Origin of the sequence: Parafrigoribacterium mesophilum (assembly GCF_039652555.1) — a bacterium.
GTDB classification, from domain to species: domain Bacteria; phylum Actinomycetota; class Actinomycetes; order Actinomycetales; family Microbacteriaceae; genus Parafrigoribacterium; species Parafrigoribacterium mesophilum.
On sequence record NZ_JBDJAF010000001.1, the window covers coordinates 1 to 455,129 of the forward strand.

Annotated in this window: 449 protein-coding genes, 8 tRNA genes, 1 other RNA gene, 1 pseudogene and 1 riboswitch (1 of these 460 running past the window's edge); of the genes and pseudogenes, 166 read left to right on the forward strand and 293 right to left on the reverse strand. The window is 65.0% G+C overall.

Going from position 1 to position 455,129, the window contains the following annotated elements:
• The first annotated feature begins 111 nt into the window (after positions 1-111).
• From ABFX56_RS00005 to ABFX56_RS00015, 3 genes are all read left to right on the forward strand, one after another.
• Positions 112-927, forward strand: coding sequence for an HNH endonuclease signature motif containing protein (locus ABFX56_RS00005; protein ID WP_428834416.1), 816 nt, complete (start codon positions 112-114; stop codon positions 925-927).
• 125 nt (positions 928-1,052) lie between these two features.
• Positions 1,053-1,469 (forward strand): VOC family protein, encoded by a 417-nt coding sequence (locus ABFX56_RS00010; RefSeq protein ID WP_346231232.1) that lies wholly within the window; start codon positions 1,053-1,055, stop codon positions 1,467-1,469.
• Between the two features lie 66 nt (positions 1,470-1,535).
• On the forward strand, positions 1,536-1,736 hold the full coding sequence (locus ABFX56_RS00015; RefSeq protein WP_346231233.1) for a DUF1918 domain-containing protein: 201 nt from the start codon (positions 1,536-1,538) through the stop codon (positions 1,734-1,736).
• Positions 1,737-1,857: 121 nt separating this feature from the next.
• Here the strand turns inward: ABFX56_RS00015 and ABFX56_RS00020 are convergent, their stop codons facing one another.
• Positions 1,858-2,304: a nitroreductase/quinone reductase family protein gene (locus tag ABFX56_RS00020; RefSeq protein ID WP_346231234.1), complete on the reverse strand. Its 447-nt coding sequence runs from the start codon at positions 2,302-2,304 to the stop codon at positions 1,858-1,860.
• Between the two features lie 85 nt (positions 2,305-2,389).
• Between ABFX56_RS00020 and ABFX56_RS00025 the strand changes: the two genes are divergently transcribed.
• The 3 genes from ABFX56_RS00025 (at position 2,390) to ABFX56_RS00035 (ending at position 4,241) form a co-directional block, all read left to right on the forward strand.
• Complete coding sequence (locus ABFX56_RS00025; protein WP_346231235.1) at positions 2,390-3,010, forward strand: hypothetical protein; 621 nt, start codon at positions 2,390-2,392, stop codon at positions 3,008-3,010.
• A 125-nt stretch (positions 3,011-3,135) separates the two neighbouring features.
• Positions 3,136-3,357 carry a PLDc N-terminal domain-containing protein gene (locus tag ABFX56_RS00030; protein WP_346231236.1) on the forward strand — a complete coding sequence of 74 codons (222 nt, stop codon included), beginning with the start codon at positions 3,136-3,138 and terminating at the stop codon, positions 3,355-3,357.
• A gap of 2 nt (positions 3,358-3,359) precedes the next feature.
• Positions 3,360-4,241 carry a hypothetical protein gene (locus ABFX56_RS00035; RefSeq protein WP_346231237.1) on the forward strand — a complete coding sequence of 294 codons (882 nt, stop codon included), beginning with the start codon at positions 3,360-3,362 and terminating at the stop codon, positions 4,239-4,241.
• Between the two features lie 3 nt (positions 4,242-4,244).
• Here the strand turns inward: ABFX56_RS00035 and ABFX56_RS00040 are convergent, their stop codons facing one another.
• The 5 genes from ABFX56_RS00040 to ABFX56_RS00060 form a co-directional block, all read right to left on the reverse strand.
• Positions 4,245-4,589: an ArsR/SmtB family transcription factor gene (locus ABFX56_RS00040; RefSeq protein WP_346231238.1), complete on the reverse strand. Its 345-nt coding sequence runs from the start codon at positions 4,587-4,589 to the stop codon at positions 4,245-4,247.
• A gap of 56 nt (positions 4,590-4,645) precedes the next feature.
• A complete protein-coding gene (locus tag ABFX56_RS00045; RefSeq protein WP_428834375.1) occupies positions 4,646-5,605 on the reverse strand; it encodes an ABC transporter permease in 960 nt (319 codons plus the stop codon).
• A gap of 1 nt (position 5,606) precedes the next feature.
• Positions 5,607-6,611 (reverse strand): ABC transporter ATP-binding protein, encoded by a 1,005-nt coding sequence (locus ABFX56_RS00050; protein ID WP_346231239.1) that lies wholly within the window; start codon positions 6,609-6,611, stop codon positions 5,607-5,609.
• Positions 6,608-7,738 carry a LolA family protein gene (locus ABFX56_RS00055; RefSeq protein WP_346231240.1) on the reverse strand — a complete coding sequence of 377 codons (1,131 nt, stop codon included), beginning with the start codon at positions 7,736-7,738 and terminating at the stop codon, positions 6,608-6,610. The genes ABFX56_RS00050 and ABFX56_RS00055 overlap by 4 nt, the downstream gene beginning before the upstream one ends.
• 64 nt (positions 7,739-7,802) lie before the next feature.
• Positions 7,803-9,161 carry an NAD(P)/FAD-dependent oxidoreductase gene (locus tag ABFX56_RS00060; protein ID WP_346231241.1) on the reverse strand — a complete coding sequence of 453 codons (1,359 nt, stop codon included), beginning with the start codon at positions 9,159-9,161 and terminating at the stop codon, positions 7,803-7,805.
• Between the two features lie 127 nt (positions 9,162-9,288).
• On the opposite strand from ABFX56_RS00060, the gene ABFX56_RS00065 reads away from it, so the two are divergent.
• From ABFX56_RS00065 to ABFX56_RS00075, 3 genes are read left to right on the forward strand one after another with little or no spacing between them, the layout of a single operon-like run.
• Positions 9,289-9,741 carry an arsenate reductase ArsC gene (locus ABFX56_RS00065; protein ID WP_346231242.1) on the forward strand — a complete coding sequence of 151 codons (453 nt, stop codon included), beginning with the start codon at positions 9,289-9,291 and terminating at the stop codon, positions 9,739-9,741.
• A complete protein-coding gene (gene arsM, locus ABFX56_RS00070; protein WP_346231243.1) occupies positions 9,738-10,520 on the forward strand; it encodes an arsenite methyltransferase in 783 nt (260 codons plus the stop codon). The genes ABFX56_RS00065 and arsM overlap by 4 nt, the downstream gene beginning before the upstream one ends.
• 31 nt (positions 10,521-10,551) lie before the next feature.
• Entirely contained in the window at positions 10,552-11,796 is a 1,245-nt protein-coding gene (locus ABFX56_RS00075; RefSeq protein ID WP_346231244.1) for an NAD(P)/FAD-dependent oxidoreductase, read from the forward strand.
• Between the two features lie 69 nt (positions 11,797-11,865).
• Here ABFX56_RS00075 and ABFX56_RS00080 read toward each other — a convergent pair whose 3' ends face one another.
• The 3 genes from ABFX56_RS00080 to ABFX56_RS00090 all read right to left on the reverse strand — a co-directional run bounded on the left by ABFX56_RS00080 (position 11,866) and on the right by ABFX56_RS00090 (position 13,712).
• Entirely contained in the window at positions 11,866-12,111 is a 246-nt protein-coding gene (locus ABFX56_RS00080) for a DUF1653 domain-containing protein (protein WP_346231245.1), read from the reverse strand.
• A gap of 36 nt (positions 12,112-12,147) precedes the next feature.
• Complete coding sequence (locus ABFX56_RS00085) at positions 12,148-12,972, reverse strand: phosphatase PAP2 family protein (RefSeq protein ID WP_346231246.1); 825 nt, start codon at positions 12,970-12,972, stop codon at positions 12,148-12,150.
• 65 nt (positions 12,973-13,037) lie between these two features.
• The gene (locus ABFX56_RS00090; RefSeq protein ID WP_346231247.1) at positions 13,038-13,712 is read right to left on the reverse strand and encodes a UdgX family uracil-DNA binding protein; all 675 of its coding nucleotides are present in this window, start codon (positions 13,710-13,712) and stop codon (positions 13,038-13,040) included.
• Positions 13,713-13,792: 80 nt separating this feature from the next.
• On the opposite strand from ABFX56_RS00090, the gene ABFX56_RS00095 reads away from it, so the two are divergent.
• Complete coding sequence (locus tag ABFX56_RS00095; protein WP_346231248.1) at positions 13,793-14,632, forward strand: metallophosphoesterase; 840 nt, start codon at positions 13,793-13,795, stop codon at positions 14,630-14,632.
• Between the two features lie 14 nt (positions 14,633-14,646).
• On the opposite strand, the gene ABFX56_RS00100 is transcribed toward ABFX56_RS00095, so the two are convergent.
• Complete coding sequence (locus ABFX56_RS00100; RefSeq protein WP_346231249.1) at positions 14,647-15,060, reverse strand: DUF5997 family protein; 414 nt, start codon at positions 15,058-15,060, stop codon at positions 14,647-14,649.
• A gap of 72 nt (positions 15,061-15,132) precedes the next feature.
• Between ABFX56_RS00100 and ABFX56_RS00105 the strand changes: the two genes are divergently transcribed.
• From ABFX56_RS00105 to ABFX56_RS00125, 5 genes are all read left to right on the forward strand, one after another.
• Positions 15,133-15,819: a LysR substrate-binding domain-containing protein gene (locus ABFX56_RS00105; protein ID WP_346231250.1), complete on the forward strand. Its 687-nt coding sequence runs from the start codon at positions 15,133-15,135 to the stop codon at positions 15,817-15,819.
• Positions 15,820-16,722, forward strand: coding sequence for a hypothetical protein (locus tag ABFX56_RS00110; protein ID WP_346231251.1), 903 nt, complete (start codon positions 15,820-15,822; stop codon positions 16,720-16,722).
• A gap of 92 nt (positions 16,723-16,814) precedes the next feature.
• Positions 16,815-17,555 (forward strand): hypothetical protein, encoded by a 741-nt coding sequence (locus ABFX56_RS00115; RefSeq protein WP_346231252.1) that lies wholly within the window; start codon positions 16,815-16,817, stop codon positions 17,553-17,555.
• A complete protein-coding gene (locus tag ABFX56_RS00120; RefSeq protein WP_346231253.1) occupies positions 17,552-19,183 on the forward strand; it encodes a DNA polymerase Y family protein in 1,632 nt (543 codons plus the stop codon). The genes ABFX56_RS00115 and ABFX56_RS00120 overlap by 4 nt, the downstream gene beginning before the upstream one ends.
• Positions 19,183-22,647 carry an error-prone DNA polymerase gene (locus tag ABFX56_RS00125; protein WP_346231254.1) on the forward strand — a complete coding sequence of 1,155 codons (3,465 nt, stop codon included), beginning with the start codon at positions 19,183-19,185 and terminating at the stop codon, positions 22,645-22,647. Before ABFX56_RS00120 ends, ABFX56_RS00125 begins: the two co-directional genes overlap by 1 nt.
• Before the next feature lie 93 nt (positions 22,648-22,740).
• Here the strand turns inward: ABFX56_RS00125 and ABFX56_RS00130 are convergent, their stop codons facing one another.
• Both ABFX56_RS00130 and ABFX56_RS00135 read right to left on the reverse strand, forming a co-directional pair.
• Positions 22,741-24,528 (reverse strand): DEAD/DEAH box helicase, encoded by a 1,788-nt coding sequence (locus tag ABFX56_RS00130; RefSeq protein ID WP_346231255.1) that lies wholly within the window; start codon positions 24,526-24,528, stop codon positions 22,741-22,743.
• 68 nt (positions 24,529-24,596) lie between these two features.
• Positions 24,597-24,863 carry a GlsB/YeaQ/YmgE family stress response membrane protein gene (locus ABFX56_RS00135; protein WP_346231256.1) on the reverse strand — a complete coding sequence of 89 codons (267 nt, stop codon included), beginning with the start codon at positions 24,861-24,863 and terminating at the stop codon, positions 24,597-24,599.
• Positions 24,864-25,004: 141 nt separating this feature from the next.
• Between ABFX56_RS00135 and ABFX56_RS00140 the strand changes: the two genes are divergently transcribed.
• Genes ABFX56_RS00140 through ABFX56_RS00150 form a run of 3 tightly spaced genes read left to right on the forward strand, consistent with a single transcriptional unit; the run spans position 25,005 to position 26,710 of the window.
• Entirely contained in the window at positions 25,005-25,508 is a 504-nt protein-coding gene (locus ABFX56_RS00140; RefSeq protein WP_346231257.1) for a CinA family protein, read from the forward strand.
• A 45-nt stretch (positions 25,509-25,553) separates the two neighbouring features.
• Positions 25,554-26,336 carry an SGNH/GDSL hydrolase family protein gene (locus ABFX56_RS00145; RefSeq protein ID WP_346231258.1) on the forward strand — a complete coding sequence of 261 codons (783 nt, stop codon included), beginning with the start codon at positions 25,554-25,556 and terminating at the stop codon, positions 26,334-26,336.
• A gap of 44 nt (positions 26,337-26,380) precedes the next feature.
• A complete protein-coding gene (locus ABFX56_RS00150; protein ID WP_346231259.1) occupies positions 26,381-26,710 on the forward strand; it encodes a metal-sulfur cluster assembly factor in 330 nt (109 codons plus the stop codon).
• 220 nt (positions 26,711-26,930) lie between these two features.
• On the opposite strand, the gene ABFX56_RS00155 is transcribed toward ABFX56_RS00150, so the two are convergent.
• Both ABFX56_RS00155 and ABFX56_RS00160 read right to left on the reverse strand, forming a co-directional pair.
• Positions 26,931-28,049 (reverse strand): fatty acid desaturase family protein, encoded by a 1,119-nt coding sequence (locus ABFX56_RS00155; protein ID WP_346231260.1) that lies wholly within the window; start codon positions 28,047-28,049, stop codon positions 26,931-26,933.
• 55 nt (positions 28,050-28,104) lie between these two features.
• Positions 28,105-28,965 (reverse strand): TrmH family RNA methyltransferase, encoded by an 861-nt coding sequence (locus ABFX56_RS00160; RefSeq protein WP_346231261.1) that lies wholly within the window; start codon positions 28,963-28,965, stop codon positions 28,105-28,107.
• A 15-nt stretch (positions 28,966-28,980) separates the two neighbouring features.
• Between ABFX56_RS00160 and ABFX56_RS00165 the strand changes: the two genes are divergently transcribed.
• From ABFX56_RS00165 to ABFX56_RS00175, 3 genes are read left to right on the forward strand one after another with little or no spacing between them, the layout of a single operon-like run.
• A complete protein-coding gene (locus ABFX56_RS00165; protein ID WP_346231262.1) occupies positions 28,981-29,829 on the forward strand; it encodes an NAD-dependent protein deacetylase in 849 nt (282 codons plus the stop codon).
• A complete protein-coding gene (locus ABFX56_RS00170) occupies positions 29,826-30,461 on the forward strand; it encodes a histidine phosphatase family protein (protein WP_346231263.1) in 636 nt (211 codons plus the stop codon). Before ABFX56_RS00165 ends, ABFX56_RS00170 begins: the two co-directional genes overlap by 4 nt.
• Positions 30,461-30,916, forward strand: coding sequence for a YbaK/EbsC family protein (locus ABFX56_RS00175; protein ID WP_346231264.1), 456 nt, complete (start codon positions 30,461-30,463; stop codon positions 30,914-30,916). Before ABFX56_RS00170 ends, ABFX56_RS00175 begins: the two co-directional genes overlap by 1 nt.
• A 7-nt stretch (positions 30,917-30,923) precedes the next feature.
• On the opposite strand, the gene ABFX56_RS00180 is transcribed toward ABFX56_RS00175, so the two are convergent.
• Entirely contained in the window at positions 30,924-31,988 is a 1,065-nt protein-coding gene (locus ABFX56_RS00180; RefSeq protein WP_346231265.1) for a glycosyltransferase family 4 protein, read from the reverse strand.
• Entirely contained in the window at positions 31,985-32,881 is an 897-nt protein-coding gene (locus ABFX56_RS00185; protein ID WP_346233105.1) for an alpha/beta fold hydrolase, read from the reverse strand. The genes ABFX56_RS00180 and ABFX56_RS00185 overlap by 4 nt, the downstream gene beginning before the upstream one ends.
• Positions 32,882-32,989: 108 nt before the next feature.
• Between ABFX56_RS00185 and treS the strand changes: the two genes are divergently transcribed.
• Both treS and ABFX56_RS00195 read left to right on the forward strand, forming a co-directional pair.
• Positions 32,990-34,714, forward strand: coding sequence for a maltose alpha-D-glucosyltransferase (gene treS / locus ABFX56_RS00190; RefSeq protein WP_346231266.1), 1,725 nt, complete (start codon positions 32,990-32,992; stop codon positions 34,712-34,714).
• Positions 34,715-34,744: 30 nt separating this feature from the next.
• Positions 34,745-35,449, forward strand: coding sequence for a 3'-5' exonuclease (locus ABFX56_RS00195; protein WP_428834417.1), 705 nt, complete (start codon positions 34,745-34,747; stop codon positions 35,447-35,449).
• Between the two features lie 24 nt (positions 35,450-35,473).
• On the opposite strand, the gene ABFX56_RS00200 is transcribed toward ABFX56_RS00195, so the two are convergent.
• The 3 genes from ABFX56_RS00200 to glgA form a co-directional block, all read right to left on the reverse strand.
• Complete coding sequence (locus tag ABFX56_RS00200) at positions 35,474-35,734, reverse strand: type B 50S ribosomal protein L31 (RefSeq protein ID WP_346231268.1); 261 nt, start codon at positions 35,732-35,734, stop codon at positions 35,474-35,476.
• A gap of 104 nt (positions 35,735-35,838) precedes the next feature.
• Positions 35,839-36,630 (reverse strand): ABC transporter ATP-binding protein, encoded by a 792-nt coding sequence (locus tag ABFX56_RS00205; RefSeq protein WP_346231269.1) that lies wholly within the window; start codon positions 36,628-36,630, stop codon positions 35,839-35,841.
• Positions 36,631-36,874: 244 nt separating this feature from the next.
• Positions 36,875-38,059: a glycogen synthase gene (gene glgA / locus ABFX56_RS00210; RefSeq protein WP_346231270.1), complete on the reverse strand. Its 1,185-nt coding sequence runs from the start codon at positions 38,057-38,059 to the stop codon at positions 36,875-36,877.
• 46 nt (positions 38,060-38,105) lie between these two features.
• Here glgA and ABFX56_RS00215 point away from each other — a divergent pair, with 46 nt between their 5' ends.
• Entirely contained in the window at positions 38,106-39,344 is a 1,239-nt protein-coding gene (locus ABFX56_RS00215; protein WP_346231271.1) for a glucose-1-phosphate adenylyltransferase, read from the forward strand.
• 25 nt (positions 39,345-39,369) lie between these two features.
• On the forward strand, positions 39,370-40,023 hold the full coding sequence (serB, locus tag ABFX56_RS00220; protein ID WP_346231272.1) for a phosphoserine phosphatase SerB: 654 nt from the start codon (positions 39,370-39,372) through the stop codon (positions 40,021-40,023).
• Between the two features lie 10 nt (positions 40,024-40,033).
• Here serB and fabG read toward each other — a convergent pair whose 3' ends face one another.
• Positions 40,034-40,744 carry a 3-oxoacyl-ACP reductase FabG gene (gene fabG, locus ABFX56_RS00225; RefSeq protein ID WP_346231273.1) on the reverse strand — a complete coding sequence of 237 codons (711 nt, stop codon included), beginning with the start codon at positions 40,742-40,744 and terminating at the stop codon, positions 40,034-40,036.
• Positions 40,745-40,837: 93 nt separating this feature from the next.
• Here fabG and ABFX56_RS00230 point away from each other — a divergent pair, with 93 nt between their 5' ends.
• The 3 genes from ABFX56_RS00230 to ABFX56_RS00240 are packed head-to-tail and all read left to right on the forward strand — an operon-like array spanning position 40,838 to position 42,239.
• Positions 40,838-41,152, forward strand: coding sequence for a DUF3099 domain-containing protein (locus ABFX56_RS00230; protein ID WP_346231274.1), 315 nt, complete (start codon positions 40,838-40,840; stop codon positions 41,150-41,152).
• Positions 41,149-41,403, forward strand: a complete 255-nt coding sequence (locus ABFX56_RS00235) for a hypothetical protein (RefSeq protein WP_346231275.1) — start codon at positions 41,149-41,151, stop codon at positions 41,401-41,403. Before ABFX56_RS00230 ends, ABFX56_RS00235 begins: the two co-directional genes overlap by 4 nt.
• The gene (locus ABFX56_RS00240; RefSeq protein WP_346231276.1) at positions 41,400-42,239 is read left to right on the forward strand and encodes an SURF1 family cytochrome oxidase biogenesis protein; all 840 of its coding nucleotides are present in this window, start codon (positions 41,400-41,402) and stop codon (positions 42,237-42,239) included. Before ABFX56_RS00235 ends, ABFX56_RS00240 begins: the two co-directional genes overlap by 4 nt.
• A gap of 15 nt (positions 42,240-42,254) precedes the next feature.
• On the opposite strand, the gene ABFX56_RS00245 is transcribed toward ABFX56_RS00240, so the two are convergent.
• Positions 42,255-43,853, reverse strand: coding sequence for an ABC-F family ATP-binding cassette domain-containing protein (locus ABFX56_RS00245; RefSeq protein ID WP_346231277.1), 1,599 nt, complete (start codon positions 43,851-43,853; stop codon positions 42,255-42,257).
• Positions 43,854-43,951: 98 nt separating this feature from the next.
• Between ABFX56_RS00245 and ABFX56_RS00250 the strand changes: the two genes are divergently transcribed.
• A complete protein-coding gene (locus ABFX56_RS00250; protein ID WP_346231278.1) occupies positions 43,952-44,596 on the forward strand; it encodes a biotin transporter BioY in 645 nt (214 codons plus the stop codon).
• A gap of 13 nt (positions 44,597-44,609) precedes the next feature.
• Here the strand turns inward: ABFX56_RS00250 and ABFX56_RS00255 are convergent, their stop codons facing one another.
• The 5 genes from ABFX56_RS00255 to sufB are packed head-to-tail and all read right to left on the reverse strand — an operon-like array spanning position 44,610 to position 48,691.
• Positions 44,610-44,939, reverse strand: a complete 330-nt coding sequence (locus tag ABFX56_RS00255) for a metal-sulfur cluster assembly factor (protein ID WP_346231279.1) — start codon at positions 44,937-44,939, stop codon at positions 44,610-44,612.
• Between the two features lie 2 nt (positions 44,940-44,941).
• A complete protein-coding gene (sufC, locus tag ABFX56_RS00260; protein ID WP_346231280.1) occupies positions 44,942-45,706 on the reverse strand; it encodes a Fe-S cluster assembly ATPase SufC in 765 nt (254 codons plus the stop codon).
• A 12-nt stretch (positions 45,707-45,718) separates the two neighbouring features.
• Entirely contained in the window at positions 45,719-46,042 is a 324-nt protein-coding gene (locus ABFX56_RS00265) for a non-heme iron oxygenase ferredoxin subunit (protein WP_346231281.1), read from the reverse strand.
• Between the two features lie 3 nt (positions 46,043-46,045).
• Positions 46,046-47,272, reverse strand: coding sequence for a Fe-S cluster assembly protein SufD (sufD, locus tag ABFX56_RS00270; protein ID WP_346231282.1), 1,227 nt, complete (start codon positions 47,270-47,272; stop codon positions 46,046-46,048).
• Positions 47,273-48,691, reverse strand: a complete 1,419-nt coding sequence (gene sufB / locus ABFX56_RS00275; protein WP_346231283.1) for a Fe-S cluster assembly protein SufB — start codon at positions 48,689-48,691, stop codon at positions 47,273-47,275.
• A gap of 318 nt (positions 48,692-49,009) precedes the next feature.
• Between sufB and ABFX56_RS00280 the strand changes: the two genes are divergently transcribed.
• Positions 49,010-49,948: a COX15/CtaA family protein gene (locus ABFX56_RS00280; RefSeq protein ID WP_346231284.1), complete on the forward strand. Its 939-nt coding sequence runs from the start codon at positions 49,010-49,012 to the stop codon at positions 49,946-49,948.
• On the opposite strand, the gene ABFX56_RS00285 is transcribed toward ABFX56_RS00280, so the two are convergent.
• Entirely contained in the window at positions 49,894-50,817 is a 924-nt protein-coding gene (locus ABFX56_RS00285; protein ID WP_346231285.1) for a heme o synthase, read from the reverse strand. The two genes, ABFX56_RS00280 and ABFX56_RS00285, sit on opposite strands and share 55 nt — an antisense overlap.
• A 258-nt stretch (positions 50,818-51,075) precedes the next feature.
• On the opposite strand from ABFX56_RS00285, the gene tkt reads away from it, so the two are divergent.
• The 6 genes from tkt to pgl are packed head-to-tail and all read left to right on the forward strand — an operon-like array spanning position 51,076 to position 59,200.
• Complete coding sequence (tkt, locus tag ABFX56_RS00290) at positions 51,076-53,178, forward strand: transketolase (protein WP_346231286.1); 2,103 nt, start codon at positions 51,076-51,078, stop codon at positions 53,176-53,178.
• Between the two features lie 6 nt (positions 53,179-53,184).
• On the forward strand, positions 53,185-54,318 hold the full coding sequence (gene tal / locus ABFX56_RS00295; RefSeq protein ID WP_346231287.1) for a transaldolase: 1,134 nt from the start codon (positions 53,185-53,187) through the stop codon (positions 54,316-54,318).
• Positions 54,315-55,922 (forward strand): glucose-6-phosphate isomerase, encoded by a 1,608-nt coding sequence (locus ABFX56_RS00300; RefSeq protein WP_346231288.1) that lies wholly within the window; start codon positions 54,315-54,317, stop codon positions 55,920-55,922. Before tal ends, ABFX56_RS00300 begins: the two co-directional genes overlap by 4 nt.
• 7 nt (positions 55,923-55,929) lie before the next feature.
• Positions 55,930-57,471, forward strand: coding sequence for a glucose-6-phosphate dehydrogenase (gene zwf / locus ABFX56_RS00305; RefSeq protein WP_346231289.1), 1,542 nt, complete (start codon positions 55,930-55,932; stop codon positions 57,469-57,471).
• Positions 57,468-58,436, forward strand: a complete 969-nt coding sequence (locus ABFX56_RS00310; RefSeq protein ID WP_346231290.1) for a glucose-6-phosphate dehydrogenase assembly protein OpcA — start codon at positions 57,468-57,470, stop codon at positions 58,434-58,436. Before zwf ends, ABFX56_RS00310 begins: the two co-directional genes overlap by 4 nt.
• A complete protein-coding gene (gene pgl, locus ABFX56_RS00315; RefSeq protein WP_346231291.1) occupies positions 58,433-59,200 on the forward strand; it encodes a 6-phosphogluconolactonase in 768 nt (255 codons plus the stop codon). The genes ABFX56_RS00310 and pgl overlap by 4 nt, the downstream gene beginning before the upstream one ends.
• A 122-nt stretch (positions 59,201-59,322) precedes the next feature.
• On the opposite strand, the gene ABFX56_RS00320 is transcribed toward pgl, so the two are convergent.
• From ABFX56_RS00320 to uvrA, 10 genes are all read right to left on the reverse strand, one after another.
• Positions 59,323-59,688 (reverse strand): RNA polymerase-binding protein RbpA, encoded by a 366-nt coding sequence (locus tag ABFX56_RS00320; RefSeq protein WP_346231292.1) that lies wholly within the window; start codon positions 59,686-59,688, stop codon positions 59,323-59,325.
• 8 nt (positions 59,689-59,696) lie between these two features.
• Entirely contained in the window at positions 59,697-59,948 is a 252-nt protein-coding gene (gene secG / locus ABFX56_RS00325) for a preprotein translocase subunit SecG (protein WP_346231293.1), read from the reverse strand.
• 64 nt (positions 59,949-60,012) lie between these two features.
• Entirely contained in the window at positions 60,013-60,816 is an 804-nt protein-coding gene (tpiA, locus tag ABFX56_RS00330) for a triose-phosphate isomerase (RefSeq protein ID WP_346231294.1), read from the reverse strand.
• Positions 60,807-62,021, reverse strand: a complete 1,215-nt coding sequence (locus ABFX56_RS00335) for a phosphoglycerate kinase (RefSeq protein WP_346231295.1) — start codon at positions 62,019-62,021, stop codon at positions 60,807-60,809. Before ABFX56_RS00335 ends, tpiA begins: the two co-directional genes overlap by 10 nt.
• A 22-nt stretch (positions 62,022-62,043) precedes the next feature.
• Positions 62,044-63,051 (reverse strand): type I glyceraldehyde-3-phosphate dehydrogenase, encoded by a 1,008-nt coding sequence (gap, locus tag ABFX56_RS00340; RefSeq protein ID WP_346231296.1) that lies wholly within the window; start codon positions 63,049-63,051, stop codon positions 62,044-62,046.
• A 95-nt stretch (positions 63,052-63,146) separates the two neighbouring features.
• On the reverse strand, positions 63,147-63,767 hold the full coding sequence (locus tag ABFX56_RS00345; protein WP_346231297.1) for a superoxide dismutase: 621 nt from the start codon (positions 63,765-63,767) through the stop codon (positions 63,147-63,149).
• A gap of 123 nt (positions 63,768-63,890) precedes the next feature.
• Entirely contained in the window at positions 63,891-64,871 is a 981-nt protein-coding gene (whiA, locus tag ABFX56_RS00350; RefSeq protein WP_346231298.1) for a DNA-binding protein WhiA, read from the reverse strand.
• 54 nt (positions 64,872-64,925) lie between these two features.
• Positions 64,926-65,801 carry an RNase adapter RapZ gene (gene rapZ / locus ABFX56_RS00355; RefSeq protein ID WP_346231299.1) on the reverse strand — a complete coding sequence of 292 codons (876 nt, stop codon included), beginning with the start codon at positions 65,799-65,801 and terminating at the stop codon, positions 64,926-64,928.
• 78 nt (positions 65,802-65,879) lie between these two features.
• Positions 65,880-67,769 (reverse strand): excinuclease ABC subunit UvrC, encoded by a 1,890-nt coding sequence (uvrC, locus tag ABFX56_RS00360; RefSeq protein ID WP_346231300.1) that lies wholly within the window; start codon positions 67,767-67,769, stop codon positions 65,880-65,882.
• Positions 67,770-67,778: 9 nt separating this feature from the next.
• Positions 67,779-70,652, reverse strand: coding sequence for an excinuclease ABC subunit UvrA (gene uvrA / locus ABFX56_RS00365; protein ID WP_346233106.1), 2,874 nt, complete (start codon positions 70,650-70,652; stop codon positions 67,779-67,781).
• Positions 70,653-70,836: 184 nt separating this feature from the next.
• Between uvrA and ABFX56_RS00370 the strand changes: the two genes are divergently transcribed.
• Both ABFX56_RS00370 and ABFX56_RS00375 read left to right on the forward strand, forming a co-directional pair.
• On the forward strand, positions 70,837-73,341 hold the full coding sequence (locus tag ABFX56_RS00370; RefSeq protein ID WP_346231301.1) for a PEP/pyruvate-binding domain-containing protein: 2,505 nt from the start codon (positions 70,837-70,839) through the stop codon (positions 73,339-73,341).
• Positions 73,342-73,382: 41 nt separating this feature from the next.
• On the forward strand, positions 73,383-73,958 hold the full coding sequence (locus ABFX56_RS00375; RefSeq protein WP_346231302.1) for a TetR/AcrR family transcriptional regulator: 576 nt from the start codon (positions 73,383-73,385) through the stop codon (positions 73,956-73,958).
• Here the strand turns inward: ABFX56_RS00375 and uvrB are convergent.
• From uvrB to rpsA, 3 genes are all read right to left on the reverse strand, one after another.
• Entirely contained in the window at positions 73,912-75,978 is a 2,067-nt protein-coding gene (gene uvrB / locus ABFX56_RS00380) for an excinuclease ABC subunit UvrB (protein ID WP_346231303.1), read from the reverse strand. The two genes, ABFX56_RS00375 and uvrB, sit on opposite strands and share 47 nt — an antisense overlap.
• Before the next feature lie 9 nt (positions 75,979-75,987).
• A complete protein-coding gene (gene coaE, locus ABFX56_RS00385) occupies positions 75,988-76,599 on the reverse strand; it encodes a dephospho-CoA kinase (RefSeq protein ID WP_346231304.1) in 612 nt (203 codons plus the stop codon).
• 103 nt (positions 76,600-76,702) lie between these two features.
• A complete protein-coding gene (gene rpsA / locus ABFX56_RS00390; protein ID WP_346231305.1) occupies positions 76,703-78,196 on the reverse strand; it encodes a 30S ribosomal protein S1 in 1,494 nt (497 codons plus the stop codon).
• Between the two features lie 839 nt (positions 78,197-79,035).
• On the opposite strand from rpsA, the gene ABFX56_RS00395 reads away from it, so the two are divergent.
• A complete protein-coding gene (locus ABFX56_RS00395; protein WP_346231306.1) occupies positions 79,036-79,959 on the forward strand; it encodes a S1C family serine protease in 924 nt (307 codons plus the stop codon).
• A gap of 23 nt (positions 79,960-79,982) precedes the next feature.
• Here ABFX56_RS00395 and ABFX56_RS00400 read toward each other — a convergent pair whose 3' ends face one another.
• Genes ABFX56_RS00400 through polA form a run of 3 tightly spaced genes read right to left on the reverse strand, consistent with a single transcriptional unit; the run spans position 79,983 to position 84,672 of the window.
• Positions 79,983-81,653: a DUF885 domain-containing protein gene (locus tag ABFX56_RS00400; protein WP_346231307.1), complete on the reverse strand. Its 1,671-nt coding sequence runs from the start codon at positions 81,651-81,653 to the stop codon at positions 79,983-79,985.
• Positions 81,654-81,673: 20 nt separating this feature from the next.
• A complete protein-coding gene (locus tag ABFX56_RS00405; RefSeq protein WP_346231308.1) occupies positions 81,674-81,970 on the reverse strand; it encodes an HPr family phosphocarrier protein in 297 nt (98 codons plus the stop codon).
• Positions 81,970-84,672 (reverse strand): DNA polymerase I, encoded by a 2,703-nt coding sequence (gene polA, locus ABFX56_RS00410; RefSeq protein WP_346231309.1) that lies wholly within the window; start codon positions 84,670-84,672, stop codon positions 81,970-81,972. Before polA ends, ABFX56_RS00405 begins: the two co-directional genes overlap by 1 nt.
• Positions 84,673-84,726: 54 nt before the next feature.
• Between polA and ABFX56_RS00415 the strand changes: the two genes are divergently transcribed.
• Positions 84,727-85,203 carry a hotdog fold thioesterase gene (locus ABFX56_RS00415; protein ID WP_346231310.1) on the forward strand — a complete coding sequence of 159 codons (477 nt, stop codon included), beginning with the start codon at positions 84,727-84,729 and terminating at the stop codon, positions 85,201-85,203.
• On the opposite strand, the gene ABFX56_RS00420 is transcribed toward ABFX56_RS00415, so the two are convergent.
• Positions 85,175-85,780, reverse strand: a complete 606-nt coding sequence (locus tag ABFX56_RS00420) for an ANTAR domain-containing response regulator (protein WP_346231311.1) — start codon at positions 85,778-85,780, stop codon at positions 85,175-85,177. The genes ABFX56_RS00415 and ABFX56_RS00420 overlap by 29 nt on opposite strands.
• A gap of 39 nt (positions 85,781-85,819) precedes the next feature.
• On the opposite strand from ABFX56_RS00420, the gene ABFX56_RS00425 reads away from it, so the two are divergent.
• Positions 85,820-85,902 (forward strand) — tRNA-Leu (locus ABFX56_RS00425).
• A 464-nt stretch (positions 85,903-86,366) separates the two neighbouring features.
• Here ABFX56_RS00425 and ABFX56_RS16255 read toward each other — a convergent pair.
• The 9 genes from ABFX56_RS16255 to ABFX56_RS00465 form a co-directional block, all read right to left on the reverse strand.
• Entirely contained in the window at positions 86,367-86,672 is a 306-nt protein-coding gene (locus ABFX56_RS16255; protein ID WP_428834376.1) for a PadR family transcriptional regulator, read from the reverse strand.
• Positions 86,673-86,906 (reverse strand): hypothetical protein, encoded by a 234-nt coding sequence (locus tag ABFX56_RS00430; RefSeq protein ID WP_346231312.1) that lies wholly within the window; start codon positions 86,904-86,906, stop codon positions 86,673-86,675. It abuts the gene before it with no gap.
• 42 nt (positions 86,907-86,948) lie between these two features.
• Positions 86,949-87,746: an SDR family oxidoreductase gene (locus ABFX56_RS00435; protein ID WP_346231313.1), complete on the reverse strand. Its 798-nt coding sequence runs from the start codon at positions 87,744-87,746 to the stop codon at positions 86,949-86,951.
• Positions 87,747-87,888: 142 nt separating this feature from the next.
• Positions 87,889-89,121, reverse strand: a complete 1,233-nt coding sequence (locus ABFX56_RS00440) for a vWA domain-containing protein (protein ID WP_346231314.1) — start codon at positions 89,119-89,121, stop codon at positions 87,889-87,891.
• On the reverse strand, positions 89,114-90,034 hold the full coding sequence (locus tag ABFX56_RS00445) for an AAA family ATPase (protein ID WP_346231315.1): 921 nt from the start codon (positions 90,032-90,034) through the stop codon (positions 89,114-89,116). The genes ABFX56_RS00440 and ABFX56_RS00445 overlap by 8 nt, the downstream gene beginning before the upstream one ends.
• 69 nt (positions 90,035-90,103) lie before the next feature.
• On the reverse strand, positions 90,104-91,024 hold the full coding sequence (locus ABFX56_RS00450) for an XdhC family protein (RefSeq protein ID WP_346231316.1): 921 nt from the start codon (positions 91,022-91,024) through the stop codon (positions 90,104-90,106).
• Position 91,025: 1 nt separating this feature from the next.
• Positions 91,026-93,419 (reverse strand): aerobic carbon-monoxide dehydrogenase large subunit, encoded by a 2,394-nt coding sequence (locus ABFX56_RS00455; protein ID WP_346231317.1) that lies wholly within the window; start codon positions 93,417-93,419, stop codon positions 91,026-91,028.
• Complete coding sequence (locus ABFX56_RS00460) at positions 93,416-93,913, reverse strand: (2Fe-2S)-binding protein (protein WP_346231318.1); 498 nt, start codon at positions 93,911-93,913, stop codon at positions 93,416-93,418. The genes ABFX56_RS00455 and ABFX56_RS00460 overlap by 4 nt, the downstream gene beginning before the upstream one ends.
• 5 nt (positions 93,914-93,918) lie before the next feature.
• On the reverse strand, positions 93,919-94,797 hold the full coding sequence (locus tag ABFX56_RS00465) for an FAD binding domain-containing protein (protein ID WP_346231319.1): 879 nt from the start codon (positions 94,795-94,797) through the stop codon (positions 93,919-93,921).
• Positions 94,798-94,905: 108 nt separating this feature from the next.
• On the opposite strand from ABFX56_RS00465, the gene ABFX56_RS00470 reads away from it, so the two are divergent.
• On the forward strand, positions 94,906-95,448 hold the full coding sequence (locus ABFX56_RS00470) for a hypothetical protein (protein ID WP_346231320.1): 543 nt from the start codon (positions 94,906-94,908) through the stop codon (positions 95,446-95,448).
• On the opposite strand, the gene ABFX56_RS00475 is transcribed toward ABFX56_RS00470, so the two are convergent.
• The 35 genes and pseudogenes from ABFX56_RS00475 to ABFX56_RS00645 all read right to left on the reverse strand — a co-directional run bounded on the left by ABFX56_RS00475 (position 95,441) and on the right by ABFX56_RS00645 (position 133,432).
• The gene (locus tag ABFX56_RS00475) at positions 95,441-96,145 is read right to left on the reverse strand and encodes an SRPBCC family protein (RefSeq protein WP_346231321.1); all 705 of its coding nucleotides are present in this window, start codon (positions 96,143-96,145) and stop codon (positions 95,441-95,443) included. The two genes, ABFX56_RS00470 and ABFX56_RS00475, sit on opposite strands and share 8 nt — an antisense overlap.
• Positions 96,146-96,154: 9 nt before the next feature.
• Complete coding sequence (locus tag ABFX56_RS00480; RefSeq protein WP_346231322.1) at positions 96,155-97,291, reverse strand: XdhC family protein; 1,137 nt, start codon at positions 97,289-97,291, stop codon at positions 96,155-96,157.
• Positions 97,292-97,495: 204 nt separating this feature from the next.
• Positions 97,496-98,950: a pyruvate kinase gene (gene pyk, locus ABFX56_RS00485; protein WP_346231323.1), complete on the reverse strand. Its 1,455-nt coding sequence runs from the start codon at positions 98,948-98,950 to the stop codon at positions 97,496-97,498.
• A 40-nt stretch (positions 98,951-98,990) separates the two neighbouring features.
• Positions 98,991-100,445, reverse strand: coding sequence for a glutamate synthase subunit beta (locus ABFX56_RS00490; RefSeq protein WP_346231324.1), 1,455 nt, complete (start codon positions 100,443-100,445; stop codon positions 98,991-98,993).
• The gene (gltB, locus tag ABFX56_RS00495; RefSeq protein WP_346231325.1) at positions 100,438-105,039 is read right to left on the reverse strand and encodes a glutamate synthase large subunit; all 4,602 of its coding nucleotides are present in this window, start codon (positions 105,037-105,039) and stop codon (positions 100,438-100,440) included. The genes ABFX56_RS00490 and gltB overlap by 8 nt, the downstream gene beginning before the upstream one ends.
• A gap of 130 nt (positions 105,040-105,169) precedes the next feature.
• A complete protein-coding gene (gene lgt, locus ABFX56_RS00500) occupies positions 105,170-106,249 on the reverse strand; it encodes a prolipoprotein diacylglyceryl transferase (RefSeq protein WP_346231326.1) in 1,080 nt (359 codons plus the stop codon).
• 37 nt (positions 106,250-106,286) lie between these two features.
• Entirely contained in the window at positions 106,287-107,084 is a 798-nt protein-coding gene (gene trpA, locus ABFX56_RS00505; protein WP_346231327.1) for a tryptophan synthase subunit alpha, read from the reverse strand.
• Positions 107,081-108,304 carry a tryptophan synthase subunit beta gene (gene trpB / locus ABFX56_RS00510; RefSeq protein ID WP_346231328.1) on the reverse strand — a complete coding sequence of 408 codons (1,224 nt, stop codon included), beginning with the start codon at positions 108,302-108,304 and terminating at the stop codon, positions 107,081-107,083. The genes trpA and trpB overlap by 4 nt, the downstream gene beginning before the upstream one ends.
• Positions 108,301-109,071: an indole-3-glycerol phosphate synthase TrpC gene (gene trpC / locus ABFX56_RS00515; RefSeq protein WP_346231329.1), complete on the reverse strand. Its 771-nt coding sequence runs from the start codon at positions 109,069-109,071 to the stop codon at positions 108,301-108,303. Before trpC ends, trpB begins: the two co-directional genes overlap by 4 nt.
• Before the next feature lie 3 nt (positions 109,072-109,074).
• Positions 109,075-109,308, reverse strand: coding sequence for a DUF6704 family protein (locus ABFX56_RS00520; RefSeq protein ID WP_346231330.1), 234 nt, complete (start codon positions 109,306-109,308; stop codon positions 109,075-109,077).
• 37 nt (positions 109,309-109,345) lie between these two features.
• Positions 109,346-109,933, reverse strand: a complete 588-nt coding sequence (locus ABFX56_RS00525) for a Trp biosynthesis-associated membrane protein (protein WP_346231331.1) — start codon at positions 109,931-109,933, stop codon at positions 109,346-109,348.
• On the reverse strand, positions 109,933-111,456 hold the full coding sequence (locus ABFX56_RS00530; protein ID WP_346231332.1) for an anthranilate synthase component I: 1,524 nt from the start codon (positions 111,454-111,456) through the stop codon (positions 109,933-109,935). Before ABFX56_RS00530 ends, ABFX56_RS00525 begins: the two co-directional genes overlap by 1 nt.
• The gene (gene hisI, locus ABFX56_RS00535) at positions 111,453-111,818 is read right to left on the reverse strand and encodes a phosphoribosyl-AMP cyclohydrolase (RefSeq protein WP_346231333.1); all 366 of its coding nucleotides are present in this window, start codon (positions 111,816-111,818) and stop codon (positions 111,453-111,455) included. The genes ABFX56_RS00530 and hisI overlap by 4 nt, the downstream gene beginning before the upstream one ends.
• A 6-nt stretch (positions 111,819-111,824) precedes the next feature.
• Positions 111,825-112,589, reverse strand: coding sequence for an imidazole glycerol phosphate synthase subunit HisF (gene hisF, locus ABFX56_RS00540; RefSeq protein WP_346231334.1), 765 nt, complete (start codon positions 112,587-112,589; stop codon positions 111,825-111,827).
• A gap of 2 nt (positions 112,590-112,591) precedes the next feature.
• Entirely contained in the window at positions 112,592-113,431 is an 840-nt protein-coding gene (gene hisG / locus ABFX56_RS00545) for an ATP phosphoribosyltransferase (RefSeq protein ID WP_346231335.1), read from the reverse strand.
• Positions 113,432-113,473: 42 nt separating this feature from the next.
• Positions 113,474-113,737 carry a phosphoribosyl-ATP diphosphatase gene (locus ABFX56_RS00550; protein WP_346231336.1) on the reverse strand — a complete coding sequence of 88 codons (264 nt, stop codon included), beginning with the start codon at positions 113,735-113,737 and terminating at the stop codon, positions 113,474-113,476.
• Between the two features lie 51 nt (positions 113,738-113,788).
• Entirely contained in the window at positions 113,789-114,163 is a 375-nt protein-coding gene (locus ABFX56_RS00555; protein ID WP_346231337.1) for an FKBP-type peptidyl-prolyl cis-trans isomerase, read from the reverse strand.
• Positions 114,164-114,190: 27 nt separating this feature from the next.
• Positions 114,191-114,856: a ribulose-phosphate 3-epimerase gene (gene rpe, locus ABFX56_RS00560; RefSeq protein ID WP_346231338.1), complete on the reverse strand. Its 666-nt coding sequence runs from the start codon at positions 114,854-114,856 to the stop codon at positions 114,191-114,193.
• A 97-nt stretch (positions 114,857-114,953) separates the two neighbouring features.
• Positions 114,954-116,339, reverse strand: a complete 1,386-nt coding sequence (locus tag ABFX56_RS00565; protein WP_346231339.1) for an RsmB/NOP family class I SAM-dependent RNA methyltransferase — start codon at positions 116,337-116,339, stop codon at positions 114,954-114,956.
• Positions 116,336-117,253 (reverse strand): methionyl-tRNA formyltransferase, encoded by a 918-nt coding sequence (fmt, locus tag ABFX56_RS00570; RefSeq protein WP_346233107.1) that lies wholly within the window; start codon positions 117,251-117,253, stop codon positions 116,336-116,338. The genes ABFX56_RS00565 and fmt overlap by 4 nt, the downstream gene beginning before the upstream one ends.
• A gap of 38 nt (positions 117,254-117,291) precedes the next feature.
• Entirely contained in the window at positions 117,292-119,247 is a 1,956-nt protein-coding gene (locus tag ABFX56_RS00575; protein ID WP_346231340.1) for a primosomal protein N' family DNA-binding protein, read from the reverse strand.
• 1 nt (position 119,248) lies between these two features.
• Positions 119,249-120,445 (reverse strand): methionine adenosyltransferase, encoded by a 1,197-nt coding sequence (gene metK, locus ABFX56_RS00580; RefSeq protein ID WP_346231341.1) that lies wholly within the window; start codon positions 120,443-120,445, stop codon positions 119,249-119,251.
• Between the two features lie 28 nt (positions 120,446-120,473).
• Entirely contained in the window at positions 120,474-121,652 is a 1,179-nt protein-coding gene (gene coaBC / locus ABFX56_RS00585; protein WP_346231342.1) for a bifunctional phosphopantothenoylcysteine decarboxylase/phosphopantothenate--cysteine ligase CoaBC, read from the reverse strand.
• A gap of 20 nt (positions 121,653-121,672) precedes the next feature.
• The gene (gene rpoZ, locus ABFX56_RS00590) at positions 121,673-121,945 is read right to left on the reverse strand and encodes a DNA-directed RNA polymerase subunit omega (RefSeq protein ID WP_346231343.1); all 273 of its coding nucleotides are present in this window, start codon (positions 121,943-121,945) and stop codon (positions 121,673-121,675) included.
• A gap of 17 nt (positions 121,946-121,962) precedes the next feature.
• Positions 121,963-122,874 carry a guanylate kinase gene (gmk, locus tag ABFX56_RS00595; protein WP_346231344.1) on the reverse strand — a complete coding sequence of 304 codons (912 nt, stop codon included), beginning with the start codon at positions 122,872-122,874 and terminating at the stop codon, positions 121,963-121,965.
• On the reverse strand, positions 122,862-123,728 hold the full coding sequence (gene pyrF, locus ABFX56_RS00600; RefSeq protein WP_346231345.1) for an orotidine-5'-phosphate decarboxylase: 867 nt from the start codon (positions 123,726-123,728) through the stop codon (positions 122,862-122,864). Before pyrF ends, gmk begins: the two co-directional genes overlap by 13 nt.
• Before the next feature lie 158 nt (positions 123,729-123,886).
• Positions 123,887-127,171, reverse strand: a pseudogene (carB, locus tag ABFX56_RS00605) (carbamoyl-phosphate synthase large subunit); the annotation flags it as partial.
• The gene (gene carA / locus ABFX56_RS00610; RefSeq protein ID WP_428834377.1) at positions 127,171-128,358 is read right to left on the reverse strand and encodes a glutamine-hydrolyzing carbamoyl-phosphate synthase small subunit; all 1,188 of its coding nucleotides are present in this window, start codon (positions 128,356-128,358) and stop codon (positions 127,171-127,173) included. The gene carA and the pseudogene carB, both read right to left, overlap by 1 nt.
• A complete protein-coding gene (locus ABFX56_RS00615; protein ID WP_346231346.1) occupies positions 128,355-128,873 on the reverse strand; it encodes a PH-like domain-containing protein in 519 nt (172 codons plus the stop codon). Before ABFX56_RS00615 ends, carA begins: the two co-directional genes overlap by 4 nt.
• On the reverse strand, positions 128,866-130,227 hold the full coding sequence (locus tag ABFX56_RS00620; protein ID WP_346231347.1) for a dihydroorotase: 1,362 nt from the start codon (positions 130,225-130,227) through the stop codon (positions 128,866-128,868). Before ABFX56_RS00620 ends, ABFX56_RS00615 begins: the two co-directional genes overlap by 8 nt.
• Positions 130,224-131,177, reverse strand: coding sequence for an aspartate carbamoyltransferase catalytic subunit (locus tag ABFX56_RS00625; RefSeq protein ID WP_346231348.1), 954 nt, complete (start codon positions 131,175-131,177; stop codon positions 130,224-130,226). The genes ABFX56_RS00620 and ABFX56_RS00625 overlap by 4 nt, the downstream gene beginning before the upstream one ends.
• Positions 131,174-131,701, reverse strand: coding sequence for a bifunctional pyr operon transcriptional regulator/uracil phosphoribosyltransferase PyrR (gene pyrR, locus ABFX56_RS00630; protein WP_346231349.1), 528 nt, complete (start codon positions 131,699-131,701; stop codon positions 131,174-131,176). The genes ABFX56_RS00625 and pyrR overlap by 4 nt, the downstream gene beginning before the upstream one ends.
• A gap of 218 nt (positions 131,702-131,919) precedes the next feature.
• On the reverse strand, positions 131,920-132,342 hold the full coding sequence (gene nusB / locus ABFX56_RS00635; protein WP_346231350.1) for a transcription antitermination factor NusB: 423 nt from the start codon (positions 132,340-132,342) through the stop codon (positions 131,920-131,922).
• A gap of 18 nt (positions 132,343-132,360) precedes the next feature.
• Positions 132,361-132,924, reverse strand: coding sequence for an elongation factor P (gene efp / locus ABFX56_RS00640; protein ID WP_346231351.1), 564 nt, complete (start codon positions 132,922-132,924; stop codon positions 132,361-132,363).
• A gap of 67 nt (positions 132,925-132,991) precedes the next feature.
• Entirely contained in the window at positions 132,992-133,432 is a 441-nt protein-coding gene (locus ABFX56_RS00645) for a type II 3-dehydroquinate dehydratase (RefSeq protein ID WP_346231352.1), read from the reverse strand.
• A gap of 166 nt (positions 133,433-133,598) precedes the next feature.
• On the opposite strand from ABFX56_RS00645, the gene ABFX56_RS00650 reads away from it, so the two are divergent.
• Positions 133,599-134,036 (forward strand): Hsp20/alpha crystallin family protein, encoded by a 438-nt coding sequence (locus tag ABFX56_RS00650; RefSeq protein ID WP_346231353.1) that lies wholly within the window; start codon positions 133,599-133,601, stop codon positions 134,034-134,036.
• A gap of 69 nt (positions 134,037-134,105) precedes the next feature.
• Here the strand turns inward: ABFX56_RS00650 and aroB are convergent, their stop codons facing one another.
• The 10 genes from aroB to ABFX56_RS00700 form a co-directional block, all read right to left on the reverse strand.
• Positions 134,106-135,224 carry a 3-dehydroquinate synthase gene (gene aroB, locus ABFX56_RS00655; RefSeq protein ID WP_346231354.1) on the reverse strand — a complete coding sequence of 373 codons (1,119 nt, stop codon included), beginning with the start codon at positions 135,222-135,224 and terminating at the stop codon, positions 134,106-134,108.
• 10 nt (positions 135,225-135,234) lie between these two features.
• Entirely contained in the window at positions 135,235-135,795 is a 561-nt protein-coding gene (locus tag ABFX56_RS00660; RefSeq protein WP_346231355.1) for a shikimate kinase, read from the reverse strand.
• Positions 135,792-137,000: a chorismate synthase gene (aroC, locus tag ABFX56_RS00665; RefSeq protein ID WP_346231356.1), complete on the reverse strand. Its 1,209-nt coding sequence runs from the start codon at positions 136,998-137,000 to the stop codon at positions 135,792-135,794. The genes ABFX56_RS00660 and aroC overlap by 4 nt, the downstream gene beginning before the upstream one ends.
• 28 nt (positions 137,001-137,028) lie before the next feature.
• The gene (locus ABFX56_RS00670; RefSeq protein ID WP_346231357.1) at positions 137,029-137,892 is read right to left on the reverse strand and encodes a shikimate dehydrogenase; all 864 of its coding nucleotides are present in this window, start codon (positions 137,890-137,892) and stop codon (positions 137,029-137,031) included.
• Positions 137,889-139,079, reverse strand: a complete 1,191-nt coding sequence (mltG, locus tag ABFX56_RS00675; protein ID WP_346231358.1) for an endolytic transglycosylase MltG — start codon at positions 139,077-139,079, stop codon at positions 137,889-137,891. The genes ABFX56_RS00670 and mltG overlap by 4 nt, the downstream gene beginning before the upstream one ends.
• Positions 139,080-139,081: 2 nt before the next feature.
• Complete coding sequence (gene ruvX / locus ABFX56_RS00680) at positions 139,082-139,525, reverse strand: Holliday junction resolvase RuvX (protein WP_346231359.1); 444 nt, start codon at positions 139,523-139,525, stop codon at positions 139,082-139,084.
• 21 nt (positions 139,526-139,546) lie between these two features.
• Complete coding sequence (alaS, locus tag ABFX56_RS00685) at positions 139,547-142,201, reverse strand: alanine--tRNA ligase (RefSeq protein ID WP_346231360.1); 2,655 nt, start codon at positions 142,199-142,201, stop codon at positions 139,547-139,549.
• The gene (locus tag ABFX56_RS00690; protein WP_346231361.1) at positions 142,188-142,397 is read right to left on the reverse strand and encodes a hypothetical protein; all 210 of its coding nucleotides are present in this window, start codon (positions 142,395-142,397) and stop codon (positions 142,188-142,190) included. Before ABFX56_RS00690 ends, alaS begins: the two co-directional genes overlap by 14 nt.
• Before the next feature lie 139 nt (positions 142,398-142,536).
• On the reverse strand, positions 142,537-143,190 hold the full coding sequence (gene rpsD, locus ABFX56_RS00695) for a 30S ribosomal protein S4 (RefSeq protein WP_346231362.1): 654 nt from the start codon (positions 143,188-143,190) through the stop codon (positions 142,537-142,539).
• A gap of 174 nt (positions 143,191-143,364) precedes the next feature.
• A complete protein-coding gene (locus ABFX56_RS00700) occupies positions 143,365-144,714 on the reverse strand; it encodes a replication-associated recombination protein A (RefSeq protein ID WP_346231363.1) in 1,350 nt (449 codons plus the stop codon).
• 57 nt (positions 144,715-144,771) lie between these two features.
• Between ABFX56_RS00700 and ABFX56_RS00705 the strand changes: the two genes are divergently transcribed.
• The 3 genes from ABFX56_RS00705 (at position 144,772) to ABFX56_RS00715 (ending at position 147,685) form a co-directional block, all read left to right on the forward strand.
• Positions 144,772-145,566 carry a peptidylprolyl isomerase gene (locus ABFX56_RS00705; RefSeq protein ID WP_346231364.1) on the forward strand — a complete coding sequence of 265 codons (795 nt, stop codon included), beginning with the start codon at positions 144,772-144,774 and terminating at the stop codon, positions 145,564-145,566.
• Between the two features lie 93 nt (positions 145,567-145,659).
• On the forward strand, positions 145,660-146,889 hold the full coding sequence (locus ABFX56_RS00710; RefSeq protein WP_346231365.1) for a DUF349 domain-containing protein: 1,230 nt from the start codon (positions 145,660-145,662) through the stop codon (positions 146,887-146,889).
• A 226-nt stretch (positions 146,890-147,115) separates the two neighbouring features.
• Positions 147,116-147,685 (forward strand): type IV toxin-antitoxin system AbiEi family antitoxin, encoded by a 570-nt coding sequence (locus ABFX56_RS00715; RefSeq protein WP_346231366.1) that lies wholly within the window; start codon positions 147,116-147,118, stop codon positions 147,683-147,685.
• Here ABFX56_RS00715 and ABFX56_RS00720 read toward each other — a convergent pair.
• From ABFX56_RS00720 to ABFX56_RS00785, 14 genes are all read right to left on the reverse strand, one after another.
• A complete protein-coding gene (locus ABFX56_RS00720; protein WP_346231367.1) occupies positions 147,672-149,936 on the reverse strand; it encodes a RelA/SpoT family protein in 2,265 nt (754 codons plus the stop codon). The two genes, ABFX56_RS00715 and ABFX56_RS00720, sit on opposite strands and share 14 nt — an antisense overlap.
• 99 nt (positions 149,937-150,035) lie before the next feature.
• Positions 150,036-151,025 carry a protein translocase subunit SecF gene (gene secF / locus ABFX56_RS00725; RefSeq protein ID WP_346231368.1) on the reverse strand — a complete coding sequence of 330 codons (990 nt, stop codon included), beginning with the start codon at positions 151,023-151,025 and terminating at the stop codon, positions 150,036-150,038.
• Positions 151,025-152,848 carry a protein translocase subunit SecD gene (gene secD / locus ABFX56_RS00730; protein WP_346231369.1) on the reverse strand — a complete coding sequence of 608 codons (1,824 nt, stop codon included), beginning with the start codon at positions 152,846-152,848 and terminating at the stop codon, positions 151,025-151,027. Before secD ends, secF begins: the two co-directional genes overlap by 1 nt.
• 98 nt (positions 152,849-152,946) lie before the next feature.
• The gene (gene yajC, locus ABFX56_RS00735; protein WP_346231370.1) at positions 152,947-153,351 is read right to left on the reverse strand and encodes a preprotein translocase subunit YajC; all 405 of its coding nucleotides are present in this window, start codon (positions 153,349-153,351) and stop codon (positions 152,947-152,949) included.
• Positions 153,352-153,449: 98 nt separating this feature from the next.
• The gene (ruvB, locus tag ABFX56_RS00740) at positions 153,450-154,484 is read right to left on the reverse strand and encodes a Holliday junction branch migration DNA helicase RuvB (RefSeq protein ID WP_346231371.1); all 1,035 of its coding nucleotides are present in this window, start codon (positions 154,482-154,484) and stop codon (positions 153,450-153,452) included.
• Between the two features lie 26 nt (positions 154,485-154,510).
• Positions 154,511-155,128 (reverse strand): Holliday junction branch migration protein RuvA, encoded by a 618-nt coding sequence (gene ruvA / locus ABFX56_RS00745; protein WP_346231372.1) that lies wholly within the window; start codon positions 155,126-155,128, stop codon positions 154,511-154,513.
• Positions 155,125-155,706, reverse strand: a complete 582-nt coding sequence (gene ruvC / locus ABFX56_RS00750; protein ID WP_346231373.1) for a crossover junction endodeoxyribonuclease RuvC — start codon at positions 155,704-155,706, stop codon at positions 155,125-155,127. The genes ruvA and ruvC overlap by 4 nt, the downstream gene beginning before the upstream one ends.
• Positions 155,707-155,715: 9 nt before the next feature.
• Complete coding sequence (locus tag ABFX56_RS00755; protein WP_346231374.1) at positions 155,716-156,474, reverse strand: YebC/PmpR family DNA-binding transcriptional regulator; 759 nt, start codon at positions 156,472-156,474, stop codon at positions 155,716-155,718.
• Between the two features lie 48 nt (positions 156,475-156,522).
• Positions 156,523-157,134, reverse strand: coding sequence for a pyridoxal 5'-phosphate synthase glutaminase subunit PdxT (pdxT, locus tag ABFX56_RS00760; RefSeq protein ID WP_346231375.1), 612 nt, complete (start codon positions 157,132-157,134; stop codon positions 156,523-156,525).
• On the reverse strand, positions 157,124-158,056 hold the full coding sequence (pdxS, locus tag ABFX56_RS00765; RefSeq protein ID WP_346231376.1) for a pyridoxal 5'-phosphate synthase lyase subunit PdxS: 933 nt from the start codon (positions 158,054-158,056) through the stop codon (positions 157,124-157,126). Before pdxS ends, pdxT begins: the two co-directional genes overlap by 11 nt.
• Positions 158,057-158,092: 36 nt before the next feature.
• Entirely contained in the window at positions 158,093-158,629 is a 537-nt protein-coding gene (locus ABFX56_RS00770) for an HIT family protein (RefSeq protein WP_346233109.1), read from the reverse strand.
• Positions 158,630-158,678: 49 nt separating this feature from the next.
• Positions 158,679-160,649: a threonine--tRNA ligase gene (gene thrS / locus ABFX56_RS00775; protein WP_346231377.1), complete on the reverse strand. Its 1,971-nt coding sequence runs from the start codon at positions 160,647-160,649 to the stop codon at positions 158,679-158,681.
• Positions 160,650-160,680: 31 nt separating this feature from the next.
• Entirely contained in the window at positions 160,681-161,865 is a 1,185-nt protein-coding gene (locus tag ABFX56_RS00780) for a hypothetical protein (RefSeq protein ID WP_346231378.1), read from the reverse strand.
• Positions 161,852-163,774 carry a glycosyltransferase gene (locus ABFX56_RS00785; RefSeq protein ID WP_346231379.1) on the reverse strand — a complete coding sequence of 641 codons (1,923 nt, stop codon included), beginning with the start codon at positions 163,772-163,774 and terminating at the stop codon, positions 161,852-161,854. Before ABFX56_RS00785 ends, ABFX56_RS00780 begins: the two co-directional genes overlap by 14 nt.
• A 65-nt stretch (positions 163,775-163,839) precedes the next feature.
• Between ABFX56_RS00785 and ABFX56_RS00790 the strand changes: the two genes are divergently transcribed.
• Complete coding sequence (locus ABFX56_RS00790; protein WP_346231380.1) at positions 163,840-164,550, forward strand: VIT1/CCC1 transporter family protein; 711 nt, start codon at positions 163,840-163,842, stop codon at positions 164,548-164,550.
• A gap of 44 nt (positions 164,551-164,594) precedes the next feature.
• Here the strand turns inward: ABFX56_RS00790 and ABFX56_RS00795 are convergent.
• The 3 genes from ABFX56_RS00795 to ABFX56_RS00805 all read right to left on the reverse strand — a co-directional run bounded on the left by ABFX56_RS00795 (position 164,595) and on the right by ABFX56_RS00805 (position 164,864).
• Positions 164,595-164,666 (reverse strand) — tRNA-Val (locus ABFX56_RS00795).
• A gap of 12 nt (positions 164,667-164,678) precedes the next feature.
• Positions 164,679-164,752, reverse strand: a tRNA-Cys gene (locus tag ABFX56_RS00800).
• Positions 164,753-164,792: 40 nt separating this feature from the next.
• Positions 164,793-164,864, reverse strand: a tRNA-Gly gene (locus tag ABFX56_RS00805).
• 117 nt (positions 164,865-164,981) lie between these two features.
• Here ABFX56_RS00805 and ABFX56_RS00810 point away from each other — a divergent pair.
• A tRNA-Val gene (locus ABFX56_RS00810) sits at positions 164,982-165,054 on the forward strand.
• A gap of 244 nt (positions 165,055-165,298) precedes the next feature.
• On the opposite strand, the gene ABFX56_RS00815 is transcribed toward ABFX56_RS00810, so the two are convergent.
• Positions 165,299-165,610 carry a hypothetical protein gene (locus tag ABFX56_RS00815; protein WP_346231381.1) on the reverse strand — a complete coding sequence of 104 codons (312 nt, stop codon included), beginning with the start codon at positions 165,608-165,610 and terminating at the stop codon, positions 165,299-165,301.
• A gap of 166 nt (positions 165,611-165,776) precedes the next feature.
• On the reverse strand, positions 165,777-166,916 hold the full coding sequence (locus ABFX56_RS00820; RefSeq protein WP_346231382.1) for an ammonium transporter: 1,140 nt from the start codon (positions 166,914-166,916) through the stop codon (positions 165,777-165,779).
• 57 nt (positions 166,917-166,973) lie between these two features.
• Between ABFX56_RS00820 and ABFX56_RS00825 the strand changes: the two genes are divergently transcribed.
• Positions 166,974-167,786: an amidohydrolase family protein gene (locus ABFX56_RS00825; protein WP_346231383.1), complete on the forward strand. Its 813-nt coding sequence runs from the start codon at positions 166,974-166,976 to the stop codon at positions 167,784-167,786.
• Here ABFX56_RS00825 and ABFX56_RS00830 read toward each other — a convergent pair.
• Complete coding sequence (locus tag ABFX56_RS00830; protein WP_346231384.1) at positions 167,768-169,012, reverse strand: ammonium transporter; 1,245 nt, start codon at positions 169,010-169,012, stop codon at positions 167,768-167,770. The genes ABFX56_RS00825 and ABFX56_RS00830 overlap by 19 nt on opposite strands.
• A 141-nt stretch (positions 169,013-169,153) precedes the next feature.
• Positions 169,154-170,221: a cell division protein ZapE gene (zapE, locus tag ABFX56_RS00835; protein WP_346231385.1), complete on the reverse strand. Its 1,068-nt coding sequence runs from the start codon at positions 170,219-170,221 to the stop codon at positions 169,154-169,156.
• 162 nt (positions 170,222-170,383) lie between these two features.
• Between zapE and ABFX56_RS00840 the strand changes: the two genes are divergently transcribed.
• The 3 genes from ABFX56_RS00840 (at position 170,384) to ABFX56_RS00850 (ending at position 172,526) form a co-directional block, all read left to right on the forward strand.
• Positions 170,384-171,283, forward strand: a complete 900-nt coding sequence (locus ABFX56_RS00840) for a sulfurtransferase (RefSeq protein ID WP_346231386.1) — start codon at positions 170,384-170,386, stop codon at positions 171,281-171,283.
• Positions 171,284-171,345: 62 nt separating this feature from the next.
• Positions 171,346-171,786, forward strand: coding sequence for a SufE family protein (locus tag ABFX56_RS00845; RefSeq protein WP_346231387.1), 441 nt, complete (start codon positions 171,346-171,348; stop codon positions 171,784-171,786).
• Positions 171,783-172,526 (forward strand): dihydrofolate reductase family protein, encoded by a 744-nt coding sequence (locus ABFX56_RS00850; RefSeq protein WP_346231388.1) that lies wholly within the window; start codon positions 171,783-171,785, stop codon positions 172,524-172,526. The genes ABFX56_RS00845 and ABFX56_RS00850 overlap by 4 nt, the downstream gene beginning before the upstream one ends.
• Here ABFX56_RS00850 and ABFX56_RS00855 read toward each other — a convergent pair.
• Complete coding sequence (locus tag ABFX56_RS00855; protein WP_346231389.1) at positions 172,444-173,664, reverse strand: alpha/beta hydrolase family protein; 1,221 nt, start codon at positions 173,662-173,664, stop codon at positions 172,444-172,446. The genes ABFX56_RS00850 and ABFX56_RS00855 overlap by 83 nt on opposite strands.
• 22 nt (positions 173,665-173,686) lie before the next feature.
• Between ABFX56_RS00855 and ABFX56_RS00860 the strand changes: the two genes are divergently transcribed.
• From ABFX56_RS00860 to ABFX56_RS00880, 5 genes are all read left to right on the forward strand, one after another.
• Complete coding sequence (locus tag ABFX56_RS00860; protein WP_346231390.1) at positions 173,687-174,301, forward strand: DUF3000 domain-containing protein; 615 nt, start codon at positions 173,687-173,689, stop codon at positions 174,299-174,301.
• Positions 174,302-174,383: 82 nt separating this feature from the next.
• Positions 174,384-175,577 carry an HRDC domain-containing protein gene (locus ABFX56_RS00865; protein ID WP_346233110.1) on the forward strand — a complete coding sequence of 398 codons (1,194 nt, stop codon included), beginning with the start codon at positions 174,384-174,386 and terminating at the stop codon, positions 175,575-175,577.
• A gap of 75 nt (positions 175,578-175,652) precedes the next feature.
• A complete protein-coding gene (locus ABFX56_RS00870) occupies positions 175,653-176,849 on the forward strand; it encodes a thiolase family protein (protein ID WP_346231391.1) in 1,197 nt (398 codons plus the stop codon).
• Between the two features lie 2 nt (positions 176,850-176,851).
• Complete coding sequence (locus tag ABFX56_RS00875; protein ID WP_346231392.1) at positions 176,852-178,975, forward strand: 3-hydroxyacyl-CoA dehydrogenase NAD-binding domain-containing protein; 2,124 nt, start codon at positions 176,852-176,854, stop codon at positions 178,973-178,975.
• Positions 178,976-179,147: 172 nt separating this feature from the next.
• Positions 179,148-179,684: a dihydrofolate reductase family protein gene (locus ABFX56_RS00880; protein ID WP_346231393.1), complete on the forward strand. Its 537-nt coding sequence runs from the start codon at positions 179,148-179,150 to the stop codon at positions 179,682-179,684.
• A 77-nt stretch (positions 179,685-179,761) separates the two neighbouring features.
• Here ABFX56_RS00880 and ABFX56_RS00885 read toward each other — a convergent pair whose 3' ends face one another.
• The 4 genes from ABFX56_RS00885 to dut form a co-directional block, all read right to left on the reverse strand.
• Positions 179,762-182,599 carry an aconitate hydratase gene (locus tag ABFX56_RS00885; RefSeq protein WP_346231394.1) on the reverse strand — a complete coding sequence of 946 codons (2,838 nt, stop codon included), beginning with the start codon at positions 182,597-182,599 and terminating at the stop codon, positions 179,762-179,764.
• A gap of 94 nt (positions 182,600-182,693) precedes the next feature.
• Positions 182,694-183,428: a DUF3159 domain-containing protein gene (locus ABFX56_RS00890; RefSeq protein ID WP_346231395.1), complete on the reverse strand. Its 735-nt coding sequence runs from the start codon at positions 183,426-183,428 to the stop codon at positions 182,694-182,696.
• Between the two features lie 3 nt (positions 183,429-183,431).
• A complete protein-coding gene (locus ABFX56_RS00895) occupies positions 183,432-184,088 on the reverse strand; it encodes a DUF3710 domain-containing protein (protein WP_428834378.1) in 657 nt (218 codons plus the stop codon).
• Positions 184,085-184,543, reverse strand: coding sequence for a dUTP diphosphatase (gene dut, locus ABFX56_RS00900; RefSeq protein ID WP_346231396.1), 459 nt, complete (start codon positions 184,541-184,543; stop codon positions 184,085-184,087). The genes ABFX56_RS00895 and dut overlap by 4 nt, the downstream gene beginning before the upstream one ends.
• A gap of 66 nt (positions 184,544-184,609) precedes the next feature.
• Here dut and ABFX56_RS00905 point away from each other — a divergent pair, with 66 nt between their 5' ends.
• Positions 184,610-185,089, forward strand: coding sequence for a DUF3093 domain-containing protein (locus ABFX56_RS00905; RefSeq protein WP_346231397.1), 480 nt, complete (start codon positions 184,610-184,612; stop codon positions 185,087-185,089).
• 13 nt (positions 185,090-185,102) lie between these two features.
• Here the strand turns inward: ABFX56_RS00905 and ABFX56_RS00910 are convergent, their stop codons facing one another.
• Positions 185,103-185,396: a DUF4193 domain-containing protein gene (locus ABFX56_RS00910; protein ID WP_346231398.1), complete on the reverse strand. Its 294-nt coding sequence runs from the start codon at positions 185,394-185,396 to the stop codon at positions 185,103-185,105.
• A 201-nt stretch (positions 185,397-185,597) separates the two neighbouring features.
• On the opposite strand from ABFX56_RS00910, the gene sepH reads away from it, so the two are divergent.
• Entirely contained in the window at positions 185,598-186,638 is a 1,041-nt protein-coding gene (gene sepH / locus ABFX56_RS00915) for a septation protein SepH (RefSeq protein ID WP_346231399.1), read from the forward strand.
• Here the strand turns inward: sepH and ABFX56_RS00920 are convergent.
• The gene (locus ABFX56_RS00920; RefSeq protein WP_346231400.1) at positions 186,635-187,771 is read right to left on the reverse strand and encodes an alkaline phosphatase family protein; all 1,137 of its coding nucleotides are present in this window, start codon (positions 187,769-187,771) and stop codon (positions 186,635-186,637) included. The two genes, sepH and ABFX56_RS00920, sit on opposite strands and share 4 nt — an antisense overlap.
• Positions 187,772-187,783: 12 nt before the next feature.
• Between ABFX56_RS00920 and ABFX56_RS00925 the strand changes: the two genes are divergently transcribed.
• Entirely contained in the window at positions 187,784-190,267 is a 2,484-nt protein-coding gene (locus ABFX56_RS00925) for a DNA gyrase/topoisomerase IV subunit A (RefSeq protein ID WP_346231401.1), read from the forward strand.
• 51 nt (positions 190,268-190,318) lie between these two features.
• Here the strand turns inward: ABFX56_RS00925 and ABFX56_RS00930 are convergent, their stop codons facing one another.
• The gene (locus tag ABFX56_RS00930; protein ID WP_346231402.1) at positions 190,319-192,400 is read right to left on the reverse strand and encodes a DNA gyrase/topoisomerase IV subunit B; all 2,082 of its coding nucleotides are present in this window, start codon (positions 192,398-192,400) and stop codon (positions 190,319-190,321) included.
• A gap of 197 nt (positions 192,401-192,597) precedes the next feature.
• On the opposite strand from ABFX56_RS00930, the gene ABFX56_RS00935 reads away from it, so the two are divergent.
• A complete protein-coding gene (locus ABFX56_RS00935; RefSeq protein ID WP_346231403.1) occupies positions 192,598-192,831 on the forward strand; it encodes a DUF7455 domain-containing protein in 234 nt (77 codons plus the stop codon).
• 112 nt (positions 192,832-192,943) lie between these two features.
• On the opposite strand, the gene alr is transcribed toward ABFX56_RS00935, so the two are convergent.
• Entirely contained in the window at positions 192,944-195,142 is a 2,199-nt protein-coding gene (gene alr, locus ABFX56_RS00940) for an alanine racemase (RefSeq protein ID WP_346231404.1), read from the reverse strand.
• A 236-nt stretch (positions 195,143-195,378) separates the two neighbouring features.
• Between alr and ABFX56_RS00945 the strand changes: the two genes are divergently transcribed.
• On the forward strand, positions 195,379-196,401 hold the full coding sequence (locus ABFX56_RS00945; protein ID WP_346231405.1) for a sugar-transfer associated ATP-grasp domain-containing protein: 1,023 nt from the start codon (positions 195,379-195,381) through the stop codon (positions 196,399-196,401).
• A gap of 9 nt (positions 196,402-196,410) precedes the next feature.
• Here the strand turns inward: ABFX56_RS00945 and ABFX56_RS00950 are convergent, their stop codons facing one another.
• From ABFX56_RS00950 to ABFX56_RS00965, 4 genes are all read right to left on the reverse strand, one after another.
• The gene (locus ABFX56_RS00950; protein WP_346231406.1) at positions 196,411-197,112 is read right to left on the reverse strand and encodes a coenzyme F420-0:L-glutamate ligase; all 702 of its coding nucleotides are present in this window, start codon (positions 197,110-197,112) and stop codon (positions 196,411-196,413) included.
• Positions 197,113-197,158: 46 nt separating this feature from the next.
• Positions 197,159-198,490 (reverse strand): RNA polymerase sigma factor, encoded by a 1,332-nt coding sequence (locus ABFX56_RS00955; protein ID WP_346231407.1) that lies wholly within the window; start codon positions 198,488-198,490, stop codon positions 197,159-197,161.
• A gap of 221 nt (positions 198,491-198,711) precedes the next feature.
• A complete protein-coding gene (locus ABFX56_RS00960; protein WP_346231408.1) occupies positions 198,712-200,040 on the reverse strand; it encodes an MFS transporter in 1,329 nt (442 codons plus the stop codon).
• Between the two features lie 33 nt (positions 200,041-200,073).
• A complete protein-coding gene (locus ABFX56_RS00965; RefSeq protein WP_346231409.1) occupies positions 200,074-201,000 on the reverse strand; it encodes a proteasome assembly chaperone family protein in 927 nt (308 codons plus the stop codon).
• A 177-nt stretch (positions 201,001-201,177) separates the two neighbouring features.
• Here ABFX56_RS00965 and lpdA point away from each other — a divergent pair, with 177 nt between their 5' ends.
• Entirely contained in the window at positions 201,178-202,554 is a 1,377-nt protein-coding gene (gene lpdA, locus ABFX56_RS00970; RefSeq protein WP_346231410.1) for a dihydrolipoyl dehydrogenase, read from the forward strand.
• Positions 202,555-202,610: 56 nt separating this feature from the next.
• Positions 202,611-204,062, forward strand: coding sequence for a 2-oxo acid dehydrogenase subunit E2 (locus ABFX56_RS00975; protein WP_346231411.1), 1,452 nt, complete (start codon positions 202,611-202,613; stop codon positions 204,060-204,062).
• Positions 204,063-204,089: 27 nt separating this feature from the next.
• Here the strand turns inward: ABFX56_RS00975 and ABFX56_RS00980 are convergent, their stop codons facing one another.
• The gene (locus tag ABFX56_RS00980) at positions 204,090-205,643 is read right to left on the reverse strand and encodes a protein kinase domain-containing protein (protein ID WP_346231412.1); all 1,554 of its coding nucleotides are present in this window, start codon (positions 205,641-205,643) and stop codon (positions 204,090-204,092) included.
• Between the two features lie 111 nt (positions 205,644-205,754).
• On the opposite strand from ABFX56_RS00980, the gene ABFX56_RS00985 reads away from it, so the two are divergent.
• Positions 205,755-206,477 carry a DUF4191 domain-containing protein gene (locus ABFX56_RS00985; protein ID WP_346231413.1) on the forward strand — a complete coding sequence of 241 codons (723 nt, stop codon included), beginning with the start codon at positions 205,755-205,757 and terminating at the stop codon, positions 206,475-206,477.
• 43 nt (positions 206,478-206,520) lie between these two features.
• On the opposite strand, the gene ABFX56_RS00990 is transcribed toward ABFX56_RS00985, so the two are convergent.
• Positions 206,521-206,937 carry an RDD family protein gene (locus tag ABFX56_RS00990; protein WP_346231414.1) on the reverse strand — a complete coding sequence of 139 codons (417 nt, stop codon included), beginning with the start codon at positions 206,935-206,937 and terminating at the stop codon, positions 206,521-206,523.
• Positions 206,938-207,075: 138 nt separating this feature from the next.
• Between ABFX56_RS00990 and glnA the strand changes: the two genes are divergently transcribed.
• On the forward strand, positions 207,076-208,500 hold the full coding sequence (glnA, locus tag ABFX56_RS00995) for a type I glutamate--ammonia ligase (RefSeq protein ID WP_346231415.1): 1,425 nt from the start codon (positions 207,076-207,078) through the stop codon (positions 208,498-208,500).
• Positions 208,501-208,578: 78 nt separating this feature from the next.
• Here the strand turns inward: glnA and ABFX56_RS01000 are convergent, their stop codons facing one another.
• Positions 208,579-211,521 carry a bifunctional [glutamine synthetase] adenylyltransferase/[glutamine synthetase]-adenylyl-L-tyrosine phosphorylase gene (locus ABFX56_RS01000; protein ID WP_346231416.1) on the reverse strand — a complete coding sequence of 981 codons (2,943 nt, stop codon included), beginning with the start codon at positions 211,519-211,521 and terminating at the stop codon, positions 208,579-208,581.
• A gap of 12 nt (positions 211,522-211,533) precedes the next feature.
• Complete coding sequence (locus tag ABFX56_RS01005; RefSeq protein ID WP_346231417.1) at positions 211,534-212,871, reverse strand: glutamine synthetase family protein; 1,338 nt, start codon at positions 212,869-212,871, stop codon at positions 211,534-211,536.
• A gap of 77 nt (positions 212,872-212,948) precedes the next feature.
• On the opposite strand from ABFX56_RS01005, the gene panB reads away from it, so the two are divergent.
• Both panB and gdhA read left to right on the forward strand, forming a co-directional pair.
• On the forward strand, positions 212,949-213,785 hold the full coding sequence (panB, locus tag ABFX56_RS01010; protein ID WP_346233112.1) for a 3-methyl-2-oxobutanoate hydroxymethyltransferase: 837 nt from the start codon (positions 212,949-212,951) through the stop codon (positions 213,783-213,785).
• Positions 213,786-213,958: 173 nt separating this feature from the next.
• On the forward strand, positions 213,959-215,308 hold the full coding sequence (gdhA, locus tag ABFX56_RS01015) for an NADP-specific glutamate dehydrogenase (RefSeq protein ID WP_346231418.1): 1,350 nt from the start codon (positions 213,959-213,961) through the stop codon (positions 215,306-215,308).
• 109 nt (positions 215,309-215,417) lie between these two features.
• On the opposite strand, the gene ABFX56_RS01020 is transcribed toward gdhA, so the two are convergent.
• Positions 215,418-215,591, reverse strand: coding sequence for an SPOR domain-containing protein (locus tag ABFX56_RS01020; protein ID WP_346231419.1), 174 nt, complete (start codon positions 215,589-215,591; stop codon positions 215,418-215,420).
• Between the two features lie 70 nt (positions 215,592-215,661).
• Here ABFX56_RS01020 and ppgK point away from each other — a divergent pair, with 70 nt between their 5' ends.
• Positions 215,662-216,411, forward strand: coding sequence for a polyphosphate--glucose phosphotransferase (ppgK, locus tag ABFX56_RS01025; protein ID WP_346231420.1), 750 nt, complete (start codon positions 215,662-215,664; stop codon positions 216,409-216,411).
• A gap of 81 nt (positions 216,412-216,492) precedes the next feature.
• On the opposite strand, the gene ABFX56_RS01030 is transcribed toward ppgK, so the two are convergent.
• The 37 genes from ABFX56_RS01030 to ABFX56_RS01210 form a co-directional block, all read right to left on the reverse strand.
• Entirely contained in the window at positions 216,493-217,308 is an 816-nt protein-coding gene (locus tag ABFX56_RS01030; protein ID WP_346231421.1) for a family 1 encapsulin nanocompartment shell protein, read from the reverse strand.
• On the reverse strand, positions 217,305-217,703 hold the full coding sequence (locus ABFX56_RS01035; protein WP_346231422.1) for a ferritin family protein: 399 nt from the start codon (positions 217,701-217,703) through the stop codon (positions 217,305-217,307). Before ABFX56_RS01035 ends, ABFX56_RS01030 begins: the two co-directional genes overlap by 4 nt.
• 64 nt (positions 217,704-217,767) lie before the next feature.
• Positions 217,768-218,826: a glycosyltransferase gene (locus ABFX56_RS01040; protein WP_346231423.1), complete on the reverse strand. Its 1,059-nt coding sequence runs from the start codon at positions 218,824-218,826 to the stop codon at positions 217,768-217,770.
• A gap of 1 nt (position 218,827) precedes the next feature.
• Entirely contained in the window at positions 218,828-220,972 is a 2,145-nt protein-coding gene (locus tag ABFX56_RS01045) for an amylo-alpha-1,6-glucosidase (protein WP_346231424.1), read from the reverse strand.
• Between the two features lie 87 nt (positions 220,973-221,059).
• An RNA gene (gene rnpB, locus ABFX56_RS01050) (RNase P RNA component class A) lies at positions 221,060-221,456 on the reverse strand.
• Positions 221,457-221,559: 103 nt separating this feature from the next.
• A complete protein-coding gene (locus tag ABFX56_RS01055) occupies positions 221,560-222,372 on the reverse strand; it encodes a reverse transcriptase-like protein (protein ID WP_346231425.1) in 813 nt (270 codons plus the stop codon).
• A complete protein-coding gene (locus tag ABFX56_RS01060; protein WP_346231426.1) occupies positions 222,372-223,112 on the reverse strand; it encodes a zinc ribbon domain-containing protein in 741 nt (246 codons plus the stop codon). The genes ABFX56_RS01055 and ABFX56_RS01060 overlap by 1 nt, the downstream gene beginning before the upstream one ends.
• Positions 223,113-223,160: 48 nt before the next feature.
• The gene (locus ABFX56_RS01065; protein WP_346231427.1) at positions 223,161-223,979 is read right to left on the reverse strand and encodes a Nif3-like dinuclear metal center hexameric protein; all 819 of its coding nucleotides are present in this window, start codon (positions 223,977-223,979) and stop codon (positions 223,161-223,163) included.
• Between the two features lie 183 nt (positions 223,980-224,162).
• The gene (csrA, locus tag ABFX56_RS01070) at positions 224,163-224,399 is read right to left on the reverse strand and encodes a carbon storage regulator CsrA (RefSeq protein ID WP_346231428.1); all 237 of its coding nucleotides are present in this window, start codon (positions 224,397-224,399) and stop codon (positions 224,163-224,165) included.
• 9 nt (positions 224,400-224,408) lie between these two features.
• Positions 224,409-225,356, reverse strand: a complete 948-nt coding sequence (locus ABFX56_RS01075; protein ID WP_346231429.1) for a hypothetical protein — start codon at positions 225,354-225,356, stop codon at positions 224,409-224,411.
• Positions 225,340-227,355 (reverse strand): flagellar biosynthesis protein FlhA, encoded by a 2,016-nt coding sequence (locus tag ABFX56_RS01080; protein WP_346233113.1) that lies wholly within the window; start codon positions 227,353-227,355, stop codon positions 225,340-225,342. Before ABFX56_RS01080 ends, ABFX56_RS01075 begins: the two co-directional genes overlap by 17 nt.
• Positions 227,356-227,389: 34 nt before the next feature.
• A complete protein-coding gene (locus ABFX56_RS01085) occupies positions 227,390-228,484 on the reverse strand; it encodes an EscU/YscU/HrcU family type III secretion system export apparatus switch protein (protein ID WP_346231430.1) in 1,095 nt (364 codons plus the stop codon).
• Positions 228,485-229,243 (reverse strand): flagellar biosynthetic protein FliR, encoded by a 759-nt coding sequence (locus tag ABFX56_RS01090; protein WP_346231431.1) that lies wholly within the window; start codon positions 229,241-229,243, stop codon positions 228,485-228,487.
• A 1-nt stretch (position 229,244) separates the two neighbouring features.
• Positions 229,245-229,520, reverse strand: coding sequence for a flagellar biosynthesis protein FliQ (gene fliQ, locus ABFX56_RS01095; protein WP_346231432.1), 276 nt, complete (start codon positions 229,518-229,520; stop codon positions 229,245-229,247).
• On the reverse strand, positions 229,520-230,365 hold the full coding sequence (gene fliP / locus ABFX56_RS01100) for a flagellar type III secretion system pore protein FliP (RefSeq protein ID WP_428834379.1): 846 nt from the start codon (positions 230,363-230,365) through the stop codon (positions 229,520-229,522). Before fliP ends, fliQ begins: the two co-directional genes overlap by 1 nt.
• Positions 230,362-230,820 carry a FliO/MopB family protein gene (locus ABFX56_RS01105; RefSeq protein ID WP_346231433.1) on the reverse strand — a complete coding sequence of 153 codons (459 nt, stop codon included), beginning with the start codon at positions 230,818-230,820 and terminating at the stop codon, positions 230,362-230,364. The genes fliP and ABFX56_RS01105 overlap by 4 nt, the downstream gene beginning before the upstream one ends.
• On the reverse strand, positions 230,821-231,534 hold the full coding sequence (gene fliN / locus ABFX56_RS01110) for a flagellar motor switch protein FliN (RefSeq protein ID WP_346231434.1): 714 nt from the start codon (positions 231,532-231,534) through the stop codon (positions 230,821-230,823). It abuts the gene before it with no gap.
• Positions 231,531-232,439, reverse strand: a complete 909-nt coding sequence (locus ABFX56_RS01115; RefSeq protein ID WP_346231435.1) for a flagellar motor switch protein FliM — start codon at positions 232,437-232,439, stop codon at positions 231,531-231,533. Before ABFX56_RS01115 ends, fliN begins: the two co-directional genes overlap by 4 nt.
• Before the next feature lie 55 nt (positions 232,440-232,494).
• Complete coding sequence (locus ABFX56_RS01120) at positions 232,495-233,349, reverse strand: flagellar motor protein MotB (protein ID WP_346231436.1); 855 nt, start codon at positions 233,347-233,349, stop codon at positions 232,495-232,497.
• The gene (locus ABFX56_RS01125) at positions 233,346-234,110 is read right to left on the reverse strand and encodes a motility protein A (RefSeq protein WP_346231437.1); all 765 of its coding nucleotides are present in this window, start codon (positions 234,108-234,110) and stop codon (positions 233,346-233,348) included. Before ABFX56_RS01125 ends, ABFX56_RS01120 begins: the two co-directional genes overlap by 4 nt.
• Positions 234,110-234,427 carry a flagellar FlbD family protein gene (locus tag ABFX56_RS01130; protein ID WP_346231438.1) on the reverse strand — a complete coding sequence of 106 codons (318 nt, stop codon included), beginning with the start codon at positions 234,425-234,427 and terminating at the stop codon, positions 234,110-234,112. Before ABFX56_RS01130 ends, ABFX56_RS01125 begins: the two co-directional genes overlap by 1 nt.
• 95 nt (positions 234,428-234,522) lie before the next feature.
• Positions 234,523-235,695: a flagellar hook protein FlgE gene (locus ABFX56_RS01135; RefSeq protein ID WP_346231439.1), complete on the reverse strand. Its 1,173-nt coding sequence runs from the start codon at positions 235,693-235,695 to the stop codon at positions 234,523-234,525.
• 33 nt (positions 235,696-235,728) lie between these two features.
• Complete coding sequence (locus tag ABFX56_RS01140) at positions 235,729-236,148, reverse strand: flagellar hook assembly protein FlgD (protein WP_346231440.1); 420 nt, start codon at positions 236,146-236,148, stop codon at positions 235,729-235,731.
• A 33-nt stretch (positions 236,149-236,181) separates the two neighbouring features.
• Complete coding sequence (locus ABFX56_RS01145) at positions 236,182-237,651, reverse strand: flagellar hook-length control protein FliK (protein ID WP_346231441.1); 1,470 nt, start codon at positions 237,649-237,651, stop codon at positions 236,182-236,184.
• On the reverse strand, positions 237,648-238,082 hold the full coding sequence (locus ABFX56_RS01150) for a hypothetical protein (RefSeq protein ID WP_346231442.1): 435 nt from the start codon (positions 238,080-238,082) through the stop codon (positions 237,648-237,650). The genes ABFX56_RS01145 and ABFX56_RS01150 overlap by 4 nt, the downstream gene beginning before the upstream one ends.
• The gene (locus ABFX56_RS01155) at positions 238,082-239,407 is read right to left on the reverse strand and encodes a FliI/YscN family ATPase (protein WP_346231443.1); all 1,326 of its coding nucleotides are present in this window, start codon (positions 239,405-239,407) and stop codon (positions 238,082-238,084) included. Before ABFX56_RS01155 ends, ABFX56_RS01150 begins: the two co-directional genes overlap by 1 nt.
• Positions 239,404-240,003, reverse strand: coding sequence for a FliH/SctL family protein (locus tag ABFX56_RS01160; protein ID WP_346231444.1), 600 nt, complete (start codon positions 240,001-240,003; stop codon positions 239,404-239,406). Before ABFX56_RS01160 ends, ABFX56_RS01155 begins: the two co-directional genes overlap by 4 nt.
• The gene (gene fliG, locus ABFX56_RS01165) at positions 239,993-241,012 is read right to left on the reverse strand and encodes a flagellar motor switch protein FliG (protein ID WP_346231445.1); all 1,020 of its coding nucleotides are present in this window, start codon (positions 241,010-241,012) and stop codon (positions 239,993-239,995) included. Before fliG ends, ABFX56_RS01160 begins: the two co-directional genes overlap by 11 nt.
• Entirely contained in the window at positions 241,012-242,631 is a 1,620-nt protein-coding gene (gene fliF, locus ABFX56_RS01170; protein ID WP_346231446.1) for a flagellar basal-body MS-ring/collar protein FliF, read from the reverse strand. Before fliF ends, fliG begins: the two co-directional genes overlap by 1 nt.
• Positions 242,631-242,939, reverse strand: coding sequence for a flagellar hook-basal body complex protein FliE (gene fliE, locus ABFX56_RS01175; RefSeq protein WP_428834380.1), 309 nt, complete (start codon positions 242,937-242,939; stop codon positions 242,631-242,633). Before fliE ends, fliF begins: the two co-directional genes overlap by 1 nt.
• Positions 242,936-243,328: a flagellar basal body rod protein FlgC gene (gene flgC / locus ABFX56_RS01180; RefSeq protein ID WP_346231447.1), complete on the reverse strand. Its 393-nt coding sequence runs from the start codon at positions 243,326-243,328 to the stop codon at positions 242,936-242,938. The genes fliE and flgC overlap by 4 nt, the downstream gene beginning before the upstream one ends.
• On the reverse strand, positions 243,328-243,669 hold the full coding sequence (locus ABFX56_RS01185) for a flagellar basal body rod protein FlgB (protein WP_346231448.1): 342 nt from the start codon (positions 243,667-243,669) through the stop codon (positions 243,328-243,330). Before ABFX56_RS01185 ends, flgC begins: the two co-directional genes overlap by 1 nt.
• Before the next feature lie 222 nt (positions 243,670-243,891).
• Entirely contained in the window at positions 243,892-244,194 is a 303-nt protein-coding gene (locus ABFX56_RS01190) for a hypothetical protein (RefSeq protein ID WP_346231449.1), read from the reverse strand.
• Positions 244,187-244,618, reverse strand: a complete 432-nt coding sequence (locus ABFX56_RS01195) for a flagellar export chaperone FliS (RefSeq protein WP_346231450.1) — start codon at positions 244,616-244,618, stop codon at positions 244,187-244,189. Before ABFX56_RS01195 ends, ABFX56_RS01190 begins: the two co-directional genes overlap by 8 nt.
• A gap of 3 nt (positions 244,619-244,621) precedes the next feature.
• Positions 244,622-245,944 carry a flagellar filament capping protein FliD gene (fliD, locus tag ABFX56_RS01200; protein WP_346231451.1) on the reverse strand — a complete coding sequence of 441 codons (1,323 nt, stop codon included), beginning with the start codon at positions 245,942-245,944 and terminating at the stop codon, positions 244,622-244,624.
• Positions 245,945-246,077: 133 nt separating this feature from the next.
• Positions 246,078-246,905: a flagellin N-terminal helical domain-containing protein gene (locus ABFX56_RS01205; protein WP_346231452.1), complete on the reverse strand. Its 828-nt coding sequence runs from the start codon at positions 246,903-246,905 to the stop codon at positions 246,078-246,080.
• Positions 246,906-247,029: 124 nt separating this feature from the next.
• Entirely contained in the window at positions 247,030-247,851 is an 822-nt protein-coding gene (locus tag ABFX56_RS01210; RefSeq protein ID WP_346231453.1) for a sigma-70 family RNA polymerase sigma factor, read from the reverse strand.
• Positions 247,852-248,241: 390 nt separating this feature from the next.
• Here ABFX56_RS01210 and ABFX56_RS01215 point away from each other — a divergent pair, with 390 nt between their 5' ends.
• The 5 genes from ABFX56_RS01215 to ABFX56_RS01235 all read left to right on the forward strand — a co-directional run bounded on the left by ABFX56_RS01215 (position 248,242) and on the right by ABFX56_RS01235 (position 252,055).
• Positions 248,242-248,730 carry a flagellar protein FlgN gene (locus tag ABFX56_RS01215; RefSeq protein WP_346231454.1) on the forward strand — a complete coding sequence of 163 codons (489 nt, stop codon included), beginning with the start codon at positions 248,242-248,244 and terminating at the stop codon, positions 248,728-248,730.
• Positions 248,731-248,737: 7 nt separating this feature from the next.
• Positions 248,738-250,165, forward strand: a complete 1,428-nt coding sequence (gene flgK, locus ABFX56_RS01220; protein WP_346231455.1) for a flagellar hook-associated protein FlgK — start codon at positions 248,738-248,740, stop codon at positions 250,163-250,165.
• A gap of 3 nt (positions 250,166-250,168) precedes the next feature.
• Positions 250,169-251,071: a flagellar hook-associated protein FlgL gene (gene flgL, locus ABFX56_RS01225; RefSeq protein ID WP_346231456.1), complete on the forward strand. Its 903-nt coding sequence runs from the start codon at positions 250,169-250,171 to the stop codon at positions 251,069-251,071.
• Positions 251,068-251,451 carry a flagellar assembly protein FliW gene (locus tag ABFX56_RS01230; protein WP_346231457.1) on the forward strand — a complete coding sequence of 128 codons (384 nt, stop codon included), beginning with the start codon at positions 251,068-251,070 and terminating at the stop codon, positions 251,449-251,451. The genes flgL and ABFX56_RS01230 overlap by 4 nt, the downstream gene beginning before the upstream one ends.
• Positions 251,452-251,689: 238 nt before the next feature.
• Entirely contained in the window at positions 251,690-252,055 is a 366-nt protein-coding gene (locus ABFX56_RS01235; protein WP_346231458.1) for a VOC family protein, read from the forward strand.
• A gap of 57 nt (positions 252,056-252,112) precedes the next feature.
• Here ABFX56_RS01235 and ABFX56_RS01240 read toward each other — a convergent pair whose 3' ends face one another.
• Genes ABFX56_RS01240 through ABFX56_RS01255 form a run of 4 tightly spaced genes read right to left on the reverse strand, consistent with a single transcriptional unit; the run spans position 252,113 to position 255,413 of the window.
• Positions 252,113-252,682, reverse strand: coding sequence for a peroxiredoxin (locus ABFX56_RS01240; RefSeq protein WP_346231459.1), 570 nt, complete (start codon positions 252,680-252,682; stop codon positions 252,113-252,115).
• A gap of 54 nt (positions 252,683-252,736) precedes the next feature.
• Complete coding sequence (locus ABFX56_RS01245) at positions 252,737-253,396, reverse strand: methionine ABC transporter permease (RefSeq protein WP_346231460.1); 660 nt, start codon at positions 253,394-253,396, stop codon at positions 252,737-252,739.
• Between the two features lies 1 nt (position 253,397).
• Positions 253,398-254,432, reverse strand: coding sequence for a methionine ABC transporter ATP-binding protein (locus ABFX56_RS01250; RefSeq protein ID WP_346231461.1), 1,035 nt, complete (start codon positions 254,430-254,432; stop codon positions 253,398-253,400).
• Between the two features lie 12 nt (positions 254,433-254,444).
• The gene (locus tag ABFX56_RS01255; RefSeq protein ID WP_346231462.1) at positions 254,445-255,413 is read right to left on the reverse strand and encodes a MetQ/NlpA family ABC transporter substrate-binding protein; all 969 of its coding nucleotides are present in this window, start codon (positions 255,411-255,413) and stop codon (positions 254,445-254,447) included.
• Between the two features lie 183 nt (positions 255,414-255,596).
• Here ABFX56_RS01255 and ABFX56_RS01260 point away from each other — a divergent pair, with 183 nt between their 5' ends.
• From ABFX56_RS01260 to ABFX56_RS01270, 3 genes are read left to right on the forward strand one after another with little or no spacing between them, the layout of a single operon-like run.
• On the forward strand, positions 255,597-256,676 hold the full coding sequence (locus tag ABFX56_RS01260; RefSeq protein ID WP_346231463.1) for an FAD-dependent oxidoreductase: 1,080 nt from the start codon (positions 255,597-255,599) through the stop codon (positions 256,674-256,676).
• A complete protein-coding gene (locus ABFX56_RS01265; protein ID WP_346231464.1) occupies positions 256,676-257,224 on the forward strand; it encodes a hypothetical protein in 549 nt (182 codons plus the stop codon). The genes ABFX56_RS01260 and ABFX56_RS01265 overlap by 1 nt, the downstream gene beginning before the upstream one ends.
• Before the next feature lie 46 nt (positions 257,225-257,270).
• A complete protein-coding gene (locus ABFX56_RS01270; RefSeq protein WP_346231465.1) occupies positions 257,271-257,837 on the forward strand; it encodes an NADPH-dependent FMN reductase in 567 nt (188 codons plus the stop codon).
• Between the two features lie 29 nt (positions 257,838-257,866).
• Here ABFX56_RS01270 and ABFX56_RS01275 read toward each other — a convergent pair whose 3' ends face one another.
• Positions 257,867-258,796 (reverse strand): aldo/keto reductase, encoded by a 930-nt coding sequence (locus ABFX56_RS01275; protein ID WP_346231466.1) that lies wholly within the window; start codon positions 258,794-258,796, stop codon positions 257,867-257,869.
• Between the two features lie 155 nt (positions 258,797-258,951).
• On the opposite strand from ABFX56_RS01275, the gene ABFX56_RS01280 reads away from it, so the two are divergent.
• The 3 genes from ABFX56_RS01280 to ABFX56_RS01290 are packed head-to-tail and all read left to right on the forward strand — an operon-like array spanning position 258,952 to position 260,701.
• Entirely contained in the window at positions 258,952-259,548 is a 597-nt protein-coding gene (locus ABFX56_RS01280) for a DUF6230 family protein (protein WP_346231467.1), read from the forward strand.
• The gene (locus tag ABFX56_RS01285) at positions 259,548-259,955 is read left to right on the forward strand and encodes a DUF6114 domain-containing protein (RefSeq protein ID WP_346231468.1); all 408 of its coding nucleotides are present in this window, start codon (positions 259,548-259,550) and stop codon (positions 259,953-259,955) included. The genes ABFX56_RS01280 and ABFX56_RS01285 overlap by 1 nt, the downstream gene beginning before the upstream one ends.
• Positions 259,956-260,011: 56 nt before the next feature.
• The gene (locus ABFX56_RS01290; protein WP_346231469.1) at positions 260,012-260,701 is read left to right on the forward strand and encodes a RodZ family helix-turn-helix domain-containing protein; all 690 of its coding nucleotides are present in this window, start codon (positions 260,012-260,014) and stop codon (positions 260,699-260,701) included.
• A 101-nt stretch (positions 260,702-260,802) separates the two neighbouring features.
• Here the strand turns inward: ABFX56_RS01290 and ABFX56_RS01295 are convergent, their stop codons facing one another.
• The gene (locus ABFX56_RS01295) at positions 260,803-261,366 is read right to left on the reverse strand and encodes a hypothetical protein (protein WP_346231470.1); all 564 of its coding nucleotides are present in this window, start codon (positions 261,364-261,366) and stop codon (positions 260,803-260,805) included.
• On the opposite strand from ABFX56_RS01295, the gene ABFX56_RS01300 reads away from it, so the two are divergent.
• The 4 genes from ABFX56_RS01300 (at position 261,346) to ABFX56_RS01315 (ending at position 264,756) form a co-directional block, all read left to right on the forward strand.
• A complete protein-coding gene (locus tag ABFX56_RS01300) occupies positions 261,346-261,873 on the forward strand; it encodes a hypothetical protein (protein ID WP_346231471.1) in 528 nt (175 codons plus the stop codon). The genes ABFX56_RS01295 and ABFX56_RS01300 overlap by 21 nt on opposite strands.
• 321 nt (positions 261,874-262,194) lie before the next feature.
• Entirely contained in the window at positions 262,195-262,545 is a 351-nt protein-coding gene (locus tag ABFX56_RS01305; protein ID WP_346231472.1) for an SPW repeat protein, read from the forward strand.
• A gap of 115 nt (positions 262,546-262,660) precedes the next feature.
• Positions 262,661-263,281 carry a TetR/AcrR family transcriptional regulator gene (locus tag ABFX56_RS01310; RefSeq protein WP_346231473.1) on the forward strand — a complete coding sequence of 207 codons (621 nt, stop codon included), beginning with the start codon at positions 262,661-262,663 and terminating at the stop codon, positions 263,279-263,281.
• Between the two features lie 62 nt (positions 263,282-263,343).
• A complete protein-coding gene (locus ABFX56_RS01315; RefSeq protein WP_346231474.1) occupies positions 263,344-264,756 on the forward strand; it encodes an HNH endonuclease signature motif containing protein in 1,413 nt (470 codons plus the stop codon).
• 62 nt (positions 264,757-264,818) lie between these two features.
• On the opposite strand, the gene ABFX56_RS01320 is transcribed toward ABFX56_RS01315, so the two are convergent.
• Positions 264,819-265,655 (reverse strand): universal stress protein, encoded by an 837-nt coding sequence (locus ABFX56_RS01320; RefSeq protein ID WP_346231475.1) that lies wholly within the window; start codon positions 265,653-265,655, stop codon positions 264,819-264,821.
• Positions 265,656-265,833: 178 nt separating this feature from the next.
• Here ABFX56_RS01320 and ABFX56_RS01325 point away from each other — a divergent pair, with 178 nt between their 5' ends.
• The 6 genes from ABFX56_RS01325 (at position 265,834) to ABFX56_RS01350 (ending at position 270,919) form a co-directional block, all read left to right on the forward strand.
• Positions 265,834-266,259: a pyridoxamine 5'-phosphate oxidase family protein gene (locus ABFX56_RS01325; RefSeq protein ID WP_346231476.1), complete on the forward strand. Its 426-nt coding sequence runs from the start codon at positions 265,834-265,836 to the stop codon at positions 266,257-266,259.
• A 20-nt stretch (positions 266,260-266,279) separates the two neighbouring features.
• Positions 266,280-266,771 carry a hemerythrin domain-containing protein gene (locus tag ABFX56_RS01330; protein WP_346231477.1) on the forward strand — a complete coding sequence of 164 codons (492 nt, stop codon included), beginning with the start codon at positions 266,280-266,282 and terminating at the stop codon, positions 266,769-266,771.
• Positions 266,772-266,851: 80 nt separating this feature from the next.
• Entirely contained in the window at positions 266,852-268,522 is a 1,671-nt protein-coding gene (locus ABFX56_RS01335) for a sensor histidine kinase (RefSeq protein ID WP_346231478.1), read from the forward strand.
• Entirely contained in the window at positions 268,519-269,169 is a 651-nt protein-coding gene (locus ABFX56_RS01340; RefSeq protein ID WP_346231479.1) for a response regulator, read from the forward strand. The genes ABFX56_RS01335 and ABFX56_RS01340 overlap by 4 nt, the downstream gene beginning before the upstream one ends.
• Before the next feature lie 93 nt (positions 269,170-269,262).
• On the forward strand, positions 269,263-270,315 hold the full coding sequence (locus tag ABFX56_RS01345; protein WP_346231480.1) for a zinc-dependent alcohol dehydrogenase family protein: 1,053 nt from the start codon (positions 269,263-269,265) through the stop codon (positions 270,313-270,315).
• 79 nt (positions 270,316-270,394) lie between these two features.
• Positions 270,395-270,919, forward strand: a complete 525-nt coding sequence (locus ABFX56_RS01350) for a flavodoxin family protein (RefSeq protein ID WP_346231481.1) — start codon at positions 270,395-270,397, stop codon at positions 270,917-270,919.
• 1 nt (position 270,920) lies between these two features.
• Here ABFX56_RS01350 and ABFX56_RS01355 read toward each other — a convergent pair whose 3' ends face one another.
• On the reverse strand, positions 270,921-271,196 hold the full coding sequence (locus tag ABFX56_RS01355) for a hypothetical protein (RefSeq protein ID WP_346231482.1): 276 nt from the start codon (positions 271,194-271,196) through the stop codon (positions 270,921-270,923).
• Between the two features lie 215 nt (positions 271,197-271,411).
• Between ABFX56_RS01355 and ABFX56_RS01360 the strand changes: the two genes are divergently transcribed.
• Entirely contained in the window at positions 271,412-272,245 is an 834-nt protein-coding gene (locus ABFX56_RS01360) for a CoA transferase (RefSeq protein WP_346231483.1), read from the forward strand.
• An 82-nt stretch (positions 272,246-272,327) separates the two neighbouring features.
• Here the strand turns inward: ABFX56_RS01360 and ABFX56_RS01365 are convergent, their stop codons facing one another.
• Positions 272,328-272,831 (reverse strand): hypothetical protein, encoded by a 504-nt coding sequence (locus ABFX56_RS01365; protein WP_346231484.1) that lies wholly within the window; start codon positions 272,829-272,831, stop codon positions 272,328-272,330.
• Between the two features lie 142 nt (positions 272,832-272,973).
• Here ABFX56_RS01365 and ABFX56_RS01370 point away from each other — a divergent pair, with 142 nt between their 5' ends.
• Both ABFX56_RS01370 and ABFX56_RS01375 read left to right on the forward strand, forming a co-directional pair.
• Positions 272,974-273,159, forward strand: a complete 186-nt coding sequence (locus ABFX56_RS01370; protein WP_346231485.1) for a hypothetical protein — start codon at positions 272,974-272,976, stop codon at positions 273,157-273,159.
• 2 nt (positions 273,160-273,161) lie between these two features.
• Positions 273,162-273,602 carry a VOC family protein gene (locus ABFX56_RS01375; protein ID WP_346231486.1) on the forward strand — a complete coding sequence of 147 codons (441 nt, stop codon included), beginning with the start codon at positions 273,162-273,164 and terminating at the stop codon, positions 273,600-273,602.
• Between the two features lie 32 nt (positions 273,603-273,634).
• On the opposite strand, the gene ABFX56_RS01380 is transcribed toward ABFX56_RS01375, so the two are convergent.
• The 4 genes from ABFX56_RS01380 to ABFX56_RS01395 all read right to left on the reverse strand — a co-directional run bounded on the left by ABFX56_RS01380 (position 273,635) and on the right by ABFX56_RS01395 (position 277,733).
• Positions 273,635-273,853: a hypothetical protein gene (locus ABFX56_RS01380; RefSeq protein WP_346231487.1), complete on the reverse strand. Its 219-nt coding sequence runs from the start codon at positions 273,851-273,853 to the stop codon at positions 273,635-273,637.
• Between the two features lie 60 nt (positions 273,854-273,913).
• Entirely contained in the window at positions 273,914-274,519 is a 606-nt protein-coding gene (locus tag ABFX56_RS01385; protein WP_346231488.1) for a DinB family protein, read from the reverse strand.
• Between the two features lie 60 nt (positions 274,520-274,579).
• Positions 274,580-274,652 (reverse strand) — tRNA-Val (locus ABFX56_RS01390).
• 54 nt (positions 274,653-274,706) lie between these two features.
• Positions 274,707-277,733 (reverse strand): alpha-mannosidase, encoded by a 3,027-nt coding sequence (locus tag ABFX56_RS01395; protein WP_346231489.1) that lies wholly within the window; start codon positions 277,731-277,733, stop codon positions 274,707-274,709.
• 211 nt (positions 277,734-277,944) lie between these two features.
• Here ABFX56_RS01395 and aceE point away from each other — a divergent pair, with 211 nt between their 5' ends.
• From aceE to ABFX56_RS01430, 7 genes are all read left to right on the forward strand, one after another.
• Positions 277,945-280,734 (forward strand): pyruvate dehydrogenase (acetyl-transferring), homodimeric type, encoded by a 2,790-nt coding sequence (gene aceE / locus ABFX56_RS01400; RefSeq protein WP_346231490.1) that lies wholly within the window; start codon positions 277,945-277,947, stop codon positions 280,732-280,734.
• A 22-nt stretch (positions 280,735-280,756) separates the two neighbouring features.
• The gene (locus ABFX56_RS01405; RefSeq protein WP_346231491.1) at positions 280,757-281,953 is read left to right on the forward strand and encodes a PucR family transcriptional regulator; all 1,197 of its coding nucleotides are present in this window, start codon (positions 280,757-280,759) and stop codon (positions 281,951-281,953) included.
• Positions 281,954-282,112: 159 nt separating this feature from the next.
• Positions 282,113-283,030, forward strand: coding sequence for an ACP S-malonyltransferase (locus tag ABFX56_RS01410; RefSeq protein ID WP_346231492.1), 918 nt, complete (start codon positions 282,113-282,115; stop codon positions 283,028-283,030).
• Positions 283,030-284,034, forward strand: a complete 1,005-nt coding sequence (locus tag ABFX56_RS01415) for a beta-ketoacyl-ACP synthase III (protein WP_346231493.1) — start codon at positions 283,030-283,032, stop codon at positions 284,032-284,034. Before ABFX56_RS01410 ends, ABFX56_RS01415 begins: the two co-directional genes overlap by 1 nt.
• A gap of 40 nt (positions 284,035-284,074) precedes the next feature.
• Entirely contained in the window at positions 284,075-284,323 is a 249-nt protein-coding gene (locus ABFX56_RS01420; protein WP_346231494.1) for an acyl carrier protein, read from the forward strand.
• Between the two features lie 87 nt (positions 284,324-284,410).
• On the forward strand, positions 284,411-285,646 hold the full coding sequence (locus ABFX56_RS01425; protein WP_346231495.1) for a beta-ketoacyl-[acyl-carrier-protein] synthase family protein: 1,236 nt from the start codon (positions 284,411-284,413) through the stop codon (positions 285,644-285,646).
• A gap of 11 nt (positions 285,647-285,657) precedes the next feature.
• Positions 285,658-286,866 carry a glycosyltransferase family 4 protein gene (locus ABFX56_RS01430; protein ID WP_346231496.1) on the forward strand — a complete coding sequence of 403 codons (1,209 nt, stop codon included), beginning with the start codon at positions 285,658-285,660 and terminating at the stop codon, positions 286,864-286,866.
• A 76-nt stretch (positions 286,867-286,942) separates the two neighbouring features.
• Here ABFX56_RS01430 and ABFX56_RS01435 read toward each other — a convergent pair whose 3' ends face one another.
• Positions 286,943-287,446: a DUF3145 domain-containing protein gene (locus tag ABFX56_RS01435; RefSeq protein ID WP_346231497.1), complete on the reverse strand. Its 504-nt coding sequence runs from the start codon at positions 287,444-287,446 to the stop codon at positions 286,943-286,945.
• 222 nt (positions 287,447-287,668) lie between these two features.
• On the opposite strand from ABFX56_RS01435, the gene ABFX56_RS01440 reads away from it, so the two are divergent.
• The 3 genes from ABFX56_RS01440 to ABFX56_RS01450 all read left to right on the forward strand — a co-directional run bounded on the left by ABFX56_RS01440 (position 287,669) and on the right by ABFX56_RS01450 (position 292,202).
• Positions 287,669-288,271 carry a PadR family transcriptional regulator gene (locus ABFX56_RS01440; RefSeq protein ID WP_346231498.1) on the forward strand — a complete coding sequence of 201 codons (603 nt, stop codon included), beginning with the start codon at positions 287,669-287,671 and terminating at the stop codon, positions 288,269-288,271.
• A 101-nt stretch (positions 288,272-288,372) separates the two neighbouring features.
• Positions 288,373-289,062 (forward strand): ABC transporter ATP-binding protein, encoded by a 690-nt coding sequence (locus tag ABFX56_RS01445; RefSeq protein ID WP_346233116.1) that lies wholly within the window; start codon positions 288,373-288,375, stop codon positions 289,060-289,062.
• Between the two features lie 254 nt (positions 289,063-289,316).
• The gene (locus ABFX56_RS01450) at positions 289,317-292,202 is read left to right on the forward strand and encodes an FtsX-like permease family protein (RefSeq protein WP_346231499.1); all 2,886 of its coding nucleotides are present in this window, start codon (positions 289,317-289,319) and stop codon (positions 292,200-292,202) included.
• Between the two features lie 49 nt (positions 292,203-292,251).
• On the opposite strand, the gene ABFX56_RS01455 is transcribed toward ABFX56_RS01450, so the two are convergent.
• From ABFX56_RS01455 to ABFX56_RS01475, 5 genes are all read right to left on the reverse strand, one after another.
• Positions 292,252-292,857, reverse strand: a complete 606-nt coding sequence (locus ABFX56_RS01455; RefSeq protein WP_346231500.1) for a class I SAM-dependent methyltransferase — start codon at positions 292,855-292,857, stop codon at positions 292,252-292,254.
• A gap of 107 nt (positions 292,858-292,964) precedes the next feature.
• Positions 292,965-294,644 carry a bifunctional 3'-5' exonuclease/DNA polymerase gene (locus ABFX56_RS01460; RefSeq protein ID WP_428834381.1) on the reverse strand — a complete coding sequence of 560 codons (1,680 nt, stop codon included), beginning with the start codon at positions 294,642-294,644 and terminating at the stop codon, positions 292,965-292,967.
• A gap of 197 nt (positions 294,645-294,841) precedes the next feature.
• Positions 294,842-295,672: a DUF1684 domain-containing protein gene (locus tag ABFX56_RS01465; protein WP_346231502.1), complete on the reverse strand. Its 831-nt coding sequence runs from the start codon at positions 295,670-295,672 to the stop codon at positions 294,842-294,844.
• 261 nt (positions 295,673-295,933) lie between these two features.
• On the reverse strand, positions 295,934-296,137 hold the full coding sequence (locus ABFX56_RS01470) for a cold-shock protein (RefSeq protein WP_346231503.1): 204 nt from the start codon (positions 296,135-296,137) through the stop codon (positions 295,934-295,936).
• 239 nt (positions 296,138-296,376) lie between these two features.
• Complete coding sequence (locus ABFX56_RS01475; RefSeq protein WP_346231504.1) at positions 296,377-298,878, reverse strand: ATP-dependent DNA ligase; 2,502 nt, start codon at positions 298,876-298,878, stop codon at positions 296,377-296,379.
• 68 nt (positions 298,879-298,946) lie between these two features.
• Here ABFX56_RS01475 and ku point away from each other — a divergent pair, with 68 nt between their 5' ends.
• A complete protein-coding gene (gene ku, locus ABFX56_RS01480; RefSeq protein ID WP_346231505.1) occupies positions 298,947-299,981 on the forward strand; it encodes a non-homologous end joining protein Ku in 1,035 nt (344 codons plus the stop codon).
• 15 nt (positions 299,982-299,996) lie between these two features.
• On the opposite strand, the gene ABFX56_RS01485 is transcribed toward ku, so the two are convergent.
• Entirely contained in the window at positions 299,997-300,950 is a 954-nt protein-coding gene (locus ABFX56_RS01485; RefSeq protein ID WP_346231506.1) for a DNA topoisomerase IB, read from the reverse strand.
• Between the two features lie 129 nt (positions 300,951-301,079).
• Here ABFX56_RS01485 and ABFX56_RS01490 point away from each other — a divergent pair, with 129 nt between their 5' ends.
• Positions 301,080-301,997, forward strand: a complete 918-nt coding sequence (locus ABFX56_RS01490; RefSeq protein WP_346231507.1) for an SDR family oxidoreductase — start codon at positions 301,080-301,082, stop codon at positions 301,995-301,997.
• 14 nt (positions 301,998-302,011) lie between these two features.
• Positions 302,012-302,497 (forward strand): DUF6328 family protein, encoded by a 486-nt coding sequence (locus tag ABFX56_RS01495; protein WP_346231508.1) that lies wholly within the window; start codon positions 302,012-302,014, stop codon positions 302,495-302,497.
• A 178-nt stretch (positions 302,498-302,675) separates the two neighbouring features.
• Here ABFX56_RS01495 and ABFX56_RS01500 read toward each other — a convergent pair whose 3' ends face one another.
• From ABFX56_RS01500 to ABFX56_RS01515, 4 genes are all read right to left on the reverse strand, one after another.
• Entirely contained in the window at positions 302,676-302,852 is a 177-nt protein-coding gene (locus ABFX56_RS01500) for a CsbD family protein (protein ID WP_346231509.1), read from the reverse strand.
• A 128-nt stretch (positions 302,853-302,980) separates the two neighbouring features.
• Positions 302,981-303,054 (reverse strand) — tRNA-Ile (locus ABFX56_RS01505).
• A 16-nt stretch (positions 303,055-303,070) separates the two neighbouring features.
• The gene (locus ABFX56_RS01510; protein WP_346231510.1) at positions 303,071-304,297 is read right to left on the reverse strand and encodes a glycosyltransferase; all 1,227 of its coding nucleotides are present in this window, start codon (positions 304,295-304,297) and stop codon (positions 303,071-303,073) included.
• Between the two features lie 53 nt (positions 304,298-304,350).
• Positions 304,351-305,295: a DMT family transporter gene (locus ABFX56_RS01515; RefSeq protein ID WP_346231511.1), complete on the reverse strand. Its 945-nt coding sequence runs from the start codon at positions 305,293-305,295 to the stop codon at positions 304,351-304,353.
• A 40-nt stretch (positions 305,296-305,335) separates the two neighbouring features.
• Here ABFX56_RS01515 and def point away from each other — a divergent pair, with 40 nt between their 5' ends.
• Entirely contained in the window at positions 305,336-305,902 is a 567-nt protein-coding gene (gene def, locus ABFX56_RS01520; RefSeq protein WP_346231512.1) for a peptide deformylase, read from the forward strand.
• Here def and ABFX56_RS01525 read toward each other — a convergent pair.
• The 11 genes from ABFX56_RS01525 to ABFX56_RS01575 form a co-directional block, all read right to left on the reverse strand.
• The gene (locus ABFX56_RS01525; RefSeq protein ID WP_346231513.1) at positions 305,899-306,204 is read right to left on the reverse strand and encodes an AzlD domain-containing protein; all 306 of its coding nucleotides are present in this window, start codon (positions 306,202-306,204) and stop codon (positions 305,899-305,901) included. The genes def and ABFX56_RS01525 overlap by 4 nt on opposite strands.
• Entirely contained in the window at positions 306,201-306,974 is a 774-nt protein-coding gene (locus ABFX56_RS01530) for an AzlC family ABC transporter permease (protein WP_346231514.1), read from the reverse strand. The genes ABFX56_RS01525 and ABFX56_RS01530 overlap by 4 nt, the downstream gene beginning before the upstream one ends.
• A gap of 75 nt (positions 306,975-307,049) precedes the next feature.
• Positions 307,050-307,769, reverse strand: a complete 720-nt coding sequence (locus tag ABFX56_RS01535; RefSeq protein ID WP_346231515.1) for a L,D-transpeptidase family protein — start codon at positions 307,767-307,769, stop codon at positions 307,050-307,052.
• 137 nt (positions 307,770-307,906) lie between these two features.
• Positions 307,907-308,746 carry a plastocyanin/azurin family copper-binding protein gene (locus ABFX56_RS01540; RefSeq protein WP_346231516.1) on the reverse strand — a complete coding sequence of 280 codons (840 nt, stop codon included), beginning with the start codon at positions 308,744-308,746 and terminating at the stop codon, positions 307,907-307,909.
• 353 nt (positions 308,747-309,099) lie between these two features.
• Complete coding sequence (locus ABFX56_RS01545; RefSeq protein ID WP_346231517.1) at positions 309,100-309,420, reverse strand: SHOCT domain-containing protein; 321 nt, start codon at positions 309,418-309,420, stop codon at positions 309,100-309,102.
• 129 nt (positions 309,421-309,549) lie between these two features.
• Positions 309,550-310,215: a response regulator gene (locus ABFX56_RS01550; protein ID WP_346231518.1), complete on the reverse strand. Its 666-nt coding sequence runs from the start codon at positions 310,213-310,215 to the stop codon at positions 309,550-309,552.
• Positions 310,212-311,444, reverse strand: coding sequence for a sensor histidine kinase (locus ABFX56_RS01555; RefSeq protein WP_346231519.1), 1,233 nt, complete (start codon positions 311,442-311,444; stop codon positions 310,212-310,214). The genes ABFX56_RS01550 and ABFX56_RS01555 overlap by 4 nt, the downstream gene beginning before the upstream one ends.
• Before the next feature lie 188 nt (positions 311,445-311,632).
• Positions 311,633-312,391, reverse strand: a complete 759-nt coding sequence (locus ABFX56_RS01560; protein WP_346231520.1) for an SDR family NAD(P)-dependent oxidoreductase — start codon at positions 312,389-312,391, stop codon at positions 311,633-311,635.
• Between the two features lie 96 nt (positions 312,392-312,487).
• A complete protein-coding gene (locus ABFX56_RS01565) occupies positions 312,488-313,006 on the reverse strand; it encodes an OsmC family protein (RefSeq protein ID WP_346231521.1) in 519 nt (172 codons plus the stop codon).
• A gap of 455 nt (positions 313,007-313,461) precedes the next feature.
• A complete protein-coding gene (gene ctlX, locus ABFX56_RS01570; RefSeq protein WP_346231522.1) occupies positions 313,462-314,388 on the reverse strand; it encodes a citrulline utilization hydrolase CtlX in 927 nt (308 codons plus the stop codon).
• An 8-nt stretch (positions 314,389-314,396) separates the two neighbouring features.
• A complete protein-coding gene (locus ABFX56_RS01575; protein ID WP_346231523.1) occupies positions 314,397-315,434 on the reverse strand; it encodes an ornithine cyclodeaminase in 1,038 nt (345 codons plus the stop codon).
• 133 nt (positions 315,435-315,567) lie between these two features.
• On the opposite strand from ABFX56_RS01575, the gene ABFX56_RS01580 reads away from it, so the two are divergent.
• Positions 315,568-315,999 (forward strand): Lrp/AsnC family transcriptional regulator, encoded by a 432-nt coding sequence (locus tag ABFX56_RS01580; protein ID WP_346231524.1) that lies wholly within the window; start codon positions 315,568-315,570, stop codon positions 315,997-315,999.
• A gap of 13 nt (positions 316,000-316,012) precedes the next feature.
• Here the strand turns inward: ABFX56_RS01580 and ABFX56_RS01585 are convergent, their stop codons facing one another.
• The 5 genes from ABFX56_RS01585 to ABFX56_RS01605 all read right to left on the reverse strand — a co-directional run bounded on the left by ABFX56_RS01585 (position 316,013) and on the right by ABFX56_RS01605 (position 321,434).
• Positions 316,013-316,669, reverse strand: a complete 657-nt coding sequence (locus tag ABFX56_RS01585; RefSeq protein WP_346231525.1) for a hypothetical protein — start codon at positions 316,667-316,669, stop codon at positions 316,013-316,015.
• Positions 316,666-317,217, reverse strand: a complete 552-nt coding sequence (locus tag ABFX56_RS01590; protein ID WP_346231526.1) for a MarR family winged helix-turn-helix transcriptional regulator — start codon at positions 317,215-317,217, stop codon at positions 316,666-316,668. The genes ABFX56_RS01585 and ABFX56_RS01590 overlap by 4 nt, the downstream gene beginning before the upstream one ends.
• Before the next feature lie 58 nt (positions 317,218-317,275).
• Positions 317,276-318,634 (reverse strand): MFS transporter, encoded by a 1,359-nt coding sequence (locus ABFX56_RS01595; RefSeq protein ID WP_346231527.1) that lies wholly within the window; start codon positions 318,632-318,634, stop codon positions 317,276-317,278.
• Between the two features lie 85 nt (positions 318,635-318,719).
• On the reverse strand, positions 318,720-319,619 hold the full coding sequence (locus ABFX56_RS01600) for a universal stress protein (RefSeq protein ID WP_346231528.1): 900 nt from the start codon (positions 319,617-319,619) through the stop codon (positions 318,720-318,722).
• 33 nt (positions 319,620-319,652) lie between these two features.
• Complete coding sequence (locus ABFX56_RS01605) at positions 319,653-321,434, reverse strand: molybdopterin-dependent oxidoreductase (RefSeq protein WP_346231529.1); 1,782 nt, start codon at positions 321,432-321,434, stop codon at positions 319,653-319,655.
• A gap of 209 nt (positions 321,435-321,643) precedes the next feature.
• Here ABFX56_RS01605 and ABFX56_RS01610 point away from each other — a divergent pair, with 209 nt between their 5' ends.
• The 4 genes from ABFX56_RS01610 to ABFX56_RS01625 are packed head-to-tail and all read left to right on the forward strand — an operon-like array spanning position 321,644 to position 324,733.
• Entirely contained in the window at positions 321,644-322,048 is a 405-nt protein-coding gene (locus ABFX56_RS01610) for a TOBE domain-containing protein (protein WP_346231530.1), read from the forward strand.
• Positions 322,045-322,845, forward strand: a complete 801-nt coding sequence (gene modA, locus ABFX56_RS01615) for a molybdate ABC transporter substrate-binding protein (protein WP_346231531.1) — start codon at positions 322,045-322,047, stop codon at positions 322,843-322,845. Before ABFX56_RS01610 ends, modA begins: the two co-directional genes overlap by 4 nt.
• Complete coding sequence (locus tag ABFX56_RS01620) at positions 322,842-323,645, forward strand: ABC transporter permease (RefSeq protein WP_346231532.1); 804 nt, start codon at positions 322,842-322,844, stop codon at positions 323,643-323,645. Before modA ends, ABFX56_RS01620 begins: the two co-directional genes overlap by 4 nt.
• Positions 323,642-324,733, forward strand: a complete 1,092-nt coding sequence (locus ABFX56_RS01625; RefSeq protein WP_346231533.1) for a sulfate/molybdate ABC transporter ATP-binding protein — start codon at positions 323,642-323,644, stop codon at positions 324,731-324,733. Before ABFX56_RS01620 ends, ABFX56_RS01625 begins: the two co-directional genes overlap by 4 nt.
• A 62-nt stretch (positions 324,734-324,795) precedes the next feature.
• Here the strand turns inward: ABFX56_RS01625 and ABFX56_RS01630 are convergent, their stop codons facing one another.
• Entirely contained in the window at positions 324,796-325,557 is a 762-nt protein-coding gene (locus ABFX56_RS01630) for an SDR family NAD(P)-dependent oxidoreductase (protein ID WP_346231534.1), read from the reverse strand.
• Between the two features lie 252 nt (positions 325,558-325,809).
• Positions 325,810-327,288, reverse strand: a complete 1,479-nt coding sequence (locus ABFX56_RS01635) for a DUF4389 domain-containing protein (RefSeq protein ID WP_346231535.1) — start codon at positions 327,286-327,288, stop codon at positions 325,810-325,812.
• A gap of 254 nt (positions 327,289-327,542) precedes the next feature.
• On the opposite strand from ABFX56_RS01635, the gene ABFX56_RS01640 reads away from it, so the two are divergent.
• The 3 genes from ABFX56_RS01640 to ABFX56_RS01650 are packed head-to-tail and all read left to right on the forward strand — an operon-like array spanning position 327,543 to position 331,545.
• Positions 327,543-330,092 carry an AMP-binding protein gene (locus tag ABFX56_RS01640; RefSeq protein WP_346231536.1) on the forward strand — a complete coding sequence of 850 codons (2,550 nt, stop codon included), beginning with the start codon at positions 327,543-327,545 and terminating at the stop codon, positions 330,090-330,092.
• Positions 330,093-330,151: 59 nt separating this feature from the next.
• Complete coding sequence (locus ABFX56_RS01645; protein ID WP_346231537.1) at positions 330,152-330,526, forward strand: ArsR/SmtB family transcription factor; 375 nt, start codon at positions 330,152-330,154, stop codon at positions 330,524-330,526.
• Positions 330,523-331,545, forward strand: coding sequence for a cation diffusion facilitator family transporter (locus ABFX56_RS01650; RefSeq protein WP_346231538.1), 1,023 nt, complete (start codon positions 330,523-330,525; stop codon positions 331,543-331,545). The genes ABFX56_RS01645 and ABFX56_RS01650 overlap by 4 nt, the downstream gene beginning before the upstream one ends.
• A gap of 22 nt (positions 331,546-331,567) precedes the next feature.
• Here ABFX56_RS01650 and ABFX56_RS01655 read toward each other — a convergent pair whose 3' ends face one another.
• On the reverse strand, positions 331,568-332,869 hold the full coding sequence (locus tag ABFX56_RS01655) for a permease (protein ID WP_346231539.1): 1,302 nt from the start codon (positions 332,867-332,869) through the stop codon (positions 331,568-331,570).
• A 64-nt stretch (positions 332,870-332,933) separates the two neighbouring features.
• The gene (locus ABFX56_RS01660) at positions 332,934-333,323 is read right to left on the reverse strand and encodes a heavy metal-responsive transcriptional regulator (protein ID WP_346231540.1); all 390 of its coding nucleotides are present in this window, start codon (positions 333,321-333,323) and stop codon (positions 332,934-332,936) included.
• A gap of 142 nt (positions 333,324-333,465) precedes the next feature.
• Between ABFX56_RS01660 and merA the strand changes: the two genes are divergently transcribed.
• From merA to ABFX56_RS01675, 3 genes are read left to right on the forward strand one after another with little or no spacing between them, the layout of a single operon-like run.
• Positions 333,466-334,908, forward strand: coding sequence for a mercury(II) reductase (gene merA, locus ABFX56_RS01665; protein WP_346231541.1), 1,443 nt, complete (start codon positions 333,466-333,468; stop codon positions 334,906-334,908).
• A 45-nt stretch (positions 334,909-334,953) separates the two neighbouring features.
• Positions 334,954-335,634 (forward strand): organomercurial lyase MerB, encoded by a 681-nt coding sequence (gene merB, locus ABFX56_RS01670; RefSeq protein ID WP_346231542.1) that lies wholly within the window; start codon positions 334,954-334,956, stop codon positions 335,632-335,634.
• Positions 335,635-335,648: 14 nt separating this feature from the next.
• Positions 335,649-336,332, forward strand: coding sequence for a haloacid dehalogenase type II (locus ABFX56_RS01675; RefSeq protein WP_346231543.1), 684 nt, complete (start codon positions 335,649-335,651; stop codon positions 336,330-336,332).
• A gap of 48 nt (positions 336,333-336,380) precedes the next feature.
• Here ABFX56_RS01675 and ABFX56_RS01680 read toward each other — a convergent pair whose 3' ends face one another.
• Both ABFX56_RS01680 and ABFX56_RS01685 read right to left on the reverse strand, forming a co-directional pair.
• A complete protein-coding gene (locus ABFX56_RS01680; protein WP_346231544.1) occupies positions 336,381-337,583 on the reverse strand; it encodes an MFS transporter in 1,203 nt (400 codons plus the stop codon).
• Positions 337,580-338,098, reverse strand: coding sequence for a DUF2127 domain-containing protein (locus ABFX56_RS01685; protein WP_346231545.1), 519 nt, complete (start codon positions 338,096-338,098; stop codon positions 337,580-337,582). The genes ABFX56_RS01680 and ABFX56_RS01685 overlap by 4 nt, the downstream gene beginning before the upstream one ends.
• 157 nt (positions 338,099-338,255) lie before the next feature.
• Between ABFX56_RS01685 and ABFX56_RS01690 the strand changes: the two genes are divergently transcribed.
• Positions 338,256-339,260 carry an SDR family oxidoreductase gene (locus ABFX56_RS01690; RefSeq protein ID WP_346231546.1) on the forward strand — a complete coding sequence of 335 codons (1,005 nt, stop codon included), beginning with the start codon at positions 338,256-338,258 and terminating at the stop codon, positions 339,258-339,260.
• The gene (locus ABFX56_RS01695; RefSeq protein WP_346231547.1) at positions 339,257-341,392 is read left to right on the forward strand and encodes a glycogen debranching N-terminal domain-containing protein; all 2,136 of its coding nucleotides are present in this window, start codon (positions 339,257-339,259) and stop codon (positions 341,390-341,392) included. The genes ABFX56_RS01690 and ABFX56_RS01695 overlap by 4 nt, the downstream gene beginning before the upstream one ends.
• Positions 341,393-341,440: 48 nt before the next feature.
• Here ABFX56_RS01695 and ABFX56_RS01700 read toward each other — a convergent pair whose 3' ends face one another.
• On the reverse strand, positions 341,441-342,355 hold the full coding sequence (locus ABFX56_RS01700; RefSeq protein ID WP_346231548.1) for a LysR family transcriptional regulator: 915 nt from the start codon (positions 342,353-342,355) through the stop codon (positions 341,441-341,443).
• A gap of 71 nt (positions 342,356-342,426) precedes the next feature.
• Between ABFX56_RS01700 and ABFX56_RS01705 the strand changes: the two genes are divergently transcribed.
• Positions 342,427-343,338: a DMT family transporter gene (locus ABFX56_RS01705; RefSeq protein WP_346231549.1), complete on the forward strand. Its 912-nt coding sequence runs from the start codon at positions 342,427-342,429 to the stop codon at positions 343,336-343,338.
• A gap of 265 nt (positions 343,339-343,603) precedes the next feature.
• Here the strand turns inward: ABFX56_RS01705 and ABFX56_RS01710 are convergent, their stop codons facing one another.
• The 12 genes from ABFX56_RS01710 to ABFX56_RS01765 all read right to left on the reverse strand — a co-directional run bounded on the left by ABFX56_RS01710 (position 343,604) and on the right by ABFX56_RS01765 (position 354,686).
• Positions 343,604-344,530, reverse strand: coding sequence for a cytochrome b/b6 domain-containing protein (locus ABFX56_RS01710; RefSeq protein ID WP_428834382.1), 927 nt, complete (start codon positions 344,528-344,530; stop codon positions 343,604-343,606).
• Positions 344,527-345,501, reverse strand: coding sequence for an electron transfer flavoprotein subunit alpha/FixB family protein (locus ABFX56_RS01715; protein ID WP_346231550.1), 975 nt, complete (start codon positions 345,499-345,501; stop codon positions 344,527-344,529). Before ABFX56_RS01715 ends, ABFX56_RS01710 begins: the two co-directional genes overlap by 4 nt.
• Positions 345,502-345,543: 42 nt before the next feature.
• Entirely contained in the window at positions 345,544-346,323 is a 780-nt protein-coding gene (locus ABFX56_RS01720) for an electron transfer flavoprotein subunit beta/FixA family protein (protein ID WP_346231551.1), read from the reverse strand.
• Positions 346,324-346,354: 31 nt separating this feature from the next.
• Positions 346,355-347,746: an FAD-binding oxidoreductase gene (locus tag ABFX56_RS01725; RefSeq protein ID WP_346231552.1), complete on the reverse strand. Its 1,392-nt coding sequence runs from the start codon at positions 347,744-347,746 to the stop codon at positions 346,355-346,357.
• 105 nt (positions 347,747-347,851) lie between these two features.
• Positions 347,852-348,715, reverse strand: coding sequence for a DUF6282 family protein (locus ABFX56_RS01730; protein WP_346231553.1), 864 nt, complete (start codon positions 348,713-348,715; stop codon positions 347,852-347,854).
• A complete protein-coding gene (locus ABFX56_RS01735; protein WP_346231554.1) occupies positions 348,678-349,535 on the reverse strand; it encodes a carbon-nitrogen hydrolase family protein in 858 nt (285 codons plus the stop codon). The genes ABFX56_RS01730 and ABFX56_RS01735 overlap by 38 nt, the downstream gene beginning before the upstream one ends.
• On the reverse strand, positions 349,532-350,488 hold the full coding sequence (locus ABFX56_RS01740) for a glycine betaine ABC transporter substrate-binding protein (protein ID WP_346231555.1): 957 nt from the start codon (positions 350,486-350,488) through the stop codon (positions 349,532-349,534). Before ABFX56_RS01740 ends, ABFX56_RS01735 begins: the two co-directional genes overlap by 4 nt.
• Before the next feature lie 47 nt (positions 350,489-350,535).
• Positions 350,536-351,291 carry an ABC transporter permease gene (locus ABFX56_RS01745; protein ID WP_346231556.1) on the reverse strand — a complete coding sequence of 252 codons (756 nt, stop codon included), beginning with the start codon at positions 351,289-351,291 and terminating at the stop codon, positions 350,536-350,538.
• A complete protein-coding gene (locus tag ABFX56_RS01750) occupies positions 351,288-352,271 on the reverse strand; it encodes an ABC transporter ATP-binding protein (protein WP_346231557.1) in 984 nt (327 codons plus the stop codon). The genes ABFX56_RS01745 and ABFX56_RS01750 overlap by 4 nt, the downstream gene beginning before the upstream one ends.
• Positions 352,272-352,296: 25 nt before the next feature.
• Entirely contained in the window at positions 352,297-352,944 is a 648-nt protein-coding gene (locus tag ABFX56_RS01755; protein WP_346231558.1) for an ABC transporter permease, read from the reverse strand.
• A 12-nt stretch (positions 352,945-352,956) separates the two neighbouring features.
• Complete coding sequence (locus tag ABFX56_RS01760) at positions 352,957-353,871, reverse strand: alpha/beta hydrolase (RefSeq protein ID WP_346231559.1); 915 nt, start codon at positions 353,869-353,871, stop codon at positions 352,957-352,959.
• Between the two features lie 65 nt (positions 353,872-353,936).
• Positions 353,937-354,686, reverse strand: coding sequence for an IclR family transcriptional regulator (locus tag ABFX56_RS01765; protein ID WP_346231560.1), 750 nt, complete (start codon positions 354,684-354,686; stop codon positions 353,937-353,939).
• A gap of 369 nt (positions 354,687-355,055) precedes the next feature.
• Between ABFX56_RS01765 and ABFX56_RS01770 the strand changes: the two genes are divergently transcribed.
• Both ABFX56_RS01770 and ABFX56_RS01775 read left to right on the forward strand, forming a co-directional pair.
• Positions 355,056-355,403: an ArsR/SmtB family transcription factor gene (locus tag ABFX56_RS01770; protein WP_346233118.1), complete on the forward strand. Its 348-nt coding sequence runs from the start codon at positions 355,056-355,058 to the stop codon at positions 355,401-355,403.
• The gene (locus tag ABFX56_RS01775) at positions 355,400-355,882 is read left to right on the forward strand and encodes an SRPBCC family protein (protein WP_346231561.1); all 483 of its coding nucleotides are present in this window, start codon (positions 355,400-355,402) and stop codon (positions 355,880-355,882) included. Before ABFX56_RS01770 ends, ABFX56_RS01775 begins: the two co-directional genes overlap by 4 nt.
• An 876-nt stretch (positions 355,883-356,758) precedes the next feature.
• Here ABFX56_RS01775 and ABFX56_RS01780 read toward each other — a convergent pair.
• The 6 genes from ABFX56_RS01780 to ABFX56_RS01805 form a co-directional block, all read right to left on the reverse strand.
• Complete coding sequence (locus ABFX56_RS01780; RefSeq protein WP_346231562.1) at positions 356,759-357,382, reverse strand: hypothetical protein; 624 nt, start codon at positions 357,380-357,382, stop codon at positions 356,759-356,761.
• A 996-nt stretch (positions 357,383-358,378) separates the two neighbouring features.
• Complete coding sequence (locus ABFX56_RS01785; protein ID WP_346231563.1) at positions 358,379-359,065, reverse strand: hypothetical protein; 687 nt, start codon at positions 359,063-359,065, stop codon at positions 358,379-358,381.
• A gap of 519 nt (positions 359,066-359,584) precedes the next feature.
• Positions 359,585-360,283, reverse strand: a complete 699-nt coding sequence (locus ABFX56_RS01790; protein ID WP_346231564.1) for an ABC transporter ATP-binding protein — start codon at positions 360,281-360,283, stop codon at positions 359,585-359,587.
• Positions 360,280-363,198: an FtsX-like permease family protein gene (locus ABFX56_RS01795; protein WP_346231565.1), complete on the reverse strand. Its 2,919-nt coding sequence runs from the start codon at positions 363,196-363,198 to the stop codon at positions 360,280-360,282. Before ABFX56_RS01795 ends, ABFX56_RS01790 begins: the two co-directional genes overlap by 4 nt.
• A gap of 431 nt (positions 363,199-363,629) precedes the next feature.
• Complete coding sequence (locus ABFX56_RS01800) at positions 363,630-364,985, reverse strand: ATP-binding protein (RefSeq protein ID WP_346231566.1); 1,356 nt, start codon at positions 364,983-364,985, stop codon at positions 363,630-363,632.
• Between the two features lie 141 nt (positions 364,986-365,126).
• The gene (locus ABFX56_RS01805) at positions 365,127-365,519 is read right to left on the reverse strand and encodes a hypothetical protein (RefSeq protein ID WP_346231567.1); all 393 of its coding nucleotides are present in this window, start codon (positions 365,517-365,519) and stop codon (positions 365,127-365,129) included.
• A 226-nt stretch (positions 365,520-365,745) separates the two neighbouring features.
• Here ABFX56_RS01805 and ABFX56_RS01810 point away from each other — a divergent pair, with 226 nt between their 5' ends.
• Positions 365,746-366,036: a hypothetical protein gene (locus ABFX56_RS01810; protein WP_346231568.1), complete on the forward strand. Its 291-nt coding sequence runs from the start codon at positions 365,746-365,748 to the stop codon at positions 366,034-366,036.
• Here ABFX56_RS01810 and ABFX56_RS01815 read toward each other — a convergent pair.
• The 3 genes from ABFX56_RS01815 to ABFX56_RS01825 form a co-directional block, all read right to left on the reverse strand.
• Positions 366,011-367,246 (reverse strand): tyrosine-type recombinase/integrase, encoded by a 1,236-nt coding sequence (locus tag ABFX56_RS01815; protein WP_346231569.1) that lies wholly within the window; start codon positions 367,244-367,246, stop codon positions 366,011-366,013. The two genes, ABFX56_RS01810 and ABFX56_RS01815, sit on opposite strands and share 26 nt — an antisense overlap.
• Positions 367,239-367,439: a helix-turn-helix transcriptional regulator gene (locus ABFX56_RS01820; RefSeq protein WP_346231570.1), complete on the reverse strand. Its 201-nt coding sequence runs from the start codon at positions 367,437-367,439 to the stop codon at positions 367,239-367,241. The genes ABFX56_RS01815 and ABFX56_RS01820 overlap by 8 nt, the downstream gene beginning before the upstream one ends.
• Before the next feature lie 261 nt (positions 367,440-367,700).
• Complete coding sequence (locus ABFX56_RS01825; RefSeq protein WP_346231571.1) at positions 367,701-368,720, reverse strand: hypothetical protein; 1,020 nt, start codon at positions 368,718-368,720, stop codon at positions 367,701-367,703.
• A gap of 69 nt (positions 368,721-368,789) precedes the next feature.
• Here ABFX56_RS01825 and ABFX56_RS01830 point away from each other — a divergent pair, with 69 nt between their 5' ends.
• A complete protein-coding gene (locus ABFX56_RS01830; RefSeq protein ID WP_346233119.1) occupies positions 368,790-368,918 on the forward strand; it encodes a hypothetical protein in 129 nt (42 codons plus the stop codon).
• A 14-nt stretch (positions 368,919-368,932) separates the two neighbouring features.
• Here the strand turns inward: ABFX56_RS01830 and ABFX56_RS01835 are convergent, their stop codons facing one another.
• From ABFX56_RS01835 to ABFX56_RS01905, 15 genes are all read right to left on the reverse strand, one after another.
• A complete protein-coding gene (locus ABFX56_RS01835; protein WP_346231572.1) occupies positions 368,933-369,241 on the reverse strand; it encodes a hypothetical protein in 309 nt (102 codons plus the stop codon).
• Positions 369,231-369,920, reverse strand: a complete 690-nt coding sequence (locus tag ABFX56_RS01840) for a cation efflux transmembrane domain-containing protein (protein WP_346231573.1) — start codon at positions 369,918-369,920, stop codon at positions 369,231-369,233. The genes ABFX56_RS01835 and ABFX56_RS01840 overlap by 11 nt, the downstream gene beginning before the upstream one ends.
• Positions 369,913-370,269: a Cd(II)/Pb(II)-sensing metalloregulatory transcriptional regulator CmtR gene (gene cmtR / locus ABFX56_RS01845; protein ID WP_346231574.1), complete on the reverse strand. Its 357-nt coding sequence runs from the start codon at positions 370,267-370,269 to the stop codon at positions 369,913-369,915. Before cmtR ends, ABFX56_RS01840 begins: the two co-directional genes overlap by 8 nt.
• A gap of 33 nt (positions 370,270-370,302) precedes the next feature.
• Positions 370,303-371,046, reverse strand: coding sequence for a cytochrome c biogenesis CcdA family protein (locus ABFX56_RS01850; protein ID WP_346231575.1), 744 nt, complete (start codon positions 371,044-371,046; stop codon positions 370,303-370,305).
• Positions 371,047-371,082: 36 nt separating this feature from the next.
• On the reverse strand, positions 371,083-371,697 hold the full coding sequence (locus ABFX56_RS01855) for a TlpA family protein disulfide reductase (RefSeq protein ID WP_346231576.1): 615 nt from the start codon (positions 371,695-371,697) through the stop codon (positions 371,083-371,085).
• Complete coding sequence (locus ABFX56_RS01860; RefSeq protein WP_346231577.1) at positions 371,694-373,994, reverse strand: heavy metal translocating P-type ATPase; 2,301 nt, start codon at positions 373,992-373,994, stop codon at positions 371,694-371,696. Before ABFX56_RS01860 ends, ABFX56_RS01855 begins: the two co-directional genes overlap by 4 nt.
• Positions 373,991-374,230: a heavy-metal-associated domain-containing protein gene (locus ABFX56_RS01865; protein WP_346231578.1), complete on the reverse strand. Its 240-nt coding sequence runs from the start codon at positions 374,228-374,230 to the stop codon at positions 373,991-373,993. Before ABFX56_RS01865 ends, ABFX56_RS01860 begins: the two co-directional genes overlap by 4 nt.
• A gap of 68 nt (positions 374,231-374,298) precedes the next feature.
• Positions 374,299-376,299: a copper resistance CopC/CopD family protein gene (locus ABFX56_RS01870; protein WP_346231579.1), complete on the reverse strand. Its 2,001-nt coding sequence runs from the start codon at positions 376,297-376,299 to the stop codon at positions 374,299-374,301.
• A complete protein-coding gene (locus ABFX56_RS01875) occupies positions 376,296-376,502 on the reverse strand; it encodes a hypothetical protein (protein WP_346231580.1) in 207 nt (68 codons plus the stop codon). Before ABFX56_RS01875 ends, ABFX56_RS01870 begins: the two co-directional genes overlap by 4 nt.
• Entirely contained in the window at positions 376,499-376,723 is a 225-nt protein-coding gene (locus ABFX56_RS01880; RefSeq protein WP_346231581.1) for a hypothetical protein, read from the reverse strand. The genes ABFX56_RS01875 and ABFX56_RS01880 overlap by 4 nt, the downstream gene beginning before the upstream one ends.
• Before the next feature lie 19 nt (positions 376,724-376,742).
• Positions 376,743-377,003, reverse strand: coding sequence for a hypothetical protein (locus ABFX56_RS01885; protein WP_346231582.1), 261 nt, complete (start codon positions 377,001-377,003; stop codon positions 376,743-376,745).
• Positions 377,000-377,659 (reverse strand): peroxiredoxin family protein, encoded by a 660-nt coding sequence (locus ABFX56_RS01890; protein ID WP_346231583.1) that lies wholly within the window; start codon positions 377,657-377,659, stop codon positions 377,000-377,002. Before ABFX56_RS01890 ends, ABFX56_RS01885 begins: the two co-directional genes overlap by 4 nt.
• Positions 377,656-378,612, reverse strand: coding sequence for a cytochrome c biogenesis CcdA family protein (locus tag ABFX56_RS01895; RefSeq protein WP_346231584.1), 957 nt, complete (start codon positions 378,610-378,612; stop codon positions 377,656-377,658). Before ABFX56_RS01895 ends, ABFX56_RS01890 begins: the two co-directional genes overlap by 4 nt.
• Positions 378,613-378,709: 97 nt before the next feature.
• A complete protein-coding gene (locus ABFX56_RS01900) occupies positions 378,710-379,690 on the reverse strand; it encodes a M56 family metallopeptidase (protein ID WP_346231585.1) in 981 nt (326 codons plus the stop codon).
• On the reverse strand, positions 379,687-380,052 hold the full coding sequence (locus ABFX56_RS01905; protein WP_346231586.1) for a BlaI/MecI/CopY family transcriptional regulator: 366 nt from the start codon (positions 380,050-380,052) through the stop codon (positions 379,687-379,689). Before ABFX56_RS01905 ends, ABFX56_RS01900 begins: the two co-directional genes overlap by 4 nt.
• A 123-nt stretch (positions 380,053-380,175) precedes the next feature.
• Here ABFX56_RS01905 and ABFX56_RS01910 point away from each other — a divergent pair, with 123 nt between their 5' ends.
• From ABFX56_RS01910 to ABFX56_RS01955, 11 genes are all read left to right on the forward strand, one after another.
• Positions 380,176-380,874: a thioredoxin-like domain-containing protein gene (locus ABFX56_RS01910; protein WP_346231587.1), complete on the forward strand. Its 699-nt coding sequence runs from the start codon at positions 380,176-380,178 to the stop codon at positions 380,872-380,874.
• Positions 380,875-380,914: 40 nt separating this feature from the next.
• Positions 380,915-381,160, forward strand: a complete 246-nt coding sequence (locus ABFX56_RS01915; protein WP_346233120.1) for an SHOCT domain-containing protein — start codon at positions 380,915-380,917, stop codon at positions 381,158-381,160.
• A gap of 690 nt (positions 381,161-381,850) precedes the next feature.
• Positions 381,851-383,542: a site-specific DNA-methyltransferase gene (locus ABFX56_RS01920; RefSeq protein WP_346231588.1), complete on the forward strand. Its 1,692-nt coding sequence runs from the start codon at positions 381,851-381,853 to the stop codon at positions 383,540-383,542.
• Entirely contained in the window at positions 383,542-386,043 is a 2,502-nt protein-coding gene (locus tag ABFX56_RS01925; protein WP_346231589.1) for a DEAD/DEAH box helicase, read from the forward strand. The genes ABFX56_RS01920 and ABFX56_RS01925 overlap by 1 nt, the downstream gene beginning before the upstream one ends.
• A 672-nt stretch (positions 386,044-386,715) precedes the next feature.
• A complete protein-coding gene (locus tag ABFX56_RS01930; RefSeq protein ID WP_346231590.1) occupies positions 386,716-386,976 on the forward strand; it encodes a hypothetical protein in 261 nt (86 codons plus the stop codon).
• Positions 386,977-386,978: 2 nt separating this feature from the next.
• Positions 386,979-388,073, forward strand: a complete 1,095-nt coding sequence (locus ABFX56_RS01935) for a hypothetical protein (protein ID WP_346231591.1) — start codon at positions 386,979-386,981, stop codon at positions 388,071-388,073.
• A gap of 163 nt (positions 388,074-388,236) precedes the next feature.
• Positions 388,237-388,313: riboswitch (Fluoride riboswitch) on the forward strand.
• Positions 388,314-388,336: 23 nt separating this feature from the next.
• Positions 388,337-388,876: a fluoride efflux transporter CrcB gene (gene crcB, locus ABFX56_RS01940; protein ID WP_346231592.1), complete on the forward strand. Its 540-nt coding sequence runs from the start codon at positions 388,337-388,339 to the stop codon at positions 388,874-388,876.
• Positions 388,873-389,253 (forward strand): fluoride efflux transporter CrcB, encoded by a 381-nt coding sequence (crcB, locus tag ABFX56_RS01945; protein WP_346231593.1) that lies wholly within the window; start codon positions 388,873-388,875, stop codon positions 389,251-389,253. Before crcB (ABFX56_RS01940) ends, crcB (ABFX56_RS01945) begins: the two co-directional genes overlap by 4 nt.
• A gap of 42 nt (positions 389,254-389,295) precedes the next feature.
• Positions 389,296-389,814 (forward strand): universal stress protein, encoded by a 519-nt coding sequence (locus ABFX56_RS01950; RefSeq protein ID WP_346231594.1) that lies wholly within the window; start codon positions 389,296-389,298, stop codon positions 389,812-389,814.
• Positions 389,815-389,816: 2 nt separating this feature from the next.
• Positions 389,817-389,963 carry a Chromate resistance protein ChrB gene (locus tag ABFX56_RS16260; RefSeq protein WP_428834383.1) on the forward strand — a complete coding sequence of 49 codons (147 nt, stop codon included), beginning with the start codon at positions 389,817-389,819 and terminating at the stop codon, positions 389,961-389,963.
• Positions 389,964-389,967: 4 nt separating this feature from the next.
• Positions 389,968-390,387, forward strand: coding sequence for a YkvA family protein (locus ABFX56_RS01955; RefSeq protein WP_428834384.1), 420 nt, complete (start codon positions 389,968-389,970; stop codon positions 390,385-390,387).
• Positions 390,388-390,491: 104 nt separating this feature from the next.
• Here ABFX56_RS01955 and ABFX56_RS01960 read toward each other — a convergent pair whose 3' ends face one another.
• Positions 390,492-392,015 carry a MutS-related protein gene (locus ABFX56_RS01960; RefSeq protein ID WP_346231595.1) on the reverse strand — a complete coding sequence of 508 codons (1,524 nt, stop codon included), beginning with the start codon at positions 392,013-392,015 and terminating at the stop codon, positions 390,492-390,494.
• The gene (locus tag ABFX56_RS01965) at positions 392,012-393,550 is read right to left on the reverse strand and encodes a MutS-related protein (RefSeq protein ID WP_346231596.1); all 1,539 of its coding nucleotides are present in this window, start codon (positions 393,548-393,550) and stop codon (positions 392,012-392,014) included. Before ABFX56_RS01965 ends, ABFX56_RS01960 begins: the two co-directional genes overlap by 4 nt.
• 261 nt (positions 393,551-393,811) lie before the next feature.
• Here ABFX56_RS01965 and eno point away from each other — a divergent pair, with 261 nt between their 5' ends.
• Genes eno through ABFX56_RS01980 form a run of 3 tightly spaced genes read left to right on the forward strand, consistent with a single transcriptional unit; the run spans position 393,812 to position 397,481 of the window.
• Positions 393,812-395,083, forward strand: a complete 1,272-nt coding sequence (gene eno, locus ABFX56_RS01970; RefSeq protein WP_346231597.1) for a phosphopyruvate hydratase — start codon at positions 393,812-393,814, stop codon at positions 395,081-395,083.
• A 53-nt stretch (positions 395,084-395,136) separates the two neighbouring features.
• Entirely contained in the window at positions 395,137-395,631 is a 495-nt protein-coding gene (locus ABFX56_RS01975; protein ID WP_346231598.1) for an inorganic diphosphatase, read from the forward strand.
• Positions 395,628-397,481: an MFS transporter gene (locus ABFX56_RS01980; RefSeq protein WP_346231599.1), complete on the forward strand. Its 1,854-nt coding sequence runs from the start codon at positions 395,628-395,630 to the stop codon at positions 397,479-397,481. Before ABFX56_RS01975 ends, ABFX56_RS01980 begins: the two co-directional genes overlap by 4 nt.
• 94 nt (positions 397,482-397,575) lie before the next feature.
• Here the strand turns inward: ABFX56_RS01980 and ABFX56_RS01985 are convergent, their stop codons facing one another.
• From ABFX56_RS01985 to ABFX56_RS02045, 13 genes are all read right to left on the reverse strand, one after another.
• On the reverse strand, positions 397,576-398,163 hold the full coding sequence (locus ABFX56_RS01985; RefSeq protein ID WP_346231600.1) for a prepilin peptidase: 588 nt from the start codon (positions 398,161-398,163) through the stop codon (positions 397,576-397,578).
• A complete protein-coding gene (locus ABFX56_RS01990) occupies positions 398,160-400,973 on the reverse strand; it encodes an AfsR/SARP family transcriptional regulator (protein WP_346231601.1) in 2,814 nt (937 codons plus the stop codon). The genes ABFX56_RS01985 and ABFX56_RS01990 overlap by 4 nt, the downstream gene beginning before the upstream one ends.
• A gap of 55 nt (positions 400,974-401,028) precedes the next feature.
• Positions 401,029-401,481, reverse strand: coding sequence for a hypothetical protein (locus ABFX56_RS01995; RefSeq protein WP_346231602.1), 453 nt, complete (start codon positions 401,479-401,481; stop codon positions 401,029-401,031).
• 548 nt (positions 401,482-402,029) lie between these two features.
• Positions 402,030-402,593, reverse strand: coding sequence for a hypothetical protein (locus ABFX56_RS02000; RefSeq protein WP_346231603.1), 564 nt, complete (start codon positions 402,591-402,593; stop codon positions 402,030-402,032).
• 69 nt (positions 402,594-402,662) lie between these two features.
• Positions 402,663-403,040, reverse strand: coding sequence for a hypothetical protein (locus ABFX56_RS02005; RefSeq protein ID WP_346231604.1), 378 nt, complete (start codon positions 403,038-403,040; stop codon positions 402,663-402,665).
• A 4-nt stretch (positions 403,041-403,044) separates the two neighbouring features.
• Positions 403,045-403,479 carry a hypothetical protein gene (locus tag ABFX56_RS02010; protein WP_346231605.1) on the reverse strand — a complete coding sequence of 145 codons (435 nt, stop codon included), beginning with the start codon at positions 403,477-403,479 and terminating at the stop codon, positions 403,045-403,047.
• A 5-nt stretch (positions 403,480-403,484) separates the two neighbouring features.
• Complete coding sequence (locus ABFX56_RS02015; RefSeq protein ID WP_346231606.1) at positions 403,485-403,889, reverse strand: hypothetical protein; 405 nt, start codon at positions 403,887-403,889, stop codon at positions 403,485-403,487.
• A gap of 19 nt (positions 403,890-403,908) precedes the next feature.
• Positions 403,909-404,124: a hypothetical protein gene (locus tag ABFX56_RS02020; protein WP_346231607.1), complete on the reverse strand. Its 216-nt coding sequence runs from the start codon at positions 404,122-404,124 to the stop codon at positions 403,909-403,911.
• 19 nt (positions 404,125-404,143) lie between these two features.
• Positions 404,144-405,031 carry a hypothetical protein gene (locus ABFX56_RS02025; protein WP_346231608.1) on the reverse strand — a complete coding sequence of 296 codons (888 nt, stop codon included), beginning with the start codon at positions 405,029-405,031 and terminating at the stop codon, positions 404,144-404,146.
• Complete coding sequence (locus ABFX56_RS02030) at positions 405,028-405,906, reverse strand: type II secretion system F family protein (RefSeq protein ID WP_346231609.1); 879 nt, start codon at positions 405,904-405,906, stop codon at positions 405,028-405,030. The genes ABFX56_RS02025 and ABFX56_RS02030 overlap by 4 nt, the downstream gene beginning before the upstream one ends.
• Positions 405,903-407,543: an ATPase, T2SS/T4P/T4SS family gene (locus tag ABFX56_RS02035; RefSeq protein WP_346231610.1), complete on the reverse strand. Its 1,641-nt coding sequence runs from the start codon at positions 407,541-407,543 to the stop codon at positions 405,903-405,905. Before ABFX56_RS02035 ends, ABFX56_RS02030 begins: the two co-directional genes overlap by 4 nt.
• The gene (locus ABFX56_RS02040; RefSeq protein WP_346231611.1) at positions 407,540-408,379 is read right to left on the reverse strand and encodes a hypothetical protein; all 840 of its coding nucleotides are present in this window, start codon (positions 408,377-408,379) and stop codon (positions 407,540-407,542) included. The genes ABFX56_RS02035 and ABFX56_RS02040 overlap by 4 nt, the downstream gene beginning before the upstream one ends.
• Position 408,380: 1 nt before the next feature.
• On the reverse strand, positions 408,381-408,935 hold the full coding sequence (locus ABFX56_RS02045) for an SAF domain-containing protein (RefSeq protein ID WP_346231612.1): 555 nt from the start codon (positions 408,933-408,935) through the stop codon (positions 408,381-408,383).
• A gap of 588 nt (positions 408,936-409,523) precedes the next feature.
• Here ABFX56_RS02045 and ABFX56_RS02050 point away from each other — a divergent pair.
• The 3 genes from ABFX56_RS02050 to ABFX56_RS02060 all read left to right on the forward strand — a co-directional run bounded on the left by ABFX56_RS02050 (position 409,524) and on the right by ABFX56_RS02060 (position 411,916).
• Complete coding sequence (locus ABFX56_RS02050; protein ID WP_346231613.1) at positions 409,524-410,327, forward strand: hypothetical protein; 804 nt, start codon at positions 409,524-409,526, stop codon at positions 410,325-410,327.
• The gene (locus ABFX56_RS02055) at positions 410,327-411,439 is read left to right on the forward strand and encodes a ParB/RepB/Spo0J family partition protein (protein WP_346231614.1); all 1,113 of its coding nucleotides are present in this window, start codon (positions 410,327-410,329) and stop codon (positions 411,437-411,439) included. Before ABFX56_RS02050 ends, ABFX56_RS02055 begins: the two co-directional genes overlap by 1 nt.
• 252 nt (positions 411,440-411,691) lie before the next feature.
• Complete coding sequence (locus ABFX56_RS02060; RefSeq protein ID WP_346231615.1) at positions 411,692-411,916, forward strand: DUF2188 domain-containing protein; 225 nt, start codon at positions 411,692-411,694, stop codon at positions 411,914-411,916.
• Positions 411,917-412,451: 535 nt separating this feature from the next.
• Here the strand turns inward: ABFX56_RS02060 and mobF are convergent.
• Complete coding sequence (gene mobF, locus ABFX56_RS02065) at positions 412,452-415,994, reverse strand: MobF family relaxase (RefSeq protein ID WP_346233122.1); 3,543 nt, start codon at positions 415,992-415,994, stop codon at positions 412,452-412,454.
• A 124-nt stretch (positions 415,995-416,118) separates the two neighbouring features.
• Here mobF and ABFX56_RS02070 point away from each other — a divergent pair, with 124 nt between their 5' ends.
• The 6 genes from ABFX56_RS02070 to ABFX56_RS02095 all read left to right on the forward strand — a co-directional run bounded on the left by ABFX56_RS02070 (position 416,119) and on the right by ABFX56_RS02095 (position 421,818).
• The gene (locus tag ABFX56_RS02070; RefSeq protein WP_346231617.1) at positions 416,119-416,367 is read left to right on the forward strand and encodes a hypothetical protein; all 249 of its coding nucleotides are present in this window, start codon (positions 416,119-416,121) and stop codon (positions 416,365-416,367) included.
• 363 nt (positions 416,368-416,730) lie between these two features.
• Positions 416,731-417,816 carry an ArdC-like ssDNA-binding domain-containing protein gene (locus ABFX56_RS02075; protein ID WP_346231619.1) on the forward strand — a complete coding sequence of 362 codons (1,086 nt, stop codon included), beginning with the start codon at positions 416,731-416,733 and terminating at the stop codon, positions 417,814-417,816.
• Positions 417,816-418,688: a bifunctional DNA primase/polymerase gene (locus ABFX56_RS02080; RefSeq protein WP_346231620.1), complete on the forward strand. Its 873-nt coding sequence runs from the start codon at positions 417,816-417,818 to the stop codon at positions 418,686-418,688. Before ABFX56_RS02075 ends, ABFX56_RS02080 begins: the two co-directional genes overlap by 1 nt.
• Positions 418,689-418,853: 165 nt before the next feature.
• Positions 418,854-419,705, forward strand: coding sequence for a hypothetical protein (locus ABFX56_RS02085; RefSeq protein WP_346231621.1), 852 nt, complete (start codon positions 418,854-418,856; stop codon positions 419,703-419,705).
• Positions 419,698-420,648: a ParB N-terminal domain-containing protein gene (locus ABFX56_RS02090; RefSeq protein ID WP_346231622.1), complete on the forward strand. Its 951-nt coding sequence runs from the start codon at positions 419,698-419,700 to the stop codon at positions 420,646-420,648. Before ABFX56_RS02085 ends, ABFX56_RS02090 begins: the two co-directional genes overlap by 8 nt.
• Before the next feature lie 513 nt (positions 420,649-421,161).
• Positions 421,162-421,818, forward strand: coding sequence for a histidine phosphatase family protein (locus ABFX56_RS02095; protein WP_346231623.1), 657 nt, complete (start codon positions 421,162-421,164; stop codon positions 421,816-421,818).
• Between the two features lie 234 nt (positions 421,819-422,052).
• Here ABFX56_RS02095 and ABFX56_RS02100 read toward each other — a convergent pair whose 3' ends face one another.
• On the reverse strand, positions 422,053-422,367 hold the full coding sequence (locus ABFX56_RS02100; RefSeq protein ID WP_346231624.1) for a hypothetical protein: 315 nt from the start codon (positions 422,365-422,367) through the stop codon (positions 422,053-422,055).
• A gap of 117 nt (positions 422,368-422,484) precedes the next feature.
• Between ABFX56_RS02100 and ABFX56_RS02105 the strand changes: the two genes are divergently transcribed.
• Together ABFX56_RS02105 and ABFX56_RS02110 are read left to right on the forward strand one after the other, a co-directional pair.
• On the forward strand, positions 422,485-422,967 hold the full coding sequence (locus ABFX56_RS02105; RefSeq protein WP_346231625.1) for a DUF2975 domain-containing protein: 483 nt from the start codon (positions 422,485-422,487) through the stop codon (positions 422,965-422,967).
• A complete protein-coding gene (locus ABFX56_RS02110) occupies positions 422,967-423,188 on the forward strand; it encodes a helix-turn-helix domain-containing protein (RefSeq protein WP_346231626.1) in 222 nt (73 codons plus the stop codon). Before ABFX56_RS02105 ends, ABFX56_RS02110 begins: the two co-directional genes overlap by 1 nt.
• Before the next feature lie 160 nt (positions 423,189-423,348).
• Here the strand turns inward: ABFX56_RS02110 and ABFX56_RS02115 are convergent, their stop codons facing one another.
• From ABFX56_RS02115 to ABFX56_RS02125, 3 genes are read right to left on the reverse strand one after another with little or no spacing between them, the layout of a single operon-like run.
• Positions 423,349-423,750 (reverse strand): ubiquitination-like system serine protease family protein, encoded by a 402-nt coding sequence (locus tag ABFX56_RS02115; RefSeq protein ID WP_346231627.1) that lies wholly within the window; start codon positions 423,748-423,750, stop codon positions 423,349-423,351.
• Positions 423,747-424,907: a ThiF family adenylyltransferase gene (locus ABFX56_RS02120; RefSeq protein ID WP_346231628.1), complete on the reverse strand. Its 1,161-nt coding sequence runs from the start codon at positions 424,905-424,907 to the stop codon at positions 423,747-423,749. Before ABFX56_RS02120 ends, ABFX56_RS02115 begins: the two co-directional genes overlap by 4 nt.
• The gene (locus ABFX56_RS02125) at positions 424,882-425,139 is read right to left on the reverse strand and encodes a multiubiquitin domain-containing protein (RefSeq protein WP_346231629.1); all 258 of its coding nucleotides are present in this window, start codon (positions 425,137-425,139) and stop codon (positions 424,882-424,884) included. Before ABFX56_RS02125 ends, ABFX56_RS02120 begins: the two co-directional genes overlap by 26 nt.
• A gap of 103 nt (positions 425,140-425,242) precedes the next feature.
• Here ABFX56_RS02125 and ABFX56_RS02130 point away from each other — a divergent pair, with 103 nt between their 5' ends.
• Positions 425,243-425,827, forward strand: coding sequence for a helix-turn-helix domain-containing protein (locus ABFX56_RS02130; RefSeq protein WP_346231630.1), 585 nt, complete (start codon positions 425,243-425,245; stop codon positions 425,825-425,827).
• A 65-nt stretch (positions 425,828-425,892) separates the two neighbouring features.
• On the opposite strand, the gene ABFX56_RS02135 is transcribed toward ABFX56_RS02130, so the two are convergent.
• A complete protein-coding gene (locus ABFX56_RS02135) occupies positions 425,893-426,123 on the reverse strand; it encodes a hypothetical protein (protein ID WP_346231631.1) in 231 nt (76 codons plus the stop codon).
• Between ABFX56_RS02135 and ABFX56_RS16265 the strand changes: the two genes are divergently transcribed.
• The 3 genes from ABFX56_RS16265 to ABFX56_RS02145 all read left to right on the forward strand — a co-directional run bounded on the left by ABFX56_RS16265 (position 426,082) and on the right by ABFX56_RS02145 (position 428,350).
• Positions 426,082-426,372 carry an ImmA/IrrE family metallo-endopeptidase gene (locus tag ABFX56_RS16265; protein WP_487047306.1) on the forward strand — a complete coding sequence of 97 codons (291 nt, stop codon included), beginning with the start codon at positions 426,082-426,084 and terminating at the stop codon, positions 426,370-426,372. The two genes, ABFX56_RS02135 and ABFX56_RS16265, sit on opposite strands and share 42 nt — an antisense overlap.
• Before the next feature lie 139 nt (positions 426,373-426,511).
• Positions 426,512-427,096, forward strand: a complete 585-nt coding sequence (locus ABFX56_RS02140) for a DinB family protein (protein ID WP_346231632.1) — start codon at positions 426,512-426,514, stop codon at positions 427,094-427,096.
• 279 nt (positions 427,097-427,375) lie between these two features.
• Entirely contained in the window at positions 427,376-428,350 is a 975-nt protein-coding gene (locus tag ABFX56_RS02145; protein WP_346231634.1) for an NAD-dependent epimerase/dehydratase family protein, read from the forward strand.
• Positions 428,351-428,419: 69 nt separating this feature from the next.
• On the opposite strand, the gene ABFX56_RS02150 is transcribed toward ABFX56_RS02145, so the two are convergent.
• Positions 428,420-429,109: an alpha/beta fold hydrolase gene (locus tag ABFX56_RS02150; RefSeq protein ID WP_346231635.1), complete on the reverse strand. Its 690-nt coding sequence runs from the start codon at positions 429,107-429,109 to the stop codon at positions 428,420-428,422.
• 197 nt (positions 429,110-429,306) lie between these two features.
• Positions 429,307-429,720 (reverse strand): GNAT family acetyltransferase, encoded by a 414-nt coding sequence (locus ABFX56_RS02155; RefSeq protein ID WP_346231636.1) that lies wholly within the window; start codon positions 429,718-429,720, stop codon positions 429,307-429,309.
• A gap of 226 nt (positions 429,721-429,946) precedes the next feature.
• On the opposite strand from ABFX56_RS02155, the gene ABFX56_RS02160 reads away from it, so the two are divergent.
• From ABFX56_RS02160 to ABFX56_RS02215, 12 genes are all read left to right on the forward strand, one after another.
• On the forward strand, positions 429,947-430,624 hold the full coding sequence (locus tag ABFX56_RS02160) for a hypothetical protein (protein WP_346231637.1): 678 nt from the start codon (positions 429,947-429,949) through the stop codon (positions 430,622-430,624).
• A gap of 6 nt (positions 430,625-430,630) precedes the next feature.
• Entirely contained in the window at positions 430,631-431,803 is a 1,173-nt protein-coding gene (locus tag ABFX56_RS02165; RefSeq protein WP_346231638.1) for a M23 family metallopeptidase, read from the forward strand.
• Positions 431,804-431,858: 55 nt separating this feature from the next.
• On the forward strand, positions 431,859-432,167 hold the full coding sequence (locus ABFX56_RS02170; protein WP_346231639.1) for a DUF6112 family protein: 309 nt from the start codon (positions 431,859-431,861) through the stop codon (positions 432,165-432,167).
• 130 nt (positions 432,168-432,297) lie between these two features.
• Positions 432,298-432,582 (forward strand): DUF6112 family protein, encoded by a 285-nt coding sequence (locus ABFX56_RS02175; RefSeq protein WP_428834419.1) that lies wholly within the window; start codon positions 432,298-432,300, stop codon positions 432,580-432,582.
• Between the two features lie 30 nt (positions 432,583-432,612).
• On the forward strand, positions 432,613-434,001 hold the full coding sequence (locus ABFX56_RS02180; RefSeq protein WP_346231641.1) for a TrbL/VirB6 family protein: 1,389 nt from the start codon (positions 432,613-432,615) through the stop codon (positions 433,999-434,001).
• A gap of 15 nt (positions 434,002-434,016) precedes the next feature.
• Complete coding sequence (locus tag ABFX56_RS02185; protein WP_346231642.1) at positions 434,017-435,477, forward strand: SCO6880 family protein; 1,461 nt, start codon at positions 434,017-434,019, stop codon at positions 435,475-435,477.
• 21 nt (positions 435,478-435,498) lie between these two features.
• Positions 435,499-435,942: a hypothetical protein gene (locus ABFX56_RS02190; protein WP_346231643.1), complete on the forward strand. Its 444-nt coding sequence runs from the start codon at positions 435,499-435,501 to the stop codon at positions 435,940-435,942.
• Positions 435,943-435,982: 40 nt separating this feature from the next.
• Positions 435,983-437,485: a VirB4 family type IV secretion system protein gene (locus ABFX56_RS02195; RefSeq protein WP_346231644.1), complete on the forward strand. Its 1,503-nt coding sequence runs from the start codon at positions 435,983-435,985 to the stop codon at positions 437,483-437,485.
• Positions 437,486-437,525: 40 nt separating this feature from the next.
• Entirely contained in the window at positions 437,526-437,690 is a 165-nt protein-coding gene (locus ABFX56_RS02200) for a hypothetical protein (protein WP_346231645.1), read from the forward strand.
• Entirely contained in the window at positions 437,687-439,456 is a 1,770-nt protein-coding gene (locus ABFX56_RS02205; RefSeq protein ID WP_346231646.1) for a type IV secretory system conjugative DNA transfer family protein, read from the forward strand. Before ABFX56_RS02200 ends, ABFX56_RS02205 begins: the two co-directional genes overlap by 4 nt.
• Before the next feature lie 71 nt (positions 439,457-439,527).
• Entirely contained in the window at positions 439,528-440,067 is a 540-nt protein-coding gene (locus ABFX56_RS02210; protein WP_346231647.1) for a single-stranded DNA-binding protein, read from the forward strand.
• A gap of 7 nt (positions 440,068-440,074) precedes the next feature.
• On the forward strand, positions 440,075-440,659 hold the full coding sequence (locus ABFX56_RS02215) for a hypothetical protein (protein ID WP_346231648.1): 585 nt from the start codon (positions 440,075-440,077) through the stop codon (positions 440,657-440,659).
• A gap of 61 nt (positions 440,660-440,720) precedes the next feature.
• On the opposite strand, the gene ABFX56_RS02220 is transcribed toward ABFX56_RS02215, so the two are convergent.
• The 13 genes from ABFX56_RS02220 to dusB all read right to left on the reverse strand — a co-directional run.
• Positions 440,721-441,932, reverse strand: coding sequence for a tyrosine-type recombinase/integrase (locus tag ABFX56_RS02220; protein ID WP_346231649.1), 1,212 nt, complete (start codon positions 441,930-441,932; stop codon positions 440,721-440,723).
• Entirely contained in the window at positions 441,925-442,125 is a 201-nt protein-coding gene (locus ABFX56_RS02225; RefSeq protein WP_346231650.1) for a helix-turn-helix transcriptional regulator, read from the reverse strand. Before ABFX56_RS02225 ends, ABFX56_RS02220 begins: the two co-directional genes overlap by 8 nt.
• Before the next feature lie 193 nt (positions 442,126-442,318).
• Positions 442,319-442,391, reverse strand: a tRNA-Asn gene (locus tag ABFX56_RS02230).
• A gap of 84 nt (positions 442,392-442,475) precedes the next feature.
• Positions 442,476-443,474, reverse strand: a complete 999-nt coding sequence (locus ABFX56_RS02235) for a lactonase family protein (RefSeq protein WP_346231651.1) — start codon at positions 443,472-443,474, stop codon at positions 442,476-442,478.
• A gap of 2 nt (positions 443,475-443,476) precedes the next feature.
• Positions 443,477-444,388 (reverse strand): D-isomer specific 2-hydroxyacid dehydrogenase family protein, encoded by a 912-nt coding sequence (locus ABFX56_RS02240; RefSeq protein WP_428834420.1) that lies wholly within the window; start codon positions 444,386-444,388, stop codon positions 443,477-443,479.
• Between the two features lie 132 nt (positions 444,389-444,520).
• Entirely contained in the window at positions 444,521-445,321 is an 801-nt protein-coding gene (locus ABFX56_RS02245) for an ATP-binding cassette domain-containing protein (protein WP_346231653.1), read from the reverse strand.
• Positions 445,321-447,012, reverse strand: a complete 1,692-nt coding sequence (locus tag ABFX56_RS02250; protein ID WP_346231654.1) for a dipeptide ABC transporter ATP-binding protein — start codon at positions 447,010-447,012, stop codon at positions 445,321-445,323. The genes ABFX56_RS02245 and ABFX56_RS02250 overlap by 1 nt, the downstream gene beginning before the upstream one ends.
• Positions 447,005-448,051 (reverse strand): ABC transporter permease, encoded by a 1,047-nt coding sequence (locus ABFX56_RS02255; RefSeq protein WP_346231655.1) that lies wholly within the window; start codon positions 448,049-448,051, stop codon positions 447,005-447,007. The genes ABFX56_RS02250 and ABFX56_RS02255 overlap by 8 nt, the downstream gene beginning before the upstream one ends.
• Position 448,052: 1 nt before the next feature.
• Complete coding sequence (locus ABFX56_RS02260) at positions 448,053-449,150, reverse strand: ABC transporter permease (protein ID WP_346231656.1); 1,098 nt, start codon at positions 449,148-449,150, stop codon at positions 448,053-448,055.
• Between the two features lie 108 nt (positions 449,151-449,258).
• The gene (locus ABFX56_RS02265; protein WP_346231657.1) at positions 449,259-450,905 is read right to left on the reverse strand and encodes an ABC transporter substrate-binding protein; all 1,647 of its coding nucleotides are present in this window, start codon (positions 450,903-450,905) and stop codon (positions 449,259-449,261) included.
• A 165-nt stretch (positions 450,906-451,070) separates the two neighbouring features.
• Positions 451,071-452,981 (reverse strand): DNA primase, encoded by a 1,911-nt coding sequence (gene dnaG, locus ABFX56_RS02270; protein WP_346231658.1) that lies wholly within the window; start codon positions 452,979-452,981, stop codon positions 451,071-451,073.
• Positions 452,982-453,312: 331 nt separating this feature from the next.
• Positions 453,313-454,578, reverse strand: coding sequence for a deoxyguanosinetriphosphate triphosphohydrolase (locus tag ABFX56_RS02275; RefSeq protein ID WP_346231659.1), 1,266 nt, complete (start codon positions 454,576-454,578; stop codon positions 453,313-453,315).
• On the reverse strand, positions 454,571-455,129 hold the 3' end of the coding sequence (gene dusB / locus ABFX56_RS02280; RefSeq protein WP_346231660.1) for a tRNA dihydrouridine synthase DusB. Its footprint extends 611 nt past the window's final position; only the last 559 of its 1,170 coding nucleotides appear in the window; the start codon falls outside the window, past its right edge; its stop codon occupies positions 454,571-454,573. Before dusB ends, ABFX56_RS02275 begins: the two co-directional genes overlap by 8 nt.

The following is a 455,129-nucleotide window of genomic DNA, read 5'->3' on the forward strand; positions in this document are numbered from 1 at the left end:
GAACTGGAAACAAGCCCTCGCCCAACTCAGCCTGGCCTACCCCGAAAGAATCAACCGCTACCTATAAACCGACACTTACACAGACAACTTGACAAGCTCGGATCCCAGCCCCTGGAGGAACAGGCGATGCGGCAACGCTACCTGCACCTCTCCCGCGAACGCGACGGCCTAGTCGGCATCCGCGGGGCGCTGTTGCCGGATGTGGCGGCGAAACTTGGCACCATCATGGACGCCTGCCTGTCCCCGAAAACCGCCCCCACGTTCCTGAGCCTGGAGGAAGCCATGGCCGCCGGACGCGACGCCGATCCACGGTCCCGCGATCAGCAACGCCACGACGTGTTCGCCGCAGTAGTGGATGTTGCCGCCCGCAGCCTGGACATGCCACAGCTGGGTGGTGCCGCCCCCGTGGTGGCGGTGGCGGTCACCCTGGACAACCTACAAACCGGTACCGGCTGTGGTTACATCGGCGAGGTACCCATCTCGATGCGGGCGGTGAACCAGTTCACCTGCACCGGCGGCGTACAGAAGATCGTTTTCGATCACAACGGCCGCATCCTGGAACTAGGCTCCCCGGAACGCATCTTCACCGCCCAACAACGCCGCGCCATCATCCTCCGAGACGGGCAATGCTGCACCCCCGGCTGCCACACGCCCGGCGCCCTATCCGAAATCCACCACGTCGACCCCGCCGCAAACGGTGGACCCACCCACACCGACAACGGCATGATCCTGTGCTGGTTCCACCACCGCACCCTCGACACCTCCGGCTGGCAATTCCGCATAGTCAACGGCCTCCCCGAAGTGAAATACCCACCCTGGCTCGACAACACCGGAAACTGGTACCCCACCAACCGATCCGCCACCCTCACACAAACCAAAGCAAACCACAAACGACGACGACACGGCGGCACGGCGAAATCCTCTTAAAGCGATCACCCGGGCGGTGAATGGGGAGCGTAATCACAGGGAATGCGTCGTCGTCAAGCCTCTCGTGTTGTTCCTGTGCGTAGTTGATAATCAAACGATCGACACGACGAATCGGGAGATCAGCCATGAACACGCTTCTTAATCCCTATCTCAGCTTCCGCGACAATGCTCGGGAGGCGATGGACTTCTACCACTCGGTATTCGGCGGCGAACTGGATCAGAGCACGTTCGGTGAATCGCAGGGCAGTGATGATCCTGCGGACAAAGACAAGATCATGCACGCGATGCTGAAGACCGATGGCGGCATGGTGCTGATGGGTGCCGATACCCCCAATGGCATGGAGTACCGGACCGGAGGCAACTACTCGGTCTCGTTGAGTGGAGACGATGACGCGGAATTGCGTGGCTACTGGGAGAAGCTCTCAGAGGGTGGTCAGGTGACGATGCCGCTGGAAACCGCACCGTGGGGCGATAGCTTCGGGATGTGTACCGACAAGTTCGGCGTGAGTTGGCTGGTGAACATCGCCGCACCGAAGGAATAACCCCTCGCCGATCACGCCGCATCCGGCGTAAAATTCCTGCAAGTGACCAGAGGCGGGTGACCGACTATGCGCGCCACAGTGGGCGAACGGATTACTGTTCGCGGCATGACCGTGGGCTCCACGGATCGGCACGGCGAGATACTCGAGGTACGCGGTGTCAATGGCGACCCGCCGTATCTCGTCCGATTCGATGACGGCCACGAGGCCCTCACCTATCCGGGCGCGGACTGCGTGATAGAGCGTCCCGACCAAGCCGGGAACGGCTAGAAGCCGTTAGAGCTAGAAGCTCGAAATAGCGTAGGTCCCGATCAGCCCGAGCAGGGCGAAGACGGCGACACCGAGTGTCATCACTTTTCTTGTCTTCGGACTCATCATCATCGTGACGGCTTCACTCCTGTTTCGGTTCGCAAATGACCACGGGGATGTCGCGGCGGGTCTTCCGCTGGTACTGCTCATAACCACGGTAGGCCGCGATGATCTCCGGCCATAATCGCGCCTTTTCCTCTGCGCTGGCGGTGCGCGCTCGCATCGGCACGGTTCGGCCCCGAATCGTCAGTTCCACATCTGGATGGGCGACGAGGTTCTGGTACCACTGCGGGTTTCGGTCGTCGCCTCCTTTCGATGCGATCAGCACATAACGCTTGTTGTCGTGGACCGGCGAGGTGAGCATCGTCGACCGGCGCTTGCCTGTTGAGCGGCCGATGGTGTGGAGTTCGACGGCGGCCAGCGAGCCCACCGACCAGCCGACTCGGCCTCTCGACAGTGTCAGCACAGCGTGATGCGCTCGACTCATCGACCTCATGAGCAGGTCGATCCAGGCGTTGCGCAGGTTCATGATCGAAGCCTATGTCGGGAAACCATGCTAAATTTCTGGGAAACCGGAGCTAAGGTCGGTTATTACCGCCAAGGGGGCGATTCCCGTGGATCAGCAGGCGCGGGAGCGACTCAGTCAGCTCGAGAGAGTCGCCGATACGCCTTTTGCACTTGAGGTGCCACCGAGTCCGCCGCAGAAGGTGGTGCGCCGCATCCATCCGGCCTGGCTGGCCCCCGTCATTGCCGGCGCCATGGCCGCCGGGTACTTCGGCGCGACAATTGCCGTCGCCGGCCCTCCACCACCGACACCGGCCACCCCTTCCCCGGTTGTGTCCTCCCCGGTGTTCCTGTCTCCGGAACCGCCGTCGAGCGGCACGTCTCCGGTCGACGAGTCATCGAGCGTGAGGGAAGCGGATGCGTGGTTCGATACCGTGCGCCGCGACACCGGCCCAATCTTGGATCCCAGAGTGCTGCACGATCTGAAAATCGATCCTGCGGCTATTCGTTTCGTGCAAGTCAACGCGGACGGATTGCAGGTGTGGGTCGCAAAGGGGACCAACGGTGATTATTGTGTTGTGGCGGTCGACGGCTCCGGCCCGTTTGCCGCTTGCACTCCCGTACGAATTTTTGGGACGGCGGGCCTGACGCTTTCGGTGAACAACTACTCGGTGACGTGGGGCGGAAGCAGCGTGACAGTGTCCAGTTCGCGGCCGCTCGCGGCGCCATAACCTCGATCGTCCGCTCGCGGATGTTGCCGCATACCGCGAATTGCTCGCAAGATCGGGGCGGAGCATGCTAGCTTCTGGAGAAACCAGAGTGAATGTCGGTTCTTCCGCTGAACGAGGAGGTTTCCATGGACGTGACTGCTGTAGTCGTGTTGTCTGTCCTCGGTTTCGCGGCCGCTGCGGTGATCGTTGGCCTGGTTATCGTTGCCCTCCTGCAGATCGCTAAAACCGACACACTGGACAACACCGGGCGCGCGGTGTGGATTCTCATCGTGATCATCGCGCCGGTGTTCGGCGCCGCCATCTGGTTCTGGATCGGGACGCGCACGCCGACGTTGACGGGCCGATAGTCGTGGAGGAGCACACCGACGACTCGCTCAGCGTCACCAATGCGCCTGCGGCCAGAATGCAACGAGCGGAACTGCAAAGAATTGCATTCGGTCGAACGCATGGGCGCGAGGACGAGGAAGCCGCAGCAGCGGCACGCCAACAGCTGGCGGACGCGGACGGCGAGGCAACGGCAGCTGTGGGGTACGTCGCCAGCTCTTCGGAAGTCGCCACAGACCGCCGGAATGCGGTGTCCCCTGCCGCGGACGGTGAGGAATGGGCCGCCGCCCGGGGCGTCCCGGCTGCGATGACCACGGCCCCGAACGACGACGCGCCCCCGCCGCCAGAGCCGCCACAGCGCGGTAGGAGGAGCAGGCACATCCGCGCCGCCTGGCTCATCCCGATCATCGCGGGCTCGCTCGCCGTCGGGTACATCGCCGCTCCGAATGTGGCAGTGCAATCGCTGGTAGGACCATCAGCATCGACCCCACCGAGGGTCGCGCCAAGTGCTGCACCTGGCGTGCCGTCCGCGTTTCCGATTCCGAACGGCGAATTGGCGACAGGCGGACCGTCAAGCTTGAAAGAAGCGGATGCCTGGTTCGAGACTGTGCCGACAGAACGCGATGGTTTCGGCGACCCGCAGTTGCTGGAGACGCTCAAGATCGCCCCATCGGCGGTCCGTTTCGTGCAAATCAACGCCGCGGGCTTCCAGGTGTGGGTGGCCAAGACGCTCAATGACGATCTGTGCGTGCTCAGTACGAACGGCACGAGTGAGATCTCCTCCGCCTGCACCCCTCGGGCCGCTTTTTCTGGAGCGGGCGTGATGTTGACGCAAAGCGACTACTCGATCGGTTGGAGCGGTAGCCGAGTCACAGTCTCCACTCCGCGGTTGCAACTCACCCGGTGACCGCTAGGTGGTGACCAGCAGGCGCGCCACCGAGTCGAGTGCACCAGGAACCAGTCGGTAGTACGCCCAAGTGCCCCGCTTCGACCGCGTCAGCATGCCGGCATCCACGAGCACCTTCAGGTGGTGCGACACGGTGGGCTGCGAAAGCCCGAGCGGCTCGGTGAGGTCGCACACGCACGCCTCGGCGCCGTCGTGGGCCGCGACCATCGAGATCAGCCGCAGGCGTGCCGGATCTGCCAGCGCCTTCAGTGAACGCGCCAGGTCGTCGGCGCTGCGCGGGTCGATGGCTTCCTGGGTCAGCGGCGCGCGGCACGCTGTGACATCCATCACGGAAAGCGATTCGGCCATGTGGCCATTATCGCAGCTATATCGACAGCGGTCGATGTCCGGAAGGAGCCGGTGAGTCAGGACAGGATGTCTTTGGTCACAAACCGGCCATAGGCCAGGGCCCCGAACACGACCAGGTACCCGAGCTGCAACAGCGCGTTGTTGCCGAAGGACTCCCAGGAGATCGGCGACCGCAGCAGGTCGGCAAAATCTAGCCAGTAGTTGCTGAACAGCCACGGATGCAACCACTCCAGCTGCGGCAGCGAGCCGAGCACCTGCGACGCGACCGCGAGCACCACCGTTGCCGCCATGGCGCCGACCGGCACGTCGGTCATCGTGGAGAAGAAGAGGCCGATGGCCGATAGGCCGAGGAGCGACACGGCGATGTAGCCGGCCACCAGCGCCAGCCGCATCAGAGACTCCCCAATGTCGATCGTGTCGCCCGAGAGCAGCGTCACCGGCCCCACCGGGAACAACACCAGACCGACGATTGTCCCGCTGAGCGCGATCGCCAGCGTCGCCGCGGCACAGAACACCGCGGCGGCCACGTATTTGACCACGAGCAACCGCACCCGCCCGACCGGGGCGACCAACAGATAGCGCAGCGTGCCGTGGCTGGCCTCGCCCGCGATCGTGTCGCCGGCGACCACTCCCACGGTGAGCGGCAAGAACAACGGGATGCACAGCAGCAGCCCGACCACGCCCACGAACAGGCCGTTGTTGGAAATGCGGTCCAGGAACGCGGGTCCGCGACCCGGCGACGGCGACGACGTCAGCCGGACCGCTACGGCGACGAGGACCGGAATCGCCGCCAGCGCCAGCAGCATCGCCCAGGTGCGCCGCCGACGGAACAGCAACCCCAACTCCGAGGCCAGGAATGCGGCGCCCGACGCGGCCCGCGGCACGGTTCCGGATGCGAGATCGGCTGTCTTACTGCGCTGGGTCTTCTCACTGCGCTCAGCCATCTCACTGCGCTCAGCCATCTCACTGCGCTCAGCCATCTCACTGCGCTCAGCCATCTCACTGCGCTCAGCCATCTCACTGCTCAATGTCGAACCCCTCCCCCGTGAGCGCCACGAACCGGTCCTCCAGGCTCGCGGATTCGACGGCGAAACCCCGCACCCGCACGCCGCCGGCGACCAGCGCCGCGACGATCGATTCCGGTGGTACTGGGTCGCTACGGTAGGAGGGGTCGTGGAGCAGCGCACCGGGGAAAAGAGCACTGACCAGCGCGTCGGATTCCGTCGACTGCGCCACGGAGTCGATCGCGGCGAGGCCCAGACCCGCCAGCACCGTGCGGGCCTGCGCGGCATCCGGGGTGCGCACCCGCACCGTCGCCTCGCCGGAACTCCGCAACTCGTCCAACGTGCCTTGGGCCACCAGGGTGCCATTGCTCAGCACCGCCGCGTGAGTGCACATCTGCTCGATCTCCGCTAACAGATGGCTGGAGACGAACACGGTGGTGCCTTCGCCGGCCAGCGAACGCACAAGGCTGCGCACCTCGCGGGTGCCCTGGGGGTCGAGCCCATTGGTCGGCTCGTCCAACACCAGCAACTCGCGTGGCGCCAACAGGGCGTTCGCCAGACCCAGGCGTTGTTTCATCCCCAATGAGTAGGCATGCACCTTTTTCGCCGCCACGTGCTCGAGCCCGACCTTGTCCAGCGCCGCGCCGATCCGCGCGGTACGGGTCGCGGCGGGCGCGAACCGGTCGGCCGCGTCCAACCGGCGCAAGTTTGCGGTACCGGACAGGAACGGTGCGAACGCCGGACCCTCGACCAACGCTCCGACGCGCGGCAGCACCTCGGAGAGCTCGTGGGGCATGTCCCGCCCGAGGACCTGAATCTCGCCGCCGGTCGCCTCGGCCAGGCCCAGCATCATCCGGATCGTCGTGGTCTTACCGGAGCCGTTCGGGCCGAGGAATCCGAACACCGCGCCGCGTGGGACGGCCAGATCGACGTCGTTCACCGCGACGTGTGTGCCGAACCGCTTGGTCAGCCCGCGTGTCTGAATTGCCAGTTCACCAGACGGGATGCTGCCGCTCACCGGGACTGCGCTGCGGCCAACAGCCGTGACGCCGGAACCGCTCCGGCGAACACCCGTCCGTCCTTCGTGACGAGCACATTCACCAGCGAGGTGTGCACCATTCTGCCGCCGGCGACCGGGGTGGTCAGTTGCGCGACAAGTGGCGAGGCCATCAATTCCTTGGGAATCCTGCCGGCGGGAAGCTCCACGATCGCGCTCCAGCCTGTGCCGAGGACCGTCGGCTTCACACTGACGGCATCCTCACCCGACCGCTTCGGGTGATGTGCCTTGGCGGGGCCTTTCATATCCGGCAGCGTGTGCTCTTTCATCGTGGAGCCGGGCGGTGGCGTAAAGGTGAAGAGGTTAGCGCTTGGTGTCGTCAGGCTCAACTGGGTGAATCCGAGTTGGAATGCCGGCTTCTCCTGGCCGCGGGCCCGTACCTGCACGCCGAGCGGCAGGCCCGTCTCGGAGTCCACCGCCACCGACACCGAGCGGACCAGCGTCTCGGTGGTGCGCGGTGTGAGCACGAGGTTGTAGGCGGTGCGGCCGGCCACAGTGGTGTCATCCCCGATGGTGACCCGGGTGCTGGCATCCAGCGCCGCGACGATCTTCTCACCAAGCGCCGCCGGGGTCAGGCTGTCCGGGGTCTGCGTCCCAGGGCTGCGGGTTTCGGTGCCGTGCCTGGCACCCTTCGCGGGAAGAGTGAGGTGGGCTGAGGTGTTGTCCTCGGAACTGTACAGCCACAGATCAGAGCCGTTTCGGATGACGTCTCGTTCGGCCAGCCTGTCCAGCACCTGCAGACGCGCCTTGGTCGGGCCGTCGACGTAAACCCTGGCGGTGTGCGATCCGCCGAGCAGTTCAAGGACGCTGGGCAGGTCAAGCACCGAATCGGCTGGCGACTTCTGGAACTTCTCCCCCGCCGGCAACTGCGGCAGGCCGAGTTCGGACGACTGCTTCACCGTGCCCGAGAACGCGTGCACCTGATTACCGGCCACCATGGCCAGCACCTGTTGCGGTGTCTTGGTGGGAAGCTTCTGTGCTGCGGAGGCCTGGAACGGGGCCACCACGGCGACTCCGGCAATCAGCGCGGGCACGAGCACTGCCGGCAACCAGCGTGACAGGGTTTTCGGCATCCGGTGGTTCTTCATGGCGACCTACCTCGACTGTGGCGATGCGTGGCTTAACGCTACGTCACACAGGCTGAGAGTGTACCTACTGTGCCGGCCGGCCGGCATCCGCTTTCGCGCTCGCCCGCATGCTGCCGACGAAGCTGCGCCGCGGATGCTCCGTCACCGTCATCGGCGTGATGTCGCGTGGCGTGAACAGGTTGACGATCCAGCCGGAGAAGATTCGGAACTTGCGTGAATAAGTGGGCATTGACATGCCGTGATAAACCCGGTCGACCAGCCACGCCGGAAGGCCCTTCAGCGGAATCCCGAAGACCACTGCGGCGCCCTTGCCGACACCGTAGCTGGCCAAGGTGCCCAGCGACTTGTGGCGGTACTCGGCGATCGGCTCGCCGTGCAGCGCGGCGACGATGTTCCCCGCGAGCAGCTTCGCCTGCCGCACCGCGTTCTGAGCGTTGGGTGGGTAGTACGCCGGCTGGTGGTCCGCCGTGAGGTCGGGCACCTGCGCATTGTCGCCGGCTGCCCAGGCGCCGTCGACGACGGAGCCGTCATCCCGAATCACCTGAAGCCTGGCGTTTGCCACGGCGTGGCCCTTAGGGCCGCGCGGCACGTTCGTGGACTCCAGCACCGGATTCGGCTTCATTCCGGCCGTCCAGACGATCGTGTCGGCGGCGAAGCTGTCACCGTCGCTGAGCACCACCTGCCCGTCGATGCAGGACTTCATCGTGGTGTTCAGTCGCACGTCGATGCCGCGCCGGCGAAGGTGTGAGAGGGTCCAGGCCGACAGTTTCGGACCCACCTCCGCGGCCACCCGGTCGACCGCCTCCAGCAGCACCCAGTGCAGGTCGGCGCGGCGCAGGTCGGGATAGTTGCGCAGCGCGATCTTGGACAGGTCGCTCAGCTCCGCAACAGCCTCCACTCCGGTGTAGCCACCACCGATGAACACGAACGTGAGTGCTTTCCGTCGCTCGGCCGGGTCGCGGGTCGCCGAGGCCAGGGCGATGCTGTCGAGCACTCGGTTGCGCAGGTACAGCGACTCCTCGATCGTCTTGAAGCCGATCCCCTCCTCCTCCAGCCCGGGCGTGGGGAAGGTGCGTGTGACGGCACCGAGGGCGAGCACCACATGGTCGTAACTCAGCTGCCGCGCCTCGCCGTCGACACCCTCGATCGTGGCGGTTTTCAGATCACAGTCCAGGGCGGTCAGTCGCCCTTGGATCACGTCGACGTGCGGCAGAGCCCTTCTCAGCTGGACGGTGACGTTCCGCGGCTCGATCTCGCCGCCGGCCACCTCGGGCAGCAGCGGCTGATAGGTCATGTACGGGCTCGGTTCGACCAGGGAAATCGCCATCGGAGCCGCGGTACGCCGCTTCTGCAATCCCCACGCGGTATAGAGTCCGACGTACCCGCCGCCGAGGATGAGCACGCGCGCCTGTGACGTTGACATGCGACACAGTGAACCCCTCGCCATCAGCAGCGCCAAGGGGTCTGCCGCGAGAATCCACGACGGCGACGAAATAGCTCCATATATCGATGGACGTCGATGTATTATGGCAGCGAGGAAAGGATCGCGGATGCCAGACAACGCCACCGGCACGCCAGCCGTGTTGTTCGTCTGCGTGCACAACGCCGGCCGATCCCAGATGGCCGCCGGTTACCTCGCCGCGCTGGCCGGCGACCAAGTGGAGGTGTTTTCCGCGGGCTCCGAGCCGGCCGCATCCGTCAACCACGCGGCAGTCAGGGTCATGGCCGAGGATGGCATCGATATCGCCGCCGGAAGGCCGAAAATCCTCACGGTCGATTCGGTGCGGCATGCGGATGTCGTCATCACCATGGGCTGCGGCGACGCCTGCCCCGTCTTTCCCGGAAAACGTTATGAGGACTGGGACCTCGACGATCCGGCGGGAGCGGACCTCGACGTCGTCCGCCGCATCCGCGATGACATCAAGGCCCGCGTGCAGCGCCTGATCGCGGAACTCGACCTCACCTTCATCGGCAGAAGCACCGTAGGCAGGGAGCCACAATGATCGACGACAACACAATGACCACCGACAATACTGAATCGGTACGTGAACAGGTGCGCGAACGCTACGCGAGAGCCGCACTCAGCATCACCGACATCAGCGGCAACGCTGCCCTCACGAGTGATTGCTGCGGCGGGGGCGGCTGCGACGCCGATTTTGGGGCAGCGCTCTACGCGTCAGGCGAGACCACTGGGCTGCCGGACGAGGCGGTGCTGGCCAGTTTGGGCTGCGGCAATCCCACCGCGGTCGCCGACCTGCGTGAGGGAGAAACCGTGCTCGACCTCGGCTCCGGCGGTGGTATCGACGTGCTGCTCTCGGCCAGGCGGGTCGGAGACAGCGGCTTCGCCTACGGTCTGGACATGACCGACGAGATGCTCGAACTCGCACGCGCCAACGCCACGAAGGCCGGCGCGACGAACGTCGAATTTCTCAAGGGACAGATCGAGAAGATCCCGTTGGAGGATGCGAGTGTCGACGTGGTCATCTCGAATTGTGTGATCAACCTGTCCACCGACAAACCAGCGGTGCTACGGGAGACCTTCCGGGTGCTGAAGCCGGGAGGCCGCATCGGCGTGTCGGACGTGGTGGCGGAAAACCACCTCAGCGCGACCCAACGCGCCGACCGAGGCAGCTACGTCGGATGCATCGCCGGAGCGTTGTCCGTCGACGAATACCGAGCCGGGCTCACCGCGGTCGGATTCACCGACGTCGACGTTCGGTTCACCCACGAAGTGGCGCCGGGGATGCACGGTGCCATCGTCCGGGCGGTCAAGACGCGCTGAACCGGCGGCATCCGCGGATATGGTGGGCAGTATGAGCGTTGACCATGTCGTCATTGTCGGAGCGGGCATGGTCGGCCTTTCGACGGCCTATTTCCTTCAGGAACGCGGCGTTCAGGTCACGGTGGTGGACCGCATCGGCGTGGCGGCGGGAGCGTCCTGGGGCAACGCCGGCTGGATCGCTCCGGCGCTGACCCTTCCGCTGCCGGAGCCGGCCGTGCTGGCGTACGGGGTGAGCGCGATGCTGCGGCCGTCCTCGCCGCTCTACATTCCGTTCACCATGAACCCGCGCCTGATCCGGTTCCTGATCGGTTTCGCCAGGGCCTGCCTGCCCGGAACCTGGCGCTCCTCCCTCGCGGTGTATTCCGAGGTCAGCAGCATTGCCATGGCGGCCTTCGATGAACTCACCGACGGCGCAGTGGCCGAACCGACCCATCTGGCCGAACCCTTCCTGGCCGGTTTCTCCACCACCAAGGAGCGCGAAGGCCTGGTTCAGGAGTTCAAACTCTCCGGATCGGGCGGTGCCGGCCCCGACTACGACCTGATCACCGGCGACGAGATGCGCGCCATTGAGCCGACCCTGGGTGGCGGCGTCGCTGCCGGCGTGCGGCTGCGCGGGCAGCACTTCATCAATCCGCCGAAGTTCGTCGAAGCCCTCGCCGATGCCGTGCGATCCCGCGGCGGCACCATCGTGACCGGGTTCAACGTCACCGGCGTGCACGACCACGGTGCCTCGGGCGTGGAGGTGGTACCGGCATCCGGCGACCCATTGCGGGCGGACGCCGTAGTACTGGCCTCCGGCACCTGGCTGGGCGCCCTGGCCAGGCCCTTCGGCGTGCGTCAGCTGGTGCAGGCCGGCCGCGGTTACAGCTTCACGGTGGTGCCAGCGGTGATGCCGAGCCGGCCGATCTACTTCCCCGCCGCGCGCGTGGCCTGCACCCCGCTCGGGGATCGGTTCCGGATCAGCGGGATGATGGAGTTCCGCTCCGCCGAGGCGCCGCTCGACCCCCGCCGCATCCATGCCGTCGTCGAGGCCGCCCGGCCGATGTTCACCGGCATCGACTGGGAGGACCGCAAGGAGGAGTGGGTGGGGCCCCGGCCCTGCACTCCCGACGGTCTGCCGCTGATCGGGGCGACGAAGTCGCCGAGAGTGTTCGTCGGCGGTGGCCACGGCATGTGGGGCATCACCCTGGGCCCGCTCACCGGCAAGTTCCTCGCCGACTCGATCACCGGCCACGAGGTACCCGCGCTGATGCAGGGTTTCAACCCGCTACGCTGATCGCACCCCGCCGAGCGATACCTTTCCGGACGAGGCACCCCGCCGCGGCGGGCCTTCTGGTCCGGAAGCCTATCGCTCGGGGGCGATGCCGCCGTGGGCCGTCGCGCTACCCGGGTCACCGATCCTGGTAAAACGCTGCACCTGGTTGCCGTCGACAATCGCCGTGCCCAGGAACATGTCCTTGGGTCGCACCCACAAATCGCCGGCCGGCGAGCGGTACACCACGAGCTCCTCCTCGGTCTCGCTGTGCCGGGCGACGCCGATCGCCTCGTAGATGCCGCCCTTGAAGTGCCGATACACGCCTGCCAGGTCCATAACCACCATTGTTGTGGATGTCAGCGGTGCCCGATGTCAGCGGAAGGTGCGAAAGCTTCGGGAGGCCGCCACCGCGAGGAGGAAGCCCACCGCGCAGATACTGGCCACTCCGCCGATGTACGCCAGGGGCAGGCTGATCATCGGCAATGGCAGTCCGGTCACCGATCCGGCGACGGCGAGACCCGCCACGACGACGCAGAGCACGGCGGTCCAGTCCAGTGCGCTGTTCCACGGCGATCGGGCCGGTGGGTCGAGGTGGGGTCGCACGCTGGTCAAGATCGCTCCGGCAATGCATCCGAAGAACGCCACGACCAGCAGCGCCGCCATGACGTCGCTCGGCCGGTGCCACTGGTTCGCCAGGGTGGACACCCCCGTGGCAATGGTGAACATCGCGCCGACGGCTGCGGCCATGGGCCGCAGGTTGGGGCTGACCGCCAGGAAGAACACCAGGGCGGCCGACGCCGCCAGCGTGGTGTGTCCCGAGGGGAACGAGTTGAACGCGTAGCCGTGCACGCCGAAATCCGGCCGGTTCAAGATGAGTTCCTTGAGCACCTGGGTGGCGAGATTCGCCAGCGCCGCCGCGACCATGGCGACGAAAAAGCTCACCCAGTTGCGACGCACCGCGGTGACGACCACCGCGACGAGAAACGCGATCACCACGGCGATGACCGGCAACGCATCCAACAGACTGAGGGTGACCGGGGCGATGCTGCGCTGTCCGAGACGGGCACCGTCGAAGGCCCGCTCGTCGAGCACCTGTCCGGCGTGGGTGCGCACGGCGAAGAGATAGACCAGGGTGAAGACCACGGCCAGGCCGAACGCGGCCATCACGAAGACCCCCGGCCTCGTCCCCTGATTCATGCGCATGTCTAGTCCACAATCTCATATCCGACTGGATGACGAAGACTGACGCTCTCAGGCCGCGACTAACGCTCGCCGGCGGCGGCCCGGGCGACCGCGAGGTCATGCACCAACTGGTCGAACGCCTCGTCCCAGCCATCGCGGCCGCGCAGCCGCAGCACCGCGGACGGATGCGCCGTGACCAGCACACCACCGATGTTCGGCGCGATCTGGTTCAGCGCGGTCTCGTGCAGCACCGTGCCGCGCTCGGCGCCGATGCGCACCGGCCGGCCCAGCACCGAGCGCCCCGCGGTCGCACCCAGGCAGACGATGACATCCGGCGCCACCGCCGCCAGCTCGGCTTCCAACCAGGGATGGCAGGCGGCAATGTGGCCGACCTCGGGGGTGGCGTGGATGCGTCGTTTGCCTCGTTCCACGAAGTGGAAGTGCTTGACGGCATTGGTGAGGTAGACATCCGCCTGTGCGATGTCGGCTGCCTCGAGGGCGTCGGCGAGTACCCGGCCGGCAGGGCCGACGAACGGCTCGCCCACGCGGTCCTCGCGATCCCCCGGCTGCTCCCCGACGAGCATCAAGGGCGCCGATGCGACGCCGGCGGAGAAGACCAGCTGGGTGGCATCGCGCCACAGTTCGCAGCCGCGACACCGCTGGGCGGCCTTGTGCAGCTCTTCGATGCCGGTGCCGCCGGCGGGCACCCGCTCCGGTAGCCACCGCTGCGCGCCGGGGCGCTGAACGTCCACCATGTCGCCACCTCGTCGCTGGTTGGTGCCTACTAGGGTGGCACAATGGACCCCGCCGTGAACCCCCCATGTGGACGGACAACATGAACACGGACCGGCCGCTGCGCATCCTGCACCTCTCGGACAGCCACCTGTTCGGTGACGACAGGCTGCAGTACGACCGAGTGGACACCCTCGGGGCGCTGACCCGGGTGCTGGCCAGGGCCGGGGCCGTGGACCGAGTAGATGCCGTGGTGCTGTCCGGGGACCTCTCCAACGACGGCAGCGCCGAGTCGTACCGGCGACTGCGATCCCTGGTGGAACCGTGGGCAGCCGCACGCGGGGCGGTGGTGGTCTACGCGATGGGCAATCACGACCTGCCTGCCGGATTTCAGGAGGTGCTCGGGGCACAGGAAAACGTGAGCACCGTCCGTGGCTTCCGCATCGTCGTGCTGGACAGCTCGGTGCCGGGTGCGGGCTTCGGCGAGCTTCGCCCAGACCAATTGGAGCGGCTCCGCGCCGTACTGCAGGCCCCCGCGCCGAACGGCACCGTGCTCGTGGTGCATCACCCGCCGGTACCCGCGGCCACCGCCCTGCTGGCTGCCCTCGAACTGCGGCAGCCGGATCAGTTGCTGCGGCTGTGCCGGAACACCGACGTGCGACTCATCCTTTGCGGGCACTACCACCATCCGATGGTCGCGCACGCCGACGGCATCCCGGTCGTGGTCGCGCCGGGGATCGCGAACACCTCGGATGCGTTGGCGCCGGCCGGGACGGAGCGTGCGACCGAAGGATCCGGGTTCGCGGTGGTTGACCTGCCCGTGGCCGGTGCCCCCCGCGCGATCTTCGTGGCGGCGCCCGGGCCGAACGACGGCGCGGAGATCTTCAATCTCACGCCGGAGGAAGTTCAGCGCATCGCGCGCGAGGCCGGCGGCGGGAAGTGACCCCGCCAGTCCGGTCAGTGTTCGGTGTTCTCCAGAAGGGCGGTGTCCTCCGCCAGCGCGGCATCACGCGCCTTCACCCGGTTCTTCTCCTGACGCACCTTCGCCTGCGTGGCCCGCTCCCGCACCAGCCACTGCGGCGGATCCGCCAGCAGCGCCCGGATCTCGGCGGTGGTCAGCGGCTCGGTCACGCCGCTTCTGGCCAGCCCGGCGATGGACACTCCGAGCTTGCCGGCCACCACTTGGCGGGGGTGCGGACCGTTCGCACGCAACTCGGTGAGCCATGCCGGTGGCGCGGCGTTCAGCGCCGCCAATTCGGTACGCGACACCTCGGAGTTCTGGAACTGCGCCGGGGTCGCCGGCAGGTGAATGCCGAGTTTCTTCGCCGCGGTGGCGGCCTTCATGGTTTGCGGTGCGCGTTCTGCGGTCATCCGCTCAGCGTAACCTGAGACGACCCCCGACCGGAGCCGCCCAACCACCACCTGCACGAGAAAGGAGTCCCAGTGCTGTCGATCGCCTTCGTGCCCGGGGTCACCCTGACCAAGTGGAGCAGAGCCTGGGACGAGCGCCACCGGGGCGACCGGCTCCAGGTCACGCCCACCGACGATGCAGTCGCCGCCGTGCGGGAAGGGCGCGCCGACGTCGCCTTCGTCCGGTTGCCGGTCCCGCAGGAGGCACCCCCTGTTCTGGAGACGAACACAGCGCTGCCGGAATTCAACGTCATCCGGCTGTATCAAGAGGTTCCAGTCGCCGTACTGCCGAAGGAGCATCCGCTCGGGCAGGCGAACGGCATCCGTCGTGCCGAATTGGACGGCGACATCGTGCTCGAGGTGACGACAACGGTGAAAGACGCCGTCGAGTTGGTGGCCGCGGGCGCCGGCGTGCTGCTGGTACCGCAGTCGGTCGCGCGGCTCTACAACCGCAAGGATGTCGTGGCGGTGCCGATCACGGATGCGCCGGAGACCACAATCGCGCTCGTCTGGCTCGCGGAGGGCACCAGCGGGCCGACGAGCTCCGCCATCGACGAATTCGTCGGTATCGTGCGCGGGCGCGGCGTCAGGAGTTCCCGCGGCACGCCGACTCCGCCCGCTCCCCGGCCAACACAGTCGGCCACCAAGCAGAAGCCCGGCGCGCCCAGAAAGCGTCGTCCGCCCAGGCCCATGAGCGGCAAACGACGGCGTACCTGGTAAATGGGACAATGGCGGGTGCCCACCTCCGCCCCACTCGCGCCACCGCTGCTCGGCCTGTTACTCGATGTCGACGGACCCATCGCCAGCCCCATCACGCGCACCATCGCCATCCCCAGCATCGTCACCGATCTGGTGACACTCGCGGCAGCCGGCGTGCCGATCGCCTTCATCACCGGCCGCAGCGACACTTTCCTGCGGGACCAGGTGGTGGCGCCGCTGTTGAACGCGGGGCTGTCACCGACGGCAGGGATGTTCGGGGTGTGTGAGAAGGGCGGCGTCTGGTTCCCGATCACCGCATCCGGGATGGGCGCGATCAGCATCGACGACAGCATCGCCGTGCCGCAGGATTACACCGACGACCTGCGCAACCTGGTCGCGAACGGCTTCTCCGACACGATGTTCTTCGATGACACCAAACACGTCATGATCTCCATCGAGCAGCGCCGGGACGTGCCGCACGCCCGCTACGTCGCCGCGCAGCCGGCGATGAACGAGGCGGCCTTCGAACTGCTCGTGCGGCACGGCCTTGGCGCCCGGCTGGGCGATCGCGAGAGGGCGGATGCGGCGGGGCGGGTGCCGTTCCGGGTCGATCCGACCATCATCTCGACGGACGTGGAATCGGTGACCCTGGACAAAGACCGCGGCGCCGAACGTGCCCTGGCGTTCTTCTCCCAGGTGGGGCCGCTGCCGAAACGGTGGCGCTCGATGGGCGACTCGCGCAGCGACTATCTGATGGCCGACCACCTGTATGCGGCAGGCTTCGAAGTGGCGCACGTGGACGTGCGCCCGTCGGACGGCATCCTGGATCGACCGTATCGGGTGGTCGTGGAAGGCGACGCGATTCACGACGAAGCCGGGGCGGCGTTCCTGTCTCATTGGGTGGAGAAACTGGGCCTGCGGTAGCCATTCCGGGGCGAACACTCCTCGTCTGAGTGTGCGCTTGGAGTGTGTCAGTGGCAATTGACATACTCGAAGCCGTGTTCGATCATAGACAGATGTCTTCTCTCGCTACTGCTCCCGCCGGGGATGCCGTGCGCGAGCTGCAGGCGCGCATCCGGCAGATGCAATCCACGAAGCTGGACAGCCGCAGCATCCCGACTCCGCCGGCGATCGGCGCGCTGCTGCCCGACGGTGCACTGCGGCAGGGTGCGGTGTATTCGCTCGGTCCTTCGGCGGCGTTGCTGATGGCTCTTCTCGCCGCGCCCTCCGTCGCCGGCTCCTGGTGCGGCATCGTGGGCATCCCGGAGTTCGGGATCGAGGCGGCGGAAGGGTTCGGCATTGATCTCGACCGGCTCGTGTTGATCCCGCATCCCGGCGAGCACTGGCTCGGAGTCACCGCGGCCATCGCCGATGTGATGGGGGTGGTCGCCACCCGCCCGCCGGGCAGAACGAACGGTGCGGCCGCCGCCCGGCTGTCGGCTCGGCTGCGGCAGCGTGGCTGCACGCTGCTTGTGCTTGGTCCTTGGCCGCAGAGCGAGGCGATGCTCACCCTTTCGGACAGCGACTGGACCGGGATCGGTTCCGGCTTCGGACACCTGACGGCCAGGCAGGCGACGGTGACGGTGACCGGCCGGGCCGCGCGGCCGCGCAGCGCCAGGGTGTGGCTGCCCGACCGGGACTTCAGGGTCGGTGCGGCGGTACCTCAGACGGTGCCGCCCGAGACGATGCCGCCCGAAGCTGGCGCAGTGCTGTCAGATGCCGGGCATCCGCGCTGGCCGCAGGAGGTGGCGGGATGATCACCAGGACCATGGTGCTGTGGTGCCCGGATTGGCCTATCATCGCTGCGGTTCGCGCGCACGACGTTCCCCAGGATGCCCCGATCGCGGTGATCGACCGCGGGCTGGTGTTCGCCTGCTCCGCCGCCGCCCGGCGGGAGGGGGTGAAGCGTGGGCTGCGGCTGCGGGAGGCACAGGCGCGCTGCCCGCAGTTGCTCGTGTTCGACTACGAGGCATCCGTAGACCATCGGTCGTTCGAGCCCATCGTGTCCGCCATTGAGGAGGTGGTGCCGTCCGTGCAACTGCTGCGCCCCGGCACCTGCGCCCTTCGCGCCAGGGGGCCGAGCCGCTATTACGGCTCGGAGGAGGAGGCCGCCCTGTGGTTGCTCGACGTGCTCGACGCGCAGCGGGTCCCCGGCGCCAGAGTCGGGGTGGCAGACGGGCCGTTCACCGCGGAGCGGGCCGCCCGCAGCACGCACGGCGTGCTGGGGGCGGGCACGAGAATCCGGATCGTTCCTGAGGGCCAGTCTGCGCAGTTTCTCGGCCCACTGCCCATCGGGTTGCTGGAGGATGGCCCCGGCGGGGTCGGATCGGGCAGGGACGGATCGGGCGGGCGCGGGCCACGTGGGCAACGGCGCGGTGACCAGGCTCCCGAGCTCGTCCCGCTGCTGCGCCGGCTGGGCGTGCATACCCTGGCCGACTTCGCCGCGCTGCCTGCCGGCGATGTGCTCGGCCGGTTCGGGGCGACGGGAGCACAACTGCACGCCCTCGCCGCCGGGTTGGACAGCCGGGCAGTGGTGCCGCGGGAACCGCCGGAGGAACTGGACTGCGTTGTCGAGTTCGAACCGGCCCTGGACCGCGTCGATCAGGTGACCTTCGGCATCCGCGCGCCGGCCGGCCGGTTTCTCGAGAAGCTCACGGCGGCGAAGCTGGTCTGCACCGGCATCGCCGTGGAGATCGTGTCGCAGTCCGGGCGGGTCTCCCAGCGCAGCTGGTTGCATCCGCGGTCCTTCACCGCCGCCGACGTCGTCGACCGGGTGCGCTGGCAGTTGCAGGGCGCCGACCGCTCCGACAGCCCGTTGGACTGTGCGGTGATCCGGGTGCGGGTGACTCCTGAGAGCGTCGATGCCATCGGCAACCACGAGGAAGGGCTGTGGGGCGCCGGGCCGGATGAGCGCATCCACCACGCACTCTCACGGGTGCAGAGCATGCTCGGCCACGACGGGGTGCTCACCGCGGCGGTCGGCGGCGGCCGCACCGTCGCCGACCGCCAGAACCTGGTGCCCTGGGGCGATCGGGGGCAGCTGACCCGGCCGGCGCCCCGGCCGTGGCCCGGCCATCTGCCCGCTCCTGCCCCGTCAACCGTGTTCGATGTGCCCCGCCCGGTGCACGTGCTCACCGCGGAGGGAACCGCGGTTCGGGTAGATGAGCGCGGAATCCTGTCCGCTCCACCGGCGCAGTTCTCGGATGCCGGACGACGGGCCAGGCAGGTGAGCGCGTGGGCGGGACCGTGGCCGGTCGACGAGCGGTGGTGGGATGCCGCCTCGGCACGCCGGGTGAACCGGTTCCAGCTCGTGGACGAGGAGGGCACCGGCTGGCTGCTCGTGCTCCAGGGCGAGAGCTGGTGGGCCGAAGCGAGGTACGACTAATGGGCTGGAACAATCCGCCGGTGCCCTGGGCGGAGTTCGAACGCAAGTTGTCCGGCGGCCGCCGCGCATCGGATGCGGCAGCGGAACATACGGCGGAACATACGGCACCGGAGCGCGTGCCGGCACCGAAGGTCGCCCGGATCCGTCAAGGCACCCCGGGGTCCGGCGCCGAGTCCGCCACGCGGCCGATGCCCTACGCCGAACTGCACGCGCACTCCAATTTCAGCTTCCTGGACGGTGCCTCCTCCCCCGAGGAACTGCTGCACGAATCGGCCCGGCTCGGCTTGCACGCCCTTGCGCTGACCGACCACGACGGCCTGTACGGCATCGTGCGGATGGCCGAAGCCGCCGAAAAATACGACATCGCCACGGTGTTCGGTGCCGAACTGTCGCTCGGCCTCGGTGCCCCGCAGAACGGTATCCCCGATCCGGAGGGCAGCCACCTCGTGGTGCTCGCCCGCGGTGAGGACGGCTACCACCGGCTCGCCGCCGCCCTCACCGCTGCGCAACTGGCCGGCGGCGAGAAGGGCCGCCCGCGTTACGACCTGGCGGAGCTGGCCGAACGCGCGGCCGGCCGGTGGAGTGTGCTGACCGGATGCCGCAAGGGCAGGGTGCGCCAGGCGCTCGGCGGCGGCCCGGATGGCGTCGGCTCCGCGGATGCCACCGGTTGCCAGCGGGCCGCCGAGCGTGAGGTGAGTCTGCTCGTCGACCTGTTCGGCGCCGACCGGGTGCTCGTCGAGTTGATCGACCAGGGGTACCCGCTGGATTCCGCCCACAACGACGCGCTGGCCGCTATCGCCGCCCGGCTGTCGCTGCCGACCGTCGCGACCGGCAACGTGCACTATGCCACTCCACGGGAACATCGCTTGGCGGGCGCGCTGTCCGCGGTGCGCGCCCGCCGCAGTCTGGACGACATGGACGGCTGGCTACCGGCATCCGGCTCCGCGCACCTGCGAAGCGGCGCGGAGATGGCCGCCAGGTTCGCGCGTTACCCCGGCGCCGTCGAGCGCACCGTGGAGGTGGCCGACGATCTCAGCTTCGGGTTGCGCGCCGCCCGCCCCGGGCTGCCCAAGCAGGAGGTGCCTGCCGGGCACACCCCGATGAGCTGGCTGCGCGAGTTGGTCTGGCGCGGCGCCGCGCTCAAGTACCCGAACCTGCCGGAGGCGGACCGAGCCCGCATTGAGCGGGAGCTTGAGGTGATCGAGGCGAAAGACTTCCCCGGCTACTTCCTCATCGTGTACGACATCGTGCGGTTCGCGCGGAGCCGCGGCATCCTCTGCCAGGGCCGCGGGTCGGCGGCGAACTCGGCGGTGTGTTACCTGCTGGACATCACCGCCGTCGACTCGATCTTCTATCAGTTGCCGTTCGAGCGGTTCCTCTCCAGCATGCGTGAGGAGGAGCCGGACATCGACGTGGACTTTGACTCGGACCGCCGGGAGGAGGTCATCCAGTACGTCTACACGAAGTACGGCAGGCAGAACGCCGCCCAGGTGGCCAACGTGATCACCTACCGGCCCAAGTTCGCCGTGCGGGACATGGCCAAGGCGCTCGGCTATTCCCCCGGCGCTCAGGATGCCTGGTCGAAACAGATCGAGCGCTGGGGCGCGCTCGGTGCGAACGCCGACCACGACATCCCGCAGCCGGTGCTCGAGCTGGCCGATGAGGTGCTGAAGTTCCCCCGGCACCTGGGCATCCACTCCGGCGGCATGGTGCTCACCGACCGGCCCGTCGGCGAAGTATGCCCGATCGAGCATGCACGGATGGACGGCCGCACCGTGTTGCAATGGGACAAGGAAGACTGCGCCTGGATGGGGCTGGTCAAGTTCGACCTGCTCGGCCTCGGCATGCTCGCCGCTCTGCAGTATTGCTTCGACCTGGTGCGCGAGCAGGTCGGCGAGACCTGGACCCTGGACACCCTGCCGCGCGAGGAGGCCGGCGTGTACGACATGCTCTGCCGAGCGGATTCGATCGGCGTGTTCCAGGTGGAGTCCCGCGCGCAGATGGGGGTGCTGCCCCGGCTGCAACCCCGCCGCTTCTACGACCTGGTGATCGAGATCGCGCTGGTGCGACCGGGGCCGATCCAGGGCGGGGCGGTGCATCCGTACGTGCGGCGCAAGCTGGGCAAGGAACCGGTCACCTACTTGCATCCTCTCCTGGAGCCGGTGCTGGAGCGCACCCTGGGGGTGCCGCTGTTCCAGGAGCAGCTCATGCAGGTGGCGATGGCGGTCGGCGGTTGCAGCGCCGAGGACGCCGACCTGCTGCGTCGGGCGATGGGGTCCAAGCGCGGTATCGAGCGGATCTCCTCACTGAAGGCGAAGCTCTACGCTGGCATGGCGGACAACGGCATCGTCGGGGATGTGGCCGATGAGATTTACGAGAAGATCGAGGCGTTCGCGAACTTCGGTTTCGCCGAGAGCCACTCGCTGAGCTTCGCGCTGCTGGTCTACGCCAGCTCCTGGCTGAAGCTGCACTACCCCGGCGCATTCCTGGCCGCGCTGCTGCGCGCCCAGCCGATGGGCTTCTACTCGCCGCAGTCGCTGGTGGCGGATGCCCGCAGGCACGGCGTCGAGGTGCGGCGCCCCGACATCCTCCACTCCGGCGTGGCCGCCGATCTTGAGCCGCTGGATGGGACGACCGCCTCCCGCACCGGCGCCTCCCCCACCGGTGCGGCGCGCTGCGTCGCCTTCGAGCAGCCTCCGGTGCCGCCGTTCGACCGCAGCATCCCACCCGACACGGCAGAGCACCGCCGCGACGGCGCGTTCGCAGTGCGACTCGGCCTGGACGCGGTGACCGGCATTGGCACCCCGCTGGCGCAGCGCATCGTCGCCGAGCGGGAGGCCGCCGGGGCCTTCCGCGACATGTCGGACCTGGTACGCCGCACCCTGCTGACCACGGCACAACTGGAGGCGTTGGCGACCGCGGGCGCGTTCAACTCGTTCGGACTGTCCCGCCGGGAGGCGCTTTGGAACGCCGGCAACGCGGCTCAGGACCGGCCGGAGTACCTTCCGCACTCGTTTGTCGCCGTGCAGCCGCCGTTGTTTTCAATGCCGACCGAGTTGGAGGAGGTCGCCTCCGACCTGTGGGCGACGGGGATCTCGCCCACCGACCATCCGATCCGGCATGCCAGGGCTGCCCTGGCCGAGCGCGGGGTGCTCTCCTCGGCGCAGCTGGCCACCGCGGAGTCCGGTCGGCGCGTCGAGGTCGGTGGGATCGTCACCCACCGGCAGCGGCCGGCCACCGCCAGCGGGATCACGTTCCTGAACCTTGAAGATGAAACCGGCCTCACCAACGTGATCTGCTCGGTCGGGGTGTGGAACCGGTACCGCAGGGTGGCCAGGGATGCGCCGGCGCTGATCGTGCGCGGCAAACTCGAGCGGTCGACCGAGGGGGTCACGAACATCCTGGCCGACCGGTTCGAACCGCTGCCGCTCGTCACGCCGCACCGCTCCCGCGACTTCCGCTGACCCTCGACCTGCATTAGTTCCCGTTGCGGCTAGTTGTTCCCCGCGCACCGGGCACAACTAGCCGGAACGGGAACAATTGCCCGGATAGGAATGCTACGGATGCTTGCGCAGCAGATCGATGCGTGCCTGCAGTTGCGCCACGCTGGCCTGCGGCACCGCGGGGCCGCCGACCTTGCGGCGCAACTCTGCATGAATGAGCGCGTGCGGCTCGCCCGTGGCCCGGGCCCGGATGCGCACCAGCGAGTTGAGCAAGCTGCGCTGCTCCTTCAAGGTGCGGTACAACGGCACCGGTTCCGGCGCCGGCGTCTCCCCGCGCGCCTGCGCCAGACGGGCGCGTTCCGCGGCCCGGCGACTCTGCCGGCTCTGCCGCGCCTGCAACAGCTCTCGCACCTGATCCGGCTCCAGCAGGCCGGGAATCCCGATGAAATCGAGCTCCTCCAGGCTGCCCACCTCCGCGCCGGCGCCGAACTCGGCCCCGTCGAACAGCACGCGCTCGAACGTCGCGGACGACTCGATCGCCTTGAAATCAAACTCGTACACACCCGGCGACGACGGCTCCGGCTTGTTCGCCTCCACGACCAGCGCGTCGTCCAGCAGGTCAACCTGGCTCACTCGGTCCAGGGCGTGGTCGCGTTCGAGTTCGAGCGCCGACGCCAGCGCCGTCAGCGACGGCACGCTGGGCAGGAAGACGGATGCTGTTTCGCCACGGCGCCGAGCCCGCACATACCGGCCGATCGCCTGGGCGAAGAACAGCGGTGTGGACGCCGAGGTCGCGTAGACGCCCACGCCCAGCCGGGGAATATCGACGCCCTCGGACACCATCCGCACGGCGACCATCCAGCGTCGCTCGCTCTTCGCGAACGATTCGATCCGGCCGCTCGCCGCCTTCTCATCCGAGAGCACCAGAGTGGCCTGCTGTCCGGTGATCGACTGCAGCAGTTTTGCGTAGGCGCGCGCCGCGAAGTGGTCGGTCGCGATGACGAGACCCCCGGCATCCGGCACCGCACGCCGCACCTCGGTGAGACGCTGGTCGGCGGCCCGCAGCACCGCCGGCATCCAGTCCCCCTCCGGGTCCAGCGCGGTGCGCCAGGCCTGCGCCGTCACGTCTTTGGTGTCGCCCTCGCCCAGCCGTGCCTCCATTTCGTCGCCGGTGCGGGTGCGCCAGCGCATGGTACCCGCGTAAGTCATGAAGATGACCGGGCGCACGACGCCATCTCGCAAGGCCCGCCCGTAGCCGTAACTGTAGTCGGGGCGAGAGGTGCGGATGCCGTCCGCATCCTCCAGGTAGGTCACGAACGGGATGGGCGACGCATCGGAGCGGAACGGGGTTCCGGTGAGAGAGAGCCGGCGTTTCGCTGAGCCAAACGCCTCCCGGATGCCGTCGCCCCAGCTGAGTGCATCGCCGCCGTGGTGCACTTCGTCCAGGATGACCAGGGTGCGGGCGTCCTCCGACAGCCTCCGGTGCAGAGCCGGACGCATGGCCACCTGCGCGTAGGTGACCGCGATGCCGTGGAAATGTCGTCCGTGTCGGACGTCGCTGTTCTTGAAGTTCGGATCGAGCCTCACGCCGACCCGGTGCGCGGCATCCGCCCACTGCCGCTTGAGATGCTCCGTCGGCGCGACCACCGTGATCCGGTCGATCGTGCGTCGCGCCAGCAGCTCGGTGACCAGCCGCAACGCGAACGTGGTCTTGCCGCTACCGGGAGTCGCGGCCACCAGAAAGTCGCGAGGCTCGTGTTCGAAATATGCCTCGAGTGCCTCTTTTTGCCAGGCCCGCAGCTTGTCCGCAGTGCCGCGTGCGGCGCGCTCCGGAAATGCAGGCGACAGGTGTTCCGCTGCCGCCGTGCCCACCGACGGACCGAACGACAAGGGACTGCTCACTTGAACAGACCCTACCGTGACCCGCCGACCCCATCTGACAGGGCCGGCGGGCACGGGTTAGGCCGCGATCAAGCTGTGCGGCGGTTGCGGGTGAACAAACCCCAGATCAGCAGCACGACGATGGAACCCAGGATCGCAATGATCCAGGTCTGCCACGACCAGAAGTTTTCCAATCCGATGCCGAAGATCGCCGATCCGATCCAACCTCCGAGGAGAGCGCCGACGACTCCCAGCAGGAGCGTCATGAGCCAGCCGCCGCCCTGCCTGCCAGGCAGGATGGCCTTGGCGATGGCTCCGGCTATGAGTCCCAAAATGATCCAACCGATGATGCTCATGGTTTCCACCTTCACATGTGGTTTGCCGCGTCCGGGTGGACGACGACCCCAGTGTGCCAGACCCCTAAATGGGGGGCAACCCCGGGGCCATTTCTGGTCCAGGGGTAACAATTGCGGGCAAAACAGGGCACACTGTGGGAGATGTCCGAGCCCGGAGCAGTGACCGAGGAGTCCCTCGCACTGGCGGAATCCATCGCCCAGGCCATGCTGAAGGATCACCGCACCGTCGCCGTTGCCGAATCGCTGACGAGCGGAAGCCTCGGATGTCATCTGGGCGCGGCCGCAGAGTCGTCGCAGTGGTTCCAGGGCGGAGTCATCGCGTACGCACCGGAAGTAAAGTTCTCCGTGCTCGGAGTCGACCCGGGACCCGTCGTCACCGCCGCCTGCGCACGACAAATGGCCATCGGTGTCGCGCGTTTGATGGATGCGGCGATCGGCGTCGCACTCACCGGAGTGGGTGGGCCCGGGGCGGAAGAGGGCAAACCGGCAGGCACGGTTTTCATTGCGGTTTCCGCTGGCGATGACAGTCGCGTGGAGGAGCATAGGTTCGACGGTGATCCGGCGGCGGTGGTACGGGCGGCGACGCATCGAGCACTGGCCATGCTGCTCGAATCCAGCGTTCGGACTGGAAGCTACCCACATTGATGGCAGGCGGTTTGATCGGGCTCGAATTTGATGCAGGCTTGAGCCATGACTGCGCAGCATCCCTGGTCCCGTTTTGTCGCTTTAGGTGATTCGTTCACCGAAGGCATCGGAGACCCTGACCCGACGAGTCCGGGAGGCAACCGCGGGTGGGCAGACCGGGTTGCCGAGGTGTTGAGCGAGAAGACCGATGATTTCGCCTACGCGAACCTCGCCATCCGGGGCCGCCTGCTACAGCAGATCATGGATGAACAACTTGAGCCGGCGCTGGCACTGCGCCCGGATCTCGTCACGATTTCCGCCGGCGGGAACGACATCATCCGTCCGAACACGGATCCGGACGACATCGCCAGCCGTCTGGAGATTGCAGTAACCAAACTCGGTTCACATGGCGCCACGGTGGTGTTGTTCAACGGCCCGGACATCGGAATGACCCCTGTCTTGCGCCGGGCCAGGGGCAAGGTCGCGATTTACAACGAGAATCTCCGGGCGGTCGCCCAAAGACACGACGCGATCATCGCCGATATGTGGGTGTTGCGCGAACTTCAGGATCCGCGCATGTGGGCGCCGGATCGCCTGCATTTCTCTCCGATCGGACACGGCGTCATCGCTCGCATGGTGTTGGAAACGCTGAACGTCGATAACGACCTACAGCCGTACTCCCCGGAGCCACTGACGGCCATCTCCTGGCGGCAAGCGAGGGTCGAGGATATGGGGTGGGCGCGGGATTATCTGCTGCCGTGGGTGTTGCGGCGTATTCGGCACCAGTCCTCCGGTGACGGCGTCAGCGCCAAGCGGCCGGATGCCGGGAGTGTCACGCGTCTTGGCTGACCGGCTCTCATGGAATCTGCGGTGAGAATCCGTATGATTGACGCATGGTTGAGACACTCGAGCCGGAACTGTATGACCAGGTCGAAGAGGCGCTGAAAGACGTCGTCGACCCAGAAATCGGGGTCAATGTCGTTGACCTCGGTCTGATCTACGACTTCGGTTGGGATTCCGAGAACTCGGCACTCGTGCTGCAGATGACGTTGACCTCCGCCGAATGCCCGCTGCAAGACGACATCTCCGACCAGGTAGCAGAAGCTTTGGACGGTATCGTCGATTCCTTCCGGATCAATTGGGTGTGGATGCCCGCCTGGGGTCCCGACAAGATCACCGACGACGGCCGCGACATGATGCGCGCGCTCGGCTTCAACGTCTAACCCCTCCTTCCCCTCCCTTCACGCCTCCGGTCGTCAAGCCCGTCGAGACCCGCGTACGGTGTCTCGGGTTCTCCGGTGGTCGAGCAACGTCGAGACCCCAGCGTGTAACTTCTGTGATTTCGACAGGCTCAATCACCGGGGGTGGCGGGAAGCGGGTTACGGGAATACCGCTAGATGTGCGCGAAGAGCACGGGAGTTGTCCACCGGGGTGGACTTGTGGTTAGCGACCGTACTGCGTGGCCATCGGGCACTCGAAGGGGTCTCCGCCCGCCGCCAGGCCGACCCGGTTCAGGTACTGGATGACGATGCCGTAAGACTCGGTCAGCGTCGTCTCGGTGTACATGATGCTGTGGGTGTCGCAGTATTCCTTGGCGATGGCCCGTGCCTTGTGCAGGTGCGGCCTGGCCATGTTGGGGAACAGGTGGTGCTCGATCTGATAGTTGAGGCCGCCCATGAACGTGTCCATGATCCAGTTGCCCTTGATGTTGCGCGAGGTGAGCACCTGGCGGCGCAAGAAGTCAACCTTGCTGTCTCGTGGCAGCAGCGGCATACCCTTGTGGTTCGGCGCGAACGTGGATCCCATGTACAGACCGAACACCGCCAATTGCACGCCGATGAAGGCGAAACCGAGCCCCACCGGTAGGACGAGGAAGATCACCGTGCAGTACGCCCCGAGACGCAGCACGATCATGCTGATCTCGAGCCAGCGCTTTTCCATCTTCTCGCGGCTGAAAACCCGCTTGAATCCGAGGATGTGAAGGTTGAGCCCCTCCAGCAGCAGGGCAGGGAAGAACAGGTAGCCCTGGCGCCGGGTCATCCACCGGTAGAGTCCCCGTGCCTTCGCGGCATCCACTTCTTGGAACGACACGAAGTCACGCTCAATGTCCGGGTCTTTGCCGACGATGTTCGGGTTGGCGTGATGGCGGCTGTGCTTGGTCATCCACCAGGCGTAGCTGATGCCGACGAAGAGGTTGGCCAGTGCCCGTCCCGCGATGTCATTGGCCGGCCCCGATTCGAACACCTGCCGGTGCGAGGCCTCGTGTGCCAGGAACGCGTATTGGGTGAGGATGACTCCCAGCGCGGCGGCCATGAGCAACTGCAGCCACGAGTCGCCGAGCAGAATGAATCCGGTGACCACACCGCCGAGAGCGGCGGTTACGAGGGAGAACATCAGGTAGTAAAAACCGGTGCGCTTTCGCAGCAGCCCGGCGTCACGCACCGTGCGCAGCAGCGCAGAATACTCAGTAGTCGGATTCTTTCCTGAGCCGCCCGGGCGGGTCTTGGTGAAAGTGACGACGGATGCAGTTGCCTGCGATTCTGACACGGTACCTCGGTTCATTCTGGATGGCTTCCCAGCCTGAAAACGAGCGGGTACCTCATTAGATGCGTCGACTCTATTCCTTCCTGCTGGGAGACGTGTGAGAAAGTCCTCCGGCGTCGGCGCGTCGGCGCCGACCGTTGCGCAGCGCCCACAGCGCCACTGCGCTGGCCGCGGCCACGTTGAGTGAGTCGACCCCGTGCTCCATGGGCACGGTCACCGCCGCGTCCGCATGGCGCAGCGCGGCACGGCTGAGCCCATCGCCCTCGGTACCGAGCAGGAGCGCCACTTTCTCCGGAGCGTGTGCGACGTAGTCGGCGAGGCTGACTGAGTGCTCCGCCAGTGTGAGGGCGGCCAGTTCGAATCCCGACTCGTGCAGGAGGTCTGCGGCCTGCGGCCAGTCGGGTAGTCGGGTCCACGGCACCTGCAGCACGGTGCCCATACTCACCCGCACACTGCGCCGGTACAGCGGGTCGGCGCAGCGCGGCGTTACGAGCACCGCATCCGCGCCAAGCGCAGCCGCCGAGCGGAAAATCGCACCCACATTGGTGTGGTCCACGATGTCTTCCAGCACGACCACCAGGTGTGCGTCGGCGATCAACTCCTCGGCCGGAGCCAGCGCCGGCCGGTGCATCGCCGCCAGGGCTCCGCGGTGCACGTTGAACCCGGTCAGCGACTCGAGAAGACCGGATTCTCCGACGTAGATCGGCACATCGTAACCTTCGAACAGCCGCAGCACGTCATCCAGCCACTTGTCGAGTACCAAGACGGATCGGGGCTGATGGCCGGCGGCCAAGGCCCGCGCGATCACCTTGCTCGATTCGGCGATGTAGAGGCCGCCGGCGGGTTCACTGAGCCGACGGAGGGCAACATCCGTCAATCCGGAGTAGTCGCGAAGGCCCGGTTCGCGAAGGTCAGGAATGCGAATGACTGGCACGCTGTTCAGTCTGACATGGTGAATGGTGGCGGTGCTGACCTCGACACCGCTGCCCGAGTTCTCGCCGGCCGACGGATCGCGGTGCTCACTGGAGCCGGCATCAGCACCGATTCCGGCATCCCGGACTACCGGGGGCCGAATTCGGTTCCGCGTACCCCCATGACTTTTCAGGCCTTTCTCGCCGACACGGATGCGCGCAAACGCTACTGGGCCGGCAGTCACCTGGGCTGGCAGCGGTTCGCGCGGGCGGCACCGAATGCCGGACACTTCGCCTTAGCCCAGCTGGAATCAGCCGGGATTCTGGCCGGCATCTTGACTCAGAACGTTGACGCCCTGCATGAGAGGGCCGGGTCGGCTCGCGTGGTGGATCTGCACGGCAGGCTCGACCGGGTGCGGTGCCTCGCCTGCGGCCAGGTCTACGCCAGGGATGCGATCAGCCGACAGATCTCCGAACTGAACCCATGGCTCAGCGAAACCGACTCCGCTGTGCTGCGACCCGACGGCGATGCGGATGTCACCGGTGTCCGTGATTTCGTCGTCCCGGCCTGCGAGCTCTGCGGCGGCATGCTGAAACCCGACATCGTGTTCTTCGGCGAATTCATTCCGACCACGAAATTCTTCGCAGCCAGCGCGCTGGTGCGCAACGCCGATGCGCTGCTGGTGGCCGGTTCGTCGCTGGTGGTGAATTCTGGCATCCGCTTTCTCGATCAAGCCGCCAAGCGCCAGCTCCCCGTGGTGATCGTCAATCGTGGCAAGACCAGAGGGGACTCCAGGGCCGCCGTTAAGATTGATGCCGGGACCTCCGAAACCCTGACGGCCCTGGCGGACCGTCTGGGCGGCGGATACCGGAAAAAGACGCTATGACCCTGCTCTATCTCGTGCGCCACGGCGAAACGGACTGGAACCTGCAGCGGCGCATCCAGGGCAGCACCGATATCCCCCTCAACGAGACCGGCAGGCTGCAGGCCCGACGTACCGGCTCGCTGCTGGCAAGGCGAAGCTGGGATGCGATCATCTCGAGCCCGCTGGTGCGCGCCGTCGAAACCGCCACGATCATCGCCGATGAGCTGGACCTTGGCGCGCCAGAGATCGTTGACGCCATCGTGGAACGCGCGTACGGCGAGGCGGAGGGACTCGATGATCGGGAGCTGGCACGCCGGTTCCCCGGCAACACGCCGGTAGCGGGACGCGAGTCGCGCCAGGACGTCAGTGCCAGGGTGATGCCGGCTCTCGCTGCGATCGCCGAGAACCGGCCAGGCCAGCACCTGATCCTCACCACCCACGGCGGCGTGATCCGCACCGTGCTGGAGACGGTGGCCCCGGCATCCGAGGTGCACCGCGGTGTGCGCATCACCAACGGCTCCATCCACAGCTTCCGCTACTACGACGGCGTGTTCAAACTCCTGAGATTCAACGACCCGATCGAGGTTGCCTCCGTTGAGCCGGGCGCCGAGGACCTCGTCGAACAAAACGCCCTGGAAGGACGGGAACACTGATGTCGTTGGCACGATTCCGGCAGCACAGCGCCGAGCTGGGAATCACCGTCGATGTGCGCGAAATGGACCACACTACCCACACCGCCGAGGATGCGGCGGCGGCGGTGGGCTGCGCGGTCGGTGCCATCGTGAAAAGCCTAGTGTTCCTGGTCGATTCGCTGCCGTGTCTGGTGCTGGTCTCCGGAAGCAATCGGGTGGATACGGCCATGCTCAGCGCCGCGCTCGGTGGCCCGGCGCGCATGGCGGACGCCAAAACCGTGAAGTCGGCCAGTGGATACAGCATCGGCGGTGTGCCGCCGTTCGGGCACCCCGTCCCGATGCGCACGGTGATGGACCAGGACCTTCTGACTCACCGTGAGGTGTGGGCGGCCGCCGGGGCAGCCACGACCGTCTTCGCGATGGATTCGGCTCGATTGGCCGAGATCACCTCTGCCGAAGTCGTGCAACTGGCCTGACTCGCGCTCAGCGTCGTTCGGTCAACGATCGCGCCAAATCCAGCAGGGTCTGCGCCGAACTTTCCCAGGTGAACTCGGTGGCGCGGTCGTAGGCGAGCGCCGAGCGTCGTTGCCACTCGCCCGGCTCCTCCAGCTCGCGCACCGCTTGCGCGAGACGGCGCGGATCGTCGTGGCCGAAGTAGAGTGCGACCTCCCCGCCGACTTCGTGAAACACCGGGATGTCGCTGAGGACCACCGGCGTACCGGCTCCCATCGCCTCGATTACGGGAATGCCGAATCCCTCGCCACGGGACGCCGAGACCAATGCGGTGGCTCCGCGCAGCAGTTCCTGGTATCGCTCGTCGCTGACACCGCCCTCGAACACCACGGCATCCGCCGGTGCCAGAGCGGAGAGCCGTGCTTGTTCGCGTTCGGAGATGCTGCTGAGCAGATGCAGCCGGTACCCGGGCAGCAGCTTCATCGCGGCCAGCAGCGTTTCGACCCGTTTGTAGGGCATGAACGAGCCCATATAGACCAGATTCGGCTGCTGCGGCGGCGTGCGTTGCACACGCTCCTGCGGGGCGACGGCATCCCGCACCACGGTGATCGGCCGCCTCGCGAGCCGGTGTTCGATGATCTGCCGCCGAGCCGTCTCGGAGACGGTGACGATGGCGTCGCCGCGCCCGAGCACGATCCGCTGCGGCCAGTACGCCAGATGGTAGGCCCGCCAGAGCAGCTTGATCGGCCAGGGAAACTCCCGTGGCGGTGTGCGATGGGTGTAGTAGATCAAATCGTGCAGAGTGAGGATGAGCCGATAACGTCGACCCAGCGACCCCATGGTCTGCATCGGGCTGAACACGACATCCGGTTCGACGCGGTTGACGGTGTGGGCAATCCACGGTTCGTGCACGCTCGTCACTCCACTCCCGAGAATCCAGGGCAGGTCGGGGAGCATGCGCAGCTGCCGTTCGTCGCTGATCAGCATGGTGACCGGATGCAACTGCGCCAGCGCGGTGACCAATCCCGTGGTGTAGCGGCTGATGCCGTCGTGCCTGTCAAACCGCGTGTACCGGCAATCGAAGAGGATTTTCACCGCTGCGGCAGTGACGCGACGAACTCGGTGATCGCCCGCGCGGCATCCGCCGGCACCTCGTAGTGGATGAGGTGGCCGACGCCCGACAGCACCCGCAGCGTGGCATGCGGGAACGTGGCCTGCAGCTCGTGCTGGGCCGCGACCGGGGTGATGTCGTCGAGTTCTGCGGCCACAAGGAGGGTGGGCACGTCGATTCTGGAGGCGAAGGCGCTGACGTCAGTGCTGATGGAGGCCAGGAATGCTTCGACCACCACATCCCGGCTGGCGAAGCGGTTGAAGTAGGTGTGGTGCTCGGCGTGGATCCACCTGCGCCGCATCTTGTCTTTGGTCTTCGCCAGCGATGAACTCATGAACTGCACAATCAGCCAGTTCTTCAGAAGCGCGAAACCGATCTTTGCGGGCAGTAGCTCCGCCAGCCGGTAGTACGCCACGGTGATGCGGGTCACGATCGGGTGCGGTCCCTTCAGCCCGGAGATCGCAATCGGGTTGATCAGGATCAGGGCCCGCGTCTTCAGTCCGGAGACCAGCGCGGCCGCACTGACGATGGTGCCGAAGGAGTGTCCGAGGATCAACGCGTGCGGTGCGTCGACCGCGGCGACGAACGCCGTGAGCCAAGCGGCGTATCCGTTGATGTCGTGGCTCGTGCCTACCAGCGGTGTGGACTCGCCGAAACCGGGCAGATCGGGGCTGATGAACCGCACCTGCGGCAGCTGAGCGATCACCGGCTCCAGCCCGTGATGCTCGCCGCGGTACCCGTGCGAGACGACGACCGTCGTCGCGGAGTTAGGGTCGCCGTAGACCCAGTACCTGGTGGTGCTGCCGAGCACCACGACCTCCCGCTTCTCGACGGGAATATCGTTCAATTGCGCGGCAAAGGGCGATTCGACAGTCATCATCCACCAGTGTATGCAGGGGACGGAGGGCAAGAGCCAGGCACGTCGCGCCTAGACTCATACACCAAGGCGCTTCACGATGACAGGGCATTCCAAAGGGGGCACTAGTTGAGTTTCACCGCACCGATCCAGTTGCCGGGATTGACCTTGGATCCTCAGTGGTACCGCCGTTCGGTGTTCTACGAGGTTTTCGTCCGGTCGTTCGTTGACAGCAACGGCGACGGAGCCGGCGACATCCAGGGCGTCATTTCCAGGCTCGACTACCTCCAGTGGCTCGGTGTCGATGTGCTCTGGCTGCCTCCGTTTTTCAGTTCACCCCTGCGGGACGGCGGATACGACGTGTCTGACTTCCGGTCCATCCTGCCGGAGTTCGGCACACTGGACGAGTTCAAGGACCTGGTCACCAAGGCACACGAACGCAACATGCGCATCGTCATCGACCTGCCGGTGAACCACACCTCGGATGCCCACGAGTGGTTTCAACAGTCCAGAGAAGACCCCGACGGCCCGTACGGGGACTACTACGTCTGGCACGACACCGACGACAAGTACGCGCACTACCGCATCATCTTCGTCGACACCGAAGAGTCCAACTGGGCGTTCGACTCGGTGCGCCGGCAGTTCTACTTCCATCGCTTCTTCTCCCATCAGCCGGACCTCAACTATGAGAACCCGGCGGTGCGCGACGCGATGTTCGACGTGGTGCGATTCTGGCTCGACCTCGGCGTTGACGGATTCCGGCTGGATGCGGTGCCCTACCTGTACGAATCAGAAGAGGGCAACGGCGAGGGCGAGCCGCCAACGCACGAGTTTGTGAAGAAGCTGCGCGCCATGGTCGACCGGGACTATCCGGGGCGGATCATGATCGCGGAAGCGAACCAGTGGCCGCGCGAAGTCGCCGCGTTCTTCGGCACCGATGAGGAGCCGGAGTGCCACATGGCCTTCGATTTCCCGGTGATGCCCCGCATTTTTTACGCGCTGCGTTCCCAGCAGGCCCAGGAACTGGTGCGGGTGCTGTCGGAAACCACGGATGTGCCCGAGTCCGCAGGCTGGGGCATCTTCCTGCGCAACCACGATGAATTGACCCTGGAGATGGTTTCCGAGGAGTATCGCCAGGCGATGTACGGCTGGTACGCCTACGATCCGCGGATGCGTGCCAACATCGGCATCCGTCGGAGGCTGGCGCCGCTGTTGGACAACTCGCGCGCGGAGTTGGAACTCGCCCACGCCCTGTTGTTCTCTCTGGCAGGCAGCCCGTTCCTGTACTACGGCGACGAAATCGGCATGGGCGACAATATCTGGCTACCCGATCGGGACTCCTCCCGTACCCCGATGCAGTGGACTCCCGACCGCAACGCCGGGTTCTCCTCCGCCGACCCCGGCAAGCTGCACCTGCCGGTCGTGCAGTCTCTGGTGTACAACTTCACGCTGGTCAATGTGGAATCTCAGCTGGCGCAGTCGCGCTCCCTGCTGCACTGGGTGCGCAACGTGATTCACGTGCGCAAGGGGCATCCGGCCTTCGGCCTGGGCTCCATCACCGTTCTAGAGACGAATCACGAGTCGGTGCTCGCCTTCGTGCGCTCGTATGCGGGTTCGGCGACAAAGTTCGGTGACCCGGCGGAAGACATCCTGTGCGTGTTCAGCTTTTCGATCAATCCGGTGAGTGCCACGATTCAGGCCAGCGAATTCGCCGGCTCGGCGCTGTACGACCTTTTCGGGGGCGCCGAGTTCCCGTCCTTTGATGAGGATGGGAGTTTGACCCTCACCCTCGGAACGCAAAGTTTTTATTGGTTGCACGTGGGTACTCCCAGCGTTGTCGGTGGTCGGCCATAGTCTGGCAGCGTGACTAACCAATGGTGCGAAATGCTCGGAGTGTTCGATCTGGAAACGACGGGAGTCGACGTCGAGACGGCGAGGATCGTCTCAGCCACGGTCGGGGTGCTCGACGGATCGGGAACGTGCGTGGAGCGCTGGGACTGGTTGGCCGACCCCGGAGTGGAGATTCCCGCGCAGGCCAGTGCGGTGCACGGCATCACCACCGAACGTGCCCGCGCGGACGGCAGGCCGGCCCCAGAGGTTGTCGGCGAGATCGTCGAGGTACTGTCCGGCCTCTTCGATCGCGGAATGGCGGTCACCATCTACAACGCACCGTACGACCTGACGCTGCTCGCCCGCGAAGCGGCCCGCTATGGATTAGAGCCGCTATCGGTTCCTGCGCCGATCATTGATCCGTTGGTGATCGACAAGGCACTCGACCGGTACCGCAAAGGTAAGCGCACGCTCACGGCGGCGGCGTCACACTACGGCGTGGTCCTGACCGACGCGCACGATGCGGGCGCCGACGCGGTCGCCGCTGGGCGGATTGCCCAGGCAATTGCGCGCCTCTACGGCGAACAATTGGGTATCGACGTGGACGCGCTGCATCAGCTTCAGATCGGCTGGTGCCAGGACCAAGCGGCGAGCTTCCAGGAATACATGCGCCGGGTCAAAGACCCGGAGTTCCTGACCAGCGGGGCGTGGCCCCAGCGGCCTGTCAGACAAGCCGTGTTGCAGCCCGCTGCGGTGTAGCGAACGCGGTGTAGCAAAGAAGAACTACTTGGCGGTGCTTCCGAAGTTCTTGTACCGCGAGTTGAACTTCTCGACGCGGCCCGCGGAGTCCATGATGCGCTGCTTGCCGGTGTAGAACGGGTGAGAGGCGGAGGAGATCTCCACGTCGATCACAGGGTAGGTGTTTCCGTCTTCCCACTCGATCGTCTTGGCGCTGCTGACCGTCGACCGCGTCAGGAACGTGGCGCCGGATGCGAGATCGCGGAAGACCACTGGTGCATATGACGGGTGGATGTCTGACTTCATAAGTGTTTCCTTGCAGCTGGAGAAGAGTGATAGCGTCACGGAGAATTTCACGACCGTGTCATGCGCCAGCTAGCTACGATACCAGACTGAGCTGGCGGACCGGACTACTGCGGCGCGGCGGCGCGAGCGGTGAACCGGCCGTTCTCCGAAGTCACCGTCAGCTCCAGGCCGAACGCCGCGCTCAGGTTTTCGGCGGTGATCACTTCGTCGATGGGGCCGGCTGCTGCAACTTCGCCGTCGCTGAGCAAGAGCGCGTGGCTGAATCCGGTGGGAATCTCCTCCACGTGGTGGGTCACCATGACGATGGCGGGCGAGGACTCGGAGGAGGCGTAGCCACCGAGCAGCTGCAGAAGTTCCTCCCGGGCACCGAGGTCCAGGCTGGCTGCCGGCTCGTCGAGCAACAGCAGTTCTGGGTCGGTCATCACTGCCCGGGCAATCTGCACCCGCTTCTGCTCGCCGTCACTGAGAGCCCCGAACTTGCGGTTCTCCAAGGCGCTGAGTTTCCATTCTGCGAGCACTCGCTGCGCCCGGCGAACGTCGAGTTCCTCGTAGTCTTCCCGCCAGCGGCCGGTGACCGAATAGGCGGCGGTCATGACGACATCCAGCACGCTCTCGGTCTGAGGGAGTCGCTTTGCCAGCGCGGTGGAAGCGAAGCCGATCCGGGGCCGTAGTTCGAAGACGTCGACACTGCCCAGCGTGTTGTCCAGGATGTTCGCGCGACCCGAGGTGGGGTGGATGAGCGCCGCAGCGATCTGGAGCAGCGTGGTCTTGCCCGCTCCATTCGGTCCGAGGATCACCCAGCGCTGGTCGCCGTCGACCATCCAGTTGAGGGATTTGAGGATCGGATTGCCATCACGTACGACGGACACGTCGGAAAGCTGAAGAACGGTGGCCATTTATCCAGCGTAGCGTGCGCCGCCGCAGGATCACGGCGCCCGATCCGGCCTCGAGTCACCCGAAACTTCGGGTATCCCACCCTCCCCGCCGCTCCGGTGATTGAGCTTGTCGAAATCACAGAGGTCATCTGGGGAGGTCTCGACGGGCTCGACCACCGGGAGCGGGTCATCTGTGGAGGTCTCGACGGCTCGACCACCGGGGGCCGGCTCGACCAGCGGGGCGGGATCGACCAGCGGGGAGGGCTCAGCGCAGGAGGCCGTCGTAGATTTCGCGAGTGCGGGCCGAAACGGCGTCCCAGCTGAAGTGCGCCTCGGCGCGTTGCCGGCCGGCTCGTCCCATCCGGGCGGCCCGGTCAGGATCTTTCAGCACATCGTTCAAGGTGCCAGCGAGGTCGCTGACGAACTTGTCGGGGTTCAGCGGTCTGCCGGTGCCGTCATCGGATTGTTCAATGGGCACCAGGCGTCCGGTGACACCGTCCTGGACGACCTCCGGGATTCCCCCCGTCGCTGTGCCGACCACCGGTGCACCGCACGCCATGGCTTCCAGATTCACGATGCCGAGCGGTTCATAGATCGAGGGGCAGACGAAGGTGGTGGCGGCGGTGAGCACCGCCGTCAGCTCCTCGTGGCCGAGCAGCGTGTCGAGCCAGATCACGCCACTGCGAGTTTGTTTCAGCTCTGCCACCGCGGCGCGCACTTCCTCGAAGATCTCCGGAGTGTCGGCCGCGCCTGCGCACAGCACCAGCTGCACGTCGGCCGGCAGCTGTCGTGCCGCACGCAACAGGTAGGTCAAGCCCTTCTGCCGAGTGATGCGGCCAACGAAAACTACGGCGGGCCGATCGGGATCGATACCGAGCGTGCGGAGCACGGCCTGGTCAGCGTTCGGACGCCAACGCTGCAGGTCCACGCCGTTGTGCACGACGTGGATCCGTCGTTCGTCGATGGTTGGGTACGACCTGAGGATGTCGCGCCGCATGCCGTCGCTCACGGCGATCACTGCGTCAGCGGTGGTCATGGCGCCCGCTTCGATCCAGCTCGAGACGCGATAACCGCCGCCGAGCTGTTCCGCCTTCCAGGGGCGCAACGGCTCGAGGCTATGCGCCGTGACGACGTGCGGGATGCCGTGCAGCATGGCCGCCAATTGACCGGCGGCACCCGCGTACCAGGTGTGCGAGTGGACTATGTCCGCGCCGGCCACGTCCTGGGCGATCAGCAGGTCCACGCCGAGGGTGGTCAGCGCAGGGTTCGCGCCCACCAGCTCCGCGGGCACCGCGTACGCGAAGACATCCGCCTCACTTCTAGGCCGACCAAAGCACCGCACCATCACCTCGATGTCGCGGCGCAGGGCTCGGGTGAGCTCGGCAACATGAACACCGGCTCCCCCATAAACTTCCGGCGGATACTCGCGGGAGATTAAATCGACTCTCACATCCCGAACGCTAGTACAGAGCAGAGCTTGCCTCTACTGTGGAGGCATGGCGACCAAGAAGATCTTCGGCATTGTGCTGGCGGGCGGTGAGGGCAAGCGGCTCATGCCGTTGACCGCCGACCGTGCCAAGCCGGCCGTTCCGTTCGCCGGAAACTATCGTCTCATTGACTTCGCGTTGTCCAACCTGATCAACTCGGGCCTGCGGCAAATCGTGGTGCTCACCCAGTACAAGTCGCACAGCCTGGACCGGCACGTGTCACAAACCTGGCGGCTGTCGGCCCTGACCAATTCCTATGTGGCCTCGGTACCTGCACAGCAGCGCCTGGGTAAACGCTGGTTCGCCGGCTCGGCGGATGCCATCCTGCAGAGCCTGAACCTGCTCAGAGACGAGAAGCCCGACATCGTCGTCGTTGTCGGTGCCGACCACGTCTATCGGATGGACTTCAGCCAGATGATCGACGCCCACATCGCCTCGGGCGCTGGCGTGACGGTGGCCGCCATCCGGCAGCCGATTGCGCTGGCCAATCAATTCGGGGTGATCGAGGTGAGCGAGGAGGACCCGACGCGCATCCAGGCCTTCCTGGAAAAGCCTCAATCGGCCGTCGGCTTGTCCGACTCCCCCAACGAGGTGTTCGCCTCGATGGGGAACTATGTGTTCGACACCGACGTGCTGATCGACGCAGTCCTGCGTGATGGCGAGGTCGCCGATTCGAATCACGACATGGGCGGCGACATCGTTCCTGAATTCGTCGCCCGCCAGGACGCGGCGGTGTACGACCTGAACCGCAACCAGGTACCAGGGGCGACGGAACGCGATAGGTTCTACTGGCGCGACGTGGGGACCATCGAGTCGTTCTTCGACGCGCACCAGGATCTGGTGTCGGCCCTGCCCATCTTCAACCTCTACAACAACAAATGGCCGATATTCAGCGAGCAGTTGAACTCGCCGCCTGCGAAGTTCGTGCGCGACGCCCACGGCAACCTCGGAACCACCATCGATTCCATCGTGTCGCTCGGATGCCTGTTGTCCGGCGCGCACGTGGAGCGCAGCGTTCTCGGTCCATGGGCCACGATCGGCTCCGGGGCCATGGTGGTGAACTCTGTGCTGTTCGACCGAGTGCGCATCGGCGAGAATGCCACCGTGCGCAGGGCTATCCTGGACAAAGAAGTAGTGGTCTCGGACGGCGCGACCGTCGGCGTCGACAGCGACGCCGATCGGCTCCGCGGTTTCACTGTGACCGATTCCGGCATCACGGTTGTGGGCAAGGGTGTTCACGTCGCGTGAACCTCCGACCCCCCAGGAATGATCGATGGCACAACTGCCCACCACCCGTTTTCTCGTCGTGCTTGACGTCGACTCCACGCTGATTGAAAACGAGGTCATCGAGTTGCTCGCCGCGGCGGCGGGATCTCACGACAAGGTGGCGGAGATCACCTACCGCGCCATGAACGGTGAGCTCGACTTCGAAGCCAGCCTTCGGGCCCGGGTCGCCACGTTGGCCGGATTGCCGGTGAGTGTGTTCGATACCGTGGCAGAACAGATCCGCTACACCGGCGGCGTGCGACAGATGATCGCGGGTGTGCAGGCCGCAGGCGGCAAGGTCGGAGTCGTTTCCGGCGGTTTCCACGAACTGGTTGACCCGCTCGCTCAGGACCTTGGTCTTGACTTCTGGTGCGCCAACCGGCTCGCCGTCGAGGGCGGCAAACTCACTGGTGGTCTCACCGGACCGATCATCGACTCGGTGGCCAAGGCACGCGTGCTCCGCGGCTGGGCTCAAGATTGCGGGGTGCCGCTGGCCAAGACGGTGGCGGTGGGCGATGGCGCCAACGACCTGACCATGATGGCGATCACCGGGCTTTCTGTGGCGTTCGACGCGAAGGCGCCGGTGCGGGACGAAGCGGACCTGATCATGGACATCCGGGATCTCGCGCAACTGCTCCCGCTACTGGGCCTTCGGGGTTAGCGGTTCGGGGCTAGTGGCCCATCCCCAGTCCGCCGTCCACCGGGATCACGGCGCCGGAGATGTATCCGGCATCGTCACCGGCCAGCCAGGCGATGACCTTGGCCACCTCGGTCGCGCTGCCGTAACGGCCAGCCGGGATCGATTTTTTGTACTGTGCCTGCTGCTCCTCGGGCAACTGCGCGGTCATGTCTGTCTCGATGAAGCCCGGAGCGACCACGTTGGCTGTGATTCCCCTCGACCCGAGTTCTCGGGTCAGAGAGCGGGCCAGGCCGATGAGCCCGCTCTTGGAGGCCGCGTAATTGACCTGTCCGGCCGAACCCAGCAACCCGACGACGCTGGAGACCAGCACGACCCTGCCGTATTTCGCCTTCAGCATGCCGCGCATGGCACGCTTGACGACCCGGAACGCGCCGCCCAGGTTCGTGTCGACCACCGAGTCGAAATCCTCGTCGCTCATCCGCAATAGCAGGGTGTCCTTAGTGATTCCGGCGTTCGCCACCACCACCTCAACCGGGCCGTACTCGGCTTCCACGGCAGAGAACGCTTCGTCGACGGAAGCGGCGTCGGTCACATCAGCGCGCACAGTGAGGCTGCCCTGCGGCCCTTGGCCGGAGCGTGCGGTGACGGCGACGCGGTGCCCTCTGGCGAGGAATTCCTCGGCGATCGCGAATCCGATGCCGCGATTGCCGCCCGTGATCAGTACAGTTCGGGCGCTGCCCATCGGTCAGTCTCGCTTCCTTCGTCGGTGGCGGGCACAATGGAAATGAGCACCCGGCAAACTCCCGCAATCTTAGTCTTAGGCTTGGGTGAGCTCATGGCCAAGCAACAATCGATCACCTCCCTCCCCCGATCGCCAGACGACGATCGGCGGGGTCGCATGATCAAGTACTCGCTTACCATGGGTATCCGGTTAGTCTGCGTGGTGCTGTGCGTGTTCGCGCGCGGCTGGTGGCTCGCGGTCTGTGCCACTGGTGCGATCTTCCTGCCCTACTTCGCCGTCGTAATCGCCAACGTGTCCCAGTCGAGGCCGTCATCGGTGCAGCGTCCGGGCATCATTGTGCCGCTGGCTCCCCCGCAGCCCGGCTCAGCCACGTCGTCGCAACCCCCAGAATCGGAGCGACCGGCATGATCGGCTTCGGCGACGAGGACAACCTGCCGCCCACCTGCTCACGCGCCGGATGCACGGTCGCGGCACAATGGAAGGTGAACTGGCGCAACCCGAGAATCCACCAGAAGGACCGGGTGAAAATCTGGCTCGCCTGCGACGAGCACCGCGACTACCTGCGCGACTATCTGTCCAGCCGCGGATTCCCGGTAATCGTCACCTCGATGGTCGAATCGGTCGACCGGGTACCCGACACGCCCGCGGAAATGCCATGACCCGCTGGAAGACGCTGTTCTCTCGCCGCTGGCTGGGCTATCTCGCCTTTGCGGTAGCCTTCGCGATTGCGTGCGGCTTTCTCTCCTCCTGGCAACTGAGCCGCGGCAACGAGGCCGCGGCCGCCAACCGGCTCATCGAGGCCAACTTTCACGCGGCTCCGGTTCCGCTGTCCGAGGCACTGCCCACTCTCGATTCGTTCGACGCCGGTCGCGAGTGGCTCAGAGTGACCGTGACCGGAACCTACCTGCCAGAGGAGGAACTTCTCGTGCGTAACCGGCCCACCTCGGCCGGACCGGGGTTCGAGGTGCTCACCCCCCTGCGCTTGGCCGACGGCAGGGTATTCATCGTCGATCGCGGCTGGGTGCCGACCGGTGAAACCCGGGACGCGCCAGACTCGGTTCCGGCACCACCCGGCGGCGAGGTCACGGTGGTGGCGCGGTTGAAGCCCAGCGAACCGCACCTTCAGTCGCGAACCGCCACCGGCAACCAGGTGGCCACGATTGAGTTGCCCGTCGTGAAGCAGAAGGTCGGTGGCGACGTGTACACAGGGGCCTACGGAGTGCTCGACACGCAGACGCCCGCCCCGGCCAACGATCTGACTCCGGTGGTCACCTCGGAACCGACCCAAGACGAGGGGCTGCACTGGTCGTACATGATCCAGTGGATCATCTTCGCCCTGATCGCGTTCTTCGGCCTCGGCTACGCCGTGCGGCAGGAACTGCGGATGCGCGCGCAGGATGCGGAGGAAGATCCGGCAGCGGTGCCGCAGCGGGCGCGCACGGCGAAGAAGACCGACGCTGAAATCGAGGACGAACTGCTGGATGCCGCCCGCTGAGACGGCAGCACGGCATCAGGCCAGCGAGATCAGCTCGGCGTACTCGTGGTTCCAATAGTCTTCGAGGCCGTCCGGCAACACCAGCACCCGCTCCGGGTTCAACGCCTCGACGGCGCCCTCGTCATGGCTGACCAGCACCACGGCGCCGGTGTAGTGCGCCAGGGCGTCGAGGATCTCGTCCCGGGATGCAGGGTCCAGGTTGTTCGTCGGTTCGTCCAGCAGCAGCACGTTGGCACCGGACACCACGATCATGGCCAACGCCAGCCTGGTCTTCTCCCCGCCGGAGAGAACCCCAGCCGGCTTGTGGGAGTCGTCACCGGTGAAGAGGAACGATCCGAGCACGCGCCGCGCCTCCGTCTCGGTGAGGTTCGGCGACGACGACACCATGTTCTGCAACACAGTGCGCTTCACGTCGATCGTCTCGTGTTCCTGCGCATAGTAGCCGATCTTGAGGCCGTAGCCGGGCTCGACTGCTCCGGTGTCGGAGTGGTCGATGCCGGCCAGGATGCGCAGCAGTGTTGTTTTGCCCGCACCGTTGAGGCCGAGCACGACCACCTTCGACCCGCGGTCGATGGCCAGGTCGACGGCGGTGAAAATCTCCAGCGACCCGTAGCTCTTACTCAGGTTGGTGGCCGCCAGGGGCGTTCGACCGCTCGGAGCCGGCTCGGGGAACCTCAGCTTGGCGACCCGATCGGCCACGCGCACGTCCTCGAGCCCGGACATCATCTTGTCGGCACGACGCACCATCTGGTGGGCTGCGGCGGCCTTGGTCGCCTTCGCACCGAACTTCGCGGCCTGCAGCCGCAGCACCGACGCCTTCTTCTCGATGTTGGACCGTTCTTTCCTTCGGCGTTCCTCATCGGCCTCACGCTGGCGCAGGTAGTTCTTCCAGCCCATGTTGTAGATGTCGATCACCGTGCGGTTGGCATCCAGGTAGAACACCCGGTTGACGGTTTCCTCGACCAGCGCGACGTCGTGGCTGATGACGACCAGTCCGCCGTTGAAGGACTTGAGGTACTCTCGCAGCCAGACCACCGAGTCAGCGTCCAAATGGTTCGTCGGTTCGTCCAGCAGCATCGTGTCGGCGCCAGCGAACAGGATGCGGGCCAGCTCGATCCGACGCCGCTGCCCTCCGGACAGCGTCGAAACCTGTTGTTCCAGGATGCGATCGGGCAGACCGAGGTTGCTCGCGATCGACGCGGCTTCCGCCTCCGCGGCGTAGCCGCCGAGCGCCAGGAACCGGTCCTCAAGTTTGGCGTACCGTTCCATGGCGTTCGCGCTCACCGACGGGTCGCTGCTGCCCATCTCCTGCCCGCACTTCTGCATGCCAAGCACGATCTGCCCCAGCCCACGCGCATCGAGGATGCGGGTGCGGCCGAGGCTGGTCGGATCACCGCTGCGCGGGTCTTGCGGCAGGTAACCGACCTCCCCGGATCGGTCGATGACGCCGTGGGTCGGCGGGTTCTCCCCCGCCAGGGTTTTCGCGAGCGTCGTTTTGCCGGCACCGTTGCGCCCGACCAGCCCGATTTTGTCTCCCTTGTCCACGCGGAACGTCACACCCTCCATCAGGGTGCGCGCACCGACACGCAGTTCAAGATCACGCACGCTGAGCACAGGCAAAGTCCAATGTCTTTGGTCTTGCAGACCGGTAGGAGGGGGAAGAGTCCTAGTATATTTGCGGATAGGACCGGAGTCGGCCCCGAGGAGCGCCGATGACCAGTCTGAGCCTCGCCGTAGGCCATCCCACGCTCGCCGATCGACTGGTGAACCGGTCGCTGCCCGTCGACCTGGTACTCATCGCCGCCGGTGCGGCATTCACCGCGATCGTCTCCCAGTTCCAGATTTTGTCTTGGCCAGTGGCACTCACCGCGCAGACACTGGCGGTATTTCTGGTCGGGTCCTTCCTCGGCTGCCTGCGGGGCGCGTTGTCGATGACGCTCTACGTGCTGATCGGAGCGCTCGGTCTCCCAGTGTTCGGGCGCGACTTGTTCGGAATCGAGGTCCTTCTGGGGCCCTCCGGCGGGTACATCCTCGCGTTCATACTGGCCGCGGCGTTCACCGGGTGGGTGGCACAGCGATCCTGGGACCATACGCTGGCCGGGGCGGCACTGTCGTTCTTCTCCGCTACCGTCGTTGTGTTCGCTCTCGCCCTACCGTGGTGCGCCGTCGTCACCGACCGGAGTCTGCTCGACACAGTGGAAACGGGTCTCTACCCGTTCTTCGGCGGCGCCGTGGTGAAGGCGGCGGCCGCCGCGCTGATCGTGACCTTCGCGTGGCGGAAGGTGGCCAGCAGCGACTTGCGGGCCGCCGAACGCGACTTCGCCTCCGACACCCTCGAGACGACCGACGGGCGCTAAATCGAGAATCCCGCTAAATCGAGAATCCCAAGGCCCGCATCGCGTCGCGGCCGTCGTCGTTGATCTTGTCAGGACCCCACGGCGGCATCCACACCCAGTTGATCCTGAACGCCTCCACGACGCCGTCGAGCGACTCAGAGATCTGCTCCTCGATCATGTCCGTGAGCGGGCATGCCGCCGAGGTGAGCGTCATGCTGATCACGAGCGCGTCGTTGTCCTCATCCCAGGCGACGTCGTACACCAGCCCGAGGTCGATGATGTTGACTCCAAGCTCGGGGTCCATCACGTCCTTGAGCGCCTCTTCGACCTGGTCGAAGAGCGCGGGCGCCAGCGCGACCGCCATGACTAGCTGAGCGCCGCGCCGGCGAGGAAGCGGTCGTAGCCCTCTTCCTCCAGCCGATCGGCCAGTTCCGAGCCACCCTCTTCCGCGACCCGTCCGTTCACGAAGACGTGCACGAAATCGGGACGGATGTATCGCAGGATGCGCGTGTAGTGGGTGATCAGGAGTACCCCGAGGTCAGAATGCTCCTTCACCCGGTTCACGCCCTCTGCCACGATTTTGAGCGCGTCCACGTCGAGGCCGGAATCCGTCTCGTCGAGGATGGCAAACTTCGGGCCAAGCAGTTCCAGCTGCAGGATCTCATTGCGCTTCTTCTCTCCGCCCGAGAAGCCCTCGTTGACGTTGCGGTCGGCGAACGCCGGATCCATGCGGAGGTTCTTCATGGATTCGCGCATCGCCTTGATCCAGCCGCGGATCGCGGGTGCTTCGCCGTCGATCGCGGTCTTGGCGGTACGCAGGAAGTTCGTGACGCTGACGCCGGGGATCTCCACCGGGTACTGCATCGCCAGGAACAGCCCGGCGCGAGCCCTGGCGTCAACGGTGAGCTTGAGCATTTCGACGCCGTCCAGCATGATCGAGCCGCTGTCCACGTGGTACTTGGGGTGACCGGCGATCGTGTAGGCGAGGGTTGACTTTCCCGAGCCGTTCGGACCCATAATGGCGTGGGTCTCACCCTCCGCCACCGTCAGGTCGACACCTTTCAAGATGTTTTTGGTGCCCTGTTCGGTTTCGACACTGACGTGCAGATCTTTGATTTCCAGTACTGACATACGTGTTTCTTTCTAGGAGACGAAAATCGGGGTGGGGTCGATGTAGATGTCCCCGTCCACGATGCTGACGGTGAAGATGGGGACCGGTTCATACGCCGGAAGATTGAGCGCCGCGCCGGTGGTGAGGGAGAACCTCGAGCCATGCGCCCAGCACTCGAGAGTGTCGTCCTCCACGAACCCTTCGGACAACGAGATATCGCCGTGAGTGCAGGTGTCGCCGATCGCATGCACGACACCCGCGGAGTCACGCACCAGCGCGATTGGCACATCATCGATCACGACGCGCACCGCGCTGCCGAGTTCGACCTCATCTTGAGAGCACACCCTGACGGCCATGGATCAGTCTGCCCCGATGGAGCGGAGCTCAGCCTCGATGACGCCCTCGAGCCGGCTTTGAAGCTGGGGGTTCCCGATCTTCTGCAGGATCCCGAAGAGGAAACCCTGCACCACGAGACGCCGTGCGTCTTCTTCGGGGATGCCGCGGGACTCGAGGTAGAACAGCTGTTCGTCGTCGAATCGTCCGCTCGCGCTGGCGTGTCCGGCTCCGAGGATGTCGCCGGTTTCGATCTCCAGGTTCGGCACCGAATCGGCTCTGGCACCGTCGGTCAGCAGCAGGTTCCGGTTCTCCTCGTAGCTGTCCGCGCCGCTGGCGGTGGGACGGATCAACACGTCGCCGACCCACACCGTGCGCGCGCCGGCGCCTTGGAGGGCACCCTTGTAGCTGACACGGGACTTGGTGTGCGGGGCGTCATGGTTGACGAACACCTGCTGTTCGAGGTGCTGAGACGGATCAGCGTAGTAGACGCCGAATAGCTCAGCCTCCCCGCCCTCGTCTGACAGGTGCGCGGTCGGGTTGACCCGCACGAGTGACCCGCCGAGCGTCACCGCGACGTGGCGGAACTTGGCCGCCCTGCCGATCTTGCTGAAGTGGCTGGCCAGATGAACCGCGCCATCCTCCCACTCCTGCACCGTGACGACGGTGAGGTTCGCCCCGTCCTCGATCACGAACTCGACGTTCTCGGTGAGAGCCGCCTGGCCGCTGTTCTGCAGAATGACCAGCCCGTGGCTGTGTTTCTTCGCAATGACCACGGTGTGAGCGGCGCGCCCGGCGATACCCATGCTGTTGCGGCTGATGGTCGCCTCTTCAGCGTCCTCGCCGCCGACCGTGATGATGAGCGCGTGCTCGAAGTTGCTCCAGGCGTTGGCTGAGGCCCGCTCCTCCGGCTTGCCGGCCAGGCCGATGCGCTGGTCGGTGCGGTCGGCCCATTCGATGTGCACCCCCGCGGAACTCGTCGAGACGTACTCGTACTCGCTTCCGTCGAGCGCGTCGGTGGCCAGTGGACGAACCTTCGCCAGCGGCGTGTACTTCCACTCGATGTCCTGCGCGCTGACCGCTTCGAAGTCATTCACGTCGACAGACCTGAACCGTCCGGCTCTGGCTTGGATGGGGACGAGTCCCCAGCCGCCTTCGCTGTGCTGCTTGGAGCGGATCTTGGAATAGTCCAGCGCTGCCGCGGATTGTCCCTTCACTGTCGACGATCGATCTGTATCAATGACTGCAGACATCTAGCCGACAGATCCTTCCATGCCCATTTCGATGAGTTTGTTCAGTTCCAGCGCGTACTCCATCGGGAGTTCCCGCGCAATCGGTTCGATGAACCCGCGGACGATCATGGCCATGGCCTCGTCCTCGGGCATCCCGCGGGACATCAGGTAGAACAACTGCTCCGCGCTGACGCGCGTCACCGTCGCCTCGTGGCCCATCTGGATTTCGTCTTCACGGATGTCCACGGTTGGGTACGTGTCCGACCTCGACTGCGTGTCCACCAGGAGCGCATCGCAGCGGACCGTGTTGGCGGAGTGGTGGGCGCCGGCAGCGATGCGCACTTCGCCGCGATAACCGCTGCGTCCGCCGCCGCGCGCGATCGACTTCGAGACGATCGACGACTGCGTGTGCGGTGCCATGTGCACCATCTTGGCGCCGGCATCCTGGTGCTGCCCCGGGCCGGCGAACGCGACGGAAAGGGTCTCGCCCTTGGCGTGCTCTCCGACCAGATACACCGACGGGTACTTCATGGTGACTTTGGAGCCGATGTTGCCGTCGACCCACTCCATGGTCGCGCCTTCGTGCGCCATGGCCCGCTTGGTGACCAGGTTGTAGACGTTGTTCGACCAGTTCTGGATGGTGGTGTACCGCACCCTGGCGTTCTTCTTCACCACGATCTCCACCACCGCGGAGTGCAGCGAGTCTGAACTGTAGGTCGGGGCCGTGCAACCTTCGATGTAGTGCACGTAGCTGTCCTCGTCGGCGATGATCAGCGTGCGCTCGAACTGGCCCATGTTCTCGGTGTTGATCCGGAAGTAGGCCTGCAGCGGGATCTCGACGTGAACGCCCTTGGGGATGTAGACGAAGGAACCACCGGACCAGGTCGCGGTGTTCAGCGCCGCGAACTTGTTGTCGCCCGGCGGGATGATGGTGCCGAAGTATTCTTCGAAGAACTCCGGGTGTTCGCGCAGTCCGGTGTCGGTGTCGGTGAAGAGGACACCCTGCGAAGACAGGTCCTCCCGAATCTGGCGGTAGACCACTTCAGACTCGTACTGGGCTGTCACGCCGGCGATCAGATTCTTCCGCTCGGCCTCCGGAATGCCCAGCTTCTCGTAGGTTTTCTTGATGTCCTCCGGCAGGTCCTCCCATTTCTGGGCCTGTCCTGCGGTGGAGCGCACAAAGTACTTGATGTTGTCGAAGTCGAGCCCGGAAAGGTCGGCGCCCCACGCGGGCAGCGGCTTCTTGAGGAACACTTCGAGGCCCTTGAGGCGTTTCTTCAGCATCCACTCCGGCTCGTTCTTCAGAGCCGAGATGTTCCTGACGACCTCCGGGGAGATTCCACGCTCGGCGGCAGCACCCGCTGCGTCGGGGTCTGACCATCCGAATTCGTACGTTCCCAGGCTTGCGAGCTCGGGCCGGTCAATCAGGATGTCTGACATGTACTACCTCATTTCCTACTGGTGCAAACCGCGGTGGCCACACCATCATTCCCTCTCCTGCAAGGCGGACGCCCGACATCACGGGATTTCGTATGGGCACCTGGATTGCTGAGTTACCCGGTTTGTTCGGGTACGTGAGGGCGCTTGCCTAGACTGAACCACAGACTCGGGTCAAGCGACCCGGCGTCCACATCGACTCCCGGCAAGGGCTGCGGTTTGGAATACCTCAATTCTACCGACAGTCATCTCCGGAAAGATAGGGAAAGGACCCCCATGCCCCTGGGAACTCCGGGAACGAACTCCGTGTTTCCTGTCGCAGTGACGAGGCCCATTCGCGTTTTCGCCTGGATCTCCGTGCTGGTGCAGCTGCTGAACGTGCTCTCGGGCGCCGCGGTACGCCTCACCGGTTCGGGACTGGGGTGCCCCTCCTTTCCGGAGTGCACGCCCGGTTCCCTGGTGGTCACGCCGGAAATGGGCATCCACGGACTCATCGAGTTCGGCAATCGGATGGTTGCGGTGGTGCTCACCCTGGTCTGCATCGTCACCTTCCTTCTCGTCGTGCGATTGCGCCGCACCCGTCCTGAACTGTTCTGGCTGGCCTTCGCCATCGGCCTGGGTATCCCCGCCGAAGCCATTATCGGTGGGATGAGTGTGCTCACCGGGCTGAACCCGTATGTCGTCGGACTGCACTTCGTGGTCTCCGTCGTACTCATCGCGCTGTCGACGGTGCTGCTGTACCGCGTCTATGACAGCGCCGGGCCGTACCGCGTGTCCTCCACGCCTCTGCTCTGGCGATTGGCGTTGGGGACAGCGGTCGCGGCCGCGGTCACGATCGTGGTCGGAATTGTGACGACCGGATCCGGCCCGCACGCCGGGGATGCCACAGCACCGCGCAATGGACTGGACCCGGCCGTTCTTGAGCATCTGCACAGTTACCCGGCGTACGCGATGTTGGCGCTGTCACTGGTGGTGCTCTACGTCGCCTGGCGGGAACGCGGCGAGTCCGTCGCGTTCCGGTTTGCGGTCCTGCTGCTGGGCATCGAACTGGTGCAGATTCTCGTCGGCATCGTCCAAGTCCGACTGGCGGTGCCGGCGATCCTGGTGGGGGTGCACATGATCCTCGCCTGCCTACTGGCGATCGCGGTGACCGCGATGGTGCTGTCACTCACGACAAGCGCAGTACCGACGGGGTCGGCCCCGGCTCAGAACGGCAGCAGGGGATCGATTCCGACCGCGACAAACAGCACGGTCAAGTAGCTGATCGAAGTGTGGAAGACCCGCATCGGGTTACCTTCCGCATGCCGGATCGCCTTGGCGTACAACCGGTGCGCGTCCCCGATGAACCAGGCGCCGGCGAGCACGGCGACAACCGTGTACAGGATGCCCATGGAACCGACCGGAATAAGCAGCAACGAGCACGCGACCGTGGCCCAGGCGAACAACACCACCTGCAGACCCACCTGGGTGCGGCCGCGGACGACCGCCAGCATGGGGACGTTCACCGAGGCGTAGTCCTCGCGGTAGCGCATCGACAACGGCCAGTAGTGCGGCGGGGTCCAGAGGAAGATCACCCAGAACAAGATGAACGGGGCCCAATCCAGGGTACCGGTGACGGCGGCCCAGGCGACCAGAACCGGGAAGCATCCGGCCAAACCGCCCCAGACGATGTTCTGAGGGGTGCGGCGCTTGAGGATCAAACTGTAGCCGACCACGTAGATCACCACGGCGAGGCTGGACAGCGCTGCGGCCAGCCAGTTCACCAGCAGCCCCAACCAGAGCGCAGAGGCGATACCGGTCACCCAGGAGAAGACGAGAGCTTCCCGGTCGGTGAGCTCCCCCGTGACCAGAGGGCGATGACTGGTGCGTTTCATCACTCGATCGATGTCGCGGTCGATGTAGCAGTTGAAGGCGCCGGCTGACCCGGAACTGAGGGTGCCGCCGATGATCGTGGCGAAGAACAGCCAGAGATCCGGGATGCCCCGTGCCGCGAGGATCATCACCGGCGCCGTGGTCACGAGCAGCAACTCGATGATCCGTGGTTTGGTCAATGCTACGTAGGCTTTCGCCTTGCGAAGCACCGGTCGGGCTCTGCCGCTGTCAACACGGGTACTTACTGCTAGGTTCATTGCTCCTCGTACCGACTGCTTAACGGGCCGGTTGATTGCCCCGCCGGACGCGATGTGGGCTCCAGTCGAGTCTAGATTATCCGTCCGCGCACCACATCTGAGGCACCTCCCTATAATTAGAGATGCTCGCCGACCGTGGTATGCGTTTCCCGCTTTTTCGGGGCTGCCCGCGGTAGTGCCGATGGAGTCTGGAGCGAGTGACACCTGACAGCGTAACGACCATTGTGGCCGTGATACCGCAGAAGAAGGGCTATCACCATGGCAGAACTTTCCTGGGACTCAGTTGACAGCAGGGCGGTCGATACGGCGAGGGTGCTCGCCGCGGACGCCGTCCAGAAAGTCGGGAATGGGCATCCCGGGACGGCCATGAGCCTGGCGCCGGCCGCGTACCTGCTGTACCAGAAGGTGATGGTCTCCGACCCCGCCGACCCACACTGGGTGGGCCGCGACCGGTTCGTTCTCTCGTGCGGGCACAGCTCGCTGACCCAATACATCCAGTTGTACCTGGGCGGCTACGGACTGGAACTCGACGACCTGAAGGCGTACCGCACCTGGGGGTCCAAGACCCCTGGCCATCCCGAGTACGGGCACACCGCCGGGATCGAGGTCACCACCGGCCCGCTCGGACAGGGACTGTCCACCGCCGTCGGATTCGCCTACGCGGCCCGCTATGAGCGCGGTCTGTTCGACCCGGACGCCGACACCGGAACCAGCCCGTTCGACCACTTCATCTACGTGATCGCCAGCGACGGCGACCTTCAGGAAGGTGTCACCAGCGAAGCGTCCTCACTGGCAGGCCACCAGAAGCTCGGCAATCTGGTCGTGATTTACGACAGCAACCAGATCTCGATCGAGGGCGACACCGACATCGCGTTCACCGAAGACGTGCGCGCGAGGTACGAGGCGTACCACTGGCACACACAGGTGGTCGACTGGAAGAAAACCGGCGTCTACCACGAAGACCTCGCAGAGCTGAACCGGGCCGTCGACGCGGCCAAGGCCGTCACCGACCAGCCGTCGCTCATCGTGCTGCGCACCATCATCGGCTGGCCGTCCCCCGGCAAGCAGAACTCCGGCAAGGCGCACGGTTCGGCCCTCGGGGACGATGAGGTGGCGGCGGTGAAAGAGGTGCTCCACTTCGCCCCTGAGCAGTCCTTCGTGGTCGAAGCTGAGGTGCTCGAGCGCACCCGCGGCGCCCTCGAGCGCGGCAAGGCCCAGCGCGCTGAGTGGGAGCAGCGCTTCCAAGCCTGGTCAGATGCCCATCCGGACAAGCGAAAGCTGTTCGACCGCATCGCCTCCGGCGCGCTTCCCGACGGTGTCGAGGCCGCGCTGCCCGAGTTCGAAGCCGGCAAGGACGTTTCCACCCGGTCCGCATCCGGGCGGGTACTCTCCGCTCTGGGCACGGTGGTCCCGGAATTGTGGGGAGGCTCGGCCGACCTGGCGGAGTCGAACAACACCACCATCGAAAACGCGCAGTCGTTCGTACCCCAGATGCACTCCACCCACGAGTGGTCGGGTGACCGTTACGGCCGGGTATTGCACTTCGGCATCCGCGAGCACGCCATGGCCGCCATCGTCAACGGCATCGTGCTGCATGGCAACACCCGCGCCTTCGGCGGCACCTTCCTGATCTTCAGCGACTACATGCGCCCCGCGGTGCGGCTTGCTGCACTGATGAAGGCGCCGGCCGTCTACGTCTGGACCCACGATTCCGTGGCACTCGGCGAAGATGGCCCCACCCACCAGCCGATCGAGCAGCTCGCCGCCCTCCGGGCGATTCCCGGCCTGGATGTCGTTCGGCCGGCCGACGCGAACGAGGTCGCCTGGGCGTGGAAGACGATCCTCGAGCGCCGGGTCGGACCGGCCGGCATCGCACTCAGTAGGCAAAACCTGCCCGTGTTCGCACGCGGCGATGGCGACGCCAGCGGTGACACCCTCGCCTCAGCCGACCACGTGGCTCGCGGCGCCTATGTGCTCGCGGAGGCTCCAGGTGGGACCCCTGACGTGATCTTCATCGCCACCGGCTCCGAGGTGCAAATCGGCCTCGCCGCCCGTGAACAACTGAAGTCCGAAGGGATCAACGCCCGCGTGGTCTCCGTCCCCTGCCTCGAGTGGTTCGAGGAACAGGACGCTGCATACCGCGAGTCGGTACTCCCCGCCGCGGTCACCGCCAGGGTGTCGATCGAGGCCGGAGTCGACCTAACCTGGCAACGCTACCTCGGTACCACCGGACGCAGCGTCTCCATCGAGCACTTCGGAGCATCAGCCGATTACAAAACACTGTTCCGCGAATTCGGGATGACGAGCGAGCATGCCGTCTCCGCCGCGAAAGAATCAGTGTCAGCAGCAGAAGGAAGATAGGGAATCATGACCGACACCACCAGCAACCCCCTTGCGCAGCTTTCCGCGGCGGGAGTGAGCGTTTGGCTCGACGATCTGTCCAGGGAACGCATTGTCTCCGGTGGACTGAAGAAGCTGATCGACGAGCGCCATGTCGTCGGCGTGACGACCAATCCCACCATCTTCGCGAGCGCCCTGGCGAAGGGCTCGGACTACGACGCCCAGGTGGCTGACCTCGCCGCCTCGGGAGTCAGCGTGGGTGACGCCGTCATCGCCATCACGACGCACGACGTGGCCAGCGGATGCGACACCTTCCGACCCGTTTTTGATGCCACAGACGGGGTGGACGGCCGAGTCTCCATCGAGGTCGAGCCTGCCGTCGCCCACGACACGGCGGGCACCATCGAGGAGGGCAAGCTGCTCTGGGCCAAGGTCGACCGCCCCAACGTCATGATCAAGGTTCCGGCGACCCAGGAAGGCCTCGAGGCCATCACCGAGCTGACCGCGCTGGGCATCAGCGTCAACGTCACTCTCATTTTCAGCCTCGAGCGGCACCGCGAGGTTATCAACGCCTACCTCGCCGGACTGGAGAAGGCGAAGGCTGCCGGAATCGACCTGGGCGGCATCCGTTCGGTCGCGTCGTTCTTCGTGTCGCGGGTCGACACCGAGGTAGACAAGCGGCTCACCGCCATCGGCACCCCCGAAGCCCTGGCCTTGAAGGGCAAGGCCGGCATCGCCAACGCGCGGCTCGCCTACCAGGTGTACGAGCAGGCGTTCTCCAGCGAGCGGGCAAAACTGCTGCTCGCGGCGGGCGCACACAAACAGCGTCCGCTGTGGGCATCCACCGGTGTGAAGGACCCCAGCTACCCGGACACGATGTACGTCGTCGAGCTCGTCGCCCCCGACGTGGTGAACACCATGCCGCAGAAGACGATGGAAGCCACCTTCGATCACGCGGAGGTGCGCGGCGACACGGTGACCGGCTCCTACGCGGCAGCCAACGAGGTCCTCGACGCGCTGGCCGCACAGGGGATCTCCTACGACGACGTGACCGGTCTTCTCGAAAGGGAAGGCGTGGAGAAGTTCACGGTGTCCTGGAATGAGCTGCTCGACACGATCACCGCGGCGCTGGAATCGGCTCGGGGTGGGGCGCAGCGGTGAGCTTCGACATCAAGACCAGCGGCGAGGCCGCCGAGGCGGTACGCCGGCTGGTCCCCGGACTGGTCGACGATCTCATCGCCTCCCGCATCACCGCCGGTGACGTCACCCTGTGGGGCGATGACGCGCAGGAGGAGGCCGAAAAGCGCCTGGGTTGGACCGAAGCCGCCGCAGTCTCACAGGAACTCGTGCCGCAGATCGTGTCACTGCGGGAATCGTTGCATCGCGACGGCGTCAACCACGTGTTGCTTGCGGGGATGGGTGGATCGTCGCTCGCCCCGGAAGTCATCACCCGCACCAGCGGTGTGGAGTTAACCATCCTGGACTCGACCGCCCCCGGCCAAGTGCTCGCCGCCCTGGCCGACCGGCTCGCCACCAGCGTGCTCGTCGTCTCATCGAAGTCGGGCTCCACCGTGGAGACGGACAGCCAACTGCGGGTGTTCGTCGCCGCCTTCCGGGAGGCGGGCGTCGACCCGGTACGTCGCATCGTCGTCGTCACCGACCCCGGTTCCCCGCTGGACGCCGCGGCCCGGCAGGCCGGGTACCGTGTCTTCAACGCCGACCCGAATGTCGGAGGCCGATACTCGGCACTCACCGCGTTCGGACTGGTCCCGTCCGGGCTGGCGGGAGCGGACATCCAGACGCTGCTCGACGAAGCCTCGTCCATCGCGGGGCAACTCGCCGTGGATCAGGCCGAGAATCCGGCTCTGATCCTCGCCGCGGCGATGGCTGGCACTCCGGGGCGCGACAAGCTCGGTCTGGTTCCCGATGGAACCTACATCGTCGGCTTCGCGGACTGGGCGGAACAGCTGATCGCCGAGTCCACCGGAAAACTGGGCAAGGGCATCCTCCCGGTGGTGCTCAGCACTGACTCCCCCGAGCTGGCCGACCGGCTGCTCGACGTGCAGATCGTGCGCCTGGTCGAGAGCGCCCGCGCCACCGAGCACGTCGAGGAGGGTGAGATCGAGATCAGCGGTACCCTCGGCGCACAAATCCTGGTCTGGGAATACGCCGTGGCCATTGCCGGTCGCATTCTTGGCATCAATCCCTTCGATCAGCCGGACGTGGAGTCCGCGAAGGCGGCCACGCGCGGACTTCTCGAGTCACGGCCGGAGCCCGCCGCGCCCGCGTTCGTCATCGACGGAATCGAGGTGCGCGGCAGTGACGACGTCGTGGACCGCCTCGATGAATCCCGGGGCCTGGCGTCGGTGCTGGACACGCTGCTGTCGACGGTGGGCGACGACGGCTACATCGCCGTGCAGGCCTATGCCGACCGGGTCGCACACCCGGAGTACGCGCGGCTGCGGGACCTGATCGCCGCGAAGGCGGCGCGCCCGGTCACCTTCGGCTGGGGTCCTCGGTTCCTGCACTCGACCGGCCAGTTCCACAAGGGCGGCCCGGCTGTCGGGGTGTTCCTTCAGCTGACCGAGACCGCGCCAACCGACCTGCCCATCCCGGATCGGCCCTTCAGCTTCGCCCAGCTGATCGCCGCCCAGGCAGCCGGTGACGCAAGCGTGCTGGCGGACCACGGGCGACCGGTGCTCACGCTCACCCTCACCAACCCGGAACGCGACCTCGCGGCGATCGCCGCGGCGCTGTCAGCCTAGGAGCGGCATGCCACCGGTGGAGATCACGCCGGAGTTCAACCCGTTACGGGTGGCCTCCGACCGCAGGCTGAACCGCATCGCAGGCCCGAGCGCCCTCATCATCTTCGGGGTGACCGGTGACCTGTCACGCAAGAAGCTCATGCCTGCGGTGTACGACCTGGCCAACCGCGGCCTGCTCCCACCCGGCTTCGGTCTCGTCGGGTTCGCCCGTCGCGACTGGGCCGACCAGGACTTCGCCGCCGTGGTGCACGACGCGGTGAAGAAATACGCCCGCACCCCGTTCGATGAGGACGTCTGGGCGCAGCTGGCGCTCGGCATCCGCTTCGTGCAGGGCCAGTTCGACGACGACGCCGCCTTCGACAGGCTCAAGCACACTCTGACCGAGCTCGACCGCGACCGCGGCACGATGGGCAACCACGCGTTCTACCTCTCCATCCCACCCAAGTCGTTCCCGCAGGTCACAGAGCAATTGCGCCGGTCCGGCCTCGCCGAGCAGCGGAAGGGACACTGGCGCCGGGTCGTCATCGAGAAGCCGTTCGGCAGCGACCTGATCTCGGCCCGCCAACTGAACAACGTCGTGGAATCGGTGTTCCCGCAGGACTCGGTGTTCCGCATCGATCATTATCTGGGCAAGGAGACGGTTCAGAACATCCTGGCGCTACGCTTCGCCAACCAGCTCTACGAGCCGATCTGGAACGAGCGGTACGTCGATCATGTGCAGATCACCATGGCCGAAGACATCGGTGTCGGCGGACGCGCCGGTTACTACGACGGCATCGGCGCCGCGCGAGACGTGATCCAGAACCATCTGCTGCAGTTGCTGGCGCTGACCGCGATGGAGGAACCGGTCTCGTTCAACGCGGCGGATCTGCGGGCTGAAAAGGAGAAGATCCTGTCCGCAGTGCGGCTCCCGTCCAATCTCGCGACGGCCACGGCGGTCGGGCAGTATTCCAGCGGCTGGCAGGGCGGTGAGAAGGTGGTCGGATTCCTCGAAGAAGAAGGCATGAACCCCAGATCGCTCACGGAGACTTACGCCGCCATCCGCCTCGACATCGGCACCCGGCGCTGGGCATCGGTGCCGTTCTACCTGAGGGCGGGAAAACGCCTCGGCCGTCGGGTGACCGAAATCGCTGTCGTGTTCAAGCGTGCCCCCCAATACCTGTTCGCGGAGAGCCAGACCTCGGCACTCGGACAGAACGCGCTGGTGATCCGGGTGCAGCCCGACGAGGGCGTCACGATCCGGTTCGGCTCCAAGGTGCCGGGCGCCGGAATGCAGGTGCGCGACGTCACCATGGACTTCGGATACGGCCACGCGTTCACCGAGGCGAGCCCCGAAGCCTACGAGCGGCTGCTGCTGGATGTGCTTCTGGGCGACCCGCCACTGTTCCCTCGGCACGCCGAGGTAGAGTCCAGTTGGAAAATTCTGGACCCGATCGAGGAGTTCTGGGCGACCCAGGGGCAGCCGGAACAATACCGTCCAGGCACCTGGGGCCCCCGTTCCGCCGATGCGCTGATGGCCAGAGACGGCAGAGTCTGGAGACGACCGTGATCGTAGATCTGCCTGGCACCACAACCAGCAAAATTTCCAAGGCGTTGGTGCGCATTCGCGAGGAAGGCGGTGCGGTCGCGCTCGGCCGGGTGTTGACGCTCGTCATCGCTACGGAGCTGGGACACGAAGAAGAGGCGATCGAGGCGGCCAACGATGCCTCTCGCGAGCATCCGATGCGGGTCATCGTGCTCTCCGGTGCGGCAGGGGCCGCCCGCGAGCAGGCCGACGCCCGACTCGACGCCCAGATCCGGGTAGGCGGAGATGCCGGGGCCAGCGAGGTCATCGTACTCAAGGCCTACGGCGCCATGGTCGCCGAGGAAGAGGGCCTGGTCACCGGGCTGCTGCTGCCGGACGCCCCCGTCGTGGCGTGGTGGCCCGGCGCCGCGCCTGCCAGCGCCTCCCGGTCCGCGCTGGGCGCAATGGCAGCCCGCCGGATCACCGATGCCGCGACTCAGAGCAATCCGCGCGAGTTCCTCAACCATTTGGCTGACAGCTACGCGCCCGGCGACACCGACTTCTCCTGGACCAGGCTGACCCTGTGGCGGGCCCAATTGGCCGCCGTTCTGGACCAACCCCCGTACGAGCCGATCACCTCCATCGAGGTGCGCGGCGCGTCGGATTCGCCATCAACCACCCTGCTCGCGGCCTGGCTGCAGTTGCAGCTGCAGGTGCCGACAACCTGCCTGCGCGCCCCGGCCAGCATCGGCGGGCCCGGGATCCACGGCGTCACCCTGGTCCGCGCCAGCGGTGTGGTCGACCTCAGTCGGCCTGCCGGCACCATCGCAACCCTGCAGCAGCCGAATCAGCCGGTCCACGATATCTCGTTGCCTCGGCGGAATCTGCGCGACTGCCTCGCCGAGGAGTTGCGCAGATTGGATCCCGACGATCTTTACGGTGAGGTGATCCAGAATGGGGTTACACAGCTCGACGACGAGCCGGACATGATGGAACGGAACGCACTATGACGATCGAACGACGCGTGTTGGTGCACCAGGACCGGTCGGTGCTGGCGCTGGCGGTCGCCACCCGGTTTCTCGCCACCATCGGCGGCATTGTGGCCGCCAAGGGCCACGCGAATGTCGCACTCACCGGCGGCGGCCTCGGTACCGACATCCTGGCGGCGATCAACGGGTCACCACGCCGGGACAGCATCGACTGGTCGAAGGTGGCCGTGTGGTGGGGCGACGAGCGCTGGGTCCCAGCGGGAGACCGTGAACGCAACGACACCGGCGCCCGAGCCGCGCTGCTGGACCACGTGGGCCTCGATCCACGCTGCATCCACCCGTTCCCGGCAGCAGACGGAGACGATGACCTCGACTCGGCCGCGCGCCACTACGCCGCCGATCTCGCAGCCGCCGCACCGGCAGGTCACGCCACCGTCGACTTCGACGTCACATTCCTCGGCGTCGGCCCGGACGGGCACGTGGCGTCGCTGTTTCCCGGACGCGAGGGCATCCGAGTCACCGAATCCGGCGTGGTCGCGGTTCGGAACTCACCCAAACCGCCGCCGGAACGCCTCAGCCTGACCCTGGCCGCCATCAACGCGTCACACCGGGTCTGGTTGTGTCTTGCCGGCGCCGAAAAGGCGTCGGCATTGGGACTTGCACTGGCCGACGCGAGCACGGTCGAAGTGCCGGTGGCAGGTGTCGAGGGTCGTCTGGAAACGCTTTTCTTCGTCGATCAGGAGGCGGCCGTCGGTGTGCCCAGTGGACTGATCGTCCAGGAGTAGCGCGGCGCATTGTTGGGCGAGCTGTATTGGGCGCGGCCGGCTCTGTTGGGCGCAGGCTTTATTGGGCGCAGGCTTTATTGGGCGCACGCGTTATTGGGCGCACGCGTTATTGGGCGCACGCGTTATTGGGCGCTCAGACGTCCCCGTCTGGCGCGCAGTTGGTCGAGTGCCTCGGCGAGCAGAGTCGCCGCTTCCTCTTCGGTGCGGCGCTCCTTCACGTAGGCGAGGTGCGTCTTGTACGGCTCGAGCTTCGCCTCCAGCGGAGGGTGTTCCTTATCGCGCCCAGCCGGAGCGCCACAGTTCGGGCAGTCCAGTTGATTCGGAATCTCTTCGGGGTCGATCGACGCTAGGAAGTACGGGGCCTGCTCATGCCCGTTGGCGCACCAGTAGAAGATCTGGATGCGTTCCGCGTGATAGCCGCGGTCTTGCTCGCCCATTGGGCCGGCGCCGACGCGCGAGCCGCGGATGGCGCTTCCACCTGAAGCCATCGTGTCTCCTAGCTTGCTGCGCTGAACTTGGTGATGAGGCCCAGGACGAGGATGCACGCCACCCAGACCAGGCCGAGAATGACCGTAAAGCGGTTGAGGTTGCGTTCGGCCACGCCCGAGGCGCCGAGGTTGGACGTTGTGCCACCGCCGAACATGTCGGACAGGCCACCGCCTCGACCTTTGTGCAAGAGGATGAGCAGGGTCAGCAGCAGACTCACCAAACCGAGGATGACCTGAAGGACCACTTCGAGGATTTGCACAAAAAACCTTTCACAACTGCAAGGGACCGCGCTCCAGTATAACTTGGCCTGCCGATGGTCGCGATCAGACCCCGACGTGCTTGCGGTACTGCACGATGCTGGAGAACTCGGCGATGTCGAGACTGGCCCCACCGACCAAAGCGCCGTCGAGATTCGGCATCCGCATGAACCCGGCGATGTTCCCCGACTTCACCGAACCGCCGTAGAGGATCCGGGTGGTTTCCGCGGCGTCAGTGCCGATCGCTTCGACCAGCACACCGCGCAACGCTGCGGCGACCTGCTCGGCCTGTTCGGGCGTGGCCGGCTGCCCTGAGCCGATCGCCCAGACCGGCTCGTAGGCGACCACCAGCCGGGAACCCGCCGCCGTGGCGGCCAAAGCGGCCCGCAGTTGCGCCACCGGCACCGCGCTCGGCCCGTGGGCCTCACGGTCTTCGGCGGTCTCCCCCACGCAAATGACCGGGGTGAGGCCGTGCGCGAGTGCCGCGACCACCTTGGTGGACACCTGCTCATTGGTCTCGCCGTGCAGCGCGCGACGTTCTGAATGTCCGATGATCACGTAACGGCACTCAAGCGCTGCCAGGAACGACGCGGAGATTTCACCGGTGAATGCTCCCGATTCGTGGGCGGAAACGTCCTGGGCACCGAACGCGATCTCCAGCTTGTCGGCAGAGACCAGGGTTTGTACCGACCTCAGGTCGGTGAAGGGCGGGAACACCGCAACTTCGACGTCGGTAAAGTCGTGGTGCGCGTCTTTCAGGCTCCAGGCGAGCTTCTGCACGAACGCGATCGCCTGGAGATGGTCGAGGTTCATCTTCCAGTTGCCTGCGATGAGCGGGATGCGGCCTGTCGCCGGTGTGGTTACTGCCATCCGAGTACCTCCAGACCCGGAAGTCGCTTGCCCTCGAGGAATTCGAGGCTCGCTCCTCCCCCGGTCGATATGTGGCCGAATTGATTGTCATGGAAGCCCAGGGCGCGTACGGCGGCCGCCGAGTCTCCTCCGCCGACCACCGAGAGGCCGGAAACCTCGGTGACGGCCTGTGCAATGGCTTTCGTGCCGGCCGCGAATTCCGGGAACTCGAACACGCCCATCGGCCCGTTCCAGAACACCGTCGCGGACGACCCGATGATGTCCGCGAAGTGCGCTGCCGTGGCCGGGCCGATGTCCAGGCCGACCCCGGCCTCGCCCCAGTCGGTGTCTTCGATCGACTCCGTCGGACGGACCACGTGTTCGGCGTCGGCACCGAACCGAGACGCCACCACCACATCCGTGGGGAGCAAGAGTTTCACCCCAAGCCGCTCGGCTTCCGCCAGGTAGCCCCGCACGGTGTCCAGCTGGTCGGCTTCGAGCAGGCTCGACCCGACACTGTGACCCTGCGCGGCGAGGAAGGTGAACAGCATCCCGCCGCCGATGAGCAGAGAATTCACTCGCGGCAGCAGATGTGCGATCACGCCCAACTTGTCTGAGACCTTGGAACCTCCCAGGACAACGGTGTAGGGGGCGGTCGGCGAGGCGGTGAGCCGGTCGAGCACCTCCAACTCCGCGGCAATCAGCAGTCCCGCAGCACTCGGGAGCATGCTCGCCAGCTCGTACACACTGGCTTGCTTGCGGTGCGCGACACCGAAACCGTCCGAGACCACGACGTCGCCCAGCGCGGCCAGCTTGCCGGCGAACTTCGCCCGCTCTTTGTCATCCTTGGCGGTCTCGCCGGCGTTGAAGCGCAGGTTTTCCAGCATCGCCACGTCGCCGTCGGTCAGCGCATCGACCGCTTCGGTCGCCGCTGCACCGATGGTGTCGCTCGCGAAGGTCACCGGCTGGCCGAGAAGTTCCGACAACCGTTGCGCGACGGGACCGAGTGAGTACTGCGCATCCGGGCTGCCGCCGGGGCGTCCCAGATGCGAAAGTACCACCACCCTGGCACCGGCGTGAATGAGCCGGTTGAGGGTCGGCACCGACGCGCGGATGCGGCCGTCATCGGTGATCACGCCGTCCCGCAGAGGGACATTCAGGTCGCAACGGACCAGAACGCGCTTGCCGGACAGCGCACCGAGGGAGTCAATCGTGCGTAACGTCATGCGCCGTGAGTTCCTTCGCGCCCTAAAGGCGCGCGGCGACGTATTCGGTGAGGTCCACCAAGCGGTTCGAGTATCCCCACTCGTTGTCGTACCAGCCAGCCACCTTTACCTGGGTGCCGATGACCTTGGTCAGCCCGGAGTCGAAGATGCACGAGTGCGGGTCGCCGACGATGTCAGACGAGACCAACGGGTCGTCGGTGTAGCTGAGGTAACCGGCGAGCGAACCTTCCTGAGCGGCCGCCTGATAGGCAGCGTTCACGTCTGCCACGGTGAGCCCGGAGCGGGTCTCTATCGTCAGGTCCGTGATCGAGCCGGTGGGTACCGGCACCCGCAGGGCATAGCCATCCAGTTTGCCGACCAGTTCCGGGAGCACGAGGCCGATGGCCTTGGCCGCCCCGGTGCTGGTGGGGATGATGTTAATGGCGGCGGCACGGGCACGACGGGGGTCCTTGTGGGGTCCGTCCTGCAGGCTCTGGTCGGCCGTGTACGCGTGCACCGTGGTCATCAAACCGCGCTCGATGCCGAAGTTGTCGATAAACACCTTGGCCAACGGAGCAAGGCAGTTGGTGGTGCAGGAGGCGTTCGAGATGATGTTGTGCGTGGCCGGGTCGTAAGTCTGCTCGTTGACACCCATCACGAAGGTGCCGTCCTCGCCCTTGGCAGGGGCGGAGATGATGACCTTCTTCGCGCCCGCGGTCAGGTGTTTCCTGGCGTCATCCGCGTTGGTGAAACGGCCCGTGGACTCCACGGCGATGTCAACGCCAAGGTCGCCCCAGCCGAGGTCTGCCGGGTCACGCTCGGCGAGCACCTTGATGGGCTTGCCGTTGACGACGATGTTGTCTCCGTCCAACTCAACGGTGGCGTCCAACCGCCCCTTGATCGAGTCGTACTTGAGCAGCAGCGCGAGGGCTTTGTTGTCGGTGAGGTCATTGACGGCGACGATCTCCAGATCGCTGCCCTTGGCCAGAGCGGCGCGGAAATAGTTACGGCCAATCCGGCCGAAGCCGTTGATTCCGATCCTGACGGACACGTAGAACTCCTCAGTTTGTGCGCCGGCTGGCGCGGGTGGGTAATCGGGATGGTAAGCCGGACGTGCCCGGAACAGCGGTCCGGGCACGTGAGGACTTACGCGATGAGTCCCTGGGTCTTTTGGCGAGCGGCGTCGAAGCGCTGCTGCACGTTCTCCCAGTTGGCGATCTTCCAGAATCCCTTGATGTAGTCGGCCTTGACATTGAGGTAATCGAGGTAGAAAGCGTGCTCCCACATGTCCAGCAGCAGCAGCGGGACGGATCCGGTCGTGAAGTTGTTCTGGTGGTCGTAATACTGCTGCACGAGCAGCTTGCCGCCCAGCGAGTCCCACACCAGTGCGCCCCAACCGGAGCCCTGGATGCCTGCGGAGGCGGCGGTGAAGTGGCCGACGAACTTGTCGAAGGAGCCGAAGTTGTCGTCGATGGCAGCCGCCAGTTCGCCGGTGGGCTTGTCGCCGCCGTTCGGAGACAGGTTGGTCCAGAAGATCGTGTGGTTGATGTGTCCGCTCAAGTTGAACGCGAGATCCTTCTCGAGTTTGTTCACGTTGGCGAAGTCGCCGGCGTCGCGGGCCTCGGCCAGTTTGGCCAGAGCCGTGTTTGCTCCTGTCACGTAACCCTGGTGGTGCTTGTCGTGATGAAGCTGCATGATCTTGCCGCTGATGCTCGGTTCGAGCGCCGCGTAGTCGTACCCCAGTTCGGGGAGAGTGTATTCAGCCATTCGTTTTTCTCCTTGACGTTAGCACCGGCTCGCCAACATCCCGCGAGCCCCCGGTGGCGTTATTCAGTCTAGTCACGCGTTGTGGACCATTTCAGGGGTCGTTGACGGCCCTGCCGGCGCTGCTCACACGTCGTCGTAATCGGGTGGCAGGTTCGCGTCCGTGCCGGGAAGGCCCAGGTCGGAGGCGCGTTTGTCGGCCATGGCCAGTAGCCGCCTGATGCGACCGGCGACGGCATCCTTCGTCATCGGCGGATCGGCGTGGTGGCCCAGTTCGTCCAGGCTCGCGTCGCGGAACTTGAGCCGGAGCGTTCCCGCGTACGACAGGTGCTCCGGCACCCCGTCGCCCAGGATCTCCAGCGCGCGCTCGACCCTGGCGCACGCAGCGACCGCCGCCTGGGCGCTGCGCCTCAGGTTGGCGTCATCGAAGTTGACCAGGCGGTTCGCGGTGGCGCGCACCTCCCGGCGCTGACGCATTTCCTCCCACTTCAGCACCGCCTGGTGAGCACCCATGTGTACGAGCATGGCGCTGATCGCCTCGCCGTCCCGGATCACGACCCGGTGCACTCCCCGGACCTCCCTCGCCTTCGCGGAGATCCCCAGCCGCCCGGCGGCCCCGACCAGGGCCATCGCCGACTCGTTACCAGGACAGGTAATTTCCAGTGCTGCGGACCGGCCAGGGTCGGTGAGCGAGCCATGCGCCAAGAACGCACCCCGCCAGATGGCGGCGAGCTCCTCCCGGGAGCCGGTGGTGAGCTTGTTCGGCAGCCCGCGAATGGGTCGGCGGCGGGCATCCAGCAGTCCGGTCTGTCTGGCGAGGGTCTCTCCCGCCTCCAGCACGCGCACCAGATAGTGGCTGGTGCGGCGAATCCCGGAAGCGGAGATCACCGAGATTTCGCTGCGTACGCCGTACAGCTCAACGAGGTCCTTGCGCACCCTCCTGGCCAGCTGCGCCGTGTCAAGCTCAGACTCCACCGCGATCCGACCCGAGATCAGGTGAAGTCCGCCGGAGAACCTGAGAATCGCTGCCAGTTCCGCCGCTCGCACCGCCGTCTTGCTGATCTCGATGCGGGCAAGTTCGTCTTTGACGTCGGCAGTCAGTGCCAATCGAGGCTCCCTAATAGCGATAATCGGGCATGGATTCTGGTGCGGGGCGTGCGGTCACTCGCGGCCGAGGTCGCGGTGTTTGACGCTGAGTGCTACGCCGGGTTGGTTCCGCAGAACCTCGGCCAGATATTCGGCGACCGCGACGGAGCGATGCTTTCCCCCCGTGCATCCTATGGCGATCGTAGCGTGTCTCTTGTTCTCGCGTTGGTACCCGGCCAGTACCGGGGTGAGGGCCTTGGCGTAGCTGTCCAGGAATTCGGCGGCACCCTCCTGGGCGAGCACGAAATCGCGCACCTGCGGTTCCAATCCGGTGTGCTGGCGCAGCTCGGGAACCCAGAATGGGTTGGGCAAGAATCGCATGTCGACGACGAGGTCGGCGTCGGTGGGGATGCCGTACTTGAAGCCGAAGCTGATCACGGTCAGTTGCAGCCCGGGTGTGCCTTCCGCCGCGAAGCTTTCCTGAATGATGGTGGCGAGCTGGTGGATGTTCAGATCCGAGGTGTCGATGATCATGTCGCTGGTCTCGCGCAACTGCAGCATCCGCGATCGTTCTGCCGCGATGCCGTCAAGGAGCGTTCCGTCGCCCTGCAGCGGATGTGGCCGGCGCACCTGTTCGAAGCGGCGTACCAGTTCGGCATCCGTCGCCTCCAGGAACAGCACCCGCACGGCGGTGCCTGATCGGAGCGATTCGACCGTCTCTTCGAGGTCGGAGAACAGCTTGCCGCCGCGAACGTCCACGATGGCGGCAACGCGAGGCAGGGTATCGCCGGCGCGGGAGGCGAGTTCCACCAATGGGCGGAGCATCTGCGGTGGCAGGTTGTCGACGACATACCAGCCGAGGTCTTCCAGCGCATTGCCGACCGTGGATCGGCCGGCGCCAGACATCCCGGTGACGATGAGTATCTCGCGGCTGTCTGGGTCCTCGATCATCGTCTCGCTGTGGCCTTCGGCTCTCTGGTGGTGGGGTACCAGCCTACCGAGCCTGGCGGCGGTAGGTACGCGCGGATGTCATGGATTCAGGCGCTCGACGATGACGCGCGCGAGGGCATCGCCGATCCCGCGAACCTGGGCGATGGCCGCGGCATCCGCGCGCCGCAGCCTGGCCACCGAGCCGAAGTGCCGGAGCAGGTCACGCACCCTGGTCGGCCCGACTCCGGGGATGTCCGCGAGCACCGAGCCTATGTCCACCCGCCGCTTGTTCCGTTGGTAGGTGATGGCGAACCGGTGGGCTTCGTCCCTGATCCGTTGGAACAGGAAAAGCGCGTCGCTGCCGCGAGGCATGATCACCGGGAAGTCCGTGTCGGGCAGCCAGATTTCCTCCAGTCGCTTGGCGATACCGCACAGTGTGATGCCGGTGGCGCCGGCATCCGCCAGCGCCCTGGCCGCCGCCTGCACCTGGGGTTGGCCGCCGTCCACGATCAGCAGGTTCGGCCGGTAGGCGAAGCGAGGCCGAGCCGGTTCCGCATCGGATTCTACTGTGCCCGGTTCTGTTCGGCCCGGCTCGTCGTCGAGGTGGGCCAGGCGGCGGCTCAGCGTCTGATAGATCGACTCGGTGTCGTCAGTGGACGCCGGGATGGCAAAGCGCCGGTACTGATCCTTGCGCGGCAGCCCATCCTCGAACACCACCATGGAGGCGACGATGTTGGTGCCCGAGAGGTGCGACACGTCGTAGCACTCCATCCGCAGCGGCGCATCGGGCATGCCGAGGGCCGCCTGGATGTCTGCGAGGGCCTGGGATCGTGCCACGAAGTCGCCGCTGCGCCTGGTTTTGTACAGTGTCAGCGCTCCGGAAGCGTTCGTGCTCACGGTTTGCACGAGCGAGGCCATGTCGCCGCGTTGGGCGACTCGCAGACTCACTCGGCCGCGTCCGATGCCACTGTCGGCGCGGATGCCGGTGAGCCACAGTTCGATTTCCGCAGTGGTTTCGGGCAGCTGCGGGACGACGATCTGTCGCGGCGGCACCTCGCCGTCGGAATAAGCGGCGCGCAGCGCGGTCTCGACGAGGTCGCCCAGGTCGACGTCCAGTTCCTTGTCGACCACCCAACCGTGCACACCGCGGATCCGGCCGCCACGGATGATGAACTGCTGCACCGCTGCAGCGAGTTCGTCATGTGCGATGCCGAAGACATCCGCGTTCGTCGTCTCCGATTGCACCAGGCTGTTCTTCGATAGCACGGTCTGCAACGCGGTCAACTGGTCGCGCAGCTTCGCTGCCTTCTCGTACTCCTGGGCGGCGGCGGCCCGCTGCATCTGTTCCGAAAGGCTACGGATGAACCGGGAATCGTTCCCCGCCATGAACGACGCGAAGTCCAGGGCGATCGCCTTATGGTCTTCCTTGCTGATTCGCCCGACGCACGGGGCGGCGCAGCGGCCGATGTCCGCGAGCAGGCAGGGTCGGCCGGTCTGCTGTGCCCTGCGGTAGGTCGCATCCGAGCAACTGCGCATCGGGAACGCCTTGAGCATCAGATCGAGGGTTTCCCGAATCGCCCACACCTTCGTGTACGGGCCGAAGTACCGCGCGCCCTTGATGTTGTGATTGCGGGTGATCAGCACGCGTGGCACATCGTCGGCCATCGTGATCGCCAGGTACGGGTACGTCTTGTCGTCCCGGAACTGCACGTTGAAGGGAGGGTCGAACTGCTTGATCCAGGTGAATTCGAGCTGCAGTGCCTCGAATTCGGTACTCACGACCGTCCATTCGACGGAGTTTGCGGAGGTGACCATGCGCCTGGTGCGTTCGTGCAGTGTCGGCAGCGGGCCGAAGTAGTTGCTCAGCCTGGCCCGCAGATTCTTGGCCTTGCCGACGTACAGCACCCGCCCGCTGGCGTCTTTGAACCGGTAGACACCTGGCCCGGTCGGAATCTCCCGCGCGCGGGGGCGGTAGCTGACGGTTTCCATGCGCACCCCCTATCCGGCGAGCACTTTCTTCAGGAATTCTCCCGTGTGACTGTCGGTGACCTTGGCGAGGCGTTCCGGCGTGCCGGTCGCGACGACCGTGCCGCCACCTGCGCCACCCTCCGGGCCAAGGTCGATGACCCAGTCGGCCGATTTCACCACGTCGAGGTTGTGCTCGATCACGATGACCGTGTTGCCCTTGTCGACCAGCCTGTTGAGCACCAGCAGAAGTTTGCGCACGTCTTCGAAGTGGAGTCCGGTGGTGGGTTCGTCGAGGACGTATACGCTGCGGCCCAGGGAACGCCGTTGCAACTCCGTGGCCAGCTTCACGCGCTGCGCCTCCCCGCCGGAGAGGGTGGTGGCGCTCTGACCCAGTCGCACATACCCCAGTCCGACGTCGACGAGCGTTTCCAGGTAGCGGTGGATCGAGGTGATCGCCTGGAAGAACTCGGCGGCCTCGGAGATCGGCATGTCGAGCACCTGGGCGATGTTCTTGCCCTTGTACAGCACAGAGAGCGTGTCCCGGTTGTATCGGGCGCCGCCGCACACCTCGCACGTGACGTACACGTCGGGCAGGAAGTTCATTTCGATTTTGATCGTGCCGTCGCCGGAGCAGTTCTCGCAGCGGCCGCCCTTGACGTTGAAGCTGAACCGACCGGGCAGATACCCGCGGGTCTTGGCGTCGATCGTTTCCGAGAACAGGGTGCGGATGCGATCGAAGACGCCGGTGTAGGTGGCCGGGTTGGACCGTGGCGTGCGGCCGATCGGGGCCTGGTCGACGTGGACGACCTTATCGAGGTCGTCGAGACCCGTCACCCTGGTGTGCTTACCGGGGATCTGTCGCGCCCCATTGAGCTGGTTCGCGAGCACGCGATACAGGATGTCGTTGACCAGTGAGGACTTGCCAGAGCCGCTGACCCCGGTGACGGCCGTGAACACGCCGAGCGGGAACGGCACCGTGATGTTCTTCAGATTGTTCGCGCGGGCGCCCTCGACCACGATCTGCCGCTTCTTGTCCACCGGCCGGCGTTTCTTGGGGGTCGGGATCGACCTCCGGCCGGCGAGATAGTCGCCGGTGATCGACGCGGTGTTCGCTACCAATTCGGCATACGACCCGGAGTGCACGACGTTTCCGCCGTGTTCCCCAGCGCCGGGGCCGATGTCGACGATCCAGTCGGCGGTGCGGATGGTGTCCTCGTCGTGCTCGACCACGATGAGCGTGTTGCCGAGGTCGCGGAGTTTGAGCAGTGTCTCGATGAGTCGGTGGTTATCGCGCTGGTGCAGTCCGATGCTGGGCTCGTCAAGCACGTACAGCACCCCGGTGAGGCCCGACCCGATCTGGGTGGCCAGCCGAATGCGTTGTGCCTCTCCCCCGGACAACGATCCCGCCGAGCGTGACAGGTTCAGGTAGGTTAGCCCCACCTCGATAAGAAACTCGAGCCTGGCCCTGATTTCTCGCAGCACCGCGGTGGCGATCTTTGCCTCGCGCACGGTGAGTTCGAGGTCGTCGATGAACTCGAACGCGTCGACCAGGCTCAGTTCACAGACGTCGGCGATGCTCTGGTCGTGCACGGTGACCGCGAGCACCTCGGGCTTCAGACGTTTGCCGTCGCAGACCGGACAGTTGATCTCTCGAAGGTAGTGGGAATAGCGCTGCCGAGCGGAGTCCGTCTCCGCCTCGAGATATTTGCGCTCGATGTAGGGAATAACCCCTTCGAACCCAGTGGAGTACTTCACCTCGCGCCCGTATCTGTTCTTCCAGCGCACGGTGACCGAGAAGTTGTTGCCGTGCAGGATCGCTTCCTGAACGCTGCCTGGCAATTCGGCCCACGGTGTTGTCAGCGAGAAGTCAAGATCGGCCGCGAGACCCTCCAGCAGGCGCTGGAAATAGTTGAACAAACCCTTGCCGGACTGCGTCCAGGGCAGGATGACCCCTTCTGCAAGGCTCAGCGCCGGGTCTCCGAGGAGCAGGTCGGCATCCACCGACATCCTGGTGCCAAGACCGGAACATTCCGGGCACGCGCCGAAGGGCGCGTTGAACGAGAAGGTTCTCGGCTCGATCTCGGTGAGCTGCACCGGATGTCCGTTCGGGCAGGACAGCTTTTCGGAGAAGTTCCGCCACGCCGCGTCGCCGGTCTCGTCGACAAAGTTGATCGAGACGAACCCGTCGGTGAGTCCGAGTGCAGTCTCAAGCGAGTCGGTGAGCCGGGTGAGGATGTCGTCACCGGCCACCAGGCGGTCCACGACCACCGAGATGTCGTGTTTGAACTGCTTCTTCAGTTTTGGCGGGTCGCTGAGCTGGGCGACTTCGCCGTCGACGAGGGCCCGCGAGTAGCCGCTGGCCGCCAGTTCGTGGAACAGGTCAACGAACTCACCCTTTTTCTGGATGACGACGGGGCTGACGATCTGGTACCGCGTTCCGGCCTCCAGAGTCATCAGCTGGTCCGCGATCTGCTGAACGCTCTGCCGGGAGATGCGCTGTCCGCAGAGCGCGCAGTGCGGAACCCCGATGCGGGCCCAGAGCAGCCGCATGTAATCGTAGACTTCGGTGATGGTGCCCACCGTGGACCGCGGGTTGCGGTTGGTGGACTTCTGGTCGATGGAGACTGCCGGACTCAAACCCTCGATGAAGTCGACGTCGGGCCGGTCCACCTGACCGAGGAACTGCCGGGCATAGGCAGACAGGGACTCGACGTACCGTCGTTGACCCTCGGCGAAGATGGTGTCGAACGCCAGACTCGACTTGCCCGATCCGGAAAGCCCGGTGAAGACGACCAGCGAATCGCGCGGAATCTCGAGGTTGATGTTCCTCAGGTTGTGCACCCGCGCGCCGCGGACACTGAGCTTGCCGCTGGACATCAGGGGTGCGCCGATCACCCGGAGCATGTCGCTCTCGGTGAGGTCTTCGTGGGTGCTCGGTTGTGAAATTGACACTCTTTATATTCTACGGAAGCCACTGACATCGCCCTGTTGGTTCGCTGAAGGCACTACTGGGATCCGCCCGGACGCCTCACAGTAGAGTACGCTGAGTTCTCTAATGGCCGCCCGGTATTGGTGAGAGGCACAGTTCATGGCAGACGGTGGGTTGATCCTCCCGCTCGCCGAGATCGGTGCCGCCGACCTCGACATCGCAGGCGGCAAGGGCGCAAACTTGGGCGAACTGCACGCCGCCGGGTTTCCCGTTCCGCCCGGATTCGTCGTCACGACAGCAGCCTATTCTCTGAGCACCGCCGACCTCGAGGTTGGTTCGGTGCTCTCCGCCGCGGTGGTCACTGGCGGCGACTCCGCCGCGGCCGTCAGAAGTGCCGTCGCAGAACTGACTGTCCCCGCGGTCGTCGCTGCGGGCATCGCGGAGGCGTACGCGGCACTGGGCAATGGCCCCGTGGCAGTGCGCTCCAGCGCGACGGCGGAAGACTTACCTGGCGCAGCCTTCGCTGGACAACAGGACACGTATCTGGCCATCGTCGGAACGGACGCGGTGATCGACGCTGTTCGGCACTGCTGGGCATCCCTGTGGACCGACCGGGCGATCGCGTACCGGGCGCATCAGCGAGTCGACGGAGACGTTCGAATTGCCGTGGTTGTGCAGACGATGGTGGAGGCCGAGTACGCCGGAGTGCTCTTCACCGCCAATCCGGTCACCGGCGACCGTCGGCAGACCATCGTCGATGCCAGCCCCGGACTTGGCGAATCCGTGGCTTCCGGCTTGGTCACCCCAGACCACTACGTGATCGACGAACGAGGACGGGTGACGGAACGCAGCCTCGGCGCACGGGAGGTCGTGATCCGCTCCCGGCTCGGGGGCGGAGTGGACCGTCAGGAGCGGTCGGCCGCTGCCCCAGCGGGAGTTGAACCGGCACGGCTGAGCGACACCGCTCTGGCCGAACTCGTCAGCCTCGGACACCGGATTCAGGACCACTTCGGCCGGCCGCAGGACATCGAGTGGGCCCGTGCCGACGGTACCGCATGGATCGTGCAGGCACGCCCACTCACCGCTCTGCCACCTCAGCCGCTGAAGGTCAACCTGATCCGGCGGACCATGGGTGCGATCGTCTCCGAATTGCTGCCGATCCGGCCCTTTCCACTTGACATGTCAACCTGGACGGTGCACGGGCACGGCCGAATCCTCACCCGGATGATGCAGGAGATCCTCGCGGTGAGGATCCGGATGGCCGATCTCCTCCCCGAAGTCGACGGGGTCGTGCAGCAACTGCTGCCGCCCCACCCGCGGCCCACCCTGAAAACCGTCACGACACCGCTGCGGATGCACGGTCGCATCCGTTCATTCGATCCGGCCCAGTGGACGGCTGACCAGCGCTTTGCGGCGTTCGAGCGGAACGTCGCCGAACTGCGTGCTCTCGACCTGTCAACGCTGCCGTGGGCACAGCTCCTGCGGGTGCCACGACGCGCACTGGAGGTTCTGGATCGGTTCATCGATCTGCGCATCGACTACCTCCCCCGCGCCGGCGTCGATCTGGCCAAACTCCGCCTCCGACTTGCGCTGCTCGGCCTGCTGAGCTGGGCGTCTTCACTGACTCGCGGCGGGAGCACGCGGACCACCGACGCCGACCTTGCGCTCGGAGCGATCGCCGCCTCGATCCGAGCCAACCCGGCGTGGCGGTCCACATTCGACATCGCCGGGGCTGACGAGCTCGCGGACCGGATCTGGCACGGCAAAGCGTTCGATGCGCTGCGGCCCTCGGTCGATGCGTTCCTGGACGAGTTCGGCCATCGCGAGACCACGAGCGCGTTCCTGATGTCCGAACCCACGTGGTCCGAGAAGCCCGCCATCCTGGTAGGTGCCGTCCAGTCGATGCTTCGGGGCGCACCTGCAGGTGAGGCCATCGACACGGGAAGGGACACACCGACGGACAGCATCTTGGGCCTCCGGCGGGTGCGAATCACCCGAACCGGCCCCGCGCTGCTTCGCACCGCCACCGCAGCCCGCGCCGCCATCGCCTTCCGCGAGGACAGCCACTTTCACGCCATGCGCGCGCTGCCACCGCTGAGAGTCGCGCTCCTCGAAGCCGGCGTGCGACTCCACGCGGCAGGAGTACTGGAGAATTCACTCGACGTGCTGCATCTTCGGCTTGAAGAACTCGAACAGATCACGGACCCGATGCTCCCCGACCCGGACTTGGTCGCGCGGCTCCGGCAGCTTGTGGTCTGCCGGTCTCGCACGCGGGCGGCCCTTGCCGGTGCTCCCCTGATCTCCCCGGCAACTCTCTACCGCGCCCCGAGGCGAGGGTCCGGCGCGCTCGTGGCCGGCACCCCGGCGCGCGGCGGGACCGTGACCGGCGTCGTCCGCATCATCCGAGGCCCCCACGAGTTCGGAGCGCTGGCGCCCGGCGAAATCCTGGTCTGCCCGTACACGAATCCCTCGTGGACTCCCCTTTTCCAGTCGGCAGCCGCGGTCGTTGTCGACTCGGGCGGGATCGCCTCCCACGCCGCCATCGTCGCACGCGAGTACGGTATCCCCGCGATCATGGGCACGGGAAACGGCACCGCCGTCCTCCGTGACGGCCAATCCGTCACGGTCGACGGCGACTCTGGGCAGGTTCGGATGGCATCGTGACCGACCATCGATCCGCCCCGCGCCGGCGCGGAAATGCGTTATTGTCAGCAATCTTCGCCGCCACCCTCGCCGAACTCGACGACCACGGCTACGCGGCCCTGCGGATGGATGCCGTCGCGGAACGGGCCCACCTCAGTAAGGCCTCGTTGTACCGGCGTTGGTCGGGCAAACTGGGTCTGGTCGTGGATGCCGCCTCGGCATCCTTCCCCGACAGCGACCAGCTGGCTGACACCGGCTCATTACGGGGCGACCTGCTCGCGAACCTCCGCCACATCGCCGCACTGCTCGCCGGTGCGACCGGGGAGGCGCTCCGGGCCGTCGTTGCCGACGCCGTCAGTGATCCGGACCGGGCGCGCGAGGTCAGGGGGCGCACGCAAGGGCGCAGTGCTCAGGCGATACACGCGATCGTCGGCAGGGCGATTGCGCGAGGCGAACTCCCCGAAATCGAACTGACGCCGCGGCAGGCGGCAGTAGGCCACTCCATGCTGAGGCACCATTTTCTCTGGCACGATGAGTTGCCGGACACTCTCATCGTTCAGATCGTCGACGAGGTGATGCTGCCGCTGTTGGTCAGCGTAAGTGGCCGGCCTGCTCCATCTGCCGAAGCTCCTTCTTGAGGTCAGCCACCTCGTCTCGGAGTCGTGCGGCGAGTTCGAACTTGAGCTCACCGGCGGCCTGCAGCATCTGGTCGTTGAGGTCGGCGATGATCTTCTCGAGGTCGTTACCGCCGGCAGCCGCCAGTCCTTCGCGTCTGAGCGACGGCGTCGGCGTGCGCTGCCGACCGTCGCGGCCGGACAAGAGCTCCGCGGTGTCGGCGCCTTCGCGCAGAAGCGCGTCGGTGATGTCGGCGATCTTCTTGCGCAGCGGGGTGGGGTCGATACCGTTCGCCGTGTTGTAGGCCACCTGGGTGTCCCGGCGCCGATTGGTCTCCTCGATGGCGAACTTCATTGAATCAGTGAGCACATCGGCGTACATGTGCACCTCGCCGGACACGTTGCGTGCCGCACGGCCGATGGTCTGAATGAGCGAAGTCGACGACCGCAGGAAGCCCTCCTTGTCGGCATCCAGGATCGCCACGAGCGACACCTCAGGCAGGTCGAGCCCCTCGCGCAGCAGGTTGATGCCCACGAGCACGTCATAGACACCCTGCCGCAACTCGGTGAGCAGTTCCACGCGGCGCAGGGTGTCGACATCCGAGTGCAGGTAGCGCACCCGCACTCCGGCCTCAGCGAGGAACTCGGTGAGTTCCTCGGCCATCTTCTTAGTGAGAGTGGTGACCAGCACCCGTTCGTTCTTCTCGCTGCGGGTGCGGATTTCTTCGAGCAGGTCGTCGATCTGCCCCTTGGACGGTTTCACCACGATCTGTGGGTCGACCAGCCCGGTGGGACGGATGATCTGCTCCACGACGCTGTCGGTGATGCCCAGCTCGTACCGACCCGGCGTGGCCGACATGTACACCTTCTGCCCGACCCGTTCGAGGAACTCGGAGAACTTCAGTGGCCGGTTGTCCAGCGCGCTCGGCAGCCGGAAGCCGTGCTCGACGAGGGTGCGTTTACGGGACGCGTCGCCTTCGTACATGGCGCCGATCTGCGGGATCGTGACGTGGGACTCATCGATGACGACGAGGAAGTCCTCGGGGAAGTAGTCCAGCAGGCAGTGCGGCGGTTCCCCGGCAACCCTGCCGTCGATGTGCCGGGAATAGTTCTCGATGCCGCTGCAGAAGCCGATCTGTTCCATCATCTCGAGGTCGAAGGTGGTGCGCATCCGCAGCCGCTGCGCCTCGAGCAGTTTGCCCTGTCGCTCGAGCTCGGCAAGCCGTTCGGCTAGTTCCTCCCGAATCGTGCCGATCGCGCGTTTCATCGTGGCTGGGCTCGCGGCGTAGTGGGTGGCAGGGAACACCGACACGGCATCCATGGTGGTGAGCACCTCGCCGGTGAGCGGATGCAGCGCAAACAGCCCCTCGATCTCATCACCGAACATCTCGATGCGGATCGCGTGCTCTTCGTAGACCGGGATGATCTCTATGGTGTCGCCGCGTACCCGGAACTTGCCGCGGGAGAAGTCGATGTCGTTGCGCTGGTATTGCATGGCGACGAACTTGCGGATCAGCTGGTCGCGCGGAATCCGTTGCCCGACCTGCAGCGCCACCATCGCGTCGAGATACTCCTCAGCGGCACCCAGTCCGTAGATGCAGGAGACGGTGGAGACCACCACGACGTCGCGCCGGCTGAGCAGTGAGTTAGTGGTGGAATGCCGCAGCCGCTCCACCTCGGCGTTGATCGAGCTGTCCTTTTCGATGAAGGTGTCCGTCTGCGGTACGTAGGCTTCTGGCTGGTAGTAGTCGTAGTACGACACGAAGTATTCCACGGCGTTGTTCGGCATCAACTCGCGGAACTCGTTGGTCAGCTGGGCCGCGAGCGTCTTGTTGTGCGACATCACCAGCGTGGGGCGCTGCACCTGCTCGATGAGCCAGGCCGCGGTGGCCGATTTGCCCGTGCCGGTGGCGCCGAGCAGGACGACGTCGGTTTCGCCGGCGTTGATGCGCCCGGCGAGTTCCGCGATGGCCTTCGGCTGATCACCGCTCGGCGTGTAGTCGCTGATGACCTCGAAAGGGCGCACGGAGCGGGTCGGTTGCATGGCTTCAGTTTAAGCAGCGGGGTCTGACACCCGCTCCCAGAGTCGGTCGACCTGGGTCAGGGTATCGGCGAGGCTGCCGTCGTTGTCGATGACGATGTCCGCGACGGCCAGCCGCTCGGTGTCGGTGGCCTGCGAGTTGAGCCGGTGCACCGCTTCTTGCCGAGTCAGGCCGCGCAGCGTGATCAAACGCTCGATGCGGGTCTCGAGACTCGCGTGCACGACCACGATGAGGTCGAAGGCGTTGTCTCCGTTCACACCGGCTTCGACCAGCAGCGGGACGTCGTAAACCACCACCGCGTCGGGGTCGCGGTCGGCCGCCTGGGCGATGAGCTCCCGAGCCAGCGCCTTCACCGCGGGATGCGTGATGCCGTTCAGCACCTCGCGGCGCTCGGCATCCTGAAAGATCATGGTGCCCAGAGCGGTGCGATCCAGGGTGCCGTCCGGTCGGATCACCTCCTGGCCGAACTCCTCGGCGATGCGCGCCAGCGCCTCAGTGCCGGGTTCGACGACTCGGCGCGCCAGTTGGTCGGCGTCGATGTGCACGGCTCCGTGCTCTGCCAACCGCTCGGCAACCAGAGACTTGCCCGATGCGATGCCTCCGGTGAGCCCGATCAGATACACGCGTTCATGCTATCGGGCCGCCCAGCAGGCTCCCGGGAACAGAACACGGCCGGAACCCCGTGCGGGGTCCGGCCGTGCTGCTGCTAACTTCTTGCTGGCTGAGCTACTTGCTCGCTGACTCGTTCGCCGTGACGGCATCCGCGTCCGCAGCGCCGTTGGACAGCTTGGCGCGCAGGGCGGCGAGCGACTCGTCGTCGGCGAGACGACCCGCCGAGGCGACCTGGGGCGTGAAGCCGGAGCCCTCCGAGGTGGAGATGGGGGCGTTGGCCTTCTCGATCGATGCGGCGACCTGCTTCTTGTGGGCTTCCCAGCGCGCCTGGGCGGCAGCGTAATCCTGCTCCCACTTCTCGCGCTGGGCCTCGAAGCCTTCGCGCCATTCGTTGGTCTCCGGGTCGAAGCCCTCCGGGTACTTGTAGTTGCCCTTGTCGTCGTACTCGGTGAGCATGCCGTACAGGGCCGGGTCGAACTCGGTACCCTCGGGGTCGACACCCTCGTTGGCCTGCTTGAGGCTCAGCGAGATGCGGCGACGCTCCAAGTCGATGTCGATGACCTTGACGAAGACCTCTTCGCCCACCGAGACGACCTGCTCGGCCAGTTCGACGTGTTTGCCGGACAACTCCGAGATGTGCACCAGGCCCTCGATGCCATCAGCGACGCGCACGAACGCGCCGAACGGAACCAGCTTGGTGACCTTGCCAGGTGCAACCTGCCCGATGGCGTGGGTGCGGGCGAAGATCTGCCACGGGTCTTCCTGGGTGGCCTTGAGCGACAGCGACACGCGCTCGCGCTCGAGGTCCACCTCGAGGATCTCGACGGTGACCTCCTGGCCGACCTCGACGACCTCGCTGGCGTGCTCGATGTGCTTCCAGGACAGCTCCGACACGTGCACCAGACCGTCGACTCCGCCGAGGTCCACGAACGCGCCGAAATTGACGATCGACGAGACGGTGCCCTTGCGGACCTGGCCCTTGGCCAGGTTGTTGAGGAAGCTGGTGCGGCTCTCCGACTGCGTCTGCTCCAGCAGGGCACGGCGAGACAGGACCACGTTGTTGCGGTTCTTGTCGAGCTCCAGGATCTTCGCCTCGATCTCCTGGCCGAGGTACGGGGTCAGGTCGCGCACGCGACGCAGCTCGATGAGGGACGCGGGGAGGAATCCGCGCAGTCCGATGTCGACGATGAGGCCACCCTTGACAACCTCGATCACCGTTCCGGTCACGACGCCGTCTTCGTCCTTGATCTTCTCGACATCGCCCCAAGCACGTTCGTACTGAGCGCGCTTCTTCGAGAGGATGAGGCGGCCTTCTTTGTCTTCCTTCTGGAGGACGAGAGCTTCGACATTGTCGCCGACCTGCACAACTTCGGACGGGTCGACATCGTGCTTGATGGACAATTCACGGGAAGGGATGACACCCTCCGTCTTGTAACCGACGTCGAGGAGCACCTCGTCCCGGTCGATCTTGACGACGGTACCTTCGATGAGATCCCCGTCGTTGAAAAACTTGAGGGTTTTTTCGACCGCGGCGAGAAAATCTTCAGCAGATCCAATGTCGTTGATGGCGACCTGCTTGGGTGCCCTGTCGGTCGTTGCGATTGTCATATAGTGGTTGCTCCAGGATGGATATGCCGTGTGGCATTTATTTCAGGCCATCGGCTGTGGGTACGCATCCGCACGCCAGATCTTCAGCGGGAATCCGTATACATCGCCGATGACAGGCGGATGAGTCATCGCAGAATGCGACGCTCAAGCTTATCTCATCGACCTAGCGCCCGCCAAACCCCTCTGTACCCGCTTAACGGGGGATTCGACACGCTCAGCGGGTTGAGTAGCCGCCCGACGAAGGAGGCCGACGTATCGAAACCGCGCCCAGCGGGTTGAGTGGCCGCCCGAGGAACGAGGCCGGCGTATCGAAACCGCGCCCAGCGGGTTGAGTGGCCGCCCGACGAAGGAGGCCGGCGTATCGAAACCGCGCCCAGCGGGTTGAGTGGCCGCCCGAGGAACGAGGCCGGCGTATCGAAACCCGTGTCGGCGGTTTCGATACGCTCGCGCTGGCGCGCTCCCTACTCAACTCGCGGGGTTTCAGCGGGTTGAGTAGCCGCCCGAGGAACGAGGCCGACGTATCGAAACCGCGCCCAGCGGGTTGAGTAGCCGACCGACGAAGGAGGCCGGCGTATCGAAACCCGTGTCGGCGGTTTCGATACGCTCGCGCTGGCGCGCTCCCTACTCAACTCGCAGGGCTTCAGCGGGTTGAGTAGCCGCCCGAGGGACGAGGCCGGCGTATCGAAACCCGTGTCGGCGGTTTCGATACGCTCGCGCTGGCGCGCTCCCTACTCAACTCGCGGGGTTTCAGCGGGTTGAGTAGCCGCCCGAGGAACGAGGCCGGCGTATCGAAACCCGTGTCGGCGGCATAAATGACCTGCCGCGTTGGTTGTCCCGACATGGCTTCCGACGACGCGATGGATGCATACTCGCAGGCGGTGATCCGAGTGGCTCAAACCCTGCTGCCAAGTGTCGCCAGCGTGTCGGTCAACACCGCACGTGGACGCGGGCTGGGTAGCGCGACGGTGATTGCTGCCCAGGGCATCCTGCTCACGAGTGCCCACGTCGTCGCGGGCGCCACCACGGTGAATTGCGCCTTCGCCGACGGCACGGACGTTGCGGCCGAGGTACTGGGCCGGGATCCGCTGTCGGATCTGGCGGTGCTTCGCTCAGATGGAACGGTTCCAGATCCGGTCACGCTCGGCGACGCGGCGACTCTGCGGGTCGGACAACTCGTGGTGGCGGTCGGCAATCCGCTGGGTCTCGCCGGCAGCGTCACCGCCGGAATCGTTTCCGGGCTCGGCAGGTCGTTGCCAACACCATTGGGCCGTGTCATTGACGAGGTGATTCAGACGGATGCTGCACTCAATCCGGGCAACAGCGGCGGTGTGCTTGCCGACAGTTCCGCCCGCATGGTCGGGGTCAACACGGCGGCGGCGGGGGTCGGGTTGGGTTTGGCGGTGCCCATCAACTCCTCCACCAGGGACATCATCTCTGCGCTGACCACGAATGGTCGGGTGCGACGGGCCTGGTTGGGAATCGCCAGCGTGCAGGTACCGCTGACTCCGGAACTGGCCGCGAAGGTGGGCTCCCGCACCGGGCTGCAGGTGGCAGAGGTCGTCGCCGGCAGCCCGGCCGCGGATGCAGGGCTGCACCGTGGCGACATCATCGTGCGCCTTGACGGTCAGGTGGTGGTGACGACAACAGCGGTACAGCGGCTCATGGTGGAGAACGCGATCAGCCGGCGGATTGAGATCACCGTGTGGCGTAACGGCGCCTTGGTTGACGTGATCGCGCTACCGCGGGAGCTTCAGCAAGCCTGAGCCGTCGATGGCGGCCACCCACGTCAGCTGAGCAGGGCGGCACGCAGGGTGTCCAGGCCTACTCCCCCGATGTCCAGGGCCTTCTTGTGGAACGCCTTCATGTCGAAAGCGGCACCCTCACGGCGCCGGTACTCGTCGCGCAACTGCTCCCAGATCCGTTGCCCGATCTTGTACGACGGCGCCTGTCCCGGCCAACCGAGGTAGCGGTTCACCTCGAACCGCACGAAGCTGTCGTTCATATTCACGTTGCGCGCCAGGAACCCGAACGCATCGTCACCGGTCCAGGGCCGGGAGCCGTCTGGCAATGTCTTCTCCAGGTGCACGCCGATGTCCAGTACCACCCTGGCCGCCCGCATCCGTTGCCCATCGAGCATGCCCAGCCGGTCGGCGGGGTCGTCCAGGTAGCCGAGCTGCTCCATGAGCCGCTCCGCGTACAGCGCCCAGCCCTCCGCGTGGCCCGATGTGCCGGCATTGCGGCGCCAGGTGTTCAGCTGGGCCTTGTTGTAGACCGCCTGCCCGATCTGCAGATGATGCCCGGGAACACCCTCGTGGTACACCGTGGTCAGCTCGCGCCAGGTGTCGAACTCGGTGACGCCCTCCGGCACACTCCACCACATCCGGCCGGCGCGGGAAAAGTCGTCCGTGGGGCCGGTGTAGTAGATGCCGCCCTCCTGGGTCGGGGCGATCATGCACTCCAGACGCTTGACCTGGTCCGGGATGTCGAAGTGACTCTTCGACAGTTCGGCGACGGCGCGGTCGCTGGTCTGCTGCATCCAGCGCTGCAGTGCCTCGGTGCCGTGCAGTTTTCGCGTCGGGTCGCCGTCGAGGAACTCGATAGCCTCGTGCACGGATGCGCCCGGCTTGATTTCACGGGCGATCGCCTCCTGCTCGGCGGTCATCCTGGCGAGCTCGGCGATTCCCCAGTCATAGGTTTCGTCCAGGTCGACGGTGGCGCCCAGAAAGTAGCGCGACGCCAGCGCGTAGCGATCACGGCCGACGGCGTCCTTCTCTGGCGCGTGCTGCGCAAGTTCGTTCGTCAAGAATGCCGAAAGCTCCGCGTAGGCCTGCGCCGACTTCCGTGCGCCGGCCGCGAGGTCGGCCTGCAGCGATTGCGGCAGTTCAGCTCCGCCTGCGGTGGCGTCCTCCGCCAACTGGAAGAAGAAGCCGGTGCTGGCGACCTGCTTGTCGGCCTGGGTGATGATTTCCTTCACCTGCCGGATGGCTGGCACATTGCCGGCCGCGATGCCCGAGCGCAGGGTCTGAATGTAACCGGCCATCGCGCCGGGAAGGTTGTGCATCCGTTTGGCGATACTGCCCCAGTCGTCGGCCGTTGCCGTGGGCATCAGATCGAAAATCTCGCGCAGCTCCTGCGCAGGCGAGGCGATCACGTTGAGGTCACGCTGCTCGAACCCGGCGTCATGCCGCTCGATGGTCAGTTCGAGCTCGCGGGCGAGATCCATGGTCGTGACCCGGTCGACGTCGTCTACCGGCGTCGCGGCGCGGATCGCGGCCAGCGCCTTCTTCGTCGCGGCGATCGCATGCTCTGCACCATCGGGCGAATAGTCGGCGTACTCGCCCTCGCGCCCCGGACGGCCGAGGTACACGTGCAGTTCGGGAAAGAGGTCCAGTTCGGTGTCGATCCACTGTTCGGCGACGGCGTCGACGTCAGTGGGGGTACGGGTGCTGTCAGTCATGCGTCGAGCCTAACCACGGATCAGGCGTCGAAGTCGGTGCTCAACAGTTCCACCAGGTCCGCGAGGGCCGCTTCGGCGCCGCTCCCGCCGCTCCCGTCGGCGGAAAGGGTGACCACCTCGCCGCAGTGCACGCCGAGCGAGAGCACCTCGAGGATGCTGGCGGCGTTGGCCGTCCGTCCCGTCGCAGTGGTAACGGTGATCGCCAGGCCGGCGTCCGCCGCTGCCCGCGCGAACAAGGACGCCGGGCGGGCGTGCAGGCCGACGCTGGAGGCGACGGCCACGGTTCGCCGGATCACCGTGTATTCCGATTCGGGCATCAGTGTGCCGCGGCGTCCCAGTTGTTGCCCGTGCCCAGTTGAACATCCAGAGGTACTCGCAACTCGGCGGCGGTGCTCATCCGGTTGCGCACCAGCGTGCTCAGCGCATCCAGTTCGCCCTTCGCGACCTCGAAGATGAGCTCGTCGTGCACCTGCAGCAGCATCCGAGATGCCAATTTCTGCGCCTTCATGTCGCGGGCCACGCCGAGCATCGCGATCTTCATGATGTCAGCCGCCGAGCCCTGAATCGGCGCGTTGAGCGCCGCACGCTCGGCGTTTTCCCGCAACACCCGGTTGGAGGACTTCAGGTCGGTGAACGGCCGCCGGCGCCCGAAAATGGTCTCGGTGTAGCCATCCTCGCGGGCCTGGTCCACCACGCCGCGCAGGTAGTCGCGCACCGCACCGAACCGGTGAAAGTAGTCAGCCATCAGCTGCTTCGCCTCGGCGGTGTCGATGCGCAGTTGCTTGGACAGGCCGAACGCGCTCAGTCCATACGCCAACCCGTAGGACATGGCCTTGACCTTGGTGCGCATCGCCGGGGTGACCTCGGCCGGGGTGACCCCGAAGATGCGAGCGCCCACGAATCGGTGGAGGTCCTCGCCGGAGCGGAACGCCTCGATCAGGCCCGCGTCGCCGGAGAGGTGGGCCATGATCCGCATCTCGATCTGCGAGTAGTCGACGGTCAGCAGCGTCTCGAACTGCGGCCCGGCCTCGAACGCCGAACGGATGCGCCTGCCCTCCTCCGCGCGCACCGGAATGTTCTGCAGGTTCGGATCGATCGAGGAGATCCGGCCGGTGCTGGTCCCGGTCTGGTCGTACCTGGTGTGCACCCGGCCGTCATCCTCGATCGATTTTTCCAGGGTTTCGATGATCTGGCGCAGCTTGGTGGCGTCCCGGTGCTGCAGCAGTAGGTCGAGGAAGGGGTGCGGATGCTGCTCCTGCAAGTCGGCCAGCGATGCGGCATCGGTGGAGTGTCCGGTCTTGTTCGCCCGGGTTTTCGGCATGCCGAGTTCCTCGAACAGCACCTGCTGCAACTGCTTCGGGGAACCCAGGTTCACCTCGTGCCCGATCTCGGCGTAGGCACGTTCGGCGAGGTCGTGGATGCGATCGCCGAGCTCCCCCGAAAGGTCGCCCAGGATCTCCCGGCTCACCGTGACGCCGGTCATCTCCATCTCAGCCAGCACCTCCACCAGCGGCAACTCGATCTCGTCGAGCACCCGCCGGGAGCCGGCATCGAGTTGGCCGGCCAGGTAGTCGGCGACCTGCAGCACGTACCACGCCTCGGTCGCCACGCTCACGGGTTCGATCTCGGGGACGAGCTGGTTCGGGTCAGACTGCGGCAGCGTCGCGCCGAGGTAGCTGTACACCTGTGCCGCAAGGTTCTGCGGATGCCCGCCGGGTTTGAGCAGCCACGCCGCGAGCGAGGTGTCGAACGCGAGCCCCGAGAACTCCAGGCCGACCTGCCGCAGCGCCTTGAACTGCCGTTTCCCGCCGATCACATACTTCGGCGCGTCACTGGCCAGCCATTCTTCGAGCGCAGCATGACTGGACGGCGCCGTGTTGGCACGATTGGGGGCCCACGGCACGTACGCAGTGTCATCCGCGGACGCCAGGCCGAACCCGGACAGGCCGTCCGGTCCGAACTCTGGCTGCACGGCGAGCGGCGTAGTGCCCTCCGCGCTGGCCTGATCGATCCAGCGGCCCACCTCATCGTCGACCAGGGTGCGCACCATCGGCACCACCGCAGGCACGGAGGCGTCGTCAGTAGTCGTCAGTGACTCGACGGCGAGGCCGGTGACGGTGTCTCCGGCGGCCGCGGCCACCTTGAGCACTCGCTCCAGCAGGGTGCGGAACTGCAGTCTGTCGAACACGGCGCGAACCGCGTCCTCGTTGATCGGCCGCCGTTCCAGGTCGGCCGGTCCGACGGTGAGCTCGACGTCGTTCAGCAGTTGGTTGAGCTTGCGGTTGCGGATGGCGTTGTCTTTCTGCTCCCGCAGCTTTTCGCCGACCACACCCTTGATCTCATCCGCGTGCTCAAGGATCTGGTCCAGGCCGCCGTACTGCTTGATCCATTTGACGGCGGTCTTCTCCCCCACCTTGTCGATGCCGATCAGGTTGTCACTGGTCTCACCCACGAGCGCTGCGACATCCGGGTATTGGCGCGGTTCGATGCCGTACCGCTCGAACACCTTGTCCCGGTCGTAGCGGGTCAGGTCCGTGACGCCCTGACGGGACGGGTAGAGCAGGGTGACGTCGTCGTCGATGAGCTGGATGGCATCGCGGTCGCCGGAGACGACGAGCACACGGTAGCCTTGCGCGGCGCCTTGCTTGGCCAGGGTGGCGAGGATGTCGTCCGCTTCGAAGTCCTCCTTGGTCACGGTGGGGACGCTCATGGCCGTCAGCGCTTCGGTGAGCAGGGGAATCTGGCCCTGGAACTCGGGCGGCGTGGAACCGCGGGTGCCCTTGTATTCCGGGTACTCCCTGGTGCGGAACGAGTACCGGGAGATGTCGAACGCCACCGCCAGATGGGTCGGCTTCTCCTTGGTGAGCAGGTTGATCAGCATCGCGATGAAACCGTGGATCGCGTTGGTGTGCTGACCGTCCCTGGTCTGGAAACTGTCTAACGGCAACGCGTAAAACGCCCGGAATGCGAGCGAATGGCCATCAATGACCATGAGGGTAGGCTTTTCGGAGTCCGGCACACCTCAAGCCTATCGACGACGTCGTGTGCTCACCCGCGAGCATCCGGAGCATCAATGCCGAGCAACACGACCAGCCTTTCTGCGGACGCGGAGCGGATGATTCATAGCCGTGGCCTTGGTTCGCTGGCCGACCGAATGGGCATCGAATTCCTCGAGTTGAGCGCCGATCACTCGGTCGCGACAATGCCGGCCGAGGGGAACACGCAGCCGTTCGGCTTGATCCACGGCGGCGCCTACGTAGTGCTCGCCGAAACGCTGGGGTCGTTCGCGGCGAATTTCTACGCCATCGGGCTCGGGAAGATGGCCGTCGGCATCGAGATCAACGCCTCGCACAGCCGCTCAGTCACCTCAGGGCGGGTGACCGGTGTCTGCGATGCGATCCACCTGGGTGGCAGCCTGGCGACGCATGAGATCGTGATCACCGACGAGGACGGTCGCCGCGTCTCCACGGTTCGCATCACGAACTTCCTGAAGACGCTGCCGGCAGAGGCCGGTGAGCCGGCTACTTCTTGGGGCTCAGCTGTTCGATGATCGCCTGGGCCACGTCGTGCATGGTGAGGCGACGGTCCATGGATGCCTTCTGGATCCACCGGAACGCCTCCGGCTCGGTGAGTCCCATCTTGTCGTTGAGCAGGCCCTTGGCCCGGTCGACCAGCTTGCGGGTCGCGAAGCGTTCCACGAGATCACTCACCTCGGCCTCGAGGGCGATGATCTGCGCGTACCTAGCCAGCGCGATCTCGATGGCTGGCAGCAGGTCGTTCGGGGTAAACGGCTTGACCACGTAGGCCAGCGCGCCGGCCTCCGTCGCGCGGTCGACGAGTTCCTTCTGGCTGAAGGCGGTAAGGAGCACGACCGGGGCGATGTGGTTCTTGCTGAGACGCTCAGCGGCCGAGATGCCGTCGAGCAGCGGCATCTTGACATCCATGATGACCAGATCGGGACGCAGTTCGGTGGCCAGGGCGACGGCGGTCTCACCGTCACCGGCCTCCCCCACTACTTCGAAGCCGTTGTCCCGCAGCGTCTCCACGATGTCCAGCCGGATCAGGGACTCGTCTTCAGCGACGACGACGCGGCGGGGGGTTTGCTGGGGGGTTTCTCGGTCTGACACGACCTCAAGCCTACGGTATTCTTGCAATCGTCACTGTGCGCCGGTGTGGCGGAATGGCAGACGCGGAGCACTCAAAATGCTTTGCTCGAAAGGGCGTGGGGGTTCAAGTCCCCCCACCGGCACAGTTCTAAGTGGAATCGGACGCTGAGGCTTTCCAGGCCCGTCGATTGCGTCGCCACAGGACGGTGCCTAGAACCGTGCCGAGTATGAACACGATCGAGCCAACGATGTCGATCCAGACCGCATCCACGTATGGCGTCGCAAAAGTCGTGTAGAGCTCGCCTGGACGTGGTGCAGGAATCACCGGAAGGTGGAAGATGACGGAGCTTCCCGGGGAGACACCGAGGAGCGATAGGACGGCCAGTAACCCTAGGAAAGCCATGCCGAACACTGCGAAGGGCGCTGCGCCGGTGGCCTCTGCTGGATGCCCCTGCCAACGAGGTCCAACTTCTCCCAGCGCGTCGGTCGAATCCTACCTGCCGCCTCCGCACCGGCAAGAAGTGTCTCGAGCAGCGCTTCCCCGTGCCGTTTACGCCATCTGCCGGGATACCAACGCAAGCTGGCCCGGTATTGACGTTCTAGTTTTTCATGCCTCAACCCCTCTTGCCCTCGGTGTGCTCACTCCGAGTCTGCGCAGGGCGGCCACAGCCCCGGATCGCCGACGTTCCGCTTCTGCGGCGAGGCTCGTCTTACCCTTCTGGGTCAGAGCGAAAGAACGTCGAAGTCGCCCCTGGACCACGTCCTCAGACGAGACCTCGACGAGGCCGGCGGTCCGCAAGCGGTCAAGCGCTGCGTAGAGCGTCCCGGCTTGGAGCTTCATGCCGCCATCGGTGAGCGCAGCGGCATCGGTGAACTCGCAGCGCCGATGTGGGAAGCCGGTCAACGCCGACACTCAGAGATCGTCGAGATCGTCGTCCAGATCGTCTAGCTCGTCATCGTCGTCATCGTCGTCGTCGTCGAGATCATCGTCGTCATCGAGATCGTCGTCATCGTCGTCATCGAGAAGGTCGTCGTCCAGGTCGTCGTCCGGCACGTCGCCCGGCGCATCGCTGTCACCGGCGTCGCCCTCGGCCTGAGACGGTTTGTTCAGCATGGGGTTGTCCTCGTCGTCCATCATGTCAGCCATCGATCAGTTCCTCCTTTGTTGTGTGATCGTCAAGTGCATGTTTCAGCCTCGCCGCCAGTCGTCGTTCTCGAGGTTCGCGCCCGCCTGCGGCCCCATCTGCAGCATCCCGCCGTCGACGACCCAGGATGCTCCGGTCACATAGCTGGACTCCGGTGACGCGAGAAAGGCGATTACGGCCGCGATCTCACGGGCGTCGCCCGGCCGGCCGAGCGGCACACCGGGCCGGTGGATCTGCCGGGGGTCGACATCCGTCAGACCGCTCATCGGCGTGGCGATCGCACCAGGGGCGACGGAATTCGCGGTGATGCCATGTTCGCCGAGTTCGATGGCGACGGTTTTGATCAGGCCGCCGAGCCCATGCTTGGCGGCATCGTAGGCGCTGGACCCGATCTTCGGCTGGTGTTCGTGCACGCTGGTGACGGCGATGATCCGTCCACCTCGCCCAGCGTCGACCATGCGCCTGGCCGCCCGCTGGATACACACGAACGCGCCGTCGAGGTCGGCCGCCACGATGTGTCGCCACTGGTCGTAGCCGAGCTCGAGCAATGGAACGTTGGCGCCGGTGCCTGCGTTGTTGACGAAGACATCCACTCCGCCGAGGTCCTCAGCGAGGGAGTCGATCACGTCACCGCACTGCGGAAGCTCGGTCGTATCCAGCCTGGCGACAACGGCGCGGCGTCCGTGGCTGCGCACTTCATCGGCTGTTTTCTCGGCGCCGACCTCATCGGAGTGCCAGGTGATCCCGACATCCATTCCCGCCTCGGCCAGAGCCACAGCGGTGGCGCGCCCGATGCCGGAGTCCGAACCGGTGACGATCGCGGTGACCGGTGCGAACTCCATACGTCGATGGTCACCCGAGCGCGGCTTCTTCGCAATGGATCGGGTGAAGATTGCAGCAAGCGTGCAGGTGAGCGATGCCCTTCCGGACGAGAGACCCCGGCGCGGTGGGGTGACTCGTCCGGAAAGGCATCGCCCGGGGCGGCTAGCGCGCGGGCCTCGCGTCGCCGGTGCGCTCGGCACGGATGGCGGCGGCCACCTCCGCGAGGGCGAGGTAACTGTGCCCGCTGACGAAGGCGTCGCAGTACGGCAGCGCCGCGGCCATGCCGCCCACTAGCGGCTCGTAGTTCAACGCCACCTTCCGTGGGTTCACCCAGACGATGCGATACGCCAGTCGCTTCAGACGCGCCATCTGGACACCAACCTCCGCGGGATCGTCGTGTGCCCAGCCGTCGGAGAGGATCACGACGACGGCCCCGCGCGCGAGACCCCGCCGGCCGTGCTCGTCGATGAACCGCCGAATCGCCTCGGCCAGACGTGTGCCGCCGGCCCAATCCGGGGTGTTCGCTGCGGCGCGAGCCAAGGCCTGGTCCGGTTCCCGCAACGCCAACTGCCGCGTGAGTCTGGTCAGCCGGGTCGAGAACACGAACGCCTCGGCCTGAGCTCCGGTAACGGCGCCCTGCAACAGTGACAGGAAGATCCGGGTATACGGCTCCATGGACCCGGAGACATCGCAGAGCAGAATGAGCCGGCGCGGGCGGAGGCGGCGGCGCGCGTAGACGAGCCGGAGCGGGTCGCCGCTGGTGCGGTGCGCCGCACGAACGGTGCGACGCAGATCGAGCGGGGCGTTATTGCGCCGGGATGTTGTGGTGCGCCGGCTGAGTCGCTGCGGCGTGGACAAGACGATCTCGCGGACCAGATGCCGCATCTGGGACACCTCGTCGGGGCTGAGGTCGGCGAACGACGCCTCGTGCAGATGCTCGTCGGGAGAGGCAACCGCGAGGATCGCCTCACGCTCCCGGCCAGGCCCGTCGTCCGCATCGTCGTCGCCACCGGGGGCGGGCATAGGAGGCAGGAGCTTCGGCTCACCCTGCTCCGCGTCGCTCGGGCGGCGGTCCGGCGGCGCTGCCCTCGTTCGCTCCTCGGAGCCGACCGCCGGCGGCGCGCTGGTATCGCCTCGGCTGTCAGCGGGATCAAGCATGCCGTCGAACACCGCCGAGAAGACGGCGTCGAAGACGGAGAGCTGTTCCCGCGACGACACAAGTACCACACGGCATGCCCAGTACAGCGCACTGCGGCCGTGCGGTGGGACGAGCCGAAACGCGTCGGCCAGACGCGCCGCGCTATCCGGGGACACCGCCACGCCCGCCCGACGCAGCGCCGTGGTGAACGCCGCGGTCAGGGCAGCAGCCTCGACGCCTGTGACATCTTCAGCCACGCTCGCCGACCAACCACGCAGCCCCGCGGGAGGAGGCGAGATCGAGGTCGTCGCGGTTCTTCAGGACTGAACCCCAGGTCTGGTCGACCGTGGCCTCGTCGAGTCGGTCGACACCGAGCACCGTCAGCGCCGATACCCAATCAATGGCCTCCGCGATGCCGGGCGGCTTCGCCATGTCCAGGGAGCGCAGCCGCGTGACGGCGGAGGCCGCCTCCAGCGCGATCCGACCCGCACTGTTCGGCACCCGGCGGCGCACGATCTCGGCGATGCGTTCCGGGCCCGGGTAGTCGATCCAGTGGTACAGACAGCGCCTCGTGAGGGCATCGTGCAGATCGCGCGTGCGGTTGGAGGTGAGAATGACGATGGGCGGATGGGTGGCCTTGATCGTTCCAAGTTCGGGAATCGTCACCGAGGCCTCGGCCAGCAGTTCGAACGTGAACGCCTCGAACTCCGCATCGGCACGGTCGATCTCATCGAGGAGCAACACGGCAGGGCGCGGGCCGGGGTGCTCGATCGCCTGAAGCAGAGGCCGGCGCAGCAAGTAGTCCGGTCCGAAGAGTTGCTTCTCATCCAGATCGACGTTCCTGGCTTCCGCCAGGCGAATGCCGAGCAGTTGGCGTGGATAGTTCCACTCGTACAGGGCCTCGGCTGAGTCAATCCCCTCGTAGCATTGCAGCCGGTACAGCGGCGTGTCCAGAACCCGCGCCAATGCCTTAGCCGCCTCGGTCTTGCCGACGCCCGGCTCGCCCTCAAGCAGGATCGGCTGCGGCAACCGCACGGCGAGGAACAGCGCCGTCGCCAATCCCAGGTCGGCCAGGTAGTCGTCGCCGTTGAGCGCCGCCATGAGAGAGTCGACATCCGGCACAAGCCGGAGCACACCATCTTCCGCACCGGCTCGAGTCGGAACGCTCATGATGCGCTCCCCGGTTCGATCATCGATTGCCGCTCGGCCGGGATCGATGACGACCACCCGGTGCCGTATTTACGACGCGGCGGCATAGCGCTGCGGATCTGCGAGGAAGGCGGCACGGCAGCCGGACGAACAGAAGTACACCGTCCGGCCATCGTGCTCAACGTGCAAGGACGACTCCATGGCCACGACGGACATCCCGCAGACCGGATCGGTGGCCGTCTCCACCGCCGCCGTGCCAGGTTCTTCGCGCGTGTGATCGGCACGCTCGGCGATCAACTGCGCCAGGATCGAGAGCGCGATCTCCGCCGGAGTGCGCGCACCCAGGTCGATTCCCGCGGGGCAGTGCACGCTGGACCGCTGCTCATCGGTGAGGTCGAGGGAGGCCAGCACCGCCGCCCCGCGCACCTGACTGGCAACCAGTGCCACATACGGCACGCCGGCCCGTACCGCTGCCTCGATGGCCGGCTCCTCCTCCCAGCCATGCGACGCCACGATGACCGCGGCATCCTCGGCACCGGGTGCGACAGTGACGCCCTCCGCCGGTTCCATGTCCATGCCGAGAACTGCCCCCAGCGCCACCAGCGCGCGCGCGATCGGCGTCCTGCCGACGACCAGTACCCGGGGCGCAGGTATATGCGGTTCTAGGAATATTTCGATGGCCCCTCCACTGACGCAAGGATTCGAGACTTCGATGGCGCCCTCCTCGTGGACGTGGGACGGCTCCCCTGGTGAAACGCGAAGCAGCAGCGGTTCTCGTGACGACAACGTCTTGATGGCGTACTCCCGCACGGATGCCTCGACGCAGTTGCCGCCGACGAAACCGTCGATCTCGCCGCTGGCGAGCACCAGAGCCACATCCCCCGCTTGGGCGCTCGTCGGACGCTGGGCGCGCACCACCGTGGCACGGACAAACGGTTCCCGGCGTCCGGCAAGTTCCTGAGCTTTGGCCGTCAGGTCTTCTCCCGCCGATGAGATTGTGCCCAGTGGCATATCAATAAGGCGGGGTCGGCCGGCCCTGCATGGCCTCCCAGACTCTGGCCGGAGTGCACGGCATGTCCATGTGGGTGATGCCGTATGGCGCCAGGGCGTCGACGATGGCGTTGACGATTGCCGGCGGGGACCCGACCGTGGCCGACTCCCCGATCCCCTTCGCTCCGATGGGGTGGTGCGGCGAGGGAGTGACGGTGTAGCCGGTCTCCCAGTCCGGTACCTCCATCGCGGTGGGGATCAGGTAGTCCATGAACGAGCCGCCGAGGCAGTTGCCGTCCTCATCGAAGTCGATCATCTGCATGAGCGCCATCCCGACGCCGTCGGTGAGGCCGCCATGAACCTGGCCCTCGATGATCATCGGATTGATCCGTGTGCCGCAATCGTCCACGGCGATGAACCGACGCACCTTGACGTGCCCCGTTCCCGGATCGATGTCCACGACGCAGATGTAGGCGCCGAACGGGAAGGTCAGGTTCGGCGGGTCGTACGTTACTTCGGCATCGAGGTTCCCGTCGATGCCCTCCGGTAACGCCACGGTGCCGTGCGCGCCCATGGAGATCTCGGAGATGGTCTTGCCCATGCTCGGATCGCCTTTGACGAACCAGCGGCCCTTCTCCCATTCCAGATCCTCTGCGCGGGTCTCGAGCATGGCCGCCGCGATGAACTTCGCCTTCTCCCGCACCTTGCGGGCAACGAGCGCCACGGCCCCTCCGCTGACCGGTGTGGAACGGCTGCCGTAGGTGCCGAGCCCGAACGGCGTCTGGTCCGTGTCGCCGTGAACCACCTGGATGTCCTCCGGTGGAATGCCCAGTTCTTCCGCGACGATCTGCGCGAACGTCGTCTCGTGTCCCTGCCCCTGTGACTGTACGGAGATGCGCACGACGGCCTTGCCCGTCGGGTGGATGCGCAGCTCGGCGCCGTCGGCCATCCCGAGTCCCACGATGTCCATGTGTTTGCGGGGGCCGGCTCCGACCGTCTCGGTGAAGAACGAGATGCCGATACCCATGACCTCGCCGCGTGCGCGCTTCTCTTTCTGCTCGCGCCGCAGTTCGTCGTAGCCGGCGAGTTCCATCGACAGCCGCATCGCCCTTCCGTAGTCGCCGGAGTCGTACTCCCAGCCGGTCTTGTTGGCGTAGGGGAACTGTTCGGGTTTGATGAAGTTCTTCAGCCTGAGTTCGGCGGGATCCATCTCGAGTTTCCTGGCCAGGATGTCCACCATCCGTTCGACCAGATACACCGCCTCGGTGACCCGGAACGAGCAGGCGTACGCCACGCCGCCAGGAGCCTTGTTGGTGTACACGCCGGTCACGTCGCAGTAGGCCGCCTGCAGGTCATAGCTTCCGGTGAAAATGTGGAAGAAGCCTGCCGGGTACTTCGACGGCTGCGCCGTGGCATTGAAGGCGCCGTGGTCGGCGAGCACGCTGGACCTCACCGCGAGAATCCTGCCGTCCTTGGTGGCCGCGATCTCGCCGTGCATGATGTAGTCCCTGGCGAACGATGTCGACATGAGATTCTCGGAACGATCCTCAACCCATTTCACGGGTTTGCCGGTGACGATGGAGCCGACCACGGCAAGGATGTAGCCGGGGTAGATGCCGACCTTGTTGCCGAAGCCACCGCCGATGTCGGGCGAGATGATGTGGATCTTGTGCTCAGGGATGCCGGCGACCAGTGCGAAGAGAGTGCGGTGGGCGTGCGGTGCCTGTGACGTCTCGTACAGGGTCAACTGCCCGGTGACCGCGTTGAAGTCGGCCAGTGCGCCACAGGTCTCCATGGGTGCGGGATGCACCCGGGGATAAACCATGTCTTGGGCCACGACGACATCGGCCGCAGCGAACACCGCGTCGGTCTCGGCCTTGTCCCCCGCCTCCCAATCGAAAATGTGGTTGTCGGTCTTGCCTTCGATCTCATCGCGAATCACCGGCGCGTCAGCATCCAATGCCTTGCGGGCGTTGGTGAGCGGCGGCAACATGTCGTACTCGACGTCGATCAATTCGAGCGCGTCGCGAGCCGCGTACCGGTCCTCCGCCACGACGAACGCGACTTCCTGACCCTGGAACCTCACCTTGTCGGTGACCAGCACGGCCTGCACGTCGGCGGAGAGCGTCGGCGCCCAGGCGAGGTTCAGTGCTTCAAGATCCTTGCCGGTGATGACCGCCTTGACTCCGGGATGGGCCAGCGCGGCGCTTGTGTCAATGGAAACGAGCCGGGCGTGAGCCATCGGGGCTCGAAGGATGGCTCCGTGCAACATACCCGGCAACACGAAGTCATCGACGTAGTGACCCTGCCCGCGCACGAAGCGAGGGTCTTCCTTACGCTGGAGGCGGCCGTAGCCAATTGGGCGCTGTGCGTTGTCTGCCGCCGGATTGCTCGGCCGGTCTTGGATGATGGTCATGCCGGTACCTCTTCCTCGGCGATCGTTGCGATGCCCTCCGGATGCTTGGAAACCCATTGAACGGAACGCACGATGGTCGCATACCCGGTGCAGCGGCACATCTGCCCGGAGATGGCCTCGCGGATCTCGGCCTCACTCGGGTGCGGGTTCTTGTCGAGCAGCGCACGGGAGGTGAGCATCATGCCCGGGGTGCAGAAGCCGCACTGGAGTCCGTGTTCCTCCATGAAGCCCTGCTGCACCGGGTCGAGAACGCCACCGTTGGCGAGGCCCTCCACCGTGCGGATCTCGTGCCCGTCAGCCATCGCGGCGAGTACCGTGCACGACTTCACCGGCTGGCCGTCCATGAGCACGACACAGGTGCCGCAGTTGGAGGTGTCGCACCCCCAGTGAGTGCCGGTCAGGCCGAGATTCTCGCGGATGAAGTGCACGAGGAGCACCCGAGGTTCGATCTCGCGGGTGATCTGCTCGCCATTGACCGTCATGCTGATCTGCATCGTCCTCAGCCTTCCTGTGCTTCGGATGCGCGTGCAGTCGCACGTCGCAGGACTCTGCGGGTGAGTTCGTCCGCCAGATGCCTCTTGTAGTCGACCGGTCCGCGCTGGTCGGACACCGGCCGGCAGGCGAGCGCCGCAACCCGGCCGGCCTCGGCGAACAACTCCTCGGTCGGCGCCTTGCCGCGGAGCACTGCCTCAGCCTCTGCGACCGTCCCGTCGAGGTTGACCGCCGTGAGGCCGATGGCGACGTCGTCGACGGTGCCGTCCGACCCGAGCGTGACGGCCGCGCCGGCTGCCACCACAGCCCAGTCCCCCGCACGACGTTCGACCTTCTCGTACGCACTTCCGGAACGGTCCGGAATCGGGATCCGTACCTCATAGAGCAACTCGTTCTGCTCCACCGCCGTCTCGTACGGCCCCTTGTGAAACTCACTGATCGGCAGAACGCGGTCGCCGCCCGCACCTCTGATCACGATCTGCGCCCGCAGCACGTCGCAGACCGTCGTCAGGTCCTCGGCCGGGTCTCCCTGGCACAGCGACCCGCCGATGGTTCCGCGGTTGCGCACCACCGGGTCGGCAATCACTCGTTCGGCGTCGGTGACGATCGGGAACAGGCCGGCGATCTCGGCCGACTCCAGTAGTGACGTGTGCCTGGTCATCGCACCGATGCGCAGCACGTTCCCCTCGCGGAGAATGAAGTCAAGCTCGGACAGCTCGTTGATGTCGACGAGACATTCCGGCTGAGCCAGCCTGAGCTTCATCATCGGCAGGAGGCTGTGCCCGCCTGCGACGATGCGAGATTCCGGACCGTGGCGCTCAAGCAACGCGATCGCGTTGTTGACGTCAGTTGCGCGGGCGTAATCGAATGGAGCCGGGATTTGCACAATTGCCTCCTCGCTGAGGCGTTCGACAAGCCAATAACCCTGATTGTGCTCAAGTCTTGTCCTGCGGCGAAGCCAATGTCAATATCGCCGTGGGGAAAGGCGGTGCCGATGACGTTCGTTGCCGTACTCTTCCTGGGACTCGCCGTCGCCGCATCCGTCGGGAACCCCGATCGTGCTCCCGTGCTCACTCTGGGGGTCGCCGGGACGGCCGCCGCCATGATCGGCGTCATGGTCGTGCCTGGATTTTCGACGCTGGCCGGTGCCGCGTTGATGGTGCTACTGGCGCTCCTCGTCGTGGCGGCATCCATCATCGGCAGGTGCGTGACGCGCCGGCGCATCGAACAGTGGCGGAGAACGGCGACTGCGGTGACGGTCGTCGACCTCGTCTTCATGGCGGTAACCATGCTTCTCGTGCCGGAGAATGGCGGCCTGCAGCGGCTGGGCGTTGCGACACCCGTTGGCAGCACCGGCGGGGTCGGAGTTCACGCAGCGATGCCGGGCGGGCTCATGGTGTGGCTGACGCTGCTCGCCTGGGCAGGGTGCACCGCCGTCCTCACGTTGCCCAGACAGCACAGGGACAGGCGCAGTGGGGCCTTCCACATCATGTGCTCCGGAAGCATGATCGCCGCCATGGCGGCGATGGTCATCTAGTGGCGACCCACACCCACACACCGGCGATGACCACGATGGCGATGATCACCGGCGGCGCGTAGCGGCGTACCAGTACCGGCATCACCGTCGACAGCAGGTTGAGTTCTGCCGCCTCCGCCCCGGCGGACCCTGGTTGGCGCGTGGCTACCGGGTTCTGGACCGGGACCCGCGGTGCTGGGGCTTCCGTCACGGATGTCGCGGGCTGGGTCGGAGCCTCGGCCGGCGTGACATCATCGGCGACCGGCGCGGCGGTAGCCGGGCTCAGTTTCGCGGAAATGCAGTCCACGAATTGGCCGAGCAGTTTGTCGCTGACATCCTGGATGACACCACGCCCGAACTGAGCCGGCTTGCCCGTGACGGCGAGATCCGTCGTGACCTCCACCGCGGTTCCGGTGCCCTCTGGAGTCATCTGGGCGATCACCGTTGCGCCGGCGGTACCGTTGCCGCGTTTGTCTTTGCCTTTGGCCTCGACCACCATGCGGCCCGCTGCCTTGTCGCGTTCGATGAAGGTGCCTGTTCCGCTATACGTCATCGATATCGGTCCGAGTTTGACCTTGACCTCCCCGGCGAAGCTGTCACCCTCTGCGGAGACCAGGCTGGCACCCGGCACACACGGCACAAGACCGTCCAGATCGTTGAAGGCGGCCCAGGCGACGTCGAAAGCCGCCGGGACGACGAACTTGTGGTTCAGTTTCATGAGGCTCTCCTAGTTGTCCAGACCCTGGTGTACCCGACGGTCGGTCTCAGTGAGACGGCCGTGAGTGCCGCCCCAGCGCAGTGCGATGATCTCAGCCACCACGGACACCGCGGTCTCTTCGGGGGTTCTGCCGCCGAGGTCGAGTCCGATCGGACTGGTCAGCCTGGACAATTCCTCGTCGGCGAGCCCGGCTTCTTTGAGTCGGACGAGACGGTCTTCGTGGGTCTTCCTCGAGCCCATGGCACCGATGTAGGCCGGCCGATCGGGGCCGTCGAGCCGGAGGGCGAGGTCAAGCACGGGCACGTCGAACTTCGGGTCGTGCGTGAGCACGCAGATCGCCGTTCTGGAGTCGATTCTGCCTTCGTCGATCTGGGTCTTCAGGTAGTGGTGCGGCCACGAGACGACGACCTCGTCGGCATCCGGGAACCGCGCCTTGGTCGCGAAGACCGGCCGCGCGTCGCACACGGTCACGTGGAATCCTAAAAACGCGCCTTGGCGCGCGACGGCCGCGGCGAAATCGATGGCGCCGAAGACGATCATCCGCGGCTTCGGTTGAAACGACGACACGAAAACGCGCATGCCGGTGTCCATCCGCTGTCCCTCGGCGCCGTAGGTGACGACGGCCGTCGTACCGGCGGCGAGCAGTCCACGGGCGTCGTCGATCACCGCGGCGTCCGCGCGAGCCAGCCCGAGAGATCCGGTCGCAGAGTCGGGGCGGACGATGATCCGTCTGCCGAGCCAGGCAGCATCCGGATGTTCGATGACCGTAGCCAGGGCAACGGGCCTTCCCGCCGCGATGTCGGAGGCGACGGCATCGAGTTCCGGGAACCGCGTTCGGGACAGCGGCTCGACGAAGACATCGATGATGCCGCCGCAAGTCAAACCGACGGCGAACGCGTCGTCGTCACTGAAGCCGTACCGTTGCAACACCGGCACACCGGAGGCGGCCACCTCCTGGCACAGTTCGTACAGGGCGCCCTCGACGCAACCCCCTGATACCGACCCGGCGACGGTGCCGTCCTCGGTGACGAGCATTGAGGCCCCTGGCGGCCTGGGTGCCGAACGGATCGTGTGCACGACGGTGCCCATCCCGACGGTCTGCCCGGTCTGCCAGGACTCCAGCAGTTCGCCCAGTACCTCACGCATTGGCAGTCAACTCCACTAGTTCCGCACCGCGGAAAGCACGTGCGCGGCCACAATGCCGCCCTTCACCACAATGCCGCCTGTTATGGGAGCATACTCAGTCTCACTGCGTGCGCGTGCTCGTCAGCGGCTGAGTGATGCCCTTTCGGACGAGAGGCGCCGCCGCGGCGGGGTGTCTCGTCCGAAAAGGCATCGTTGGCCGGGCAGCTAGCGAGCCGCCGCTTCCCGGTACGCCGGGGCGATGCCGTTGTGTGCGTCGCCGACGTGGTAGACGCGCATGTCGTTGGTGGAGCCTGAGGTGCCCGGCGGGAACCCGGCGACAACCATCACCTTTTCTCCGGTCTCCACGAGGTGGTGGCCGAGGAACACATCGTCCACGAGCTTGAAGATCTTATCGGTGTTGGTGACCCGCTCGACCAGGTAGGTCTGCACTCCCCATACCAATGCCATCCGGCGCCGCACGGCGTCCTCCGGAGTCAGCGCGATGAGCGGGATGTTGGAGCGCAGCCGCGACATCCGCCGCACCGAATCGCCGGACTCGGTGAACACGACCAGATACCTCGCGTCGACGAACACCGCCACCTCCGCGGCGGCCAGGGTCACCGCGCCACCCTGAGTGCGCGGCTTCGTGCCCAGAGCCGGGATGCGTTCGAGACCGTGACTCTCGGTCGATTCGATGATCCGCGCCATCGTCTGCACCGTGACCACCGGGAACTCCCCGACGCTGGTTTCCCCGCTCAGCATCACGGCATCGGCACCGTCCAGTACCGCGTTGGCGACGTCAGAGGTCTCTGCACGGGTCGGACGCGGGCTGGAGATCATCGATTCGAGCATCTGGGTGGCGACGATCACCGGCTTCGCCATTCGGCGGGCGATCTCGACCGCGTGCTTCTGCACGATCGGCACCGCCTCCAGCGGCAGTTCGACGCCCAGGTCGCCCCGGGCCACCATGATCGCGTCGAACGCGTCGATGATGGCCTCAAGGTTGTCCACCGCCTGCGGCTTCTCGATCTTCGCGATCACCGGGACCTTCCTGCCCTCTTCCGCCATGATCTCGTGCACACGCACGATATCGTCGGCGTTGCGCACGAACGACAGGGCGATGAAGTCAGCACCGAGCTTCAACCCCCAGCGCAGGTCGGCCTCATCCTTCTCGGAAAGCGCCGGTACGTTCACGGCCACCCCGGGCAGGTTGATGCCCTTGTTGTTGGAGACCGCGCCGGGGACCTCGACCACCGTCGTGACGACGGTGCCGTCGGTCTCGGTGACCCGCAGCGTGACTTTGCCGTCGTCGATGAGCAGCGGGTCCCCCGGCTTCACGTCACCGGGCAGTCCCTTGTAGGTAGTCGAGGAGATCTCGCGGGTGCCGAGGATGTCTTCGGTGGTGATCTTGAACACGTCGCCGGTGGCGAGGTCGTACGGGCCGCCCTCGAACTTGCCCAGTCGGATCTTCGGACCCTGCAGGTCGACGAGCACCGCCACCGCGCGGCCCGATTCCTTGGCGGCGCGTCGTACGTTCGCGTACACCTCCTCGTGCACGGCATAGCTGCCGTGGCTGAGGTTCATCCTGGCAACATCCACGCCGGCGTCGATGATGGCTCGGATGTTTTCGTAGCTCGAGGTTGCCGGGCCGAGGGTGGCGACGATTTTGGCGCGTCTCATGTATTCCTTCACGTAGCTGGTATTCGGTGGTGCGATGCGGTCAGTACGCGATGGGGCGATCCTTGGGCCGCACGGGCGCTGGCAACAGCGTCTCCCCTTCAAGGTACCGGTCTACGGCGGCGGCCGTGGACCGTCCCTCGGCGATCGCCCAGACAATGAGCGATTGACCGCGACCCGCATCACCGGTCACGAACACGCCGGGGATGGCACTTTGGAAGTCGTCGTCCCGCGCGACAACGCCGCCATCGAGGGCGAGCCCGAGTTGCTCCTGGATCCCGGCGCTGTCGGTGCCGGTGAAACCGAGCGCCAGCAGCACGAGGTCGGCGGGGATCTCACGCTCCGTGCCCGGCTTGGGTAGGCGGGCGCCGTCCCGGTATTCGGTTTCGGCCACCTTCAGCGCCCGCACCTCACCATCCTCACCGGGTACGAACTCGACGGTGGACGCCAAGTAGGTGCGTTCGCCGCCTTCTTCGTGGGAGCTGGAGACCTCGAACAGCGTCGGATGCATCGGCCACGGCTGAAGCGAGGAACGCTCGGCCGGCGGCCGGCGGCCGATGGCCAGCGAGGTCACTTTCCTGGCGCGCTGCCGCAGTGCGGTTCCGACGCAGTCAGATCCGGTGTCACCGCCGCCAAGTACGATCACGTTCTTGTGCCGTGCGGTGATCTGGTCCTCGACAGCGTCGCCGGCACCGACCCGGTTCTGCTGCACCAAGTAGTCCATGGCGAAGTGCACGCCGGACAGGCTCCGTCCAGGGATCGGCAGGTCGCGGGGCGCCAAGGCGCCGGTCGCGATGACGACGGCGTCGTATCTGGCGCGCAAGTCGGCCCAGCTGATGTCGACGCCCACGTTGACCCCGGTGCGGAACCGGGTGCCCTCCGCACGCATCTGCTCGAGCCGAGGCTCGATGACCTTCTTCTCCAGCTTGAAGTCGGGGATGCCGTACCTGACCAGTCCGCCGATGCGATCGTCGCGCTCGAACACGACGACGGTGTGCCCGGCCCGAGTCAGCTGCTGGGCAGCGGCCAGCCCGCCGGGGCCCGAGCCCACGATGGCGACGGTCTTGCCGGTGAGCCGCTCTGGTGGCATCGGCGGCAGCCAGCCGTTTTCCCATGCCGTGTTCACTATCGATTCTTCGACGAGTTTGATGGTCACCGCTGGTTGATTGATGCCCAGCACGCACGCGGTCTCGCACGGTGCAGGACACAGCCGCCCGGTGAACTCCGGGAAGTTGTTCGTCATGTGCAGGCGTTCGCTGGCCTCGCGGTCCTCGCCGCGGCGTACCAGGTCGTTCCATTCCGGTATCAGGTTGCCCAGTGGGCAACCCTGGTGGCAGAACGGGATGCCGCAGTCCATGCAGCGGCTCGCTTGCCTGCGCAGCGTGGCCACGTCTCCAGCCTCGGACACCTCTTTCCAGTCCATCAGCCGCAAGTCCACCGGACGATGCGCCGGAAGCTCACGCTGGGTCGTCTTCAGGAATCCCCTCGGGTCAGCCACGGGTTGCCTCCATAATCCGTCCCCAGACGACATCGCCGTCGGGATCCAGGCCTTCTTCGATCGCCGTTGCCCTGGTCTGGAGTACCGCCGCGTAGTCTCTGGGCAGCACCTTGACGAAGCTGGCGATCGTGTCCTGAACGTCGGAGAGCATCCGGTCCGCCAGCGCGGACCCGGTCTCGGTGCGATGGCGGACCAGCAAGTCGGTGACGATTTCGGCGTCGGCGCTGCCCAGCGGAAGCAGGGACAACTCTCCCGAGGCCAACGCTTCCCGGTTGACCCGATCCTTGCGAAGCTTGTACACGTAGGCAGTGCCGCCGGACATCCCGGCTCCCAGGTTCCGCCCGGTCGCACCCAGGATCAGGGCGAGACCGCCGGTCATGTACTCGAGCGCGTGGTCGCCTACCCCCTCGACGACGGCGGTAGCGCCGGAATTGCGCACCAGGAACCGTTCGCCGACGATTCCGCGGATGAACATGCTGCCCTGGGTGGCTCCGTAGCCAATCACGTTGCCGGCGATAACGTTGCGTTCGGCCGCGAACACGCTGCGGCGGTCGGGCCGCACGGTGATTTCTCCGCCGGACAACCCCTTGCCGAGGTAGTCGTTGCCGTCTCCCTCGAGGTGCAGGCTGACACCAGACGGGAGGAACGCGCCGTACGACTGCCCGGCCGACCCGGTGGTGGTGATGTCGATGGTGCCGGTCGGCAGGCCATTCTCGCCGTAGCGGGCGGTGATCTCGTGGCCGAGCATCGTGCCGACGGCACGGTCCGTGTTACGGATCGGCAGGGCGATGTGCACCGGCGTACCGTCGGTCAGCGCCTGCTCGCTGGAGCCGATCAGGGCCACGTCGTAGTGGGTGGCCAACTCGTGCTGTTGGGAAATGCGGTGATGCCGTGGCGCATCGTCGGCAAAGTCGGGGCCCACCAGGATTGGGCTGAGGTCCAAACCGTCGGTCTTCCAGTGCGTGATGGCCCTGTTGACCTCGAGCACCTCATGCCGGCCTACCGCCTCGTCGATGGACCGGAAGCCCAGGGCGGCGAGATGTTCCCGCACCTCCTCGGCAAGGAACTCGAAGAAATTGACCACGAACTCGGGCTTGCCGGTGAAGCGGGACCGCAGCACCGGATTCTGCGTCGCTACGCCCACTGGGCAGGTGTCCAGGTGGCACTTGCGCATCATCACACAGCCGGACACGATCAGCGGGGCGGTGGCGAAGCCGAATTCCTCGGCGCCGAGCAGCGCGGCCACGACGACGTCGCGTCCGGTCTTCAGCTGCCCGTCGACCTGAACGACGACGCGTTCCCGCATCCCGTTGAGCATCAGGGTTTGCTGCGTCTCGGCGAGCCCGAGTTCCCATGGCGTGCCGGCGTGTTTCAGCGAGCTCAACGGGCTGGCGCCGGTGCCGCCGTCGTGTCCGGAAACGAGGACGACGTCGGCCAGCGCTTTGGCGACGCCGGTGGCCACCGCGCCGATCCCGGATTGACTGACCAGCTTGACGTGGATGCGGGCCGAGGGGTTGGCGCGCTTCAGGTCGAAGATGAGTTGTTTCAGATCTTCGATCGAATACACGTCGTGATGCGGTGGCGGACTGATCAGGCCGACGCCGGCGGTGGCGTGCCGGGTGCGCGCGATCCAGGGGTACACCTTCGCGGAGGGCAGTTGGCCGCCCTCGCCGGGCTTGGCGCCCTGGGCGATTTTGATCTGGATGTCGCTGGCGTGGGTCAGGTACATGCTCGTGACGCCGAAACGTGCCGACGCGACCTGTTTGATGGCGCTGCACCGCGTCGGGTCCAGCAGCCGCTCGACGTCCTCGCCGCCCTCGCCGGTGTTGCTCCTGGCCCCCATGCTGTTCATCGCGATGGCGAGGTTCTCATGCGCCTCCATGCTGATCGACCCATAGCTCATCGCCCCGGTTGAGAACCGCTTCACGATCGCGGCGACCGGCTCGACCTCCTCGATCGGAACGGGAGGCCGCAGTCCGGCCCGGAACCCGAACAGGCCACGCATCGTCATCAGCGCCTCGGACTGGTCGTCGATCAGCTTGGTGTACTGCCGGAAAATGTCATAACGGCGCGTTCTGGTGGAATGCTGCAGACGGAACACCGTATCGGGGTTGAATAGGTGCGGTGCGCCGTCGCGGCGCCACTGGTATTCCCCGCCCATGGTGAGTCGTTCGTGGGCTGTCACCGCAGGTTCGTCCGGGTAGGCGCTGCGGTGCCTGGCCAGGTTCTCTGCGGCGATCACCTCGATGCCCACTCCGCCGAGGCGGCTCGTGGTGCCGGTGAAGTAGGTGTCGACGAAGTCCTGGCTCAGTCCGACAGCCTCGAATGCCTGGGCTCCAGCGTAAGACGACACCACCGAGATGCCCATCTTCGACATCGTCTTCAGCACACCCTTGCCGAGCGCTTTGATCAAGTTCGTCACCGCCTGCTCCGGCGTGATGCCAGTGATCACGCCGCGGCGCACCAGATCCTCGGCGCTTTCCATCGCTAGATACGGGTTGATCGCCGAGGCTCCGTAGCCGACCAGCAATGCGACGTGGTGCACTTCGCGCACGTCGCCGGCCTCCACGATCAAGCCGACCTTGAGTCGGTTTTCGCGGCGGATCAGGTGGTGATGCACGGTGGCCAGTAACAGCAGCGAAGGGATCGGTGCAAGGTCTTTGTTGGAGTCGCGGTCGGACAACACGATGTACAGTGCTCCCGCCTCGATGGCGTCATCCACCTCGCCGCAGATCGCGGCGAGCCGGTTCTGCAACGCGAGCGGTCCCTCATCGAAGCGGTACAGGCCGCGGATCGTCGTGGTGGTGTGGTTGCCAGGCCGGTAGTCGATGTGGTGGATCTTGGACAACTCGTCGTTGTCGATCACGGGGAAGTCCAGGATCACCTGCTGCGCGTGTTCCGGGGTGGCGGTGAGCAGGTTGCGTTCCGGACCCAGCCCGACACCGAGCGAGGTGACGATGGACTCGCGGATGCTGTCCAGCGGCGGGTTCGTGACCTGTGCGAACTGCTGGGTGAAGTAGTCGAACAGCAGTCGCGGGCGGGTGGCGAGCACGGCAATCGGCGTGTCGGTGCCCATTGCCCCGATCGGCTCGGCACCGTTCTGCGCCATCGGCGCGAGGATCACTCCGAGTTCTTCCTCGGTGTATCCGAAGGTGCGCTGGCGCCGCACCACCGACGCGGGCGTGTGGACGATGTGTTCCCGGTCGGGAAGGTCTTTGAGGTTGATGCGGTTTTCTTCGAGCCATTGCCCCCACGGTGCTGCCGCCGCCAACGATGACTTGAGCTCGTCGTCCTCGATGAGCCGTCCCGCTTCAGTGTCGACGAGGAACATCTTCCCCGGCCGCAGCCTCCCGCGCCTGACCACTCGGCTTGGATCGATGTCGAGCACTCCGGTTTCGCTGGCGACCACCACGAGACCATCGTCGGTGACCAGGAATCGGCCGGGCCGCAGCCCATTGCGGTCCAGGGTCGCGCCGGCGAGGGTGCCGTCGGTGAACAGCAGCGCTGCGGGACCGTCCCACGGCTCCATCAGCATCGAGTGGTATTCGTAGAACGCCCGCCGTGCCGGGTCGGAGTCGGTCTGCTTCTCCCACGCCTCCGGGACCATCATCATCACCGCGTGCGGCAGTGACCGGCCGGAGAGGCTGAGCAGTTCGACCACCTCATCGAACGACGCCGAGTCGCTTCCGCCCGGGGTGATGATCGGCAGGATGGGCGAGATCTCGCCGATCAGTTCGGACTCCAACTGAGTCTGTCTGGCGCGCATCCAGTTGCGGTTGCCCTGCACGGTGTTGATCTCGCCGTTGTGCGAAATAAGGCGGAACGGTTGGGCCAGCGGCCAGGACGGGAACGTGTTCGTCGAGTAGCGGGAGTGGACGATGGCCACCCTGGAGGCGAACCGTTCGTCCGAGAGGTCCGGATAGAACGGCTCCAGCTGCGGCGCTGTGACCATGCCCTTGTACACCAGGGTGCGACACGACAGCGACGGGAAGTAGACGGTGAGTTCACGCTCGGCACGTTTGCGCAGTCGGAACGCGCGCCGGTCCAGTTCCAGGCGCTGTTGCGGCCCGGTCGGCGTCACCGCGGTTGCGGCGAGGAACAGCTGCTCGAACACCGGCATCACGCCAGCGGCCAGAACGCCGATCTGGGACGGGTCGATCGGCAGTTGACGCCAGCCGAGTACGGTCAGGCCTTCTTCGGCAGCGAGTGAGCCCACCGATGCCTTGATCTGCTCTCGCTCGTCGGCCTCGTTCGGAAGGAACGCGGTGCCGACGGCGTAAGTGCCAGCCTTCGGAAGGTCGAACGTTGTCACCGCGCGGAAGAAGGCATCCGGAACCTGGGTGACGATGCCCGCTCCGTCGCCGCTGCCCGCGTCGGAGCCGAATGCGCCGCGGTGCTCGAGGCTGCGCAGTGCGGTGAGCGCCGCGGTGATGATGTCGTGACCAGGGGTGCCGCGCAAGGTGGCGACCATAGCCAGGCCGCACGCGTCGTGCTCCTTGGCGGGATCGTACAGGCCGGTGGCCTCCGGGATGGCGCTGAACCGCGCCAGTGCTGATTGCGACTGCGCTGAATTGCCGCGTGCCGAAAGTGCCATGCAAGAACCGTCCTCACCATGATGTTGCTTGTGGGACATCAGCGGCCCGGAAGCTGCCTGCCGTCAGCAGAATGGCGGTAGAGCGGCGAACTTTCTGCCAGCGTCGCTTGTGGCGTGTCTTTCTGGCTACTTACCTATTCGCGGCAACGGTGGTTTTCGAGGGACCGGCGCCTTCACCGTCATCATCCGCGTCCGAATAGTAGTTCTCAGAGTGTACAACACGATCGGGGAGCCACTCATGACCCAGCAGGTAGGGACTTGGTTCGAGTCCGGGATGACGCCGGCCTTGGACCACGAGGACGATCAGGCCGAGCAGGATCGCGGCGAATGCTGCCCAGATGTTGGTGCGGATGCCGAAGAAGATCTCGCTCGGGTCGACGCGGATCGATTCCAGGTAGCTGCGACCCAGCCCGTACCAGATCAGGTAGAGGCCGAGCATCCTGCCCCACTGCAGTCGCCACGCCGTCGGTGCGAAGCGGGTGACGGTCTTCCCGTCCGCGCGCACCTCACGGATGCGGCGCCACTTGCGTTCGATGGCCAGCAGCACCACGATCCCCAGTAGATTCCAGAGGATCTCATAGAGGAACGTCGGGTGGAACAGGGTTCCGTCCGGCAGGCCGGCGGGAAACGCCGGGTTCGTCGATTCGATCTGAAGACCCCAAGGCAGGTTGGTGGGCAGTCCGAACAGTTCGTGGTTGAAATAGTTGCCGAATCTACCGAATGCCTGGGCGAGGAGCAGCGCCGGTGCGACGGCGTCGGCGAACGCGGTGAACCGTAGTCCAGACATCCGGCAGCCAATGAAGGCACCGACGCCGCCGAGGATCAAGGCGCCGAAGATCGCCATGCCACCTTCCCAGATGTACAGCGTCTTCAGCAGATTCGCGCCGGCGTAGAAGTAGTCGTCGGGGTGGGTGATCACGTGAAAGATGCGTCCGCCGATGATGCCGAGCGGCACAGCCCAGAGCATGACGTCGACGACCACCAACGCCTCCGCCCCGCGCTGTTTCAGGCGGTAGCCGGTGACGATTCCTGCAGCCACGATGCCGACGAGAATGCACAGCGCGTACGTGTGGATGTTGACGTTGAATCCGAACCAGGTGAGTCCGATGTCACGAAGCCACTGGCCGAGATTGAACACTTGCCACGCGTAGTCGGGGCTGGGGATGCTCAGGTTCAACGAGCCCAGATTCAACAAGTTCAGGGGCAACAACGGGAAGCACGCCTTTCATGGGGCAAGGATTGCAAAACTAGTTCAGCCTAGTCCCGCTCGCGAGCGCGTTCGCTGTGCGAGCGACCCCGGCCACTCCCCCGTCGGCGAGGGCTTTCACCAGGGCGGAACCGACGATGGCGCCGTCCGCGTACTCCAGAACTTCCCGCACCTGCTGGGCACTAGAGATGCCCAGACCGACGCAGGTGCTGGTCGCTCCGGCGGTGCGCAGCCGGGTGACCAGGGCGCGTGCCGCGGAGTCGACGTCGGCTCGGGCGCCGGTGATCCCCATGGTCGACACGGCGTAGACGAAGCCGCGGCTCGCGGACACCGCCTGGGCGAGTCTGGCGTCGGAGGAGGATGGCGCGGCCAGAAAAACCCGGTCCAGTCCGGTGCGTTGCGAGGCGGCGATCCACGCTGCCCCTTCATCCGGAATCAGGTCGGGGGTGATCAGGCCGGCTCCTCCGGCATCCGCGAGACGATCGGCGAACTCGTCGACACCGAATTGCAGCACGGGGTTCCAGTACGTCATAAGCAGAACCGGAACATCCACCCTGGCGCGGATCGCCGCGACGGCGTCGAAGGCGTGGCGCACCCGGAATCCGCCGGCCAGTGCCGCACCGGTAGCAGCCTGGATGACCGGTCCGTCCATCACCGGGTCCGAGTACGGCAGCCCGAGCTCGAGTATGTCCACGCCGGCCTCGACGACGGCGACGGCGGCGTCGATGCTCGCGGGAAGGTCGGGGAAGCCCACCGGCAGGTAGGCGACGAGCGCGCCGGCGGCATCCTTCTTGCGGGCGGCGATGGCGGCGGCGACCCGGCTCGTGCCGGCGGTCACGATTGCAACGCGTTCGCGTCGAGAATATCGAAGTAGCGCCCTGCGGTTTCCATGTCTTTGTCGCCGCGCCCGCTGAGGTTGACCAGGATGGTCGCTGAGGGCCCCAGCGTTGCGCCCAGCCCGAGCACGCCCGCCAACGCGTGCGCTGACTCGATCGCCGGGATAATGCCCTCCGTGCGGGACAGCAGCCGCAGTGCGTCCATGGCGGCCGCGTCGGTGATCGGCAGGTAGCTTGCCCTGCCGATATCGGCAAGCCAGGCGTGCTCCGGACCAACGCCAGGGTAGTCAAGACCGGCAGAAATGGAGTGCGATTCGACGGTCTGGCCGTCGTCGTCCTGAAGCAGATAACTGCGGGCGCCGTGCAGCACGCCGGGCCGGCCCATGCTGATGGTGGCGGCGTGTCGTGGCGTGTCCACGCCGTCGCCGGCCGCCTCGAAGCCATAGAGCGCGACCGAGGCGTCGTCGAGGAACGCGTCGAAGATCCCGATGGCATTGGAGCCGCCTCCGACGCACGCGGCGACGGCGTCGGGCAGCGCGCCGGTGGCCGCGAGCATCTGCTCCCGGGCTTCTTCGCCGATGATCTTCTGGAAGTCGCGCACCATCGCGGGGAACGGATGCGGTCCGGCCACGGTGCCAAAGATGTAATTGGTCGTCGCTACGTTGGTGACCCAGTCGCGCATGGCCTCGTTGATGGCGTCTTTGAGGGTCCGCGACCCGGCCGTCACCGGCACTACTTGGGCGCCGAGCAGTCGCATCCTGGCGACGTTGAGCGCCTGGCGCTCTGTATCGACCTCACCCATGTAGATGGTGCATTCCATGCCGAACAGGGCGGCGGCGGTGGCGGTGGCGACGCCGTGCTGTCCGGCGCCGGTCTCGGCAATTACCCGGGTCTTGCCGATCCGTCGGGTGAGCAGGGCCTGGCCGAGCACATTGTTGATTTTGTGGCTGCCAGTGTGGTTGAGGTCTTCCCGTTTGAGGAACACGCGGGCACCGCCGGCGTGTTGGGCGAATCTGGGCACTTCGGTGATCGGCGATGGCCGGCCGGTATAGGAGACGTGCAGGTTGGACAGTTCGGCTTGGAACGCCGGGTCCACCTTGGCCTCCTGGTAGGCGATGGTCAACTCGTCCAGCGCCGCGATGAGCGACTCAGGCACGAATCGGCCGCCGTACTGGCCGAAGTAGGGACCTGCGGCGCTGCGCAGTGAGGTGGGCTCGGTCATACTGCCAGGAACCCCGCAAGTGTCAGCACGGGATCTCCCGTGACGAGGGCCTCGCCGACGAGCACGACATCGGCTCCGGCGCGGCGGTAATGGGCGACGTCTTCCGCGGATTTCACCGCTGACTCCGCCACCCGGATGACCCCGGACGGGATGTGGTCGGCGAGGCTGGCGAACAGATCCTGATCCAGTTCGAAGGTGTTCAGGTTGCGCGCGTTGACCCCGATGATTCCCGCGCCGATCTGCAGCGCCCGGTCGATTTCGTCGGCGCTGTGGGTCTCCAGCAGAGCGTTCATGCCAAAGTCGGTGGTGAGGGTGTACAGCTCGGCGAGTGTGGTCTGGTCCAACGCCGCGACGATGAGGAGCACGAGGTCGGCGCCGGCAGCGCGAGCCTCCAACACCTGGTACGGCTCGGAGATGAAGTCTTTGCGTAGCAGCGGCAGTGACACCGAGTCACGCACCAGTTCCAGGTCGGCGAGGGATCCGCCGAAGTTGCGGGCGTCGGTGAGTACGCTGATCGCGCTGGCGCCGCCGTTCTGGTATGACACGGCCAGGGCTGCCGGATCGGCGATGTCAGCCAGCGGACCGCGGGAGGGGCTGGCCCGTTTGATCTCGGCGATGATCTTCACCCGATCGGCGGGGGCGAGCGCGTCAAGGGGGTCGAGGGCCGGTGTGCGGGCGACCGCGGCCGCTTCCACCTCGGCGTAACCGCGGTGTTCACGCCGCGTGGCAGCGTCGTGAGCGGCTCCGGCTACCAGGTCACGGAGCAACGGTCAGTGGACTTTCTGGGTCCATTTGCCGCCGCCGACCCCGTAGCCGAGCCGCTTGAGGATCCAGCCGGTGATCAAGCCGAGCAACGCCAGGATGGCTGACGCCCACACCAGCCAGACGATCGACCAACGGAAGGCGATGGTGCCGACGATCACCGCGACCAGCATGATGGCCACTGCGATCCATGCCGCGGGCGAGTTGCCGTGGCCGGGATCTTCGATGTCTGCACTGCTCATATCACTCCAGGGTCGCTCTGAATGGTCTGCTCAAAGTCTAGCGTGAGGTCGGATCTGTTCCCCCGGAAAGCGAGTCCCAGTCGGTGGCCGTGCCGCCGGAGGAGTCCTGCACCGGCGCACCCGACTGGAACCTGCGGGAGGAGTCCGGCCACCGGCGTCCGACCGCCAGAAGCACCACGCCGAGGACGGCGATCAGCACACCGAGTGTCGCCGCGATCCAGGGCCACGGTGTCTGCCCGACGGTGGCGACCAGAGCGGCCACGGAGGCCTCTCCACTCACGCCGGTTGCCTTGGTCACCAGTTTGGCCGACGCGGTGACCGGGTCGGCCAGCGCTACTGCCGCCGCCAGCACGATGCTGAGGCCGATCAGCACCTCGAGCACTCCGAGGACGCGGCGGAAGAATGTTCCAGCGAGGGTGAGTGCGCCGATCAGTGCGAGAGCGGCGAGAGTCAGCGCGGGCAGCCCGGGTGCGGCGGCGTCTCCGCCTGCTGTGATGGAGTGCGTGGCGGAGTTCTCGCCGGCCAGCCTGAGGGTGAACCAGGGCTGGGTCCAGGAGATGAGTGCCAGCACGCTGAGTGCGAGCCCGACGACGATGGACGCCGTCTTGATCCGGCGTGGAGACATCAGTTCACCCGCCGCAGGGAATTGGCGACCGCCACGGCCCGAAGCGGTGCTGCCGCCTTGTTCCGCGTCTCCTGCTGCTCGGAGTCGGGGTCGGAGTCCGCCACGACACCAGCACCGGCCTGCACCCTGGCGATTCCGCGGGAAATCGTCGTGGTGCGGATCGAGATCGCCAGGTCGAGGTCGCCGGAGAATCCGAAGTAGCCGACCACGCCGCCGTAGGCCCCGCGCTGCGCAGCCTCGAGCTCGTCGATGATCTCGAGCGCCCGCGGTTTCGGCGCGCCCGAGAGGGTTCCGGCCGGGAAGGTGGCCCTGAAGATGTCGAGGGAGCCCGAGTCTTCCTTCAGGTCGCCTTCGACAGACGACACGAGGTGCATGATGTGGCTGAAGCGTTCCACGCGCATGAATTCGGTGACCTCCACGGATCCCGGCCGGCACACCTTCAGGAGGTCGTTGCGGGCCAGGTCGACGAGCATGAGGTGTTCCGCGCGTTCCTTCTCGTCGTGCAGCAGACTGTCCGACAATGCGATATCCGCCTCCGGGGAGGCGCCGCGCGGCTTTGAGCCCGCAATCGGATGCATGTAGACCCGGCGGTTCTCCACCTTTACCAGCGCTTCTGGCGAGGATCCGATGATCCAGTACGGTTCCCCGTTGGGATCCTGGAGGGACAGCAGATACATGTACGGGCTCGGGTTCACGGTGCGCAGCACCCGGTATACGTCGATCGGGGCGGCGGTGACCTCGTGGTCGAATCGTTGCGAGATGACCACCTGGAACACGTCGCCTGCGGTGATGTGCTCCTTCGCACGTGCCACGGAGGTGCGGAAGGCATCCGGAGTGATCCGGGGTGTCGCGGTCACCGGCGTGTCAAGGTCGACGTGCGCCAGAAAGGCCTCCGCCGGCCGGGCAAGGCCGGCCTGCAGCTCATCGAGGCGGCCCTGTGCGTCCGTCCACTGCTCGTCTTCTGTCTGTGCGCCGTCGTTCAGCGCCGTCGCGATGAGGAGCACGGAGCCGGTGCGGTGGTCGACGACAACCAGTTCGCGCACGAAACTGAGTGCCTGCCCTGGGATTGAGAAGTCGGCCGGGGGTTGGTCCGGGAGGTTTTCGATTTGCCGGATCGCCTCCCAGCCGATGAACCCGACCAGACCGCCGGTGAGCGGCGGATGGCCAGGGATGCGCGGGGTGGCCCAGCGGGAGTACAGCTGTTCGGTGGCTCGCAGCGGGGCGGTGGGAGCATCCGGGCCGAGGGCGCGCTCGGCCGACAGGCCGTAGTCCTGCCAGGTGGCATCGTCGCCGGTTTGAGTGAGCACTCCGAACGATGAGACTCCGATGAACGAGTACCGGGACCAGATTCCGCCCTGTTCGGCGGACTCCAGCAGGAATGTGCCCGGCCGCCCGGCGGCGAGTTTGCGGTAGATGCCCACCGGTGTTTCACCGTCGGCGAAGAGTTCCCGGATCACCGGGACGACCTTGTGGCCATCCTGGAGCCCGGCGAACTGCTGCCGCGTCGTGGTCCCGTTGCTCATGCGTCGCTCTCGCGCGTGCCGGTCACCACGTCGGTGATCGGTCCGACGTCGAAGCAGGAGCGTGCGCCGGTGTGGCAGGCCACCCCGACCTGATCGACCGACACAAGCAGCGCGTCGCTGTCGCAGTCCAGTGCCGCCGAGCGCACGTACTGGGCGTTGCCTGAGGTGTCACCCTTGCGCCAGTACTCCTGGCGAGACCGGGACCAGAAAGTCACGCGACCGGAAGTGAGAGTGCGCCGCAACGCCTCGGCATCCATCCAGCCGAGCATCAGCACCTCGCCGGTGTCCCATTGCTGGATGATCGCGGGGATCAGCCCCTTGGCATCGAATCTCGCCTCGCTCAGCGCGGTTATGCCGTCCATGGTCTCCTACCTGGTCGTGAAGCCCGCCTCGGACAGCACGTGCTTCACCTCGCCTACCGTCAATTGTCCACTGTGGAACACGGATGCCGCGAGCACCGCGTCGGCTCCGGCAGCCACTGCCGGGGCGAAGTGGTCCAGCGAACCGGCGCCGCCGGAGGCGATCACCGGGACGGTGCTGTGTTGCCGCATGGCGGTCACCAGTTCCAGGTCGAACCCGTTCTTGGTTCCATCGGCGTCGATGGAGTTGACCAGCAGTTCGCCGACGCCGCGGTCGATGGCCTCGCTCGCCCAGGCGAGCGCGTCCAGGTCGGTGTCCACCCGCCCGCCGTGGGTGGTGACGATGAAGCCGGACTCGCTGGCGCCTGCCTTCCGTTTGACATCGAGCGACAGCACGAGCACCTGCGCCCCGAACCGGGCGGCGATCTCGCCGATCAGGGCAGGTCTGGCGATGGCCGCACTGTTCACGCCGACCTTGTCCGCCCCGCAGGCCAGAAGTTTCGCCACGTCGTCGGCGGATCGGACGCCTCCGCCAACGGTGAGCGGGATGAAAATCTGCTCGGCGGCGGCGGTGACCATCTCGTAGGTGGTGGCGCGTTCATCGACGGTGGCCGTCACGTCGAGGAAAGTGATTTCGTCCGCGCCCTGTTCGTAGTAGCGGCGGGCAAGTGCGACAGGATCTCCCGCGTCCCTCAGGTTCAGGAAGTTGACGCCCTTGACGACACGGCCTGCGGCCACGTCCAGGCACGGGATGACCCTGACTGCGACGTCCACGGTCAAATCCGGGCGGCGTGGATGGGGCTGACCAGGATGGCGCGGGCGCCCAGTTCGTACAGCGCGTCCATGATGGTGTTCGCTTCCGCGCGCGGGATCATCACCCGCACGGCCACCCAGCCGGTGTCGTGCAGCGGGGAAACCGTCGGCGATTCCAGCCCCGGGGTGATCGTGGAGGCGGTCTCCAAGAGGGTCACCGGCAGGTCGTAGTCCATCAGCACGTACTGCCGGGCGACCAGCACGCCGTGCAGCCGGCGGTGGAAGGTGGGCAACCCCTCGATGTCGTCTGTTGAGCTGATCAGCACCGCGGTCGACTCGAGGATGACGGGGCCGAAGATCTCCAGGTTCTGCTGGCGCAGCGTGGTGCCCGTGGAGACCACGTCGGCGACGGCATCCGCGACGCCCAGGCGCACCGCGGATTCCACGGCGCCGTCCAGGGTCACCAGTTTGACCGTGATCCCAATCGCGTCCAGGTAGTTCTTCACCAATCCCGGGTAGCTTGTGGCCACCCGGACCCCTTCGAGCTCCTCGACAGCGGTGAACTTGCCGGCGGGGCCGGCGAAGCGAAACGTGGATGCCCCGAAGTCGAGGGTGGCGACCTCGGTGGCGTTCGAGCCGGAGTCCAGCAGCATGTCGCGGCCGGTGATGCCGACGTCCAGTGCCCCAGAGCCGACGTAGGTGGCGATGTCCCGCGGGCGGAGGTAGAAGAACTCGGCGTGGTTCGGCTCGTCGAACACCACGAGTTGTTTCGGATCGCGCCGAATGACGTATCCTGCCTCGGACAGCATCTGGACGGCTGTTTCGGACAACACGCCCTTGTTGGGCACGGCGACTCGCAGCATTCTTGAGTTCTCTTTACTCGCCGGCAAGGGCGGACGGGGCGATCACAGGTAGCGGTAGATGTCCGCGGGGGTGAGACCCTTGGCGATCATCAGCACCTGAACGTGGTACAGCAGTTGCGAGATTTCTTCAGCGGTCTCATCGAGGGACTGGAATTCAGCAGCCATCCACACCTCGGCGGCCTCCTCGACGATCTTCTTGCCAATGGAGTGCACGCCGCCGTCCAGTCTGGCGACCGTTCCGGAGCCCTCCGGCCGTGTCGCGGCTTTCTCGGTCAGCTCATCGAAGAGTCCGTCGAACGTTTTCACACCCTCAACGTTACCGGTAGCCCGGGTGTGGTTTCGCTTGAGACGACCGCGCTAGCTGACGCCCAGCAGGTCGATGACGAAGATCAGGGTGCGTCCGGACAGGTGATGGCCGGATCCGGCGACGCCGTAAGCCAGGTGTGGCGGCACGACGAGCTGTCGGCGACCACCGACACGCATGCCGGGGATGCCTTGCTGCCATCCCGCAATCAGGCTCCGCAGCGGGAAGTTGATCGAGGATCCCCTGCCCCACGACGAGTCGAACTCTTCGCCAGACTCGAGGTCGACCCCGACGTAGTGCACGTCGACGGTTGCTCCGGCCGTGGCTTCCGCACCGTCGCCGACCTCGATGTCTGTGGTGACCAGGTCCCGCGGTGCTTCGCCGTCGTAGAACTCGATCTGTGGTTTGGTCTTGCCTGTTTCGCTCATCCGTCCATCCAACCAGACGTTGCCAGGTTACGGATGCGTGTGGCGGGTTGCGACGGCCCGAAGCGTTCGGATCATGGCGGCCGGGTCGTCGGCCTTGAAGACGCTGGAGCCGGCCACGAACGTGTCCGCGCCGGCGTCGGCGGCGATGATGATGGTGTGCTCGTCGATGCCGCCGTCGACCTGAAGCCAGACATCAAGTCCAGTGCTGGCGACTCTCTCACTCAGTAGACGCAGTTTGGGCATGGTGGAATCCATGAACTTCTGACCGCCGAAGCCCGGTTCGACCGTCATCACCAGTACCTGGTCGAACTCCGTCAGCAGCTCGAGGTACGGCTCAATGGGTGTGTCCGGCTTGACCGCGAGCCCGGCCCGCGCGCCAATCTCCCGTAGTCGCCGTGCGAGCGTCACGCTGTCGGCCGCCGCCTCGGCGTGGAAGGTGACCGAGAACGCACCGGCCTCAGCGTAGCCGGGTGCCCATCGGTCTGGGTCGTCAATCATCAGATGCACGTCCAGCGGCAGCGCCGATACCTGCTGCAGCCGCTCGACCATGCCCTGGCCGAAGGTGAGGTTCGGCACGAAGTGGTTGTCCATCACGTCCACGTGCACCAAATCTGCGGTGTGGATGCGCTCCAGCTCTCTCTGCAGGTTGGCGAAGTCCGCCGCGAGGATGCTGGGGTTGATGCGGACCGGCATGCCGTCAGCCTACCGGGCGTGCTCGGTCCAACTGCTGACTTGCGTCTTGTGCACTTTCCCAAGCCCCGGGAGCAACGACTACCCGCAAGTGAGCACCCTAGGCTCGCTGCAGCAACTGGATGAACATGGCATCCGTGCCGTGCCGGTGCGGCCACAATTGCACATGCGAGGCCTGCGGCAGATCGAGTCTCTGGCGGGTGGCTTGCGCCAGCACCGCCTGGGTGTCTATGGTGTGCACATCTCCGGGCCCCGCGTTGGTGCCGCCCAGCACGCTCTGCACCACGGCCCTCGTCTCACCCGGATGCGGCGAGCAGGTGACGTAGGCGACGATGCCACCGGGTTTCAGCGCAGTCAGTGCCGATTCCAGCAGCCTGATCTGCACCTCGGCGAGGTCGGCGACATCGTGGGGTTGCTTGCGCCAGCGCGCCTCGGGGCGCCGGCGTAGCGCGCCCAGGCCGGTGCACGGGGCATCCAGCAGAATGCGGTCGAATTGACCGGCGTGGGAATCGCCGATTCCGGTGCCATCCAGTTCCCACACGTCGGGCGGCGACTCGTAAACGGCGAGGGCATTGCGCACCAGTTGTGCACGGGCCGGCACGAATTCGTTGGCGACCAGGGTGGCTCCGCCGGCCGCCGCCTCCGCCGCGAGCAGCGTGGCCTTGCCGCCAGGACCGGCGCACAAGTCGAGCCAGCGTTCACCCAGCCGGATCGGTCTGGCGCGGCTGAGGGCGAGAGCGGCCAGCTGCGATCCCTCGTCCTGAACCCGGGCGCGTCCTTCGCGCACGACGGACCAGTGCGCGGGGTCGCCGCCGTCGCTGGCCGCGGCGAACGGCGAGAACCGGCCTGGCCGGGTGCCTGGCAGGTCGGCCACGGTCGACAGGCCCGGCAACGCGGTGAGGCTGACGTGGGGTGCTGCGTTGTCCGCCTGCAACAGCGCGGTGAGCTCGTCGCCCCGACCCTCGGCGGCCAGTGCCCGCCGGAACGCTCGGATGATCCAGACCGGATGGGAGTGTTCCGCGGCCAGTCGTTCGTCGTCGTTGCGTGCCCCGGCCAGCACGAGCGACTGCCAGGTTTGCGGACTGCTTCTGGTGATGGTGCGCAGCACCCCGTTGACGAATCCGGTGGCCGATCGGGAGCCGACTTCGCGGGCGAGGGACACCGCCTCGTCTACGGCGGCGTGCTGGGCGACCCGCATCGACAACAGTTGGTGCACGCCAAGGCGCAGCACATCCAGGATCGGGGCGTCGATTTGCGCAGCGGGCCGACGGGCGGCCAACTCGATCACCCGGTCGTAGTAGCCGAGCATGCGCAGGGTGCCGTAGGTCAGTTCCGTGGCGAGCGCGGCATCCGGTCCGGCCAGTTTGGCCCGCCCCAGCCGTACCGGCAGCAGCAGGTTCGCGTAGGCGTCTGACTCGCGGACGGCGCTGATGACCTCGTACGCCACGCGTCTGGCCGGCTGGATCCGGATTCTGGTATCGCTCACTTCGTCCCGTCTGCAGTGTGGGCTGGTCGTCGTCCGCGCCACCAGTCGGCCGCGGGCATCGGATTCTTCCCCGCCGGTTGCACAGCGAGCAGTTCCAGCGCGTCGCTGCCCGTGCCGACGAGTACCCGCCCGTCCGAGTAGCCGAATTGCCCGGGCGGCAGCTGGATACCGGGGGCAGCGGTGGCGGCGAGCACCTTGACGCGCGCGCCATCGACCAGGGTGAACGCACCGGGCTCCGGGGTGACACCGCGGATCAGGTTCGACACGATAGCGCCGTGCGCGTTCCAGTCGATCCGGCCGTCGTCGATCAGGAGTTTAGGTGCCGTCGTGACGTCGCCGTTCTGTTCCTGCGCCCTCGCGGTGCCGTCGGCCAGGGCATCCACCACCCGCAGCAGCAGCTGGGCGCCACCCTCGGAAAGGCTTTTCAGGAGCTGCCCGGCGGTCTGGTTTGCGGCAATGGTCTGGGTGAACTGTCCGAACACCGCACCGGCGTCCAGTTCCGCCACAAGTTGGAAGACGGTGGCTCCGGTGATCTCGTCTCCGGCGATGATGGCTCGTTGCACCGGAGCGGCGCCGCGCCATCGCGGCAGTAGCGAGAAGTGCAGGTTGATCCAGCCGAGCCGAGGCACCGACAGCAACGGCTCCCGGATCAGCCCGCCGTAGGCGACGATCACGCCCAGGTCGGGGTGCAGTTCGCGGATGCTGTCGGTGAGTGCGCCCACCCGGTTCGACTTGAGTACGGGGAGGGACCGCGCTGTGGCGGCGACGGCCACGGCGGTCGGGGTGAGGACGTGTTTCCTGCCCTGCGGCGAGTCCTCGCGGGTGACGACGCCGACCACCTCGTGGCTGCTGTCGGCCAGCAGGTGCAGGCTCGGCGTGGCGGCATCGGGGCTTCCGGCGAACACAATGCGCAGTGAAGAACCAGGCAGTTGGTGCATCTCACGGGCCTTTCTCATTCCAGGAACGGCTCCGGATCGTCGCAGCGCACTCGCAGGCTGGGCAGTGTTGCCCGGTCTCCCCCGGCCGCGAGCTTACGCCGCCGGGTGGCGGCGACGATCACTTCGGCACGCAGGACGGCGGCGACGGCGCCGCCGTCAGCGTAGTCGAAGCGCAGGATGGCACGCACCCCGTCGTCGGTGTCGGTCGGGCCCAGGACATCCGTGCGGCCGATCTGCGTCGCCTTCGCCACCGCATCCGCCACCACATCGGCCGAGCCAGTGAGCGTGGCGACCCGCACGGCCGGCGGGAACCGCAACCGGCGCCGGTCCTGCAGCTCAGAGGCGGCGTAGTCCGGCAGCCGCCAGGTGGCCAGGGCGGAGGCCAGCGCGCCGCCGACCCCTACCAGCACGCACGGTGCGCTGATCGCGGCCAGGGCGATGGCGTTCGACCACCAGCGCAGGCAGTCTTCGCCGACCCTGAGGCTCTCCCTGGCGACCATGTTCTCGCCGTCGAGCAGCAGCACCGCCCGGTAGCCGCCCGGGGCGATCGGCTCCGCCCCACGAGTGGCGACGATCAGGGCCGGTTCGGCGTCGACGCTGCGAACCGGGTGGTCGCCGTCGGCGAGGATCACCCTGACGCCGGGAAACGCGCGACCCAGGTCTTCCGCGGTGCGGGCGGTTCCCTGACCCACCAGTCGGAGGTCGGTGCCCTCGCACACCGGACAGCGCCACTGTGCAGCGATTGCTCCGCACCAGCGGCAGGTCGGGCGGGAGTGGGCGCTTTTCATGGTCAGAGGGCCCGAGCAGCGGGCGCAGCGGGCGTCCTGGTGGCAGGATGCGCACACCAGCTTCGGGGCGTACCCGGGCCGGGCGACCTGAACGAGCACCGGACCGAATTCGAGGGCCGCCTTCGCTTCCCGCCACGCGGTCGAAGGTATGCGGGCCCGCTGCGCCGGCGCATCCGAGGACTGTCCGGCGGTGGGGATGACCCTGGGCGAGTACGCCCGCCTGGGCCCGATGGGCTGCAGCCAGCGCAGCGTGACGAGGCGTTGCACCTCCACGCTGCGGGAATGGGCGAGGAACACGAGGGCGCAGTGCTGCTGCTGGGTGCGCACCAGTGCGGCGTCCCGCGTGTGCACGTAGGGGGCCAGTGGCTCGGCGTGCAGCGGATCGCCGTCGTCCCAGACGCCGATCAAGGCGAGCTGCCGAGCCGGCGCGTAGATCACTGAGCGGTTACCGACGATCACCCTGGGCGTGTCCCCCAGGCAGGCCAACATCCCGCGGTAGCGGTCCGGATTCGACTGGCGGGCATCGAGCCTCACGATGGCCTCGGCGGGCAGCACCGCCTCCAGCGCCGCGACCAGCTGGTCCTGGTCACGGTAGTCCGGCACGGCGAGGATCACCGAACCGTGGCCGAGTGCCCTGGTCGCCAGCGCGGCGAGAGTCACCGCCCAGTGGCCGACCCAGGGTCCGTCCGGCAGACCGGCCAGCAGCGGCAGCGCCTCGACCGCCAGTCGCCCGCCATCAGCGATGGCCGCATCGAACACCGCGGTGTCGTAATCGGGCAGGTCGATGGGATGCACCGGGAAGGCGGTATCGTCCGGATGCTCCAGCCAGGCCTTCTCCACCCGCACCTGCCGTTTGGGCACCGCCAGGCGCAGCACGTCGCTGGCGCCGCCCGCCGCGCGGTCGGCCACGCTGCGCGCCAGGGCCCAGACCTCGGGAGCCAGAACCGGCACCGGGGAGACCACGCTGTCGAGCTCGCTGAGAACGCCGGAATACTCTGCTTCCTGGGCCACGTCGATGAGAAATCCGTCGGCCAGCCGGCCGGCCGAGCGCAGCGGCACACGCACCCGCACTCCGGGCATCGCCTCCTGCGCAAACTGCGGCGGGATGCGGTAGTCGAACAGGCGGTCGAGCTGTGGCAGCGGCGAGTCGAGCAGCACCCGTGCGATGGATGCCGCCGGCATGCTAGAGACCCACTGCGCTTCGGAGCGCATCCACTCGGTCGAGTCGCTCCCAGGTGAAGTTCGGCAGTTCGCGCCCGAAATGCCCGTAGGTAGCCGTCGCCGCGTAGATCGGCCGAAGCAGGTCGAGGTCGCGGATGATCGCGCCCGGCCGCAAGTCGAACACGTCGCGGATGGCGCCGATGATGGCCTCGTCGCCCACATGGCCGGTGCCGAAACTTTCAACGTACAGACCGACGGGCGCCGCTTTGCCGATGGCGTACGCGACCTGCACTTCGAGCCGGTCGGCCAGGCCCGCGGCGACCGCGTTCTTGGCGACCCAGCGCATCGCGTACGCGGCGGACCGGTCCACCTTGGACGGATCCTTGCCAGAGAACGCGCCGCCGCCGTGACGGGCGGCTCCGCCATAGGTGTCGACGATGATCTTGCGCCCGGTGAGCCCGGCGTCGCCCTGCGGTCCGCCGATCTCAAACCGGCCGGTCGGGTTGATCAGGATGCGCGCCTGGGAGCTGTCCAAGCCCGCGTCCTCGAGCACCGGGCCGATCACCAGTTCGGTGACTTCGGTGTTCAGTTGCGCGTTGGTTACCGACGGCGAATGCTGGGTCGACAACACGACGGTGTCGACGGTGCGCGGCACGGAGCCGTCGTAGCCGACGGTGACCTGGGTCTTGCCGTCCGGGCGCAGGTAGGTGAGCAGTCCGCTCTTGCGCACCTGTGCCAGCCGTTCGGCGAGCCGGTGGGCTAGCCAGATCGGCAGCGGCATGAACTGCGCTGTCTCGGTGGTGGCGAAGCCGAACATGATGCCCTGGTCACCGGCACCCTGCCGGGCCCATTCGTCGGTGTCGGTGCCCTCGCGGGCTTCCAACGCGGTGTTGACGCCCCGAGCAATGTCCGGCGACTGGGCGCCGATCGACACGGAGACCCCGCAGGAGGCGCCATCGAACCCCACCTCAGATGAGTGGTAGCCGATGTCGATGATGCGTTCGCGCACGAGGGTGGGGATGTCGACGTAGCCGGACGTGGTGACCTCGCCGACGATGTGTACGAGTCCGGTGGTGACCACCGTCTCAACCGCGACGCGGCTCTGCGGATCTTCGGCGAGCAGCGCATCTAGGATGCTGTCGGAGATCTGGTCGCAGATCTTGTCCGGATGACCTTCGGTCACCGACTCGCTGGTGAACAGACGCAAAGGTGCACTCATAGACGCCCTATCGGATGGCGGAGAACGATCAGGAAATCAGATCGAGGATGCGATCAGCGACGATGGTTTTGTCGCCTGATGCCTCCATCACTATATCGCCGGTGTCGTTCACCACGGTGACCGAGTTTGTCTCGGAACCGAACGTTTCGGTCCAGCCGACACGGTTGATGACAAGGTAGTCGCAGCCTTTGCTGGCGATCTTCGCTCGGCCGATCGCCAGCAGCGCATCATGGTCGGGTTCGGTCTCCGCCGCAAAGCCGATCAGTATCTGACCGGCCGGGCGGCTCTTCACCAGCGCCATCAGAACGTCGGGGTTCCTGACGAGTTCGAGCGTGAGCCGGTCTCCGGTGACGTCCTTCTTGATCTTGTCATCCGACACCGCTTCCGGCCGGTAGTCGGCGACTGCGGCGGCCATGATGACGGCGTCGGCCACGCGGGATTCGCGCCTGGCCGCCTCGTCGAGTTCGAGCGCGGTCCCGACCTTCACAACGGTGATCGAGTTGGGCACCGGCACTTCGAGGTTGGCGGCCAGTAACGTGACGTCGGCTCCGCGGGCGGCGGCAGCCAGCGCGATCGCGACGCCCTGCCTGCCGCTGGAGCGGTTGCCGACAAAGCGCACCGGGTCGAGCGGTTCCCTGGTGCCGCCGGCGGTGACCAGGATGGTGTGTCCTGCGAGATCTTTCACCGTGATGGCGGCCAGCGCTGCCGCCACGATTTCGTCGGGCTCGGCCATCCTGCCTGGACCGGAGTCGTCGCCGGTGAGCTGGCCGTTGCCTGGGCCCACGGTGATCACCCCGCGGCTGCGCAGCAGCGCCACGTTGGAAACGGTGGCAGCGTTGTGCCACATCTCGGTGTGCATGGCCGGTGCAACGATGAGCGGCGCCCGGCTGGCGAGAATGGTGTTCCCGAGCAGGTCGTCGGCCAGTCCCGCGGCGATCTTCGCGAGGAAGTCGGCGGTTGCCGGGGCGACCACGATGAGGTCCGCTGACTGGCCGATGGCCACGTGCCGTACCTGGGCGACGCCCTCGTAGAGGTCGGTGTGCACCGGGTTTCGGCTGATCGCTTCGAGGGTGGGCTTACCGACGAACCGCAGTGCCGCCTCGGTCGCCACCACTTGCACGTCGTGACCGTCGAGGACGAACGCCCGAATGACGGCAACGGCCTTATAGGCGGCGATTCCGCCCGTCACGCCGACGACTATGTTCACGGGTGCGCCGGGTCTGAGCGCTACTCGGCCAGAGCAGTCTCGGCCAGCGGTGTGACGACCAGCTTGTCCTCGTTGATCTCGCGCATGGCGACCGAGAGCGGCTTGTCGTCGATGGTCGAGTCCACCAGCGGTCCGACGTTGTCGAACAGGCTGCCCTCGTGAAGATCGGCGTAGTAGTCGTTGATCTGACGGGCGCGCTTGGAGGCGAAAATCACCAGCGCATACTTGGAGTCGACCTTGGACAGCAACTCGTCGATGGGCGGGTCGATGATGCCCTTGGCGCGTTCTACCATTGTGCGAAACTCCGTCTTCATATACCTGGCTCTGCTTCTATCGACATCAAGTCTACGACCTCGCGTGCCGCCTCCTGCACTTCGCGGTTGACCACCCGGTAGTCAAACTCATACTGGGCCGCCAATTCGGCCTTCGCGGTGACCAGTCGCCTGGCCTGTTCCGCGCTGTCCTCCGTGCCGCGGCCGATGAGCCGGCGGACCAGTTCTTCCCAGCTCGGCGGCAGCAGGAACACGAGCGTGGCCTCCGGCATGGCGCGTTTCACCGACCGGGCGCCCTGCAGGTCGATTTCCAGCAGAACGCTCTTGCCCTGCTCCAGGGCGGCCGCGATCGGTGCCCTCGGGGTGCCGTAGCGGTAGGCGTTGTGCACGGTGGCCCACTCGAGCATCTCCCCTTCCGCGATCATCCGGTCGAATTCGACGTCGTCGACGAAGTAGTAGTTCACACCGTCGGTCTCGCCGGGACGGGGGGCTCTCGTGGTGGCGGATACCGACAGCAATACGTTCGGGTGGTGTTCGCGGATGTATGTGGAGACGGCGCCCTTGCCGACGGCGGTGGGGCCGGCCAGGACGACCAGCCGGGACGGCGGGCGTTCCGGTGCACGGTGTTCGCGTTGCGCCAGCCAGTCACGTAGTCGTCGGCGCTGGAGCATCCCGAGGCCGCCGATGCGTTTCGAGTCTGCGATGGCCAGCCGTGCCATCACTGCGGCGGCGCGGGTGGGTCCAAGTCCCGGAATGCTAGTGAGGAACTCGCGGACCCGAAGCCTGGCCGCGGCCGAGTCAGGGTCGTTCCAGGCGATATCGACGACATCGACGGGGCTGAGCACTCGGGATGCGATGGATGCTTTGACGGCAGCCCTGGCGCGGCGTGCCGCAACGGCGGCGCGGGAGGCGGCGATCCGGTCGACCTGTGGTGGAGTTACGCCAGACATCGGGCTGCCTCGCTCACGTGCTCGTCGATGGCAGCGGTCAAAGCGCCGGGTCCTGCGGCGAGGATACTGCGGGAGACGCTGAGTACGGTGACCGGGCTGGCGCTGCGGAAGTGTGAACGCACTTGGTCGAAGCGCGCCCCTTGATGGCCGAAGCCTGGCGCGAGTACCGACGTGGCGGGTGAGCCAACCAAGCGGTCCGGGTCGATCCCATAGCCGGCCAGGTCGAGGGTGGCCCCGAGCACGACGCCCAGGTCGCCGATGGGACTGGCAACGGTCGCGTTGCGTTGCATCACCTCGTTGACAATACCGCCTGCCAGGGTCTGTGTGGTCTGCTCCCCGTTCGCCACCACGGCGGTCTGTCCGGCCAACCCCTCGGGGTTGGAGGTGGCCGCGAGCACGTACAAACCCTTGCCGTGTCGGCGCGCCAGGGCGATCACCGGGTCGAGTGAACCGACGCCAAGGTAAGGATTGACGGTGAGCGCAGCGGCCTCGAGCGGGGAGCCTGGGGTGAGCCAGGCGGCGCCGTAGGCCTCGGCGCTGCTTCCCACGTCGCCGCGTTTGGCATCGGCGATCACCAGCAGGCCGGCCGCACGGGCGGCACCCAGGACGGCCTCGAGTGCCGCGAAACCTGCGGCGCCGTGACGCTCGAAGAACGCCACCTGCGGCTTGACGATGCCGACCCGGCCGGCGCAGGCATCGACGACGCGCAGACCGAACTCGCGCACGCCGGATGCGGTGTCAGGCACGGCCCACTGGGTGAGCAACCAGGGATGCGGGTCGATGCCGACGCACAACTGCCCCCAGGCGGCGAAGGTGGCCGCCAGGCGTTCGCCGAACCCGGGGGCAGACGTCACTGTGCTTGCTCCAACTCCTGGGCCTGCTCCGACTCCTGGGCCTGCTCCGACTCCTGGGCCTGCTCCGAGTCCTGGGCCTGCTCCGACTCGTGCGCCTGCTCCTCCTGCGCCTGCTGGGTTTCCTCCACCCGCGCCTGCTCGACTTGGGTCTGCTCCAACCGGGCCGCTCGATCCAGTGCATAGTTCTGCAGGGACCTCACGGTGAACGGCTCGCGGATGGCTTCAACGGAGGCGACCGCGGCACCGAGCTGGGCGATGGTGGTGAACAGCGGCTTGTCGGCGGCCACGGTGGCCGTGCGAATCTGGTAGCCGTCAGCCCGCGCGGTTCTGCCACTCGGGGTGTTGATCACGATGTCCACCTCCCCCGCGTTGATGAGATCGACGATCGACGGTTCACCGGACTCCGGCGCCGTCACGCTGTACTTGCGTACCACGCGCGCCTCGATCCCGTTGCGGGCCAAGATCTCCGCGGTGCCCTCGGTCGCCAGGATGGTGAATCCAAGCTGCTGAAGTCGCAGCGCCGGCAGGACTATGGCGCGCTTGTCGCTGTCGGCGACGGAGACGAACACGGTGCCGGTGGAGGGCAGCCCGCCGTAGGCGGCGACCTGGCTCTTGGCGAACGCCTTCGGGAACGCGGCGTCGATGCCCATCACCTCGCCCGTAGAGCGCATCTCCGGCCCGAGCACGGAGTCGACGATGCGTCCTTCCTTGGTGCGGAACCGTTTGAACGGCAGTACCGCCTCTTTCACCGAAATCGGCGCATCCATCGGAACCACCGAACCGTCGTGCCGCGGCAGCAGGCCGGACTGGACCAGTTCACGGATGCCGGTGCCCACCATGATCTGCGCCGCCGCTTTCGCGAGCGGGATGCCGAGCGCCTTGGAGACGAACGGCACCGTGCGGGAGGCGCGCGGGTTGGCCTCCAGAACATAGAGCACGCCGGCGCCGACGGCGAACTGCACGTTGAGCAGCCCGCGCACCCCGACGCCTTCGGCGATCGCCAGGGTGGCACTGCGCACCTGGTCGATCACGTCGTGGCCGAGGGTCACCGGCGGCAGGGTGCACGAGGAGTCTCCGGAGTGGATGCCGGCCTCCTCGATGTGCTCCATGATGCCGCCGATGTACAGTTCGGTGCCGTCGTAGAGGGCGTCGACGTCTATCTCCACGGCGTCGTCGATGAACCGGTCGACCAACAGCGGCGAGTCCGGCGAAATGATCGCCATGCCGGCGACCCGGTCGAAGTACGTCGCCATCGACTCGCTGTCGTAGACGATTTCCATGCCGCGACCACCGAGCACGTAGGACGGGCGCACCAGCACCGGGTAGCCGATGCCTTCGGCCACTGTGATCGCGGTGGTGACGTCGGTGGCCGTGCCGTTACGGGGGGCCCGCAGTCCGGCGGCGTCGAGGATGCGCGAGAAGGCGCCCCGCTCTTCTGCCAGGTCGATCGCCTCCGGACTGGTACCGAGGATCGGGATCCCTGCGGACTTGAGGCCCTTGGCCAGGCCCAGCGCGGTCTGGCCGCCCAGCTGCACGATGACGCCGACCAGTTCTCCGCTCTGCGCCTCCGCGTGGAGCACTTCGAGCACGTCCTCCAGCGTGAGCGGCTCGAAGTACAGCCGGTCCGAGGTGTCGTAGTCGGTGGACACGGTCTCGGGGTTGCAGTTGATCATGATCGTTTCGAAGCCCGCCGCGGACAGCGCGAACGAGGCGTGCACGCAGGAGTAGTCGAACTCGACGCCCTGGCCGATCCGGTTCGGGCCGGAACCGAGGATCACCACCTTCTTTCGATCGCTCGGGGCCACCTCGGTCTCCTGGTCGTAGCTGGAGTAGTGGTACGGGGTGAGAGCCGGGAACTCTCCGGCGCAGGTGTCCACCGTTTTGAACACCGGCCGGATGCCGAGCACATAGCGCAGCGCCGTGACATCGACCTCCGCGACGCCACGAAGTTGCGCGATCTGGCTGTCGCTGAAACCGTGCCGTTTGGCCAATCGCAGCACGGCAGCGTCGAGCTCGTCGGCGGTCGCCACCGCGGCGGCGACCTCGTTGATGAGTACGATCTGGTCGAGGAACCATGGGTCGATCTTGGTGGCCTCGAACGCCTCCTCCACGGTGGCACCCAGTCGCAGCGCCTGCTGAACGGTAACGATGCGTCCGTCGGTGGGGATGGCGGCCAGCGTGAGCAGTTCCTCCTTGGTGGCCGGTTGGTCGCCCCAGTGGAATGAGGAACCGCGCTTCTCAAGCGAACGCAGCGCCTTCTGCAGTGCGGTGGTGTAGTTGCGGCCGATCGCCATCACCTCGCCGACCGATTTCATCGTCGTGGTCAGTTCGGTGTCCGCCTCGGGGAACTTCTCGAATGCGAATCGGGGCACCTTGACGACGACGTAGTCCAGTGTCGGTTCGAACGACGATGGGGTGACGCGGGTGATGTCGTTCGGAATCTCGTCCAACCGATAGCCGATCGCCAGCTTGGCGGCAATTTTGGCGATCGGGAACCCGGTGGCCTTACTGGCCAGGGCACTGGAGCGCGACACCCTGGGATTCATCTCGATGACGATGATGCGGCCGTCGGAGGGTTCCACGGCGAATTGGATGTTGCATCCGCCGGTCTCCACGCCCACCAGCCGGATGATCTCGATGCCGATGTCGCGCAGCTGCTGGTATTCCCGGTCGGTGAGGGTGAGCGCCGGGGCGACGGTGATCGAGTCGCCGGTGTGCACGCCGACCGGGTCGACGTTTTCTATCGAGCAGACAACAACGGTGTTGTTCGCGTTGTCGCGCATGATCTCGAGCTCGTACTCCTTCCAGCCGAGAATGGATTCTTCCAGCAGCACTTCGGTGGTCGGGCTCTGGTGCAGGCCGTTGCCGACCATCCGGATGAGCTCTGCCTCGGTGTGCGCGAAGCCGCTGCCGAGACCGCCCATGGTGAAGGAGGGGCGGATCACCATCGGGTAGCCGAGGTCTTCGGCGAAGCCGAGCGCTTCCTCCACCGTGTGGGCGATGTGGGAGCGCGCCACTTCGGCACCGGCCTGGATCACCAGGTCTTTGAACTTCTGGCGGTCCTCACCTCTTTGGATCGCCTCGAAGCTGGCGCCGATGAGTTCGACGTCGTACTTCTCCAGCACCCCGTGCTCGAACAGCTGGGTCGCCGCGTTCAGTGCGGTCTGGCCGCCCAGGGTCGGCAGGATGGCATCCGGCCGCTCTAGGGCGATGATCGATTCGATGACCTCCCAGGTGATCGGCTCGACGTAGGTGGCGTCCGCGAAGTCCGGGTCGGTCATGATCGTGGCCGGGTTGGAGTTGATCAGGATCACCCTGATGCCCTCTTCGCGCAGCACGCGGCAGGCCTGGGTGCCTGAGTAGTCGAACTCGCAGGCCTGGCCGATGACGATCGGACCGGAGCCGATGACGAGGACGCTGTGGATGTCGTCGCGTTTGGGCATCAGTTGCCTTCCCCTGGATTGTCGCTGGTGGGATTCTCGGACCGGGTCTTTCGGCGCTCCAGCACCATGTCCCGGAATCGGTCGAAGAGGTAGTTGGCGTCGTGCGGGCCGGCGGCGGCCTCCGGGTGATACTGCACCGAGAAAGCCGGGATGTCCAGCGCGTTCAGGCCTTCGACCACCGAGTCGTTGAGGTCGTAATGGCTCACCTCGACGCGCCCGAACCCGGCTGGCGAGTCGAACACGCCCTGCAGCGGCGCCTCGACCGCGAAACCGTGATTGTGGGAGGTGATCTCCACTCGTCCGGTGGCCTTGTCCAGCACCGGCTGGTTGATCCCGCGATGTCCGAAGGGCAATTTGTAGGTGCCGAGGCCCAGTGCCCGGCCGAGCAGCTGGTTGCCGAAGCAGATGCCGAAGAACGGGGTGCCATCGCGGAGCACCTCTTGCAGCAGGTCGACGTGGTCGTCGGAGGCGCCGGGGTCGCCCGGCCCGTTTGAGTAGAACACCGCATCCGGAGCCAGTTCGCGGAGCTGCTCGATGGTGATGCTTTCGGGCACCACCTGCACGTCCAGGCCGCGTGCGGCCAGATAGTGCAGGGTCGAGGCCTTCACGCCGAGGTCGACGACGGCGACGGACCCGATCCTCTCCCCCTCCGCCGCAAGGGAGTACGTCTGCGTGGCGGAGACGACCGAGGACAAATTGGCTCCGGCCATCGGCGCGGACTCGCGAATCATGGTGAGCTGGTTGGAGTCGCCGAGCGCCGCGTCATCGCCGGAGAAGATACCGGCGCGCATCACTCCCACGGAGCGCAGTCGGCGTGTCACCGCTCTGGTGTCGATGCCGCTGATGCCCACGATGCCCTGTGAGGTGAGCGAGTCTTCGAGGCTGCCCTGAGCGCGGTAGTTCGACACCACCCTGGAGGGGTCGCGCACGATGAATCCGGCAACCCAGATGCGGTCAGACTCCCGGTCTTCGACGTTCACGCCGGTGTTGCCGATGTGCGGGGCGGTCATCAGCACGATCTGGCCCGCGTAGGACGGGTCGGTGAGGGTCTCCTGGTATCCGGTCATCCCGGTCGCGAACACTGCCTCGCCCAGGGTGTGCCCACGGGCGCCGTAGGCCTGCCCTTCGTAGCGGGAGCCGTCCTCCAACACCAATACCGCTGCCATAGATTGCGCCAATTCCGTCACTGTGCCTCACTTCCGCTGTTTGTTGCGATGCGTCCCTCGATCGCCTGAAGAAAATCGGTCGGGTTCTCCGGTTCGACGATGCGGAGGTAGGTGTCCACCGCGACATCGTTGTCGCCTCGAAGCATCCAGTTCACGACGACGAGGCCACCGGACTCCACGGCGCGATCAATCGTCCAAGTCGCCCGGCCGACGCCGATGAGGTCGGCCGAGGGGATGAAGGCGTCCGAACCTCCCGCGATCGAGAGCGCGACACCGCGTTCGGTGACGAGTACGCCGGCCTGGCCGGGGAAGCCCAGTCCGGAGACAGCGATTCGCTCCAGCGGCTGGGCGGCGAGCGTCGTGGCGACATACAGGCAGTCGCAGCGCAGAATCTCGGTGCCGAGCGCGGCCGGTGCCGTCTGCGGATGCGGGAGCGTGGCCTGGCGTTTCTGGCGTCCGCGCCAACCCCAGTACATGCCGAGGAGCGCGAGCACCGTCAGGATCGCGATGATGATGACCGGTAGTGCCCTATCCACGCTGTGCTCCTGTTCTGCGCCGTGCCTCTGCATTGGCTGCGACGGTATCGGCTTCGAGGAGCTTCCCATCGAGCACCGTCGGATAGCCGTGGTGGACGGTGGCCATCACCCTGCCTGGCAGGGTCACCCCGAGAAACGGAGAGTTGATTCCCTTGCCGTGCAACCTGGTGTGGTCGAAGAGAAAGCTTCCGCGCGGGTCATAAAGAGTGAACTCTGTCGCCCCTTCAACGATACCGGAGTCGTAGCCTGCGAGTCCGCCGATGCTGGCCGGCTCCCTGGACAGTACCCGGGCGACATCCGACCAGCCGATAATTCCAGTGTCGACGACGGCGGATTGCACGACCGACAGTGCGGACTCCAGACCGACCATGCCGAACGCGGCAGCGTCCCACTCACACTCCTTCGCCTCCTGCGGATGCGGGGCGTGGTCGGTGGCGACGATGTCGATGGTGCCGTCGGCGAGTCCGGCGCGCAGTGCGTGCACATCTTCATCGGTACGCAGCGGCGGGTTGACTTTGAACCGGCCGTCGTAGCCGCGCACCAGTTCCTCGGTGAGCAGCAGGTGATGCGGGGTCACCTCGGCGGTCACCGCGATGCCGCGGGCCTTCGCCCAGCGGATGACGTCGACGGCGCCGGCCGTGGAGACGTGGCAGACGTGCAGGCGCGCGCCGACGTGGTGGGCCAGCAGCACGTCGCGCGCGATGATCGATTCTTCGGCGACGGCCGGCCAGCCAGCCAGCCCGAGGTCGGCCGAGACGGTGCCTTCGTTCATCTGTGCGCCGTCGGTGAGTGACGGTTCCTGGGCATGCTGCGCTACGACGCCGCCGAATGTCTTCACGTATTCGAGCGCCCGGCGCATAAGCAGGGCATCCGAAACGCACTTGCCGTCGTCCGAGAACACGCGCACCGCGGCGCGACTGTCTGCCATCGCACCGATTTCGGCCAACCGCCGGCCCTCGAGGCCCATGGTGACGGCGCCGACCGGTCGCACAGTGACGTATCCGGCCGCAGCGCCGCGGGAAGCCACCTGCTCCACGACGCCGGCGTTGTCGGCGACCGGGGACGTATTGGCCATCGCATGCACGGCGGTGAAGCCGCCGATCGCAGCGGCGCGGGAACCGCTGAGCACGGTCTCGCTGTGCTCGAAGCCCGGCTCACGCAGGTGAGTGTGCAGATCGACCAGGCCAGGCAGCGCGAGCAGGCCATCTGCGTCGATGACACGTGCGCCGGTCGCGGAGAGTGCGGTTCCCAGTTCGGTGATCCTGCCACCCGAGACGAGGATGTCGGTGCGAGATCCGTCGACGAGAGTCGCCGCTCGAACGATGAGGTCCTGGCTGTTTCGCCCGTCGGTCATGCTGCCCCCTGCCGTTCACCGGAGAGCAAGAGGTACAGCACCGCCATTCTCAGCGAAACTCCGCCTGCCACCTGTTCGCGTACTGTCGACCGCTGCGAATCGGCGGCACTCGCGGAAATCTCCAGGCCCCGGTTCATCGGCCCTGGATGCATGACCATGGTATCGCCGGCCATCCGGGAGAGGCGTTCGTCGTCGAGTCCCCACTGCCTGGAGTATTCCCTGGCATTGGGGAAGAAGGCTGCGTGCATCCGCTCGGATTGGATACGCAGCATCATGAGCACGTCAAGGTTCTTGCCGATCGCGTCGTCGAGGCTGAAGCCCACCGTGACGGGCCACTGCTCGGTGTGCTGAGGTAGCAGGGTGGCCGGAGCGACCAAGTGCACGCTGGCGCCGAGAGTCGTGAGCAGCCAGATATTGGACCTGGCGACCCGGGAGTGCACGATGTCACCGGCGATGGCAACACGCACTCCGTCGAGGGCCTTCCCGCGGGCCGCGGTGCCGTGCAGACGCCGGCGGATGGTGAACGCGTCGATGAGCGCCTGGGTCGGATGCTCGTGGGTGCCATCTCCGGCGTTGACGATACCGGCGTCGATCCAGCCGCTGTCGGCGAGCACCTGGGGTGCTCCGGAGGCGGAGTGGCGCATCACCACCGCGTCGGCACCCATGGCGGCGAGGGTCTGCGCGGTGTCTTTGAGGCTCTCGCCCTTGGACACACTGGAACCCTTGGCGCTGAAGTTGATCACGTCGGCGCTGAGGCGCTTGGCGGCGACTTCGAACGAGATTCGAGTTCGCGTTGAGTCTTCGTAGAACAGGTTGACAACGCTCTTGCCGCGCAGGGTGGGGAGCTTCTTGACCTCGCGCTGGGCGACATCCGCCATGTCTTCCGCGACATCGAGAATGTGCACCGCGTTCTCACGGGTCAGTGTTCGTGTGGAGAGCAGGTGTCTCATGGCTCGATCGTCACCTCGTCGTTGTCGTCGATCTCGCTCACGCGAACGTTGACACGTTCCGCCACAGAGGTCGGCAGGTTCTTGCCGACGAAATCGGCACGGATCGGAAGCTGCCGGTGACCGCGGTCGATGAGCACGGCCAGACGCACCGCGCGGGGCCGACCGAGGTCAGCGAGGGCATCCAGGGCGGCGCGGATCGTGCGACCCGAGTAGAGCACGTCATCGACGAGCACCACTGTTTTGCCGTCGATGCCGCCCTCGGGCAGCCGGGTCGGGGCCGTGGCGCGGGTGGGGTTCCGCGCCAGATCGTCGCGGTACATCGTGACGTCGAGGGACCCCACGGAGGCACCCGGCTCAATGCCGGCGAGGGTGCTGCCGATACGGTCGGCGAGAAACACGCCTCGTGTCGGGATGCCGAGAAGGACGAGACCGGATGCGCCGCGATTCGACTCGAGGATCTCGTGTGAGATCCGAGTCAATGCGCGCGTGATATCAGAGTGCTGCAGAATTACGCGTGCAGTCATCCTGACCTCCTTCCCCGTCTCTCTGGGCGGAATTCAAGGATGTCCAATGTCTCCACTATATCGCCCGGCCGGTTCGTGCTGTCCGCTGGTTCCCCGTCATCCGGTGGAGCCGCTTCCGGTGGTCGCCCCCTCCCCGGTGGTCGAGCGCGTCGAGACCCCCGGTCACCTTCTCGGATCTCGACAGGCTCGATCACCGGCGGGGCGGCCGAGGGGTGAGGCTAGGGAGTGCTAGGCTTGGTCTGGGCGATTCGGCCGAGCAGACCGTTCACGAACCCGCCGGAGTCCTCGGTGCTGAGCGACTTCGCGGCCTCCACAGCCTCCGAGATCGCCACTCCGGTGGGAATGTCGTCGTTGAACAGAATCTCCCAGATGCCGATCCGGATGATGGCGCGGTCCAGCACCGGCATCCGGTCGATGCTCCAGCCCTGCGCGTAGGTGGCAATCAGCTCGTCGATCTCGTCGCCGTGCTCAGCGATGCCGTTCACTATTTGCCGTGCGTAGTCCCACGATGCGGCACGGCTCGGTTCGTTGACCGCACGCGCGGCCTCCATGGCGAGGGCGCTGTTGAGCGAAATCTCACGCAGATCAGCGCCGTACAGCAGATCGAGAGCGCGCTTTCGCGCCTTGGTCCTGGCACTCATAGGTTTGAGTGGCCCGGCTCAGTCGTTCACGCGGCTGAGGTAATCCCCCGTGCGGGTGTCGACCTTGACCTTCGTGCCCTGTTCGAGAAACAGCGGCACCTGGATCTGGTAGCCGGTCTCGACGGTCGCCGGCTTGGTGCCGCCGGTGGAGCGGTCCCCCTGCAGGCCGGGCTCGGTGTAGGTGATCTCCAGCACGACGGATGCGGGCAGCTCGACGTAGAGCGGGTCGCCGTTGTGCAGAGCGACGGTCACGTTCGTGCTCTCCAGCATGAAGTTGGCCGCGTCGCCGACGATGGTGCCGGGGATGGTGATCTGGTCGTAGTCAGCGACATCCATGAATACGAAGGCCTCGCCATCCTTGTACAGGTACTGGAATTCGCGGCGGTCGACGACCTCGGTCTCGATTTTCGCACCGGCGTTGAAGGTGCGGTCGACCGTCTTGCCGGTGACCACGTTCTTGACCTTGGTGCGCACGAAGGCGCCACCCTTGCCCGGCTTCACGTGCTGGAACTCGATCACGGTCCAAAGCTGGCCGTCCATGTTGAGGACGACGCCGTTCCTGATGTCAGCGGTTGAAGCCATGCGAGATGAGATCCGTTCGGTTGGGAAAGTGGCGCAGAAACAGCACCGAAAGAGAAGTTTACGTGGTTCAGGCCGCGCTGCGCAGAATGTGGTCCAGCGCGAGCACGTAGGAACCGAACCCAAATCCGGCGATGACACCGGTCGCAACTCCGGAAATCACACTCGTGTGGCGGAACTCCTCGCGTGCGTGCGGGTTCGAAATGTGCACCTCGATGAGCGTGACACCGGCCTTGGTGACGAGCGCGGCAGCATCCCGTAGCGCATAGGAATAGTGCGTGAACGCCGCCGGGTTGAGAATGACCGGAGTTCGGTGATCGACCGCCTCATACAGCCAGCCGATCAGTTCGGCCTCGTCGTTGGTCTGACGCAAGTCGATCGCAGTGCCCTCCGGAGCGGACTGCTGCAACAGTCCGCGCAGGTCTTCCAACGTTCCCGAGCCGTACACATCCGGCTCGCGCGAGCCGAGCCGACCGAGGTTCGGCCCGTTCAACACCAGCACTGCCACCATGTCCCAAGCCTATCGGGCGCGTTCGCTCTCGGCTGACGAATCCTTGCCTCGCGACTTAGCACTCTCCAGCAGAGACTGCTAATATTTTGATAGTTGAGTCACACCGACTCAGGTTTAGGAAGCAGCAGCAAGCGCCGCTTCGGCGGCAGAAAAGGAGTTGATCACGATGGCAACGAGTTTTGATCCGTTCCGCGAATTGGACCGTGCGGCCGGCGCCCTCTTCGACACCCGTCAAGGGCCGCGGCTGATGCCGATGGACCTCTTCCGTAGCGGCGACACCTATGTGCTGAACGCCGACCTGCCGGGCATCGATCCCGGGTCGGTGGACGTGGATGTCGACGGCCAGCTCCTGACGATCCGTGCCGAGCGCACCTTGTCCGCCGAAGGCGACCGCAAGTGGCTGGCTCGCGAGCGGCAGTCCGGGTCGTTCCTGCGGCAGCTCAATCTCGGCGAGGGAATCGACCGCGACCGAATCAGCGCCAACTACGACAACGGTGTGCTGAGCGTGACGATCCCGGTCAGCGAGAAGGCGAAGCCGCGCAAGATCGAGGTCGCCACGGGAGCGCGCGAGCCGAAGTCGGTGAACGCCGGGGCTGCCCAGTAGCGACCGTCGCGGCAGGCGAATCGAGGCCAGGAGGGGTTCCTCCTGGCCTCGATTCGCGTCAGGATGCCGCTACCGCGACTTGACGCTCTTCCCTGCCTTCTGAACTCCGCCGCGTTCGAAGCCGATCTCCTGGTAGGCCGCGAAAAGCAGACTGAGGTCGGGCGCGGCGAGCACCGTCGGCCTGGCCACGTCGTCGAGCACAATGAAGCGAAGCATCCCACCACGCGTCTTCTTATCGCGCTGCATGGCCTCGAGCAGGCTGTTCCACCGGTCTATGGGGTACGCGATCGGCAATTGGAGCGACGACAGGATGCTGCGGTGCCGCTCCACGACCTCGTCGCTGAGCCGGCCGCCGAGCCGCGCGAGTTCAGCAGCGTACATCATTCCGACGCTGATGGCGGCCCCGTGCCGCCACTTGTACCGTTCCGCGAATTCCACGGCGTGGCCCAGGGTATGGCCATAGTTGAGCACTTCGCGCGGCCCGGATTCCTTGAAGTCGCGTCCGACGACGCGTGCCTTGATGCCCACCGAGAGCTCGACCAGGTGCCGGAACACGTCGCTGGTGGCATCCGTGGCCGTGTCGACGTCGGACTCGATCGCCTCGAGAATCTCCGGCTCGGCGATGAACCCGTACTTGACCACCTCACCGAAGCCGGCGAGGATCTCATTCTGTCCGAGACCGGCCAGCACATCCAGGTCGGCGACCACCGCGGACGGCGCGTAAAACGCTCCGACCAGGTTCTTGCCCTCGCTGGTGTTGACTGCCGTCTTTCCGCCGATGGCGGCGTCGACCATGCCGAGCAGAGTGGTCGGGATCTGGATGACCCGCACCCCGCGTAGCCAGGTTGCGGCGACGAACCCGGCGAGGTCGGTGACCGCTCCCCCTCCGAACCCGATGACGACGTCGGTGCGGCTGAAGTCTGCGGTCCCCATGATCTGCCAGCACCAGGCGGCGACTTCGATGCGTTTGGCCGGTTCACCGTCCGGCACCTCCGCCATGAGCACTTCGTAGTTCGCGAGTGGCCCCTCGCGCAGCTGCGCGGACAGCGCGGCCAGGGTCGGCTGGTGCACGATGAGGACCTTCTTGGCGTCGCGCCCGATCAATTTGGTGATGCTGTCGGTGATGTCGTTGCCGATGAGCACGTCGTACGGCTCTGGTCCGTTCACCGTGATGGTCGTCGTGGTCATGCTGTCATCCTCATTCGCTCGTTCTTTCTTCTTGGCTCCGCTGCTGTTGGCGCCGCTGGTCTTGACTCCGCTGCTCTTGAGTCCACTGGGCGACCTCGCGAGCGAGGTCTTCGACCCGATGGCCGGAGGTGTCCCAGGTGCGCGTCGCGAGGCTTCGGTACAGGCCGTTCCGGTCTGCCACCAGGCGATCCCAGGATTCGAGGCCGTCGGCCAGCAACGGACGTCCGGTTCCCGAAATCCGGGACTGCACCGCCTCGCGGCTCACGGTGAGCAGGGCGACCGGAAGGTCCGTCAGATCCCGTCTGGTATCCGCGTTGAGAATGGCGCCGCCGCCCAGCGCGACCACGGCGTCTTCACCGAGCGACTTCGCCACTTCGACCCGTTCGATGGCACGGAAGTGCTCCTCCCCGAACCTGCTGAACAGCTCGGGAATGGAGCCGTGCCCGTCGACGATCCGCCGGTCGGTGTCGACGAAGCGGCAGTGCAGCAGTCCGGCCACGCGCTTCCCGACCCGGGTCTTCCCCGCCCCGGGCGGACCGATGATGACAACCAGGGGACGTGCTGACGTCACTCGGTGCCGGTGCTTTCTGCCGTCGTGAGGAGGTTTTCCGGGATGTTGGACAGGTAGCCTTCGAGGTTGCGCTTGGTCTCCGGCAGCGAGTCACCGCCGAACTTCTCAACGACGGCGGCGGCGAGCACGAGCGCGACCATGGCCTCCGCCACGACTCCGGCTGCGGGCACGGCGCAGACATCCGAGCGCTGATGGTGTGCTCCCGCCGCCTCGCCGGTCGCCACATCCACGGTGCGTAGCGAATGCGGCACCGTCGAGATCGGCTTCATGCCGGCTCGCACCCGCAGGACAGTGCCCGTGGTCATGCCGCCTTCTGTGCCTCCGGCACGGTCGGTGAGCCGGGCGATCCCGTTGTCCGTCTGCACGAGTTCATCGTGGGCGTGCGATCCGCGCCTGGTCGTGGTGAGGAATCCGTCGCCCACCTCGACGCCTTTGATCGCCTGGATGCTCATCAGTGCGCCGGCGAGTTGGGAATCCAGACGCCGGTCCCAGTGGGTGTAGGAACCCAGGCCGGGCGGCAGGCCATAGGCGAGGACCTCGACCACTCCGCCCAGCGTGTCGCCGTCCTGCTGCGCGCTTTCCACTTCGGCGACCATCAGTGCAGACGTCGCCGGATCCAGGCAGCGCAGCGGATCGGCATCCAGCCGCTCGACATCGTCGGGGTGCGGCAGCGGCGATCCCTCCGGAACGCGCACCGGGCCGATGGCCAAGGTGTGACTGACGAGTCGGATGCCCAGCTCGGCGAGGAAGGCGCGCACCAGGGCGCCGAGCGCCACCCGAGCGGCGGTTTCCCGGGCGCTGGCGCGTTCGAGCACGTTGCGGGCCTCCGAAAACCCGTACTTCTGCATGCCGACGAGGTCGGCGTGTCCCGGCCGTGGTCGGGTCAGTGCGGCGCCGCGCCCTTTGGGCAGAGTCTCTAGGTCGACCGGTTCCGCGCTCATCACGTCGACCCAGCGTGGCCATTCGGTGTTGCCGATCCGCAGCGCGATAGGGCTGCCCATGCTCAGGCCGAAGCGCACCCCGCTGGAAAAGGCCAGCTCATCGGCTTCGAACTTCATTCGCGCGCCGCGGCCGAAGCCCAGCTTGCGGCGGGCCAGATCGGCGCGTACTTGGTCCAACGACAGCGGCACACCGGCTGGCAGACCCTCGAGGATCGCCACCAGTTCCGGTCCGTGCGATTCTCCTGCGGTCAACCATCGAAGCATGTATCGATCTTCCCATAACGCCGGAGCGTCAGTCGTTGGCCAACCCGACGCTGTGCCGCATGGCGTCGATGACGCGGGGCTCGCTGTCAAGTTCTGTGTCCTGGTCGCCTGACACGAACACACGTACCTGCCGCAACGCCTGCCACATCAGCATTTCCAACCCGGAGAGAACCGTCCCGCCGGCATCGGACCACCGCTCTGCCAGTCCGGTCGGCCAGGGGTCGTAGGTGACATCGAGCAGAACGGCATCCCGGCTAAGCGCTGCAGGGACGGGAAACTCAAGGTTCACGTCGCCTGGCACGGTGCTGACGACGAGCGTAGGCGGGACGTCGGGCGGCGTGCCCAACGGGACGGTGACGAGGTCGACGCCGAGCCGCTGCGCCAGGGATTCCAGGTGACGCGCCTTCCGCGGTGATCTGGCGCTGATGGTCACGGAAGCGGCCCCGAGGCGGGCCAGTGCCACGAGCACCGACGTGGCGGTGGCGCCGGAGCCGAGGATGTGGGCATCCCGCGGGTCGGCGCCTGCCGCACTGAGCGCATCCATGACTCCACCCACGTCGGTGTTGAAACCGTGCAGGGTCACCCGGTCGGCGCCGGGTCGGAACAACACGGTGTTGGCGACACCTATCATGGCGACCAGGTCGTCGCTCTCGTCCAGGAGTGGCACGACGGCGCGTTTGAGCGGCATGGTGAGCGACAGTCCCCGCCACTCGGACCCCAGCGCAGCGACGAACGAGGGCAGAGCGGCATCGGTGACGTCGACGGTCTCGTAGTTCCAGGGCAGGTCGAGCACCGCGTAGGCAGCGGCGTGCAGCAACGGGGAGCGCGAATGCTGAATCGGATGGCCGAGCACCGCGAGCCTCGTCTGCGCTCCTGCGGGAATCCGGGTCACTGATCGAAGCCCGGGTGGTCCCGCAACCACTGCTGCCACCGCTTCACTGCTACGTTGTGCTCCTCGAACGTCGAGGAGAACACGGTCTCCCCGGTCTCGCCGTTGACCAACACGAAATACAGCCAGGGTCCGTCGGCTGGATGCAGGGTCGCATTGATGGCGGCATCGCCGGGGTTGGAGATGGGGCCGACCGGCAGTCCCGGGTTCGCGTAGGTGTTGTACCGGTTCGTCTTGTCGGCGCGTTCCGAGTCGGAGGTGCTGATCGTGGTGCCACCCGCTCCGTAGCTGACCGTGGCGTCGGACTGTAGATTCATGCCTTGAGCGATCCGGTTCTCCCACACCCTGGCCACCTTCGGGAAGTCGGCCTCTGGGCCGCCTTCCTTCTGGGTGATGGAGGCGAGAGTGAGCACGCGATGCCGGTCGGCTGGGGCAACGCCTGCGGCATCCAGCACCTGGAACATCTTCGAGACCATGGTCTGGAACACGTCGTGCGCGCTCATGCCCGGTTCCAGGTTGTAGGTCGCGGGGAAGAGGTATCCCTCCAGGCGGGGCGCCTCAGCCGGGAGGCCGTACGAGGTGTAATCGTCAGCAGCGGCCTGTGCTTGGTCGGCGGTGATGCCGGTGGACTCGCTGAGGGCGGCCAGGCGCTTCACCACTCCGGCGACGGTGGTTCCCTCCGGGACCACCAGTCGGGTCTGCACCTTGTTGGCGGGGTCGGTCAGCGCCTTGAGCGCCGACGATGCGCTCATCTTCTTCTTGAGCTTGTAGCTGCCTGGGTGAAACTGCACCGGTGGATCCTGCACGAGGAGGAGTTTGTAGAAGGCCGTATAGGTTTTCGTGACGCCCGCCTTCTGCAGCAGCGTCGCGACATCCGAACCGATTTGGCCATTGGTGATCGTGACGACCACGTCGCCGCTGCCTGCGCCGACGTAATCGACCGGGGCTTCCCAGCCCATCAGATGCCTGACCTGCGGCTGGAAATTCGTCCACACGACCGCTCCGTCCGCGACGATCAGCGCCAGAACGGTGAGCAGCACCCAGAGCCAGGTGAGACGCCGGCGTCGTGGCGGGCGGCGACGGTCACGTCGCAGAGGAAGCGTCGGTTCCGTCTGGTCGGGCCGGGACGCTGCATCACCGGAACTCTCGCTCCAGTTGACGAGATCATCGAAGTTGGGCGTTTCTGCCACAATCACAGTCCTTCTTGGGGGACTACCGGCGCACCGGGTGTGGTCCCGGCGGCGCGTTCGAAGTCGAGGGCGTGCTGCAAAATTATCACGGCCGCCGCCTGGTCGATGACGGCACGGGAGCGCCTCGCGTTGCGTCCGGATGCTCGCAGGTTCCGCCCGGCGGCGACGGTGGAGAGCCTCTCATCCACCATCCGCACTGGCGTCGTGGACGCTCCGGCGAGGGCCTCGGCGAACGCAACGGCATCGCCGGTGGAGGCGGTGTGTCGCCCGGAAAGCGCCAGAGGCAGGCCGACGACGAACTCGAATGCTTCCAGCTCGGCAGCGATGCGCAGAATCTCGGCAACGTCGCCTGCTCCGCGCGCGACCGTGGCGACCGGTGTGGCAATCAGGCCGTCCGGATCACTACGCGCAACACCCACGCGTACCTTTCCGACGTCGATGCCCATCCGCACTCCGCGCCGCACCGGCTACCTCGGCAGTTCGTGCGCAATGGCCTTCAACGCTGCCGGAACGGCTGAGACATCCGTGCCGCCGCCCTGTGCCAGATCGTCCCGTCCGCCGCCGCCGCCGCCGAGGACGCCTGCCGCGGTCTTGGCCAGCACGCCGGCGCGAATCCCGAGCCCTCGTGCCGCCTCGGTGACCCCGACGATGACGGCGGGTTTTCCGCCAATCTCGGCCGCCAGCGCGACCACGGCGGGACCCGAACCGAGCCGGGCGCGCACTCCGGTGACCAGGGACCGCAACTCGTCCGAGGACGAGAGCGAGCCGACGTCGCTGCTCACCACCGTGAGTTCTCCGACACGCGTGGCGGACTCGGCGAGCTGAGGTATCCGGGAGGTCAGTGCCGCTGACTCGAACTGCGCAATTTTCTTCTCGGCGGCCTTCAGGTTGGCCACCAGTTCGGTGATGCGCTCCGGCAAGCTCTCCCGCGGGGTCTTCAGACTTGAGGTCAGTTGCGAGACGATGGCGCGCTCGGCGGCGAAGTCTTTGAATGCTTCCCGTCCGACGAGTGACTCGATGCGGCGGTTCGCCGATCCGACCGACGACTCGCTGACCAGGTTGATCACGCCGACTTCGGCGCTGCGTGACACATGGGTGCCGGCGCACAGTTCGCGCGACCACGGGCCGCCGATGTCGACCACCCGCACCGACTGCCCGTACTTCTCGCCGAACAGCGCCATGGCGCCCATCGCCTTGGCCTCGGCCAGCGGCATGACGCGCGTTTCCACCTCGAGGTTCTGCCGGATGGCGTTGTTGGCGATCTCCTCGATCTCCGTCTTCGTCTCGGGCGAGAGCGCACTGCTCCAGTGGAAGTCCAGCCGCATGTAGCCGGCCTTGTTGTACGATCCCGCCTGGTGGGCCTGGGGTCCCAGTACCTGCCGCAGGGCGGCGTGGATGAGGTGCGTCGCGGAGTGCGCCTGCGTGGCGCCGCGCCGCCAGTCGGGATCCACGATCGTGGTTGCGGCATCGCCCACGGCGACCGCGCCGCTGTGCACGAGCACCTTGTGGCTGACCAGGCCCTTGACCGGGCGCTGCACATCGAGCACCTCGAGTTCAAAGCCGTCGCCGATGATGGTGCCGGCATCCGCCTCTTGCCCGCCGGATTCGGCGTACAGCGAGGTTTCCGCGAGGATCACCTCGGCCACGTCGCCGACACTCGCGGCCGGAACGGTCGCGGCGTCTTTGATGATGCCGAGGACGGTGGTGTCGGTGGTGAGGAAGTCGTAACCGGTGAAGGTGGTCTCGCCCTGGGCGCGAAACGCGCTGTACACCGAGAGGTCGGCTAATTGATGCTTCTTGGCTCTCGCGTCCGCCTTGGCCTTGGCGCGTTGCTGCGCCATGAGCGTGTCGAACGCGGCGCGGTCAACCGTCAAGCCCGCTTCTTCCGCGATCTCGAGGGTGAGGTCGATCGGGAAGCCGAACGTGTCGTGCAGCAGGAACGCGGTGTCCCCGCCGAGTTGGGCGGCGCCGGTCTTCTTGGACTTGGCCACGGCGAGATCGAGGATGCTGGTGCCGCTGGCCAGGGTAGCTCGGAAGGTCTCTTCCTCGGCATAGGCCAGCCGACCGATGCGGGGGAAATCCTTCGCGACGTCCGGGTACGCGTCCTTCATCGCGTCCCGGGAGGCCGGGAACAGTTCGGTGAACACCGGCGCATCCACGCCGAGCAGGCGCATGGCGCGCACGCTGCGGCGCAGCAGCCGCCGCAGGATGTAGCCGCGCCCCTCGTTGGACGGGGTGATTCCGTCGGCCATCAGCATCAGGGCAGAGCGCACATGGTCCGCTACGATCCGCATCCGCACATCGTCGGCGTGATCGGCACCGTAGGTCCGGCCGGACAGGGATGCGGCGAGGTCGAGCACCGGGCGCACCTGGTCGATCTCGTACATGTTCTGGACGCCCTGCTTGATGAAGGCGACCCGCTCGATCCCCATCCCGGTGTCGATGTTCTTCTTCGGCAGGTCGCCGAGGATCTCGAAGTCGTCCTTGCCGCGACCCTCACCGCGGAGGTACTGCATGAAGACCAGGTTCCAGATTTCGACGTAGCGGTCATCGTCGGTGGCTGGACCGCCGTCCACGCCGTAGCCGGGGCCTCGGTCGAAGAAGATCTCGGAGCACGGGCCGGCCGGTCCGGGCTGACCGGTGGACCAGTAGTTGGAGGCCATGCCAAGACGCTGGATGCGATTTTCGGCCACACCGACGGCGCGCCAGTACTTCAGCGCCTCGTCGTCATCTTGGTAAATGGTGACCCAGAGGTCCTTCTCGTCGAATCCGTAGCCGCCGTCCGCGTCGCTGGTGGTGAGCAATTCCCAGGCGTACGCGATGGCCTGTTCTTTGAAGTAGTCGCCGAACGAGAAGTTGCCGGCCATCTGGAAGAACGTGCCGTGCCGGGGTGTCTTGCCGACCTCCTCGATGTCGTTGGTGCGGATGCACTTCTGCACGCTCGTCGCGCGCGGGTACGGGGCCGGAACCAGCCCGGTGAGGTACGGCACGAACGGCACCATCCCTGCGACGGTGAACAGCAGGGTGGGGTCGTCGCTGACCAGTGAGGCCGAGGGCACCACGGTGTGCCCGCGTCCTGCAAAAAAGTCGAGCCAGCGTCGACGGATATCAGCGGTCTGCATACTGTCCCGGGGTCGTGTGCTGGGCGGTCAGTTCGGTTTCGCGGGTTCGGTAGCCTTCGACGAGAGCGTTGTTGAACTCGCGGGCCTTCTCCCCCACTGTCGCGAAAAAGTCCTTGCCCTGAGCGGTTTTGTTGAATTGGTGGGCGGCGAAAAACCCGATGCCGACGCCGAGCATCAGCAAGACTGCATTCTTCATGAGCACTGCTCCTAACGGACGACGGAAATGAGGGACGGCCAAAGGTCCAGCTTACTTCTCGCCGGATGGCTGCCTGGCAAACGCAAAGGAGCGGATCATCCTGTGGATGAGCCGCTCCTTCTGCGTCGTGCGGAGGTGGTTACCTGGCCGCGTAGTACTCGACGACGAGTTGGACTTCACAGGTCACCGGGACCTCGGCGCGCTTCGGGCGGCGCACCAGGCGCGCCTGCAGCTTGTCGAGCTCGACCTCGAGGTAGCCGGGGGTCTTCGGGAGCACCTCGGCGTGACCGCCGGCTGCGGCGACCTGGAACGGCTCCATGGCCTCGCTCTTGGCGTGCACGTGGATGAGCTGACCGGGGCTCACGCGGTACGACGGACGGTCGACGCGCTTGCCGTCCACCAGGATGTGACGGTGCACGATCAGCTGGCGAGCCTGCGCAGTCGTGCGGGCAAATGCCGCACGAACCAGCAGCGCATCCAGGCGCATCTCGAGAAGCTCAACCAGGTTTTCACCGGTCAGCCCCTGCGCACGGCGGGCTTCCTGGAATACGATCTTCAGCTGCGCCTCACGGATGCCGTACTGGGCACGCAGGCGCTGCTTCTCGCGAAGACGCACCGCGTAGTCGGAGTCGGTCTTGCGCTTGGTGCGGCCGTGCTCCCCCGGCGGGTACGGACGCTTTTCCAGATATTTGGCCGCCTTCGGCGTGAGCGGGATGCCCAGCGCCCGCGACAGGCGGGTCTTGCTTCGAGTACGTGACTTGGTAGACACGGTGTCCTTTCGGTGCTCAATCATCGGTCTTCAACTTGCCGCGCCGGCGCACTGGTGTGCCCGACGGATTACGAAGAGGGATGCGCCACGGGGTACCGTCCGGCTAAAGGACGCTTCCCCATCCAGTTCAGGCATCACGGCAGCCGTGCGCGACAACCTACTGTTGGCAACAGCAACGATATCAGTAAAGTACCGGTGCTAAGTGCCGCGGATGATGGCGCGCAGTTTTGCCAGCCGGGCGGCGACGTCGCGTTCGTTCCCGTGCTCCGTCGGCGTGTAGTACTGCGTGGCGAGCAGTTCGTCAGGGGCGTATTGCTGTGCCAGCACGCCGAGGTCGTCGTCGTGCGGATACCGGTAGCCCTTGCCTGCCCCAAGTTTCGTGGCCCCCGAGTAGTGCGAGTCGCGCAGGTGCGGCGGCACTCGTCCCATCCGGCCGGCTCGCACATCCGCGATCGCGGCATCCACCGCGAGATAGGCGGCGTTCGATTTGGGCGCCAGCGACAGGTGCACGACCGCTTGCGCAAGCGGGATGCGGCCCTCCGGCATGCCGATCAGCTGCACCGCATCCGCGGCGGCCACCGCGACAACCAACGCCTGCGGGTCGGCCATTCCGATGTCTTCCGACGCCAGAATGATGATGCGCCTGGCGATAAACCGCGGATCTTCCCCCGCCTCGATCATCCTGGCCAGATAGTGCAGTGCGGCATCGACGTCGGAGCCGCGCACCGATTTGATGAAGGCGCTGATCACGTCGTAGTGCTCGTCGCCCTGCCGGTCATAGCGCAGCAGCGCCCGGTCCACCGTTTCGGCGACCAGTTCTGCGCTCACCGTCGGCAGCTCGGCGATGTCCTGCTCCGTCTGCGCCGGCGCCGTGGTCACGGCGTAGGCTGCCGCCTCCAGTGCTGTGAGTGCCCGGCGCGCGTCTCCGGACGCCAACCGGATGATCGACGAGCGCGCCTCGGGCGCCAAGCGGATGCTGCCGTTCAGTCCGCGCGGATCGTCGACCGCACGGTCCACGACCGTACCGAGGTCGTCATCGGACAACGCAGTGAGGGTGAGCAGCAGTGACCGGGACAGCAGCGGGGCGATCACCGAGAACGACGGGTTTTCGGTCGTCGCAGCGATCAGGACCACCCAGCCGTTCTCCACCCCCGGCAGGAGGGCATCCTGCTGCGCCTTGCTGAACCGGTGGATCTCGTCGAGAAACAACACCGTCGAGCGGCCGTAGAGATCGCGCGTGGTCATCGCCTCCTCCATGGCCAGGCGCACGTCCTTAACGCCGGCGGTGACGGCGGACAGCTGCACGAACGCTCGACCGGAGGTGCGGGCGATCGCCTGGGCGATGGTCGTCTTTCCGGTGCCGGGTGGCCCCCACAGAATGACTGACGCCGCTCCCTGCGGGCCGCTTGAGTCCGCGGCGAGGCCGAGCAGGGGCGATCCCGGGGTGAGCAAATGGCGTTGCCCGGCGACCTCATCCAGAGAGCGGGGACGCATCCGCACCGCCAGCGGCGTGGCGCCGGCATGCAAGCCGAGCTGCGTATCCACCATGAAAGCTATGGTAGTTGGCGGCACTGTCCGCGCGGCACTGCCGGCTAGGGAGGAAACGTGACGCCGAGCAAAAACGAGCAACGACAGGCACGAGAGCGGCTCCGGCGGTTCACGGCCCGGCAGAGCCTGCACGCCCACCGGCAACGCCGCCGACGTCGTGACAACATCCTCGGTGTCGCCGGCGGGCTTGTAGTCATCGCCCTGGCCGCTGCCACCCAGGTATTCTTCTTCACCGCGGGACCCGGGGCGCAGGCCACCGCCACGCCCAGCCCGTCCGCAAGCCCGTCCGCCAGCCCGTCCCCGCAGGCCGGGCAGAACGTCGGCGACATTCCCCAGCCATCACTGTCAGAAAACCGGAAGTGGTCGGGCACGCTGACCCTCAACGATGTTCCGCTCGGCATCACCCTGGACGGAACGGCCGCGCCTCAGGCGGTCGCGGTGTTCGTTCAGGAGGTGCAAAGCGGTTACTTCCCCGGCAAGCGCTGCCACCGGCTCACGGATGCCGGGTCGCTGCTCATCCAGTGCGGCTCTGTGGACGGCACCGGGTCGGCCGACCCCAGCTTCGCCTTCGGACCGATCGAAAACGCGCCGGCCGACGGACAGTACCCAGCCGGCACCATCGCCATGGCCCGAGCCGCGGGAAACGCCTACAGCCAGGGACACCAGTTCTTCATCATGTACGGCGACGGCACCATCGACAACGACGCTGCCGGCGGATACACAGTGATAGGACATGTCACCAGCGGACTCGACAAGTTCGTCACCGACATCGCCCGCGCCGGTGTGACCGGCGACAGTCACGATGGCGCCCCGGCCGTACCCACCACGATCACCGACGTCGCGATCCACTAACCGAACACGTCACTCACCCCACACGCCAGACCACGAAACGTGGTGCAATAGGCTTGGGCAACAGGATCGGCCCGTAACAGCAAGGTGAGGCTTTTGGTGACAGGCGAGCAAACACCGTGGGGCCGCGTCGACGACACCGGCACCGTTTTCGTGCGCGAAGGCGAGAGCGAGCGTGCCGTTGGACAGTACCCCGATGGAACAGCTGAAGAGGCACTGGCCTACTTCCAGCGCAAATACAACGAGTTAGCCGGGCAGGTGACGCTGCTTGAGCAGCGCGTCAAGCGGGGTACCGCGGGCGCCGACGTCGCCGGCACCATCGACGCGTTGAAGACGAGCATCGCCTCGGCGCGCGCGGTTGGCGATCTCGCCGCGTTGCGGGTCAGGCTCGATGCCCTCGATGGGGCCGTCGGGGAACTCACGCAGAAGCAGACGGCTGACGCCAAGGCGGCCCTGGATGCGGCGATCGCCGAGCGCACCGCCATCGTCGTCGAGGCCGAAACGCTCGCGGCACAGGACCCGGCGAAGGCGCAGTGGAAGCAGGTAGGCGCCGCCCTGGACGACATCTTCGCCCGTTGGCAGAAACAACAGCACGACGGACCCCGGTTGCCGAAGGCGGAGAGCAACGATCTGTGGAAGCGGTTCCGGGCCGCTCGTACCACCATTGAAAGCCACCGCAAGGCGTTTTTTGCCCAGCTCGACTCCGGCCACCGTGAGGCTCGCGACAAGAAGCAGGCCCTCGTGGACAAGGCCGAGGCTCTGGTGCCCCAGGGCACGGCGGGAATTCCCGCCTATCGGAACTTGCTTGACGAGTGGAAGGTGTCCGGTCGGGCAGGCAAGAAGTTCGACGACGCCCTCTGGGCGAAATTCAAGGCCGCCGGTGACAGTCTGTTCGCGGCGAAATCTGAGCAGGACAGCAAGGACGACGCCGAGTTCGCTGCGAACCTCGAACTCAAGCTTGCGCTCCTGGCTGAAGCCGAACAGCTGTCCACCGCGACCGACCTCAGCGAAGCGCGCCGCAAGCTCATCGTCATCGAAGAGAAGTGGGACAAGATCGGCAAGGTCCCGCGGGACAAGGTGAAGTCCATCGAGGACCGTCTCCGCAAGGTCGAGGCTGCGGTGCGCAAGCTTGAGGAAGACCGCTGGCACCGCAGCAATCCGGAACGGCAGGCACGCTCGGAAGGCCTGGCCCGTCAGCTTGAGGAGTCCATCGGGAAGCTCGAGAAGGAGCTTGCCGATGCCCGCGCCAGCGGCGACGCCCGCAAGATCGAGCAGGCGCAGGAAGCGCTCGACGCCCGGAAGGTGTGGCTGGACGCCCTCAAGTAGCGTCCGCTCCGGCATTCGCCTCCGTCGAGCCCCACAGGCAACTCGCCTCCGGTGGTCGAGCCCGTCGAGACCCCACAGGTAACCCACGTGATTTCGACAAGCTCAATCACCGGTCGGGCTGCCGCCGGTCCAGCCCGTCGAGACTCGGCGCCGTCCACAGTCCCAGTTACCCACAGATCGGCCGCGAAAGCGGTCTCGCCTCGACAGTGCAGTGCATGCTGGCCGGATGCCGTACCGACTGCCCGCCGTGCTCTCCCGCGTGGACCTTCCCGAAGCCGAGCTTTGCGCGGCCCTCCTCGACGGCGAACTGTACCGGGTCGACGAGTGCTTCAGCCCGTGTGACGAAGTCGAGCGCCCGATCACCAGAGCAAACGCGCTGGCCGCCATCACCCCGTCGCGCCTGATCGCGGAACAGCGCACCGCCGCATGGGTGCATGGCGCGCTCGGCGTCCCGCCGACGGTGCACCAGTTCTGTGTGGACGCCCGAGCTCGGGCCAGACCGCCTCGGACTCGGCGCATCAGTGTGCGGGAAGTCGAGATCGACGGCTCCGAAGTGCAATCCTTCGGCGGCGTTCGAGTCACCACGCCGCTTCGGACGGTGGCTGACCTTGCCAGGTTCTCACCGGCGTTCGGTTGCGAGGAGCGACTGATCGTCACCGCGCTACTGGCCATCGACGGCTTCGGGATCGACGAGTGCCGTCTCGCGCTGAACCGGCGGCATAACCTGCCGGGAAAGCGGCGGGCGTTGCGACGGATCGCCGCGTCCTTGGAGGCGGCCGGTCTCAGCCGGCGTTGACCCGGTACACGTCGTAAACCTGGTCGATGCGCCGCACCGAGTTCAGCACCCGGTCCAGGTGGGTGGTGTCGCTCATCTCGAACACGAATCGGCTGAGCGCCAACCGGTCATTCGACGTCGACACCGTCGCGGACAGGATATTGACGTGGCTTTCGGTGAGTACCCGGGTGACGTCCGAGAGCAGACCGGACCGGTCCAGCGCCTCGACCTGGATCTGCACCAGGAACACGCTGGACGGCGACGGCGCCCACTCCACTTCGATGATTCGCTCCGGTTCGGCCAGCAGCGATGTGGCGTTGTGGCAGGTCGCCTGGTGCACCGAGACACCCGAACCGCGCGTGACGAAGCCGATGATGTCGTCGCCGGGGACCGGCGTGCAGCACTTTGCGAGCTTCACCAGGATGTCGGGCGCTCCGCGCACCAGCACCCCGGAGTCACTGTTTCTCAGCTGCCGGCCGCGGCCCTTGGTCGGAAAGAGGAGCTCGGTGTCTTCGTTCTCGGCCTGCGAGTGCAGCGCGGCGAGCACCTTCTCGATGACCGACTGGGTGGACACACGGCCTTCACCGACCGCCGCGTACAGTGCCGACACGTCCTCGAACCGCATGACCGCAGCCACTTCGCTGAACGAGTCCTGGTTCATCAGCCGTTGCAGCGGCAGGTTCTGCTTGCGCATCGCCCTGGCGATGGCATCCTTGCCCTGCTCGATGGCCTCTTCGCGACGTTCCTTCGTGAACCACTGCCGGATCTTGTTTCGAGCCCGTGGGCTCTTCACGAACTCGAGCCAACCCTGGCTCGGCCCGGCATCCGGGTTCTTCGAGGTGAACACCTCGACGACGTCGCCGCTGCTCAAGGTGCTCTCCAGCGGCACCAGCCGGCCGTTCACCTTGGCGCCCATGGTGCGGTGGCCCACCTCGGTGTGCACGGCGTAGGCGAAGTCCACAGGGGTGGCCCCGGCCGGCAACCCGATCACCTTGCCCTGTGGCGTGAACACGTAGACTTCTTTGGCGCCGATCTCGAACCGCAGCGAATCCAGGAACTCGTTCGGGTCGGAGGTCTCGGCCTGCCAGTCGGAGATGTGCGCGAGCCAGGCCATCTCGGTGTCGGCACCCGGCCCGCTGCTGGCGGCCTTGCCGCCGTTGACGCGTTCCTTGTACTTCCAGTGCGCGGCGACGCCGAACTCGGCACGCTGGTGCATCTGCTCGGTGCGGATCTGAATCTCCACGGGGCGTCCGTGCGGCCCGATCACCGTGGTGTGCAGCGACTGGTAGAGGTTGAACTTCGGTGTGGCGATGTAGTCCTTGAACCGGCCCGGGATCGGGTTCCACCTGGCGTGGATCGGGCCGAGCACGGCGTAGCAGTCGCGCAGTGAATTCACCAGCACCCGGATGCCGACCAGGTCATAGATCTCGTCGAACTCGCGGCCGCGCAGGATCATCTTCTGATAGATCGAGTAGTACTGTTTCGGCCGACCGACCACCTTGCCGCGGATCTTCGCCGCCTTCAGGTCTTCCTGAACGTCGGAGAGCACCTCCTGCAAGAACTCGTCACGCTCCGGCGTGCGCTGTTTCACCAGGGATTCGATCTCGACGTAAAGCTTCGGATACAGCACGGCGAAGGAAAGGTCCTCCAGTTCCCACTTGATCGCCTGGATGCCCAGCCGGTGTGCCAGCGGTGCGTAGATCTCCAAGGTCTCCTGCGCCTTGCGGGTGGCGGATGCGGGATCCACGAAGCCCCAGGTGCGCGCGTTGTGCAGCCGGTCGGCCAGTTTGATCACCAGAACCCGGATGTCTTTGGACATCGCGACGACCATCTTGCGCACGGTCTCCGCTTGGGCGCTGTCGCCGTACTTCAGCTTGTCCAGCTTGGTGACCCCGTCGACGAGCATCGCAATTTCGTCGCCGAAATCCTGCCGTAGCTGGTCCAGGGTGTAGTCGGTGTCTTCGACCGTGTCGTGCAGCAGGGCCGCCGCAATGGTGCGCGGTCCGATTCCGAGATCGGCGAGGATTTGTGCGACGGCGACCGGATGGCTGATGTACGGCTCGCCGCTCATCCGCACTTGCCCGGCGTGCGCACGCTCTGCCGCGGTGTACGCGCGCTCGATCACGCCGAGGTCGATCTTCGGATGATGGGTCCGCACGGTCCTGATCAGCGTGTCAACAGCCCCTACGGGCTGCGCCTTGGAGAAGATCCTCGGCAGCAGGGCGCGCAATGAGGTCGACGACGTCGGTGCCGACGTTTTCGTGTCAACCATAGGCCCTCCCCGACAAGCCAAAACTAGCATTCGCCGCTGGGAGTTTCAGGCCCCGTTCGCTCATGGCACGTCAGCTCGTGAGCAGCACTCTGGTGGCGGTCAGCCGACGAGGGCGGCCGCGCGAGCGGCCTGCACGCGCTTCGCCTGCTTCTTGATCGCTTCTTCGCCCGCGCGAAGATGCGCATACATCGGGGCGGCGATGAAGATGGTCGAATACGTGCCGATCATCATGCCGATGAACAAGGCGAGGGAGATATCTCGCAGCGTTCCGGCGCCGAGCGCGACGGCTCCGATGAACAGAATCGATCCGACCGGCAGCAGCGCGACCACGGAGGTGTTGATCGATCGCACCAGAGTCTGGTTCACAGCGAGGTTCACCGACTCCGAGAACGTTCGCCGGGACTCTACGGCATCCTCCGCAGTGTTCTCCCGAATTTTGTCGAACACCACGACCGTGTCGTAGAGCGAGTAACCGAGAATGGTCAGGAATCCGATCACTGCGGCAGGGGTCACCTCAATGCCGAGCACTCCGTACACGCCAGCAGTGATGACGAGGTCGTGCAGCAAAGCCACCATGGCGGCCAGCGACATTTTCCAGGTGCGGAAGTACAGCGCCATGACGATCGCGGCGAGGATAAGGAAGGTGATCAGGCCCCGGATGGCGGTGTTGGTGATGTCGGCACCCCAGGTGGCTCCGACGAACGAGGACGTCACCTCCTTGATCGGCACCTTGTAGGTCTCCGCGAGGGCGGAGCGCACCGCATCGTTCTGGTCATTGCTGAGCTGGTCGGTCTGGATGCGCACGCCGTGGCCACCGACGATGGTGACACGCGGATCGACGCCCGGCGCCACGCTCAGTACGGAATCTTGCGCGACTTTCGTATTGAGGTTGTTGGCCTGCGAGATCTCGAACTGCGAGCCGCCGCGGAACTCGATGCCGAACACGAACCCGCCGCGCATCATCGGAACGAAAATCGCAATGAGGATCATCACGGCGGCGATCGAGTACCACAGTTTGGTCTTGCCGACGAAGTCGTAGGAGAGCTTCCCGGTGTGAAGATCGTTGCCGAATTGGGCGAAACTTGCCATTAGGAGTCCTTCCCCTTGGCGCCGCTGGTGGCTTTGTCTTTGCGCACCGGAGCATCCGGCCTCTTGCCCGCGGCCAGGTTGGCGGCTTCTTCCGCCGCCTTGCGCTCCGCGATGGTCTGCCGTCTGGCCACTTCCTTGGAACTGCGCGCCTGCCTCGCGGCGGACACCGCCACCGGAGCGCGGAACTGAGCACGGCCGCGGTACACGGCGCCCAGCGCTTTCGGATCGAGTCCGCTGAAGCGGTGACCGCCGCCGAAGAACTCGGTGCGGGCCAGCAGTCGCAGCATCGGATGGGTGAAGATGCTCACCACAAGCACGTCGACGATCGTGGTCAGCCCGAGGGTGAGCGCGAAACCTTTCACATTGCCCACGGCGAGGATGAACAAGATGATCGCGGCCAGGAAGTTAACGGTGTCGGAGGCGTAAATCGTTCGAGCGGCACGTTTCCAGCCCGCTTCGACGGCCGATTCGAGGTTTCGGCCGTCGCGCAGTTCGTCGCGTATTCGCTCGAAGTAGACGATGAACGAGTCGGCGGTGATACCGATGGCGACGATCAGGCCTGCGACGCCGGCCAGCGAGAGCCGATACCCCTCGCGCCAGGACAGGATCGCCACGATCAGGTAGGTGATCACGGCGGCGATCACAAGCGAGGCGATGGTGATCACGGCCAGGGTTCGGTACTGCAGCACGGAGTAGCCGACCACCAGGATCAGGCCGATGAGGCCGGCCAGCAGGCCGCTGGCCAGCTGCGTGGTGCCCAACGTGGCCGAAATGGTCTCATTGCTGTTGACGGTGAATCCGATCGGCAGTGCGCCGTACTTCAGCTGATCAGCGAGAGTCTTCGACGTCTCTTGAGTGAAGTTTCCGGTGATCTGCGGCTTGCCGTCGGTGATCACTGCGTTCGTCGTAGGTGCGGAGATGACCTGGCCGTCAAGGACGATGGCGAAGCGGTGCTGGTTTCCGGTGAGATTGAAGAGACGTTCGGTCACCGTGGCGAACTGCTTGGCGCCGGTGGAGTTGAAGACGATGTTGACGCCCCATGCCCCGGTGGACACGCCCTGACTGTTGGCGACGAGGCTGTTGGTCGCGTCGGCGATGTCCTTGCCTGCGACTTCGACAGGACCGAGGATGTACTTCTCCTGCGGCAGCACCGCGCCTGTCGTGGGGTCTTTCTCCACTGCCGAACAGGTGATGAGGGGGACGTTCGCGGGGGCGACGTTGGTCTTGAACTTCTCAACGTCCTTGCAGTTGAAGCTGTCGAACTGCTTCTGCAGTTCGGGTGTCACCCAGGCCAGGTCGCTCGCGTTCGACGGGCTCACCGAGGGGGTCGGCGCCGGCGAGGCGCTGGTGCTCGGCGATGGCGCGCCGCTCGGTGAGGTGGCATCGCTCGGACTCGGGGAGGCGCTCGGGCTCGCCGTGGTTGTGGCGGCATCCGACGCGACCAGAACCGCGCGGAACTCAAGCTTCGCCGAGGATTCGATGCGGTCAATCGTGGCCTTGTCGGGCGTTCCTGGGATGGAGACCACGACGTTGGTGCCGCCCTGCGTGTTGATCTCCGCTTCGGAGACGCCCGCGGAGTCAATGCGCTGGCGGATGATCGTCACGGCTTGATTGAGCTGCTCCGCGGTGACCGTCTTCCCGCTTTCCAGCTTCGGCGCCAGGATGATCTGCGTGCCGCCCTCGAGATCCAAGGCCAGCTTCGGGGCCCAACTGCCGTTCTGCCACAGGATGCCTGCGCCATTGAGCATCGTCAATCCCGCCACGATCACGAGAAGCCAGGTGAGGGAGCGCCACGCTTTCTTGACCGGGGTCGTTCTTGCCACCGAGGAACTCAGCTTTCTTGAGGTGATTGCGTGGGACGGGCGTCAACACACACTGCGGGAGCCTCGCACGAGGTACGAGGCCCAGATCAGGTTAGTCGCTACTCGCGCGTCTTCTTGGCCGCAGGCTTGCGGGCCGGCTTGGTGGGCTCCTCCGTGCGCTCACCGAACTCCGGCTCAACAACGGGCTCGACGTCGAGGTTGTCCGGCTCGGCCACCACTGCCTCGGCAGTGACGTCCGAAACCACGGGCTCGTCGGGTTCGACCACCTTGAGGATGGTCTGACGGTGAATCTTGAGCACAGTGCCGGGAGTCGACTCGATCATGGCCATGTTGGTGTCGTCGTCGAGCGAGAGGATGGTGCCGTACAGCCCGTAGTTGGTCATGACTTCCGCGCCCACAACGATCTGGGTCTGGCGCTCAGCGGTCTCGCGCTGACGTTTACGGGAATTCCGAAACTGGAAGAAGACGAACGCAGCCAGCGCGATCGCGATAATGATGAGCATTGGATCCATAGTGGAAAATAAACCTTCCGAGGGTTCGTGGCGTGATCAACGTGCAGTCTATCCCCGCACGCTCGACCTGAGCTTCAAGAATAATGGGTCTAGTCGAACAGGCCGGCACTCTCGTGGACGAGACCGAAGTGCTTCCAGGCCAGCCTCGTGGCCACTCGACCGCGCGGCGTTCGTGTCAGAAGGCCAATGCGCACCAGGAAGGGCTCGACGACCGACTCGATGGTCTCGGCCTCCTCACCGACAGACACCGCCAGGGTGTTCAAACCGACCGGGCCGCCGTCGAACCGCGTGAGGATGATCTGCATCACCGCGCGGTCCAGGCGATCAAGCCCGTATTCGTCAACGTCGTAGAGCTCGAGAGCGGCGTTCACCGCGTCGAGCCCCGTCGCTGAGTGCACGAGTGAATAGTCGCGCACCCGCCGCAGCAGCCGGTTCGCGATGCGCGGCGTGCCGCGGCAGCGTCCGGCGATTTCGGCCAGAGCTTCTCGGTCGACGTCGAGGTCGAGGAGGTTTGCCGCGCGCAACAACACCTGTTCCAGTTCGCTGTCGGCGTAGAACTCGAGGTGCGCAGTGAACCCGAATCGGTCCCGAAGCGGGTTCGGCAGCAGCCCCGACCTGGTCGTCGCTCCGACCAGGGTGAACGGCGCGAGGTCCAGGGGAATGGAGGTGGCGCCGGCTCCCTTGCCCACCATGATGTCGATGCGGAAGTCCTCCATCGCCAGATAGAGCATTTCCTCCGCCGAACGAGCCATCCGGTGGATCTCGTCGATGAACAGAATCTCACCGGGGACCAGTGACGACAACACCGCGGCAAGGTCTCCGGCGTGCTGGATGGCCGGACCGCTCGACATGCGCAGCGGATGCCCGGTCTCCTCCGCCACGATCATGGCGAGGGTGGTCTTGCCAAGGCCGGGCGGTCCTGCCAGCAGAATGTGATCCGGAGTGCGGCTCTGGATCTGGGCAGCCTGCAAGAGCAGTTGCAGTTGTGCTCTCACCTTGGCCTGTCCGATGAATTCCGCGAGGGTTTTCGGCCGGAGCGCCCCCTCAAAGGCCAGTTCGGCTTCCGACTCCGGTGTCGGGCGTACGACGGCGACGCCGGGATCTCCCGACAGTCTCTCCGGCATGCGGTCGTCATCCATGGTGGGGCCGCTCACCGGCTGTTCGATCCGCTGAGCTGCCCGGGACCGAGCCGGCCGAGCGCGCTGCGCAGCAGCGCGGAGACTGTGACCTCGCCGGCATTGGCTGCGGCCATCGCATCGTCGATGGCTTCCGCGGCGACCCGCTCGGACCAGCCCAGCCCGATCAGCGCGGCCAGCACACTGTCACCGACCGCGCTCGGCCCACTCCGGCCCGGCGCGCGCACGGCAATGCCCTGCATCTTGCCCGAGAGAGAAAGGACGATGAGCTTGGCGGTCTTGGGACCGATACCGGACACCTTCCGAAATAAGGCATCGTCTTCGGCGGCCACCGCGGCGGCGATGTCGCCGGGGTCCATCACGGCGAGCACTCCCATCGCCGACTTCGGACCGACGCCGGTGACACCGCGTAGCAGATCGAACACCGCGCGTTCGTCGGCGTCCGCGAAGCCGTAGAGCGACAGATCGTCTTCCCTCACGATCAGCGCGGTGCGCAGCGTCGCCTGTGCGCCGACCCGCAGTCGCAGGGCGTACCCGGGGGTCACCACGATGTCCAGGCCCACTCCCCCGACATCGACCAGCACGCGGGCGGCTCCCACCTCGAGCACCGTGCCACGAACCGAAGAGATCATCTGCCCAGCCTACGTTTGGCCGCCGACTTTGCCGCGTGACGCTCCGCGGTCAGCCAGGCTTCCTGGGCCGGAGTCGATTCAGACGAGCTGGACGCCACCGTCGCACCGCGCTTCCAGGCATGGCAGATCGCCAATGCGAGCGCGTCTGCGGCGTCCGCCGGCGTGGGCGGAGCATCCAATCGCAGGACCCGCTGCACCATGGTCGCCACCTGCTTCTTGTTGGCGCCGCCGTAGCCGGTGATCGCCGCCTTCACCTCGGTGGGGGTGTGCAAGGCGACGCTGAGCCCGCGTCGGGCCGCCGCGAACATGGCGACTCCGCTGGCCTGCGCCGTCCCCATCACCGTTCGGGTGTTCAGTTGCGCGAACACCTCCTCCAACGCCACCGCCTGCGGAGCGTACTCGCGGAGGTACCGATCGAAGCCGTCGCCGAGCCGGAGGAGTCTCTGCTCCAGCGGCATGTCGATCGGCGTGCGGATGACTGTGACGAAGACGAGCGATGCCGTGCGGTTCGCGGCGACATCCACGATTCCGACGCCGCAACGGGTGAGTCCGGGGTCGACCCCCAGCACCCGGATCACGCGGGCCGGCTATTCTTCGTCGAGCTCGGCGAGCACGTCAGCCGGAACGTCGAAGTTGCCGTAGATGTTCTGCACGTCGTCGGACTCTTCCAATGCGTCGATGAGCTTGAAAACCTTGCGTGCGTGCTCGAGATCGACCTCGACCAGCAGGCCCGGCACGAATTCCAACTCGGCCGATTCGTAGTCGATCCCCGCGTCGGTCAGCGCGGTGCGGGTGGCCACGAGATCGGTGGGCTCTGTGATGATGTCGAACCCGGCGCCGCGGTCCAAGATCTCCTCGGCGCCGGCGTCCAGCACGGCGGTCAGGATGGTGTCTTCGGTCACGCCGTCCACCTTCCTGACCGAGACCACGCCCTTGCGGCTGAAGTTGTAGGCGACGCTGCCCGGATCTCCCATGGTTCCGCCGTTGCGGGTCATGATGGTGCGCACATCGGCGGCAGCGCGGTTGTGGTTGTCGGTGAGGCACTCGATGAGCAACGCGACTCCGCCGGGCGCGTAACCCTCGTACATGATGGTCTTGTAGTCGGTGCCGGCGCCGAGTTGACCCGATCCGCGCTTAACCGCGCGGTCGATGTTGTCGTTCGGGACCGAGGTCTTCTTAGCCTTCTGAATCGCGTCCACGAGGGTCGGGTTCCCGCTCAGGTCGCCGCCGCCCAACTTGGCTGCTACCTCGATGTTCTTGATGAGTTTGGCGAACGCCTTCGCCCGCCGCGAGTCGGTGACCGCCTTCTGGTGCTTCGTGGTTGCCCACTTGGAATGACCCGACATCAATAACTCCCGTTCCACTGTCGCTGACAGTCTAAAATACCAGCGCGCTCAGCCCAGGAATCCCACCTCGGCGACCCGGCCGAGGAAATACGCATGAAAACGGTGGTCGTCGGTCATCTCCGGATGGAATGACGTGGCGAGCAGATTGCCCTGTTCCACTGCCACGACTCGGCCGTCGTCGAGTTCGGCAAGTGCGTGGACCGACGAGCCGACGCGCTCGACCACGGGGGCACGGATGAAGACGGCATGCAGTGCCGGCTGCCCGATTTCGGGGATGTCGAGGTCTACCTCGAACGAGTCGGTCTGCGACCCGAACGCATTGCGGCGCACATCGATGTCCAGCCCGCCGAGGCTTTGTTGACCGGTGATGCCGTCGAGGATCGTATCGGCCAGCATGATCATTCCCGCGCAGGTGCCATACACCGGCAATCCGCCGGCAATAGCGGCCTTCAGGGGCTGGGCAAGGCCGAACAGTCGCGACAGTTTGTCCATGACGCTGGACTCGCCGCCCGGGATCACCAGACCGGCGACCTGCGCCAATTCGTCCGGTCGCCGCACCGCCCTGGCATCGGCGCCGAAAGAATTCAGCACCGCGATGTGTTCGCGGAAGTCGCCCTGCAGGGCGAGTACGCCGACCGGTAAAGCGGCGCTACCAGCCACGTTCGGAGAGGCGGTGCGGGGCGGCAAGGTCAGCCACGTTGATGCCGACCATGGCCTCGCCCAGTCCGCGGGACGCTTCGGCGATAACTGCGGCGTCGTCGTAGAACGTGACAGCCTTCACAATCGCCGCGGCACGCTTGGCCGGGTTACCGGACTTGAAGATTCCCGAGCCGACGAACACTCCGTCGGCTCCGAGTTGCATCATCAGCGCAGCGTCCGCGGGGGTGGCCACACCGCCGGCGGTGAACAGCACGACCGGGAGTTTGCCGGTCTCGGCGATCTCGCGGACGAGTTCGTACGGCGCCTGAAGTTCTTTCGCGGCGACGTACAGTTCGTCTTTGCTCTTGGCCTTGAGGGCGTTGATTTCGCTCCAGATAGTGCGGATGTGCTTGGTGGCCTCCGAGACGTCGCCCGTGCCGGCCTCGCCCTTCGAGCGGATCATGGCCGCGCCTTCTGTGATGCGCCGCAGTGCCTCGCCCAGGTTGGTGGCACCGCAGACGAACGGCACAGTGAAGTTCCATTTGTTGATGTGGTTGGCGTAGTCGGCGGGGCTGAGCACTTCCGACTCGTCGATGTAGTCGACCTTCAACGCCTCGAGGATCTGTGCCTCGACGAAGTGCCCGATCCGGGCCTTGGCCATCACCGGGATGGAGACGGCTTCGATGATTCCGTCGATCAGGTCAGGGTCGCTCATCCGGGCAACGCCGCCCTGGGCGCGAATGTCGGCCGGGACACGCTCCAGCGCCATCACGGCCACGGCACCCGCGTCTTCGGCTATTTTCGCCTGGTCGGCGGTGACGACGTCCATGATGACGCCGCCCTTGAGCATTTCGGCCAGGCCCCGTTTGACCCGGCTGGTACCCAATTGTTCGTTGTTGTCAGACACTGTCGCCTCTCCCGTGTGCCTCGCGGTGTTCGGCACGCCAACTATTCTATTCGCGCCCGGATTCGCCGTCGCTCAGCGGGCTGTCGCCTTCGGCCAGGCGGCTGCCGTGGCCTCGCGTACGTCACCGAGCAGGCGTGGGACCGCCTTGGTCTTCGCGATGATGGGGAAGAAGTTCGAGTCCAGGGCCCAGCGGGGGACGATGTGCTGGTGTAGGTGCTCGGCGATTCCGGCCCCGGCGATCTGGCCCTGGTTCATCCCGAGGTTGAAGCCGTCGCAGTGTGCCACCGTGCGCAGGACGCGCATGGCTGTTTGAGTGAGGCTGCCCATTTCGGCCACCTCATCCTCGTTCGCTTGGTCATAGAGGGCGATGTGCCGGTATGGGCACACCAGCAGGTGCCCCGAGTTGTAGGGATACAGGTTGAGCAGCACGTAGCAGAACGTGCCCCTGGCAACGATCAGCGCCTTCTCGTCCGACAGCGTCGGCGCGACGCAGAACGGGCAGTCGTGCTCCGCCGGCTGTTGTCCGTCTTCGATGTACACCATGCGGTGCGGCGTCCAGAGGCGTTGGAAGGCATCCGGTACCGCGGCGAAGCTATTCGCAGGATCGATCTCGACGTCGTCTTGAGCGTCGAATTCGTTCCGCTCGTAATTGTTCACATCACACCTGGGCTCTGGAGGCGATCGCCGCCGTGATCCGATCGATCGCCTCGTCGACCGGGATGCCGTTCTCTTGGCGCCCGTCGCGGAAGCGGAAGCTGACGGCTCCGGCCGCCCGGTCATCTTCCCCGGCGATCAGCTGGTAGGGAACCTTGGACTTCGTGGCGTTGCGGATCTTCTTGGGCATGCGGTCACTGGAATGGTCGACCTCGGCCCGGACGCCGGCCGCCTTGAGCTTGCCGATGACCTCGTCCAGGTAGGGGCCGTACTGCTCCGCCACCGGGATGCCGACAACCTGTACCGGGGACAGCCACACCGGGAACGCTCCGGCGTAATGCTCGGTGAGCACACCGATGAATCGCTCGATCGAGCCGAACAGTGCGCGATGGATCATCACCGGCCGCTGCCGCGATCCATCCGGAGCCGTGTATTCAAGACCGAAACGCTCCGGCAGGTTGAAATCGAGCTGAATCGTCGACATCTGCCAGGTGCGCCCGATCGCGTCGCGCGCCTGCACCGAGATCTTCGGTCCGTAGAACGCCGCGCCGCCCGGGTCGGGCACCAGGTCGAGACCCGAGGCGATGCCCACCTCCCGGAGGGTGTCGGTGGCTTCTTCCCACGCCGCGTCCTCCCCCACGTATTTGTCGGGGTCCTTGGTGGACAACTCCAAATAGAAGTCGTCCAAACCGTAGTCGCGCAGCAGGTCGATGACGAAGGTGAGGAGTTTGGCGAGCTCGTCGCGCATGTTCTCCCGCGTGGTGAAGATGTGGGCGTCGTCCTGGGTCATGCCACGCACCCGGGTCAGCCCGTGCACGACACCGCTCTTCTCGTACCGGTACACGGTGCCGAACTCGAACAGCCGCATCGGCAGCTCGCGGTAGGAGCGACCACTGGAGCGGTAGATGAGGATGTGGAACGGGCAATTCATCGGCTTCAGGTAGTAGTCCACCCCTTGCCGGATGACGGTGCCGTCCGCGTCGCGTTCCTCGTCGACGTGCATGGGCGGGAACATTGCCTCTTTGTACCAGCCGAGGTGACCGCTCTCCTCAAACAGCGCGCCCTTGGTGATGTGCGGTGTGTTAACGAAGTCGTACCCGGCCTCGATGTGCTTCTTGCGCGAATAGTCCTCCATTTCCCGGCGGATGATCCCACCCTTGGGGTGGAAGACCGCCAGGCCGGAGCCGATCTCTTCCGGGAAGGAGAACAGGTCCAATTCCGCGCCGAGTTTGCGGTGATCGCGGCGGGCGGCCTCCTCGAGGCGCTCCCGATACGCATGCAGCTCGTCCTTGGTGGCCCACGCCGTCCCGTAGATGCGTTGAAGCTGCTTGTTCTTCTCCGAGCCGCGCCAGTAGGCGGCCGCGGTGCGCATGAGTTTGTGAGCGTTTCCGATCATCCTGGTGTTGGGCAGGTGCGGCCCGCGGCACAGGTCCCGCCACACCGTTTCTCCGGTCTTCGGGTCGACGTTGTCGTAAATCGTGAGTTCATGACCGCCGACCTCGACGGATTCGTCGCCTCCGTCGTTGTCCGCGGTGGTTGAGACCCCACCCTTCAACCCGATCAGCTCAAGCTTGTACGGTTCCTCCGCCAGCTCGGCGCGCGCCTGCGCCTCGGTCACCACGCGCCGCACGAAGCGCTGACCCTGCTTGACGATGCGGTCCATCGCCTTTTCGATCTTCGTGAGGTCTTCCGGAGTGAACGGGGTCTCAACATCGAAGTCGTAATAGAACCCGTCGACGATGGGCGGGCCGATGCCAAGTTTGACCTCGGGATTGATGGACTGCACCGCCTGCGCGGCGACGTGGGCGGCGGAATGGCGCAGGATGCGCAGGCCGTCTTCCGACTCCAGCGTGACGGGTTCGACGAGCGCACCGTCGTCCACCGTCGCAGCCAGGTCCTTCAGTTCCCCGTTGACCCGCATCGCCACGATGTTCCGGTCGGTGAAGAGGTCGAATCCGGTCTGCAGAGCGCTCATTTATCCCACTTTAGCTTGGGACGGCGCCGCTTCAGCCCAACACGGATGCGGTGGTACCGATCAGCGATACCAGCCAATCGAGAATCTCAGGACGTTCGATCACGGCGATCCAGGCGATCACGATTTGGGCGACCGCGACAAGGCTCACGAGCCGCGTGGCGCTCTGCGCCCTGGCGGTCGGGATCAGGGCGATGCAGAGCATGGTCATCATCATGAACGTGTTGCCGGAGGACTCCGGCGGCACCAGGCCGAGCACGAATCCGACCGACAATGCGGCGAAAGCCAACGTGGCGACGATGATGCCGCCGGGCCGTCGCACGACGAGAGACATCAACCATGCGGTGGTCACTGACGCGATCACGAGCGCCCCGTATGGCGTTGTGAACACGCCGGCCACGGATTCCAGCCGGGACTGATGACTGACCAGGATGTCGCCGGCGAGACCGAAGGGTTCCCGAAGGAACATGAGGTTGAGAAGCAACACGGATCCCACTGCGGCCGCCGCGGGATACGCGATGACGAGTGTATTGGCAATCCGCGCCCCGCGCTGTCCGCTGCGGCTCAGACGCAGGAATGAGGCGGCGACGATCGCGGCGACGACGTAGAGTACGGCGCTGCGGTCGGTCATCGTGGCCAGCATCAGGAACAAGCCGGCCCGGAACCCGGACTGGGTGCTCCCCCAGCTGACGAACCGGACGATATCCGCCAGCGCGAGTCCGAAGAATGACAGCCCCAAGAACGCCGGAAGATTTTCCAGGGCGGTGAAGAAGAACAGCGGATTTGCCCCGAGTGCGATCACGAGCAGCGCAGTCGTCGACATCGGTACCCGGCGTTGCGCCAGAATTTCGACGACCTTTTGCAGCACGATTCCGGCGGCAACGGCTCCGATGACCGCGAGACCGAGTCGACCGCCGGGAGCCAGCACCGCGATGGCGGTGCTGATGGGCGGAAAGAGGTCGCCGATCCAGGCCGAGTTGCCGCTGTCCCAGGGGATCTGCGCGGCGTGCTGGAGAAGTCCGGCATTGACGCTGACGCCGGCGGGGTGAATGGAATTCAGGATCGCGGCGGCGAGGAATGGCAGTGCAAACCCCGTGCGCAGCAACCACCGGCGTAGCGGATCGCGCGGATACGCGTCCAGCCTGGTGCGCGGCGGCCTCCGCTCGCCGCGGCTTCTGGGCCTCAGTTGAACGGCCTGGACGGTGTCAGTTGCGGACATGTGTGAGCCCATGCTGGGTCTTCTCCCAGTAGTGCGGTTTACTGACGAGCTGCCAGAGGGCCTTGTACGCCGCGAACGAGTGCAGGATCCAGTAGACGGGGTTGAGGAATGCCCACGGGATGAGGGTGAAGGTGCCCCGTTTGTACGGTCCCATCATCGACAGGTACACCATGACGGCCGTTCCGGTGAGGAAGTTCACCATGCAGACCCAGAGCAACCAGACCGGAACGAACTCGGACAGCACAGCGGCGGGAACCAGCACCGTGAGCGCCGCGAGCGCGTAGAACGGCAGTACCCCGAGAAAGCTTGCCGGGGTCCCCGCGATGAGCAGCGCGAAGCCGAGCACCCGACGCAGACCGATTTGGCGGACCAGTCGCCGTGGCGACCGAGCGTGCACGAGTGCGGTCTGCAGATAGCCCTTCACCCAACGGCTGCGCTGTCTGATGAAGTTCGGTACCGAGGTGTTGGCCTCTTCCATCGTGGTGGAGTTCACCACTCCGACACGGAATCCCAGCGCACTGGCTCGGATACCGAGGTCGGCGTCCTCGGTCACGTTGAACGGGTCCCAGCCGCCGAGTTCGATGAGCGCGGAGGTGCGGAAATGGTTCGAGGTGCCGCCCAGTGGGATGGGCAGCTTGTCAAGATCAAGCCCGGGCAGCATGTAGTCGTACCAGTAGCTGTACTCGAGGGTGAACATGCGGGTGAGTATGTTCTCGCGGGCGTTGAAGTAGTTGAGCGCGGCCTGCACGCAGACCGTCTTCGAGCCGCCGTGCCGGAAGGCGATGAGCGCCCGTTTCAGCTGGTCGGGGTCGGGCGTGTCTTCGGCGTCGAAGATGACCAGGAATTCACCGCTGGCCACGAACAGGCCGACGTTGCAGGCGCGCGGCTTGGTCTGCGGCTCACCGCGCGGCACGGTGACGATGCGGAAGTTGGCCGGCGGTTGGGTGCCTTCTACCGCGGCGCGGGTGGCGAGATCGTCTTCTTCGATCAGAATGAGGATCTCGAGTTTGTGCTGCGGGTAGTCGATCTTGCCCAGATTCTCCACCAGCCGGGGAATGATGTTCTCTTCGTGGAACACCGGCACCAGCACGGTGTACACCGGCAAGTCACCGTCGTCCAGTTCGGCCACCTCGCGGTCGGAGACCCGCTCGACGATGTCCACCTTCGCACCGCGCAGCGCCACGATGAACCGGAACGAGATACCGGCGAGGAAGCCGAAGCTGAGCAGCGTCACCAGGCAGAGCACCACGAGCAACGGCCACACCACGGCGAGAGCCGCCGCTGCAAGAAGGGCCAACAGCGTTCCTGCCTTCTGGCCGCGGGAAAGTACCATTTTCGCGGACAGCTGCGGAGTGTGATCCCACAGTTCGTTCGCCGCCTGTTCGGCGATGGCCAGGTTGTAGATGCGCAGAACCGCGTGGCGGATGTCCCAGGAGGTCGCCACCGCGAATGTCACCGGCGCGTGAACGACGGCGGCGATGTACGCGGCTCGGCCGGCATCCGGTACTCGTGCGGTGGCCACCAGGACGCTGCTGTCCTGCAGCGCGCGTACGGGGATCCAATTCTCCGCCATGAGGCGCTGGCCGGAGTACTTGCGCACGAGGTCTTCGTCGACGCTGCCGGAGGCAAGGTCGACCTGAGGAAGGGACCAGGCGTCGGACATCACTCTCCGCAATGCGGCAGAATCCACCAGGCCGAGCTCGGTGAGAACCTCGTCGATGTGGGAACCGGTCCTGGCTTTCCCGGCTCGCGCGATGGCGAGTTGCGCCGTGGTGATGAGTCCGGATTGCAGTAGGAGGTCCGCGAAGGCAGTGCTTTGGGTGGATCGGCTTTGGGTGGATCGGCTTTGCGCGGATCGGGACTCCGCCTGCTGCGCCATGGCCTCATCGTCCCGTCGATTGTCTGACATTGACAAGACCCCGTTCGCGTGCCACGTGAGCGCAATTGCACGGTGCCGACGGTAACGTGATCAGAATGACGACGGCTCCACACAATGATGAACCGCATCTCGACAGACTCAGCACACGCCTGAATTGGCTGCGCGCGGGGGTGCTCGGGGCGAACGATGGAATCGTCTCCACCGCCGGGTTGGTCGTCGGCGTTGCCGGCGCCACCTCGGACAGTGGCGCGATACTCATCGCCGGTCTTGCCGGAATGGTCGCCGGTGCACTGTCGATGGCCGGTGGTGAATACACCTCGGTCAGTGCGCAACGCGACACGGAACGTGCGGCATTGGCCAAGGAGCGGTTCGAGCTCGAGACGATGCCGGAACAAGAATTAGCCGAGCTCGAAGGGCTGTATCGCGACCGCGGGCTCAGCGCTGAGACCGCTCGGGCCGTAGCCCGAGAACTCACTGAGACTGATGCTCTGGCGGCACACGCGGAGGTCGAGCTCGGTATCGACGCTCACCAACATGTGAGTCCTTGGGCGGCGGCGTGGGCGTCACTGATCTCGTTCGCACTGGGATCCGTGCTCCCGTTGCTGGCGATCTCGCTGCCGCCAGAACAGGCTCGCATTCCGGTGACCTTCATTTCCGTAGTGCTCACTCTGTCGCTGACCGGATGGGTCGCGGCGCGGCTCGGCGGAGCCTCGGCGCCGCGCGCAATCATCCGGAATGTTGCCGTCAGTGTTGTCACGATGATCGTGACGCTGGTGATCGGCAATCTGGTGGGGACTGCGCTCTGACCGCGCTGTGTGGAAAGTTCCAGCCGATGAAGACAATCGTGTTGTGGGCGATACCGGGATCGAACCGATGACCTCTTCCGTGTCAGGGAAGCGCGCTACCGCTGCGCCAATCGCCCAGGGTGTCGTCCTGGAGGTGGAGACGGGATTTGAACCCGCGTGTACGGCTTTGCAGGCCGCTGCCTCGCCTCTCGGCCACTCCACCGTGCGCGGGAGCAGCCAGCGAGGCTGACACTTCCCACTCGAGCGGATGACGAGATTCGAACTCGCGACCCCAACCTTGGCAAGGTTGTGCGCTACCACTGCGCCACATCCGCATTGCCCGCATCAGTGCGTGCTTAGTGACTCTAGCCGATGAAAAGTGTTGATGACAATTCGCCGCACGGTCTGTTGCCAAACCTGTGGCAAGATTGTCGAGTCGAGGTTGACACAAAGGGCGATTGGCGCAGTTGGTAGCGCGCTTCCTTCACACGGAAGAGGTCATCGGTTCAAGTCCGGTATCGCCCACAACCTGACATTCGTTGGCGGCGTCGGGATTCTCGCCGTTGTGGTGGCTCAGGTTGTCGGCTCAGGTTGTCGGCTCAGGTTGTCGGCTCAGGTTGTCGGCTCAGGTTGTCGGCTCAGGTTGTCGGCGCAGAGCACCGCGACTCTGAACGGAAGATCAAGCGAGGATCTCCGCTATCCGTCGAGGTGATTTCATAGACGAGAAGCGGAGGTCCGACAAGTTTCAAGTTCACGTGATCGCGTGAATTCAACGTTCGAATCGTCGTTTCCATCCGGCTTTTTCATACCTTGCACCCAAGGTGTGCAGCCATCCCACTCGATCGAACGTGGGCGTCGTTCTGATCGTGCGCGCAATGCTCAACTGCAGCCCCCCGCCGTGATCGGGGCACGCAGCAACGTGCCGTTCGTCCCTTACGTCCAGCACCGCGGACTGCGGTAGATCCTTCTGGAACATCTCCACTCCGTTGATGACCTCGTCACTGACACCCTCGAGGGTCACCGGTCGGTCCGTGTGAATGTTGGTTGAGACGAGCCACATGACCACGAGAAGGGACAGCATCAAAACCGCGAAAACGACCGTCCCAGTCGGTCTACGCCAAATTTTTCTGATCCTCAACGCCCCCTGCTCGAAGCGGTAACTCGATGAACCCTCGAAGATCAGATGAGCAGGTCCCCGAGCGTATGTCAAGGAAGCTGGTCACGTGAGGCCGCTGGAGATTGTGCCCTCAGGGGCGAGAGCCGCCGGTCTGGGCAGACTCCGGATGCCTTTCCGCAGGATCAGCCGATCCGGTTACCTTGGTGCGCGAACGTCGGCCGAATAACAGCCAGCCGAGCACCCAGGTCACGGCGAATGAATACCCGGCGACGACGACGATCACGCTGACCTGGGCGATCGTCTGTGCCGGATTGCCGTTGTAGATAAAGCCGACGGCATCGCCGAACACGCCGATCGAGAGCAGCCCGACGACCGCGGCGATCAGGTGGATCGCCGGCACGATGAATCTGCTGCCGTAGCCACGTCGTCGGGCGGCGAGCACGGTGAACGCGCATGCAGCGCCCGACAACAAGCCGAGCGCAACCGCCCAGCCCGGCGCGAAGCTGCCGCACGCCGGCGCAATGGCCACCAGGCCGGCCACAAGTCCTTCGCCGGGCGCCGACCGCGAGACTCTGCCGGTGGACAGTGCCTCGGCGAGTAGCCAGCCGACGGTGCCCGCGATAGGGGCGACGAGCGAGTTCAGAACGATCAGTCCCGTCACGTCGTCCACGACACCTTCCGCAGCGATGTTAAAGCCGAGCCAACCGATCCACAACAGCAGTGCCCCGACCAGGGATGCTCCGGGCCACAGCCGGTGGATGTGCGATGACCGTCGGCCGAAAACGATGAGCAGGGCCAACGCGGCAGCGCCGGCGGCAATGTGTACAAAAGCTCCACCGCCGAGATCGGCCACCAACATGCCGGCGGCCCAACCGTCGCTCTCGTTGAGAACCCAATACGAGATCGGGTAGAAGACCACACTTGTCCACAGCGCGGCGAACAGCAGCCACCCGCGCATTCGCATCCGGCCCCCCAGCGCAGAACCCAGCACTGAGACGGCAACAAAGGCAGACGCAACGCCGAACATTGACGTGGTGAAAGGGTTAGCTCCGAAGGATGGACCGTCTGGACCCAGTGGGTTGCCGACAACCCCGTCAATGAGCGGCACGCCGAACACCAGGGCGTGCCCATAACCGAACCAGACCAGCGCCGCGACTGCCAGTCCTGCGACCGACCGGCTAGCGATCCGTGCCGGTGCCCCCACGACACCGCCGTAGAACAGCGCGAGACCGGGAATCGTGGCCAACGCCAGCACTGTTGCCAGAAGCATCGCCATACGGAACTGTCCCTTCCAGCAACTACTGTATGGGTGGACACGATGGGGACGATGATGACTGGCGACACGCCAATGACGCGAGCGCCGCAGCGGGTGTTCGACGCCCACCTGCACATCATCGATCCCCGGTTCCCGCTCCACGCCAACGACGGATTCTTGCCGGGTTCGTTCACAGTCGCCGACTACCTGGAGCGCGTCAACCGGTTGGGCATCATCGGCGGAGCCGTGGTGTCCGGGTCGTTCCAGGGCTTCGACCAGACATATCTCCTCGCTGCGTTGCGGGAACTCGGTCCCGGCTTTGTCGGCGTCACCCAGGTGCCGGCCTCAGTGCCGGATGCGGAAATCCTCCGCCTGGCCGCGGCCGGAGTGCGAGCAGTGCGGTTCAACCTGCGCAGAGGTGGATCGGCAGCGGTCGAGCACCTCGAGCGCCTGGCCCGGCGAGTGCACGCGGTGGCCGGATGGCACGCCGAGCTCTACATCGACGCGCAGGACCTGCCCGACCTCGCCCAGCTACTGCTGACCCTCCCCGCGGTGAGCATCGACCACCTCGGGCTCACCGGCGCGGGACTCGCCCACCTCCTGCGCCTTGTCGAAAACGGCGTCCACGTCAAGGCCACCGGATTCGGCCGCGTCGACTTCGATGTGCCGGAAGCGCTGCAGGCACTGATGGCGGCGAACCCCACGGCGCTCATGTTCGGCACCGACCTGCCGTCGACGCGAGCGCCCCGTCCCTTCCTGGACCAGGATCTCGACCTCATCACCCGGGCCCTCGGCCCCCGTGGCGCTGCGGCGGTGCTCTTCAACAACGCCTGGCAGCTGTACCATCCGGATGCCGGGAACGATCCTCAGCCGGCCAGCGCGTAGCCTTCCTCGCCGTGCACGAGCGAGTCCACCCCGGCCGCTTCATCTTGGGTTCTGACCCGGAATCCGACGGTCTTCTCAATGGCGAATCCGATCGCGTAGGCAAGCGCGAACGAGTACGCGGCGACCGAAACGGCCCCGACGGCCTGCACCCACAGCTGGGAGAAGCTGCCGGTATCCACCAAACCGATCCCCATCCCGAACACTCCGACATAGAGTGTGCCGATCAGCCCGCCCACCAGGTGGATCCCCACCACGTCCAGTGAGTCGTCGAATCCGAGCTTGTACTTCAGCTCGATCGCCAAGGCGCACACCGCGCCGGTGAGCACCCCGAGCACGATCGCCCAGCCCGGACTGAGGATGTTGCACGCCGGCGTGATCGCCACCAAGCCGGCTACGGCGCCGGATGCCGCACCGATCGAGGTCGGCTTGCCGTCGCGCAGCCTTTCCACGATCAGCCACCCCAGGATGCCCGCGGCGGGGGCGGCGAGCGTGTTGATCCAGGCCAAGGCCGCGATGCCGTCCACCGCCGCTTCGGATCCGGCGTTGAAGCCGAACCAGCCGAACCAGAGCAGCGCGGCACCGAGCATCGTCAACGGCACGTTGTGCGGCTTACCGAGCCCCTTGCCGAACCCGTCGCGCTTGCCCAGCACCAGGGCGAGTGCAAGGCCGGCCGCACCCGCGTTGATGTGCACCGCTGTGCCACCGGCGAAGTCATTGACGTGCAGCGCCGCGACCGCCCAGCCGTCGGCCAGGTTGAACACCCAGTACGCAACCGGGAAGTAGACGATCGTGACCCAGACACCGGTGAACACCATCCATGCGCCGAACTTGGCCCGCCCGGCAATCGCACCGGAGATCAACGCAACGGTGATGATGGCGAACGTCGCCTGGAACCCGGCGAAGGCCAGGCCCTGCAGATCCGGATGCGCCGTGCCGTCGGCGCCGATGCCGAGCAGCGACTCCAAGCCGAACAGCCCACTGGGGTTACCGAGGAACCCCGGCAGGAGCGGATGACCGAACACCAGGCCATAGCCGTAGAGCACCCACAACACCGCGACGAGCGCCATCGATCCGAAGCTCATCATCATCATGCTGATCACGCTTTTGGCGCGAACCATGCCGCCGTAGAAGAACGCAAGACCCGGGGTCATCAACAGCACCAGCGCCGCGGCGATCAGCAGCCACAGCGAGTCCAGGTTGCTCGTGATGGTGTCCGAAACGTCCATGGCGGACCCTCTCCTTCGACTCGTTCGAGATGAGGGAAAGCTTCACGCACCCAGGTTTCCGGGTCCTCCGCATGTCGTTTCGGGCATGTTACGGCTGCCCCGCTTGGGTAACCATTGTGTTTCGCCCCTCCGGTGCCGGCGCTAGGCGATGTCGTCGGTGGTGAGGGAAATCATCCGCGAGGTGGCGCGCAGATACTTCTTGCGATATCCGCCCGCCAGCATGTCCTCCGCGAAGACGCTGTCCAGCGGCTCCCCCTCGGCGAATACGTGAATTTGTGCATCGTAGAGCCGATCGACAAAGGCCACCAGCCGCAGCGCATCCGTTTGGCTGGCGAGTTTGTGCACGTCCCGCACGCCGATCGCGTCAAGCCCTTCCACGAGCTTCACATACCGCGACGGATGCACGTTCGACAGATGCTCGAGGATGTCATCGAAACTATCCACCGTGATGGTGCCGGATACGCCGGCGATCGCTTCGTCGAACTCTTCCGGCGACAGCGACACGGTGTGCCCTTCGATGGCGCGCCTGCGGTAGTCGACGCCATCGATCTTGATGGTCTGGAACTGGGCGGAGAGTGCGTCGATCTCGCGGAGGAAGTCCTGAGCGGCGAATCGGCCCTCACCGAGCGCGTTGGGCGGCGTGTTGGAGGTTGCGGCGATGCGGCTGCCGGAGGCGACGAGTTCGGACAGCAATCTGGACATCAGCCGAGTATCGCCAGGGTCATCGAGTTCGAACTCGTCGATGCACAACAGCGACGCTCCGGTCAGCAGCTTCACCGCGGTGCGGTAGCCGAGCGCTCCGACCAGCGCCGTGTACTCGATGAAGGTGCCGAAATACTTGCGTCCGGTGGCCACGTGCCACAGCGCGGCCAGCAGGTGGGTCTTGCCGACGCCGAAACCGCCGTCCAGGTAGATCCCCGGCAATGTCTCAGGAGCACGCTTGCGGAAGAGCCCACCCCGCGCCGGCTTCAACGCTCCGGCGAACGCCTTCATCGACTCGACCGCCTCGGCCTGGGACGGATAGTCGTCGTCCGGACGATACGACTCGAAGGTGGCATGCTCGAACTGCCTGGGCGGCACGAGGTGCTTGACCATCTCCGGCCCGGAGAGCTTCGGGTTGCGCTCGAGCAGGCTGCCGATCGACCGGGGGTGTTCGGCGATCACGTCGTGAGACCTCGCGTTGGTTTCTGAGATTGCGGTATCGGGCATTTATCGTCCAAAGGTGCTGTTGTCTACTGTGTCGAACCTTTACGCGATGCTGTCTTTGCGGCGTGCGGAAAACTAAGTTCGTAACAGAGCGGGACGGTTAAGCCTAACCCGCGCATCCGATTTGATTTCGCCCTTCAGTGGCGACAACAGGAGGTAATCACCATGGCCGTTGAGGTCGATCCGTCCACGAAGTTCGCCGATTTCGCCCATCCCGAGCGTCTGGTCACCGGCGACTGGCTCGAGAAACACCTCGGCACTGCCGGGCTGGTCGTGGTCGAATCCGACGAAGACGTCCTGCTGTACGAGACCGGGCACATCCCGGGTGCCGTGAAGATCGACTGGCACACCGACCTCAACGACCCGGTGGAGCGCGACTACATCGATGGTGAGACCTTCGCGAAGCTGCTGGGGTCTAAGGGCATCTCCCGCGACACCACTGTGGTGATCTACGGCGACAAGAACAACTGGTGGGCCGCTTATGCGCTGTGGGTATTCACCCTCTTCGGCCACGAGGACGTGCGCCTGCTCGACGGCGGACGGGCCAAGTGGGAGGCGGACGGCCGTGCCTACACGACCGATGAGCCCACCGTGACGCCCGCGGAGTATCCGGTCGTGGAGCGCAATGACGCCCCGATCCGCGCCTACAAGGACGACGTGCTAGCCCACTTCGGCAACCCTCTTGTGGACGTGCGTTCCCCAGAAGAATTCGTCGGCGACCGCACCACCGGACCGGGGTATCCCGAAGAGTCAGCGCTGCGCGGCGGCCACATCCCCACGGCGCAAAACGTGCCATGGGGCAAGGCTGTCGCTTCCGACGGAACCTTCAAGCCGCTGAACGAGCTGAAGGCGATCTACCAAGACGGTGCCGGACTCAAGGACGGCGACAATGTGATCGCCTACTGCCGCATCGGCGAGCGATCCAGCCACACCTGGTTCGCCCTGACCTACCTGCTCGGGTTCAAGGGTGTGCGCAACTACGACGGCTCGTGGACCGAGTGGGGCAGCTCGGTACGCGTCCCGATCGTACGCGGAACCGAGCCGGGGGCCGTGCCCGTCCGGTGACACACGCCGGCACAGCGTGAGAGGCACACCGTTAGATGCGCGCAGTAGGAGAATAGTTCACGATGACCGACCAGAATCTGCCTGAGGCGCTCGTGGAGATCCGGGACGACTTTCTCGCCCTCGGACTGCACGACCGACTGGTCATGCTGCTCGAATTCGCGGGCGAACTGCCCGACCTGCCCGAACGCTACCGTGACCACCCCGACCTGTTCGAACGGGTCGAGGAATGCCAGTCACCGGTGTATCTCTTTGTGGAGGTGGACGATCATGACATCGTCCACCTCTACGCCACCGCGCCCAAGGAAGCCCCGACTACGCGGGGCTTCGCATCCATCCTCACCCAGGGTCTGGCCGGCCTCACCGTGGAGCAAGTGCTGGCCGTTCCAGACGACTACCCGCTGACCATCGGTCTGACCGAAGCGGTCAGCCCGCTGCGCATCCGCGGCATGATGGCGCTGCTCGGACGCACGAAACGTCAGGTCCGCGGAAAACAAGCGGCGTGAGCCTCACCCGCATCTTTCCGGTCGCATCCGGTGCCACCGCTGCGGAATCGGTTGACCTGCAGTCCCCTGATGCCCGGGGCCGGCTTGCGCAGTGGTACACGCCGCCACGACGACAGTGGCTGCGCCTGAACTTCGTGACCACCATCGCCGGAAATGCGGCTGGTCCGGATGGCACCTCGGATGCGCTGTCGAGCCGCACCGACCGGGCCGTGCTCGGGGTGATCCGCCGGCTCAGCGACGTTGTGCTCGTGGGCGCCTCCAGCGTGCGCGCCGAGGGATACCTGCTGCCCCGTACCGCCCCGCTGGCAGTGATCACCGCAAGCGGTAACCTCACCGGTCACCGCATTCCGACCCACATCCAGGCCGGCCGACTCCTGGTGATCTGCGCCCAGGCGGCCGCCGAAGCGGTCCGCTCAGAGCTGCCGTCCACCGTGGAGGTGATTGCGGTCCCTGCCGAGGCGGGAGTCATCCCCGTCACCGCAGCGATCAGGGCGCTGCGAGACCGCGGGCTGGCGAACATCGTCTGCGAAGGTGGCCCCACGCTGGCCGCTCAGTTGGTCAATGCCGAACTGGTGGACGAATTGTGCCTGACCACCAGCCCGATGCTCGATGAAATGCGGCTGCCGCTGCTTTCCGGCGCCATCGAGGGCGGCAGACTCAGCCTTGCGCAGCTTCTCGTCGACGACTCGGACGCCCTGTATGCGCGCTGGATGTTTCCAGAGCGGTCAGCCACTGTGTGATTGCCCCGTTCCAGCGCTCCGGGTCGTAGTTCCACAGTTTGGTATGACGCGCGTGCTCGAAGGCTTCGAACGTCACGATGTCAGGTCGGGCGTTGGCCAGTGCCCGCGACGGCGCCGAGGGGACATACCCGTCGTCATCGCTGTGGAGAAGCAGGATGGGAAGCGAGAGCTCTGTCGCACGCCGTACGAAGTCGAGCCGGTCCAAGTTGATCGGCTGGGCCTGACCGGTGAACCGGCTGCCCCACGAACTGCCGATCAACCGGTAGACGCCCCGCGTGATGAGCCGCGGCAGCCGCAACAGCGCGGCTTGGTAATCCAAGGCGGCCACCCAGTCGATCACCGGCGAATCGAGCACGACTCCACGGATCAGGTCGTGCGCGGCACGGGTTACCGTCTGCAACGCGATCGCACCGCCCATCGACCAACCCATGATCACCACGTCGCGTGCGCCATGGTGCCGCGCGAACTCCACCGCCGCGGCGACATCCTGCCACTCGGTGTCGCCAAGCGCATAACGCGCGTCGACGCTCGACGGTGCAACGCCGTCGTTGCGATAAGAAATGAGCAGCGCGGTGTACCCGGCGGCGTGGAAAACGGGAACGGCGCGCAATGCCTCGTGGCGCGTGACCGCGCGGCCGTGCACCTGGATCACCCAGCAGTCCGATCCGGCCGGCCCCGGAACGAGCCACGCGGGCGCGTCTCCTACCGGTGTCGGCACCAGCACGTCCTGATACTCAAAGCCAAGGTCTTCGGGCCGCTGATAAAACCAGCCGCCCATCCTGCCGCGGACCGCGGTCGTCAGGTCCCCTGACTCCACGGCAATCACACGCCTGGTCACCCACCGCTCGCCCCGCCTCAGGACCTCGCCCAGCCTGGCGTGCCCGGCCGAGCCGGCGAACCAGAAGCTGTAGTTCCCGTCGAGGACCGAGTCCGGGGTCGCTCCCAGAGTGATGGTGTCACCGTCGCATCCCAGCACTGGCACGTCATCCGGCCGCGCTCGCGGCACCGTGACCACGGTCTTTGCGAAGTGAAAGGTGACGAACCCCAAAGCGAGCGTGGCCGAGGCGGCCAGCGCCCCCGCGATCGTCGCCGCGCCGCGGAGCGAGCGCACAACGGCGTGCCTGCCGGAATCTGCCACGGTCAAACTTTAGTCTTTGCTCGTGCCCGAAAAAGTTCCTGGACCGCCGGCGCCGACTGCGTTCGTCGACGCGGTGGACGCGATCCGCGCCGCTCAGACTCGGCCCGAGCTTTCCGTGACCGAAATCGCCGCACCGCAGGGACTCGCACCCTATGCGATCGCGCTGTCCGCCAACGTCGTTCCGGCCCGTCATGACAGCGATTCGGACCTGGGTACCGGCCGGTTCGTGCTGTTGTTCGATCCATCGGCGCCCGAGGCATGGGACGGCCAGTTCCGGGTGGTCTGTTTCGCCCAGGCGCCCTTGGAACCGGAAATCGGTCTGGATCCCTTTCTCAGCGATGTGGCCTGGTCCTGGCTGACCGACGCGTTGGACGCGCGGGGCGCGCGGTACTCGGCGCCCTCGGGGACCGCGACCAGGATTCTGTCCACCGGCTATGGCGAGCTCGCCTCCGAGGGCGACGGATCGCAGATCGAACTGCGCGCATCCTGGACCCCGATTGCCGTCGATGCGGCCTCTCGAGCCGCTCTCGGCGCACATGTGGAAAGCTGGGGTGACCTATTGTGTATGTTCGCCGGGCTTCCCCCGGCGGTCGAAGGAGTCAGTTTGTTATCAGCCCGACGAGTGGGACGTGAGTAGTACGCCCGCGGATTCCACCCCATCACCCGCAGGCCACAGCGACGAAGCCCAGCCACCGCACCCGCGTGAACAAGCCGCCCACGTGACCGTGTCGGCCATCGATACACCAGACGGTTATCGTGCCGCGGTACGGGCGATCAGCGCGGGCCACGGTCCTATTGCCATCGACACGGAACGCGCATCCGGCTACCGCTATTCACAACGCGCGTACCTCATTCAGATTTACCGGCGCGATGCAGGCACCTTTCTGTTCGATCCGCCCGCCATCGGCGACTTCACGGAACTGAACGACGCCATCAAGGCCGACGAGTGGGTGCTTCACGCGGCAAGCCAGGACCTGCCGTGCCTTCGCGAGGTCGGCCTGAACCCCGACCGCATCTTCGACACCGAACTCGGCGCCCGACTGCTCGGACTACCCCGGGTGGGGCTCGGCACGGTCGTCGAATCGCTGTTGGGCATCCACCTGGCCAAGGAGCACTCGGCGGCCGACTGGTCCACCCGACCGCTCCCACAGTCCTGGCTTGTCTACGCCGCACTCGACGTGGAATTGCTCGTCGACCTGCGCGACGAGGTGGCGAGCCTGCTCGAGGAAGCCGACAAGCTGGACATCGCCCGGCAGGAATTCGTCGCCGTGCTGAACCACGTGCCCAAGCCGTTCCACGCGGACGGATGGCGGCGATTGTCGGGTCTGCATTCGCTCCGGTCCGCACGAAACCTCGCCGTGGCGCGCGAGTTGTGGGATGCGCGTGAGGACTACGCCCGCGAGATCGACATCGCCCCCGGCCGGCTCGTGCCGGATTCGGCGCTTCTCGCCGCAGCCAAGGTAATGCCGGAGACCCGACACGACCTGGCGAAGTTGCGGGAGTTCACCGGAAGGGCCAGTCGTAGCGAGTTGTCTCGCTGGTGGAGCGCCATCGAGACCGGGCGGGCGACGGATGACCTGCCCAACCTGCGGCAGCATGGCGAGGGGATGCCGCCCGCTCGTAGTTGGTCGGAGCGAAATCCCGAAGCCGACCGGCGGCTGAAAGCCGCGCGCGCTGCGCTGGCCGAAGTGTCAGAGGAGCACAACATCCCGCTGGAGAATCTGCTGACGCCCGAGATGTTGCGACGGCTCGCGTGGACGCCCCCAGAAACGCTCGACCTTAAATCCGTGAGCAACTCTCTCGCTGAACTGGGTGCCAGAACGTGGCAAATTGACGTAACTGCACAGACAATCGTGGATGCTTTTGTGGATGCGGCCCAAACCATCGAGCAGACGCCGGAAGTCGCTTCGTAGGAAGAGTCAAAGGATTCCGTTCGCCGAAAACCCCCAGCTTAGGATCGATCAAGACCTAAATAAGCGGGAGGCATTGTGGCAACCAGGGCCGAAGTGGTGTTCGTAGACGGGGTTCGCACCCCGTTCGGGCGGGCCGGTGAAAAGGGGATGTACTGGAACACGCGGGCCGATGACCTCATCGTGAAGGCGATGGTGGGCCTGATGGAGCGCAACCCCAACATCCCGCCCGAGCGCATCGACGACGTGGCTATCGCTGCTACCACGCAGGCCGGCGATCAGGGTCTCACCCTGGGGCGCACCGCCGCGCTTCTGGCCGGGCTACCGAAGTCGGTTCCCGGATATGCCCTGGATCGCATGTGCGCGGGGGCGATGACCGCTGTCACGACCACGGCGGGAGCCATCGCCTTCGGCGCATACGATCTCGCCATCGCCGGCGGCGTCGAGCATATGGGGCACCACCCGATGGGTTCCGGGGCGGACCCGAACCCGCGCTTTCTCACCGAGAAACTGGTCGATGCCGAGGCGCTGAACATGGGTTCCACCGCCGAGAAGATCCACGACCGGTTCCCACACCTGACCAAGGAGCGTTCCGACCGGTACGCGATGAACAGCCAGCGCAAACTCGCCAAAGCCTACGAGGATGGGAAGATCCAGCCGGATCTGATCCCGGTTGCCACCCGCACCCCGGACGGCTGGGGTTTGGCCACGCGAGATGAGGCACCGCGTCCCGACACCACCATGGAGGGTCTCGCCACGCTGAAGACACCGTTCCGGCCGCACGGCCGCGTGACGGCCGGCAACTCCTCCGGACTCAACGACGGAGCGACCGTGAGCCTCCTGGCCAGCGAAAGCATGGCGCGCGAACTCGGTCTCAGCGTGAAGATGCGCTTGGTGAGCTTCGCGTTCGCCGGCGTCGAGCCCGAGATCATGGGCATCGGCCCGGTGCCTTCGACCGAAAAGGCACTGCGTAAGGCTGGGCTCGGCATCGACGAGATCGGCCTGTTCGAACTCAACGAGGCCTTCGCCGTGCAGGTTCTCTCCCTGCTCGATCACTTCGGCATCGACGACGACGACCCCAGGGTGAACCTGTGGGGCGGCGCCATCGCGGTCGGGCATCCACTCGCGTCCTCGGGAGTGCGGCTTATGATTCAACTCGCCCGTCAGTTCGAGGAGCATCCCGAGGTGCGCTACGGCCTCACCGCGATGTGCGTTGGTCTTGGCCAGGGCGGCTCGGTCATCTGGGAGAACCCGCACTTCAAGGGAGGCAAGTGATCATGAGCATGGATACCGCAGAGCTTCTCGAACTGACTACAGACGAAGTCGTCACCCACTCCTATGTGCGCGATGTCGCCATGCCCAGCGGCAAGACGATGGCGCTGCTCACGCTCGACAACGGGCGTGACCACACCAGACCGAACACGCTCGGACCGGCGACGCTCATCGAGCTCTCCGGCGTGCTCGACAAGTTGGCGGCGCGCGCCGGTCGCGGCGAGATCGCTGCCGTCGGCATCACCGGCAAGCCCTACATTCTGGCCGCCGGCGCCGACCTCAGCAAGATCAGCGAGATCCCGAGCCGCGAGATCGCCCGGCAGATGGCGCAACTGGGCCACGAAACGTTCGGCAAACTGACCGAACTGGGCGTTCCGTCGTTCGTGTTCATCAACGGTCTTGCATTGGGCGGAGGGCTCGAAGTCGGGCTCAACGCCAACTACCGCACGATCGACAGTTCTGTGCCCGCGATCGCTCTGCCCGAGGTGTTCCTGGGACTCATCCCCGGGTGGGGTGGCACGTGGCTGTTGCCCAACCTGATCGGAATCGAGAACGCCCTCAAGGTCGTCATTGAGAATCCTCTGAAGAACAACCGGATGCTGAAAGGTCCAGAGGCGTTCGAGCTCGGGATCGCCGATGCCATCTTCCCGCCGGTGAATTTTCTCGAGGACTCGATCCGGTGGGCGGACGGTGTGCTGTCCGGCACCATCAAGGTCGTCCGCAAGAACGAACCGGGCAAGATCGAGCGAGCCGTGAAGTGGGATGCCGCGGTGGGGATCGCCCGCAAGATGCTGCAGAGCCGGATCGGCACCGTGGCACGCTCGCCGTACAAGGCACTGGAACTTCTGAAAGGCGCCAAGAACGCGGACAAGCAGACCGGGTTCGCCGCAGAGAATGAGGCGCTGGCGGACATGATCGCCGGCGACCAACTGCACGCGAGCATTTACGCATTCAATCTTGTGCAGAAGCGCGCGAAGCATCCGGCCGGCGCACCCGACAAGTCATTGGCCAAACCGGTGACCAAGGTGGGCGTCATCGGTGCCGGGCTGATGGCCAGCCAGTTCGCACTGCTGTTCGTGCGCCGTCTCAAGGTGCCGGTGGTGATCACCGACCTGGATCAGGCCCGTGTCGATAAGGGCCTCACGTACATCCGGGACGAGATCGCAAAGCTGCTGGCCAAGGGACGCATCTCCCCCGACGAATCCAACCGTTTGAACGCGCTGGTCAGCGGCACGACGAACAAGGCCGACTTCGCCCAGTGCGATTGGGTGATCGAGGCGGTGTTCGAGGAGCTCGGTGTGAAGCAGACGGTGTTTGAGGAAGTGGAGAAGTATCTGTCCGACACCGCCGTCATGGCAACCAACACGTCGTCGTTGTCGGTGGAGAAGATCGGCGCGCGGTTGAAGCATCCGGAGCGACTGGTCGGTTTCCACTTCTTCAATCCGGTTGCGGTGATGCCGCTCGTCGAGGTGGTGCGGACGTCGGCGACGGATGACGCGACACTGAGCACCGCGATGGTCACCGCCGCGAGCCTGTACAAGAATGCCGTGATTACCCGTGACACTCCCGGCTTTGTGGTCAACCGCATCCTCGCCAAGCTTCTCGGTGAGGCGATGCACGCGGTCGACACAGGTACCCCGTTTGAGGTTGTCGACGCGGCGGTGGCACCGTTCGGCCTGCCGATGACGCCGTTCGAGTTACTCGAGCTGGTCGGTCTGACCGTGGGCGCACACGTTCTCGACACCCACCACGCGGCATTCCCGGATCGGTTCTTCGAGAGCGACAATCTGCACAAATTGGCCGAGCTCGGGCACATTTTTGACCGCGACGCCAAGGGCAAGATCAAGGGCTACGACAAGAAGGCGCTGGCCATTGTCAAGGGCGGCACATCGCCGATGACGGCTGACCAACTGCGGTTGCGCGTGGAGGACGGCCTGGCCGACGAGATCAAACGGATGCTGGACGACGAGGTCGTGCACGCGGCGGAGGACATCGACCTGTGCTTGATCCTGGGCGCCGGCTGGCCGTTCCAGATGGGCGGTGCGACTCCCTACCTCGACCGGGTCGGCGCTTCGGAGCGTGTGTTCGGTGACACTTTCCACAATCCGCCGATCCGTGGTCTAGCCTGACCGGGTTGTCGGCCTCCTCTGCCGTGGTTTCGATACGGCTCGCGCGGGCGCTCGCCTACTCAACCGGCGCCCGCGTCAGCGGGTTGAGTGCGAGCGCTCCGCGCGAGCGTATCGAAGCCCAATGCCCGCGACCTCGACCGTAAGACCGTTCTTATCGGAGTAGCGTGACGGGATGACACTGACCCAGTACTACGTGGCCTCGACCATCGACGGCTTCATCGCTGACGAGAACGACCGTCTCGACTGGTTGCTGCAGTTCGGTTTCGACGCGTTCCGAGAGTCGTACGACGGGTTCCTGGCGGAGGTCGGCGCACTCGTGATGGGCGCGACCACCTACGAGTTCATCCTCCGCCAAGACCCAGAGCATTGGGACTACGCGGATCGGCCGACCTGGGTGCTGACCCACCGGGACCTTTCCCGCATTCCCGGCGGCAACATCACCTTCACATCGGAGGCGGACATCGCCGACCTGCATCGGAAGCTGGTCGATGGCGCCGACGGCAAAAACGTCTGGATCGTCGGCGGCGGAAACGTGGCGGCGCAGTTCGCGAACCTGGGACTGATCGACGAACTTGTCGTCACGATCATGCCGATCGTGCTCGGCTCAGGCAAGCCGCTCTTGCCGATCGCGTCGATTGCCGGCCCGCTCGGGCTGCTGCGCACCAGTTCCTTCGACAATGGCGCTCTGGAGCTGGCCTACCGGATGTGACGCATTAGTTCCCGTTCCGGCTGACTGTGCCTGTTGCGCTGGGCACAGTTAGCCGGAACGGGAACAGATGTGCGGGGTTACGCGGCGAGCGACCTCAGCACGTACTGCAGGATGCCGCCGTGACGGTAGTAGTCGGCTTCACCGGGGGTGTCGATGCGCACCGCGACGTCGAACTCCACCGGCTTCTTGCCAGCCGGCGAGTTCTCACTCGGCTCGGCCAGCACGTGCACCGTCGCGGGCGTTGGTCCGTCGTTGAGCGCGTCAAGACCGGTGACCGTGATGTACTCGGTGCCGTCCAAGCCCAGCGTGTCGGTGTTCTGCCCCTCCAGGTACTGCAGCGGGGCAACACCCATACCGATCAGGTTCGAGCGGTGGATCCGCTCGTAGCTGGTCGCAATGACCGCGTGCACACCGAGAAGCGCCGTGCCCTTGGCCGCCCAGTCGCGTGAGGACCCCGAACCGTACTCCTTGCCAGCCAGGACCACGAGCGGAATGCCCGCGGCCTGGTAGTTCTGCGACGCATCGTAGATGAACGACTGCGGTGCATCCGTCTGGGTGAAGTCCCGGGTGTAGCCGCCCTCGACATTGTCGAGTAGCTGGTTGCGCAGACGGATGTTCGCGAACGTGCCGCGGATCATCACCTCGTGGTTGCCGCGCCTCGACCCGTAGGAGTTGAAGTGCTTGCGGTCGATGCCGTGCGCATCCAGGTACTGCCCGGCCGGGCTGTTGGCCTTGATGCTGCCGGCGGGGCTGATGTGGTCGGTGGTGACCGAGTCGCCGAGCTTGGCGAGGACGCGGGCCCGCTCGATGTTGGCAACGGGGTCCAGTTCCATCGTCATGCCGTCGAAGAACGGGGGCTTCCGGATGTAGGTCGACTTCTCGTTCCAGTCGTAAATGGCGCCGGTCGGGGTCTCCAAGGACTTCCAGTGCGCGTCGCCGTCGAAGACGGAGGAGTACTGGTGCTTGAACATCTCGGTGTCGATCGCCTCGTCGACGACCTTCTGCACCTCCATGGAGTCCGGCCAGATTTCGCGCAGGAACACGTCGTTGCCGTCCGTGTCCTTGCCCAGCGGGTCGGTGTCGAAGTTGAAGTCCATCGATCCGGCCAGCGCGTAGGCGACGACCAGTGGCGGGCTGGCGAGGTAGTTCATCTTCACGTCGGGGTTGATGCGGCCCTCGAAGTTGCGGTTGCCCGAGAGCACCGCGGTGATCGCCAGGTCGTTCTCATGCACCGCAGTGGAGACCTCCTCGGTGAGCAACCCGCCGGAGTTGCCGATGCAGGTCGTGCAGCCGTAGCCGACCAGGTAGAAGCCGAGGTCCTCGAGGTACTTGTCCAGGCCCACCTTGGCGTAGTAATCGGTGACCACCTTGGATCCCGGCGCCAGCGTCGTCTTGACCCACGGCTTCGAGGTGAGGCCCTTCTTGCTCGCGTTGCGGGCCAGCAGGCCGGCGGCGATCATGACCGAAGGATTCGACGTGTTCGTGCACGAGGTCAGAGCCGCCAGCCCGACGATGCCGTGGTCGATCGTGAACTTCTCCCCGTCGGGCAACGTCACCTCTGCCGGGTTCGAGTGGTTCGACGGCCGCGGACTCGCGAACTTGGAGTCGGCGCTGGAATGCGAGAACTCGTGGGCGGTCTCCTCGTCCTGCGCGGTGAGCCCGATCGGGTCGGATGCCGGGAAGGTGCCCTCGACAGCCGCATCCACCTTGGACAGGTCGACGGTCGCGTAGTTCTCGAGGTCGATTTCGAACTGCTCCTTGGCGCGCGTCAGCTCTACGCGGTCCTGGGGACGCTTCGGGCCGGCGATGGAGGCGACGACGGTGCCGAGGTCGAGCTCGACATATTCGCTGAAGACCGGCTCGTTGGCCGGGTCGCGCCACAGCGTCTGCATCTTCGAGTAGGCCTCGACGAGGGCGATCTGCTCCTCGTTGCGGCCCGTGAGCCGCAGGTAGTCGAGCGTGATGTCGTCGATGGGGAAGATCGCGGCCGTCGAACCGTATTCGGGGCTCATGTTGCCGATCGTGGCACGGTTGGGCAGCGGCACCTGCGCCACGCCGTCTCCGTAGAACTCCACGAACTTGCCGACCACGCCGTGCTTGCGCAGCAGCTGGGTGATGGTGAGCACGACATCCGTCGCGGTCACGCCACTCGGGATCGAGCCGGTGAGCTTGAACCCGACGACCTTCGGGATGAGCATGGACACGGATTGGCCGAGCATGGCCGCCTCGGCCTCGATGCCGCCGACGCCCCAGCCCAGCACGCCGAGGCCGTTCACCATCGTGGTGTGCGAGTCGGTGCCGACCAGCGTGTCCGGGTAGGCCTGCAGCACACCGGCCACTTCGCGGGCCATGGTGACCCGCGCCAGGTACTCGATGTTGACCTGGTGCACGATGCCGGTCCCCGGCGGGACGACCTTGAAGTCGTTGAACACGCCCTGGCCCCAGCGCAAGAACTTGTAGCGCTCGCTGTTGCGGTCGTACTCGAGCTCCACGTTCTGACCGAAGGAGTCGACCGAGCCGAACGTGTCGGCGATCACCGAATGGTCGATGACCAGCTCAGCCGGCGCCAGCGGGTTGATCTTGTCCGGGTCGCCGCCGAGGGCCATCACGGCCTCGCGCATGGTGGCGAGATCCACGATGCACGGCACGCCGGTGAAGTCCTGCATGATCACCCGGGCCGGCGTGTACTGGATCTCGGTGTTCGGCTCCGCCTTCGGATCCCAAGTGCTGAGCGCTTCGATCTGGGACTTGGTCACGTTGTGGCCGTCCTCGGTGCGGAGCAGGTTCTCCAGCAGAACCTTCAGGCTGAACGGCAACTTCTCGTAACCGGGAACCTTGTCGATTCGGAACACTTCGTACGTTTTCGACCCCACGGTGAGGGTGTCTTTTGAACCGAAGCTGTCGACTGCCGTCATTGCGCCGTCTCCCTTGCTGACATTATCGTCGTATTTATCTTGATATCAAGATAAATATAGCACCGACGGATGCCAGTCCCCGCGAAAGTGGCGCTTAGTCTGCGGCGTTTCCCGCACGCCGGTACACGGCGCGCACCATCAGCCAGGTCACCCACAGCAGCGCCGCGTAGAGCGGGATGCCCATGATCAGCTTCGCGGCCGCCTGCCACTCCGGGAGATTGGCGAAGTACAGCGGAACCTGCACCGCGAGTCGGAACGCGAACAGACCGGCCCACAACCAGGTCGCCACGGTGAGCACACGGCGTTTGGCGGAATCGTCGCGCCAGGCGGTGCCCTCGTTGGTGAGCAATCCCGCGATGAGTCCGATGAGCGGCCAGCGCACCGCGAGAGAGAGCAACAGCACCGCCAGCGAGACCACGTTGGTGAGCAGGCCCGGCAGGAAGTTGTCGGCAGCGCGGCCCGTGATCAGGGCGAAGGCCGCGGAAATCGCGATACCGATCAGCCCGGCGATCGCGGAGGTCATCCCGGTGCGGGCGATCGCGCGCGCCACGACGAAAACCACCCCGACGGCAACCGGGATCAGCACCGAGGGCGCCACCTCGCCGGTGATCGTGTAGACGACCAGAAAGATGAGGCCGGGTACCAGGGCCTCGATCAGGCCGCGGACGCCGCCGACCGCCTTCATCAGCGATGCCGCGGTGGGCACCTCCCCCGGCGTCACCTGCCCGATGCCGGCCTTGCGCGCCGCGGCACCGAGACTTTCGCGAAAGCTCGGCACGCCCGCCGAGGAGTTCTCGCCGGCGTTGCTGGTGTCCTCGGGTTCGGTCATCGCCTAAACGGAGGTCCCGGACGGGGCGTCTTGCTGCACGGTGGCGGCCTGCGGCATCCGCAGCGGGATCAGATCACGCGGTGGCATCGGCTGGGAACCCCGCACCACCACGACGGAGCGGAACAGGTCCTCGATCTTCTCCGCAGCCTCGGGATGCACGGCGCCTTCTCCGGCGATGACCCCGCGCAGGAACCAGCGCGGGCCGTCGACGCCGACGAATCGGGCGAGCCGGGTCGAGCCTGGCTGGCCAGGACCAGCCGCGGGGATCTCGGCGAGCAATTCAGGGCCGAACGGTCCGACGGTGAGCTTGGTGGTGCCGCCCTGCTTGGCGATCTGGTCCGCGATCTGGTGCCTGATCTCGTGCCACAGCCCGGTCGAACGCGGTGCGGCGAACGGCTGAACCTGCAGCGTGGATGCGGCGTAGTCCAGTCCCACGGCCACCACGCGCTTACTGCCTTCCTCGACTTCGAGGCGCAGTTGCAGCCCTTCCCTGGGGAGGATCTTCACTCCGCCGAGATCGACGTAGGGCCGCGCCGGGTTCGCTTCGCTCTCGTCGAGGGGACCTGCGGTGGCCCGGTCGGCCGGGGCCGACTTCACTTGATCGAGTTCTTCCGACGACTCCGACGCCGCCGCCGAGGAATTTTCGCTTGTGTCGCTCACACCTGTTCTCCTGAACTATTTCCGCGATAACCGGTTGAGCCGAACCCCGATGTGCCGCGATGGCTTCCCGGCAGCACTTCCACCGGTATGAAACGCGCTCGAACGATCGGGGTGACCAGAAGCTGGGCGATCCGATCACCGACTGCGACAGAATACGTCATCTCCGGGTCGGTGTTAAGAAGCGTCACCCGGATCTCACCGCGATATCCCGCATCCACCGTCCCCGGGCTGTTGACGATCGTGATGCCGTGCCGTGCCGCCAAACCGCTGCGGGGTACGACCAGGCCGGCGAAACCGTCCGGAAGCGCAATCGAGACGCCGGTGGCCACGGTCACCCGTTGACCCGGCGCCAGCTCGACCGCTTCCGCCGCGCACAGGTCGGCACCAGCGTCTCCGGGGTGGGCGTATTCGGGCGTCGCCTCGCCGGTGATGAGCACTTCAACGGTTTCTGCCACGAGTCGAGGGTAGTGCACAGCGGCTGAGGGAACCCGACGGGCGTCAAACTCTGATCGAATAGCACTATGACAGACACCCCGGCCGAGACCCTGTACCGCGAACGACTCTGGGCATCCGTGTGGTTCTTCCTCGCAACGGCACTGGTGATCCCCGCAACGCTGCTGGTGTTCTTCCCGATCAGCATGGGCGTCGGCATCGCCGTGGCGGTGCTGCTCTACGCCGGATGCGTGGCACTGCTCATCGCGAACTCGGCCGTGCTCGAGGTGACCACCGAGGCGTTTCACGCCGGACGCGCACGGCTCCCGATCGAGTTCCTCGGTGAGGCGACCGGGTATCGCGAACCGGAAGCCACCGTGCAGCGCGGCCCGCAACTGGACGCCAGGGCGTGGCTGCTCATCCGGGGCTGGGTCTCGCCGGTGGTGCGTGTCACCGTCACCGACGAGCAGGACCCGACGCCCTACTGGCTGGTCTCCACCAGGCATCCTGAGAAGCTGGTGGAAGCCCTCGAGACGGCTCGACGCCAGGCCACCGAATCCCCGCGCTAGCGGGATGGCAGAGCTAGGAAGCGCACTCGATGCAGATCGGGCCCAGCTTCTCCTGATGGTCGATTTGGGAGCGGTGCTTCACCAAGAAGCAACTCACGCAGGTGAACTCGTCGGCTTGCGGCGGTAGTACCACCACGTCGAGGTCGGCATCCGAAATGTCCGCTCCAGGCAACTCGAAGCCGCCAGGATTATCGGCGTCATCGACGTCGACAACCCCAGACATCTTGTCGGGAACGCGCTCTTTCAGTGCTTCGATCGACTCGGAGTCGTCGTCGGTCTTGCGAGGCGCGTCGTAGTCGGTCGCCATGCCCATCCACTTCTTTTTCGGTCTATCTAACGAAATCGGCGGGCACAGTTTGCATCATCCGGTGGATAAAAGCAAACCATGATCCTGGGAACCCATCCGATCGCCGTGGATAACTTCCGGCACGCCCGCGTTATTCCCGACATCCGAGGCCAGTCCATGCCACCCTAAGAGAGAATCTCGACAGTCGGAGAGGCGTTCAGCATGCAGGATCTGAAAGTGGTGTCAGTGGAGCACGACGCACTCCTGGTCGCGGCCGATGACGGTGAGCGATATCGGATCGCCATCGACGACGTGTTGCAGTCCAAACTGCGTCGTACGGCCACCCGGCCGGCCCCCGGACCCAAGGTGAGCCCCCGCGAAATCCAGACGCAAATCCGCGCCGGACTCTCGGCATCCGAGGTCGCCGCCGCCACCGGTGCGCCGCTGGAGTACATCCAGCGTTTCGAAGGCCCCGTGCTCGCCGAACGTGATTACATCGTGAACTCCGCCCTCGGGGTTCCTGTGCACACCGCCATGGATGTCGACCCGATCACCGAGGCGGTCACCTTCGGTACCGCGATTCGGGAGCGCCTGAGCGCCCTCGGCGCGTCGAACGAGAGCTGGACCAGCTGGAAGGATGCCAACGGCAGCTGGATGGTGAAGCTCAGCTTCGTCTCCCGGGACATCGACCACGACGCCCGATGGAGTTTCGAGCCGAAGAAGGCAGCGCTCGCCCCGGTCAACGGCGAAGCGGTCACCCTCTCGCAACAGGGTGATATCACCGGGGCGTTCCTGCCACGCCTGCGCGCGGTCGGCAGCGAATCGCGTGCCGCGGACTCCTCGCGGTTCGACAGCGGAGCGTTCAGCGACGAGGAACTTCGGCAGCCAGACCGGCAGCCCGAACACGCCCACGATCAACCCGATGACGGACCAGCATTCGCGCCAGGTGCCATCCACCGTGCCGTGGAACAGAAGCCGGCATCGAGTCAGACCGCGGACCTTCTCGAAGCCCTGCGCCGCCGTCGAGGCGAGCGGGAAGCCGCCGCGTTTTCGGATGATGACGACCCGATTCTGCCCGGTTCGGGCGGCATGCACCTCGTCGGAACCCCGCTGCCCGCGTTCGACGAGGCCGACGACGGGTTGTTCCCAACGGCGCCGCAGCCGCTGACGGCGCATCCGCGCGCCAGCCGGAAGGGCCGCGTCACAATGCCGAGCTGGGACGAGATCGTGTTCGGCGCCCGGCCAGAGGACGACCCGGCTTAGTAGTAGACGCCGAAGCGCAGCAGCGGCACGACCACTTCGTCGTTCGAGAACGACCCGTGCTGACCCACCATGTTCTGTGCCTTGGGGGTCGCCGAACGGGAGTCGTAATACGCCACCGCCTTGCGGGCGGCCACGAGGATGTCGCCGATCCTCGGCATCACGTCGGGGTGCACCTCGGCGCCGAACCAGCCGGCGCCGATCGCCTCGGCACGAGAGGCGATCCATGCGCGACCGCCCTCCGCAGCGCGCCAGCGGTGCAGAACGAGTTCTCGCTGCTCGGCGGAGGCATCCGGCTCGAAGTGCAGCTGCAGGCAGCGCGGGTCCCCCGCGATGAACCGGATGCCGTCCACCAGCTCCGGCTCGGAGTCGAACAGGATGTGGGACCGCGCCGGCACGTCCAGCATCCCGTGATCCGCGGTGACCAGCAGCCCCTCGGCCCGGCGCAGTCCGGCGGCGAACTCGGTCACCGCGGCGTCGACCTCTTCCAGCTTCCTCAGCCACCGGTCCGACTCCCAGCCGAACGCGTGGGCTGCCTGATCGAGTTCCGGCACGTAGAGATACACCAGCGCACCCTGGGTCTCATCGAGCACGGCGCGCGCCTGCGCGAACCGGTCGGCAATCGTTTCGCCGCTGCGGTACTGCGCACCGCGCAGCACCGCGCGCGTGAATCCAGAATCTCTGAAGCGTTCCGATCCGATAGCGAACGAGGCCACCCCCGCCCCGGCCGAGGTCTCGAACACCGTCGGCACGCGTTGCCAGTGTTCCGGGTCGAGCGCGCCGTCCCATCCGGTGAGCTGATTCACCACCCGGTCACCCGCGCTGTCGAGCACCGTATAGCCGACGATCCCGTGGGTTCCCGGTGTGACCGCCGTCGTCAGCGTCGCCAATGCCGCAGCGGTGGTCGTCGGGAAGCCGGAGCGCAGTGTGGTGCCTGCCGAGAGCCGCCCCGACAGCGTGCGGGCATGGCCGGATCGGGCGCGCAGGCACGCGGCGCCGAGCCCGTCGACCAGCACGACCACGGCGCCTTCGGTCGGTGGCAGGTGCAGAACGTTCGATTTTCCAGCCAGAGAACTCACACAACTCGGCATGACATCGGCAAGGCTGGCCGACGCGGAATTCACGGCCGGTAACATGGTCGCAATCCTATGACTACACCGAAGAACCAGACTCCCCAGGCCACGCCGACCGCACCGGCGGTCGAAAACATCACCGACGTCGACCTGTCCACCGAGATGGAGGGTTCGTACCTCGAGTACGCGTACTCGGTGATCTATTCTCGCGCGCTGCCGGATGCGCGTGACGGGCTGAAGCCGGTGCAGCGCCGCATCCTGTACCAGATGACCGAGATGGGTCTGCGGCCCGATCGCGGTCATGTGAAGTCTGCCCGCGTGGTGGGCGAGGTGATGGGCAAACTGCACCCGCACGGCGATGCATCGATCTACGACGCGCTCGTGCGCCTGGCGCAGAACTTCGTGTTGCGGGTGCCACTGGTCGACGGCCACGGCAACTTCGGCTCCCTGGACGATGGCGCGGCCGCCCCCCGGTACACCGAGGCCAGACTGACTCCCGCAGCGCTGGCGATGACCGAGAACCTCGACGAAGACGTCGTCGACTTCGTGCCGAACTACGACAACCAGCTCACCCAGCCCGACGTGCTGCCGGCGGCGTTCCCGAACCTCCTGGTCAACGGAGCAAGCGGAATCGCCGTCGGCATGGCCACGAATATGGCGCCGCACAACCTTGTCGAGGTGGTGGGCGCCGCCCGGTACCTTCTCGAACATCCGGATGCCTCCCTGGACGACCTGATGTCGTACGTGCCTGGACCCGACCTGCCGACCGGGGGGACGATCACCTCGCTTACCGGTATCCGTGAGGCGTACGAGACCGGGCGAGGCAGCTTCCGTACCCGGGCACGCGTCACCGTGGAGAGCATCACGGCCAGAAAATCCGGGCTGGTGATCACCGAACTGCCGTTCATGGTGGGCGCCGAAAAGGTGATCGAGAAGATCAAAGACGGCGTGAATTCGAAGAAGCTCAGCGGTATCACCGATGTCACCGATCTCACCGACCGCAAGCACGGTCTGCGGCTCGTGATCGGCGTGAAGACCGGCTTCAACCCGGCCGCGGTGCTCGAGCAGTTGTACCGGCACACGCCGCTGGAAGACTCGTTCAACATCAATAACGTCGCGCTGGTGAACGGTGGGCCGAAGACCCTGGGGCTGCGCGAGCTGTTGCAGGTCTACCTGGACCACCGCATCTCGGTGACGACCAGACGCACCCGCTACCGCCTCGCGCGGCGGCAGGAGCGACTGCACCTGGTCGAGGGCCTGCTCATCGCGATCCTCGACATCGACGAAGTGATTCAGGTGATCCGGGCCAGCGACGATTCCGACATCGCCAGAACCCGGCTGATGAGCGTGTTCGACCTCAGCCAGCTGCAGGCGGAATACATTCTCGAACTACGGCTGCGCAGGCTCACCAAGTTCTCCCGCATCGAGCTGGAGGCCGAACGCGACAGGTTGCGTGCGGAAATCGCGGAACTCGAGCTGCTGCTGTCCGACCCGGTGCACATCCGGCAGCTCGTCTCGCAGGAGCTCGAAGAGGTCGCCGAGCGGTTCGGTACGCCGCGGCGTACGCTGCTGACCGAGGCGCCGCCGAGCGCGACGAGCTCCTCGTCCCGCAAGACGCCGGTGCAGTTGGAAGTGGCCGACGTGCCGTGCCGGGTGATCCTCAGCACCACCGGCCGCGCCATCCGCATCGATCTGCGGGACGACCAGCCCGAGGCGCCGGCCAGGGTCGGCCGGCGCGTGCGGCACGACGCGATCCGCACCAGCATCGTCACCACCAGTCGCTCGGAGATCGGGGCGGTGACCAGCCTGGGACGGCTGATCCGTCTCTCCCCCGTCGACCTCCCGGTGGTCCCGCAGAATTCGGTGCAGCTCGCGGCCGGAGTGAAGATCGCGGACTATCTCGGGATCGACCGCGCCAAGGAAAAGGTGCTCGCGCTGGTGTCACTCACCTCGAGCGATGCGATTGCGCTCGGCACCCGGCACGGCGTGGTGAAACGCATCAGCGTCGTCGACCACCCCAACCGCCCCGACTTCGACTTGATCAGCCTGAAGCCGGGCGACGAGGTGGTCGGCGCCCGGCAGTCGGGCGATGACGACGAGTTGCTGTTCATCACCTCGGATGCGCAACTGCTGCGGTTCTCTGCCTCCAGCGTGCGCCCGCAGGGCCGATCGGCCGGCGGAATGGCCGGCATCCGCCTCGCGCAGGGTGCCGAAGTGATCTACTTCACCAGTGTCGACGGCGCCGCCGATGCCGTTGTGGCCACCGTTTCCACGGATTCGGCGACCATCGCCGGAGTGGATGCCGGGCGCGCCAAGGTTTCCTACCTTTCCGAGTTCCCGGTCAAGGGCCGCGCCACCGGCGGAGTGCGAGCTCACACGTTCCTCAAGGGGGAAGACACGCTCGCTCTGGCCTGGGCCGGACCCGGCCCCGCGTTGGCGGTGGCTTCCGATGGGGTTGTGCGCGCGCTTCCGGATGCCGGTGCCCGCCGGGACGCCTCCGGCGCCCTCCTGGAGGCTGCGATCGGCTCCATCGGCGCATCCTTGGCCGTCGCCAGGTGAAACCGTCCCCAGCGGACCCGGTAGCGACCGAGGAACGGGGCGGCGTGAGCCTTACACGTCGATGCGATCACGCGACAGCGCGTCGCTTCCGGCGACGATGAAGTCCTTGCGGGGCGCCACATCGTTACCCATCAGCAGTTCGAACGTTCGCGCGGCAAGCTCAGCGTCCCGCACCCGCACGCGACGCAGCGTACGGTACCTGCGGTCCATGGTCGTCGAGGCGAGCTGGTCGGCATCCATCTCCCCCAGGCCCTTGTAGCGCTGGATCGGGTCCTGGTAGCGGCGGTTCGCCTTCTTCAGGCCGGCCAGGATGCCGTCGAGTTCTGACTCCGAATAGGTGTAGATGATGTCGTTCGGTTTCGTACCTGCGTTCGGCACGATCACCCGGTGCAGCGGCGGCACTGCGGCGAACACCCTGCCGTCATTGATCATGTCGGGCATGTAGCGGAAGAACAGGGTCAGCAGCAGGGTGCGGATGTGAGCGCCGTCGACATCCGCGTCGCTCATGATGATCACCTTGCCGTACCGCGCCGAGGAGAGGTCGAAGCTGCGCCCGGATCCCGCGCCGATCACCTGGATGATCGAGGCACACTCGGCGTTGCTCAGCATGTCGGACACGGATGCCTTCTGCACGTTGAGGATCTTGCCGCGGATCGGCAGCAAGGCTTGGTACTCGCTGTCTCTGGCGAGTTTTGCCGTACCGAGTGCCGAGTCGCCCTCCACGATGAACAGTTCGCTGTTCGCCACGTCGTTGCTGCGGCAGTCGACGAGTTTCGCCGGCAGGGAGGAGTTCTCCAGGGCGTTCTTGCGGCGCTGGGTCTCCTTGTGTGTGCGCGCGGAGATTCGTGACTTCATCTCCGCCACGATCTTGTCGAGCAGCAGCGTGGCCTGCGTCTTGTCGCCGCGTTTGGGTGAGCTGAACCGCTCCGCCATCGCCTTGGTGACGACGTTCGAGACGATGCCGCGGATGGCCGGCGTGCCGAGGACTTCCTTGGTCTGCCCCTCGAACTGCGGCTCCGGGATGCGCACGGTGAGCACGGCGGTGAGGCCGGCGAGGATGTCGTCCTTCTCCAGCTTGCCATTGCCGACCTTGAGCCGGCGTGAGTTCTGCTCCACCTGTGCGCGCAGCACCTTCATCATCCCGTGCTCGAAGCCGGCCTGGTGCGTGCCGCCCTTGGGGGTGGCGATGATATTGACGTAGCTGTGGAACACGGTGTCGTAACCGATGCCCCAGCGCAACGCAATGTCGACGGTGCATTCCCGGGTGAGTTCGGTCGGCGCCATATGCCCGTTCGGTTGCAGCACCGGAACGGTCTCGACGAACGTGCCGGAGCCAGTGAGCCGCCAGGTGTCGGTGAGCGGCACATCTGGTGCGAGGTGGTCGACGTACTCGGAGATGCCGCCGTCAAACCGGAAGGACTCCTCGGTGGGTGGATCGCAGCGGTTGTCGGTGACGTTGAGGGTCAGCCCCGGCACAAGGAACGCGGTTTGACGCACTCGGTCGAGAAGTTCTTCGGTCTGAAAACTGGCGCCCTTGGTGAACACTTCCGGGTCGGCCCAGTATCGAACCCGGGTGCCGGTCACGCCGCGGCGCACCTTGCCGACCACGCGCAGTTCGCTGCGGCTCAAGAACGGCGTGAACGGCGCATCCGCTCGCGGCTCGCCCTTGTCGGCGAACGTGCCCGGCTCGCCGCGATGGAACGACATCGCCCAGGTCTTGCCCTCGCGGTCCACCTCCACGTCCATGCGTTCGGACAGCGCGTTGACGACGGAGGCGCCGACTCCGTGCAGCCCGCCGGATGCCGTGTAGGAGCCGTTGCCGAACTTGCCACCGGCGTGCAACTTGGTGAAGACCACTTCCACGCCGGAGAGCCCGGTCTTAGGCTCGATGTCCACCGGCACACCGCGGGCGGTGTCGCGCACTTCGACACTGTTGTCGGCGTGCAGGATGACGTCGATCTCGGTGCCGAAGCCGCCCAGTGCCTCGTCGACGCTGTTGTCGATGATCTCCCAGAGGCAGTGCATCAGGCCGCGCGAGTCGGTGGAGCCGATGTACATGCCCGGACGCTTCCGAACCGCCTCGAGCCCCTCCAGCACCGAGAGATGGCGGGCCGTGTAGTCGGAATTGGTCACAGTGGTTTGTCCCTTCGAAGCGCACCAAGCATAACCAGCGCCGTATCCGGTTCCGCTCACCGACACCCAGGCGCAGTATTCCCTGGTGTGGCATTCCTACGCGTTCAGCGAAATCTGGCCTCCAAAGCGGCGAAACGCAGCGAACCGTGTTTGTATAGGTGGACCACTAGTCATCCACGAGCCGGGAGGAGCGCCCCATGTCTCATGTAGCACCCGAATCGACCGCGGTCATCGCCCGCGACGCGTACGAACTCACCGCCGCCGATCGCTGTGACAGTTGTGGCGCCCAGGCATACATCCGCGTGTCCATCGGAGATAGCCAACTGCTGTTCTGCGCGCACCACGGGCGCCGGCACCAGGAGAAGCTTTCCGCCATCGCAACGGACTGGCACGACGAGACGAGCAGGCTGCTCGAAGAGCACCACGCCTAGTCTTTCGTTCTGACGGAGTTCAGCCCCAGCGAAGTTGAGCACAGAGGAGTTGAGCCCAGAGGAGTTCAGCCCCAGAGGAGTTCAGCCCCAGAGGAGTTGAGCCCAGAGAAGTTCAACCCAGGTAGCTCCGCGGCACCTCCGCGCCGACCCTGACCACCAGTTCTTCCCCGATCGTGCCCAGCGCATCCGCCCAGACTTGCAGGGTCATTTCCCCGCGCTCAGCCCTGCCGAAGATCACCACCCGGTCTCCCACGCGAACCTCCGCGGAACCGCCGACGTCGATCACCGTGTAGTTCTGCTCGACGACGGCCACCGGATGCCGAATGCCGTCGATCGTCACCGGCACCACCCCAGGGGCGCCGCTGGGCACTCCCTGCGCGTAGCCCAAGGGGACGATCGCCCGACCGTGCCTGATGTGCGTCACCTGCGTGCTGAGCGTCATCACCGGAACCAGCCCGAGTTCTGTGGGTGTGACACCGCCGCCCGGTGAGATCCCGAAAGTGAACGCGCCCATCCGCACCAGGTCGAGCCGGCAGTCCGCCCTGGCGAAGCCCGCAGCGCTGGCGGCCAGGTGTCTGAGCGGAAACCGTGCGCCTAGTCGCTCCCCGACGCGGATGGCCTCTTCGAACCGGTGGAGTGCCGCGGTGTCTTCGGCCTCGGAGGCTTCGGCGATGTGTGTCCACGCGGCGCAAAGCCGGGCCTTGCCCGCGGCCTGAAGTGCCACAGCATCGCGCACCAGGCCCGGCCAGTTCTCCTCGGTGACACCGTTGCGGTGCAGACCGGTGTCGATCTTGAGGTGCAGTTGCGCCCGATCGTGTGCGCCGCTGCCGGCGATCGCGCGCAGTTGCGCTACGTCGGAGATCCCGAGCTCGATCCCGGCGTCGATGGCGGCGCGGTAGTCCTCGTCGGGAGCCAACAGCCAGGCGAACAGAGACACCTCACGGCCGATGCCGGCACGCCGTAGCGCGAGCCCCGTCGCGGTCTCGAGCACGCCGATCCGGGTGATCCCCTCATCGATCGCCGCCCTCGCGATCGGCAGCAGGCCGTGACCGTAGGCGTTGCCCTTGATCATCACCATCAGTTCGGCCGGCGCCACGATGCTGCGCAGCCGGGCGATGTTGTGCCGATAGGCGTCAAGGTCGATGGTGGCCACGCCCGGCGCGGCCGACGTCGTCTCATTCACGATGGATGGCCGATCCGGCACCAACGGCGCAGGCGTATAAATTCGGGGCACGCGCGAAGTGACGCAGGTCACGACCTGCTGCCCTGTCCGGTCGATCGCCTCCGACCATTCTTCCGCGGTGGGGTTGTCCGGCGGTCCGAATAACACCACCTCATCGCCGACCGCGGCGGTGTCGCCGCCGAGGTCGAGGACGAACACGTCCATGGCGACCCGGCCGGCGATCGGATAGTCGGTGCCGTTCAGCCTGGCGGTGCCCGTGTTGCTCGCATAACGGTCGATGCCGTGCGCGTAGCCGATCGCCACGAGCGCCAGGTTGCTTCGCGTTGTGGTGCGGTAGGTGTAGCCGTAGGAGATCCCCTCTCCCGCGGCGACCGTTTTGGTCCCGATCACCCGCGCGGTGATCGACATGGCTCCGATCAGGCCGAGCTCCGCCGCGCTCTCGCCGCCGAACGGACTCAGGCCGTAAAGTGCGCGGCCGACCCGCGCCGCGTCTGGGCGGTCGACGGCTCCGGTGATCGCCGCCGCGCTGCCGGACAGGTGGGTCAGGTACGGGTCGAGTCCGGCCTGTCGGGCCGCTGTGACCCGGCGGCCGAACCGGACGTTGTCGTCGTGCAGCAGTTCGCGATCGGATCGAGAGGCCGGGGTGCGCCGCGGCGTGATGCCCATGATGCCGGTGATGCGCAGGCCGCGGCCTTCGGCCAGAACCGCCGCGTCGACCAGCGCGCTCCACTGTTCGTCGGGACAGCCGATGGCGCTGCCGTTGACATCCGCGGCGAGGTGCAACTCGGCGACGCCGGCCGCGTGGGCAGCGCTCAGCTGCTCCGGTGACGACACGGCCACCGTGATGCGGTGGTCCGCAGCGGCCCGGAAGGATTCCGCGGCAGGGTGCAGCCAGGCCACTATGGTCGCGTCGATGCCGCAGCGTCGCAGCGCCGCACCCTGCGCAACGGTCGCGACGACGAAGGAACGAACCCCGGCGGCCTGCAGCGCGCCGGCGACCGGCACGGCGCCGTGCCCGTACGCGTCGGCGGAGACATCGGCAAGCACCTCGGTGCCCGCCGTCTTCTGCAGCAGTTTCAGGTTGTGGACGATCGCGGAGGTGTCAACGCGCGCGGACCGCAGTGGCAACCCCAATCCACACCTCCTGCAGTGTCGTGTTCCCCCGCGGCATGTGCGGGCGCCGATCCAGCATAACCACGGTGTTCTGGATGCGGTCACGGTGTGGGCTCACCAGCCGACCAGGTACGCTGAATTCTGGATTCCGCACGTGTGATTCCACAACCATCGCACCAACGAACCATCGCACCAACGAACCACTGCACTGACGAACTACTGCATTACGAACCATTGGGAGACATACCACTGTGACTGTGAAGGGCCTTGGCCTGAAGACCCGCCTGCGCTACCTCACCGAACGGGTCCGCGGTTTCGACGCAGGCTCTCTCATCACGCGGGCCCGTGAGGTTGCCACGGCGCACCACAAGCCGCTCCCGGCGGTGGTCGTGGACATGCTGTGGTCGGCGGCGTTCCGCAACACCGCCTTCCAGGACTACGTCGACTTCGACTTCGTGATCCTGAACCGCGCAGAGCGCGCCACGTTCATGACGCATTCCCTCTCCAATCACATCGCCATGAAGTTCGACCACCCGGACTTCCGCTCGCAGTTCCACGACAAGCTCGAGTTCAACCACACCTTCGACGAATTCCTCGGCCGGGAGTGGCTCGAGGTCCGCACGGCGTCGGATGTTCAGGTGCGCGACTTCGTTCAGCGGCACGGCCGGGTCATGGGCAAGGTGCCGTTCAGCGACTCTGGCCACGGCGTGCAGCGTTACGAGGCCGCCGCAGTCGAGGACTGGGACGGTTTCCGCGCCGATCTTCTCGCTAAGGGACAAACGCTGCTCGAGGAGTACATCGTGCAGCATCCGACGCTCGCGTCAATCTGCCCGGGTACCGCCAACACGACCAGGGTCACCACCTTCTTCGACGGTGAGAAAACCCACGTGCTGTCCATGGCTCAGAAATTCGGGCGGGGTGCCGCGAGCGATCAGCAGACCTATGGCGGCTTCTACACCATGCTGGACGAGAGCGGTGCATCCTGCGGCCCCGGTTATGACTCGCACGGCCACGTGCACACGGTGCATCCGGAATCCGGGGTGTCCATCGTCGACTTCAAGCTGCCGATGGTGCAGGAGCTCTACAAGTTCATGGACACGGTGACCAGAGTCGTCCCACAAGTGCAGTATGTCGGGTGGGACATCGTGATCGGCGAACGTGGGCCCATACTGGTCGAGGGTAACTGGGCGGCCGGCGTGTACGAGAACAAGCCGAGCGCCACCGGCATCCGCCGCGGCAGCCTGCCCCGGTTCCGTGAGGCGATCGGCTTCTAAGCAGCCGTTCTAAGACCCCGCACGGATGATCCCCATCGGCGTGCTCTGATGACCTTGGCCGAGCGGGTTGTCGGCCAGAACTCGCTCCATGGTGCGGGTGCCTGCGCGATCCAGGGTTGACCCGATGACGTTGCCGCCGAGGTCGTTCATGTCCACGATGAGCACGTGCACCGGCGTGCGAAGCGCCGCCCGCAACTCGGCCGCCACTCGGTTCGGATGGGCCGGCGCGAGCACTACCTGCGAGTTGTACGGTGGGATGGTGCCGCTGGTCGGCCCGTCGATACCGCGGGCCTTCGGTCCGGCGATCCGGTAGAAGTCGCCGCGACGTCCGAACGCCTTGGTCACCGCCGCCACCGCGGTGGCCAGCAGGATCCGGGGTGTGCCGCACTCTCGCAGCGCCATTTCCATGGTCTGCGGCAGGCCGAGCCCGATGCCGTTCGGGGTCTTCGTGACGTAGTTCGACAGCAGCACAGCCAGCCGGCGCGGAGCGATCGACTCGACCGGAAACGCGCGTCCCTGGGTGATGGCGACGATCTTCTCCGTGACGAAGAGGATGTCGCCGTCCTGCAGTTCGGAATCCGCGAAGCTGGTCACGACCTCGACGATGTCGTCGTCGGGTCCGATGAGCCTGGTCTTGATCGGGATCCTGAGGTAGGTGACGCCGTCCAGCTCGGTGTCGAGCTTCTTGCCTTGGTTCGCTTCAGCGACCATCGCGGTGCGCTCCTTATCTGGCGGTCGGGCTGCTGATGGCCACCGGTTATTCGAGGTAGTCGCGCAGCGACTGGGACCGCGACGGGTGACGCAGCTTCGCCATGGTCTTGGATTCGATCTGCCTGATCCGCTCGCGGGTCACCCCGAAGGTGTCCCCTATCTGGTCGAGGGTCTTGGGCATGCCGTCGCCCAAGCCGAAGCGCATCCGGATGACCCCGGCCTCGCGCTCGGACAGCGAATCGAGCAGCGACTCCAATTGCTTCTGCAGCATCGTGAAGCCCACCGCGTCCGCCGGGACGACCGCCTCGGTGTCCTCGATGAGGTCGCCGAACTCGCTGTCGCCGTCTTCGCCGAGCGGAGTGTGCAGGGAGATCGGCTCCCGGCCGTACTTCTGCACCTCGACGACCTTCTCCGGCGTCATGTCTAGCTCGCGGCTCAATTCCTCCGGGGTCGGCTCACGGCCGAGGTCCTGGAGCATCTGGCGCTGCACGCGGGCGAGCTTGTTGATGACTTCCACCATGTGCACCGGGATGCGGATGGTGCGTGCCTGGTCAGCCATGGCGCGCGTGATCGCCTGCCGGATCCACCAGGTCGCATAGGTGGAGAACTTGAAGCCCTTCGTGTAGTCGAACTTCTCCACGGCGCGGATGAGGCCGAGGTTGCCCTCCTGGATCAGGTCCAGGAACTGCATGCCGCGGCCGGTGTAGCGCTTGGCCAAGGAGACGACCAGACGCAGGTTGGCGCCGAGCAGGTGGCTCTTGGCACGTTGGCCGTCCTTGGCGACCCAGCGCAGTTCCCGCTCCAGCTCCCTGGTCAGCCCGGGCGTGTTGGCGAGCTTATCCTCCGCGAACAGGCCGGCTTCGATGCGCATCGCCAGCTCGACCTCTTCCGCGGCGTTGAGCAGCGCCACCTTGCCGATCTGCTTCAGGTAGTCCTTGACCGGGTCGGCGGTGGCACCGGTGATCGCGGCGGAGTACACCGGAACTTCGTCTTCATCGTCCACTAACGACAGCACGATGGCGTCTTTGGGAAGGTTTTCCTTCTTCTTCTTGTCGGCGTCGTCGTCAGCGTCGGCGACAACGACGACAAGGTCCTCTTCTACCTTGGCGTCGTCGGCATCGTGGTTGGCGCGCTTCTTCTTGCTCGACGGCGTCTTCGCCGCAACCTTCTTGGGCTTGGCCATGGACTTCGCTGCGGGCTTCGAGGCGGCCTTCTTCTCCGCCGCGTCGGCCTTGGTGGTGGCGGGTTTCGTCGTCGCGTCGCTCTGCGATGCGGCCGCCGGCTTCGTGTCGGTCGCCGCCTTGCCGGAAGCAGCGGACTTGTTCGGGTCTGCAGACTTGGCGCCTGGAAGACTAGTGGGTTTAGTTCGGGCAGCCATACGGACACCTTTCAAATCGAATCGTCTGTCGTTCTCCTGGCCACAGTCCCCCCTCGCCAGGTTGGATCGATGTGCTGTGGCCGAATTCGGGCAGTACTAGGACCCATGTCAAGTCCTCGGCCGATGCGCACCAATGGTGCCTTCGTCCCCTACGGAAATGAACGGGTCCTGGGTCAATTATTGCATGCTTCAGCGGACACCCCCGCCAGCAGTGCAGGGCGTCATGGCCTACGCCGCCGCCATGCATTCACCAATGCAACCCACAACGGGCCCACCTCTATTCCCTCGTCATCGTAGAGTTTGCGCCGAGTGCGGCGGCGAGCGCGGACGAGGAACACCACTCCGGTTCCGATCACGAGGTATTGCACCAGGAACGCCACCCGGAACGAGTCCCAGGAGAACAGGTCGTCCGGAAGGCCCTGCCCGATCCGCACGTGATTCTGAAGATCCAGCAGAACGCCGATGAAAAACATCATGATGAAGCTGGCCAGGAACCCGCCGACGTTCACGACGCCGTTGGCCGATCCAAGATTGCGTAGCGGATTGAACGTGCGCGCGAAATCGAATCCGATCATCGCCCCGGTGCCGCCGATGCCCATGGTGGTAATCAATACCACCATCAGCCAGAACGGAGGAGTGCCAGGCCAGATCAGCACGACGCTCCACGCAACCCCGATGGATGCGACGATTCCCAGGACTACCGTCGAACGCCGCAGCGGGAATCGTGCGGAGAGGATTCCCAGAATGGGTCCGCTGATCAGCCCGACGCCCACGATGAGTGTGAGAAGCCCCGAGGCCAGCGCCGGACTGTATCCGAGCCCGCCGACCATGGCCGGGAAACCCCACAAGAGGCTGAATGCCGTGCCGGAGGACATGGTCACGAACACCGCCCAGAAGCCCAGTTGGGTGCCGGGGCTGGCCAGGCTTTGCCGCAACTGTCCGAGCACCGAGCGCCAGCTGGACGGATGCGCGACCACCGCGGACGGTTCGTGGCCGTCAGACAGCAGTACGGAAACCAGCACGAACGCCACGGCCGACAGCGCTCCCGCGGCAACGAAGGACGTCGACCAGCCGACGTTGCGCAATGCCCACGACAACGGAACGGCCGACAGCACCTGGCCGAGCGCACCGATGTTCCCGGTCCACTGGGACAGTTGCGGCAGGATCCTGCCGCTGAACCAGGATGCGAGCAGCCGGATCACCGAGATGAAGGTCATCGCGTCGCCCGCACCGACGAGGATCCGCCCGGCGATGGCGATACCGATGGACGGTGACAGCGCGAGCGCGACCTGACCGACGACCATGAACACCGCTCCGGTGGCGATCAGGGATTTCGGCCCGACCCGGTCGAGCAACACGCCCACGGGGATTTGCAGACCGGCGTACACGATGATCTGCAGCACGACCAGGCTCGACAGCACCGACGCGGAGATGTCGAACCGATCGGCTGCCTGCACGCCGGCCACGCCGAGCGAGGTCCGCTGCAGTACCGCGATCACGTAGGCGAAAAGCGCCACGCCCCACATCAGCCAGGAGCGCGCGGAATTCACCTCAGCGGATCTTCGAAACGGTCCGGTGTGCCGTCAGACCGCGCGCGGGTCATCGTCGCCGCCACGCCGAAGCGCCAGGAATTTCTCCAACTCCGCGGCAATCTCGTCGGCCGTCGGCAGCGCGCCATCCTCGTCGGTCAGCGGGGACCGTAACGGATTGCCGGCCATGTACGAATCGTGCCGTTCCTCGAGCGCGCCGACCAGCCGCGCCAACTCCTGGTTGCTTTCGACCTGACTGTCGATCTTCTGGGTGAACTCCCGGCCTTCGGCTCGCAGCGGCTCGGTGGCGAAAATGAGTCCGGTGGCCGCGCTGATACTCTCCAGCGCCTTGACCGCGACATCGGGATATTCGGTGTCGGAAAGATAATGAGGAACCAGAAGCACGAATCCGGTGACCGAGTGCCCGATCTCCTGAAGCCGGTACTCGACCAAGTGCAACACATTCGCCGGAACTTGAGTGTGCGGCTTCCACACCGACATGGTGTCGATCAATTCGGAGCGGTTGCCGCTCACCGTCACGTTGATCGGGCGGGTGTGCGGTACGGGCATCGGGATGGCGTGCACCCAGGTGACCGACTTCACCGCGAATCGCTCGACCAACTGCAGCACAGCCGCGGTGAAACGGTCCCACTGGAAGTCCGGCTCGAACCCGGTGAGCAGCAGGAACGGCTGACCGACCTCGTCGTTGGCGAGGTACAGCGCCAGGGTCGCCGGCTGGTAATCGGTGAGGTGGTCTTGGTCGAAATAGATGATCGGCCGCCGGGCACGGTAATCCAGCAGGATGTCCGCGTCGAAGGTGGCCAGCAATCGGGTGGTCAGGGTCGCGTGTAAGGAGTCGGTGAACTGCGACACGGCCGCTCCCGCGTCGGCGAACCCGGTCAGTCCGGCGACGAGATGGAGCCCTTCCGGGACGTCGGCGACGTCCGGGGTGAGCTGATACAGGCCGGCAGGATCTTGCATGCTTTAACTCTAATCTGGCTCGCCGCCGAATAGCCTGCCCCACGGCGCCCGCGGTCAAGCCTGTAGCGAACATCGCTCGTAGTAAGGTCTTTGTGGCAAGAAAAACTTGGCCAGGACCGGCTCAGGCACTGTGTGCCGCCGATCCCACAGATCCTCAACACTTAGGGAGTTTGCCGGATGTCGCAACAGAATTTTGACATTGTGATCCTCGGCGGCGGCAGTGGCGGATACGCCGCGGCTCTCCGCGCCAGTCAGCTGGGCTTCTCTGTCGCGCTCATCGAAAAGGGCAAGCTGGGCGGCACGTGCCTCCACGTCGGATGTATTCCGACCAAGGCGCTGTTGCACTCCGCAGAAGTCGCAGACGTGACTCGCGAGTCGGCGAAGTACGGTGTCACTTCGGACTTCCACGGCATCGACATCGCGGCCGTCACGACGTACCGCGAGGGCATTGTCTCCGGCAAGTACAAGGGTCTGCAGGGTCTGATCAAGTCCCGCGGCATCACTGTGATCGAGGGCGAGGGCAAGCTCGTCTCCTCCACGACCGTTCAGGTCGGCTCGGACACCATCACCGGCAAGAACGTGGTTCTCGCGACCGGTTCCTATTCCAAGACGCTGCCAGGGTTGGAGATCGGCGGCCGCGTCATCACGTCTGAGCAGGCCCTCGAACTCGACTTCGTACCGAAAAAGGTCGCGGTGCTCGGCGGCGGCGTCATCGGCGTGGAGTTCTCGAGCGTGTGGCGGTCGTGGGGAGCTGAGGTCACCATCATCGAGGCCCTGCCGCACCTCGTCCCGAACGAAGACGAGTCGGTGAGCAAGCAGTTCGAGCGCGCGTTCCGCAAGCGCGGCATCGACTTCAAGATCGGTGTCCGGTTCAAGAGCGTGACTCAGAACGACTCCGGCGTCGTCGTCACTCTGGAGAACGGCGAGACCGTTGAAGCGGAACTTCTGCTGGTCGCAGTAGGCCGCGGGGCATCCACCGCGGGGCTCGGGTTCGAAGAGGCCGGCATCACCGTCGACCGTGGCTTCGTCATCACCGACGAACGACTCGCGACGAACATCCCCGGTGTCTATGCCGTCGGTGACATCGTTCCCGGCCTGCAGCTGGCGCACCGTGGATTCATGCAGGGCATCTTCGTGGCTGAGGAGATTGCCGGCCTGAACCCTGTCGTCATCTCCGACGCGAATATTCCCAAAGTCACATACTCCAACCCCGAGGTGGCCTCGATCGGCCTCTCTGAAGCCAAGGCGAAGGCGCAGTACGGTGACGACAAGGTGACCAGCTACGACTACAACCTCGGTGGAAACGGCAAGAGCGCGATCCTCGGCACAACCGGGTCAGTGAAGATCGTGCGGGTCAACGATGGCCCGGTGGTCGGTGTCCACATGATCGGCGCGCGCGTCGGTGAGCTCATCGGCGAAGCGCAGTTGGCCGTGAACTGGGAAGCGTACCCGGAGGACATCGCTCCGCTGATCCACGCGCATCCGACGCAGGACGAGGCACTGGGTGAGGCCTTCCTGGCCATTGCGGGCAAACCGCTGCACTCCGCCTCTTGATGCGCTGCGCGTCAAACTAAGCTAGACACAGCGAACAGCCTAAAGGAGCAAACCTCATGAGCGAATCCGTCAACCTCCCGGCACTCGGCGAGAGTGTCACGGAAGGCACGGTGACCCGCTGGTTGAAAAGCGTGGGTGACCGTGTGGAAGTGGACGAGCCCCTGGTCGAGGTGTCCACCGACAAGGTGGACACTGAAATCCCCTCGCCCATTGCCGGAATCATCGAGGCGATCCTCGTCGCCGAGGACGAGACGGTAGAAGTTGGTACCGCGCTCGTCACCATCGGCGACGGCAGCGCGGGCGGAGCCCCTGCCGCCCCCGACGAGGAACAGGCACCCGCCGAACCGGCACCCGCGCCGGAAGCTGCGGCGGAACCGGAAGTTGCCCAGCAGACAGCCCCCGCGGCTGAGCCGGAAGCTGCTCGGCAGGCCGCTCCTGCGCCAGAGCCCGCAGCCGTTCCCGAGCCGGCTGCTGCCGAGGAGCCGGCACCGGCAGAACTGCACGACGAGCAGCCCCAGGTCCCGGCGCCGACGGTGCCGTCCACTGAAGCTGCGCAGCCGCCCGCCGCCCCGATGCCGGCGGCGGAAGCCACTCCCCGTGCCGAAACTCGCGCGTCCGGCGCCCACGCCGGGGGCGGCTACGTCACTCCCCTGGTGCGCAAGCTGGCGCACGAGCACGGGGTGAATCTGGCGACAGTGTCGGGCAGCGGCATCGGCGGACGAATCCGCAAGCAAGACGTTCTCGACGCCGAGCGCCCCGCCGCGACGGCACCAGTACCGGCACCGGTTTCGCCGCTGCGAGGTACCACGGTCCCGATGTCGCGCCTGCGCAAGGTGGTCGCGGAGCGTGCCGTGCTCTCGATGCAGGCTTCCGCGCAGCTCACCACGGTCGTGGAAGCCGACGTCACCCTCATTGCTCGGCTCCGCGATCAGGTGAAGGATCAGTTCGAAGACAAGACCGGTGTGAAGCTCAGCTTCCTGCCGTTCTTCACCCTCGCGGCCGCTGAAGCACTCAAGGCCTTCCCCGTGGTCAACGCCACGATCGAGGGCGAGAACATCGTTTACCCGGCACACGAGCACATCAGCATCGCCGTCGATACCGATCGCGGTCTGCTGACCCCGGTCATCCGGAACGCGTCGGATCTCGACCTCGCCGGCATCGCCACCCAGATCGCCGACCTGGCCGACCGCACCCGGAACAACAAGCTGGGGCCGGATGAGCTCGCCGGCGGAACCTTCACCGTGACGAACACCGGCTCTCGTGGCGCGTTGTTCGACACTCCCCTCGTGTTCCTGCCCCAGTCCGCCATCCTCGGCACGGGCCGCGTCGTCAAGAAGCCCGTCGTGATCTCGGACAACGGCATGGACGCGATCGCGATTCGGTCCGTGGTTTCCCTGGCACTGTCCTACGACCACAGGGTCGTCGACGGTGCTGATGCGGCGCGCTTCCTGGTTGCGGTCAAAGATCGGTTGGAAGGCGGAGACTTCGCGGGCAACCTCGGAGTTTGAACCTCGCCAGGTATTTCCGGTCACCACTTAGCCGACCAGCACATCCCTGATTCGCCAGCCGCTTGCGGTGCGGATCACCAGCACTGAGACGGGCGCTGCTCCGCTTCCAGGAAGGTTAACCGACACCAGAGCTCCGTCACCGAGGCGTTCCGTGAGGGTGGCGGCGTCGATCGGGAACAGCTCGTCCTGTGCACTCGTCGCCCCGGAGGCGATGAGTTGCGTGTCGTGGTCCAGCGCGGCCGAGTCTTCCTGGTCCACGCGACGAAGGCAGTCGGCGGAGCGGCCGGCCAGGCATCCGGCCCGCACCCGGAGCAGTTGCCGCGTCGCTTCCGCCGGGTCGTCGCCGACCTCCGCACCGGTTGACTCCGGCGCCGAGCTCGGGGCCGGCAGCGAAGGCGAGGCCGCACGGGGCGACGTCGACGGCGACGGGGGGACGACCGCCCGGGACGGGCCCTGGGATGGGATCATCGCCAGCGCACCGACGCACACTGCGACGCCGACGGCACCGGCCAGCCAGAATGGCTTGCGAACACCGCGCCGCCGCAGGCCATTCCACCAGGCCGGATGCAGGCGCTGCGTCCACGACACCGGGCCCGGGCGCCAGCGCGCGGTGACCCCGGCCGATGAGGCGTCGTCGGGAGCACGGCGATGCAGAGCGCGGCGCCGTCCGGTCGGTCGGCCCACGGCACTCGGTTCGAGTGCGACTATTCCGGGCGCTGAGCGCATGGTGTTGTAGCGGCGCGTGGTGTTGTAGCCGGGTGCAGCGAGATCCAGACCGCCCCGGTCCGACGCTACCGAGTCCGACGCTACCGAGTCCGACGCTACCGAGTCCGACGCTACCGAGTCGAACGGTGGCGCGGGCATCACCGGCAACGGCTCCGCGAGCTCGAAGATCCGCTCGGCGAGTTCTTCGGGAAAGCTCCGCGCATCCAGGTCCACAGCACGGGTCGCATCCAGGAATTGCGACAGCCGATCGCTACCGCTGCCGGTGTGCTGGGTGCGATCCAAAACCCGACTGCACAGCGCAGCGACGTCGGTGAGGTCCCGCAGCACTGCAGGGTGAGCGGAGAGTTGGGCGGCGGTAAGGCTGTGTTCGGCACCGGCCGGTTGCGCCCCGATCAGCGTCGCCGCTCCGAAGCCGATGAGAACCGGGGCACCCACCTCGTCGAACAGCACCGTGGACAACCGCACCGCTCCGTGCGCGACGCCGGCGCGGTGCAGTTCTGCCACCGCCCGCACCAACGGGGCCAGGATCGTCACTGCTTCGCCTGCGGCGAGCAAATTCCGCGCGATCAGGATATGCGCCAGATTGTCGGCCCCGAGCCGCTGCAGAATGGCGCACGGCATACCCGAGCTGTCGGTGGCGACATCCCGCAACCGCAGCAGGTGAGGCGAATCCGCCCGGCTCAGCGCCTCGAGTTCGGTATCGATCGAGTGCCGGTCCACTCCGGGTCGGTACCGCTTGAGTGCCGCCGCTCGCGGCGCGCCCTCTGCACCGGCTCCGGCATGGCCCAGGTAGACCTCGGCGCGAGCTCCGAACCCGAGCAAGCGCACGAGCCGGTAGCCGCCGATCGTGTCCATCCGGGCATCCTGCACCAGTGCGCGGAATCTCAGCCCGCATGATCGCGTGAATGTGCGGGTGGGCCCGGAACCGGAGCATGGGGAGGAGACGGTGGCCGTATCCTTGAAGTCATGGCAAGGAAGAAACCCGCAGGGCCCAAGAAGGAAAAAGCGCCAGGTCGTCTGAAGCAGATGTACCGCGTTTACAAGATGACGCGGGAGCACGACCCGCAGTCCGTCTGGTGGATGGCTTTGGGCTTCTTCGCCCCGGTAGCGGTAGGCACGGTCATCGGCCTGCTCACCTCCGATGGCACGGTGTTCGGGTTCGTGCTCTGGATCCTCGTCGGTGTGATGTCGGGCATCCTCGCGTTCATGATCATCCTGGGCCGCCGCGCGGAAAAGGCGGCGTACGCGCAGATCGAGGGCAAGCCCGGTGCGGTCGGCGCCGTGCTCAAGAGTTCACTTCCCCGCGGCTGGACCGGAAGCGAGATGCCCATCGCGGTCAGCCCGAGAACTCAGGATGCGGTGTACCGGGCGGTCGGCCGCGGCGGCGTAGTCCTGATCGGAGAAGGCCCCAAAAGCCGCACTCAGAAGATGCTCGAGGAGGAGCGACGTCGGGTCGCGAGAATCCTGCCGAACGTGCCGATCAACTTCCTGCACGTCGGGCCTGACGCGGATGCGGTGCCGTTGCACAAGCTGGCCCGCAAGGTGCGTCGCTTCAAGAACACGCTGAACAAGGCCGAGGTGTACGCGGTAGACAACCGCATCAAGTCGCTCGTGAAGTCCGGCAGAAGCGCGTTGCCGATCCCGAAGGGCATCGACCCGATGAAACCGCGGGTGCAGCGGCCGCGCTGACGCCCGTATAAGCTAGCCCGGAAAACCTGAAGCACTCCGGGGTTCAGACCCGGACCAGCACCGTTCCGGCGACCCGGTCGTGCACGCCGCGTTGGTCTTTGTCCCAGATTACTGCCGGAATCACCAGGCCGATCAGCACCGTGCGCACGATTGGTCGCCAGATACCGACCCAACCGCCGGCCAGGGGAACCACGCGCATCCCGGTGATGAGATGACCAACGCTGCCACCAGCGGTGGCGATGAAGACGACTTGGGTGATGGCGTACACATCGAGCGTCGCCCACGGGTTGTAATCGAAGAACGCCACGGAGACCAGCACGCTCAGTCCCCAGTCGATGACCAGTGCCAGCGCGCGACGGCCGATCCGCCCGATCGAACGACGGCCAGACTCCGGTAAGCCGAGCCGTTCCCCGGGCCAGGAGTTCGAAGCGCCCTGCACTGTGCGTTGTGAGCCGGCCATGACTTCATCCTATTCAAGTGGGAGTGCGTAACACGGGTGAAACAATCGGGATACCGCCGGGAAACCGGGCAGGGCTACGCTCGGCAGTGGCCGCGCACGGCAGCCGAAGCTGATTCATCGTTTCTAGGAGTCTTCTGCATGTTCACTGATCCATCCGAGGTGCTCGCTTTCATCAAGGACACCGACGTCAAATTCCTCGACCTCCGCTTCACGGATCTTCCCGGGGTGCAGCAGCACTTCAACATCCCCGCGGCCACGGTCGACGAGGACTTCTTCGCGGTGGGGCAGCTCTTCGACGGGTCGTCGATTCGCGGCTTCGCATCGATCCACGAATCGGACATGCAGCTGATCCCCGATGTGACCACCGCGTACGTTGATCCGTTCCGCGCCGAGCGCACCCTCATCATGCTGTTCGACATCTACAACCCGCGTAACGGTGAGATCTACGCCCGCGACCCGCGCCAGGTCGCCAAGAAGGCGGAACGGTACCTCGCATCCACCGGCATCGCGGACACCGCGTTCTTCGCCTCGGAGGCCGAGTTCTACATCTTCGATGACGTGCGCTTCGAGGTGAAGCAGAACTCGAGTTTCTACGCGGTCGATGCCAACGAGGGCGCCTGGAACTCCGGACGCGTCGAGGAAGGCGGCAACCTCGCGAACAAGACGCCGGTCAAGGGCGGTTACTTCCCGGTGAGCCCGGTTGACCAGCTCGCCGACCTCCGCGACGACATCTGCCTTCGGCTGATAGCGGCGGGCCTGGTACTCGAACGCAGCCACCACGAGGTCGGCAGCGGCGGGCAGTGCGAGATCAACTACCGCTTCGACACGCTGATCCACGCCGCGGACGACATCCTCAAGTTCAAGTACATCGTGAAGAACACGGCGTTCGAGTGGGGTAAGACCGCGACGTTCATGCCGAAGCCGCTGTTCGGCGATAACGGATCCGGCATGCACACGCACCAATCACTGTGGAACGGCGGCACCCCGCTGTTCTACGACGAGAGCGGTTACGGCGGACTCAGCGACATCGCCCGCTGGTACATCGGCGGCATCCTCAAGCACGCCGGTGCTCTTTTGGCGTTCACAAACCCGACGCTCAACTCGTACCGACGGTTGGTGCCCGGCTTCGAAGCCCCGGTGAACCTCGTCTACTCAGCCGGGAACCGGTCCGCGTCGATCCGCATCCCGATCACCGGCACGAACCCGAAAGCCAAGCGCATCGAGTTCCGTGCGCCGGATGCATCCGGTAACCCCTACCTGGCGTTCAGCGCGCAGCTGATGGCGGGCCTCGACGGCATCAAGAACAAGATCGAGCCGCACGAGCCCATCGACAAGGACCTGTACGAACTCCCGCCGGAGGAAGCCAAGAACATCCCGCAGGTGCCGGCGTCCCTGGAGGAAGCGCTGCGGATCCTGGAAGCCGACCACGACTTCCTCACCGAGGGCAACGTGTTCACGACCGACCTGATCGAGACCTGGATCGCCTACAAGCGCGAGCACGAGATCATCCCGGCCGCGCAGCGCCCGCATCCGTTCGAGTACGAACTGTACTACGGGGTCTAACCCGCGAGCGATACCTTTCCGGACGAGATCGCCCGCCGCGGCGGGGTGTTTCGTCCGGAAGGGTATCTCTGGGGACGCTTAGCCGGCCTCCGGTGCCGAGCCCTCCAGAACCCCGTAGAACTCCCTCTCGAAGACGTGGCGCGCCCGGCGTGTGACGCGCAGGTAGTCGCTCTCGAGTGCGTTCGCCGAGCCAGGCGGATATCCCATGATCCTGGCGACTCCCTCGAGCTGCGCGCGAGTGCCGGGCAGCACATCGGTGGTCTTGGACGTCCACAGCGTCATCGCCGAGCGGGTGCGGGACGCGAACAACCAGGCTTCCTGAAGCCGGTTCGAATCGCCCTCGCTGACCAGGTTCTCCCGAGTGGCTACCGCCAGAGCCTCCAACGTCGAGGTGGTGCGCAGGGCCGCGATGCGAGCGCCGTGCTGCAGCTGCAGGAGCTGCACGAACCACTCAACGTCGCTGAGTGAGCCACGGCCGAGCTTCAAATGCCGTGATGGGTCAGCTCCCTGAGGCAACCGTTCCGACTCCACCCGTGCCTTGATGCGCTTGATCTCCCGCACATCCTTGTCCGAGATGGCGACGGGATAACGCACCTCGTCGGCCAGCGCCTCGAAGTCGCGCAGCAGGTCACCGTCGCCCACCGCGGTGCGCGCGCGCAGCAGCGCCTGCGCCTCCCAGGTGAGCGACCATCGGGCGTAGTAGGCGCGGTACGAGTCCAGGGAGCGGACGATCGCGCCGTTTTTCCCTTCCGGCCGCAGATTGATGTCCAAGTCCAGAGGTAGTCGCACGTCCTCGGTGAGCCGAGACAGCGTGCCGACGATTTTCTCTGCCGTGGATTGCGCCAGCTCGGCGGATGCCGACCCGGCGCGGTAGACATACATCACGTCGGCGTCGGAGCCGATACCCAGCTCCGCACCGCCGTAGCGGCCCATGGCGATGATGGCGAATTCGATCCCGTCGTTCTGCGGGTGCGCGAGCGCCAGCATCCCGGTCAAGACGCCGTCCACCACATCGGTGAGCCCACTGGCGAGCTGTTCCACCGTGATCAGACCGAGGATGCTCGAAATCGCGAGTCGCAGCACCTCCCGCCGGCGCATCGCCCGAATGGCGCCGGCACCGGCCTCCTGGTTGCGAGCGTGCCGCTTCACGATCGCGTGCACCTCTTGCAACAGTTGCGCCCGGTCCCTGGGCTGCAATTGGTCGTCCGCCTCGAGCCAGGCCACTGCCTCGGGAATGCCCTCCAGCAGGTCGCCCACGAACCGCGACCCTGCCAGCAATTGGGCAAGGCGGTGCGCGGCACCGGATGAATCGCGCAGCATCCGCAGGTACCAGTGCGTCTCCCCCAGGTCGTCGCTCAGGCGCCGGAAAGCGAGCAGTCCGCGGTCGGGATCGGCCCCTTCGGCCAGCCATTGCAGGATCACCGGCAGCAGATTGCGCTGGATGGCGGCCCGGCGTGACACCCCAGCGGTGAGCGCCGCGATGTGCCTGAGCGCGCCCTGCGGATCGGTGAATCCGATCGCGGCCAGACGTGCCGCGGCGTTCTCACTGCTGAGCGCCATGCCGCCCTCCGGCAGGTGTGCCACCGCGGCGAGCAACGGCCGGTAGAAGAGCCGCTCGTGGAGCCCGCGCACTGCCGTTTTGGTGCGCTGCCACCGCGCCGTGAGTTCCTCCGCGCCGGGCAGCCCGCTGGCCCTCGCGAGCAGGCGCAAGTCCTCCGGTTCTCGGGGCATCAGGTGGGTGCGGCGCAGTTGGGCCAGTTGCAGCCGGTGCTCGAGAAGGCGCAGAAACCGGTAATCCTGGGAGAACTCGGCGCTTTCCTCGCGTCCGATGTAACTGCGCTCGGCCAAGGCGTGTAGCGCCGGAAGGGTGCCGCGCTGACGCACGCCCGGGTCGGTCTGGCCGTGCACGAGTTGCAGCAGCTGGATCGTGAACTCCACGTCGCGCAGTCCGCCGGGGCCGAGCTTGAGCTGAACGTCCACCTCGTCCCTGGGGATGTTCGCGGTGACGCGCTCGCGCATCCGCTGCACGGATTCGACGAAGTTTTCGCCGGACGCGCTGGACCACACCGCCGGCGCCACAGCATCCACGAAACGACCGCCCAGCTCGAGGTCTCCCGCCAGCGGCCGCGCCTTCAGCAGAGCCTGGAACTCCCAGCCCTTGGCCCATCTCGCGTAGTACGCCAGATGGGACTCGAGGGTGCGTACCAGGGCGCCGTCCTTACCCTCGGGGCGCAGGTTGGCATCCACCTCCCACAGCTCAGGTTCGGTGGCCAGCCCGAAGATGGCCTGCGAGGTGGCGATCGCCAGCGCCGTGCCGATCTGCACGGCCCGCTCGTTGCTCATCGCGTCACCGGGTTCGGCCACGAACAGCACGTCGACGTCGCTGACGTAGTTGAGCTCCCGCGCCCCCGCTTTGCCCATGCCGATGATCGCCAGTCGGGTGGCTGCGGTCTCGTCTTTCGGAAACCGCGATTGCCCCCTGGCGATCGACAGGGCCGCATCCAGGGTCGCGCCTGCGAGATCGGCCAACGCCATTCCGACGCTGTCCACGGCGCCCAGAGCATCTGCCTGCTCCAGGTCCCAGGCGGCGATCCGGGCAAGGTGCCACCGGTAGCGCTTGCGAAGGATGTTCACCGCCACTTCTGTGCGCAGCCCCGCAACGGCCGCGAGGAGGTCGGCGCGGTAGGAGTCGGCATCCGGCAGGGCCGGCAGCGCGTCGGCCAGCGCGGCTACCTCGGCCGGATGCCGGAGGAAGAACTCGGCGAGCCCCTTTGACGCCCCGAGCACTCGGATCAGCCTGGATGCGGCGGCCGGGTCGGCGAGCACCGCATCAGTGCCCGGCGCGGCACGCTCGCGAAGCTCGACCAGCATCCGCAGCGCTTGGTCGGGATTGGCGCTGGCCGACAGCAGCGGCAGGAAGTTCGCAGCGGCGTCCCAGGACCGCAGCAGCTCTTCTGCCGCCCTCAGCTGCGTGAAGCCGAGCCGAGCCAGACCGGTGAGCGCGCTCTCCTGCCTGGCCATCGTGGCGGCCTGCTACAGCTTTTCCAGGTTGCTTTGAAGTTCGTACGGCGTCACCTGCGCGCGGTACTCCTTCCACTCCTGGCGTTTGTTGAGCAGGACGTAGTTGAACACCTGCTCGCCGAGGGTCTCGGCGACCAGTTCGGAGTCCTCCATGATCGACAGGGCGTGATCGAGACTGGCCGGCAGTTGGCTATAGCCCAGCGCCCGCCGTTCGGCGTCGCTGAGGCTCCAGACGTTGTCCTCGGCTTCCACGGGGAGTTCATAGTCCCCCTCAATGCCCTTGAGCCCGGCGGCGAGCATCAGCGAGAACGCCAGGTAGGGGTTGGCCGCAGAGTCGATGGCGCGGTACTCCACCCGCGAGCTCTGGCCCTTGCTCGGCTTGTACAGCGGCACCCGGATGAGGGCGGAACGGTTGTTGTGGCCCCAGCAGACGAAGCTCGGCGCCTCGTCCCCGCCCCAAAGCCGTTTGTAGGAGTTCACGAACTGGTTGGTCACCGCGGTGATCTCCGGGGCGTGCTTGAGCAAGCCCGCGATGAATTGGCGGCCCAGTTTGGACAGCTGGTACTGAGCCCCGGCTTCGAAGAACGCGTTCGTGTCGCCCTCGAACAACGACATGTGGGTGTGCATGCCCGACCCCGGATGCCCGGAGAGCGGCTTCGGCATGAACGACGCGTACACGCCCTGCTCGATGGCGACCTCTTTCACCACCGTGCGGAAGGTCATGATGTTGTCTGCGGTGGTGAGGCCGTCCGCGTAGCGCAGATCGATCTCGTTCTGGCCAGGGCCGGCCTCGTGGTGGCTGAACTCGACCGAGATGCCGAGGTCTTCCAGCATCCGCACCGAACGGCGGCGGAAGTCATGCGCCGTGCCGCCGGGCACATTGTCGAAATAACCGGCGGAATCCACCGGTTTCGGACCCTCGATGCCGTACTGCGAACTCTTGAGCAGGTAGAACTCGATCTCCGGATGCGTATAGAAGGTGAAGCCGCGCTCCGCCGCCTTCGCCAGGGTGCGCTTCAGCACATTCCGCGGGTCGGCCACCGCGGGCTGCCCATCCGGAGTGTTGATATCGCAGAACATCCGTGCGGTGAGGTCGGTCTCGCCGCGCCAGGGCAGAATCTGGAAGGTGGCGGGGTCCGGATGCGCCAGCACATCGGCCTCGAACGTGCGCGTCAGGCCTTCGATGGCCGAACCGTCGAATCCGATGCCCTCATTGAAGGCACCCTCCACCTCGGCCGGCGCGATGGCCACCGACTTCAGTGTGCCGATCACATCGGTGAACCAGAGTCGGACGAATTTGATCTGCCGCTCTTCGATGGTGCGAAGAACGAAGTCCCGTTGCTTGTCCATCAGCCCTCTTTTCCTGCGCCAGCCTGGGATATCAGGCTAGCCGCTTCCAGGCAGGTACAGTGTTCACTGTGGCATCGATGACAGATCCGAGCGCAGCGGCGGCACAGGCTGGTCTGAAGCGGGTTCGTACGCGTCATTTCCAGACCGCGAAAGAGTCCGGAACGAAGATCACCGGCTTGACCAGCTACGACCAGTTGACGGCGCAGATCTTCGACGAGGCCGGCATCGATTTTCTGCTGGTCGGCGACTCCGCCGGCAATAACGTGCTCGGGTTCGACACGACCCTTCCGGTCACCATCGATGAGCTTATTCCGCTGACCCGGGCTGTGGCCGGAGCCGCCAAACGCGCGTTCGTTATCGCCGATATGCCGTTCGGATCATACGAGACCGGTATCGACGAGGCCCTGCACAGTGCCTTCAGGTTCATGAAAGAGGCGCACGCCCATGCCGTGAAGCTGGAGGGCGGCGTGCGGTCCGCGGAGCAGATCCGCCGCATCGTGTCTGCGGGTATCCCCGTGATGGCGCACATCGGCTTCACCCCGCAGAGCGAACATGGTTTGGGCGGCCACCGCATCCAGGGACGCGGTGATCAGGTCGAACAGCTCCTCGTCGACGCGCACGCCGTCGAAGATGCCGGTGCCTTCGCGGTGGTCCTCGAAATGGTGACCTCGGATGCCGCGGCGCGCGTCACACGAGAATTGAAAATTCCCACTATCGGTGTCGGTGCCGGTCCCGACGTCGACGGGCAGCTGCTGGTCTGGACCGACTGGGCAGGGTTCAGCACCGGCCGCATCCCTAAGTTCGTGCGCCAGTACGCCAATTTGCGACAGGCCCTTACGGATGCTGCTGTGGCCTATCAAGCGGATGTGACCTCGGGGCAATACCCGGCGCCGGAGCACGGTTACACCGACTGACGCGTAACGATCAGGCGCGAAGGGGTACGCTATTTCCACGACGCGCTGACCAGAGCGGCGTCTTCCACTGGCTCCAACGTCGTAGCAGGGGCGAATCCCGCCCACCTTGCGGCTAACACGACTAGCTGAGCGCACACACCTTCTTGATTTACGTCTCCTCACGAAAGACATTCATGCAGTCATCTCTCTCCCCCGTCATCCAATCCGTTTACGACAAGGCGGTTGCTCGCAGCGCCGGCGAACCGGAGTTTCATCAGGCTCTGAGCGAAGTGCTCGAGTCGATCAGCCCGGTGCTGGAACTGCACCCGGAGTATGCCGAGAACGGCATCCTCAAGCGGCTGGTCGAACCCGAGCGGCAGATCATGTTCCGCGTTCCGTGGGTCGACGACTCCGGTACCATTCAGGTCAACCGCGGCTTCAGAGTGCAGTTCAACTCGGCACTCGGCCCGTACAAGGGCGGCCTGCGCTTCCACCCCAGCGTCAACCTGGGCATCATCAAATTCCTGGGCTTCGAGCAGACCTTCAAGAACGCCCTCACCGGGCAGGGCATCGGCGGCGGCAAGGGCGGCAGCGATTTCGATCCGCATCAGAAGTCGGATAACGAGGTGATGCGGTTCTGTCAGAGCTTCATGACCGAACTGCACAGGCACATCGGCGAATACACGGACGTGCCGGCCGGTGACATCGGAGTCGGCGGCCGGGAGATTGGTTACCTGTTCGGCCAGTACCGCAGGCTGACCAATCGGCACGAATCGGGCGCCCTCACCGGCAAGGGACTCGGTTGGGGCGGCGCACAGGTGCGCACCGAGGCGACCGGGTACGGTCTGGTGTTCTTCGTGCAGGAGATGCTCGCCACCCGCGGCGACAGCATCGAAGGCAAGACCGCGATCGTGTCCGGTTCCGGCAACGTGGCCATCTACGCGATCCAGAAGGTGCAGCAACTCGGTGGCAAGGCGATCACCGCCTCGGATTCCTCCGGATACATCGTCGACGAGGCGGGAATCGACGTGGAGTTGCTCAAGCAGATCAAGGAAGTGGAGCGCGCCCGGATTTCCGAGTACGCGGTACGGCGGCCCAGCGCCCGGTTCGTCAGTTCCGGGCAGGTCTGGCACGTGCCAGGCCAGATCGCGCTGCCGTCGGCCACCCAGAATGAGCTGGGCTCTGACGACGCGGCCGAATTGGTGAAGAACGGTGTGATTGCCGTCGGTGAGGGTGCGAATATGCCCTGCACGCCGGATGCGGCTGAGCTGTTCCAGGAGGCGGGCGTGTTGTTCGCGCCCGGCAAGGCAGCGAACTCCGGCGGAGTGGCCACCTCTGCGCTGGAAATGACGCAGAACGCGGCCCGACAGCGTTGGGACTTCGACGAGAGCGAAGCAAAGCTGTGCCAGATCATGAAAGACGTGCACAACAGCGCGTTCGCAGCGGCCGAGATGTACGGCCACCCCGGTGACTACATTGTCGGCGCGAACGCGGCAGGCTTCACCCGGGTCGCCAACGCCATGCTCGCGCAAGGTTTGATCTAGGCAATTCTGCGCCAAGCAAGGTCTGCGCCAAGCAAGGTCTGCGCCAACCCAGGTATGGCTCAGGGCGGAGCCACCTTGGGTTGGCCAGGTTCTGCTCGTGGGCCAGGGACTACTTTTCGTCCGCGGCGTCTTCGGCGGCCCAGGCGCGGCTGCGCTCGGCCATGATCTCGGGGGCCCGTGCGGCCTCTTCTCGAGTGTCGAACGGTCCGGCCCGATCCACCGCCGGCGAGACCATACCTTCTTCGACTTCGTGCGTGCGGAGGTTGTACCACCACTGCGACATTTCGCACCTCCCAAGGGAAACTAGGGTTGATCATAACCCCATACGACACTTCAAACTCAAGGACGTGTGCATGACCACGACGGCAGTAGGCATCGACATAGGTGGCACCGGAATCAAAGGGGCAATCGTCGACGTCGCGAGCGGAACCCTGGTCAGCGACCGTCTGAAGCTGGCTACACCCGAGGGCGGCGAACCCGAAGCCATCGTCGACACCGTGCTCGAGTTGTTTGCTCAGCTGGGCACGATTGAGCCGGATGCGCCGGTCGGCGTGTGCTTCCCGGCTATCGTGCTCGGCGGCAAGACCATGTCTGCGGCGAACGTGTCGAAGCGGTGGATCGGACTCGAGGCCGAGAAGCTGTTCGAGAAGGGCCTCGGCCGCAACATCCACTTCGTCAACGACGCGGATGCCGCTGGTGTTGCCGAGCACCGTTACGGTGCCGCCAAGGGGGTTGACGGTTTGGTTCTGCTCACGACCTTGGGCACCGGCATCGGCAGCGCGATGATCTACAACGGCGTGCTCATCCCGAACTCGGAGCTGGGGCATCTCGAAATCGCCGGTAAGGACGCCGAACGCACCGCATCCGTCTCCGCGAAGGAGCGCCACAAGATGAGCTGGCAGAACTGGGCCGGCAACCTGCAGGCGTACTACAGCCACCTGGAGTTCATCTTCTCTCCTGACCTGTTCATCGTGGGCGGCGGAGTCTCCAAAAACTCGGAGGAATTCCTCCCGTTGCTGAGCCTGCGTACCCCGATCGTGCCGGCCACGTTGCGGAACAATGCGGGTATCCTCGGTGGCGCCGCGCTGGCGGTCAACCCCTAGCTTCGGCCGCGCCTTCTACGCGGGTCTCGACAGGCTCGACCACCGGAAACACGACTCCCACGCTGGACCCGACAGGCCTCCTCAGGCCAACTCGGCGAGGGCCACAGCGGCCTCCGGTGTGGCGACGCGAAAGCTGAAACTCTCGTGCAGGTACAGGTTCACGACGGTGTCATCGTGGCTGTGGTAACCGATCGAGAGGTCTTGTCCTGACTCGAACAGGAAGTCGCCGCCCCGGGTGCTGGCCACCACGGCGCCACGCACCCCTGGTGCCCAGACGATGGGCCCGCCGATGATGCTGCGGACATGGTGAGCCATCGGATATCCACCGTTCTCGGCGGTCTCGATGACGGCGGTGTAGTCCGACGGTCCGAGCGCCAACGCAAACGGGCCGCCGACGCCGCCGCGCAGCAGCGTCTCAACCGCCTTGGCGACGCGGCCGGGATAATCCTGGAAGTTGGCCACGCGGGGAACCGGTGAATAGCCGGTCGCCGTGGTGAGGCCGACGATGCCGGCGGCCTCCATGCCGTGGAACACCGCCAGGTTCTCCGCGCTGGCGATGCGCAACGCCGCTTCCTGCAAACCAGCCAGGTCGACGTCCTCAGCGCCCCGATCATGATTGGCCAATTCCGAGCGCGCGACGGGAAAGTCCGCACGAAGCTCGACCACCGGCGTGACATTGCGACGGGAAATCCCCACGTCATCCGTCCCCGTGCCGGCGATCGGCACCACCCGGCCGAGGCTGCTGGCCGAGTACTCCCAGCCGTGCGGGCCGGAGAAATCCACCACCGCGCGGGCGCCAAGCGAAACGGTTAACCTGGTGCGGGCCTCGTCATCCAGGAGCTGCCAGGCCGAGTCGGAGATCGGCGCGTGCTCGCGCAGCAGGTGCCCGCCGGTCACGACTGCGTTCCCTTGAGGCTGCCGATCCCCAGCGACGCGTCACCGTGCGGGGAAACGGATGCTGCACCAGCGGATTGCGGATCGGCCGCTGCGGCTTCTGAGCGCTCGCCGTTACCCACGATGTCTCCGTCGGTGAACAGGATTCCCTCGGCGGTGCGCCGCCACAGCGGATTGGCTCGCAGGAGGAATTCCAGATCCATACTGAAGTGTTTGAACTCTTCGCCGAGCGAGTCGAGCATGATCGCCCTGGCGTCGGCGTCCGGCTCGAGAGAAATTCGCTGCTCGTACCAACCGATCGCTTCGGCTTCTTCGGTAAGGTTCGCGCACATGCGGGCGAAGGTGCGCGTTTTCGCCGACAGTTCGCTGGGCGGTTCGTGGTACTGGTCGGTTGCCATGCGGGTGCCTCCTTGGGCCGGTCGGCTCCGACCGTACCCCGCACCGCCGTCCCCGGGAAGTTCCTCAGAGACCGGCGGCGGTCCCGACGAGGTCTTGATCGTTGTCGCCGACCACGGCGCGGAAGTAGTCCTCGTAGAGGCGGGCCATGCGTTCCTTCGAGAAATTGCGGACGACGTGCGACCGAACACGGCGGCGGTCCAGGTCCGCGATCAGCGGCACGGTGGCGGCCAGCCCGGCGATGGAGCTTCTCAAGAAGCCGCTCACCCCGTCTTCGATGAGCTCAGGTGCCGACCCTTCCGGCGTCGCGAGCACCGGTGTTCCGACCGCCATAGCCTCGATCATCACCATGCCGAACGGCTCCGGCCACCGAAGTGGGTTCACCATCGCCATGGCGGACCTCAGCAGGTCGAACTTCTCCCGCGTGCCCAGTTCGCCGAGGTATTCCACCGTGCCGCCGAGGAGCGGCTCGATGACGTCGGCGAAGTACTTGTGCTCTTGGGCCTCGCGCATCTTCGCCCCGATGAGCAGGGGCACGCCGGCCTGACGGGCCACCTCGACCGCCTCCCGTACGCCCTTGTCCGGCGCCATCCGGCCGAGGAACGCGAGATATCCGCCAGCGCCGTCGCCCGGCGCGATGTGCTCGGCATCGATACCGTGATGGATGACGCGGGCGACCTTCACCGGGCCCGCGGTGCTCGCCTGGTGCCGCGAGATGGCGACGATGCTGACATCGGGCGGTACCGAACGGTAGTGCTGTTGCAGTTCGGCGGTGAACGGGCCGTGCGCCGTCGTGACGACGGGCATATCGGCCGGGCGGCGGCGATACACCGGACCGACCGTCGTGTGATCATGCACCAGGTCCACCCGCAGTTCCTCAAAGGCTGCGTAGGCGTCGATGACGTGGCGCAGTTCCTCCTGCCGGTCCCCGATCTGCACCGAGGGAGCAAGGGGGACGACCGGGATGCGCTCCACCGGGCAGGTGCTGGCCGGATGCGCCGCGAGAATCACCTGATGGCCGAGGCCGCTCAGGCCGCAGGCGAGCACATCGATCACTTCCTCGATGCCGCCGTAGGCGGGAGGCGGCACCGGAATCCACGGTGGGGCGAGCATACCGATGCGCATCTCATGCCCTTTGCAATTCCGACAGTTCGTGGCTGGTCGGCCGAGGTGAGGACTGCACGGTGATTCCCTCGGGCAGGCCGCTGATGTGGCCCTGGGTACCGGTGAGCTCCACCGAAACACGACCGCCGCCCAGGGGCATCTGGTCGACGAAGACATCGCCGAAGCTCTGCGGAAATGTCGGCGCCAACCAGACCACACCGTCTGGGACACAGGGGTCCAACCGGGCGAGGCTGCGCAACAACGAGATCGGTGCTGCCGAGGCCCACGCCTGCGGTGAGCACGAGGTCGGATAGGCGACCGGCTCCGGGTACAGGTCGCGGTCGAATCCGCAGAACAACTCCGGTAGGCGTCCGCCGAACGACTCCGCGGCATCCAGCACCGCGAACGCGACCCGGTGCGCCTGTTCGACCAGTCCGTACCGCATCAGTCCAGCGACGATCAGCGCGTTATCGTGAGGCCACACCGACCCGTTGTGGTAGCTAGCCGGATTGTATGCGCCCATGTCGGTACCAAGAGTTCGCACGCCCCAGCCGCTGAACATTTCCGGGGACAGCAACCGTTCGCCCACCAGAGCAGCTTTGTCGTCGTCCACGATCCCCGACCACAGGCAGTGCCCCATGTTGGACGCGCACGCATCCACTTGCCGTTTGTCCCGATCGAGCGCGATGGCGAAGTAGCCACGATCGTCGAGCCAGAACCGCTCATTGAACTCGCGTTTCAATGCGGCCGCGCGGGCCGCCCAGCGTTGCGCCTCCTCTTCGTCGCCGGCGGAGCTGGCTAAAAGCCCTCTGGCCACGTATGCGCTGTACACGTAGCCCTGCACTTCGCACAGCGCGATCGGTGGCTCGGCCAGCGAGCCGTCCGCGAAATTCACCCCGTCCCAGGAATCCTTCCAGCCCTGGTTGATCAAGCCCTGCGGGTCGCTGCGCTGGTACTCCACGAAACCGTCGCCGTCCCGGTCGCCGTATTCGGCGATCCAGTCCAACGCGCGGTCGGCGGCGGGCAGCAGGGCGGCGGTTTCCTCGCTCGCGCCACGCCAGCGCTGCAACTCGCCCAGCAGCGTCACGAACAGAGGCGTCGCATCCACGGAGCCGTAGTAGACGCCCTCACCACCGAGCGCCAAACTCACGTCCACTCCGAGCCGCACTTCGTGCAGGATCCGGCCGGGCTGCTCCTCGGTTCTGGCCTCCGATTTCGTGCCTTGAAATTCCGCGAGGGTCTGCAGCGTGCCCAGCGCGAGGCCCGGGTCCACTGGCAATGCCATGTAGGAGGTGAGGATGGAGTCGCGCCCGAACAGCGCCATGAACCACGGTGCGCCGGCGGCGACTACTTCGCGTTCGGGATGATCGGGGTAGTGGATGCGCAACGAACCCAGATCGATATCGCTGCGTTCAAGGGTCTTGCGTACGCTCGGGTCGTCCACCGAGGTGACCGGCAGTTTGGACACCCAGGCGCGAAACCGTCTGGCGGCGCGCGAGTCGGAGAGCGGCAGGTGGGCCGGGAAGCCGCTGGTGATCAGTTCGCCGTCGATGGTCGGAGTGGCCACGATGGTCGTAGTCCACTGGCCGCGCGGCGGGATTGTGGCGCCGAAATGAAGTTGTTCACGAGCGATGATGGCTGCCGGTGCAGAGACGCGCAGCCCGCGCTGTCGATCCTTCCATTCCGAATCGATGGCGAGGGTGCCGTCCTGCTCGCTGATCGACTGCGTCCAGGTCCGGTGCACGGTGCCGCCCTTAACCTCGAAAAGGTCAGCGAAGTCGGCGCCGACCTCAAGATCGATGGTGAACTCGATCGGCTCCGTGGAGTAGTTGTGCAGGACGAACTCCTCGCGCAGTCCGACGCCTACCTGCCTGGTGCGCTCAACGATGAGTGGCGAATCACCGCGACCGGGACGACCCACCGCGCGCCCGACGAACACCGCGCGGTACGGCTTGGGCACGGTTGCGGACAGACACTCCAGGGGGTGGTCGTTGATCAGCAACTTCCACGTCGAAATGAACCGGGTGTCCCGAAAGTAGACGCCTTGAAACTGCCCGGGCAGAATGTCCCCGGTGACGGCGCTGACCGCGAACGATGATCCCTCGACGATCGTGAGCGCGCCGCTTCCGGCCAAGTTCGCGGACGTTTCCGCATTCCATCCGGACACCAACCACCTCCACGGGCAAGAGATTGGTCCATTGTCCTACGGGCCAGAACCGGCCCGCCAGAGATCACGGGATATTCCGAGGTGGGGCGAATGGGCCGGCTGATACGCCGGGTTCTGTCTGCACTGCCCTGTCGAAACAGTGCGGTGTTGGACGGCCATCTATCTCGGGGCTCACGTTGCCGCAGCCCTCTAGCGGTCTACCCGGGAACTCGGCGGGCAGCCTTAAAACGTTCCCTGTCTGACCTTGCTCCGGACGAGGTTTACCCAGCCAGCCCGATCACTCGGGCTGCTGGTGGTCTCTTACACCACCGTTTCACCCTTACCCGCCGCCGAAGCGGCAGGCGGTCTGCTTTCTGTTGCACTTTCTCGCGGATTGCTCCGGGTGGGTGTTACCCACCGCCCTGCCCTGCGGAGCCCGGACGTTCCTCGGCATCCGCTGCCCTGTTGCCAGAACCGCGGATGACGCGACCGTCTTGCCGACCCATTCGTCGTCATTCTATCCTGACCCGTTTCAAGGAGTTTCTGACCTGAACCGGCCACACGGCAGTCAAGTAGGGGTGCCGGCGACAGAAACTCCGTGAGACGGGTTAAGGAAGGCGGTCGGAAAGCGGGGTGGCCTGGTGGAAGAGCACCTGCCAGCCGGACGGGGTACGGCGCCACAGCGAGGTGCTGCGGATGCTGCGCGGGCCACTGCTGAGGGTGTATCGGAGCTGATACAGGCCGGATGCCAACTGCCAACTGGCAGCATCCTCGGGTTCAAAAAGCAGCGGTGTGGATGCTGCGAAGACGTCGACCGCTTCCCGGCGGGTGAGGATCGCACCGGCATCGTCAATCGCCCAGTAGTCTTCGTGCAGCAGCGACTCCACCGTCGCCCGATCCACATCCGTACCCCGCAGCAACGCCTCGGCCGCGAGCAAATCCGCCAACTCGCCATCAGTGCCGGATGCCGCAGCCCCGACATCCGCCGCCCCGGCGCCCGCGGCACCGACATCCGCCCCTGTGTCCAGTGCCAGGTTCACCAGCCCGTCGGCGCGTGAGTTGTTCAGCCGTGGCACCCATTGAAAGGTCACATCGCTCGTAGCCAACTCTGCGCGCACCTCCGCGGCCAGCGCAGCCATGGCCGGATGCTTGATCTTCCACCGTCCGGACATCTGCTCGACGACGAGCTTCGAGTCCATTCTCACCAGCAGGTGAGCCTCCGAGTCGATGGCCCTGGCGCGCCTGACACCCTCAAGCAGTCCGTGATACTCGGCGACGTTGTTGGTTGCGACCCCGAGGTACCGACCGACCTCGGCGAGTACCTCACCCGTCGCCGCGTCGATCACCACTGATCCGCTCGCCGCCGGCCCGGGGTTGCCGCGGGAGCCACCGTCTGCCTCGACGACGAGCGTGCGGGACATCAGATCCCGGACTCTGCCGTTCGCACCAGAATGGCGTTGCTGTCCGGGCACAGCAGCACGTCGTCCGGGGCCGCGGCCCGGATGATCGCCATGTCGTGCTCGTTGAGCTTGAGACCGCTCGCCCCAGACACCCCACCGCGCAACAGGGATGCGCCGGCGCCGTAACGTTCGCGTTGACGTTCGTAGAGCGCCAGCAGGTCTTGCGGAAGCTTCTCGGCAACGGTGGCCCGATTCGCCTGCGCGTGCTTCTGCTCGCTCGACACGGTGCCCATCACGCTGCCGAGCCGCGCCTCCACCTCTACCCGCTCCGCGGCGAGCTCGTCCTTGGCCGCTTGTGCACGCGCCTGATCCTCCTCGAGTGCCTGGATGCGCTCCATCACCTCGAGTTCGATCTCCTCCAGGTCGAATTGCCGCTTCCGCAGGCTGGCCAGCTCGGTCTCCAGTCCTGCGACGTCTTTGAGCGAGGAGGTCGCGTTCACCCGCTCGGTGTCCCGCGCGATTCTGGCCTCGACGACGGCGACATCGGATTCGGCTCGTGCCAGTTCGGTGCGGGTATCCTCCAGCGCACCACCGATGGTGGCCAGCTGCCCGTCGACTTCCCTTGCCCGCGCGTTCAACTCGGCCAGCGCGGCATGTTCAGGCACACCCGCTGCCTGGTGAGCCAGCTGCTGCAGCCGGGTGTCGATGGCCTGCAGATCCAGTAATCGTGCCTGATCTTCTGGGCTAGCTTTCAGTGCCATCTGTTCCTCACTTTAGGTTCATGCGGGTCTTGGTCGGATTGGATGCTGCTATTGCATAACCACAAAGTCCCACGGATCGGTGCGCAGGTCGCTGACGGTCACGGTGACCTCGGGCAATTCCTGACGCAACTGTTCCGCGGCGGTGTCGAGCCACAGCCATTCGCTGGCCCAATGCGAAACGTCGATCAGAGCTGTGCCACCGGAGACCTGCGCATTCTCCCGGAATTCCGAAGCCGGATGGTGCCGCAGGTCGGAAGTGATGTAGACATCCGCGGCCAGCACCGCCGGTTCGCCCAGCAGCGAGTCCCCCGCGCCGCCACACAGCGCGATGCGTCGCACCGGTGCGTCGAATGCCCCGGAAACTCGGATGCCGGATGCCGTCGCCGGCAACAGCGCACCGAGCTTTCTGGCCAGGGCACCGAGCGTGATCGCCTGCGGCAGGGTGCCCGCCCTGCCGATGCCTTGAGTTGGGATGGCCCCGGCGACGATCGGCGCAGCATCCTCAAGCCCCAGCATCCCGGCAAGCACCGCGGAGGTGCCCGACTCTACGACATCGGCGTTGGTGTGCGCTGCGATGAGCGCGCATCCTCCGCGGATCAGCCGCGCCACGACGGCCCCCTTGTAGCGATCTTCGGCGACGGTGGTAACTCCCCGGAGCAGGAGCGGGTGGTGGGTGAGCAACAGATCGACCTTGGCCTGGACAGCTTCGTCCACGGTGTCGAGCACGGCATCGACAGCGAGGTGGATCGAACCCACGGATGCGGCGGGGTCGCCGACGAGCAAACCCGGGGCGTCCCAGCCCTCGGCTCCGGACATCGGCCAGAGCTTCAGGACTGCGGCGTTCACTTCGGCGACAGAGACGGGCATCCCGCCAGTCTAGTAATTCGGGCTCCGGCGAAAGAGCGGCCCCGATGATTGAGGCCGTTGAAATCACGCGAGGCACAGAACCGGGTCTCGACAGGCTCGACCACCCGGAAGCGGCCACCTGCGCGGGTCTCGACAGGCTCGACCACCGGAACGCTCGACCACCGGGGGCCGGTCACCGGGGGGTCAGGAGTGCGGGAGCCCCAGTTGCGCCTTGATACGCTCGGCCGCATCCGGGTCGGCCTGCGCGGCAGCGACATTCGCCTCGGTGACCGCCCGCACTACCTCGTCGCGTTGAATCTTGACGCCGTTCGGCGCTTCGATCCCGATCCGCACGCCGTCGCGCCGCACGTCGAGCACCGTGATGACCACATCGTCGCCGATGAGGATCTTCTCCCCGGTTTTCCGCGTGAGCACCAGCACCCGCCCACTCTACCGAAGCCGCTGTTGAACCCCGACCATCGCCACGGCATCCACCGACACCACCGATCCGATGGCGCGCATCCACGCCGCGGTGTCGTCCGGCGGGCGCCCCACGTCCACCGCTGCCCACACTTGATCCGGATGCAACTGCTGGATCGCAGCGCCACGCGAACGCAGGGTCGAGACGTCGGGTGACGTGTCCCCCAACCCCAGTGCGACGAAGACACTGTGCCCGGACTGCACGCCCTGCACCCGCGCGGTGAGTGCGGTGCGCCTATCATCCACTCGCTGCGCACCGACGATACTCAATTCGCCAGCCACGCTGACCTCGCCTGCGCCCGCCGTGCTCGCCAACGCGTCGGCGACGAGGTACGGGTCCTCGCCCATGCCAACCACCACCACCAGGTCGCCTGCTCCTCGAAGCGGCCGCGGCGAATCCGGAGTGACGACCTGGGGCGCGGGCTCCGCAGTGATGCTGGCGAGGTCCGCAAGGATGCCGGCGAACGTGTCGGACCTGGTCGAGACGTTCTCGGCGGGAACGCGCGCGGTCTCGCCACCGTCGCCTCGCCGGATTCCGGCCTCTCCCCTGCCGGATACCGTCGGTGTTCCGCCAGCCATGCCGTTGAGCTGACCCTCGTCTTCCTCGGCGCGCTCCAACAGCGCGGCGAGGCCCACTCGCGCCGGCAGGTCCAGTAGCGCGTCGGCAACCTCGCCGGGCAGGATCGCGCCGGGCAGCACCGCTTCCGGCACGGGAGCGGCTTCCGGCGAGGCATCCGGTTGACCGTCCGGCCGCTGCGAAACCTCCACGATCAGCTCGTAGTGCCTCCTGGCGAAGAAGCCGCGGATGCCGCCGACCGTGACCTTCTCGACCCGAACAATCGTCGCCGTCGTGCCGTGTTCGGCCAGCACCTGCGCCTGAAGATCGGACAGGCTTGTACCCTCAAGCTGCAATCGCATCCGCGCCTCGCACCACCCCTACCGTCTCGACGTCCACGTTCGCGGCGGTCGCCTCCTGGTAGGACAGCACAGCAAGTCCCGCCACCTGCGGTGCGACCAGGCGACGGATGGCGGGCCGCAGCGCTGGTGCACACACCAGCACGGCCGTCCGGCCGGTCTCCTCGACCTTGGTGACCGATTCGGTGAGTGAGGCCAGTACCGCCTCCAGCCGGTTCGGGTCCAGCAGGATCTGCGTGCCCTGATCGGACGGGCGTAACCCCTCCAGCATCGACTGCTCGAGGGTCGGGTCGATCATGATGACCCGTAGCACCGACCCGTCCAGGTACTTCGCCGCCAGAGCCGGGCCGAGGGCTTGCCTGGCCGCTTCGATGAGTCCCTCCGGCTCGGTCGACACCTTGGCGCGAAGAGTCAGCGCCTCGTAGATGCGCGGCAGGTCGTTGATCGGGATCTGCTCCACGAGCAGCCCCTCGAGCACGCGCTGCACCTCCGCCAGCGACAGCAGCCCGGGGATCAGTTCGTCGACGGCCGAGGGGTTGGCGCCCTTAACGCCCTCGGTGAGCACCCGCACGTCTTCCCTGGTGAGCAGCCGGGCGGCGTTGGCCGTGATGATGGACGACAGGTGCGTCACGAGCACCGATACCCGGTCGATCACGGTGGCCCCGGTCATCTCGGCGCTGTGGCGCAACTCCGTGGGCACCCACTTGCCGGCCAGCCCGAACACCGGCTCGATGGTCGTGGTGCCCGGCAGCGAGTCGAGCGCGTCTCCCAGGGCCAGGTCCTTGCCAGAGGGCGCCAGTCCCCGTCCGGCTTCCACCCCGGCGATCCTGATCACATAGGTGGAGGATGGCAGGTCGATGCTGTCCCGGGTGCGAACCGGCGGCACCACGATGCCCAACTCCATCGCGATCTTGCGGCGCAGCGCGCGCACCCTGGCCAGCAGGTCGTCGGAAGCGCCGGACACCATATCGACGAGGTCCGGGGCGAGCAGGATTTCCAGGGCGTGCACCCGCATCTGCTCGATCAGATCCTCGGTGGTCTCCGAACGTGGTCCGTTTTTCTCGGCTTCGGCGATCTCCAGCTCCGCGGTCTCGGCCTGCTCGCGTGCCCGGATGCGCTGGGCCGCGATGATCAACACGGCGCCGATCAGGATGAACGGGATCATCGGCATCCCCGGGATGACCGACATCACGATGGCGGCGCTGCCGGCGATCATGAGCGCGTTGCGGGACTGCGTCAGCTGCGCCGACGCCGAGGTGCCCATGTCCGCTTCGGCGTTGGAGCGGGTGACGATCATGCCGGTGGATACCGCCATCAGCAGGGCCGGAATCTGGGTGACCAGACCGTCACCGATGGTGAGCAGCGTGTAGGTGTTCAGCGCGTCGCCGATCTCCATGCCGCGCTGCAGCATCCCGATCGCGATCCCGCCGACGATGTTGATGATGATGATGATGATTCCGGCGATCGCGTCGCCCTTGACGAACTTGGATGCGCCGTCCATGGCGCCGTAGAAGTCCGCCTCGGCAGACACCTCGGCGCGGCGCTCCCGGGCCTGGGTGTCGGTGATCAGGCCGGCGTTGAGGTCGGCATCGATGGCCATCTGCTTGCCCGGCATCGCGTCCAGGGTGAACCGGGCCCCGACTTCGGCGACCCGCTCGGCGCCCTTGGTGACCACGACGAAATGGATCACCACCAGGATCAGGAAGATGACGGCCCCGATGATGATGGAGCCGCCGACCGCCACGTGCCCGAACGCGGCGATCACCTGACCGGCGTACCCATCGCCGAGTACCAGCCGAGTGGACGCGACATTGAGACCGAGCCGGAACAGGGTGGCCACCAACAGCAGCGACGGGAACACCGAGAAATCCAGCGGCTTCTTCACGAACATGGTGGTGAGCAGGATCACCAACGCCAGCATGATGTTGACGATGATCAGAATGTCCAGCATGAACGCCGGCACCGGCACCACAAGCAGCATGATGATGCCCACCACGCCCATCGGGACGGCGAGCTTAGACAGGTTGCGGTTCACGTTACGAGCCTCCAACGGTGGAATTGGTCATGGTGTGCACGCCGGCCGCGGAGCCGCGCCGCTTCAGCGCCATCACGAACGCGAGCACGCGGGCCACCTGGTTGTACAACTCGACCGGAATCTCCTGGCCGAGTTCGCAGGCGGCGTGCAACGCCCTGGCCAACGGAATGTCCCGCACCATCGGCACGCCGTCTGTGGCGGCCTGCTCCCGGATGCGTGCGGCGATGGTGCCGGCGCCCTTCGCCACGACGCGTGGAGCTGACTTTCCCGGTTCGTACTTGAGCGCAATGGCGATGTGGGTGGGGTTGATCACCACGACGTCGGAGTCGGCGATGGCGGCCATCATCCGGTTGCGGCTCATCGCCAGCTGCCGGGAGCGGCGCTGCGACTTGATCAGCGGGTCGCCGTCGGTGTTCTTGTTCTCGTCCTTGACTTCCTTCTTGGTCATCCTGGTCTTCTTGCGGTTTCGGCGCATCACCACGAAGACATCGAGCACGGCTAGGGCGAGTCCGGCGAGCACCGCGGAGCGCAACATGGAGCCGGCCCCGTCGCCCGCGGCGTCAAGCAACGCAGATACCGGCAGGCCGCCTGCGGTCATCAGGATCGGAGTGAGACCCTGGATCACCCAGAACAGTACGAGGCCGACGACGGCGGTCTTCAGCAGCGCCTTGAAACCGTTCCACAGTGCTTGGGTTCCGAACACCCGGTTCAGTCCGGTGACCAGGTTGAACTGCTCGAACTTGCCCTGCAGTTTGGTGAGGTGGAATCCGCCCTGAGCCGCGGAACCGACCAGCACCGACAGCGCCACCACCGACAGGAACGGGGTGAGCGTGGTGAGCACCGACCCGAGCGCATCACCGAGCACGCGCACCGCGGTCGCCGGATCCGGGTTCGCGGCCAGAGCGCCGACCGCGAACACCTGCTCGGTGCCCGCGGCGGCCCCGAGCGAGATGGTGCTGGGCAGCATCAGCGCCGCCGCGCCAACGCCCAGCCACGCGGTCATGTCCTGGGAGCGGGACAGCTGCCCCTTGTCCAGGACCTCCTTCATCCGCTTCTGGGTGGCCTGCTCGGTCTTTTCGCCGGAGTCGTCGGGCATTCAGTTCACCCCCGGCAACACGGCCAGCGCCTGCCCGGTGAGGGAGGCGACGATCCACGGCAGCGCGATGAAGACGATGGATGCGAGGGTGACGGTGAGCAGGATCTTAAGCGGGAAGCCCATTGCGAACGCGTTCAATGCCGGCGCGACGCGCGTGAGCAGACCGAGACCGGCATCCGCCAGGAACAGCACCACGAGCAGCGGGCCGGCGATCTGCACGGAGGCGAGGAACATCTGGGTGACGCCGTTCACCATCGCCTCCGCCGGGGCGGTGAGATCGAATGCGCCACCGAGCGGGAACGCGCTGAAGCTGCGGTCCAGTCCGCCGAGGATGAGCTGGTAGCCGTTGGAGGCGAAGAGCAGCGCCAACGCAGTCATGTGGAACAGCCGGGCGAACTGGGCGCCGTTGATCATCGACTGGGGGTCGAAACCCTGGGCCATCGAGAACCCGCCGAACATGTCGATCATGCTTCCGGCGGACTGCACAGCGGAGAACACGAGCATGACCAAGAACCCCAGGGCCGCTCCGATCACCACTTCGATGAGCAGCTGGCCGAGGTAGACGCCGGTGTTCTGCGGCACGTAGCTGCCCGTCACCTTCGGCGAGACCGCCAGCGCCAGGCCGATCGCGAGCATGCCTTTGATCCGCAGTGGGATCGCGTTGTGCGAGAACGGCGGCGCGATGACCAGGAATGCGGTGATCCGCACGCCGGCGAGCATCACCGCCTCGATCCAGCCCATGTTGATGGTGAACGCCATGTCAGGCCCCGCCCAGCAGACCCGGGATGCGGGCGAACATTTCGTTCGTGAACGAGACGATCTCCGAGATCATCCAGTGCCCGGAGATGAACAGTGCCACTCCCACCGCCGCCATTTTCGGCACGAACGCGAGCGTCACCTCTTGGATCTGGGTGATCGATTGCAGCAGGGACACCCCGAAGCCCACCACCAGGGCTGTGATGAGGATGGGAGCGCACAGTTTCGCGGCGACCAGCAGTCCCTGCAATCCAATGTCCAATACAGCGTTGGTGTCCACTAGCCGCCTCGATAGCTGGAGATGAGAGAGGTGATGATGAGCCCCCATCCGTCGACGAGGATGAACAGGAGGATTTTGAACGGCAACGAGATCATCACCGGGGGCAGCATCATCATGCCCATCGACATCAGCGCCGCAGCCACGACGATGTCGATCACCAGGAACGGCACGAAGATCACGAAGCCGATGATGAAAGCCGCCCGCAACTCGGAGATCATGAACGCGGGGATCAGCGTCAGCATCGGTACCGCGGCCGGGGTGTCCGGGTTTTCGGCCCCCGAGGCGCGGGTCATCAGCGCCAGGTCTTCTTCGCGGGTATTGGAGAGCATGAACTCGCGCAGCGGGCCCGAGGCGGTGTCGATGGCGGTGCTGAAGGTCATCTCACCGGCGAGGTAGGGCTGCACCGCGTTGGTGTTCACATCCGAGACCACCGGCGCCATGATGAACAGCGACAAGAACAGAGCCAGCCCGGCGAGCACCTGGTTGGGCGGGATTGACGGCAGTGCGAGGGCATTCCTGGCCATCGCCAGCACCACGAAGATCTTGGTGAACGACGTCATCATCAGTAGCAGTGCCGGCGCGACCGACAGCAGCGTGATGCCGAGCAGCGTGACGATGGAGAACGACGGTGAGCCGTCCGGTCCGTTGATCTGCACTGACAGTCCGCCGGTGCCGTCGCCTGGGGCGGCGGGATCCGTCGGTGGAGTCGGATCGATCGGGGCGGCGTGGCCGCTCCAGGCGGTCACCGCAACCAGAATCAGCGCGATCGCCAGGCTGAGGCCGACGAGGACGGCGAAGCGTTTCGCAGATCCTCTCCTGCCGCGCGTGGCGATCGCCACAGTCACTTGGTCAGTCCCTGCCGCAGTGCGTTCGCGGTTTGTTTCCACACCAGGGGCGACAGGATCGACCCGCCGAGCCTGCCGGGTGCCAGGCTCGGCCGGCGGGCTGCCCCGGTGATGATGGCGAGGTCGGCCTTGTCGATCGACGCGGCGGACATCGACTTGGCGAATTCTGCGGCACCGGCACGGTTGCTTTCTACGACTCTGACGACGGGAGCTTCGCTGGTTCCGAGCACGTTCACCGTTTGCTCGGTGACGCCGAGCAGATACCGCATGCCCTCAACGTCCACGACGACGACGGAGGCCTTCTGGCTGATCCCGCGCCGGGTGACCACCGTGACCAGGTCACCGGTGTTGTTCTTACGCGACTTGCGTGCGAGGCGCCGCTGCACCATCCACAGCAAACCCAGCACCACCGCAAGCGACAGCACAACCCGCAGTGCGAGGTAAACCGGCTCCATCTAGAGTCCCAGGCCCTCGTCCACGTCGAGAATCTGGGTGATCCGCACGGCGTAGTCCTGATCGACGACGACGACCTCGCCGTGGGCGATCAGCCTGCCGTTGAGCAGCACGTCCGCGGGTGCACCGGCGGACCGGTCCAGTTCGATAACGGCGCCAGGCTCGAGGCTCAGCACGTCCCGCACCGACATCCTGGTGCGTCCGATTTCCACCGTGAGCGCCATTTCGACGTTGTTGATCCGGCCCAATTTCGCGGACATAGAACCCTCCCCGGCCTTGCTCGAACGCGTACCGACCGTGCCGGACATGCGGATGCGAATGGCGAACCAACCGGCGACCGTGCCGTTGTCGGTGAGCTCGAACACCGTCGTCTCCGCGTCGGCGAACAAGTCGCCCGCGTCCTCCACCGCGGTCTCCCCGAGCACACCGACCCCGAGTACTGCCACGGCGCTTTCCAGCGCCGGACGCAGCACGTCCTCGACGGAGAGGAGCGGCGAATCGGTGCCTGCCGCGGCGGCCAACGCGTCGGTGTCGAGCAGCGCCACCGCAAGGTCCGCGGAGGTGGCTCCGACGAAGCTCGCAACCGCTGCGCGCGTCGCGGCCGGCACCGCGGCGCTGGTGACGGCGACCGCCGTGAGCGGTGTGGTGGTCGGCAGCAACTGCACGAGCGCGTCAGCGGCGGCCGCTTTCACATCGATGGTGGCCGTTTTCTTCACGGTTTCTCCTCTGTATTGACGACCACGCACGCAAGGCGCTGGCCGTTGGCTCCGACTGCGGCGCATCCGAATCGGTGTCCGCCGATGGCGACGTCCAGCGGCCGGCTCTGCGGATGCGGCAACGGCAGGACATCGCCCACCTCAAGGTTCAGGATCACCGACGGTTTGACCTGTGCCGGGTTGAGCCGCAGCGACACGTCCACCGGGACGTTGGCGAGTTGGCTGACCACAAGTTCTCTCGCGTTCGCGGTCGTGCTGGTCGGGTTCGCCTCCCCCAGTTGCGGCAGCAGTACTTCTGCGGGAATCGCCAGCGTTGCCTCGGAGGTAATGTCGCCGACCCGGATGGTGAACGTGGCGACGATCATGAGGTCGCCGGTGGCGGCCGCTTGGGCGAACTGCGAGTTGTACTGCAGCGATTCGACGCTGATCGGGGTGACCAGAAGGGAGCCGAGCGAATACCGGAGGTCTTCCAGGGCGTCGTCCATGAGCCGACGCACCAGTGCCTGCTCGATCTGGGTGAACTTGCGGTCTGGCGCCGTGATCGCGCCGTTGCCGCCGAGCATGTGCGCCACCCAGGACAGTGCGGCGGACATCGGAAACTGGATGACCGCCTTCGCCGCGACATCCTCGAGCGTGCAGAGCACCATTGCAGTGGTTGGCGCGAGCGACGACGCATACTCGTCGTAGGTCATCATCGACACCTGCTCCGAGGTGGCGTGGGACAGCACCCGCACCTTCGCGGTGAGCTGGGTTCCCCATTGCCTGGCAAATGTTTCGAAGGCGAGCTCGAGCACCCTGGCGTGCTCGCGTGCGAGCGTGGTGGGGCGGCGGAAATCGTAGACGTCGACAGAACGCGCCTGCCGAGAGGGCGTGCTGATACGTGCTTGTTGTTCCTGGACCGTCACAAAAGGCACTATCGACCGCCGAAGCGGCGTGGTAAGGCGAGTTAGGGGAAGCGCGTCAGGATGTTGGCCTCCCTGCCGAGTCCAGGTGAACGGTCTTATCCACGATTTTCGGGAGCAGCGCACGCACCGCATCCGACTCCTTCGACAGCACCACGATGTCCACGCGCCGGTTCGCGGCCAGCTCCTGTGGCGATGTGCCTGTCGCGATGGGGCGGGCTGATCCGAAGCCGACGGCGGCGATCCGCTGCTGCGGTACCCCTCCCTGCTCGACCAGATGACGAAGGACGTGCACGGCACGGTCAGCCGACAACTCCCAGTTGCTCGGGTACGGGTAAATCGACTTGCGGTAGTCCGCGTGCCCTTCCACCGAAATATCGTGGTCAGCCTTCACCAGGGTCGGCGACACGGCATCCAGAATCTGTCCGGCTTGGGCCGTCAGTATGGCACTGCTCGTCTCGAAGAACGTCTCGGTTCCCACGAGCCGCACGGTGAGTCCGCGCTGGTCGATGACAAAACGCACGCTGTCCGCGAGCCCTCGGTTCGCCAGAGCAGCCCGGATCTGCTCCTTGAGTTCATCGAGTTCGTCGACTTCCTGCACGGCGCGTTGCACCTCGCTGAGCACCTCCTCAGCATCCGTCGTGCCCTGACCTTTGGCGTACACGGTATCGGGCATCACCCGAACGGTGCTGTCCGCCGGATCGTTCGCGTCTACCTTGGTCACGCCAAAGCCGGCTGCCAGCGAGTTACGCAGCTGGTCGTACTTGCCCTCGTTGACCGAGGAGATCGCGAACAGAACGATGAACATGCACAGCAGCACCGTGACCATGTCCATGTAGGAGGCCATCCACCGCTCGCCGTTTTCTTCTTCGTGGTGCTCTTCGAGTTTGCGGCGACGGGGACGGGCGCTCATGCCGCCTCCGGCAGCGCGTGGGCCGGAACCATGGCGCGCAGTCGTTCACCGAGCAGCCGCGGTTGGCTTCCGGACTGCACAGCCAGCGCGCCTTCCATCATGAGCGTCATGCGCTCGATCTCAAGGTCGCAGAGCCGGTTCAGCCGCGCGCCGATGGGCAACCACATGAAGTTGGCGCTGAGCAGACCCCACAGGGTGGCGACGAACGCGGTGGCGATGGCCGGGCCGAGCGTCTCCGGTGAGCCCAGATTCTCCAGAACGTGGGTGAGGGCAACGACGGTGCCGATGATCCCGATGGTCGGCGCATAGCCGCCCATGATGTTGTAGAACTTGGCCGCGGTGCGACGGGCCTTGGCGGTGGTGGCGATCTCGTCTTCGAGCAGGATGCGCAGCTCATCGGCATCGGTGCCGTCGGCGATGTTCTGTAGCGCGTCGCGCAGGAACGGATCGGTGACGTCTTCCGCGTCTTGTTCGAGCGCAAGCAGCCCGGCGCCGCGCGCCTTCTCTGCGAGCCCGACCATCTGATTGATGACCTCCTGTGGCGGCGTGGTCTTTCCCTTGAACGCCGTCGGCAGGGCCTTCAGCGCCAGCACCGAATCCTTCAGTGTGCCGCTCGCGATCGCGACCGCGATGCTGGCACCGAACACCAGGATCATCGGTGCGGGCAGGAGGATCGCCATCACACTCGAACCCTCGATAACGATCATGCCCATCAGCGCGCCGAACGCAACGACGATGCCGATGATAGTAGCCGGGTCCATTACGCATTCCTTGGGGATGGAGACGCAGCGATGTCGCTTCCGTCATCGACGAGTTTCACGGGGCTGTGCTCTGGCGGCACGAGGTCAAGTTTTTGCGTTCCGCGCCGATGCGATATCGGCGGGATGCCGCGGGCGAGCGTGATGACGTAGGCGCGATAGTTCGCGATCATCTCGATGACCTCGTCCATCGTCTCGGTGACGATGTACTTGGCGCCGTCCACCATCACCAACGTGGTGTCGGGATTGGCGTGGATGCGCTCGATCAGATCGGGGTTCACCGCAAACTGGCTGTCGTTCAGCCGCGTTACAACGATCATGAGCCCATCCCTGGTCTTCTTGAAACACGGGTCCAATCCTTGGACCCTCACCGCTTACTGTCGGCCGTCAGCGTTGTCGCGTTAGCCGTGCACCGTTATCGCTTCAGGTTGGTCAGCTCCTGCAGCACCTCGTCGGAAGTGGTGATCACCCGGGCGTTGGCCTGAAAACCGCGCTGGGCAACGATCAGGTTGGTGAATTCCTGGGAAAGATCCACGTTGGACATCTCCAACGCCCCGCCGGCGAGCGACCCGAGGCCGGCCGATCCTGGGGTGCCGTACTCGGCGGTCCCCGAGTTGATCGTGGCGCGGTAGCCGGAGGAACCGGCCTTCTCGAGGCCGCCGGGGTTCACGAAGTTTGCCAGCGCGATGCGAGCGATCGGCTCCTTGGCGCCGTTGCTGAACGACCCGATCAGGGTACCGTCCTTGGACAGCGTGTAGGACTCGAGCGTGCCGGCTGTGCGGCCGTCCTGGCTGTTGATGGCGACGGTGGTGACTCCGGCGTAGCCGGTGAGGCCGGTCAGGTCGATGCCGATACCACCGACCACGAACCCGGCGCCACCAGTGAAGCTGTTTCCCGATGCCGTCAGGTTCGCGGTGACCGGCCCGCTTCCATCGTTGGCCGTAACATCCCAGCCAGCAGCGGTGCGGCTGAACGAGAGTGTCAGGGTACGGGCTGCCCCTTGGGCGTCATAGACCGAAACATCGCGCACAATCGCTGGGTCGCCGACGTTGGCGTCGGCTGGCAGGTTGCCTCCCAGCACCGAATTGCTGGTGGCCTTTGCGGGTGCGATGGCTTGCCGAGGCAGGGTGATGTCGCCGACGGCGCCGCCGGTCTGGATGACGCCACCGACCGCGGTCCAGCCCTGCACCAACGAGCCGTCAGGGCTGACGAGGCGACCCTCCGAGTCGAAGTCGAAGGCTCCGGCGCGCGTGAACAAGGTTTCGGCACCGAGCCTGGTGACGAAGAACCCATCACCGGAGATCATCATGTCGCTCGCCTTACCGGTCGACTGCGCCGCGCCCTGGGAGAAGTTTGTGGAGATACCGGCTACCCGCACGCCGAGGCCGACCTGAGCGGGGTTGGTGCCACCGGCATCCGGCTGCGCACCGCCAGCGCCCTGCACCATCTGCGACAGGGTGTCTTGGAACTGCGTCGCCGACACCTTGAACCCGGTCGTGTTGACGTTGGCGATGTTGTTGCCGGTGACGTCGAGCATGGTCTGGTGCGAGCGGAGTCCGGAGATTCCGGAGTAGAGCGAGCGAAGCATGATTGAGCCTTTCGGTGGGTGAAACGAACGTGGTTAGGAAGCAGGTTTGGTCGAAATGCGGAGGATGGCGTCGAGGGGAATGTCCATTCCGTTGACGTTGACCTGGGGAACCGAGCCGGTGTAGGACACCGAGCTCGGAGTTCCGCTGAGCACGGTGCCGTCTTTGCCGTGATACGAAACGATCTGGCCCAGAAGACTGGCCGCGGCGGTGCGCATTTGCAGCGAAAAGTTCTCGTCGCTCGTCGTGGTGAGCGCCGTCATTTTCTCCATCATCGCCAACTGGGTGGTCTGGGAAATCATCTGATTGGTGTCCATGGGCGAACTCGGATCCTGGTTGCGCAGTTGGGTCACGAGCAGGGACATGAACGCCTCGCCGTCGAGGGTCTGCTTGGGTGCCCTGGTTGGCGCGGTGGCATACATGCCGCCGGTGGGTGCGATGGGGTCAACGGGCACTGTGGTCTCCTGATCTCGTGCTGGTGTTTCTGGTCATGCCATCACGTCGATGGTCGATGAAGTTCGGTACTGCACCGCATACGGCTTCCTCTCCGCGACGGCGTCTGGCGCCTGCGACCGGATGCCCTCTGCGGGCAGCTGTCGCTGCGTGCGCCCGCCCCTCGACGGGTCGCCGCCCAGATTGTTCGGCTGGTTCTGCGAGGAGAGGTCCAAACTCGAGTTGATGCCCGAGCCGGCGAGGTCACGCCTCAGATCCGGGAGAACGGCCCTGAGTGCATCCCGGCCGGCATCGTTGGGGGCGAAAAGCTGCACCCGCATGCCGTCAGCGCTCACGTGTGCCTGCACGGTCACCGGTCCGAGGTTGTCGGGGGTGACCGTGATGGTCACCGTGTGGTCTCCGAAAGCGGCACCCGCCAGGCTGAACAGAGGTTTGGCGACTTGCGCGGCGAAGGCAGGCGGCGGCGGAGCAGGTGCAACGACCGCCGGTGTCGGCGCGATCGCGTGCGGCGCCGGTGCCGCCGCGACGGGAGGTGCTACCGGCGTGAGGCCGGCGGACGCGGCTTGGGAGCTGACGACATCTGTTGCGATGCCCGCTACGGGGCCGGAATCTTGCGCAGCAGGACTGTGCCCAGCGACAAGGACTGCCGCTGCCGTCGGAGCGAGTGTCGATGCCGAAGCAGTCCTTGCCGCCACGGCCGGCACCACCACGGCCGGCTCTGCCATGGCCGGAGCGAACACCGCTGAAGCCAACGGTGGTGCCGCCACCGGAGCGTCCGAGGCTTTGTGAAGAGACGGTGCTGTCGGAAGGGACGGTGCTGTCGGAAGAGACGGTGCTGTCGGAAGAGACGGTGCTGTCGACGGAACGGACGCCGGAGCCTCTGCAGCAGTTTGCCCGCCAACCGCGGTGGCCGGTTGATCAATCGGGACCTGTGCCGTCGAAATGGCTTCGCCATGCGCGTGCGGAGTGGACGTCGTGATCTCGCTTGTTCCCGATGGCAGTGCATCGACAGGCTGCGCCGAAGCTGCTGCCGGTTGTGGCATCCCGCCACCAGCCGCCTCAACTGCGACGGTATCGGCGGCGACAGTATCGGGGGCGCTGGTTTCGGGGTTGGCCGCGTCCGCCACGCTGTCCAGCACAACAGGGATTGAAACGGCGGCATCGGCCTGAGTGGTCGATGCCTGGCCAGTGGGGGTCGACACAGCGATTACCACCATGGAACCAGCCAGGGCGGGAGTGGGGATGGTCGGCGTCGCCACAAGTGCGATCGCATCGGTGCCTGACTGAGCCGTGGCCGCGTCATCACCTGTAGTGGGGAGGACATCCGGCTCTTGTGTGTCTGTGACGCTTTTCTCCGCACCTTTCACCTCGGATGCCTCGATCGCCGCTGACAATTCTTCGACGGCGCCCTGCAACGCATCCGTGAAGCCGGCTGTGGCATTCTTTTTGCCGGCGTGCGGGCCGGCGACGGTCGGTGCGGACACCGCGCTCATGACCATGGTCATTCTTCAGCTCCCTCGTGGTGGCGCTGCCAGGCACCAGAGGCGATTTCGTCCAGCGCCGTCTGTTCCTTGTGAACGTCGTCCGCGGCCACCGCTTCGGTGTGCCTGACTTCGAGCTTTTCGAGTCGGATGGCGCGCGATCGGGCGGCGTCGAAGACGGCCTGTGCCTGATCCACCTCGGTGCGAACCTCTGCGCCTACCCCCTCGAGGTCGGCAAGGGTGCTGCGAGAGGAGGCGCGGGCGGCGGCCACCGCGTGCAGCGCTGCTGTGTTCGCCACTTCGCTCAGGGTCGACCCGAGCGCGGTGCGAGCCCGCATCTGGCGAAAGTTGTTCTCACGCATCCGCCCGTTGGCGACCGCGAGTTGACTGGCCGCCTGGTCTTGCTGCAGGTGACGCAGCCGCAGCAATCCGGCAAGGGGAAACAGTCGCACCATCACGTACCTCCGAGCAGTCGGGTGAGAGTGTGCAGCCGCTCCCAGGCTTGATCGGCAGGTGTCTGGTCGTCCATGCGCTGCTGCAAAAAATCGTTGATTGCACTCTGGTGGGTGACAGCGGCATCCACGAGCGGATTGGTCCCCGGCTGGTAAGCGCCGACATCCAGCAGATCCTGGGCGGCGTTCCGGGCGGCAAGCACCTGTCGCAGCGAGGAGGCGATGGCGGTGCGTTCCGGAGTGTTGACCCGGGAGGCCACGCGGGACAGGGATCGTAACGCGTCGACGGAGGGAAAGTGCCCGGCAACGGCGAGCTTGCGGTCGAGCACGACGTGTCCGTCCAGCATCGATCGAGCGGAGTCGGCGATGGGTTCGTTGTGGTCGTCGCCGTCCACCAGCACGGTGTAGATGCCGGTGACGGAGCCGACCTCCCCGGTGCCGGCCCGCTCCAAGAGTTGAGCGAGCACGGAGAATGTGGACGGCGGGTATCCGCGGGTTGCCGGCGGCTCCCCCACCGAGAGGCCGATTTCGCGCTGAGCCATCGCCACTCTGGTGAGCGAGTCCATCATCAGCATTACGTCGGCCCCGCGGTCGCGGAACGACTCGGCGATGCGCGTGGCGACGAAGGCGGCGCGCAGCCGCATGAGCGCTGGCTCGTCGGAGGTGGAGACCACGACGATCGACCGCGCGAGTCCGTCCGTGCCCAGGTCGTCTTCAAGGAACTCACGGACTTCTCGACCTCGTTCGCCGACCAGGGCAATCACGGAAACTTGTGCGTTCGTGCCGCGCGCGATCATGGAGAGCAGGGAGGATTTGCCCACACCGGACCCGGCGAACAAACCCATCCTCTGCCCTTTGCCGACCGTGGTCAGCGTGTCCATGACGCGAACTCCCAGTTGCAGTGCGGTGTCGACTCTGCCGCGGTGCATCGCAGATGGTGTGTCGTGGTCCAGCGCCACCATCGCGTCCGTCTGCAACGGCCCCTTGCCGTCGATGGGCCGGCCCAGGCCGTTGAGCACTCGCCCGAACAAGCCTTCCCCCGTGGGCACTCGCAGCGGGGCACCCTTCGAGCGCACCACGTCGCCCGCCTTGATCCCGACCAGACGGCCCAGTGGCATGCAGCGCAGGCTGTCCCGGGTGGCTGCAACGACTTCGGCGTCGACACCGGGGTTCTCACCGATAGTGAGCAGGTCGCCGATCGCGCAATCCAGCCCTTCGACTGCGGCCCCGAGTCCCACGATCGAGGAGACAACGCCCACCCGTTCCGGGCGCGCCGCCACCACGGCGGCGGCGAAGTCCACCGCGCGCGGCCCCCAGGTGTCGATCACTGTGCACCCGCCAACGCCGACTTCGCACGCGCGAGTGCGGTGCCGATGCGCGCGTCGACGAAACCATCCGGTAGCTCCGCGATGGCGTCGCCGCGATTCAACTGTGGATCCGGTAGGAAGGTGAGATCGTGACGCAGTTGCAATTCGTCGGCTAACAGCTCCAAATCATCCGGATTCATCCGCACCAGCGGTGTGACGGAGTTGATCGGCTGCATTGTCGCGCGGGTCAACGCCGCCCGCGCCGAGCCCTCCTCGTCACACAGTTCATGTCCGACGACGGCTTCGGCCAGTTCCAGTGCGGATGCGACGAGAACGTCTTGCGAGTCGGACACGACGGGAAGTACTGCGGCGTTCACTGCGGCAGTTGCCGCAGCCAGAACGTCGATGGCCCGGTCGAGCTGCGCCTGCCGTTGCCGTTCGAGACGGTCGTGCTCTGCCCTCAGTTCAGTGCGCAACGCATCCGTGGTGGCCGCTGCGGCACGCAGCCCCGCGGCGTATCCGGCGGCGTGGCCGCGAACCTCGCCTCGGCTGCGGTTGGAGCCGAGGTCGCCGGCCAGCAGGACTGGGTACTCGGCGAGTGAGAACTCAGCTGACATATTCGTCCTCGTCTCCGCGCTGCACCCGGATGGCGCCCTTGGCTTCCAGCTCCCGGATCGACTTCACGATCTCGGCGCGGGCGTCTTCGACCTGCGAGACCCGGGCCGGGCCCATGGTCTTGACCTCTTCGTCGAGGAATTCGCGGTTGCGTTCGGAAAGGTTCTTGCGGATGGTCTCGATCACCGCTTCGGACGAGCCCTTCATCGCCAGCGCCAACACGGTGGGGTCGATGCCGTGCAACACCTGCTGCACGTCGCGGGCGTCGAGCTTGACGATGTCGGCGAAGGTGAGCATCCGGGAGCGCACTTCCTCCGCCAGTTCCGGGTCCCGCTGGTCGAGGGCTTCCAGCAGTGCTCGCTCTACGGCGACGTCGGCACGGTTGATGATGTCCACCAGGGGCTGCACTCCCCCGACGACTTCGACCGGTCCGCGCGGTGCCACCACGGCACCGGCGCGCAGTTTGAGAGTTTCGGCGACCACGCGCACCGCCTCGGGGGTGGCGGAGCCCATCGTGGCGATGCTCTGCGCAACGTCGGTGCGCAGGCTGCCCTCGAGGCCGGCGATCACCGAGGAAGCGTGCTCGGGACGCAGGTGCGCCAGCACCAGTGCGATGGTCTGCGGCAGTTCACCGTCCAGCAGAGTGAGCACCTGGCCGGGCTCGGCGGCGTCGAGGAACTCGAATGCTTTGCCAGCCATTGACGAGGCCAACCGGCTCATCACCCCGGCCGCCTTCTCGGCGCCGAATGAGGCCTCGAGCAATTCGACGGCGAAGTCCCGGCCGCCGCGCGGATGCACACGGCCCTGCAGCGCCATGGTGTGGAATTCCGTGAGGGCGCGGCTGGCGACATCCGCGTCCACGCGCCGCAGACGGACGATTTCCGCCGCAATCTCGTCCGCCTCGGATTCGGAAAACTGCTTCATGACCTCGGCGGCACGCTCATGGTGCATGTTCATCAACACCACGGCCACCTTCTGGGTGCCGGTCAGCTCTTCTTTGACGTCGGGCATCAGACGGGCTGCCTGTCATCCATCAGGCCGCGCAGGAAGTCGGCCATCTTCTCCGGGTCGTTGCCAGCAAGGAGGTCGATGTCGGCGCGGGTGCGGTCCAGTTCGCTCGGGCCGGAGGCGTTCGGGTCGGGCTCGGCGGCGGAAATTCCGGCAGGCGGCTCCATTTCTGCCGGCGCCAGACGCGGCGGCAGCCCGGCCGGGCGCATCGGAGCTTCGAGCACCTCCCTGGCCTCGACCAGTTCGGCGAGGTCGATGGCCTCGCGCTTCTGCCGCTTGGAGAAGCGGGCGTACGCAATCAGGCCGAGAATGAAGATAAGCACCGCACCGCCAGCCATGATGCCGGTGCGTAGCAGGTTGGACTGCGCTTCGGAGGCGGCGGCCTCCTTGCTGGCGTTGAGCGCAGCGGCGGCTTCCGCGGCTCGGCTGTTGTCGAAGTTCACCACTTTGACGGCGACCTGGTCGCCGCGTTCCGTGCTGATTCCGGCGGCGGAGGACACCAGTGCGGTGATGGCCGGCACATCGAGATTCTTCGCCACGGCGGCGTTAACAGCCACAGACACGGTTTGGCGTTTCACCGATCCCGCGGGGATGGTCCGCGATTCGGTGACCTTGTTCACTGCGTTGTTCTTGGTGACACTCTCGGAGGCGGTGCCGCCCGCATCACCGGTAGGGGCGGGAACTGCGATGTTGTCCGGACCGAGAACGCCCGTGGCGCTGCCGGCGGAACCCTGCACGCTCTGCTTGCTCGTGGCCTCGTTGAGCGCCGGCGCCCCTTCCGGTGTGGTGAATGATTCCTCGGTGCGCACCGCGGATTCCTGGTCCATGTCGGCGGCCACAACCACGGTCGCGTTGCCGGAGCCCACCACCCGGTCAAGCATGGTCTGCACCGCCGTGCGCACCCGCTCTTCGTAGTCGGTGGCACCGGCGCTGGCGGCATCGGCGGCGTCGCCGCCCACGACCGAGAGCACGTTACCCTTGGCGTCGATCACGGCGACGTCGGTGGGGGCCATTCCTTCGACCGACGCGGAGGTGAGGTGCACAATGGCCTGCACCTGTTCGCGGCTGAGAGTCACGCCGTTCTTCGTGTCGATGAACACCGAGGCGGTCGGGTCGGCGACCTTGGACACGAACACGGTCTTTTCGGGGATCGCGAGGTGCACGGAAGCGGCCTTGACCCCATCCAGGGAGGCGATGGTGGACGCGAGTTCGCCTTCCATAGCGCGCTTGTAAGTGACGGACTGCTGGAACTCCGAGGAGGTCACCCCCATCTTGTCCAAGAGCGAATACCCACCGGTGGTCGACGCGGGAATCCCTGCCGCCGCAGACTTCATCCGTTCGTCGTACACCTTGTCCTCGGGCACGAGGATGGTACCGCCGCCTTCGGTGATCTGATAGGGCACGCCGTCGGTTCGCAGCTGCTCCACGATCGCGCTGGCATCCGCGGCCGCCAGTCCGGAGAACAGCGGGCTATAGGACGGCTTGAGTGCCCAGGTCGCAAAAGCCGTGATGCCCAGCACGAGCACGGCGATGCCGATGACGGCGATGGTGCGCTGCGCGATGGAGAACTTGCCGATGGTGCCGGCGAAGCGCCCGAAGGCTGAGGTGATCTGACGGACCATCAGGCCTGCATCCGCATGATCTCGGTGAACGCATCAACGGCCTTGTTGCGCACGGCGGCGACCAGTTCGAGCGAGACCTGGGCGCGCGTGGAGGCGAGCACGGCGGAGTGGATGTCGTTCAGGTTGCCGGTGACGGCCTGAATGGCAAGCGTGTCCGAGGTGGACTGCAGCTGCTGCAGGTTGTCAACGGCACCACCGAGCACGTTCGAGAAAGCAGATCCATCGGTGGTCGCGATGTTGCCCACCGGCGGCAGGTAACCGGTGCCGGCCACACCCTGCACGGAACCGACAGAAGGGATGGCGATCATGAGCGTCCAATCTGCAGTGCCGCTTGGTAGATTTCCTTGGCCCGGTCCACGACTGACGCATTGGCCTGGTAGCCGCGTTGCGCGAGGATCAACTGGCCCATTTGGGCAGCCATGTCGATGTCGGGGTAGCGCACGTAACCGTTCTCATCGGCGAGCGGATGGTCCGGCTCGTACACGAGGCGGCCTTCTGGATCGCCTTCTGCCGTGCCGGCGACATACACGCCGCTGTTGCCTTGGCCTTCTTGGGCGATCACGTAGCGGGCCTGGAACGCGGTGCCGTTGGTGGCGCTGACGGTGTTCAGGTTCGCCAGGTTGTCCGAGACGGCGTCCAGCCACTTGCGGTGCACCGTCAGCGCGGTGCCGGCGATGCCGATCGCGTCCAGGGGCATTAGTTGGTCCTCATTGCCGTGCGCATCCGGGACACCTGGTCGTCCATCGCTCTGGCTGCGAACTGGTACCGCAACACCGTGTCGATATTGGACAGCGTCTCCGTATCGAGATTGACGTTGTTGCCGTCCAGCCGCGTGGGCTCGAGAGAGCGTTGGGTCGTGGGCACGACGTGACCGCTGCCGGCTTTCACAGATCGGGCAAGAGCGTCTTCGAAGGCAACCCGTTTGGCGTGGTAGCCGGGAGTGTTGACGTTGGCGATGTTATTGGCGATCGCCGACTGTCGCTGAGAAAGCCCGTCCAGTGCGCTCGTCAACGCAACGGAGGTCACGGAATCCAACACAACTTGCCTCTTCACAATGAAAGGTGCGGTCGGCCGATCCGTGGCCTTCGAAGACGAGCTATCCGTGCTCTCTAGTACCTATCGGCACTCTGCTCGCTGCGGTAAGTAGCTCTCCTACAATCCGCGTCAGCGGGTCCGAGCGCGAGCGTCAGCGGGTCGAGTGCGAGCGTCAGCGCGAGCGTATCGAAACCCAGTACTCGACATCGCCGACACCTCTACCCCTCAGCTTGTAACGTCGAGGTACACCGACCGGCCGTCGCTGCGGCGGGACGGCACAGAGCGCAGCACTGCCAGGTGTTGGCCCACGGTCCGCTGCTCATTCTGCAGGCGTTCGATCTCATCGCGTTGCGCGGCCAGAATCTCTCGCGCGCGGTCTTCGAGGTGTGCCGGAATGGGTCCGAGCCGTTCGGGTCCGACCCAGGGGGCCGCGGCTGACGCGCCCCGATCGGCGGGACGCGCTCCGGGAGCGAGCGCTGCTTCCATTACGGCCAGGATCTCCTCCCAGCGGCCGGAGTGGCTAGGCAATGTCCAGCCGTCCGCCGACCGAGCCAGAAGCGTTGTGGGTAGTGAGCTCCCCCGCCGCCTCATACCAGGCGGTGCGCAGCGGCTCCAGCAGTGTGATGCATTCCCGGGTACGTTCGACGTCGCGTCGCACGTTGGCCGCGATCAGTGCGTTTGACACGTAGGTGTAAAGACCGAACAGTCCCGGCCCGCCGTCCCACGCATCTACCTTCAGAGACGATGTGAGCTCGGCGATGATCGCCTGCGCGTGCAACAGGTTCTCGGATGCCACGGGCCAGATCTGCGACACCTGTGCCGCTTCGGCCCGGTTCAGATCGACGAGCAGCCGGTCGTACAGCATCGTGAGCAGTCGAACCGGCGTCGCGGACAGGATGGCATCCCGGTTGTATTGAGAACGCTTCGCGCTGATGCTCGCCATCGTTGCCATGGATTACGCTCCGCTCGTCGGTAGGCCGGCCAGCTGCGACGTCAGCCAGGATGATTGGGAGTTCATCTTGCTCAGTTGCACCTCAAGAGCCGAATATGTTCGCTCCAGTGAGGCGCGCCGGGTCGCTAGCCGACCGTCCCAATCCTCAATCTGATTGTTCATGTCGGTGACCAGACCCTGCCGGCCCTTGATCTGGCTGGTGATCTGCCCGTCGTATTTGTCGGATGCCGCGGCAGCCGCCACCTGGAGGCGCGACGAAATCTCCTGCACCGCGGCCTGAGTCGCGGTCGGGTCAGCCGCCAATGCAGCGGCAAACTTGTCGGCGTCGAATTCCATCGTGCCATCACGGGTAATACTGATTCCGAACTCGGACGGCGATTTGCCGTTCACGGGCGCCGACGCGGCAGAGAGGATCCTCTGTTCTACGTCCCGCACGGTGCTCTCTCCCGTGAAGACGCCGCCCGATACCTTCGGGGCCCCACTGGCATCCGTGGAGTTGGTCACCGCGGTCTTCGTGGAGATGTAGGCCAGCACGCCGTTGACGGAGTCGACGAGACTCTTGGCGGTCGAGCTGATGGAGGCGTCGTCGCGAGCTACCGTGACGGTGATCGGGTCCACGGATGTTGCGGACACGGTGACCGAGACGCCTGGCAGCAAGTTCGAAAAAGTATTGGTGGTCGACGTGATCGGCGTATTGCCCCACAACGTGACTTGGGCGTCCTGGGCAGTTCGAAACTCGGTGAGCGTCGCTGCTGTGCCCGAAACCGTAAACGCTCCGTCAGCGCCGGTCTTGGCGGCCGTGAGCTGTACCCGATACTGGGTTTGGCCGGTGCCTGGATCGGTGCCAGCCGCGACCTTGATCGCCGCAACCCCAACGCCGGCGGAATTGATTGCGGATACGACATCGTCAAGCGAGGTAGAGGCAGCCGTGATTGTTGTAGCTGTACCATCCGCAGCAGTGATGGTGAGGCTCGTGTCGGGCCAGCTGAGCATTGGATCGGACAGGGACACCTGCGACTGTGCCAGTCGATCGACGACTACGTCGATCGAACCAGCAGTCGCGCCCAAACCAACGGATGCGGTGAGTGTCGTGGAGCTGCTTGTTGCCGTATAGAGGTCCGACGCCGTGGGTTTGGCAGTCTTAGCGGCGAGCGTTGCGAGTTCGGCAACCTTGCTGTTGAGCCCTTGGAGGGCGCTGATCATGCCCTGGGTTGCGGAGACTTTGTTCTTCAGAAGAGTCTGCGGAGCAGCTTCCACCTGCATGAGCGAGTTGATGAGGGACGTTGTGTCCAGTCCGCTGACGAGTCCGTCGATGGCCATTGACATGCCGCTGCTCCTTCGCTCGTGTTTGCTCAGTGTTCAGTTGGTAGAGGTACGGAATGCCTGACGGCGACCGAGAGGCGAGGTCCAGGTCGTCCCTCGGTCGCCATCAGGCATTGTCCACAGTTCAGCTGCCCGCTTAGCGCAGGAGCTGCAGGACGCCCTGGTTGGACTGGTTCGCCTGCGCGAGCATGGCGGTACCGGCCTGGGACAGGATGTTCGCCCGCGTGTAGTTCACCATCTCCGACGCCATGTCGGTGTCCCGGATCCGCGAGTTGGCTGCGGACAGGTTCTCCTTCGACACGGTCAGGCTGTTGATGGTGTGCTCAAAGCGGTTCTGCACGGCACCAAGCTCCGAACGAGAGGTCGAAATGCTCGTGATTGCCGTGTCGACGTTAGCAATCCAGGCGTTCCAACCGGCTGCGTCGTCTGTTGCCTTGGTCCCGAGGGTGGTCACCATGCCAGCAACGTCAAGAGTCGACAAGTCGACGGCGATCTGGTCGTTGGTGCCCGTTCCCGCCCCGACTTGGAAGGTCAGGTTGGCACTGCCGTCGAGCAGGTTGATCCCATTGAAGTTCGTCGATGCTGAAATCCGAGTGAGTTCATCGGTCAGTGCCGTAACTTCAGTCTGAATCGCCGCGCGCGAGTCGGTGTTGTTCGAGTCGTTAGCCGCCTGGACGGCCAGGTCACGAACACGCTGCAGAATCGAGTGCACCTCGGTGAGTGAACCTTCAGCGGTCTGGACGACGCTGATGCCGTCTTGAGCGTTGCGAGCGGCGACGGTGACGCCACCGATCTGCGACTTCAGCCCCTCCGAGATCGCGAGTCCAGCCGCGTCATCCGCTGCGCGGTTGATGCGGAGGCCGCTGGACAACTTCTCCAGCGACTTGGACAGGTCGTTCTGCGTGTTGGACAGGTTGCGGTACGAGTTGAGCGCCGCGATGTTGGTGTTGATTTGCATACCCATGATGAATTCCTCCGTGATTGGGTCGTGAACTCCGGCCCATCCGTGGTCCGGCACCTATAGCTATCGGCTCCCGCGGTTGATGCGTTAGGAGTTTCTCGGCTGTTTTCTGGCGAAGGCTGATCGACTACGCGCGCGCCAGGAACATGGCCGGCTCCGCGCGCTGCGCTGACCGTGTGAACCCGCCCAGGGTGTGCTCGGCTAGGGCGGAGAGGTAGGCAACTCGACGTGCCGGCGCGACCCGCGACTCCGGCACGTAGTCAGTCTCGGCATCCTGGCCATAGTGGGTTCCCAGGCCATCGCGCATCAGACGGATTGCCTCGGCACGTTGCTGCGACACCGCGGAATGTGTGGCCCCGAGCTCGACCGCGAGCTCCTTCACCGTGCGGTCTTCGAAGTAGATCTGCTCCACGATGTAGCGCATCTTCTCCGGCAGTGCCTTCACGGCCTCGCGCAGGTAGGTCAGCCGCTCCGACACCAGCACGGTCTCCTCGGGGGTGGCGGTGTCGGCGACCAGGTATTCGGCAGTCGTGTCGTCCAGTGTTGACATGGTGCGTGCGGCATCCGCCAAGGCTCCCTCGGCCACGGAGCGTTCCACTCCCAACGCCGCGGCGATTTCGTCGGTGTTGGGCGTGCGCCCGAGCGCATGAGTCAAGGTTTCGCGTACGGACAGAGCCTGTTTGATACGGCGACGCGCCGCACGAGGAGCCCAGTCGTTGGAACGCATCCAATCCGCAAAGGCACCGACGATCCGCCGGCGGGCAAACGCACCAAACGGCACACCGAGAGCAGGATTGAACGAATCGGCCGAGGTGATCAACGCCAGTGCACCGGTGGATGCGAGGTCGTCGCGCGAGAGGTGCGTCGCTTTGGCACACACGTCCGAAACAAGGTAGCCGACCAGCGGCAAGTTCTCGACGACCAACTGGTTGCGTTCTGACCGATTCAATTCCTGGACCCCTGAACATTGGTAACGGTTCCTATGGCTAAGCAAGCGTTACGACGTTGAGTTTCGGGTCCTCAAAGAGCAACGGATTCCGATGAATCTCGGTCAAGAAATCCTGACTAAATCCCACCGAACTGCTCTCGTTCCTGATCCTAGGATTGGGCACTTAACCGAAGCCACCTCAAAAAGCCCCCAGTCTGGGGTAGGCCGCCCGCCCAATTAGGGGGGTACGGGTGCCGAGAAACGACGCAAATCCCGGCTCTTCAGTGCACCATTAGCTAACATGGGCGCCAGGCCAGCCGATAGTTCCTACGAACGAGGTGAAGTCCATGCATCTGCATGACGGACTAGGAAGATCTCCCGCACCGCTGTCATCAGAGAGTTGGAGCATCGATGAGCGCGCATGAGCTTTCGGCACTGCTGTGGCGAGAGAGAGAGTTGCTCGAGCTGCTCGTCTTCAAGCTCGAAGAGGAGCAACTGCTCCTGATGACCGCCGGGAAGGCACGCTGGCTCCAGTTCGCCACCCGCGAAGTCGAACAGGTGATGGAGCGCGTGCGTGAGGCCGGACTGGCCCGGACCGTCGAAGTGTCGAAACTCGCCGCCGAGTGGGGGTCCGACGAAAACGCCACGCTTCGAGAGCTGGCCGACCACGCCCCGGCCGACACGTGGGCCGAAATCTTCCGCGCACACCTCCAAGGGATGACCGCCCTCACCAAAGAGATCCAGGAACTGCGGGACGTCAACGAGCAGTTCCTGCGCACCGCGATGCGCTCCACGCAGGAGACCATGGCCGACATGGACAAGGAGTCGACCACCTACGACTCCCGCGGCGCATCGGATGCCCCGGTCGCCGCCGCCCAACTCTTCGACCGGACGCTGTGAGGCCGCGATGAGTACCTTCAGCGGTTTGAATACGGCATACACCGGCTTGACGGCAGCCCGTCAAGGCCTCAACGTCGTTGGCCAGAACATCGCCAACGTCAACACCGACGGCTACACTCGCCAGCGCGCCACGATCACGGCGACGGGTGCTCTGGCCAACACCGGCTACCTCACTACCGCGGTACGCGTGGGCCAGGGCGTTTCCGTGGATGCCATCGCCCGGCTCGGTGATATCCACCTCGACACCCGAGTACGCGCGACCACAGCTATCTCCGCCTACACCGATGTGCGCGCGGATGCGATGAGCGCTATTGAAGGCACGCTGCAGGAGCCCGGCGAGAACGGCTTGGCAGCCCAATTGCAGGCCTTCTGGGCCGACTGGCAAGACCTCTCGAATCGCGCCGGTGAAGCACCACCGGCCCAAGTGTTACTCCAGCAAGCCAATGTGGTCGCCGCCCAAATCGCATACGGCTACAACGACATCAAGACCCAGTGGTCACAGCTGCGCACGGATGTCGGCAGCATGGTCGCGCAAGTCAATGACGCCGCCGTGCAGGTGGCCGACCTCAACGCGCGCATCCGCTCGACCGTCGCAGCCGGCGGCTCCCCCAACGAACTCATCGACCAACGCAGCACCTTGATGACCACGATCGCCGGCCTGGCCGGCGGAAGTATTCATGAGAACTCCGACGGCACCATCGATGTGCTCATCGGCGGAAACGCCATCGTCTCCGGCGACACGGCGCGTTCACTCGTCGCACTCGGCCCCACCGACCTTGAGGGCGCGACCGCCACCGACCAGGTACGAGTGGCCTGGACCCACAACCCGGCCCAGACGGCAAGCCTCGATGGCGGACGCCTGGCAGGCGCGATCTCGGTGCTTGCAGCGGCGGATGCAAGCGGTCCGGGCGGCGAACTGGTGCAGGCAGCAGCGTCGTACAACGAGTTCGCTGACGCGCTGGCACAAAGCGTCAACACCGCGCATGGCCTGGGTGTCACGCCGAGCGGCGCGGCCGGGGGTGCGTTCTTCGACTTCGCGCCAGGTCTGGCGCACGCCGCCGGCCTCACGGTCGTTCCGACTAGTGCGGCCGACATCGCAACCGGGGCACCCGGAGCCGGACCCCTCGATGGCTCCAATGCCGATGCCATCTCCCAGATCGGCCAGGCCGTCAACTCGCCCGACAGCATTTGGGCAAGTTTCGTTTCGAGAATCGGCGCCGCAACGAGAACCGAACTGCAGCGCGCCAGCCTCGCCGACCTCACCGCAACTTCCGCCAGCAACCGTCAGCTGGCCAACTCCACGGTTGACCTTGACGAGGAGAACATCAATTTGCTCAGTTTCCAGCACGCCTACCAGGGTGCCGCCCGAGTCATGACGGCAGTCGACGAGATGCTCGACACCCTGATCAATCACACCGGCCTGGTGGGGAGGTAACCGATGATCACCCGAGTCACCAATCTGACATCCATGCAAGCGGCACAGCGCAACCTGCAATCCGGCGCGACCAAGATGGCGAAGCTGCAAGACCAGGCATCCAGCCAACGCGCGATCAACCGTCCCTCGGACGACCCAGCAGGCACGGTCGAGTCCATGCGCATCCGGGCCGCACAGCGCTCCAACGACCAATACGCCCGGAACATCGACGACGGGAACGGCTGGCTGACCACGATCGATTCGACCCTGGGGCGCGCGTCGGACATCATGCGCAGGGTGCGCGACCTGACCGTGCAGGGTGCTAACGACGGGGCCATGTCCCCCACGGCGAAAGAGGCCATCGCGATCGAACTGGTGGGGCTCAAGGAAGACCTGATGGTGCAGGCCAACGCCAAATACGCGGGCCGAACCGTGTTCGCCGGCAACTCGACTGCGGGTGCCGTATTCGACGAATCGTCGACACCGCCGTCGTACGCCTTCAGTGGGGCCGGAAATGGCCCAGTCAACCGCAGAATCGGCGCTGACACGACGGTGCAAGTGGATGCGGACGGTGGAGCCGTATTCGGCATTGGAAACAACTCCGTGTTCAAATTGATCGATGACATTGTCACGAATCTGCGCACCGGCGCGGCCAACGTCGGAACGCAGCTCGACGACATCGACGCGCATATGGCGACCATGGTCAGCGAGCGCGCAGCCGTCGGGGTCCGCCAGTCCCAAGTCGAGCGCGCAGAGGGAGCAAATTTGGAGAAGTCGGGAGCACTGGAGGCCCAACGAGCCGGGGTCGAGGACATCGACCTGGGCCAAGTCATCTTGAGCCTCAAGCTGCAGGAAGTCGCCTACCAGTCCACCCTCGCGGTGACCGCCCGCGTGCTGCAGCCCACGCTGATGGACTTTCTCCGTTGAGCGCCACGCTGACGTTCCTCGCCCCGCCTCCTGGTCTGGCGCCACTCGTGGACTTCACTCTCGACGAGATCGAAGGCACGGAAGGCCTCTACGCGCTGCGGGCAAAGGCGGATGCGAACCGTCGCCTCTTCGTGCTCGACGCCGCCGTGCACCTTCCGGACTACACCCCGGTGCTCTCCGACGAGCAAAGCCAGGCGCTGGATATCTCCACTCCCGAGAACGTCCTGCTGCTCGTCGTGGTCAACCCCAGCGAATCCGGAACGACGGTCAACCTCATGGCCCCGATCGTGGTCAACGCCACCACGGGGGTCTGCGTGCAACTGATCCTCGACGACCAGGACTGGCCGCTCAGAGCCGAACTGAGCACCCGTTCCGCCTGACGCCCACCGGCGCCCAGAGCTGAGAGAGATATACCTCCTAGCCGGGTATTTAGGAGTACCGTTGCGCCCAGAACTACGATATTCGTCGTCCGTCAGCGCCGATATCTCGAGTGCCGATTTGTCGGCAACGGGCGAGGAGCACACCGTCGCGACGCGCTGACACACGTTCGAGGCGGCACTCCCTCCACACCACCACCACTCCTCGAACCCCTTCAGGAGATGTTCCATGCTCAAGGAAATGGAAGCGGTCGCGGTACTGCCGGCATCCGACCTGCAGCGCGCCCGCACGTTCTATCACGACATGCTCGACCTTGATCCGACCGAACAATACGGCGACAACCTTGTCTACCGTGTCGGTAACGGTTCAACATTCGAGCTCTATGAAACGCCGAACGCCGGCACCGCCCAGAACACCCAGATGTGTCTCATGACCGACGACCTCGACGCCGAAATGGCACAGCTGCGGCAACGCGGCGTGATATTCGAGGACTACGACATCCCCGGACTCACCACCGTCGCCGGCGTCGCTACCGAAGACAACATGAGGACCGCCTGGTTCCGCGACAGCGAGGGAAACTTTATCTGCATAAGCCAACTGATCTGAACGGGCCTCGCGGATGTGCGCACCGCAGCACGCATCCGCGAGGTGCCGCTCGTGGAGTCATACGGCCGGATGCGCACGTAACCAGGCGAGCACCTGCGCAGCGTGTTCGTTCGGCGGGAACACCGGGTAGAACACGTGCTCGATGACGCCGTCTCGCACGACGAGAGTCAGTCGCTTGAACAGCGTCAGGCCTCCCGCCTCGAAGGTGGGCAGCCCCGGATGCTTCGCCAACTGTAAGTCGGCGTCGGAGAGCAACGCATAGGGCAATCGGAGCCTGTCAGCCGCCTCGTGCTGGTAGTCGATGTCGCGCGCCGAGATGCCGAACACGGCGGATGCGCCAGCATCGATCAGTTCGGCGTGTTGGTCGGCGAAGTCGCACGCCTCGCTCGTGCACCCGCGGGCGCCGGGGATGGCGTCCCAGCCCTCCGGCAGCGTTGCGCCGGGCCGGCCGGTCATCGGATATACGAAGAGGACGGTGCGACCGGGCCCGAGGTCGTCGAGGGCAACACTCTCGCCGGCGGTGCTGGGCAGGCTGACCTGCGGGGCGGGAAATCCCGCGAGGTGGTCGGCGGCCCCGTCGTCCTGGGGCACGGGCAGGTCCGGTGGTAGTTCCAGCAGGTTCGACATCAGCGTCCTCTCGATAGGCTTCCTCTCATTCTGCTCGGGATTTCGACGAGACCCCTACCGCCGCAGCGCCCTTCGCGACAGCGCGTTGCCAAGCATCTGCCCAGCCTGCACGATCACGATGATGACCACCACGGTGATGTACACCGACGTCCAGTTGTAGCGCTGATAGCCGTGTGTGATCGCGAACTCCCCGAGCCCGCCCCCGCCGACCAGCGCTGCCTGGGCTGACATGTCGACAATGCCAACGTAGATGAACGTGTAGCCGAGAATCAGCGGACCCAGACCTTCCGGGATGAGCACCTTCACGATGATGTTCCAGGGTCCGGCGCCGACCGCTCGCGCCGCCTCGATCACTCCGGGATCCACCGTCACCAGGTTCTGCTCCACGATGCGCGACACCGCGAAGGATGCCGCCAGCGACAACGCGAACACCACCGCGTTGGTGCCGATGGTGGTGCGCACCGCGAGCAGGGTCAACGGTCCGACCGCAGCCAGGAAGATGATGAATGGGATGGGCCGCACGATATTGACCACGAGGTTGAGCACGAAGAACACGGCCCGGTTCGCGAGCAGGTTTCCCGGCCGCGCCACATACAGCCCGACGCCCATCGCGAGCCCGAGGAATCCGCTGACGATCAACGACACGATCACCATGTATAGCGTCTGCCAGATGGCGGCGGCAAAGGTGGGCAGGTCGACGAGGAAGTCGTTCATCTCAGTCCTCCTCCACCACGGTGACGCCGCGCATCCGGAGCTGTTCGAGCGCGGCGGTGATGGCGCGGTACTCGCCGGTCAGTTCGTAGGTGAGGCTGCCCACCGAGCGATCCTGCAGCTCACTGATGCCGCCGAACACGATCTCCGCGCCGACGCGGTGGTCGGCGAACACCGACCGCAGCGTGTACTGGAACCCGGGTGACTCCTGCAGTTCGACGGTGACGATGGTGCCAGGATGCTGCTGGCGCAACCGCGCCAGCGTCCGGCCGGAGGGACGGTTGCGCAGCACCGAACGCACGAACCGGGCCGTGATATCGCTGCTCGGTCGAGAGAACACGTCGTAGACCTCACCGCGTTCGACGATCCGTCCGGAATCCATCACCGCCACCCGGTTGGCGATGCTGCGGATCGCTTCCATCTCGTGGGTGATCACGACGATCGTCACACCGAGGTCCCGGTTCACCCGACGCAACAGTTCGAGCACGTCCGCGGTGGTGTCGGGGTCCAGCGCGCTGGTCGCCTCGTCCGCGAGGAGAAGCTGCGGGCGGGTGGCCAGCGCCCGCGCGATCCCGACTCGCTGCTTTTGTCCGCCCGACAGCTGCTCCGGGTAACTGTGCGCTCGCGGCAGCAGCCCCACGAAGTCCAGCAGTTCAGCCACCCGCCGGTCCCGCTCCGGCTGCCGCATCCCCGCCACCGTGAGCGGGTACGCGACGTTGCCGGCCACGGTGCGCGAATGGAACAGATTGAACTGCTGGAAGATCATCCCGATGGTGCGGCGCTCCCTGCGGATCTCTCGCTCCGGCAGCGTCGTGAGCTCCCGATCGGCCACGAACACCTTCCCCGACGTGGGTTGCTCCAGAGCGTTCATCAGCCGAACCAGGGTGCTTTTGCCCGCCCCGGAGTATCCGATGATCCCGAAGATGTCGCCCCGTTCGATCTCGAGACTCACGTCGTCGACCGCGGTGACCGGTGCGTGCGCGGAGTTGACCGCCGGGTAGGTCTTCGTGACGTGCTCGAGGCGCACCAGTGCCGTCATGCCGATGATCCGTTACCTCTTGGCGGCCTTGGCATCCGCCTCGACCTTCTCCAGATCCGCTTGCAGCTGCGCGGCCGAAGTCGTGCTGAAGACTGCCGTTCCGCTGTTCGCAGCCTGGACTTGTTTCTCGATCGTCGCGTCGTGGTAGAGCGCCACTAGCTTCTGGAACAGCGGATTGGCTGCGTCCTTCGCGCGCGCTGCGAAGATGTTCACATAGGGCGCGGCGGCGGCGCTGGCCGGGTCGTCGTGATAGATCGCTTTCGACTGGGGCAGTTTGGCGTCGACGGCGAAGTTGTTGTTGACGATGGATGCGTCGGCCGAGCCGTTTTGCAACGCTACTGCCGTCTGTGCGGCGTCGACGGCGAGCACGTTCACCTTGTGGGTCTGGATGTCGGCGGTGCTGGAGAAGGCGGTACCGCCGTCCTTGAGGGTGAGCAGGTGCGCCGCTTGCAGCACCAGCAGTCCGCGGGCCTGGTTGATCGCGTCGTTCGGAATGGCCACTTGCGCGCCCTCGGGAATCTCTTCGACAGACGCGTACTTGAGGGAGTACAGCGTGAGCGGGTACACGGCCGTTGCGCCGACCGGGCGCAGCGTGTCGTGGTTGCTGACGTTGTAGTCGGCGAGGAACTCGATGTGCTGGAACTGGTTGAGGTCGAGTTGTCCCTGGCTCAGCGCGGGATTCGGCTGGCTGTAGTCGGCGAAGTTGACGAGCTTGACGGACACGTTCAGTTGCTTCTTCACCAGCGCGGTGTAGGCCTTCCAGTAAGGCTGCGCCGCGTCGGCCACGCCGATCGTGACCGTTTTTGCGCCGCCGGCACTCTCACTGCGGCTTGTACTGGTCACCGCAACGGCCAGCACCACCGCGATCGCGATAGCGCCGGCGATACCAGCAACGATCCAGCCGGTTTTCTTGCGCGGCGCTCTCTCGGGTAGTTGTGGGCTGGCGGCTGATTCGCCGGCCGGTGATGTGGTCTCGGACATGACGATCCTCTCGGGTGGAAACGGATGATGATGCGGGCACCGTAATCGGCCCCGCAAACCCAGCATTGCCAACCCGATCACGACCACCTAGTTCTGTTCCGAACTGTGACCATTCGTGACGTAACATTTGCTTTTGCGGCCGGCTGGGAGGAAGCTCACCGGAAATCACGGCACAATGACGTCATGGAGCGTGTCGACACCGTCATCGTCGGCGGCGGCGCGATGGGGCTGTCGGCAGCCTGGCACCTGGCGCGCCGCAGCCGGCAAGTGCTGCTGCTGGAGCGCGAGACGATCGGTCACCTCGGCGGCGCCTCGCACGGGTCGACCCGCAATTTCAATCAGGCGTACTCCGACCGCCGCTACGTCGCAATGCTGGTCGAATCCCGCCGGCTGTGGCGCGAACTCGAGCGCGAAAGCGGCACAACGCTGCTCGACATCGTCGGCATCGTCAACCACGGCCGTAACCAGGCGTTCGATGACGTGCACGCTGCCCTGTCCGCGGCGGGCATCCCGGCGGAGTTCCTCCCAGCCGCGGAGGCCCGGGACCGTTGGCCGGGCATCCGGTTTGATTCGCGTGTGCTGTACACGCCACAGTCCGGCAGGCTGCGGGCGGATGCCGCTCTCGCCGCGCTGCAGCATGGCGCGATCGCACTGGGCGCGGACATTCGGCAGGGCACCCAGGTGACCAAGCTGGCCGTGCAGGGCGACGGCCAGGTGCGCATCACCACCGACGATGCACAGTTCGACGCCCGACGGGTGATCGTCACCGCCGGAGCATGGACCGAGAAACTGATCGGCAACGTCGTCCCCCTGCCGAGGCTGGTCGTCACGCAGGAACAGCCCGCTCACTTCGCCGCACACGATGCCGCGGGACCGTGGCCCGGCTTCAACCACTACCCGACACCGGGAGATCGCTCGTACGAGTACTGGCCGTCGCAGATCTACGGGATGCAGACACCCGGCGAAGGGATCAAAGTCGGCTGGCACGGGGTCGGACCTGTGACCGACCCGGATGCACGCACCTTCACGGCGGAGCCGGTGCAGCTTGCCGCATTGCGGCGTTACGTGCACGAGTGGCTACCCGGCGCCGACCCGGACACCGCGACCGAGCTAAGCTGCACCTACACGACCACACCGGACACGAACTTCGTCCTGAAACGGTTCGGCCCCATCACGGTGGGCGCAGGCTTCTCCGGGCATGGCTTTAAGTTCACGCCCGCCGTGGGCCGAATTCTCGCCGATTTGTCGGACAGGGATCTGTGATGGCCCGCCGCGACAGACGGAACGAGCACCCCCAGCCTGATGAACCCGGTTTCGGTCCGGTGCGCGAGCTGTTGGCCGGCACGATCGGAGAACTCAACGCCCGCGGGATTCATGATGAGGCGCTCGGCGTGATGAGGCCCGCCCATCGCATCCTGGGCCTGACGCGTCCTGCCGTGATTGTGCGCGCCGGGCGGGCCTGGCGGCTGGGGGTGCTGCTCATCGACCGGGAGTGCCGGCTCTACGCGACCGGGAGGGTGACCCGGGCGGTCACGCCGAAGCGCGGGGTGGCGGATCATTCGCTCATCGCGGATGCCAGGCGAGAAGAGCAACGGGCGGCCGTTCGCGGCTCGTTCGGCGAGGGCGAGGTGGTCAACTTCGGGTACTCCCCCATCCCTTTCGACGAGAGCAGCCTGTTGGCAGGCACTGGGCCGCTGTCGATGGAGGGCACGACCGTCACCGTCCGGTGGGACACCAGCAGCGGCGGCCGCGGAAGCGCACCGCTGAAGGCCTATATCGCCGAGCGGATCAGTCTCCTGACCCTGGACTGACGGACCCGCTGTAGCCAGAAGCGGCGACGACGCCTAGGCTGACGCCATGCCAAGGATGCCAGTCCTCGCCTTCAGCGGGAGCCTCCGGAGCGGTTCGCTGAACTCGGCCCTGCTGATCGTGGCCGAACGGGCAGCACCGAACGTGAAGTTACTCGGCGGCGAACTGATCGCCGAACTCCCGTTGTTCAATCCCGATCTGGATGTCGCCGCAACCGGAGCCCCCGCGAGCGTGCGGCGATTCCGCGAATTGGCCCGAGCGGCGCAGGCGGTGGTGATCGCCTCCCCCGAATATGTTTACGCGCCATCCGGGGTCACCAAGAACGCGCTCGACTGGCTCAGCGGATGCGGCGCGCTGGATGGCAAACCCACGCTGCTGATGAGCGCGTCCCTGGGGCAGACCGGCGGCATCCGCGGGTTGGTCGCACTGTTCCCGACACTGCAACTGCTCGGTGCCGTGATCATCGATCCGGTCAGCATCTCGCGCGCCCAGGACCGACTGGATGCGCTCGGGAACGTCTTCGATCCGTCCGTGTACCAGCGGATCGAGTTCGCGATGGACGACCTGCAGGCAGCAACCGAGCCGGCCCGGTCGGCCGCCGCCACTCGCCGTTGAGTCTTAGCCCTACGAGTCGTAGCGCGCAGCTACGGGAGGATGTGCCCGGCGGTGGTGAACAGCCGGTACCATTCCTGACGGCTGAGCGGAATCTCAGACCCCGCGGCGGATTCCCGCACCCGTTCCGGTTTGGTCGTTCCCAGCACGACCTGCATGTTGGCCGGGTGTCGGGTGATCCAGGCAACCGCGATGCCGGTCGGCGTTAACCCGTGGGCGGCGGCGATCTCGTCGAGCACATCGTTCAGTTCCGGGTACGCGTCCCGGTCGCCGATGAAGACGCCGTCGAAGAAGCTCTTCTGGAAGGGTGACCAGGCCTGCAGTGTGATGTCGTTCAGCCGGCTGTAGTCCAGGATGCCGTTGTCCCGGTCAATCGACTGATCCAGCCCGGCCATATTCGTGGCGATCCCGGCCGCGATGAGCGGCGCATGGGTGATGCTCAACTGCACCTGGTTGAAGGCGAGCGGCTGCTTCACCGAACGCTTCAGTAGCTCGATCTGTCCGGGTGTCTGGTTCGAGACGCCGAAGTTGCGCACCTTTCCGGCAGTGTGCAGCGTGTCGAACGCCGCTGCGACCTCGTCCGGCTCGACCAGGGTGTCCGGACGGTGCAGCAGCAGAACATCAAGGTATTCGATGTTCAGGGCCGCCAGCGATTCGTCGACCGACTGCAGGATGTGCTCCTTGGAGAAGTCGAAGTAATCGTCGCCGATGCCTACCTTGGATTGGATGATCACCGACTCGCGCTCCGCCGGCGTGAATCTGACGGCGTCGCCGAATCGCTTCTCGCATCCGTGCACCTCGTTTCCATAGACATCGGCGTGGTCGAAATAGTTGATGCCCACCTCGCGAGCCGTTCCGACCAGGGTGCGGACGGCCGAATCGTCGAGGTCGGCGATCCGCATCATCCCGAGGACGATGTTGGAGGCGTGGAGGTTGATCTGCGGGGGCGTGAATGTCTTCATGGAGCCATCCTCGCGTACTCGGCCGGACCGCGCATTTGGGCTTTGGTGAAACTTTCACACGATTGTGGCGTCATAGTTCGGCGTTGGACTGCTCTCTTTCAGTAGAAGGCCGCCTTAAGCGACCCGACATATCCCATGAGGACCGAGGCAATTCCATGAAGTTTCGAAAGCTCACAGGTACCCACGCCGGACGGATCATACTCACCGCAGTGCCCGTGGCGGTGGTCGCCACCGTGTTGATGGCCGGCGTGGCCAACGGCGCCGTACCGGTGTCGTTCTCGGTGTCTGGCAGCCAGTTCCAGATCAGTGCCTCGTCTCTAGACGGCACCGGCTTCTCGCAGTACGCGGGAATCGCCCCGGACACGGCCGGCACCCAGCACCAGGTCGCCATCGCAAACATCAAATCCGCCACCCTGGCCGACCTGTGCCAGTCCGTGGTCACGAAGACTCCCCTCGGCACAGTGGGCATGCTCATCACGGCAGGCGGCGGCGGCAACCCGGCCAGCGCGACCGACCTGCAGATCGGTATGACCGACCTCAAGGGCGACTCGAGCTTCAGCAACATCCGCATTGGCGTCGACGCCTCCACGGTGAACACGGGCGCCAAGGGCTCCGCCGGCGACTTCGCGCAGGATGCCGACTCGATCACCATCAAAGGCCTGCAGCAGACGGCGTGGTCCACGCAGGCATCCGTGTTCACTCTGAACGGCATGCACGTTCAGGTCACGGACGGCACCAAGGGATGCTTCTGATGGACCGACTCGTCCGAGCCTGGCGCGCGTTCACCGTGTGGCGTCGCGCTCGCCCGTTCGTCGGCGGTGCGCTCACCGTGCTTGCCGGTGCCGAGCTGTTCTCCTCCGGGCAACTCGACATCGGCAACATCCACGTGCAACTGGGCATCGAGGGCTTCCAAGCGACACTCATCCCGGTGCTGATGGTTCTCCTCGGCGTACTGGCCGTGATGATGCCCGTGCATCGCGTCTTCTACGGCGTGATCGCCCTGGTCATCTCGGTGTACTCACTGGTCGGCGTCAATCTGGGCGGCTTCCTGATCGGGATGCTGCTCGGCGCCGTCGGCGGAGTGCTGGTTGTGTCCTGGATGCCGGCAGTCCAGCGCACGGTGAACGCGGCCGCCCCTTTAGCACCGCGCCGGTTCTGACCGGCGCGCCCATCCGACGGCGCCGTGCCGCGACCGCCACCATTTTCTGCGTCGCGGTGTGCGGAATCGGCGCGGCTCCGGTACCCACCGAGCCCGCCGCCGTGTGTATCCCGATCCTGATGTGGTGCGGACCCGGACCCACGCCCACGTCAAGCCCATCACCCAGCTCGATCGTCTCGGGTCCGATCGTCCCGGGTCCCATCGTCCCGGAGCCTGCCATCCCTGACCCGCTCGGCGGGCTGCCAACTTCCCCGATCCAGAGCCTGCCGTCGCCTCCGCCCGGAGCAGATCCGAATACGACCCCGCCGGTCGTTCCGGTACCGGATACCGCAGCCCCGACCTTCACGCTGCCTGCTGCTCAACTCGGCGGCTCCTCTCTGTCGATCACCGGACTGAAGTCCGTCACCGCCGTGACGGTGCCGCTGGCCGACGGTAACCGTGCTCCGGTGCTCAAGCTCGTCGCGGACGGTGTCACCATTGACGACTTCCTCCTGGACGTGCGCAAGGCCACCGGGCCGTCGCTGGTGACCACAGCCGACCGGATGGAGTTGCACGGCCACGTGCAGGTCTACCTGGATTCGGTCACGGCGACGCTGCCGGACGGCACACCACTCACCCTCGGCGCGGCTACCCCGCCTCCCGGCGATGAACTCCCATCTACGTTGCTGCGATTCAACATCGGCCTCGTCGGGGTCACCGCCGACTCGATCGTATTCGTCGCACCGCACCAGGACCTCAAAGAATAGAAATGTCGGAAAAACCTGGTCTCCGCAACGCTCCCTGTTGCCTCATGTCAATACCTCCGGGAGGGTTGGTTCGTTGCCTCAGATGAAAACCTCCGCGAGGGTTAGGCGTTCCAGGCCCGGTTGACTGCCGGTTTCGTGTCGGCGGGTTTCTTGGCCAGGGCGAGGGTTTCGAGTTGGCCGGTGAGGGCGAGGATCTGTCTGGACAGGGCCGCGGGTTTGATGCGTTTGAACTGCGCGTTCATCTGAATGATCGGCCGTTTGCGCATGTCCTCGCGGCCGAGGGCGCGTTGATGCGGGGTGGTCGCGGTGTCGTATCGCTTGGTCACTTTGGCACCGTTGCGTTGTTTGAACACGAGTTTCTGCTGGGGCAGGAGATAGTTCGTGAACACCCGGTCGAGTTCCCAGATCTCGTTGAGCACGGCGAGTTCGGCGGGGGTGTCGTAGCGTAGATAGCCGACGAGTTCACGCACATGGGTCCAGTTCTTCTGCTCGACGTGAGCGCCGTCATTGCTGTGGCTGGCCCGAGAGCGCGTGAAGGTGATCTTGTTGGCCACGCAGTAGTCGAACAGATGATTGTTGATGAACTCGGACCCGTTGTCGGAGTCAATGCCCAGGATCGGAACGGGAACACCCGACTGACGTGCATGAGCGCTTCGAACACCCACTTCTCGCCCTTGTTGCGCACCGACCGGTTCACCGTCCACCCGGTGGCGATGTCGGTGACGGTCAGGGTGAAACAGAACTCACCCGAGGCGTTGCCGCCGTCATGGCCGACCAGATCGATCTCCACGAACCCGGGGACCGCGTCGTCCCAATCGGCCCAGGTGCGGATCGGGATCTGCGACTTCAGCAGCGTCCCCGGCTTGGTATGCGACCGACCCCGGGCCAGCAGCCTCGCCCGCTCCGGCGCCAGCTTGCGGTCGATCGTGGCCGCGCTCATCCGCACCAACAAGGCCGCCTCGGCGTCGGTGAGGTCCAACTCGCCGTCGCGGCGCAACAGCGGCACCAGCACCGGCAGCATCGGCGCCAGGCGCTTGCCGGCCGGCGCCCGCAACACCGCCCAGCACCGCACCAGAGCGTTCGTGACTTCCGGCCCATACGTCGGCATGCGGCCCGCCCGCGGCTTCACGACCTTCAGGCTCAACGCGCTCCGCAATGCCGCCCGAGCATAGTCGCGATGCCACCCGGTCAACTCGACCAACTCGTTCAAGATCCGGGACTTACCGGCCCGATCCGCGCTGCGATACGCGAGCGCTTTCTTCTTCGTCACAGCCTGCCGCTACGTCATCGTCAGCTCCATAGAAACGGGCGTAACCCACACCCGTCAAACCGATTCCCGAGCCACGCCGAAGCGGAGGTTTTCAAATGAGGCAACGAATAGTGCTACGCGGAGGTTTCCTATGAGTCAACGCGCGCTCTTGACCGGTCGGTCAATCAATCCTAAAGTATGCATTAAGTGACGAACCGACTGATTGACAAGGAGGTTGGATTCTATGAAGAAATGGACACGGTGGCAGGACTGGGTCGCGGTCGCGGCCGGGCTCTATGCCGCGTTGTCGACACTGTGGACTACCCAGGCCGGAGCATCGACGGCGTTTATGGTCACGCTTGGAGTACTGCTGATCATTGCCGGACTGTGGAACCTTGCCATGCCACGCCTGGTCTACATGGAGTGGATTGAGGCGATTCTCGGGCTGGTGCTGTTCCTCGCCCCCTGGCTCGGCGCCTACGCCAACCAGACCGGCGCAGCAGCAACTTCCTGGATCTGCGGAATCATCGCGGTGATTGTCGGCCTTTGGGCCGCACTTCCCGCAACGCGAATGCACCGGGAAGTTCACCCCTAGGCGGGTAGTCTGGTGCGCTCGGGGCGGCAGCGCAGCTGCCGCCCCGAGTATTCTCTCCTCAAGTTCGTCCAGATGGGCGACACCTCACGACATGTTGAAAGAGCGGGTACGACCGGTGACGGACGAGACAGACGCGCGCGCACGGATCCTCGACGCAGCTGCGCAGTTGTTCGCGGAGCGAGGGTTCGATGCCACGCCTACGTCCGCCATCGCCGCTCAGGCAGCCGTGCCGAAAGGACTTCTCTTCTACTACTTCGCCACGAAGAAGAGCCTGCTCGCCGCGCTGATGGACGAACGCCTGAATGACGGAGTGATCGACGCCGCGCCGCTGATAGAGCACGGCAATCCGGTGGCTTCCCTGTTGAACTTCAGTGAGAAGTTCTTTCAAATACAAGCCGTCTCTGACGTGCTTCGGGTCATCCTCTGGCGCGAAGGACATACTCACGCCGTCGTGCGGCGGTCTCTGGACGCGCACCGCCATGCGTTGCACTCGACGATCGAGCAGGTTCTGCTCGGCAGTCTTCTGGCACCGGTCAGTCCGGCGCGGCTGCACGCCGCAGTACTCACCTGGGGCGCGATCGTTACCGGACACCCGCTCCACGAATCGAGCACTCAGGAGCCGAACACCCAGGAATCCAACACACACGAGTCGAACGCAGTCGGGCGGCGCAGCATTTACACGCTCAAGGACCTCGCTCCCCTGGCGGAGTTGCTCTGCGCGGGGCTGCTCGCGTGAACTGAACCGGCCCCGCCGCCGCGACAACGGCTATGTCGGTGGTGTGGTGTTGACTTCAGGGTATGGAACAGCTGTTCGATATCACGGTGGACGAGGCGACGATGCTCGCCCTCTGCATCCCCGTGCTCGATGGCGATTTCCCTGTAGATCGCAATGCGGCATATATTCCCGTGGACCCACAGGCGGATGTCTGGGAGCTCGCGTGGCACGCGGTACAGGCCGCTGAACTCGCAGCCCCTTCGCCTCAGCGATCCATCCGGACCAGAATCGACAACCTGGTCGCATTGCGACAGCGGATGTCGGCATTGCAGGTCGAAGAGATGCGCGAGCTGGCGGCCATCGCGAAGCTGAACCGGGAACAGGCCGAGCAGCGCCATCCCGACGACGACCCAGATTGGGGGAATTCGTTAGAAACCGCTCAGCGTTCCTTGGCAGCCGAACTCGCACTGGCCAACAAGGTCTCCGCCCGCACCATGGAAAACCGCCTGGGCGAGGCCGAAATGCTTGTCGACCTCTTCCCCACCACGCTGGAAACCCTCGCCACTGGCGAGATTGGTCTCGGGCACGCTCGCGTCATCATGGAACACGGCGCGCCCCTTGATGACGACAACCAACGGGCGAAGTACGAACACATCGTCTTGGAACGAGCCGTCAACGTCACCCCCGGCCGATTGACCAGAAAAGCGGAACTGACCGCGACACGATTGCGCGGTGGCACTTTCGACGAGCGCCATGACGCGGCGGCGGATGGCCGCAGTCTGCTCGGAAAGCGACTCAAAGACGGCATGTCGCTAATGACCTTCTACCTTCCGACGGTGTTGGCAGAGGCGATACGCGACCGGCTTACTCGTCAGGCAAAAGCCATTAGGAACGCCGGAGATCCGCGTACGTTGGACCAGATTCGCTGCGACCTGGCAGCCGAATTGCTCCTCACCGGCGAGCCGGCCGCCAATAAAGACTCACCGCACGGTGCTGCGATCGGAATCACCGCCGAGGTTTGCATCGTGATTCCCGCGCTGACGCTGCTGGGCAAGAGCGATGATCCAGCCACACTGAACGGCGGAAGCCCCATCGGCCTGGAAGATGCCAAGGCACTCGCCGCAGACGCTCCGGTCCTCGTGCGTATCCTCACCGACCCGGTCAGCGATCAGGTTCTCGCCGTGGACACGTACCGGCCGTCCAAGAAGCTCCGGCGCTTCCTGCGCTTGAGGGATGGCCGATGTCGATTCCCGATCTGCAACGCGCCGGCTCACCGGGCGGATATCGATCACACGATTCCCGCTGCCGCCGGTGGCCCCACGGAGGATGGAAACCTGGAATACCTCTGCCGCGGCGACCACATTCTTAAACATCACGGTGGGTGGAGTGTGCGACAAATCAGTCCCGGCGTCTTGGAGTGGACCAGCCCGCACGGCATCGTGGCCATCGACGAGCCTGATCCGCCCGTCGCCTTCGGTGGTGAGTTTTCTCCTTAGGCGGCCAGGTCCTTAGGCGGCCAGGCTCGTCAGATGGCGACGTTCGTGCCCGTGCGGTAATCCTACGCAGACCGACGAAGCGACTCTCTTTCCGGCGCGTGGACTACGATCGGCGCTCCTGCCTGGCGCAGCAAACCCGAGGTCACGCTGCCGAGCACGGCGGCCGGCAATGCAGCATGGCCCCGAGTTGCCATGACGACGAGGACGTCACGTCGACCTTCGAGGAAGTTCGAGATCGAGATCGCCGGGTCGCCATGCAGCACTTCCCAGTCCACCCCGACACCAAATTCCCGTTCAATCGCATGGGCATGCCACCGCACGTACGAATCCTCTAGAACGTCGTACGACGCGAGCATCGGATCAATGTACACGTTCGCTGGAAGCACCTGGACAACGACCACGTTGGCGCCCAGAGCGCGGGCCCAGGCTCCGGCCTCGGCCTGCGCGGTCTCCGAAAGACTGCTGCCGTCCAACGGCAGCAGCACGGTCTTGATCCGGATCGGGTCGTGCCGGTCGACTGGTGTACCGCCAGGTCGATAGACGAATACCGGGGCATGGCCGCTGCGCACGAGGTTGCGCGCGACGCTGCCCAGCATCACCGAGGGAACGCCGCCCCGTCCGTGTGATGTGATCGCCACCAGCGTGCCGGGAACACGGTTCGCTTCCTCGAGAATGTCTGCGGACACGTCGCCGCCGCTGGTGACCGTTCGGGTTTCTGCGCCGAGGCCTGCGGCCAATGCATCCAAATACCGCTGCACTTCGACCCTCTTCGCGTCCTTGTCGGCCACGCGCAGCAGCGTGAGCCGCGCCCCAGTGGCTCCCGCGACACCACGCGCGTAGGGGATGACCTCCTCGGAGAACTTCGAACCATCCACCGGTACCAAAATGCGGTCGTACATGACTGTCCCTTTCCTTGGCTCTTGCACAGGTTCAGTTAATCTCCGGTGCGCTTTGTCCAATAGGGCCATTAGTCCCTACTGAATTGGCGGCTTGGAACCAGACTGGATATCAGGCGACGATGCTCTTCCGCTTGAACTACGGAGGGGCCGGTCGCCGGCACTGATTGGAGTGAGGAAAATGCTCAACGACGACCCCATCACCGTGTTGGACCGAGACGGAGCATGGAAGTTCTTGCAGACCGGCACGATGGGGCGCCTCGCCGTGAGCGTCGGCGGCCGGCCGGGCATCTTTCCGGTCAATTACCATGCCGACGACACGTCAGTTCTATTCCGCACCGCTCCAGGCAGCAAGCTGCTCGAGGTCACCATCAACGCGACCGTGGCATTTGAAACGGATCGTTACGATACCGACGAGGGGTGGAGTGTCGTCGTCACCGGCACAGCGAGCGTTCTGGACAAGCAGGCCGAGATCTTCGCCGCCGAGGCCCTTCCGCTGCACTCCTGGGTTCCGACGCTCAAACCGGTCTTCGTTCGTATCACGCCAATCGAGGTGAGCGGGAGACAGTTCCGCTTTGGGCCTGAGCCCGACCCCGAGTCGTACTGACACGCAAAGGAATGCTGATTATGACCATCACACAACCGTTGAAAGACGAGCACGCCGAGCTTGTGCCGCACATTGCGGCGCTTGCCGCGGCCGGCGATGCAGTGAACCGTGTCGACATCGCCGAACTTCGCGCGATCGTCGACGATTCCTACTCCTTCCTTCACGACGAACTCATCCCCCACGCGCATGCTGAGGAGGCGGCGCTGTACCCGGTGGTGCAGCGAGTCCTCGGTGCGCCGGAGGTCACCGCAACCATGGCCCGTGACCACGTGGAAGTGGGTGCGCTGACCGCGGAGTTGGCGTCACTGCGCCAGCAACTGCAGGTTCGCACGGCACTTGATGACGACCTAGCCAACGGTCTGAGGCGAGTTCTCTACGGACTGCACCACCTCGTGAAGCTGCATTTCGCGAAAGAGGAGGAGGTCTATCTTCCGATCCTCGAGGCTCGCCTCACGGAGTCAGAGGCTCAGAAGATGTTCCACGACATGCATGCCGCGTCGCACCACCACTGACAAGCACGCCACGAGAAGCAAGCTGGGTTACACTCCGCGTACGGGAACCATCGTCGGGTGGTCGAGCTGAGGAGACGCGCGTGGCCGAAGATGCGAACTCATACAATCTGGCACTCGCAGAGCGCGTCTCGGTTTCGCAAAGCCGCCTGAACTCGCTTCTTCGAGCCAACCAAGCGGTGGTCGAGCATCTCGACCTTGCGATCGTGCTCCGGCGCATCGTTGAAACGGCGGTAGAACTCGTCGGCGCCCAATACGGCGCCCTCGGTGTGCTTTCGCCCGACGGCAGCCTTGAGCAGCTTCTCCAGGTGGGGATGACACCGGCGGAAGTTTCCGCCATCGGCCATCTGCCGCGCGGGCAGGGTCTCGTCGGCGCGCTCACGGACGATCGGCGCCCCATCCGCCTGCGTCATTTGACCGATGATCCACGATCGGTCGGCATGCCGGCCGGACACCCCGAAATGGACAGCTTTCTGGGAGTGCCCATACAGGTGCGCGGCACATCGTACGGCAACTTGTACCTGACGAATCAGGCGTCGGGCGAGTTCAGCGGCGAAGACGAAGAGCTTGTTATCGCCTTAGCGGCCACCGCCGGGTTCGCGATCGACAACGCCAGGCTTTTCGCAGAAACGCAACGACGGCAAGCCTGGGCCATGGCATCGGCGGAGGTAACCGCAGCCCTGCTCTCCACCGAGGAGGCCAATCCGCTCGCGCTCCTCGCCTCCCGTACCCTCACGTTGTCCGGAGCCGATCTCGTCTGCGTTGTGCGGAGCAGTCCGGACACGGAGCACCTGGTCATCGAGACCGCATGCGGTGACGGCGAGGACACCCTGGAAGGCGCGGTGTTCGAGGCCGCGGGATCCATTGCGGCGAGCGTGATGGCCGGTCGGCAGCCGCGTCTCATCGGCGACGCGGATGCTGCGGAATTGCCCACCACGCCAGAGCGCAAAGCCGGGCCGACGATGGCAATACCGCTCGTCGCGGCTGGGCACCCAAATGGCGCCCTCATCGTCTCACGAGCCACGGGACGCGGTCGGTTCACCGCCGTGGACGTGGAAATGGCCGCCGACTTCGCGGGACGAGTCAGCGTGGCCTTCCAGCTCGCCAAGGCGCGCGATGACCAACAGCGGATGCTGTTGCTGGAGGATCGTGGTCGCATCGCGCGCGATCTGCACGACAATGTGATCCAGCAGCTCTTCGCGACAGGTCTCGACTTGCAAAGCGTTGTCGGGCTGTTGGCCCCCGGTGCCCTCTCCGAGCGGGTCAGTCAGTCGGTCGATGCGCTGGACGCCGCGATCGCCCAGATCCGGACGGCGATTTTCGCTCTGTCCAGCGAACGGGGCGGTCGCCATACGGCCGCCCGCCATCGAATCATCGATGTGGTGAACGAACTAGTGAGAGCCCTTCCGCGCACGCCGCAGCTCGAGTTCGCCGGACCAGTAGATCTCGTCGTCACCGGCGCGCTCGCGGACGACGTGGTCGCCGTGGTGCGCGAAGGGTTGACCAACGTGATCAAGCATGCTTCCGCGCAGCAGGTATCCGTGGCGGTCACCGTGGCCGATGGGCGGATCACCGTCGAGGTGATCGACGACGGTGTCGGAATAGCGCCCACCGAGAACCCCAGCGGCCTGGATAACCTCCGCGATCGCGCGTTCGCGCATGGCGGCTCGTTCCGGGCAACGGCGGAAGCGGTCGGAACGCACCTCAGCTGGTCCGTTCCGTATGCGGACACGCCGCAAAGGGATCGGCCATGACCACCACGATCAAGGTGTTCGTCGTCGATGACCACGAGCTCGTGCGCCGGGGTATCGTGACCCTGCTGGAGGCGGAGCAGGACATCGACGTTGTCGGCGAGGCCGGGACCGCGGCTCAGGCGCGCGCCCGGATCGCTGCCACCAGACCCGATGTCGCCGTTCTGGACATGCGATTGCCCGACGGCAACGGCATCGATGTCTGCCGGGACATCCGCTCGGATTCCCCGGCGATGCACTGCATCATCCTCACGGCTTACGACGACGACGCGGCCATCAGCGCCGCCGTCTTGGCCGGCGCATCCGACTACGTGCTGAAGGGCGTACGAGGAACCGTTCTGCTCGAAAAGGTGCGGGCGGTGGCTTCGGGTGGCTTCCTCCTGGATTCCGCTCTCAGCCAACGGGTCGTCGAGCGGATGCGCGAGGAACACCAGCACGACGCGCGGCTGGAGGCGCTCACCACACGCGAAAGCGAAGTCCTCGCGCTCATTGCGGAGGGAATGACAAACCGGCAGATCGGCGAAACGCTGGAGTTGGCGGAGAAGACGGTGAAAAACTACGTCTCGAGCCTGCTGAGCAAGTTGGGACTGCAACGGCGCACGCAGGCCGCCGTTCTGCGGGTGGAAGCGAGGCCGCCGGGCCACCAGTAACCGGGGACTTTTGGCACTGTGTAACACACGCTCAACCGAGTTGACTCCATGTCGGGACATCATCCGCCTCGACTGAGAACTGTGAGGTCAATCATGAAGGCGCTCGTTTACAAAGGGCCAGGGCAAAAGAGTTGGGAAGAGGTTCCAGACCCCACCATCCAACATCCCACGGATGTCATCGTGAAGATGGCCGCGACCACTATCTGTGGTACCGACCTGCACATCCTGAAAGGTGACGTTCCGGAGGTAGCTGTCGGCCGCGTGCTTGGCCACGAGGGGATCGGAGTGATCTCCGAGGTCGGGTCCGGCGTGACCCAACTCCACGTCGGCGATCGAGTCATTCTGGCGTGTGTCAGTTCGTGCGGCCGGTGCTCGAATTGCCGCACCGGACTCTACAGCCACTGCCTGGATCCCGAGGGCGTCAGCGGAATCGGCTGGATTTTCGGCTACATGATCAACGGGACCCAAGCACAGTACGTGCGCGTGCCGTTCGCCGAGAATTCCGTGTATCGCGTACCAGATGGCGTATCCGACTCCGAAGGCATCGTGCTGTCGGACATTCTGCCCACCGGTTTCGAGATCGGCGTTCAATACGGTCACGTCAAGCCGGGCGATGTCGTGGCGGTGATCGGTTCTGGGCCCGTCGGCCTTGCCGCAGTAATGACGGCCTCGCTGTATGGCCCATCCAAGATCATTGCCGTCGACTTGGACGACGCACGCCTGGCGCGGGCGGCCGATTTCGGTGCCACGAACACCGTCAACTCCGGGGCGGCGGACTGGAAGGAACAAGTTCTGGCGCTGACCGACGGTGCCGGAGTGGATGTGGCTATCGAAGCGGTCGGCGTTCCGCAGACCTTCACCATGGCCACCGAAATCATCCGCCCTGGCGGCACCGTCGCGAATATCGGCGTGCACGGCAAACCAGTCGAATTGCCGCTCAACGAACTGTGGATCAAGAACATCGACATTTCAATGGGTTTAGTGAACACGAACACGCTCGGGATGCTGTTGAAGCTGGTTGCTGAGCACAAACTGCCTGCGGAGAAGTTCGTCACTCACGAGTTCGGCTTCGACCAGATCCTCGAGGCTTATGACGTGTTTGGAAATGCGCCTACCCACGACGCATTGAAGGTACTCATTCGCTGAGCCAGCTTCTGGCCGGCGATGACAGCGCGGACGCGTTCTGTCGAGAGGTGCCGAGGGAACACAGGAAAGGAACGGAAAGGTGCACGCGATCGTCGTCTATGAGTCCATGTATGGCAATACCCGCCATGTTGCAGAGGCGATCGGGCGCGGCCTTGACGTCTCCGGCACGGTGCGAGTGGTGCCGATCTCGATGGCCGGGGAGATCGAACCGTCGGATTACGATCTCATCGTGGTTGGTGGCCCAACCCACGTGCACGGAATGAGCCGGGAGTCCACTCGCCAGGCCGCCGAGGAGGCCGCGATGGCCTCTGACGGAAACCTAGCCATGGAACCGGATTCTACGAGTGAAGGAGTTCGGGAGTGGTTGGGTTCGCGCTCCGGGATGACAGGACGCGCCGCAGCGTTCGATACACGGCTGGATGCAGTCCCGCTGCTGACCGGTCGTGCCTCGAAGGGCATTGCGAAGCTGCTGCGGTCCGGCGGTTTCACCCTGGTCGCCGAACCGGAGAGCTTCCTCGTCGACAAAGACACCCGTCTACTGGAAGGGGAGGAGGAACGGGCGCAGGCCTGGGGCGAATCGCTTGCCGCCAAAGTGAGCGGATAAGTCAGTTTTCCGCCAGGTCAGCGAGAGTCTGCCGGTCGTACCAGCACGCTGTCGCGGTGGCGGGAGTGATCAGAAGCAATTCCAGCCCGTCGAGGTGGCGCAACGGCACCAGGCCAGAACCACCCGCAGTCAGGATGTCCAAAGCGTGCCTCAGAAAGATGGTGGCCATGTCGGCCTCGGCGAGGAAAACAGTTCCCGCACAATGCACGGCGATAAGGCGTTTGCCGGTGAGTAGCAGCATGGCAGTGCGGTGCCCGGCGTCAGATCTGGTCAACATGGTGTGGGGGCACCTTTCAGGGGGAACTTTGGCGCGTGAATGATGTCAGTCTCCACAACAACCCGCACGTCGGATAGGGCCCTAAGTCCTACCGAGCAAAGTGTGCAGACCTACACTGACTGCATGACCGAGACCATCCGAAAGATTGAGATGCTTCGCGACCTGCACGAGCTTCTCGACCAGCAGCGCAACCGGGCAGATGACAGTGTGCACGAATGACGATGGGCGCGATTCTGGATGGCGTTCGGGTCGTCTCTCTCGCCGTCAACCTGCCAGGACCTCTCGCCGCGGCTCGCTTGGCTGGGCTTGGCGCCATGGTGACCAAGATCGAGCCACCGGATGGTGATCCGCTCGCGCACGCATCGCCCCGCTGGTACGAGGAGCTCACATCCGGCCAGCGAGTTCTGGTGCTCAATCTGAAAGATCCCGAGGATCGCGCACGGCTGGATGACGAATTGGGCCGCTGCGATCTGCTGATAACTGCGATACGCCCTTCAGCCCTGGCCCGGCTCGGACTCGCGGACCTTGAACAGTCCCATGCCGGACTCTCACACGTGGAGATCATTGGCTACGACGGAGCCTTGGACGAGGTGGTCGGTCACGACCTGAATTACCAGGCTGCGCACGGCACGCTCCAACCTCCGTTTCTGCCGACGGTGCCGGTCGCCGACGTGGTGGGTGCGGAACGAGTGGTCTCCGCCGCGGTGTTGCTCCTGTTTGCCAGGCAGCATCCGGGCTACCCGAGGCACCTGCGCGTCGTCCTCGATGAGGCGGCACGGGATGCGGGTGCCGCGCTCAGGAACGGACTGACCGGTCCCGGCGCCGTGCTGGGCGGTGGATTCGCCCCCTACGGGATCTACGAGACCTCCGACGGTTATGTCGCCGTGGCGGCCATCGAAGCGCACTTCGCCGAGCGGATGCGCGAAGCGGTGGGCGTGGAACTGAGCCACGCAGCACTGAAGCGGGCATTCGCGGCCCAGCCCACCGAGTATTGGGCGGCACTGGCCGGCCGGTGGGACATTCCGCTGACCCCGGTCGTGTCGGGCTGAGCTCGGCGAGGTGCGTCACGCCACCGGCGGATAGCCTTCCGGACGACAAGTGCCGCCGCGGACAGCTATTTTGTCCGGAAAGCTATCGCTCGGCATCGATTGCGGTAACCTCAGTCCCCTGAATCTGCTGCACTACCTCCTGAGCGTTGTCGTCTGGTGAAAGTGCGATCTGCAGTTGGTCGCCCTCCAAAGCCTGCATCACCACGACGGCACCCCGTATCTCGTCGCCGATCTTGATGACCAAGCGCGCCGCTTGTCCGGCTTGGGCGGCTTTCTTCGTCAGAGAGTGGAGGACCGCCGCCCCATCGTGGGTCAACGTCACGTCAACGGCATGCTGTCCCCCGCCTTCGGCGGCAGCGGCATCTGTAACGCCGACTCGTTGATATGCGGCTGGGAGCGCCACATTCTGACCATTGACCGAGACGCACTGCGGGTCCGACGCCTCAATGCACGTCTCAGATACCGCCAGCTCGATCGCTCCTTCGGTAGACGATGCGGCCTCGCTGGCTCCTCCAGGGGCGGAACACGCGCTGAGCGTCAACAGAACGGGTACAGCCAGGCAGAACCACCACTTCCGAGAAGTCATGAATCTCTCTCTGTTGACCGATGCTGACAAAGCTTCCGCTTTCAAGCTAGCGCGAGTATGAGAAGCAACGCGAACCTTTCTTGGCCTTCGGGGACTGTCCCGACCCGAACGCGTCACATATGATCCAGAAAAAGGAGCCCGGATGCCTCGCCTGACGTCGTTCGCGCTGGCTGCGCTACTGCTGGTTCTCTTGCTGGGGTCGGTGTTCTTGCCCGTGCGGGTTCCCGCACAGGGAGAACTGACCGTCTTGGGGGTTCTGGCTGTGATCGCCACAGCAATTCTTCCGGCCTCTCCGGCACCGCGCCGCCCGCGGGTACGAAAGATCTGACCATGTCACCCGTGCGACGCTTCGATCACGTCGGTATCACCGTTGCTGACCTTGACAAAGCAACAGCGTTCTTCGTCAGTCTGGGTCTCGAGGTCGAGGGCCGGATGTTCATGGAGGGCGAATTCGTGGACACCGTCATCGGCATCGCCGACTCCCGCAGCGAGATCGTCATGCTCAGGCCGACGGACGGCGGCGCCGGGGTCGAGTTGTCAAGCTTCGTGCGACCCGACCACGAGCCGGGGTCACCGGCTGCGATGTCCACCGAACTGGGACTGCGCAATGTGGCGTTCGAGGTGGACGACTTGCAAACAGCCGTCGAACAGCTGGCCGCGGACGGCTACGGCCTGGTTGGCGGGGTCGGTCAATACGAGCACGTCTGGCGCATGGCCTACGTGCGCGGACCGGAAGGAATCATCGTGTCGCTGGCAGAACGGATCGGTTAACTCCAGCCGCAGGCGAACCCCGCCAGTTGACCCTATCTGTTCGGGCGGCCGGCCCTCGGCCGACGGAGTCCGAGTACCACCAGGATTACGCCGACGACCGCAACGGTCAGCCCGATGTAGAGCCACATCCGGTTACCGGTCATGAAACTTCCCGGGATCAGATTCATTCCCTGCCCGGCGAATACCCCGCCGATGATCACAGCGATCCCACCCACGACGATCATGGCGATGCGCCCGACACTGCTGTTCATGATGGCCAACTTACCTAATCTGACTCGATTGGAACTGCCGGGACCAAGTGCGGAAGCCCGTCAGCTGTGCTCGGTTGGGTCTGAACCTCGACAACCTCGGGCGACCGACTCCAGATGATCTCGGTAATCTTGCCACCACGTTTGGTCCCCGGCAGGCATGTTGTCGTAGCCGTCCCGGTGTCCGACGCTGCCGTCGACCAATTCGCGCACGATGTCCGCATGACCGGCATGCCGGTGCGTCTCGGCGGTCACGTGAACCAGGATGCGGCTGAGGCTGACCGGGTTGCTCGCTGTCCGCCACCACGGCACGTGACCGAGCGCATCAAGGGGTAGCAAGCCAATTGTCGCGTCGGCATGCGCCCACACCCGACGATACAGGCCGACGATCGCGTCGCGGGACTGATCTGGCCGCGCCCACATGTCCTCATTCGGCTCGGCATCCGGCGAAAGCCATGGCAGATCCTCGGCGAAAGGCCGGTCGAAGACCACGCCAAAATATTCTGCTTCGACCCCTGCAAGATGCTTGACCAGCCCGAGAAGGTTCGTACCGGTGGGAGTCAACGGGCGGCGCACGTCGTACTCAGACAGGTTCGCGAGCTTCCACACAATTGCGTCACGACCCTCCTGCAAATACCGGCACAGATCCGCTTTTACATCGTCGTTCATGTGCACTAGCTTGATGCCGCTAACGGGTGGAGGCAAACCGAAACCTCAACGAGGAGACAGTGGGCCCTACCGGGTTCGAACCGATGACATCCACGGTGTAAACGTGGCGCTCTACCAACTGAGCTAAAGGCCCGCACACGCAAGTTGCGGCATCCAACATGCTAACCGACGATGACCGCGACCGCCGTCAGCTGGTCCCTCCCCGGCGAAAGCGCACCGTGACGATTTGGAACGGGCGCAGCGCGACCGTCACCCCGTCGCCGCGGTCGAGGAGGTTCGACGTCGCCACGGCCCGCTCCAACAGGTCGGTCTCGATAGCGCTGTCGTAGCCGAACCCGGCGGCGACCTGCGCTGTGGCATGCGACCCGAACGCCTCATAGAGGCGCACAATCACATCACCGCTGCGATCCTCCGCCAGTTTCACCGCTTCGATCACGACGGCCGGAGTGCCGACCCTGAACAACGGCGCGACGGCGGCGGCGCCGGTGGTCTGGCGCACCGGCAGGTTGAGACGATAGCCCTCCGCGATCGCATCCGGGATGTCGGCACCCGCCCGCACCGACACCGCCATGGTGTGCACTCCCTGGTCGGCCGACGGATCCGGGTAGCGCGGCGCGCGTAGCAGCGAAAGTCGCACGGTGGTCGTGGTGCCGCCCTGCGGCCGGGTCGTTCGCGCAATGTCATGTCCGTAGGTGCAGTCGTTGGCGACCGCAACGCCGTAACCGGCCTCCCCAACGTGCACCCAGCGGTGGGCGACGGTCTCGAACCGAGCCTGATCCCACGACGTGTTGGCATGGGTGGGCCGGAACACGTGCCCGAACTGGATCTCCGACGCGGCCCGGTCGGCATGGATGTCCAGGGGAAACGCCAACTTCAGCAACTTCTGCTTCTCGTGCCACTCCACACGCGTGACGATGTCCACCGCCGTGGAACCGGCGCTGAGGCCGACCTCCTGCACGACCAAGGAGGAGCCGAACGAGCGGGTGACGCGGACGGTCGCCCGTCCGGTGGTGTCCTCGGCGATCATCACGCTGTCAGCGTCGACCAGGTCGGTCCTGGCGTGCGCGTATTGCTCATCGATGTTCCACGCATCCCAGGTGGTGGGCACGTCGCGGAAGAGTTGCAGGAGGTTTGCGGCCTCCCCCGGCGGCACGATCTCGCGGTCGGTCACCAGATCGCGGATCGACGTGATCAGCCCGCGCCCGTCGACCGCGACGCGAACGAACTCGTTCTCGAGCCGGAAGCCACCCTCGGATCCGGTCACCGTAACTCCGTCCCGAGCAACCGCCACTGAACCGGCGAGCGCCGGTACCCCGTCGAGCGGATACGGGCCGGCGTTGAATGCGAGTGCGGTGTCGCCGTCGCCGGCGAGGCGGCGCAGCGATCGGGCAATCACTTCTTCCAACGTCTCGGCCACCGCCGCGTAGGCGCTCTCGGCCTCACGGTGCACCCACGCGATCGAGGTACCGGGCAGGATGTCGTGGAACTGATTGAGCAGCACAGTGCGCCACGCAGCGCTCAGCGCCTGGTAAGGGTAGGCATCCAACCCCCGCACCGCCGCCGTTGTCGCCCACAGTTCGGCCTCCCGCAACAGCGCCTCACTGCGCCGGTTGCCACGCTTGGTGGCGGCCTGCGAGGTGTAACTGCCGCGATGGAACTCGAGATACAACTCCCCGGACCACACCGGCGGATGCTCGTATTCCCGCTGCGCCGCCTCGAAGAACTGAGCCGGAGTGGACAGTTCCACCGTCGGCGATCCCTCCAGGTTCTCTGCGCGTACCGCGGCGGCAATCATCTCGCGCGTCGGCCCACCGCCGCCGTCGCCCCAGCCGAATGGCACCAGGGACGAGTTCGCGCGGCCCTTCTCCGCATAGTGGCGTTCGGCGCGCGCGAGTTCCGCGGCGCTCAGTTCGGCAGCGTAGGTGTCCACCGGCGGGAAGTGGGTGAACACGCGGGTGCCGTCGATGCCCTCCCACAGGAAGGTATGGTGCGGGAACCGGTTCGTCTCGTTCCAGGAGAGTTTCTGGGTGAGGAACCAGCGTGCTCCGGTGCCCGCGATGATCTGCGGCAGCGCCGCCGAATAGCCGAACGAATCCGGCAGCCACACCTCGGGCGGTTCGATGCCGAATTCTTCGCGAAAGAACTTGCGTCCCTCGACGAACTGCCGCACCAGTGCCTCGCCGCCGGGCAGGTTGGTGTCCGCCTCCACCCACATCCCGCCAACCGGCACGAACGTTCCGGCCGCCACCTGTTGCTTCACCCGCGCGAACAGTTGCGGATAGAACTCCTTCAGCCACTGGTATTGCTGTGCGGAGGACGCCGCAAACACGAAGCCTGGGGTGTCCTGGATCAGCTCCAGCACGTTGGAGAAGGTGCGCGCCACCTTCCGAACGGTTTCGCGCACCGGCCAGAGCCATGCCGAATCGATGTGCGCATGCCCGACCGCGTACAGATGATGTGCACTCGCGCTGGCCGGTCTCGACAGCACCTCCGCCAGCAGATCCCGGCCCAGCGGCGCGGTGCCGGCGACATCGTCCGGATCCATCGCATCCATCGCCCGCTCCAGCGCGACCAGGATCTCCGCCCGCCGCGGCAGCTGCTCGGCGAGCTCGCCGGCCAATCCGGTCAACGTGCGGAAGTCCTGCACCAGCTCCCACACCGGTACGTCGAGCAGCGCAAGCTCACACCGGCGTAGCTGATACAACGGCGCCGTTCCGGCCGTGTCACGCTCCCCCAACAGGGTCGAGCTGAAGTCGAAGTGCCCGGCCACGTTCGGATTGGATGCCGCCTCGACGTAGAACTGGACCGCGCCGCCGGCCGGAGTCCGGAGCGGGACCCGCTGATTGCGCGGTTCGATCGCCTTCAAGATCGTGCCGTCCTCGGTGTAGACGAGCCCCTCGGCTTGAAAGCCGGGGTAGCCGTCGGTGAAGCCGAGGTCGACGACCAATTGGATGCTGGTGCGGGGCTGCTCCCAGTGCAGCGGGATGTTGCCGGCCGCGTGGAACCAGACGGTACCCCAGGGTTGCCCCCACTTCTGCCCCACCTCGAACGGCTCGAAACGCTCCCTCGTCGCCTCGACGAAGGATACCGGCTCGCCCGGCACGGTGAAGACGGTCAGTGCCAGCGGCGCACGCTCACGGTAGAGAGCGGATGTGAGCCGTTCGGCCACGAAGCGCCGTGCCCGCGCCAGGACCGGCGTGCTGTTCCCATGCATCCGCTCGCCTCCTCCTTGCACTGCCTCGACTCTGCGCTGCCCACGCAGACGAGGCAAGATTACGTTCTGATTGGCCCATCATGCCCCGTAAACAATTCTGTCCAGTGCACCAACTAGGATTGGTGCGCCCTGAGGAATCGGCCTCCCGGCCGCATCCTGGCGCCACGACGCCGCCAGGCAGTCTTTCCCGCGAACCAGAACGAGGTGAAGAGTGACGGTCAACGATCAGGACCCCTATTCGATGCGGCCTGCGGACACGGATCCCGAAGAAACCGCCGAATGGCAGGAATCGCTGGACGCGCTCGTGGCGGCCCAGGGCCGCGGCCGTGGCCGCGAGATCATGCTGAGCCTGCTCAAACGCTCCAAAGAACTGCAACTGGGCGTGCCCATGGTGCCCACCACCGACTACATCAACACCATCCCCCCGGAGAACGAACCCGACTTTCCCGGCGATGAGGAGATCGAGCGACGCTACCGCGCCTGGCTACGGTGGAACGCCGCCGTCATGGTGCACCGGGCACAACGTCCTGGCATCGGCGTCGGCGGTCACATCTCCACCTACGCCGGCTCGGCCACCCTCTACGAGGTGGGCAACAACCACTTCTTCCACGGACAAGACCACCCAGGCGGCGGCGACCAGATCTTCTACCAGGGTCATGCCTCCCCGGGAATGTACGCGCGGGCCTTCCTCGAAGGCCGGCTCAGCGCGGACCAGCTCGACGGCTTCCGGCAGGAGAAGTCACACCCCAGCGGAGGGCTGCCCTCCTACCCGCATCCACATCTCATGCCGGACTTCTGGCAGTTCCCCACCGTGTCGATGGGCCTCGGCCCGCTGAACGCGATTTACCAGGCACAGTCCAACCGTTACCTGACCAACCGCGGCATCAAGGACGCGTCCGAGAGTCACGTCTGGGCGTTTCTCGGTGACGGCGAAATGGACGAGGTCGAGAGCCGCGGCGCGCTGCAGTGGGCCGCGAACGACAACCTCGACAATCTCACCTTCGTGATCAACTGCAACCTGCAACGCCTGGACGGCCCGGTGCGCGGAAATGGCAAGATCATCCAGGAGTTGGAGAGCTTCTTTCGCGGCGCCGGCTGGAATGTAATCAAGGTGATTTGGGGTCGCGAGTGGGACACCCTGCTCGCCCGCGACACTGACGGTGCCCTGGTCAACCTGATGAACGTGACCCCCGACGGCGACTACCAGACCTACAAGGCGGAGAACGGCGCCTACGTGCGCGAGAACTTCTTTGGCCGCGACCCCCGCACGCTCGAACTGGTCAAGGACTACACCGACGACCAGCTCTGGGCACTCAAACGCGGCGGCCACGACTACCGCAAGGTCTACGCGGCGTTCAAGGCCGCCGTCGAGCACAAAGGTCAACCCACGGTCATCCTCACCAAGACCGTCAAGGGTTACGGCCTCGGTCCGTCGTTCGAGGGCCGCAACGCGACCCATCAGATGAAGAAGCTCACCCTCGACAACCTCAAGCAGTTCCGCGACGCGATGCACATCCCCATCACGGATGCGGTGCTCGAGGCCGACCCGTACCGGCCACCGTTCTACCACCCGGGTGAGAACGACCCGGCCATCCAATATCTGCAGGAACGCCGCCGGGCGCTCGGCGGTTACCTGCCAGAGCGTCGAACCAAGTACACGCAGGTTGCGCTGCCTGAGGATGCCGCCTACGAGGTGGTGAAACGCGGCAGCGGCAAGCAGGAGGTCGCCACCACAATGGCATTCGCCCGGCTGCTCAAAGACCTGCTGCGCACGAAGGAGTTCGGCAACCGGATCGTGCCGATCATCCCCGACGAGGCGCGCACGTTCGGCATGGACGCCTACTTCCCCACCGCCAAGATCTACAACCCGAACGGGCAGCACTACACCTCGGTGGACCGCGAACTGCTGCTGGCCTACCAGGAGAGCGTGCAGGGACAGATTCTGCACGTGGGCATCAACGAGGCCGGCGCATTCGCCGCGTTCATCGCCGCCGGCACGTCCTACTCGACGCACGGCGAGCCGCTGATCCCGGTCTACATCTTCTACTCGATGTTCGGCTTCCAACGCACCGGGGACGACATGTGGGCCGCCGCCGACCAGATGGCCCGCGGGTTCATCATCGGTGCGACCGCCGGGCGCACCACCCTCACCGGTGAGGGCCTCCAGCACGCCGACGGACAGTCGCCGCTGCTGGCCTCCACCAACCCGTCGGTAGTCACGTACGATCCCGCCTACGGATTCGAGCTGGGGCACATCGTGCGAGCCGGCCTGGAGCGAATGTACGGCGGCACGCATCCGCACCCCGACGTGATGTACTACCTCACCGTCTATAACGAGCCGATGCCGCAACCGGCTGAACCGGACGGCCTGGATGTCGACGGACTGCTCAAGGGCATCTATCTGCTGCGGAGCGCCTCCCTTCAAGAGACAGCGACCGCGCGCATCCCCAAGGCGCAACTGCTCGCCTCCGGCGTGGCGGTGCCGTGGGCGCTCGAGGCGCAGCGCCTGCTCGCGGACGATTGGGGCGTGGCCGCGGATGTCTGGTCGGTGACCTCGTGGACCGAACTGCGTCGTGAGGGTCTCGCGGTCAATGAACACAACTTTCTGCATCCGGACGAACCGCCTCAGGTGCCCTACCTGACCAGCCTGCTCCGCGACGTGCAGGGGCCCTTCGTGGCGGTCACCGATTACATGCACGCGGTGCCCGACCAGATCCGGCAGTTCGTTCCCGGCGACTACGCCACGCTGGGAGCCGACGATTTCGGCTTCTCGGACACTCGGGCGGCTGCCCGCCGATACTTCCACATCGACGCGCCGTCTCTCGTGGTGCGTACCTTGGAAGCGCTCGTGGCGCGCGGCGAGGTCGATTCGCAACTGCCCCAGCACGCCATCGACAAGTACTCGCTCGGTGAGATCAAGCCCGAAGACAACCACGCCGAAGACATCAACTCCGGAGACACCAACGCCGCACCGACCGGCTCCACCGGCGGTGAGAGCTGAGCGGCACTCCGCCCCACGAACTATGCCCGAAAAATCAAAAGAACAGACGCTAGCCTGGCTGAAGACCGTCTCCGGGGAGCTGGCCACGGCCACCCTCAAGCGACTCGACGACACCCTCCCCTGGTACGGGGAAATGCCGCCGGGCCGAAGGTCCTCAGTCGGACTGGTCGCCCAGGCCGGCATCACCTCGTTCATCCACTGGTTCGACGACCCGTCATCCACGCCCTGGATCGCCGCCGACGTATTCGGGGCCGCGCCGCGCGAACTGCTACGTTCGGTGAGCTTGACCCAGACCCTGCAACTCATCAAGGTGACGGTGGAGGTCGTCGAAGACCGCGTGAAAGGCCGCGGCAACGCACTGCGGGAGGCCATCCTGCTCTATTCGCGGGAGATTGCCTTCGCCGCGGCGGATGTCTACGCCCGCGCCGCCGAGGCGCGCGGGTTGTGGGACGCGCGCCTGGAGGCGCTCGTGGTCGACTCCATTCTCAGCGGAGAATACGACGATGAACTGCCCAGCCGGATTGCCGCGCTCGGCTGGCACGGCCACGGCGAGGTCTCGGTTCTGGTGGGCACCGCGCCCAAGATGCTCGACGTCGACATGCTGCGGCGCACCGCCCGGCACCTCGACTCGGATGTGCTGATCGGCGTGCAGGGCAACCGGCTTGTGCTCGTGATCGGCCGTGCGCATCCGACCGCAAGCGATCCCAGCGAAGAGGAGGGCACCGTGTTGCTGCCGTTCCTCGACATCGCCAAGGCGCTCGAACCGGGCTTCGGCGATGGTCACCTGGTGCTCGGCCACGAAGTGGCCAGCCTCGTGGACGCGTCCAAGAGCGCCAAGGCGGCCCTCGCCGGGTTCGCCGTCGCCCGCTCCTGGCGCAACGCGCCGCGTCCCACCCTCGCCGACGACCTGCTGCCCGAGCGCGCCCTCGCCGGCGACCCGCTGGCCCGAGCCACGCTCATCACCCGGATCTATCGCCCGCTGCAGGCTCACTCCACCGACCTGCTCTCCACGCTGTGGTGCTACCTGGACAACGGCCGCTCCCTCGAGGCGACCGCCCGCGAGCTGTTCGTGCACCCGAATACCGTGCGGTACCGGCTGAAACGAGTGTCCGAGGTGATCGGCTGGGATGCCACCGGCGCGCGCGAGTCGCTGATCCTGCAGGCGGCGCTCATCATCGGCTCGATCGCCGAACCGGATCCGGCCTCCCGCAAACGCTGACCCGCCCCGGTGGTCGAGCTCCCGGTGGTCGAGCTTGTCGAGACCCCTGCCGGTCGACTCCCGCCGTGAACGTCTACTGTGCGACCCGCACAAAAGATTTGCTGATTCTTGGTTCATCCACCACAGTGAAACCACACCGACGATTGGGAAACTGGAAAAGTGATTGTTGTCGTATGCCCAGGCCAGGGTTCGCAGACCCCCGGATTCCTCGCCCCCTGGCTCGCCGAATCGCGCTTCCGGAACCAGCTTGAAGCAATTTCGGACAGCGTTGGTATGGACCTGGTCGCACACGGCACGGTCTCCGACGCCGACACCATTCGTGACACCGAAGTCGCACAGCCGCTGATTGTCGCGGCCGGCCTGCTCACGCTGAGTGCACTATTCGATGATGGCCGGCGCGACAAAATCGGCGGTATCGCCGGACACTCGGTCGGTGAGATCACTGCCGCCGCCGCCGCCGGCATCCTCACCGAAGCGGATGCGATGGCCTTCGTGCGCGAGCGCGGCAAAGCGATGGCCGCCGCGGCAGCAACAGAGGTCACCGGGATGAGCGCGGTGCTCGGTGCGGACGAGGTTGAACTGCTTCCGCTTCTCGACCGGCTCGGACTGCAACCGGCGAACTTCAACGGTGGCGGTCAGATCGTAGTCGCCGGCGCCGTCGACGCCCTCGACGCTCTCAAGGCGGAGCCGCCGGCGGGTGCCCGGATCATCCCACTTCAGGTCGCCGGTGCATTCCACACACGGTATATGCGTCCCGCTGTCGATCATCTCCGCACGGTCGCCGACGGCGTCACGGCATCCGATCCGACCCTGCGCATCTGGACCAATCACGACGGCTCCGTCGTTGACAATGGACGCGCCTTCGTCGACCTGCTGGTCGGCCAGGTGTCCTCACCGGTACGGTGGGACAAGGCCATGGCCGCCATGGCCCAGGCAGGCATCACCGGGCTCATCGAAGTGGCCCCGGCCGGCGCCCTGGTCGGCCTCGCCCGGCGCGGCTTGAAGGGCATCCCCACCGTCGCGGTGAAAACACCTGATGACCTGCTCGCCGCAATCTCAATGATCGAGGAAAATTGATGACCACTCCAACGCTCAATCAGGCAACCGGCGCGAAATACACGCGTATTTACAGTCTCGGAGCGGCGCGCGGCGACCTCACCGTCACCAACGATGACATCATCGGCCCAATTAACTCCAGCGACGAGTGGATCCGTCAACGTACCGGAATCATCACCCGCAAACGTGCCTCCGCCGGCATGCTGGCCGTCGACCTCGCCACCACCGCAGCCCTGGAAGCCATCGAGAAGTCGGGCGTGCCCGCCAACGAGATCGACCTCGTGCTGTGTGCCACCATCAGCAACGTGCAGCAGACGCCGTCGATGGCTGCCGTGGTCGCCGACGCGGTCGGATCCAATCCCGCAGCGGCATATGACGTCAACGCCGCGTGCGCCGGTTACAGCTACGCGATCGCGCAAGCGGATGCGTTGATCCGCAGCGGAGCTGCCCACTACGCGCTGGTGATCGGCGCCGAGAAACTCTCCGATGTCGTCGATCCGACCGACCGCACCATCTCCTTCCTGCTCGGGGACGGCGCCGGCGCGGCCGTGGTCGGTCCCAGCGAGACCCCAGGCATCTCCCCCACGGTGTGGGGCTCGGACGGTTCCAAAGCGGATGCCGTCGGCATGAATGCCACGCTCGTCGACTTCCGAGACGGCAAGGCGGAATGGCCCACCCTCCGACAGGAAGGCCAGACGGTCTTCCGCTGGGCCGTCTGGGGTATGGCCAAGGTCGCAGCCCGCGCCCTGGAGGCGGCCGGCGTCACCGGAGCCGACCTTGCTGCGTTCATCCCGCACCAGGCGAACATGCGCATCATCGACGAGTTCGCCAAGCTGCTCAAGCTGCCGGATTCCGTGGTCATCGCCCGCGACATCGAGACGACCGGCAACACGTCATCCGCCTCGATCCCGCTGGCGGCGCACCGGCTGCTCGAGGAGCATCCGGAACTCTCCGGCGGCCTCGCGCTCCAGATCGGCTTCGGCGCCGGACTGGTGTTCGGCGCCCAGGTGGTAGTCCTACCGTAAACTTATCCACGCTCACTTCGACACCCCAAGGAGAAACACAATGGCATTGTCTACCGAAGAAGTACTTGCAGGCCTGGCCGAACTCATCAATGACGAGACCGGCATCGCGACGGACACCGTCGAACTGGGCAAGTCCTTCACCGACGACCTGGACATCGACTCGATCTCGATGATGACCATTGTTGTCAACGCCGAGGAGAAGTTCGACGTGAAGATCCCCGATGACGAGGTCAAGAACCTCAAGACCGTCGGCGACGCCGTCGAGTTCATCGTCAAGGCGCAGGGCTAACCGCAGCTGCGCCCGGCAGACCCCCTCGCGGGCCGCGCCAGCAAAGGCGGTGCCACAGCACCGCGTGATCCACTGGAGAAGTCGTTTATGGTCAAGAAGATCGTCGTTACGGGATTGGGCACCAGTTCCCCGCTTGGCGGCAACGTCGAAGACAGCTGGAAGGCTCTGCTTGCAGGGCAATCCGGTGTCTCGACGCTCGACCAGGAATGGGTGGCAAAGTATGACCTGCCGGTGAGCTTCGCCGCGCAGGCCAAGGTGCATCCGACCGATGTGCTCGACCGTGTCGAAACCAGACGTCTGGACCCGAGCAGCCAGTTCGCGCTCATCGCGGCGCGCGAGGCGTGGGCGGATGCCGGATCCCCCGAGATCGACCCGCTGCGCATCGCAGTGGACTGGGCCACGGGCATCGGCGGGATCTGGACTCTCGTGGATGCCTGGGAAGCGCTCCGGGAGCGCGGACCGCGCCGCGTGCTGCCGATGACCGTGCCGATGCTCATGCCGAACGGCCCGGCGGCCGCCATCAGCATGGCGCTGTCGGCGCGCGGTGGCGCACGCACCGTGGTCTCGGCCTGCGCATCTGGTACCGAGTCGATCACGAACGCCTATGACCATCTTCAGGCCGGTCTGGCCGACATTATCATCGCCGGCGGCAGTGAAGCGGCCATCCACCCGCTGCCCATTGCTGCGTTCGCGGCCATGCAGGCGCTGTCCAAGCGCAACGACGACCCGACCAAGGCCTCGCGCCCGTACGACGTCAACCGCGACGGCTTCGTGCTGGGTGAAGGCGGCGGCGCGATCGTGCTGGAGACCGAGGAACACGCGATAGCGCGCGGTGCACACATTTACGCGGAGCTGGCCGGTGGATCGGTCACCAGCGACGCGTATCACATCACCGCACCGGATCCGGAAGGGTCCGCGGCTGCCCGCGCCATGCTCGGGGCCATCGAGCAGGCCGGCGCGACGATCGACGACGTCGCCCACATCAATGCGCACGCCACGAGCACGCCGGTTGGCGACATCGCTGAGTACAACGCGCTGTTGGCGATCTTCGGCGACCGGCTGCACTCCATTCCAGTTTCCGCAACCAAGGGCGCCACCGGCCATCTGCTCGGCGGCACAGGGGCGCTGGAGGCGATCTTCACGATCAAGGCGATCCACGAGCGGATGGCACCGCCTACGATCAACCTCGACGACCAGGATCCCGCAATTCCGTTAGATGTCGTCACGGCGCCGCGCCCACTGGGTGACGGCAGCCTGCTCGCGATCAGCAACTCGTTCGGATTCGGCGGACACAACTCCGTCATCGCGTTCCGGAGTGTCTAGCCCAGGCGCCTATGCAGATCGCCATCGTTTGTGACTACTTCCTCGACTTCGTCGGAGGAGCACAGACCTCCATCCGCGAGCAGAAGCTTGCGTTGGAAGAGGCCGGCCACACGGTCGTGTTGGTGACCACCCGGCGCGGACGGCGCGGGCCCGCGGTGGAGCGACAGGCATCCGGTTTGCGGCTGAAGACGGTGTACACGCTGCCCGGCGTGGACCTGCCGGTGGTCCACGCCGACGAGCGCACGATCGGCCTGCTCACCGACTATTTCCGGGAAGAACAGATCGACGTGGTGCACGTGCAAACCGAGTTCGGGCTCGCCCACGCCTCCGCTGCAGCGGCCGAGCGGCTCGGCATTCCGGTCGTGCACACAGTCCACACGTTTTACTGGGCCAGCGACAGTCCGTTCACGGCGCCGTTGACGCCGGTGATGCGGGTCGCGCTGTGGCTGGCCACGCGGCGCTCCCTGCCCCGCCTGCGGCTGACCAAACGGACCGAGGACAACATCCTGCGCAACCTCACGCTGGACATGGCGCTGCGGGCGGATGCGGTCGTCTCCCCTTCCGCGCACCAGGCGCTGGATCTGGAGGCGGCCGGGGTGCCCGCCCCCGTTCTGGTGGTACCGAATCCGATCGCCACCTCCCCTCGGCCAGCCGTGCCGCTGTCCGCGGCGCAGGCCCAGCATCCGCGGTTCCTCTGGGTGGCGCGGTGCGAGTCGGTGAAGCGGCCGTTGCTGTTCGCGCAGGCGGCCGTGGCGGCGCTCGCCAGAACCGGCGGCGGCTTCAGCGTGGACTTCGTCGGCGACGGCACCGAGCTCGCCGCGCTGCGCAAACTCGTGGCCGGGCATCCGCGATTGCGGGTGCATGGTGCGCTGCCGCATTCGCGCGTGCTGGATCTGATGGACGAGGCATCGGCGGTGGTGCTCAGTTCCCTCGGCTTCGACAACCAGCCCATGACGATTGCCGAAGCCGTCAGCCGCGAGCGTGGCGTGCTGTATTGCGACCCGAAGCTGCGCGAAGGACTCACCGATTCTGGGTTCCTGTCTTCGAACCCGGATGCCGAGGGACTCGCCGACGCGCTCGTCGCGCTGGTATCCGACCCGTCGCTGCTCCTCGAACTCTCCAGGGGTGCAGCAGCCGAGAAGGCCGAATTCAGCCCGGAGCGCTACGTCGAGCACATCCTCGAGGTGTACCGCTCGGCCCGCCACGCTGTCGAACGATAGCTATCCGGACGAGGCATCCCGCCGCGGCGGATCCTCTGGGCCGAAAGACCATCTCTGGGTGCACTCAGTCGGGGCGTCAACCCACCTTGTGCAGCCACACCACCTGGTTGTCGTCGCTCGCGTGCCGGAACGCTTCCAATTCGTCGTCCCACGCCTGGCCCAGCGCGAGCCGTAGCTCCCGATGCAGTTCCAACGTGTTGGAGCCGGCCACCTCCAGGGCATAACGGATGCGATCCTCCGGGATCACGACATTGCCCACGGTGTCGGTCTGCGCGAAGAAGATCCCGAGGTCCGGGGTGTGCAGCCAGCGACCACCGTCGCTGCCGGGGGTGGCATCCTCGGTCACCTCGTAACGCAGGTGCTCCCACCCGCGCAACGCGGAGGCAAGTGCGGCACCGCTGCCCTGCCGACCCTCCCAGTAAAACTCGGCGCGCATGGCACCAGGAAGCACGGGCTGATTCGCCCAATCAAAGTTCACGGCGCGCTCAAGGGCGCGCCCTGCCGCCCACTCGACGTGCGGGCACAGTGCACGTGGCGACGAGTGAATGTAGAGCACTCCCCGCGCGGTTGCTATAGCCACGATGACTCCATTCCAGTTAGGTGCGACTTCCCCATCGACCTGAAGGAACGAGCTACATAGCCTATGAAATTGTGCGGCCGAAGCCGTTAGTTGAATTATTACCGAAATACCACGTGAATAACAAGTGTGTGATTTGCGACACGCGGGGACTCTTGCTGGGAACATGCCGTGTATGTCTATACTCGGTGACTATATACCCGGTGACTGGTTTCGGAGGTCGTCATGTCGGTGCGTCAAAGTCTGCTCGCCATCCTGGATCAGGGGCCCTGTTACGGCTACCAACTCCGCAGTGAGTTCGACCGGCGCACCGGATCGACCTGGCCGTTGAACGTCGGCCAGATCTACAACACTCTGGACCGGCTGGAACGCGACGGGCTGGTCGAGAAGGCGGACCACGATGCCGATGGTCAGATCTACTACCAGATCACCGACGCCGGCCGCACCGAGGTCGCCGGTTGGCTCGGTTCCCCCGTGCTGCGCTCTACCGCGACCCGTGACGAGTTGGCGATCAAACTCGCGGTGGCGGTCACCCTGCCCGGCGTGGACATCAGCCATGTCATCCAAGTGCAACGCAGCGCGACACTGCGCACCCTGCAGGAGCTGACCAAGACCAAGAACGCCACGGATGATCCAGAGTCCTCCGAGGACCTGGCCTGGCTGCTGGTGGTCGACTCGCTGATCTTTGCCGCCGAGGCCGAGGTGCGCTGGCTGGACCACTCCGAAGCGCGGCTGGCCCGCGCATCCGCCGCCGGGCTCGCCGCTCCCCTGCCGTTGAACACCCAGGTGCCTAAACGCGGCCGTCCCGCCAAGGCGGTGGCGAAATGACTCACATGGGTAATTCCCCCAGCAGGTTGGGCAGCGAGCGCCCGCGCGAGCGTATCGAGACCCCGCACCCCGGGGTCCTCCTCCGCCTCGACGGTGTCTCCATGCAGTACGGCAAGGGCGAGACCGCGATCACGGCACTGTCCGGCGTCGACCTCGAGGTGCACGCCGGCGAGCTGGTCGCCATTATGGGCGCCTCTGGATCCGGCAAGTCGACCCTGCTCACCATCGCCGGCGGCCTGACCACGCCGACCAGCGGCGAGGTGATCGTGGAAGGCGAGTGGCTCTCCACCATGTCCCTGTCCGGTGTCGCGGCGCTGCGCCGGCGCACCCTCGGCTTCGTGTTCCAGGACTTCAACCTCATCCCGGCGCTCACCGCGCTGGAGAACGTCACCCTGCCCCTCGAACTGGACGGCTGGAAACGCCGCAAGGCGCGCTCCATCGGCCTGGATGCGCTCCGGGCTGTCGAACTGGCCGATCGAGCCGACCGGTTCCCCGACGACCTCTCCGGCGGCCAGCAGCAGCGCGTGGCCATTGCCCGCGCCATCGTCGGTTCCCGCCGACTGATCCTGGCCGACGAGCCGACCGGGGCGCTGGACAGCAACACCGGCGAGGTGGTGTTGCGGATGCTGCGCGGTCGTGTCGATCATGGCGCCGGTGGGATCCTGGTCACTCACGACGCCCGGCATGCCGCCTGGGCGGACCGGATCGTGTTCCTGCGCGACGGTCGCATCATCGACGAGAGCACCGCGCCGAGGGTGGACCAACTCCTGATCCCCGCCTCGGGCGCATGAAATCGCGGTACCGCCGCGGTCACGCGGCGCACGAGGCCGGCGACTCCGGTGGCCGAGCTGGTCGAGACCTCGAACGCGGTGGTCGAACCGAGTCCGGTGGTCGAACCGAGTCCGGTGGCCGAACCGAGTCCGGTGGTCGAACCGAGTCCGGTGGTCGAGCTTGTCGAGACCCCGAACCTGGATCTCGACAAGCTCGATCACCGGGTGGGGCTCGATCACCGAAATCACCGGAGCGCACCACCGCGGCCGCCCGCTTGGCTCGCAGCCGCATCGCGCTCACCATCGCGCGGCGCACCAGCATCCGCGCCATCGGCCGCAGTACCCTCATCGCTGCGATGGTGGCGTTTCCCGTCGCGGGCATGGCCGGCGCCGCCCTGGTGGCCCAGAGCATGAATCCGACCGCGGACGAGACCATCGCCACCGAGCTCGGTCAGACGCAGGCCAGGGTGAACGTCGTGACCTCGCCCGATCCGACGGTCGTGCAGAACTCGACCCACCCGCAGTTCTGGGGCTGGATCTCGCCGGACCCTTCGCACACCACCGTCGTCGATGACCTCAAGCAGCCGGCCGACCTGTTCCCCGCGGGCACCCGCATCCTGCCGCTCTTCCGGACCACCGTTACGGCGACGACGGCAACCGGGGTCGGCCATTTCGACGCGATCGAGGGTCCGAGCTGGGACCCGTCGCTCGCCGGCCATTTCGACGTGCTCGACGGCCGAGCACCGCACAGTGACACCGAGGTGATGGTCACCGCGTCCACGCTCCCCCGATTGGGAGCAAAGCTCGGCGACACCGTTGAACTGGATGCTCCGGCCCCGTCGACTGTGACGATCGTCGGCGTCCTCGACAACCAAACCCAACCCGACTCGGTGCAGATGTTCTTCGGCCGCCAGGGCGCTCTCTCCGGGACGGCGCCGGCGGAACGCCTCCAGCAAACCGACTTCTACCTCCCGGACACCACGATCACGTGGGCGACGTTGCGGGAACTCAACGCGCAGGGCGCCACCGTGCTCTCCCGCGCCGTACTGTCCGGCCCGCCGCCGGTAGCGCGGGAGCCGTACCAGGACAGCAGCAACAATTTCCTCGCAATCCTTGCCGTCGCGGCGATTGCGGCCGGCTTCGCTGCCTTCGAGGTGATCCTTCTCGCGGGCGCCGCCTTCGCGGTCACCGCGCGCCAGCAGCAGCGCACGCTCGCCACGATCGCGAGCGTCGGTGCCACCCGCCTCACCCTGTTCCGGGTGCTGTCATCCAGCGGGATCGTGCTCGGCGTGATCGGCGGGATCCTCGGCATCGGCGTCGGCATCGCGGGCGGTGCCGTGTTCATGGCCCTCACCGGGGAGGGAGACGCCACCCGCTACTACGGCTTCCATGTGCCCTGGCTGCTGCTGGTGGGTATCGTCGGTTTCGCCGTGCTGATCGGGTGGCTGTCCGCGCTCGTTCCGGCGCGCACTGCGTCCCGGTTCGACATCGTGTCCGCACTGCGCGGGGCGCGTCGGCCACCGGCGCCGAGCATCCGTCGTCCGGTCGCGGGGCTCATTTTGATGATTCTGGGCGTGGTTGTCGGGCTCGGCGGCGGTGCACTCTTCGCGGTGCTCCTCGATGCAGGTCGTGGACTGGGAAATGGCCACCCGCTGCTGTGGGTTCCGATCGTGCTGCTGGTCGTCGGGCCGGTGCTCGCGCAAATCGGGCTCGTGCTGTGCGGGCCGCTCGTGCTCCGCGTCATCGCTCGAATGATGCGGCGCGCCGGAATCGGCGCGAGACTCGCCTCACAGGATGCCGCACGCAACCCCGGCCGCGCCGTGCCGGCCCTGGCCGCAGTGATGACGACGATCTTCGTCGCGGTGTTCGCGATGTCCATGATGGCCTCGGCGGAGCGAAACATGGCGGCGAACTACCAGTACAGCTCCGCCCTCGGCACGGTGAAAGCGCCGCTTGGCTACCAGGAGTATTCCGACAAAGGGCCGGGCAAGTTCGTGCGGTACGCGCATCCACAAGCCATCGCGGACGCCATCCGCAGCAGTGTGAACGTCGCTGACTTGCGCACACTGGCGAGCGTGCATGAACCTGCCGAAATACCCGAGAACCGCGATGGTACGGCGGCGGAGGAACCCTCAGATGGTGGGGACTCTGCCACCTATCCCCTGCCCATGGTCCCGCCGGAGAACCTCTGCCCGACGTCACCTGCGTCTCCCCAGTTCGACCAGATATTCGACAGCGACCCCGCCTCGGCACGGGCCCGAGAAGTGTGGGTGTCCTGGCAGAACGACTGGCGGTGCCGGGACTCCTTCCCGTGGGCGTACTTCGGCGTCGATCACATCTGGGTCGGGGACACGGAGGACCTGGCGCTGATCCTCGGGCACAAGCCGAGTGCGGATGCGCAGCGGGCGCTGGCGGCTGGCGGCGCCGTGTCGTTGTACCCGTCCTACCTCGACAAGGGCCAGGTCACCCTGTCCTGGTGGAACGTTGATCAATTGGGCCAGTTGGCCAGGTCCATGACCACGCCCTCCGGTCCGCCATCGCGAACCATCACCCTGGACGCGGTGCTGGACCGACCCGAGCATCCGCTCTACTTCGGCGTGTTCGTGAGCGAGCACACCGCGAACTCGATTGGCCTGGACTACCAGGACTCGCTGATCCTCGCCTCCACAACCAGCATGCCGACCGATGCCCAGGCCGATGCTCTCGAGTTGGCGGTGCGCAATCTTCCGGACAACCGCCAAGGCTTCCTGAACGCGCATATCGAGCGCGGTCCCGCTCCGTTCGCCCAGCCGTGGGTGTGGGGCCTGCTCGGCCTCAGCGGGCTCATCGCGATCGCCGCATCCGCGGTCGCGATCGGGTTCGCCCGCTTCGACGGCCGTCAGGATGATGCGACCCTGTCCTCACTCGGAGCCGGGCGGCAAGTGCGGCGCGCCTTCGCATTCTGGCAGGCAATCGTCATCACCGGAGTTGGCGCGGTGCTGGGAGCCGGCATGGGACTCATTCCGGCGCTGGCACTGAGTGCGAACGCCGACATGCCATTTGCACCGCCGTGGCTGCAGATCGGGCTGACCGCGATAGCGCTGCCGCTGTTCATTGCATGCGGCAGTTGGCTCTTCACTCGACGCACGCGTGTGTCGGCCAGGCGTGTCACTATCGCGTGACGCAGCCTGCTGCTGTCGAGTAGCGACCGAGCCGGCGAGGCCTTCCTCGCTACTCAACCGGCGATGGCCGAGAGGTGACCGCGTGCGCGATGACGTGGAACACGTGCCAGTGCTTCGTGCCGCCGACCATCGGACCATCCCGGTCCTCCTCAAGGAGTTCGGCCGTTTCCAGTCCGGCGAGCAGCTGCTCGACAGCGGCACGGTCGTGAAAATTCATGTTCGTACTGCCGGCCCAGTCGTCGTGGGGGCCGAACAGTTCGCCGGCGAACCATCCGGAGGGCTCCATGGCGTCCCGAATTGCCTCCCACAGCACCGGGAAGGCGACAGGGGCGCAAAACGGAAGCGCGTAGCCCGCATAGACCAAGTCCGCGGGAGGCAGCTCAAGGATGTCTTCGAAGGACCGTTGCTCGACCGTCAGGCTATCCCTCAGCAGTGGCGGTACATTCTGTCGGATGCGATCGCCCGCGCCGTCCGCCCCGTCGACCGCGTGTACGCGCCAGCCCTGTTGAAGCAGATAGCGGGTATCGGAGCCTTCGCCGGCACCGAGGTCCAGCGCGAAGCCTGCGGTCGTGCCTCGGAGCTCCAATGCACGCTGGAGCGTGGGACGCGGGTCGCGACCGGCCTGCGCGGCGTAAAACGGCATCCAGTCCGTCATGGCGTTCAGCATAGGCCCCCAGCGTCTGACGATGCGGTGTCTTGTGGACGACGCGGCTGCTAGAGCAGCCGCGTCGTCCACCAACAGGAGCCTCGCTGCGATGGGTGCTACTTCGCCTGCGCGTAGTTGTCCACAACCGCTACCGAAAGCGGGAATTGCACAGGTGCCCGGCCGAACAGCAGCACCGCGGCGCGACTGGCGGCATCCTGCACGGCGTCGATCACCGCATCGGTCAGCGTCGCGGGGCAGTGCACCACGATTTCGTCGTGGACGAAGAAAACCAGGTGCGGGGCGTCCGTCAGCCAAGCGCCGCCGCCGAGGTCACGGAGCAGACCGCGCAGCGACGCCATCCAGCACAGTGCCCATTCCGCCGCGGTCCCCTGCACGATGAAGTTTCGGGTGAAGCGACCCCAAGACCGCGCCTCACCGCGGGCACGGCGGCGGTCGGCATCCGTCGCCGTCTCACCGTACGCCTGGGACTGCGCCTGGTGCCACGCGGCTCCCGGATGCGGCGAACTGCGGCCCAGCCGCGTCGTCACGATCTCGCCGCGCTCACCGCGCCGGGCGGCGTCTTCGACCAGGCCGATGGCGCTCGGGTAGGCGCGCGTGAGCTTCGGCATCAGCCGGCCGCTCTCGCCGGTCGTGGCGCCGTACATCGCCCCGAGCATGGCGACCTTGGCCTCGGCGCGGGTCGCTACGGCGCCGCTGGCCAGTATGCCCGCGTACATGTCCTTCTCGCGTCCGGCCTCGGCCATTCGGGCGTCACCGGAGAGGGCGGCGAGGATGCGCGGCTCCAGTTGGGAGGCATCCGCCACCACCAGCTTCCAGCCAGGGTCGGCGACGACTGCGCCGCGGATCTGCTTGGGCAGTTGCAGGGCGCCGCCGCCGCCCTTGCTCGCCCAACGCCCGGTGACCACGCCGCCGACCACGTAGTCCGGGCGGAAGCGCCCGTCGGCCACGTTCGCATCCAGCCAGTGCCAGCCGTTCGCTGCGAGCAGCCGAGACAGCTTCTTGTATTCGAGCAGCGGCGGTATCGCCGGATGGTCGAGCTTCTTCAGCTCCCACGAGCGGGTCGATGCCACGACCAGACCGACACGGCCGAGCGCTTTCAGCAGGTCGGGGGGCGAGTCGGGGTTGAGCTCGGGTGCCTGGAGCGCGTCGCGTACCCGCTGCAGGGCTGCCTCCAGGAGCGCCGGGCGCTCGCCGGCCCGTGGCCTGGGCCCGAGCAGGCTCGTGAGTAGCTGGTCATGGAGGTCTGCGCGCCATGGCAGTCCGGCGAACTGCATTTCGGACGCGACGAGGGCACCGGCGGACTCGGCGGCGAGCAGCAGCCCGATCCGGTTCGGGTCGGGCGCGGATGCGATGGCTTCGCGTTGCATCCGGAATTCGCGCACCGGGTTCGTGGCGTCTGCCGCCGGTTCCTCAGCGGCGAACTCGAACAGCGCGACACCGGTGTGATGCCCCACCGGCTCGACCGGGGCAAAGTCCCATCCGCTGGGCTCGGCCCTGGCGAGCTGGGATGATGCCGTCAGCTCCGAGCGCCGCAGGATCGCGTGTGAAAGCCGCAGGTCGACGCAACGCTCAACCCGAACTCCGGCCGCAAGTAGTGCGGGGTACCAGGCCGTCGTGTCGTCCCACACCCACCGCGGATGCTGCAACTCCAGCCTGGCAACCGCCGCGGCCAGCGCAGAGCGGGTTACGAGTGTCGGCTGCGTGCTGGGGACGCCGGCATCCGTCAGCGGCGTGATCGCGCATCCGTCAGCGTCAGAAGTCAGGGCAACGTGCACTGTTCCAGTCTGCCGTGCGCCACCGACCGCATCCGCCGGCATCCGTCTGCCTTAATCCCGTCTCACGGAGTTTCTGTCTCCGACCGGCCCGGATCCCAATACCGCGGTCCCCGAAGAACAGAATCTCCGTGAAACGGGATCAAGTACCCGGGTAGGTGGGGCGGGGGCCAGGCGGGCAGGGACGCTGGGTGTGGGGGTCAGTGCAGGAGCGTGCCATCCTTGGCGAGCACGTTTTTTTCGCCGGCCTCGATCGGCACCGCGAAGCGGTTCTGCTTCGGCGGCATCGGGCAGTTGAACGCGTACGAGAAGCCGCAGGGCGGCAACACGGCACGGTTGAAGTCCAGGGTGATCGTGCCATCCGGGTTCGGGGCCACATAAAGGAACCGGCCGACGCTGTAAGTCGTGTCGCCGTTGGTGGTGTCACCGAACACCAACTGCAGCGCCCGCCCGGACTTGAACGCCGCCAGGTTGTAGTCCACGCCGTCCTTGGTAAAGGTGATCTCGCCCGGTACCGTGAAGTCGCGCGTCTTGCCCTCGTCCTTCATGTGTTCGAATCCGACCGTCGTACCCCCGGGGATCTCGGTGAACTTCGCGGTGATCACCCACTCCGGGTTATAGCCGAACGCGTCAATGGTGCCGAAGTTCTGGACGGCCTCGGAGTTCGCATCCCATACCCGCAGTGCGTAGTTGCCCTCCTCGCTGGCGATCACGAAGCCGCTCACGGTGTCGCTGAACACGATGTCGCCCGGCTTATCGGAATCCTTGCCGGCGACGACCGCTGAGCCGTCGACCAGTTCACCGTCCACCCGGATGCCATCGGCCGCGGACGCGGTGACCTTCAGCCCCGACTGACCGGCCGGCAACGGCGCCCACACGCCGGGGACACCGTAGATCGACTGTTCCGAATCCACCCATTGCGTGTTAACCAGGGCGAGGTTGCCCTTGGGCTGCACAACGGCGAGGTCGCGGCGCTGCCGGAACACGGCAAGTTGGTCTTCTTCGGTGCTGGTGGTCGTGGTATCGGTCATGGTTCCATCCTTATCGAGGTCACTGACCCTAACCGACAAGAACACGCAATAGTTCCCGCATCGATCGAGTTGTCAGCTCCCTGGATGCGCCGAGCCCGTCGTTCCGGATGCGACCAGTCGCGACCTGACCGATGGCGAAATGCAACACGCCGAGAAAAAGCGGCTCGAGGTCCCGGAGTGTCCCAAAATCTCCTCGGCTACGGGCATCCGAGCATTAAAAAAGACCGGCCCCCGCACTGCGGGAGCCGGCCAGGTTTTTACTTACAGCGGGCGGATGTTCTCCGCCTGCGGGCCCTTGGGACCCTGCGCCAGGTCGAATTCGACCTTCTGGTTCTCGTCCAGCGAGCGGTAGCCGCTCGTGGCGATCGCCGAGTAGTGCGCGAAGACGTCGGGGCTACCATCCTCAGGGGCGATGAAACCAAAGCCCTTTTCGGCGTTGAACCATTTTACTGTTCCTACTGTCATTCTTAATCTCCTCCAGGAGTATTCGCGTAACCCCGACTGCCGGGGCCACTCGTCGCGGTGTTCATCGTCCGCTCCCGAAAGAAACAAGGCGCCAAATACACGGGCGACAGGCATTCAAGATGTGCGAGGTACTGCAACTGCGATCTTGACACTACTGCACAAACCTGGGGACAGTGCAACTATTTTCTCCAATCGACATAATTGGATGCCTCACCGGCGCCTCAAACTAGACCTTTCCATCAACTTTCCACCACAACCTCGCCCGGAGACTTGTCCGGTCGCCAGCCGCGCCAGGACGGCTGCCGCAGTCTCCTGGTCGGTGTCCACTCGGCGAACTCGACCTCTCCGACCAGACTCGGGGTGACCCAACGCGCATCAGCGGCCTCCGCCCGAGGCACCTCAAGGAAAGGGGTGGTTTTGCGGGTCAGCCTCTCGAATCGTACTTCCATGTCGGCCAGTTGCTTCTCCCCGAACCCGGTGCCGACGCGTCCGATGTAGCGTAGGCCGCCCTCCGCCGGCACCCCGACCAGCAGCGATCCGATCGTATGCGCCCGGTTGCCTTTGCCCGGCCGCCAGCCGCCGATGACCACTTCCTGGGTGAGATGGTGCTTGATTTTGATCCAGGCCCGCGATCGTCGTCCGGCGCTGTAGCTACTGCCGCGCTGTTTCGCCAGAACACCCTCCAGTTGCAGTTCGCGACTGCTCTCCATCGCGTGCTGAACATCACCGTCAAACGCCGGCGGCACATGGATGGGCCCTCCTTGCGGCACCGAGACCAGTTCCTCCAGAGCGTGTCGACGGTCGTCGTATCCGTCCCGCATCAGGGAGCGCCCGTCCACCTCGAGCACGTCGAAGAGCATGAGCTGCACCGGCGTCTTGGCAATCGCCGCGTCGACATCCGCCTTCTTGGTCAGCTTCATCCGCGTCTGCAGCAGGCCGAAGTCCGGTCGGCCGGCCTTGTTCACCGCCACGATTTCACCGTCGAGTACCGCAGAGCGGGAACCGACGGCCTCTCGCAGCGGATCGAGAAGATCGGGATAGGTGCGGGAGATGTCGTTGCCGTTGCGGGAGAACAGCAGAACACCGCCGGACGCCTCCAGGTATGCGATCGCCCGGATGCCGTCCCACTTCATTTCGAAGGCCCAGTCGTCGTCCGCAGCGTCGCCGACGACATCCGCAGTGCTCCCCAGCGTCGCGAGCATCGGTGTGATCGGCGTGCGCGGGCCGGATGCCGCCGTGGCGTGGTGCTCGATCGTGCCGGCATCCTTTGGTCGAGCGCTCGAACGGGCACTGCGCGGTTTCGGGCCGGAAGTCTGGTCTTTCATCAGGTGGATCAGCCAGTTCTGCGCCGTCTTACCCTCACCGCCGGTGTGGATGAGCGCGACCCTGGTGGGCTTGCCGAGGCCGCCGCCCGGTTCCCCATGGAGGGTGACGATCACCTCCTCGTCCTCGCGCCACTTCTCCAATTCGTACCGGCCGGAGTCCCAGATCGTCACCTCTCCCCCGCCGTATTCCCCTTCGGGAATGGTTCCCTCGAATGCGCCGTACTCAAGCGGATGGTCCTCCGTCTGCACGGCGAGGTGGTTGGATTTCACGTCGGTGGGCACTCCCTTGGGCAACGCCCACGAGACCAGGACGCCGTCGCGCTCCAAACGGAAGTCCCAGTGCAGTCGGCGTGCATGGTGCTCCTGGATGACGAAGGACTGGCCGCCACCGGCGGCGATGCCCTCCGGCACCGGTTCCGGAGTCTTGGCGGCATCGCGCATGCTGCGGTAGCGAGCCAGCCGGTCGGCCCCGGAGGGTGACAGGGTGAAGTTCGCCATGTGCTCGGGGGTGGGCTCCAGCGCAGCAAGGTGCCCCGCGGTGAGGCCCGCCAGTGGATCCGTCCGTCGCTTCATCCGCCGCATCACCTGTTGGTAATCCAGGTGGGCGAGGCTCTTGTCGGCCAGCTCCTTCCAGGTGCGTGGCACCGCGACGGTCGGATGCGCCCTGCCGCGCAGCGAGTACGGAGTGATCGTGGTTTTCGCGGCGTTGTTCTGACTCCAGTCGACGAGCACCTTGCCCACCCGCAGTGACTTCTTCATGTCGCTGACAATGAGCTCGGGGTGGTCAGCCTCCAGAGCTCTGGCCAGTTCGTGGGCCACCTCGGAAACCTGATCGGAGGTTTGCTTGCCATCGAGGGCGGCGTAGAGGTGGATGCCTTTGCTGCCGCTGGTGACCGGCATCGGGTCCAGTCCCATGTCGGTGAGGATGGCGCGGGCGTACCGCGCCACCTCCGCACACTCGGCCAGTCCGGTGCCCTCCCCGGGGTCGAGGTCGAGCACCAGCCGATCCGGGTTCAGCTGGCTTCCGGTGCGCCCGAACCGCCACTGCGGTACATGGATCTCCAGGGAAGCGATTTGCGCCAGCCAGGTGAGCGTGGCGAGGTTGTTGACCAGCGGGTACGCGTTGGCGTGGTTGGAGTGCTCAATCGTGGCCCGCTTCACCCAGGCTGGTGCGGAATCTTCCAGGTTCTTCTGAAAGAACACGGTGCCGGGCTTCTTCGCCGTGCCGACCCCGTTCACCCAGCGTTTGCGGGTCGCCGGACGGTCGGCGGAGTGAGGCAGCAGAAACGGGGCGATGGCGGCGTAATAGGCCAACACATCCGCCTTCGTCGTGCCGGTCTCCGGATAGAGCACCTTGTCGAGATTGGTGAGGGCGATGCGGTGTCCCTCGACGGTGACAATCTGTTTCTGCGCCATGCGCCCAGCATGCCCGGCTGCGCCGAAACCGGGTACCCGCGGCGGCCCAACGGGGGTGTACTGGGCGCATGAGAGCAATGTGGAAAGGGTCCATCGCATTCGGGCTCGTCAACGTGCCCGTCAAGCTGTATAGCGCCACCGAGAGCCACGACGTGCAACTGCACCAAGTGCACGATGAAGACGGTGGACGCATCCGGTACCAGCGCCGCTGCGAGGTGTGCGGCAAGATCATCGACTACGAGCACATCGACAAGGCGTACGACTCCGGCGACCGCACCGTGATCCTCACCGACGAGGACTTCGCCGCATTACCGGAGGGACGCAGCCGGGAGATCGAGGTGGTCGAGTTCGTGCCGAGCGAGCAGCTGGACCCGATCATGTTCGACCGGAGCTACTTTCTGGAGCCGGATTCGAAGTCGCCGAAGGCCTACACACTGCTGCGGCGCACCCTGGAAGAGACCGATCGGATCGCCATCGTGCATTTCGCGCTGCGGGACAAGACCAGACTGGGCGCATTGCGAGTTCGCGACGACGTGCTGATGCTGCAATCCCTGCTCTGGGACGACGAGGTGCGGGAGGCGAAGTTTCCGTCGCTGGACGAGAAGGTGAAGATCTCAGACAAGGAACTGGAGATGTCTTCCGCCTTGGTGGATTCCTTCGCGTCGGACTTCACCCCTGACGACTACAGCGACGCCTACCAGGAGCAACTGCGTGCCCTGATCGACGCGAAATTGGAGCACGGCGAGTCGGTCGACACCGAGGCCACCTTCGGTGAAACCGCACAGGAACCGGCAGGCGGCGAGGTGATCGACCTGATGGAGGCGTTGCGCCGCAGCGTCGAGAAGAACCGTCCGACCAAGGCGGGGGCGACGAAGCCGGATGCCCGGAAGTCGGCCCCTAAAGGCGCCGGCACGGCCAAAGCCGGCAGCGCTAAATCGAGCTCACGAAAATCCGCCACCGCAACATCTGCGAAGAGCGTTCCCGAGGAATCCGGTGCCGCGAAACCCCGCACCACGAAAACCGGCGGAAGGAAGCGCGCCGCATCGGACGAGCCAGAGGAAGAAAACGCCACCAAGCGGACCCGCACCCGCAAGGGCGCATAGCCCAGGGAAGGACGCCTATCCGAGGATCAGGGCCCGCAGCGCGGGTTCCGCGGCACCGGCCAGGCTGATCGTTTCCCCGGCGGTGTACCGGTCGATCAGTCTGGGGTCGATGTAGCTCTTCCGCGCGATCGTCGGTGTGTTCCCGAGTACCGTCGCCGCCTGGGCGGATGCCGCGGCGATCGCCCGCGACTGCGCCCTGGCACTGGTCTGAACGCCCGACTCGGCCAGGCTCACCGCCGCAGCCACAGTGCCGTGCAGCGTGCGGAAGTCTTTCGCAGTGAAGTCCCCGCCGGTGCGCTCCCGCACGTAGCTGTTGATTTCTGTTGCAGAGAGCGCATGATCGGCGTCCCAGCTCAGAAGCAGCGCGTCGTCCGGGCGCCGGAGGCATTCGCGCACAAACCCGGCCAGATCCGGGTCGACGATCTCACTTTCCCAGATCTGACCGCTCTTGGCCGGAAAGCACAGCGCCACGGTGTCTCGAGACACCGACACATGCGAACAGAGCAATGTCGACAGTCCGTGGCTGCCGTTCGCATCCGTATAGCGCTCGCTGCCGATGCGCAGTGACCCGGTGTCGAGCATCCGGAAGGCGGCGGCGAGCGCCCGGATGCGCGGGTCGCTGGCGTCCCGGAGCGCGCGGGTAACCTGTGCGCGTGCCGTGGGCAGCGAAATCGCCAGCTCGAGCGCCCTGTCGAACTTCACCCGGTCGCGGGCCTCGCGCCACAGCGGGTGATAAAGATACTGTCGCCGGCCGGCGGCGTCCAACCCGGTCGCCTGAATGTGGCCACTCGGGTACCGGCAGATCCAGACATCGCTCCACGCCGGAGGAATGGCCAAGCTGGTAAAGCGGGCACGCAATTGCGCGTCCCGCACGGTGTTGCCTGCGGGGTCCAGGTACCTGAACCCGCGTCCCGAGGCGCGTCGTCGGTAGCCCTGACCCGATGGATTGCTTCGCCGCAGTCGGCCCATCGTCACCCCCTCCCGAACGGCTGGCGCATCCGCTCATGATGCGTTGACGTTAGTACACCGCTTCCCCGGGTGCAGCAACCGGGTTGTCAGCACCCGGAGGCGGTGCTTGCGTGGCGATACACCCGCCGAATGAGAGAAAGCTGCTGCACCGTGACGAGCGACCAACTGACCTTTCAGGATCCAGCGAAACGATACCCGGCGATCTCGCCACCGGAACAGCACCAGAGCGAACCTGGCCTGGACCGGGATCTGGAACCGCAGTCCGATCGCGGCGAGGAGACCTACCGAGGCACCGGCCGGCTGCAGGGCCGCAAAGCACTGATCACGGGGGCAGATTCCGGGATCGGGGCGGCGGTGGCGATCGCGTTCGCCCGCGAGGGCGCCGACGTCGCGTTCGCCTATCTTCCGTCGGAAGACCCGGATGCCGACGAGGTCGTGTCGCTGATCGAAGCCGCCGGACGCAAGGCCGTTCCGTTGCCGCGGGACGTGAGCACCGCCGACAACTGTCGCTCCCTCGTCGCCGACGCGGTAAGCGCGCTCGGTGGACTAGACATCCTGGTGAACAACGCAGGCAAGCAGGTGTTCTGCGAGCAACTGGAGGACCTCAGCGACGAGCAGTTCGATGAGACCTTTAAGGTGAACGTGTACGCGATGTTCTGGATCACCAAGGCCGCCCTCCCCCATCTGCCGCCTGGCTCCTCGATCGTCAACACGTCCTCAGTCGAGGCGTACAAGCCCGCGCCGATCCTGCTTGACTACGCCACCACCAAAGCGGCGATCAACACGTTCTCGAAGGGACTGGCGCAGCAGCTGGCGCCTCGCGGCATCCGCGTGAACACGGTCGCGCCCGGGCCGATATGGACGCCATTGCAGGTGTCGGAGGGACAGCCGAAGGACAAGCTGCCGAAATTCGGCAGTTCTTCGCCGATCGGACGCGCCGGACAGCCCACGGAAGTGGCGCCCGCATACGTGTTCCTGGCCTCCGCGGAATCCAGCTATGTCACCGGCGAAACGCTCAACGTGAACGGCGGCATGCCGACGCCCTGACTGAGGAGGAGCCGATGGTGCGCAGCGACGAATACGGGGTTTCCGAAGGCAGGAACGAGACCGCAGACGAACGGTACGACCGCAACTGGGTGGAGATCCTTCAAGAGCTTCGCGTCACGCAGACCGGAACCCAGATCATCAGCGGCTTTCTGCTGACACTGGCGTTCCAGCAGCGGTTCAGCGACCTCGATACCTTTCAGGTCGCCGTGTATGTCGTGCTGGTACTGCTCGCCGCCGTGAGCACGTGCCTCGGCTTGACTCCCGTGAGCCTGCATCGCACGCTGTTCCGTCGGCATGAGAAGAGAAGGATCGTCGTCATCGGAAACCGTCTGCTCAAGGCGACGCTCGTGGCCGTGTCGGTGCTCACCGCCGGGGTGGTCCTCTTCATCCTCGACGTCGTCGTCGGTCGCATCGCCGGAGTCATCGCTGGCGTGACGACACTGGTGTTTCTCGGCATCATGTTGCTTCTGATGCCGCGACTGGCGGGGGCGTCGCGATGACCAGGCACCACCCGATCGCACGGTTCTTCAGGGTGCTCGGCCCGGCAACTCATGGACGCGTGGCGCAATGGCAAACTAGCGGCGACGCTGGGCTGGACGACCGCCGTGGTGATGGCCGGGGCTGGGCTGGTCGGACTATGGCACCTGAGCTGATCGCCCAGGTGCCATAGGAAAGACGCTAGTCCTTCGTGAACGCGTCCTTGACGTTTTCGCCGGCCTGCTTCAAGTTGGCCTTGGTCTGGTCCATGCGGCCCTCGGCCTCCATGCTCTCGTCGTCGGTCGCGTCTCCGAACGCTTCCTTCGCCTTACCCTTGGCCTTTTCCGCGGCGTTCTCAAACTTGTCTGAAGCACCCATGATGGTTTCTTCCCCTTCGACTCAATCGTTGATGAGGCCACGCTAAGAGATGGCGGCCCCACCGGGGAGGGGGTTGACATCCCACCCGGCCGTGGCAGGCGGCCTCCCGGGAACGCTTTCCAGCAGGGTGGGGCGGACGGGACTTGAACCCGTGACCGACGGATTATGAGTCCGCTGCTCTAACCAGCTGAGCTACCGCCCCGAACCGGCCACTGCCGCTATTTCGCCGCGTCATTGACCGAAACGTCGGTGACCGGGTCGGTCACCGGTTCCCCACGATACAGGCTCTCGAAGGTGTCGAGAGTGCGCTCGATGTCGTGTGCCTCGATGTATTTCAGGCTGTTCCGTTTCATTCGGGCGAGGTCGGAGTCGGACGCCGTGAGCACCTTGGTGAGCTTCGCCGCCAGGTCGTCCACATTGGCCGGCTCGAACAGGTACCCGTTCTTGCCGTTGTGCACCAGATGCGGCAAGGCCATGGCGTCGGCGGCGACCACGGGGAGCCCGGATGCCATCGCCTCCATCGTGGCGATGCTCTGCAATTCAGCGATCGACGGGATCGCGAACACGGTCGCTCGGGTGAGCGCTGCACGCAACTCCTCATCGGTGACGTGTCCGGTGAAGGTGGTGCGCTGCGCGATGCCGAGGTCGTTGGCCAACTGCTGCAGCTGGTGAAGCAGATCTCCTCCGCCAACGATCTCCAACTGCACCTGCAGGGCCGGATCCAGCTTCGCGACGGCGCGCAGCAACACGTCCAGATGCTTCTCCCCGGTCACCCGGCCCACGAACACCACCCGGTTCTCGGTGCTCTTCTCAAAGCTCGGGGTGTAATCACTCGCGGTGATCCCGCAGGACACGGCGTGCACACCGGTGAGGTCGGTCTCGGCCTCCAGGAAGTCGGCCGCCTTGCGACTGGGCGAGGTGACCGCGTCGCACAGTCGGTACGTCTTCGAGGCGTCGTTCCAGGCGATGTTGATCGCAGTCTTTCGCAGGAACTTGGGCAACAGGGTGTGCTCGATCAGGTTCTCGGGCATGAAGTGGTTGGTGGCTACCACTCGGATGCCACGCTTGTGCGCCTGCCGTGCGAGCCCGCGACCGATGATGATGTGGGACTGGATGTGCACGACATCCGGTCGGAACTCGTCGAGGATCTTCGCAGCGTTTGCCTGGCTGGTCCACGGCATGGCAAAACGCAGCCAATCGTGCGGATACCAGCGCAACGAGAACAGTCGGTAGACCAGGAACGACGCGCCGTCGTGCTCCTCGACAACGGCACCGTGCTTGCGGCTGGCCGCCGGCGCCTCGACCCTTACGTTGTGACCTCGGGCCACCAAACCGGCCGCGAGCCTGGAGGCAAAGTTCGCGGCTCCGTTGACATCCGGGGGGAACGTGTCGGCACCGATCAGGATGCGCAGGGGTTCCTTTCGCGTAGCGTCTGGTCCGTTCACAGCGTCAGGCAAATTCGTGTTCGATCCTTTGTCGTTCGTGGTCCGTAACCACCCTAGTGCTGAGATTGCGGATGATGCTTGGCCAACTGCAGTACTCCATAAACGGCGATCACGCCCGCGACGGCGAAGGCGACAACCGCGAACCACGGCGCTTCCGCCGCTTCCTGCAAGACGACAACCCCGATGGTGACGGCCACCAGCGGGTCGATCACCGTCAGCCCGGCGATGACCAGATCCGGGGGTCCCGAGGAATACGCGCTCTGCACAAAATACCCGCCGAGCGCGGCAGCGGCAAGCAGCGCGATCACGCACAGCACGGTGAGCCACTCGAGTTGACCGATGTGGAAGGTGGGGATGAACAGGGTCTTGATCCTGTCGATGACGACCTTGGCCAGCGTTGCGACGAAACCGTAGAGCACGCCGGCGCCGATGATGTAGACGATCGCCTTGAACCGATTGCGGAGGTAGGCGAAGAACAGCGCGAAGGCGATGGTCACGACCGCCAGGATGATGAGGATGGCGATCAACTGCCCCTCGCTCACCGGGCTGGAGGTCGCGGTGAAAGCGGCGATGGTCACAAAGATGCCGATTCCGCCGACGCACAGCACGATGGCTCGGATCGACGCGCGCTCCAGCCGCACCTTGGAGATTCGAGCGTTGACAATCGCCGTGATGACCAGGGCGATCGCCCCCAGCGGCTGTACGACGATGATCGGTGCCAGGCCCAGGCTGGTCAGCTGGAAGACGACCGCGAGGCCGAGCATGAGGGTGCCGATCACCCAGGACGGGCGCCGCAGCAGCAACAGCAGTTGGCGCCTGCTCAGCCCGGATCGGGCGGGTTCGACCGAGTGTGCTTCCATCTTGGTCACGCCGCGGTGTTGGAACTGTGCCCCGAGCGCCAGGAACACGGCACCCACCAGCGCGACGGGAATCCCGAGTCCCTGCTGCGGGGTGAGGGTGATGGCGTGTATCGCGAAGTCGTTCAGATCCAGCGGCACCCCACGACCCTACCCGGTGAGCCCACGATATTCTTGCCGAATGGCCGTACTTCCCATTCGAATCACCGGAGACCCGGTACTGCACTTTCCCGCCGCGCCGGTGACCGATTTCGGGCCTGATCTGGACACGCTGGTGTCGGACATGATCGAGACGATGCACGCCGCCCCGGGCGTCGGACTGGCCGCCCCGCAGGTCGGCGTGCCGCTGCGGGTCTTCGTCTACGACTGGACCGACGACGATGAGCACCGGATGCACGGGGTGGCGATCAACCCGGAGCTGTGGATCAGCCCGGTGCCGGCCGGCGAGGCCGATGAGGAGGTCGAGTCCGAGGGGTGTCTGTCCGTCCCCGGGGAGCGGTTCCCGCTTCGGCGGTCTCCGCTGGCCGTGCTGCGCGCCGTCGACGTCCACAACGCGCCGTTCGAGATCCGCACCGGCGGCTGGCTCGCGCGCATCCTGCAACACGAATATGACCATCTGGACGGTGTGCTCTACGTGGACCGGCTAGAGCACGTCCACGGCAAGGCGGCCGCCAAGGCGATTCGCAAGAACGGCTGGGGAATCCCTGGTCAGAGCTGGCTGCCCGGCGTCGACGACCTGGAAGGCTAGCCCAGCGCTCGTAAGCCGGCGGCGACGACCGCCGCGGCGATCACCACGAGGATGAACGGCACCCGCAAGGCGAACAGCACGGCGGCGACGAGGATTGCCGGAACGCGCGCATCCAGGGTCACCTGGGTGCCGGCACCCAGCGTCTGCACCGCGACCAGGGCCGACAGCAGCGCCACCGTGAGCAGATTGGCCACCCGGGAGGGCATCGGCCGCTCCAGCAATGATTCCGGCACGAGATAGCCGCCGAGTTTGAGGGCGAGACACGCCAGCGAGGCGATGATCACGATGAGCCAGAGCGTCACGAGCGCTCCTCCGCACGGTCGTTCCGGTGTCCCTCCGCATGGCTCGACGGTGCCGGCCTGCCGGTCGGCGGTGCGCTGGAGACGCCTCCGGGTTTTCCAAGCCAGTTGAACACCCCGACGACAACCGCCACGATCCCAGCGACGAGCACCGGCAGCCCCGGCATCAACACCGGGGTGAGCGCCGCAGCCACCACAGCGGCCCCAGCAGCCACCGCGACCGTCTGCAGCTCTCGCATCCTGGGCCACAACAGGCCGAGGAACGCGGCAGCAGCGGCGGCATCCAGTCCATACTGTCGCACGTCGCCCAAGGCGTCGCCGATCAGTGCACCGATGAGGGTCGTGATGTTCCAACCGATGAAGGTCGCCGCCGCGGTCACCCAGAACCCGACTCGCCCCGCGCGCGGCGTGCGTTGTGTCGTCGCGACCGCGGTCGTCTCATCGATGGTCACCCAGGCGGCGACGAGTCGACGGAACCAGCCGCGACCGATGATCGGCGACACTCTGGCGCCGTACACGCCATTGCGGATGCCGAGGATCGCGGCGCTGGCGATGGCCGAGCCGCCCGCCGCGACGCCGCCGGAGGCCAGAACACCGATGAGCGCGAACTGCGAACCACCGGTGAACATCAGCAGGCTCATCACGCAGGTTTGCCAGACGTCCAGTCCCGCCGCGACGGCGAGTGCGCCGTAAGAGACGCCATACGCCGCAGCGGCCAAACCGACAGCGAGCCCTGCCCGCAGGGCGGCCGACTCGTCGTCAGATCTCGGCATGCGCGTCCACGCCGCCGAGAATATCGCATCCGGTGGCCTGGCTATGCCCATCCCTATTTCAGGCCAACCACCGGCTCATTCGATGACGATCGGCGTTCCCAACGGCAACAGCGCGGCAAGGGCGGCGATGTCTGCATTGGACATGCGGATGCATCCGTGGCTTGCTGCCCGTCCGATGCTGGCGGCGTCGTCGGTTCCGTGCAGGCCGATCTGTCCAGGACCGCCGCCGAAGTCGCTGAGAACTTCGGAATACGCGGAAAGGCCGAACGCGTAGGGGCCGTAGCCGTCGTTGGTCGGTTGCAGCAATTCAGTGAGATAGAACGAGCCGTGCGGCGTCGGGGTGCCTCCGGTTCCCGTCGCCACCGAATACGTTGTGACGAGCACCGAGTCTTTGAACAGGGACAGCGTGTTGTCCTGGGTGGAGACGCGGAGGCTGTAGACGAGTCGTTGGAGTGACACGGAGGTCGCGCTGACCCATCCCGTACTCCCATTGGGGCGCTGCGGCACTTCGACCTTGAGCCACCCGTCGACGTCGTCGCCGACCACCAGGAAGGTGAGCGGAGCGCCCGAGCGCTGTGGGTTCGCGAAGGTCGCCAGGAGGCTGCCGCGAGGTTCGGTGTAGACGGCGACAGAATTCGTTAAGGCCACTGCGGCATCTCCCACCACCGAAGGGGCCAGTGCACTCGGTGCCGGGGCAGTGGTGATTGGTGCGGGCGCGCTGGACGCGTGCGGAATCGGAGGATGCAGTTCCTGCGAGGTGCATCCGGCCAACGCCAGCGCGACTGCGATCGCCACTGCCGCGGCCGGCGGGTGGTACCGAAGGTGCATGAGTTGGCTTTCGTGAGAGGCATACTCCCGAGGAGGGAGTCGGGCGACACAGATCCGCCGGGCGGACTCCAAGCATCCACACGGCGGATCAGTGACATTTTCGATCAGCCGGTGAAGCTCGCGTTCGCCTTGACCGGCGTCGCCGGCGCCGCAGTGGCTTCGGCCGGAAGCACCGTGACCGACCCGACCATGCCCATGCCGGCATGCAGGATGCAGACGTAATTGAACGTCCCGGCCTTGTTGAAGGTCACGGTGAAGCTGGTACCTGGCACCGCAAATCCGGAATTCAGGTATCCGCCGGTGAAGTTCGTCGGATCCCCTGCAGGAGCCGTCGGATTGCCCACCGGTGTGCCGAACGTGACGGTGTGCGGCGCACCCATGCCGTCGTTGATGAACTTGACACTCTCACCGACGTGGACGGTGACGTTTGGCTGGATGAACCGCATCACCATGGCGACGCCGTCATCCGCACCCTCGAACACGGTGTGGTCGTTCGCCGCGAGCGCCTTCTTGGCGGTCAACGCGGTTCCATCTGCAATGATCGACGCCGCACCGGCTGCCGCCTGCGCGTCGTAATCGGCCTGGGTGTACTTGTACGTCGAACCCGCGGCGGCGACGTGGACGACACCTTTCATCATGTTCCCGTGCACCAGGCAGTAGTAGGTGAAATCACCCACGTTGGGGAAGGTGAGGCTATAGCTCGTCGGGAGGCTGGAGTCGCCGGTCGCAAAGAGCCCGGAGTTGTAATAGGAAACCCCGTCGTAGGAGGTCGAGCCGACTGGTCCACTTTGCGTCGCGTCCGCGGGATTGAACGGCTTCAGCGTCTGACCCGTGGCGAGGAATGTCACCGTGTGGATCTCCGCCGCATTGGCCACCCATTTCACGGTGTCGCCAGCGTTGACGTAAACATCCGCCGGCAGAAACGCCATGCCTTGGATGGCCATGTCGGCGGATTCTGACCCGGAAAGCACCGTCCAGGTTGTCGGCCCGGGCGCGGCCACAGCTGGACTCATCAGCCCGAGCGGCAGAATCAGAGCCGCAAGACCGATGCCAAGAATTCCAAGTTTTCGAGACCGCCAAGCGGCATCAGGCGCGTGTTTCATCAAACACTTCCATTTCTGAATGTGGTCCGCGAAGCCGGACCTCCTAGCGACACGACAAACACTCGTGTCCCACCCCTAGATAACGCCACAGCCGAGCCGGCACGACATCCCTTAGGTAGGGGGAATACGCGACAGGCTCCCCCCTCACTTGGGGGAGCCTGTCGCACTGGCGGGTGGTGGAAACGATCGTGAAGTTAGCGGGGCGGTGGCATGCGCTGAGCCCTCAGTACCTCCAGTCGGGCGCGGTACTCCTTCTCGTCGATGTCTCCCCTGGCGTATCGGTCGCCGAGGGTGGCTTCGGCGGAGCGTGAACCGTCGTTCCAGGGACCATAGGGATGTTCACCCCAGCCGCGACGCCAGCGGCGCCCGACAAGCACGAAGATCAGCACGAAGACGCCGATCCAGATCAGTGGGACGAACAGCCAGAGCCATCCGAATCCGCCACCTGCCCAGTGCGGCCCAGCGAGCGCCAGTGGTGTCAGCACGGTGTTTGTCAGCACGGTGTTTGTCAGCACAGTGTTTCCCTTTCTTGTACCAGGTTCGATGTGAACCCTCTGACACCACTTTCGCGACCGGCAGGCTGCGGCGAATCTGCCCTACGGATGCTTCCGAGTACTGCCTGCGGAGCATGCGGCGACGCGGCACTACTCCCGGTGCCCGGCCCGCACCAGCCCGGTTTCGTAGGCGACGACGACCAGGTGCACGCGGTCGCGGGCGGCCAGTTTCGACATGATCCGTGACACGTGAGTCTTCGCGGTGAGCGGACTGAGGAACAGGGTGCGGCCGATTTCCTCGTTGGTGAGGCCACGGCCGACCAGTCCGAGCACCTCCCGCTCCCGCTCGGTGAGCACGTCCAGAGCGCTGGCGTCCTGGGTCTGGTCGAGCGTGCCCGCGACGCGCTCGAGCAGCCGTCTGGTGACGCTGGGCGACAGCAGCGCGTCGCCCGCTGCGACGACGCGCACGGCACGGATCAGCTCCACGGGCTCGGTGTCTTTCACCAGGAAGCCGCTCGCGCCCGCCTTGATGGCCTGGGCGACGTACTCGTCCAGTTCGAAGGTGGTGACGATCACGATGTGGGTGCCGGAAAGTTCCGGGCGTGACACGATGCGCCCGGTCGCCCAGAGTCCGTCGCCGTCGGGCATCCGGATGTCCATGAGCACCACGTCGGGTTTGGTGCGGGTGACCAGGGCGACGGCTTCGGCACCGGTGGCTGCCTCCCCCACCACCTTAAGGTCCGGCTCGGAATCAACGAGGGCGGCAAACCCGGCCCGCACGAGTTGTTGGTCGTCGGCGATGGCCACTGTGATCATGGGTTGTTCTCCCTGGCGGGTATTGTCGCGGTCACCTGAAAGCCGCCGCCGGGGCCTGGTGCCGTGGTGAGGCTTCCGCCCAGCAGTTCCGCGCGTTCCCGCATTCCGGTGAGCCCTCGCCCGAAGCCCCGGTTCCCGGCGCCGACGCCGTCGTCCGCGATGTGCACCCGGTAAGCGCCGTCCACGGCGGTGAGATCCACTGTCGCGGTGGTCGCCTGCGCGTGGCGCACGACGTTGGTGAGGGATTCCTGCACGATGCGGTAAATCGCCATTTGCACGGCGGCCGGAGGCTGCTCGGTGAGCGAATTGTGCAACTGAACGACGATGCCCTGCGCCGTGATCGAGGCGGCCAGTCCAGGCAGCCGTGACAGATCGGGTTCGGGCACGAGTGGTGCACCAGGGTCCGCTCCGTCTTCCGCGCGCAGTATTCCGAGCACCGACCGCACCTCATCCAGCGCGGTCTTGCTGACCTCTTTGATGCTGGCCAGGGCGGCGGCCGCTTGCTGAGGCTGCTTGTCCATCAGATGCAGCCCGACGCCGGCCTGCACGTTGATCTGGCTCAGCGAGTGCGCGAGCACGTCGTGTAGTTCGCGGGCGATGCGCATCCGCTCGGCCTGCACGTCGGACTGCTTGCGCTGTTCGAGCCTGCTGCGATAGTCGAGGACGCGTTCCCGGCGGCTGCGGATGCCTTCGCCGATCCCCATGACGATGAGGATGCCGAGGGTCGTTCCGGCAATACTGGACGGTGGCACGTCCAACCGCAGCACGATCGCTCCGATGATCGTCACCAGCCACCCTGCCGCGACCGACAGCCAGGCCCAGATCCGGGCGCCACGCACGATGGCGCTGACGATGGCGAAGGCCAGGGCGATGTACGGCGGGCCGGGCTGGTCGGCGCTGAGAAGCACATCGGCGGTCGCCGCTGCGGTCACGATCGCGACCACCGGTCCCGGAGCTCGCCGTGCCGCGATGAGGGCGACCGGGCCGATCAGGGCAATGACCAGCCCGAGCGCGAGAGCCGCGCCGTTCACCGGAAGCACATCGTGCCAGGGGAAGCGGGGGCCGTGCGGGCCGCGGCGCCAGATCCAGAACACGGCCGGAACTTGAACCAGGAACGAGACGATCACCGGCAGCCAGAGCCGCGCCCAGCGCGGCGGTCCCCAACCGGGCGGGCCGGCCTCCCATGGACCCCGGAAGCCGTCCTCGGCACGCTGACCTGGATACGGCATGCGAGAATCGTACGTCCCGCAGCCGGCCGCGGTCATCCGCCGGGCGGCGCCACCGGCGCGTCGCGACTACTCCGTGGGGAGTACCAGACTTCGGCGCCCGGGATCGCCGTCGACAGATAGTAATCCGGACGAAATCACCCGCCGCGGCGGCCAGTCTCGTCCGGATTGCTATCGGTCGGTGTGTCGCGTCACACGGTGGCGAGAGCCGCCCCGGAGTCGACGAGCACGGCTCCCCCGTTGGCGAGGTCCGACTGTCCGTCCGCGAGGTCGGCTACCGCCGCCGCAATGTCCGCCGGCACTGCCAGCCTGCCGCTCGGGTTCAAGCCGGCCGCGAACTTCTGCTTGTCCTCGAGCGCAGTGCTGCCGATGAACCGCTCCAGCATCGGGGTGTCGATGATCCACGGGCACACCGCGAAGACGCGCACGCCTGCCGGCTCCAACGCGATGGCGGCTGATGCGCTGGCCGAGATCACGGCGGCTTTCGTCGCACCGTAAGCGACGGCGATCGGAATCGGCACGGTGGAGCCGATGAACGACGCCGTGTTGATGATCACCCCGGAACCCTTCATGTGCTCGGATGCATAGCGCAGGCCGGACAGCACCCCCTTCACGTTGGTGTTGAGCAGTTCGGTGATGCTTTCGTCTGTCCAGCCGTCGAACGGGCCGATCGGTCCCTCGTAGCCGGCGTTGTTGAACCAGATGTCGATGGTGCCGGTGCGTTCGGCGGCCGTGGAGGCCAGTGCGGCGACTTGGGCGTCGTCGCCGACATCCGTTTGCACGAAGGTGGTGCTGCCGCCGACTGCCGCGGCCGCTGCGGCGCCCTTCGCCGCGTCGCGTCCGGCGATCACGACGGTGGCGCCCTCTGCGGCGAACAGCTCGGCTGTGGCCAGGCCGATGCCGCTGGCCCCACCGGTGATGACGGCTGTTTTGTTGTCGAAACGTCCCATGATGTTGTCTTCTTTCAGGTTAAAACGGGTTGGCTGAGACACCGCGGTGGTGCCGCGGCGGTAATACAGGTTGACTGGCCGACGTGCGGCCCAAGGTCAGGCGACCGTGAGGGTGGACTCCACCGGCGTGGGGTTGCGGAACAGATCGAGCACTGGGCAGTGCGCGTTGACAACCTTTTGCAGTTCGGAGTAGCGCTCGGCAGTGTCGGGTCCGCTCAGCCGCACATTCAAGCGCACGGCGCTGAAACCGGGTCGCACCGAGTCGTCAAATCCAAAGAACCCCCGGAAGTCGAGGTCGCCGTCGATCGAGATGTTCACACTGTCGAGTGCGATGCCGAGGTTGACTGCCCACACTCGATAGGTCGCCACTTGGCAGGACAGCAACCCCGCCAGGGCGTACTCGACCGGGTTCGGCGCGGCGCCTTCGCCCAGTGCCGGTGGCTCATCCGCATCGATCGTGAATTTGCCGATGCGGATGGTGCTGGAGACGCGGCCGGTGGCCTCACCGGCCACCCGGAAGACCGCGGCGGCTTTAGAGACGTCGGCGGTGACATCGCGTTCGGTGGCCGCGATGATGGCAACGAGTGGATTGGCCACATCGGTGGCTGTGCTCATGGTGAGACTCCTTCGTGAGATTTGTGCCAGGTCGAGGCCGCCGGCCGTGCGCTACCTGTGCGCCTGTCGGTAGGGCGGCATGGTGCACCTGGCAACGCTGCGCGGAGGGCAGCCTTGTTGATTTCTGTGAAGGCCTCTGATGATGAGGGTGTGATCCTTCGGGGTGTTTCTGTGACGCGGGAGTGCCGACCGCGATGAGGGACAGCATCCAGGAGTTCGGCCCGGAATGCTGGGGGGAGCTCGATAGTGCCTCCCGACCGGGCCTGCGCCCAATCGGTGACAACTGCTACTGTGCTGCTCTCCCTGGCAAAGTTCAAGGCACGTCGAAACATAACGAAATCTTGACGAGAGGTTGCCCTTGTGCGGTCTCGCGGGGCTCGACCCCCGGGCGGAGCGGACCGACCAGCGGAAGGACGCGGCTCGACCACCGGTGGAGCGGACCAGGGGAAGGGACGCTACGCTGCCGGGCGCGGATCGAGGTGGATGCCGGCGATCATGCATCGCACGGAGCCACCCGCCAACTCGATGGTGGGTACCGCCAGCGGAAGGATGGTGGCGCTCGCTTCGATGACGCGGCGCTGCGTCGCATCCAAGCTCGCCAATGCCCTCGTGGAAATTGCCAGGATGCGGCCGCCGCGGCCGTGCAGTTCAATAGCGTTACCGGCGAACTCCCGAATTTGTGCGGGGCTGAGATCGATGATCTGCCGCCCCGGCGCTGCCAACCGTTCGACGATCTGAGTCCGCCGCCGTGTATCGGCGATGAGCCCGGTGCCGACCATGGCGAAGTCCGTGCCGATGCACATCAGAACGTTCGTGTGATAGACGGGCCGACCCGCCTCGTCGGCCGCGTCGAACGCCATCGGTTCGTAGCCGAAGTTGGTGCAGAACCGTTCCAGCGCCACCGGGTCAGCGCGCGCGGAGCGCACCGTGTAGGCGACGCGGCTGACATGGTCCAGCACCATCGCTCCGGTGCCTTCGAGAAAGACGTCGTCGAATTCGAGACCCGAGTAGTCGATCACATCTTGGACGCGGTATTCGCGCTTCAGTAGTTCAATGACATCAGCCCGTCGCTCACCGCGCCGGCTCGGCGACTGCATGGGAAACAGCGCAACGTGGCCGCCGGAGTGCGTGGAGAACCAGTTGTTCGGGAACACACTGTCCGGCCGGCCGGGCTGCTCGTCATCGAAAAGGTGCACGGTGATGCCGTGGGCCCGTAGCGCAGCGGCGACCGCGGTGACCTCCTGGTGTGCAGATGCCGCGATCGTGTCCGCCTGCCCCGTCGGCACCGGAGATTGGAACGAGTTGTCGGACGTGGTCGCCGGATTGGGCACGAAATGCTGCGGACGGATGAGCACAACCGCCGACGGTGCCTGAATGGACATCCGTGCCGTCACGGTACCGGGATGGGGGCGCCGACCCCCATGGCGAATCCGAACAGGTCTTTGGGATCGTCTGGGTCGGCAACCAGATCGATGTCGACGGAGAATTCGGTGCCGTTGACACTGTCGCTCAGGTAGCGCAGCACGGAAAAGTCCTCGATCGCGAAGCCCACGGAGTCGTAGACGGTGATCTGGTCCGCGGAGGTGCGGCCAGGCTCGAGCCCGGCGACGACCCGCCACAGCTCGACCACCGGAAAACTCGGCTCGAGCTGCTGGATCTCGCCCTCGATGCGGGTCTGCTCCGGAAACTCGACGAAGACGTCGGCGCGGCGCAGGATGGCGGCGTCGAGCTCGGTCTTGCCAGGGCAGTCACCGCCGATGGCGTTGAGGTGAACGCCGGGAACGACCATGTCGTCGGTGAGGATGGTGGCTCTCGCCTTGTCCGCGGTGCAGGTGGTGATGACGTCGGCGCCGGTGGCGGCGTCCGCAGCATCCGTCGCGACATAGACGTCGAAGCCCAGCGGCGTCAGGTTGCGCGCCAGTTTGGCGCAGGCCCGCGGGTCGATGTCGAACACGCGAAGACTACGGATGCCGGTTGTTCCGCGGATGCCGATCGCCTGAAATTCGGCCTGGGTACCGGCGCCGATCATCGCCATCGTGGTGGAATTCGCGCGGGCGAGGTGCGCCGCCGCCATCGCAGAGGTTGCCGCAGTGCGCAACGCCGTCAACAAGGTCATCTCGGCGACGAGCAGCGGATAGCCGCTTTCGACATCCGCCAGCATGCCGAACGCGGTCACCGTCTGCAGGCCTTTGGCGGGATTGGACGGATGACCGTTCACATACTTGAAGCCGTAGAGGGTGCCGTCACTGGTGGGCATCAACTCGATCACGCCGATGGGCGAATGGCTCGCCACGCGCGGCGCCTTCTCGAAGGATTCCCAGCGACGGTAGTCATCCGACACATAGGTGCCCAGCTCGGCGAGAATCTTCTCCAGGCCGTTGGACTGGATCCACCGCACTACATTCTGCACACCAACAAATCGGACCATTCCGAACATCTCCTTTGAGTTCTCCACTCGCTATCAACGCTATGTGTGAGTCATGCGCAGTCACAATGGCAACTGCTGGTCATTTGGGGCAGGTAACATGACACCCTGCATAGTCACGTTGTACACTTTGGTCATGCGCGATCTGGATGACCTCGACCGCCGACTGATCGCCGAGTTGCGCACCAACGGACGCGAGGCTGTCGCGACCCTGGCTCAAACGCTCGGTGTCACCCGCGCAACGGTGAATAACAGGCTCGCCCGACTGGTCGAGTCCGGAACGGTGCTGGGGTTCACCGTGCGCATTCGCGAGGAAGCCGAGACGGATGTCATCCGGGCCATTACGCTGATCGAGGTCGAGGGGCGCTCCACCGATGACGTCATCCGGAGGCTGCGCGGCTTTCCCGAGGTACAGGCGCTGCATTCCACCAACGGCGGCTGGGACCTGGTTGCGGACCTGCGCTCAAGCACGCTCATGGAGTTCGACGGGCTGCTGGGTCGGATTCGGTCGATCGACGGGGTCGTTAACAGCGAGACCAGCATCCTGCTGAGTTCGGTGCTGCGCTAGGCCTGTCAGGCACTCAGACGTGCTGACGCACCCGGTCCATGAAGGCGCGCGGTTCGTCCGCCCAGATCCGTATGGCGCTAATCAACTGCTCACCGCCGGCTACCCCGTGACCAGGCAGCCGCACGAGGGTGGGTCGCTCAAGTTCGATCTCCAGGTTGGTTTGCTCGACGATGCGGAACATCAGCGTGCGCGAGCCATCATCTTCAACGATTTTTGGTGACTTCGGATCGTCCACTCGAAGGTTGTGGGCGACGGAGGCGATGTCGTCCCAGTTCAGCGCCAGGTCGATCTCCAGACCGGCGCGCACCCTGATGCCATCGGGCCCGACCGTGTGCGGATGCGTGAGGTACGAGCAGAGCAGACCGAACATCCAGGTGAGACCCCAAAGACCGAGCACGAGGAAAGGAATCCGCACCGCGGGCCAGGGATGCACGATGAGATCGATGATGGGCACCTCAACGGCCGACAACACGATGAAGATGACGAGGATCGTCAGCACCGGCTTGTGGAAGCTGAAGCCCGCAGCACCGTGCGGCACAGCAGGGCGACGCGCGACGAAACGGGCGATGCTCACGTAGATGCTGAGTTCCACCACCAGCGCCCGCTTCAGAAATCTGATTATGCGTCGCCACAGAGTCGCTGTCGGCGGATGTGCCGTCTCGACGTTCATGGGTTTCCCCTTGCCGATGACTCCGCTGCTGGGTGTGCCTCCGCTGCTGGGTGTGCCTCCGCTGCTGGGTGTGCCTCCGCTGCTGGGTGTGCCTCCGCTGCTGGGTCCGCCTCCGCAGCCTCGACGAGTCCGCGCAGTCGAGCGGCGATCGCCGTGATCCCGCGCAGCAGCGCATCGCGGTCGGCAACGTCGACAGCGCCGAGCAGTTCGGCGGAGAGTTCGGCGTGATCGCGTTGCATATCGCGCATGAACCGGCGGGCGGATTCGGCAAGCGACACGATGATGGCGCGCCGATCGTGGGGGTGTGGCGACCGGGTGACGTAGCCTGCGGACTCCAGAGCGTCAATGAGACCAGTGACGTTGCGCGGACTCATCTCCAACCGGGAGGCCAGCAGATGCTGCGCCGAAGGGCCATTTGCGGCGAGATCCCAGAGCACACGCACACGCGATACGGTCAGCGATGTGCCTTCGAAGGCACGCGCCATGTCCTTCTGGAAGAGTTCGCTCACCTCCAGCAGTCGGTCTAATATCGTCGGCTCATTGTGCATATTCTGATGCTACTACATTGTTACCTAGCATCACGATTGTGCAGCCCGCAGGATTGTGTCATGCGCGCCGGGACCGGCTCGGTATCCCGGCAGCCAGGCGCAGACTTTCGGCACTCTTCTCGGCACCCGGGCGTGCGTAATACCACCAGGCCAGGCAGGTGCAGAACGCACACCAGACCGCGCAGACGATGAAGAAGACGGTGGGCGCCATGGCCGCCAGGGCCATGCCGACCACGAACGGCCCGAACGCGCCCACCGAAGCCGTCCATCCGATGGCGCCGCCGGCTTGGCGTGGTGAAAAGATCATCGGCATCTGCTTGAAGGTGCCGGCGTTGGCGAATCCGGAGAAGAAGAAGATCATCAACATGCCGGTGAGAAATCCCCAGAACTCCCCCACCGAGCTGGGAGTGAGGAAGAACAGGGTCACGATCGTGCCGACGGTCATTCCGACACCGCCGACGAAGGTGAACGGCGCCCCACCGAAGCGGTCGCACAGCGGGCCGGTCGCCGCCCGCACGAGCGCACCGAGTGTCGGGCCGATCCAGGCCCAGGTGAGCGGGTTCGGCGGGTTGTCGAACTGACCGTAGACGTTCAGGATCAGCAGGCCGGTCTGCGCGGCCAGACCGCTGAACGCACCAAACGACATCAGGTAAATCGCGGTCATGATCCAGGTGTGCTTGAGTCGGAAAATGTCGAGTTGCTGGGCAAAGTTCGCTGTGATCGGCACCCGGCGCAGCACCACGACGGCGAGCACGACGGCGAGCAACGCCCACGGGATGAGCACGAGTCCGCCGTTGTGCAGCCAGACGAGTTTGCCTTGCGCGCCGCTCTGTGGGGTGAGGGCGGCGGTGCCCAGCAGCCCAAAGCCCACGACCCACGGCACAAGCAATTGGACGAGTCCGATGCCCATGTTGCCGATACCGGCCTGGATGCCCAGTGCTGTTCCCGAGAGTCGTTTCGGGAAGAAGTAACTGGTGGATCCCATCAGACCGGAGAAGCTGCCACCGCCGACACCTGCCGAAAATGCGAGCGCCAGCAGCACCCAATATGGCGTGGTGTTGTCGCGCGCGGCGAGCGTCCAGCCGATCATCGGTAGGACGAGCAGTGCGCTGCTGAGTGCAACCAGCGAGCGCGTGCCGAGCACGGGCGGCAGGAACATGAAGACGAGCCGCATCAACCCGCTTGCAAGGCCCGGCGCAGCGACAAGCCAGTAAAGCTGTTCAGCGCTCAGCGTGTAGCCGATGTCATTCAACCGGGGCGCGATGGCGGCGACCAGGTACCAGGTCGCGCAGGCGATCATCACCGTGTAGGTAGTGATGGCCAGCGTGCGCCAGGCCAGCTTCGCGTCCCACGTCGCCGGATTCTCCGGATTCCAGTTGGACAGATCCGGCTTGAGCTTGCTTGATGTCTGGGGCATTGCGACTTTCACGACGAATCCTCCTGCTGACGGTCGGCGGTCTCCACTGTCTCCCTCCACGTGATATCCCTACACGCCGATGTCCCTACACGCTGATTCCGGCGGCCAGTCCGCGCAGCTCTGAGTGGGCGGGCTGGCCGCTGCCGTGCACAACGATGGTCGGCACGGTCAGATTGATCAAGACGTCGTGACTCACCGAACCCAATGCCGAGTCGGCCTCCGGCTCACGGCGAGAACTGCCCACGACCAACAGGGCCGCCGAGGCCGCCGCATCCAACAGCGCCTCCGCGGCCGGGCGGCGGATGTGGCGAAGCCGGATGTCCGCGCCCGTGGCCACCGAGCGAGCGATCACCATGGCCTCTGACAGCAGTGCCTTGGCATTTTCCGCCAGATACTCGTCCCGTCGCCGCTGGACCTCGGCGTGCTCGTCCGCCTGACCGGGAGCATCCGACGCCCGCACGAACGTCACAGTCTGGTGGAGGCGAGCAGCTTCAGAGGCCGCGAAGCGCACCGCCGTTCGGCCGGCATCAGAGGCATCCACTCCAACCACAACGCCACGTGCGCCTCGCTGTGATGGCTGAGGGATGATCGCAACCGGTGAGTGTGCCGCAGCGGCCAGCACCAGGCTGCGCGATCCGAAGACCTTACCGTGGATGAATCCAGTCTTGTGTGTGCCGACGGCTATCACACTCGCCGTTCTCGACGCGGCAATCAGCTCGTCCATCACGTCGCCGTGGAGCAGTCGAGTGCCCACAGTGACGCCAGCCGCGAGGGACCGCGCGTATTCCGCTTCCCGCTCGAGCAGACGTCCGGCATCCGCGGCCATGCCTTCGCGGATCCGAGCACTGACCGAAGCCCACTCGTCGTCAACCACGTGGACGAGAACCACCTCGGCACCGGTCGTCGCCGCCCGTTCGATGCTCCACCGCAGTGCGACTCGGCTCGGCTCCGTTCCCTCGATACCTACCACAATCGTGTCAACCATTGCGTGCCTCCTGAATTACTGGGTGTTGGCCGGTCAAATCGACTGCCGGTAGCCGAAGAACTCGTGGTCGTTGTTGTACCCACCGAGGCCGCCGCCCACTTCCGAGAAGTGCTCGACGAACTCGATGCCCTTGATCCACTTGACCATCTTGAAGCCCAGTTGCGTCTCGTTGCGCAGTCGCAGCGGCGCCCCGTGCCCAAAGGACAGGGCTTCGTTGTTCATGTCGTACGCGAGCATCGTCAGCTTGTAGCTCATCTGTTCGATCGCCTGTGCGTCGTAGTAGATCCCGCCGTCCGGGCCGTGCGCGAAGGAGTAGAAGATCACCCACTTGGCTTCTGGCTTCGGCTGGACCAGGTCGAGGATGTCCTGCATCCGCACCCCGCCCCACTTCGCCACGCCGGACCAGCCCTGGATGCAGAAGTGCTGCGTGATCTGCTCGTGGTAGGGCAGGGCACGCAATTGTGTGAGGCTCAGTTCGACCGGGTTCTGCACCAGTCCGCCCACCACCAGCCTGTAGTCGGCGAACGCGGTTTGTTCCAACTCCTTGTATTCGTCGGTCTCGGGGTACTTGCCGTTGTGCCAGAAATACGGCGAGATGTCCTTTTCTGTGTACTGTCCAGGGTTGGAGTCGATGTGCTCGAACAAGCGCTGCGCCGGCCCGATCAGCGCGTAGCCGACCCGCTGCACCACCCGCGGGCGCCGGTAAGTGAAAGGCGTCGCCGCCACCCACGCGATGATCATGACGACCAGGGAGGCGGCGAAGATCCAGAACCCGACCCAGGTCTCGTCGTCGCGGCTGGCGTACATGTGGTTGAGGTTCCGCAGCGCGCCTGTGGTGAGCACAAGCGTCACGTGCACCACGATGAACAGCAGGAACCACACCATGACGACGAAGTGCAATGATCTGGCCACCTGGATGCTGAACACCGAACTGATCCACTTGAACTTCGTCGACAGCGCCGGCGACATGCCGAGCCCGGTGATCAGGGCGGCCGGGGCCGCGAGAAAGACGGTGATGAAGTAGGCGATGAGCTGCAGACTGTTGTAGTTCACCCAGCCGGTCTCGGCGGGCCAGTCCAGCGACAGGTACTGGATCGCCACCGAGATCGAGTTCGGGATGACATCCCAGCTCATCGGCACCAGCCGCATCCATTGCCCGGTGGCGAAGATGAGGATGAAGAAGACGATGCCGTTGAGCAGCCACAGCGTGTCGACGCCCAGGTGCCACCAGCGGGCCAGGCCGATGGAGTGGCGCCGTCCGGGCAGGCCGACTCCGTCCGGCAGGGTAATCGAGTCCGCCTTCGCCGTGTATAGCGGGTCCTCGGGCACCGGCTTCTGCATGCGGAACCAGTCCTTGCCCGGAGTGCTGTGCCTGGTCCAGTAGAAGCGCGGGTGGTCAGCCATGATGGTGATCCCCGAGCGGATGATGAAGATCATCAGGAACGCGTTGAGGAAGTGCTGCCAGCCGAGCCAGGCGGGGAAGCCGACCGGCGCGTTGTCGGGCAGTTCCGACGTTCCCGGGTACTGCGCCATGAAGTCCTGCACGGCGGGCAACTCGCGAAGACCCTTGGCCACCGCAATCCCGACTACCAACAGCAGCAGCCCGATCGGGATCAGCCAGAGCAGGTTGAACCACTTGCTCGTGCCGATCCGCACCCGGGGTGCGACTCCGTATTGCGCGGGAATGCGCCCGGCCCAATCCTCATCCACGACGCTGTAGCGCTCGCTGTCGAGTTCATCGCGAAAACTGAGGCGTTTGCCACCAGCGCCGATGTCCGCGGCCGGAGTGTGCTGATCTTTGGATGATATGGCCATGGCGTTTCCGCTTCCGCTCGGTGTGGTCGATGACACCGCTGTGCCACCCAATAGTCAGTCAAGGGCAGCACGTGCGTCGCCCGTAGAGTCGAAAGTCCCGGGTCCGCGTCGGAGGCCGCGAAAAGCGCCACCACCGGGGGCGGGGATCTCCCGCAGACAGGGATATTTAGTTCTCGTATCTCCGCAACTGCGGTGCTATGGTGACCACCATGACGCAGTATCGGATCAGTGAGGCGGCAAGGCTGCTCGGTCTCAGTGATGACACGGTACGTCGTTGGGTGTCCAGCGGCATCCTGACGGCGGTCCCTGACGAGTCGGGCAGGCGGGTCATCGAGGGCGCCGACCTCGCGGCGCGCGCCAAATCGATTGCCGTTCTGCCGCGCGATCCTTCCGGGGTGGAAAGCAGTGCCCGAAATCGGCTGGTGGGGCTGGTTACCGACATCACCGCCGATCAGGTGATGGCACAGGTCGAACTGCAGTGTGGACCGCATCGGATCGTGTCGCTCATGTCCAGCGAAGCGGTGCAAGACCTGGGGCTGGAGGTCGGATCGCTTGCTGTCGCGGTCGTGAAGTCCACCATGGTTATTGTCGAGACACCCAGGGAGCAGCCGTGACGCACCGGCGGTACCGGCTGGCTGCCGTCTTCTCTGCCGCGGTTCTGCTTGCCGGATGCAGCAGCCCAGCACCGGCGTCGAGCGATCCGACTCCGGAAACCTTCCACACTCCCGCACTCTCCGGCGAACTGACGGTGGTCGCCGCCGCATCCCTCACTGGGTCATTCGACAAGCTCGCTGCGGAATTCGGCGCCGACAACCCTGGCGTCACTGTGAAACCGGTCGTCTACGACGGCTCCTCTACCTTGGTCACCCAGCTGTCAGAGGGCGCGGTGGCCGATGTGTTCGCCTCCGCGGATGAGACGAACATGAGGAAGGCGTCCGACGCCGGGCTGATCAGCGGTGAGCCGACGACCTTCGCCAGCAATACCCTGCAGATCGCCGTCGCACCGGGAAATCCGAAGGGCATCACCGGCCTCGCCGATCTGGCGAAGTCCGATCTGCTCGTCGTGCTCTGCGCACCGCAGGTGCCGTGCGGCGCGGCGTCGCACAAAATCCTCAACCTCGACGCGGTCGCGGTCACTCCGGTCAGTGAGGAGCAGAACGTGAAGGGCGTGCTGACCAAGGTAGCCGCGGGCGAGGCGGATGCCGGCCTGGTGTACCAGACTGACGTTGCGGCATCCAATGGTGCCGTCGACGGGGTGGCGATCGCCGGGGCCGAGCGGGCCGTCAACAAGTACAGCATCGGTATCCCGCGCAGCGCTGAGGACGCGAAGGTTGGACAGGCATTCATCACCTGGGTGCTGTCGGAGGCCGGTCAGCGGATTTTGAAAGCGTTTGGCTTCGGACGCCCATGAGGCGCGCGGTTCACGGCACCGTCCCTAGAGCGGTCACCGCGCTCGGTATCGTTGGCCTCGCGATCCTGATCCTTCCTCTCCTGGGGCTATTCACCCGGGTGGACTGGCGCACCGTGCCGGCCGCGATTACCTCCCCAGAGGCACTCAGCGCGCTACGGCTCTCGCTGGAGACCGGGGCGACGGCAACGGCGCTCTGCCTGCTGGTCGGCATACCGTTGGCGGTGCTCATCGCCCGCAGTGGCCCGCGGGTGGGCGGGCTGCTGCGGGCCCTGTCGACTTTGCCACTGGTACTTCCGCCACTGGTCGGCGGCGTCGCGCTGCTCTACCTGCTCGGCCGGAACGGACTCGTCGGCAGCTCGCTGGCCGTGCTGGGCATCCGAATCCCGTTCACTACCGCCGCTGTGGTCATCGCCCAGACCTTCGTCGCCCTCCCGTTCCTCGTCATCTCGGTCGAGGGAGCGTTGCGCACCTCGGGTACGCGCTTCGAGGCGGTTGCGGCGACTCTCGGGGCGCGGCGCTGGACCGTCTTCCGCCGGGTCACCCTCCCCCTGGTTTTTCCCGGAGTTATCGCGGGCACCGTGTTGTGCTTCGCTCGGGCACTCGGCGAATTCGGTGCCACCGCCCTGTTCGCCGGCAACGCCCCCGGCATCACGCGGACCATGCCGCTGGCCATCTACACCGCCTTTAATGGCGCCGGGGTGTCCCAGAACTCCGCGATCGCCCTGGCCCTGCTTCTGGTCGTCGTCGCCATCGTCATCCTGTTGCTACTACGCAGCTGGCGAGCGGAGCCAGTGCGATGAACGCGACGCTTCAGGCCCGGATGACGGTGCATCGCAAGGATTTCACCCTGGATGCCGACGTGTGGTTGCACGCGGGAGAGGTGCTCGCCCTGCTCGGGCCGAACGGCTCGGGCAAGTCGACGCTGCTGGCGGTGCTTGCCGGCCTCCTGATTCCGGATGCCGGGACCGTGACCGTGTCTGGCCGAATCCTGACCCGCTGCGCCGACGGCCGCCCGCTGCTGGTGCCGCCGGAGCACCGCAGCATCGGACTGCTCGGACAAGACCCACTGCTGTTCCCGCACCTGAGTGCGCTGGATAACGTTGCGTTCGGGCCGCAGTCGCAGGGCACACCACGGGATGCGGCCAGAAAGTTAGCGGCGACCTGGCTCGCCGCAGTCGATCTGGCCGGCTACGAGCAGCGCCGCCCGGCGCAGCTGTCCGGCGGTCAACAGCAGCGAGTCGCCTTGGCCAGAGCGATGGCAGCGGAGCCGGATGTCTTACTGCTGGACGAGCCGACGGCAGCGTTGGACGTGCAGACCGCCTCCCTCATGCGCCAGCTCCTGGCGAAACGGCTCGCCGCGAAACAGGTGGCAACGATTCTCGTCACCCACGACGTACTCGACGCCATCGTGCTCGCTGACCGGGTGGCGATCCTCCAGGACGGCCGGATCGTCGAGCAGGGAGCGAAGACCCGGGTGCTCGCGGCGCCGCGCAGCCAGTTCGCGGCCGCATTGGTCGGCGTGAACCTGGTCACGGGGACCACGATAGGTGCCGGTGAGCTGGTGTTGCCTGACGGCCGCTCGATCCGCGGGCACGGCGCACAGCAACCGGCAGGCTCGGTGGCGGCCGCAGTGTTCCGGCCGGCCGATGTCAGGCTGAGCGTCGCGCCGTCAGGAGCGGGCGTCGTCAACGGGTGGATGTCCACAATCGCCGTGCTAGAGCCGTCCTCCTCCGGAGTGCGAGTGCGATTGGCCGGTGACCCGCAGATTGCGGCCGAAGTTTCGCCCGTGCTGGTAGCCGAACTGGGCCTGGAGCTTGGCATGCCGGTGTGGTTTGCCATTGACGCCGCCGACGTCACCCTCCTGCCGATGGACGCCTCGACCCGGTGAGAACCGCCCGTGGATGCATCGCCGAAACGTTCAGGCGACACATTCCTTTCCGCTCGCATAACTCAACTGCGCAGATAGGAGGCCCCGTTGGCGTCCAAAATCGCCCCGGATGACCAGGCAGCCTCCGGCGAGGCGAGCCAGAACACCGCGGCGGCGACTTCCTCCGGTGTGCCGACGCGATTGAACGGGCTCTGTTCTCGCAATGCGTCGCCCTGCGCGCCGTCAAGTTTGCCAAGCTGTCGCTCGGTGGCCACGAATCCTGGCGCAACGCAGGTGACCGAAATGGAGTGCGGAGCCAGAGCTACGGCGAGGGACTGCCCTAGTGCATGCAGGCCAGCCTTGCTCGCCGCGTATGCAGGAAACTCGGGTTCACCTCGAAACGCTCCACGCGATCCAATATTGACGATAGCTCCGGGAGCGTTGCGTTCAATGAGGTGGGTGGCGACGGCCCAAGCGAGGTTGGCTGCGCCGATCAGATTGACATCCATCATCTGACGAAAAGCCGCGCACCAGTCACCGTAGGAGGTTTCGCCGATAACGTGCCGGTTTGAAACAGTGGGCGCGACGGCCGCGTTGCAGACCAGTACATCGACAGATCCAATCCGGTCGATGGCCGAGGCCACCATCTGTCTTACCGCCACTGGTTCGCCGATGTCGCCCGTGACCAGAGCATGCCCGTCGCCCTCGAGCGAGCTCAGGGTCTGTTCGGCCCCAGGCCGGTTGGTTGCGTAGTGCACGGCGACCCGGTCGCCAGCTTTCGCGAACCGCCGCGCCACCGCGGCACCGATTCCACCCGAGGCTCCGGTAACGAGGACTGTTCTCATTCGGAGGCAACGTTCGACTCGCCCTCAACCGGACCAGCGAGGCGGACAGCTGGGCGTAGCATGTAGCTCCTTCCGACAGGACGTGTGAGTCGACCTGCGATTCTGTTCACCATCTTGGCATCGTGCATACCCGCCAACGGCGCGAGGCGTGTGCCGGAGGTTGAGACGGGAGGAAGTAGCCGAACTGTAGATGCCCTCGCTTGCCACCGCGGCGAAGATCGACGCCAGCAAGGTATGCACCAGCACCCTTCCTTAGGAATTCGGCATGGGGACCCGGACGCCGCCGGGCACATCCGAGTCCGGTGTCGCCGGCTCGCGCGGGCCCTGGTCGAGCCGGAAGGGCGGATACTCGTCGCGGAACAGCGCCGCATAGGCGATGACGCGGTAGATCCAGCGGTTGATTCCCACCAGGAGGTTGAAGATTCCCGCCGGGTAGCGGGCCGTGAACAGCAGTGCAACGCCCGCAATCAGGACCAGTGCGGCCATCACCGAGATCCCGGTGCGACCGGTGTCGGCGTTCCAACCGGAGCGCCAGAAGAAGATCGGACCGCTGACCGCGCCGAGAATCAGGTAGTGCGGAATCGCCAACAGCCACCACTTGACCAGTACCAGCCCGTTATTCAGCCGGTCCGGATAGGCGATGTCAAAATCGGCCGGGTAGTCGGTTCGCGCCAGCGTGAACGGCGGATACCGGTCGGTGCCCAGGACCGAATATGAGTAGAAACCGACCCGCCAACTCCAACGCAGCACGCCGAGGTTGAAGGTGAAGAGAGGACGCGGGTAACGGCCGGTGAAGAGTATCGCGAAGCCGGCGATCACCGTGGTGATGACGAACGCGAACCACAGGAATACCAAGATTAGGTAGTGCGGGATGGCGAGCAGCCATTTCACCAGCCATAGCCAGCGGGAGAGGTGCTCGTCGCGCACCCCATCAAGACGCGACGGGAAGCCTCCAGCGATCGCGTTCACAATGCCTGTCGGTGCACCCGTCATTACTGGCCTCGAGGGCGCCTCGGCTGGGATACGTCGGCCCAGAATGACGGCGCCGACGATAAGCATCGGAAGTCCGATGAGAAGTAGCACCACGCCGACGAGGATGAGAAAGGTGGCTAACGGCGAGATCAGGTCGCTGCGGACCGAGGCCTGAAGATCCGCGGTCACCCCCGGGGACGCGTCGGCATTCATCACCACAACACCCCACTGCCCTGGCGCGACGCTCCACTGAATCTCTTGGTTGCCGGAGCCGGCGGCGGATTCCGCCCAGAAGTCCTGCTCGGCGGGCGGTGTCGGCGTGGCCGAGCCGGGAACCTCTCGATATTCGACCTGGAAGGGGAAGTACCGGACGCTGCTGATTTCGGTGCGTTTGACATTCGCAAGGTAGTGATCGATATCGGCCTTAGGAGCAATTCCGATGAACACTTCCGAGTCGCGCGACGCGGCACTCAGCCGCACGGTGGCGATGTCGAACGGTAGATTCTGCACACCGGGAGTCATCGTGATCTCGCCTACCGTCGGCGAGGTCAGCGCGTAGGACTGGGTCGTAAAAGTCTCCGTCGGGGCCGCAAAATAGCCCTCGGCATCGCGGAACTGGTTCGCAATGGCGCCCAGGATGCCGGCGGCCAGCACCCCGGCGCCGGCGAGCGAGATCAGGATGCCGAACGCGAGAAGCAACGCGCCCAGCACGACGCCGCGGTGTGGCGCCGCCGGTTCTGTGTGAATGGTGGATGTCATGAGCACAGAGTGCCCGGCCGCATGCCTCGCAAACAGGGGCGAAAGTCCCCCAGGTTTGTTGTGAACCCGCCTGTTCTGCCATAGTGGGGAGGTTAGCTTAGCCTAAGCTAACTGGTTTTCCCCGCACATGAAGAGGTTCCGTGCCGCATAGTTCACTGGCGACAGCCGGCATTCATTCTCGCGCGGCCCTGGAGCACGGGTCCGAGCGCAGCGTTCTCCGGTTTCTCGGTGGGCGGGGCGAAGATCCCGCACTCGTGACAGGTACCGCGACGTTGTCGTATGCGGGCCTCGCCGAACGGGTGGCCGAGCGCCGAGCCCAACTCGGCACGACCCGGCGGCTCGTCATGGTGCAGGCACCGATCGCTATCGAGCCGATCGTCACCTATTTGGCTGCGCTTGCCGGCGGCCACCCGGTCATGCTGGTCGAACCGGGTACCGAGGGCTCGCCCGCGGATCGGCATCGCCGGCGCCTGATCGAGCGTTTTGATCCGGATGTCGTTGCCCTGGGTGAGGCGGATGGATGGGGTCTCGACGTTCGCCGGCCGGGAACCCGGCATGCGCTGCATCCGGATCTGGCGATGCTGGGGAGCACCTCCGGGTCCACGGGCTCGCCCAAACTGGTGAGACTGTCGGCCGAGAACCTGCACTCGAACGCCTCGGCAATCGCCGACTACCTTGGCCTGACTCCCGCCGATCGGGCGGCGACCACGTTGCCGCTGCACTACTGTTATGGGCTCTCGGTGCTCAATAGCCACCTTCTGGCGGAGGCCAGCGTACTCCTCACCGATCGATCGGTGACCGAGCAACAGTTCTGGGACGACTTCGTTGCCTTCGAAGCGACCTCGTTCGCCGGCGTCCCCCACACGTTTGACCTACTGGATGCGACCGGCTTCGCGGAGCGGTCGCTGCCCACCCTCCGCTACATCACGCAGGCCGGCGGCAGGCTCGGCGCGGACCGGATTCGCGAGTATGCCCGGCTGGGCAGGGAGCGCGGCTTCGACTTCGTCGTCATGTACGGGCAGACCGAGGCCACCGCCCGGATGGCATACCTTCCCCCGAGGCGAGCGGAGTCCAGCGCCGGCGCCATCGGCATCGCCATCCCCGGCAGCACCCTTCGACTCGATGCCGCACCCGGCGAGACTGTCGGCGAACTGGTCTTCCGCGGGCCGGGTGTGATGCTCGGTTATGCGGAAGCCGCCGCGGACTTCGCTGCAGGCCGCACGGTCGGAGAATTGCGCACCGGCGATCTGGCACGCATCCGCAAGGACGGGTTGTTCGAAATCGTCGGGCGCCTGAAGCGGTTCGTGAAGGTGTTCGGGTTGCGTGTCGACCTCGACCAGGTCGAGACCCTGCTCAGCACCGGAGGACCCCGGGTCCGTGCCGTGGGAGTGGACGACCGACTAGTGCTGTTCGTCACGACAGCCCGCCACGAGGTGCCGGTCCGCACCCAGGCAGCCAAGGTGTTGGGGCTACCCCAGCACGCGATCCATGTGCACGCGATTTCGGAGTTTCCGCTCACTTCCAGCGGCAAACCCGACAATGCCGCCCTCCGCGCGTATGCAGCGACGCGACGACCCGACCAGACGACGGATACGGAGCCGGCCAAGACCACCGCGGATGTGATTCTCGGCATCTACCGGGAACTTCTCGGTCGACCCGGGGCAACGCTCGCGGACTCGTTCGCCGGCCTGGACGGCGATTCGTTGAGCTTCGTGGAGGTCGCGTTACGGCTGGAAGAGCTCGGCGAAATACCCCGCGACTGGCCAACCATGACGGTGCGGGCACTCGCCGACTTCCTGTCGCCGGAGCGTGCGACGCAGCAAGCAGTCTCCGCACAGATTTCCGCGACGAGCGGCACGGCGTCCGGCCGGCCGGCACGTCGGCGGATGCCCCGAATCGAAGTACCGGCCATCCTGCGCGCCGTGGCCATCCTCCTCATCGTCGGTACCCATGCCGACCTGTTCCGGCTGCAGGGTGGAGCCCATCTCCTGATGGTGATTGTCGGATACAACCTCGCCCGCTTCCAGTTCGCGGCCGTCCCGGGACGATCGCGGGTCAGACCACTGCTGCGCAGTTCCGCCCACGTTGCCGTGCCTGCGGTCGTGTGGATCGGCACAGCCGGGCTGCTCACCGGGTTTTACCAGCCGGCGACCGCCCTGCTGCTGAACGGCGTTGTGGGGCAGTCCGCACACTGGAGCGTGCAATGGCAGTTCTGGTTCCTGGAGGCGATCATCTGGACCATGCTGGGCCTGGCCGTGCTGTTCGCCGTCCCGGCCATCGACCGGATGGAGCGCGCGAGGCCGTATGCCTTCGCGCTCGGGCTGGTCGGTGTGGCGCTGGCCGCGCGGCTGGTTTCCGTGCAGGGGGTCCAGGCTGGTCCGGTGGAGCGGTACATGATCGTGGCCCAGCTGTGGTGCATTGCGCTGGGGTGGCTGATCGCCCGGTCGAACACGGCCAGGGCGCGCATCGTGGCAACCGTTGTCGCACTCGCCGCGATCGCGGGCTTCTTCGGCGACCCGTTACGGGAGGGGGTCGTGCTCGGCGGAACCCTCCTGCTGATCTGGATTCCGGCTCTCCCCATTCCACGACTGGTCATACCGCTGATCGGAGCACTGGCCGGTGCATCGATGTTCGTCTACCTCACGCACTGGCAGGTGTACCCGCCATTTGAGGACACCGCGCCTTGGCTGGGAACACTGCTCTCCCTGGCGGTCGGCATCGCCACCTGGAGGCTCTACAACGTTGCGACCACGGGCGCACGCAGTTTGATCCGGCGGAAACGCAGCCAGCTCATGGGACGCTAGCCCGCCCCGAACAAGAGGCCGCGAAGGCAGGCGAATCCTGCTCGCAGTAGAATCTACGCATGCATGCAGATAACCAGGTTGGCGGGCTCGACCCGGACTCGCCATACGTCGAACTCGCCGTCGAGGTGTTCTCCATGCTGGCCGATGCCACCCGAGTACGCATCATCATGGCACTACGGGGCGCTGGGGAACTGTCGGTGAACCATCTGGCGGACATCGTTGACAAATCCCCAGCAGCCGTGTCCCAGCACTTGGCGAAGCTACGCATGGCGCGCATGGTCTCGACCAGACAAGACGGCACTCGCGTGTTCTACGGCCTCGCCGACGAGCACGGCGCTGCTCTCGTCAACGACGCGATCATGCAAGCCGAGCATTCCGTTTCGACCGGATCCCTGCCACCTCACCACCACGGACAAATCGGTGCATCTGCATGACGGTTTCCCACACGCACGGCCCTGCCGACCACCAGCACGACCACTCTGACTCCTCCTACGGCAATGGCCATGGGCACGATCACGCACACGGGGGTATTCGCGGTTTCCTGCACCACCTGTTCGTGCCACACACACATGACCCCGCCGATTCGATTGACGATGCCGTCGAAGCCAGCATCGCCGGGGTACGGGCCTTAAAGATCAGCCTGTTCGTGTTGCTGGGTACGACGGCACTTCAGTTCGTCCTCGTGCTCTTCACCGGCTCGGTCGCCCTCCTGGCCGATACGATCCACAATTTCTCCGACGCTCTAACAGCGCTGCCACTATGGATCGCGTTCGTCCTCGGCCGTCGCGCCGTCACCCGACGCTACACGTTCGGTTACGGCCGTGCCGAAGACCTTGCCGGGCTGTTCATCGTCGCGGTCGTCGCACTGTCCGCGATCGTCGCCGGCTGGGAAGCAATCAGCCGCTTCATCCACCCACAGCCCATCGAGAACGCCTGGTGGATCATCGCCGCAGGAGTCATCGGATTCGCCGGAAACGAGGCCGTCGCGTTATACCGCATCCGGGTGGGCCAAAAGATCGGCTCTGCAGCGTTGGTCGCCGATGGCATCCACGCCCGCATCGATGGCTTCACCTCACTCTCCGTGGTGATCGGAGCCATCGGCGTCATGCTCGGCTTCCCCCTGGCCGACCCCATCGTCGGACTGATCATCGCCATCTCCATCCTCGTTCTGCTATGGGGCACCGTAAAGAGCATCGGAGCCCGTCTGATGGACGCCGTCGACCCAGCGCTCGTCGACCGCACCGAGTACGCCCTCCGACATACCCCCGGTCTCGCCTCCGTGTCCTCCATCCAACTGCGCTGGGTGGGCCACCGCCTCCAAGGTGCCGCGACGATCACCGTGAACACCGACTCACTCCACGACGCATGGGACATCGCCGAACACGCCACCGCCCACGTGAAAGCGGAACTCCCCAACCTCGACTCATTCACCGTCACGAGCATCCAGGCCTAATCCAGAGTCCACGTTCAAAGAGTCAATCTGGCAATCGGGTGGGGCTCGCCTTCTGGCCCGATGCGCCGACATATCTGCTCGGATCGGCCACGAACCGGTCGTGGCAGCGGTCGGAGCAGAAGTAGTACCTGAGGCCGTCGTGCGTGTGGGTAGCTGGCGCTTGGTCTTTTTCGACCTGCATTCCGCACACCGGGTCATTGGCATACGCAGTACTCGAATCACGCCCCCTTCCGCTGCGATACCTCCACCACATGATCGCGCCGATGACGATGAAGATGACGTTGAGGTACGTGGTGTAGTTCCATGCAAAATTGGTCGGCATGATCTGCGTCGGGACGGCCGGTGTCGGGATGCGTACGAGCCGGAACAGAAAGTCAACGGCCAGGCCGGAGGCGCTCATGACGGCCCAGAATGTGAAGAATAGGCGCAACGCCAGACGCCGACCGTAAAGCTTGCCGTAGATGAGCACCAGCGGCAGGGTGATCAGGTCGGCGAATACGAACGCGATCGTGCCACCGAAGCTCAGACCGCCTTTGAAGAGCGCGGCCGCAAGAGGAACATTCCCCACCGAGCATACGAAGCTGATGAAGGCGATGAACGGTCCGACAACGACATCAACCAGATCAGCCCACAGTCCGTGCCCCGAGAAGAAGATGGCCTGATACACCGACGGCGGAACAGCCACGGCAAGAACTCCGGCGACCAGGTAGCCGATGATGAGTTCCCGTCGGAGCATGCTCAGATCCGATACCGCATAACCTGCCGCGTCTGTCCAACCGGCAGGCGAGCGAAGCCGCTTCCATAGAGATGTAACCCGGGCTGCCGTTTCCTCTGGCTGGCCCTGCGTGTCGACGACAGCAGCACGCGCATTTAGCCGTTCACGAGCTGCGGCGAGTTTGTCGGCCGGGAAGATCCGCGGTGCCAGGGCGACGAACAGGATGATCATGATCGCCCCGCCAACGAATTCTGCCAGGGCAAACTGCCAGCCGATCAACAACCAGAGCACGATTCCGAGCTCGACCACGAGATTCGTGGAGGCGATCATGAAAACGATGGCGGTGACGAAATCGGCGCCCCGTCGGAACAGTGACTTTGCCAGCGCTGCTGCGGCGTATGAGCAACTGGAACTGGCGATGCCCAGCAATCCACTTCGCACGATGGTACGCGGCCGATGATCACCCATCGCTTTTTGCATCTCACCTTTGGAGACGAAAGCCTGGACCGCACCAGAGAGCGTGAACCCGAGTATCAGAGCCCACAGTGTCCCCCAAAACATGAAGAACCCCTCGAGCAGACTCTGCCCCGCAATCGATAGAACCGTCATGAGTGCTTCCCAGGCTAGAACATTGCCGCAGGGGCAGGCTCAAGCTCGTAGGGATCCAGCGGGCTTAGATGTAACTGCAGATTCGTTCGGGGTCGCAGGCGACAGGATCAGCCGAGGCGATCCTGTCGTGATATTCGGCGATGGTTGCTCGCAGCGCCACGAGCTCGGAGATCTGCCGATCAAGGTCCGTTAGCTGTCCGGCAAGGAGGTCTCGTACGTGAATGCAGGGGGCATCCCCTGCATCTCGAACCCGAAGGATCCCGCCGATCTGGGCTAACGTGAGCCCGGCGTTCCTGCCACGGTGGATGAAATCCAGCCGGCCCACCGTCTCGTCCCCATAATCGCGGTAGCCATTGGCTGCCCGACGTGCGGGCGGGAGAAGTCCCCGATCTTCATAAAACCGAAGGGTCTTGGCCGTCATTCCAGTGGCCGCAGCCGCTTCACCAATGCGCACAATGCACCTTCCGATCTAACCCGAGGCGACCCTGCTCTTGACCTTCCACTATAGAGGAGGGTGCAGAGTATGCGGTAGGAGATCCAGTGCTGTTGTGCGAGGCGGTGCCGGTTCCCGCCTCCGACCATTTCCAGGGGAGTTAATGTCCGATCTTTCCACACCGATTTTCGACCTTGCCATCGTCGGTTCCGGCGGCGCCGCATTTGCCGCCGCTATCCGCGCCACCAACCTTGGCAAGCGGGTGGTGATGATCGAACGTGGGACGACCGGGGGGACCTGTGTGAACACAGGCTGCATCCCCTCGAAAGCCCTGCTGGCGGCCGCTGACGCACGGCAGATCGCCCGGGACTCCACCCGCTTCCCCGGCATCATCGCTTCTGCGGAGCCGGTGCACATGCCGGGGCTGATCAGCGGCAAGCGTGCGTTGGTCGGCACGTTGCGAGCCGGCAAATACGTCGACCTGATCAGCGACTACGGGTGGGAGCTACGGCACGGAGACGCCGCATTCGCAGGGACCGCTGCCGAGCCGATGCTGACAATAACCGATCAGGACGGCGCGGTGCAGACGGTACGCGCGGAACACTATCTGGTGGCCACCGGCTCGAGGCCATGGCTTCCGCCGATCGAGGGGTTAACCGATGTGCCCTACCTGACCTCAACGACCGCGATGGAACTGGAAGAACTTCCGGAATCCCTCCTAGTGGTCGGTGGTGGCTATGTAGCCCTGGAGCAAGCCCAACTGTTCGCCCGGTTGGGCTCGACGGTAACCATGCTGGTCCGCTCCAAGCTAGCCTCGGCGGAGGAACCAGAAGCATCCCGAACGCTGGCCGGCGTCTTCGCCGACGAGGGCATCCGGGTGGTCCGTCGAGCGACGGTGACCGCGGTGCGCACCGACCCGTCCACCGGCGGCCTTGTCGCAACCGCAACGGTGGATGGCGGGCAGGAGGAATTCCGGGCGAGTAAACTCCTCGTTGCCACCGGGCGCCGTCCGGTAACCGAGGGCCTGAACCTCGCGGCGGTCGGCGTCGCCGTCGGTGATAGGGGCGAGGTCGTCGTCAAGAGCAGCCTTGCCAGTACGAACCGCAGGATTTGGGCCGCCGGCGATGTCACCGGGCATCGTCAGTTCGTCTACGTCGCCGCCAACCACGGGACCCTCGTCGTTGAGAACGCATTCAATAACGCTGGCCGGGAAGTCAACTATTCCCATCTTCCCCGGGTCACCTTCACCAGCCCCGCGCTGGCCGCAGTGGGAATGACGGACCAGGAAGCCACTGGCGCCGGCATCGCGTGCCAATGCGGAGTCGTACCGTTGAAGTACGTACCTCGTGCCCTGGTCAACCGTGATACTCGCGGGTTCATCAAGATCGTCGCCGACCACAGGACCGGGCGCATTCTCGGCATCACCGCCGTCGCGAAGGACGCTGGCGAGATCGCCGCGGCCGGCGTCTACATCCTGGAAGCCGGAATGACAGTCGACCAGGTCGCCAACATGTGGAGCCCATACCTGACCATGGCCGAAGGCGTTAAACTCGCCGCCCAGTCGTACACCACCGACGTTTCCCGGCTCTCCTGCTGCGCCGCCTGACCCATCAAACGCTTTCAACACCAGCCACGAGATAGGACCCGAATCATGATGGATGCCAGCGCCGACATGGCAGAACGCCTGAACGCGAACACGACCGGTCTCGAGCCGGGGATCTGGGTTCCGCTGCTTCGCCTTTTGGCACACGGTCAACCCGTCGAGGTCTGGGATCTCGCGGCTGCCACAGGACGGACGATAACGCAGACCCGTGAGGCACTCGATGCCATCTCTGACACCGAATACGACGAGCACGGGCGGATCATCGGCCGGGGCCTGACCCTACAACCCACCCAGTTCCACTTTGAGGTCAACAAGCGACCACTCTTTACGTGGTGCGCGCTGGACACGTTGATCTTCCCTGCCATCCTCGGAACTGCGGCAAGGATCGAGTCGTCCTGTCCGGCCACCAGCACGCCGATACTGGTACACATCGATGCCGCCGGTGCAGCCAAAGCCCGACCGACGACCACCGTGGTATCCCTGATCGACACGAACCGCACGCGCTCGATACGTTCAGAATTCTGCAACCAGGTCCACTTCTTCGCCTCCGCCGAAGCGGCCCAACCGTGGCTCGAGAGCCACGCCAGCGGCTTCGTGTTACCAGTGGTAGAAGCCGGCCAGCTGGGACGGCGAATGGCGCACGCCCTCGTGGAGGAGGCAGAGTCGAAACACCCCGAGCCATTGGCCAGGCACTCCCACTATCACACCGGAAGCACACTGGAGAAATGAGGATGTTGACCAACATGAGCGTTAAGGCAGTCGTTTTCGATGTGAACGGCACGCTATCGGACATGTCCCCGATCGCTGGCGCGTTCCAGTTCGTGGGCGCACCGCCGACGCTGGCGGAGACCTGGTTCGCCGGAGTTCTGCGGGACGGGTTCGCGCTTTCCACGCTGGGTGAGAGTAGCCCGTTTGCCGAGATCGCCCGAACCCATCTGACGGCGGTCCTGAGCTCCGCCATTTTGCCGCACTCCATCGATAAGGCGATCTCAACCATCCTCGAGCGGCTCGCTACACTGCCGCTGCACCCGGATGTCGCCGAGGGCGTTCGTTCCCTTACCGGCGCCGGCCTGGAAGTGATGACCCTGTCGAACGGCTCCCCCGATCTCGCTACAAAATTGCTCTCGGACGCAGGTCTCCGCGACGCGTTCTCCCACATCCTCTCGGTGGAAGGCACCGCCCCATGGAAACCGGCGGACGCGGCCTACGCGCTCGCATCTTCGGCGTCCGGATTCGCACCCCACGAACTGTTGCTCGTGGCAGTCCACCCCTGGGACATCCTCGGCGCCCACCACGCCGGGCTGCGCACCGCCTGGATCAACCGCAGCAACGAAACCTACCCGACCTATTTCACCCCACCCGACCTGAGCGCACCATCGATTGTCGAACTCGCGAAAATTCTCCATTCAGAAGCTTCGGGGAAGTAGGTCGCCTGGCAGGCGCGATTTGCCGCCCGACGGTTCTGCAGCAGTCGCCTAACCAGCATGCGGCGGATTCATCACACTCCGGACGGGGCTGGCGCCGCGGAGCAGTCGGCAGCTGACGCCGCCGGTGGCGAGCACCGCGAGTGCGAGTACGCCGAGGCCGGCGGAGGCGCCGGCAACGGTGACGATGCTGCCCACAAGCAGAGGGCCGCCAGCGTCGCCGAGCTCACGGCCCAGTTCGGCGGAGCCCATGGTCCGCCCCATCCGTTCCGGTGGGGTGGTCTCGGCCAGGTGCGCGAAGCCGAGCGGGGTGACCGTTCCAATGTCCACTCCGATGACTGCGGCCGCAAGGTACAGCGTGATCGGGGCGGGGAGAACCGCCACGGTGGCGATGCCGGTTGCGAGGACCACCAACCCCGCGCCGATCCCGCCCCGGTCGCCGACGCGCCCCCGATCCCGTGAGTGGCCCACGAACGGCTGAACCAGTGACGATGCCAGCGCAAGAACGGTGATCACGGCGGTGCTGGCGAAGATATCCATTCCCAGTGTCGAACCGACGGCGGGCAGGAAGCCGACGGCAGCGCCGAGCGATCCGGTCGCTGCAGCAAGCGCCAGGGTCGGGATGAGAAAGCTTCGTTGCGTGACCTGCCGTGTGAGGTCCACCAGTGTGTACCGGGGGCGTGGCAGCGGCGGCAGGGCCGGGAGCGCCAGGCCGACCCACACGGCGGTGACCGTTGCGATGCCGGCGAGAACGCCGAACAGGAGCGGGAATCCGCCCAGCCAGATCAGGCCGGCACCAAGGATCGGGCCGAGCGCGTAGCCGAGCGCTTTCCACGACCCGAACCGGCCGAAATATTCTCCGACCGAGAGCCCGGTCGACAGTCGGGCGACCGTGGCGGACGATGCCGGGGAGAACGCAGCCGCCGCTGCGCCCTGGCCGAGTCGGACCAGTCCTAGGGCTACCGGGCCGGCAACGAACATTCCAACGGTAGAGATCACGGCGAACGCGATGAGTCCGCCGATGATCACCGGATTCGTCCCGATCCGATCGCTGAGTGAGCCGAACACCGGTTTGAGAACGACCTCGGCCACGTCATACACCGCCAGCAGGATGCCGAGACTCAGCAGAGTCAGTCCGATGCTGCCGGCCTCCGCCCCGAATCCCGCGGCGATGCTGTGTGCGCCAAACGCGGTGGTGAACCCGGCCGCGTAAAGAGGCGCGATCACACCACGGCGCCACCCAGTCCGACTCATCCCACATCCTCCTCGGCACTTCGGCGCCCCTTTCGGATGCGATATTCCCGCACGGTAAGGATGACGACGAAGACATCGAACGCGGTGAGCAGCAACAGCCCCCACGAGAAGGCCACCAGCAGCAGATAAGCCTGGTAGAGGATGAAGGCGATCAAAAAGGTGATCAGCCACGGGTAGGCCCAGAGACGATTCCGGAGCACTGCCGCGACGAGGATGACTTTGACGAGTCCGTGAACCAGGAGGTAGACCGCACCGAAAAGGGTCGCCGAGACGTCGAGACTGCCGGCGAAGTGCACGAGCGCGTTTGCCAGCAGGTCGCGCGGATCTTCGGAGAGTTCGTGCTGGGTGAGGATCGACACCAGGGTGTTGATCTGTGCCGGCGTGGTGACCAGCAGCAACACACCACCGATTACCTCAAAGACGCCGTCGAGTCCTTTCAGGAGCAGGGTCACGAAAAACGTTCGGTCGAGCAGGACGTTGTCTCCCCCGATCACGGACTCCCGCAGCCTAGGCATGTAACTATTTCAACACTGGACCGGGCGGAGAGCTGGCCCGGAATGGGGACGGCAGCTTCGCCGTCATCGATGCAGGGAGTTGGAAGCATCTGAACGCTAGCGGAGAGTTCCGGCCGCAGGGTTCGTGTCGGCCACATCGGCGGTTATGGTGCGGGGCATGAACAAATCGAATCGTGTCGTCGTCATCACGGGCGCGTCATCCGGTATCGGCCGAGAAACCGCGTTGGAGTTCGGTAGACGTGGGGCGTGCGTCGTGGCCGCCGCCCGCAACCAGGAGGCTCTTCAATCCTTGAGTGAGGAGATCAAGCGGCTGGGCGGCGAGGCGTTGCCCGTGGCCACGGATGTCAGCGACTTCGCTCAGATGACCGCGCTGGCATCCGCCGCGGTGGAGCGCTTCGGCCGGATCGATATCTGGGTGAACAACGCGGCCGTGTCCACCTATGGCACCGTCGAACAGATGGAGCCGGACGAGCTCCATCGGGTGATCGAGGTCAACCTCATGGGTCAGATCTACGGGATGAAAGCGGCCCTGCCGCACCTGCGCGCCTCCCGCGGCTCCATCGTCAATGTGTCCTCGGCCCTGGCCGAACGCTCCGTGCCGTTGCAGGCGGCATACCGCGCCGCCAAGCACGGCATCGTGGCCTTCGGGGAAGCGTTGCGCCTGGAGCTGAAGGCGGAAAAGTCGCCCATTCAGGTCATCGACGTGCTGCCGTCCTCGATCAACACCCCACTGTTCCGGCACGCCCGGTCCAAGATCGGAGTCAAGCCCAAACCGGTCGGTCGCATCTACGAGCCGTCCGTCGTGGCCGAAGCGATCGTGGCAGCAGCCGGCCATCCGGTGCCGCGGGTGTACGCGGGCTTCGCCGGACGGATGCTCGACATCGGCCAGCGGATCAGCCCTCGACTCACCGACTGGTATCTCAGCGGCCCCGGCGACGCAATCGCCGGCCAGCGCACCGACGTCCCCGACGAGGGTGCCGACAACCTGTTCACCCCCAGCACCGGACGCGGCAGTACGACCGGGGACTTCGGCCAGCGATCGAAGTCCACGAGCGTGTACACGCGAACCCTCGCGCCGCATCCGGCTGTAGGGCGCGTCGCAGTCGCGGCTGGCGTTGCGGCGGCGGGCCTGGTCCTGCGCCGGGCCGGCAGTCGGAGATGAACCGAGTTCGAGACGTCAGGGTCCGGCCGGACCTGCTGTACGTTTCGAGCGGGTGGAATGTGCTGATCACCGACGTGCACGGCCGGGTCGCCGGAATCGGCTCTCAGGGCTTCTATGCCAAGAACACTCGGGTGCTCACCCGCGAACGCATCACGGTGGACGGCGAGGAGCCGCAGGCATTCACGACAGCCAAGGTGGGCGCACACGCGCTGATGTCCTACGCGAAACTCGTGGACGGCGAAACCCTCCCCCGGCGGGGCGTTTATCTGCTGGTCGAACGATTCGTCGGCGAGGGCTTGCGAACCCGTCTCACGGTGCAGAGCTATTCGGACGTCAAGCAACACTTCGACCTCGGTATCGAACTGGATGCCGACTTCAGCGACACCGAGGAGGCTGAGAGCGGAACGCGGCAACAGCACGGCCAGGTCGTCGATTCCTGGGATGACAGGGCGAAGCGGATGCGGCTGGACTACCGGCATCCGCAACTGCAGTTGGCGGTCACGACCACCGTTGAAACGCCCGGTGAAGTGTCATACCGGGACGGGATTCTGGGCGTCGACCTGGTTGTTGCGCCGGGAAGTTTCGTCGGCCTCGACCTGGTCACCGAACCGTGGATCGACGGGATCAGGCTGCCGGCGCCCCGGGCGACGTATGCGGAGCCGGACGATGTGGCGGCGCGAGCCCGCAGCCGCTTACGGCGCGAATTCGCGACGCTGCACTCTACGAATGTCGATGTCGCAACCGCCTGGCAGAGCGCGGTGAGCGACCTGGCCTCCCTGGCATTGGGTGAACGTTCTGGCCCGACCGCCCCGATCGCCGGGCTGCCGATTTACCAGCAGATCTTCGGACGGGACACCCTCACGACCGGCTGGCAGTCGTTGCTCGCCGGTCCGACCATGTTGCGCGACGCCCTGCTGCTCAACGCGGAGCACATCGGCAGGACCATCGACGATTGGCGCGACGAGGAGCCGGGGAAGATGGTGCATCAGGCCCGGCACGGGCCGCTGTCGAAGCTCGACATCAATCCGTTCAGCGGATACTACGGAGATTGGTCCACGAGCCCGGACTTTCTCATCTTTCTCGGCCAGTATCTCGCCTGGACCGGAGATCTGGACACCGTTCGCCACGTTTTGCCGGCGGCACGCCAGGCCCTCGACTGGTTGCGGCGCTATGCCGACCCGGACCGCGACGGGTTCATCGAGTACGAGACGCGATCCGAGCGCGGTGTGAAGAACCAGGGTTGGAAGTACTCGGCTACGGCCATCGTCGACCAGGACGGCGTCTCGGTAAAAAACCCCATCGCGAGCAGTGAACTGCAGGGCTACCACTACGCCGCGCTGCGCTACGCGGCGCTGACCTTCACCGCCTGCGGTGACCGGGTCTTCGCCGCACAGCTCGTCGCGCGCGCCGGCCGGCTGCGGCGCCGGTTCCACAGGACGTTTTGGATGCCGGAGCACGGCTGCTATGCGCAGGCACTGGGCCCGGACAAGCAGCAGGTGCGCTCTGTGAACTCCAACGACGCCCAGTTGCTGGCCACCGGCATCGTGCCCAGCGCCCTGGCCTCCACCGTCGCCCGGCGGATGCTCGCCCCCGACATGTTCAGCGGCTGGGGAATGCGCACACTCTCGGCGGAGCATCCGGCCTACGACCCGTTCAGCTACCACCGCGGCAGTGTCTGGCCGGTCGAGGCCGGCACGCTGGCGATCGGCCTCGCACGATACGGATGTTGGGACGAACTGCACCGCATCGCCGAAGCGACCTTCGCCGCGGCATCACTGTTCGAGGGTCACCGACTGCCCGAAGTGCTCTCCGGGCTCCCTCGAGACGACGCCCATCCACACCCCGGTGTGTATCCGGACTCCTGCTCTCCCCAAGCCTGGTCGGCCAGCGCCATCATCGCCATCATCCAGTCGTTGCTGGTGCTGCGGCCGGTCGCGCCGCTGCGAACCATCGTTGTCGACCCGCACCTGCCGCAGTGGTTGCCGGACTTCACGATCGAAGGTGTTCACGTGGGCACGGCGACCTTCGACCTGGCGGTGCGGCGCACCCGAAATGGCGGCGCCACCGTGAAAGCCCGCGGCGACCACGTCACCGTCGTACATCAGCCAACGCTGCAAAGCCGCCGCCGGTGACAACGTACGCGTTTCTCGGATGGTCGAGCGCAGTCGAAACCGTACGCGTCAGCGGAGGGATTTTGAAGGGAATTCGGCAGTTATCGCCCTGAGTTGCGCCAAGACGGATTGGACGTTGTCACGCTCCAGGGTTTCCGGTCGGGAGAGACAATCGATGTGCCGGCCGATCGCGGGGCGCGAGAGCGGGCGAAGAACGACGTCGGGGTTGTTGCGAAGATCAGTGGTGTAACGGGGCATCAGAGCGACGCAGTCGGTGGCGGCGACCACCGTCGCGGCCACGAAAAACTCGTTGATCCGGTGGCGTAGGTAGGCTTCGGCACCACCGATGCTTGCGATCAGGCTGACTGCCCGTTCGAGTGGGAAACCTTCATGAACTGCCACCCAGGCTTCCCCGCGGAGGTCCTCCGGTTCGATTGACGGCTTCGCGGCCAGGCGGTGGTCGCGCCGAACTGCCAGATCCAGCGGTTCAACCAACAGCGGTTCCGCCCGAACCGACGCTGGCCAGGGGGCACTGCCGACCAGTCGGTGAGCGATGACCAGGTCATGGTCTGCGGTAAGTGCCGGAAAGTCCTCCTGTGCTACATCGAAATCGCTCACGCTGATCAGTGGTCGTCCAAAGTGGCCGGACGCGGCCAGCATCGGGCCGAAGAGGGCCAGACCCGCACTGTGGAAGGCCGCGACCGACACTGTTCCCACTGTCTCGCTCTGGAAGCGCGCCACCGCCTGCTCGGCACGCGCCAGCGCAACTTCCACCTCGACTGCGCTCAGCGCCAACGCTCGTCCGGCATCGGTAAGGGCGGTTCGCCGGCCGTCTTTGAAAGTCAATGGGACAGGCAACTTTCGCTGCAGTGCGCTGAGCTGTTGCGATACCGACGACGGAGTGACATGCATGGCCGCGGCGACGGCGGCGATGCTGCCCCGCTCGCCCAACTCTCGCAAGGCGCGCAACTGTCCCAATTCCATAATGACAAACTAATGCATATCGCCCAGAACTGGTCCTTGTTCTAATTGGTTCCTGCCGGGAACATGAAGAAGTGATCGGTTATTTCGTCCGGGTTCGTGTGGATCTCGCGCTTCTCGTGGTCGCCGCGTCATGGGGGTCAACGTACCTCGCGGCCAAAGAGTTGGTCGCGCCAAATACAGTAGTGGCGCTCCTTTCGGTGCGCATGCTGCTCGCCGCAGCGATCATGTCCGCCATCGTCGCCGTGCGGCAGAAGCAGGTGAACTATGCGGAGCTGCGGGTGGGTGTGCTCCTCGGGGTGATGCTTTCGGTTGTGTTCGCACTCGAAACCTTCGGAATCGCCCACACCTCGGCGACCAATGCCGGACTCATCATCAGTCTGACGATTGTGTTCACTCCGATGCTCGACTCCGTCGCGTCCGCTCGGCGGCTGTCACGTCAGTTCCTTCTCGCCGCAGGGACGGCGGTCGTAGGTGTGGCGTTCCTCGCGACTAACGGTGATCTCCGCCCGCCCAGCTTGGGAGACGTGCTGGTGCTGGGTGCCGCAACCATGAGGGCGGTACACGTCATTTGCCTGGATAAGTACACCATCGGCAAAACGGTGGACTCGCTGAACCTCACGACCGTGCAGGTGGGCACCTGCGGCATCCTCTTCACAGGGATATCAATGGTCTCCGGCGTCCCCATCCCGACGTACCTGGCACAGCTGGATGCGATGCAAATCTTTCTTCTCGTCTATCTCGTTGTCGTGTGCACCGTGTTTGCGTTTTTCACGCAAACGTGGGCCGTTCGGCGAACATCGCCTTCACGAGTCAGTCTCCTCCTCGGTACCGAACCCGTTTGGGCCGTCGTAGCGGGAATCGTAATTGCACACGACACCTTCGAAATCATCGGGTATCTCGGGATCACGCTCATTCTCGCTGGGACGGCGGTTGGTCGCTCTATCGAACAGCGAGGCCGGGTACCGTCCGCCTTCGCTCAATGAGCCCCGAATCATCCCGGACCACTGTCGTGTCGGCAGACAGCTCTTCCGACGCCCGGGTGCTCAGCTCGGCGGCGCGCCGCCGCACGTTGGCGAGGGTCGGGTCTCGACAGGCTCGACCACCAGACGCGAGGCAGGAAAAGACCCGCAGCGGGTGGGGCCAATCGGGTTCCGGTACTGGTATCGGTGATTGAGCTTGTCGAAATCCCGGTTCGTTGGGGGGGTCTTGACAGGCTCGACCACCGGGGCCTTCTCGACCACCGGGGCTTTAGCGGGTGATGGTGCCGGTGAGGGAGGCGACTGGGCGTAGTAGTAGTGGTCTGGCGGCGTACCAGGCGGCGGCCATGACCAGGATGGAGGTGGCGAAGATCCAGAAGCCGACCCAGTTCTCGTTGTTGCTGCCGCCATACATGTGGTTGAGGTTGCGTAGTGCTCCGGTGGCCAGTACCAGGGTGACGTGCACGATGGTGAACAGGACGTAGTAGAGCATGACCGGGAAGTGGATGGCCCGGGCGATCTCGATCGGATAGATCCGGTTTAAGGTGGTGGCGTTCTTGGGCCAGGCCCCGGACATCCGTATCCCGGTGATGAAGGCGAGGGGTGCGGCGATGAAGACGGTGACGAAGTAGGCGATTAGTTGCAGGCTGTTGTAGTTGACCCAACCGTTTTCGGTGGGCCAGTTCAGGGACGCGTATTGGATGGCGACCGAGATCGAGTTGGGGATCACGTCCCAGTGCAGCGGGACGATGCGCATCCATTGGCCGGTGGGAAACAGCAGGATCAGGAAGATGATGCCGTTGGCTACCCAGAAGGCGGCCAGGCTGAGGTGGAACCACAGGTGCAGGCTGATCTTGGTCGGGGTGCCCTTGGTGCGGATCAGGCCCTTGTTGTTGCGGGTCCAGTGCGCCGGCGGCCGGGCGGTGGTGCGCACCTGCCAACCGGACCGGATGATCAGGATGATGAAGAAGAAGTTCAGGAAGTGCTGCCAGGACAACCAGGCCGGAAAACCCACCGGCGCCACCTTGGGCAGCTCGGATTGGCCGGAGAAGTCGGTCATGAACGACTGCACCGCCGGCAGTTGGCGCAGTCCCTTAGCCACCAGCACGACCACGACCAGGGCGACTAGCGCTGCGAGGGTGATCACCGCCGGTTTGAACCACCGGGCGGCGGTGACCGATTTCGACTCCGCCGTCACGATGCGGCTCGCTCTTTCAGCGCCTCGATCAGTTGCGGCACCACGGTGAACACGTCTCCGACAATGCCGTAGTCCGCGATCTCGAAAATCGGCGCGTCGGCGTCCTTGTTGATCGCCACGATCGTCTTGGCGGTCTGCATGCCGGCCCGATGCTGGATCGCGCCGGAAATACCCAACGCGATATACAGCTGCGGCGACACCGTGGTTCCGGTCTGGCCCACCTGGGAAGTCTGCGGCACGTACCCGGCATCCACCGCCGCGCGGGAAGCACCCACCGCCGCGCCGAGCGCATCCGCGAGTCGCTCGACCAGTTCGAACTTCTCCTTGGAGCCAAGGCCCCGGCCGCCGGAGACGACCACTTTCGCCTCCCGCAACTCCGGACGGGAGGAGGTGCCCACCGCATCCGTGATCCCGTCGACCACCGCGGAAGTCGCGGCGTCGGCGCTCACCTGAACGGTGCTGACGGTCGGCGTCGCGGCCGTGGCACGCTCCTCGATGGCCCCCGCACGCAGCGTCACGATCGCCGGCCCGCCCTCCACGGTCGACTCGACCGTGTAGGCGCCGCCGAAAATCGAATGAGTGGCGACGATCCTTCCGGCATCCGAACGCACATCCACCGCATCAATGCACAGGCCACCCTTCAGACGCACCGCCAGACGGGCGGCAACATCGCGGCCCTGAACCGAGTTAGTGACCAGGATCGCGGCCGGCTCCACCGCCGCAGTGGCGGCCACCAACGCCTCCAACTGCGGGCCAACCAGCAGCGTGCCGACCTGGTCGCACTCCGCCAAATACACCCGCTGCGCGCCCAGACCGCCCAGGGCATCAACCAACTCGGCCCCGCCGCCCGGGGCGACGGCAACCACCGCGACCGGTGTGCCCAGCCGTCCGGCGGCAGCAAGCAACGACGAGGCGGTGCCCAGGATCTGCCCGGTACCGGACAGTTCGATCAGAACAAGAATGTTGGACATGTCAGCTTCCTTCGATCGTTAGATAAGCAGCAGGTCAGCGTGTCAGATCAGGTGGCCCGCGGCCAGGAATTCCGCCAACTCCACGCCCGCGTTGCCCTCGTCAACAACCTTCCGGCCCGCGGTACGCGACGGTCGCTGCGCGGTAGTCAGCACCACCGAGCGACCACCACCGGACAGCTCATCGGCACCCAGACCCAGCTCGCCCACCGTGAACACGGTCAGCGGCTTCTTCTTCGCCGAGAGGATGCCCTTGAAATTCGGAAACCGCACCTCCGGAGCGCGCTCAGTCACCGACACCACCGCCGGCACACCGCAGTGCACCGCCATGCTGCCGCTCTCCGTGCCCCGCACCCCGCGAACTTCAGCCTCGGAAATCTCCACCGCATCCAGGAAACTCAGGTGCGGCACGCCCAGGTGCTCCGCGACCATTGCCGGAATCACCCCACCACGACCATCAGTGGACTCATTGCCGGCAACGACCAGATCGTACCCGGACTTCGCCACCGCCGCCGAAAGCACCGTCGCCGTGCGACCCAGGTCCGCACCGGCCAACGCATCATCCAGCACATGCACCGCAGCATCCGCCCCCAACGACAACCCCTTACGCAACGCCGCCGTCACCGAACCCGGCCCCATCGACAACACCACCACCTCGGTACCCTTATGGGCATCCTTGAACCGCAACGCCACCTCCAGAGCCCGCTCCCCGATCTCATCAATAATCGGCTCACTCGCCGCCCGATCCAGAATCCCCGTCACCGGATCCAACCTGCGCTCCTCATACGTATCAGGCACCTGCTTCAACAGCACGACCATCTTCATAGCTCGCTCCTTCTGCAACTGGCGGACCGGGTCACTTACTTGTCGCAACGGTTAAGACGACGCCCGGGTTTAGCAGCCCCCGGGGATCCAGTGCAGTCTTGATGGCTCTCATCGCGTTGATGTCGTCGGCGCTTCGAGTGCGAGAGAGCCAGGGAGCCTTCGCAATACCGACACCGTGTTCTGAACAGACGCTTCCCGCATAGGCCACGACCAAGTCGAGAATCGTGCTAGTCAATTCCTCGTCTTCTGGGTCAACGCCTAACAGGTTGACATGGAAGTTCCCCTCATTCAGATGTCCAAATAAATACAGTTCAGCGTGTGGGCGGGTGCGTGCTACCAGTTCACGCAGGTCGGTCTCGAAGGACGCAAGCACGCGGGTCGGGACTGTGACGTCAAGCTTGAGTGGAATACCGCGCTGATTGATCGATCCAGAATGTTCCTCGCGCAGTGCCCACAGTGCCGCTCTCCCCGGCTGGTCGGCAGCCACGGCAACGTCTAACACGTTTGTGGTGGTAGACAGCGCCTCAGCCAATTCGTCGGTGGGGTCGGTCCGATCGGCGCATTCGATCAGCAGATAGGCCGGATGCTTCTGAGCGAACGGGCTCGATACCTTCTCATTGTGTGCGCAGACCAGTTCCAACCCGTCAAGGTAGAAGACTTCAGCTGCCTCCAGTGTTCTGAGATCCGCCTTGAGCAGGCCCAGCACCTGGAGTGCGGACGCGGTCGAATCGACGGCGAGCAGGGCGACCGTACGGCATTTGTAGAGCGGGACAAGCCGTAATCGAGCTTGGGTTATTATGCCCAGTGTTCCCTCACTTCCTACAAAGAGTGACGGTAGATCGTATCCGGCGTTGTCCTTTGTGAGGCCACTCATCCGGCTCACGATGGTGCCATCTGCCAGTACCACCTCTAATCCGGCCACCGACGCCCTCGTTGTGCCGTAACGCAATACCTTCTCTCCGCCGGCGTTGGTAGCCACTATGCCGCCGATGGTCGCGCTGTCGCGGGGGGTGAGGTCGACCGGCATATCGAGCCCAACGCTGCGTACGTGCCGGTGGAGGGCCGCCAGAGTGACACCGGCCCCTACGGTTGTTTGGGCTGCGTCCATGTCGACTGGCTCGAGGGTCGTGAGTCTACGTGTGGAGAGCACCAGTTCACCATGGCGTGGAACACCGCCACCGACGAGACCCGTGTTGCCGCCCTGTGCAACGACGGCGACATCGTGGGTGGCGGCCGCTCGCATTGTCAAGGCAACTTCCTGCGTATTTGCTGGCGAGACCACCATGCTCGCGCTGCCAACGAATCTTCCCGTCCAGTCAATTTCGTTGGTGCGCTTGATGTCGGGGTCAGTAATCACATACCGCTCCCCTAGCGCTTCGCGCAGTTCGTCATCCAAGGACTTGAGAGATTTCGAGCGATTCACGGTGACCCTTCTTCTTATGGGGTTGACTGAACGGAGGGAATGCATCGCCGTACGCCGTCGTTGATGGCTGCGGCCTTGCATTAGCTCGCTGATTGTCTGTGGATGTTACGTCAGCACTAGTGCACGTGGAACGGTGCTTGCGGCAGCGTCAATCCAGCCGGCGTCGAGCCCTGCGCCTTTTAGCGCCTCGACAAGTTGGTGAAGTGCTTCCGGAGGCGGTGGGCTGTCAGGTTGGCCCGCGTCTGAGGACAGAATGAGGAGCGGCCCCGCGGCTTTTGCGACGGCCACCAGCTTGGTAACAGTCATTCCTGGCTGGTGCCACATTTGATAGGCAGTGATTTCGACGTGCGCTCCGAGACCAGCAAGCTCTTCGATTTCGGCCGGGGACATACCGGGAACTGTGTAAGACGGGTGAGTGAGCAATACCCGTGAAATGTTTCGACGGCGGGCTTGGTCGATGAGCCAACGGCACTCGGCTCGGCTCACGTGTCCTGTGCACAACACCGCGTCGTGTTCCGCAATAAGATCCAGGATCAAGCTGGCGTTGCGACCGACCGGACTATCTTCGCCTTCTATCGGTGGGATGGAAAGTGAGTATGGATCTAGTCGTCCATCTAAGTCGCCCAGGCGAGGCAACGCAGCTTCCACTTGTGTATGCGAGTCAGATGTTGGGAACCAGACCATCCGTCCGGCGGTTTCCAGTGCGGCTAGTACCGCGGCCGGGTTTACTCCGCCAACCGCTGTGTTCAGTGCTATTCCACCCACAACTTCCATTCCGGTGTGCCGGGATAACGCCGCGGCGCGGCTCACGGTTGGTTCGTGATGAGCCTTCAAGACAAAACCGGTGAACCCTGCTGCCTCGTACTGGGCACAGATGTCGTCGTCGGTGCCGATGCGGGCGATCACGTCCGGCGCACTATGAACATGTACGTCAAACAAGAGATTCGCTCCCATGGAGCCGACGCACATGCTTGGAGACTAAGTCCAGTCGCAGCTCGCGCAGTAATGGAACGTCCTTCCGGAGCTTGCGCAGCGAGGCGATGTCCAAGTCAGCGCTGATGACTCCGAGTTTGTGGTCAGCTTGTGCGATCACTTCACCTCGTGGGCCGATAATTCGCGACCCGCCCCAGAACGGCTTGCCGTCTTCGAAACCCGCGCGGTTGGCGAAGACGACGTAGCACTGTAGCGTTCTTGCCGCGTGAGCCAGGATGGCTAGCCAAGTTTGCGCCGCTTCGTCTTCAGTACGGCGGCCGAGGCTTGCTGCAGGAATTATGAGTACTTCAGCACCAGCATGAGCGGCAAGCCACGGCATGACGGGGTGCCAGGCGTCGTTGCAGATCAAGGTCGCGACTTGAACACCGTGCAGGTTGGCTTGAACCAGGTCGGCTCCCTCGGTGTAGCACTCTTGCTCATTCCACGGTTCGTACGAGACAAGATGCAGCTTTCGTTGGACACAACGTGCCGCTCCTACTTGGACGAATGAGTTGTAGGGCTTCAAACCGTTGTTTGCCTCCACGATCCCCAGACCGATGGTTTGGCCGGGCTTGGCCAATCGACTAAGCCTCTTATCGCTCACATCGATCGGCCTCGGTACTTGATCTGGTCGGAACGAAAACCCCGAAACCGACATTTCCGGGGTGATAATCAATTCTGCCCCTGGCACCTCGGCGGTCAGTGAGGCGATCTGTTCGAGGTTCTGGCTGACGTTTCCCCGTGTTGGAGTAGTTTGCAGGGCAGCCACACGAAGTAGTGCGGCTGCCCCGTTACCTACGGATGCCTGTTGCGTCACTTAAGGTCGTTGTCGGTGAGGAACGTGGTCGCAACGGCCTCTGGTGATTTCCCGTCGACGTCGACGGATGCGTTGAGCTTCTGTAGCGTCGCGTTCGTTAACTTTTCAGTGATCGGCTTCATTGCCGCTTCGACGGCGGGGTTCTTTTGCATGAAGTCTTGACGGACAGTCAGTGACAAGTTGTAAAAGGGGAAGAAGTTCTTGTCATCTTTGAGCACGGTTAGTCCCAGGCCAGCGATGCGTCCGTCGGTGGCGAAAGCTTCACCAAAATTGCACGGGTTACCGGTCGATACGGAGTTGTAGATCGGCCCCTCCGCGAGCGTCGCAACCTCGCTGTCGGGTACGTTGATGCCGTATGCGGCCTTAAGTCCGGGCCAACCGTCATTACGACCGAGGAACTCGGACGCTCCACAAAAACTAGCGTCCTTGGGGTCGGTTTGGGACAAAGCCGCATAGTCTGAGAGGGTCTTGACCTTCAACTTCTCGGCCGTCTCCGTCTTTACGGCCACCGCATAGGTATTGTTCGCCGCTGCCGCCGGCATCCAGACAATTTTGTTCTGTGCCAAGTCCATGTCTCGGACTTTTATGTACTGGTCGTCAGCGTCGTGCACAGGCTCGGTCTGTTTGAGGAAGCTGATCCATCCGGTCCCGGTGTATTCCCAGTACATGTCGATGTTGCCACTCGTCTCGGCGGCACGCACTGTGTCTGATCCCGACATTCCGCAGACTCGTTTGACGGTAGCTCCTTGAGCTTCGAGCCGTTGCGCGGTGATCTCACAGAGGATGAGTTGTTCGGTAAATTCTTTCGATCCGACTGCCACGTGTATCCCCTTGAGTGGACCGCTCGAGTTCGCGCCGGCCGCGGGCGGGTTTCCTTCGGACCCGCCCAGTGCACATCCGCTCAGAGTCATGACGCCGATACTCAGTACCGCCAGTAGTGCTTTTCCACGCATTGTGTATCTCCTTTGAAACAGTTTTCGGATTTTCTGGTTTTCTTGCGTTAGAGCCCTCGGGGTCGGAGGAAGCGCTCTCCGATGCTGGCAGCCCAGTCGACGAGCAATGCCAAGGCGACCGTGAGCAGGCTCCCTACGACCAACACTGGGAGTCGGTTGAGCACTATCCCGGTGGTGATGATGGACCCGAGGCCACCGGCATTCGTGAAGGTTGCGAGAGTGGCGACACCGACGTTTAAAATGAGTGCGACTCGAACCCCTGCCAGAATGAGGGGGACGGCTAGCGGGAGTTCAATGGTGCGAAGTACCATTCCACGCGTCATTCCCATTCCCCGTCCGGCATCAATAAGGGTGCGGTCGACCTGCTGGATGCCGACCATGGTGTTTCGAAGCACTGGCAGAAGCGCGTAGATGACCAGTGCGACCACTGCCATCCAGAATCCGATTCCAAACAGGATTGCGAAAAGTACGAGGACGCCGATCGAGGGAATGGCTTGTCCTCCGCTTGCCAACGCCAAGACGGGACCACTTATCCTGCGTGCACCTTGTCGCGTGAGCGCGATGCCCAGTGGTACGGCAATCAGGATGGTGGCGATGGTGGAGATGACGACAAGGTTCACATGTTGCAATGTGGCCGTAATGATGGTGTCAGTCGATAGGGCACGAAGTTCAATCGAGTCCAAGTTTGCAAGGTTGATGTAGCTCAAGACCCCGAGCACGAGCGATATGGCAATAGTGGGAAGTATCCAATACCCGGCCAGTCCGCGACCAGTTTTTGATCGCTCTGCGAGTACTGTGCTCACGGCGTCATCGTCGCCATCTGCGTGTCGCCCTGCCGGGCGGCGGCAAGAAGTAATTGTTGGAGCCCCACGCTTACGTGGCGCCCATCAGCTGCTGTGAAAGCTATGGCAGTAGCCGTGCTGCCGAGGATTCGCTCCAGAGCATCCTGAATCGTGGTAGTCGACATAGCCGTGATCGTGCCAGCGCCGACGTCGGTATCTGGCATGTTCTCGAACCGGATGTCGCCGAGGGTGAGTAACGCCAATCGCTTGATCGCGGCACCCCCGCCGACAAAGTTACGGACGAATTCGTCCGCGGGATTGGTCAAGATCTCGAGCGGAGTGGCAAACTGGGCGATCCGGCAGCCGTCGTCAAAGATCGCGATTCGATCTCCTAGGCGAAGCGCCTCGTCAATATCGTGCGTCACAAAGACAATGGTCTTTTTCAGACGCTTCTGAAGGCTAAGGAACTCATCTTGAAGTTTCCGCCGCGTCACTGGGTCGACTGCGGCAAACGGCTCATCCATTAGCATGATCGGAGGATCTGCGGCCAACGCCCGCGCCACTCCAACGCGTTGTTGCTGACCGCCAGAAAGTTGCTTCGGATACCGTTCGCCGTACTTGGGATCCAACCCGACGAGTTTCAAAAGCTCAGCGGTTCGCGCCGTTCTCACCGCTTTGGATATTCCGTTCATCTTGGGGACCAACTCAACATTGGCGGCGACAGTCAAGTGAGGCAGCAGGCCAACATGCTGAATGACGTAGCCGATGCCCCGGCGCAACAGGTCGACATCGACGTTCGTTACGTCTTTGCCGTCAATCCAGATCTTGCCTTCGCTTGGTTCGACCAGGCGGTTGATCATTCGCAAAGTGGTCGTCTTCCCGCATCCGGACGGGCCCACCAGCACAACGAACTCACCAGACCGTATCGAGAGGGACAGGCCGCTGACGGCCCTCACGTCTTGAAGCGGATATTGCTTCGACACATTTTCGAGCTGGATCATTGTGCCGGGTTCAGCGTTATTTCGATCAGACATCGAGACCTCGTGGTGTTGTGAATTTGCCTATGAGCGAGAAGATCAGGTCGAGGACCAGTGCCACCAGAACGACCCCGATGACCCCGGTCACGACTTCGTTGAGTGCGTTGGCCCCACCGATTCGCGCCAAGCCGCGGAAAATTAGCTCGCCAAGTCCGGGGCCCGCCACTGCTGCAGCTATCGCAGCTGTTGCCACCAGCATGATCACGGCGACACGGATACCGTTGAGGATCGCCGGCCACGCGAGTGGAAACACGATGACGATCAGTCGCCGTCGGTTACCCATCCCTAAACCACGCGCGGCATCTATCACGGCCGGATCTACGCCAGCGATGCCCGTAACAGTATTCTGCAGGATCGGAAAGATTCCGTAGACCGTGAGAGCAGCGATCGTAGGCCCCGCGCCCAGTCCGAACAAGGGAATCATGAGCGCAAATAATGCGTATGACGGGATCGTCAATAGCGTGCCTGAAATTGATAAGGACGCCTGACGCAGCGCCGGCCGGGATTCGACAAAGAATCCCAGGCCGACGCCGACTACGGCGGCAATACTCACACTGATCAACACGGCTTCCAAGTGCTGTTGCGCTAGGAAGAAGACGTGGTTTGCGTTTTCTGCCAGGTAGTCGATCAACGTCATGATCCGGGCCTATTACCGCGTCGCGAGTACGCCGGAGAACGACTCCGAGAAGAACTCTTCGATCAGTTTCGCTACGCGTTTGAAGGTCGGATCGTCGTCGAACATCCACTCGGTGTGACCCTTACCTTCCAGAAGGACCAACTCCTTAGGTTCAAGAGCGGAGTCGTACAGCCGCTGAGCTTCATCCACTTTGTGGAGCTCGTTTTCGGAACCATGCACAACCAAGAAGGGGCGCGGCGACAACTTGTGTGCCTCCGCCCAGGGATGAAAGCGCAACAAGAAGTCGGCTGACTCTAGCGTGACTCCGGAACCAAACCCGGGCGCCTTATACAGTTCGCGTTCCACATACCCATCCGTACGGTCGTCAAGATTGAGCCGGACAATATCCCATGGATCCGTAATCTCTGAACGACCGTTTTCGGCCCGCCTACCCCGGTCAGCCTCGACACGGGATAGCAAGCTTTGCCAGGTGGATTCGTCGTGCATCTTCCTCGTAGATTCGAAACCGTCGGCGATTCCGTTGCAGCAAACCACTGCTTTGACGCGTTCGTCCTCGCCCGCTTCGTAGACGACTACTCCACCGCCCAAGCCCCAGCCCAATAGGCCGATACGCTCTGTGTCAAGTTCTACGTGGGTGGAGACACGATCGACTGCTGCTCGGATGTCCTCGGCCCATTCCTGGGGTACCAATCTGCCTCTCTCCCCTTCGGAGAGACCGAACCCACGGTAATCGAAAGCGAGAACAGCGAAGCCGCGCGGCACCAATGCCCTGGCCCAGCGCTCCGGGTGGATGACTTTCAAGCCTTGAAATCCACTGGCAGCGATAATCACCGGGTACGGCGTGCCAGTGGGGTTCTCGTCGGGCAGGTATAGGTCAGCATCCAAGCGATAGTTGGAACTGAAGAACGGAAACGGGATACGGCGCATTTTGATCCTTCCAGATCAGGTTTGTTCGAGTTGAATATGGGATGCAATTTGAGAATGGAATGCAATTATTGGTTCAGTAATGACAACTTTCTGGCTGCCGCCATCAGGTGCGACGCAACTGCATGAAGCTGCGGTTTGACGCGGAACACTGGTCCCGATATGTTGACGGCCGCCACGATGCGACCATTTTGGTCTCGAACTGGTGCGGCAACGCCGAGTACGTCGGCATCAAAGAGCCCGTCAGATATCGAGTAGCCTTCTTCGCGTGCTCGGGCGATTGAGTTGAAAACGGTTTCGTGCTGGCTTCGCGACAATTTCTGGTCACGCTCGAGCAGGCCTTCAATTTCCTCATCCGAGCGATCGAGCACGAGAGCAATCCCCGAAGAGGTATTCCAGACCGGAGTGAGACGTCCGACCCAACCAACCGCCTCGAGCGCGCGGCTCGATCCCTCGGAGTGCACTGTCAACACTTGGTACCCGCTCAGAACGGTTAGATGCGCTCGTTCGTGAAGGGTTCCGGCCAGAACACGGAGCATCGGAATGCCCGCTTGAATGAGCCTCTGATCACCGCCCTTTGCCGCAATAGCAAAGAGCCGCCAACTCAAGCGATAACGAAGCCTTTCGTCTCGTTCTATAAGTCCGGAATCCGCTAAATGCTTGAGCTGACGCGACGCAACCGACTTGTCGCGATCCAAACGTCGAGCCACCTCGGCGACCGTTAACCCATCGACCGATTTTTGATCGGCTGCGCCCAATATCTCAAGGATGGCCATTACCTTGTACGCGCCATCGCCCTGAGACATCTTTGTGATCACAGAGCCGACCCTCCCACCTACTTGAGGTCGGTGCAACATACTGATGCAGTTTTTGCACCATGTATTTTGTGTGCAGATGCCACGAAGCCGTGCAACAGGAGATGAGGGGTGGAGGCCTTCCGAACCGAGGCATCACTCAACGCGGGGCGACCGAACTCGACTCCGCGGAGCTTGCGGGCGGCCGACGCCGATCCGGCATGAAGGACTTTGCGCACGATCCGATCGCAACAACCGCGGTGAGTTCTTCGGGCAGAAGTCCCACGGGTCCAGCTCCGCGGCGAGTTTGAGAATGCCGCCACCGAGCCCCCTCGGTCTCGCACGTATTGCGATTCGAAGCCTCGATGTTATTAGGAAGTCTTGACACATCAGATGGTAAGGGCTAACTTACCGTTCGTGGACACTTACCGAGCTAGTGACGGATGGGATGCTCTGGGCGATCGCACCAGGCGCAGCATTATCGAATGCCTGGCGGAGCGGCCTAGAGCAGTCGGCGAACTCGCAGCTGAATTGCCGGTTAGTCGCCCCGCTGTGTCTCAGCACTTGAAGGTGCTAAAGAACGCAGGGCTCGTCGTTGAACACGCGGCCGGTACCCGCCGAATCTATCGGCTCAATCCGGCGGGGGTAAGCGCACTGCGCGACCAGCTCGACACGTTCTGGGACCGAGCGCTGACCGCATACAAGAGTGTTGTCGAACAACCAACCAAGGAGAGATCATGACCAAGACAGCGACCGCGGTGGTCCGCAGGGAGATCGTCGTTGAAGCACCGATCAAGCGCGCCTTCACCGTGTTTACCGAACGATTCGGCGATTTCAAGCCGCCCGAGCACAACCTGCTCAACGTGCCCATCGCCGAGACCCTGTTTGACGCGAAAGTGGGCGGCTACATCTATGATCGCGGCGTAGACGGGAGCGAGTGCCGATGGGCTCGCGTCCTCGCATACGAGCCGCCCGACCGTGTCGTGTTCAGCTGGGATATAGGCCCACAGTGGCAGCTCGAGGCCGACCCAGAAAACACCAGCGAGGTGGAAGTCCGTTTTGTCGCGGAAGCCCCGCAACGTACACGGGTCGAACTAGAACACCGCAATATCGATCGGCACGGCCCCGGATGGGAATCTCTCAGCGAAGCCATCGCGGATGACGCCGGATGGCCGCTGTACCTTGCACGCTATGCCGCCCTGATCAATGGGGTCAGCTGAAGCGCCACAAACGTCACCGACGTCCTCGAAATAAACACTCGACAAGCTCGACCACCGGATCCTCGACAACGGAAGAGCGGTGTGGGTCCCGACGCGACCAGATCGTCTCCGAGGTTTCAGCGTTGTCACCGCCGACGGTGATGGGTGTCTGGATGACGGCAGCCTCACCGCTCGCCCGAAGAGCCCGAACAGCGCGACGAAGGCGAGCAGCACGACTACGAGGGAGATCCATGCCCCTCGACGGGAGGTGAGGTGCTCGGGCAGGGACTAACGAACCTGATTTGCAGACATGCAAAGAGCCCTTCAGGACCCGGCAGTTGAGGCATCGCGCGCGCGGAACTCTGGCTCAACCCTTCGGTTGATATTCGCCCGGTCTGCGCGAAAGTACGCCGGCTGGACGTATCTGACGGCGGACCAGATCGCTGTCGTTTCACACACCGGCAGCGGTCAGGTCCCGACACTCTCGACGACCGGAGGCGGGGTCTCGACAAGCTCGACCACTGGAGCTCGACCACCGGAGGCGAGGCAGGAAAAAAGCCGCAGGGGGTGGAGCCCCATGCGGCTTTTCGCTCCCCGACCAAGACTCGAACTTGGAACCTGCCGGTCAGAACAGGTCGAGCGCCTAACGCACTCAAGGACATCTAACACGCCCGAATTCCGCTGGTTTGTCGGGAGCCGAACAATATGATTCTACTGCCGATTACCGGTTGATTCGGGCTGATTCTGGACGCGCAAAGGCGTTTTTGGACGCGTTTTCAGACGCGTACGACGGCTTGCGGTAATTGCCCTGCTTCACGTGTAAATGGGCGCACTCAGCCATGGCAAAGCCAGCTCGTTGTGTTGGCACCTTGCGAGCATCGGCATTGGAAACTCGTACTAGTGCACGAAGCAATGGCGGAACGCGTCCAGTTGTTCTCCGTCGGCGGCACTGAGGACTAGGTAGACGTCACAGGAAACACCCGGTGGCGGCCCTACCTTTGTGGTGTCGAGATTCATAGGGTGCGACAACCCGACGTCGGCTTGGCGTTTCCATTCCAGCACCCACGCCAGCTGAGTCAGCACACTCGGCACCGTTGATCCATCCGCGGCCTTATCTCCCAAGACATTCGTGTACCGAGCGAGGGTCACTAACGGTTCATCAGAGGTATCGGCGAGCATCCGAATCAGGGGGTTTTCAGCGCCGTAGTCGCGGGCCGTTGCCTCGGTGACCTGAGCGGTTGCACGCACGGGAACGATATCGGCACCGATGCCTGAGATCCTTACTTCACCGGGGACGGCTGGCCCCAGCGCGGCGAAGACATCGGGCGGTTCGCCGCGCTTCGCTGGGTCCGGGATGTAATACGGCGGCGACGGAGCTACGTCGGTCACAACCGCCTGATCGATGGCCGGCAACGCAAGCGGCTCCGGCGTTGTGCCCGCGCAACCGGCTAGCGCGAGGGTGGTTAGAAGCGCGGACGCGGCAACCGCCTTGCCCGCGGGGAACCATCTTTCGCCACTCATCAAGCTTCCTTAGACATACGCTGAAGTTTTCTCTGAAGGTCTGGCTGAACGTGAGTATCCGCCCAGAACGGGTATAAGTCAATAGTCCGCAATGCGTTGCTACGTCGCCCATACGACATGCTCGACCAGCGGGTTCGAGACACGCCACGCTGAACCTGGTTTCGGCGGGCTCGACCACCAGAGGCGGCTCTCGAGAGGCTCGACCACCGGGACCACCGGAGGCGGGCATTAAAAAACCCGCAGGGGGTGGAGCCCCATGCGGCTTTTCACTCCCCGACCAGACTCGAGCTTGGAACCTGCAGGTCAGAACAGGTCGAGCGCCTAACGCACTCAAGGACATCTAACACGCTGTCGGCAGCGCTGGAATTCTGACCACCTAGGTCTGGAGCCACGACTTCCATGCCATCCGAGAAGACCACCTTCATCGTTCCCAAATCGCAGGTTGCTCGGGCGAACTTTGATCACTAAGTTGCGGCTACAGCACAAACTGTGTGGTCCCTACAACCCTCGGGTTACCGACCTCGTTTGAGCCCACGATAGAGGAAGTACACAATTCCGAGGACCCCGACAAACCCGATTAGCAATGCGCCTGGCCACCCGACAGCTGGGCCAGACGAACAATCGCTCTGCGCTGCGCCCGACAGGTAACCCGCGCAGGAACCTGAGTTCAGCCCGAAAACGATAAGAAAAATCGCGGTCGCGGTAGCGGCAGCGACGACGAACCACCCCCATCTCACGCGACCCTTTGGCGCATCAGACATGCATGAATGTTACACAGCGGCAGCCAGAACTGAAAGCGTCGCACTGAATCGCTAGGAACCAGTGGAGGAACGGGTGTCCGTCGGTTGCAGCCGGGTCACGGCAGTACCGATTATCGTATTCGATCTCGGTGAGACATCCGATCGAGGGGCGCTGTCGGTTCCTGATGGTAGCCACTGACCTCGCTGGTCCCACTTCTTCCACCCGAAGCCTTGCGGAGGAACGTCGAACCGTTGCTCAATTCTTGACGCCACCGGACCAGGCCGGAAGGTCACCCTCCCTGCTCACCTGGAAATCCACTGCCACACTGGCGGCGGGAAAAACCTTCACGGGCACACCGGCGATCGAGATCAGGTTCTTGCCATCGACGAGCGCCGCACTCGCGGGAATCGGGCCGGCAAGCGTCACACTCACCGCGCCGGTCAGTTCATCCACCCAGGCACTGGTCGGGGCGCCGATCCCGTACTCGGCCGCAACTCCCGATTCCGGCGTGACGAGCTCGCGAGCGAGTTGCTCACGAGCACCCACCGCGTAATCCACCGGCTCGGCGATCACCGGAAGCGGCGTCGTTCCGGCTACAGACTCGATGGAGTCCAGCAGCCGATCCACATTCGGATGGTCCTCGAAGTAGCGCAGGACGATGCTCTGGCCATCGGCCGCGATCTGCATCGCGATCGCGCCCCGGAACTCGGGATTCCCGTCGCCGATTCCTGCGCTCTGCAACATCTGCAGGGTGGCATCGACCGAACCGTCTGTTGTTGCTGCTGCGCTCTCATTCACCGCGCTGCTGTCAGCAGAGGAACCGGGGCCAGCAGCACCATCCGCCGCGAACACTGGACCGACGGCCACCGTTCCCACCAGAGCGCCACAGGCGACTGCGGTGCCGAACCGACGCCACCACAGCTTCGACTTCGAATTAGCCACGTGCACCCTTCTATTCAAGGACAACATACCCCGATTTCTTGTGCAACCGTCAACTATCACTGACGGAGGCACACGGAGGTCCCCATTCTGCACTCAGTCACACGCCCCTGTTTTATCGACGCAAGAACAGCTCTGGCACAATTACGATTTCGAAGATTCGTACAACAAAGCTCAATGATGATCTCAAACCTAGGTCGTAAGCGAGATCAATCAGATGATTGTGCGCCTCCAATCTACATAACCGATCGAGGCGAGGGGCTGCGCTCGTCCTATCGTGAAAGCAATAATCTCTACGAGATCGAACAGGTGCTCGATGGGTACGGACTCCGAGTTGATGAGAGTGGTGTCTCCGCAGCGCCGACTGGCTGGCCGATTGCTGTGTCTTCTCCCCCTTCCTCCCGGCTCGGCGACATGCAGACCGCGTGCCGTTTGCCTAATTCCCGCAGCAGCCGCGTCGAGATCGCATCGTGGATCGCGACGCCCGGAACTCCCTGAACAAATCGGGATCTTCGAGCTTGCTTAGGAAAGTTCTGTTCGGGTATCGGCGGCGTCGATGAGGTGGGGGTCGTGCGCTGAGACGAGCACCGTGATCCCGTCGGAAGCAAGTTTCACCAGAAGCTTGATCACCCCGTCCGCGCTGGCTCGGTCGAGGCTTGCGGTCGGCTCATCCACCATGAGCACGCGCGGGCTCAGCAAGAGTGACCGGGCGAATGCGACGCGCTGCCGCTCACCGCCGCTCAGTTGCTGTGGGCGGTGCTTCGCTCGCGCACCGACGCCGAGGGTCTCGAGCAGATCCCTCGCTGTGGGGGCGAGCTCCTTCGTCCGTCTGGCGGGCACGGCGGGCAGCATCACGTTCTCGATTGCGCTGAGGCCCGGGATAAGCGTTCCGTTCTGGTCAAGGTACCCGACGAAGTCACGGCGCAGCGCGGTGATGCGGGCGTCGCTCAGCTTGGAAATGCTCTCGCCGTCCCAGCGCACCTCGCCCGCGGTCGGTGCAGCGAGCCCCGCCGCTACTCTCAGGATGCTCGTCTTGCCCGAGCCGCTTCGCCCGGCCAGGCAGTGCAACTCCCCCGGCGCGAGCGCCAGGTTGTAGTCGGTGACGATGTCCAGCGGATGCCCGTCTGCACTCTGGTAGCGAATCGTCACCCCGACCAACTCCACCACCGGCGCCGTCGCGGGCTTCACAGTTCTTGATGCCACTTCTGCTTCCAGCGTCATCGCTTCTCCCTCCAACTGGTAATCACGAGGATCACCGTCAACAGTCCTGCCGCGGCAAGCGCTATCGGTAGGGCGACACTCACCAGGTCGCTCGCGACCTCGCGCAGATACAACCACGCGAGTGCTCCGGCGATTGCGACCGCAGGAATCCCGATGATAAGCCCCTCGATCACTTGCACGGTTCGCACTTGTCCAGCACTCCAGCCCATGGCCCGCATCGTCGCCCACTGCTCACGGCGGCGCTCGAGGTCGATGCGCCGCGCGATCACCGAGAGCACGATGCCAGCGATGAGCGCGACCGCCCCGAGCACGAGCTGCGCGATAAAGGCCTGATCGACCGCGAACACGCCGAGCGCCGAGGCGCCTGCCGCCGCGCGCCCCTCGATGAGCGTCACTGTGACGGCAGCCGCTGCGACCGCGACGACGACGGTCGCGAGCAGCTGCACCACGGCATTCAGCCGGTGAACGGTCACCTGCCGGAGCGCAAGGCGCCAGGTGGAGGTCACCCACGCCTGCGCTTCCGCCATCCGGTGCCTCCGCTTGCCGCGTCGCAGCGGACGGATGCCGGAAGCGAGCGGCCTCACACCAAGCACGACCGCCAGCGTCGAGGTCGCCACGAGCGCGGCGACGGATCCCCCGACCGCGATGCTCACGGCGGAGCGCGAACTTGCCAGCAGAAGCGCGATCACCCCCGCAATGGCAATGATCGCGAGAGACACGAGTTCCTCGGCGGCCATCCAGCGCGCGATGCGCCGTCGTCGCCAGCCGATCGTGCGCATGACGGATGCCTGCGCACGTCGGCCCGGAACACCCGCGAGCTGCACGGCGGCGAGCAGGAGGGCCGCCGCGCCGAGGGCGACGGCGAGCACCGCAAAGCTCGTGTTCGAGACGGCGAGGTCGACGCGGGCTGCCGCACCGAGCTCCGACCACCGCTGAGTCACCGACCCGAGCGGTCCGACCTCCTGCTTCGCGTCCGGATCGGTGACACCGAAGGCGTAGTTGTCGACGTGCACCGTGACGTCGGTGGGCGAGGAACCCGACACGATCGTCGCGCTGAAGCCGAGCTTCTCGATAGCCTGGGCGACGTCGGCGACCTTCGCCACCGCATCCGCCGAGTAGGCGTCGATGCCCGCGACGCGCACGCGCACCGCGTTGATCGGCGCGTCCTGTCCCCAGGCTGCCGCCGACGCGATCGAGGCGATCGCCACGGTGTCCTGACTGACGAGTCCCAGCCCGGTGACGCTCGGCTTCATCTCGACCGCCTTGGTCGCTTCCGGCGAGGATCCGGAAATCAGGGTCGAGCCAACCGGCTCATAGGCACCGAGCGGAACCTTGCTCAGACCCGGCTGCAGGTCCGTGATCCCGTCGAGCGTAAACCCGCCGACTGCGACGGCCGGGGCATACCAGGTATCGGCGTTCGTGAGCTCCGAGACCAGGTGGAAGTCCAGCTTCGGCGAGAATACGCTTTCCCGACCCGGCACGGTGCCGTCCGGCAGTAGTGGTATCGGGTTCGGGAAACGGATCTCGTTGGCCCAGGGATCCAGGAACCCGGTGGCAGTCATTCCGACCTCGACGCCATCGGCAGTGGTGTTCTCGATGACGAAGTCCGGGGAGGCAACCGAACCTACGATGGAAAGCCCCAGGGCTTGCGCGACAACGGTGCCATGGACGCCCTTTGCGCTCGCCCCTGGCCAGGCGAGAACCACCGGCGTCGGCGAGGCGGGGTTGAGAAGCCGGGATGCGTCGACCTCGCTCGACCCTACGAGAGCCCCTGAATCGGGGGACCGGATGCTGTTGGGGAGGGTGTAGGGGAAAGACGAGCCGGGTTCGCTCTGAACGGAGTCGGTGGTCGGGCCGAAAGCCGATACCTCGATCGAGGCCTCCAGCGGTGCGGGGCCCACGTCACGCACGAGCATCGGGACGTAGGGAGGGGAATCGAAGCTGACTTGGCCAGTGGCCTGGGGATCCTTGTTGAGTCGCTCGAACTCCGCCCGCTCCTCAGGGGTGTTCGTATAACCCGTCGCGTTCTGCTCCTCCCTCATCCGGAGGAACCGTTCCGCATACTCGCTCTGTGACGATTCGGCCCAGTCGACAACGCCCTCCTCCGGCAGCGTGCCGTCCGCGGCGAGCTCGCTGAGTGGCGCGAGGAAGTCGCCCGCGTCCCTCAGCAACGCGCGTTCGGCATCCGGGTCGACGAGGGTGATGCGCGTCGACCGATTCGTGACGTTGGCGATATCGAACAGGATGTAGTCGCCCTCGATCGTGTCGGAGGTGCCCCAACTGGGGCCGGAGCCGGTGGGGTCTTCTGCGGTGACGATGTGCCGCCGATCCGCGTCGCCGCACGTCTTGGACAGGGCAGGATACGTTTTGGGCGTCACGCGGACGCCGTTGATCGTGCACGAGGTGGGCACCGGCCCAGGCTGCGGGCGTTCATCGAGGACGACGGACCGGCTGACCTGAGACAGGACCTTCTTGCCGACGCCGTCGTCGGTCCAGAACGTCGTCGTCACTCGGAAAACCTGCGGATGTACCTCCGCGTCGATGGCGCTCTTCGGGACGGCGATCTGCAGGGGACGGGGCGCGAAGGCGAGCACGTCCACTTCGCCGATGGGCGCAGCGACGTCGATGCCGGGAACCGTCCGGATGGCGGCGAGATCGTCGAGCGTGAGCGCCTTCTCGCCCGCCGAAAGCGTGTTCGGGGCGAGGAGTCCGGCCAAATCTCCCTGATTGCCGTTCGCCGTCACGAGAATGTCGTAGGCGCCTCGCCAGTTCGCATCGAGCAGGGACTGCAGGCGTTCGGCCGCCGTCGCGCTGATCCCGGCGGCAGCAAGGCTCACGAGCGCGAGAAGCGCGACCGCGACAAGTCTCGGCCTATCGCGTCCGACACGGCGAAGAGAGGAGGGTGTGACCGCCAATCAGTCCTCCTTTGGGTGAGCGGATGTCACAACTCTAATCAGGAGAGACCTCGGGACGAGAGCTTTCGACCACTATTGCGTCCCTAATGGCAGGACTGACGGGAAGGCTTCTCGAGACCAGCGCAACGGGACGCGAACCGTCGCCGCGCGTATGAACTCGGCGCATTGATAGTCGCGGAGTTCATTGACCGAGGCCCGATCGGTAGGTCCACGGATCGGCCGAGTTGCGTCGCATGCTCGCGTACGTCGCCTCCACACCGGAATGCGGCTGGGGCCGGACAAGGCGCGACCCGCGCAGTCCTCTGTGATCGAGTCACCGCGCAGTCAGCGTCACCCTGATGCACGTATACCTCGCGCGGAAACAGTCCACCCACGGGTGTGTTGTCTTCAGCAACATACTTATCGGCTCGTAATCCTTGGAATGCGAACCCTCATGTAGGCTCGGTTGCCCCAAACATCGCGCTGTCCACTCGGCAGGCCGCTCGGCGAAGTGCATCTGCGACTCTAGATTCGATAGCGTAATAGTGATCAAAACACGTCTTCATGAGCCCAAGGATCTCGTCTACATTTAAACGGATCTGATCGTCATCCAGGCTCTTAATCGCCTCCAAGAAGCGCTGCCCTTCGCGAGGTGATTCGAGCTTGATGTCCGCGACTTGGCCCGCTACAACTAAGTCGTAGTTACGTCTCCGCTCAACCGTCGAAAGATGCTGGGCATCCGCTCGAGGTGGATTTGATTTCATTTCGTCTGCGGTCGTGAGTCGCTCGAGTAGCTTTCGCTTTGCAGGCGACCGCGTAGCCACCCCTTCGACGTACTCGAGGAGGCCCTGGTGCGACATGCGTGCAAGGACACGGTAGAACTGCACGGGGAGAAAGCCTGTAGGTCCAGTGGCAGTCTGCCGAATGTACTGCTCCGGATTTCCAACGTTTTGTCGACCAAGGAAGTCATTCAGGACATCATCGCTGGAAAGCGCAGTGCGCACGATGCGCTCTGTCCCGATTGTGATTGCAGTGGCGGGCTGCAACTGCCCTACCAGCTTCAGAGTGGGTGCCCCGGCCACTTCGTCGAACTCACCCTCCTTGATGAACGAAATCTGATCGAGTAGTGCTTCATCGATCAGGACCTTTTGTCCGGTTGGCCCTTGCAGAAGGTTTTCCGAGAAGTCTAAGATCGCGGCGTTTGCGGCCCCGGCTCGAACAAGGGTTTCAATATGCCTCATCATCGCCCTTTGCTCCCGCAACTTGGCGTCATCCAAAAGGCGCTTCAACTCCGAGAACTTGATCCTCTGAGTACGGGAGTTGTATCTATATAAAATGTCTCCTTCGAGAAGGTTCGCGTTTTGTTGTTGGTAGTTCTTTTTGGCAACAAGTGGCTTGTCGTCGGATTCGAAGGTATAGATGGCACCCACTGTGAGGCCGTTCGGCAACTCAATCAAGCCAAGCGTCCAATGAATTTCCGGCGAAAAGAGGTCGTTAAGGTCCTCAGCCAGCTTCGCCTGATCAAGATTGTCGAAGTTAGACCTGGCTTTAGTCGTCAGACCGATCGCGGTGCGTGGGTTATCTTTGATCCCGAAAAATATGTAGCCGCCACGGGTGTTGGCGAAAGCAGCCATCGTGCGCGCGTAGAGACCGATTGAGCCCCAAGTGAAGGTCTCCTTGAACTCCTTTGTAGAACCTTCCCGCGTTAGTACGTGGAGAACGCCCTCGTTCTCCCTCGTCTTGACAAGGTTGGCTGTTGCCGAACCAGTAAAGGGATTCTCGCCTGCGCGCAATACATCGCCTCCCATATCGGAACTATTCCGCACTACGGTTCAAAGGTATTCCCCACTTGAGACACGCTGTGTAATGCGCGGCGGGGCAAGGACCCCAAGGGACGGCCTCCGTGAAGCGGTAGCCGACTTGTGGTTGGTGTCGCCGCCAGCTCGGGGCTAACGCATTAGCGTGACAGGGATCTCGACCTGCTGATCTTGCCCATTCACAAGACTGAAAGCCAGAATCGTGCCCACCTCGACCAGCCCGAGGCCGGCGTCGCGGTAGTGCACGATGATCGACTCGTCCGTCACTGTGACCGCACTCTGGTGGTAGTTCGCTTGAGTAGCGCTGGCGTTGTCGAACACGTGCGCGGTGATCTCGTCGTGGAACCGGACACCGAACCGCTTCCCACCGTTGCCGTCTGGCCCGTAGTAGTACACCCCGTATCCGAAGTACTCCACGTTTGGTGCCACCACCGGTTCTCCGAGACCCCACGTGACGGTCACGCTATCGCGCGATTCTTCGACGAGCACGGATGTGACGCGGCGAGGCAACAGATCATCAGTCATCCTCACACCCTAGAACTCTCGACTCCATGATGTCGCCGACAGGCATGCGAGTCGCCGACAGGCATGCGAGTCGCGAACACATTAGGTAGCCCCGCTCACAACACGCCGAATGTCGTCATCCTCGCCTACGGATGTACTCGCGCACCTGGTGAGCATGAGTTCTCCACAGTCTCAGACCGATTCCCCTCGTCGGGGCTTCCTCCGATCGAGCATGTTCCCTGGCGGCGTGCGCATCGCAGGCCAGGACGGTGGAATCATGCCCAACCGAGAAGCGCTCGACGACGCCTTGCAACGGGTCGGGCTCGCCTGCCTGATGTGGCACCCGGCGACCGGTGTTGACGAGCCGGGCTACGAGCTTGTCACCGATGTCGATTGGTGCCTTGAACCCGTCCGCGACCTCACGAAGGAGGAACGGAGCAGCTTGCGAGTAGCGATCGGTCGAGCAATCACCGATCCGACCGGCTATAGGCAAGACCTGTTCGACATATTACTTAGGCTCGCTCCCGATTCCGAGTAGTCATGCCCCAGGATCCGGTGTTCTCGTCCGACACACCGCCCGAGCACGACGCCGAGAACCTCTCGGCGGTGACGACGTAGCTGGCCCGCGTGATCGCCTCGTTTGCGTGCCCGAGGAGCCGGGAGGCGAGTGTGATGCCGGCAACCGCCTCCACGAGGGTCGCTGCCGTACGGCGGAAGATGTGAGACGAGAACTGGTCGACCGCAATCCCTGCCTCGCCCAGTGCCTGCTGGTTGTCGTTCACGAAGGTGCGCAGGAGCCGCTCGTAGTTGCTGACGCTGTACGGCCGGCCGTTCTGGGTGGCGAACAGATAGCTGCCCCGACCCTTCTCGGCGGCAGCGAGCCGCCTTCGTATTGCGGCGGCGGCGAAGCTGGGCAGTGCGACCCGTCGTGTCTGCCGTTCTCGTTTCGGGGATGCTTTGCGACTGAGGCCGTTCTGTCGGGTCTGGGTCAATGTTCCGTTGATGAGCACGGTCGGTGGGTTCGTCGTCACGTCTACGTCCATGCGGCGCAGCGCGACGGTTTCCCCGATTCGTGCGCTGGTGCCGATCATGATGTCCATGCCGTCTTCGAGCTTGGCCACATCGGGACGCGGTCCGCCGGGCGTGCCGTCGGCTCGCCACGCATGGATCAGCTGCCGCACGACAGCGATTTGCTCGGGCGTCAGATAGGACTTCTTCTTGGGACTGTTCGGGAGTTTCTGGATGTCGCGGATCGGGTTGGTGGCGAGTGCGCCTTGCCGGACTGCCGAGCCGCAGACTTGGCTGAGGACGCCGCGGAGCTTGCGGGCGGCTGACGCCGATCGGGCGTCCAGGACCTTGCGCACGATCCGGTCGCACCGGCCGACGGTGAGTTCTTCGAGCCGGAGAGCGCCGCAGGTTGGCACGACGATGAGCCTGACCGTGTCCTCGTAGGCCTCAACACTGGACATTTCGATCCGGCCCGCGGCGCGGACCTCGGCCAGCCACACCGAGCAGGCTTGGGCGACTGTCGTGTCGGCAGACAGCTCGTCCGACGCCCCGGTGCTTAGCTCGGCGGCGCGCCGCCGCACGTTGGCGATCGCTTCCGCCTCGGTGGCGCCGGTCGCCTGCGGGTGGTGGGGTGCTCCGGCATCGTCTCTCATGTGCAGTCGTGCGCGGATGCGCCCGTTGGCGAGGGTGGTCAGTTGGATCGATCCCAGTTCCCCGGCCCGGGTGCGCGGCCTAGGCATGAGTCTCCAGAGCCTCGAACCAGCGCATGACGGCATCCAGTTCGTAGCGGACGTGCTTGCCCAGTTTTCGGTAGGGCGGCCCGGATTTGGTCAGTCGCCAGTCCTCGAGGGTGCGTGGCGATATCTGGAGAAGTTTCCCGACTTCGTTCTGGGTCAAGATCCTGGGTAGCGGCGGAGCCGTGTTCTCGTCCATACCGGGGAGGTGCGCGCCGTGATCACGGAAATTACCGTAGCGGCCGGTACTCGGCGGTACTCGTCGCTGCACGGCTGGCAGGAACGGCCGATCAGAAGGCGGCCCGGATTTGGTCAGGCGCCAGTCCTCGAGGGTCCGTGGCGATATCTGGAGAAGGTTCCCCACTTCGTTCTGGGTCAAGATCCTGGGAGGCGCGGGAGCGCCGGCTCTTGGTCGATTTCACGCTGACTCCACCGCCCCTGGAATCCGTCCTGAAACAACTCACGAATAGCCGCGAGCGTCGCCCTCGGCTGAGTGTGTCGGCGTGATGAACACCGAGAGTAGTTTCGTGACCTGATCGTTCGTCTGCTTCCAGCGCTCGAAGGCGTCGAGAGGCGGGACGAAGCGCTCAACGAACCAACTCCCGACCAACCGGGTCGTCTCGATGACGTACATACAGTACTCCATGAGCGTCTTGTCGTCGCGTTGCAGCCCGCCCTTCTCGAAGTCGAAGAAGTTCGCCGTCGCCCACGCCTGACCATGTGCCGCAGCCGAGAGGCCCGAGTACACCACACGCGCTTCTGGGTAAATTGCACCGAGCATTCCCGTCGCGAGCGAAGTGGGCCCCAACTTCTCCAACTTGAGGTTGTGAGCGGTCATCCATCCACGAAGGCCATCGCGATACGCGTCAACCGGATGCGTCGCCTCGATCTCCAGCGGCAGTCGCCGAAGTCGTGCACCGAGGCGTTCGGGATAGTCCATGTCGAAATCCTCAATTGATGCATGCCGCGCGAACAGCTCCGCCGGTGTGTCCGCCTTCAGGAGGTAATAGACGCGTCCGTACGCTTCGATCGCCCCGCGCGTCACCGTTGCCAGGGGAACGGACAGTGCGCGCGAAGAGCGGGCCAACTCAAACAGCGCGAACCCGTGCTCGCGAGCCGCGTCCGCCGTACGACCAAGAGTTGCCCGCGCACTCACGAACGGCAGATTGCCGTCCCAAGCCGGTGACGCGTTCAGGACCGCCGACTCCATCGACAACACCCATTCAGAAGGCAAAGCCCACGGAGACAGACACTCGCAACTCAGCGCTGCCGCGACTTTGAGCACGCGCAAAAGGCCGGCAGTGAGCTCGCGCCTGTCCCGCTCGAGCATCGTGAGCACGCTCATCTTCCCTTCGCGCTTGAGCGATCTATCAGTGACACGCATTGACTGGTAACCACTCGATTCATTCACTTTACGTGGCGCGGCGGTCTGGCCATCGGAAGCCTGCGGGAAGGCGACAATCTTCGTACCGACGTCCACCCTCCCACGAGGCTCGCGACGCGATCCTGGCCGAGGGAGCCGCCCCGTTGAACTCGACCTGAGTACGGCATCCCGGCTGTCGTAGGCACGGGGAACGTTACGGCGCTGTTGCACACAGGCCAAATTGTCTCCGTCGACGGCGGGCCGGGACTGTGCTGCCGCTCGAAACCCGCTGAGGCGGGATTTCCGGCCGAATAGCCCCGGGCTTGCGGTTATCGGTGTTTCTCCACCGCCTGGACGAGCTGCTCCACCGTGGGGAGCCGCGAAATCCGGCCATCGGTGTAGTACACCCGGCAGGCGATGTCTGTGGTTCGGCCGCCAGTTGGGAACGCGTCCGCGCCGTCGATGAGGATGGTCGGGGAACCGGCGAACCACACCGCCGCCGCCTCGTCGCTTGTGGTGAGTAAGCGGTAGCCGACCGTCACCTCGCGTGCGCCGACGGTGTCCAGCGCAACGCGAAGGCGCCGGCCGGCTTCTTCCCAATTCGGGCAGTCCTCGATGTGTACCACTTCAGTCTTCATGCGGCGGTTCATCCTCGCCGGCGAGCATCCCGACCGGGGTCGCGCACGTGTCGCCATTCCACGCCTCGATGCCCTCGCGGATCGCCAGAACCCCGATCACCAGCGCCGCGACCGAGTCGGCCCATGCCCAGCCGAACAGACCGTTCACAACGAGTCCGACCAGTACTGCCGCCGAGAGGTAGGTGCAGATCAAGGTCTGCTTGGAATCGGCGACGGCGCTGGCCGAGCCGAGCTCCCGGCCCGTGCGACGCTCAAACCACGACAGGAACGGCATCACCACGACACTCAGCGCGGTGATCACGATGCCCGGCACACTGTGCTCGACATGGATCACCCCGGTAAGAGACAGGACAGCGTTCACGGCGACGTAGGCGGCCAGGGCAAAGAACGCGAAAGCAATAACCCGCAGGGTGGCCTTCTCGTACTGTTCCGGGTCTTTGCGCGAGAACTGCCATGCGACTGCCGCCGCCGAGAGCACCTCCACCAGCGAATCCAGGCCGAACCCGATCAATGCCACCGAGGACGCGGCCGCACCGGCGGCGATCGAAACCACGGCCTCAATCAGGTTGTAGCCGATCGTGACGGCGACGACCCAGCGGATGCGCCCGCGCAGAATCGCCTTACGTTCCGGCGAGAGCGCACGCACGACGGCGGCACTCGCCGCACTTATCTCACTCACCGGGCGACCCACAGCACCCCGGGACCGAGCAGTCCGGGTCCAGACACTCGGCCGACTCGTCCACCGCCAACACCACCCCGACGAGATCCGTCAAAGCCCGCGTCAGATGCGGGTCGGCGATCTCATAACGGGCCTGCCGCCCTTCCGGCTCCGCCACGACAATGCCGCAATCCCGCAGACAGGCCAAGTGATTCGACACGTTCTGCCTCGTCAGCCCCAGCTCCTCGGCTAACACGGCCGGATAGGACGGACCGTCGAGCAGAGTCATCAAGATGCGCGAGCGCGTGGAATCGGCCATCGCCCGGCCCAGGCGATGCATCACATCCAAACGAGTCGTTACAGTCAGCATCGTGCAATAGTACAGCCTAAGCTGTACCGATTGTTAGATCGGCAACTGTATGGCGCCCATGATGGCTTGTAGTTGATACATCCAGGCGGTCCACGCCCCGGTCACCATGAGTAGCCCGATGGTGATGAGGAGTGCGCCACCGAAGATATTGATAGCCCGGATGTGCCGGCGAAGGAACCCTAGAATTCCGGTCATCCAGTTGAATCCCAGGGCAATGAGTAAGAACGGGATTCCGAGTCCGAGGCAGTAGAACGCGGTGAGCAGCGCACCCCGTGCCGCAGATTGGCTCGACAGGCTCAGGGAGAGGACGGCGGCCAACGTTGGCCCCATGCACGGCGTCCAGCCCAAACCGAACACGACGCCCAACAATGGGGCGCCGGCAAGCCCCGTCGCCGGGCGCGCGGTCAGTTTCACCGTCTTCTGGAGCCCGGAGAATGCGCCAACGAACGCCAGTCCCATCACGATGACGAGGATCCCCATAATCCTGATGACGAGGTCTTGCCAGCGGACCAACCACCAGCCGAGTGCACCGAACACGGTGCCGTAGGCCACGAAGATGACGGAGAACCCGAGAATGAACAGGGCCACACCTGTGACAAGTCTCCGGCGGCCCTTGCGCTGACCCGGGGAGGCGATCCCGCCGACGTAGGCGAGGTAGCCGGGTACTAGTGGGAGCACGCAGGGGGAAGCGAATGAGACGAGGCCGGCCAAGATCACGACCGGCAGCGCAAGCAGGAGTTGCCCGCTGAATACGATTTCTGCGAACGAATCACCCACCAGGCACTGGCTCCGCCGGCCGCATTCTCAAGGCCGTCATGATGACGGAGCCTTTTCCGCGAGCACTGTGGTGATCAGGGATCGCAACACCGAGGCATCTGGAATCCGGCCGAGGATACGCGATGCGACGCGGCCCTGTTTGTCGAGAACGAGCGTTGTCGGTACGGCACTGGGAGCCACGACACCTGTGAACGCGAGTTGCATGGTCCCGTCGTCCCCGTCAATTGCGGAAGGGTAGGTAATCCCAAATGTTCGCTCGAACGCTCGGGCCGTAGCGGGCTGGTCCCGCACATTTACCCCGAGGAAATCGACGCCCTCGGGGGCGAAGTCCTCGTAGATCTTCTGCAGGTCTCGCGCCTCGGCACGGCAGGGAGGACACCCCGCGTACCAGAAGTTGAGAACAAGAACCTTGCCCTCGTAGTCATGTGAGGCCACGGCCGAACCGTCTTCCACGGCGCTGGCGAACTGTACCGGAGGCTCGCGTTCGGCCGGCGCGAACTCGACAACGCGTCCATCACCGGCGATGTAGTTCTGCGATGTGCCGCTCCGATACTGCTTCGCTAATGGATCATTCGAGCACCCCGACAACACAACCCCCAGCGTGAGAACGAGTACGCAAACGACGAACCGCACCCCCACCTTCTGTCTCATGAGGCAGAAGCCGGCCGCGACCAGGGTGCGAGAGCTTTGTGTGAGTTCCCGTTTGTCGGTGTCGCCACCGGACGGAATCGACGCAACCTCAGGCTGTTACTGACCACGAAGGCTGAGGAAAATGCCATTGCCGCCCCGGCCAGCAGCGGATTGAGCAGCCCGAGCATCGCCAGAGGAATCGCCGCGACGTTGTAGGCGAAGGCCCAGAACAGGTTGCCCTTAATCGTCGCGAGTGTGTGCCTGGACAGCCGGATCGCGTCAACGGCCGCCATGAGCGTGCTCCGCACCAGGGTAAGGTCGCTGGCCTCGATCGCGACATCGGTGCCGCTCCCCATGGCAATCCCGAGGTCCGCGGTGGCCAACGCGATGGCGTCGTTCACACCGTCGCCGACCATCGCCACAACGCAGCCCTGCTCCTGAAGGTTCCGAATGAGATCGGCCTTCTGAGCCGGGAGGACGCCGGCGACCACCTCGTCGATACCAATCTCGGCGGCCACAGCGCGCGCGACGGTCTCGTTGTCGCCGGTGAGGAGGATCGGTCGCAGTCCAAGGCCCCGCAGCTGCCGGATGGCCTCGACGCTGTCAGCCTTGACCAGATCCGAGACGCTCAACAAACCCCGAATCTCGCCATCCCAGGCGACGGCCACCGTGGTTCTACCTGCTTCCTCCAGCCGGGTTCGCGCCCGGTCGAGTTCGGCGGGCAGCGGAAGCTGCCACTGCTCGGCCATCCAGCGAGGGCGTCCGACGAGCACGAGGTGCCCGTCGACGACGGCCTGCACGCCGAGACCCTGCTGAGAAGAGAAGGAACCTGCTGGCGGCAGCGCACCCACGCTCACGCGAGCGCCAGTGACGATGGCAGCGGCGATCGGATGTTCCGAGCCGGCCTCGGCTGCACCGGCGAAACCCAGCAACCGCTCGTTGGTCGCGCTGGCCACCGGGACAATGTCCACGAGAGTCATCCGTCCTTCGGTAACGGTTCCGGTCTTATCCAGCACGATCGTGTCGACGCGGCGGGTCGACTCGAGAATCTGCGGTCCCTTGATAAGGATGCCCAATTGTGCGCCGCGCCCGGTACCGACCAATAGCGCCATAGGGGTAGCCAGCCCCATGGCGCACGGGCAGGCAATGATGAGGGTCGCCACCGCGGCGGTGAACGCCGCCTCCGCTCCGCCGCCGAGGATGAGCCACCCGGCAAGGGTGAGCAGCGAGAGCCCGATGACGACGGGGACGAAGAGAGCGGAGATGCGATCGGCAAGTCGTTGCACGTCCGCCTTGCCGGCTTGTGCCTGTTCGACCAGGCGCCCCATCTGCGCGATCTGGGTGTCGGCGCCCACTCGGGTAGCGCGCACCATCAGTCGTCCGCCGGAGTTCAGCGTCGCCCCGACGACCGGATCTCCGGGGCCCACCTCCACCGGCTGGGTCTCTCCGGTGAGCATGCTCGCATCCACGGCCGACACGCCCTCGACCACTTCGCCGTCCGTGGCGATGCTCTGGCCGGGTCGGACGACGAACACATCGCCAACCACAAGGGACGCCGTGGGGATTCGCGTTTCGACGCCGTCGCGCACAACGGCGACGTCTTTCGCTCCCAAATCCAGCAACGCCGTCAACGCCGCGCCGGACCTTCTCTTCGCCCGCACCTCGAAATAGCGCCCGGCGAGCAGGAACACGGTGATCGCCGCGGCAACCTCCAGGTAGATATGACTTGCACCACCGCCGGGTGTTGCTATCCACGAGAACGTCATCCGGGTCCCCAGGACCCCGGCCGTACCGAAGAACAGGGCATACAGCGACCAGCCGAACGCGGCCAGCACCCCGACGCTGATCAGCGTGTCCATGGTCGCCGCGCCGTGGCGCAGGTTGATCCACGCAGCGCGGTGGAACGGCCAGGCGCCCCACACCGCCACCGGAGCCGCCAAGGTCAGAGCAAACCACTGCCAGTTGGCGAACTGAAGCACCGGGATCATCGACATTGCCACCACCGGCACGGCAAAGGCGGCGGAGAGAACCAGTCGCAGGCGCAGCCTGCCCGCTTCGCCACTGCTATCGGAGTCCTTGTGGTCTTGCTCCGCCGCGGTTTCCGGGTGGGACAGGCGCGCGGTGTAGCCGGTGGCCTTTATCGTCGCGATCGCGGCATCGACCGTGACCGTCACGGGAATAAGGATGCTGGCCTTCTCGGTGGCGTAGTTCACGCTCGCCTGCACCCCGGGCATCCGATTGAGCTTCTTCTCGATCCTGGCCGCACAAGACGTGCAGGTCATGCCGTCGACCAAAAGTTCAACCTGCTGGGTGCTCATCGCAGCGCCACCAATTCGTAGCCGGCCTCATCGATCGCTGCCGCCAACTCGCCCGCGTCAAGCGGACCTGTACTCGTTACTGTCACCATGGAGATGTTGCCGGGAACCAACTGGACGCGGACATCGTCCACTCCAGTCACCCTTCCGACTTCCTGCTTCACGCTGGCGACGCAGTGGTCACAGGTCATGCCGGCGACCCCATAAGTTGTGATGATTCGCTCAGAACTCGTGTCCATGGCTACTCCTTCGGATTTGGGCGGAATGGAGGATCCGCCGTGAAGCTTTGCGTGGCCGCCGCACGAAGTCATCCTGCATCGGCCAAGGCATGCGGGTATATCAAGGTGCGGGTAATGAGATGGTTAGGTGCCGTGATGGTTTCTCGGAGAATCGTCCCGTTGGGACTGAGGGTGAGCTCGTCGATAGCGTTCTCGGCCGGGTAGGAGATGGCGATACGGCGGTTCCCATCGACGTCCGGCAGACGTACGATCGCGGGGACTTTGCCGCTGGCGAAAAAGGAGCGGCGGATGAAGTCGGCTCCACTCATCGGGAAGGTCATGAGTGTGCCCATCCCCCGTCGAGTGTCGCTGGTGACACGTTCGTGCAGCACCACCGCCGGGGCGGCTGTGGTCGCGGCGATGGCCTCGCTTAAGAGGCTCCCCGCCTCAGTGGGAGGCCAGGCTATTGTCAGACCCGCCTTTTCAGCATGGGAGCCGCTGGCGGTCGGCGATAAGGTCAGCTGGCTCGATCCTTCTTTCCAGTTCACCGGTGTAAAGAAGCAGCCCACCCCACAACTCCGAAACGAGATCTGCCGAGTGGCGCCGGACGGTGTGGCCAGCGCGCCGCTCAGCGTGAACGTTGTGGTGAGAGTCTGCCCCGCGCGATCGGTGATTTCGGGTGCATCCATGTGGACGACGAGTTGACCGGCGCTGGCTTGCGCATTCACTTGTACCTCGCCGGCGAGAGCGGCCGCCGGCACGACGGGTCCGGATGCGGGTGGCGGAAATGCGAGGCTCGCGTCGGCGCTGGCCGGTGGCGGAACCAGCGTGAGCGTCGCCGATAACGCGAGGATCCCCACCAGCACCACCGCCTCCAGCCGGGCCGGCCGCCGGATCCGCCCGGGCGCGGCATTGCGGCGCAGATGTCGCCTGGCCGCCAATGCTAGGGATGCCGCCACAATAACCAGCGCGATCTTGATCAGCAGGACACGGCCGTAGTCGGTGGTGGTGACTTCGTCGAGCGGCACCAGCAGTAGGGCGGCGCCGAGTCCTGTGGCGGTGACGGCGACCACTATCCAGATCGCCGGTCGGGCGTAGGCGCCGATCGCGGCACGCGCGAGGCCTGCCTCATGTCGCCAGGCGAACGCCGTGCGCAAGATATAGACCAGTGTGCCCACCCACAACGCTGCCGCCCCCAGATGGAACACCGTCAGCGGCACGCCGATGAGCGGGTTGGCGATTCCCGGATGAGCGCGCAACGCCTCGAGCACAATGACTACGACCAGGGGCGGCCAGGACCACTCCGGGTGATGCGCCAACGCTGCCGCCGCCCCGAGGGCGAAGGAAATCGCCCCTCCCACGGCCAGTACCCCCGGCCAGCTGGACACCAGGGCCGAGAATTCCGGATGGGTGAGGACGCCGGTGAAAGTACCATTGCCCAACAACAGGAGGGCCAGTCCCAGGGAGGCGGTCAACCCCAGTAGTGCGGTCCACGGCAGCCACGCACGCGGGTGCGGAGGCGCCGTGGTCATGCGCCGGAGCAGCCACTTGCCGGCACGTTCGCCCAGCGCCAGGGAAAGGGCGGCAAACAATATGCCGCGAAGAATGCCGGTCTGCCAGGCTCCCGGAGCGTCGGTTGCCTGACCGCCACTGAGCGAGGCGGCTGTCGGCCCGACGGCGAACCGGTAACTGCCGCCGATGATGTCGCCGTCATCCGCCGTGACCTGCCAGACCACTGTGTAGATTCCGTGCCCAGCACTGCGCTCGACCGGGACTTCCACCGCGCTTCCATCATGGGTGAGCACTGCAGTGCCAACTTCAACGGTCCCTTGCGGGCCGGTCACCGTTACCGGCAGCGCGTGGATCGTGACCGGTTCGTCGAACAGCAGCGTTATGGCCTTGGGAGCGGCGGTCACGGTGGAGTCGAAGGCGGGACTGGCGAAGAGCAAGTTGGCGTGCGCGGAAGCCGGAGCCGCACCGCCGATCAGGGACGCCGCGACCATACCGAGGGTCAGGAGGAATAGGCCAACGATTCGGGGAACGGCGCCCCGTACCCCGAGTTGCGAGGCGAAGGGATGGCCCGTTGTCATGCACGCGGGTTCGAGGTGATCGAAACTGCAGGCTGGCCGGCGTGTACCCGTTGCAATTTCCGGAGGTCGTCCTTGGCCGATCGGATCTCCTCTTCGATGCTCCGCTCGGCGCAGCAACTGGCGTTGAGCATCGGTCGCAGGCAGAAGAACCAGGTCAGCGCTGCTGCGGCGGCAGTGCCTCCCAGTGCGATCAGGATCGTCATGCTGACAGGTTCTTCGCGGCTGCCGGGGCGGGGTGCCGCTCGGTGAACGGCGTCGGCTGCGCTCGGAGGGCTTCGACCTGCGCCCGCAGGTCGGCCAGTTCCTTCTCCTGGGCCGGGGTGCCTGTTTGGGGTTTGCCATGGCCGCGCATCATGAACCACATCATCAGGCCCATGCCGACCGGGCAGGCCAGCGCGGGCAGGATGTAGAGGAGTTGTTCCATGAGTTATCCTTTCGGGATTTCACTTCGTTGGGGTGAGGCGGGTCAGGTCGCGGCGCAGCGCCCGCCGCGACAGTCGACCGTGCGCGATCAGGTGGCCGTCGGTTAGCAGGCCCGGAGCGAACAGCAGCTGGTGTTGGGTTGCTAGGCGTCGGCCGCGGTCGCTGCCGAGGTCCACCTCCTCGACCGTGAGTGGGAACTCCTCGGCGAGTTCGGTGAGCAGGCGCTTGCCATCGCTGCACCAAGCGCAGTCGTGCTGAGTCAGCAGGGTCAGGGCGATCATGGTTTGGCTCCGTGCTGCAGGTCGGCCAGTAGCTGGTCGACCGGGACGAACATGGTGTAGTTCGGCGCCCCGCCGTAGTCTGCGCGCCAGGTGATCCTGCCATCCGGGTCGACCAGGATGAAGCTGTGGCCGTCGCGACTGGTGCCCATCATGCCGTACTGGTTCGCCTCATACTTCTGCGAGACAGCCAGGTCGGGGTCGGAGAGCACCGGGGTGGTCAAGCCCATGTCGCCGGTCTTTTGGGCGATGAGGTTGGCCGGATCGGAGGTAATCGACACGATGGCGTCGATCCCGGCCGCCTGAACTTTCGTGGCATCCGCTTCCAGGCTGGTGATCTGGTCCCAGCAGGGCTGGCAGGATAAGCCTTCTTGGAAGTAGAGCAGGACTGTTTTGCCGTGGTAGTCCGCCAGTGATACCTGCTTGCCGGTGGTGTCCGCCAGGGTGAAGGCCGGTGCCGTTTGGCCGGGGCCGGGCTGCCCGACCGCGTAGGTGGTGCCGGAGGCGGATGGTGTCGATGAAGCTGACGTGGAGAAAATGGCGTACAAGCCGACGACGACCCCAATGACGACGACCGCACCCAGCACCCAGAAGAGGGTGCGCTGCCGGGTGCTGGGCTTGGTGCGGGAGTTCGCAGGCCGGATGGTAGTGCGACTCATGAGTGGCTTTTTTCTCCTATGCGGGGTTCCGGGGTAGGCGGCTGCGGCGTGCAGCATTCAGATCGAGTGTCGGGGACCAGGTCGGCGTCCTCAGCCGTCTGCGGACGATCGAGGTGGCGACGCGCCTGCCACACGGCATACGCGACACCAAGGATCAGGACGACGGCGATGACCCAGCCGGGGATCCAGGCCAGGGCAGCGGTGGCTACCGCGGCGCCGTGCTGCAGGTCGGCGGTCAACTGCACCAGCGGGCCGTCGGATTCCATGCCGGGCCCTAATGCGGCCTGAACATAGGTCAGTGCTGCCATGCCGATGAGTAAGAACGCCCCGGCTGCCGTGCCCAGTGCCATCGTGCGCCGGAATTGTCCCAGCCGCAGAGTCACCTGTCGGCCGTGTAGCCATTTGCTTGAACCCCACTCCTTGCGATCCCACACCAGGGCGAGTGCCGCCAGCGGGGCGACCATCCCGGCCACGTAGGTTAACGACACGGTCAAGGCGGCGGGGAAGGAGGCGGTTGCGCCGGAGAGTATTGCCACCCCGGCAAGCACCGGGACGCAGCAGGAACTTGCCGCGCCGGAGAACACTCCCAAACCGTATGCCGCGCCGAAGCCATGCCCTGTGGGGGCTCGCCCCAGCATGGGCAGCCGGGGCTTCCAGCCGAGCAGCATCGCGATCCCGCCGACGAGCATCGCCGTTGCCCCGATCGAGAACACGAGCGTGTGCTGGCCGGAGACCAACGCGACTAGGGCGGTAGCTCCCAGGCCAATGGGCACGATAATCGTCGCGACACCGACGGCGAAAACCAGGGTCGCCGCGAGGATGCCGGCGCGGTGCCGGAAACCGGTGGCCAGGTAGGCTGGCAGCATCACCGAGACGCAGCACGGGGCGAGCAGCGCAACCAGGCCGCCCAGAAAAGCTGCCAACAGAGTCCCGCCAAACAACAGCTGCTCCATTTTCGCCTTTCACTCCGGTTGCCGCTACGCGATTACTAATCTCCTAAGTAGCTTAGTTTCATCGGCTCGCCGTTGTCCAGCCGGCCAGCATCGGGCGTTATCGGGAAGCGCTGTATGCCGGGCTTTCCGTGTGCGGGCACAAGTTTTGCTGGGTCGCGGCGGCAGCTGGACCGCCCAGCACGAACACAGGGAGGGCAAGCAGTGCAACCACTGCCACCGAGGTGAGGAGAGAGCGGATCCTGCCCAGGGGATGCTGAGGAGGTAGGAGCCTGCGAACCCGGGCGGCCGTGCCGCTCCCCGCCGCGGCCATGGCCGAGGAAGGAACTGGATGCGGTGTGGCTCCTGTGACAATGCTCAGGAGAGCTCCCGCCACGGTCAGTCGATCAGTGCGCGCGGCTGCAGCATCGTCGGCGCGCAACTCCACTAGCCGCGCCGTCTCGGACGCCGCGACCCGGAACAGCCTGACGGCGGGGAACGCTGCCGCCAGGGCGGAGGACAGCGTGATCGCGAGGTCGTGCCGCTCGCGGAGATGGGCCCGTTCATGAGCCAGAACGGCCTCAAGCTGACCGTCATCGAGGGAGCGCAATGCCGCGGTAGTGACGACGGTGCGGCGGCGGCGGCCCGGGAGGCAATACACCGCCGATTCCTCGCAGTCCAAAACCACCATGTCACCGACGCGGCGACCGACGACGTCCAAGACTCGTCGATGCCGGGTGCGTTCGCGCACCATCCGAAGCGTCCCGGCCGCGAGACTCCATAGCGTGCGGCCGATGACGGCCAAGGCGAGCACCGCGCCAGTTGCGCCGACCGCGACTCCCCCGGGCGAGGCGTACTGCTCGCGCAACGCCATCACGCACGCTCGCAGTAACGCGGCGACGTCTCCGCTGATCTGAGGTAAGGGGATGGTTACGGCGGCGCCGGCCATTGTCACCGACGCCAGAACGGTGACCGTGAGCGCCTGCCAGGCGGCGATGGCCAGGCGGGGCGCCCGTTCAACCCATGACGCTCGACGCAGCAGCGGAGCGACAACGGCCGCCAGAACGATGGCATATCCCAGCAGGAGCAGCGCGACCCTCACTGCTCGGCGCTCCGCTTCCGGGCGGCGCTCAGCAGGCGATGGAGTTCCTCCGCCTCATCCGGATGGATGCCTTCAACGAAACCGACCAGGGCGGCGGCGCGGTCGTCGGACAACGAGAGGGCCTCCCGCACCAGACCGGCCACATAATCTTCCTGGCTGGCGGCGGCGGAATACCGGAACGCCCGGCCGTCGCGCTCCTTGGTCAACCAGCCCTTCCGGTGCAGAATCTCCGTCACGGTCTGCACGGTGGTATAGGCCGCAGAGCGATCCAACCGTTCCAGAATCTCGCGCACCGATACGGGTGTGCCGACCCGCCACACCTCCGCCATGATGGCGCTTTCCAAATCGCCGAACTTCGGCATCTACTCTCCCGCCGTGGAAACCGTGCCTACCTGTAGCCATACTAGAAGACCTTCGGAGTATTGCACCTAATCAACTTAGTAGATTAGGTTTAAGCCAATTCTGAATGAGAGAAAGACCTCCGAATGGCGCGAAACCGCACAAAGCACCCCTTGAGCGAAAGGACCGCGTCAGGGAACCCACCCACCGAAACCCTTTCGCTCAAGCAGCAGCGCGCGAGGCGCACCGCCGAAAAGGTCGAAAAGTTCAAGCGGCAGCGTGCCCGCGATGCACGCAAGCGACGACTCACGATCATCGGAAGCACGATTGTGGCGGTAGCCGTCGTTGCCGTGCTGATCGCCGCCGTTGTTTCGGCCGCTCCGAAGGCGCCGCCCGCGGCAATTGACGGCATTCAGACCTTCACGAATCTGGCCCGCGACCACGTTTCCGGGCCGGTCGACTATCCGCAGACACCGCCGGTCGGCGGACCCCACGCCGCGGTCCCCCTCAACTGCGCCGTCTACGACAAGCCAGTCCCCAACGAAAACGCGGTGCACTCCCTCGAGCATGGATCTGTCTGGGTGACGTACGATGCCTCCACTATCACCGGCGCTGATTTGGCATTGCTGCAGAAGGACATCCCGAGCACCTATGCGATCCTCTCCCCTTATGAAGGGCTGCCCGCCCCGATCGTCGCTTCCGCCTGGGGCGTCCAGCTCCAAGTGAAAAAGGCGGACGATCCCCGAATCGCCGAATTCATCGCAAAATACCGACTCGCTAAATCGGCACCCGAACCGGGCGGGCCCTGCACCGGTGGCATCGACGGACCGGGGAAGGTGTCCTAATGTACAACCCACAAACGTCGGGATCGAGGAACAAATCGTGATGGGATACGGATACGGATATTCAGGCATGGCGTGGATGTGGCCATGGATGCTCATCGGAGCGTTGCTGTCACTGGCGGTCGTGGCCGCACTTGTGGTGCTGATCGTCTGGATTGCGCGCGGCGGCCGCTTCAATGCGCAGTTCCCCGCTGGCGCTGGCAATGCCCGGCAGATCCTCGACGAACGATACGCACGCGGGGACATTGACGAGGACGACTACCGGAAACGACGCGACGGATTGCAGTAAGCGAACTCCCCTTAGGGGCGGCGCAGCTCTCCGGCATCGCCTCTCATGAGCCCCGCTGTTGCCCCATCGGGAATGTTGTCATGCGGTAGGTCCAGTTTTCGATAGGGCGTTCCCACCATTGCCAGGCAGCGCTGGTCTTGAGCGCGTTAACTCGTGCGTGGCGGCTGAAAGGGCGATACCACTTGCACGAGTCCGGATTCAGGTAATGGAAGTGATCCGCGTGGCTCTACTTGTCTGTCGGCAGTGCAGGAAAACACCAGCTGTGTACGCACCGGCTAAGGTCAAGAACACCGGCCTCCCCGTCACCGCTGTCGCCCAACCTCGTGATCGTCCCATATCCACCTCCGTGATCATGTTGCGAGGACCGGTTGAATCCCTGATGTACAACCGATCAAGACTCTGCGCAAGCCAAACGGCAGCCTCATCACGATCCGTCATTGTCCGTGTCAGTAGGCCGGTGGAGAATCAGATACCGCATACGCTTGATTTACACTCACCACAATTTGGAGGTTCCCGACTATGACGTCACCAGCCGGCCCCACGCAGCACTCAGGCCGACTGGAACTGACTTGGACTGACAAACATCGCAGGCTGCTGTCGTTCGAGAACGGAACATTCCAATGGACCGATCCGTCTGACTATCGCGTCAGCGAAGTCAGGCTGCTGCATGAGGTCGCTACCGTTGGAGCAGTGCATCCGGCTGAAAAACGCGCCGAGGACAACCTCCTCATACGTGGAGATGCACTGCACGCACTCACGTCACTTGCCAAGATTCCTGAGTTCGCTGACGAATACCTCGGAAAGATCCGGCTCGCCTACATCGACCCGCCCTTCAACACCGGGCAGGCATTCGCTCAATACGACGACAACCTAGAACATTCCATCTGGCTCACGATGATGCGCGATCGTCTGCTCCAGATCCGGGACCTTCTCGCATCCGATGGTTCGGTGTGGGTGCACCTGGACGACGCCGAAGTTCATCGCGCTCGTTTGGTACTAGACGAGGTATTTGGTCCGAAGGCGTTCGTGACAGAAATCGTGTGGGAGAAGGCTGATTCGCCTAGGAACTCGGCAAGGCAGTTCAGCACCGACCACGATTACATCCTTGTCTATGGTCGTGAAGAAGACTGGAGGCCAACTCGCCTTGCACGAACCGCTGAGTCCGACGTCATATACACCAATCCAGACAACGACGAGCGAGGCCCCTGGTACCCGGGGGACCCGTTCGCAACAAAGCCTTACTCAAAGGGCGGCTTCACAATCGTTGGTCCCACGGGGCGTTCATTCTGTCCACCTCTCGGAAATTACTGGCGTGTATCTGAGGACCGGCTGCGGGAGCTGGACGCTGACAACCGTGTCTGGTGGGGACCCACGGGAGATGCGCGGCCTAGCCTCAAGAGATACCTGAGCGACGTGATGGATCTGGTCCCTCGAACCATTTGGACGAAGGAGGATGTCGGCTCGAATAGAACTTCAAAGAATGAGATCAAGAAACTCTTCCCGGGAAAAACACCGTTCAGTACACCCAAGCCGGAGAGGCTCATGGAACGGATCTTGCGGATTGCGACATCTCCCGGCGACATCATTCTCGACTGCTTCGCAGGGTCCGGAACGACTGCAGCTGTAGCACACAAACTTGGCCGGCGCTGGGTAACTGTTGAGTGGTCGCGCGACACGGTTGAGGGATTCACCATGCCGCGGCTCTCAAAAGTCATCGGGGGCGAAGATCAGGGCGGTGTGACCCGGACGCTTACGGTAGAGGCTGTCAATGATGCGCTGCCGGCCGAGATTCCTGTAGAGAGGGTGAAGGCGGCAGTCTTGGTGTTGAAGAGCCTTAACGGCTATGGGCTGTTGGACTCGGCCATATCTTCCACCGACCTCTCAAAGGTGCTCAGAGCTCTTCGCGGCCTCTCAAAGACACGCAAAGTGACGGTGACCAATTGGTCAGGTGGTGGAGGTTTCCGCGTGCTCGACGTAGGACCCTCAATGTTTGATGAAGAAGATGGCCAGATCCTTCTTGCCCCCTGGGCCGCCGGGGATCGTCTTGCGGAAGCCGTGGCCGCTCAATACAACTTTGAGTTTGAGACAGATGTGCCGTTCAGCGGTCGCCGTGGGAACGAACGACTTGCAGTCATCGACGGTCTTGTCAACGATGCCGTGATCGATTTCCTGTTGGGTTGGTTACCGCCAGGTGAACTTCTTGTCGCGTATGGAACGGGGGTAGACCCATACGCTCAGGAGCGATTGGCCGAAGAACATCGCGGCTCCACACTCGAGAAAATACCCGAGGCGATCATTTCAAACTACCGACAGGTGAATCGCAGAACCAACGGGCTCAATTGGGCTGCCCCGCTCGTCAATGCGACAAGCAAGGGGCAGTAATGACACGCGAACTTCATGTCGACGAGAGTCTTATCGAACAGATCGGGCGCCGGATGTGCTTACGGGAGCCGAATCGTCAAGCGCTTGAAACTGTCGCGGCGTACGTGTCTGAGCATTATGATTTCTACGGTCGTCCTGCCCCATTCGAAGGTGTTATCGCCTCAGCAACGGGAGTGGGAAAGACCTACGTGATGGCGGCCGCGATCGATTACCTTTCGCAGTCTCGGGGGTGGACAGACTTCGTCATTGTCGTGCCTGGCGCAACGATTCGTGAGAAAACAATCGCGAACTTCACACCCGGCGCTGCAAAATCGCTCACACGGTTGCTCGGAGTAAAGACTGCGCTCATCACCTCGGAAAACTACAACACGCCAGCCATGGCGAACGTCATAAACGATCCAGGCGTGGTGAAAGTTTACGTACTAACTGTGCAGATTCTTCTCAAGCCGAATGAAGGTCTCGCGCGACGCACTCACCAGTTCACGGAAGGGTTGGGCGGCAAGCTTTACGGGATACTAAAAGCACGCGAAGATCTCGTGGTCCTGGCCGACGAACACCATCTCTATTACGGACCGAAATTCTCCGAGGCGGTGCGCGGACTAAATCCCAAAGTTCTCCTGGGACTTACAGCAACGCCGCACAAGTCCACCTCCGAGGATGAGATCATCTTCAGGTACCCGCTCGCCGCTGCGATCGGCGAGAAGTACGTGAAGACTCCCGTCATTGTGGGGCGCAAAGACGACCGTAAGGACATGCAAACAAAACTCCTCGATGGTACGACTTTGCTTGAGTACAAGGAAGATGCCGTCGCCGCCTACCGCTTGAAACAAGTCGATGCGCCAGCAGTCAATCCAGTAATGCTTGTCCTCGCACGGGACACTACCGAGGCAGACAAGATCGCGAACATGCTGCGCGACCCCTCATTCAAGCATGGACACTATGTCGATGCGGTGATTCAGGTCGACTCTTCCGTGACAGAGAAAAACGAGCCTGCTATGTGGGAACGTCTGTCGAAGGTGGAGAATCCGGACTCGCACATTCGTGTGATCGTATCAGTCCGAATGCTCAAAGAAGGTTGGGACGTCAAGAACGTCTACGTCCTTCTCTCCACACAGCCTTCACTATCCGAGGTTCTCACTGAGCAAGTGCTCGGCCGAGGCCTGCGATTACCTTTCGGGAAGTACACGGGCATACAGATGCTTGACACGCTCGAGATCATTGCACACGACAAATTCCGCACACTTCTTGACAGGGCCGGCGTACTTAGCGAGGACTTTGTGTCGTACAGAACCCGAGCCACGATCAAGACCACTGATACTGGCGATCCATACCTGAGCCGGGACGAACAAGAAACTGGCCGCGGACTTGTGGAGGCAGCCGGTGCCGACGTCGGGACCCAGCCGGAGACAGATGGCTTCGTGCAGATCAGCGACCTCGATTCGCGAGAAACCATGGGCCGCGACACGAGAGATGTCCTGGCGCGTCCCGCAGTCACCCTGCGGCCAGACGCACCCGGCATCGAACTGCCAATTCTGAGAGCTACTCGCGTCGGTGCGTCTTTCTCTTTGAGAGACATCACCGACGAGGCCCCATTTCGGGAACTCGGACGTCGCCTACGTGTGAACCCAGACGTAGAACTTCGGCGAATGACAGTATCGGCCAAACGAGTCCGCGGAGTGGACGGAGTCGAACGCCTTCAGCTAGTTCGTACGACAGCCAAAGACCGGGTAACCACTCAGGTCGCCGTTAAGCTAACCGTGGAATGGCTGCGTGAACAGCTCCTGCAGGCGATGCTAGCTTCGCCTTCTGTGAGCGCTCGAAAGGATCAGCGCGAGATCGAGAAGCTGGCCGCACAACCACTGCTCGATGCGTTTTTTGACGGGCTCAACGGCGGCGCAGACGAATTGCTCTCGGCCTACCTTGACCGTGCGATAGTGCGTCTCGTTCGCCTCGTCAATGACGAACAGCACCGGTTATCGTCGACCGCTGAGACCGAGCAAGTCGCCATCGGACGCTCGTTCGTACCCTGTAGACAAAACACCCGGTCGTACGAAAGCGATGATGTTCGCGATTCATTCAGTCGAGATACCGCATACTCCGGATTCAGGAAGTCGGTCATGACTTCCGATTGGTTCGACTCGGAGCCCGAACGCGATGTCGCTCTCTTGCTCGATGACGATGAGTCGGCCAAGTGGTGGCTAAGACTGCAAAACGGCGACCTGCCAATTAATTGGCGGCGCACCGGAGATGGCTATAACCCTGACTTCTTGGTCAGCCTTGCCGACGGTGAGCGATGGATCGTGGAAGTCAAGGCGGATAACCAGATGACGACCGAGTCAGTACAAAGGAAGCGAAACGCAGCAAAGAAATGGTCTAACTATGTCAATACATCGCCAGCCTTTAGCGCAGGCCCGAAATGGCACTATGTGCTGGTCTCAGAATCGGATGTACGTGACGCTAACGGCTCATGGGCCGCACTCCGAGGTCTCGGAGGAGCGTGAGGGCCGCGGCTCTACGAACTTCCCCAAGGTGCGTCAGGTTCGCTGGCAAGAAATGAGGGATGTGTTCTAACCGTCTCGCGCCTAGCAAGCGTGTAAAACGCAACTCGCTGCGGGCTGGCATTCCAAAGGGACCACGGCTGAGCACCAAGACGTCGGATCACAAGGTCGCGCAACACGCCGTCTATGCCGCCAGCGTGGCAGGCTCATCCTAAACCGCCGAGCCACCTTTCGATCAGACACCTCAGTGGCGGTTTTCAGGCCGGGACGTCTCGAACCGTGGCGTACCGAGATTCGGGGTCACTCCATCAAAGGCGAACCGGCCGTCAGGTCCAACGTTCGCTAGCGAGTGGTCGATGAAAGCGTCACCCGATTAGCTGACATGTACTCTGCGATGGCGGCAGGTGCTCCCCGAACGTATGTCAGCGTGAACACCGGTCAAGCAATTCGTCGCTGTAGGCGGCTCGCTGACGGGCGTTCCGGTGGCGGACGGTGTATTCCGATCCGCCACCGTCGCTAAGTAGCCGAGTACTGCCGCCCTCACCTCCGGGTGTTCGCGCGCACCTGGTCGGTATGAGTTCTCCACAGTCTCAGACCGATTCGTGTCGCCGGGGCTTCCCCGGGTCGAGCATGTTCCCTGCCGGTGTGCGCACCGCACACCGGAACGGAGGAATCATGCCGAACCGAGAATCGCTCGATGACACTTTGCAGCGTGTCGGACTTGCCTGTCTGATGTGGCACCCGGCGATCGCCGTTGACGAGCCAGGCTACGAGCTTGTCACCGATGTGGACTGGTGCCTGGAACCCGTCCGCGACCTCGTCGAGGACCAACGTGCCCGACTGGGAGAGGCAATTGGTCGAGCCATCGCCGATCCGACAGGCTCCCGGCAGTACCTGTTTGACGTGTTGCTTAGTCTCGCTTCCGATTCTGAGTAGTCGTGCCCCGGGATCTGGCGTCCTCGTCCGACACACCGCCCGAGCGCGACGCCGAGCACCTCGCTTCTGCTCGGGAGCGGGCACGGCGGGAATATGCGCGCGCGTATCGGGAGCGAAACCGTGAGCGGATTCGCGAGTCCAATCGGGAGAGCGAGCGGGTGCGCCGTCAGAAGGCCGTCTCCCAGCGTGAACAACGCCAGAAGGCGCGCGAGCGGGCGCGGGACTGGGCACGAGGCAATCCGGAGCGGGCGGCGGCGAACAAGCGTCTGTATGCAAAGCGACATCCGGAGCGGGTACGCGAGCACCAACGGAATTACTACGAGCGCCATAGGGAAGAGATCGCGGCACGTGCCACGGCACGACGGGATGCTGCGCCCGAACGGACGCAGGAACGAGGCCGCCAGCGGCGCTCTAAAAATAAGGTACGGCGAGCTGAGCTTCAGCGACAGTACCGGTCCGATCCCGCCGTCTACGAGCGGATGCTTGCTCAGAATCGGGAGCGGAAGCGCTTGGATCGCCGCCTCGCCGCGGCGGGCTTGCCGCTAAGGAAGCTTCATCGGGTGCCGGCACGAGAGGTGCGCGCGAACGCTGCGGCCGCGGCGGAGTTCTATTCGAGAAACCGCACCATGCAGGAGCGAGCCCGAATCCGCAGTAGCTATTCCCCGACCCCACCAGAACTGCTGGCGGACTGGGCGCGGACCTCGGCGCTCGCACGCCGCCGCGCGGCACTATTGCACCGGTTCGAAAGTGACTTACGCAAGCAGATGACCCGGCATGGCGCTCGAATCCGGGGTGAGGTGGAGCTGGACTCGCGAGCACGTGTGCTCCGCGGCAAGGCACCGCTGAACCTGGACGAAGAAGTTCGACGGCGAATTGCCGACAAGCTGCTGGATCGCACCAACGACGCACCGTGGCTCCGCAGACAACTCGCCCTGCGCCCTGTCGTATCACATCAGCAACTACCAGAGCCGCTCACCTGGGCTGGCCCAAACTTGGTCCCCCATCGAGACCATCCCGGACTCGGCGCTTCAAACGCGCAGAGCTTAGCTAGCCGGGTACGTCAGAGCCCCGTCCGAGATTTCGGCCACGAGCTTTAGTCCGGATCCGAGCCGTGAAGTAGGGTTTCGATACCACACAATGGGTCTGGTGCAATGGGGCTGTGGCCACCCGAAGTACCGCCAGAGCTATCTGGTTGACGTTGTGCCGCTCCAGGCCGCCGATCTCTTATTGCAAGCTTGTCGGTGTGGCCTCAGGTATATTTGGGTGCACGGTGATGGATCCCGCCGGAGCGTCGCATCGCTCGAACCGCAGTGCACGCTAATGGTTCCTGCTTCTTCTTCGATTGAAGGGCAGGATTGCTGTGTCGGAAAATATCGCACCACTGCTGAACGGCCAGCCGTCGATTGACGGCGACCTTGAGCTTGCCGAGACACCGACAGCGGTACCACGGCCGGTGCACCTGCACTGGCGTTACCTGGGTTTAGTCCTGATCGGCGGCAGTCTCGGCACCGCCGCACGCTACCTGCTCTCCACCGTCATTCCGGACTGGCACGGACTCCCGCTGGGAACGTTCGCGATCAACGTTTCCGGTGCCTTCGCTCTTGGCGTGCTGCTGGAATCGCTCATCCGACGAGGTGCGGATGAAGGGATGCGACGCACCCTGCGGCTGCTCGTGGGCACCGGCATCCTCGGTGGTTTCACCACCTATAGTTCGTTCTCGGTAGACACCACTGGGCTGCTCGCGAACGATCATCTCCTGCTCGGGCTGATTTACTCTGCGGCCACACTGTGCATAGGCGCTGTGGCGGCCGCCGGCGGGATTGTGGTGGGGGCAGCCGCCCATGGATGGCGGCCAAGACGCTTTGCGTTCATGAGGCATGGCCGGGAAGTCAACCAATGAATCCGTTAGTCATCGTTGCCCTTTCCATTGCCGGTGGGCTGGGTGCCGTGGCAAGACTCGTGCTCGATGGGTTCCTGCGCAGCCAGGTGAAAGTCGCCTTTCCCTTGGGCACGACGGTGATCAATGTCACCGGATCGCTGCTCCTTGGACTTATCACCGGGCTCGCTCTCACTCACGCAATGCCGACAGAGTGGCGTCTCATTCTCGGTACAGGGTTTCTCGGCGGTTACACCACGTTCAGCACGGCAAGCTTTGAGACGGTACGGCTTGCCCAGGCCGGTCGCTATGTAGCGGCTCTCGGCAACGGTCTCGGAATGTTCGCTGTGGCTCTTCTGGCCGCCGGTGCCGGGCTCTGGCTCGGCTCCCTTCCGTGGTAACCAACGTTCTGACAGAATAATCGCCTTGGGATCGGACACATCATGGACTCGAATGACCGCGGCAAGCGAAGCGGATACATCATTGTGGGCGTCGTCCCTCACCAGTCCGATCTTGTCGTGACCCAGGCTGCAGACCTCGCCGCTGATCTCGGTGCCGAACTGGTCTGCGCCTTCGTGGATCGCGAACGCTATACCGCTTCCGAGAACCCTGACGGATCAGTTGTCGCAGTGCCGTTCGATCCCGACTTGCCGGAGTTCGGTGAGGCGGAATTTGATCCGGTCTTGGCCGGACACCTCGAGGATGTCCTTCGAGACCGTTCCGTCCATTGGAGTTTGCGGGCATTGGCTGGCGAGCCCGTACGAGCGTTGTCTCACCTCGCTGACACGCTCGACGCGCGCCTCATCGTCGTCGGCACGCGTGACGGTGCACGCTCGAGTATCCAGGAGTTCTTCGGCGGTTCGCTCGCTGTGCATTTGGCCCACCGACAGCATCGACCGGTGCTGGTCGTCCCGGTGGCACCCATTCCGCACGGCGAAAAGCTGCCCTGGGAGCGGGCCTAAACGTGCACCCGATTCTTGAACTCCCCGAAGCTGATGCTGCTGAGGAGCTTCTGCGCCAGTGCGCGGCCATTTGTGACGGATACGCAGAGCGGGTCTATTCCGCGCTGCGCGCCTCCGCCGGTCAGTTTCATCTAGCGATCGGAGAGTAGGACGGTGGAATGGTGGGTGATGCTGGCGGGTTTCTTTGCTGGCGTGGTTGCCGTGTACCTCGTTCTGCTGCTGGGCCTGTGGGTTTATGCCCGCCGTCACCCGGAAACGGTTGGGATGAACGATGCCTTGCGTCTGCTGCCTGATCTGTTGCGGGTGATCCGGAGGCTCACAGTCGACAGAACCGTCTCGCTCGGAGTGCGGGTCAAGCTGATACTGCTGCTGGCCTACTTGCTTTCACCGCTGGATCTCGTCCCCGACTTTCTCCCCGTCATCGGCTACGCCGATGACGTGATCGTCGCCCTGGTCCTGCGCTCCGTGATCCGCTCCGCAGGGCCTGAACAGCTGCGTCGACACTGGCCCGGCACGCCGGCCGGCCTGCTGGTCATCGAACGGCTTGCCGGAATCAGTTCATCCGGCGCCTAACGGGAACACCCTCATGAGTGAGTCCTGACCAGACAAGACGAGGCCTTCCAGCATGAGAGTCCCACTCCGCACGGCGAAAGGCTGCCCTGGGAGCGGGAGCTGCCCTATACGCCGACCCGAGTAGCGTCGACGGCCCCCTCGAAGATGCGCTCGTACAGGTCGCGGCCGAAGCTTGTGGGTAGGGGTTCGCCCTCGACCAGGGTGAAGGAGCGTCGCCCGTCGGTTGTTCTTTCGGCTCGGAGGAACAGTGTGGTGTCCGGTTGGTGCCGGTAGAACCCGTTCGCCAGGTCGTATTGGTGCGTGACGAAGAACACGCGCGCCCCGCCCTCCAGCAGCGCTCGGATGATCTGTCTGGCGATCTGTGATCCTTCCCGTTCGTTGGTGGCCGCGAAAGACTCGTTGAACAGGATCATCGAGCCCGGGTGCAGGTCGCCCAAGAGTGCGCTCATTCTGCGCAGTTCCTCGTCGAATTTGCCGCTGGTCATGGTCGCGTCCTCTTCCCGCCGGTAATGCGTGAAGATTCCCGAGCGCACGCTGGAGCGGAAGGATTCCGCGGCAACGAACATTCCGCACTGCATCATCAGCTGGGCAAGGCCTACGCTGCGAAGGAAGGTGGACTTGCCGCCCTGGTTGGCTCCAGTGATCATCACAAGCGGTCTCCCGTCCGCGCCCATGTCGTTTCCGACCACCCGCCGCCCGGTGTTCAGGCTGAGGCCGATGTCGTACAGTCCCGCGCAGGACATTTCGGGCCGGCCTCGTCGCTCTGGGACGGGCAGGCAGATGGGCCCGCCGATCCGGGTCAGAAGCATGTGAGCGTTGAGGCATCCGATGTAGAAGGCCAGTTCGGCGCGCAGCCGGGTGAAGAAGTTCTGGATGTGGTCCGTGGACTGTGACAGCGCGTTGGCGACGAGGTTGATGCCACGTATCCGCAACTCTCCCAGGGCCTTGGCGCCATTCTCGTCCCGTTCCGGGATTTTGTAGTAGTAGTGCGGGCGGCCCTCGCCCAGCATCCGCCGTAGCCAGTTGCGTCTATCGTCCGTGCGACGAAGCAGGGTGTAGTTGCGGCCGGCGTTGCCGGGGCCGAGTTCGGCGCTGATCAGGACGCCTTGGGTGCGAAACCGGAGCCGCCGGACGTGATCCTCCACGGTACGCAGATACTCGTCGTCCAACTCGTTTCTGAGCATGCGGAAGAAACGGGTGAGGCCTTCGGACGCGAAGACGTCGCTGTGCTCGTCGGCGATTGTCCTCAGGCGCTCGAGCAGGGGCATGAACAGTTCCAGCAGTTCGACCGAGCGTTGCAGGTTGGTGTCGGGACGGGCGCTGAACCTGCTCCAGAACGTTTTCTTGACTCCGTCGAGGGCCTCCACGGCGGTGTCGTAGATTTGCCGGACCACCGCCGGGTGCTTCAGGCAGTCGGTGAGGATGTCCTGGCGGTAGACGATGGCGTCAGGCTCGCTGGCACTGGTCAGCACCGCCTTTCTGGAGATTTCCAGCAGAAATCGGTCGTTCTGCGCCATCGCGGTCAGGAGGGTGTCCAGCCCGAGGTCCTCGGTCAGGTCGGTGGTGTTGGCCGGCAGGGCCGCGTCGAAGTCGAAGTCTCGGTCCCGGTACAGCAGGAACGCTTTCATGAGCTGATCCTTTCCTTCAGCCGGTGGTAACTGAGCCCGTATTTTTCGGCGATCGCCGCCGCGTAGGCCAGGCCATCCGCGGGTTTGCGCACGATCTTGAACGTTCGTACCGCGGGGTCGGCCGCGTCCACGGTGCTGACCGTGCTGACGGTGCTAGCACCCAGGGAGGCCAGTTCGTCGACGAAGGTCACGCATACGCACAGCGAATCCAGCTCCATGATCTGTTCGATGACTTTGGTGCCGAGAAAAATCGCGTCGGCCAGCGTTGTCGAGGTGAAGATCTCGTTCAGGACCAGGATGCTGTTGGAGCTGGCTTGTTCGAGAATGCCGTGAATCCGCAACAGGTCGTCCTCCAGCTTGCCGTGCAGGTTGGTGGGGTCTTCTTGTTTCTCGAAGTGGGTGAACAGCCTGTCGAAGAGGAAAAGCTGCGCCTTGGAGCCGGGTACCGGAAGTCCCAGGCTTGCCAGGTAGTGCAGTTGCCCGAAGGTTCTGGCGAACGTCGTCTTGCCGCCATTGTTCGGGCCGGTCACCACGAAGATCCGCTCCGGATCGTTCAGGAAAAAGTCGTTGCAGACCACCGGGGTGTTCTCATCACGCAGTTTGTCCGCCAAGGCGAGATCGAACGTGGCGGTGGCGTTGATCTCCTTTGATCGATCAGACACGCTGGGACAGCAAAATTGCACGCCGGCGGATTCGATTCGATGGACATGGGCCAGATAGGCAAGGTAGAACTGCACCTCCCGGTCAAAGCGAGTGAGGGTGTCGTCGAGGAAGCCGTCGTGCTCACTGCGGAAGCGATCCAACGCCTGGAACACTGCCGGGTTCAGTTTCGCCACCATCTGCAGAACCGCAGCTTCGACGTGGTTCATCCCCGGTGGCTCCGCGAAGGCGATCAGGTAGTCCTTGACGGCGCCCTGCTCGAATCGTTGGAACGTTGCGGCGACCTCCGCGCTGTAGTCGCTCTCCCCGTAGTAGTCGGTGACGGTGATGCGGTCGCCCTTGATGTCCATGCTGTACTTGACGTCGGAAAGGTCGGCCGCCAGTCGCTCGGTGTCAGCGGCAAGGTTCGTGAACGTGTCGGCGGCGATATGGGCTGCCAGATAGTCACGAAACGACAGAAACCCGTGCGAGGTGAGCTGCGCGGATGCCAGTTGGCCAGCGAGAGTTCGTACCGCGCCGCAATACAGTCGCGCCGCATCTAGGAACCAGCGCTCCTTTTCATGCGGGTAGTACACCTTCTCCGAGAGGGAAAGGTTCAACCTCACCGCCCGCATTTGGTCCGCGAACGACTCAACGGCCGCGAACAGTGCCCCGGTCTGCAGATCGTCGAGGACCTCGTGCCGGTAGTCCACGGCCTCGACATTCTTCATCGGGACCGAGAAGAACGGCGCCAGATCGTACTCGTCACGCCCCACCACGATCGACGCCACGATCTGGTCGAGATTCAGATCCGTGAAGAAGTCCGGCTGCGTCGCATCTTCGGCACGGACGCGATCCGACGGATTCAAGAACAGGACGCTCACCGTTGAAGCCATCGCCGACGCCTACCTTCCGTCGCAGTAACAACGTGTGGTAGAAGCCATCAGCCTGATGTGGCAATCGCGAGCTTCATCGCGCGAACAAGTACAGACTAACCCCGAAGCCTCACTGTGGCATCGAAACTTTCGGCATCGCTACTATCGCGCAGGCTGGGATGAGGGATAGTCTGCTGGTGGCGATGGATCCCGCCGCAGCTTCTGGCTGGAACAGCACCGCACGCTAATGGTTCCTACCTTTCCAACGCGAAGGTAGCCGCCATGCCCCAACCCAGTCTGCACATCGAAGCCGTCTCGGCGCATCAGATCCTCGACTCCCGCGGCTATCCCACCATTGAGGTGGAATTGCGACTGGCCGACGGTGCACTGGTCAGGGCCGCGGCGCCCGCGGGTGCCTCGACCGGCGCGCACGAGGCCGTCGAGTTGCGCGACGGCGCACCCGCATACTCCGGGCGCGGCGTTGATGCTGCCGTGGCGATGGCCGAGGGCGAGCTTGCCGACCTCCTCACGGCACACCCCTGGCACAGCCTCGCCGAGCTCGACTACGCGATGCGCGAACTCGATGGCACCGCCAACGCCTCCCGCGTGGGCGGGAACACCCTCGTCGCGCTGTCGATGGCGGCGTGCCGCGGCTTCGCGTCAGCCGCCCAGTTGCCGCTACATTCGTGGATCGCGTTTGCGACCGGCAGCACGGAACGGCTGCCGGTGCCGCACTTCAACGTGTTGAACGGCGGTGCCCACGCCGCCAACGAACTCGACTTCCAAGAGTTCATGATCGCCCCCGTCGGTGCCGACTCGTTCGAAGCCGCTGTGCGATGCGGCGCCGAGACGTACCATGCGCTGGCCAAGCGCATCCGGAGACAATTTAAGGAAACCGGGCTGGGCGACGAGGGTGGATTCGCGCCGCGAATGGCCCGGCCGGAAGAAGCCCTCGGCCTCGTGGTCGAGGCGATCACCGACGCCGGCTACACGCCAGGAATGGGCGAGGTGGCTGTCGCCCTCGACCCGGCCGCGAACGGATTTCACACCGACAACGGCTACCGGGTTGCTGGCGAGGACCTCAGCGACGGTCAACTGCTCGAGTATTACCTCCGCATGGTCGACACGTTCCCGATCCGGAGCATCGAAGACGGCTTCGCCGAGGACGACGCGACTGGCTGGATCTCCCAGGACGGCCGACTCGCCTCCCGCATCCAACTGGTCGGCGACGACCTCTACGTCACCGACCCGGCCAGGATCGCGGACGGAGCCCGCCGCCGGCTCTCCAACGCAGTCCTCGTCAAACCAAACCAGATCGGCACCCTCACCCAGACCTTTGAGGCCATCCACGTCGCCCGCGAACACAACATGGCCTGCATGATCTCCCACCGATCCGGGGAAACCCTCGACACGTTCATCGCCGATCTCGCCGTGGGCACCGGCGTCGGCCAAATCAAATCCGGCGCCCCTGCCAGAGGCGAACGCGTCGGCAAATACAACCGCCTGCTCGAGATCGCCAGAAACCACCCGGAGTTGCCTTACGGCCTCGCCTAAAATGCACACTCCCCCCACCACAACAACGCGCACCACCTGAAAGGACCCCACACGTGAACTCCTTCGATGTAACGATCGAGATACCCGGCGGCAGCCGCAACAAATACGAGGTCGACCATGAAACCGGTCGCATCCGGCTGGATCGCCACTTGTTCACCGCGATGGTTTACCCGGCGGACTATGGGTTCATCGCCGACACCCTCGGCGAGGACGGCGACCCGCTGGACGCCCTAGTGCTCCTCGACGAGCATGTCTATCCCGGGGTGGACGTGAAAGCACGGGCGGTAGGAGTGTTCCAGATGGCGGACGAAGGCGGACCGGACGCGAAGATCATCTCCGTTCCCGATACCGACCCCCGCTGGTCGGCGATCCGCGACATCGACGACGTGCCCGCCCACACCCGCGCGGTGATCGAGCACTTTTTCCGTCATTACAAAGACCTCGAACCGGGCAAATTCGTCACCATCGACGGCTGGGCCGACGCTGCCGAAGCCGAGAAGATCATCGCTGCGGCCTTTCGCCGGATCAAGCAGCCCAAAGGGGTATGACCACGCCAACCCAGCACCTGTACCTCATCCGGCACGGACAAACCACGCTCAACGCGGAAGGACGGCTGAGGGGGCTCGCCGACCCGCCGCTGGACGAAACCGGCCTTGCCGAAGCCCGAAACCTCGCCGCCGTCCTGGCCGGAAAACGCCCCTCCATGGTGCTCTCGAGCCCACTGCAACGAGCAGTCCGCACCGCCGAGCTCATTGCGGAGGCCGCTGGGGCACCCTGCTCGGCGGATGGCCGCTTCAACGACCGGGATTACGGGCCGAGGACGGGGGAAGTCAAGGCCGACGTGGTTGCGGAATGGGGCAGCGTTGACGATGCTCCCGGGGTGGAAGCACTCTCCGCGGTTCTGGCGCGTGTCCGTCCGGCACTTGACGCCGTTCTGGATGCCGCAGCATGCGCCGGCCAGTCCGGACCGGTCGTCGTCGTCACCCACGACGCCGTGATCCGCCCGTTGATCGCCTCCATCGACCCGAACAGAACCAACCTGGAAGAACCCACGGGATGCTGGAATCACCTGGCCCGCACCGACGGCGTCTGGACGGTGATAGCGGTCGACCAAAAACCCGCGCCCGGCCCCGAGGCAACCGAAGAATCAGCGGCGACCGCGGAACCGGGGCCGACCGGGCGCTGGTTCACCCTCGGTGTCGGCAGCATCGGCCTGACCAGTTTCTTCTCCGACTCCGGTCACGAAATCGCCACCGCCCTACTCCCAGGACTGATCACCAGCGTGCTGCACAGTTCCGCCGCGGCCCTCGGCTTGATTGAAGGGATCAGCGACGCGTTCGTCGGCATTGCCAAACTGGTCGGCGGTCCGCTCGCCGACGACCCGAAAACACGCGGCCGCGTAGCCAGCGGAGGTTACGTCGGAACCGCGGTCGCCACCGGCGCGATCGGGCTGGCAACCGCCGTGTGGCAAGTCGGCGTCCTGCGCGGAATCGCCTGGGCAGCACGCGGCCTGCGCTCCCCCGCCCGCGACAGCCTCCTCACCTCCTTGACCCCTCGCCACGCATACGGCAAAGCGTTCGGCATCGAACGGGCCGGCGATAACCTCGGTGCCGTAGTCGGCCCACTGCTGGCCGCTCTTCTGGTCTCCCTCGTGGGCATCCGTCCGGCCATCTGGTTCGCCGCGATTCCCGGGTTGTTGGCCGCCGCCGCGATCACCGTCGCGACCCGGCAGGCCAAGAAGAATGCCAAGAACACCGGTCAGAAGATGCGCACGCGCCTGATTGCCCATTACCGAAACCTGCGCGGCACCGGCCTGTTGCGGGTGATGATCCCCGTCGCCCTATTCGAGGCCGGAAACCTCGCGACGACGTTGCTGATTCTGCGCTCCACCCAACTCCTGGAAACCGCCGGCTATGCTGCGGTAGCCGCGGTGGCTATCACCGTGCTGATCTACGCCGCCCACAACGCCGTCGCGGCCATCATGGCGTTCACCGGTGGCGCCGCCATTGATCGGTTCGGCCCCCGGGTCGTGCTCGCGGCTGGTGCCGGATTGTATGTCCTTGCCTACGCCGGCTTCGCGGCCGGCCCGACATCCTGGGGATCGCTGCTGATTTTGTTTGCCCTCGCCGGCTGCGGAATCGGATTCGCGGAAACGGCCGAGTCCACCCTCATTGCACACGCGCTGCCGGAAAACCTTCGCGGCACCGGATTCGGAATGCTCGGTCTCGTCCAAGCCGGCGGCGACCTCGTCGCCACCGTCGTAGCAGGCATCCTCTACACGACCATCGGAGCCGCCGCAGGATTCGGCTACGCAGCCGCCTGGATGCTGCTGGCAACCATCGCCGCCACAGCCGGCATCCGGTGGACAAGAGCCGGAGCGACGACACCGCGACGCTAGCCCCTACACGGCTGCCTCTGCTCTCTACGATTGCCAGCCAGACCGCGTTCCGCCCCGCAACTGCCAGCTTCTGCGCCGGATTTGGTCTCTGCGTTTAGCGTGTAGTTGTCAGTGTGGCGACAAGAATAATCAACGCGGCGGTGATCAGTGCTGGACCATGAGCCTGGACTGGATTCTGATGACCGACCACCACGCGGAGCACACGCTGCACGCTACCGATGAGCACAGCAACGGCGACGACGAATACGGATGCATAGCCCGACCCGATCGCAACGGTGATCGTAAGCGCCGATGCGAATTTAGCGTCGCCGAACCCGAACCACCCGGCCATACCCATGGCCGCGTAAGCGGAGAAGACGACCACACCGCACGTCATCGGAACGATCAGACGCATAAGGTCGGTCGACGCGAATGCGATCGCTGCTGCTTGGATCAATCCCACTGCCGCGATGGGAGCGACGTACCGGTTCGGGAGTTTGTGCGTCTGCACATCGACCATGGCAACCGGAATCCCGGCAAGGGCGACCAGCCCTCCGAGTATCCAGGCGTAGGTGTCAGTGGTGAGGATGGACCATGCAGCGAGTGCGAGTGTGCAACTCGCTGCTGCTGCTATCCCAGCCATCGCCAACGTGGAGAGGTGCCGTTGCTGCCGTGCCCCCTTGACAGCCGCGACGTCGCTCATTTCGTTGTGGCTTTCGCGCTGGTGAAGCGATCCACCAGCTGTTGAGTGGCTTCGTCGAGATCGTATCCAGGATCGGTGCCGCCGACCCGTGCATAGAGATCGTCGAGGATCTGCTCGAAGCCTTCGCGATCTCCGGTTTGGAGGGCGATGCGAAGCTCGATTCGCCATCCGGCTTCGTTCAGCGGATCGACGTTCTGAGCGACCCGGGCAGCAGATCGTGCCGTGGAGTGGTCGCGCAAGGTGAGTGCCCGTTCGGCCAGCTCCTCGGCTGTGTCCAGTACTGCTGCGATCATCTCCTCTTCGGGGATGGATATCCAGTGCCACCAGCGGCGGGTGTTGCAGTTCGCGAATGGTTGACCTCGGACGAGGCGCAGTGCTGCGACAAGGTCTTCGGTTTCGGCAGCGGCAGGGTTGTTCCCTGTGTGTGCACGGAAGTCGTCCCAATCGGAGCGAACCGCGTGATGAAGACTGTAACCGTGGCGGTCGGTATTCTCGGGCAACAACGGTTGCCCCTCCGGGGTGTGACCGAGAGCGACGCGAACTTTCTTGGCCAACTGGCGTTGGTTGTTGCCGGCATCGATGGTGTCGGGCCAGAAGGCATGCTGGAGTTGCCGTCCATCAACAGCTTTGTTCAAGTTCAAGTAGGCGATCAACTCGGCGCCGCGTCCAGGCATCGCGGCCTCGTCTTCGACGTTGAGCATGTCTACGGGACCGAGCAGTCTCAAATATGGAGCCCGCCAGCCTGACCAAGCTGGTTCGTCCAGCACACGCTCGGGTTCGTCCAATACACGCTGGATCTCATCGTTGGCAACGATTTCTGGGGCTGGTTGTCCAACGGAGCGGCCGTTGTCCGATGGGTCAGCCTCGACAGAGTCCACTGTGCCGGCATCGTCTAGCCGCGCGGCACTCGCGGGCACCTTCGAGGCTCGCGTCGTAGTGTCGACGAGCTGCTGAAGAAGCTCAAGTTCACGCCGCTGCAGTATTTGTGGCTTAAACGGAAGGGCGGGCATAGTCCCGCCGGGAAGCCGAAGTTCGGCTTGCGACTCAGTGCGGATACTCACCGTTGCACAATCGCTTTCCGCTGGCCCATTGGTAACGACCACGAGTCCCAAGTCCGGGTTATCTGTGACCAACTCCCCGAATGCGCGCATTGCGCTCGGCTCGATGGATTCCCCAACGATTACTACATGTGGTGCCCACGACTCCGTGTCGGCGCCTGCTGCCCTGCTCTGTCGTGTGCCGTGCGCGCCAAGGCTCGCGAACACGGACCGGCGATCATCGAGGTCGTGACGAAGGTTGCGCAACACCGAATCGACGTTGTCGCCATGTTGCACCCGAGTCGCGCTAATGCTTCGCCCCAGTTCGGCTGGCATCCCGATGATCGTGATTTGGATCTCCTCGGCCCACGGACTGCTGGCGAGCTCTGCCGCGATCGCCTTAAGGAATCCGCCGCATAGGGCCTTGTCACCGACAATGCTCAACAAACTGAGGTGCTCCAAATTCAGCAAAAGGACGCCGTCGTTATCGTCTACGCCGATCGTTGTTAGAGCCGGGTATGGCGCGATCGTCTCTCGGATGGGAGCAACCACCTTACTGGTGCTGATCGTCCAGACTGTCTGGTCGTCATTGGATAGAGCGAACGGCTCCGGAAGGCTCGTTGGTGCTCCGAAATACAACTGGATTTCGTCCTCGTCCAGTCGAACTGCGAACAAATCCGGGAGGACACTTCCGGTGTCTACAGTCCAAATCTGCAGGGCACGCAGGGCCGTGTCGACGTGCTCTGCACGCGAAGCGTCCTCGATCATCCTTAGCTCCAGTTCAAGCTCGCTAGCGTCCCGCTGCGGCATGGCGATGCGCGAACCAGGAGCGCGGTTACGACGCTGGCGCAGCCTGCGGCGGCCCAACTCGATCAGGATTCCGCCCGCCAGCACCCCGGCGATACCGCCTCCAGTCATCAACGGAACGAATAACTCCATGCCGTGGTCAGCAGGCTCCTCGCTCGGCGCGGTCGGAAGGGGCGAACTCGATTCGTTGGCGGCGGCGGGACTGTCGGTCATCGGTTGTACCGGGTCCGGTACTGATCCAGTGGAGGTAATGGAGTGAGGCTCGGTCGGCGTCGGCGTCGGCGTCGGTGCGGTTGGAGAAGCGACACGGGGCACGGTCAGCACCCATCCGGGACGGATCAGATTGGGATCAGTCAGTCGCGCACCGTCGGGCTGCACTGTGACGGTTGAGGCATGGTAGATGTCGACGTAGCGTGTGCCGTCACCGTAATACTGCTCCGCGATATCCCAGAGAGTGTCCCCCGGCACCACCTGGTAGGTCACCGTAATCGCCGCCGCGGGTTGCTCGTCAGGCTCCGGTGTCGCCTCAGCTGGCGTCGCCTGTGCTTCGACGGCAGGCGTCGGGGTGGCTGCTGATCCGGGCGATAGTCCCGATAAGCCGCCAGACGCATCTGCAAGTATGGGTGCGGCCCACGCTGGTGATGCGGTTCCGGCGAATGAGCCGACTCCGGTAATCATGAAAAGCACCGCGGCAATCAGCGTGGCGGCGACGTACTGCTGAATCCGGAACGCAGGTGGTAGTTCCTTTGTCGTTCGACCGCTGATCGACGCAACGACCTCAATCAACATAGGAACCGCGAAGAAGGCCCAAGCAATCCAAGCGATCAGCGGCAGGACCTTAGAAGCGAGAATGACATTGCCATAGTCGGGTGTGAGCGTGACGATGTCGTTGAGCTGTTCGAGGCTCGGTAACGGGTTCCCGACTGCCGCGACCAGCACAGCCGGAACTCCCACAAGTATCGCCACGAGAGCGAGAAAGGATCCTAGCCCGGCGAGGTATCTTCGCATCAGCTGAGTCTTTCTATCCAAGGCTGTTGGCCAAGTCCGTGTTCACAGATTGCAGCTCGCCGACGTGGACGAGTGCGGAACTGAAAGTGTCACGCACGGCGATCGTGCCGTCGGTGCCGCCGCCGGCCCAGCGCACACTCCAGTGACTTGTCGCGGTGACAGTGAATTCTCCCGGACCGGATGTGTGCCGGTACCGGTACCCGCAAGTTGGGGAGTCCATGGCAAGCTGGTCGTGCATCGCGCCGAGGTTGAAGACGGTTCCGGTCCCGCAGGTGACGCTTTGGCCGTCGCCGCTGCTCCACGTCACTGACGCAACTTGCGCGGTGGCGCGCACGGTGACTCCTCCTAGAGTCGCCGTTTCCGTGTAAGGACCGAAGTTCAGCGGCCGCGGATTGTCAACCCAAAGCCAGACCGGAATTCCCACCCAGGTGCGACGGTAGGCCACAGTGCCTGCGGGATCATCCATGTGCACGCTCTCCCCCGGCGCCATGCCGATATCGATGCCGCGCAACTGGAACGTGCGTACCAGGAGCGCTGCAGCCTGCGCCGGCGTGTACCGGTCAATGCCGGCTGGCGGCGTATCCGACCAAAACGTCGCGCCAGAGCAGTCGCGAAACTGTGGCGGCGGGCAGTAAGTCGCGCACCGATACCACGCACCCACCGCTGCCTCACGCCCGGGAGGCGGTGGGCCCTGCGTTGCTTGCAACGACACATAACCCTGGCAGGTGCTGTTATTGCTCCACGACCCCTCGGGCGCGAAGCACGGCACTGTTGTGCGCTCGTACGAGCACGTCTGGGGGCTAGGCGTAAAACTCGCTGGAGATCGGTTTTCGCTCGAAGGATTGGGGGCCGGCGCGTGTTGCGACCCTGGCTGATCGACGGAGACGTCACACGTGGGGCTGAAAGGGTCCGCATTGCATCCGCCGCCGCCCGAGCCAGCTATCGCCGGACTCGCGAGAGCCAGGCCACCCACGCAGACACACAACGCAAGCAGTATCGTCCAATGTCGGTGAATCAGCATGCGGGCGCTCCTTGCTCGCCGACGATGTTCTGGAGCGAATCGACTTTCCACGTCCTGTCGGTGGACAGGTAGAGGACGTTGAACTGGACGGGATAGATCCGCTGACTCGAGACGGGCGCTGGCGATCCGCCTGCATATGTCGGGACTTGATCGGAGACGTCAAAGCACCCGCGGACGTAGACGATTCCATTCGGGATCGTCGCCCCTCCCTGCGGGTTGAGGTCTCCGAACGTCGAGGCGGATGCGTTCGGGGACCATTTCGGGTGGCCGGTTGTCGTGATGTGTTTTTCGGCAAGGCCGGCTGCGACGTCTTTCACGTGCTTCAGCGCAGAGCCGGTCGCATAGGGTTCAATGCGCTCAGGGTTGGCACCGGTATCGGCCTGAATCGCGTATTGCACGTCGACGAAATCCACGATCGTTCGGGTAGCTTCCAGCCATGCCTCGTCGCGGGATTTCGGGGCGGTCAGCGAGGCAGTCGGCGCGGGACTCTGCGTGGGTGATGCGGTGGTTTGAGTGATCGTGTTTGGACTGGTGCATCCAGTGAGGATGGTGAGCACGCCGAGCACCGCCGCGGTAATCGGAACGAACCTTCGGGGTGTGGTCATAACACCTTTCCTTCACAGATGTCAGTTGCGGTCGACGAGTTTGGCGGAGGCACTTGCTTGGACGGGGATCGGGGCAAAGCCGAAGTCGCCAAGCACCTTCGGAATGTAGGTGAGGCGGATAGTGACGACGACCTGGTCGCCCTCAACGTGTACTTCACCTGTGGCTCCTGATGCGGCGATGTAATTCTTGGCCGCGGCGACAGCGGCAGCTTGGTTGAGGGTGAATACGTCACCGTTGATCGCCTCTCCGGTGGCAGCGTTAGTGCCTGCCCTGGCTGCCCCCTCGGCGATGGTGAGCGATTGTTGCACGGTTTGTGTCTTCCCGTCGCCGTCGACGACGATGCCTGCGATGAGAATCATTGCGACCGCGAGGATGACGACGAGGGGAGTGTATTTCATCGGTTCACCGCTGCCGATATGGGTCGACTGGGCTGATTGCGGTCCTGATGACTGTGGTTGTGCCGGGAATCAGGGGGAACGCCAGATCAGAGTTGCTCATGGTGCAGGTGACGGTGGCACTGACGGTTCCGGTTTCGCCGAGCCGTGTAGTGAGGCCGTTTCCGCCAATCGTGACATCGAGGGGGACGCAGTCGACGTTTCCCTCGAGCGCGATCTCCGCTGCCGTTCGAGCGTGCGGGATCGCTTCCGTGGAAGAACGGGACAGGGATGCGTCGCGGGCTGCAGCAGCGGCTGCGCTTTGCACACTGTTGGCGGCGAGGCCAAATCGCCCCATAAACAGCACGACAGCGAGGAGCGGGCAGATGATCCCGACGAGGAGGATCGCCAGGCCCGGGATGTCTTCGAGTTCCCCGCGGTCGTCATTCAGGAGCCGTTTCATCCGCGTCATGGTGCTGGCACCCATCGTTCGACCGGACCGGTCATGGTTCGCTTCACCGGTGGCATGGGCAGGCCGGGGATGAGAGAGAGCGATTCGCCGGTGACGGTGACGGTGACGGTTGTGGCCGTCCGTTCGACCTGGACCTTGGGATAGGTCAGGTAGCCGTCTATCTCTGTGAGCACGCGGCTGGCGGAAGCTGTCCCAGCGTTGGTGCTGGATTGGTAGCCGCGGGCGTCTCGGTACGCCTGAACGGCGGCGTTTTGTGCGACGTTTGAGCCGAGGAACCAGAGCGCCGCCTGGAGCGCGACAACGACCAGAAGCACCGTTCCAGGGAGGACGATGGCGCTTGTCGCGATGCCGTCTTCTCGGCTGAGCTGTCCGAGGGCGCCGCGCGGATTGAGGTTGATCATCTTGACACCAGGGCTGTTTCTACCCGGGCAGTTTTCCGATGTAGCCGGTCGCCCAGGCGGTGATCAGGCCCAGGATGGCGAGAGCGAGTACGGCACCGCCGACGGCTATGATCGCCGTCCAGGTCGACTGTTCGATGCCGGATTCGGGGTCCTCGCGGAGCCTCTGAAAACGCTCGCGGAGCCCTGCGTCGGCACGCGCATACCCGCGCAGCAACGCAGCGATAAATACGTTCACCTTCGTTCTCCTTTCGTGGTTAGAGAGTGACCAGTTGCAGAAGCGTCGGTGTGATGACGATCGCAAGGATCGGGGCGAGCGTGAGCATGACGGGGATATCCATCCGGGAGGTGACCCGTTCGGCCATGGCTGTGTCGTCGGCGGCGAGTTGGGCACGCAGTTTGTCGCATGCTGCCCGGAGTTGGTTCCGCACACCGACGCGCGCTTCGGCCATGCGCATCATGCGAGACATGTCGATCAACGCCGGCACGCCGATCGTGTCGCCGAGTCGTTCCAGAGCGTCCCATTTCGAAGTACGGGTGAGGTCGGCGAGTTGGTATTCCCTGCGGATGCGGCGGAACACCCACGAGTCGGAGACGCTCGCGGCGCTGGTCAGGGCGCTGTCCGCGGTGGTGTTGCCGAGCAGTGCCACTGCGACAAGTTCGAGATACACAGTGACGAACCGGGTGAACTCTCGCTGGGCCTGCCTCGCCCGGGTTCGCACACTGCTGTCGGGAACTGTCCACATGACTGCGGCGAGCACGGGACCTGCGATGAGCGGGAGCGGAAAAAAGAACCCGAGGGCGAGCTGGAAGAATATGGGAATCATCAGTGGGGCGAAGAAACCCAGCGCCGCGTACTGAATTTTCTGCGCATAGAACCTGCTGACCGGAATCTCCAGCAGATCGAGCTGCCTGATCGGTGCTGCGAAACCAGGAAGGTCGGGGGCATGCCCGTGCATCCACTGGCCGACCCGATCTGATAGTTTTCGAGCCGTGGCTTTGCCCACGGATGTCGGACCCACTTCGCCGAGCCGGTCGAGCGCATCACCGGGCAGGATTACGCGCGGCGCTGTTCTCAGCAGGATGAGACCAAGCCCAGCACCAACGAATGCACCGGGCAAGAACGCGATGACGAGCGGATTCACGACTGCCCCTTCCTGCCGATGGCGTCAGTAATGACGATGCGAGGTTCGGGCCTGGTCCTTGCCTGTCGCTTCGCCCAGACGAGCAGGAGCAGGAACACACTGAGGATGATTGTCAGGACTACCTCGCCGACAGGAGTGCTGTAAGCGGCGAGCTGCGGGGTCGCGGAGAACAGCACGATACCGGCCAGGACGAACGCGATGATGCCCGTCATCGTGGCCATGGTGCGGCGCGGTTTGTCGCGCTCGTTGTAGATGACCATGCGTTGTTTAATTTGGGCGGCGAGGTTGTCGGCCAGGCTGCTCAATGCTTGGGTGAGGCCACCGGCGTTGAACTCCGCGGCCTGGATCAGGTAGATCACAACCTCGTCGGTCCATGCGTTGTCCATCTCGTCAGCGAATGCCCGTAGTGCCGCAGCGTTGCCCCATGAACCATTCATCCGGCTGTACATGCGGTCGACCCCAATGCGAATGATGGGTGGCGCGGAGCCACGGCTGGTGCCGATGACCTCTTTGAGAGTGAACGACCCGGTCTCTGCGGTGGAGGCCAGGCTCCGTGCCCACGTCTCCAGTGCGGACAGCAGGTCGCGTTCTCGAGTGTCGGCCTTGCGTAATAGCAGCGGCAACCCGAACGTGGCGACAGGGATCACGACAACGAGCACAATAATTCCGGAAACGGCCGCGGCGACCAGTCCGAGGACAGCGCCCACAACCAACAGGAGCTTCGTGCGCGAACTCACTTGTGCCCATCGCCTGGAGAGCGTCACTCGGCTCGGTCTGTCATGCCTATGCGGTGGTGTCGGCTGGATGGCGACGATGAGCAGCAAGACTCCACCGACAGCGGCGGCGCCGGCAAGTACCGCGAGGAAGGGCATCATTCTGCGCCTGCCCAGAAGCGTTCCGGCTCCAGGCCGACGCGGCGCAACACGTGCTGCAGCTGCGGGCTTGGTTTCTCAGGCTGTGTGTAGAGGCCTCTATCCCAATCCCAGGAGTAGAGCAGGGAGGCCATGGGTAGCTGTTCGTTGGGTCGCGGGATCACCTCCGCGATCTCCGTGACCAGGCGGCGTCGGCTCCCATCGGCGCTATACAGCATGTCGAGGTGCACAACCAGGTCGATGCTGCGCATGATCTGGCGCAGCGGTACGGTATCGTCGCTCAGACTTTGCTCGCTCATCAGAATGTCCGCCAGGCGGTGGATGGCGTCGTCGGCGTTGCGCGCGTGGATCGTCGAGATCGAACCTTTGCCAGCTTGCATAGCCTTGATCGCGATCGGTCCCTCCGCCCCACGTATCTCACCGAAGAGGATGCGCTGAGCCGAAGAACGCAGCGACTCGCGGAAGGCGTCTTCAAGACGATAGGTCACCACGAGATCACTGCCGGCCAGCATCGAAGGGAGGTATTGGAAGTCCTGCACCTGCGCGTGACGTTGCGACTGTTTACCCAGATAGAGCTCGTGTTCGGTCTCGATCGTGACGATCTTCTCCTCCCAGGGGATCGCGGACATCCATGCCCGCAGGAACGTCGTCTTTCCCGCGCTGGCCCAACCGGACACCAACGCGCACAGGTTGGCTCGCGCCGCCGCCGACAGCAGAGCCGCCATTTCGGCAGAGATTGTTCCAAGTTCCACCATGTCGTCGAGCGAGACGTCGATGTGGTTGTGCTTTCGCATGGTGATGTTGGGCAGAGACGTAATCGGCCGGCCGGTCGCAGAGAATCGCGCACCGCCAATGTCAAGGTCAATATGTCCGTTAGGTCGGCTAAACGCACGGCCTCGCCAACTGGTGAGATCTGCGATCTGCCGCTCGAGGTCATCATTGTCGAATGCAATCGGACGACGGTGCTGCTTTCGACCCTCCGAGGTCGTCACCATGACGTTGTCGAACCCGACAACGCTGATGTCTTCGATGTCAGGCTCTCGCAGATATTGCTGGAAGCGGCCGTATCGAAATACCGAATCGAATACCGCCTGTACGTGACGTGCACGCCGCTCGCTCGGCCACTCGTAGTCCGGGCCTTTGTCGACGACAAGATAGTCGGCATGACGATTGACCAGTCGGCGGATCTCGGCATCCACTCGTGCCTCGAATGCGGTTTCTGGGCCCGAAGAAGCGATCGCCACGTCGAAGTCTTGTCTGCTGCGCTCACGGTCAGTAATTAGATTGAGTTGTTTGGTGAGCTGGTCGACAAGGTGCCAGTCGACGTCTCCCGCGTCGTCCCGCTCGCGGACTTCCGCACGGACGAGCACGGGGCGGTTCCGGATTCGTTCGGGCGAGAGAATCGGATCGACTGACACCGGGTCAACGACCGGCACCATGGTTGTCCGATCAGAGCGGTCAGGTAGCGCAGGCGCCGTCTCGGCCAGATGCAAGTCACCGCCTGTGGCGGCGGCGAACAAGTGCGCGGGTCCTGCTTGTTGTAGCGTCCTTGGCGATTTGGATACTGGAGTGATGATCTTGAGGCCGTCGAGGAACGGCCTTGTCTGGATGTCGCCGTCAGGACGGGTTTCGTCTGTCATGACACTGCTTCTTGGTCGAGGTCGCTGCCGGCCTGGGCGTCGATGGTGCTGACCAGTCGGCGGATGGCTTGCCGGTAAAGATTTCTTTGCGGTTTACCGTCGGCGCTACCGAGAGAGAACACTGCCGCGCCGCCGGGATCGAAGGGCAGCTCGCCGAGGACGGGCATGATGTGTTGGACGAATGCGTGACGGGTGATCGCTTCATAGCGAGATTCGATGAGCACCATCCGGTACTTCTCCGCGCGGCCGACGCCCTCTAAACGCCCGGCGAGGTCGGGGAGATCCAAGCGGCGATACACGCGGTTCAGGTCGACCATTGTGCTTGCCGCGAAGGCCATTACCCGATCGGCTCCGTCGAGGATCGGCAGACGGATGTCTTCGCAGGCGATACGGCCAAGATCCACGACGACGTCAAAACCAGATTCACTGAGCGCCCGGAACAGGTGCGGAAACCGAGCCCACATGCCCCGCACCCCATCGACGATGCCAAGTCGGTAGAAGCCCGGCACCACCCACATTCGATGTCCCTCCGGAAGTGCAGGAATAGGTGCCTCGCCGATGCGCGGTAATTCGTGCACGGCAATCGCGAGCCCTCGTTTCGGGTCGACGAGATCCTGCCAGATCAAAACATTGCGGGAATAGGCCACGGCGACTTTATCGAGGCCGCCGCTGTCGGGGCGAAGATTCGAGCGGAAGAACCCGGCCATGGCCGAGGTGGCGTTGGCGATCTCCGCCTCGAATACGATAACTGGGCGTGGCCAGTGCACCGCAACGGCCAACGCCGCAGTGGTCACGCCAGGAGAACCGGCGAAGGAGACAAATGCGAGAACCGTCATCTCATTCTCCAGAGGGCGTCAGGTAGATCGCGACGGCGCCTGCGGCGGCACGACTGGTGAGGTCTGCGGCGATCGTCTGACTGACGTACACGTCGACGATGGTGGTTCCTGATGCCGTGTCACCGGCAGTGTCCGAGACGACGCCGTTCACGGAGTCGGCGGAGGAGGGTGTCGGGATCCCCGCCGCGGCCACCGGCACGATGACGACCTTGTCACCTGCGATAAGAGGCCGCGCAGGCAACTGGGATGCCTTGAGCGACAGTCCCACCAGTGCCTGACCTTCCGGAACGGCAAGGGACCCGGCAAACGAGCGTCCGGTGATCAGGCTGCCCTTGGGTAGGTCGACCGCTGCCACGTTGCCGACCACGTCGGCGGAATCCTTGACAGGCACGCCCTGGTTCGCTTGTCCCTGCCCGACACCGATCGAGCCGAGATCCGTGGCCGTGATGACCTCGCCACGTTGCAGATCGTGGCTGGCCACCAGCACCTGCTCGGTGTGTGACGCCATCGTGTAGATGAATGCACTCCCGACGCCGCCAGCGACAATCAACGTCACAGCACCAGCAAGGTAGATACGAGAACGCCTCGCCCGAACCGGGCGAACCGTCTTTTGCGGGTTCTTCCGTTTGGCCGCCGCTGCCACTGCGGGGACCGCTTCTGTTACGGCCACGGTGTGCGCACTCCCTCCTGAGGACAAGAGCGGCGCAGCACAGAGCGAGCACGAACTCGCAAGCGCGCCGTCGCTCTACCCGTCGATTCGGGTACCGGCAACGTCACCTGCCCGTCGCCGGTCCGCCGAGCCGTTGGTGTAAACGACGCACGTAATCCCCCCAAAGGGGGTACACATCCTCAACAGTGAAACGCTGATCTGTGATTGTCAAGGGCCAAATCTGGGGCAATGTCAACCTCCACAACGAGCCTCCAGGTGAGGTGCGCGCGCGGCGACATCGTTTCTTAGTGCGACGCAAGAACACTCGACCTTTCTGCCAGCCGTGGAATACACGAATACACGTTTCGGCAATCAATAGTGGGACTGGTCGACGCGTCGATACACGCTGCGATACACACGCGGCGAGCAAGGTCGTCCCTGAACAACCTCACGTTTATCCACCGGTTTAGCTGCCCGCCCGCCCGAGGAGTTGCTGTGCCAAATACACGCCCGTTCCGTCCGGAGGAACTTCCGGATTTCGCCGACAGTGAGACGCTGCGCGAGGTCCTTGCCGACCTGACCGCCACCGATACTTGGGCCAAGAGTCCGGTCGCGCGGGAGCTGATGCTGTTCACAATGCGCAAGTATGCACCCGTGACGAAGGGGTGGCATCGCGATCCCGCCGACGCCGCTTACGCGGCATTTCTTGCCTTTCGCTTGCCAACGACACTCGCGGCGGATGACCCATGGGCGGTCGTCACGCAGGCAGTACGCCTGTCAATCGCCGCGGAGGAGCACGCGGACCGGCTGATGACCTCCTCCGATAAAGCCCGCCGCCCAACGAAGCGACCTCCCTCCGAACCGATTCGTGCGGGCGACTATGAAGAGTTTCTCTACGACATCCGTCCGCGAGACGCGTTCTCGGACACGGACGGCATCAACGCAGCCGAGCGTGCCATCCGCTCCGCGTGCGTGTTTTTCGTCGTCAACGGCTGGCCGGCCCGCACGGTCGAAGTCGCGGTCGAGTACATCTGCAACCGCATCACCTCCTTGTCGTCCCACGACTCCGCGATGGACGTCCTCGCCGCCGACACCGCGATGGCCTACCGGCTGGGCTACAGCGACGCAAGGTGGGCGACCCTGCTGCGACTCCTGATAGGGACGAAGGCCACGCGCCGCCGCGACAGCCAGATTGGGATTGTGGCTCGAGTACTTCTCGGCGATACCATTGCCGATCTCCTGCAGGACGATGACATTGTGCGCCGTGCGCGCGATGCAGCGCCGGTCAGGTCAGCGTGATGTCGCGCAATCACCTGATCATCGAACATGCCATCGACGAGATCGTCGTCGGCCACCAATACCGACGCGACCTCGGCGATCTGGATGACCTCACCGAGTCGATCCGTCGGCTCGGTCTGCTCCATCCGGTCGCCGTCACGTCAACCTACGTGTTGATCTCAGGAAACCGACGCCTAGCCGCCTTGCGCAGGCTTGGTCACACAAGCGCTCCTATCTGGATAGTCCCTGACGTGTCCGACCAGCTCACGACGGTGTTGGCGATACAAAATGAAAACACGCTGCAGAAGGCACTCACTCCGATTGAACAGGCTGAGCTCTACGCCGAGCTGAAGACCATTTACGCGGAAGACACGGCCCGCCGCGACGCTGAAACCCGGTTCGGCTCCCCCTCCCGAATTGAGCACATCGCCGGGCTCCAGGCTGACTCGTGCGGGGGTGCCGAGTCGGCACTCCCGCAACGCGACACGACGCAAACATCACTCGGCAGAATCACGCGAGCACGAAGCCGAGCGGCCCGGGCGGTGACTGGCCGCGACTCACGCAGCATGCTGGAACACGTTCTGGAGTTACAAAAGATTGCCGTCGGCGACACGGAGGACTCTCTCGTGCGCGAAGCTGCTGCCGAGGCACTGATCGACCTGAATCAAGACGGCAAGGTCGAAGGTCGCTTCTTGCGGGTGAAACTCGCGCAACACACGACCACTCTTGCCCGCCTCGCCGATGACCGGAACGTGCCGGATGCCGTACGCGCCGCGGCGCACGCCGAGCTCGCTGCGCTTGCCCCGGAAGAATCCTTGAAGACAGCAGTAAGAGTGGCTGCCCTGGCCGCCGAACGCTTATCGGAAGGTTGGAGAGCCGATCTGGCCCAAACGACGCAAGTGGGCTGGTCAGATGCGGACCCGTGTCTACGGCAAAAGCACGAGGTCCGTAGACTCGTCGACCAGCTCCGCCCCGAGCACTGCTGGTGGAGTTCTTTCGACCCGAACGTAATCGGAGAACACGCGACGGATGAGCAATGGGATCTGATCCGCACTGCCGCCGCAAGTTCCAAATCCTTCGTCGACTCCGCCGCACTTGCCCGACAAATGACCGCGGCTGCGGAACCGAAATGAAGAACGTTGAGCGTGCGTAATTTCTACGGCCAACAAGCCTAGATTCAGCTGTGGCGACTGGCGTGACGACAGGCAGTCTGGACAGACCGCGCCGGGCAACGTCGACATCACGGTAGTCAGCGCGCGCAGGCACGGGGTGGATTCGAACGGTAACGGAAACGTGTGTCGGAACTTACTGATGTCAGAGGTGACGACAAAGCTTCAATCAGAGCGAAGATCTTCGCTTACCGCTACAACCCTAAGGAGGTCCCCTTGTCCAAGGGAGACATCTCCACTTACCGCGAGAATGGCGAGTGGAAAAGCAAAGTCGAAGGCAGCACCCGTGCTGCACACGTTGGAGGCAACAAGGCCGAGCAACAAGCGGTCGGTCGTCAGATGGCGGCCGAACGCAAGGTGGAGCACAATATCCGACGGATGGATGGCACCATCGGGGAGAAGAACTCCTATGGCGACGATCCTAAGAGAAGCAAGGGCTAATCAATGTGGACCTCCGTACGCCGCACCCGATGGCAGCGTGCAGAGGTCCAATGGAGAGCTAGCGGACTGGCCCTGCGAACTTTCCTTTCGCGTAGTCGAGCGCGGATAAGGCAAGTTGTACTGGATGGCCCAGAGAATAGAAACTTGAGGCCGTTCCAGGTGAACAGGATCACGAAGAGGTCGAGCCAGCCCGGACCGCCGTCCATGACGGCTTGCGCACAGATGGCCGCAGCTAGAAGGTATGGGGCGGCAACGAGCATCGCAGGGACGCCCCACTTCAAGCCGCGGCGGGTATGGATAAGGTCTAGCAGAACGTTTGTGGGCATGTACCGGCGCAGGAAATAGCGGGTGCGAACGCTTGCGGCCCAGAGTCGGCGGAACATGGTGATCCTCTCTTCGCGCGAATGCTCAAGCGGCAGTGCGTAAAAGAGTGGCTCGATGGCCTGCCCCGAAGGGCCCAATATCAAGGAGGAAGCTGCCTCGCCCCCTACTGTACGACTATGCAGCGACATTGGAAAGAGTCGCCAGTTCGAGCTCAGAGTCGCAGGGCGGGCTGTTTCCTGCGTGCGGCGTAGGATCGGTCGTTTCCTGCCGAGGCACGTGAGAGTGCACGGGCGTACTCGAGGGCAGCCGAAGCCCCGGAGCGGTCCATCCGTTGCGTTCCGTCACCACCGGCTCGCCCAAGTGGATCGCGTGCGGCGATCTGGTAGCGATCACGGAACGCAGCGACCACGCGGAGATTCCGTTCCCACACCATCCTGGCCTTCGCTTCGGCTGGCCGAGGTCCAGCTGCTGTGGCCCACGACGTTTGATCTCGAATTGCGGCATCAGTCAGCGTTTTGGCGCGCTTTTCGATCAAGCTTCTCCGCTCGTTTAACGCTTCGTGCATCTCATCCGTCATGGGTCCGGTCGCTTCGGGGATGAGGCCGACAATCAGTCGGGGGGCCTGCCTGCTTCGAGTGCTACCCGTTCGACGCGTAGTGGCTTTGATCAGTCGGTCGCGGAGAACTGCGGCAATGTCCTTCGCGTCAGCGAACCCGCGCGCACGTGTGAGGCGTGGGAGGAGGGCGTTGACGTCGTAGTGGTTGGCTTCGGCCCGGCGCAGTTCTGCGGTGAGGGGCCCGAAGGCTTCGGAGGTGATAACCGCATCGCTCTGCTCACGGGTGAATCCACACTTCTCGACCAGAGCAGCCCAGCGGTCGTGTTGCGCGGCAGCGGCGATAGTTTCGTATTCGGCAGCGAGCTGGCCGATTCCCGTCCAAGTATCTTGCTCGGCCGCGATCATTTCGTGGGCAGAAGGCTCCGCAGCCGTGTGGTGGAGGACGCCGAACAGGATGGACTGTGCGGTCGCGTCGTCCTGTGGTCGTTGTTGGTGTCCTTCCAGTGCTGCGTTGTCCGTGGCGACGTAGGCGACGTTGGAGTCACGACCACGGGTCATGGCGACGTAGAGCGCTTCCCGGGTCATCGACGCCGCATGCACGATCGCGTGGGCGGTGTCCACGGTGACCCCTTGCGCACGGTAGGTAGTGGTGGCGTACGCGAGTTCCACGTCCTTGGCCACGTATCCGGCCGGCAGCACGATGCTGCCGCCAGCCCGGCGTCCTTCTCGGCGGACGGTCATGGCGCCATCGTCGTTGATGGAGACGACGACCCAGCGGTCGCCGTTCTTCACCCACCCCCTGCGGGCAGTCAGCTCGCGGTTGTTGCGGCGGGTGATGACCACGTCGCCCTTGGCTGCTTCGGTCCCGTCATGGAGTCGAATCGCCCGATCAAGACTTACCTGGCCCGCAACCATAAGATCCAGGCGAGCACGGGTGTTCAGCGCCTTGACCGTTTCGTGGTTCTCGGCGATCATCACGCTCGACTTGCCGGCGGCGAGGTCCGCCCGCCAGGCGTTGTACGCAGCGTCGAGCATCGCGTCGGTCTCACCGTCACGGATGCGGTCCTGATCGATGTAGGTGTCGATGACGTCGGTGTCGCCAATGCGCAGGCGCAGTGACGCGTCCTTCTCCCAGTCGTTGCGGAAGCGGTGCACGTCGATCAATCCGGGTGCGTCGTTGCGATCCCGCACCAGCATTCCAAACGAGCCGCCAGCATCCACCGCATCCAACTGTGCCCAGTCACCGACGAGGAGCACTTTAGCGCCGGCCTCCGCAACGTGGGAGGTGATCTTGTCCAGAGTCATGGTCCCTGCCAGTGATGCTTCATCCACGATCACCAGTGCCCCTTCACGGAGAGTGGCCTTCCCTAAGTCGTGATCGAGCAGCCACTTGGCGGTGTTCTCGCTGCCGATCCCGAGGTCGTCGGCAAGGACTTGCGCAGCCGCCGCAGACGGCGCCAACCCGATGACCGACCCCGGACCATGTTCGTGTTCCCATGCCCGCCGAAGCGCGTTCATCGCGGTGGTCTTCCCGGTGCCGGCCGGGCCAACCAGCACGTCCACAATCCGCCCGGAGGTTGCAACTGCTGCGAGCGCGGCCCTTTGGTCGGCCCCGAGCAATCGGTCTTCGGCATCCGGGCGGCGCGTGACGCGGTCCATTACCTCGATTCCCACCGTCGGAGCGGCAGTGGTATTGGAGCGGACGAGCAGACGATCTTCAGCCGCAAGTAGTTGAAATGAAGAGAACACCACGGAGTGTTTGGGCCGAAACACACTCGTTCCATCCAGACGCTGAAAAGCGACCGGGGAGGCGGCCAACTCCGGCGGCGTCAGCCGCAGTGAAGCGTTCTCAGCGGCATCCACAATCAATCCGAGTACTGCTTCACGATCCTCCGTGCTGGCGAAGCGGGCGCCCATTATCTGCCGAGACGCTTCCGCATAGAGGTTCCAGCGGCGCCACGTCGACCGCTTCTCCCCCACGACTATGACGACGGTCCGTCCAATGTCGGCGAGCATCGCGAGGGGCAGCTCGTCCGCGCGCAGGTCCGGCGGTCTCGAGCTGTTGCCGATCAGTTGAGCCGCCCACATTGGGGCATCCTGGCCGAGCACCTCGGTGGCGCGGATCCGCCACTCCGCGGTCAAGTCAGCCAGAGACTTCACTACTTTCTCCGGTCGGGTCTGCAGTGTTGCTTGCGCCCGGAGTTTGATCACCGTTCTGGAGGACGGCTGCCGTCCGTGCCGCTGCACGAACTCGGCGATCAGCTTGTCCTTCACGGCGTCGATGTCCCGAGACCGAGAGGAGAACTCCTGAATTAGCTGTTCGGGAACACCGATCACTTCCCATATTGGATTGCGATCCCGGCCGCGGTCCCGTCCCTCCCACCCGAGATTGAGCGTTCGGGCCAGGTAGTCGGCCAACAACCCGTTGTAGTGCTCGGATAACGCGACCACGGCGGAGTGCAGCGGACGGCCGTCCAGGGATCGCCATTTCCCGTCGTGCACGGTCTTGACCTTGTTGCTGATCACCACGTGCGTGTGCAATTGCGGATCGGACGCACGGCTGTCGTAGTGGTCGTAGGCAGTTGCGATCAGACCGGTGACCTCGACTTGCGCAACCGCCCCCTCGGTTGAATTAGATCCGGCACGGGTTGCGGCAACCTCGCGCTCCATCAACGCAATCACGTCCATAACCGCCGCGTGATGCGCTTCCACGATTAACGATTGCGTCCTACCATCGGCCACCGCCCACAACGCCGACACCGACTTCGGCACCGAGAAAGTGAAGTCGAACCCTGCTACTGCCCGACGAGATGTTCGAACCGCCTCCTCCGCCTCGATTTCGGAGATCGCCGCGGCACGAGCATCCGGTGTCAGAGACTCGGCGAGATCGGCAATTCGATCCTGAATCCGTTCCTCCGGTCCACGGAACACCGGGTACGCCAAACCCAGCGGGTTGCCCGTTATCGGATCACGTCCCATGCCCACAAGGAGCCGTAATTGGTCCTCGGATACCGCATCGCCAGGTGCAACCTGCCCATCCCCTAACGCTTCAACGCCACTACCAAGCCAAAATCCAGGTGGCGTACCCTTCTGCGCGTAGTAACGCGTCAACGACGTCGCGAGGTCGCGGTCGCCATCGCCAGCCGCGACCGTTTTCAGCAGATACCGATAGCCGTCACCTGCCGACATCACTCGCATCGATACCGTCACCGCACGCCTCCACCCGCAGTCCCCGGCTAATGAGGTACGCAGCGAATCGTCTATCGCGCAATCATCCGGCAACACCGTGCCCTCGGCAGAGGTGAGTGGCAGACTTTGGCCTATGAGTTTCGAGCATTGGTGGTCGAAGGTGAAGCCCACTACACGGGAGTGGCTGATCGAGAACAATGGCGACGCGGTGCCGCCGGAGATCGTTGCCGAGATCACTGCAGCCGGTGGGTCGATCACTTCCGATGCATGGTGGGTTGGCCAGAGCGGGCCGTCCGGCTTTTACATATCTGATGAGGCCGCCGACTGGATTGAGGCGGCAGCGAATGGCGAGACTCCCGACGAGCCGAGTTCGTCGGAGTAGGAAACCGCTTCTTCCGTGATGCGCTTCCGCGTCCCCATATCCACTCCAGATGGGTCCGGCCGAACTACCCCGTCGACGAGGCATCTGACGCACTGATCGCGGGTTCCACCTCGACGTGCAAGACGTGTGGCGGACCGAGAGCGATCTGACGCGGCTGGCAAAAGGGGCGTTCGAGGTGGCACGTGCCGACGATCCCGAGCAGCCAGAGACCGGAGCGGCTAGCCAACGTGCCCGCCCATCGGTGCTCGGTGCATGTCGCGTTCTTCTGTCATGTCCTATTCGCTGTTGGTGGCGGCGCTGTTGTACCTCGTGGTCGTGAGTCCGCCCACTCGAGGTGGGCTCGCCCGAGAGGAGACCGGAGTTATGCCTGCGAATGTCGGGGAAGGTGCTCGAGCTGCACGGGATGTGAAACTCGCTGCCCTGCAGGAGCGGTTGGCTACCGCAGTAGAGACCTTGGTGTCGGGTGACGACTGGGTACGGGCGATTGAATTCGCTGCCCGATTCCGTTCAAGGTCGTTCGGGAACACACTGCTGCTTCGCGCTCAGCATGCGGAGGCGTTCGAGCACGGGCGGGTGCCGGAGCCTTTCCCCACGCTTGTCGCGGGATTCCAGCAGTGGAAAGAACTCGGCCGTTTCGTAATCAAAGGTCAGGCCGGATACATGATTCAAGTGCCACTAACCGCACGATTCGCTGCCACTAACCCGGCCGAAGTCGAGTCGTGGCGGCGGCTTGGGAAGAACGAGAGGCTTCGGCCGGGCGAAGTCGCGCGCTCGAAGATGATTGGCGTCAAGCCGGCCTTCGTGTGGGACGTTTCGCAGACTCGAGGTGATCCGATCCCGGAGCGCCCGCGCCCGAAACTTCTGGCCGGGGATGCTCCGGACGGCCTGTGGAATGGTCTGGCCGCGCAGGTGCGCGCACGGGGATTCCGGCTGGACGCGGCCTCTGATGCACGTGCGTTGGATGGAGCGAACGGCGTCACCGACTACACCAACCGGACGGTGACGGTAAGGGCGGACATGGATGTCGCGGCGCAGGTGAAAACGCTCGCTCACGAGGTTGCGCACATCGCGCTCGGCCACGAAGGCCGCGGAGTAGAGGGACTGCACCGCGGCATCCGTGAGGTGGAAGCCGAGTCGGTCGCGATGATGGTGACTGCCGCGTACGGCATGGACTCGACCGGCTATTCGATCCCGTACGTCGGCGGATGGTCATCCTCGGTTGAAGGCAAGGATGCCGTCGAGGTCGTGCGTTCGACCGGTGAATTGTCACGCAAGGCCGCCCTACTCATCCTGGAGGATCTGCCGGAACCTTCGTTGGGCAATGGCGCACCATCTGGCTTGGAACTTCGACCGCAGTCCGATAGACGTCTTTCCCGCTTAACCAGGCAGGGCTACGAGGCAGACCTTCGTGCTCAGCAGGTACGTCCGCACGAGTCAGTGAGTCTGTAATGGGTAGCCTCGCCGTGTTCGGCCAAGTCCACGATCTCCAATTGTCGGATGCGGCGGTAAGGCTGGCGGAGTCTCTTGTGCCGGTATTTCCGTGCATGCCGGGGGCGAAGCGGCCGTTTACTCGTCACGGATTCTTCGATGCGACGACCGATGTGCGGCAGGTTCGCCGGTGGTGGGATCGATGGCCAAATGCCAATATCGGGATGCCGACCGGCGGTACCGGGTTCAATGTTGTCGACGTCGACCGGCATCCATCCGGATCGGGGTTCGCCCACTTGGAGCGTGCCCGTCGAAAGGGACTGCTCGACGGGTGGGCGTTTATCGTGCGCACTCCCTCCGGTGGCCTGCACTTTTACTACCCCGCGGCACCGAATCGACCACGTAACTCGTGGGGCGTCGCGGACGCGCATGTGGATTTCCGCGGCACCGGGGGCTATGTCGTCACGCCGCCATCCAGGATCGTTACTTCGGCGTCCAACTCTGGCGGATATGAGGTGATCGCCGTTGGCAGGGATCCTCGCTTCGTGGACGGCGACACATTGCGGGCGTTTCTGCGTCCGCCGCCAGCGCCACGGGCAGCGGTCTTAGATGGCACCTCCCTCGAGTTGTCGCGCGGGCGTGGAATCGCTCAGTGGTTGGAGGTTCGACCTGAGGGCTCACGCAATCGAGCGTTGTTCTGGGCCGCATGCCGTTACGCCGAAAACAGTATCCCTGAATACCAGGCGCACGAGTCTCTACGGGACGCTGCCGGGCGTGCAGGACTGCCCGATGCGGAGATCGTGGCGACGATTCGTTCTGCGTATCGCACTGTCCAACCTCCAGCACCGCCGCGCTCACCGTCGAAAGCTATCTACCGTGGACTCGGGCATTGATCGAGCAACTTGCCCAGGAGCAGTCCCGTATTTCAAGGACCAGCACCCTCAAGAACTGCAGATCGGTACGAACGCAGCCATCACACGTCCAGTGGGAGTCATCGGGTGGACAAGGCGGTTCGCCGGTACGGCGTGCGTACCTCCCCTTTGAAGGGGAACACTTTCATGCCAAATACCGCTCCATACGCACACGAAGAGTCTTCCGGGCTGGCGTTCGCCGATCCGGAGGGTCTTCGTGCGCTCTTGTTCCGGCTCCACAATGCTGGGCCCGGTGCGTGGCGTACGGATGCCGAAGCAGCGTCATTGATGCGGTTCGCCGCCGATCGGTACGCGTCGCTGGCTCGCAAGTATGGGTTCGAACCGGCGGATGCAGCGGTGGCCGCCTTCGAAGCGATGTTGAACGAGTCCACTCGCACCGCCCAGGACCCGTGGGCGGTGGTCACTGTCGCAGTGCGGATCACTCTTATTGCCGAGAACCGCGCCCGCGGACTACTCACCTCCACCGAGCGAGCCAGGCGCCCCCAGTATTCGGTATTCCATGATGCCGAACGATTCAGTGACCGAGAGAACGAACTGATCGACTATCACCCCGCACTTCAAACCCCGTCCGCCGCAGACATCCTCGTCACGGATGCCCCGGATGATCAGTCACGGCCGCTGCGTGCTATCGATGACACGGCGACGATTTTGGTGGCACTAGGTTGGCCGGCCGAGATCGCCCGTGCCGGAGTCGAATACGTGTCCTCTCGACTCGCCGATGCCGGAGGCCGCACCGCGGCCTATGAGGTGCTGCGGAGGGATAAGACCGCGCGTGCATTGTTGGACCTGCGACACGATTCCTGGATTGGCCTGTTGCAGGTCGTTCTTGGACACCCAGCCGCTACCACCGTGAACGGCCGGCGTGGGATTCTGGTCCGGTTGCTGATCGGCGACACTATCGCCGACCTGCTGGCCGATTATGACCTGGTTCTGATGGTGGTGCGTGGACGTCCTCATCGGGGTGAGCCGGATGAGTAGGAGCGATGGGCGTATCGAACTGGACCGGTCCATAGACTCGATCCACGTCGGCTATCGGTTCCGGCAGGACATGGGCGATATTGACCAGCTCGCCGCATCCATCCGAAAGCTGGGTCTATTGCAACCGCCCACAATCACCCCGGACGGGACTTTGATCTGCGGCGCCCGGCGACTGGAAGCGGTCAAAGCGCTTGGGCTAAAGCAGGTTAATGTATGGGTAAGGTCGGGCATCTCTAGCCGGCTGCAACTGCTATTGGCGGAGCAGCATGAGAACCTCTTCCGTAAGCCCTTTACCCCGACCGAGGCCGCCGCGCTCTACCGGGAGCTAAAGACTCTGCTGGCCGAGGATGCCGCCCACCGGCAGAATGCGACACAGTTCGGCTCCCACGGCCAAACCCCTGTGATCTCCGGTGGTGCCAACTTGGCACCACCGTCGGATCGGAAGACCCGCGCGCAGGCGGCCCAGTTGGTCACCGGTAACAAGTCCTATACGACGCTGGAGCGCGTCGGCGAAGTGGAGCGCATCGCCGCCGATCCCGAGACCTCGGCGGACCTTCGGGCGGTGGCGGCGGCGGAGCTTGCTGGCATTGATGCGGACGGGAAGGTTTACGGCCACTACCAGAAGGTAAAGGCCGCCCAATCCGCCGGTCGCGACAGCGAACTAGCCGCACTCGCCCGAGACGCGCTGTCCCGTGTGCAGGCGAATGGACAAGTTGGCACGACCAGCCACAAGCGCGGCGCTCCAACAGCAACTGGGCCAGCGAAGCGGTACAGCGTGCGGGCGTTCCTACTGACCTGGACTGAGATGCGGGGCTGGGCCGAACACTACGATCCGGCCGAGATCGGCCGGGTCCTCACCGACGAGCAATGGGTCGACTTCGAAACCACTGTCGAGGCCACGGTCGCCTTCACCGACGCCGCTCGGGCCGCGCGCACCCTCTGACGGGTGTGGTTCTTTCGGCGGTTTTCCCGTTCGCGCTGGCGTCTCTCACGATTTCGAGCTTGTCCGCGATCACACGGCCGGGCTAATAGGGGCCGCCCGAACTGTGTGCCAGCGGAGCGCACCGCCGAAGCCGAAATCTCGGGCTCCTCAATTCAGCGTCGACCGACTTACGTGTCTTCATTCACTGTAGATTGAGACACCCGTCTGGAGCGTTTGACGCCCCGTCATCGGACTTAGTGTCGGGACACCTATACGGCTATCCTCGGATGCCGAAAGGGTCCGATGTCAATGAACGCATAGGAGTGCCCGCACGACGTCCGGCTTGCGGACGTCCGTTGAAAGATCGACTCACGATGCGAACCCCACGACGACATGGCTCGAATAATTCGCGGCGCTACCTATAGTCGAGGTGGGCCTCAGGCGTGGTCGGGTCCAGGTTGGCGTAACCGAAGTATCTTGCAGGCCGTTCCGGACGCTCGGACGCTCGCAGGGTGTCGCGACTACGGTAGCGGTGTGTCCATAAACGATCCGCTGCCCGACTATCCCGCTCCCGACAACCCGTCGGGGAAGCTGGTTCTCTTGCGACACGGGGAGACGGAGTGGTCACAGAAAGGCCGACACACAGGACTTACTGATGTTCCGCTCACTGCCCGAGGGGAGGATCTTGCCCGCGGTGCAGGTCGGTTGGTTGCCGGCTACAACTTTTCGCTCGTCCTGACCTCACCACTACAGCGCGCGCAGCGAACTGCTGAACTGGCAGGCCTGCATGCCGAGATCGATCCGCTTCTCGTCGAGTGGGATTACGGCGGATACGAGGGGCGTACGACTCGCGACATTCGAAGCGAGCTCGGCTACAACTGGAGCGCCTTTACTCACGGCGTGATTCGTGGGCGGACACCAGGTGAGACGGTGGAAGAGGTTGCCGCACGCGCGTCGCGCGTGCTCACGCGAGTGCTTCCTGCGATGGCTGAGGGAGATGTCGCTCTGGTTGCGCATGGCCATTTTCTGCGCATCCTGACAGCCGTATTCCTGCGAATGGCACCACGTTTCGGGGCCCAGATCACCTTGGATGCTGGATCAGTGTCGGTGCTCAGCTTCTACCGCGAGCAGCCGGCGATTCTGTCTTGGAACTACGGACTCGAACTGCCCTTGGTGCCCTCAGAATCCTGAGCCCTTCGTGAGGGATAGGGGATGTTGGCAACCGGCGCGCAATGGCCGATCTCTCAGAACGTACCTCTGCGGGCACCCCTCGAAGTGCACGGTGAAATGCCGTCAGCAGATAGTGCTCGTTAAGGACATCCGGTAAAAGGTGATCCCGACGAGGCTCACCATGTTGTGTCGGTGAATACCGTCCCGCGGAAAGCTAGTTGAGAAAAGAGCTTTGGTACGCGGTCGTGATGCTCGCTATGAGGGCGGTCGCAGCTCGACCTTCCCGTCGAGCACGACGATTTGCTTCTCCGGACACACTGGTCCGGAGACTGCAACCTTCTCGCCCGAAGTGAACTTGACGATTATGTCCCCTGGTGTGCAGCCGGAACCGAGGATACTGGCACCGCCCAATGCGGCTACCGTGATCACTTCGTCGCCCGTTGAGACGGTCACGTCAGTAGAGCTTTCGTTACTGATGTTGAGGTTGCCGGGGCCGCTGCACGCCGTCAAAGTTGCGGTTATCGCCAGAATGATGAGTGTGTCTCTTGCGAGTTCGCTCCAGTGTCGCATCCAACTCGCCTCCAATGGTTGCCTGATCCTGCCGCTTGTGCGCCCGTATGGAGCTCCGTGTTGCGCCTTTGTCCATCATGCATTGACATTCGATAGAAAGCTATTGATACTCGATAGATGGATTTAGATACAGGAAGACCATCGTTGGCGGCGACTGCGGCGACCTGGTTGGCGTTAGGACTTCTCGCCGCCCTCATCCTCGCTGTCGGGGTGGGATTGTTTCCCGTATCCGATTCGATCGCTCGTCAGTTTCCGGAGTTCGCGGACCTGCGCGCTCCACTTCTCACTCTGGCCTTGGCCATCTGTCTGTGCGTCGAAACAATTCTGCTCGCGACGGCCGCTTTGGTTGGCTACATCAGGCGAGATCGAATCTTCGGCAAATCCGCTGCGCAAATGGTAGATCTGCTGGTCATCACTGTCGCTATCGCGACCATCCTGGCGGCATCGATGTTGCCGTTTCTCCCTGGGCCGCCCGCACTCGTGATCGTGGTTGTCGGGAGTGTGTTGGTGGGAATCACTCTCTTTCTCGTTCTCATAGTTTTGCGATCGCTTTTGCGGCGGACGGTTCTGATGCGGACCGAGCTGGACGAGGTGGTGTAGTGGCGATACGAATCCTCATCGACCGCTTATTGGTCGAACGTGGCATGTCAGTCGGAGACTTCGCCACCGCGATCGGCATTACCCCCGCTAACGTCGCTGTGCTCAAGAACGGTCGCGCGCGCGCCGTCCGATTCTCAACCCTCGACTCGATCTGCCGAGTTCTCGGCTGTCAGCCCGGCGACATCCTGACCTGGGACGACGAACACCCCACCGATTCCTAATACTCTTTCGCTGCGTCGCAGAGCGTTCCGTTACGGGCACCCGCTATTGGTCGAAATCGTGTCTCGATAGCATTTTCACGAGCACCCTGCCGCCCGCTGGTGGTCCGGCTTTCGGGCAGCCTGGTTCCACCCGCAAATCGTGCCCGAACGCAGGATGCGGTCAGCCTGAGCAACGCCAGAGTCGCGTCCACCAGTTCCTACGCTGTGCCGGAGGCGTTGTCGGCGCCCGGTGATCGTCGATCGCGCGGCGGTCGGCAGCCTGCGCCTTCGCTGCGTGAACAGCATTTAGTTGATAGCGCCAGTCAACGTCGCCACGGGTGATGAAGTAGTGGGAGTTGCACGGAAGTCCCGTCGAGGCGACGGAGGGCTTGAGAGACACCTCGCCGTCGTAGATGACTCGCCATCGCGCTGGAGACAGCTTGGTTACCACTTCGCGCCCGCAGCCACAGGGGCAGATATGCCCGGCGGTCGAGTAGCTCGTCGAGACATAGAGGACGCCCGGTTCCATTGGTGTCGGGAACGACTCCAGGAAGCGTGCGGCATAGTGATCAATCCTGGTCATACGAGGTCTCCGTTTCGAACCTCGTTCAAGAACAGTTTGTAGACCGTCAAATTCGACGCTTCGTGGGTCGCATGGAACCCGAGGTGCCGCTTCCACCGGATGACAGCGAGGACCGCGTTCAAGGCATTCAGCTCTGCCAGCTGGATGTTGCTGCTGTAGTCGTCCTCGCCCGGCGGGATGGCCGGAGCGGTCGGCAGAGGCGACTCATCCCCAGGGAGGTACGCCGCGACCTTCGCCATACCAGTGAGACCGCCCTCACCTTCTCTGAAACTCATACCGACATCGATGAAGGGCACGCCACGAGCGCGGAGCCACTGCATGATCGCGGGCCGCGCCTCCGCGTCGGCGGCAGCCAGAAATACGAACGTTGCTCCTTCGAGAAGGTGCAGGTTTTCCGCCGTAAGGGCGACGGGGTGTGCCGTGATGCCTGTGTGCATGCGCGCGTACTCGGCAGCGAAGTACTCGGCCTTGTTGGGCTGGGCCTGGACAACCTCTATGGCTGCCGCCCCCGGAGCGCGGTAGGCATTGTGGGTTTCGAATACGTCGCCGTCGATGAGGATGATCCGGTCAACCCAGGTCTTGGCGACTTGATCGAGGATGTAGCTGCCCGTGCCGCCGACACCCACGATCGCGACCGTGTGGCCGCGGAAAAGGGTGTTAAGGGTGATCAACCCAGCACGGGTCGTGTTCGTGTCGGGGTAAACGAGCGGGAGGTCGTCCGGGACGACCTGATAGGACCCTCCCGGCGTGTCGGTGACGGTTGGGTCCATCTGCCATGCGGCGTTGCGCAGGATGTGGGCGTACTGCCGGATCTTCTCGTAGAGACTCGAGTACAGGCCGCCGGGCGGCTTGAATGACATCAGAACTTCGGCGCGCTCCCCCACGCCGAAGTCGTGCGGGTTCGGGCTTCCGAGCACTCCCCCATCTTCGTCGCGTGGTTCCTCGCCGGCGAACCAGATCCGATGGTCGGTCGCGTCGGTGATCACGCCTCCCACGTTGTTTACCGGAAGGACCAGACGGCCGTCACGTCGCAGCCCGGACGGCGCCAGGTACGGAAGACGGCGGATGACAAGGTGTCCGCTTTGGAGGACCATGTCGTAGCCGTCGGCGACGAGCCGGGCGATCGAGTCATCAGGATCGATTGGCGGGTTCGACATCGAAGACCATTCCTTCCTTCACTGCGACGCTCTTACCGGACCGCAGAGCGTGATCCGGGCCGTGTCCGCGGCTGTACTCGACCGTCGTGCCCGCTGGATCGTACGGCTGCCCCGGGAAAGCCAGTTCGACGACCTGCTCGAACGTGATCTTCTTCCCCGCCCAGGGCCGCGCCCGGGTGTTGACGATGATCGTCACCGTCTTGGTCTCCTCTGCGACTGCCTCTGCGTCCATATTGTTGCTCCTCCTTCGCCGCCTCACACGATTCGTTTGAATGTGCGTCTTTCTCGACTCTGACTGTATCACTAAAGCATCAATCTCGATAACCTGAATCACCGTGTCGTGTCACTCCTGCGTCAATTCAGCGGTACTCTCAAGTCATGCAACGGATCGTTTATTTGTCGGCGATGTCGCCGAGGACAGCGTGACTGGCTTTCCCGACGCTTCTGGCGTAGAGCAAATCGACCTCGCCCAATTGGGCGCATTGCTGCGCGAGCGTCGTGGAACCTTGTCGCTCCGGCAGGCCGCTGCCGAGGCGGGTGTTAGCTTCAGCACGTTTACGCGTGTGGAAGCTGGCGCCCAGCCCGACCTAACGTCCTTCACACTGTTGTGCGGCTGGCTGGGGGTGTCGCCCGCCCAGTTCTTCATGCCCGTAGCGCAACGTCAGGTTGCGCCGATTGACGAGGTTATTGCGCACTTGTCGGCCGATCCTCGCCTCGAAGCTGATGCGGCGTCGAAAATCGCAAGCGTGCTGCGAAACATGTACGACGTCCTCGCCAAGGCTCCCACGCAACGGCCCGTGGTTGCCTGCCACCTGAGGGCCGCGTCCGCCCTTCGTCCCGGAGTCCCGCACCGCCTGAACTCGATTCTGGGTGCAATGCACGACAGGCTGGCCGAGCGTGTCGCGGCCGGGGAGCTGTGACGCTTAGGCGCGGGTTTAAGGCAGAAGCTGAACGGGACGCGTCCCGAGTTCGTAAGGAACTTGGGCTAGCCCCACATGATCGCCTCGACCCACGGGATCTTGCGAGGCATCTTGGCATTGCGGTGGTCGACGCTTCCGATCTTGTGGACATCAAAGACCTGGAGGAACTCGAGCGACTCCAAGCCTTCGCGTTCTCCGCTGCGACGTTCGAGATCGAAGGTCGGTCGATTGTCGTCGTCAGTCCGCTCAGGACCATTGGCCGCCAGAACAGCGACATCGCACACGAACTGGCTCACGTCATGCTTCGTCACAACCTTTCCGAAATTCGTGAGGTCGAAGGCATGCCGTTCCGCACGTGCAAACCCGAGGAAGAAGAGGAAGCCACGGCATTCGGTGGAACACTCCTTCTCCCACGTCCACTCCTTCTAACTGCGGCTCGCCGACAGGCAACCGTTGAGGAGATATCGCAACAGTACGAGGTGACCATCGAGATGGCTCGTTTTCGATACAACTCAACTGGGGTAGCGAGGCAGGTTGGTCGCTAGCGCGCCGCAACTGCCCCGCCGCGCTCGTACGGTTCACCGACGCGACCAACTGAACCGTTGCGCGAGGGTCCCCGTCACCGTTCCGCTTGCGGGACACTGCGCCATCATGGGCGTCAGTCCCGGTGATAGCGTGTCCGACATGGACGGAACCGATCCAAAAGCAGACCTTCAACGTTATTTGGAGGCCGCTCGAGAGGCCTTGCTGTGGAAGTTGGACGGACTCTCGGAATACGATGTCCGCCGCCCGTTGACCCCGACTGGAACTAACCTCCTAGGGCTGATCAAACACCTGGCCGGATGTGAACTGGGATACTTCGGTGAGGTCTTCCATCGTCCGTTTGACGAACCACTGCCCTGGTCCCAAAACGACGCCGAGCCGAACGTGGATATGTGGGCGAGGGCCGACGAGTCCCGAGAGCACATCACCAGACTGTACCGACGGGCGTGTGCGCACTCGGACATCACGATCAGAACATTGCCGCTTGACGCGATCGGCGGTGTTCCGTGGTGGCCCACCGACAGGAGCAAGGTGACACTGCACCAAATCCTGATCCATATGATTGCTGAGACTCATCGGCACGCCGGACATGCGGATATTGTTCGCGAGCTCATCGACGGAGCCGCCGGGCTTCGAAAAGGCAACGAGAACTTACCGTCGGTGGATCGGGATTGGTGGGACGACTATCGACGCATGCTGGAGCGTGTGGCACGCGAAGCTGGCTGATCCTGACGAGCGTGCGATAGACCGGTCAGCAGGTGTCTGGGACAACAAGTCGCCCAATGGTCGCGCCTTCTAGGGACTGTTCGGTCAACGATCCCGAATGGTGAACAAACTCGACCTCATGAACCAAACGCCCGGTCGTTGCCGTGGGCGGTTTCGCATGCGGTCAAGTTCCGTATCGCAGGATCACTGCCATCTCGCATCATGACAGTCGCGGACACGCTCTGCGCTTAGGGCGAACCCTTCGCCTTTTCGGTTCACTGTTGCGATTAACTGAGCGTCATGACACGCACACTCATTCTTGGCGGGACGGCATGGCTCGGTCGCGAGATAGCCGAGCGGTTGGTTACCAGAGGCGAGGACGTGACGTGTCTTGCTCGCGGCGAGTCCGGAGAGGTTCCGAGCGGGGTGACTTTCGTCCGTGCCGATAGGCGACATTCTGGTGCCTACGATGCGGTCAAGGGAAGCGACTGGGACGAAATAATCGAGCTCACGTACGAGACCGACCTCGTCACCGGGGCGCTTGACGCTTTGGCCGATAATACGCAGCATTGGACACTGATTTCGTCCGTCTCCGTGTACGCAAGCAACACCGAACCGGGCGCCGATGAAGACGCCGCCCTGGTAAACCCGACCGACCCCGATGATTACGCGCACGCCAAAGTCGCCGCCGAACGGGCCACGGCCGAGGCAATCGGCGATCGCGCGCTCATCGCGAGACCGGGCCTTATCGCTGGTCCCGGCGATACCAGCGACCGGTTCAGCTATTGGGTATCGCGACTGGCCCTGGCCTCGGATGAGCCCGTTCTCGTTCCCGATGTCAATGATCGTGTAGTGCAGCTCATTGACGTTCGGGATCTCGCTGAGTGGCTCATCGCTTCTGGCCGCCGAGGACTCACCGGCATCTATAACGCCGTCGGCAGCGAACGCGATTTCTCGGCGGTGTTGCGTGCTGCCGCGCGGGTCGCGGGCCATGCCGGCGAACTCATCTCGGCCGATGACGACTGGCTAATTGCACACAACGTCAACTACTGGGCTGGGCCTCGCTCTCTGCCGCTCTGGCTTCCCCGCAGCGACGCCGGCTTTGCCCGACGTAGTCATAGCCGGTTCCTCGCCGCGGGCGGCACAGAGCGAAACCTGAAACAGACGCTCGAGGACGTGCTCGCGGACGAACGAACACGCGGACTCGGCCGGGAACGACGATCTGGCCTCACTCGAGAAGAAGAAAAGCTTCTCCTCGGCGAAATTAGCGGGTAGTCAGCGCAGGGCAGCGAGGTCTCCTGTATAAGGTTCCCCTTTTGGGACGATTGAGAATGAAGAGCAGCACTACCGCTCTGTCTGAAGCCATGTCAGAACTGCCTTGAGAAATTCGTCGGGCTCGGTTTCGTGGACGTTGTGTCCAGCAGGAATGGTGATAAGGGTGCAGTCCGGCACGAGTTCCGATACCTCGACGAGCAGGTCCTGCGGAATGTGGCTGGTCGGGCCGCCGCCCACAAGCAACGTGGGCGCGGTGATGTCAGGCAGGTGGGTCCACCAGCGGCGGGTGGGATCGTTCACCTGCTCGATGATCGCCGGGACGACGGCCCAGTCGAACGGGAGCGCACCCTCGGGCCGTTCGGGAACGGGCCGAGTGCGCGGGAACGGCGGCGGGGCGTCTTCGATGATCAGCCGCTTGATCCGCTCGGGCTGGGCCTGGGCAACCAGATACGCCACGGTGCCCCCCATCGAGTGGCCGACCAGTACGACGTCATGCAGGCCAAGGGCGTCGAGGACCGCGATCACGTCATCGCGCATAAGCTCGAAGGAGTAGGTCCCTGGCCAGTCGCTACCTCCGTGTCCGCGCAGATCAAGGTTCACCACCCGGAATAGCGGTGCGAGCCGCGGCGTGACCGAGTTCCAGTTGGTGGCCTGCTCTCCGAGAGCATGCAGCAAGACCATGTTCGGTGCACTCAGGTGACCCGAGAGCTGACACTGGATCCGGATTCCCCCGGAAAGGTCTACCGTTTGCGTGTCCACGAGCTAACCCTAGCGATGGACCACCATATCGACTCGATGATCGACGCTCAACGCCCGGTAGTCTGACCGAACCATCAACTCTCCCCGTTAGCCGAGGGGATCACGAGCCCGGTGTGGGATTCGCTTGCGGTGATCGTCTCGATGAATCGGTGAGCGGCCGGGTAGGCACCGCAAGCCGTTCCGCTTGCGGACGTTGTTTACTGGTTCAGCCACTTCGATCGCACGTGCACATCGGCGTCTTCGTAACCGAGATGGTCATAGAAGCTCAGCACGGCTGCATTGCTGGTGCGAATCATCAGTTGGACCTTGATTGCGCCGTGTTCGTGCAGCCAGGTTTCGCCGGCCGCCATCAACTGCCGTCCCAGCCCGGTGCCACGGTGGCTCTCACCGACGGCGAGGTAGTAGATCCAGCCTCGGTGTCCGTCGTTGCCGACCATGACGGTTCCCACAAGTTGCTCATCGTTGAAAGCACCGAGCACGGTGGATGTGGCCCCATGGAGTGCGCGTTGCAGATCCGTTTCCGGCGGATTCCACGGCCGGGTCAGTCCCGCCTGCTTCCACAGCTCAACCACCGCAGGGAAGTCAGCTGGAATCAGGTCTCGGATCTGCATAGCCTCAAGAATGTCAGAGCCGGACACCCACGAGACGCCTGACCGGCGGAGCGCTGCCGCACGCGGATCTGCCCCGCAGACCGTTACGCTTGCGAGACATCAGCAGCGCCATTTTTTGGCAACAGAACACCGCCACCATTTGACAAAAGCTACACGTGACCAGCCGGGCCAGCGCGTGCACCTTTCCAGTGATCAGCATCTGTTCTGCTGTCGGGAGCTTTCTGTCATGCCATCAAGTACCGGTCGCCGGCGCTTCCTCATCCTGGCCAGTGCCGCCGGGGTGATCTTGCCAGTACTGGCCGGGGTCGGGATCTACGGGCTGGTCGGCCAGCACCACAGCTATGCGAGCGTGCCGGACGACGCCGCTTCACCCACGAGCGATGCGCTATTTTCGGTCCCCGACGCGGACCTGCCGGTAGAAAGCCCTCCAGCGCTGCCGCACACTACCGACCCGGTACGGTACGCACGCGCGGTGGCCGCATCATTGTTCACTTGGGACACCAGGTCCTCACTGCAGCCACAGGACCACGCGGACCCCGTGATTGCCGATGCAGACCCGTCGGGGTACGAGACCAACGGGCTGGTCGCCGATATGAATGGCTATTTGCCGGCCGCCCAAATGTGGCAACAGTTGCGTCAGTACGCCACGACCCAGTGGCTGACCATCGACAAAACCTACATCCCGCACTCATGGAACGGCATTGCCGAAAGCGCCGGCGCCCACATCGATGAGGGCACGGCCGCAGTCACCATCGAGGGGACCCGGCACCGCGCGGGCATCTGGCAAGGCAACCCAGCAACCGCCGACTACCGGGTGTCATTCACCGTGTTTCTCGCCTGTACGCCGACGTTCGAACGCTGCCACACGCTGCGCCTGTCCCGACTCGACGCACCCCTCAAATAAGGCCATGTGTTCGATGTGTTCAAGAAGATCGCGATCGTCCTAGCGGCAGCACTGGTCTTATTGGGGCCATCTGGGATCGTGCTCGGGATCGGGGTCCTCATGAACTCTGCCGCCGCGTGCCTGACCGGTGGGAGCCTCACGCTCGGACCTATTCCCGACTCACTGGAGGCAACCACGGCCACCGGCCAGACGATCACACTGAACAAGACACAGTTGACCCATGCGGCAACCATCATCACCGTCGGTGGGGAAACTCTAGGCGTTGGCAGGCAAGGCGTGACCGTCGCACTAATGGCAGCACTAACCGAATCGTCACTGCGGGTGCTGACCAACCCCATCACCTACCCCGAGTCCGCAACGTACGAGAACGACGGCAATGGGGCCGATCACGACAGCCTGGGTCTGTTCCAAATGCGCCCTGAGGTCGGATGGGGCACAGTTGCGCATCTGATGGACCCGATCTATGAAGCTCGAGCGTTCTACGGCGGCCCTACCGGACCTAACTACCCCTCCCCACGGGGCCTGCTGGACATCCCCCGCTGGCAGCAGATGAGTGACGGTCAGGCCGCACAGTCGGTCGAACGCAGCGCCTACCCGTACCGATACGCAAACTACCAACCCGTCGCCGAGGCGATCATCGCCGCCCTCGTCCAGCCTGCCGCAGGCGGTTCGAGTAGCTCCAGCGGCGGGAGCCCCACGGTGCCGGAGACCACACGAGTGGTGTTCCCGCTGCCCTCCGGGACGTGGGTTGTCTCGGCGCTGTTCGGGCAGCGTGCCGACCCAATCACCGGGCATCCCGAGTTCCATGAAGGTACCGACTACGCCGCCCCCGCGGGCACCTCGATTCTTTCTGCCACCGATGGAAAGGTTCTGTACGCCGGCATAGACGGTGGTACCGGAACGATCAAGATCCTGAGCACCGTCGACGGGCGGCCGGTCTCCTTTACCTACCTGCACATGTACCAGGACGGCATCGAGGTCACTATCGGGCAGATCGTGGCAGCCGGTCAGCAGATCGGGCAGGTCGGCTCCTCAGGCCATTCCACCGGCCCGCACCTGCACTTCGAGGTCCGCCCCGGAGGGCCCGAGGCGCCGGCGGTGAATTCGGTGCCATGGCTAGCCGCCCACGGCGCAGCCTCGGAGAACGCGCCTAGCATCGACGCCTGCACCTTTTCCTAATCGACGGGACAGGTGGTCGCACCTGGATCGGTGACCCCCATTCACAGGAGCCCCTATGCCGCACCCACTCCTTTTTCCGCCGGACTCCGTTCTTACCACTACCGTGTACCCCAACTTCGGCGGCGTCGGCGGCGCCGGCCAGCTCGCCTCCATCGTCGGTGCCTTGTTGACCCTCGTCCTCATCGTCGCGGTGCTGCTGCTGATCGTCTGCGCGGTCACATGGGCCATCTCCAATTCACACGGCAATTACCAGGCGGCTACCCGCGCACGCACAGGACTGTGGGTCGCCGTTGGCGCTGCCGCCCTGGCCGGTGCCGGGGCCACGTGGGTGAACTTCCTGATCCACCTCGGCAGCAGCCTCTGACCAGCGTTGGCGCAGGCGGTGCACCTGCGGTGGTGAAGCTCGTCTGCTGCGGGTCATCATCTCGAAGGAATCAATCCCAATGCTTCTGAACCCCGCCACTTGTATCGCCCATTTCCTTGCAATCCATGTGATGGTGCCGGTGGATATCAGCATCACCCCGAACGAGAACGGCTTGCCGGGTATCGCGGCGTTACGCACGATCGTCGGGGCGGTGATGACCATCGGTCTGATCCTCTCGGTTCTGGCCCTGATCATCGCTGCGATCGTGTGGGGGCTTGGGGCGAACTCGTCCAATCCGCACCTAGCCAGCCGGGGCAAAGCCGGCGTGCTTATCTCGTGCGGCGCCGCCGTTATCTGCGGCGCATCGGTGACCCTCATCAACTTTTTCTGGCACATCGGCCAAGCCGTCTCTTGACCGACGATTCGAGTGTCGGGAGGAATCGACATGAGCGTCTGCGATGTACCGATCATCGCCAATGTCTGCACCACCGTCGGGGAAGGTGCCGCTTCTCTGGTGGCTGCACCGTTCGACTGGCTCGCCAATGCGATCGGGCAAGCCGCGAAGTGGATGTTCGAGGGCGTGTGGGCAGTCTTCGACAGCACCACCCTGGTCGACGTCGCCTCCCCCGGCTACGTCGCCGTCTACAACATCCTCTTCGGTGTCGCGATCTTCGTGATGCTGATCTTCTTCTGCCTGCAACTGATCACCGGCCTGATCCGCCGCGACCCGACCGCCCTGTCCAAAGCCGCCTTGGGTTTGGCAAAGTCTGTGTTGGGCTCATTCTTAGTCCTCACCCTGACCGGGACTGCGCTCGAAGTTGTTGATCAGCTGTGCATCGGGATCGTGCAGGCCACTGGCACGACTATGGCCGAGATGGGCGGCAAGATTGGGGTTCTGGCTGCAGGGCTGACCGCGATCAACCTCGCGGCTCCGGGGGTCGGGCCGATCGTGACGATCTTTCTCGCTGGCCTCGCCATTTCTGCGGCGGCTATCGTCTGGTTCTCCCTCCTGATCCGCAAGACGCTGTTATTGGTGGCGATCGTCATGGCTCCCATCGCCTTGTCCGGCGCATCGTGGGAGGCCACGCGCGGTTGGTTCGGGAAATGGGCTTCCTTCGTCCTCGCCTTGATCGTGTCGAAGCTGGTCATCGTCGTCGTGTTCCTGGTCGCGACCGCGCAAGTGTCGGCACCGATCGACTTCGATCTGGTCTCCATCAGCCAGCCGATCTCCGGGATTGTGTTGATGTTCGTCGCGGCCTTCGCCCCCTACATGGTCTATAAGTTCATTTCCTTTATGGGTTTTGACATCTATCACTCCATGTCGGCCGAACAGGAAGCCAAGAACTCCCTCAATCGGCCATTACCCATGTCCAACAGGCCGCCTGGCGGCGAGCCGAAGAAAATCCTCGATGGCGGCGGCACGCCGACATCCTCGGGAGGCGGGCCGCCGCCCCCCGGCGGCAGGATGCCTGCCACTTCTGCTGGCACAGACGGCGGACCGGCAGGGGCTGCGGGAACGACCGGGGTGGGGAGCTCGGGCAGCGCCGCGAGCGCTGGGACTGTCGGAGCCGCTGCTGCGGCAGGTGGGATCGCGGCCGTCGCGGGAGCGGAAGTCGTCGGTGCTGCCGCGACCGCCGGTCCCAAGCTCGGTGCCTCGGTGGGTAGTGCTGCCGATCAGTATGCCGGTCACGCTGCGAGTGCAACCCTGGGTCCGCCGCTCCCACCTGGCCACGGGGCTGCGGCCACACCATCGCTGTCGAGGCCGGCGCCATCGCGGGCAGTGTCCCCTATGCCGAAGTCCGCCAATTCGGCGCCTGAAAAACCCCGGCAATGAGAAAGGCGAGCATCCATGTCTCATTCTGATGCTGCGAGGCCCTTCGAGTTGTCGCCCGTCAAGTTCTCCCGGCTGACCCGCCGTGGGGTGATCCTGGGGTTCTCCCTGCCCCAAGTTGTCACCCTCGCCACAGCGGTTTTCGCATTCGTGGTCGCTTTGTATTCCGGTGGATTGTCACTACTGTGGTCCAGTCCCGTCTGGGCCACCGGCATGGTCCTGACCTGGCTTCCCCTCGGTGGACGCAGGACGGTCGAGTGGATCCCGGTCGCCGGGCATTGGGCCTGGCGGGTCGCCGTGCGGCAAACCCGGTACCGGCGTCGCATCGTCAATCTTCGGCCCGCCGGCACGCTCGCCTTGCCCGGCGATGCCGCGGCTCTGCGGCATTACGAGGACCCGGAAACCGGTGCGGTGATGGTGCACGACCCGCACGCCCAGACCCTAACGGCGCTGGTGGAGGTGACTCATCCGGCGTTCGTGCTCCTGGACCCAGGTGAACAGGAACGCCGTGTCGCGTCGTGGGGTCGAGTCCTGGGCACTCTGTGTCGGTCCGGGCGGATTGCCCGCCTGCAGATCCTGGAGCGCACGCTACCCGATTCGGGTTCCGTGCTCGCCCAGTGGTGGCAGGAGCACGGTACCGATGACGGCTCCTGGACCGCCCGCGTCTACCGGGAGCTGATCGGCCGCGCGGGCCCGGCCGCAGAACGCCACACCACCACCTTTTCTCTGGCCCTGGACATGACGGCGGCTTCGCGAGCGATCCGGACCGCCGGCGGCGGGCTCAAGGGCGCCGCAGCCGTCCTCCGGCAGGAAATGACCACCCTCACCACTGCACTCCGTACGGCCGATCTGAAACCGTCGGCCTGGTCCACTCCCAGCCAACTGGCCATCATGCTGCGCTCTGCCTACGACCCGGCCACCGCCGCAACCCTGGAACGTGCCGGCCGTCTTGGGCAGGACTTGGCGACGGCCGGACCGGTTGCTGTGGAGGAATTCTGGGACAGTCTGCGCACCGACAGTGCCCACCACACCGTGCTGTGGATCAGCGAGTGGCCGAGAGCACTCGTGTTTCCGGGGTTCCTCGCCCCGATTCTGCTGTCGACTGGAGTACAGCGGGCGGTGTCGCTGATCTGCACCCCGATCCGATCCGATATCGCCGCCCGCGACATCCGCAAGAAGAAGACCGAGTACATCTCCGACGCTGCCCAACGGGAACGGATCGGACAGATTGAGGATGCCCAACAATCTGCCGAATTCGCCGATGTGCTCCAGCAGGAAGTCGATCTCACCTCTGGCCACGGAGTCCTGCGTTACACCGGCCTCATCGCCATCAGCGCGCCTACCGCCAATGAGCTCGAGTCGGCCGTCTCCGAGATCGAGCAAGCCGCCATCCAGGCTTCCTGCGAAACCCGCCGCCTCGTCGGCCAGCAAGCGCAAGCCTTCACCGTCGCAGCCCTACCGCTGTGCCGAACCGTTTGAACCGTGAGGAGACACGCCACCATGCCCACATTCGAGAATCCGGCCGCCCACGCCGAAGGCGCCGATAGAGCACTTCGCGCTCTCGCTGATGCGATCTGGTCGATTACAGCGCCCGAAGATTCATACACGATATTGGGGGCATTGTCCTCCGGCATGGCAGCCCTGGAACAGTCGCTTGATCAGCTGGTCATCTGGCATGAACGCATGTCCTCTCGCGCGATAGACAAAACCGGCGATCGTGAAACAGGCGGGATATACGCGCGGGCCGCCGCCGCGGAATTGCTGGAGGCCATCGAACTGATCCACCGCAGCAACGCACGACTCGGCGTGGCATGGGGACTAAACGGACGCATTACCTGGCAACCGCTACCTCAGCATGCCTCGCCGAATCGCGCTATCAAATTGGCACCTTCGGAGCCGTTCAGAACCCCACCTGCTCGAGCGGCCGGCGGCCTCAGGCTGTGACCGCCGGATCGGCGGAACAGCAGCACGGAAGGACACCCGAATGAGTCACCGCACCCTATCGACCTTGCATTCGACCGCTCTGGTCACACCGGCAGGAGATCCACGCAGGCAACGCACTGCACGCCGCAAAGCCGCCCGCCGCATCCAATCCGACGACGCGGCGACACGAAAAACCAAAGCTAGGGTCAAACAAGCATCGGAGCGTGCCGAACGAGCCTTTACCAGTTACCTCCCGCGTGGTGGAGAGCCAGGCCAGGCGATGTTGCGGTCGTACCGGGGATTCCATCTGCCGCATCATCAAGACACCTCGGCGACCTTGGCCGGCGCGTATCCGTTCCTGGCCGAAGGGGGCCTGGGCAGCGAAGGCGTATTCGTCGGCCAGGACCTCTACTCAGGCGGCAGTTTCGTGTATGACCCGTGGGTACTCTACAGGCGCGGGTTCCTCACCGCCCCGAACTTAGTAATCGCGGGAATCGTAGGTGCTGGCAAATCCTCGCTCGCCAAAAGCCTGTACACACGATCGATTCCGTTCGGGCGCCGCGTGTATGTGCCGGGCGACCCGAAAGGCGAACACACCGTCGTCGCCGAGGCGGTAGGCGGCAAGGCCATCGTACTCGGCCACGGGCTGCACACCAGGCTCAACCCGCTCGACGAAGGACTACGCCCAGCCGGACTATCGGATGCCGGCTGGGCAGCCACTCTCGCGTCCCGGCGGCGCGACCTCATAGGTGCGTTGGCCGAGACGGTCCTGGATCGAGTGTTATCGCCACTGGAACACACCGCCATCGACCTCGCGCTCACCGCCACCGTTCGCACCGCCGACGTTCCAATCCTGCCAATGGTCGTCGACCGCATCCTCCGCCCCGACCACGACGCTGACGAACGACTGCAAGAGGACGGGCGGCTAGTCGGCCATGCGCTGCGCCGCCTGGTCGCCGGGGACTTACAAGGCCTGTTCGATGGCCCGTCGACCGTCACCTTCGACCCGTCCCTGCCCATGATCTCCCTGGACCTCTCCCGGGTCGCAGAGAACTCCACGCTTGTCTCCGTGCTGATGACCTGCAGCAGCGCATGGATGGAGTCTGCCCTACTGGACCCGAACGGTGGGCAGCGGTGGATGATATACGACGAAGCCTGGCGGTTGATGTCCCACCCCGCGCTGCTCCGACGGATGGACGCGCAGTGGCGAATGTCCAGGCATTACGGCATCGCGAACATGCTGATCTTCCACAAGCTCAGCGACTTGGACAACGTCGGCGACTCCGGCTCCGCGATGCGTGCTCTGGCCTCATCCCTCTTGGCGAACGCGGAAACACGGATCATCTACCGGCAAGCCTCCGACCAACTCGGCACCACCGCCCAAGCCCTCAGGCTCACCGGTACGGAGCAGCAGCTCCTGCCGGGGCTGGGAACTGGGCAGGGCCTGTGGCGGATCAAAGACCGCTCCTTCGTGGTTCAGCATCAACTCCACCCGGACGAGCTGGCCATGTTCGACACGACCGCCCGCATGACCGGACACAGCAGTGAACCGCCTCACCCGTGAGTTCCCCACTGACGCGGAGCCTCGAGGACTGCAGGTAGCAATGTTGCCCTCGGAGCCGGAGATCCCGGTAATGGTGGAACTGTCCGGGGATGGGATCCTCCCCGGCGATGAAATCGCCGTCGGCATCATCAGCTTCGCTACCCGACGGATGATTCTGTTCGGCCGGAAATCGGGCACCATCACGCTCGCCGGTGACGCACCGTGAATAGCGCTCGCCGCCCCGGCAACGATGCGCTAACCGACCTCGCCCTCGGCCTTCTCGCAACTTTGGTAGCACTGATTGGCACTTTCCGTCTGGCCGGCACCATCACCGCGTTCCTCACGGGGATTCGCCAGCCACGGGCCGGACTGGTTGCCGGCTTGGGCGTGCTCACCCACCCTCTTAATCCCGGCATCCCTCTAGGTGCGTCCGGGCTTAGCGCGGTCGCCTACTGGGGTGTCGTCGCGATCATGCTCACACTCGCCGGCGCCGCCGGCTGGTGGATTTGGCGCCTCATCCGCACCCACCAGCAGAACAGCGCGATGGAGCAGCGACGCTTAGACGGAACGGCCACCCCGGCCGAGATCGTCCGGGCCGCCTCCTCGAGAACACTCACCAAACGGGCCAAGACTCTGCGGCCCTCTTTGTCCAGAGCCGCGGCCTCGGACGTCGGCTACAGGCTCGGCACCTCCAAGGGAAAGCAGGTGTGGGCTACCGTCGAGGATTCAATCTTGCTCATCGGGCCGCCCCGCTCCGGCAAAGGTCTCCACATCGTCATCAATGCAATCTTGGATGCGCCCGGCGCGGTCATCACCACCAGCACCCGTCCCGACAACATCACCACCACGCTGAAGGCACGCGAGAAAGCCGGACCGGTCGCGGTGTTTGATCCGCAACAACTCGCGCCCGGTCTGCCCGTCGGGTTGCGCTGGTCGCCTGTCCGGGGCTGCGACGACCCGTTGACCGCGATGATTCGTGCCACCGGGCTCGCCGCCTCCACCGGGCTCGCTGGTGTCGGAGTAGAGAACGGGGGTTTCTGGGAAGGCAAAACCCGTACCGCCATCCAAGCCCTCCTACACGCCGCCGCCCTTGATAGCCGGGACGCCTGCGACCTGTATCGGTGGGCACTGAACCCCACTGCAGCCGCGGACGCCGTTCGCATACTCCAAACCAACACTCGCGCGGCCAGTGGCTGGGCTGATTCGCTGGACTCGATGATCGGCGCCGACCCCAGAACCCGCGACAGCATCTGGCAAGGCGTGGGCCTCGCCTTCAGCGCACTGGCCGACCCGCGCGTGCTAGATACCGTCACACCACGGCCAGGTGAAGCGTTCGACCCGGAACCCTTCTTCAACGACAACGGAACACTGTATTTGCTGGCGACCGGCGCCGGGGCCGGTGCATCCGCGGCCTTGGTCGCGGCGCTGATCGAAGACCTCATCGAAACCGCCAGGCGGCTTGCTGCCCGCTCCCCCGGCGCCCGACTCGACCCACCGCTGCTGCTCGCCCTGGATGAGATCGGCACCCTCGCACCGCTGCCGTCGTTGCCGATCCTGATGGCCGAGGGCGGCGGCACCGGAATCACCACCCTCCCGGTACTGCAGTCGTTGGCGCAAGCACGGCAAAAATGGGGTGAAAACCAGGCGAATGCGATCTGGGACGCCTCTATTGTGAAGATCATCCTCGGCGGCGCCTCCAACAGCCGTGACCTGCAGGACCTTTCCACCCTGGTCGGGGACCGCGACGAACGCACCGAAAGTGTAACCATCGGGGACTACGGCTCCCGCTCTTCGCAACGTTCCATACGCCGCGTCCCGGTAATGCCACCGGATGTTCTGCGTACGCTGCCGTTCGGCACCGGTGCGATCCTCATGCGCACCGCCCGGCCCATCATCGCTGAGTTGCGACCGTGGACCCGCCGCCCGGAGGCGAAGATGCTGCAATTGCAGCGGGCCGAAATCGAGGCCACACTGCGCTCCGGTGCCGGCTAGGGAGGTGATGCGCACCTTCCGTACAGGCCAGACCATCAACGCTATGGCCCCGACGTGAAGGAGTGAGCCTCATGGCTATCCATACCCAGCAGTCCTTGTCCGGCTTCATCGCCTCCGACCCGCAACTGTCGTTTACGGCTCATGGTGATGCCCGGTTCTACGCCAAGATCGGCCAAGAACATTACAGCCGCAACGACGACGGCACATTCACCCAGCTCGACAGCACCTTCCACGACCTGGTGCAGTACCGGCGCGCCGCGGAGCGTTCCTACGCGGCCTTCAGCAAGGGCGACAAGTTTATCGCCGAAGGTTACACGCGCGAGTACGACTACGAGTTCGACGGCCAGCCCCAGCACGGCGAGGAATTCGTCGCCAAGAAACTCGGCCACGACACCGCGCGCACCACCTACACCGTCGACCGCACCCACCATTCGCGAACGGCCGAGCAAGGCGACGGACTCGACGTCGGCAACGAGACTGTCGACAAGAAAATTCGGGCGGAGAATCGATCTCGTCCTCCCGTCGATTCAGTGCCCATGAGCAAACCAGCGCCGTTCGACGCGTCGCTCTCCGGGCGTGTCTCAACCAGCGGTCCGGCGGTCACACTCTGAGCCGGCCATGAACGACTTCGACGAATACATACCCGAGTTCGACGAGCCGTACTCCGGTGCTGACGAGTCGTACCCCGGCGCTGGTGGTGGGGCGGATGACAATGGACCAGCCGTGCCGGAGCCACTGCATCCGATCAATTGGGACCTGCTTGACGCCGACGATGCGGAAGCCGAATGGCTAGAGCTCAACAGATGGGTGAACTGGCTGCGCCACACCTATGGCCTCCCCACAACGATCATCCCGCCCTACTGGCATCGGCACCCAGAGCTAGTCTGGGAACTCTCCGCGTTGCACTTGCACTGGATCGGCACGTATGGCCCGAATCAAACCGGATCGGCACCCCTCGGCTGGCATCGCGACTTCGCCGATGCTCGTGAACGTCTGCGCGAGTGGGTCGCCGCTTCCGGCACCCGACTGGACCGCGACCGGCCTACTCGGCAGACATACTGGCCCGGCGAACAACCGATCGCAGAACCTGGCGAGACCGTCATCGCGAATCGCGACGAGAACTTCGTCCAGTTTGTGGCCGACGACGTGAGTAGGCGTCGACAAGCTGACACGGACTTCGAGGCACAATTCGATACACCGTAAATGGGGATCGGTGCGTCGGGGTAAGACAACGATCTTCGACTTCGTTTCGATTAGGCCGGGGTTAGTCTGCTCCGTTCATGCGGAGTGCCGCGTCCAGTATTACTGCTGTTGTCGGGTCGACCTGTTCGGCGGTGACGACGTAGCTGGCCCGCGTGATCGCCTCGTTTGCGTGCCCGAGGAGTCGGGAGGCGAGTGTGATGCCGGCAGCTGCCTCGACGAGGGTCGCTGCCGTGCGGCGGAAGATGTGTGACGAGAACTGGTCGACCGCGATCCCGGCCTCGCCTAGTGCCTGCTCGTTGTCGTCCACGAAGGTGCGTAGGAGCCGCTCGTAGTTGCTGACGCTGTACGGCCGGCCGTTCTGGGTGGCGAACAGATAGCTGCCCGGGCCCTTCTCGGCGGCGGCGAGCCGTCTGCGGACGGCGGCGGCGGCGAAGCTGGGCAGTGCGACCCGTCGTGTCTGTCGTTCCCGTTTCGGGGATGCTTTGCGACTGAGGCCGTTCTGGCGGGTCTGGGTCAGTGTTCCGTTGATGAGCACGGTCGGGGGGTTCGTCGTCACGTCGACATCCATCCGGCGTAGCGCGACGGTTTCCCCGATTCGCGCGCTGGTGCCGATCATGATGTCCATGCCGTCTTCGAGCTTGGCCACATCGGGACGCGGTCCGCCGGGCGTGCCGTCCGCTCGCCACGCATGGATCAGCTGCCGCACGACGGCGATCTGCTCCGGCGCCAGATACGACTTCTTCTTGGGACTGTTCGGCAGTTTCTGGATGTCTCGGATCGGGTTGGTGGCGAGTGCGCCTTGCCGGACCGCCGAGCCGCAGACTTGGCTGAGGACTCCGCGGAGCTTGCGGGCGGCTGACGCCGATCTGGCCTCCAGGACCTTGCGCACGATCCGGTCGCAACGGCCTACGGTGAGTTCTTCGAGCCGGAGTGCCCCGCAGGTGGGCACCACGATGAGCCTGACTGTGTCCTCGTAGGCCTCGATACTGGAGATCTCGATCCGGCCTGCGGCGCGGACCTCGGCCAGCCACATCGAACAGGCTTGGGCGACCGTCGTGTCGGCACACATCTCTTCGGACGCCCCGGTGCTCAGCTCGGCGGCGCGCCGCCGCACGTTGGCGATTGCCTCCGCCTCGGTGGCGCCGGTCGCCTGCGGGTGGTGGGGCGCTCCGGCATCGTCTCTCATGTGGAGTCGGGCCCGGATGCGCCCATTGGCGAGGGTGGTCAGCTGGATCGAGCCCAGCTCTCCGGCCCGGGTGCGCGGCCTAGGCATGAGTTTCCAGGCTCTCGAACCACCGCATGACGGCATCCAGCTCGTAGCGGACGTGCTTGCCCAGTTTTCGGTACGGCGGCCCGGATTTGGTCAGCCGCCAGTCCTCGAGGGTCCGTGGCGAAATCTGGAGAAGTCGCCCCACTTCGTTCTGGGTCAAGATCCTGGGAAGCGGCGCAGCCGTGTTCTCGTCCATACCGGGGAGGTGCGCGCGGTGACGACGGAGAGACCCGTAGCGGCCCGTACCCGGCAGTGCTCGTCGAGGCATGGCTGGCGGGAACGGCCGATTTCGGTCGTTTTTGGACGCGTTTATGGACGCATCGCGGGTTTTGAGCGCGGGAGAGGCCAAAATAACCCCCTGAATTCCGTGGAATTCAGGGGGTTAGACGCTCCCCGACCAAGACTCGAACTTGGAACCTGCCGGTTAACAGCCGGCTGCTCTGCCAATTGAGCTATCGAGGATTACTGACGCAGCAAGCTACCTTAGCAAACCTTTCGCGCCCCATCATTATCTCATGAGTCGCCACCGGCGAGTCACACCACCACTCACCCGACGGGACAGAGGAACGTCGGCGAAGGCACCGGTTCCGGCTCGCCCACCGGCCGCGGGATGCCATCGGCATCGATCCTGAAACTGGTGACGGTGCTGGAGCGCTGGTTCGCCACATAAAGCATGTCGTCGACCAGGGTCAGGTTTCGCGGCCAATCACCGCCGCACGAGATGTCGGCCACCGGAGACAAGTCAGACGTGCGGATGACAACGATCCGATTCGAGCCACGCAGCCCGGAGTAGAGGAATCGACCGTCGTCACTGAGTTGGAGGCCGGCACCATGGTCCCCCACCACCGGATGCGCCACCGCCGCCCCGGCCGCCACGATCGACACCGCATCGGCGCCAACCTCGAGCTCGAACACTGATGCAGTCAACTCGCCGATGACATACACACGATGGCCATCACCGCCGGCCGGTGACGCGAAGTCCCTGGGCCCCGTTCCTGCAGGCAGATCAAGCGAGCCGGTCCTGGTCAACAGTCCGACGTGCACCCGATGCAGATGTACCTGATCGAGACCGAGATCGGCGCTGAGCACCATTGGGCCGAGAAACGTGGAGTGCGCGTGCGGGCCGTCCTGCTCCGGTTTCGGTCCGCGTCCGCTCGCGCGCAGCGCCTGCGCGGCCGGACCGATCCGACCATCCGAGTCCAGCGGGAAGACATCGACCACCCCGCTGCCGTAGTTGCAGACGTACAGCCAGTGCTCGGTCGCCGTGATGTGGCACGGTAACGGACCGTTGGTGTCCGCTCCGCCGAGCGGCACCAGTTCGAATCCGTCGGCGCGGGCGAATGCCTCGATCCGCGCATTGGCCTCGTCGACCGCATACACGATCCGCCCGGTCACACCGTTCGCGACAAACGACGGCGACGACGTCTCCACCGCCAGTCCCAGATATTTCAGGCTGCCGTCCGCGCGCGGCCGAAGCGCGCCGATTCCTTCCGACTCCCCCAGCGACCCGGTGTAGGAACCGGCCCACCACAGTGACGGGAGCACCCTCAGTAGCCTCGCGCCGGGTCCACGACGCCCTCGAACCGTCCGTCGCCCAGCAGCGCTCGCACGTTGGTACGGATCCGCTCAGCCAGCAGCGGCGCGGTCATGTACGGCGTGTCCGCGCTGTGCGGGGTGATGATCACCCGCGGTTCATCCCACAGCGGATGCCCGTCGGGTAGCGGCTCGGGATCGGTCACGTCCAACCCGGCCCCGGCGATCGAACCTGCCGCCAGTGCGGCGACCAGCGCATCGGTGTCGATCAGCGCACCGCGGGCAACGTTCACCAGCACCGCGGTCGTCTTCATCGCCTCGAGCTGGGCGGAACCGATCAGATGACGCGTCTCGGACGTGGATGCCGCGGCGACGATCACGACATCCGCCTCGGGAAGCACGTCGCCCAGCCGGTCGACGGTGAGGGTGCGCTTTGCACCGGCCAGGTCCTCGGCGCTGCGCCGAACCACGGTGATGTGCGTTCCGAACGGCGCCAGCAACCGGATCAGCTCCACCGCGATCCCGCCGGCTCCGATGATCACGACATTCAGCCCAAACAGCGACGTCCCCTCCGCGACGCGGGACCAGCTGCGCGCCCGCACCCGACTCGGGATCACCCTCAGCAGCGCCAGAGCCAGCGTCAGCGCGTGCTCGGCAACCGGCTGGGAATAGGCCCCCTTGGCACTGGTCCACAGTGGCCTGGCCGTACCGGCAAAGCGCTGCAGCACCGGCGCGAACGCGTCGACGCCCGACCACGGCAGTTGCACCCATTCGACCTGAGGATTGTCCTTCAGCAGCTGGGTCAACTCGCTCGCGCGTTCCGACGAGAGCCAGACCACGCCGCGGGTCTGGCTCGACAGCTCGGCCACTTCCCCACCGCCGGCGATTACCGCATCCACGAACACGTCCTTGGGCCTGGGCAGCACCGCGATGGGTCCAGGATGCGGTCGGCGCTCGGCGGGCAGTTCTTCACTCGGGCGGCCGAGCACCGCCCGATGCTGTGGTACGGACTGAATTGTGGTCACTTTCGGCTCCTTCATCCGACCTGCGGTGCTGGGCTACGCCGGCTCCGGCAGGTACGGGGCACAGGGTCCGGCACGCAGTTCGTCGACCGACCCGATCCCTATGATTATCCCCCGTCGCAACACGGCAACTCTGGTGGTCAGCCTGGTGATGTTCGGATCGTTGCTGACGACGAGGGCGGAAAAGCCCCACTCCCGGTGCAGCCGCCGCAATGTGTCCATCACGGCGACACGCACCGTGACATCCATCCCGTTGGTGGGCCCGTCCGCGACCAGCAGGTCTGGTTGCAAAATCAACGCCCTGGCCAACGCGACCCGCTGCCGGTGCCCGCGACTGAGCTCCTGCGGCATCCTGGTGATCACGGCCAGCGGTAGATGCACCGCATCCACCATCGTCGCCACGATGCCGGCCGCCTCCTGCTGACTGAACCGCCGATCACGATCGAAGATCGGCTCCGCCACGTTCTCGCCCACCGTGAGGTAGGGCTTGAGCCGATCGGCGCCGTCTTGCGGCAGATAGCCGATCCGCCTCGCCAGCAGGTGTCGCCGACGCGGTCCCATCCGCCGAACACCGGCCCCCAGCACCGCCAGCGATCCGCCGCAGATTTCGGGGTAACCGCTGTCCAGCTCCCCGTGCCCGGCCGAAAGTGCGACGGTGGCGGCGAGCGTGGACTTGCCAGCCCCCGAGTCGCCCATCAGCGCGAGAATCTCGCCGGAGGCGATGTCGAGCGTGACACCGTCCACCGCGCGCACGTGCGAGCGGGCATTGCGCGTCCGGTAGCGGATCGACAGGTCCCGAGCAGACACCGCCGAGTCACGCCCGGACGGGGCGGACATTACCGCTCCAACTCCCGCAGCCGGTGCAGTTCGTCGCGGCGGGCGGCCTGCGCGATCGGGTCCGGAACCGGAAGCGACGCCAGCAGCCGCCGGGTGTACGGATGCTTCGGCGCCACCAGAACCTCGGCCCCGGTGCCTTCCTCCACGAGCTGGCCGTGGTACAGCACCGCGATCCGGTCGGCCAGGATGTCCACCACGGCAAGATCGTGGCTGATGAACAGCGCTGCGAAGCCGAATTCCCGTTGCAGCTCGGCGAACAGTTCCAGTACCTTCGCTTGCACCGACACATCCAGCGCGGACGTCGGTTCATCGGCAATGAGCAGCTTCGGCTCCAGCGCGATGGCGCGGGCCAGACTGGCCCGTTGCCGCTGGCCGCCGCTGAGTTCGTGTGGATAGCGGTCGCCGAAACCACGCGGCAGCTGCACCGCCTCGAGCAGGTCGCCCACCCGGTCACGGGCATCCGCCACGTTCTCGGCACGGCCGTGCACGAGCAGGGGTTCCGCGACGCACTCGGCAATGGTCAACAGCGGGTTGAAACTCGACGCCGGATCCTGGAAGACGAAACCGATGTCGCTGCGCACCTTGCGGAAGGTGCGTTCCCGGATGCCGTTCATCTCCAGGCCGAGCACCTTCAGCGACCCGCCAGTCACCCTGGTCAGGCCGGCGATGGCCCGGCCGATGGTGGTCTTCCCGGATCCGCTCTCCCCTACCAGCCCCAGCACCTCACCGGGCCGGATCGCGAAACTGACCCGGTCCACGGCGAGGAACCCACCCCGACCGAGCCGCCCGGGGTATTCGATGCTCAAGTCGGTGGCGGCCACCACCGGAACGGCATCGGCCCAGGTCGACTCCCGTTGCGCGGCCCGCTGCGAGGTCTGCACCGTGCCCTGGCCGACGTGCGGCACGGCCTCCAGCAACCGTTTCGTGTAGGGGTCTTTAGGTGCGGAGAACAGCGTGACGGCATCCGCTTCTTCCACGAGCTTGCCCTGGTACATCACCGCGACACGGTCGGCCAGATCGGCGACAACACCCATGTTGTGGGTGATCAGAACGATGGCGGTGCCGAACTCGTCACGGCACTTACGCAGCAGGTCGAGAATTTCGGCCTGCACGGTGACATCCAGCGCCGTCGTTGGTTCGTCGGCGACGATGAGCCCCGGATCCAGTACGAGGGCCATGGCGATCACCACGCGCTGCTTCTGCCCGCCGGACAGCTGGTGCGGGAAGTAGTCGATGCGCGTCTTCGGGTCGGGGATGCCGACCTTGCCGAGGATGTCGATGGCCTTCGCGCGGGCCTGCCGCCGGGTGTAGCGGCCGTGGGCACGCAGCCCCTCGATGATCTGCCAACCGATCGTGTACACCGGGTTCAGTGCGGTGGACGGCTCCTGGAAGACCATGGCGACGTCGGACCCGCGCACTTCGCGCAGTTGCGAGGTGGACAGCGGAACCACGTCCACCGAGGACCGACCGTCCTTGGAAGTGAGCAGCACCGCGCCATGCTCGGTCGCCGTTTCGGGAAGCAGACCCAGGATCGCTTTGGCGGTGACGGTCTTGCCGCTGCCGCTCTCGCCCACGATGGCCAGCACCTCACCGAGCCCGACCGTGAGGCTGACACCGTCGACGGCGGTGACGGTACCGGCGTCGGTGGCGAAGGAGACGGCCAGGTCGGTGATCTCGACGACGTTACTCATGCGCTGCGCCCTCCGCGTTCAGCCCCAACACTCCGGCAGGTCCCGTGGCGGACACGCCGCCAGGAACCACCGCCGTCACGCCCACCACTTCCGGTTCCACGGCCGCCACTGCCTTACGGCCGCGCAGGCGCGGGTCGGCCAGGTCGTTGAGACTCTCGCCGACCAGTGTCATGCCGAGCACGACGAGCACGATCGCCAAGCCCGGGAACACCGAGGTCCACCAGATTCCGCTGGTGACGTCCGAGATCGATTTGTTGAGATCGAAGCCCCATTCCGCGGCCGAGGTGGGCTCAATGCCGAAGCCGAGGAAGCCCAGGCCGGCCAGGGTGAGGATGGCCTCCGACGCGTTCAGGGTGAAGATCAATGGCAGCGTCCTGGTCGAGTTGCGCAGCACGTGCCGGAACATGATCCGGCCGGTGCCGCTGCCGATCACCTTTGCCGACTCCACGAACGCCTCGGACTTGATCCTGACCACTTCGGAGCGGGTCACCCGGAAGTACTGCGGAATGAAGACGACAGTGATCGAGATCGCCGCGGCCAGGATGCCGCCGACCAGCTGGGATCGGCCGCCGGAGATCACGATCGACATGACGATTGCCAGCAGCAACGACGGGAACGCGTAGACGGCATCCGCGACAACCACGAGCACACGGTCGACCCAGCCGCCGAGGTAGCCGGAGGTGAGCCCGAGCAGCACGCCGGCGAAGATCGACAGCGCCACCGCCACCACGATGACGAGGAGGGCGGTTTGCGAGCCCCAGATCACCCGGGAGAGCACGTCATAGCCGCCGACGGTAGTGCCGAGCGGATGCCCGGGGCCAGGCGGAACCTGCGCGCCGAACTGCACGCCGTTCTCGCCGCTGAGGTCGGAGAAGCCATACGGTGCCAGCAGGGGCGCGAAGATCGCGGTGAGCACGAAGATCGCGCAGATCACCAGCCCGGCAACGAGCATGCCGCGTTGCCAGCCAACGCTCTGTTGCAGTTGATGGACGATCGGCAGGCGGGACCAGAGGCTGCGCTTCGGAGAGTTCGGGGCCATGTCAGTACTTCACTCTCGGATCGATGAGCGCCGCGACGACATCCACGATGAAGTTGGTCACCGCGACGATCACCGCCAGCAGCACCACGATGCCCTGCACCGCGACGAAGTCTCGAGCGGTGAGGTATTGCACCAGCATGAAGCCCAGTCCCTTCCACTCGAAGACGGTCTCGGTGAGGACGGCACCACCGAGCAGCAATGCCACCTGCAGGCCGATCACCGTGATGATGGGAACCAGCGCGGGCTTGTAGGCGTGTTTGCGCACGAGGCGCAGTTCGCCGACTCCGCGGGAACGGGCCGCGTCGACGTAGTCGGTGGTCAGAGTGCCGATCATGTTCAGCCGCACCAGCCGCAGGAACACCCCGGCGGTGAGCAGCCCGAGGGCGATGCCGGGCAGGATGGCGTGGGCGAGCACATCCGCCACGTTGTCCGCGTTGCCGGACGCGATCGCGTCGATGAGGTGAATGCCGGTCGGATGCGGCAGCAGTTGCAGGTCCAGTTCGGTGCGGGTGGATGCCCGTCCGGCGACGGGGAGCCAGTCCAGCCAGACGGCGAACACGAGCTTGAGCAGCAGGCCGGCGAAGAAGACCGGAGTGGCGTAGCAGAGGATGGCGAAGACGCGCAGCACGGCGTCGGGCCAGCGGTCGCGCAGGTAGGCCGCCAGCATTCCGAACGGGATGCCGACGATGAACGCGACGATGAGGGCGTAAAACGCCAGCTCGAGGGTGGCACCGCCATAGGTGGTGAGAATCTCGGTGACCGGTCGGTTGTCACTGAGGGTGGAACCGAAGTTGCCGGTGAAAATCTGCCCCAGGTACTCGACGTACTGCACGAGTACCGGTCGGTCGTAGCCGGCCGCGTGGATGCGTTCCTGGATCTGGTCGGCACTGAGTCGCCCGCCCAGGGCCGCGGTGATCGGATCGCCGATGGTGCGCATCAGCAGGAACACCATCGAGACCAGGATGAAGACGGTGGGGATGATGAGCAGCAACCGCACCAGGATGTAGCGGCCGAGCCGACTGCCGCCTGCCGTGGACTTCCGCTGTTTGCCGACCGGCGGGGTTGCCCCGGCGGTATCCTCAGTCACGGTTGCGGTCATTATTGCCAATCTCGTCGGTTGCGTGAAAGGAGGGGGCGACCCGCGTTCAGGCGGACCGCCCCCTCAACGCAACGGCCACAGTGATTGTAGCCGGTGCTGTGTTACCTGCTACTTGCTGAGCACTCCGAAGCGGAACTTGAAGGACGCGTCGAGCGTGTCGCCGACACCCTTCACGTCCGTGCCGGCGACCGCAACCTGGGCGCCCTGCAGCATCGGCAGTGTGGACAGCTGCGCTGCCACCTTCTCTTGGACCTGCTTGATCTCGTCCAGGCGCTTGCTCTGGTCGGTTTCGACGGCCTGCTGCTTGATCAGCGCGTCGATCTCAGGGTTGTCGAAGTGGTTCTTCAGGAAGTTGTCCTTCTGGAAGAACGGCGACAGGTAGTTGTCGGCGTCCGAGTAGTCCGGGAACCATCCGAGCTGGTAGAGCGGGTACACGTCCGCGGAGCGGTCCTTGGAGTACTGCACCCATTCGGTCGACTGCAGGTTCACCGTGAACAGTCCACTCTTCTCGAGTTGGTTCTTGATCTGCGCGTACTCGTCACCCGAGCTGGCACCGTAGTGGTCCGGGTTGTACTGCAGCTTCAACTCAACAGGAGTGGTCACTCCGGCATCCTTCAACACCGACGCGGCCTTGTCCGCATCCGGGCCGCCGTTGCCATCGCCGTACATCGACTTCAGCGGCTCCGCGGCGCCGGGCAAGCCGGCGGGAACGTAGGAGTACAACGGCAGGTAGGTGCCCTTGTAGACCTGCTTCGCGATCGCGTCACGGTCGATGAGGTCGGCCATCGCCTGGCGAACCGCGAGAGCCTTGGCCGGGTTGGCCTCGGGGGTCGTGGCGCCGAACGGCATCGTGTTGAAGTTGAACACGATGTAGCGGATTTCTCCGCCGGGCCCCGTGTAGACCTTGACGCTCTTCTCCTTGCTCAGGCTTTCGACGTCGGTCGCCGAGAGGCTGCGGGTGGCAACGTCAATGCCGCCCTGCTGCACCTCGAGCTTCATGTTCGACTGGTCGGCGAAGTACTTGAGGTTGATCGTGGCGGTCTTCGGGGTGCCGAGCAGGCCCTTGTAGCCCTTGTACGCCTTGAACTGCACCAGTTCGTTGAACTTGTAGCTGGCGATCTCGTACGGTCCGGCGAACGCCTTGGCCTTGACGATCTCGTCGTCGGTGGTCACCGCGTCGGGCGAGAAGGTTTCCTCGTCCACGATCGGGCCGGCTGGGCTAGAGAGGATTTGAGGCCAGATCTGGTCGTTGGCCGCCTTGAGGTGGAAGACCACGGTGGTCGGATTCGTGGCGTCGGTGCTCTCCAAGTTGTAGAGCAGGGACGACGGGCCGTTGTCGGCGGCGATCTTCAGCTGGCGGTCGAAGGAGAACTTGACGTCCGAGGAGGTCAGGTCGTGGCCGTTGGCGAACTTCAGGCCCTTCTTCAGCACCACCGTGTATTCGGTGGGAGCGGTGAACTTCGCCGACTCGGCGATGTCTGGCTTCACGTCGGCGCTGCCGGGCGTGGAGTTCATCAGGAACGGGAACACGTTGTTCATGATGAAGAACGAGCCGTTGTCGTAAGAGCCGGCAGGGTCAAGCGTGGTGACCTTGTCGGTGGTGCCGACGACGAGGCTGCCGCTGGAATTGCTTGCTCCCGGCTTGTTGTTGTCCGCGTTGCCCCCGGCTGCGCAGCCGGTGACCACCATGGCGAACACGGCGGAGGTGCCGAGTGCGGCGAGCAGTCGTCTGCTGACCTTGGATCCGGATGTCATATCCGTTTTCCTCTCTTAGTGCATAGAGTGCACCGCGGGCGAAGCCGTCCGCGGTGCAGAGCTGTACCTACTTTGGTAACACAATAAGTACGTTTTCAGCTAATCGACTCGAGACGAACAGGGAATGTTTACGAACCTGCAACATCCGGCGCAAGATCCGTGCGTTTACTCGTCCCGGAGTGCGCGACGTTGGGCCTCCACGCTCATCAACGAGCGTTGGATTTCACGGTACTTCTCCTGCTCGGCGGCCGAGTCGGTGCGCTGCAACCGGCCGAGTAATTCGGCCTTCTGCCGCAGCAGGTCCCGTTCGATCAGGGAGACCGTGACGCCGGTGCAGTACGCGGTCAGTTCGCGCCCGGACTGCTCGGGAATGGGCGCCATGCCGAGTTCGGCGACCAATGCCGAGAATGGCGCGGGGACCTCGGCGATGACCCGATCCAGCCAGCCTCGTGAGTCGATCGCCTCGGCAGTTGCGGTAGGCAGGCTAGCGGCGACGGCGTCGCGCACTACCGCCAGCGACGCGTTTGCCATCGCGGCCTGACTGGCGCGCTGGACCAGATCCGGGCGGATCTCCTCCGGGTGCTGCAAGATCGCCATCAGCGCGTCCCGTTCCAGCCGGGTGGCCGGGTCTCCAGGCAGCTGACGCAGGGTGGGTCCGACCGGCGCGGCAGGTGCCGCCGGCTCGGGTTCGTCGGGCCGGGCGGATGCTGCATGCTCCAGCCGTGGGGACGGCGCTGCCGACTTTGCGCGGGCGGCGTTCACGGCGCCCTGAACCTCGCGCGGATCCAGGCCCAGCCAGCGCGCCAGGTCGCGCACGTAGCCGGTGTGCAACGCGGTGTCGCGGATGCCCAGAACCACTGGAGCGGCCGCGCGAAGGGCAGTCACCCGACCCTCAACGGTTTCCAGGTCGTGGCCGGCGAGCATCCGACGGATCATGAACTCGAACAGCGGCTTCTTGCCTGCGACCATGCGGCGCACCGCTTCGTCGCCGCGGTGCAACCGCAAATCGCACGGGTCGAGCCCCTCCGGGCCGATCGCGACGAAGGTTTGCGCGGCGAACCGCTGTTCCTCGCTGAACGCGCGGCTGGCCGCCTTCTGGCCCGCGGCATCCGGGTCGAAGGTGAACACGACCTCGCCCACCCCGCGGGTGTTCACGTTTTCGACGTCGCCGAGCATCCGCCGGATCACCTTGATGTGGTCGACACCGAACGCGGTGCCGCAGGTGGCGACGGCGGTGGTGACCCCGGCAAGGTGGCAGGCCATCACGTCGGTGTACCCCTCGACGACAACCACCTGCCGGCCGCGGGAGATGTCCCGCTTGGCCAGGTCTAGCCCGTAGAGCACCTGGGACTTGTGGTAGACCGCGGTCTCCGGGGTGTTGAGGTATTTGGGTCCCTGATCGTCCTCGAGCAGGCGACGCGCGCCGAAGCCGAGGGTCGCACCGGTGACATCGCGGATGGGCCAAACCAGCCGGCCGCGGAAGCGGTCGTAGGTTCCGCGGTCGCCGGCACTGAGCAGGCCGGCGCCGAGCAGTTCGGCGTCGGTGAAGCGCAGTGATTTGAGGTGTTTTCCAAGTGCGTCGTACGACTTGGGGGCGAAGCCGATCCCGAACCGCTCGGCGGCGGCCGGGTCGAATCCGCGCTCCCCCAGGAACTTGCGGCCCGGTTCGGCACCGGGCAGGGACAACTGGGCGACGAAGTATTCTGCGGCGGCCTGGTTCGCGGCGAGCAGGCGCGCCCGGTTGCCGTGGTCGCTGTTCGCCTGGCCGCCGTCCTCGTAGTGCAGTTCGAAGCCGATGCGGGCGGCCATCCGCTCGACCGCTTCGGTGAAGGTGGTGTGGTCCATCTTCTGCAGGAAGCTGAACACGTCGCCGTCTTCGCCGCATCCGAAGCAATGGTAACGGCCCACCTGGGGCCGCACATGGAAGCTGGGGCTGCGCTCATCGTGGAACGGGCAGAGCCCCTTGAGCGAGCCGATGCCGGCGCCCTTGAGGGTGACATAGTCCCCGACCACGTCGGCGATGTTGATCCTGGCGCGCAGTTCATCGAGGTCTGCGCGTCGGATCAGGCCTGCCATGGTATGAGTCTAGGCAAGCCCGGCCGTCCTAGATTCCGTTCTCCACAGTCCGCACCAACTGAGCAGGTTGAGGCACGCGCCGTAGCCGGTTGAGTAGGCGAGCGTCAGCGCGAGCCGTATCGAAACCGCGTCAGCCGGTTGAGTGGGCGAGCGCCAGCGCGAGCCGTATCGAAACCGCGCCAGCGGGTTGAGTGCGAGCGCCAGCGCGAGCCGTATCGAAACCGCGCCAGCGGGTTGAGTGCGAGCGCCAGCGCGAGCCGTATCGAAACCGCGCCAGCGGGTTGAGTAGGCGAGCGCCAGCGCGAGCCGTATCGAAACCAGCCGCCCTACCTCAGCGCGAGCCCACCAGGCGGTCGTGCCAGGCCATCGCGGACTGATCTGTCAAACTGGCCACCTGGTCGACGACCACCCGTTTGCGCTGCTGGTCGGTGGCGGCGGCCCGCCAATCCGCCGCGAACCCGGCATCCAGACGATCGGGTCCGGTGCGCAGCAACTCGTTGGCCAGTTCGGTGAGGATGTGACGCTGCTGCGCGTAGATCGGCTGCCGGGTGTTTCGGGACATCACGAACGCGGCGACGATCCCCTTGAGCACAGAGATCTCCGCCTGAATCTCCCGCGGCACGATGATGTCGGCGGCGAACCGGCTGAGTCCGCCGCTGGCGGGCGCCTGCGCCAGGGTGGCCTGGGTGGCCGCCGCAGCAAACCGGCCGATGAGCTGGCTGGTGAGGTTCTTCAGCCTGCCCTGATCGCGGCGGCTGCCGTCCCAGGTGTCCAGCCAGGCGTCGTGGGCCGCCAGAACGTCGAACGCCGCCACGAGTTCCTCATGGCTGATTTCGCCGCCGATCCAGGAGAACATCGAGTTCACCAGTGCATTGTGGTTCACCCGGGCGCCCAGGGCGGCGACGTCGATGTAGCCGCCGACGATCGCATCCTCGAAGTCGTGCACCGAGTACGCGATGTCGTCGGAGAGGTCCATCACCTGCGCCTCGATGCAACGCCGACGGTCCGGGGCTCCCTCGCGCAGCCATTCGAACGCATCCAGATCGTCTTGGTAGAAGCCGAACTTGGCCCGTCCGCTGGGGTCGTCGACTGCCTGGCTGTCCGGCCACGGGTATTTGCAGCTGGCGTCGAGGCTCGCCCTGGTGAGGTTGAGGCCGTAGGAGCGGCCGCCCGGGCCGAACACCTTCGGTTCGATCCTGGTGAGCAGCCGGAGGGTCTGCGCGTTGCCCTCGAACCCGCCGATGTCCTCGCACCATGCGTTCAAGGCGCGCTCACCGTTGTGTCCGAACGGCGGATGCCCGAGGTCGTGCGCGAGGCACGCCGTGTCCACCACGTCGGGGTCGAGTCCGAGGCTGGTGGCCAGTTCGCGGCCCACTTGGGCTACTTCCAGGGAGTGGGTGAGCCGGTTGCGGGCGAAGTCGAGTCCCGCGGCGGGGCTGAGCACCTGCGTCTTCGCGGCGAGCCGGCGCAGCGCGCTGGAGTGCAGCAGGCGAGCCCGGTCTCTGGCGAAGTCACTGCGGGGGTTCAGGTGGGTTTCGGGGAGCCAGCGCTGCAGGTCGTGGTCGCTGTAGCCGTCCTGCGTGCTGTTCTCAGCCACCGCTGGTGTCTCCCTCACCCTCGGTCAACGCGCTGCGGTGCTCCTCGCCCAGTTCGTGGCTGTCCAGCCAGTGCTCCGGTAGGGCCGGCCGTTTGGGGGTACCGGCTCGGCCGCGCGGCCCCTCGGCCGGCTCCCCCGGGTACGGCGCGTTCCAGTCCAGCGTGCCGAGCAGGTCGTCCATCTGTTGCAGACTCTCCACCAGGGCCAGCGCCGCACGGGTGTCCCCGCCCACCGGGTAGCCCTTGAAGTACCAGCTGATGTGCTTGCGGATGTCGCGGCAGGCCCACTCCTCGCTGCCGAAGAACTCCACGAGCAGCTCGGTGTGGCGGCGCAGCGCAGCGGCGACGGTGCCGAGCGACGGATGCGCGATGTGCGGCTCACCGTGGAAGGCCGCATGCAGGTCCCCGAACAGCCAAGGCCGGCCCAGGCAGCCGCGGCCGACGACGACGCCGTCGCATCCGGTTTCGCGCATCATCCGCACGCCGTCGGCGCCGGACCAGATGTCGCCGTTGCCGAGCACGGGCACGCTGGTGACGGTCTCCTTCAGTTCG

Coding starts and splice junctions, on each gene's coding strand:
- ABFX56_RS00010 (WP_346231232.1), top strand. CDS start 1,053: ATGAACACGCTTCTTAATCCCTATCTCAGCTTCCGCGACAATGCTCGG.
- ABFX56_RS00015 (WP_346231233.1), top strand. CDS start 1,536: ATGCGCGCCACAGTGGGCGAACGGATTACTGTTCGCGGCATGACCGTG.
- ABFX56_RS00020 (WP_346231234.1), bottom strand. CDS start 2,304: ATGAACCTGCGCAACGCCTGGATCGACCTGCTCATGAGGTCGATGAGT.
- ABFX56_RS00030 (WP_346231236.1), top strand. CDS start 3,136: ATGGACGTGACTGCTGTAGTCGTGTTGTCTGTCCTCGGTTTCGCGGCC.
- ABFX56_RS00040 (WP_346231238.1), bottom strand. CDS start 4,589: ATGGCCGAATCGCTTTCCGTGATGGATGTCACAGCGTGCCGCGCGCCG.
- ABFX56_RS00045 (WP_428834375.1), bottom strand. CDS start 5,605: ATGGCTGAGCGCAGTGAGATGGCTGAGCGCAGTGAGATGGCTGAGCGC.
- ABFX56_RS00055 (WP_346231240.1), bottom strand. CDS start 7,738: ATGAAGAACCACCGGATGCCGAAAACCCTGTCACGCTGGTTGCCGGCA.
- ABFX56_RS00060 (WP_346231241.1), bottom strand. CDS start 9,161: ATGTCAACGTCACAGGCGCGCGTGCTCATCCTCGGCGGCGGGTACGTC.
- ABFX56_RS00065 (WP_346231242.1), top strand. CDS start 9,289: ATGCCAGACAACGCCACCGGCACGCCAGCCGTGTTGTTCGTCTGCGTG.
- arsM (WP_346231243.1), top strand. CDS start 9,738: ATGATCGACGACAACACAATGACCACCGACAATACTGAATCGGTACGT.
- ABFX56_RS00075 (WP_346231244.1), top strand. CDS start 10,552: ATGAGCGTTGACCATGTCGTCATTGTCGGAGCGGGCATGGTCGGCCTT.
- ABFX56_RS00080 (WP_346231245.1), bottom strand. CDS start 12,111: ATGGACCTGGCAGGCGTGTATCGGCACTTCAAGGGCGGCATCTACGAG.
- ABFX56_RS00085 (WP_346231246.1), bottom strand. CDS start 12,972: ATGAATCAGGGGACGAGGCCGGGGGTCTTCGTGATGGCCGCGTTCGGC.
- ABFX56_RS00090 (WP_346231247.1), bottom strand. CDS start 13,712: ATGGTGGACGTTCAGCGCCCCGGCGCGCAGCGGTGGCTACCGGAGCGG.
- ABFX56_RS00095 (WP_346231248.1), top strand. CDS start 13,793: ATGAACACGGACCGGCCGCTGCGCATCCTGCACCTCTCGGACAGCCAC.
- ABFX56_RS00100 (WP_346231249.1), bottom strand. CDS start 15,060: ATGACCGCAGAACGCGCACCGCAAACCATGAAGGCCGCCACCGCGGCG.
- ABFX56_RS00110 (WP_346231251.1), top strand. CDS start 15,820: ATGGGACAATGGCGGGTGCCCACCTCCGCCCCACTCGCGCCACCGCTG.
- ABFX56_RS00115 (WP_346231252.1), top strand. CDS start 16,815: ATGTCTTCTCTCGCTACTGCTCCCGCCGGGGATGCCGTGCGCGAGCTG.
- ABFX56_RS00120 (WP_346231253.1), top strand. CDS start 17,552: ATGATCACCAGGACCATGGTGCTGTGGTGCCCGGATTGGCCTATCATC.
- ABFX56_RS00125 (WP_346231254.1), top strand. CDS start 19,183: ATGGGCTGGAACAATCCGCCGGTGCCCTGGGCGGAGTTCGAACGCAAG.
- ABFX56_RS00135 (WP_346231256.1), bottom strand. CDS start 24,863: ATGAGCATCATCGGTTGGATCATTTTGGGACTCATAGCCGGAGCCATC.
- ABFX56_RS00140 (WP_346231257.1), top strand. CDS start 25,005: ATGTCCGAGCCCGGAGCAGTGACCGAGGAGTCCCTCGCACTGGCGGAA.
- ABFX56_RS00145 (WP_346231258.1), top strand. CDS start 25,554: ATGACTGCGCAGCATCCCTGGTCCCGTTTTGTCGCTTTAGGTGATTCG.
- ABFX56_RS00150 (WP_346231259.1), top strand. CDS start 26,381: ATGGTTGAGACACTCGAGCCGGAACTGTATGACCAGGTCGAAGAGGCG.
- ABFX56_RS00155 (WP_346231260.1), bottom strand. CDS start 28,049: ATGAACCGAGGTACCGTGTCAGAATCGCAGGCAACTGCATCCGTCGTC.
- ABFX56_RS00165 (WP_346231262.1), top strand. CDS start 28,981: ATGGTGAATGGTGGCGGTGCTGACCTCGACACCGCTGCCCGAGTTCTC.
- ABFX56_RS00170 (WP_346231263.1), top strand. CDS start 29,826: ATGACCCTGCTCTATCTCGTGCGCCACGGCGAAACGGACTGGAACCTG.
- ABFX56_RS00175 (WP_346231264.1), top strand. CDS start 30,461: ATGTCGTTGGCACGATTCCGGCAGCACAGCGCCGAGCTGGGAATCACC.
- ABFX56_RS00185 (WP_346233105.1), bottom strand. CDS start 32,881: ATGACTGTCGAATCGCCCTTTGCCGCGCAATTGAACGATATTCCCGTC.
- ABFX56_RS00195 (WP_428834417.1), top strand. CDS start 34,745: ATGCTCGGAGTGTTCGATCTGGAAACGACGGGAGTCGACGTCGAGACG.
- ABFX56_RS00200 (WP_346231268.1), bottom strand. CDS start 35,734: ATGAAGTCAGACATCCACCCGTCATATGCACCAGTGGTCTTCCGCGAT.
- ABFX56_RS00205 (WP_346231269.1), bottom strand. CDS start 36,630: ATGGCCACCGTTCTTCAGCTTTCCGACGTGTCCGTCGTACGTGATGGC.
- ABFX56_RS00215 (WP_346231271.1), top strand. CDS start 38,106: ATGGCGACCAAGAAGATCTTCGGCATTGTGCTGGCGGGCGGTGAGGGC.
- serB (WP_346231272.1), top strand. CDS start 39,370: ATGGCACAACTGCCCACCACCCGTTTTCTCGTCGTGCTTGACGTCGAC.
- fabG (WP_346231273.1), bottom strand. CDS start 40,744: ATGGGCAGCGCCCGAACTGTACTGATCACGGGCGGCAATCGCGGCATC.
- ABFX56_RS00230 (WP_346231274.1), top strand. CDS start 40,838: ATGGCCAAGCAACAATCGATCACCTCCCTCCCCCGATCGCCAGACGAC.
- ABFX56_RS00235 (WP_346231275.1), top strand. CDS start 41,149: ATGATCGGCTTCGGCGACGAGGACAACCTGCCGCCCACCTGCTCACGC.
- ABFX56_RS00240 (WP_346231276.1), top strand. CDS start 41,400: ATGACCCGCTGGAAGACGCTGTTCTCTCGCCGCTGGCTGGGCTATCTC.
- ABFX56_RS00250 (WP_346231278.1), top strand. CDS start 43,952: ATGACCAGTCTGAGCCTCGCCGTAGGCCATCCCACGCTCGCCGATCGA.
- ABFX56_RS00255 (WP_346231279.1), bottom strand. CDS start 44,939: ATGGCGGTCGCGCTGGCGCCCGCGCTCTTCGACCAGGTCGAAGAGGCG.
- sufC (WP_346231280.1), bottom strand. CDS start 45,706: ATGTCAGTACTGGAAATCAAAGATCTGCACGTCAGTGTCGAAACCGAA.
- ABFX56_RS00265 (WP_346231281.1), bottom strand. CDS start 46,042: ATGGCCGTCAGGGTGTGCTCTCAAGATGAGGTCGAACTCGGCAGCGCG.
- sufD (WP_346231282.1), bottom strand. CDS start 47,272: ATGTCTGCAGTCATTGATACAGATCGATCGTCGACAGTGAAGGGACAA.
- sufB (WP_346231283.1), bottom strand. CDS start 48,691: ATGTCAGACATCCTGATTGACCGGCCCGAGCTCGCAAGCCTGGGAACG.
- ABFX56_RS00285 (WP_346231285.1), bottom strand. CDS start 50,817: ATGAACCTAGCAGTAAGTACCCGTGTTGACAGCGGCAGAGCCCGACCG.
- tkt (WP_346231286.1), top strand. CDS start 51,076: ATGGCAGAACTTTCCTGGGACTCAGTTGACAGCAGGGCGGTCGATACG.
- tal (WP_346231287.1), top strand. CDS start 53,185: ATGACCGACACCACCAGCAACCCCCTTGCGCAGCTTTCCGCGGCGGGA.
- zwf (WP_346231289.1), top strand. CDS start 55,930: ATGCCACCGGTGGAGATCACGCCGGAGTTCAACCCGTTACGGGTGGCC.
- pgl (WP_346231291.1), top strand. CDS start 58,433: ATGACGATCGAACGACGCGTGTTGGTGCACCAGGACCGGTCGGTGCTG.
- ABFX56_RS00320 (WP_346231292.1), bottom strand. CDS start 59,688: ATGGCTTCAGGTGGAAGCGCCATCCGCGGCTCGCGCGTCGGCGCCGGC.
- tpiA (WP_346231294.1), bottom strand. CDS start 60,816: ATGGCAGTAACCACACCGGCGACAGGCCGCATCCCGCTCATCGCAGGC.
- ABFX56_RS00335 (WP_346231295.1), bottom strand. CDS start 62,021: ATGACGTTACGCACGATTGACTCCCTCGGTGCGCTGTCCGGCAAGCGC.
- ABFX56_RS00345 (WP_346231297.1), bottom strand. CDS start 63,767: ATGGCTGAATACACTCTCCCCGAACTGGGGTACGACTACGCGGCGCTC.
- rapZ (WP_346231299.1), bottom strand. CDS start 65,801: ATGATCGAGGACCCAGACAGCCGCGAGATACTCATCGTCACCGGGATG.
- uvrC (WP_346231300.1), bottom strand. CDS start 67,769: ATGGAAACCGTCAGCTACCGCCCCCGCGCGCGGGAGATTCCGACCGGG.
- uvrA (WP_346233106.1), bottom strand. CDS start 70,652: ATGCTCCGGGTGATCGGCGCACCCCTGATGTCCAGCGGCAAGCTCAGT.
- ABFX56_RS00370 (WP_346231301.1), top strand. CDS start 70,837: ATGGCAGACGGTGGGTTGATCCTCCCGCTCGCCGAGATCGGTGCCGCC.
- uvrB (WP_346231303.1), bottom strand. CDS start 75,978: ATGCAACCGACCCGCTCCGTGCGCCCTTTCGAGGTCATCAGCGACTAC.
- rpsA (WP_346231305.1), bottom strand. CDS start 78,196: ATGACAATCGCAACGACCGACAGGGCACCCAAGCAGGTCGCCATCAAC.
- ABFX56_RS00395 (WP_346231306.1), top strand. CDS start 79,036: ATGGCTTCCGACGACGCGATGGATGCATACTCGCAGGCGGTGATCCGA.
- ABFX56_RS00400 (WP_346231307.1), bottom strand. CDS start 81,653: ATGACTGACAGCACCCGTACCCCCACTGACGTCGACGCCGTCGCCGAA.
- ABFX56_RS00405 (WP_346231308.1), bottom strand. CDS start 81,970: ATGCCCGAATCGGAATACACGGTGATCCGGCGAACCGTGGCCGTCGCC.
- ABFX56_RS00415 (WP_346231310.1), top strand. CDS start 84,727: ATGCCGAGCAACACGACCAGCCTTTCTGCGGACGCGGAGCGGATGATT.
- ABFX56_RS00430 (WP_346231312.1), bottom strand. CDS start 86,906: ATGGCTGACATGATGGACGACGAGGACAACCCCATGCTGAACAAACCG.
- ABFX56_RS00435 (WP_346231313.1), bottom strand. CDS start 87,746: ATGGAGTTCGCACCGGTCACCGCGATCGTCACCGGTTCGGACTCCGGC.
- ABFX56_RS00445 (WP_346231315.1), bottom strand. CDS start 90,034: ATGAGCGTTCCGACTCGAGCCGGTGCGGAAGATGGTGTGCTCCGGCTT.
- ABFX56_RS00450 (WP_346231316.1), bottom strand. CDS start 91,024: ATGCCACTGGGCACAATCTCATCGGCGGGAGAAGACCTGACGGCCAAA.
- ABFX56_RS00455 (WP_346231317.1), bottom strand. CDS start 93,419: ATGACCATCATCCAAGACCGGCCGAGCAATCCGGCGGCAGACAACGCA.
- ABFX56_RS00460 (WP_346231318.1), bottom strand. CDS start 93,913: ATGCAGATCAGCATGACGGTCAATGGCGAGCAGATCACCCGCGAGATC.
- ABFX56_RS00470 (WP_346231320.1), top strand. CDS start 94,906: ATGACGTTCGTTGCCGTACTCTTCCTGGGACTCGCCGTCGCCGCATCC.
- ABFX56_RS00475 (WP_346231321.1), bottom strand. CDS start 96,145: ATGAAACTGAACCACAAGTTCGTCGTCCCGGCGGCTTTCGACGTCGCC.
- ABFX56_RS00480 (WP_346231322.1), bottom strand. CDS start 97,291: ATGCGTGAGGTACTGGGCGAACTGCTGGAGTCCTGGCAGACCGGGCAG.
- pyk (WP_346231323.1), bottom strand. CDS start 98,950: ATGAGACGCGCCAAAATCGTCGCCACCCTCGGCCCGGCAACCTCGAGC.
- gltB (WP_346231325.1), bottom strand. CDS start 105,039: ATGGCACTTTCGGCACGCGGCAATTCAGCGCAGTCGCAATCAGCACTG.
- trpB (WP_346231328.1), bottom strand. CDS start 108,304: ATGACCGAGCCCACCTCACTGCGCAGCGCCGCAGGTCCCTACTTCGGC.
- ABFX56_RS00520 (WP_346231330.1), bottom strand. CDS start 109,308: ATGAGCAGTGCAGACATCGAAGATCCCGGCCACGGCAACTCGCCCGCG.
- ABFX56_RS00525 (WP_346231331.1), bottom strand. CDS start 109,933: ATGTCTCCACGCCGGATCAAGACGGCGTCCATCGTCGTCGGGCTCGCA.
- ABFX56_RS00530 (WP_346231332.1), bottom strand. CDS start 111,456: ATGAGCAACGGGACCACGACGCGGCAGCAGTTCGCCGGGCTCCAGGAT.
- hisI (WP_346231333.1), bottom strand. CDS start 111,818: ATGGACGGCATAACCGCGCTGAGCGAGGCGAGATTCGATGCCAAGGGG.
- hisG (WP_346231335.1), bottom strand. CDS start 113,431: ATGCTGCGAGTCGCCGTGCCCAACAAGGGCGTGTTGTCCGAAACAGCC.
- ABFX56_RS00555 (WP_346231337.1), bottom strand. CDS start 114,163: ATGAGCGAAACAGGCAAGACCAAACCACAGATCGAGTTCTACGACGGC.
- rpe (WP_346231338.1), bottom strand. CDS start 114,856: ATGCCGGTCCGCATCAACCCCAGCATCCTCGCGGCGGACTTCGCCAAC.
- ABFX56_RS00575 (WP_346231340.1), bottom strand. CDS start 119,247: ATGCCGGCGGCATCCATCGCACGGGTGCTGCTCGACTCGCCGCTGCCA.
- metK (WP_346231341.1), bottom strand. CDS start 120,445: ATGAGTGCACCTTTGCGTCTGTTCACCAGCGAGTCGGTGACCGAAGGT.
- rpoZ (WP_346231343.1), bottom strand. CDS start 121,945: ATGGTAGAACGCGCCAAGGGCATCATCGACCCGCCCATCGACGAGTTG.
- gmk (WP_346231344.1), bottom strand. CDS start 122,874: ATGTCTGGCGTAACTCCACCACAGGTCGACCGGATCGCCGCCTCCCGC.
- ABFX56_RS00620 (WP_346231347.1), bottom strand. CDS start 130,227: ATGACCGACGGGCGAAACAGCCAGGACCTCATCGTTCGAGCGGCGACT.
- ABFX56_RS00625 (WP_346231348.1), bottom strand. CDS start 131,177: ATGAGACACCTGCTCTCCACACGAACACTGACCCGTGAGAACGCGGTG.
- pyrR (WP_346231349.1), bottom strand. CDS start 131,701: ATGACTGCACGCGTAATTCTGCAGCACTCTGATATCACGCGCGCATTG.
- nusB (WP_346231350.1), bottom strand. CDS start 132,342: ATGAGTGCCAGGACCAAGGCGCGAAAGCGCGCTCTCGATCTGCTGTAC.
- efp (WP_346231351.1), bottom strand. CDS start 132,924: ATGGCTTCAACCGCTGACATCAGGAACGGCGTCGTCCTCAACATGGAC.
- ABFX56_RS00645 (WP_346231352.1), bottom strand. CDS start 133,432: ATGGTGGCAGTGCTGGTGTTGAACGGGCCGAACCTCGGTCGGCTCGGC.
- ABFX56_RS00650 (WP_346231353.1), top strand. CDS start 133,599: ATGGCAACGAGTTTTGATCCGTTCCGCGAATTGGACCGTGCGGCCGGC.
- aroB (WP_346231354.1), bottom strand. CDS start 135,224: ATGACCACGACGACCATCACGGTGAACGGACCAGAGCCGTACGACGTG.
- aroC (WP_346231356.1), bottom strand. CDS start 137,000: ATGCTTCGATGGTTGACCGCAGGAGAATCGCACGGACCGGAACTGGTG.
- ruvX (WP_346231359.1), bottom strand. CDS start 139,525: ATGGGCATCGACGTCGGAAAGGTACGCGTGGGTGTTGCGCGTAGTGAT.
- alaS (WP_346231360.1), bottom strand. CDS start 142,201: ATGCAGACCGCTGATATCCGTCGACGCTGGCTCGACTTTTTTGCAGGA.
- ABFX56_RS00690 (WP_346231361.1), bottom strand. CDS start 142,397: ATGAAGAATGCAGTCTTGCTGATGCTCGGCGTCGGCATCGGGTTTTTC.
- rpsD (WP_346231362.1), bottom strand. CDS start 143,190: ATGATTGAGCACCGAAAGGACACCGTGTCTACCAAGTCACGTACTCGA.
- ABFX56_RS00700 (WP_346231363.1), bottom strand. CDS start 144,714: ATGGTGGATACGCAGCTCGGCTTGCATGCCGGCGCCACGCCGCTGGCG.
- ABFX56_RS00715 (WP_346231366.1), top strand. CDS start 147,116: ATGCCGTACCGACTGCCCGCCGTGCTCTCCCGCGTGGACCTTCCCGAA.
- ABFX56_RS00720 (WP_346231367.1), bottom strand. CDS start 149,936: ATGGTTGACACGAAAACGTCGGCACCGACGTCGTCGACCTCATTGCGC.
- secF (WP_346231368.1), bottom strand. CDS start 151,025: ATGGCAAGTTTCGCCCAATTCGGCAACGATCTTCACACCGGGAAGCTC.
- yajC (WP_346231370.1), bottom strand. CDS start 153,351: ATGCTCATCATTATCGCGATCGCGCTGGCTGCGTTCGTCTTCTTCCAG.
- ruvB (WP_346231371.1), bottom strand. CDS start 154,484: ATGCCGGAGAGACTGTCGGGAGATCCCGGCGTCGCCGTCGTACGCCCG.
- ruvA (WP_346231372.1), bottom strand. CDS start 155,128: ATGATCTCTTCGGTTCGTGGCACGGTGCTCGAGGTGGGAGCCGCCCGC.
- ABFX56_RS00755 (WP_346231374.1), bottom strand. CDS start 156,474: ATGTCGGGTCATTCCAAGTGGGCAACCACGAAGCACCAGAAGGCGGTC.
- thrS (WP_346231377.1), bottom strand. CDS start 160,649: ATGAGCGCTCTGCAGACCGGATTCGACCTCTTCACCGACCGGAACATC.
- ABFX56_RS00780 (WP_346231378.1), bottom strand. CDS start 161,865: ATGTCCGCAACTGACACCGTCCAGGCCGTTCAACTGAGGCCCAGAAGC.
- ABFX56_RS00785 (WP_346231379.1), bottom strand. CDS start 163,774: ATGTCAGACAATCGACGGGACGATGAGGCCATGGCGCAGCAGGCGGAG.
- ABFX56_RS00790 (WP_346231380.1), top strand. CDS start 163,840: ATGACGACGGCTCCACACAATGATGAACCGCATCTCGACAGACTCAGC.
- ABFX56_RS00815 (WP_346231381.1), bottom strand. CDS start 165,610: ATGCTGTCCCTTCTCGTGGTCATGTGGCTCGTCTCAACCAACATTCAC.
- ABFX56_RS00820 (WP_346231382.1), bottom strand. CDS start 166,916: ATGCTTCTGGCAACAGTGCTGGCGTTGGCCACGATTCCCGGTCTCGCG.
- ABFX56_RS00825 (WP_346231383.1), top strand. CDS start 166,974: ATGATGACTGGCGACACGCCAATGACGCGAGCGCCGCAGCGGGTGTTC.
- ABFX56_RS00830 (WP_346231384.1), bottom strand. CDS start 169,012: ATGGACGTTTCGGACACCATCACGAGCAACCTGGACTCGCTGTGGCTG.
- zapE (WP_346231385.1), bottom strand. CDS start 170,221: ATGCCCGATACCGCAATCTCAGAAACCAACGCGAGGTCTCACGACGTG.
- ABFX56_RS00840 (WP_346231386.1), top strand. CDS start 170,384: ATGGCCGTTGAGGTCGATCCGTCCACGAAGTTCGCCGATTTCGCCCAT.
- ABFX56_RS00845 (WP_346231387.1), top strand. CDS start 171,346: ATGACCGACCAGAATCTGCCTGAGGCGCTCGTGGAGATCCGGGACGAC.
- ABFX56_RS00875 (WP_346231392.1), top strand. CDS start 176,852: ATGAGCATGGATACCGCAGAGCTTCTCGAACTGACTACAGACGAAGTC.
- ABFX56_RS00880 (WP_346231393.1), top strand. CDS start 179,148: ATGACACTGACCCAGTACTACGTGGCCTCGACCATCGACGGCTTCATC.
- ABFX56_RS00885 (WP_346231394.1), bottom strand. CDS start 182,599: ATGACGGCAGTCGACAGCTTCGGTTCAAAAGACACCCTCACCGTGGGG.
- ABFX56_RS00890 (WP_346231395.1), bottom strand. CDS start 183,428: ATGACCGAACCCGAGGACACCAGCAACGCCGGCGAGAACTCCTCGGCG.
- ABFX56_RS00905 (WP_346231397.1), top strand. CDS start 184,610: ATGACAGACACCCCGGCCGAGACCCTGTACCGCGAACGACTCTGGGCA.
- ABFX56_RS00910 (WP_346231398.1), bottom strand. CDS start 185,396: ATGGCGACCGACTACGACGCGCCTCGCAAGACCGACGACGACTCCGAG.
- sepH (WP_346231399.1), top strand. CDS start 185,598: ATGCAGGATCTGAAAGTGGTGTCAGTGGAGCACGACGCACTCCTGGTC.
- ABFX56_RS00920 (WP_346231400.1), bottom strand. CDS start 187,771: ATGTTACCGGCCGTGAATTCCGCGTCGGCCAGCCTTGCCGATGTCATG.
- ABFX56_RS00925 (WP_346231401.1), top strand. CDS start 187,784: ATGACTACACCGAAGAACCAGACTCCCCAGGCCACGCCGACCGCACCG.
- ABFX56_RS00935 (WP_346231403.1), top strand. CDS start 192,598: ATGTCTCATGTAGCACCCGAATCGACCGCGGTCATCGCCCGCGACGCG.
- ABFX56_RS00950 (WP_346231406.1), bottom strand. CDS start 197,112: ATGGTCGCTGAAGCGAACCAAGGCAAGAAGCTCGACACCGAGCTGGAC.
- ABFX56_RS00955 (WP_346231407.1), bottom strand. CDS start 198,490: ATGGCTGCCCGAACTAAACCCACTAGTCTTCCAGGCGCCAAGTCTGCA.
- ABFX56_RS00965 (WP_346231409.1), bottom strand. CDS start 201,000: ATGCAAGATCCTGCCGGCCTGTATCAGCTCACCCCGGACGTCGCCGAC.
- lpdA (WP_346231410.1), top strand. CDS start 201,178: ATGTCGCAACAGAATTTTGACATTGTGATCCTCGGCGGCGGCAGTGGC.
- ABFX56_RS00975 (WP_346231411.1), top strand. CDS start 202,611: ATGAGCGAATCCGTCAACCTCCCGGCACTCGGCGAGAGTGTCACGGAA.
- ABFX56_RS00980 (WP_346231412.1), bottom strand. CDS start 205,643: ATGGACACGATCGGCGGCTACCGGCTCGTGCGCTTGCTCGGGTTCGGA.
- ABFX56_RS00985 (WP_346231413.1), top strand. CDS start 205,755: ATGGCAAGGAAGAAACCCGCAGGGCCCAAGAAGGAAAAAGCGCCAGGT.
- ABFX56_RS00990 (WP_346231414.1), bottom strand. CDS start 206,937: ATGGCCGGCTCACAACGCACAGTGCAGGGCGCTTCGAACTCCTGGCCC.
- glnA (WP_346231415.1), top strand. CDS start 207,076: ATGTTCACTGATCCATCCGAGGTGCTCGCTTTCATCAAGGACACCGAC.
- ABFX56_RS01000 (WP_346231416.1), bottom strand. CDS start 211,521: ATGGCCAGGCAGGAGAGCGCGCTCACCGGTCTGGCTCGGCTCGGCTTC.
- ABFX56_RS01005 (WP_346231417.1), bottom strand. CDS start 212,871: ATGGACAAGCAACGGGACTTCGTTCTTCGCACCATCGAAGAGCGGCAG.
- panB (WP_346233112.1), top strand. CDS start 212,949: ATGACAGATCCGAGCGCAGCGGCGGCACAGGCTGGTCTGAAGCGGGTT.
- gdhA (WP_346231418.1), top strand. CDS start 213,959: ATGCAGTCATCTCTCTCCCCCGTCATCCAATCCGTTTACGACAAGGCG.
- ABFX56_RS01020 (WP_346231419.1), bottom strand. CDS start 215,591: ATGTCGCAGTGGTGGTACAACCTCCGCACGCACGAAGTCGAAGAAGGT.
- ppgK (WP_346231420.1), top strand. CDS start 215,662: ATGACCACGACGGCAGTAGGCATCGACATAGGTGGCACCGGAATCAAA.
- ABFX56_RS01035 (WP_346231422.1), bottom strand. CDS start 217,703: ATGGCAACCGACCAGTACCACGAACCGCCCAGCGAACTGTCGGCGAAA.
- ABFX56_RS01040 (WP_346231423.1), bottom strand. CDS start 218,826: ATGCGCATCGGTATGCTCGCCCCACCGTGGATTCCGGTGCCGCCTCCC.
- ABFX56_RS01055 (WP_346231425.1), bottom strand. CDS start 222,372: ATGTCCCGCACGCTCGTCGTCGAGGCAGACGGTGGCTCCCGCGGCAAC.
- ABFX56_RS01060 (WP_346231426.1), bottom strand. CDS start 223,112: ATGGCACTGAAAGCTAGCCCAGAAGATCAGGCACGATTACTGGATCTG.
- ABFX56_RS01065 (WP_346231427.1), bottom strand. CDS start 223,979: ATGCCCGTCTCTGTCGCCGAAGTGAACGCCGCAGTCCTGAAGCTCTGG.
- ABFX56_RS01075 (WP_346231429.1), bottom strand. CDS start 225,356: ATGCGATTGCAGCTTGAGGGTACAAGCCTGTCCGATCTTCAGGCGCAG.
- ABFX56_RS01080 (WP_346233113.1), bottom strand. CDS start 227,355: ATGGGCGTGGTGGGCATCATCATGCTGCTTGTGGTGCCGGTGCCGGCG.
- ABFX56_RS01085 (WP_346231430.1), bottom strand. CDS start 228,484: ATGCCCGACGACTCCGGCGAAAAGACCGAGCAGGCCACCCAGAAGCGG.
- ABFX56_RS01090 (WP_346231431.1), bottom strand. CDS start 229,243: ATGGCGTTCACCATCAACATGGGCTGGATCGAGGCGGTGATGCTCGCC.
- ABFX56_RS01105 (WP_346231433.1), bottom strand. CDS start 230,820: ATGGAGCCGGTTTACCTCGCACTGCGGGTTGTGCTGTCGCTTGCGGTG.
- ABFX56_RS01120 (WP_346231436.1), bottom strand. CDS start 233,349: ATGAGCGCCCGTCCCCGTCGCCGCAAACTCGAAGAGCACCACGAAGAA.
- ABFX56_RS01125 (WP_346231437.1), bottom strand. CDS start 234,110: ATGGACCCGGCTACTATCATCGGCATCGTCGTTGCGTTCGGCGCGCTG.
- ABFX56_RS01130 (WP_346231438.1), bottom strand. CDS start 234,427: ATGATCGTTGTAACGCGGCTGAACGACAGCCAGTTTGCGGTGAACCCC.
- ABFX56_RS01135 (WP_346231439.1), bottom strand. CDS start 235,695: ATGCTTCGCTCGCTCTACTCCGGAATCTCCGGACTCCGCTCGCACCAG.
- ABFX56_RS01145 (WP_346231441.1), bottom strand. CDS start 237,651: ATGACCATGGTCATGAGCGCGGTGTCCGCACCGACCGTCGCCGGCCCG.
- ABFX56_RS01150 (WP_346231442.1), bottom strand. CDS start 238,082: ATGGTGCGACTGTTTCCCCTTGCCGGATTGCTGCGGCTGCGTCACCTG.
- ABFX56_RS01160 (WP_346231444.1), bottom strand. CDS start 240,003: ATGTCAGCTGAGTTCTCACTCGCCGAGTACCCAGTCCTGCTGGCCGGC.
- fliG (WP_346231445.1), bottom strand. CDS start 241,012: ATGCCCGACGTCAAAGAAGAGCTGACCGGCACCCAGAAGGTGGCCGTG.
- fliF (WP_346231446.1), bottom strand. CDS start 242,631: ATGGTCCGTCAGATCACCTCAGCCTTCGGGCGCTTCGCCGGCACCATC.
- fliE (WP_428834380.1), bottom strand. CDS start 242,939: ATGATCGCCATCCCTTCTGTCGGTTCCGTGCAGGGTGTGGCCGGCACC.
- flgC (WP_346231447.1), bottom strand. CDS start 243,328: ATGCCCCTGGACGCGATCGGCATCGCCGGCACCGCGCTGACGGTGCAC.
- ABFX56_RS01195 (WP_346231450.1), bottom strand. CDS start 244,618: ATGGCAACGATGGCGAGCATCAGCGCGAAGCGTTCTCAATACAACCGG.
- fliD (WP_346231451.1), bottom strand. CDS start 245,944: ATGTCAATGGCCATCGACGGACTCGTCAGCGGACTGGACACAACGTCC.
- ABFX56_RS01205 (WP_346231452.1), bottom strand. CDS start 246,905: ATGGGTATGCAAATCAACACCAACATCGCGGCGCTCAACTCGTACCGC.
- ABFX56_RS01215 (WP_346231454.1), top strand. CDS start 248,242: ATGAGCGCGCATGAGCTTTCGGCACTGCTGTGGCGAGAGAGAGAGTTG.
- flgK (WP_346231455.1), top strand. CDS start 248,738: ATGAGTACCTTCAGCGGTTTGAATACGGCATACACCGGCTTGACGGCA.
- flgL (WP_346231456.1), top strand. CDS start 250,169: ATGATCACCCGAGTCACCAATCTGACATCCATGCAAGCGGCACAGCGC.
- ABFX56_RS01235 (WP_346231458.1), top strand. CDS start 251,690: ATGGAAGCGGTCGCGGTACTGCCGGCATCCGACCTGCAGCGCGCCCGC.
- ABFX56_RS01240 (WP_346231459.1), bottom strand. CDS start 252,682: ATGTCGAACCTGCTGGAACTACCACCGGACCTGCCCGTGCCCCAGGAC.
- ABFX56_RS01245 (WP_346231460.1), bottom strand. CDS start 253,396: ATGAACGACTTCCTCGTCGACCTGCCCACCTTTGCCGCCGCCATCTGG.
- ABFX56_RS01250 (WP_346231461.1), bottom strand. CDS start 254,432: ATGACGGCACTGGTGCGCCTCGAGCACGTCACGAAGACCTACCCGGCG.
- ABFX56_RS01255 (WP_346231462.1), bottom strand. CDS start 255,413: ATGTCCGAGACCACATCACCGGCCGGCGAATCAGCCGCCAGCCCACAA.
- ABFX56_RS01260 (WP_346231463.1), top strand. CDS start 255,597: ATGGAGCGTGTCGACACCGTCATCGTCGGCGGCGGCGCGATGGGGCTG.
- ABFX56_RS01265 (WP_346231464.1), top strand. CDS start 256,676: ATGGCCCGCCGCGACAGACGGAACGAGCACCCCCAGCCTGATGAACCC.
- ABFX56_RS01270 (WP_346231465.1), top strand. CDS start 257,271: ATGCCAAGGATGCCAGTCCTCGCCTTCAGCGGGAGCCTCCGGAGCGGT.
- ABFX56_RS01275 (WP_346231466.1), bottom strand. CDS start 258,796: ATGAAGACATTCACGCCCCCGCAGATCAACCTCCACGCCTCCAACATC.
- ABFX56_RS01280 (WP_346231467.1), top strand. CDS start 258,952: ATGAAGTTTCGAAAGCTCACAGGTACCCACGCCGGACGGATCATACTC.
- ABFX56_RS01285 (WP_346231468.1), top strand. CDS start 259,548: ATGGACCGACTCGTCCGAGCCTGGCGCGCGTTCACCGTGTGGCGTCGC.
- ABFX56_RS01300 (WP_346231471.1), top strand. CDS start 261,346: ATGAGCGCTTCGAACACCCACTTCTCGCCCTTGTTGCGCACCGACCGG.
- ABFX56_RS01305 (WP_346231472.1), top strand. CDS start 262,195: ATGAAGAAATGGACACGGTGGCAGGACTGGGTCGCGGTCGCGGCCGGG.
- ABFX56_RS01315 (WP_346231474.1), top strand. CDS start 263,344: ATGGAACAGCTGTTCGATATCACGGTGGACGAGGCGACGATGCTCGCC.
- ABFX56_RS01320 (WP_346231475.1), bottom strand. CDS start 265,655: ATGTACGACCGCATTTTGGTACCGGTGGATGGTTCGAAGTTCTCCGAG.
- ABFX56_RS01325 (WP_346231476.1), top strand. CDS start 265,834: ATGCTCAACGACGACCCCATCACCGTGTTGGACCGAGACGGAGCATGG.
- ABFX56_RS01330 (WP_346231477.1), top strand. CDS start 266,280: ATGACCATCACACAACCGTTGAAAGACGAGCACGCCGAGCTTGTGCCG.
- ABFX56_RS01340 (WP_346231479.1), top strand. CDS start 268,519: ATGACCACCACGATCAAGGTGTTCGTCGTCGATGACCACGAGCTCGTG.
- ABFX56_RS01345 (WP_346231480.1), top strand. CDS start 269,263: ATGAAGGCGCTCGTTTACAAAGGGCCAGGGCAAAAGAGTTGGGAAGAG.
- ABFX56_RS01355 (WP_346231482.1), bottom strand. CDS start 271,196: ATGTTGACCAGATCTGACGCCGGGCACCGCACTGCCATGCTGCTACTC.
- ABFX56_RS01360 (WP_346231483.1), top strand. CDS start 271,412: ATGACGATGGGCGCGATTCTGGATGGCGTTCGGGTCGTCTCTCTCGCC.
- ABFX56_RS01365 (WP_346231484.1), bottom strand. CDS start 272,831: ATGACTTCTCGGAAGTGGTGGTTCTGCCTGGCTGTACCCGTTCTGTTG.
- ABFX56_RS01370 (WP_346231485.1), top strand. CDS start 272,974: ATGCCTCGCCTGACGTCGTTCGCGCTGGCTGCGCTACTGCTGGTTCTC.
- ABFX56_RS01375 (WP_346231486.1), top strand. CDS start 273,162: ATGTCACCCGTGCGACGCTTCGATCACGTCGGTATCACCGTTGCTGAC.
- ABFX56_RS01380 (WP_346231487.1), bottom strand. CDS start 273,853: ATGAACAGCAGTGTCGGGCGCATCGCCATGATCGTCGTGGGTGGGATC.
- ABFX56_RS01385 (WP_346231488.1), bottom strand. CDS start 274,519: ATGAACGACGATGTAAAAGCGGATCTGTGCCGGTATTTGCAGGAGGGT.
- ABFX56_RS01395 (WP_346231489.1), bottom strand. CDS start 277,733: ATGCATGGGAACAGCACGCCGGTCCTGGCGCGGGCACGGCGCTTCGTG.
- ABFX56_RS01405 (WP_346231491.1), top strand. CDS start 280,757: ATGCCCGAAAAATCAAAAGAACAGACGCTAGCCTGGCTGAAGACCGTC.
- ABFX56_RS01415 (WP_346231493.1), top strand. CDS start 283,030: ATGACCACTCCAACGCTCAATCAGGCAACCGGCGCGAAATACACGCGT.
- ABFX56_RS01420 (WP_346231494.1), top strand. CDS start 284,075: ATGGCATTGTCTACCGAAGAAGTACTTGCAGGCCTGGCCGAACTCATC.
- ABFX56_RS01425 (WP_346231495.1), top strand. CDS start 284,411: ATGGTCAAGAAGATCGTCGTTACGGGATTGGGCACCAGTTCCCCGCTT.
- ABFX56_RS01430 (WP_346231496.1), top strand. CDS start 285,658: ATGCAGATCGCCATCGTTTGTGACTACTTCCTCGACTTCGTCGGAGGA.
- ABFX56_RS01440 (WP_346231498.1), top strand. CDS start 287,669: ATGTCGGTGCGTCAAAGTCTGCTCGCCATCCTGGATCAGGGGCCCTGT.
- ABFX56_RS01445 (WP_346233116.1), top strand. CDS start 288,373: ATGCAGTACGGCAAGGGCGAGACCGCGATCACGGCACTGTCCGGCGTC.
- ABFX56_RS01455 (WP_346231500.1), bottom strand. CDS start 292,857: ATGACGGACTGGATGCCGTTTTACGCCGCGCAGGCCGGTCGCGACCCG.
- ABFX56_RS01465 (WP_346231502.1), bottom strand. CDS start 295,672: ATGACCGATACCACGACCACCAGCACCGAAGAAGACCAACTTGCCGTG.
- ABFX56_RS01470 (WP_346231503.1), bottom strand. CDS start 296,137: ATGACAGTAGGAACAGTAAAATGGTTCAACGCCGAAAAGGGCTTTGGT.
- ABFX56_RS01475 (WP_346231504.1), bottom strand. CDS start 298,878: ATGGCGCAGAAACAGATTGTCACCGTCGAGGGACACCGCATCGCCCTC.
- ku (WP_346231505.1), top strand. CDS start 298,947: ATGAGAGCAATGTGGAAAGGGTCCATCGCATTCGGGCTCGTCAACGTG.
- ABFX56_RS01485 (WP_346231506.1), bottom strand. CDS start 300,950: ATGGGCCGACTGCGGCGAAGCAATCCATCGGGTCAGGGCTACCGACGA.
- ABFX56_RS01490 (WP_346231507.1), top strand. CDS start 301,080: ATGAGAGAAAGCTGCTGCACCGTGACGAGCGACCAACTGACCTTTCAG.
- ABFX56_RS01495 (WP_346231508.1), top strand. CDS start 302,012: ATGGTGCGCAGCGACGAATACGGGGTTTCCGAAGGCAGGAACGAGACC.
- ABFX56_RS01500 (WP_346231509.1), bottom strand. CDS start 302,852: ATGGGTGCTTCAGACAAGTTTGAGAACGCCGCGGAAAAGGCCAAGGGT.
- def (WP_346231512.1), top strand. CDS start 305,336: ATGGCCGTACTTCCCATTCGAATCACCGGAGACCCGGTACTGCACTTT.
- ABFX56_RS01530 (WP_346231514.1), bottom strand. CDS start 306,974: ATGCCGAGATCTGACGACGAGTCGGCCGCCCTGCGGGCAGGGCTCGCT.
- ABFX56_RS01540 (WP_346231516.1), bottom strand. CDS start 308,746: ATGGCCATCCAAGGCATGGCGTTTCTGCCGGCGGATGTTTACGTCAAC.
- ABFX56_RS01550 (WP_346231518.1), bottom strand. CDS start 310,215: ATGATCACAGTGGCCATCGCCGACGACCAACAACTCGTGCGGGCCGGG.
- ABFX56_RS01555 (WP_346231519.1), bottom strand. CDS start 311,444: ATGCCGTATCCAGGTCAGCGTGCCGAGGACGGCTTCCGGGGTCCATGG.
- ABFX56_RS01560 (WP_346231520.1), bottom strand. CDS start 312,391: ATGGGACGTTTCGACAACAAAACAGCCGTCATCACCGGTGGGGCCAGC.
- ABFX56_RS01565 (WP_346231521.1), bottom strand. CDS start 313,006: ATGAGCACAGCCACCGATGTGGCCAATCCACTCGTTGCCATCATCGCG.
- ctlX (WP_346231522.1), bottom strand. CDS start 314,388: ATGTCCATTCAGGCACCGTCGGCGGTTGTGCTCATCCGTCCGCAGCAT.
- ABFX56_RS01575 (WP_346231523.1), bottom strand. CDS start 315,434: ATGGTCCGATTTGTTGGTGTGCAGAATGTAGTGCGGTGGATCCAGTCC.
- ABFX56_RS01580 (WP_346231524.1), top strand. CDS start 315,568: ATGCGCGATCTGGATGACCTCGACCGCCGACTGATCGCCGAGTTGCGC.
- ABFX56_RS01585 (WP_346231525.1), bottom strand. CDS start 316,669: ATGAACGTCGAGACGGCACATCCGCCGACAGCGACTCTGTGGCGACGC.
- ABFX56_RS01590 (WP_346231526.1), bottom strand. CDS start 317,217: ATGCACAATGAGCCGACGATATTAGACCGACTGCTGGAGGTGAGCGAA.
- ABFX56_RS01595 (WP_346231527.1), bottom strand. CDS start 318,634: ATGCCCCAGACATCAAGCAAGCTCAAGCCGGATCTGTCCAACTGGAAT.
- ABFX56_RS01600 (WP_346231528.1), bottom strand. CDS start 319,619: ATGGTTGACACGATTGTGGTAGGTATCGAGGGAACGGAGCCGAGCCGA.
- ABFX56_RS01605 (WP_346231529.1), bottom strand. CDS start 321,434: ATGGCCATATCATCCAAAGATCAGCACACTCCGGCCGCGGACATCGGC.
- ABFX56_RS01610 (WP_346231530.1), top strand. CDS start 321,644: ATGACGCAGTATCGGATCAGTGAGGCGGCAAGGCTGCTCGGTCTCAGT.
- ABFX56_RS01620 (WP_346231532.1), top strand. CDS start 322,842: ATGAGGCGCGCGGTTCACGGCACCGTCCCTAGAGCGGTCACCGCGCTC.
- ABFX56_RS01625 (WP_346231533.1), top strand. CDS start 323,642: ATGAACGCGACGCTTCAGGCCCGGATGACGGTGCATCGCAAGGATTTC.
- ABFX56_RS01630 (WP_346231534.1), bottom strand. CDS start 325,557: ATGAGAACAGTCCTCGTTACCGGAGCCTCGGGTGGAATCGGTGCCGCG.
- ABFX56_RS01635 (WP_346231535.1), bottom strand. CDS start 327,288: ATGACATCCACCATTCACACAGAACCGGCGGCGCCACACCGCGGCGTC.
- ABFX56_RS01645 (WP_346231537.1), top strand. CDS start 330,152: ATGCATGCAGATAACCAGGTTGGCGGGCTCGACCCGGACTCGCCATAC.
- ABFX56_RS01650 (WP_346231538.1), top strand. CDS start 330,523: ATGACGGTTTCCCACACGCACGGCCCTGCCGACCACCAGCACGACCAC.
- ABFX56_RS01655 (WP_346231539.1), bottom strand. CDS start 332,869: ATGACGGTTCTATCGATTGCGGGGCAGAGTCTGCTCGAGGGGTTCTTC.
- merA (WP_346231541.1), top strand. CDS start 333,466: ATGTCCGATCTTTCCACACCGATTTTCGACCTTGCCATCGTCGGTTCC.
- merB (WP_346231542.1), top strand. CDS start 334,954: ATGATGGATGCCAGCGCCGACATGGCAGAACGCCTGAACGCGAACACG.
- ABFX56_RS01675 (WP_346231543.1), top strand. CDS start 335,649: ATGAGCGTTAAGGCAGTCGTTTTCGATGTGAACGGCACGCTATCGGAC.
- ABFX56_RS01680 (WP_346231544.1), bottom strand. CDS start 337,583: ATGAGTCGGACTGGGTGGCGCCGTGGTGTGATCGCGCCTCTTTACGCG.
- ABFX56_RS01685 (WP_346231545.1), bottom strand. CDS start 338,098: ATGCCTAGGCTGCGGGAGTCCGTGATCGGGGGAGACAACGTCCTGCTC.
- ABFX56_RS01690 (WP_346231546.1), top strand. CDS start 338,256: ATGAACAAATCGAATCGTGTCGTCGTCATCACGGGCGCGTCATCCGGT.
- ABFX56_RS01695 (WP_346231547.1), top strand. CDS start 339,257: ATGAACCGAGTTCGAGACGTCAGGGTCCGGCCGGACCTGCTGTACGTT.
- ABFX56_RS01700 (WP_346231548.1), bottom strand. CDS start 342,355: ATGGAATTGGGACAGTTGCGCGCCTTGCGAGAGTTGGGCGAGCGGGGC.
- ABFX56_RS01715 (WP_346231550.1), bottom strand. CDS start 345,501: ATGTCCAACATTCTTGTTCTGATCGAACTGTCCGGTACCGGGCAGATC.
- ABFX56_RS01720 (WP_346231551.1), bottom strand. CDS start 346,323: ATGAAGATGGTCGTGCTGTTGAAGCAGGTGCCTGATACGTATGAGGAG.
- ABFX56_RS01730 (WP_346231553.1), bottom strand. CDS start 348,715: ATGTGCGTCGGCTCCATGGGAGCGAATCTCTTGTTTGACGTACATGTT.
- ABFX56_RS01740 (WP_346231555.1), bottom strand. CDS start 350,488: ATGCGTGGAAAAGCACTACTGGCGGTACTGAGTATCGGCGTCATGACT.
- ABFX56_RS01750 (WP_346231557.1), bottom strand. CDS start 352,271: ATGATCCAGCTCGAAAATGTGTCGAAGCAATATCCGCTTCAAGACGTG.
- ABFX56_RS01755 (WP_346231558.1), bottom strand. CDS start 352,944: ATGACGTTGATCGACTACCTGGCAGAAAACGCAAACCACGTCTTCTTC.
- ABFX56_RS01760 (WP_346231559.1), bottom strand. CDS start 353,871: ATGCGCCGTATCCCGTTTCCGTTCTTCAGTTCCAACTATCGCTTGGAT.
- ABFX56_RS01770 (WP_346233118.1), top strand. CDS start 355,056: ATGGTAAGGGCTAACTTACCGTTCGTGGACACTTACCGAGCTAGTGAC.
- ABFX56_RS01775 (WP_346231561.1), top strand. CDS start 355,400: ATGACCAAGACAGCGACCGCGGTGGTCCGCAGGGAGATCGTCGTTGAA.
- ABFX56_RS01780 (WP_346231562.1), bottom strand. CDS start 357,382: ATGAGTGGCGAAAGATGGTTCCCCGCGGGCAAGGCGGTTGCCGCGTCC.
- ABFX56_RS01790 (WP_346231564.1), bottom strand. CDS start 360,283: ATGACGCTGGAAGCAGAAGTGGCATCAAGAACTGTGAAGCCCGCGACG.
- ABFX56_RS01800 (WP_346231566.1), bottom strand. CDS start 364,985: ATGGGAGGCGATGTATTGCGCGCAGGCGAGAATCCCTTTACTGGTTCG.
- ABFX56_RS01805 (WP_346231567.1), bottom strand. CDS start 365,519: ATGACTGATGATCTGTTGCCTCGCCGCGTCACATCCGTGCTCGTCGAA.
- ABFX56_RS01815 (WP_346231569.1), bottom strand. CDS start 367,246: ATGCCTAGGCCGCGCACCCGGGCCGGGGAACTGGGATCGATCCAACTG.
- ABFX56_RS01820 (WP_346231570.1), bottom strand. CDS start 367,439: ATGGACGAGAACACGGCTCCGCCGCTACCCAGGATCTTGACCCAGAAC.
- ABFX56_RS01835 (WP_346231572.1), bottom strand. CDS start 369,241: ATGAAGACTGAAGTGGTACACATCGAGGACTGCCCGAATTGGGAAGAA.
- cmtR (WP_346231574.1), bottom strand. CDS start 370,269: ATGCTGACTGTAACGACTCGTTTGGATGTGATGCATCGCCTGGGCCGG.
- ABFX56_RS01855 (WP_346231576.1), bottom strand. CDS start 371,697: ATGAGACAGAAGGTGGGGGTGCGGTTCGTCGTTTGCGTACTCGTTCTC.
- ABFX56_RS01860 (WP_346231577.1), bottom strand. CDS start 373,994: ATGAGCACCCAGCAGGTTGAACTTTTGGTCGACGGCATGACCTGCACG.
- ABFX56_RS01865 (WP_346231578.1), bottom strand. CDS start 374,230: ATGGACACGAGTTCTGAGCGAATCATCACAACTTATGGGGTCGCCGGC.
- ABFX56_RS01870 (WP_346231579.1), bottom strand. CDS start 376,299: ATGACAACGGGCCATCCCTTCGCCTCGCAACTCGGGGTACGGGGCGCC.
- ABFX56_RS01875 (WP_346231580.1), bottom strand. CDS start 376,502: ATGACGATCCTGATCGCACTGGGAGGCACTGCCGCCGCAGCAGCGCTG.
- ABFX56_RS01880 (WP_346231581.1), bottom strand. CDS start 376,723: ATGGAACAACTCCTCTACATCCTGCCCGCGCTGGCCTGCCCGGTCGGC.
- ABFX56_RS01885 (WP_346231582.1), bottom strand. CDS start 377,003: ATGATCGCCCTGACCCTGCTGACTCAGCACGACTGCGCTTGGTGCAGC.
- ABFX56_RS01890 (WP_346231583.1), bottom strand. CDS start 377,659: ATGAGTCGCACTACCATCCGGCCTGCGAACTCCCGCACCAAGCCCAGC.
- ABFX56_RS01895 (WP_346231584.1), bottom strand. CDS start 378,612: ATGGAGCAGCTGTTGTTTGGCGGGACTCTGTTGGCAGCTTTTCTGGGC.
- ABFX56_RS01905 (WP_346231586.1), bottom strand. CDS start 380,052: ATGCCGAAGTTCGGCGATTTGGAAAGCGCCATCATGGCGGAGGTGTGG.
- ABFX56_RS01910 (WP_346231587.1), top strand. CDS start 380,176: ATGGCGCGAAACCGCACAAAGCACCCCTTGAGCGAAAGGACCGCGTCA.
- ABFX56_RS01915 (WP_346233120.1), top strand. CDS start 380,915: ATGGGATACGGATACGGATATTCAGGCATGGCGTGGATGTGGCCATGG.
- ABFX56_RS01925 (WP_346231589.1), top strand. CDS start 383,542: ATGACACGCGAACTTCATGTCGACGAGAGTCTTATCGAACAGATCGGG.
- ABFX56_RS01930 (WP_346231590.1), top strand. CDS start 386,716: ATGCCGAACCGAGAATCGCTCGATGACACTTTGCAGCGTGTCGGACTT.
- crcB (WP_346231593.1), top strand. CDS start 388,873: ATGAATCCGTTAGTCATCGTTGCCCTTTCCATTGCCGGTGGGCTGGGT.
- ABFX56_RS01950 (WP_346231594.1), top strand. CDS start 389,296: ATGGACTCGAATGACCGCGGCAAGCGAAGCGGATACATCATTGTGGGC.
- ABFX56_RS01960 (WP_346231595.1), bottom strand. CDS start 392,015: ATGAAAGCGTTCCTGCTGTACCGGGACCGAGACTTCGACTTCGACGCG.
- ABFX56_RS01965 (WP_346231596.1), bottom strand. CDS start 393,550: ATGGCTTCAACGGTGAGCGTCCTGTTCTTGAATCCGTCGGATCGCGTC.
- eno (WP_346231597.1), top strand. CDS start 393,812: ATGCCCCAACCCAGTCTGCACATCGAAGCCGTCTCGGCGCATCAGATC.
- ABFX56_RS01980 (WP_346231599.1), top strand. CDS start 395,628: ATGACCACGCCAACCCAGCACCTGTACCTCATCCGGCACGGACAAACC.
- ABFX56_RS01985 (WP_346231600.1), bottom strand. CDS start 398,163: ATGAGCGACGTCGCGGCTGTCAAGGGGGCACGGCAGCAACGGCACCTC.
- ABFX56_RS01995 (WP_346231602.1), bottom strand. CDS start 401,481: ATGGATGATCCCGCAGGCACTGTGGCCTACCGTCGCACCTGGGTGGGA.
- ABFX56_RS02005 (WP_346231604.1), bottom strand. CDS start 403,040: ATGAAATACACTCCCCTCGTCGTCATCCTCGCGGTCGCAATGATTCTC.
- ABFX56_RS02010 (WP_346231605.1), bottom strand. CDS start 403,479: ATGAAACGGCTCCTGAATGACGACCGCGGGGAACTCGAAGACATCCCG.
- ABFX56_RS02015 (WP_346231606.1), bottom strand. CDS start 403,889: ATGATCAACCTCAATCCGCGCGGCGCCCTCGGACAGCTCAGCCGAGAA.
- ABFX56_RS02030 (WP_346231609.1), bottom strand. CDS start 405,906: ATGATGCCCTTCCTCGCGGTACTTGCCGGCGCCGCCGCTGTCGGTGGA.
- ABFX56_RS02035 (WP_346231610.1), bottom strand. CDS start 407,543: ATGACAGACGAAACCCGTCCTGACGGCGACATCCAGACAAGGCCGTTC.
- ABFX56_RS02040 (WP_346231611.1), bottom strand. CDS start 408,379: ATGACGGTTCTCGCATTTGTCTCCTTCGCCGGTTCTCCTGGCGTGACC.
- ABFX56_RS02055 (WP_346231614.1), top strand. CDS start 410,327: ATGTCGCGCAATCACCTGATCATCGAACATGCCATCGACGAGATCGTC.
- mobF (WP_346233122.1), bottom strand. CDS start 415,994: ATGCGAGTGATGTCGGCAGGTGACGGCTATCGGTATCTGCTGAAAACG.
- ABFX56_RS02070 (WP_346231617.1), top strand. CDS start 416,119: ATGAGTTTCGAGCATTGGTGGTCGAAGGTGAAGCCCACTACACGGGAG.
- ABFX56_RS02075 (WP_346231619.1), top strand. CDS start 416,731: ATGCCTGCGAATGTCGGGGAAGGTGCTCGAGCTGCACGGGATGTGAAA.
- ABFX56_RS02080 (WP_346231620.1), top strand. CDS start 417,816: ATGGGTAGCCTCGCCGTGTTCGGCCAAGTCCACGATCTCCAATTGTCG.
- ABFX56_RS02085 (WP_346231621.1), top strand. CDS start 418,854: ATGCCAAATACCGCTCCATACGCACACGAAGAGTCTTCCGGGCTGGCG.
- ABFX56_RS02090 (WP_346231622.1), top strand. CDS start 419,698: ATGAGTAGGAGCGATGGGCGTATCGAACTGGACCGGTCCATAGACTCG.
- ABFX56_RS02100 (WP_346231624.1), bottom strand. CDS start 422,367: ATGCGACACTGGAGCGAACTCGCAAGAGACACACTCATCATTCTGGCG.
- ABFX56_RS02105 (WP_346231625.1), top strand. CDS start 422,485: ATGGATTTAGATACAGGAAGACCATCGTTGGCGGCGACTGCGGCGACC.
- ABFX56_RS02115 (WP_346231627.1), bottom strand. CDS start 423,750: ATGACCAGGATTGATCACTATGCCGCACGCTTCCTGGAGTCGTTCCCG.
- ABFX56_RS02120 (WP_346231628.1), bottom strand. CDS start 424,907: ATGTCGAACCCGCCAATCGATCCTGATGACTCGATCGCCCGGCTCGTC.
- ABFX56_RS02125 (WP_346231629.1), bottom strand. CDS start 425,139: ATGGACGCAGAGGCAGTCGCAGAGGAGACCAAGACGGTGACGATCATC.
- ABFX56_RS02140 (WP_346231632.1), top strand. CDS start 426,512: ATGGACGGAACCGATCCAAAAGCAGACCTTCAACGTTATTTGGAGGCC.
- ABFX56_RS02145 (WP_346231634.1), top strand. CDS start 427,376: ATGACACGCACACTCATTCTTGGCGGGACGGCATGGCTCGGTCGCGAG.
- ABFX56_RS02155 (WP_346231636.1), bottom strand. CDS start 429,720: ATGCAGATCCGAGACCTGATTCCAGCTGACTTCCCTGCGGTGGTTGAG.
- ABFX56_RS02160 (WP_346231637.1), top strand. CDS start 429,947: ATGCCATCAAGTACCGGTCGCCGGCGCTTCCTCATCCTGGCCAGTGCC.
- ABFX56_RS02170 (WP_346231639.1), top strand. CDS start 431,859: ATGCCGCACCCACTCCTTTTTCCGCCGGACTCCGTTCTTACCACTACC.
- ABFX56_RS02175 (WP_428834419.1), top strand. CDS start 432,298: ATGGTGCCGGTGGATATCAGCATCACCCCGAACGAGAACGGCTTGCCG.
- ABFX56_RS02180 (WP_346231641.1), top strand. CDS start 432,613: ATGAGCGTCTGCGATGTACCGATCATCGCCAATGTCTGCACCACCGTC.
- ABFX56_RS02185 (WP_346231642.1), top strand. CDS start 434,017: ATGTCTCATTCTGATGCTGCGAGGCCCTTCGAGTTGTCGCCCGTCAAG.
- ABFX56_RS02190 (WP_346231643.1), top strand. CDS start 435,499: ATGCCCACATTCGAGAATCCGGCCGCCCACGCCGAAGGCGCCGATAGA.
- ABFX56_RS02195 (WP_346231644.1), top strand. CDS start 435,983: ATGAGTCACCGCACCCTATCGACCTTGCATTCGACCGCTCTGGTCACA.
- ABFX56_RS02200 (WP_346231645.1), top strand. CDS start 437,526: ATGTTGCCCTCGGAGCCGGAGATCCCGGTAATGGTGGAACTGTCCGGG.
- ABFX56_RS02210 (WP_346231647.1), top strand. CDS start 439,528: ATGGCTATCCATACCCAGCAGTCCTTGTCCGGCTTCATCGCCTCCGAC.
- ABFX56_RS02215 (WP_346231648.1), top strand. CDS start 440,075: ATGAACGACTTCGACGAATACATACCCGAGTTCGACGAGCCGTACTCC.
- ABFX56_RS02220 (WP_346231649.1), bottom strand. CDS start 441,932: ATGCCTAGGCCGCGCACCCGGGCCGGAGAGCTGGGCTCGATCCAGCTG.
- ABFX56_RS02225 (WP_346231650.1), bottom strand. CDS start 442,125: ATGGACGAGAACACGGCTGCGCCGCTTCCCAGGATCTTGACCCAGAAC.
- ABFX56_RS02245 (WP_346231653.1), bottom strand. CDS start 445,321: ATGTCCGCCCCGTCCGGGCGTGACTCGGCGGTGTCTGCTCGGGACCTG.
- ABFX56_RS02250 (WP_346231654.1), bottom strand. CDS start 447,012: ATGAGTAACGTCGTCGAGATCACCGACCTGGCCGTCTCCTTCGCCACC.
- ABFX56_RS02255 (WP_346231655.1), bottom strand. CDS start 448,051: ATGGCCCCGAACTCTCCGAAGCGCAGCCTCTGGTCCCGCCTGCCGATC.
- ABFX56_RS02260 (WP_346231656.1), bottom strand. CDS start 449,150: ATGACCGCAACCGTGACTGAGGATACCGCCGGGGCAACCCCGCCGGTC.
- ABFX56_RS02265 (WP_346231657.1), bottom strand. CDS start 450,905: ATGACATCCGGATCCAAGGTCAGCAGACGACTGCTCGCCGCACTCGGC.
- dnaG (WP_346231658.1), bottom strand. CDS start 452,981: ATGGCAGGCCTGATCCGACGCGCAGACCTCGATGAACTGCGCGCCAGG.